This is a genomic window from Streptomyces sp. CA-210063 (genome assembly GCF_024612015.1).
Lineage (GTDB): Bacteria > Actinomycetota > Actinomycetes > Streptomycetales > Streptomycetaceae > Streptomyces.
In genome coordinates this window covers 7,410,426-7,871,798 of sequence record NZ_CP102512.1, presented here as the reverse complement: position 1 = coordinate 7,871,798, position 461,373 = coordinate 7,410,426, and the positions used below count along the sequence as shown (strand labels likewise).

Below are 461,373 nucleotides of genomic sequence, written 5' to 3'. Positions count from 1 at the left end.
CATGATCTCGTACATGACCTCGTCGGTCAGCGCCCGCAGGACGAAGCGGTCGTGCTCCATGCCCTGGTAGCGGCTGAAGTCGAGGGGCTTGCCGATGCGGATGCCGGGGCGCATGACCTTCGGCAGGACCTTGCCCGGCGGCTGGATCTTCTCCGTGTCGATCATGGCGACGGGGATGACGGGCGCGCCGGTGGCGAGGGCCACCCGGGCGAGGCCGCCGGGCTTACCGCGGTAGAGCCGCCCGTCGGGCGAGCGGGTGCCCTCGGGGTAGATGCCGAACAGTTCACCGCTCTCGATGACCTGTATGCCGCTCTTGATGGCGGCCTCGCCCGCACCCCGCGCGCCGGAGCGGTCCACCGGGAGCTGGCCGACGCCCTTGAAGAAGGCGGCCGTCAGCTTGCCCTTGATGCCGGGGGTGGTGAAGTACTCGGCCTTCGCGATGAACGTGACCTTGCGGTCGAGGACAGCGGGCAGGAAGAACGAGTCCGAGAAGGAGAGGTGGTTGCTCGCGAGGATCGCGGCGCCCTCGGCCGGAATGTTCTCCAGGCCCTCCACCCAGGGCCTGAAGGTGACCTTGAGCGGTCCCCCGATAGCGACCTTCATCGCGCCGTACAACAACGGAGTGCCTCTCTGTGTTCTGTGGATCAGACCTTAACCCGGACGGCTGAGGAAGAGTCCGACAGGTCCGGCCGGTGCCGAGCGCCCCTCATGGTCCCCACCCGCTCCCCCACCGGCTTCTTCACCCGCCCTCCACCGCGCGAAGCCCCTGGTCGGTGTCAGTGCGGTCGCGTACGGTGAACCACATCCGGACTCATTCACACCCTTCTCATGAACAGGAGACCGAACCGTGCCGGTCCTTCCTGGAGCCGAGCCGTACCACCACGAGGGCGGGGAGGTCGGAGTTCTCCTCTGCCACGGTTTCACCGGGTCCCCGCAGTCGCTGCGCCCCTGGGCGGAGTATCTCGCCGCGCGCGGTCTGACCGTCGCGCTGCCTCTGCTGCCGGGACACGGCACCCGCTGGGAGGACCTCCGGCCGACCGGCTGGCAGGACTGGTACGCGGAGGTGGACCGCGAGCTGCGGGCCCTGCGCGAACGCTGTGCGCACGTCTTCGTGGCGGGGCTGTCCATGGGCGGCGCGCTGGCGCTGCGGCTGGCCGCCAAGCACGGCGACGCGGTCGACGGCGTCATGGTCGTCAACCCGGCCAACAAGGTGCACGGCCCGGCCGCGCACGCCCTCCCCGTGCTCCGGCACTTCGTTCCCACCACCAAGGGCATCACCAGCGACATCGCCAAAGAGGGCGTCGAGGAGCTGGGGTACAGCCATGTGCCGCTGCACGCGGCGCACTCGCTGCGCAATTTCCTCCGCCTCGTCGACGGCGAACTGCCCCAGGTCACCCAGCCGTTGCTGCTGTTGCACAGCGCGCGGGACCATGTGGTGCCGCCCGTGGACTCCGAGCGCGTCCTCGGCCGGGTGTCGTCGACGGACGTCACGGAGACCCTGCTGGAACAGAGTCACCATGTCGCGACGTTGGACCACGACGCGGACCGGATCTTCGAGGAGAGCCACAGGTTCGTCACCCGGCTCGTGACGGGGTCCGGTACGGAAAACGTGACGGACTCCGGCGCGGAACCCGTGAAGGACTCCGAGGCGAAATCCGTACAGCAGTCTGATTCGGGGTCCGCGGAGCAGACCGGTCCGGGATCCTTGGAGCAGAGGGAAGGGACGGCCACTGGTGGCTGAGCACGACTCCGAGCGTGAGCCGGAGGAGAAGGGAGCGCCCCTCGGCGAGCGCCACGGCGACTCGCGGGGCGACTCCCCGGGCGGTTCCTCGGGCGGCTCCGCAGGCACCTCCGCAGGCGGCTCCGCGGGCTCCTCGTCCGGCGGCTCGCCGGACGAGGAGCAGCACGGGGGCGAGGAGCAGCACGTGCCGTTCGACGAGGACGCCGCGTGGCGGGCGATCATCGCCGGGTTCGGGGAGGAGCCGCCGGACCCGCCGGGCGCCAAGCCGTTCAAGGCGGTGGAGGACCTGGCCCTGCTGGAGGCCGAGCCGGAGGACTCCCCCGACAAGTCCCCCGATGCCACCGCCGGCCCGGCGGCCCCGAGGCCGCTGGGCAGCTCGGTCGCGTTCGCACCGGGCGTCGGCGGGGGTCCACGCGACTACAGCGTGCCCGACCCGGTCGGCGAAGAGCTGGACAAAGGCGACAAGGGCGACAGGGACTCCGACGACGAGGACGACGAGGGCCACTTCGTGCCGCCCGAGCCGCCCCCACTGCCGGAGGCCGACGCGACCGCCAAGTTCGCCTGGCTGGGGGTGGTCGGCGGCCCGGTGCTGCTGCTGCTCGCCGTCCTGCTCGGCTGGGAGATGACCTGGTGGCTCACCACCCTCGGCATCGGCGGCTTCCTCGGCGGCTTCGCCACGCTGGTGATGCGCATGAAGAGCGACGACGAGGACGACGACGATCCGGGCCGGGGCGCGGTCGTCTGACCCCACCACCGTCCGAGGGCCCGCCCGGGAGCGTTCCGGGCGGGCCCTCGCCGTCGCCGTACGGCGGACAGGGAACTCGAGCCCGGTGTACCCGGGCACACCCTAGGACTCGGCGGGCACCCGGAGGGCGGCCAGTACCGGCAGGTGGTCCGTGGCCGCCCTCAGGTCGTGCTCGGTGACGCCGGGGTGATCGAGGGGCACGCCGCAGCCGAGGACCTCGATGCCGGGGGTGGCCAGGATCGCGTCGATGCGCTGGTGGGGGTCGGTGGGGGTGGAGGTGTACTCGCCGCCCCAGGGGGTGGTGGTCCAGCAGTCCTGGAGTTCACCGGCCAGGCGGCGGAACGTGCGGCCGTCCGGGCGTTCGTTGAGGTCGCCGCCCGCGACCGCGTGGGTCACGCCCAGTCGGGCCAGCTGGTCGAGGAGCATGCCGCCCTGCTCGTACCGCTCGTCCCTCTCCAGGGAGAGGTGGCAGGACAGGACGCCGAGGCGGGCGCGGCCGAAGCGGACCACTGCCGTGGCGAAGCCGCGTCTGTGCAGGCCGGGGGTGAGGGGCAGGAGGATGTCCTCGGTGTGTTCCACGGTGGCGCTGAGGTCGCACAGCAGCGCGGGGCCGGACGCGGTGGCGCCGCCGGAGAGGGTGACCAGGCCGGAGGCCGCGGCCAGCCTGGCGAGTTTCTTCCGCCAGCGGAAGAAGCGGGGGGCTTCCTGGATGAGGACCAGGTCGGGGGCGCAGGCGGTGATCACTCGGGCGAGGGCGTCTGTGTCGTCCCGCATGGAGCGGATGTTGTAGCTGAGGACGCGGATGGTTGCCGAACCGTCGGGGTTCGTGCGGGAGTTGGGCAGCGGCGTCATGTGGATCAATGTACGCCCAAGAGCTCGGGTGTATTTGTCCGTTTGCGAGTGCCGACGCGTTGTGGTTTCTCGCGCAGTTCCCCGCGCCCCTCAAGGGCGCGGGGTTGCCGCTGACCGGGAGTTACATGATCGGGTCGGGTTCTCTCGCCAGGTCCGCCGCGCCCACCAGGCCCGCCTCGTTGCCCAGTTGGGCGGCGATGACCTCGGCGACGGGGCGCCAGTTGCCGCCGACCAGCCAGCGCTTGTAGGACTTGCGAATGGGGTCGAGGACCAGTTCACCCTCGTCCGACAGGCCGCCGCCGACGATGAAGGCGGACGGGTCGAAGAGGGAGGCGAGGTCGGCGAGGCCGGCGCCGGCCCAGCGGGCGAGCTCGCGATAGGAGTCGACGGCGACGGGGTCGCCCTGGCGGGCGGCCATGGAGATGTGCTTGCCCTCGATGCCGTCGGGGGTGCCGTCGCCGAGGCCGAGGAGGAGCTCGGCGTTCTCCGGGGTGGCGTTGGCGCGTTGCTTGGCGTACCTCACCAGCGCGCGCCCCGACGCGTACTGCTCCCAGCAGCCCTGGGAGCCGCAGCCGCAGAGGAGCCCGTCCGGGACCATCCGGATGTGTCCGAACTCGGCGGCCACGCCGTAGTGCCCGCGGCGCAGCTTGTTGCCGATGATGATGCCGCCGCCGAGGCCGGTGCCGAGGGTGATACAGATGACGTTGCGGTGGCCCTTGCCGGCACCGAACCTGTACTCGCCCCACGCGGCCGCGTTGGCGTCGTTCTCCACGACGACCGGCAGGCCCACGCGGGCCTCGACCTTCTCCTTGAGCGGCTCGTTGCGCCAGTCGATATTGGGGGCGAAGTAGACCGTCGACCGCTGACGGTTGACATAACCGGCCGCGCCGATGCCGACACCGACGATCTCGTGTCCGGCTCGCGCGCCCTCGACGGCGGCGGCGATGGCGTCCACGATCCCGTCGGGCGTGCCCGGGGTCGGCACCTTGTGGGTCGAGAGGATGTTGCCTTCCTCGTCGACCACACCGGCCGCGATCTTGGTACCGCCGATATCGACGCCGATGGTGAGTCCCATGAATCCCTCAGTTTCGGTCGAGCCCCGCTACGGCCAACCGTACCCGAGGCCCTGCCCCGGGACTCCTGACGTCCGCCGGGCGGACGGGCTCGGCATCAGTCCAGGTCGATGCGTTCTCCGGGGCCCGGGCCGTCGCCCTTGTCGCGGCCTTCCCGGTGAGCGGTGTCCCGGTTCGTCCAGCGGCGTTCCTGGGCCTCGACGGCGGAGCGGTACGCGGCGAGCAGTTCGCCGCCGGCGGCGGCCAGATGGTCGAAGACGTCCGGGTTTCGGTCGATGACGGGTTCGACGGCGGCCTTGGCCTGCCGGACGACCTGGTTGACCATCTGCTGGGCCGCGCCCCCGGCCACCGCGCCGAGCAGCGGTGACTGCAGCCCGGACAGCTTGTCCGCGACGGTGTCGACCAGCTTCCGCAGTTCCTCGGCCGCCGAGCCCGGCGGCGGACCGTACTGCGCCCGGCGGCGGGCCTTCTCCGCGGCGAGATCCTCCTCGCACGCCGTGGCCCAGGCGTCGGCGTCGGTCGCTCGCACCCGGTCGGTCGCGCGTACCTGCTCGGCGGTCCGCGCCGCCTCGGCCGCGTCCTGGCGAGCGGCGTCGGACGTGGGGCGCTCTTCGCTCATGGCGGGCTCCTGCCTACGGTTCGTACTGTCGACGTTACCCGAACGGGCGTATGCGGTTCACCGTGTCCGGGGCCACAACTGGGGATCCGGCGCGAAACGGATCCTCAAGAAGCCGTCGCGCAGGGCCGCGCCGTCGACCGTGCAGCGGCGCAGTGCCGACGGCAGCGGAACGATACGGCGGAACTGCCCCGCCGTGACGACCAACTCGTCGCCGCGCCGGATGAGGTCCAGCTCGTCGCGTATCGCCCCGGGCAGGGGAATGTGCCACACGAGCACGCCCTCGTCACCGAGGTTGTCGGCGACGGTCCACTCGACGCGGGCGGGGGCGTCACCGATGCCGGGTACGTGGAGGGTGGTGAGGTCGTCGGCGCCGCGGGGGTCGTGGCCGAGGTGGGCGACTCGCCGTACGGGACGGTCCTGCGCGCACTGCTCCCACTCCTCCGTCGCCTTGCGCTGCTGGGCGACGAGGCCGGCGAGCCAGGTGTCGTGCGTGCTCTCGGGCAGCACCCGGTTGGCGATCAGTACATCCACGGGGAGGGCCCGCAGGGCGAGGCCGACGCCGGCGAGGCGCACATGGTCGGCACCCGTCGGCCCCGGCTCCGCGACCAGCCGCACACTCGTCCCCGGGTCCTCGACGACCGCCGCGACGGCGGCCAGCTCGACATCCCACCGGGCGGCTGTCTCGTACAGCCATTCCGAAGGCATCGGCACGCCGGCGAGCCGTCCGAGGACCGGCCGCAGCGCCCGGGCGGCCTGGCGCTCCGGCGGGAGCAGCCGCCGCAGATACCTCCGCAGCTCCTCCGGCAGACCGAGCAGCGCGAGTGCCTGCGGCGCGGGCGGCAGATCGACGACGAGCAGGTCGTACACCTCGGAGAGCGCGGCGTCGCGCAGCGCCCGCAGCAGAGCGAGCTCTTCGGCACCGGGAAGAGGGGTGAGTTCCTCGGCGTCCAACCGGCCGGCCCCCAACAGACCCATGACGGACGCCGCCCGCTCCTGGAAGGCGACGAGATCCTCCCGGAAGTCCGCCGCCGCGTCGGGCCGCCAAGCGGTGAGATTCGGTGCGACCCGGACGGGTTCCGCCCCGGTGGCCCGGCCCAGCACCGCACCCAGCCCGTCGATCCGGTCCGCGCTCAGCACAAGCGTCCGCGCGCCCTCACGGGCCGCGTCGAGCGCCGTGGCCGCCGCGACCGTCGTACGGCCGCTGCCGCCTTGCCCGGTGATCAGGATGGTGCGCATGAGGCTGAACGGTAACTCAGCCCCCGGCCCGACACCGCCGCCCCGGCACCCGGAGCCGGGGCGTGGCGACCGCCCGTGGGACGGCCCGGGTCAGCGACGGCAGCGGGGCCAGGCCCCGTCAGGGGCGCGGGGAACTGCGCGACCGGCCACGAATCACCCGCAGGCGCGACACAACGCATCCCCCGAGCCATTGGGCGCACGCTCCACCCAACCCATGGCCGCACACATCACCCGGACGGCCCACACGCCACGGCCCCAAAGAGCACCCTCCGCCAAAATAGCGAGTCGGGCGGGTGGGTGGGCAAAGCTCAGGCGCCCGCTTCGACCCGCTTCTTCAGCCCCGCCAGCGCCCGATCGATGATCACCTTCTCCGCCTTGCGCTTGATCATCCCGAGCATCGGGATCTTGACGTCCACGGTCAGCTGATACGTCACCTCGGTGACCGAGTCGCCGACCGGCTTCAGGATGTAGGACCCGTCGAGGGACCGCAGCATCTGGGACTTGACCAGCGTCCAGGAGACCTCGTTCGCCCCGGACCAGGTGTACGCCAGCGTCTGGTCGTCCTTGATCGCGCCCGCGTCCATGACGAGCCGGACCTGCTCGGCGCGGCCCTGGTCGTCGGCCTTGAGCACCTCCGCCTCCTTCACCTCGCCCGTCCAGTCCGGGTAGCGGGCGAAGTCGGCGATCACTCCCATGACGTCAGCCGCCGCAGCCTCGATCGTGATGCTCGAACTGGTGAATTCCGCCATCGCCGTGGCTCCTCCAGAGACGTTCCGGTGAGGGAGGTGGGTGCGCACGTATGTGCAGCGTGAAGGCTACCGCGCGCCCGCCGAACCCTCGCCACCCCACCTGAGGTTCACCACTCCAACGCCCACGGCTTCCCGCTCCCGGCGAAGTGCCCCACGTTCACGCACTCGGTCGCCCCGATCCGCATCCGCCGTGCCAACGGCTGATGGACATGCCCGAACAGCGAGTACCGGGGCCGCGTCCTGCGGATCGCCTCCAGCAGCGCCCGGCTCCCCCGCTCGAAACGGCGCGCGACCGTGTCGTACACCAGCTCGGGGACCTCCGGCGGGATGTGCGTGCACAGCACGTCCACCTCTCCCACCGCCTCGATCTTCGCCGCGTACTCCTCGTCGCTGATCTCGTACGGCGTCCGCATGGGGGTGCGCAGTCCGCCGCCCACGAAGCCGAAGACCCAGCCTCCGATCTCGACGCGCTCCCCGTCCAGCACGGTCGTCCCCTCCGCCGCGTACTCCGGCCAGAGCCTCGGCATATCGACATTGCCGTACGTGGCGTACGTCGGCGTGGGGAAGGCCGCGAACATCTCGGCGTACTGCTTACGGACCGCCTTCTCGATCACGGCGCCTCGGTCCTCGCCCACGCCCGCCCAGAGCCGGGCCCCGAGTTCGCTCGCCTCCTCGAAGCGGCGGGCGGTGCGCAGTTCGACGAGCCGGGTGGCGTTCTCGGCGCCGAAGAGGTCGGGGAAGATGCCGCGGGAGTGGTCGGCGTAGTCGAGGAAGAGGACCAGGTCACCGAGGCACACCAGGGCGTCGGCGCCTTCGCCCGCTCCGGCCAGATCGCGTGCGTTGCCGTGCACGTCGCTGACCACGTGAATGCGCGTCCCGCGCCTGCCGCCTGGTGTGGGTGCCATGACGATCAAGCGTAAACGTGTGCGCCATACGTGAACAGAGCGGGGCGGACCTGCGGTTACTGGCCAGTCAGTAAGTGGGGGGATTATTGTTCCCGGGAGAACCCCACATGTGTGACGCGGAGAACATCTCACCGGACCCCCCTCGCGGAGAAGCCATACCGGCGGGTAACGTCCGGGCAGTCCAGTTGTGCTCAGGTATTCAACCAGTGAGGCCGAGTGAGGCCTGAGCGCTCGCCCCCGCCTTGGACCGCACCGTCGCAGCACACACGTCAGTCGTGGCGCCGGCGCCCTATGAGGAGCAGCAGTTTTGCGCGAGTTCAGCCTTCCGGCTTTGTACGAGGTCCCGACGGACGGCAATCTGACCGACATCGTCCGTAGAAACGCCGCGCAGCATCCCGATGTCGCCGTCATCGCCCGCAAGGTGGGCGGCGCCTGGCAGGACGTCACCGCGGTTCAGTTCCTCGCCGAGGTGCGGTCGGCCGCGAAGGGGCTCATCGCCGCCGGGGTCCAGCCGGGTGACCGGGTCGCACTGATGTCCCGTACCCGATACGAGTGGACCCTGCTGGACTTCGCGATCTGGTCGGCCGGCGCGGTCACCGTGCCGGTGTACGAGACCAGCTCACCGGAGCAGGTGCAGTGGATCCTCGCCGACTCGGGCGCGACCGCCATGATCGTGGAGCTGGACGGGCACGCGGCGGCCGTCGAGTCGGTGCGCGACCGGCTGCCGGCGCTGAAGCACGTCTGGCAGATCGAGGGCGGCGGTGTGGAGGAGCTGGGGCGCCTCGGCCAGGACGTCACCGACGCGGCCGTCGAGGAGCGCGGCTCGCTGGCGAAGGCCGACGACCCGGCGACCATCGTCTACACCTCCGGCACCACCGGCCGCCCGAAGGGCTGTGTGCTCACCCACCGCAGCTTCTTCGCGGAGTGCGGCAACGTCGTGGAGCGGCTGCGGCCGCTGTTCCGTACGGGCGAGTGCTCGGTCCTGCTCTTCCTCCCGCTCGCGCACGTCTTCGGGCGGCTCGTGCAGGTCGCGCCGATGATGGCGCCGATCAAGCTGGGCACCGTACCGGACATCAAGAACCTCACCGACGAACTGGCCTCCTTCCGGCCGACGCTGATCCTCGGTGTGCCGCGGGTCTTCGAGAAGGTCTACAACTCGGCCCGGGCGAAGGCGCAGGCGGACGGCAAGGGCAAGATCTTCGACAAGGCCGCGGACACGGCGATCGCGTACAGCAGGGCGCTGGACACGGCGTCGGGGCCGGCCCTCGGGCTGAAGATCAAGCACAAGGTGTTCGACAGGCTCGTCTACAGCAAGCTGCGCGCGGTGCTCGGCGGCAAGGGCGAGTACGCGATCTCGGGCGGCGCGCCGCTGGGCGAGCGGCTGGGGCACTTCTTCCGCGGTATCGGCTTCACGGTCCTGGAGGGCTACGGCCTGACGGAGTCCTGTGCGGCGACCGCGTTCAACCCGTGGGACCGTCAGAAGATCGGTACGGTCGGGCAGCCGCTGCCGGGTTCCGTCATCCGGATCGCGGACGACGGGGAGGTGCTGCTGCACGGCGAGCACCTGTTCAAGGAGTACTGGAACAACCCGGGCGCGACCGAGGAGGCGCTGGCCGACGGCTGGTTCCACACCGGTGACATCGGCACCCTCGACGAGGACGGCTACCTCCGGATCACCGGCCGCAAGAAGGAGATCATCGTCACCGCGGGCGGCAAGAACGTCGCCCCGGCCGTGATCGAGGACCGTATCCGGGCGCACGCCCTGGTGGCGGAGTGCATGGTGGTGGGCGACGGGCGGCCCTTCGTGGGCGCGCTGATCACCATCGACGATGAGTTCCTGGGCCGTTGGGCCGCCGAGCACGGCAAGCCCGCGGGGTCCACCGCGGCGTCGCTGAGCGCGGACGCCGATCTGAACGCGGCCGTTCAGGCCGCGATCGACGACGGCAACGCCGCGGTGTCGAAGGCGGAATCGGTGCGGAAGTTCCGCATTCTGTCCTCCCAGTTCACGGAGGAGTCGGGCCACCTGACGCCGTCCCTGAAGCTCAAGCGCAATGTGGTGGCGAAGGACTACGCGGACGAGATCGAGGCGATCTACCAGAAGTAGCGGCTTGCGCAGGCCGGTTGGCTCATGGCGCGGTGTCCTCAGCGAGGACCCGCGCCATCGTGCGTTCGGCGAGCGCGGTGATCGTGACGAACGGGTTCACCCCGATCGAGCCGGGCACCAGCGAGCCGTCGGTGACGTACAGCTTCGAATACCCCTTCACCCTCCCGTAGTTGTCGGTCGCCTTGCCCAGCACACAGCCGCCCAGCGGGTGGTACGTGAAGTCGTCGGCGAACACCTTGTTGGACGAGCCGAACAGGTCGTACCGGTAGATCGTGGAGTTGGCCGAGTTGATCCGGTCGAAGAGCTTCTTGGCCATGGAGACGGAGACCGCGCTCTGGGCGGCGCTCCAGCCGAGTTTCGCCGAGTCGCTCGCGGCGTCGTAGGTGAAGGACGCGCGCTGCGGGTTCTTGGTGATCGCCAGATAGAGGCTGACCCAGTGTTCGAGGCCCGTGGGCAGCGGGGCGATCTCGGCGAAGACGGGGTTGGAGGTGTTGGCCCAGTCGTCGATGCCCAGGACCGGCATGGTCGACTGGTTCTCTCCGACCGTGTCCCAGAGATGGTTGGCCCGGCCGAGCATCACATTGCCGTTGGTGCCCCAGCCCGCGCCGACACTGGCGTCCAGTGCGGGAAGCGTGCCCCTCGCCCGTGCCCGGACGAGGAGTTCGGTGGTGCCGACGCTGCCGGCGCCGAGGAACAGGTAGGTGGAGCCGTACTCCTTGGTCTCGACGACCGCGCCCGTGTCGTCGATGCGGTCGACGGTGACGACGTACGTGCCGTCGCCCAGCCGGCGGATGCCCTTGGCCCGTTCCATGGTGTGGATGGTGACGTTGCCGGTGCCGAGGGCGGCGGCGAGGTACGTCTTGTCGAGGCTGCGTTTGCCGTGGTTGTTGCCGTAGATGACCTCGCCGGCGAGCGCCGACCTGGTCGCGGTGCCGGCCGCCTCGCGCTCCATGTGCGCGAAGTCGTAGACGCTGGGCACGAAGGTGGTCCTGAGGCCGGCCTTCTCGGCGTGGGCCCGGGAGATCCGGCTGAAGCGGTACCACTCCGTGGACTCGAACCACGCGGGGTCGATCGTGTTGACACCGAGCATGGCGCGGGCGCGCGGGAAGTACGTGGCGTACATCTCGGTGGTGTCGACGGTCGGGAACTGCTCGGCGAAGTACGACTGGAGGGGGGTGACGGCCATGCTGCCGTTGACCAGTGAGCCGCCGCCGACGCCGCGGCCCAGGAAGACCGACATGTTGGCGTAGCGGACCCGGTCCAGTACGCCGGGGTAGGGGCTGATGTCCTGGTTGACGACGTCCAGCCAGAGGAAGGTGGCGAGCGGGGCCTCGGTCCGGGTCTTGAACCACATGGACCGCTGGTCCGGCTCCCGGGTCGAGCAGAAGACCTTGCCGTCGGAGCCGGGGGTGGTCCAGGCCTTGCCCATCTCCAGGACGACTGTGCGGATGCCGGCCTGGCCGAGCCGGAGGGCGGCCACGGCGGCGCCGTAGCCCGAACCGATCACGATCGCCGGGGCGTTATCGACGGCGGCGGGTTCGACGGCCTGCGCGGACTCGATGCCGATACGGGTGAGTCCCACCGCGGCCGCCGTCTGGAGGGCGGCCATACCGAGGATGCGGCGGCGGGTCAATAATCTGTGCGTGTTTGTTGACATGCACACAGAGTCTCCGGATTGTGCGCTTCCAGCCAGGGGGCTCCGCCGAGTTGGGGACGCCTATGGGGGTGCCCGGTGCTCTTGATGGGCGGGTGCGGGTTGATTCGTGGCTGGTCGCGCAGTTCCCCGCGCCCCTTGTGGGGCTACAGGAGGGATTTCAAAGTTTCCGCCAAGAGGTCCCAGCGCCATTTCTCCTCCACCCACTCCCGCCCCCTCTCCCCCATCCGTGCCCGCAGCTCCGGGTCGCCGAGCAGGGTGACGATGCGGTCCGCGGCCTCCGCCGGGGAGCCGCCGCGGACGACCCAGCCGGTCTCGCCGTCGAGGACGGCGTCGGGGGCGCCGCCGGAGTCGCCCGCGACGACGGGCAGTCCGGTCGCGGAGGCCTCCAGGTAGACGATCCCGAGCCCCTCGACGTCCAGGCCGCCCCGGCGCGTACGGCACGGCATGGCGAAGACGTCACCCGCGCCGTAGTGGGCGGGCAGCTCGGACCACGGGACGGCCCCGGTGAAGCGGACGGATCCGGCGACGCCGGTCTCGTGGGCGAGGCGCCGCAGTTCCTTCTCGTACGGTCCGCCGCCGACGACCAGCAGCACCGCGTCCGGCTCCTTGGCCAGGATGCCGGGCATCGCCCGGATCAGCGTGTCCTGCCCCTTGCGCGGCACGAGCCGGGAGACGCAGACGACGACGGGCCGGTCGGTGAGCCCGAGCCGGGCGCGGACCTCGGCGCCGCCGGAGCCCGGGTGGAAGGTCTTCTCGTCGACGCCGGGCGGCAGCTGGACCATGCGCCCGGCGGCCTCCGGGGTCAGCGCGCCGGCGATCCGGGAGCGCGTGTACTCGCCGAGGTAGGTGATCGTGTCCGTGCCCTCGCCGATCCGCCGCAGCAGCTGCCGGGCGGCGGGCAGCTGGGCCCAGCCGGCCTCGTGGCCGTGTGTGGTGGCCACCAGGCGCCGGGCGCCGGCCCCGCGCAGTGCGGGGGCCATCAGGCCCAGCGGGGCGGCCGCGCCGAACCACACCGACGTACAGCCGTGCTCCCGCAGCAACGAGACCGCGCGGCGGGTGACGCCGGGCGTCGGCAGCAGCATGGTCGTGCGGTCGCGCACGACGGTGAAGGGCTGCTCGGCGTCGAAGGCGGCCGTCGCCTCGACGCCCTCCCGGCTCCGCTTCCACGTCGAGGCGTAGACGACGACCCGCTCAGGGTCCAGCCGCAACGCCATGTTGTGCAGAAACGCCTGGATACCACCGGGCCGGGGCGGAAAGTCGTTGGTCACGATCAGGGTCTTGTGCATCGCCGCCGACCCTACCGAACCGGGGCCGGCCCGCCGCCCCCAGGCGCATCCACACCGGGCCCGGCCATGCTTCACTGCCGCTTCACAGGGCGACGGGGGATCATGTCTCTCACAGACGCGGAACACGGCGCGGACGAACACAGGCGAACCCAGACGAACGCAGACGGACAGGGACTCACGTGGCTCAGGTGGACATGACGGGCACTCGGCGGCTCCCGTTCGGGCTGCTCACGGCCTGGGGCGCGACCCGGCTGCTCCTGCTGCTGTTCGTCTTCAAGGTGTACGTGTTCCCGGGCCCGGACGTCACCAGCGACGTCTCGGTGATCTACCAGGGCTGGTACGAGATCCTGCGCACAGGAACGTATCCCCTGGACGACGTCACCTGGCAGTACCCGCCCGCCGCCGCCCTCGCGATCCTCTCCCCCGCGCTGCTGCCCTTCCTGGACTACGCGTCGGCGTTCTTCGTCCTCGCCTTCCTCGCCGACCTGGCGGTGCTCACGCTGCTCCTGTACGCGGGCAACCGGCCCGGCAAGACGTGGCGCGGCGCCTGGGTGTGGGTGGCGGGCCTGCCGCTGCTCGGCCCGACCGCGTACGCCCGGTACGACGTGATGGTGACGGCGGTGGCGGTCGCGGCCCTCCTCGCCGGCAGCCGCCATCCCCGCGCGATGGGGGCGCTGACGGCCTTCGCGGCCCTGCTGAAGGTGTGGCCCGCTCTCCTGCTGCTGGGCGCCCGGAAGCGCACGGCGTGGGCCTGGGCGGCGGGCACCGGCCTCGCGCTGGTCGCCCTGTTCGCCGTCTCCATGCCCGGCGCCTTCGCCTTCCTGACCTTCCAGCGTGACCGGGGCACCGAGGTGGAGTCGCTGGGCGCCCTCGTCTTCCATGTGGCCCGGCAGTTCGGCTGGAACGGCGAGGTGCTGCTCAACTACGGCTCGGTGGAGTTCCTCGGCGACCACGTCGACACCGTCAGCGACGCGGCCCTGCTGCTCAGCGGGGTGGCCTTCGCCTGGCTGCTGCTGTGGCGGGTGCGGGCCCGGCGGTTCGCGCCGCACACCCTCGCGGACGCGGCGTTCGTGGCGGTGCTGATGTTCACGGCCACCAGCCGGGTGATCAGCCCGCAGTACATGGTGTGGCTGGTCGGCCTCGCCGCCGTCTGCCTCTGCTTCCGGGCGAGCCGTATGGGCCTGCCGGCGGTCATGGTCCTGGTCGCGTCCTTCGTGACCGTCCTGGAGTTCCCGATCTGGTTCTCCCATGTGGTGGTCAGCGACGGCCTGGGCGTCACCCTCCTCTTCCTCCGCAACGGCCTGCTCGTCCTCGCCGCCCTGCTCGCCGCCTTCGAGCTGTGGCAGGACACGGTCCCCCGGCCCGCCCCGACCCCGCTGCCGGATCAGCCGGTCCGCGCCAAGGAGCCGCTGGGTTCCTGAGGCGAGTGCAGGCCGTGAGTGGTTGCTCGCGCCCGTAAGGGGCGCGAGCAACTGCGCGACAAGCCCCCACGAGGCCGCAGCCGACGAACGACCCGGGGGGTCTGGGGGCACAGCCCCCAGCTGGTGGATGGGACGGGTAGGGACGGCGGGGACGAGAAAACCGCCAGCCGTCCGCCCGGTCAGCCGAGCTGAGCCCGCACGTACTCCCGCCACTGCTCGGTGAACGCGTCGACGGTCGTCCCCAGGACCTCCTTCAAGGCACCCTCCACCGCCCCCTCCCGCTTCCCGTGCTCTCCGACGGCCCGGTAGAACTCGTTCAGGCGGACCTCGCCCCAGCGGTCGGCGATCATGCGGCAGGCCAGCCAGCCGCCCTCGTAGGCCAGGGCGAGCTCGCCGGAGTCGTCGGAGAAGCCGAAGTCGGCGTCCTCGGGCAGTGCGGCCGGGAGCTGTCCCTCCGCGACGGCGCGTCGCAGCTCGGGTGCCACCTCGGGCGCCGTACGGCCGGTCCCCCGGTAGCCGACCCAGTCGGCATAGCCCTCGGAGAGCCACAGGGGCGTGGCGGCGTTGGTGTGGGCGCGGGTGGCGACGTGGGTCGTCTCATGGGTGAGGACGGTCTGCCGGCCGAAGCCGCCGAGGACGGCGTACGCGTCGGGGTTGATGACGATCCGGTCGGCGGGCGCCTTCGCCGACCCGCCCGCTTCCCCGGTGGTGACCGCCGCGATCCCCCGGTACCCGGACGCGGGAGCCCCCAGCAGCCCCGCCATCTCCTCCAGCGACTCCGGTACGAGGACGACGACCCGCCGGGCCCAGTCCTCGCCCCACGCCTCGGTCACGGCGGGCACGGCCCGGTCCGCCAGCCCCGCGTACTCCCGAAGAGCCGCCGCCGAGCGCCCGACCCCCAGCACGAGACTCCGCTCCCCACGGACGGCCCGTATCGCGCCCTGCTCCCACAGCTGTTCGGTGCCCTTCTCCGAGGGTTCGTCGGCGGCGACCTGCCACGCGCCGTCGTCGTCCCGGACGAGGGTCAGCGTCCGTACGGCGGTGACGGGCGCCTTGTCGTAGCCGCGTATCCGGTAGCGCAGGGCGGCCTCGGCGGTGGCCCGGTCGCCGGAGCGGTGGAAGCCGGTGAGGTCGTACGACCAGGAGGCCAGCGGCAGGCCGCGGAGGTTGGCGAACTCGGCCGCCCCGGTGGCCAGTTGGGCGGTCGCCGCACCCGTCGTCGCCTCGGTGGAGCGGTACGCCGTCTCGTCCCGCTCCAGGACCGCCGTAGCCCGTCGGCCGAGCATCCGCTCGACGTCGGCGCGGGCGGAGTCGGGGGCCGCGCCGCCGCAGCCGACGAGGAGGGCGAGCCCGAGACAGACTCCCGCCGCTCCCGGGAACACGCGTCTTCTGCCGGCCACGGTCCCGATCGTACGGCGGCACCGCCGAAGCGGCGTACGGCGGTCAGGGGCGGGTGACCGAGGCGATCGGCATCATGCCGACGGGGTCGTAGCGGACGGGGGCACCGGGGTAGGGGGCGTGGATGACCTGGCCGTTGCCGACGTACATGCCGACATGGCTGGCGTCGGACCGGTAGGTGACCAGGTCGCCGGGCTGGGCCTGGGAGAGGGGGACCTGGGTGCCGGCGTACCGCTGGGCCTGCGAGGTGCGCGGGAGGCCGACGCCGGCCTGTCCGTACGACCAGACCATGAGGCCGGAGCAGTCGAAGCCGTCGGGGCCGGTGGAGCCCCAGATGTACGGCTTGCCGAGCGCGGAGCGGGCGGCGGCGACGGCGGCCGCCGCGCGGCCGCCCGGAGCCACGGCACCGGAGAGGTCGGGCATGTCGGTGCGGCCGGACCCGCCGGAGCGGGAGGCGCGGTCGTACGCGGCGCGCTCCTCGTCCGGGAGGGAGTTGAGCAGTTGCCGGGCCTTGGCGAGCTTCCGCTCGACGGTCCGCTTGTGCCGGGCGACGGCCTTGCGGCTCTTCTCCAGCTCGGCGAGCTTGCCGGTGGCCTCCTGGCGGTTCTGGGAGAGGTCGCGCATGGCCTGCTGAAGATCGTGCAGTTCGCCCGCCTGGTGGGCGCTGATGCGGTCCAGTGCGGCGGCCGTGTCGAGGTAGTCGTCCGGGTCGTCGGAGAACAGCAGGGTGATCGACGGGTCGATGGCGCCGGAGCGGTACTGGGCGCCGGCGAGCGAACCCAGCGACTCCCGCATGGCGTTGATGCGGTCCTGCTGCCGGGCGATCGAGTCCTGCGCGGTGCCGACCTGGTCGCGCAGCTTTCCGGCGCGCTCGTCGGCCTTGTTGTACGCCTCGGTGGCCTGCTCGGCCTCCTCGTACAGCCGGTCCACCTCGGCCCGGGTGGTGGTGTTGTCGTGCGGCGCTGCGGCGGCCGGCTGGACGGGAATGGCGCCGAGGGCGGCGGCCGCGGCGGACAGCACACCGAGGGCGGCGGCCGCGCCCCGGTCGAACCCGGACGGTACAAGGCGACTGTGGGACACCACGGGAAGCCGCACTCCCTTCGACGGCGGACAGGACCCTTCCCCGGGGCCGTGGCGGCGGCCCCGGTTCGGGGCGCCCTCACGGCGAGTGAGGGAAGCGCGGCCGACAGTAGCCGCGTGACCGTGTCACAGCCAAAGACCTCCGCGGACACACTGCGTGACGCCCGGCCCGGGACCCAGGTCACCAGCGGGGGAAGGCGTCAGCACGAGGTGCGGGAATTCGCCCGTTCGGGCGGCTCTGTGTCCTGATCTTGAAGAAGGAAAAGGCCGACTGTCACGGTGTGTGATCAGTCGGCCTTGTTCAAGCCACCTCGGGTGTCAGATCCGGACACCGAACTGGAAGGTGCCGATGGTGCTCATCGACTCGTAGCGGACGACCTTGCCCGGGTACGGGGCGTGGATGACGGTGCCGTTGCCCGCGTAGAGGCCGACGTGCCCCAGGTCGTTGAAGAAGACGAGGTCGCCCGGCATGAGCTGGTCGCGGCCGATCCGGGTACCGTCGTTCGCCTGCGTGTACGTGGTCCGGGTGATCGACACACCGGCCTGGGCGTAGGCCCACTGGGTCAGCCCGGAGCAGTCGTAGGAGTTGGGGCCGCTGCCCCCGGAGACATAGGGCTTGCCCTGCTGGCTGGCGGCGGCGGCGAGGGCGGCGGCGCCACGCTCCGAGGCCGGCACCTCGTCGCCGAGGTCGACGCGGTCCCCGGCGTCGCGGCTGGCGCGCGTCTCCTGATCGTCCAGAGCGGCCTTCTCCTCGGCCGTCAGGGTGTTGAGGAGCTTCTGCGCCGCGGCCAGCTTGCTCTGGACTTCCTTCTTCTTCTTGGCCAGGGTCTCGCGGGTCTCGGCGAGGTCCTCCAGCTTCTCGGAGGCTTCCTCGCGCTGCTGTGCGAGCGTGCGCTGCTTCTCCTGGATCTTCTTCAGCGACTCGACCTGCTGGCTGGTCAGCTGGTCGAGCGTGGCGGCCTTGTCCAGGTAGTCGTCCGGGTCGGCGGAGAGGAAGAGCTGGATCGAGGAGTCGATGCCGCCCGAGCGGTACTGGGCGCTGGCCGCCAGGCCTATGCCCTCACGCAGCTCGTTGAGGTCTTCCTGACCCCGGGCGACGTTGTCCTGGATCGTGGAGATCTCCTTCTCGAGCTTCTCCTGCTTCTCCTCGGCCCCGTTGAGCTTGTCGGTGGCCCGCCCGGCGTCCTCGTAGAGCTTGTGAACCTTGGCCTTGACCTCGTCCTTGCTCGGCTTCTCAGCAGGCGCGGCGTTGGCGGCCTGCGAGGTCAGGGCCACGGCAGCGGCGGCGGCAGTGGTGAGCACGGTCACACGCGCACGGCTCGGCTGCTTCGGTCGACGGTGGGACGCCACGGTAGGTGAACTCCTTCATGTGAGCGACCGGCCGGCGAGGACTCCGGCGACGATCACCCGTTCAGAGGTTTGAGCCCAGACCCTAGTGACCCAGTGGTGATCACTTCAAATCCCCCACAGGAAAAATCCCGTCCCACGGCGCACAATTTACACTCAACGCACAGGTAGTAATGCTCGGTTGACGCTACGTCGCGCACCAGATCCGCCAATTCGGGCATAGCGCCTGTACGTTGCGGTTGGGGCAGACGAGACTGAAGCGTCAGGAAAGCCGCTTGAGGAGCACCGCGGAAGCCACCGGCCTGGCACCCGCCTTGGCGATCCCGTCGGCCACCTCTCGGTCGGTGGAGGCGACGATGACCGGCCGCCCGGGCGGCTCGGCGCGCACCAGCTGACGGATCAACTCGTCGGCGGTGACACCGGGCTTGGAGAACAGCACCCGCACCCCGCGCGGCGGCGCGAGCAGCACCGGCGCGGCCAGCTCGGCCCCGTCGAAGACACAGGTCACCTCGGCGCCGGTCTGCGCGGCGAGCTGCGAGAGCTGCCCCAGGAGCCTGAGTCGCTGCTTCTCCAGCGGCATCTGCGGATAGCCGGTCTTGGTGACGTTGTAGCCGTCGACGACAAGATGCGCCTGCGGCAGCGCCAGCAACTGGTCGAGGATCGCGGGGTCGTTCTCGGACAGCGCGCGGGCGGCGATGTCCTTCGGGGTCATCCGCCCCGGCTCCACCGCGTCGACCGTCTCGGCGGGCCGTACGGAGACCGGCGGCAGCGCCAGTTCCCGCCGGAGCCCCTGGGCCGCGTCCAGCACGGTGTCCAGCAGCAGCCGTACACGCATGTCCTCGACGCTGCGTCCCTCGCGGGCCGCCCGCCGGGCGGCCTCCAGGGCCGCCTCCGACTCGCCGAGCCGGGCCTTGAGCCGCCGGGACTCGCTCTCGGCGGCGGACACCGCGGCGTGCCCCTCGGAGCGTACGGTCTCCATCTCGGCGTGCAGCTTGCGCAGGGCGGCCTCGCCGCGCTTGACGTCGCTGAGGGCGGCCCGGAGCTTGCGGTGCAGGGAGTCGGCGTCCTTCTTCACCGACTCCAGCTCCGCGCGGAGCCGTTCCGTCTCGGTCTTGGTGTGGCCGCGGGCTTCGGCGAGCTGCTCGCGCAGCCGCTCCAGTTCGGCCCGGCTCTCCTCGTCGGCGCGCTCGGCGTGCGCCCGCAGGGCCTCCTCACCGGCGGCGGTGACCAGCTTCACCCAGCCCGTGGGGCGCAGGACATAGGCCGCGGCCGCCACGTCCAGCGGGTCCGCGGCCGGGGGCGGCGCGCCCGTGTCGAGGGCGCCGGACAGCTCGGGGTGGGCCTCCCGGAACCGTTCCCCGATCCGCTGTCTGAAAAGCGTGTCGGTCTCCACGGCGGCGGCCATCGCGTTGCCCGCGAACTTCACGCGGCGATTCGGGGTGAACCGGGCGTACTGCCTGAGCTGTGCGGGCAGTTCGGCGACGGTCAGTCCGCCGAAGCCGTCCGAGACGATCTGCACGACGCGTTTGCGGACGCCCTCGGGCAGCGGACGGTCGAGCACCTCAGCGGCGCCGTCGCCCGGCTCCCCGCCTGTGGTCTCCACCATCCGTCACCCCAATGTCTGTGCGGGTCCCGCTCCCTCAGGAGCCGGCGCCCGGCCTGTCCACGAGTTCCACCTGGTCCACGGCGTTGCACCAGCGGCAGCGCACCGACTCGATGGTCTCACTGACCACGTCACGCTCCTCGACCTTGGGCTCCCCCGCGAGATCGAGGTGAACGTACTCGACGACCTTCGACGAGCGGGTCACGTCGAAACGTGTGAGGTTTCCACAGAGGGTGCAGCGCCAGCGGGTCGTGTCCGTCGGCAGGGGAACCGTCATCGTGGCTGCTCTTCCTTCCAGTCTCCGTGATGCGCCGGCCTCCCGGTGCGTGTGGCTCGTAACCCTACGGCCTGACCGGTACTCGACGCCCGTTCGCCTTCGGCGGCGGCGCCGATCGCGTCCGGCGGCCGGGCCTCTCGCCACCGGCGGCGAGGCGGTCTGCGCGGGTGGGTCCCGTTACGTCATGCTCTGCTCATGATCGGCAAGTGGAGGACCACGGGCGACCGGGCCGTACGAAACGAGTCGGCGCCGGTGACGTACGGGCTGATCGCCGTCTGCTGTGCGATCTTCCTGATCGGACCGGCCGCCGGCCTGAACCCGGTGTACGGCACGGGCGACGAACTGCTCGCCGCGCAGCGGGCGTACTTCCGCCGCTGGGGCGTCGTCCCCGTCGAACTCTTCAACGGCACCCCGCGCGCGGCGCTCACCCCCGTCACCGCGCTCTTCGTCCACGGCAGCTGGCTGCATCTCCTCGGCAACATGCTCTTCCTCTTCGTCTTCGGGGCGATGGCCGAGGAACGCATGGGCCATGTGGAGTTCGCCCTCTTCTACGTCGGCTGCGGCTATCTCGCGCTGGTGGCGTACGCGGCGGCGCACGCCGGGTCGCCGCAGTCGCTGGTCGGCGCGTCCGGGGCGATCTCCGCGGTCCTCGGCGCTTTTCTCTTCCTGTTCCCCCGAGCACGCGTGACGAGCCTCTTCCCGTTCCTCTTCTTCCTCCCGCTGCGCTTCCCGGCCTGGGTGACCCTGCCGTTCTGGGTGAGCCTGCAGTGGCTGGCCGCGGGGCGGCAGACCTCGGGGCCGGGGGTCGCGTATCTGGCCCATCTGGTGGGGTTCGGGCTGGGGTTCGTCTACGCGTGGGGGCGTTATGGACGTACGGCTAGAGTGAAAGCGAATGCCTCAGCTCCGGCCCCCGAGGGAGAACACCAGCCGTGATCACCGCGATCGTGCTCATCAAGACCAGCGTGGACCGGATTCCGGAGATCGCGGAGTCGATCGCCGCGATCGATTCCGTGACCGAGGTGTTCTCCGTGACCGGTACGTACGATCTGATCGCCATGGTCCGGGTGAAGGAGCACGAGGATCTGGCGGATGTGATCCCGGGGCGTATCAGCAAGATCCCCGGGGTTCTGGGGACGGATACGCATGTGGCGTTCCGGGCCTACTCGCAGCATGACCTTGAGGCTGCGTTCGCCATCGGACTGGACGGGTGACGGATTCGTCGGCGAGTGCGGGTGTGTGGGGATTGCTCGCGCCCACGCGGCGGAGCCGCACATCGACACAGCCCCGCGCCCCTTTGAGGGGCGCTGTCGTGGCCCCAAGATGAAGAAGTCCTCATCTTGTGCTCATCCTCGGTCGCTGCTGGGCTCCGCAGGATCGTTCCCATGGTCTTCTCTCGCCGGATCGCGGCCCTTGCCGCCGTCGTGGCGATTCCGCTCGGGATCGCAGCGACCAGTTTCGCCCTGACCGACAGCCCTCAGGCGCCGAAGGTGCCGCCGAAGGTGGAGCTGGAGAGCGGGTCGTCCAGTCCTATGCCTTCGCGGCCGGAGGCGACGCCCCGTGACGAGGTCGTGTCGCGGCCTCCGGTGACCGACAGCCCGGCGAGTGATGACGATGACGACAGGCCCGGTCAGGACGGACAGGACGACGGGCAGGACGCCGACGACGACGGAGCCGGTGACGACGGCTGAGGCGCCGGCCCGGCGGGTTTCGGCCCGGGTCCGGATCCTGCTGTGGCTGCTGCTGGTGATGGCGGTGGCGCTGGCCTCGGTGGCGACGACGACGCGGTCGATCCTGTTGCGTGACGTGGACCAGCGGATCAACGAACTGCTGGTGCAGGAGGCCGGGGAGTTCACCAATCTTCAGGCGCAGGGGGTCGATCCGCAGACCGGGCGGCCGTTCACCGAGCCGTCACGGCTGCTGCGGGTCTTCCTGCAACGGCAGAACGCCGACCTCGACGAGGAGTTGATCGGGCTCGTCGGCCGGAGCGGACAGACGCCCTCGCAGATCATTCAGCAGCGCGAGATCCCCGTCGCGCTGCCGCTGCACGAGGACGCCGGCGCCCGGCGCGAGATCTTCGACTCGCCGGATTCCACGGGGACGCTGGAGCGGGCGGCCGGGGAGATCCGCTGGGCGAAGGTGGAGGTGGCCCGGTACGGGTCCGAGGCGGACGCGGCCTTCGTGGTCGCCTTCCATCCGGCGAGCGAGAAGGAACGCGCGAACGAGGTGTTCCGGGTGCTGCTCGCCATCTCCGGGGTCGCCCTGCTGATGACGACCGGTATCGCGTGGGTGGTCGCGGGGCGGATCCTCAAGCCCGTACGGCTGGTGCGGTCCGCCGCGGCCCAGCTCACCGAGCAGGACCTCACCCGGCGCATCCCGGTGCACGGCCGGGACGACGTGGCCGCGCTCGCCGAGACGTTCAACGCGATGCTCGACCGGCTGGAACGGGCCTTCGCCGCGCAGCGGGAGTTCGTCGACGACGCGGGGCACGAGTTGCGCACTCCCATCACGATCGTGCGGGGCCATCTGGAGCTGATGAGCGACGATCCCGCCGAGCGCGAGGAGACGGTCCGGCTGGTCACCGACGAACTGGACCGGATGAGCCGCATCGTCGAGGACCTGCTGCTGCTCGCCAAGGCCGAACGGCCCGACTTCGTCAGCCCCGAGCCGGTCCAGCTCGCCGAACTCACCGCCGATGTCTACGTCAAGGCCCGCACCCTCGGCGAACGCGACTGGCAGCTCGCCGAAGTGGCGGACAGGGAGGCCGAGTTGGACCCCCAGCGGATCACCCAGGCGATGGTCCAGCTCGCCCAGAACGCCGTGCAGCACACCACCACCGGCCAGACCATCCGCATCGGCTCCCGCGCCGAGGGCTCGTCCGTCGAGCTGTACGTCGTCGACTCGGGGCCCGGTGTGCAGCCGCAGGACACCGAGGTGATCTTCGAACGGTTCCGGCGCGGCACGGCCCGGCGCGGCACCCGGGGCTCCGGCGCGGGCCTCGGCCTGTCGATCGTCCGCGCGATCGCCGAGGCCCACGGCGGCCGCGTACGACTCCACGACACCGAGGGCGGCGGCGCGACCTTCGTCCTCACCCTGGAAGAGGCACGCACGTGAAACGGACCGACGGCGAAGGGGCGCTCCCGTGAACCGCATTCTCATCGTCGAGGACGAGGAACGCATCGCCTCCTTCGTGGAGAAGGGGCTGCGCGCGGGCGGCTTCACCACGACCGTGGTCGGGGACGGCGACGCGGCGTACGAGTACGCCCTCACCGGTGGCTTCGACCTGATCGTCCTCGACATCGGGCTGCCCGGGCGCGACGGGTTCACCGTGCTGCGCGAGTTGCGCGAGGCCCGGGTGACCGTGCCGGTCATCGTGCTGACCGCGCGGGACTCCGTACGCGACACCGTGGCCGGCCTGGAGGGCGGCGCCGACGACTGGATGACCAAGCCGTTCCGCTTCGAGGAACTGCTGGCGAGGGTCCGCCTCCGGTTGCGTACGGCGGCCCGGGCGCCCGAGGTGACGACGCTGAGGAGCGGCGAACTGACCCTGGACCTGCGGACGCGGAGGGCGAGAGCCGGGGAGCGGTTGGTGGACCTGACGGCGAGGGAGTTCGTACTGCTGGAGCTGTTCCTGCGCCACCCCGGTCAGGTGCTGTCCCGGGAGCAGATCCTGTCGCACGTGTGGGGCTACGACTTCGACCCGGGCTCGAACATCGTGGATGTGTATGTGCGGGCCCTGAGAAAGAAGCTGGGGGCCGCACAACTGGAAACGGTGAGAGGCATGGGCTACCGGTTGCCTGCGACCGCGCCCTGAAGGGGCGCGGGGCTGTATCGATTTGCGGCTCCGCCGCGTGGGCGCGACAAGCCCCCACCGACCCGCAGTCGAACAACGACGTGAAGCTTCCTTCATAAACGACTCATCAAGGACTCACCCCCCATCTGAACCCTTGATGACGTGACCCTGAACTTCCGTCTCGCCGCCTCTCTCTGCGTGGCTCTCTCCCTCTGCGCGCTCCTGGCAGTACCCGGCAACTTCGCCGGCCTCGGCGGCGAGGCCCGCCTCACCCTCGCGGTCTTCGCCCTGGCGACCTGCGCCTGGATCGGCACGCCCATCGACGACACGTACATCGCGCTCGGCGCCGGTCTCGCCCTCACCGTCACCGGGGTGATCAGCAACGACACCCTCTTCGGGACCCTCGGCGACTCCACCGTGTGGCTGCTGATCTGCGCGTTCGTACTGGCGGCGGCCGTGACGCGGACGGGCCTGGCGGGCCGGGCGGCAGCCTTCCTGGTGAGCGGCGCGCGGACCGTACGGCAGCTGGCCCACCTGACGACGGCGGCACTCGTGGTGACGGCGTTCGCGGTGCCCGCCACCTCGGGCCGGGCGGCGCTCGCGCTGCCCGTGTTCCTGGCCCTCGCCAAGGCCCTGGCCGACCGGAAACGACTGGTCGTGATGCTGGCGCTGCTGTTCCCGACCGTGATCCTTCTGTCGGCGGTGGCGACCCTGATCGGTGCGGGCGCGCATCTGATCACCGTGTCGGTGCTGTGGGAGGCGACCGGCGACCGTATCGGCTTCACGGAGTGGCTGCTGCTCGGGCTGCCGCTGGCGATCGTCTCGTCCCATCTGGCCGCCGAGGCCGTCCTGTTGACGACGACCCGGCGCGAGGACCGACGCGGTCCCGTGAGGATCACGGTCGAGGAGATCCAGTTGCACAGCGAGCAGCCGGTGAGCGGGCCCTGGTCCCCCGCCGAGTCGCGCTGTGCCCTGCTGCTGGCCACGGTCGTGGTCCTGTGGTGCAGCGAGCCGCTCCACCGGGTCTCCCCGGCCGTCGTCGCGCTGATCGGCGCGGTCGTGGCCTCCTCGCCGGCGCTGGGCACGGTAGGGCTGAAGGACGCGCTGAAGACCGTGCCCTGGTCGATGCTGCTCTTCATGGCCGCGACGATGGCCATGGGCGTCGCGCTCAGCGACTCGGGGGCGGCGAAGTGGCTGGTCTCGGGGCTGCCCACGGGGGTCACGCCGCTGGTGTTCCTGGCGGTGGTCGTGGGGTTCAGCACGGCCGCCCATCTGGTTCTGCAGTCCCGGTCGGCGCGGTCGTCGGTGCTCGTCCCGCTGGTCGTCGCGGCGGCCGTGGGCGCCGGGGTCAACCCGGTCGCCGCCGCGCTCGCCTCCACCGCCGCCGCGGGCTTCTGCCACACCCTCCCGGCCTCCGCGAAGCCGGTCGCCCTCTTCGCCGACCTGCCCGGCACGCCCACCTACACCCCACGCGACCTGCTGCGCCTCTCCGCCGTCCTGGCCCCGCTGACCGCCGCCCTCGTCGTGCTCTTCGCGGTGGCGGTGTGGCCGCTGCTGGGCGTGCCGCTGGTCCCGTGACGCCCTGGACCCATGCCTCCGTGACCCCGGCACGCCACGCCCCCTCACTCCCCCGAACCCTCACTCCCTCGACCTCATGTCCCACCGCCACCACGACCCACAGGAGCCCTGAGCAGCATGCTGAACCGAGTCGCCGTAGCCCCCAGTGGCTTCAAGGAGTCCCTGTCCGCCGAGGCCGCCGCCGAGGCCATCGCGGAGGGTGTCCGCCGGGTCGTGCCCGACGCCGAGGTGGACCTCATCCCCCTGGTGGACGGCGGCGAGGGCACGGCCGCCGCGCTGGCCGCCTCCACCGGGGGCCGCCTGGTCTCCCTTCTCGCCACGGGCCCGGTCGGCGAACCGGTGGACACGCACTTCGCCCTGCTCGGCTCGCACGACCCGGCCATGGCGGAGACCGCCGTGGTGGAGATGGCGGCCGTCGCGGGCCTCTCCCTCGTCCCGTGCGCCCTCCGCGATCCCGGCGCCACGACCACGTACGGCGTCGGCGAGCTGATCCGTGCCGCGCTCGACACCGGCGTACGGCGGGTCCTGATCGGCTGCGGCGACTCCGGCACGTCGGACGGCGGGGCCGGGGCCCTCCAGGCGCTGGGCGCACGCCTCTTGGACTCGGAGGGCCACGAACTCACGCCGGGCGGCCGGGAGTTGACGCGCCTGGACCGTATCGACCCGTCCGGCCTGGATCACCGTCTCAAGGACGTGGAACTGCTGGTCGCCTGCAACCCGTTCAACGTGCTGTGCGGCGAGCGGGGAGTCGCCCGCGTCTTCGGCCCGCAGAAGGGGGCGACGCCGGCGCAGGTCGAGGAGTTGTCGGCCGGACTGGAGAACTGGGCGTCCGTCCTCACACGGGACCTGCGCGACGTCACCCCCACCGGCACCGGCCTCCACGACGGCCCGGGTACGGGCTCCCGTCCCGCCCCCGGCACCGACCTCCGGCACGGCCCCGGCACCGGCGCCTCCGGCGGCCTCGGTGCCGGGCTGGCCGCCGTGGGGGCCCGGCTGCTCCCCCGTTTCGAGGTGCTGCTGAGCCATCTGGACCTCGACGCCCGGCTCGCCCGCGCCGACCTGGTCATCACGGCCGAGGGCGCCCTCGACCACCAGACCCCCCGCGGCAAGGTCCCCGCCGAGGTGGCCCGCCGCGCCAAGCGGAACGGCCGCCCGGTCCTCGCCCTCGCGGGCACCCTGGGCGAGGGGGCGCACGAGGTGCCGGGCGTGGACGCGTACACCGGGATCCTGCCCGCGCCGATGGCTCTCGCCGAGGCCCTGGTCCGCGCGAGCGAACTCCTCACGGACGCCACGGAACGGGCCCTGCGGATGATGGTGCTGGGCGCGCGGGTGACGGCGGGGATCAGGACCTGACACCGCCGGCCGGGGCGAACGACGGGATCAGGGCCGAGGTCGACAGTGCGCGTCAGCGGATCAGACGGCCGGCACGCAACGCCCGTCCTCCGTACGGTAGTTCCACTTCGCGCCGTCCCGCACGAGCTCCTTCACCGCGCCGACGAACCGCTCCACGTGCTCGTCGGGCGTGCCCGCCCCGAAGCTCACCCGGATCGCGTTGAGGGACCGCTCGCCGGGCGCGGCCTCGGGGGCGCCGCACTCGCCCTGGGTCTGCGGGTCGCCGCCGAGGAGGGTGCGGACCAGCGGGTGGGCGCAGAAGAGACCGTCGCGGACGCCGATGCCGTACTCGGCGGAGAGGGCGGCGGCGAAGTGGGAGCTGTTCCAGCCCTCGACGACGAAGGAGATGACGCCGACGCGCGGAGCGTCGTCCCCGAAGAGCGAGAGGACCCGGACCTCGGGCACCTCGGCGAGACCGGCGCGGACGGTGTCGATCAGGTGCTGCTCCCGGGCGACCAGCGTCTCGAACCCGGCCTCGGTGAGGGCCTTGCAGGCGGAGGCGATGGAGTAGGCGCCGATGACGTTGGGCGAGCCGGCCTCGTGCCGGGCGGCGGTCTGGTGCCACTCGACGTCCACGCCCCCGTCCGTACGCCGGCTCACCTTGCGGCTGGCGCCGCCGCCCGCGAGGTACGGGTCGGCCTCGCGCAGCCAGTCGGCGCGCCCGGCGAGCACGCCGGACCCGAACGGCGCGTACAACTTGTGCCCCGAGAAGGCGACCCAGTCGACGTCCAACTCCTGTACGGATACGGGGTGGTGAGGCGCGAGCTGGGCCGCGTCGAGCACGATCCGCGCGCCGTGCGCGTGCGCGGCGGCGGCCAGCTCGCGCACCGGCCAGATCTCCCCGGTGACATTGGAGGCACCGGTGACGCACACCAGCGCCGGCCCCTGCGGGTCGCGCCCGGCGAGGGCGGCCTCCAGAGCGGCCACGGCCTCCTCCGGCGTACGCGGCGCGTCCAGGTACGTCACCCGCGCGTTCCGCCACGGCAGCAACGAGGCGTGGTGCTCGGTCTCGAAGACGAAGACCTGGCAGTCGGCGGGCAGCGCGGCGGCGAGCAGGTTCAGCGAGTCGGTGGTCGACCGGGTGAACACGACCTGGTCGTCGTCCCGGCAGTCCAGGAACTCCGCGACGGTCTTGCGGGCGTTCTCGAAGAGGTCGGTGGACAGCTGCGACAGGTACCCGGCACCCCGGTGCACGCTCCCGTAGTACGGCGCGTACGCCGCCACGTCGTCCCACACCCGCTGCAGCGCCGGGGCGCTGGCGGCGTAGTCGAGCGCGGCGTAGGTGACTTCGCCGCCGGTGACGAGCGGGACGGTGACATCCCGGCCCAGAACGGGCAGCGGGGCACAAACGGACCGGTCGGCGGCAAGCGTGGAGACAGACATGGGGAACTCCCGTGAAAGCAGGCGGAATCGCCGTGCCGGACGGCATGTCGACGGCACAGGGAACACCGAAAAGAGTGAAAGGGGAAACGCGGAGGCGGGGCTCTGCGGCCCTATCGCATTCGCTTGCTCACGGAAGGCTCCCTCGAAACCGCGCTTGCCGTAGACCTCGCTGCCTACGACCCGGTCTTCACCCGGGGCACCCCGCCACGGACGGAGGGTTGCCGGACAGCCAGCCGGGGCTTTGGGCTGTCACTCATGACCTGCCGAAAAACGTACGTGAAGTGATCGCCACGCCGCAACTTCTGTCCGGATGGCGGGATGCCGGGCGCCTTATGGCTCGGGAGGTTCGGTTGGGTGGCGCGTGCGGGTGGGTGGGGGTTGTTCGCGCAGTTCCCCGCGCCCCTTTAGGGGCGCGGGGAACTGCGCGACCAGCCACACACAACCCGCAGCGCACCACCGGCCCCAGCGCTACACGTTGGTGGCGACGACCCACCGCTCAAGAACTCTCCGCGCCGCCCCGGAGTCGATCGACTCGGCCGCCCGCTCCATGCCACCCCGCAACTGCTCCGCCAGGGACGCGGACGTCGGCTCCAGTGCCACCAGCGCCGCCGCCGAGTTCAGCAGCACCGCATCCCGCACCGGCCCCGTCTCGCCGTCCAGCAACCGCCGTGCGACATCCGCGTTGTACGAGGAATCGGCCCCCCGCAACGCCTCCACCGGCACCAGGTCCAGCCCGACGTCGCGCGGGTCGAAGGCCTCCTCGGTCACCTTGCCGTCCCGTACGACCCACACCCGTGACGTGGCGGTCGTCGTCAACTCGTCAAGGCCGTCATCACCCCGGAAGACCAACGACGAGTTGCCGCGCTCGGCGAAGACGCCCGCCATGATCGGCGCCATCCGCGGATCGGCGACACCGACCGCCTGGGCGCGCACCTTCGCCGGGTTCGCCAGCGGCCCCAGCGCGTTGAAGACGGTCCGGATGCCCAACTGCCCGCGTGCGGCGGCCACATGACGCAGCGCCGGGTGGAACTTCACCGCGAAGCAGAAGGTGATCCCGGCCTCCTCGGCGACCTCGGCCACCCGCTTCGGCGTCAGCTCCAGATTGACGCCGAGCTTCTCCAGCACATCGGACGCGCCGGACGCCGACGACGCGGCCCGGTTGCCGTGCTTGACGACCTTCGCGCCCGTACCGGCGACGACGATCGACGACATCGTGGAGATGTTGACCGTCTTGGCGCCGTCCCCGCCCGTACCGACGATGTCGACGGTCTCGCCCGACACCTCGATCACATGGGCGTGTTCGTACAGCGCCTCGACGAGACCGGTGATCTCCTCGACGGTCTCGCCCTTGGCCCGCAGCGCCACCACGAATCCGGCGATCTGCGCGTCCGTCGCCTCGCCGCGCATGATCTGGTCCATCGCCCAGAACGTGGCGCCGGCGTCCTGGTCGTGCCCGGACAGCAGTGCGTTCAGCACCGCGGGCCAGGAACGGCCCGCCGCGGTATCGCCTCCAGCGGGGGTCACAGCGCTCATAGCCGCTCCTGGGTGTCGTAGCGCGAGGAATGCCGCGCAAACCGTGAAGTCAATGATGCGCTCCCACCCTATCCAGCCACGGGCACGGCGAAGGGCCCCCGTCCGAAGATCGGACGGGGGCCCTTCGACCGTGGTGTGGCGAAGCGAAGCGATCAGTGGTGGCCGTGGCCGCTCGTGATCTCCTTGTACTCCTCGACGGTCGGCTTGGTGATCTGCGAGTCCTCGCCGTAGTAGCCCTTGCTCAGCTTGGCGCGGAGCTTCTCGCGGCGCGTGATCTTGCGGGCGACACCGTTCTCGTCGACCGCGGGACCGATCTCGGCCGGCGCGTACTGCTCGTGCGCCGTGAGCGTGTGCAGCTGCTCCTGGCTGAGCGGCTCGTGGACCTCGATGAACTCACCGTGCGGCAGACGCTTGATGATGCCGGTCTCGCGACCGTGCAGGATCTTGTCCTTGTCCCGGCGCTGCAGGCCGAGGCAGATGCGCTTGGTGACGATGAACGCGAGGACCGGGGCCACGAAGAACGCGATCCGGACGAACCAGGTGATGGCGTTGATCGACAGGTGGAAGTGGGTCGCCCAGAGGTCGTTTCCACCACCGATCAGCAGCACCATGTACCAGGTGATCCACGCGACACCGAAGGCCGTACGGGTCGGGGCGTTGCGCGGGCGGTCCAGGATGTGGTGCTCGCGCTTGTCGCCGGTGACCCAGGACTCGATGAACGGGTAGACCGCGATCGCGACCAGGACCAGCGGGAAGATCACCAGCGGGATGAACACACCCAGGACGAGCGTGTGACCCCAGAAGTTGATCTCCCAGCCCGGCATGACACGGATCAGGCCCTCGGAGAAGCCCATGTACCAGTCGGGCTGGGCGCCGGTCGACACCTGGTCCGGACGGTAGGGACCCATGGTCCAGATCGGGTTGATCGTGGCGATCGCCGAGATGACCGCGATGACACCGAAGACCAGGAAGAAGAAGCCGCCGGCCTTCGCCATGTACACCGGGAGCAGCGGCATGCCGACGACGTTGTTGTTCGTCTTTCCGGGGCCCGCGTACTGGGTGTGCTTGTGGTAGAAGACCAGGATCAGGTGCGCCACCACGAGGCCGAGCATGATGCCCGGCAGCAGCAGGACGTGGACCGAGTAGAAGCGGGCCACGAAGTCGCCGCCCGGGAACTCCCCGCCGAAGAGGAAGAACGACAGGTACGTGCCGACGATCGGCACGGACAGGACCGCGCCCTCCATGAAGCGGACACCGGTGCCGGAGAGCAGGTCGTCCGGGAGCGAGTAACCGGTGAAGCCGGTGAACATGCCGAGGACGAACAGCAGGAAGCCGAACAGCCAGTTGACCTCACGCGGCTTGCGGAACGCGCCGGTGAAGAACACACGCATCATGTGCACGAACATGCCGGCGAGGAAGACCAACGCGGCCCAGTGGTGGATCTGCCGGATCAGCAGACCACCGCGCACCTCGAACGAGATGTGCATGGTCGAGTTGAACGCCTCGGACATCAGCTGGCCCTGCAGCGGGACGTAGCTGCCGTGGTACTCCACCTCGTTCATCGACGGGTGGAAGAACAGCGTCAGGTACACACCCGTGAGGATGATGATGATGAAGGTGTACAGGCAGATCTCGCCCAGCATGAACGACCAGTGGTCGGGGAAGATCTTGCGCATGTTGGCCTTGGCCAGGGAGTAGATCCCGAGCCGGCCGTCGGCCCAGTCGGCGACGCGCTCGCCGGCCGGTGCCTTCCCGCGCTTGTCGCGCGAGTCGGTGGTGGTTGCAGTACTCATCCGCGCTCCCAGAAGGCAGGACCGACGGGCTCTTCGAAGTCGCTCACGGCTTCGAGGTAGCCGTCTTCACCGACGGTGATCCTCAGCTGCGGAAGGGCGTGCCCTGCGGGGCCGAAGATCACCCGGCCACGGTCGGCGAGGTCGAAGGTGGACTGGTGGCAGGGGCAGAGCACGTGGTGCGTCTGCTGCTCGTACAGGGAGATCGGGCAACCGACGTGGGTGCAGATCTTCGAGTACGCCAGAATGCCCTCGTGCGACCACTCCAGTGACGTCTTGTCCTTGATGTCGTCCGGCTGGATCCGGACGATCATCAGGGCGTCCTTGGCGATGTTCTTCTGGAAGTCGTGGTCGTGCTCGTCCAGGCCGTCCGGCATGGCGAAGGTCAGCGACCCCACCGCGACGTCCGCGGGACGCAGCGGCTCCATGGTGTTCATGTTGACGAGCTTCTTGCCCTTGGCCCAGGTGGTGTGCCGCAGCTTGGTGCCGGGCGCCGGACCGAGGCCGCCCAGCAGCATCACACCGGAGAGCGGGAACAGGGCCAGCGCGCCGAACATCGTGTTGCGGATCAGCTTGCGGCGGCCGAGCGCGGACTCCTTGGCACCGTCCCTGAAGTCGGCCATGACCTTGGCCTTGACCTCGGGCGCGGCCTCGATCGCGTGCCGCTCGTCGGCGATCTCCACGTCCGACATCAGCGTGCGGGCCCAGTGGACCGCGCCGGCGCCGATGCAGAACAGCGACAGGCCCAGCGTCATGCCCAGCGCGAAGTTCAGCGCGCTGATGTGACCGATCGGCCAGACGTAGATCGCCCTGTCGACGTCGATCACCAGGTACGCGGCGATGAACGCGACCGTGGCCAGCATCGACACCGTGAACAGCAGGGCGACCGTGCGCTCGGACCGCTTCGCGGCCCGCTCGTCGATGTCCTGGATCCGGTGCTCGTGGGGCGGCAGGCCAGGGTCCGCGAACGGGTTCTTCTCGTCCGCGACCTTCACCGCGCCGTGCGCGTCGCCCTGCTCGATGGACAGGTTCTCTTCTGGAATCTCTTGGCTACTCATGACTTCTTGGCCTTTGCGGTCCGAGCGGCGACCCAGACGGCGACGGCGATCAGCGCGCCGAGCCCGAACACCCAGCCGAAGAGACCTTCGCTGACCGGGCCGAGTCCGCCGAGGCTGAGGCCACCGGGCTCCACGGTGTCGTCGCTGTTGACCGCGTCGAGGTACGCGATGATGTCCTTCTTGTTCTCCTCCGACAGCGTGGTGTCGGGGAAGGACGGCATGTTCTGCGGGCCGGTCTGCATGGCCTCGTAGATGTGCTTCGGGTCGACACCCTCAAGGCTCGGCGCGTACTTGCCCTCGGACAGCGCACCGCCCTTGCCGGTGAAGTTGTGGCACTGAGCGCAGTTGGTACGGAAGAGCTCGCCGCCCTCGGCGATGTCCGCGCCCTCGGGGTTGTACTCGTTCTCGGTCGGGATCTCCGGACCGGCGCCCAGCGAGGCGATGTACGCCGCGAGCTGGTCGATCTCGGCCTGCGAGTAGACGGTCGGCTTGTCCGGTACCTGCGCGCCCGGCTGCTGGGCCGGCATACGGCCGGTGCCGACCTGGAAGTCGACGGCTGCCGCGCCCACACCAGTGAGCGGCGGACCGTCGGTGGTGCCCTGACCGCCGGTGCCGTGGCAGCTGGCGCAGCCCACGGCGTAGAGCTTCTTGCCCTCCTCGATGGTGAGGGTCTGGGCGGTTTCTTCGGCCACCGCCTTGTCCGCAGGTGCGAAGGCGGTGTACAGCCCCGCGCAGGCCGCCAGCGCGATGAGTAGGACGACGACCGCCGCCAGCGGATGGCGTCGTCGTGCGGAGAGCTTTTTCACGGATTACCCCGGTGTCAGGATCTTCTGCGTCGGTGCTTCTGGAAGGGTCGTTCTCGGTCCGAGGCGGGCGATCGGTCCGCCCGGCTCGGCCGCCCGATTTACTTGATCATGTAGATCGTGGCGAAGAGGCCGATCCAGACGACATCGACGAAGTGCCAGTAGTAGGACACGACGATGGCCGCGGTCGCCTGCTCGTGGGTGAACCTCTTGGCCGCGTAGGTGCGCCCGAGGACCAGCAGGAAGGCGATGAGACCGCCCGTCACGTGCAGGCCGTGGAAGCCGGTGGTCAGGTAGAAGACCGAGCCGTACGGGTCGGACGAGAGCGACAGGCCCTCGTGCTTGACCAGCTCGGTGTACTCGAAGACCTGACCGCCGATGAAGATCGCACCCATCACGAACGTGACGATGAACCACATCCGGAGCTTCTTCACATCACCGCGCTCGGCGGCGAACACGCCGAGCTGGCAGGTGAGCGAGGAGAGCACCAGGATCGTGGTGTTGGTCGCCGAGAACGGGAAGTTCAGGGTGTCGGCCTTCTCCGCCCAGAACTCGGGGCCGGTCACCGATCGCAGGGTGAAGTACATCGCGAAGAGGGCCGCGAAGAACATCAGCTCGGAACTCAACCAGATGATGGTTCCGACGCTGGTGAGGTTCGGCCGGTTGACCGACGGGTGCGCGTGCCCGGTTTCTACTGTCGTTGCTGTCGCCACGACCGACATTATGTCGGTCGCTTATCCCGCCCTCACTCCGGGGGGTGCCGTTCGGAGTGTTGCCCCCTTCGGTACCGGTGCTGACGTGGTGTTCGAGGGAGTAGCATCCGCGCATCGGGCCTGTCCTTAACGACGCTGACGTCACGGAGGAACAATGCAGCCGACCGCCACGGTGCTGGTCTACAGCGACGACTCCAACACCCGCGAGCAGGTGCGGCTGGCCTCCGGCCGGCGACCGGCTCCTGATGTACCCCAGGTCGAGTTCCTGGAGTGCGCCACGCCCGCCGCCGTGATCAAGGAGCTGGACAAGGGCGGGATCGACGTCTGTGTGCTGGACGGTGAGGCCGTGCCCATGGGCGGCATGGGGGTGTGCCGGCAGATCAAGGATGAGATCTTCGACTGCCCGCCGGTGCTGGTGCTGATCGGGCGGCCGCAGGATGCGTGGCTGGCGACGTGGAGCCGGGCCGACGCGGCGGTGACGCTGCCGGTTGAGCCGGTTGAGTTCGCCTCGGCGTTGGCTTCCTTGCTGCGGCGTAAGAGTGCGTTGAGCGCCCAGTAGCTCGGGGTGTCCTGACGGACGGCGGGTGCGGGTTGATTGTGGCTGGTCGCGCCCACGCGGCGTAGCCGCATATGTCACAGGCCCGCGCCCCTTCAGGGCGCCCCCCTCAGACTGACTCCGGTCGCAAGCGGGCGTATTCCTGGGGAGCGGGTACTTCCTTCGTACCGCCCACCAGCGCGCTGCCCGCGCTCCAGTTCTTCCAGTCGAGGTTCCAGTCGCCGAAGCCGTTGCCGAAGGGGGCCATGGTGTCGCCGCCCGAGTTGACGACCTGGACGATGTCGCCCTCGTTGATGGTGTCGTAGAACCACTGGGCGTTGGCGGTGCTCATGCCGGTGCAGCCGTGGCTGACGTTGGCGTATCCCTGGGAGCCGGTGGACCAGGGGGCGGCGTGGACGTACTCGCCGCTGTTGGTGACCCTGACGGAGTGGTGGACGGTCAGGTCGTAGAAGTCCGCGGCACCTATGCTGGCGCTGGTCATGCGAACGGTACCTTCCTTGGCCAGGACGACCTTGACGCCGTTGCGGGTGTCGTAGCCGGGCATGCCCGTGGTGACCGGGATCTCCTTGATGACCTGGTCGTTCTTGTAGACGGTCATACGGTGCGCCGCGGCGTCCGTGACAGCGACGATCTTGTCGCCGGTGGTCAGCCGGAGGGGCTCGGCCGTTCCGCCCCAGAGACGGTCGCCGATCTTGATGCCGTCCAGGTTGCTGCGGACCTCGATGGTGGCGTTCGCGGGCCAGTACTCCTTGGGGCGGTAGTGGAGCTTCTTGTCGTCCACCCAGTGCCAGGCGCCTTCCGCGGAGGGCAGGGAGTCGACCTTCAGGGCCCGCTCGACTATCGCGCGGGACGCCTTGTCCTTGACGGGGACGCTGAGGTCGGCGGTGACGGGCTGGCCGACGCCGTACTTGCCCGCCTCGGGGCCGAAGGTGACGTCGAGGCGCTTCTTGGTGACGGGGCGGCCGGTGTGGAAGGTGAGGGTCTCGCGGCCGGGGGCGCCGTCCTCGTCCTCGGTGCTCACCCGGACCGTGTAGCGGGCGTTGGCGGCGAGCGGTGAGGTGGAGTGCCAGCGACCGCCGTCGGCGGAGAGTTCGCCCGCCACATACCGTCCTGCGGCGTCCACGGCGGTGACGTCGGTGATCCGCCCGTCGTCGTCGGCGGTGACTTCCAGCGGCTTGTCCGGGTCGACCTTCTCGCGCTCCCCGGAGGGGGCGTTGAAGGAGATCTGGTCGGCAGCGTCGTACGGCCTGCCCGAGAGCGGGTGTCCGCCGGAACCGCAGGCGGTGACGCCCGCTCCCAGGGAGACCACCAGCAGGACGCAGCTGACGACCGTGCGGTTACGGGGTGAAGTGCTCATGAGTTCAACGTAGGAACACCCGTCGAGCACGGCGCGCCGGGTGACCCGAGTGAGCTACGTCCGGCGTGGCAAAAGGGGGAAGCCCGGACCTCCTGTCGGAGTGTCCGGGCTTCCGTGCGCTCGGCGCGTGTTACTGGTTCTGGTTCTCGCCGCGGTAGTACTCGAAGACCCAGCCCCACAGGCCGATCAGGATGATCGGGGCCGAGAAGTACAGCAGCCACCAGCCGAAGACGACGCCCATGAAGGCGAGCGCGCCACCGATGCCGAGGGAGAGCGGCTGCCAGCTGTGCGGGCTGAAGAAGCCCAGCTCACCGGCGTCGTCCGCGACATCGGCCTCCTTGTCGTCCTGCGCGCCCACGTCGACCCGCCGGGCCGTGAAGGCCAGGTAGTAGCCGACCATGATGCACAGGCCGAAGGCCAGGAAGAGCGCCGTGGTACCGGCCGGCTCCTTCGACCAGTAGCCATAGACGATCGCCATGGCGAGCACGAAGACGCTCAGCCAGATGAACATCTTGCCCTGGATCTTCACTTGCCGGCCTCCTTGCCGCTGCCGCTGCTCGCCAGCTCGCCGGCGCCGTGACCGCCGTGCGCGAGCTGCTCGAGCGCGGCGATCTCCGGGTGGTGCAGGTCGAACGCCGGGGATTCACTGCGGATCCGCGGCAGGGTGAGGAAGTTGTGCCGCGGCGGCGGGCAGGAGGTCGCCCACTCCAGCGAACGGCCGTAGCCCCACGGGTCGTCGACCTCGACGGGCTTGCCGTACTTGGCGGTCTTCCACACGTTGTAGAGGAACGGCAGGATCGACAGACCGAGCACGAACGAGGCGATCGTGGAGATCGTGTTCAGCGCGGTGAATCCGTCGGCCGCGAGGTAGTCCGCGTACCGGCGCGGCATGCCCTCGGCGCCCAGCCAGTGCTGGACGAGGAAGGTGCCGTGGAAGCCGATGAACAGCGTCCAGAAGGTGATCTTGCCCAGGCGCTCGTCGAGCATCTTGCCCGTCATCTTCGGCCACCAGAAGTGGAAGCCGGAGAACATCGCGAACACGACGGTGCCGAACACCACGTAGTGGAAGTGCGCCACCACGAAGTACGAGTCCGAGACGTGGAAGTCCATCGGCGGCGAGGCCAGGATGACACCGGTCAGACCACCGAAGGTGAAGGTGATCAGGAAGCCGGTCGCCCAGAGCATCGGTGTCTCGAAGGACAGCGAGCCCTTCCACATCGTTCCGATCCAGTTGAAGAACTTCACGCCCGTTGGCACGGCGATGAGGAACGTCATGAAGGAGAAGAACGGTAGGAGCACTCCACCGGTGACGTACATGTGGTGCGCCCACACCGTCACCGAGAGGCCGGCGATCGCGATGGTCGCGCCGATCAGACCCATGTAGCCGAACATCGGCTTGCGGGAGAAGACCGGGATGACCTCGGAGATGATGCCGAAGAACGGCAGGGCGATGATGTACACCTCTGGATGGCCGAAGAACCAGAAGAGGTGTTGCCACAGCAACGCGCCGCCGTTGGCCGCGTCGAAGACATGCGCACCGAACTTGCGGTCCGCCTCCAGGGCGAACAGCGCGGCCGCGAGGACCGGGAAGGCGAGCAGGACCAGGACACCGGTCAGCAGCACGTTCCAGGTGAAGATCGGCATGCGGAACATGGTCATGCCGGGCGCGCGCATGCAGATGATCGTGGTGATGAAGTTGACCGAGCCGAGGATCGTGCCGAAGCCGGAGAAGGCCAGACCCATGATCCACATGTCGGCGCCGATGCCCGGGCTGCGGACCGCGTCCGACAGCGGGCTGTAGGCGAACCAGCCGAAGTCGGCCGCGCCCTGCGGGGTGAGGAAGCCACCGACCGCGATCAGCGAGCCGAAGAGGTAAAGCCAGTACGCGAACATGTTCAGCCGCGGGAACGCCACGTCCGGCGCGCCGATCTGCAGCGGCATGATCCAGTTCGCGAATCCGGCGAACAGCGGCGTCGCGAACATCAGCAGCATGATCGTGCCGTGCATCGTGAACGCCTGGTTGAACTGCTCGTTCGACATGATCTGCGTGCCCGGGCGGGCGAGCTCGGCGCGCATGAAGAGCGCCATGACGCCGCCGATGCAGAAGAACGCGAACGACGTGACCAGGTACAGCGTGCCGATCGTCTTGTGGTCGGTGGTCGTCAGCCACTTCACCACGACGTTGCCGGGCTGCTTGCGCCGGACCGGGAGCTCGTCTTCGTACGAGCCCTCGGCGGCGGCAGCACCCTGAGGTTCGTTGAGGATGCTCACAGTTGGTTCGTCTCCCGGTTCTTCTCGTGGCTCGTCTGCTCAATGCCGGCCGGGACGTAACCGGTCTGACCCTTCTCCGCGAGCTCCTTGAGGTGCTGCTCGTAGCGCTCGGGGGAGACGACCTTCACGTTGAAGAGCATCCGAGAGTGGTCCACGCCGCAGAGTTCGGCGCACTTGCCCAGGAAGGTGCCCTCCTGGTTGGGGGTGACCTGGAAAGCGTTGGTGTGGCCCGGGATGACGTCCTGCTTCATCAGGAACGGCACCACCCAGAAGGAGTGGATGACGTCACGCGAGGTGAGGACGAAGCGGACCGTCTTGCCCTTGGGGAGCCAGAGGGTCGGGCCGGGGTTGCCGGTCTGCGGGTTCTCGTCACCGGGGATGCCACAGGTGTAGACGCCGCCGGCGCTCTGCGGGAAGTCCTTCTTGAACCGGTCCGGGATGGCGGCCAGGTTCTCGTCGGTCTTCGCGTCGCCTTCCGAGCCGTCGACGTTCTCGACGTAGTTGAAGCACCAGCTCCACTGGAAGCCGACCACGTTGACCGTGAGGTCGGGCTTCTTCGACGTGTCGAGGAGCTTCGACTCGTCGCGGGCTGTGAAGTAGAAGAGCACCGAGACGATGATCAGCGGGACGACCGTGTACAGCGCCTCGATGGGCATGTTGTACCGGGTCTGGGGGGGAACTTCGACCTTGGTGCGGCTGCGCCGGTGGAAGAAAGCACTCCACAGGATCAGGCCCCAGACCAGTACGCCCGTGGCGAGCGCGGCGGCCCACGAACCCTGCCAGAGGGAGAGGATCCGCGGAGCCTCTTCCGTGGTCGGGGTGGGCATACCAAGGCGGGGGAAGTCCTTGTATGTGCAACCGGTGGCGGTCGCCAGGACCAGGCCCGCAGTCAGTGCCTGCAGCAGCTTCCGCCGCATCGGGCGCCGCGGCATGGGGGTACCACCCGCGCTCTTCAGGCAGCGGGGGAGGTCGGAGCCGTTGGGACTCACGTAGCGCCTTCCCGAGAGTCTCGCCCGCGCGGTGTGGCTGCGGCCTTCTCGCTGGTCGGTCGCCGCCCTGCGACGGGCAGGGGTTTGGATGTTTATGCGGACCAAACCCTACTGGACGCGTTTTGGGGTCGCGCGGGGAGGGGGTACCAACTCGCCGGGGGTCACTTGTAGCGGCTCTTCGAGGTGCCGGGGGCACCTAATAGCTCGGGAGTTCGGGTGGTTTGGCGGGTGCGGGTGGGTTGTGGTTGTTCGCGCCCACGCGGCGGAGCCGCATATGGTCACAGCCCCGCGCCCCTTAAGGGGCGCCGCCCCCAGCCTCTGCTTATAGCGTGGGCCTGTGGCCTACTTCGACGCTGCTTCTTCCGCTCCCCTTCATCCCGTTGCCCGGCAGGCGCTGGTGGCTTCGTTGGACGAGGGGTGGGCCGATCCTGCCCGGCTCTACAAGGAAGGGCGGCGGGCCCGGCTGTTGCTGGACGCGGCTCGGGAGGCCGCCGCCGAGGCCGTGGGGTGCCGGGCGGACGAACTGGTCTTCACCTCGTCCGGTACGCGGGCCGTGCACACCGGGATCGCGGGGGTGTTGGCGGGCCGGCGGCGGGTCGGGGGGCACCTGATCGTGTCGGCGGTCGAACACTCTTCGGTGTTGCACGCGGCGGAGGTGCATGAGGCCGGGGGTGGGACGGTCACCCAGGTGGCGGTGGGGCGCACCGGGTCGGTGTCCACGTCCTCGTACGCCGGTGCCCTGCGGGACGACACCGCGCTCGCGTGTCTGCAGTCGGCCAACCATGAGGTGGGGACCGAGCAGCCGGTGGCCGAGGTGGCGGAGGTGTGCCGGGCGGCCGGCGTGCCGTTGCTGGTGGACGCGGCGCAGTCGCTCGGGTGGGGGCGGGTGAACGGGGACTGGTCGGTGTTGACCGGCAGCGCCCATAAATGGGGTGGTCCGTCCGGCGTCGGACTGCTCGTCGTACGGAAGGGTGTGCGGTTCGCGGCGCAAGGGCCCGTCGACGAGCGGGAGTCGGGGCGGGCCGCCGGCTTCGAGAACATCCCGGCGATCGTGGCGGCCGCCGCCTCGCTGCGGGCCGTACGGGCGGAGGCGGACGCGGAGGCCGCACGGCTGCGGGAGTTGACGGAGCGGATCCGTGCGCGGGTGCCGTCGCTGGTGCCGGACGTGGAGGTGGTGGGGGACCCGGAGCGCCGGCTGCCGGGGGTCGTCACCTTCTCCTGTCTCTATGTCGACGGGGAGACATTGCTCCACGAGCTGGACCGCGAGGGCTTCTCCGTATCCTCCGGGTCCTCCTGTACGAGCAGCACGCTGACGCCCAGCCATGTGCTGCGGGCCATGGGGGTGCTGAGTGAGGGGAACGTCCGGGTGTCGCTGCCGACGGGGGCGGTGGAGGAGGACGTCGAGCGGTTCCTGGCCGCAATGCCGGGGGCGGTCGCGGCGGTGCGGGAGAAGCTGGGAGCGCCCGTGACCACCGACGTGTCCATGGAGAAGGAGGACGTCCTCGTCGTGGACGCCCTCGGCAAGCGGTGCCCGATCCCCGTCATCGAGTTGGCGAAGGTGATCGGGGAGGTGCCGGTCGGGGGCACGGTCCGCGTGCTGTCCGACGACGAGGCCGCTCGCCTGGACATTCCGGCCTGGTGCGAGATGCGGGGCCAGGAGTACGTGGGCGAGGAGCCGGCGGAGCGGGGTTCGGCGTATGTGGTGCGCAGGCTGAGCTGATCGGACAGGGATCCCCGCGCCCTGAGGCCGAAGGCCTCAGGGCGCGGGGCTGTGTCGATGTGCGGCTCCGCCGCGTGGGCGCGACCAGCCACATCCGACCCGCGGCCGACAACGCACCGACCGCGGCGGACGAGTAGTCGCGGAGACCGACCTCAGCCGAGGTGAGCCTGTACTTCCTCGGCGGCGGCGTGCCCGTACGCCTTCGTGAACCGGTCCATGAAGTGCGCCCGCCGCAGCTGGTACTCCTGCGTACCCACCGTCTCGATGACCAGCGTGGCGAGCATGCACCCGACCTGCGCGGCGCGCTCCAGCGAGACACCCCAGGCCAGCCCCGAGAGGAACCCCGCACGGAACGCGTCGCCGACACCCGTGGGCTCGGCCTTCCGCTCCTCCTCGGGGCAGCCGACCTCGATCGGGTCGTGCCCGTCCCGCTCGATGCGGACACCCTTCGCGCCGAGCGTGGTCACCCGGTGGCCGACCTTCGCGAGGATCTCCGCGTCGGACCACCCGGTCTTGGACTCGATGAGCCCCTTCTCGTACTCGTTGGAGAAGAGGTACGTGGCGCCGTCCAGCAGTATCCGGATCTCGTCGCCGTCCATGCGGGCGATCTGCTGGGAGAAGTCCGCGGCGAAGGGGATGCTCCGGGAGCGGCACTCCTCGGTGTGGCGGAGCATCGCCTCGGGGTCGTCCGCGCCGATGAGGACGAGGTCGAGGCCGCCGACGCGGTCGGCGACGGTCTTCAGCTCGATGAGGCGGGCCTCGCTCATCGCGCCCGTGTAGAAGGAGCCGATCTGGTTGTGGTCGGCGTCCGTGGTGCACACGAAACGGGCTGTGTGCAGCGTCTCGGAGATGCGCACGGAGGCCGTGTCCACACCGTGCCGGTCGAGCCACGCACGGTATTCGTCGAAGTCGGAGCCCGCCGCGCCGACCAGGATCGGGCGCGTGCCGAGCTGTCCCATGCCGAACGCGATGTTCGCGCCGACACCGCCGCGGCGTACGTCGAGCTGGTCGACCAGGAAGGAAAGGGAGACCGTGTGCAGTTGGTCCGCTACGAGTTGGTCGGCGAAGCGGCCCGGGAAGGTCATCAGATGATCGGTGGCGATGGAGCCGGAGACTGCGATACGCACGGCGAGGACACGCTCCTGCGAAGGGAGAGGAGATTGACAGTTCACGCTACCGGGTCGTCCACGCCCTCTGAAGCAGGCAAAACTACCCGATAGTAGGGCTTTCTTCGTGGGGTTCGCGGTGCATACGGTGCCGGTATGACGAACCCCAAGATCCACGGCACCGTTCCGTTCGACCCGGACGGCGGCCTCGCGGCGCTGCGCGGCGACTGCGCCCGGATGGCTCCGCACTGGGCGGCCCCGGCGAAGGTCATTACGGCTCCGGTGTCTCCTTCGCTCATTCACGGGGTGACGGTGCCGGCGACCTCCGCGCGGCTTGTGGACGCGATGTCCGACTACGGCGACTGAGGGGTCCGGCCGGGCTTCCCCTCCCCGACAGGGAACCGTCGGCTCCTCCGCCGCGTCCCATCGCCGTCCCCCGTATAGGGGATGCGGTGTACGACCTGCCGAAGGAGCGATGCGGTGAACTCCGAGCGACCCGACAACCCCGAGAACCCGGACGAGGGCCCCGAGCCCGACGCCGCCGAGGAGATCAGGGCTGCCGGGGATGACGTCACCGAGGCCGACGAGGCCCCCGCGGCTGCGGAGAGTGACGTGGACGACGGTGCGGGCTCCGAAGGCGAGGACGAGCATGCCGTAGCCGGGGGCGCCGACAAGGACGAGGGCGGCGGCGATGATGACCGTCATGTCGTAGAGGTCGGCGGTGCCGAGCCGCCACGTCGGCGGCGCTCCCGTACGGCCGTGGCCGCGGTGGCCGCCGCCGTGCTGCTGGTCGGGGGTGGCGGGGCGCTTCTCGCCTCGACCTCTCCCGGTGGGGCCGGGGGCTCCGGCTCGCCCGGCGGTGACGGCACTCCCCCGCCGCTGGCGCTCGACGGCTACACCGGTGGCGGTTCGAACGGCATCGCTCCCGGTGAGCCGAACCCCAACGGGGTGACCTACCGCGCGGACGGCGACCTCCCCGACGGCCCCGGCTCGGCTCCCGTCTACTCCGTCGAGGGCGACGTGACGGCCGCCGAGGTGACCCGGCTCGCGCAGGCGCTCGGTGTGGAGGGCAAGCCGACGGCCGAGGGTGAGTCCTGGCGGGTGGGGAACGCCGGGGACGGTTCGGGACCGGTGCTCCAGGTCGACAAGCAGTCGCCGGGGACGTGGACGTTCGACCGGTTCACGCCGGGCACGGACAACTGCCAGAAGGTCGATGTCTGCACGTCCGGCGCGGCCGAGGGCGGCGACCCCGTGAGCGAGGCGGCGGCCCCCGTGCTCAAGGCCGTCGGCCAGGACGACGCCAAGCTCGACGCCACCCAGCTCATGGGCGCCGTACGGGTGGTGAACGCCGATCCCCAGGTCGGCGGGCTGCCCACGTACGGCTGGTCGACCGGGATCCAGATAGGCGCCGACGGCCAGGTGGTCGGCGGCAGCGGCAACGTGAAGGCGCCGGTGAAGAGCGACACGTACCCCGTCCTGGACGCGGAGCGGGCGCTGGAGCTGATGAACGGCTCGGGTCAGGGCGTCGGTACCGGGCGCGAGGGCATCGGCGGCTGCACCGGGCCCGTGCCGCTGGCGGGTGAGAAGGAGGCGGCCGGCGAGAGCGGGACGGCCGTGGCGGACGAGACACCGTGCGAGCCGGTGACCACGCTGCCGAAGCCGGAGGCGGTCCCTGTCGAGAACGCGGTGTTCGGGCTCGCCTCGCACCAGGTGGACGGCCGGCCGGCGCTGGTGCCGTCCTGGCTGTTCGAGGTGCGGCCGGCGGGGGCCGAGGACACCTTCACAGTGACGCATCCGGCGATCGACCCGAAGTATCTGGCCTCCCCCGAGACCCGGTCGGAGCCGACCGGGGAGCCCCGTGAACCGGACGACACGCCGTCCACCGGACCGTCCTCGCACGATGTGCGGGTCGAGGGCTACACCGTCGACGGCGACGAGCTGACCGTGACCTTCTGGGGCGGGGTGTGCAGCGACTACTCGGCCTCGGTGCGCGAGGAGTCGGGCGAGGTGACGGTGACCGTGACCGGCACCCCGTGGGAGGGCAAGGTCTGCATCATGATCGCCAAGGCGGTGGAGCGGACCGTGCAGCTCGACGAGCCGCTGGGTGACCGGAAGGTGGTCGGGGCGGACGGCAAGGTGATCCCGGAGGGCGGGATCGCGGAGCTGGAGCCGCGGTAGACACACCTCTGGGGACACCTCCGGTGGACAGCTCCGGTGGACAGCTCCGCCGCGACAGGCGGCGGCTGAGGCAGTGCGCGGTACGAAGGCGGTACGAAGGCGGTACGAAGGCGGCGTCCCCGTCGGAGGGGGACGCCGCCTTTGTCGTACTCAACGCCCGTTACGCGTACCGCTGCCGCGTGGGCGGGGACTCAGCTGAAGGAGTCGCCGCAGGCGCAGGAGCCGGTCGCGTTCGGGTTGTCGATGGTGAAGCCCTGCTTCTCGATGGTGTCGACGAAGTCGATCGTGGCACCGCCCAGGTACGGGGCGCTCATGCGGTCGGTGGTGACCTTCACGCCGTCGAAGTCCTTCACCACGTCGCCGTCGAGCGAGCGCTCGTCGAAGAAGAGCTGGTAGCGCAGGCCGGAGCAGCCGCCGGGCTGAACGGCGACGCGCAGCGCCAGGTCGTCACGGCCTTCCTGGTCGAGCAGGGCCCTGACCTTGGCCGCGGCGGCGTCGGTCACGATGATGCCGTCGGTGACGGTGCCGGTCTCGTCCGATACGGACATCTACATCTCTCCCGGGTTGTACGGAGACTGCTTGCCGACGAGTGCAACCGCCGGAGCCCCGGATTCATTCCGGGCCGCGCGGATTTCCTACGCGTCTCTCTTCATGCTCGCACATGGCCCGTGGAGTCCGTCCGATTCGGCCGTCGGGATTCATGTCACATCGACGCTATGGGCATCGTCAAAGTGACATGAAGCGGTTATGATAGATAGCGTCAATTCGACGAAAAGGATAGCCCGAATGTCCCGCCGACCCTCCCCCGGGCGGCGAGCCGCAGAACAGAAAGGGTGCGTGCCGTGACCACCGCCCAGACCCAGGAGCTCGACGTACAGCCGACGCCCCTCGCCCTGCTGCTGCTCGGCCGCGAGGCCGATCCGAGGAGCGAGCGTGGTGTCGAGTGCCCCGGCGATCTCCCCTCCCCGTCCGACCCCGACCTGGTGGAGCGCGCCCGCGCTGCCAAGGAGAAGCTCGGGGACAAGGTCTTCGTGCTCGGGCACCACTACCAGCGCGACGAGGTCATCCAGTTCGCGGACGTCACGGGCGACTCCTTCAAGCTGGCCCGGGACGCGGCGGCGCGGCCCGAGGCCGAGTACATCGTGTTCTGCGGTGTGCACTTCATGGCCGAGTCGGCGGACATCCTGACCGGTGACGACCAGAAGGTCGTGCTGCCGGACCTCGCCGCCGGGTGCTCCATGGCCGACATGGCCACCGCCGAGCAGGTCGCCGAGTGCTGGGACGTACTGGCCGAGGCCGGGATAACCGAGCAGGTCGTGCCCGTCTCGTACATGAACTCCTCCGCCGACATCAAGGCCTTCACCGGCAAGCACGGCGGCACGATCTGCACCTCGTCGAACGCGAAACGGGCCCTGGACTGGGCCTTCGAGCAGGGTGAGAAGGTCCTGTTCCTGCCGGACCAGCACCTGGGGCGCAACACCGCCGTGCGGGACATGGGCATGTCGCTCGACGACTGTGTCGTCTACAACCCGCACAAGCCGGGCGGTGGCCTCACGGTCGAGCAGCTGCGGGCCGCGAAGATGATCCTGTGGCGGGGGCACTGCTCCGTGCACGGCCGCTTCAGCCTGCAGTCCGTGAACGACGTACGCGAGCGGATTCCGGGCGTGAACGTCCTCGTCCACCCCGAGTGCAAGAACGAGGTCGTGGCGGCGGCGGACTACGTCGGTTCGACCGAGTACATCATCAAGGCGCTCGAGGCCGCGCCCGCCGGTTCCAAGTGGGCCATCGGTACCGAGCTGAACCTCGTGCGGCGGCTGGCGAACCGGTTCGCGCCCGAGGGCAAGGAGATCGTGTTCCTCGACCGCACGGTCTGCTTCTGCTCCACGATGAACCGGATCGACCTTCCCCACCTGGTCTGGGCCCTGGAGTCCCTCGCCGAGGGCAACCTCGTCAACCGCATCGAGGTGGACAAGGAGACGGAGGCGTTCGCGAAGCTGGCGCTGGAGCGGATGCTGGCGCTGCCGTAACGCTCACACTGGTGTACGCGGATGGGGGTTCCTCTCTTGTCGAGAGGAACCCCCATCCGCGTGGGACGCGCCGCGGGGCTCCGCCCCGGACCCCTGCCCGAGAGCTCGCGCCGACAGGGTGTCTGGACGGGCGCGGGTTCGTCGTGGCTGGTCGCGCAGTTCCCCGCGCCCCTTTCGGGGCACGGGTAGCCGCTAGACCCCCGCCGGCTCCGGCGTCTCCGACTCCGTCGGCTCAGCCGGCGTGCCCGTCCGCTTCAGTGCCTTCTTCTTCGCCCGGCGCTCCTTGCGGAGCTCGACCATCGTGTAGAGGGTCGGGACCAGGAGGAGGGTCAGCAGGGTCGAGGTGATCAGGCCGCCGATGACGACCACGGCCAGCGGCTGGGCGATGAAGCCGCCCTCGCCCGTGATGCCGAGGGCCATGGGCAGCAGCGCGAAGATCGTCGCCAGCGCCGTCATCAGGATGGGACGGAGCCGGTGGCGGCCGCCTTCGATGACCGCCTCCACCGTGCCGTAGCCCTGGCGGCGGTACTGGTTGATCAGGTCGATCAGCACGATCGCGTTGGTGACGACGATGCCGATGAGCATCAGCATGCCGATCATCGCGGGGACACCCATGGGCGTGCCGGTGATGATCAGCAGGCCGATCGCACCCGTGGCCGCGAACGGGATCGAGACCAGCAGGATCAGCGGCTGGATCAGGGACCGGAAGGTCGCGACCAGCAGCATGAAGACGATCGCGATGGCCGCGAGCATCGCCAGGCCCAGCGAGGCGAAGGCCTCGTCCTGGTCCTCGGAGACGCCGCCGATGTCGGCGGTGGCGCCCTCGGGGAGCTTGAGGGCGTTCAGCTTGGCGGTGAGGTCGGTGCTGACCGCACCGGTGTTGTCACCCTTGGGCTTCGCCGTGATCGTCGCGGCCCGCTGGCCGTCGATCCGGGTCATGGAGACCGGGCCGTCCACCAGCTCGACGTCCGCGATGTCGCCCAGCTTCACCGCGCCCAGCGGCAGGTCCCGCAGCTCCTGGAGGGTCTCGGCGGGGTTCGCCGACTTGATGACGACGTCCCGCTCGGTGTCGTCGAGGATGGCCCGGCCGCTGGTCGTACCGCGTACGGCCTGGGCGACGGCCGCGCCGAGGGTCTGGTCGTCGAAGCCGGCCGCGGCCGCCTTGTCGGTGGCCCTGACCGAGATGCGGGGCACGCTCTGGGAGAGGTCGCTCGTGACGTCCGTCACGTTGTCCATGGTCGAGACCGCGTCGCGGACCTGCTCGGCCGCCTTGCGCAGGACATCGGCGTCGGCGGCCTTCACGACCACGCTGAGGTCCTGGCTGCCGAAGGCGTCACCGACCGCGACGGTCGTCGTACCGATCCCGGAGAGCCCGGCGAGGCCCTTCTCGATCGTGTCCTGGACGTCCGCCGCGGTGGCCGAGTCGTCCAGCATGACGCTGTACGACGCCTGGTTGGAGTCGGTGCCACCGCCGAACGCGGCCAGGAAGCCGGAGGAGCCGATGGTGACCTGGTAGTCCTTGACGCCCTTGGTGTCGGCGAGCAGCTTCTCGACCTTCTTGGTCTGCTCGTCGGTCGCCGAGAGGCTCGTGCCGGGCTTCAGCTCCTGCTTGAGGCTGAGGACTTCCTGGTCGCCCGGGTCGAAGAAGTTCGTCTTCAGCAGCGGGGCCATGCCGAACGTGCCGAGCAGGACGACGACCGCGATGGCCACACTGGTCAGCCGGCGGCGGGTGGCGAAGCGCAGGACGGGGACGTAGAAGCGCTGGAGGCGGCTCTTCGCCTCCTTCTCCTCCGCCTTCCGGCGGGCCTCCTCGGCGTCCTCGGGCGTGCCCTTCGGGGCGCGCAGGAACCAGTACGACAGCACCGGGACCACGGTCAGCGAGACCACGAGGGAGGCCAGCAGGGCCGCCGTCACGGTCAGCGAGAAGCTGCCGAACAGCTCGCCGACCATGCCGCCGGAGAGGCCGATCGGGAGGAAGACCGCGACCGTCGTCAGCGTGGACGAGGTGACGGCGCCGGCGACCTCGCGGACCGCCTTGAGGATCGCCTCCTCGCGCTCCTCGCCGTAGCCGAGGTGGCGCTTGATGTTCTCCAGGACGACGATCGAGTCGTCGACGACACGGCCGATCGCGATGGTCAGGGCGCCGAGCGTCAGCATGTTGAGGGAGAGGTCGCGGGTCCACAGGACGATCAGCGCCAGGACCACCGACAGCGGGATGGACACCGCGGTGACGAGGGTCGAGCGGATCGACGCCAAGAAGACCAGGATGACCAGGACCGCGAAGAGCAGACCCAGCGCGCCCTCGGTGGTCAGACCGTCGATGGACTTGGAGACCGCCGGGCCCTGGTCGCTGACCACGGTGACGGTGGCGCCGGAGCCCAGGTCCCGGCGCATGGCCGGCAGCTCGTCCTCGACGGCCTCGGAGATGTCGACGGCGCTGCCTTCGCGGTCCATGGTGACGTTGATCGCGAGGCTGGGCTCACCGTTCGTCCGGGTGATGGAGTCGGCCCTGGCCTGCTCCTCCTTGACGGCGGCGACATCGGCGAGGCGTACGGGCTTCTTCGCGCCCTCGCCGCGCACCATCAGGTTCTCGATCTGCTCCAGCGAGGTGTAGCCGCCGCCGACCTGGACGGTGCGGTTGGCGCCGTCCTCGTCGAAGGAGCCCGCCGGGACGGTGACGCCACCGGCCTGGAGGGCCTGGGAGAGGGCCATCGTGGTCAGGCCCACCTTCGCCAGCTTCGCGTCGTCGGGGGTGACGGTGACCTGGAGGTCCCGTACACCGTCGACGGTGACCTGGCCGACGCCGTCGATGCCCTCAAGGGTCGGCACGACGGTCCGGTCGAGCTGGTCGGCGAGGGCCTGCTGGTCCTGGTCGGAGGCGACGGCGAGGACGACGGTGGGAATGTCGTCCGTCGAGCCCGCGATCACCTGCGGGTCCACATCGTCCGGGAGCTGCGCGCGGACCCGGTTGACGGCCTGCTGGACGTCGGCGACGAGCTGTTCGGTGCCGTTGCCGTAGTCGAAGGACGCCATGATCAGGGCGTTGCCCTCGCTGGCGGTGGAGGTGACGCCCGTGATGCCGTCGACGGCTTCGAGGCTGTCCTCGATGGGCTCGACGACCTGCTTCTCGACCACGTCCGGGGAGGCGCCCTGGTAGGGCGCGAGCACGGACACCATGGGCAGTTCGATGGTGGGCAGCAGCTGCTGCTTGAGCTGGGGTATCGCGATCGCCCCGAAGACGAGCGCGATGATCGACATCAGACCGACGAGGGCCCGTTGTGCGAGGCTGAACCGAGACAGCCAGGACATGGGTCAGGGTCTCTCTTCTGTGGCATGAGCGGAGGACGAACGCCCGTGTGCCACATGCGGCATGGGTGCCTCATGTGTCGCCTGTGTGACGCAGATGTGAGCGCTCACCCCATACCCTGGGCCATGGGGGACCCCTGTTCCCTCGCTCCCCAGGGCCATTTCCTTATGCCGCGCATACTCCGAGTGGAGTAGTCCCCGGCGGCTCTCACTCCACCCTTGGGCGTACCAGACCCGACTCGTAGGCAAAGACCACCAGTTGGGCCCGGTCGCGGGCGCCGAGCTTCGCCATGGCCCGGTTGACGTGTGTCTTCACGGTGAGCGGGCTGACCGCCAGGCGCTCGGCGATCTCGTCGTTGGAGAGCCCTCCGGCGACCTGTACGAGCACTTCGCGCTCGCGGCTGGTCAGCGTGGAGAGCCGCTCGGAGCGGGCGGCGGCACCGCCGTCGCCGTCGGAGTCGTCCGGCTGGGCGAGGAAGCGGGCGATCAGGCCCTTGGTCGCGGTGGGCGACAGCAGCGCCTCGCCGCCGGCGGCGACCCGGATCGCGTTGAGGAGTTCGTCCGGCTCGGCGCCCTTGCCGAGGAAGCCGGAGGCGCCGGCGCGCAGCGACTGCACGACGTAGTCGTCGACCTCGAAGGTGGTGAGGATGACGACCCGGACATGGGCGAGTGTGGGATCGGCGCTGATCAGGCGGGTGGCGGCCAGCCCGTCCGTGCCGGGCATCCGGATGTCCATCAGCACGACGTCCGCCCGCTCGTCCTTGGCGAGCCGTACTGCCTGAGCCCCGTCCGACGCCTCCCCCACGACCTCCATGTCCGGCTCCGAGTCGACGAGCACCCGGAACGCGCTGCGCAGCAGAGCCTGATCGTCGGCGAGCAGGACACGGATCGTCATACGGGGTCCCCCGGGGCGCTGGTCACGGCCGTACGGTCGTACGGCCGCGCCACGGTCCTACGGCGGCTCGCCGGTGTGGCGCGACGGTACGGCTCACGGTCGTACGGCTTCTTCGGTGACGGTCGTTCGGTTCTTGAGCGGCAGGATCGCATGGACGCGGAAGCCGCCGCCGTAGCGGGGGCCGGTGGTGAGGGTGCCGCCGAGCGCGGCGACACGTTCGCGCATACCGAGGAGGCCGTGGCCGCCGCCGTGGCCCTCCTCGCCCTCGACGTCGTCCTTCCCGTCGGGTCCGGTGCCGTTGTCGAGGACGGTGATCTCCACGTTCGGGCCGACGCGTACGACGCTGACCTCGGCCTTCGCCTCCTGGCCCGCGTGCTTGCGCACATTGGTGAGGGCTTCCTGGATGACGCGGTACGCGGCGAGGTCGACGGCGGCCGGGAGCGTCGCCTCCTGGTCGGCGCGGGCCACTTCGACCGCGAGGCCCGCGCTGTGGAAGGTGCCGACGAGTTCGTCGAGCCGGACCAGGCCGGGGGCGGGTTCGGTGGGGGCCTCGGGGTCGCCGGACTGGCGGAGCAGACCGACCGTGGCGCGGAGTTCGTTGAGCGCGGAGCGGCTGGCCTCGCGGACGTGGGCGAGGGCCTCCTTGGCCTGGTCGGGCCGCTTGTCCATGACGTGGGCGGCGACTCCGGCCTGGACGTTGACGAGGGCGATGTGGTGGGCGACGACGTCGTGCAGGTCGCGGGCGATCCGCAGGCGTTCCTCGGCGACCCGGCGGCGGGCCTCCTCCTCGCGGGTGCGCTCCGCTCGTTCGGCGCGTTCCCTTATGGCCGCCACGAAGGCCCGGCGGCTGCGGACCGCGTCTCCGGCCGTGGCGGCCATGCCCGTCCAGGCGAAGATGCCGATGTTCTCCTGGTCGTACCAGGGGAGGGGGCCGGCGAGCATGGCCGTGCCGGTCAGGACCGTCATCGTGAGCAGGCCGACGCGCCAGGTGGTGGGGCGATCGGTGGTGGAGGCGACCGTGTAGAGGGCGACGACGACGGACATCGCGACGGGGGCGCGCGGCTCGCCGATGACGAGTTCGACGAGGGTGAGGGCGGAGGTGGCCGCCAGGACGGCCATGGGGGCGCGGCGGCGGGCCACCAGGGTCGCGGCGGCGAGCACCATGAGGGTGATGCTGGGGGCGTCGGGGGTGCGCGTGCCCCACTTGTCGGGGTGCTCGGCGTGCGGGTCGATGAACGAGCCGGCCACCATCGCGACGAGGACGCCGAGCGCGAGGGCCGCGTCGAGCGCCACGGGGTGCACTGTCAGCCAGGACCTTATGCGCTGCAGGGTGCTCACGGTTGTCAACCGTACGGGGTCCTCGCAGGTGGCGGAACGGTGGTAGCCGTACAGCAGGGGAGTGTCGCCCCCGCCGCCCCTACCCGTCCCATCCCAGGGGCTGCGCCCCTTCGACCCCCGCCGTCCAGCTCGGGTGAGTGGGGTTGTTCGGCGGGTGCGGATGCTTTGTGGTTGCTCGCGCAGTTCCCCGCGCCCCTGAAAAGCAGGGGCTGCGCCCCTTGCTTTTCATCCCGGGATCAGGCCGTCGTCGCTCAGCATCTCCCTGACCTCCTCCAGCGTCGCGTCCGGCGCCGGGAGGATGAGCTCCGACGGCTCCAGGGAGTCGTCGGGGAGGGGCGTGCCCAGTTCTCGGACCTTGTCCAGGAGGGCGTGGAGGGTGTGGCGGAAGCCCGGGCCGTCGCCGACCTCCATTTCCGCCAGGAGTACGTTGTCCAGCTTGTTCAACTCGGCGAAGTGGACGTCGTCCAGCCTCACCTGCCCCTCCCCCATGATCCGTACGATCATGTCGCCCTCCTCAGGCGTGGGACCCGGATATGCGTGCCGATGGCACGTGTCTCCTGCTTGTCTACCGCTGCTTGTCTACTGCTTGTCGAAGCGGGGGGTGTCCTGCTGCTGGGACTGCTGCTGCGGGGCCGACTGGCCCGTGCCGCCCTCGATGGCCTGCTGCTGCGCGGACGAGCCTCCCGCCAGCTCCGCCTTCATGCGCTGGAGCTCCAGCTCGACGTCCGTGCCGCCGGAGAGGCGGTCCAGCTCGGCCTGGATGTCGTCCTTGTGCATGCCGGACGGGTCGTCGAGGGCACCGGAGGCGAGGAGCTCGTCGATGGCGCCGGCGCGGGCCTGGAGCTGCGCGGTCTTGTCCTCGGCACGCTGGATGGCGAGGCCGACGTCGCCCATCTCCTCGGAGATGCCGGAGAAGGCCTCACCGATACGGGTCTGGGCCTGGGCGGCGGTGTAGGTGGCCTTGATCGTCTCCTTCTTCGTACGGAAGGCGTCGACCTTGGCCTGAAGGCGCTGGGCGGCGAGGGTGAGCTTCTCCTCCTCGCCCTGGAGGGTGGAGTGCTGCGTCTCCAGGTCCGTCACCTGCTGCTGGAGTGCGGCGCGTCGCGAGAGCGCCTCGCGGGCCAGGTCCTCACGGCCCAGCGCGAGCGCCTTGCGGCCCTGGTCCTCCAGCTTCGAGGACTGGGACTGGAGCTGGTTGAGCTGGAGCTCCAGGCGCTTGCGGGAGGTGGCCACGTCGGCCACGCCCCGGCGCACCTTCTGGAGCAGCTCCAGCTGCTTCTGGTACGAGTAATCGAGGGTCTCGCGCGGGTCCTCGGCCCGGTCAAGGGCCTTGTTCGCCTTCGCGCGGAAGATCATCCCCATACGCTTCATGACACCGCTCATGGGCTTCGCGCGCCCCCTTCTGACGGACTCCAGCTCACAGGTCTGCGACAGAACCCACAGTACGGGCCCTGCTTCTATTACCGCACTGTTCGGGGACTGATGCGCTCATCCCCAAGGACGACTGTGTGCGGCACCGCTCCGGCGTAGGGAGTAGATGTCTCCCGGGGTTACGTACGGGCCGCCCCCCGGAATACCTCAGCTCACCCACGGACGAACCTTCACCGCACTCCCTCTTCTCCGAGACTTCCGGCCACATTCGCCTTGACTCTGTCCCCAGCACAGACGCCGGGTGTTGCCGGATCGTTCCCCACCGGGCTGGGGTCCATGCCCCGGCACCCCGTACCCTTGGGTTTTGTGTTCCGAAGCCGCGACAAGAGCGAGAAGGGGCCGGTGGCCGACAAGGCGCCGGTGACCGACTCCAAGCAGACCCGTGACCCGCAGGCCCCCAAGGGGCGGCCCACCCCCAAGCGGAGTGAGGCCCAGACCCAGCGCCGAAGCGTGGCCAATACGCCCACGACGCGCAAGGAGGCCGCCAAGCGCTCCCGCGACGAGCGCCGCGCCGTGCTGGAGAAGCAGCGCCAGGCGCTGGCGACCGGCGACGAGCGCTATCTGCCCGCGCGGGACAAGGGTCCGGTGCGCAAGTTCGCCCGTGACTTCGTGGACTCGCGATTCCACATCGCGGAGTTCTTCCTGCCGCTGGCCGTGATCATCCTCGTGCTGAGCATGGTGCGGGTGGCGTCGCTGCAGAACATCGCGCTGCTGCTGTGGCTCTTCGTGATCGTCCTGATCGTGGTCGACTCGATCAGCCTCGGCTTCCGTCTGAAGAAGCAGCTGAACGAGCGCTTCCCCGACGCGAACAAGAAGGGCGCCGTGGCCTACGCCCTGATGCGCACCCTCCAGATGCGTCGCCTCCGGCTACCGAAGCCGCAGGTCAAGCGCGGAGAGCGGCCCTGAGTACGACCACTTCCCCCGAGGGTGCCGCTCAGGCCTGGCTGAACCGGCTGGGCACACTGCGTGAGGTCGTACGGCAGGAGCTGGTCTCCCGCCAGGTGGACGAGCAGATAGCCGGACGCTTCCCCGTCGGGCAGCGGCTCCGGGTCATCGACGTGGGCATGGGGCAGGGCACGCAGGCGCTGCGGCTCGCGCGGGCCGGGCACGCGGTGACCGGGATCGAGCGCGAGGCGAAGCTGATCGCCGTGGCCCGGGAGGCGCTCGCCGCCGAGCCCGAGGGCATCCGGGGGCGGGTGCGGATCGTCGAGGGCGACGGGCGTGACACGGGCGTGCACTTCCTGCCGGGCAGTTTCGACGTGGTGCTGTGCCACGGCGTCCTGATGTACGTCGAGGAGCCCGACGCGCTGCTGGCCGGGCTGGCGCGGATGCTGGCGCCCGGCGGGCTGCTGTCGCTGCTCGTACGGAACGCCGACGCGCTCGCCATGCGGCCGGGGCTGGCCGGGGACTGGGCGGGGGCGCTGGCCGCCTTCGACACCACCGCGTACCGGAACCGGCTGGGGCTCGATGTGCGGGCGGACCGGCTGGGGGCGCTCACGGACACGCTGGCGGGGATCGGGGCGCCGTTGCACGCGTGGTACGGGGTGCGGGTGTTCACGGATCTGGCCGCGGACGACGCGGGGGTGCCCGCCGGGCAGGAGGAACTGGACGTTCTGCTCGCGGCGGAGGAGCGGGCCGGGCGGACGGATCCCTATCGGCAGGTGGCGGCGCTGCTGCACCTGTGCGGCGTGCGGGGCTGAGCTTTCTCGCCCGCGCGGTGTGCTGGGTGGGTTTTTCGGGTGCGGGTGGGTGGGGGCTGGTCGCGCCCACGCGGCGGAGCCGCCTATCGAGACAGCCCCGCGCCCCTGAAAGGACACGGCCCCTGCGGGCCGAAAAGCACGGGGCGCAGCCCCTGCTTTTCAGGGGCGCGGGGAACTGCGCGAGCAACCACGACGCACCCGCACACGCCAACGCACCCCAACCCCGAGACTCTCCCGCGGGGATTCGGGGCGGAGCCCCGTGCCGGAACCCCGCCCCCGCGGAGCGGCTACGCGTGCAGGCTCATCGGCCCGTAGATCTCCGTGGTGTCCTCGAAGAGCCTCACCTGGTCGGCGCCGCCTTCCAGGAGCGCCTTCCAGTGTTCCCCGATCCACGACTCGGCGTCCCCCTGGGTCGTGAACTCCTCGGGCTGGACCGCGGGCTGGACCTCCGCCCCGTCGGCCTTCTCGAACCGCCACGTCCATGCCGCCATGTGAGCCTCCGTAAGTACCGGCCCGGCACCGCACACACAGTACCGAGCAAGATCCGGTTCCCCCCGAGCCTAGTCGGACGCGCAAGACCTGCGGGTGTTCATGGAGACACGGGAAAATCGGAGGCGTGGAACTGACATTGCTCGGCACCGGCGCCCCCGCGGGGCTTCCCCGCCCCGACTGTCCGTGCGCGGCGTGCGCGGCCGCGCTCGGTGATGCCGCGCGCGGGGCCACCGCGCTGCTTGTGGACGGCACGTTGTTGCTCGACCTCACTCCCGGCGCCGCCCTCGCGGCCGCGCGCGCCGGGCGCTCGTTGGCCGGCGTACGGCAGGTGCTGTTGTCGCATCCGCACGACGGGCCCGCCGTGGAGGTGCCGGCGGGGCTGCCGCAGCCGGGGCGGGTGCCGGACGGGCGGGAGCTGGCGCTGCTGACCGGGCACCGGGTGCGGGCGCTGGCGCTGGACTCCCCCGGGACCGGGTACGCGGTGACCGGGCCGGGCGGGCAGCGGTTGCTGTATCTGCCGCCGGGGGGCGCGCCCGCCGGCGTGGAGGAGCAGTCGGGGGAGCCGTACGACATGGTGCTCGCCGATGTGCTGGGGCGGCCGGACGCCCTGGCGCGGCTGCGGGCGGTCGGGGCCGTCGGGCCGACGACCGATGTCGTCGCCGTGCACATCGACCACGACGTGCCCCCGGGCGCCGAGTTGCTGCGCCGGCTCGCGGCGGCCGGCGCGCGCGCCGTGCGGGACGGGACGACGCTCGCGGTGGGCGCCTACGAGAACGTGCCCGATGTGCCACGCCGCACGCTCGTGCTCGGCGGGGCGCGGTCCGGGAAGTCGGTGGAGGCCGAGCGGCGGCTGGAGGCGTTCCCGAACGTGGTGTACGTGGCGACGGGCGGGATGCGGAGCGGGGACGGGGAGTGGGCCGCGCGGGTCGCCGTCCATCGGGAGCGGCGGCCCGGCTCCTGGCGCACCGTCGAGACCTGCGACCTCGTACCGCTGTTGAAGGACGACGACGGGGCTCCACTGCTCGTCGACTGTCTGTCCCTGTGGCTGACGGACGCGATGGACTCGGTGGGGGCGTGGGACGACGCGGACTGGGCCGGGGGTGGGGAGCGCGCGCTCCGGGCGCGGGTCACGGAACTGACCGACGCCGTACGGCACACGCGCCGCACGGTGGTCGCCGTCTCCAACGAGGTCGGCTCCGGCATCGTGCCGGCCACCGCCTCCGGCCGCCGCTACCGCGACGAACTCGGCCGCCTGAACGCGGCCTTCGCGGCGGAGTGCGAACACGTCCTGCTGGTCGTGGCGGGACAGGCGCTGTCCCTACGGGGTTGAGGGATCGGCCGGAGTTGGTGACGGGTCGCCCCGGCCTGGTGACGGGTCGGCCGGGCGTGGTGACGGGTCGGCCCGGGGGCGTGACGGGTCGGCTGAGGATGCCGGTGGGGTGGTCGAGGGGGCTCGGCGGATTGAGGGGGCGGCTTGTTGGGTCTTCCGGCGCGCGAGGATGCGGTGTGCGCGGGGGGCGCAGGCTCGGGTGGTCAGGACCTCGTAGCCCAGGGCGTCCAGCTCGGCGAGCAGGTTGCGCAGGGGCATGAGGTGGAGGGGGCGCGGGCGGTCGGACGGCCGCCACGGCCGTCGTCGTCCGCCGGGCAGCCTGCCGAAGAGGCGTGGGCGGGCCGGGACCTCGACGAGGAGGAGGCCGCCGGGGCGCAGGACGGTGTGGGCGGCGCGGAGTTCCTCGCGGGGGTCGGTGGTGTGTTCCAGGTGGTGGAACATGCTGACCACGTCGTAGCGGGCGCGCAGCCGCGCGGTGATCTCCGGGTCGGTGAGCAGGCCCTGGTGCGCCTCCTCGATGCGCCCGGCCGCCTGCGCCCGTTCGACACGTGCGGTCGGGTCGAGGCCGTCGAAGACGGTGTACGGGTGGATCTCACGCGCGGCCTCCGGGAAGTGGCCTAGGCCGGTGCCGACGTCGAGCCAGCTCTCCGGTTCGGGGTACGGCAGCAGCGCGCGGGCGGCTCCCCCGTGGTGCCGCCGGCGCCGACGCCCGGCGAGATTCGAGCGGACGTGGCCCTCGGTGGGGTACTGGTGACGGCGGAGCAGCAGCCCGTCCGGCGTGGGCCGGGGGTTCTGGAAGGCGTGGGAGCAGTCCCGGCACACGTCGACCACGAACGTGCCCGGCGTGCGCCGCCTCCCCTCCGGCGCGCGCACCCGCGTACGCAACTGCCGCGAGCCGCACCACGGACAGTCGTCCCGGCGCGGCTCGTGGAAGGGATCGGCTCCTGGGACGAGTGGGCGGGGGTCCGGCCGCGGGGTGCGGGGCATGGCGGCTCCTGGGGACGACGGAAGCGAAGCGACAGGGCGGAGGACGTACGACATTCGCCTCAAAAAGGTACGTAGGTGATCGTGATCGGAGGTGCAATGACGTGCCGGTGGCGTGGGGGGACGTTCGTACGTCACGGGGTCACGGTGTGGCGGGGTCGTGTTCGATCGCTGCCGGTACTGTTCGGCGAATGAGCTCGCTTAATCTCGACGACTTCACCGATCTGATCGAGCGCCCCGACGGTGGGGTGCGCCGCGACGCCGAGGCGCGGCGGGAGAGGCAGATCGTGCCGCCCGGGGCGCTGGGCCGCCTCGACGACCTGGGTGAGTGGTTGGCGGCGGCGCAGTCGGCCGTCCCGGTGCGGCCGATCGGCCAGGCCCGTGTGGTGCTGTTCGCGGGCGACCACGGCATCGCCGAACTCGGCGTCTCCGCGCGGGCCGCGGGCACCGCGGACCAGTTGGTGCGGGCCGTCCTCGACGGCAGCAGCCCGGTGGCGGTGCTGGCCCGGCGGCTCGACGTACCCGTACGTGTGGTGGACGTCGCGCTCGACTGCGACCCGGACGCGCTGCCCGCGGAGGTCGTACGGCACCGGGTGCGGCGCGGGTCCGGGCGTATCGACGTCGAGGACGCGCTGACGGCGGAGGAGGCGGAGGCCGCGTTCCGGGTGGGCGTCGCGCTCGCGGACGAGGAGGCGGACTCCGGGACCGATCTCGTCGTCCTCGGTGATGTGAGCGTCGGCGGGACCACGGCGGCGGCGGTCCTCGTCGCCGGGCTGTGCGGGACCGACGCGTCCGTCGTCACCGGGCGGGGCGGCCGGGCGATCGACGACCTGGCGTGGATGCGGAAGTGCGCGGCCGTACGGGACGCCCTGCGGCGGGCCCGTCCGGTGCTCGGGGACCAGTTGCAGTTGCTCGCGACCGTGGGCGGGGCGGATCTCGCCGCCATGACCGGGTTCCTGCTGCAGAGCGCGGTACGGAAGATGCCGGTGATCCTGGACGGGGTCGTGTCGGCGGCGTGTGCGCTGGTCGCCCAGCGGGTGGCCTTCCGGGCGCCCGACTGGTGGCTCGCCGGGCAGAGCAGTGGGGAGCCGGCCCAGGCCAAGGCGCTGGACCGGATGGCCATCGAGCCGCTGCTCGACCATGGGGTGAAGGTCGGGGAGGGCGCCGGGGCGCTGCTGGCGCTGCCGCTGGTGCAGGCCGCGGCCGCGCTGGCCGCCGAGCTGCCCGAGCGGGAGCCGGAGCAGCCGGAGAAGGGCGCCGACGAGGACGCGGCCGAGGAGAAGAACCTCGCCGAGGAGTACGACGCGACCTAGGAGTTGGTGCGGGTGCGTCACGCACGGCCGGTCCGGAACCCCACCGGACCGGCCTCCTCGTTCGCGCGCCGTCACGGCGGACACATGGTGCCGGGTTCGCTGGCTTCCTCCAGCGGGCCGGGAGATCGGGATCACGCGGGTCTCGCTCAACTTCGCGCTGTCCCGGTCGGTCTTCGGACATGGCGGGCGCCTCGGCGCCGGGCCGATACCGCCGAAGTGGCCGCGCCGCGGGCACCTGGAGTCGCACAGATGAGGTCGTACAGATGAGGCCGTACAGATGAGGCCGCGCGCATGAAAGCGGTCGCCGTCCGCTTGGCCCGTGCCGAATGGGGGCTCCTGTACGAGACCGTGCGGTCGGCCCTCACGCGGCGGCGCCTGCGGGCGATCCCCGTGACGGTCGCCGCCGTCTGCCTCGCGGCCGTCGTGCACCTCGTGCACCAGCAGTCCTGGGGCTACCGGCTCATCGAGAACGTGGGTGCCGTCCGCGCCGACGACCCGCTCTGGCTCGCGCTGCTGCGCACCCCGCTCTCCCTCTTCGTACCGGCGCTGCATCTGCCGGTGTGGGGCGCGCTGGCGCAGATCCTGATCGTGTTCGGGATCGCGGAGATCTGTCTGGGGCGACGGCGGACGGTGGCGCTCGCGTACGTCGCCACGCTCACCGGCACGCTGTACGCGCGCGTGGGCATCGCGCTCGGGCCGGACGTCCTCTTCGTGGGGCTGCCCGCGTCGGACGCGCGGGTCGTGGACACCGGTCCGTCGGCGGCCGTGGTCGGGCTCGCCGTGTTCGTGGGGTTGCGCCACCGGGCGTACGTCACGGCGGGCGCGGTCGCCCTGGCGATGGTCGTCGAGGTGCTGGCGAAGGAGAACCTCGCGGGCAAGGAGCATCTGGCGGCGATCGCGGCCGTGCTGGTGGTGTACGGGGTCGTGGCCGTACGTCAGCGACGCTCGGCCGGACCGGACGGACGTGACGAACCGGCGGGCCCGGCGGGACCGGACGGACCGTACGGACCGGCGGGACCGGACGGACCGGCCCCGGAGGCCGACTCCGCGTCCGGGGTGCCGCCGATCCAGTTCTGAAAGCGGCGGCTGGGGCCCGCCCAGCGGCGGTCGTGACGGTAGGCGCGCCGCCAGGCCCGGGCGCGGGTGCGCGGGCGGCGGCGGTAGAAGCGGCGGGCCCAGACGGAGGTGGGGCGGGCCAGGCGGATGGCGCCGATGACGGCGATGAACGGGATGACCACGCCGAAGATCGCCGTCCGGGCCTTGCCCTTGCTGAGGGCGATCAGGGCGATGAGGAAGTTCGTCCCCATGCTGACGATGACGGCGCCTCGGTCCTGGAGTTCCTCGTCGTCGAGGTCGTTGACGCCGAAGGGGAGGAAGCCGATCAGCATCAGGCCCACCAGGGCGGCCGTCAGCACGACCATCTCGACGCTCTTGCGGCCCTCCTCGCTCCAGTACACGTCGTCGAGATGCAGGATCAGCGCGAACTCGTCCAGCACGAGGCCCACGCCCATGCCGAACAGCACGGCGGAGATGAGCGCGCCGAAGCCGTGCCCGTCACTGGCCACCGCGCCGAAGCCGCCGACGACGGTGAGGACGACACCGGGGACGACGTGGTGGATGTGTACGCCACCGCTGCCGCTGATGTTGCGGAACGGGCCCTTGCCCGCCCGGATCAGACGGGTGATGAGCCTGGTGGTCAAGAACGTCAGTACGAACGCGGCGAGCGCGAGGAGCAACGGCAGTTTGCCCGGCTCGATGACGTTCCGTTCCCACCAGTGACCCATATGCGAACTTTATCCACCACCGCCCCTGAACGCCGCCGAGCCCGCCGGGTAGCCTGCGCCGGTGTCCACGACCCCCGAGCCCGAGCCCGAGCCCACGCTCTCCGACGGCCTCCGTTTCGCCTTCGGCACCCTGACTGTCCTGCCGGTGACGGTGAACCGCTGGGACCGCGAGGCGGCACGCGTCGGGATGCTGTGCGCGCCCGTCGCCGGGCTGGTCGTCGGCCTGGTCTCGGCCGCGCTCGGCGGTCTTCTCCTGGTCCTGGGGGCGGGTCCGTTGCTCGCCGCCGTGGCCTCCGTCGCCGTACCGGCCGTCCTCACGCGTGGCCTCCACCTGGACGGGCTCGCCGACACCGCCGACGGACTCGGCAGCGGCAAGCCCGCCGAGGACGCCCTGCGCATCATGAAGCAGTCGGACATCGGGCCGTTCGGGGTCATCACCCTCGTCCTGGTGCTGCTGGCCCAGGTCGCCGCGCTCACCGAGGCGTACGGGGAGTCCTGGGCGCTGGGCGCGTTCGCGGCGGCCGTCTCGGCGACAGTCGCCCGGCTCGCCCTGACCCTGGCCGCGCGCGCGGGCGTACCGGCCGCCCGGCCCGACGGGTTGGGGGCGGCGGTGGCGGGGGTCGTACCGGTCCGGGGCGCGCTGCTCGTGGCAAGCCTCGTCGGGTGCGCGGCGGCGGGCGTGGGGGCGTTCTTCGGGCCGTACGACATCGGCCGTACGGTGCTCGCGGTCGTCCTCGCCTGTGGTGCCGCCGAGTCGCTGCTGCGGCACTGCACACGGCGGTTCGGCGGGGTGACCGGCGATGTGTTCGGCGGGCTGGCGGAGACCGCGGCGACGGCGGCGCTGGTCGCGTTCACCCTCGGGTGATCCCGGGACGGCTCCCCCGCCGTTCCCCGGGCGTCAGCAGGCCTCGCGCCACACCCCCAGCTCCCACTTCTTCAGCAGCGAGCTGAGCTCCAACCGCCGGGCCTCGGGGCAGAAGTCGCCCGTCTTCATCTCGTACTCGACGTGGAAGACCGCCTTGCCGGCCTCGATGAAGGGGGTCAGGTCGTCGCACTCCTCGTACTGGGCGCACTGCTCGTTGACGGCGAAGTCGAAGTCGTCGACGAGTTCGGGGATCTGGTCGAGGTCGTTCTTGAGGCCCACCGCGAGGCCCCGCTCGTGGGCGAGGCGGGCGATGAGCCGGTTGTAGCGGAGCTGGTCGGCGGCCTTGAGGGGGAAGCCGGTCTTGTTGCGGTAGCCGTCCATGTTGTCGGGCTCGACCGCGTCGAAGCCCTTCTCCGCGCACATGTCGATACGGGCGGCCATCAGGGGTTCGAGGACGTCGGTCTCACGGATGTCGAGCCAGCGCTCGCCCTCCCAGCCGTTGCTCTCGCCTATGACCGATTTCGGGAACTCGTCGGCGTCCGGGCGCCAGTCCTCCCAGGCGCCGGTCGACAGATAGCAGATGACCTTGCGGCCGTCGTCGTGCAGCTCGGCGACGGTGTCCGCGGAGTGGTCGAAGCCGTCGATGTCGTACACGGGTACGTCGACGGAGGTGTCCAGACGCCCGCTGAGCTGCCACTGCCAGTCCGTGCCGGGCTCCGGCCGCCAGCGGGCGCCCTCGCCGGTCTCCCGGCCGGTGCCCGGCTTGTCGTCGGAACCGGCTGTGCATCCGGCGACCAGCAGGAGTACGGACAGCAGGGCGCTGCGGGCGAGGACGCGGCTCATCAGGTGGGCTCCAGGGCGTGCGGCAACGTACCCCAGGGATGATCCCCTACACCGGGGACCGCGCAGTGCACGGAGGCGCCCCGGGTCAGGGCGAGGCCGCCGACGTCGATGTCCGGCGGCACCCCGTACACCAGATGGCACACCTGCGAGCCGAGGCCGCGGGTGCCGCCCGGCCATGGCGTGAGCGGCTGCTCCCGGTACGTCTCCCAGGTGCCCTCGAAGGTGACGACGAGGTCGGCGATCCGGGCGTAGGCCGGGTGCGGCGGGGTGCCGTGGTTGAGGACGAGGGTGGCACGGCCCGCGCCCCAGACGGCCGCCGCGAGCCGCCGGTAGTACTCGAACTCGCCCAGTCCGGCGGCCACTTGGTCGAGGAAGGTGCCGTCGGTGCCGTACCAGGCCTGATATCTGGTCAGGTCCCTTATGACCTCGGTGACGGGTCGGCGGCCGTAGCCGGTGTCGGCGTACCCGAGGAGCCGTACGCCCGCCGCCCGCAGCCGGCCCGCGACCCGGATGAACGCCGGGTCGGGGGCCCCGCCCGGGCCGCCGGCCGGGTTGAGGACGACGCCGTAGAGCCGGGGTGCGGCCGCCACCAACGCGTCCCACTCGGCGGGGCGGTCGGCGGGGTGCTCGTAATAGGGAACCAGGAGGGAAGGGCGGGAGGGGCGTGCCGGCACCCCCGCCCGGCTCTCGGCTCTTGTCGGAGTTCTCATCGGTGAGCCGTCGCCCTCCCCAGCAGTCCGCAGACCAGGCCCGATTGGAGCACGGCCGCGACGCCGTACACGGTCGGGCCGACCAGATGCGGATCGCCCGAGTACACCACCAGGGCCACGGTCTGGGCGAGGGCGGCGGCGCAGCACAAGGTGGCCGCGCACTGGACGGCGCCGAAGGACTGCAGGAGCAGGCCGGTCCAGAGCACCGCGCCCAGCAGGAGCAGGCCCGCGAGGCGGACGCCGTCGAGGCCGGGGGCCTGCGGCCACATCGCGGCCGTGGCGTGGGCCAGGACCAGGAGGGCGGCGAGGTAGCCGGCCAGGCACTGGACCAGGGTCACGGCGGTGGCGCGCCAGAAGGCGCCCGGTGTGCCGGTGGAGCGCAGTCCGGCGAGGCCTCCGCTGCGGAAGCGGTACAGCAGCCATTCGGCGGGGCCCATGCTGAGCGTGAGCGCCACGGCGGCGGGTGTGGCGACCGCGCTGTGCTCCTCGCCGGCGAGCACGTCGCCGAGCGCCGCGTACAGCACGAGCACACCGGTGCCGAGGCCGAAGAAGGCGTACGGGAGGGAGGCGGAGAGCCGGGGAGAGGCCGGGTCCTTCTCCGTGGTGGCGCGGGGGGTGCCGAAGGACAGCAGGGCGGCGAGTCCGGCCCGTCGGCTTCCGGTGCCCGACTCCTTCATGGCGGGCGCGACTTCGTGGGCCGCGAGGATCACTACCGCCGACAGGGACCCGGCCAGCAGGGTGAGTCTCGACCAGTCGGGCACCTGCTGCGCCAGGGCGAACAGGGCGCCCGCCGTCATCGGCAAAAGGCTCTGCAGCAGGGCCCGTTCGCGGCCCATGACCAGCAGAACGGTCGCGGCGCCGAGATAGCAGGACTGTCCGGCGGCGAAGGCCACCGCGCCCGGGTCGCCGCCGCCCGCCGCGAGGAACGCGACCGCCGTGCCGAGGAGCACACCGACCGGGGCCCCGAGGGCGAGGGAGCGGCGGCACGCGTCGCGGTCGCCCAACCCGAGCCAGGAGTACGCCCGGTGGGCGAGCCCCTGGTTCCACATCCAGCCGCACAGGGCGCCGGCCAGCAGCGGGACGGTACCGGCGGGAAGGCCGAAGCCGTCGCGGGGGCCGGCGAGAAGGGGTGCGCCCAGGACGTAGGCGAGGCCCGGGAGGGCGAAGACCACGCCTCTGAGCAGGCAGCCCAGCAGGCCGATCTGCCAGGGGTCGTGCGCGGGGCCGTCCGGTTCGGGGTAGCACCGCTCGACGCGTTCGTACAACTCCTCGGCCAGGGCGAAGGAGTTGCGGCAGCCGTACCGTTCGCGGGTCCGGTCGTCCGACATGCCGTCGGACTCCAGCAGGGCCGCTATCTCGTCCGGGTGAACGGCGGCCGCTATGAACTCACGGTGCTGGTCGGCGAGTTGGTCGATGGGATCGGGCTTGGCCCAGGGCGGCCTGCGGCGCTGCCGAGGAACGGCGGGGAGAGTGTTCCGCTGTGCGCCCGGGGGCGTCGGGAGGCTGCCGCTCACCAGTCGGTTCCGTCCGTCGCCACGGTCCGGTACCAGGGGTCGCGCAGCTCGGCGGTCCAGTCGTCGACCGTCTCCAGCGCGGGCTCGTACACGACCTCGTCCCGGCCCGCGAGTTCCAGATAGATCGTGCGGAAGGCGTCCACGGACCGGCGCAGGGTGAACCGGTCGATGACGCGTCGGCGGGCCAACTCGCCCAGCCCGAGGCGGCGTTCGTCGTCGTGGAGGAGGGTGAGCGCGGCGGCGGCCAGCTGTTCCGGCTCGCGCGGGGGCACCACGAGTCCGGTGTCGCCGACGGCCTCACGGACCCCGCCGACGTCCGTCGAGACGGTCGTACGGCCGCAGGACATGGCCTCGATGAGGGAGAACGGGAAGCCCTCGGAGATGGAGGACAGCATCACGAGGTGCCCGGCCGCGTACGCGCGCCACACCTCGCCGATGCGGCCCTCGAAGGTGAGCCCGTCCGTGACACCCAGTTCGGCGGCGAGTTTCTCCAGCCCGGTGCGGTACTCCTCGCCGCCGGGCGGCACGGGTCCGAACAACCGGAGTCTGGTCTCGGGGAGTTCGGCGCGGACCATGGCGTAGGCGTGCAGCAGGGTCTCCAGATCCTTGATGGGGTCGACGCGGCCGCACCAGGTGAGGGTGGGCACCTCGGGTTCGGGGCCGGCGTGCGGGAAGGCGGCCGGGTCGACGCCGTTGTAGACCGTGCGGATCTTGTCGCCGTCGGCGCCGCCGCGCTCCTCCCAGCGGCGGTTGTACTGGTTGCAGGGTGTGATCAGGTCGGCGGCGCGGTAGCCGAGCCTGGTCAGCTCGCGGTGGAAGCCGAGCATGAAGGCCTTCACGGGCCAGCGCTGGTCGCCGCTGCGGTGGCCGAGGTAGCGCTCGCGCAGATAGATACCGTGCTCGGTGAGGAGGAACGGTACGCCGTCCAGCTCACGGGCGGCGAGCGCGGGCAGGGTGGCCAGGCCGCCGCTGACCGCGTGGGCCACGCTGTTCTCGGGGATACGGGCGCCGAGCGGCCGCAGGGCGTGTTCCAGCAGGTCCGTCGCGGTGAGCGCGTCGTGGACCGTGGGGCCGGCGGCGGCCGTCGGCAGATGCGGCATCGTCCAGATCCACATCAGCGAGCGCAGCGCGGACTCGGTGCGCAGGGCCGCCGACAGGCGTCCGTCGCGGGCGAGTTCGGCCAGCTCGTACAGCGCCTCCCCGAAGTCACGGGACGCCTCGGGGTCGAGGACGGAGAGCAGGAGCCGTTCGTAGGAGTCGGTGAAGCGGCGGCGGGCCGCGCCGTACGGGGCACGGGCGCGGCCGGGGCGTGGGCCCCAGGTGGGTACGGAGGTGTGCCGGTACACGTTCGGCGGCAGTTCCCAGGTCACGGGTTCGCGGCCGGTGCCGGTGAGCGACACGAGGTGGAACTCTACGTCGGGCATGCCCTTGACGAGCTGGTCGCACCAGGTGCTGACCCCGCCGTGGACATGCGGATAGGTGCCTTCGGTGAGCATGGTGACATGACGGCCGGTGCGCATCGCTGCGCGGCTCCCCCCTGTTGTGCGCATCGCTGCGCGGCTCCCCTGTTGTGCGGATGATGTGCGGGGAACCGCGGCCCCGGACCCCGACTGCGGGTCTGTGGGGGCTGGTCGTGCAGTTCCCCGCGCCCCTTTCGGGGCGGTGCCGCTGGACCTCGTCGCAGCTCTAAGGCAGCTTGAGCTTGACGGCGGTCTGCAGCGGTGCGCGCGTGGTCCAGGCCGAGCGCGCTCCCGCGTACGGCGTTCCGAACGCGGTGGTCCCGACGGCGAGTTGCCTGACGGTCCCCTCGGGCGCGGTCACCGGGATCTCGGTCCCGGACGGCGCGGTCACCGTCACCGTCGTGCCGGTCCGGTACGCCGTGACGGTGCCGTTCGCGACGGCGGTCTGCCAGGCGGCCCGACGTTTCAGCTCGGTGCCGACACTGCTCTGCCGCGGGTTCTCCAGCGGCGTGTCGGCGGCGAACAGCGCCCGGTAGTCGGCGAGCACCTGGTCCAGAACCGGGTAGAGCAGCCGCTCCTCGGCCAGGTTGGACTGGTGCGCGTAGTGCGGTCGCGGGTCGTTGCCGGTGGCGTGCAGCAGGGCGGTACGGACCTCCTGCGGGACGATGTGCGACGCGTAACCGGTGGTGGGGTCCAGCGGGGCGGCCAGACAGGTGGAGGTCGCGTTGTTCTCGCAGACCCCGCTGCCGCCGTCGGCCGCCGAGGTGTAGACCCAGTTGTACTCGTCGACCATCTCCGCGGCCGTGCCCACGTTGTAGTACACGTTCATCGGATGGCGCGGCACGGTCAGGGCGGCGCCCACCGAACGCTGGCCCGGCTCACGGGAGTTGTCGGAGGCGATCCATGTGACAGCGTTGTCGGCGAGCGCGCCGGCCAGGTTCGGGTTGTCGTCCGGCTGCTGCGGCAGCGTCCTCAGCCCCGAGTGCTCGCCCGTCACCAGCTCGTCCCGCCGCACGGGCAGACCGTGCGCGACCCCCCAGTCGTGGTTGTCGCGGATCTGCCCGGCGATGTCGGCACGGCCCAGATAGCGGGTGGAGCCGTCCGCGTTCTTCGCGCAGCTCCATGGGACGGTCGAGGTGTCCTGGACGCAGCCGAGGTACTGGTGCGTGTAGGTGTGGTTGATCCAGCGGTAGGCGTTCTTGTCCGCGAGCAGTCGGTCGGTGAGGGCGTCGGTGCCGCCGTTCGCCGCCTTCCACTCCTCGCCGCTGCCCCCGTTGTAGACCATGTCGAGGGTGAAGCCGCTGGACTGCTGCCACTGCTTGGCGTACTCGGCGTCGGCGGCGGTCATCCGGATCGGCTCGGTCCCCTCGCCCTCCCCGCCGCAGTTGAAGCTGCCGGGGGTGCAGTCGTGCTCGGTGTCCCAGCGGCTGTCGGGCGCGAACACGTCGTCGATGTGGACGGCGAGGTAGTTCCGGCTGCGTCCGAGGTGCACGCCCTCCGTCAGCCACTCGACGATCCCCCGGGCCAGCACCCGGAACTGCCGCTGGTGCTGGTTGTAGGCGAAGGTGACGACCAGTTCGCGGCGCCCGTCGTGGGTGTACTCGCCGACCAGGCTGCCCCGGCCGCTGCCGCCGGGCACGGCGATGTCGAGATAGCTGGTGTAGCCCGCCCGGGGCCGGGCGACGAAGCCGTAACTCTCCTGGAGGGACGTGGAGTTGTCCTCGAACGGGAGCTGGCCGTCCAGATAGCCGAAGGGGCCCGTCCGGCCGGCGTCGGTCACCGCGGCCTCGCGGCCGTCGAGGGTGCCGGCCCAGCCGCCCTCGCTCGTGTAGTCGAGCCCGACGCCGGGATGCGCCCAGGTGTAGGCGTCGACCTGCGGGATGCCGTAGGTCCGCTCGTACGCCTCCAGGGCGGTCTGCTCGGCCGAGCCCGCACCGAACGGGGCCTCGTTGGGCAGGACCACGCCCTGGAACTTCGCGCGCGGCGTGCCGTCCACCGTGCCGCTCAGGAAAGCGGCGTCGATGGTCGGACGGTTGGCGTCGTCGAGGTTCACGCGGGTGTACGGGATGCCGGTGCTCTTCAGCTCCGCGGTGATGGCCTGGACGGGGCTGTCGCCGTTGTCCACGACCAGGACCTCGAGGTCGATGCGCGGTGTGGCCGCGGCCGACGCCTCGGGTATGCCCAGGCCCGCCGCCAACAGGCTCGCGGTCGCCACGACCGCGGCGGCGTTTCTCCATCCGGGCACACTGTGCGCCATGTTCGCCCCTCCCCCAGAAGTTCAAACCGATGAGCTGATCACTCACGGCCGGGACGAGTGTGACCCAGGTCATGGCATAAGAGGGCACAGAAATGACCATGACGCCACATAGGGGTGAACGCCCGCAGGAGTGATCGAAATCAGGTGGCCCGGCGACAAGGGATCCCCCTATGCCGAAGACATGGGGATCTCCCTGCACGGGCGGAGCCGAAAGTCGGGGAGGCTGGTCGCAGCGGACGCCGTGCGGGCGGCGCGTGCACAACCGGCCCGCGCCCAGGTCCGATGGGCCGAACAAGGGCCTAGGCTCGTTCACGGCACGTCGACCCATCCGTTCGGCCACCGAAACTCAATCGGAAGCGAGATTTCACCACCGTGACTGCTCTCACTCTCAGCACCGCCGCCGCGTCGGGCCTCCGTGCCGACGCGATCGTGGTCGGTGTCGCGAAGGGCGCCAAAGGCCCGGTCATCGCGCCGGGTGCCGAGGCCGTGGACAAGGCATACGACGGCAAGCTGGCCGGCGTCCTGACGACCCTCGGCGCCTCGGGCGCGGAGGGCGAGGTGACGAAGCTGCCCGCGCCGTCCGGTTTCAAGGCGCCGCTCGTGGTGGCGGTGGGCCTGGGCTCGGTGCCCGAGAAGGACGTCTCGTTCGGCGCGGAGACGCTGCGCCGCGCGGCCGGTGCCGCGGCCCGTGCCCTGTCCGGTACGAAGAAGGCCGCGTTCGCGCTGCCCGTCGAGGACGCCGACGCCGTGGGCGCCATCGCCGAGGGCGCGCTGCTCGGCGCGTACTCGTTCGACGTCTACAAGGAGACCGCGCCTTCGAGGAACGCCCCGAAGGCGAAGAACGGCAAGGCGCCGCTCGCCGAGGTCGCCCTGCTCGGCGCCAAGCCCCGGGACAAGGCCCACAAGGCGGCCGCCGAGCGCGCGATCGCGGTGACCGAGGAGCTGAACCGCGCCCGCGACCTGATCAACACCCCGCCGAACGACCTCGACCCGGAGGCCTTCGCCGCCGTCGCGCAGACCGCGGCCAAGGAGCACGGCATCAAGGTGACCGTGCTCGACGAGAAGGCGCTCGCCAAGGGCGGCTACGGCGGCATCCTCGGCGTCGGCGCGGGCTCGGCGGCGACGCCCCGGCTGGTGCAGCTGTCGTACACCAGCCCCAAGGCGCAGAAGCACCTGGCGTTCGTCGGCAAGGGCATCACGTACGACTCGGGCGGTATCTCGCTCAAGCCCGCCGGGCACAACGAGACGATGAAGTGCGACATGAGCGGCGCGGCCGCCGTGTTCGCCGCGGTGGTCGCCGCCGCGCGCCTCGGCCTCGAGGTCAACATCACGGGCTGGCTCGCCCTCGCCGAGAACATGCCGTCCGGCTCCGCCACCCGCCCGGGTGACGTGCTGCGCATGTACAGCGGCAAGACGGTGGAGGTCCTGAACACCGACGCGGAGGGCCGGCTCGTCCTGGCCGACGCGCTCGCCAAGGCGTCCGAGGACAAGCCGGACGCGATCATCGACGTGGCGACGCTGACCGGGGCGATGATGCTGGCGCTGGGCAACCGGACGTTCGGGATCATGGCCAACGACGACGCGTTCCGTTCCGCGGTGCACGAGGCGGCGGAGGAGTCCGGGGAGCCGGCCTGGCCCATGCCGCTGCCGGACCACCTGCGCAAGGGCATGGACTCGCCGACCGCCGACATCGCGAACATGGGTGAGCGGTACGGCGGTGGGCTGGTCGCCGGGTTGTTCCTGAAGGAGTTCGTGGGCGAGGGGATCACCTGGGCGCACCTGGACATCGCGGGGCCGGCGTTCAACGAGGGGGGTCCCTTCGGGTACACGCCCAAGGGTGGGACCGGGACGGCTGTTCGGACTCTGGTGCGGCTGGCCGAGCGGGCTGCCTCCGGCGACCTGGGGTGACACCTACCAGCTCGGTTCGTCCTGCAATAGGGCGACTACGGGCCGTATGTGGCTGATCGCGCAGTTCCCCGCGCCCCTTTCAGGGGCGCGGGGTTTTCTGTGCGACGTCTCACACAGCAGCCCGGCGTCTCGTTCGGCGTGGACAAGTGCGAAGATGGGGCTCGGCAGGACAGGGCCCCCACCACAGGGCCGAAGAAGAGCGGCCGGACACCCAGCCGCCGCCCGGTCATGGACGACCGGCGTACGGCGCACATGCATGGAGGACGTGACGTGGCGAACGACGCCAGCACCGTTTTCGACCTAGTGATCCTCGGCGGTGGTAGCGGTGGTTACGCCGCGGCCCTGCGCGGGGCTCAGCTGGGCCTGGACGTCGCCCTGATCGAGAAGGACAAGGTCGGCGGTACCTGCCTGCACCGGGGGTGCATCCCCACCAAGGCCCTGCTGCACGCGGGCGAGATCGCCGACCAGGCCCGCGAGAGCGAGCAGTTCGGTGTGAAGGCCACCTTCGAGGGCATCGACGTCCCGGCCGTGCACAAGTACAAGGACGGGGTGATCTCCGGCCTGTACAAGGGTCTGCAGGGGCTCATCGCCTCCCGCAAGGTCACCTACATCGAGGGTGAGGGCCGCCTGTCCTCCCCGACCTCCGTCGACGTGAACGGCCAGCGCGTCCAGGGCCGCCACGTCCTGCTGGCGACCGGCTCCGTGCCGAAGTCGCTGCCGGGCCTGGAGATCGACGGCAACCGCATCATCTCCTCGGACCACGCCCTCGTCCTGGACCGTGTACCGAAGTCGGCGATCGTCCTCGGCGGCGGTGTCATCGGCGTCGAGTTCGCCTCCGCCTGGAAGTCCTTCGGTTCGGACGTCACGGTCATCGAGGGCCTCAAGCACCTCGTCCCCGTCGAGGACGAGAACTCCTCCAAGCTTCTTGAGCGCGCCTTCCGCAAGCGCGGCATCAAGTTCAACCTGGGCACCTTCTTCTCGAAGGCCGAGTACACCCAGGACGGTGTCAAGGTCACCCTTGCCGACGGCAAGGAGTTCGAGGCCGAGGTGCTGCTGGTGGCCGTGGGCCGCGGGCCCGTCTCCGCCGGTCTCGGCTACGACGAGCAGGGCGTCGCGATGGACCGCGGCTACGTCCTCGTCGACGAGTACATGCGCACGAACGTCCCGACCATCTCCGCCGTCGGTGACCTGGTCCCGACGCTCCAGCTCGCGCACGTCGGCTTCGCCGAGGGCATCCTGGTGGCGGAGCGTCTGGCCGGCCTGAAGACCGTTCCGATCGACTACGACGGTGTGCCGCGGGTGACGTACTGCCACCCGGAGGTCGCTTCCGTGGGTATCACCGAGGCCAAGGCCAAGGAGATCTACGGCGCGGACAAGGTCGTCGCTCTGAAGTACAACCTTGCGGGCAACGGCAAGAGCAAGATCCTCAACACCTCGGGCGAGATCAAGCTCGTCCAGGTGAAGGACGGTGCCGTGGTCGGCGTCCACATGGTCGGCGACCGCATGGGCGAGCAGGTCGGCGAAGCCCAGCTGATCTACAACTGGGAGGCGCTCCCCGCCGAGGTCGCCCAGCTCATCCACGCCCACCCGACGCAGAACGAGGCGATGGGCGAGGCCCACCTGGCCCTGGCCGGCAAGCCGCTGCACTCGCACGACTGACCCTCGGTCGACGAAGCGACGATCCAGACTTCCGCAATTCCTAAGGAGCAACAGAAACCATGGCGGTTTCCGTAACCCTTCCGGCGCTCGGCGAGAGCGTCACCGAGGGCACTGTCACCCGCTGGCTGAAGGCCGAGGGTGAGCGCGTAGAGGCCGACGAGCCGCTGCTCGAGGTGTCGACCGACAAGGTCGACACCGAGATCCCCTCCCCGGCCGCCGGCATCCTGGCGTCCATCAAGGTCGCCGAGGACGAGACCGTCGAGGTCGGCGCCGAGCTGGCCCTGATCGACGACGGCACGGGCGCGCCCGCCGCCGCCCCCGCCCCGGCCGCCGAGCCGGCCGCCGCTCCGGAGCCGGCCCCGCAGGCCACGCCCTCCACCGAGCAGGCCGCCCCCGCGCCGGCCCCGACCGCCGAGGCCACCGCCGGCGCCGGCTCCGCCGAGGGCACCGACGTGGTCCTCCCGGCGCTCGGCGAGTCCGTCACCGAGGGCACCGTCACCCGCTGGCTCAAGGAGGTCGGCGACTCCGTCGAGGCCGACGAGCCCCTCCTCGAGGTCTCCACGGACAAGGTCGACACCGAGATCCCGGCGCCCACCTCCGGTGTGCTCCTGGAGATCACGGTCGCCGAGGACGAGACCGCCGAGGTCGGCGCCAAGCTGGCCGTCATCGGCGCCCCGGGTGCCGCTCCGGCGGCTGCCCCGGCCCCGGCCGCCCCGGCTCCGGCGCCCGCCGCCGCTGCCCCGGCCCCGGCTGCTCCCGCGCCCGCCCCGGCCGCCCCTCCGGCTCCGGCTCCGGCCCCCGCGCCGGCCGCCCCCGCCGCTCCGGCTCCGGCGCCCGCCGCCGCTGCTCCGGCCGCGCCGGCTCCCGCGCCCGCTCCGGTCGCCCCGGCTCCGGCCGCTGTTCCCGCGGCGGCCAAGGCCACGGACGAGGGCGCGTACGTCACCCCGCTGGTGCGCAAGCTCGCCGCCGAGAACGGTGTCGACCTGGGCGCCGTCAAGGGCACCGGCGTCGGCGGTCGTATCCGCAAGCAGGACGTCATCGCCGCCGCCGAGGCCGCGAAGGCCGCTGCCGCCGCTCCGGCGCCGACCACCGCCGCCGCTCCGGCCGCCAAGAAGGCGCCGGCCCTGGAGGCCTCTCCCCTCCGTGGCCAGACCATCAAGATGCCGCGCATCCGCAAGGTCATCGGCGACAACATGGTCAAGGCGCTGCACGAGCAGGCGCAGCTGTCGTCGGTCGTCGAGGTCGACGTCACGCGCCTGATGAAGCTGCGCGCCCGGGCCAAGGACGCGTTCGCGGCCCGTGAGGGTGTGAAGCTCTCCCCGATGCCGTTCTTCGTCAAGGCCGCGGCCCAGGCGCTGAAGGCCCATGCGCCCGTCAACGCCAAGATCAACGAGGGCGAGGGCACGATCACCTACTTCGACACCGAGAACATCGGTATCGCGGTGGACTCCGAGAAGGGCCTGATGACCCCGGTCATCAAGCACGCCGGTGACCTCAACATCGCCGGTATCGCCAAGGCCACGGCGGAGCTGGCCGGCAAGGTCCGCGCCAACAAGATCACGCCCGACGAGCTGTCCGGCGCGACCTTCACGATCTCCAACACCGGTTCGCGCGGCGCGCTCTTCGACACGATCATCGTGCCGCCGGGCCAGGTCGCGATCCTCGGCATCGGCGCCACGGTCAAGCGCCCCGCCGTGATCGAGACGGAGGAGGGCACGGTCATCGGCATCCGCGACATGACCTACCTGACCCTCTCCTACGACCACCGTCTGGTCGACGGCGCCGACGCGGCCCGTTACCTGACGGCCGTCAAGGCGATCCTGGAGGCGGGCGAGTTCGAGGTCGAGCTGGGCCTGTAACAGCCACGTCTGTCCGAACGGTGCCCCCGCCCGGAGTTTCCGGGCGGGGGCACCGTTTTCTGTCATCGGCGACCGGGACGGCATGGCCGGTACGGGTCTTTACAAAACGGCCTCCCATGGCAGCGTGTAAGTCTCGTCTCACCTGCGCGAAAGCGCCCCCGTGCGCCTCTCACCGGCGGGGTCGCGGCTTTATTGTCTAGAGGTCACCGCCCCAGGGGCTCTGTCCCCCGCCGAAGGAGCCCGCATGACCTCCGCGCCCGTCGTCCACTCGCTGCGCGAACAGATCCGCGAGCACATCGTGGAGGGGATCGTGAGCGGGCGGTGGAAGCCGGGTGAGCGGATCGTGGAGCGGCGGATCGCGACGGAGCTGGAGGTCAGCCAGACACCGGTACGGGAGGCGTTGCGCGAGCTGGAGTCGCTGCGGTTGATCGAATCCGCGCCGAACAAGGGCGTACGGGTACGGAATCTGACCGCGGCCGACCTGGAGGAGAGTTACCCCGTACGGGCCGGGCTGGAGGCGATCGCGGCGGAGCTGGCGGCGGAGAGGCTGGCCGAGGACTGCTCGGCGCTCGAACCACACGTCGCCGCCCTGTACGAGGCCGACCGCAACGCCGACGGCACGTCCCAGGTACGCCACACCGTCGGCTTCCACCGCGCCATGGTCCGCGCCGCCGGCAACTCCGTCCTCCTGCACACCTGGGAGGGGCTGGGCATCGAGGTGTTCACGGCACTGTCCATCCGCTGGCTGGGGACGGTCCAGCAGTCGTACGCGGAGGAGCACCAGGCCCTGGTCGAGGCGTTCCAGCGGCGGGACCCGGAGATCGGCCGCCTGGTGAAGGAGCATGTGCTGGGGTGCGCTCCCCGCGCCGCCGGCGATTCCGCCTGATGGTCCCGTTCAGGTCCCCTCTTCGGCCCAGTCGGCCCGCCAGCGCAGGACGATGCCGCTGAGGCGTGCCCATACTGAGGAGAGCCGTGTGTTCTCCCGGGGCCGTTCTCCGGGCTGTTCTTCGAGCTGCTGTTCGGGCTGCTGTTCGGGCTGTTCTTCGAGCCGTTGTTCGGGGTGCCGACGGCGACCCCTGGTCGAGGGTGGAGGGCCGTGTGATCTGGCCAGTGCGCTCCCGGTCCGGAATGTCCGGACTCTCCGGCACGCTCCGCTCGGCCGCGGAGATGCTGGCCGCCGTACCGGCGGCCCTGCCGGTGGTCGGTCCCGCGCTGCGGCCCCGTACACCCGGGCTCTGGCCGACCGACGGCGGCGTGCAGGTCGCGGTGCGGCACCTGGGCGGGCCCGGGACGGCCGGTGCGGCGCGTGAGGTCGAGTCCGCTCTGCGCGAGGTGCCGGGGGTGAGCCGCGCCGAGGTCAACGGCACGCTGGGCTGTGTCTACGTCGGCTGTCTGCCCGGGACCGACCTGGAGCGCGTCGCCGCCCTGGTCTCCGCCGCGGACGCCGTCGCTCGGGAGGAGATTGCCGCCGCGCCGGACCGGGACACCGGAGGTCCGGCCGAACGCGCCGACGGCGAGAGCGAGTCGGGACACCGGAACGCGGTGGCGGACGACGGTCCCGCCGGGACCGGGGCGCGGCGGGCGCCGCGTCCGGCGGGCTTCCCCGGGGCGGCGGGGCCGCGGCTCGCCGCGACCGTACAGCTCGCCGCCGGTGTGGTGGCGCTCGGGGTCGCATCGGTCGGCAACCTGCTGCGGCTGCGCGGCCTGCCGCCGGTGGTGCTCTCGGCGGTCCAGCTCGCGGAGGCGACGCCCGGCGTGCGCGAGGGCGTCGCCCGGCGGGTCGGTGAGACGGCCGCGGAGCGGGGCTGGGCCGCGGCGAACCTCCTGCTGACGACGTTCACGTTCCGGCCGCTCGGTGCCGCGGTGAGCGTCGTGCTGGCCGGCGGCCGGTACGCGGAGACGCAGGCCCGCCACAGGGCGTGGGAGCAGTGGGCGCACCGGCTGGCGGCGCACGAGGGGACGTACCGCCATGACGCGGTACAGGCTCACAAGCGACCCGCCCCGCTGCCCCCGGGACCGGGCGAACGGTACGCCAACGTGGCGGTGCCGGCGTCCCTCGCGGCGTACGGACTGACCGCCGTGGGCAGGCTCGGCCATGACCGGGGGCTGGCGCTGCTGACCGCCGGGACGCCGAGGGGCCCTCGGTTCGGCAAGGAGGCGTTCGCCTGCTCGGTGGCGCGGACCGCCTCCGACCGGGGAGCGCTGGTGCTGCGGCCGGAGGCGTTGCGCCGACTCGACCGGATCGACACGGTCGTCCTCGACGCCCGCGTGCTGGCCACCGGCGGGTGGACGGTCGAGCACGTGGTGCGCCTGACCCCACAAGGCGCGGCACATGAGACAGGTGAAACCGGCGGGACTGCCGAGACCCCCGGGACAGCTGACACCGGCAAGGCCGGTGAGACCGCCGACACCGGCCGGACCGCCGAGGCGCAGGAGACCACCGGCACAGGCAGGGCCGCCGAGGCGGCGGACGGCCCGGACGACGACGAGTTGCACGCGCGGATCCACGAGCTGATCGAGTCGGAGCGGCCGCGGCGGGGGCGGCACGGGCGGGGCCGCGGTTCCGTGCCGCCGCCCCGGCGGACGGGCTGGGAGTTGCGGCCGTTCACCGGCAGGGACACCGGCCCCGGCGGCGACGCCGTGGTGCCCGAGGAGACGGTGGCGCAGACCGCGCGATGGGCCGAGGAGGGGGCGCGGGTCCTGCTCGTCGTGCGGGACGGGACACCCGTCGCCGTGGCCGGTCTGATCCCCCAACTGCACGCGCTGGCCCATCACTTGGTGCGGGCGGCGGGTGAGTGCGGCCAGGTGCGGCTGGTCGGCGGACCGCCGGGGCTGCACCTCAGGTTCGGGCTGCCCGAGCCGCTGCCCACCGGGCACCGTCGCACGGCCGCGCTGGTCCGCTCCCTGCAGGCGGACGGCCATGGCGTGGCGGTGGTGTCGGCGCGCACCCGCCGCGCACTGGCCCGTGCCGATCTGGGCATCGGCGTGATCACCGGCCCGCGTCATGTGCCGTGGGACGCGGATGTCGCCGCCCGGCCCGACGTCGTCCACATGCTGCTGACGGCCCTGCCGGAGGCCCGGCGGATCGGCGTGCTGTGCACCCGTCTGGAGGGCGTCGGCGCCCTCACGGGCGGGGCTCTCGGCCTCTTCTCCCCGCGTCCGGGGGCCTGGAGGCGGGTCCGTCTGGTGACCGACGCGGTCACGGTCGCGGGGATGACGGCCGGTTTCTGGGCGGGCCGGCGGCTGCGCGCCCGGCCGGCCCCGGCGGTCGTCGAGCGCACGCCGTGGCACTCCATGACGGTGCGTCAGGTGATGGCGCGTCTGGGCACCTCCTCCGAAGGGCTGGACGAGGCGGAGGCCACCCGGCGCCGGGAGTCCGAGGACCGTGACCGGCACGACGGTGCCCTCACCCTCGTCGGCAGGATCGCGGAGGAGTTGGCCAATCCCCTCACCCCCGTGCTGGCGATCGGCGGTGGCATCTCGGCGGCGCTCGGCTCCGTACTGGACGCCGTGCTCATCGGCGGCGTCCTGGGGGTGGACGCGCTGGTGGGCGGCGTGCAGCAGGAGCGGGCCGACCATGTGGCGCGGCGGCTGGTCGAGGCGACCTCGGTACGGGTGAACGTGCGCCGAGCCGGCCAGGAGGAGGCGGTGGAGGCGGCCGCCGACCTGCTGGTGCCCGGCGATGTGATCGAGCTGCGGGCCGGTGACGCGGTCCCGGCCGACTGCCGGGTGGTACGGGCGACGGGTCTGGAGGCCGACGAGTCCAGCCTGACGGGCGAATCGGAGCCGGTCGTGAAGACCGCCGGGCCCAGCGCCGCCCGGGCCGTCGCCGACCGTACCTCCATGCTCCACCAGGGCACGACCGTGGCGGCCGGCCACGCGCTCGCCGTGGTGGTCGCCGTCGGCAACGCCACCGAGGCGGGCAGCGCGGCCGGGACGGACCTCGAGGAAGGACCGCCGGAGAGTGGTGTGGAGCGGCGGTTGAAGGGCCTGGGCCGGTGGTTCCTGCCGCTGTCGGTGGCCTCGGGCGTCGCCCTGTTCGCCGTCGAGCTGCTGCGCAGACGGCCCCTGGGCGCGGCCCTGGGCTCCGCGGTCAGCCTGTGCGTCGCCGCCGTGCCCGAGGGGCTGCCCTTCGTGGCCACGGTCGCGGAGCTGGCGGCGGCCCGCCGGCTGTCCGCTCGTGACACCCTCGTCCGCAGCGCCCCCACCATCGAGGCGCTCGGGCGTACCGATGTGCTGTGCTTCGACAAGACGGGCACGCTCACCGAAGGCCGGATCAGCCTGCAGCAGGTGTCGGACGGGCTGGAGCGGGGCTCGCTGGAGCGGGGTGCGCCGGACCGGCTCGGCCCGGCGCTGCGCCGGATCGTCGCCACCGCCGCCCTGGCGGGCCCGACGGGCCCGGCCGCTTCGCTCGCCCACCCCACCGACCGGGCCATCGCGGCCGGGGCCGAGCTGCTCGAGGCCGCGCCCACGCGGGCGGCCGGGCTCGCCTCGGACACCTGGGACCGGGTGACGGAGCTGCCGTTCGAGCCCGGGCGCGGCTTCCACGCCGTGCTGGGGCGCTCCGGCGGCCGGGCGCGGATCGTCGTCAAGGGCGCGCCGGAGGTCGTCCTGGCCCGCTGCGACCGTATCCGGCGCGACGGCGACAGCCGGCCGTTCGACGACCGGGCACGGGAGGCGATCGAGGCGGAGACCGACCGGCTGGCCCGTCAGGGCCTGCGGGTCCTGGCGGTCGCCGAGCGCGTCCTGCCGTCGGACGCGCCGCAGGACGACGGCGAACTCGCCGAGCTCGCGGACGTCAGCGACGAGAACCTCGACGGCCTGTGTCTGCTGGGCCTGCTGGGCCTCGCGGATCCGGTACGGGTCACCGCGGCCGAGAGCGTACGGCGGCTGGCTCTGGCCGGGGTGCGCATCGTCATGGTCACCGGGGACCATCCGAGCACCGCCGCCGCGATCTCCAGGGAGCTGCGGCCGGACGAGGAACCGCGCCTGATGACCGGCACGGAACTGGACGCCCTCGACGATGCCGCGCTCACCCGCAGGCTGCCGGACGTCACGGTGTTCGCCCGGGTCACCCCGGCCCACAAGGTCCGTATCGTCACCGCGCTGCGCGCGGCCGGCCGGACGGTCGCGGTCACCGGTGACGGCGCCAACGACGCGCCCGCCATCCGGATCGCCGACGTCGGCATCGCCCTCGGTTCCCGGGCGACTCCGGCGGCCCGCTCGGCCGCCGACGTGGTGATCACGGACGACCGCATCGAGACCATCGTGGACGCGATCGTCGAGGGCCGGTCCATGTGGGCCTCGGTGCGCAAGGCGCTGGGCATCCTGCTGGGCGGCAACCTCGGGGAGATCGCCTTCACCCTGGCGACCAGTGTGCTCACGGGGCGCAGCGCGCTCAACGCCCGTCAGCTCCTCCTGGTCAACCTGCTCACGGACATGCTGCCGGCCATGGCGATCGCCGCCCGGCCGTCGGCCGCTCGCCCCGACAAGCTCCTCGCGGAGGGGCCCGAGGCCTCGCTCGGGGCCGCCCTCATCCGCCACATCCGGCTGCGCGCCGTGGTCACGACGGCGGCCGCCGCGAGCGCCTGGGTGGTCGCCCGGGCGACCGGGACGCGGGGGCGCGCGGACACCGTCGCCCTGGTCGCCCTCGTCTCCTCCCAGCTGCTCCAGACGCTGGCGGACGCGGGCCGCGATCCGGTGGTCGCGGCGGCCGTGGTGGGATCCCTGGTGGCGCTGGCCGTCGTGGTGACCGTGCCCGGGCTCAGCCACTTCTTCGGCAGCCGGCCCCTCGGCCCCACGGGCTGGACCATCGCCCTGGTGTCGGCGGTGGGCTCGGTCGCGCTGCCCGCCGCCCTACGGCTCGTCGTACCGGCACAGGGGACTCCAGAAAGCGGAAGTTCACCCTCCGGCAACCCGGGTGCCGCCTCCCGGAAGCCGTGAAACCGCACAAAGGAGTGGTCCCCCGCACGATGCACACGAAAGGCGGCTCAGCCGTGCCGCACATCCTCGCCACGATCCTCACCCAGGTCGCCGTCGCCCTGCTCGAAGCGGCCCTGATCCGCCTCTCCGTCCAGCTCTGGAAGGCACTGATGGGCAGTGGCCGTCCGGCGGCCGCCGCCCACGCCTGATCCGCACTTTGCATCATTTCATGCGTTTTGTGCGTTTATCGACGCCCAGGGCTGGAAGACGGTAGGCGGGAGACTTCCATTGCCTCACGCTCCCAGTACGGGAGGACGGAGATGACTTCCGCGCACACCAACCCGGAGTACCCGCAGAAACAAGCACCGGACCAGGGCGCGACGCCCCGCTCGGAAGCGGCCGGAACCGGGACGGCCGGAACCGAGGCGGCACAGGCGGCACCCATGACCGCAGCGACGCAGGAGGCGCCCGAGCAGCGCCGCGACGAGGCGGCACAGGACCAGGAGAAGCGCGGGGGCGGCAAGGTGCTGCACATGCACACCGCGCACCCGCAGATTCCCATTCCCTATGTGACCCCGGGCGACCTCTTCACCGGGGCTCGCTCCGGCGCCCGCGCGGCCACCTCACTGCTCCCCGCGCCGCGCAAGCTGGCCTACTACGGCCTTCTGGGCGGCATGACCGCGGCCGGAGTCCTGGAGTGGCCGGTCGCGCTCGCCATCGGCGTCACGACCGAAGTGATCACCCGCGAACAGGGGACCCGCGCCCGCGCCGAGCGAGGGGAACAGGGCCGCCGAGAGGCGACCCCGGAATCCTCCGCCCGGACGACGGAACCCTCCGCCCGGACGGCGGAACCCTCCGCCCGGACGACCGAGGCCTCCAGGCCCACGCACACAGCGACGGGCTGACACACCCCCTGCACGACCCGGTGGGGCCCGACACGCGCACACCGCGCCGGGCCCCACCACCCGTGCGCCCCGAACACCAGAGCAGACCCGCGCTCAAACGCCGCCCCACCTGCGGAAATCGCGACAGCGCAGCGGCACGCGGTGCCCTCGACAAAGGCACCCCGTGCCGACTTTCTCGTGATCGAGATTTTTTGCTCTTCACCCTTTGATCGATCATCGATCAGGGGGTTACAGTCCCGGATGGGCCTCCACCAAGGTCCTCGCCCTGTCCTGCCAAAGACACAAGGGCAACCCCCGACCCCATACCGATGAGGGAACCCCTTCGACTGAGGAAGGCGGCGCAATGACCGACTCCCACGCCATCCAGCCGAGCGCGCTCGACCAGCTCCCCGACCGGGATCCGGAGGAGACCGCCGAATGGCAGGCCTCGCTGGACGCCGTCACCAAGGCGGCCGGGCCGCACCGTGCCGCGTATCTGATGCGCCGCACCCTGGAGCGCGCGGAGGGCAACGGCATCGCGCTGCCCAAGCTGCTCGAGACGGACTACGTCAACACCATCCCCACCGCCGCCGAGCCGGGCATCCCCGGTGACGAGGCGATGGAACGCCGTATCACCGCGTGGAACCGCTGGAACGCGGCCGCGATGGTCACCCGCGGCTCCAAATACGGCGTCGGCGGCCACATCGCCACCTTCGCCTCCGCCGCCTGGCTCTACGAGACGGGCTTCAACCACTTCTTCAAGGGCAAGGAAGCCGACGGTTCGGGCGACCAGCTCTACATCCAGGGCCACGCCTCCCCCGGCATCTACGCCCGCGCCTTCCTCGACGGCCGCCTGAACGAGGCCCACCTCGACAACTTCCGCCGCGAGGCGGCCGGCAACGGCCTCCCGTCGTACCCGCACCCCCGCCGCCTGCCCTGGCTGTGGGAGTTCCCGACGGTGTCGATGGGCCTCGGCCCGCTGTCGGCGATCTATCAGGCGCGTTTCAACCGGTACCTGACCAGCCGCGGCATCAAGGACGTCTCCGACTCCCACGTCTGGGCGTTCCTCGGCGACGGCGAGATGGACGAGCCGGAGTCGACGGCGGCCCTCGCCCTCGCGAGCCGCGAAGGCCTGGACAACCTCACCTTCGTCATCAACTGCAACCTGCAGCGCCTCGACGGCCCGGTCCGCGCCAACTTCAAGATCGTGCAGGAGCTGGAGGCCCAGTTCCGCGGCGCCGGCTGGAACGTCATCAAGTCGCTGTGGGGTTCGGCGTGGGACGAGCTGTTCCAGCTCGACACCACGGGTGCGCTCGTACGCCGACTGCGCGAGGTACCCGACGCACAGGTGCAGACGTACCAGACCCGCGACGCCGCCTACATCCGCCAGGACTTCTTCGGCGCCGACCCGGCGCTCGTCGAGATGGCGAAGCTGCTGAGCGACGACAAGATCCTGGAGTGCTTCCACCTCTCCCGCGGTGGCCACGAGGCGCGCAAGGTGTACGCCGCCTACAAGGCCGCCGTCGAGTTCAAGGGCGCCCCGACCGTCATCCTGGCCCAGACCGTCAAGGGCTTCACCCTCGGCGAGGGCTTCGCGTCGAAGAACGCCAACCACCAGATGAAGAAGCTGACGGTGGACGAGTTCAAGGCGATGCGCGACCTGCTGGAACTGCCGATCAAGGACAGTGACTTCGTCGACGGGGTCGTGCCCTACGGCCACCCGGGCGCCGACTCCGCCGAGGTCCGCTACCTCCAGGAGCGCCGCGCCGCCCTCGGCGGTCCCGCGCCGGCCCGCCGTACGCACGCGCTCGCCCCGCTGCCGGCCGCCGCCGACAAGACCTTCGCCGCCTTCGACAAGGGCTCCGGCTCGCAGAACGTGGCGACGACCATGGCCTTCGTCCGCCTGGTCAAGGACCTGGTCCGCGACAAGCAGACGGGCAGGCGCTGGGTGCCGATCGTCCCCGACGAGGCGCGCACCTTCGGTATGGAGTCGCTCTTCCCGTCCCTCGGGATCTACTCCCCCAAGGGCCAGACGTACGAGCCGGTCGACCGCGACCAGCTGATGTACTACAAGGAGGCCAAGGACGGCCAGATCCTCAACGAGGGGATCACCGAGGCCGGTTCCATGGCGGACTTCATCGCCGCGTCCACCGCGTACTCCACGCACGGTGAGGCGATGATCCCCTTCTACATCTTCTACTCGATGTTCGGCTGGCAGCGCACGGCCGACCAGATGTGGCAGCTCGGCGACCAGCTCGGCCGCGGCTTCCTCGTCGGCGCCACGGCCGGCCGTACGACCCTGACGGGCGAGGGCCTCCAGCACGCCGACGGCCACTCCCCGGTGATCGCGGCGACGAACCCGGCGGCGATGACATACGACCCGGCGTTCGCGTACGAGGTCGCGGCGATCGTCAAGGACGGACTGCGCCGGATGTACGGCGAGGCCGCGCCCGGCGAGGACCCGAACGTCTTCTACTACCTGACCGTCTACAACGAGCCGCTGCCGCAGCCCGCGAAGCCGGCCGGTCTCGGTGTCGACGAGGGCATCGTCAAGGGCCTGTACCGCTTCAACACGGCCGAGTCGGCGGGGCTGTCCCCGGTGGCGAACGCCCCGCGCATCCAGCTGCTCGGCTCCGGTACGGCGATCCACTGGGCCCTTCAGGCGCAGAAGCTCCTCTCCGAGGAGTGGGGGGTGTCGGCCGACGTCTGGTCCGCGACCTCCTGGAGCGAACTGCGCCGGGACGCCCTGGACGCGGACGCGGCGCTGCTGCGCGGCGAGGAGCGGGTGCCGTACGTCCGTCAGGCCCTGCAGGGTGCCGAGGGACCGGTGCTGGCGGTCTCCGACTACATGCGCCAGGTTCCCGACCAGATCGCCCAGTGGGTCGAGCAGGACTACTCCTCGCTCGGTGCGGACGGCTTCGGCCTCTCCGACACCCGCGAGGCGGCCCGCCGCCACTTCGGCGTGGACGCCCAGTCGATCGTCGTGGCCGCCCTCGCGCAACTCGCGCGGCGGGGCGAGGTCAAGGCGACGGCGGTGAAGGAGGCCCGGGAGCGGTACGGGTTGTGACACCGACGGAGTGAGGGGTGGGGTTGGGTGGTTCTTCGGGTGCGGGTGGGTGGGGGCTGGTCGCGCAGTTCCCCGCGCCCCTAAAAAACTCCGGGCGCGACCCCCGCTGTCAAGGGGCGCGGGGAACTGCGCGAGCAACCACAACGCACCCGCCAACGCACCCCCACCCCCCGAGCTCTCCCGCGCACCGCCCGGCATCATGAACGCATGCGCGCTGCCCGGCTGATCAAGATGGTGTTGCTGCTCCAGTCCCGGCCCTCCATGACCGCCGCCGAACTCGCCCGGGAACTGGAGGTGTCGGAGCGGACGGTGACGCGGGACGCCCAGGCACTGTCGGAGGCGGGGGTGCCGGTGTACGCGGACCGCGGGCGGGCCGGTGGTTACCGGCTGATCGGCGGCTATCGGACACGGCTGACCGGGCTGGCCCGCGGCGAGGCGGAGGCGCTGTTCCTCAGCGGTGTGCCGGGTGCCCTGCGGGAGATGGGCCTTGAGGACGCGGCCTCCGCCGCCCGGCTGAAGGTGTCGGCCGCCCTGCTGCCCTCCCTCCGCGACGCCTCCCGTACGGCCGCCCAGCGGTTCCACCTCGACGCGCCGAGCTGGTTCAAGGAGCCGAAGACCCCCGAGCTGCTGCCCGCCGTGGCGGACGCGGTGTGGGACGACCGCCGGATCGTCGCGCGTTACCGCAGGGGCGACAGCGAGGTCGAGCGGGAGATGGAGCCGTACGGCCTCGTGCTCAAGGCCGGCGTCTGGTACCTGTGCGCCCGCGTCCCGGCCGATGGAAGCGCCGGTTCCTACCGCACGTACCGCGTCGACCGCTTCACCACCGTCGACGCCGACGGCAGCCGCTTCACCCGCGACGAGGAGTTCGACCTGCCGGCCCACTGGGACGAGCAGGCCGGACGTTTCGCCCGGTCGATCCTGCACGCCGAGGTCGTCGTACGGCTCTCGGCGGAGGGCGTGCGGAGGCTGCCGTACGTCGTCGATCCCGTCCCGGCACGGGACGCCCTGGCCGCGGCCGACGCCGACGCCGACGCCCCGGACGAACAGGGCCGGCTGACGGTCACGCTCCGCGTCGAGTCGGAGGAGGTGGCGCACACCCAGCTCACGGCGCTCGGAGCGGAGGCCGAGGTGCTGGCCCCCGAGAGCCTGCGGGCGCGCTTCGCGAGCGACGCGCGCCGGCTCGCCGGGCTGTACGAGGCGCGGGAAGAAGAGATAAGGCGCGATAAGGGCCGGTAAGGTCCCCCGGATCCCGTACCGGACATAACAATCCACCATCCTCCACGTGCGTCCCACCCGCCCAGGCACGATGCTGGACCCGTGATGGACGAGACGGAGTTCTGGGAGTTGGTGGACACCGCTCGGGAGGACGCCGAGGGCGATCCCGAGGAGCATGCCGACCTGCTCGTGGAACGGCTCGGCCGGCTGGACCCGGAAGCGGTGCTGGACTTCGCCCGGCACTTCGAGTCCCGCTACAACCGCGCGTACACCTGGGATCTGTGGGGCGCCGCCTGGGTGCTCCTCGACGGTGCCAGCGACGACGCGTTCGACTTCTTCCGGTGCTGGCTGATCGGCCAGGGCCGGGAGGTCTTCGAGGGCGCGGTGCACGACCCCGACTCGCTCGCCGATCTGCTGGACGACTTCGACGAGGAGATCGACGGGGACGGCGAGGAGCTGGGCTACGCCGCGGACGAGGCGTACGAGCAGCTCACCGGTGTGGTCGCCCCGGACCTCGGTATCCCGCCCGCGCCCGGCGAACCCGAGGGCACCCCGCTCGACTTCGAGAACGAGTCCGCGCTCGCGGAACGCTATCCGAAGCTCTGGGACCGCTTCAGGCCCTAGTGACGAGGGCGGTTGGGGCCGTTCGAGTCCTCGCTCCGGGCCGGTTCAGGCGCGCAGGCCCCGGCTCGTCGTGCGCGGCAGGTACGCGTACACCTCGGCGGTGTACGGCTGGGCGTGGTGGCGTCGTTCCTTGCCCGGGGCCGGGTGCTCGGGGGCCGAGGCGCCGTGCAGCGGCGCGGAGTTGGCGCGCTCCAGGGCGGACGCGGTGACGGCGGACGGGCCGAGCACGACCACGGCGGCCGCGCAGGCCACCGTCCAGGGACTCCGCAGGGCCGAGGACCAGGACTTCTTCGGGCTGCGGGACGTGTTCTTCGTACGACTGCTGATCATTTTCCCCACCTCCGGTCGGCGTGACAACGACGAAGGTAGGGCGCGGATCTGGGAGAAGTCTGTGAGACCCCGGCGCGCTGTCTGTGAAGCTCATGAGATCCGTCTCAATGATCCGTTCAATGATCCGTCTCAACGCCGGCCCTGGAGGCGTGCCGCCAGCTCTCTGATCGCGGGCAGGCGTTCCGCGAGGGCCGCGCCCGGGCAGCTGGTCATGTAGCCGTCGCTGTGGCCGGCGAGGGTGGGCAGCAGGGCGGTGGTGCCGGCGGCGTAGCGGCTGAGGCTGTTGCTGGAGGTGAGCCGGACGCTGCCGCGGGGGTCGGTGTCGGAGAGGCCGAGTTTCCAGGCGGCGAGGGCGGCGATCGCGTCGGTCATGGCCTGCGGGACGGCGACGCCGGCGGTGAAGGTGCCGAGGGCGGCGATGCCCGCGGTGCGATGGTTGAAGCCCTGGGTGTGGGCGCCGGTGACGGGGCGGTCGACGCCGCCCGCGCGGCCCTCGTAGATGGTGCCGCAGCGGTCGACGAGGAAGTTGTAGCCGATGTCGTCCCAGTGCTTGGCGCCGGTCTGGCCCGCGTACAGGTAGCGGATGATGCGGGGGGAGTCGGCGCAGTCGTAGCCGTTCGGCGAGTCCGTGTGGTGGATGAAGACGGCGGCCACCTTGTCGTCGTAGCGGATGGGCGGTCGGCTGCGCGCGTCCTCCTCCAGCCAGCGGGCCCTCGGCACGATGGGCGGTCTGGGCGCCTGGTGCGGCTGCGCGGGCCGGGCCTCCTCCGGCCGGGTCGAGCGGTGCCCCGTACGGTCCACGCCGATCGCGCACACCACCAGCGCGAGGACGGCCGCCAGCCCGGGCAGACAGGCCAGCGCCAGGCGGACGGGCCGCGGCGGATCGACGCGCCCCCGGGGCAGGCGTACGCGGTCGCGGGCCCGGCGTCTGTGCTTCCGGACCGGGGCCGGGCCGCGCGGGGTCCGTGTACGGCGGCGCCACGCGCGTGGCAGCCGCCGTGTTCGCGCCCCCCGTGGCATCCGGAACACACGCATGTCCTCAGGGTCACCCAGATGCGTGCCGCCCGCGAGGTGGGGTGTGCCACCCGGTGGAAGCGGATGGAACCAACGTCCCGGTCCGGGACGTTTTCACAGTTCCAGGCAGTTGTGGCGCGCCGGTGGCCGGTTCGTACGGGCCGCCGGGGTGCGGTGCGGGCGTAACTGATCACTGTGCCCGCCCCACGCGTACTACAGGGTCCCGAGTGAAAGGCGGCTGGAGTGGACGTGCTCGACATCCTGCTGTTGCTGGTGATCCTGGCCTACGCGGCGTCCGGGTACCGTCGCGGCCTGGTCGCGGGATGTGTGTCCCTGGCCGGTTTCGTGGGCGGCGCGGCGATAGGCGTGTGGATCCTGCCGTGGATGATGGAGCTGGTGGAGGCGGGCACCCCGGCGGCGACGGTCACGGCGGTGCTGACGGTGCTGGTGCCGGGGGTGATCGGGCATGAACTGGCGGGCCGGCTGGCGCTGCGACTGCGCCGGGAGATAGACCGCAGTCCGCTGAGGGTGGCCGACGGCATCGGCGGGGCGGCGGCCAACACGGTCGCCGTGCTCATCGTGGCCTGGGTGGCCGCGAGCGTCCTCGGGGCCTCCTCGTCCGCGGTGGTGACCAACTCGATCCGCAACTCGGCGCTGCTCGGCGCCGTCCAGAACACCATGCCGGACACCACCCCGACCTGGTTCTCCAACGCCACCTCCGCGCTCACCGAGGCGGGTTTCCCGCAGGTCTTCAACCCGTTCGAGAACGAGGCGACGGCCGAGGTCGCCAAGCCCTCCGGCGACAGCGTCACCGCGGCCGCGACCGGCGCGGCCAAGCGCAGCACGGTGAAGATCGAGGGCGTCGCGGGCACCCAGGGCCGCGAGGGCAGCGGTTTCGTGTACGCCACCGAACATGTGATGACCAACGCCCATGTGGTGGCGGGCATCGACGACCCGAGCGTGCGCGTGGGTGGCGTGGGCAAGGCGTACGAGGCGCGGGTGGTGCTCTTCGACCCCGACAAGGACGTGGCGGTCCTCTACGTCCCGGGTCTCGAGGCCCCGTTGCTCCGCTTCGACGACGGGGCCAAGCGCGGCGACGCGGCGGTCGTCGCCGGTTACCCGGAGGACGGCGGCCTCGACCTCCAGGCGGCCACGGTCGCCAGCCGTATCGACGCCACCGGCCGGAACATCTACAACACGGATTCGGTCACCCGCGACATCTACTCCATCCGTTCCACGGTCCGCCCCGGCAACTCCGGCGGCCCCCTCCTCACCACCGACGGCCAGGTCTTCGGCGTGGTCTTCGCCCGCTCCACCTCGGACGCGGAGACGGGTTACGTCCTGACCGTGGACGAGGTCGCCTCCGACGCGGAGCGCGCGGCGAACGCTACGGCGGCGGTGGACACGGGTGAGCTGGTGACCTCGTGAGCCGCACACAGCTGTCGAACACACTGAGTCGAACACGCTGAGTGAAAGACGCTGAGTGGAAGACGCTGATCAGAGCCGACAGCCCATCAGCACGTCGTCCACGTACGTCCCGTCCAGCAGGAACTCCTCCGCCAGGATCCCCTCCACCACGAACCCCTCGGACTCGTACAGCTTCCTGGCCGGGGTGTTGTGGCCGAGGACCCGCAGGGTGAGGCGGCGGGCGCCACGCCGGCGGGCCTCGTCCTGCGCGGCCCGCAGCAGGGCACGTGCGACGCCGGCCCCGCGTGCCTCCTCGGCGACGGCGAGGCCCTGGATCTGCCGGACGTGCGTGTGGCAGGCGAGCAAGGAGGGCCGGCCGAGCCGGACGTAGCCGACGACGGTGCCGGCGAGTTCGGCGACGAGGTGGTCCCGGGGGCCGTAACGCTCGTTGTAGAAGGGCTCGTACGGCTGTCGGGGGCGCTCCTGGACGGAGTGCAGCGGCGACCAGGTGACGCGGTCGAGCAGGCCGAGCGCGCCCTCGTCGTCAGGGGTCGCGACGCGTATGTGCGGAACCGGCATGACGGCCACTGTACGGCGGCGGCACGGCGGTGGTGGAGAGGGCCGGAGGCAATCGTGGACGGCCGTTTTCGGGCGCCCAGGTCACCCCCCTGGCCCCGCGGTTTCGCCGCCCACCCGGCAGGATGGGGGCATGACCGTTGAATCGCCCGTTCCGCCCGGTTCTCGTATCGCGATCGCCGGGGCGTCCGGCCTGATCGGTTCGGCGCTGGCCCGCTCCCTCTCCGAGGACGGACACGAGGTGCTCCGGCTCGTGCGGCGGGCGCCACGGGCGCGGGGCGAGGTGCGCTGGGACCCGGACGCGGGGCGGGTCGACACCGAGGGGCTCGCGGGATGCGCGGCCGTGGTGAACCTCGCCGGGGCGGGGGTCGCGTCCCGCCGCTGGACCAAGGCGTACAAGGCGACGATCCGCAACAGCCGGGTGCTCGGCACCCGAACGCTCGCGGAGGCCGTGGCCGCCCTGGACACCCCGCCGAGCGTGTTCGTCAACGGCAGCGCGATCGGGTTCTACGGCTACACGGGCGACCGGGTCGTGGACGAGTCGGCGGAGCCGGGGTCGGAGTTCCTGTCCTCGTTGTGCGTGGAGTGGGAGGGGGCGGCCGAGCCCGCGCGGCAGGCCGGGATCCGTACGGCGTTCGCCCGTACGGGGCTGGTGGTGGCCCGGGGCGGGGGCGCCTGGGGTCCGCTGTTCCCGCTGTTCAAGGCCGGGTTGGGCGGACGGATGGGGAACGGCCGCCAGTACTGGAGTTTCATCTCCCTCCACGACGAGGTCGCGGCCCTGCGTCACCTGCTCTTCACCCCGTCGCTGTCCGGCCCGTTCAATCTGACGGCGCCGGCCCCGCGCACCAACCGCGAGATCACGGCGGCGATGGGCCGGGTCCTGCACCGGCCCACGCTGTTCACCGTGCCGGCGCCCGCGCTCCGGCTCGTCCTCGGCGGGGTCGCCGACGACGTCCTCGGCAGCACGCGGGCCGTCCCGGCGCGGTTGTTGGAGTCGGGCTTCACGTTCACGTACCCGGAGATCGAGGACGCGATCCGGGCGGCGGAGGCCGGCTGAGGGGGTTCGTCGTCTGCGGGTGGGTGGGGGCTGGTCGCGCCCACGCGGCGGTAGCCGCAGATCCAACACAGCCCCGCGCCCCTGAAAAGCAGGGGCTGCGCCCCGTGCTTTTCCGGCCCGCAGGGCCGTCGTCTTTCAGGCCCGCAGGGCCTGGTCTTCAGGGGCGCGGGGAACTGCGCGACCAGCCCCCACCCACCCGCACCCGCCCGACAACCGCAGCCTCCCGAACGCCCGGCGCACACTCACCCCGCTCATGCCTCCGTGCGAGGTCACACGCTCCTTCCCCGGAACCGACCCCCACCTTCACTCTCGTTCCGAACTCAGGTATTTCAGATGGGTGTTGGGGGCATAAAGCCCCCGCAACCGCGCGACCTCGGGAGGGGCACGTGCTTGAGTCGGTGCACCAGTCGGCGTTCCCGGCGGACACGGAGACCGTGGACGTCATCGTCGTAGGAGCCGGTGTGGCCGGCCTCGCTGCGGCCGGACATCTGAGCAGGGCGGGGCTGACGACCACCGTCCTGGAGGCCGCACCCGCCGTCGGCGGCCGTATGTCCACCGAGAAGATCGACGGCTTCCGCCTCGACCGGACGGCCCCGTTGCTCTCCACGTCGTACCCGGAACTGCGCCGCACCCCGCCCCTGGCCGGCCTGCCCCTGCGCCCGTTCGCCCCAGGCGTCCTGCTGCACGCAGACGGCCGTCATCACCGTGCCGGCGCCACCCCTGTCCTGCGAGGCGCGAGGGGCGCACTCACGGCGGCACGCGCCCTCGCAAGCGCCCCCAGGCTTCCCCGGAACCAGGGCCGCCCGCAAGGGCGTTCCACGGGCATCCGCCCCGGCCGTCTGGGCGCCCCCGCCGACCAGTCCCGGCTGGCCATGGCCCTGGCCCGGCTCGCCGCGACCGCGCCCGAACGGCTCCTCACACGAACGGAGGTCCCGATCTCCCAGGCGCTGGCGACCCGAGGTTTCCCGCCCCGGACGATCGAGGGTTTCGTACGTCCCCTGCTGGCCGCGCTCCTCTCCGACCCGGCCCTGCAGACGTCCAGCCGCTGTGCCGACCTGGCCCTGCACACCTTCGCGACGGGCCGGTTGTGCGTCCCGGAGGGCGGCGCCGACGCCCTCCCGGAGTTCCTCGCGGCCGCGCTGCCGCCGGGCTCGGTCCGTACGGGCGTACGGGTCACGGCGATCAGCACGACCTCGGTGACGACGGCGGACCACGGTGAACTCTCCTGCCGTGCCGTGGTGCTGGCCACGGACGCCCGTTCGGCCGCCGAACTGCTTCCGGGGCTGCGGGTGCCGGAGTTCCACCCGGTGACGGTCCTGCACCACGCCACGGACGAGCCGCCGCTCGTCGAACCGGCGCTGCTCCTCGACTCCGACCGCGGCGGGCCCGTCTCGCACACGGCGGTCATCAGCCAGGTCGACCCGGGCAGGGCACCGGCGGGCCGCTCCCTGATCACCTCCACGGTGCTCGGCACGCCCCCTGACCCCGCGCACCTCGACGCCACGGTCCGCGCCCAACTGGCCCGCCTCTACCGCACGTCCACCACCCGCTGGGAACTCCTCGCCGCGCACCACGTCCCCGAGGCCGTCCCCGCGATGCCCGCACCCCACGATCTACGACGCCCCGTACGCCTCCTCGCCGGCCTCTACGTCTGCGGCGACCACCGCGACACCAGCACCGTCCAGGGCGCTCTCCACTCCGCCCGCCGAGCCGCCCACGCCGTCCTCACCGACCTGGACGCCCGCCCGACGCCTCTGGAGGAGCCGCTCGAAACGGCGGCGTGAGCGGCGAGGGGGCGCCCGGCGGATCACCGGGCGCCCCCTCGCGTCGTACGCCTATCCCAGCGCCGCCACCTTGTCCCGGTACCCCCTCACCGGCGCCGCGTCGCGGTACGGCTCCAAGCGGCGCTCGAAGTCGCGGACGTACTCCACGGCTCGGACGGACCGCATCTCGGCGGCCTGGCCGGCGGCCTCCGCGCCCAACTGGCAGGCCTGGTCGAGTTCGCCGAGGCCGAGGCGGGCGGAGGCGAGGACGACGCGGCAGAAGAGGCGGCTGCGGGCGTAGGCGGGGGCCCGCAGCTGCAGGGAGCGTTCGGCGTGCTGGGCCGCGGCCCGGTACTGCTGGAGGTCGCGGTGGCTGTGGCCGAACTCGTCGGCGAGCTGTGCCTCGTCGAAGAACCGCGCCCAGTGGGGCACTTCGTCCCCGGGGCGGGCCGTCTCCAGGGCGCGCTCGGCCCGTACCAGCGCGGCCGTGGAGGCCCGCACCTCGCCGAGCACCGCGTGTCCGCGCGCCTCGACCGCGTGCAGCAGCGACTGCACCACCGGCGGCACGGCCGACCCGACGCCCTGCTGGGCGACGCGCGCGAGCTGCACGGCCTCCCGTCCGTGCCCCAGATAGACCGCCTGCCGGCTCATCGTGACCAGGACGTACGCCCCGTACGCCCGGTCCCCCGCCGCCTGCGCCAGCCTGAGCGCCTGCACGAAGTACCGCTGGGCGAGCCCGTGCGCGCCGATGTCGTACGAGGTCCAGCCGGCCAGCCGGGTCAGGTCGGCGGCGGCCGCGAACAGCCGTCGGCCGATCTGTTCGCCATAGGCGCCGCGCAGCATGGGCTCGGCCTCGTGTTCGAGGTAGCGCACGAGGGCCTGGCGGGCGTGGCCCCCGCCGTACGCGTCGTCGAGGGCGCGGAACAGCTCGCCGACCGAGCGGAGGGCGGCGATGTCCCCGCCGGTGACCTTCTGGCCGGGGCCGCGCTCGGTCTGGCTGCGCTGCCGGGGGACGGCCGGGCGGCCCTGCGGGGGGACCCGGGTGGCGCCCGGATCACCCCGGCCCACCCGGTCGTCGGCTCGGCCGATCAGCCAGTCGCGGCTGGGGACGACCAGCCCGGCCGGAGTGAACGCGATCTTGCGGAGTTCGGCGTGGCTGCCGGAGTCCTTGCGCCACAGACCGCCGACGATGTCGATGGCCTCCTCGGGGGTGGCGGCGAACTCCAGGCCCGCGTAGACGGGGGCGCAGGCGTCCAGGCCGAGGTCCTGGGCGGTGAGCCGGCGGCCGAGGCGGCGGGTGAACACCTCGGCGATGAGTGCGGGCGTCGTCCCCCGGGGCTGCTGACCGCGCAGCCAGCGGGTGACCGACGTCTTGTCGTATCTGAGGTCGAGGCCGTGTTCGAGACCGAGCTGATCCACTCGGCGCGCTAGTCCCGCGTTGGAGAACCCCGCTTCTGCGATGAGGGCGGCGAGCTGGCGGTTGGGGGTGCGCTGCGCGGGTCGTTCCGTCATCTGCGGTGCGGTCTCCTGCCTTCCGGGTGTCGGCGGGGTGTCCCGGATTGCCTGGTGAGAAGCCTTTGCGGCCTTGTGAACGGCGCGAATGTAGCGGAGAGTAAGCGTCTGATCGCACAGTTCCGCACCCATTCATCCGATCGTGTGAGGATTCGCTGCGCGGCTGACGGGGTCGGCCTCCGACGCGCGCCGGCTGGGCCTCTCGTACGCCCGGCGGCCGCGGCATACGCCGGACGCCGGACCGGGGTGCCGGACGTGGTGCCGGACACCGCTCGAACACCGCCCGGTCGTGCGGTCGTACAGTGGCTTGGGCGCGTCACGCGCCTGACGGAGCTATCGCGGTGCCGCCGCCCGGCGGCACCGCCGAGGGAGGCGCTTGCCGTGAGTGGGTTGCGGTTCGTCCGCATGGGGTTCGGCACGGAGGCCGTCGAGTACCAGGAGGCGTGGGACGAGCAGCGCCGGGTACACGCGGCGCGTTTCGCGGACGAGATCCCCGACACCGTGCTGCTCGTGGAGCACCCGCCGGTCTACACGGCCGGCCGGCGCACGGCCGACAACGAGCGCCCCCTCGACGGCACCCCCGTCATCGACGTCGACCGCGGCGGCAAGATCACCTGGCACGGCCCGGGCCAGCTGGTGGGCTACCCGATCCAGAAGCTCCCCCGCCCGGTGGACGTGGTCGCCCACGTTCGGCGTCTCGAAGAGGCCCTGATCCGTACGTGCGCGGAGTTCGGCCTGGAGACCAGCCGGGTCGAGGGCCGCAGCGGCGTGTGGGTGCTCGGCGACCCGGTCGAGCAGCGGCTCGGCGGGCTCTCGCTGGACCTCGACCCCCGGATGACCGACGACGAGTTCGACCCGCGGATGAACGGGCCGGAGTACGCGCCCTCCAACGCCGGGCAGCGGCGCGAGGACCGCAAGGTCGCCGCGATCGGCATCCGTGTCGCCAAGGGCGTCACCATGCACGGCTTCTCGCTCAACGTGAACCCGGACAACAAGTGGTTCGACCGGATCATCCCCTGCGGCATCCGCGACGCCGGTGTCGCCTCCCTCGCGGACGAGCTGGGGCGTGACGTGGATATCACCGAGGTGCTGCCGGTGGCCGAGCGGCATCTGCGGGATGTGCTGGAGAACGCGGAGTTGAAGCCGCGCGAGGTGGAGCGGGCGTCGGCGTAGTTCGCGGCAGGGGGTGGGGGTTTCGGGTGCGATGGCGGGTGCGGGTCGGTGGGGCTTCTCGCGCAGTTCCCCGCGCCCCTGAAAGACCAGGTCCTGCGGGCCTGAAAGACCAGGTCCTGCGGGCCTGAAAGACCAGGTCCTGCGGGCCTGAAAGACCAGGTCCTGCGGGCCTGAAAAGCACGGGGCGCAGCCCCTGCTTTTCAGGGGCGCGGGGAACTGCGCGACCAGCCCCCACTCACCCGCACCCGCCATCGCACCCGACCCCCCGAGCTCTCCCGCGCCCCGCAGGGGAATGTCACCCCGATGCCGAAGGTTGCCCACCCCGGGGGCCGAGAACCACACGGGCGTACCCTGGTGTACGCCGAAGAATCGAAGCTACAGGGAGCCATCGTGTCCGCAGTCGCACCCGACGGACGCAAGATGCTGCGCCTGGAGGTCCGGAACAGCCAGACCCCCATCGAGCGCAAGCCCGAGTGGATCAAGACCCGGGCGAAAATGGGTCCCGAGTACACGAAGATGCAGAGCCTCGTGAAGAGCGAGGGCCTGCACACGGTCTGCCAGGAGGCGGGCTGCCCCAACATCTACGAGTGCTGGGAAGACCGCGAGGCGACGTTCCTCATCGGCGGCGACCAGTGCACCCGCCGCTGCGACTTCTGCCAGATCGACACCGGCAAGCCCGAGGCGCTGGACCGCGACGAGCCCCGCCGCGTCGGCGAGTCCGTGGTCACCATGGACCTGAACTACGCCACCATCACCGGCGTCGCCCGTGACGACCTCGCCGACGGCGGTGCCTGGCTGTACGCCGAGACGGTCCGGCAGATCCATGAGCAGACGGCCCGGCGCGAGGCCGGCCAGACCAAGGTCGAGCTCCTCGCGCCCGACTTCAACGCCGTCCCCGAGCTGCTTCAGGAGGTCTTCGCCTCCCGCCCCGAGGTCTTCGCGCACAACGTCGAGACGGTCCCCCGGATCTTCAAGCGCATCCGCCCCGGCTTCCGCTACGAGCGCTCCCTGAAGGTCATCACCGAGGCCCGCGACTACGGTCTGGTCACGAAGTCGAACCTGATCCTCGGCATGGGCGAGACCCGCGAAGAGGTCAGCGAGGCGCTGCGGCAGCTGCACGACGCCGGCTGCGAGCTGGTCACCATCACCCAGTACCTGCGCCCGAGCGTCCGCCACCACCCCGTGGAGCGCTGGGTCAAGCCGCAGGAGTTCGTCGAGCTGAAGCAGGAGGCCGACGAGATCGGCTTCTCCGGCGTGATGTCCGGCCCGCTCGTCCGCTCCTCGTACCGCGCCGGCCGGCTGTACCAGATGGCCATGGAACAGCGTCATTCAGCTGCTCCGCAGCGGGGCGGTTCCTACGTCGCCTCGCAGGCCGTCTGACGCTCCGCCCGAATGGCACGGAGTGCCACCAGTCGTGTGAATCTGAGCACAAGAAGCTACTCGCCGGTAATGACTGATTGACCGCGGCCCTGACCGTCCTCGCAGATGAGGGCACTGTCAGGGCCGCGTCGAGGTTTAAGGGCTCCGCATCAAGGCTTCATTGGCGTTTGACCGGTCGGTCACGCCCTGGTAACACCAATCAGTGACCCTGGCTTTACACCCGGTACAGGCCTAGCCAAGGCCCGTCATACCCGAGGGGGACCTCCCATGCAGGCCGCGCCCGTACGCGCCACAGCGATCCCGTCCTTCACCGATGCACTCCGTGCCGTCGAATCGCTGCTCATGAGCAGCGGTCAGCGCACCGCCCGTCGCAACGCCTGGACCTCCGTCCTGGAGGACCGCCGCCGCGCCAAGGACCGTGTCGAGACCGAGCGCGTCCTCGAAGAGGCCGTCGCCTCGCGCACGTCGTAACCACCTCCGCACGACCACCGCTCCACGCCGCCGGCACCGCCGCCGCCCGGCCGCCGCTTCCCCAGCGCCGCCGCCGGTCCCCGGTCCCCACCGGCACCGCCGTCGTCCTCGCTTCTCCGGACACGTAGACTTCGTGCCATGGCGAGGAAGGAAACCGCAGCGGACGCTGCGAACCCCGGGCGACTCAAGCAGATCGCTCTTACGTACAAGATGACCCGCAGGGCCGACAAGAAGATCGGTCTTGTACTCGCGGCTGTCGGAATCATCACCTTCGGTGTCTTCCTCGCGATCGGTTTCTTGATCGGTCACCCCATCTATCTGGGCATTCTCGGCCTCCTGCTCGCCTTCCTCGCGACGGCGATCGTCTTCGGACGGCGAGCCGAGCGGGCCGCGTTCGGACAGATGGAGGGCCAGCCGGGCGCCGCCGCGGCGGTCCTGGACAACGTGGGCCGTGGCTGGACCACGACGCCCGCGGTGGCGATGAACCGCAGCCAGGACGTGGTGCACCGGGCCGTCGGCAAGGCCGGCATCGTCCTGGTCGCCGAGGGCAACCCGAACCGTGTGAAGAGCCTGCTGGCCGCCGAGAAGCGGAAGATGGCCCGCATCGTCGCGGACGTGCCCGTGCACGACCTGGTCGTGGGCACCGGCGAGGGCCAGGTCGAGCTGAAGAAGCTCCGCACGACCATGCTCAAGCTGCCGCGCGTCCTTTCCGGCCCCCAGGTGACCGCCACCAACGACCGGCTCCGCGCGATGGGCGACCTGATGAGCAACATGCCGCTCCCCAAGGGGCCGATGCCCAAGGGCATGCGCATGCCGAAGGGTGGCCCGAAGGCCCGCTGATCTCCCTACTCGTACGGCGAAGGGGGCGCCCGGATCACACCGGGCGCCCCCTTCGTCGTACCAGCGGCCGTACCGCCGTCAGATGCGGACCTCCACCGTGCGCGCCAGCCGGTCGTGCAGGCCCCGGCCGTCGCGGTCCCAGACCAGGGCGGGAACGGCCAGGCACAGCAGGACCGTGCGGACGGCGGCGCGCCAGGGGTTCACCGTGCCGGTGTCCTGGGCGACGACGCGGAGGCCGAAGAGGCGCTTACCCGGGGTGAAGCCGACCGTGCCCAGGGTGAGGACGTGGAGCAGGAAGAAGATGAGCAGGGCCCAGTTGCTGGTGGCCTGGTCGTAGCCGTCGGTGATCAGGCCGTATGCGATCAAGAGGCAGAGACCCCAGTCGACGGCTAGGGCACCGAGGCGCCGTCCGGGGCGGGCGATGGAACCCGGCCCCTCCTCCGGCAGACCGAGCTGCTCTCCCCTGTATCCGAAGTCGACTCCGGCTTCCTCCGCGGCCGCGCGGGGGCCGGAGAGCCACGATCCGATTGCTTGCCTCTTGTCCACCCGCCCACCGTACTGCGACCGTTTTGCCATACGGACAGGTGGGGTGCGGGGCGGGATGTCCGGTTAACTTGTGCGAAACAAATGGGTCACGTACGAGAAATCACCCGTCCCTAGTGTCGACGACAGCGTGTGCCACCGCACTGGCAGCACGAACGAACTACCACCCCGGCAGGACGTCGGGAGTAGGAGGAGCTGGATGTTCCAGAACGCCGACGAGGCCAAGAAGTTCATCGCGGACGAGGACGTCAAGTTCGTCGACGTCCGCTTCTGCGACCTGCCGGGCGTGATGCAGCACTTCACGATTCCGGCCGAGGCCTTCGACCCGGCCGAGGAGCTCGCGTTCGACGGCTCCTCGATCCGCGGCTTCCAGGCCATCCACGAGTCCGACATGGCGCTCCGCGCCGACCTGTCCACCGCGCGCGTCGACTCGTTCCGCCGCGACAAGACGGTCAACATCAACTTCTTCATCCACGACCCGATCACGGGCGAGCAGTACTCCCGTGACCCGCGGAACGTGGCGAAGAAGGCCGAGGCCTACCTCGCCTCCACCGGTATCGCCGACACCGCGTACTTCGGCCCCGAGGCCGAGTTCTACGTCTTCGACAGCGTGCGCTTCAAGACCGCCGAGAACGAGGCGTACTACCACATCGACTCCGAGGCGGGTGCCTGGAACACGGGTGCGCTGGAGGACAACCGCGGTTACAAGGTCCGCTACAAGGGCGGTTACTTCCCGGCCCCGCCGGTCGACCACTTCGCCGACCTGCGTGCCGAGATCTCCCTGGAGCTGGCCGCCTCCGGCCTCCAGGTCGAGCGCCAGCACCACGAGGTGGGCACCGCCGGCCAGGCCGAGATCAACTACAAGTTCAACACGCTGCTCGCCGCGGCCGACGACCTCCAGCTCTTCAAGTACATCGTGAAGAACGTGGCCTGGCGCAACGGCAAGACCGCGACCTTCATGCCGAAGCCGATCTTCGGTGACAACGGCTCGGGCATGCACGTCCACCAGTCCCTGTGGTCGGGCGGCTCCCCGCTCTTCTATGACGAGGCCGGTTACGCGGGCCTGTCGGACACCGCCCGCTACTACATCGGCGGCATCCTCAAGCACGCCCCGTCGCTGCTGGCCTTCACCAACCCGACGGTGAACTCGTACCACCGTCTCGTCCCGGGCTTCGAGGCCCCGGTGAACCTGGTGTACTCGCAGCGCAACCGCTCCGCCGCCATGCGTATCCCGATCACGGGTTCGAACCCGAAGGCCAAGCGCGTCGAGTTCCGCGCGCCCGACTCCTCCGGCAACCCGTACCTCGCCTTCTCGGCCCTGCTGCTCGCTGGCCTCGACGGCATCAAGAACAAGATCGAGCCGGCCGAGCCGATCGACAAGGACCTCTACGAGCTGGCCCCCGAGGAGCACGCGGGCGTCCCGCAGGTCCCGACCTCGCTCCCGGCCGTCCTCGACTCCCTCGAGCGCGACCACGAGTTCCTCCTCCAGGGCGACGTCTTCACGCCGGACCTGATCGAGACGTGGATCGACTACAAGCGCACCAACGAGATCGCCCCGCTGCAGCTGCGTCCGCACCCGCACGAGTTCGAGCTGTACTTCGACGTGTGATCGAGCCCGCGCTCCACGCGTGAGGTGTCGACCGGCCGCTGAGCCGTTCACCGACGCCCCCGTTCCCGCTTCTCGGGACGGGGGCGTCGTCGTATGGTTTCTTGCACGACTGTTCGAGAGAGACGACGGGGAGACACGGGGATGCCCGGACAGGACGACGACGAGCGCGAGTTCGACATCAAGTGGGCGGACAACGCCGAGCACAAGGAGCCCTCCGCACGGGCCCGGATGCTGGCGGCGCGCTGGAAGGAGAACCCTCCCGCGCCGCAGCCCTTCCGCGCCGACCCCGGCCCGGTCGCGCCGCGCCGGTCGTCGTGGGTGTCGACGGTGATCGTCTTCGGGTGTGTGGCGGGGCTGATCCTGCTGATCGGGTACATCAACTATCGGTCGTCGTACTGACGGCTCCATGCCGTTGCCCGAGCGCACAATGGAAGACGGGACGGGTGCCTGCCTGAGTGCGGGGTGGTACGGATGTCGAACCGGTTCCGGAGTGATCCCCGGCTGACCGTGCGGATGACCGTCACGCTGTTTCTGCTCGGACTGCTGTACGTGCTGTTCGTGGCCGTGCTGATCGCGCTGCTGAAGTCCTGGGTGCTGGTCGTGGTGCTCGCGGCGGGGCTGCTGGGCGCGCAGTACTGGTTCTCCGACCGGGTCGCCCTGTACGCGATGCGGGGGCGTGTGGTGGAGCGGGAGGAGTATCCGCGGCTGCACGGGGTCGTGGACCGGCTGTGCGCGGTCGCGGACATGCCGAAGCCGCGGGTGGCGGTCGCGCACATGGAGATGCCGAACGCCTTCGCGACGGGGCGGAACGCCGATCACGCGGTGGTGTGCGTGACGACGGGGATGCTGCGGCGGCTGGAGCCGCACGAGCTGGAGGGTGTGCTCGCGCACGAGCTGTCCCATGTGGCGCACCGCGATGTCGCCGTCATGACGGTCGCCTCGTTCCTCGGGGTGATCGCCGGGCTCGTCGCACGCTTCGCGTTCTACTCGCACGTGTTCGGCGGGCGCCGCGACCAGAACACCGCCGTCGTCTTCAGTGTGATCATGGGCGTCTCCGCCGCCGTGTACGTGCTGAGCTTCCTGCTGATCCGGGTGCTGTCCCGGTACCGGGAGCTGGCCGCGGACCGGGCGGGCGCCCTGCTCACCGGGCGGCCCTCGGCGCTCGCCTCCGCGCTGACCAGGGTCACCGGGGACATCGCGCGCATCCCGACCCGGGACCTGCGGGCCTCGCAGGCCTTCAACGCCTTCTACTTCACCCCGGCGCTCGGCGGCCGGCCGCATCTGGCCCGCTTCTTCGCCACCCATCCCCCGCTGGAGCAGCGGCTCGACCAACTGGGCCGTATCTCGGCGGAGCTGGGCGAGGACTCCGCACCGGGATCCGGGAAGGCGGGCTGAGCGGGCATGGGGCTCCTGGACATCATCCTCGGCCGTACGAAGCCGGTCGCACCCGACCTCGACCGGCTCTTCGCCCTGCCCTCGGCCTCGGTCACGCTGGAGGCGGCCGTCTCCCTCACCCCGACCGGCACGGGCGCCGTGTGCTTCGCGTCCGTCGAGGGCGGGGCCTTCGACGACGTACGACGGGAGGTGCGGGCGCTGCTCGACGCGGACGCGGGGCGGACCGGGCCGCCCGTCGAGATCGAGCGGGACGAGTACGGCTATTCATGGCTGCTCTCCCGGCGGAGGCCGGAGGAGCTGCCCGCGCTGGTGAGTGATCTGCACGCGGTCAACAGCGCCCTGGAGAGCGACGGGTTCGGGCCGCAACTGCTGTGCTCGGTGGTCGGATTCCGGGGAGACGAGGACGGAGACGGTGTCGGCGGGCGGCTCGGGCTCGTCTATCTCTACAAGCGCGGGACGTTCTACCCCTTCACGCCGCTGCCGGGTGCGGGGCAGCGGCGCGACCACGCGCTGGAGCTGCGCGTCCGGGCCGTACTCGGGGACGATCTGCGGATCGAGCCCGAGCTGAGCCGGTGGTTCCCGATCTGGGGTGCCCCGGGGCTGTGACCGGCCCCGGGGCACCCTGCCCGCTCGCTCGCTACGTCAGCTGCTTCCTCACCTGCTTGCTCATCCACTCCCTCTCCTTCTTGTTCCTGCTCCTTCTTGTTCCTGCTACTTCTTCCTGTCCTGACGACGGGTCTCGAGAGGCCGTTCGCGGCGGTAGCGGCGCTCCCACTTCGCCTGCTGGTCACGGCGATCGCGGTACGCGCGGTAGGAAGCGGGTTGGGCCGGGCCGCCGCCCGACGGGGAGCCGGACGAGGGAGCCGCCGAGCCTCCCCCCGTGCGGCCGTAGCGGACGTACAGGTAGAGCAGGGCGACTGCGGCGAGCCAGAGGACTTGGTTGGAGAAACCCAGGACGACCAGAACCGCGGTCGCCGAGAGGATCAAGGTGCCCATGACGGGACTCCTTGGGGCGTGGCGTGGGTGATGGATATGCCTGGACCGGATGCGTGTCTGTCCCGGCGGGGCGCTGGGGGTGAGCGCGACCGTCCGTCGGTGCGTAGAAGAGTAGTCCCGGGACCGGAAAGTGATGCCCGTCCTGCGCGGGCCCGGTGCCCGGTGACTCCGCTGCGCGTATCCAGGATGCTGGTGGGACGGGTGCGCGGGCATCCCATTTATCGGGGAGGCTGACCGCATGGGATTCGACGATCAGGAGTGGGCGGCGACCCGGGCCTGGGTGGACAAGCAGCTTCCGGCAGGCCGCGAGGTGCTGAACTGGTCGGTTCTGCACGGCGGTTGGACCTCGGAGATGCGTCGGCTGACGCTCGACGACGGGACGGGGCTCGTCCTGCGGTCGTTCGTGAAACCGTTCTTCCGGCTGCACGCTCCCGGGCTGTTGAACCGCGAGGCCACGATCCTCACGCTGCTCGCCCCATACGACGACATCCCCACGCCACGCCTGCACGCCGTCGACCCGACCGCCGAACTCACCGACCACCCCTCGCTGTTGATGTCCCTGCTGCCGGGGTCGGTGCGGGTGGCGGAGGACGCCGACCTGGACGCTCGGCTGGACCTGCTGGCCGGGCAGCTCGCGCGGATCCACGCGGTCGTGCCGGAGGAGCGGCCACGTACGTATCAGGCCTGGACCTCTCCTGAGCGGGTCAGCACACCTGGGGGTCCGTTGTGGGAGCGGGCCGTGGAGGTGATCCAGCGGGAGGCGCCGGCGTACGAAGGGTGTTTTCTGCACCGGGACTTCCATCCGGGGAACGTCCTGTTCACGGGCTCGGGCTCGGGCACGAGCGTGGGCACGGGCACGGGCACGGGCACGGGCATGGGTGAGGGCCTGCGGATCAGTGGGGTCGTGGACTGGGTGGAGACCTCGTGGGGGCCGGCGGACCTCGATGTCGCGCACTGCTCGACCGCGCTGGCGCTGCTGTACGGGGCGGAGTACGGGTTCGGGTTCCGCGAGCGGTACGAGGCGTCGGGTGGGCGCCCACTGGCCCGGGACCAGGACCACTTGTACTGGCGGCTGCTGGACGCGCTCGCCTACGCGCCCGACGCGGAGAAGGTCGCGGTGCCCTGGCGCGATCTGGGGCGGACGGATCTGACTCCGGAGGTGCTGGGAGCCCGGCTGGAGGCGTATGTGGGCGGAGTGTGGGAGCGGTACGCGTAGTCGGGCCGGGGGATCGGGCCGACGGTAGGCGGAGGGGCCTCCGTCGCTACCGGCCGCGTCACAACCCGGGCTCGGTCGGGTGACGGGGTCCGCCGACCGGCACCGCCCGATTGTCAGTGGTGTCCGAGAGGATGCGTTCAAGGACTCGGGGGACGGCGTACGGGTGGAGGCGGCGGGCATGGGTGACGGGCGGCGGTACGTCGGAGTGGCCGAGCGGCGGGCCGGCGGCGGGCATGGGTGACGGGCGGCGGTACGTCGGAGTGGCCGAGCGGCGGGCGCGGCTGGCGCTGCGGCAGCGATTGGCCGGATCGGTGCGGGCGGCGGGCCCGGAGGAGGTGGCCGGCTCGCTGGTCGCACTGCACGGCTCGGACCCCGCGACGGTGCATCTGGCGGTGGGCGCGCGGCTCGCCGATCCGGGGCGCACGGTGGCCGAGACCGAGCGGGCGCTGTACACGGACCGGACGCTCGTCCGGATGCACGGCATGCGGCACACCGTCTTCGTGTTCCCCACGGACCTGACCGCCGTGGTGCACGCCTCGACCGGCATCACGGTCGCCGCCAAGGAGCGGGCCGCGCTGCTGAAGCAGATGGCGGCGGCCGGGGCGCCCGACGCGGCCTGGCTGAAGGAGGTCGAGGAGTCGACACTGGCCGCGCTGGCCCGTCGCGGCCAGGCGACGGCGGCCGAACTCGCCGAGGACGAACCGCGATTGCGGCAGCGGTTCGCGTACGCGGCCGGCAAGAGCTACGAGGGCGTGCACACCGTCTCGACACGGCTGCTCAAGGTGCTGGGGGTCGAGGGCAGAGTCGTACGGGGGCGGCCGCTCGGCTCCTGGACGTCCAGCCAGTTCCGCTGGGCCGTGGCGCCCGCGCACCCCGAGCTGGACGTGGCCGAGGCCCAGGCGTCCCTGCTGGGCCGGTGGCTGGCGGCCTGCGGCCCGGCCACCGAGGCCGACCTGAAGTGGTGGACGGGGTGGCGGGTCACCGAGGTCCGCCGGGCGCTGGCGGCGATCGGGGCGCGGGCCGTGACGCTGGACGAGGGCACGGGGTATGTGACCGCCGACGACGAGGCCCCCGTCGACGAACCCGCCGAGCCCTGGGCCGCGCTCCTTCCCGCCCTCGACCCCACCGCCATGGGCTGGCGACAACGCGACTGGTACGTCGCCCCCGAACTCCGGCCCGCCCTCTTCGACTACAGCGGCAACGTCGGCCCGACGGTGTGGTGGAACGGCCGGGTGGTGGGCGGCTGGGCCCAGCGGCCCGACGGGGAGATCGTCTGGCGGCTGCTGGACACGGAGGGGGTGGGGCGGGAGGGGGAGGCGGCGATCGCCGCGGAGGGGGAGCGGCTTCAGGGGTGGGTGGGGGCGACCAGGGTCACGCCGCGGTTCCGGACGCCGCTGGAGAAGGAGCTGGCGTGATTTTCGCTGGAGAGCTCGGGAGGTTCGGTTGTGTGGCGGGTGCGGGTGGTGTGCGGTTGCTCGCGCAGTTCCCCGCGCCCCTTAACAGCATGGGGCGCGCCCGGGGTCTTTCAGGGGCGCGGGGAACTGCGCGACCAGCCCCCACCGGGCGGCAGACAACGAACCTGCGAGTCCAAGGACAGTGCCGGGCGCCCAAAACCAAGAGGGCACCCGGCACCCGGCTCACCCCTCAGGGCACTCCTTCCACGCCAGGTGATAGATCGTGCTGATGTCACCGTCCGTCGAGTCCATGGTCATGAAACTCGTGCTGTTCGCCGGCGACGTCCCCTTGTTCACACGCAGCTCGGTGTTGATGTTGAAGTTGCGCTCGACTCCGCAGGGCGCCCACACCAGTTGGGCCCACTCGGTCTCGTCCGTGGCCTGCCAGTTGTCCTCGAAGGGGCCGTTGAACGCGTGCGTTCTGGAGGCCGTGTCCGGGGAGCCCTGGAAGTAGTACGAGGCCTTCTCGGTGCCGCTCGCGCCGCGCTGGAGCGACGCGAAGCCTCGGTAGTCGACGCTGGCGATGGCGTAGGTGAAGCCGCCCGGTACATGGACGATCAGGTTGAGCTGGCAGTTCTTGCGGAACGCGGTGGACGGGGCGCCGCCGCCGACCTGGGCGAGGTAGTCGCTGTAGGTCACCGTGAACGCGGTGTTGTCCGGCGAGACGGCGACCGCGGCGGTGCCCTGCGGACAGCCGGAGCCGTTCACCGTGGCGACCTTGATGACGATCTTGTCCGGGGGCGGGTCCTCGAACGGGGAATCGGCGTGCGCGGGTAGCGCGCCGGCGAAGAGGGCGGCAACCGCGCCGCCCAGCAGGAGACCACGAACCATGGGGGGTTCTCCAATCGAGGTCATGTACATGTCAATAGACATGCACGAGGTCCCCTCAATCTGTGAAAGAGCTGTGAAGACCGAGGGGCGACCGCATCGTATGGACCCCCAGCGGGCACGGCTAGAGCGATCTCCGGCCAACCCTGGCGGCCGGAGATCGCTCTTTTTTCACGCCTCCCGAGCGGAAAGCCTCAGCGGCTGTAGCGCATCAGCGCCCGCACCATGTGGCACGTGGTGTCCGACGGCGGGTGCACACCGATGACCTCCGCCGTGCTCCGGATCGTCTCGTTGCGCGCCTGGTTCGGCATGTGGACACCGGAGTCGAGCAGGGCGATCGCGAGGCGCATGGCCTTCAGGCGCCGGTTGTGGGTGATGTACCAATCACGCGGACGGCCCGGCGGCAGCGTGTGCTTCACCACCGGTGCGTAGGGCAGGTCGAGCAGGACGGGATGCTGGGCTGTGGACTGGGTGGGCAGCGGCTTCGACTTGAGTGCGGCAGCGGTCACGGACATCCTCCTGTCGCGGTCCGGGCGCCGCCGGAATCCCCCGTCGACACCCTCGAACACGTCTTTTATTTTACTACCCCCCACTGACAATCGCCCCTGGCCAGAAGGCGTTTGAGAGGTCCTGTGACAGAGGTGGAACACGGGTTTTCACACACGGGTCTTCGCACCGGGTTGGCTACGGTGGCGGCATGGAGATCTGGATCAATCCCGCCTGTTCCAAGTGCCGCAGCGCGCTCAGCGTGCTCGACGCGGAGGGCGCCGACTACACCGTCCGCCGCTATCTGGAGGACGTCCCGAGCGGGGACGAGATCCGCGCCGTACTGGACCGGCTCGGACTCGAACCGTGGGACATCACCCGCACCCAGGAGGCCGCCGCCAAGGAGCTCGGCCTCAAGGAGTGGGCCCGGGACGCCGACACGCGCGACCGGTGGATCAAGGCGCTCGCCGAGCACCCGAAGCTCATCCAGCGGCCGATCATCACCGCGGACGACGGCACGGCGGTGGTGGCCCGCACGGACGAGGCGGTACGGGACGCTCTGGCCCGATAGGGCGGCAGTACGGGGCACCCCCCGGTGGGGATTCAGGCCCCGGCAACTCCCCGACTTTTGTGTGGCGCGGGTTACTTGAGAGTTTCCCGTGACCGTTGAGTAACCTCGTTCGGGCTCTCGTACGTACCGGCGAACACTCCCTAGCTCTCGGAGGCGCGCATGTCGCGTAGGAGAACGCTCGGCACGAAGAAGAAGGTCGCCCTGTTCGTGACCGCGGCGGCGGTGGCGGGAGGCGGGGCCTTCGCCATGGCGGCCACGTCGAACGCGGCGCAGACCGCGGCGGAGTCCAGTGTCTGTCAGGGCCTGGCCACCGCGCTCGGCAACAACGAGCGGTTCATCGCGGACCAGAAGGCGAGCCCCGACGCCCAGTCGGAGGCCCGGATCGCCAACCGCGAGGCGGTCGTCGCCCAGATCAAGGTCCAGCAGGAGGCGTCCGGTTGCGTCGCCGGGGAGTCGGCTCAGGGCTCTCAGGCGGCACAGCCCGCGCAGCCTTCCGCGCCGGCCACGGAGACCGGGGGGTCGGCTCAGGACCCCCAGGGCGACGAGGCCGCGGGGAACGCGGGAGGCGCCGGGGACACCGGTGACACGGGGAACGCCGGGGCCGGCGAGCAGGTCTGCGAGGGCTCCACCGTCACCCTCTCCGGGGAGGGCGGCGCCCCGGCCGCGTCCAGCAACCAGTTCCCGGCCGGCACGAAGCTCAGGGTGACCAACCTGGACAACGACAAGTCCACGACCGTCGAGGTCACCTCGGTCTCCGGAAGCTGTGTCCTGCTGAACAACACCGCCTTCGAGGAGGTCCGGGAACCCGGCAAGTTCCTGATCCGCCGCGCGCTGATCGAGAAGGTGGAATGACCCCGGACTGGACGGCGGCGCGATCCTGCTCGATCAGGTGAGGTGAGAGAAGGCCGCCCGCCGTCCAGGAAGGCCGTCAGGCAGTCGTTCGGCCCTGCCGCTCCCCGGGGAGAGCGGCAGGGCCGACGCCATTCCCGACCGGCCGAGCGCGTCGCTCCCGGTCAACCCCATCGCATACGAGGCGTCTCGCGGACGGTCCGCCGTGGGTCCGGCGGGCGTTCCGGAAGGGTGCGCGGCTCCCTGCGTCCCTCTCTCACCACGTGAGTCGCGCCACAGCGGCACCAGGTAACACGGGGTTCACATTCGAGCAACGACCGGGAAATCGCACGTTGACAGGCTGCCGGGCATCAGCGCGGCGTTTCAGTGCCGCAGCGCCGCAGCACCCGCACATGCGCCTAGTGACCCACCCCGAAGGATGAGGCCCGTGACCTTCAAGGCTGAGTACATCTGGATCGACGGCACCGAGCCGACGGCCAAGCTCCGTTCCAAGACGAAGATCCTCTCGGACGACGCCAAGGGTGCCGAGCTTCCGATCTGGGGCTTCGACGGGTCCTCCACGAACCAGGCCGAGGGGCACTCCTCGGACCGCGTGCTCCAGCCGGTCTTCTCCTGCCCGGACCCGATCCGCGGCGGCGACGACGTCCTCGTGCTCTGCGAGGTCCTCAACATCGACATGACGCCGCACGAGTCCAACACGCGTGCCGCGCTGCGTGAGGTCGCCGAGAAGTTCGCCGCGCAGGAGCCGATCTTCGGCATCGAGCAGGAGTACACCTTCTTCCAGGACGGCACCCCGCTCGGCTTCCCCAAGGGCGGCTTCCCGGCCCCCCAGGGCGGCTACTACTGCGGTGTCGGCGCCGACGAGATCTTCGGCCGTGACATCGTCGAGGCCCACCTGGAGAACTGCCTCGCCGCCGGCCTCGCCATCTCCGGCATCAACGCCGAGGTCATGCCCGGCCAGTGGGAGTTCCAGGTCGGCCCGGTCTCCCCGCTGGAGGTCTCCGACCACCTGTGGGTGGCCCGTTGGCTGCTCTACCGCACCGCCGAGGACTTCGACGTCGCGGCCACCCTCGACCCCAAGCCGGCCAAGGGTGACTGGAACGGCGCCGGTGCGCACACCAACTTCTCCACGAAGGCGATGCGCGAGGGCTACGACGCGATCATCACCGCGTGCGAGTCGCTGGGCGAGGGCTCGAAGCCGCTCGACCACGTCAAGAACTACGGCGCCGGCATCGACGACCGCCTGACCGGTCTGCACGAGACCGCCCCGTGGAACGAGTACTCCTACGGTGTCTCCAACCGTGGCGCCTCGGTCCGTATCCCGTGGCAGGTCGAGAAGGACGGCAAGGGCTACATCGAGGACCGCCGTCCGAACGCCAACGTCGACCCGTACGTCGTGACGCGGCTGATCGTCGACACCTGCTGCACCGCGCTGGACAAGGCCGGCCAGGTCTGATCCACCCGGGCTCCCAGAGCCTGACCTTCCGAGAGGGCGTCCACCGATTCCGGTGGGCGCCCTCCGGCGTTGTCAGTGGGGCATGCCATGGTGGGGGCATGAAGATCCACGGGGGCGACCCGGCCCGCACGAACGAGCCCGTCGGCCTGGCCGAGTCGGCCCATGCGAACGAGCCGGCCGGTACGGACGAGTTGGCCGGTACGGACGAGCTGGCCGTCAAGGTCGAGACGGAGAACTGGGAGAAGCACGCCCGGATTTCGGCGGAGCGGCTGCGCGAGCTGGTCTGCCGGATCGGGGACGAGGGCGACCGGTTCCTGGTCGCGCAGCGGATACCGGACGTCCCGGACGTCTTCGTCCAGGTCTGGCACGAGCGGGGCGACGGCGACACCGACGGCGAGTACCAACTGGAGTACCGGGAGGGCCGCGACCGGTTCTTCGGGGCCGTCCTCACCGACCCGGAGCGCGTCGCCGCGGCCATGACCGGCTGGGCGCGGGGGACGCCGGGCTGGGAGAGCGGGATCGAGTGGACCCCGGTCGAGCACGACGCCCCCGAGGAGGTGCCGGAACTCCCGGACGAGGTACGGGAGCAGGTCGAGGAGCGGGTACGGGAGCTGCTGCGCTGCGGATACGACGACCGTGCGCAGTTGAGCGAGGCCGCCGAGGAGTATCTGGTCGACGATGGGGGCCCCTCCCGCTCGAGCGAAGCCGAGAGTGGGGGATACCGACCGGTCTCCCCCGCCCAGGCCCGGCAGCTCGTCGACCGGCTGTGGGTGGAGCGGCTCACCGAGCAGGAGACCTGGGAAGGGGTCACCGACCCCGAGCGGATCACCCGCGCCTTCGAGTCCCTCCAGAGGGCCCACGACATCACGGCCCGGGAGAACTTCACCTGCTGCCGCAACTGCGGTACGACCGAGATAGGCGCCGAAGGCTCGTCGGCCGCCCGGGGGTTCGTGTTCTTCCACTCGCAGTGCACCGAGGACGCCGCCGCCGGGCACGGACTGATGCTGCTGTACGGCGGGTTCGACGGGTCAGCCGACACCACGGTGGCCGTGGGGCGGCAGGTCGTCGCGGCCCTCGCGGCGGAGGGACTGTCCACGGAGTGGGACGGCGATCCCGCCACGGCCATCACCGTCACCCCGCTGGAATGGCGGAAACGCCTGGTCGGATGAGGTCGCGACACCCCCGCGTCCACGTCGAGGAAGCGTCCAGGCAGTGGCAGAGGGCTCCTGTCACAGGCGTGTGTCTGCTTCAATGGGACCATGGCCGGCTTCCAGAACCGACGCGCGACGGGTCGCCATGACCTCGAGCCGTTCTGGCCTTCCCGTCAGCACCACGACTTCGACCGGGTGTGTTGCCGCGCGATGAACGCGCCGGCCCTCTAAAGCCGTACACCCCGGTCTTCGGTCGGCGCGAAACGACGTACGTCCCTCGGCGGATCCGATCACGACATCGGTCGCCGAGGTCTCCCGGACGAACCTCTCGCGCGAAAGAGCTGACCTCTCATGGCGAACACCCGTTCTCTCTCGACCGCCGCCCCTCTGACCGCCGCGTCGGGCTCCGCCCCGGCCGTCGCCCCCTCGCCCGGCGCTTCGCCCCGGCACCGACTGCGTGCCGTGAGCAGGGACGAGGTCGACGTGGCGGACTTCCTGCCGCCGGGGGCCACCTGGCTGCCCGCTCCCCAGCACACCCTGCCCACGCTGCCGGGCCGGCCGCCGATGGTCGGCTATCTGGTCCTGGTGCCGGCCGACCAGCAGCCGCCGATGCCGCCGTTCGCGGTCGTGGGCGAGAAGCCGGCCGACCTCCCCGGCTCCGGCTCCGGCTCCGGTTCCGCCGCGGCCGGGGGCGAGTTGGTCCGCGTCGACGCCGTGCAGCGCACCGCCGAGGTCGACGGGCGGCCGCTCGACCTCACGTACCTGGAGTTCGAGCTGCTCGCCCATCTCGTCACGCATCCGAACCGGGTGCACACCCGCGACCAGTTGGTCACCACCGTGTGGGGCTACGGGCATGTGGGCGACGGGCGGACCGTCGACGTCCACATCGCCCGGCTGCGCCGCAAGCTCGGCACGGAGTTCCGCCAGACGATCCAGACGGTCCGGCGGGTCGGGTACAAGTACGCGCCACCGCTGAGTCGTTGACGGCGGATCATCCGGGCCGCACGGTTTCCCCGAGGCACGCGGATCTCCTGAGAGCAGATTCCCGTTCCGTACCCGTCGTCCGGCGGGCAGAGTCGTCGGCATGAGACTTCTGATGCTGGGTGGTACGGAGTTCGTGGGCCGCGCCGTCGTGGAGGCGGCGTTGGCCCGCGGCTGGGAGGTGACCGTCTTCCACCGGGGACGGCACGAACCTCCGGCCGGGGTGCGGTCGTTGCTGGGCGACCGCACCGCACCGGACGGGCTCGCGGCGCTCGTCGACGCCTCCACCGCCGCCTCCGCTTCCGGCGGGGGCGGATGGGATGTCGTCGTCGACACCTGGTCGGCGGCGCCACGAGCCGTTCGGGACACCGCGCGGCTGCTGGCCGGTGTGGCCGAGCGGTATGTCTACGTGTCGAGTCGCTCGGTGTACGCCTGGCCGCCGTCCGCCGTGCACGACGAGGGGGCCCCGCTGGTGGAGGGCGCGTCGGCGAACGCGGAGCAGACGGACTACGCCCGCGACAAGCGGGGCGGAGAGCTGGCCGCCGTCGAGACCTTCGGCGCCGACCGCTCGCTTCTCGTGCGCTCAGGGCTGATCCTCGGGCCGTACGAGAACATCGGCCGTCTGCCCTGGTGGCTCACGCGCGTCGCCCGGGGCGGGCCCGTCCTCGCGCCCGGCCCTCGGGATCTCCCCCTCCAGTACATCGACGTCCGCGACCTCGCCTCCTGGATTCTCGGCGCGGCGGAACGGGAGTTGAGCGGCGCCTACAACCTCGTCGGGCCGCCGGGCACGACCACGATGGGCGCACTGCTCGACGCGTGCGTCGAGGTGACCGGCGGGGCGGCCGAACTCCGGTGGACCGCACCGGAGTTGGTTCTCGAGGCCGGCATCGAGCCGTGGACCCAGTTGCCGGTGTGGGTGCCGGAGGGGAGCGACCTCTACGACGCGTTGCACCGGGCGGATGTGTCGCGAGCCGTACGGGACGGACTCCGCTGCCGGGGCGTGGCGGAGACCGTACGGGACACCTGGGAGTGGCTGACACGGCTCGGCGGGGTCGCCCCGCAGCGACCGGACCGGCCGGCGGTGGGACTGGACGCGGCGGTGGAGGCGAAGGTGCTGGGCCTTTAGAAGCTGCTGGGTCTTTAGAAGCTGCTGGGTCTTCAGAAGCTGCTGGGTCTTCAGACAGTGCTGGGTCGTTGGACAGTGCTGGGTCGTTGGGCGACAAATCGGCGTGCGACGGCGGTTCTCGCGTATCTTGTGCCAGGGCCGCCGAAACGCTCCCTTCACGGACTCCGCCAGAGGCCTTCACCGCGCACACGCCGTAGGGGATCGACAACTCCCGGTGTTTCGTGGGGTGTTGAAACCAGTTTGTCCCACGAATCTCTCATCAATTTCTGAGTCGCCTGAACACTCCTGGGACTCCCCGCGTATTTGATGGAGCCGCTTCACTCCTGTCGGGCGCCTCGATGCCCCGCAAGGAAGTCAGAGGAGTTCCATGGGACGCAACACAAGGAAACGACGTTCGCCGCTGGCCGTTCGGGCCATTGCCGCATCCGCGGCGCTCGCGGTCGCGGGTGGCGGGCTGGTCTGGGCGAACTTCTACGCCTCGGCCGGTGAGTCGAAGTCCAAGCAGAACAGCACACTGGCCTCCGCACAGGTGGCCACCATCGACTGCCCGGACGTCGGTCAGCAGCTGACGAGCGTGCCCAAGAGGGCGCGCAAGGGTGTCGCGAAGGAGCTGGCGCTCCTGGACCAGCAGATCACCGCGGCCTACAAGCGCCTCGCGGACACACGCCAGGCCCAGGCGGGGGATGCCGGCTTCGTCAACAACGCGATTCTCGGCCCGCTGAAGTCCAAGCGAGTGGCCACGCTCGACCGGATCGGCATCAACATCCGGAACGCGGGCGGCAAGACTCCGCAGGGCATGGACCAGCTCGCCACCTGCCAGGGCGTAGTGGACGAGAACCAGACCAACGCCGGTGGCGGCCAGAACCAGGGCGGCAACGGCGGCGGTCAGAACCAGGGCGGCGACGGCCAGGACCAGGGTCAGGACAACGGCCAGGACCAGGGTCAGGACCAGGGCCAGGACAACGGCCAGGGTCAGGACAACGGTCAGGGCCAGGACCAGGGTCAGGCCGGCAACGGTCCGGTCGCGGCCGACTTCCAGGACATCACGCAGGTCCAGCCGAACGGCGGCCCGCAGGGTGTGAACGGAAACGGTCTCGCCGCGAACGGTGACGGCGGTTCGACGGGTACCTTCACGACGAACTGCGGCACCAACGAGAACGAGCTCCGCAACTCGGACAACGTGATCGTCGCCCCCGGTGTCAGCAACGGTGCCCAGCACCAGCACGACTACGTCGGCAACCAGAGCAACAACGCCTTCGCGAGCGACCAGGACCTGGCGAACGCCGACACCACCTGCCAGAACCAGGGTGACAAGTCGTCGTACTTCTGGCCGGTCATCCGTATCCAGGACGGTACGCAGGACATCGACGCGGGTCAGCCCGGTGGCGGTCAGGACGGCAACGTCGGCAAGATCGTCGAGCCGAGCCAGGCCGAGCTGAAGTTCGTGGGCAACAAGCAGGGCGATGTCGTCGCCATGCCGACGGCCCTGCGCATCATCACCGGTGACGCGAAGGCGTTCGTGAACGGCCTCGGCAACGCCAACACCAACTGGAGCTGCACCGGCTTCGAGGACCGCCAGCTGACGGACAAGTACCCGATCTGCCCCGAGGGCAGCTCCGTGGTGCGGACGTCCTTCTTCCAGAGCTGCTGGGACGGCCAGAACATCGACAGCGCCAACCACCGCACGCACGTCGACTTCGTCGAGCAGGACGGCAGCTGCTCCAACGGCTTCCAGGCCATCCCGCAGCTCCAGGTCCGTCTGGTCTACGACGTCCCGGCCCCGCAGATCCAGAACGGACAGGTCGTGAACCCCTTCGCGATCGACTCCTTCCCGGAGAACCTGCACAAGCCGATCACCGACCACAACGACTTCATCAACTTCTTCGACGAGAACACGATGAACCAGGTGGTCGACTGCATCAACAGCGGCCAGGACTGCCAGTAGTCCTGAAGCGGCACCCCTGAGGCAGTAACGCGGTAACGAGGAAGCCGGCGGTGGGATCTCCCACCGCCGGCTTTCGTCTTCCCCGAAGCCGCGACCCGCGCGATCAGCCCGCGCGATCAGCCGCTGTGGCTGCCACTGGTGTGCGTGCCGTTGTTGTGGCTGCCACCGGGGTTCATGTGCGCGGACCCCTCCTGCATCTCCCCGCCGAGCGTGCCCTGCAGCCCGGTGACCGTCTTCTCCTCGCCGACGGCGACCCACTTGCGGCCGACGAGGTAGTAGCCGCCGTAGTCCTTGGCGCCGGCCAGCCACTCCGCCTGGCCGCGGTCGGTGGCGAAGGTCGCGAGGACGAACTTGCCGTCGAAGTCGCCGTCGTTGTTCGTGCAGAGGGCCTGCCGGATCGTGTCCGCGTCCGTCTGCATGTCCGGCTTGCAGCCCACCTCGCCCGCGATGTGCTCCAGCGTCCCGGTCGCCGTCTTGGGGACCGCCGCCTCGGCGTCGTCGCCCGAACCACAGCCGGTCAGCGCCAGCAGGGCCACGACCGCTCCGGCCGCGCTTCCCACAAGCCTCTTCCTCGTCCAACTCATGCGTACGTACCTCCGGGTCCATTCCGGCGACGTGAACTCGCCAGCTCCGTGCGCACCGTTGTTCACGGACGGTCGTCCCGTTAGCGTGCCGCCACTGTCGACACAGGGGGCACACAGATGAACAGTCCGTCGCGACGCACGGTGCTGGGCTCGGCCGGTGTCATCGGCCTCGGCACCGCCCTGGAGTGGTCGGTACCGGCCCACGCCGCGGAGAGCCCCGGCGGGGGCCCCGCCTTCGATACGGCTCCCGCGCGCTCCGCGCTCAATCGGCTGCTGCCCGGCCACGCCGAGCAGTTCCGGCTCAGTCTCCTCGACCGGAGCGGAACCGTCGACCGATTCCGTGTCACCGGCACCACCGGGCGCGTCCACGTGCAGGCCACGACACCGGCCACCCTGCTCATGGGCGTCCACTGGTACCTCAAGTACGTCTGCGGGGCCCACCTCGCCTGGAACGGCAGCCAACTCGACCTCCCGAGCCGCCTCCCCGCGCCCGCCCGCTCCCTGGAGAGATCCACCGCCCTCCCCCACCGCTTCGCCCTCAACGACACCAACGACGGCTACACCGCCCCGTACGCGGACTGGTCGTACTGGGAGCACCAGATCGACCTGCTGGCGGCGCACGGCTGCAACGAGGTCCTGGTCATCGCGGGCATGGAGGCCGTCTACCACCGGCTGCTGAAGGACTTCGGCTACTCCGACGAGGAGTCCCGCGCCTGGCTCCCCGCCCCCTCGCACCAGCCCTGGTGGCTGCTCCAGAACCTCTCCGGCTACGGCGGCCCCCTCTCCCCCGAACTGATCGCCCGCCGGGCCGCACTGGGCCGCCGGATCACCGACCGTCTGCGCGAACTCGGCATGTCCCCCGTCCTGCCCGGCTACTACGGCCATGTCCCCAAGGAGTTCGTGGAGCGCAACGGCGGTGACGCGCACGTCGTCCCGCAGGGCATCTGGCACGGCTTCGAACGCCCCGACTGGCTCGATCCACGCACCGACGCCTTCGCCCGGGTCGCCGCCTCCTTCTACGGCCACGCGAAGGACGTGTTCGGCGAGGCGTCCCACTTCAAGATGGACCTCCTCCACGAGGGCGGCACGGCGGGGGACGTACCGGTGCCGGACGCGGCGCAGGGCGTGGAGAAGGCCCTGCGGACGGCCCACCCCGGCGCCACCTGGGTGATCCTCGGCTGGCAGGAGAACCCGCTGCCGGAGCTGGTGGACGCCATCGACAGGTCGAAGATGCTGATCGTCGACGGCGTCTCCGACCGCTACACGAGCGTCACCGACCGCGAACGCGACTGGGGCGGCACCCCGTACTGCTTCGGCACGATCCCCAACTTCGGCGGCCGTACGACGATCGGGGCCCGCGCGCACCTCTGGAACGACAAGTTCTTCGCGTGGCGGGACAAGGCGGGCAGTGCGCTGGCCGGTACGGCGTTCATGCCGGAGGCCACCGACCGCGACCCGGCGGCCTTCGAGCTCTTCTCCGAACTGGCCTGGACCCCGAGGAAGATCGACCGGGCGGCCTGGTTCTCGTCGTACGCCGATTTCCGCTACGGCGGCCGCGACGACTCGGCCCGCAGAGCCTGGCGGGCGTTGCACGACACCGCCTACCAGCAGCAGGCCGTGGAGCGCAGCGACCCGCACGACTCCCTCTTCTGCGCACGCCCCGACCTCGCCGCGGACCGGGCCGCCGAGTACGCGCCGAGGGCACTGACGTACGACCCGGGCCGCTTCGACGCGGCCCTCGCCGGACTGCTGGGCGTGGCGGGCGGGCTGCGCGGCAACGCGGCGTACAGGTACGACGTGGTGGATGTGGCGAGGCAGGCGCTCGCGCACCGGAGCCGCCAGTACCTGCCGCAGCTGCGGGCCGCCTACCAGCGCAAGGACCTGGAGACCTTCCGCACCCTGTCCACCCTCTGGCTGCGGCTGATGCGGCTGTCCGACGAGGTCACGGGTACCAGCGGGGCCTTCCTGCTGGGCCCCTGGGTGAACGAGGCGCGGCTGATGGCGACGAACGACGCCGAGCGGGCGGAGTTCGAACGGACGGCGAAGGTCCTGATCACGGTGTGGGGCGGGCGCGCGACCTCCGACACCGGGAACCTGCACGAGTACGGCAACCGGGAGTGGAACGGCCTCATGGCCGACTTCTACGTCCCGCGCTGGCAGAAGTGGCTGGACACCCTGGAGGACGCGCTCGCCACGGGGACCGCTCCGGCGGCCGTGGACTGGTTCGCGTTCGAGGAGCCGTGGACGCGGGAGCGGAAGGACTATCCGCTGCGGCCGGTGGGGGACGCGTACGCGTCGGCGGTGCGGGTGCGTGACGTACTGGCGCGGGCGCCGTACCAGGGGACGCTGACCGTCACCGCGGAGCCGCCGGTGCTGCCGCCCGGCGGGAGTGCGCGGGTGTCGGCGGTCTTCCGCAACGTCAACGGGCTGCGGGCCACCGGTCGTGTGGACTTCGCCCTCACCGGGTTCGACGGTACGGCCGAACCCGAGGGGCCGACCTCGCTGGCGAGCGTTGCGGCGGCCGGCTCGGGCACGGTCCGCTGGCGCGCGAACGCCCCGGGTACACCGCTCGACCGCCCGCTGCGGCCCCTCCCCTACACGATCACCGTCCAGTACGGGCCGCGCGGCGAGGACCGGGTGAACGGCCGCTTCGACGGAACGCTCTTCGAGGCGGGGCCACTGGATTCGGGGTGGAGCACCTACACCACCAACGGGGCCGTCTTCGGGCAGCTGGAGGACCGTTTCGCCATCGATGGTGCGGGGGCGGACCTCTGGCGGGGCACCACGGAGTTCGGCACGCTCTACCGGCCGGGCGAGCTGCGGGACGGCACGTCCGTCACCCTCCGCGTCGACTCCCAGGCGGCGACGGGGAACTGGGCACGGGCGGGGATCGTGGTGCGCGACAGCCTTGGTACGGCCGGGTCGCCGGGGTTCCTGAATCTGGCGGTCACTCCGGCGAACGGGGTGGTCCTGTCGTACGACAGCACGGGGGACGGGACGCTCGACACGTATCGGCGGATCACGGGGATCAAGGCGCCGGTGGTGCTGCGGTTGACCCGGGTGGGGGTGGGTTCGTACACGGGTGAGTGCTCGATCGATGAGGGGGCGAGCTGGCGGGTGGTGGCGACGGTGGGTGTGCCGGGGGCGGCGGCGGGGGCGCAGGATGTGGGCCTGTTCATGAGCGCGACGAATGGAGGGAGCGGGGTGCGGGGGACGGTCGAGTTCAGCGGTTGGTCGCTCACGTAGCGGCGCCTCAGGGGGTGGGGGTGCGTGTGTGTCGGCGGGTGCGGGTGGGTGGGGGCTGGTCGCGCAGTTCCCCGCGCCCCTGAAAAGCAGGGGGCTGCGCCCCGTGCTTTTCGGCCCGCAGGGCCGTCGTCTTTCAGGCCCGCAGGGCCTGGTCTTTTAGGGGCGCGGGGAACTGCGCGAGCAACCACACATGACCCGCACCCGCCAACACACAGGCCCCCACCCCCTAAGGCGCCCCGCCCAACCCCAGCGGAGCGGCAAGGTGACCATCGGACCATTCGCTCGTTTTGTTGAACGTGCAGTCACAGGATGTCGCCCAGCGCCCCGCATCGTCCCGCGCCCAGGAATCGGTCGTGGACATCGACCAGGCGGAGGCCGCGCTCGTCGAGCACTACCCCCGCCTGGTCCGCCTCGCGTATCTCACGCTGCCCCCGGCCCTCGGCCGCAACCGCCGCGTACTGACGGCACACGCGCTGACGCAACGGGCGTTGCCGAGGGGCCGCAAGTCGGCATTCGTGATCCCGGCGCAGGCGACCGTGGCGGGCCGGGAACACAACCCGGGCTACGCCTATGTCCGGCTGCAAGTGGTCCGCACCGCCCTGGAGGCGGGCCTCCCCCTCCGCCGCAAGGCGTGGCCGAAACGGTCGCAACTGCCGCCCCTGCTCCCCCAGGTGTGGGGCCTGCGTCTCTTCCCCCGCTCGGGCGGTGCCGACGAACTGGCCCTGGACCAGCGGCTGTCGGCGCTCACCTCCCCGGCCCGCGTGGCCTACGTCCTCCGCGGCCTGGAGAAGCTGCCCGACCCCCAGATCAGAGCACTCCTCAAAGAGGCCGACGTGGACAACCCGGCGGCGGCACTGGCGGAGGCCGACTCCGTCTCGCCGCAGCAGTACCCGCTCCTCTCCTCCCCCGAGTACGACCCCTGCTCGCTGCACGCCCGCCCCACCGATCTGATGCGCCGCCGCCAGCACATGAAGGCCGCGCTGGCCGCCACGGCCGCGGTGGTCGTGTGCGGCGCACTCCTCGGCCTGCCCGGCGAGGGCTGGGGCCCCGACGGCGCCGCGGCACCCTCGTACGCGCGGAACCCGGCGGCCCAAGCCGCCCTCGACCCGGCCAAGTTGACGTCGGCGACGGCCACGGCGTGGCAGGCGACGGGGCGTACCGACTTCACCACCTGGCCCGCGCGCGGCGACCTCACCAAGGACAAGGCCCTGCTGCGCCGCGCCCTCGCGGTCTGGGCCCGCCCCGGCGAGTCCGTACAGGTCTCGGTCACCCCCGGCACGCCGGCCGGCCCCCCGCCCGGCCCGCCGCAACTGCTCTACGCGGGCGAGGTCGACAACCTCCGGGTGGTCCTGCTCCACGACGGTCTGCGCATCGCCCGTTACGCGGAACCCCTCGACGACCCGGACCTGGCCGCCGTCGACCTGACCCGGGTCGACGGCGCGACCGGCCCCGCTGCGAGCGCCCTGGTGCTGGGCCGGGCCGACGGCAACGTCCGCTATCTGACAGCGCCCTGGGTGCGCGAGGCGGCCGTACGGGATCTGGCGAAGCCCGACGCCGAGGTGCGGGCGCTCGCGCTGACGAAGGACGGGGCGACGGCCCCGTTCGCCAGCCCGGCGGTGCGTACCGGGGAGTGCCGGTCGTGGGACGTCCTGCAGCTGACCGACGCGTGGGGAGGTACACGGCTGCTGACCGACCTGTCCGAGGTGACCCTCGCGCACCTCACGGTCGGCCGCCCACAGGCCGCGCCCGGCCGTGACGCGTCGGCCTCCCCGACGACCTGGGCGCCCTTCGCCTGCTCCCTGGCCGCCGTACGGTCGCAGGGTGTGCGGACCGTGAACGCCTGGCAGTTCGCCCGCCAGCCACTGCCCGACGGCAGCGGCGACGCCGACTGGGTGTGCACCCGCACCGAGACCTGGCGGGGCGCGGGTACGCGGACACTGACCCAGTTCAGCACCGCGGCCGGCGCGTACATCACGGGGGCCGCCGACGAGGTCCCCGCCTGCGGCCCCGCCGACCCTCATGTGCTCGCCGCCGGCCCCTGGAAGTCCGCGACCGGCGACTCGTACCTGCTCGCCGCCGGCAGCAAGGACACCGTGTCCGTCGAACTGACCGGCGGGGCGAGCGGCTCGGCGCCGGGCAACCTCCTCGCCGTACCGGCCGAAGAGGGCGCCCAGGCGGAGTTGAAGGGCACGCTGGCGAACGGCCGGGAGATCGAGGGGCTTCAGTCGGCCCAGTGATCGAACACCTACCCGCGATCCAGCCCCTGACAGGCTGGAATCAATCGGTAAGGTGTTCGCATGAGAACCGGTGAGCGCCGCAGGATGGGTGTGGAGGAGCGGCGGCAGCAGTTGATCGGGGTCGCTCTCGAAGTGTTCAGCCGGCGCTCTCCCGACGAGGTCTCCATCGATGAGATCGCGTCGGCGGCGGGCATCTCACGCCCGCTCGTCTACCACTACTTCCCGGGCAAACTCAGCCTGTACGAGGCCGCGTTGAAGCGTGCCTCCGACGATCTCGCCGACCGTTTCGTGGAACCCCACGAGGGGCCGCTCGGTGCCCGCCTGCTCCGTGTGATGCACCGCTTCTTCGATTTCGTCGACGAACACGGCCCCGGTTTCTCCGCCCTGATGCGCGGCGGCCCCGCCGTCGGATCGTCTCGCGCCAACGCCCTCATCGACGGCGTGCGCCAGGCCGCCTATGTCCAAATCCTGTCGCACCTGGACGTCGAGACCCCACCAGCCCGCCTCGAACTCGTCATCCGCTCCTGGATCTCCCTGGCCGAGTCGACGGCCCTGATCTGGCTGGACGGCCGACGCGTCCCGAGGGACGAGTTGGAGATCCAACTCGTCCACGACTTCGCGGCCCTGGCGGCGGTGAGCGCGGCCCAGGACGAAGAAATGGCGGCCCTGGTCCGCACAATGCTCGCCGCCGAGCCGAAGGACGGCCCGTTCAGCGACCTGGCGGGGCGCCTAGTAACTTTGGGGCACGGCCTCTAAGGGCGCGGGGCTGAGTCGATTTGCGGCTCCGCCGCGTGGGCGCGAACAACCACGACGCTCCCGCAGCCGACCCCCTCAGCAGCCCCGACGGCGCCTAGATCTCGAACTTCCGGTACGAAGGATCAAGGTCCCGCACCTCCGCCGACGCATGAAACGCCAGCCCCGCCGAAGGCTTCACATACTCCCGAAGCAACCCCAGCACGTTCTCCGTCAACGTCACCTTGGTCTCGTCGGTCCGCCCCGCGAGCAGCCCGAGCGTGACATGCACGATCCCGTGGCCGTCCGTGTCCGGCCCGACCGTCGTGTCCTCGGTCGCCCGGAACTGCGTCTTGCAGGCCTCCGGCTTGGCGGCGGCGGTGCGTACGACCTCTTCGTGCAGGGCCTTGGCGAAGGCGGGCCGGTCGAAGCCCTCGGAGAGTACGGCGGAGTAGTCAACAGTGATCTGCGGCATGAGGTCACCCTAACCGCAGACGCAACGCCAGCATGGCGATGTCGTCCTCCCGGTCCCGCCCGAAGCAGTGCAGCAACGTGTCGCACAACGCGACCGTCCCGGCCGGAGCGTCCGCCGCGGCGGCCCGCAGTTGCTCCAGGGAGAGCGAGAGATCGATGCCCCGGGTCTCGACGAGCCCGTCCGTGACCATGAGGAGCCGATCGGTCGGCCACAGCACCACCTCCGTGGGCTCGGGCCGTTCGAGGCCGAGCCCGAGGAGCGGCCCGGCGGCCTTCACATACTCGGCCTCGCCGGACTCACGGACGATCAGCGGCGGGATATGGCCCGCGTTGGCGACCCGTACACGCCCGCTGTCCGGTTCGACGAGGGCCAGACAGACGGTCGCGGTGACGTCGGGATGGTAGTGCTGGAGCATCCCGTCGAGCCGCTGTGCGAGCGCCGCGGGGTCCGACTGCTCCACGCAGTAGGCGCGCAGGGCGTGCCGGATCTCGACCATCACGGTGGCCGCCTCCAGCGAGTGCCCGACGACGTCGCCGACGGCGGTGAGGACGCCGCGGGGGGTGGACAGGGCCGCGTAGAAGTCGCCGCCGATCTCGGTCTGGCGGGACGCGGGGACGTACCGGACGACCACTTCGAGGCCGGGGAACTCGGGCACCCGCTTGGGCAGGAAGCTGTGCTGGAGGGTGAGCGCGACATGGCGCTCGACCTGGTACATGAGCAGGGGCTGCGCGGCCAGGGCGGTGGCCTGGGCGAGGCGGGCGACCAGGCCCGTGGTGTCGGAGGTCATGGAGCGGACACCGCGCAGGGGCGTGGCGACGCAGACGGGCGTGCCGCTCTCGGTGCGGGCCAGGACCAGGTGGGCGTCCTCGGTGACACCGGGCCGGAAGAAGCCCGCGGGCCACAGGGGCGCGGGGACGACGGTGTCGTGCGGCCCGGGGTTGCCGTCGGTGATCCGGCGCAGAAGCCGGGCCACGGTCTCGCGCGCGGCGGCGTCGGGGAGGGTGGTGCGGGCCCTGGCGCGGGAGGTGCCGCTGTAGAGGTGGCCGTCCTCGCCGAGTACGAACACGGCGGCGGGCGACCGGGTGAGCCGGGCGGCCCCCTCGGCGGCGGCCCCGGCCAGCTCCTCCAGGGTGCGGGCGGCCTGGACGTCGACGATGGTCTCGGACAGCAGCGTGAGCCGTTGCACGAGGACCTCGGCGCCGGTGCGCATCCTGGCGCCGCGCACGGCCGCGCGGACGACCGCCTGGATCTCCTCCGGCTCGGCGGGCACCGTCAGATAGGCCTCGCCGCCCGCGTCCAGCCCCCGGCAGCGGTCGCTGGGGGCGACGGCCGCGGCGGAGAAGTGGACGACGGGGAGGGCGGCCATCGGGGGCTGGGACTTGAGGCGGCGGCAGAGTTCGAAGCCGCTCATGTCGGGCAGGCCGACATCGACGAGGGCCACATCGGGCAGGGCGCCGGAGCGGAGCCGCAGGTCGAGTTCGGCGAGCGCCTCGCCGGCGCTGGCGACGGGGACGACGCTGTGCCCGGCCCGGCGTAGCACCGCGCCCATCGCGTAGCGGCTGGTGGCCGCGTCGTCGACCACCAGCACCATGGTGCTTGCTTCGTCGGCCATCAGGCTCATAGGGCTCTCGCGATCGTGGCTGCCGGGTGCCGTCACTGAGGCTCGGGTGGCGCAGGTCCTCTCCACCTGCGCCCCCCAAAGTAGCGCCCTACCGGTCCGATCGTGCGAATACCGCCACGGTCCGCCCCGGAACGACGAACGTCCCCGATTCCGCTTCGTACGACGCGTTCTTGACGGTAGAGTCCGCACCCGCCGCCTGCACCGGATGCAGCGCATATGCCGTCCCGGCCAGGTCCTCCACCGTCTGGTTCCGGTTCTCGGGGGTGGAGTTGAAGACGACGACCAGGTCGCCGAGCTCCATGGTGATCACACCGGGCGTCTCGTCCGTCCCGGACAGCGGGAAGGACAGTGTCGACTGCACCTGCCCGGCCGTGTCGAGGGAGAACACGTCCTCCGTCGTACGGATCCTCAACAGATCCCGGTACGCCGCCGAGGCCCCCTCGATCTGCTCACATCCGACCCCGACCGAGGTCAACAACGGCTTGGCGTAGGGCCACTTGGACTGGTTGTCGGCCGCGATCGGCAGTCCGCGCCCGAAGCCGTTGCCGTCCCGGCAGTCCCAGTGGATCGCGTTGAACCAGTCGCCGCTGTCGTACGAGTTCCGGTCGAGGGACTTGGAGCGCAGCAGGTCGGTGCCCGTCTGGGAGAGGGCCGGGCCCTGCGAGAGAGCGGCCGTCGCCATGGCGAGGACCTGCATACGGGCCCGGTCGACCGCGCTCGTCGACTTCGGCGACTTGAAGGCCAGCGCGTCGAACAGGGACTCGTTGTCGTGGGCGTCGACGTAGGCGAGGGCGTCGCCGGGGGCGTCCGCGTATCCGGCGGCGACCCCGTTGTAGTCGACCTCGGAGCCCTTGACCTCCGTGCCGCCCGTGTCGGTGAACCGGTAGTCGGCGAGGTTGCCGCTCAGGCCGACCTTGATGAGGTCCTGGTAGTGCAGCAGGCGGGCCTTCTGCTCGGCCGAAGTGCCGTTGTTCGCCGACGAGTTGGGGTCGGTGTACAGACCGGACGCGAAGCCCTGGACACCCGGGTCCTCGTCGAACGGACCGCCGCCGCGTACGGCGTCACGGGCCCGGTCGGAGAAGGTCGCGATGCCCGTCCCGGCCATGTTCTTCTGTGTGGCCTGCGTGAAGCGCGCGTCGTCGGCGACCTCGCCGAAGTTCCAGCCCTCCCCGTACAGGATGATCTTCTTCCCGTCGACGCCGTCCTTGGCGGGGGTCAGTCCGTCGAGGGCCTTCCGTACCGCCAGGATGTTGGCCTTCGGGTGGTGCCCCATGAGGTCGAAGCGGAACCCGTCGACCTTGTACTCCTTGGCCCAGGTGACCATGGAATCGACGACCAGCTTGCCCATCATGGTGTTCTCGGGCGCGGTGTTGGCGCAGCAGGTGGAGGTGGCGACCGAACCATCGGCGAGGAGCCGGTGGTAGTAGCCGGGGACCACCTTGTCGAGGACGCTCTTGTCGGCCTGACCGCTCGCCGGGGTGTGGTTGTAGACCACGTCCAGCACGACTCCGAGACCGTCGTCGTTGAGCGCCTTCACCATTTTCCGGAACTCGACCGTCCGCCGCGTCCCGTCCGGATCGGTCGCGTACGAACCCTCCGGAACCGTGTAGTGGTAGGGGTCGTACCCCCAGTTGAACCCGTCCTTCGCCGCGGCCTTGGCCACGCACTCCTGCTGCTTCTCGGAGTCGGCGGCGTACGAGCCCAGGTCGCAGTCGACGGTCGCCTGGTCCGACTTCCTCTCGGGGATGGTGGCGATGTCGGCGACGGGGAGGAGATGCACGTACGACGTCCCCGCTTCCGCCAGCTCCCGCAGATGCTTCGAGCCGTCGCTCCCCTGGTCGGTGAAGGCGAGGTACGTGCCCTTGTCCTTCGCCGGCACGGTCGTGTCGTCGATCGAGAAGTCCCGGACGTGCAACTCCTGGATCTGCGCGTCCTTGAGCGGCACGGCCTTGGGCTTGGTGTACGACGACCAGCCGCTCGGCGCCAGGGACGTGTCCCCCAGGTCGACGACCAGGCTGCGCTCGGAGTCGGCGGTCAGAGCGACGGAGTACGGGTCGGTGACCTTGTTGGTGACGACCTTGCCGACGCTCGGCGCCCACACCTTCACGACGTACCGGTAGGCCTTGTTCCGCCAGGACTTCCCACCGGTGACGGACCAGACGCCGGTGGTGTCGTTCCGCTTCATGGCGACACGGCGGCCGTCGAGGTCGAGGGAGACCTGCTGGGCGGTGGGCGCCCAGACGGCGAGTGTGGGACGGCCGTCGCGGAAGGTCGGGCCGAGGTCCGCGTCCGCCGCGTCCTCGCCGTACAGATCGTCGAGCACACCGGCGATCTGCACACCCGTCGCCGCGAGCACCGCCCCGCTCGCCGCGCGCTGGGAGGCGACGAGCTGGCCGCGCAGTGCCTCGCGGACCCGGTCGCGGTCGCGCGGGTCGACGGTCCAGGCGGTGTACGCCTTCAGATGCGGGAACTTCGCCTTCTGGGCGTCGGTGAGGGCCGACTTGGTGAGGCGGAGCCAGCGCTCGTCGGTGCTGGTCAGCGCGCCGTCCTTCACGGCGATCGAGCCGGTGCGGGAGGAGAGCAGCTGGGTGGAGGCGGCGGTGTCGTCGCCGTTCCAGACGAGGGTGTTCCGGTCGATCCAGACCGCCTTGGAGGTGGTGAGGTCGAGGGCGGCGGCGGAACCGGCCGGCTGCGGGAGGAGGTACTTCTCCTGGCCGCTCAACAGCCACACCTCATGGCCGTTGGCCTTGAGGTCCAGCGCCTGGTCGGCGGGGAGATCCTTCTCGTCGCCCTTGTGGATGATGTAACTGAGGCTGGTGGCGCCCTCGGTGAGCGGCACCTCGAAGACCGCGCCATAGGCGTCCGTCCTCACCGGCTCCAGCGGCTTCGACCAGTCCGTGGGGTTCGCGGCGCCGGACCAGACGTGCAGGCCCCAGCCGTCGTGGTTCCCGTCGGCGCGGTGGTAGTGGAGGACGGCCTTGGTCTTGTCCTGCTCGGGATACGCCGGCCGTTCCGTGAGGACGGCTTCCTTGCCCTGCTCGACCCAGATCTCGCCCGTCTTGGTGACGTCGATCGAACGGTCGGCCGAGACGTCCTTGTCGCCGTCCTTGTCGATGACGAGGTAGCTGACGTTCGAGGCCCCGGGCTTGAGCTTGACGTACGCGAAGGCCCCGTACGCGTCCCGGCCGATGAAGTCATGGCCGTTCGGCCAGGTGGTCTCCTCCCCCTCGGCGATGTCGCCCCAGGCGTACAGCCGCCAGTCGGTGTAGTCGCCGTCCGCGCGCTTGTAGTGGACGATCGCGTAGTCGCGCGAGGAGGCGGTGGGAACCTCGGGTGCGGGTGGGGTGCCGGTGGTGGAGGCCGCCGTGGCGCTCGCCGTACGTCCGGTCCGGTCGATCACCACTGCCTTGTACCGCAAGGCGGTTCCCGCCGGAACCTCCTCCCCGATGGTCTGGGTGACCTTGTACGGGGCGTGGTCGGCGGAGCCCAGCGTCTGCCACCTGCCGTTGCCGACCTGGGCGGCGAAGACGACCCGGTTGAGCTGCCCACCGTCGACATCGGCGCCGATCTCGACCGTGCCGGTGGCGCCGGTGGCCGGGGCCTTGAAGGTGAGGGACGGCTCGGTGGCGGGCTCGGCGAGCTTGCCGGCGGCTTTGAGGACGATCGCGGAACCGGCCGGAACGGTGACGGTGACCTTCCGGTCGGCGTCGCTCTTCACGTGGGCGGTCGTCCCGTAGATGCCCTGGAAGCTCATACCGGCCGACCCGGTGGCGAAGGCCGCCGTCTTCGCCTCGCCCGCGTTGTTGAAGGCGACGACGTACTCGGTGCCGGTCTTGGCATCCGTCCGGGAGAAGGCGTAGATGCCCGCCCCGTCGGCCGCGTGGCGCTCGGTCTGGACGCCGTCGGCGAGGGCGGGGTTGGCCTTGCGCAGCTTGGCGAGAGCACTGATCTGCCGGTAGAGCGGTGCTCTCGTGTCGTAGGCGTCGTCGGCGTGGGTGCGGTCCGTGCCCAGCTGGTCGTCGTCCAGATAGTCGGCGACCTTCGAGGCGAAGAGCGTCTGGCGGGCGTCCTTGTCGCCGCCCGCGCCGGTGAAGCCCTGCTCGTCGCCGTAGTAGACGACGGGGTTGCCGCGGCTGAGGAACATCAGCTCGTTGGCGAGTCTGTCCTTGGCGAACAGCTCGGCGTCGGTGGCCTTCGGGTTGTCCTGCTTGAGGAAGGTCCCGATGCGGCCCATGTCGTGGTTGCCGAGGAAGGTGACCTGCTCGTACGCGTTGGCCTTGTCGGTCGTGTACTTGTAGTCGTCCCCGAAGACCGAGGCCAGCCTCTTCGCGCTGCCGCCCTGCGAGGCGTACGCCCGTGCCGCGTCCTGGAAGGGGAAGTCGAGCGTGGAGTCGAGGCGGCCCCGGGTGACGTACGGGGAGGTCACGGACGTGTCGGCGGAGTAGACCTCGCCGAACATGAAGAAGTCGTCGCGGCCCTTCTTCGCCGCGTAGGCGTCGAGCGCGGTGGCCCACTGGGTCCAGAACTCCGTGTTGACGTGCTTCACGGTGTCGATCCGGAAGCCGTCGATGTCGAAGTCCCTGACCCACTTCTCGTAGATCTTCTCCATGCCCTCGACGACCTCGGGACGCTCGGTCCACAGGTCGTCGAGCCCGACGAAGTCGCCGTAGGTGGCGGACTCGCCGGCCCAGGTGGAGTCGCCCCGGTTGTGGTACATCGTCGGGTCATTGAGCCAGGCGGGGACCTTGACGTTCTTCTCGGCGGCCGGGACGACGGGCGTACGCGGGAAGGAGTCGCCGTCGACGGCCGGGAAGCCGGTGGCCTCGCCGGCGTCCGCGTGGTCGGCGTCGTCGAAGGGCTTGCCGTCCTTGGTCAGGTAGGGGAAGGCGCCCTTGGAGAGGTAGTCGTAGGACTTCTCCTCATAGTCGACGACATCGGCGGTGTGGTTGGTGATGACGTCGAAGAAGACCTTCATGCCCTTGGCGTGGGCCTTGGAGATCAGGGTCTCCAGGTCCCTGTTGGTGCCGAAGTGCGGGTCGACCTGGGTGAAGTCAGTGATCCAGTAACCGTGGTAGCCGGCGGAGGCGTTCTCGCCCTCACCCTGCACGGGCTGGTTCTTGAAGAGGGGCGCCAGCCAGATGGAGGTGGTCCCCAGGCCCTTGATGTAGTCGAGCCGCTGGGTCAGACCCTTGAGGTCGCCGCCCTGGTAGAAGCCCTTGTCGGTGGGGTCGTAGCCGGTGGCGAGGCGCGAGCCTGTGAGGCCGCCCTCGTCGTTCGCCTTGTCACCGTTGGCGAACCGATCCGGCAGGACGAAGTAGAACTGCTCGCGGGTCAGATCGTGCCGGGCGGCGGTCTTCGCCAGCTTCGCGTCGGACGGAGGTGCGGGCGGAGTCGCGGCCCCGGCCGCGAGGGGCTGGACGAGGGCGGCGGTCAGTGCGGTCACGGTGACCGCGCTGACCGCCGCGGCCCGTCCGGCATGGGCGGTGCGGGCGGTACGGGCGGTGCGGCGCCTCGACGGCGTCGGCCATCTCGGTATCACGGATGGACTCCTTGCGATGACGACTCTGGTGGGTCCGACCCCGCGCGACCGTATCGCCGCCGAAAGCTTTTCAGCAAGAGGCTTGAAAGCAACAGAAAGTGCTTTCAGGTGTGGCCGTCGTGCAGCAGACAGAGGAAAGCGATTCAGCAGCTCGACTTGCCGGCGTAGATGGCCAGGGCCGTGTTGGAGCCGAGGGTGGCGGTGAACTGGCCGGAGCTGTTCACAGTGACCGTCGTGTTGTTCTGCACGTTGCAGTACGTGCCGGCCGCGAGGGAGGTCTGGTACGTACGGCTGAGGCTGCCGGACTCGTGGTTGATGGCCACGAAGCCCTTGCCACCACGGCCGAAGGCGATGGCGTCGTTGCCGTTGTCCCACCAGTTGGTGACGGCCTCACCGCGGGTGGCGTTGCGGAAGGCCACCATGCGCATGATCTCCGGCCAGGCGTGCTGGCACTTCCACCCGTCCTGCCAACAGGCGTTGACCGTACCGCCGTTGGGCGGCCCGGCGTCGGTGGAGGAGAACTCGTAGCCGGAGTTGATGTCGGGCGCGCCGTACGGGTAGGCCAGCATGAAGACGTTGGCCAGAGTGTAGTTGGCTCCGTCCTTGTAGTTCAGAGTGCTGCCGTTGCGCTCGGTGTCGTGGTTGTCGACGAAGACGCCGGCGACGGAGCTGCTCATGTAGCCCCAGCCCTCGCCGTAGTTCTTGAGGTAGGCGAGATTCTCGTTGTTGAAGACCCGCTTGAGGTCGAAGGCGTACCGGAACTCCTGTACGTCCCCGTTGCCCGTGTACTCGCTCGGCTGGACGGCCTCCCCGGCCCCGTAGATGGCCTCTTGCTTCCAGTACACGGACGTGTTGCTCAGCCGCGACTTGATGTTGGCGAGGTCGGCGGCGGGGATGTGCTTGGCGGCGTCGATCCGGAAGCCGTCGACGCCGTACCCGAGGAGGCTGTTCATGTACCCGGCGATGGCGGACCGCACATACTCCTCGCCGGTGTCGAGGTCGGCGAGCGTGACAAGCTCGCAGTCCTGGACGTTGGCGCGGTTGGTGTAGTCGCCGATGGTGGCGGTGCAGTCGTCGAAGTCGAAGGAGGAGTAGAGGCCGGGGTAGTTGTACTTCGTGTACGACGAGCCGCCGGTTCCCGTGCCGCTGCCCGCCGACATGTGATTGACGACCGTGTCGACGACGACCTTGACGCCGGCCGCGTGACACGTGTTGACCATGTTCTGGAAGGCGGTGGCGTCGCCGAGCCGTCCGGCGATCTTGTAGCTGACGGGCTGGTACGACGTCCACCACTGCGAGCCCTGTATGTGCTCGGCGGGCGGGGAGACCTGGACGTACCCGTAGCCGTTCGGGCCGAGGGTGTTGGTGCACTCCTTGGCGACGGAGGCGAAGCTCCACTCGAAGAGGACGGCGGTGACGTCCTTGGTTCCGGGCGGGGAGGCGTACGCGGTGCCGGTGGGGACGGCGAGCGCGATGGACGCGGCCGCCGCGAGGGCGAGCGCGCCGGAGAGCGTTCTGCTGGCCATGTGGGGTCCTTCTCCGTTGAAGGGGTCCGAAGGGTTCTGGGGGTCCGAGGACCCGAAAGTCATCGATGCAAGATCCGTTGCCGTTTCTTGCTGCAAGATGGCTGAAAACTTTCAGCCGAGAGGAAACTACGAGTCCCCTTGTCACATGGTCAACCCTCCGGACACGCCTTCTTCACGCCCCCGAAATCTCTGCACCGGGTGGGGTGTTGGGGCGGCGCCGGGGGATTCAAGAGAGGTCGGCGAGATCTTCCGGGGTGAGGGCGATCGACCCGGCGGCGATGTTCTCCTCCAGATGCGCGAGGGAACCGGTGCCGGGAATGGCCAGGGTGACGGGCGACGAGGCGAGCAGCCAGGCCAGGGCGATCTGCGGCACCGTGGCGTCGTGGCGTTCCGCGACCTCGGTGATGCGGTCGCCCGTGAGTTCGCTGATGCCCCCGCCCAGCGGGAAGAACGGGACGTAGGCGATGCCGGCCTCCTCGCAGGCGGCCAGCAGTTCGGTGTCGTCGCGCTTGGCGGCGTGGAAGTGGTTCTGGACGGCTGCGACGGGTGCGATCGTGCGGGCCTCGGCGAGGTGGCCGGCGTCGATGTTGCTCAGGCCGAGGTGGCGGATCAGTCCCTCCTCACGCAGCGCGGCCAGGACCTCGAAGCGCTCGGCGACGGATTCGCCGTGCGGGGGCGGCTCTACGCCCCCGATGCGCAGGTAGACGAGGTCGAGGCGGTCGACGCCGAGGGTTTCGAGGTTCTCCTCGACCAGCGGCCTGATGTGCGCGGGGTCGGTGGTCGCGGCCAGACCGCCCGCAGGGGTGCGGAGCGGGCCCACCTTCGTGGCGATGACCAGGTCGGCCGGGTAGGGGTGGAGGGCCTCGCGGATGAGGGCGTTGGCTCGAACGGTGGCGTCGCCGCTGATGTAGAAGGCGGCGGTGTCGATGTGGTCGACGCCCAGTTCCACGGCACGGCGCAGGACGGTACGACCGGCCTCGGGATCGCGGGCCGGGCCGTGGAAGCTGTTCGTGGGCAGGCGCATGGCCCCGAAGCCGAGCCGGTTGATCGGAAGGTCGCCACCAAGGTGGAAGTCATTGCTCATGTACTCAGCCTGGGCAACGCGGGGTTGGGGCCGCCAACCCGTGGCAGCTTGCTGCCATCGGGCAGAATGGCGGGGTGACAGAGATCGTGACGATCCGCGGTGACCTGGAACTCCTCACCCGTACCGAGCATGTCTTCTCCTCCGTCCAGGAGGAGTTCATCTGCGCCGCCCGCGATCTCGACACCTGGCCCCGCCCCGAGGCCCGGCGGAGCGCCCAGGCCCGGCTACGGAACAGCGGTGGCACTCACCGGATCCGTAAGCTGCTCAGCCCTTCCGCCCTGGCGGACGAACCCAGCCGCGAGCACCTGACCGAACTCGCCGACAGGGGCGCCCAGGTGCGGATCGCCGCGACCGCTCTCCCCCACGAGACGATCATCATCGACCACCGCTTCGCGATCCTCGCCGGCCTGCACGCCCCCGGCGGCCGCGAGTACACCCTCACCACCGCCCCCACCCTGGTGGGCAGCGTCTACGCCCTGTTCGAAGCCGCCTGGGAGACCGCCACCGACCTCAAGGCCTTCCTGCGCGGCGATCAGCCCCCACTCGATGCCGACAGCCGAAACGTCCTACGCGCACTCGGCTCGGGCGCTACCGACGAGACGGCCGCCCGGCAACTCGGCATGTCCTTGCGAACCTATCGCCGCCGGGTCGCCGAACTGCTCGATGCCTTCGACGCGGGGTCGCGATTCCAGGCGGGGGTGCGGGCGGGTGAGCTGGGGCTGAGCGGCTAGTGACGTGAGTCGGAGATTCGCTGGCACTAGGGCCCGGCCCCGGGCGTCCATGAGGCCGGGGTTCGTCCGGCCCCAACGACACAGCAGTGCCAAGTCGCTGTGTCAGCCGTCGGCTGTGGCCGGAGCTGTCGGTATGACCCTCACGCCGGCCTCGCGCAGGGTCACACAAGTCGCGTCGCCTTCCGGTGCGTTGGTGATGAGCGCGTCCAGATCCTCGGGGCCACAGATCTTCACCATGCCGTTTCCCGGAAACTTGCTCCTGTCAGCCAGGAGCACCACCTTGTCACCGGCGGCGATCATGGCGCGTCGGGCGGGCACCTCGGCCACGGTGGTGTCCATGACCTGGCCCCCGGGGCGGAGGCCACAAGCGCCCATGAACAACCAGTCGGCGTGAACCTGGCGGAGGTTGTCCTCCGCCATGAAACCGTCCAGCATGCGTGACTCACGGATGACCATGCCCCCGAGCAGCATCAGGTCGATGTTCTCGTCGTCGATGAGTTCGTCATACACGGCGAGGTTGTTGGTGATCACGGTGAGCCGACGACCGTGCAACTGAGATGCCAGCCGATGGACCGTTGTACCGCTGTCGAGAATGATCGACTGGCCGTCCTCGATCATCGTGGCCGCTTGGGCGGCGATGGCGTCCTTCTCCGCCACCAGAACCTCGGCGGCCTCGTTGAAGGGAGTTCGCTCCTCGTCGATGACCGCGCCACCATGGACACGGGTGAGCAGCCCGTCCGCCTCCAGTTTGAGGAGGTCACGGCGGATGGTCGCCGCGCTGGAGTCGAGCTGCTCGGCGAGGTCGATCACGGAGGCGGTGCCGCCGGATCGCAGGGCGCGCAAGATGAGTTGGTGTCGTCGTTCAGCCAGCACGCAACCGGACACTACACGCTGCCGACTCGCCCAATCTGCCGACATCCAGCCGCAGTTGACGACCACTCGTGCGTCCGCGGCGGTGCCGACTCACCCCGTCAGCCTCCGGGGAGTACCCACAGAGCAGGGCCCGCCGCCCCGAACCGGGCGGCGGGCCCTGAAGGTCGGCCGCAGACACCCCCTGCGGTCACCGTCCCCGCGGAATCCTCAACCGGTGGTCCACCAAACCGTCGTGTCCCCCGGCAGCTTCGCCTCATCCTCCGCCACGGTCACCTCGCCGCTGGCGATCAGGACCCGACCGTACGCCGGGATCGTGACCGCCTCGCCGGTCGTGTTCGCGACGCATACGAAGTCCCCCCGGCGGAAGGCCAGGACACCCGCGGGGGCCTTCAGCCACTCGACCGAGTCGCCCGCGCCGAGGCCGGGCTCCTCCCGGCGCACCGCCAGCGCGCCGCGGTACAGCTCCAGAGTCGAGCCCGCCGCACCCGTCTGGGCCTCGACGCTCAGCTCGGCCCACTCGGCCGGCTGCGGGAGCCAGGAGCCGCCCGTGCCGAAGCCGTACGAGGAACCCGTGCGGGTCCACGGGATCGGGACGCGGCAGCCGTCGCGGAAGCCGTCCTGGCCGGCGCCTCGGAAGTACGCCGGGTCCTGGCGGACGTCGTCGGGGAGGTCGACGACGTCGGGGAGGCCCAGTTCCTCGCCCTGGTAGACGTACGCCGAGCCCGGGAGCGCCAGCATCAGCAGCGAGGCGGCGCGGGCACGGCGCAGCCCCAGTTCGCGGTCGCCCGCCAGGCGGATCTGCGTGCCCAGGCCCGGTTCGTTCGCGAAGCGGGTCGCGTGGCGGGTCACGTCGTGGTTCGACAGCACCCACGTAGCCGGGGCGCCCACCGGACGCATCGCGTCCAGGGTGCGGTCGATGACCACCTTCAGTTCGGCGGCGTCCCAACCCGTGCTCAGGTACTGGAAGTTGAAGGCCTGGTGCAATTCGTCCGGACGCACGTAGTTCGCTGTGCGCTCCACCGTCGGCGTCCACGCCTCCGCCACGAAGATGCGGTCGCCCGCGTATTCGTCCAGCACCAGGCGCCACTCGCGGTAGATCGCGTGGACGCCGTCCTGGTCGAAGAACGGCATGACATCGTTGCCCAGCAGTTTCACCTGGTCGTGGGCGCCCAGGTCCGGGAGGCCCTCGGCCTTCACCAGGCCGTGGGCCACGTCGATGCGGAAGCCGTCGACGCCCATGTCCAGCCAGAAGCGGAGGATCGAGCGGAACTCGTCGCCGACCGCCGGGTGGTCCCAGTTGAAGTCGGGCTGCTCCGGGGCGAAGAGGTGCAGGTACCACTCGCCGTCGGCGACTCTCGTCCACGCCGGGCCGCCGAAGATGGACTCCCAGTCGTTCGGGGGGAGTTCGCCGTTCGCGCCCTTGCCCGGGCGGAAGTGGTAGCGGTCGCGCAGCGGGGAGCCCGGGCCTTCCGCCACCGCTCGCTTGAACCACTCGTGGTGGTCGGAGGAGTGGTTCGGGACGAGGTCGACGATGATGCGGAGGCCCAGGTCATGGGCGTCGCGGATCAGGGCGTCCGCGTCCAGCAGTGACCCGAACATCGGGTCCACCGCACGGTAGTCGGCGACGTCGTAGCCGGCGTCGGCCTGCGGGGAGGCATAGAAGGGCGACAGCCAGACGGCGTCCACGCCCAGGTCACGCAGGTACGGGAGTCGGGAACGTACGCCCTCCAGGTCGCCCATGCCGTCGCCGTTGCTGTCGGCGAAGCTGCGCGGATAGACCTGGTAGATCACCGCGTCGCGCCACCAGTCGCTGCGCTGGGCGACGGTGGCGACGGCGGAGGTCGGGGCCGTGTCGGCGGAGTGCTGCTGGCTCATGGCGTCCTTGATATGTAACGGGGTCATGGGGGACTTACGTGTGTACGGCGGCGGATGATGACGAGACGGCCGCGGTGACAGCGGGGTCGGATGGCCACCGCGACCGCCTCGGGTTTTCGGGCGCCCCCTCAGGGGCGCGGGGAACTGCGCGACCAGCCACGACGAAACCGCAGACGACCGACGGCCCCTCGCGGCCCTCCCAGCGGAGCGTCACCCCTTCGTACCGCCCGCCGTCAGCCCGGTCACCAGGTTCTTCTGCACGAGGTAGAAGAACGCGGAGACGGGGATCGCGACCAGTACCGCGGTGGCGGCCATCAGGTTGCGCTGGGCGTCGTGTTCGCTGACGAAGCTCTGCAGGCCGACCGCGAAGGTGTACTTCGTGTCGGACAGCATGAACGTCGAGGCGAAGGCGACCTCCCCGAACGCGGTGATGAAGCTGTAGAACGCGGCGACCGCGAGGCCCGGCTTGGCGAGCGGCAGGATCAGCCGTGCGAACGTGCCGAAGGGGGTCAGCCCGTCGACGCGTCCCGCCTCGTCGATCTCGAAGGGGATCGTGTCGAAGTAGCCCTTGAGCAGCCAGGCGCAGTACGGCACGGCCGTCGAGCAGTAGACGAGGATGAGTCCGAGGTAGCTGTCGATGAGCTTCAGCTCCGACAGGATCTCGTACATCGGCACCATCAGGACGGCCACCGGGAACATCTGCGTGACCAGGAGCACCCACATGAACTTGCGGTAGCCCGGGAAGCGCATGCGCGAGACCGCGTAACCGGTGGTCGCGGCGATCAGCACCCCTATGACGGTGGTGCCGAGCGACACGACGAGCGTACTGACGAGCCAGTCGAAGAACGGCGTCTCCTTCAGGACGAACGAGTAGTTGTCGAGCGTCATCTTGCCGAAGATGCGCCCGGGATGCAGGTAGTCGTCCTTGTCCGGGCCGAGGGACAGGAACAGCAGCCAGGCGATCGGGAAGAGCGCGGCCAGGCTCGCCACGATGAGGATCGCGTGCGCGGCGAGGGAGCCGGCGAGGCTGTTCTCGCCGCGTCGGCGTGTCCCGCGGGACACGGTGGCCGGCGCGACCGGCCGGTCCGCAGGAGCCGTGGTCTTGACGGTCGTGGTGCTCATGGGGGCTCCTGCCTCAGATCGCGAGCTGCTGCTCATCGCGGTTCAGCCAGCGGCGGTAGACGGAGGTGAAGACGATCAGGATGGCCAGCAGCAGGATGCCGTAGGCCGCCGACTGCGCGAAGTCACGCGGCTGCTGTCCGAAGCCGAGGTAGTACGCCCAGGTGACGAGGATCTGCGCCTCGGGCGCGGTGTCGCCGAACAGCAGGAAGATGACGGCGAACTGGTTGAACGTCCAGATGACGCCGAGGAGGACGACGGTGGAGCTGACGGACCTCAGGCCCGGCAGGGTGACGTAGCGGAACCGCTGCCAGGCGCTCGCGCCGTCCATCTCGGCGGCCTCGTAGAGAGAGGAGTCGATGGACTGGAGGCCGCCCAGCAGCGAGACCATCATGAACGGCACACCGCACCACGTGTTGACCATGATCGCGGCGAACCGCTGCCAGAAGGTGTCCTCCAGCCACAGCGGGGCCGGCAGGTGCAGCGCTTCGAGGCCGGCGTTGATGATGCCGCCGTCGGCGAGCATGAACCGCCAGCCGAACACGGTGACGAAGGTGGGCACCGCCCACGGCAGGACCAGGATCAGCCGGTAGAAGGTGCGGCCGCGCAGCTTCTGGTTGAGCAGCAGCGCGAGGCCGAGGCCGATGACGTAGTGCAGGGCGACACAGAGGGCCGTCCAGACGATCGTCCAGACGAAGTGCGACCAGAAGCGGTCGTACGAGGTGGGGCCCCAGAGGATGTCGGCGTAGTTGTCGAGGCCGATGAACTCGTAGGTCGCCTCGATCTCGTTGACGCCGATCGTGCGCGCCGAGTTGAGGCTGTTGGCGTTGGTGAGGGTGAGGTAGAAGCCGCGCGCCAGCGGATACAGCACCAGGACGCCGAGCACGACGACCACCGGGGCGATCATCGCGTACGCGTACCAGTAGCGCTGGTACGACTGCTTCAGACGCGTCAGCCGGCCCGGGCGGCCCGGGCTCCCACCCGGTTCACCTCGGCGTTTGCCGGTCGCTCGGTCGATGGCGACAGTCATCGTTCGACACCTTCTGGAAGATCACTGGGACAGCGGGGAGAGCGGGGAGACACAGGCCGGTGACCGCCGCATCCCTCCCCCGAACGCAGGGGGATGCGGCGGCCACGCGGGGTCACTTGCTGTAGTCCGGGACCAGCTTGGCGATCGCGGTCTCCGCGTTGCTCAGGCCCTTGTCGAGGGACTCCTTGCCGCCGGCGATCGCGAGCAGCTCGGTGTCGAGCGGGCCCCACAGGGAGCTGTACTCGGGCAGCTCGGGGCGCGGCTGGGCGGCGGCCAGGACCGTCTGGTAGCCGGCGATGCCCGGGTCGGCCTTGACCTCGGCGGTGTAGGCGTCGTCGCGGGTCGGCAGCGTGGAGTTCTTCAGGGCGATGGTCTCCTGGGACTTCGCCGAGGTCATGAAGTTGATGAACTTCAGCGACGCCTCCTGGTGCGCCTTGTCCGAGCCGGCGTAGACGGAGAGGTTGTGGCCGCCGGTCGGGGCGCCCGCCTTGCCGGAGGTACCGGCCGGGACCGTGGCGATGCCGAGGTTGGCCTTGTCCTTGAACGCCTTGCCCTTGTAGAAGTTCGTGATCTCCCACGGGCCCTGGATGATCGAGGCGACCTTGCCGTTGACGAAGGCGTCCTGGATGTGGGCGTAGGCGTCGGCGGTGGTGTCGGCCTTGTGCAGGCCCTTGCCGTCGAAGAGGTCCAGCCAGGTGCCGTACGCCTTCTTCGCCTCGGCGGAGTTGACCGTGATCTTCTTGGCGGCGACGTCGACGGTGTCGGTGCCGTCGCCGTACAGGAACGACTGGGCGTAGTAGGCCTGGGTGGAGCCCCAGTAGCCGTCGGCACCCGTCTTGTCCTTGATGGTGGCGGCGGCCTTCTTCAGGTCGTCCCAGGTCTTCGGGGCCTCGGTGATGCCGGCCTTCTCGAAGAGATCCTTGTTGTAGACCAGCGCGAGCGTGTCGGTGACGAACGGGACGCCGTAGGTCTTGCCGTCGTACTGGGCCTGCTTGATCAGGCTGGGCTGGAACGTGTCCTGGTCCGCGAGGGCCTCGGTGCCGTCCAGCGGCAGGAAGAAGCCCTTCTTGGCGAAGGCGGGCGTCCAGCCGACCTCGGAGCGCAGGATGTCCGGAGCCCCGCTGGCGCCGGCGGCGGTGTCGAACTTGTTCTGCGCCTGGTCGAAGGGCACGTTGACGTACTTGACCTTGATGTCCTTGTTGGCCGCCTCGAACTCCTCGACCAAGGCCTTGTACGTCGGTGCCTCATTGGTGGCGTTGGAGGTGTCCCACCAGGTGATGGTGACCGGACCGTCGGCCGAGTCGCCGCTGTCGCTTCCGCCGCAGGCCGTCGCCGTGAGGGCGATCGACGCCACCAACGCGGTGGCCGCTATGCCACGCCGCATGAGATCTCCTTGAGGGTGAAAGCCCGTGTGCTGGGAGGGCCCCGTCTGCCGCCCCTGCCGAGTTGCCGACCGCGCCGTTGCCGCCGCCGGGCGTCGCCGAACGTAACAGCGATGTAAGCCGTACGAAAGACCTTGCTGCAAAAAAATGCAAGAACCGGTGAGGGTTACTCCGTCGTGACCTGCTCTCGACCACCCTGAAACCCCGCATCCAGGCCGCTCAGCGAGCTTGGGGGCGGCCATGAAAGACTCTGCAAGCTCTTGCCACGAGGTACGCGTACGGCAATCATCACTCCGTCAGTGCCTTACAGATCGCGGAAGCCAGCCGTTTCCGCTTTCCGCGCAGGGGCGCCCCCACGGACACCGACCAGAATCACGAGGGACCGCGATGACGCAGCAGCCCGCAGCGGGCCGCACCCCCGCCCGCACCCGCCGCCGGGCCGGTGGGCAAGGGGACACCTGGCCGGTACAGTCCAGTCCTGTGACCACACGGCTTGCCGACATCGCAGCCCAGGCGGGGGTCAGCGAGGCGACTGTCAGCCGCGTCCTGAACGGGAAGCCGGGCGTCGCCGCCACCACTCGCCAGTCCGTTCTGGCCGCCCTCGACGTCCTGGGCTACGAGCGGCCCGTACGGCTGCGTCAGCGCAGCGCGGGCCTGGTGGGCCTGATAACCCCGGAGCTGGAGAACCCCATATTCCCGGCCCTGGCCCAGGTCATCGGCCAGGCGCTGACCCGGCAGGGCTACACCCCGGTCCTCGCCACGCAGACCCCCGGGGGATCCACCGAGGACGAGCTGACCGAGATGCTCGTCGACCGCGGGGTCGCCGGCATCATCTTCGTCTCCGGTCTGCACGCCGACACCTCCGCCGACATGCAGCGTTACGAGCAACTGCGCGCCCAGGGCGTGCCGTTCGTCCTCGTCGACGGCTTCTCGCCGAAGGTCCAGGCCCCCTTCATCTCCCCGGACGACCGCGCGGCGATGGCCCTCGCGGTGACGCATCTGGTGTCGCTGGGGCACACGAGGATAGGTCTGGCCCTGGGCCCCAAGCGCTTCGTCCCGGTCCAGCGCAAGATCGAGGGCTTCGTCCGCACGATGCGGGACCAGCTGGGCCTGAACGCCGCGGACGTCGAGTCCGATCTCGTCCAGCACTCCCTGTACACCCTGGAGGGCGGCCAGGCGGCGGCCATGGCGCTCATCGACCGGGACTGTACGGCGGTGGTGTGCGCGAGCGACATGATGGCACTCGGCGCGATCCGGGCGGCCCGGCAGCGGGGCCTTGAGGTGCCGCGGGACGTCTCGGTGGTCGGCTTCGACGACTCCCCCTTGATCGCCTTCACCGATCCCCCGCTGACGACGGTCCGCAAGCCCGTCCCGGCCATGGGTCAGGCGGCGGTGCGTACGTTGCTGGAGGAGATCGGCGGGACACCGGCGCCGCACAGTGAGTTCGTGTTCATGCCGGAGCTGGTGGTGCGGGGTTCGACCGCTTCGGCTCCTGGGGACCGGAGTCGTACCTGAGAGGGAGAAAGCGGAGGCCGATGCCATACGTGCGTAGGAGACGACCCCCCGCGGTACCCCGAAGAACGTGCGCAGTGAACCCGACCAGAGGATGATCGGTGGGGAACGGCTTATCTGGCAGACTCTGTGCCCATGGGTGACTCGACCGTGACGACACTGGAGGAAGGCCGGGAGCAGGCCGCTCCGCGGCCCGTCATGGGCGCGCAGGGGCAGGTGTTCCTGCACCGGCTGAGGGCTCCGCGTCGCCCACGTTTCTGGTTCGAGATCCTGCTGATCGCGGTGAGTTACTGGACATACTCGCTGATCCGCAACGCGGTCCCCGAGCAGAAGGCCCAGGCGCTCAGCAACGCCGACTGGATCTGGAAGGTGGAGCACCACCTCGGGATCGCGGTCGAGGACACCGTCAACCACGCGGTGAACTCGGTGACATGGCTGATCGTCGGCATGAACTACTACTACGCGACACTGCACTTCATCGTCACGCTCAGTGTCCTCGTGTGGCTCTACCGTAGTCATCCCGGCCGTTACGCGGCGACGCGCCTGGTGCTCTTCGCCACAACGGCGGTCGCCCTGGTCGGCTACTACTTCTACCCGCTGGCCCCGCCCCGCCTGATGACGAGCGAGACCTTCGTCGACACGGTCGTCGTCCACCAGACCTGGGGCTCCATGGCCTCCGGCGACCTGAAGAACATGTCGAACCAGTACGCGGCCATGCCGTCCATGCACATCGGCTGGTCGCTGTGGTGCGGGTTGACGATCTTCGCGCTGGCGTCGGTGCCGTGGGTGCGGGTGCTGGGACTGCTCTACCCCACGCTGACGCTCGTCGTCATCGTCGCGACGGCCAACCACTTCTGGCTGGACGCGGTGGGCGGGATGCTCTGCCTCGCGTTCGGCTTCGGAGTGACCTGGGTCTGGTACGGCGCGTTGCCGTACGCGCTGCCTCGGTATGTGGCGGGGAGCGGTGGGGTGCCGGAGTTGGCACCGGTCAAGACATCACCGGTCAAGACATAGAGCCGCAGCCGGGGGTCGCTTGCTGCGGGCCCGAGGCTTCGGCGGCGTCCCGGAGCGCCCGTACGAAGGTCCTGAGGGCGGGTTGCGGCGGAGCCGTCTCCCGTACGGCCGCGTGGATGGAGCGCTGGGGTTCCGGTGCTGTGAGTCGGCGTACGGCGACGTCCGGGTGGCGGCTGCCCAGGCCGAGCCGGGGGACGAGGGCGACACCCAGGCCGGCGGCGACGAAACCCTGCGCGGTGATGTAGTCCTCGCTCTCCACCACGAACCGGGGCCTGAAACCGGCCTCGGCACACGCCTCCAGCTGGGCGTCCAGGCAGGGGCCGGGCCATTCGCTGCCGACCCAGGGCTCGTCGGCGAGGTCGGCCAGTTCGAGGGCGGCCCGGTCGGCGAGGGGGTGCGCGGCGGGCAGTACGGCGAAGTAGGTGTCGTCGAGCAGGTGCAGCAGCCGTACGCCGTCAGGGTCTGCCCCGCGCGGCCGTACGACGAGTGCGAGGTCGGCCCGTCCCTCCTTCACGGCCGGGAGCGGGTCGTCGGGGTCGATGAGCTTCAGCTCGACCTGGACACCGGGGTGCTCGGCGCGCAGCCGGGCGACGGCGGGGGCGACCAGTGGGGCGCCGGCCGTGGCGAAGTACCGGACGGCGAGCCGCCCTGTCCGTCCCGTCCGCAGATCGGCCAGCGCGGTCTCCGCCTCGGCGACCTGCCGGCCGATCGTGTCGGCGTACTCGGTGAGCAGCAGCCCGGCGGCCGTGGGCCGGACCCCGCGCCCGACCCGCTCCAGCAGTGCGATCCCGGCCTCCTTCTCCAGTGCCGCGATCTGCTGGCTGATCGCGGAGGGGGTGTAGCCGAGGGTGGTCGCGGCCGCCGTCACGGAGCCGCTGGTCACGACGGTCCTGAGCACCTGCATTCGTCGCACATCAAGCATGTAGTACAGCTTAAAGGTATGTGTGTGATTCTTCGCTTGTCCTTACCTGTGCTGGTGCACGACGGTTGAGCCATGCCTCTCGCGTCCACGCTCCGTATGGCCCTGCTCGCCCTTCTCTGGGGTTCCGGCTTCCTCTGGATCAAGCTCGCCCTCAATCACGGCCTGTCCCCGCTCCAGATCACGGTCGTACGGTGCGCGCTGGGTGCCGGGGTGCTGCTGGTGCTGGCCCTCGCCGCGCGTCAGCGCCTGCCGCGCGACCGGCGGACGTGGGCCCATCTGCTGGTGGCGGCCTTCTTCTGCAACGCCCTGCCGTTCGCTCTCTTCAGCATCGGCGAGCAGACGGTCGACTCGGGCACGGCGGGTGTCCTCAACGCCACGACACCGCTGTGGTCTCTGCTCCTCGGCCTCCTCATCGGCACGGACCGGCCCCTCTCCCCCGCCCGCCTCGCCGGCCTCCTGTCCGGCTTCGCCGGGGTGCTGCTGATCTTCGCGCCCTGGCAGCGGGCGGGGCTGGTGACCGGGGGCGCGCTCATCCTGCTGGGGGCGGCGGTCAGCTATGCGGTGGCCTTCGCGTACATGGGCCGCCATCTGACCGGTCGGGACGCCCCGCTGGCGGTCTCCGCCGCGCAGCTCCTCGCGGCGACGGGCTGGACGGCCCTCGCGCTGCCCGCCGGGGGCTCCGGCGGGGCCGGGGTGGACATGACCGCCGTCGTCGCGGTGACCGTCCTGGGGATCTTCGGTACCGGCGTGACCTTCTACCTCAACTACCGGCTGATCGCGGACGAGGGGGCGACGAGCGCGGCGACGGTGGGCTATCTGCTGCCGGTGGTGTCGGTCGCGCTGGGCGCGCTGTTCCTCGACGAACGGGTCGGGCTCCGGGTGATCGCGGGGATGGTCGTGGTCCTGACGGGCGTGGCCCTGACCCGGCCTCGCGGGGCGTCGGGGCGGGGGTGGCTCAGGCCGGCTGCGGCTGGGACCGGTGGGCCGGCCATGCGGCGGTGAAGGGCCGTGGGCCGGGGCGCCGGCCGCACGGTCGGTGACCGCGTCACGCCCCGTAGAACAACTCGTCCACCACGGCCCGCGCCCGCCGCGTGATGCGGCGGTAGTCGTCGAGCATGTCGCCCACATGACCGGGCCCGTACCCCAAGTACCGTCCCACGGCGGCGAGTTCGCGGCCGTCGGACGGGAACGTGTCGCCCGCCCGGCCTCGTACGAGCATCACGGCGTTGCGTACGCGTGTGGCCAGTACCCAGGCCTCGTCCAGTATGGCCGCGTCCTCGGCGCTCACCAGCTCGGCCGCGCGGGCCGCGGCCAGGGCCTCGCGGGTGCGGGTCGTGCGCAGGCCCGACTCGCGCCAGCCGTACCGGAGTTGGAGGAGCTGGACGGTCCACTCCACGTCGGACAGGCCGCCGCGTCCGAGCTTGGTGTGGAGCGTCGGGTCGGCGCCGCGCGGCATGCGCTCCGTCTCCATGCGGGCCTTCAGGCGCCGGATCTCGCGTGCGGCGTCGTCGCCGAGCCCTTCCGCCGGATACCGCAGCGGATCGATGAGGTCGATGAAGCGGCGGCCCAACTCCTCGTCCCCGGCGACGGGTTCGGCGCGCAGCAGAGCATGCGACTCCCACACCAGGGACCACCGGCGGTAGTAGGCCTCGTACGACTTCAGGGTCCGTACGAGCGGCCCGGACTTGCCCTCGGGCCGCAGGTCGGCGTCGATGAGGAGGGGCGGGTCGGCGCTCGGGATCTGGAGCAGGCGGCGCATCTCGGAGACGACCGTGTTCGCGGCGCGGGCCGCCTCGTGTTCGTCGGCGCCCTCCCGCGGCTCGTGGACGAACAGGACGTCGGCGTCGGAGCCGTAGCCCAGTTCGTGGCCGCCGAAGCGGCCCATGCCGATGACGGCGAAGCGGGTGGGGAGGGTGTCGCCCCAGCCCTCGCGGACCACGGCCCGCAGCGTGCCCGCGAGGGTCGCTGCCGTGAGGTCCGAGACCGCGCCGCCGACGAGGTCGACGAGGGCGCCCTGGTCGGATGGGGGTCCCCCCGTTCGAGCGAAGCCGAGAATGGGGGAGGCCGGGGACGCCTCGGTGCCGTAGGAGCCGACGATGTCCATGGCGGCCGTACGGAAGAGTTCGCGCCGTCGGACGCCGCGCGCGGCCGTGACGGCCTGTTGGGCGCCGTCGGCGCGGCCGACCGCGGAGAGTATCTCCTGCTCCAGGTGGGCGCGTGTCCGGGGTTCGAGCCCGCCGGCGCCACCGGCGACGCCGTCCCCGTCGCCGAGGAGGGAGACGGCTTCGGGGGCGCGCATGAGGAGGTCGGGGGCGAGGCGCCCGGCGGACAGGACCCGGGCGAGGTTCTCGGCGGCGGCGCCTTCGTCGCGCAACAGCCGTAGGTACCAAGGGGTTCTGCCGAGGGCGTCCGAGACCTTGCGGAAGTTGAGGAGCCCGGCGTCGGGGTTGGCGGAGTCGGCGAACCAGCCCAACAGGACGGGCAGGAGCGTGCGTTGGATGGCTGCCTTGCGGGAGACGCCGGAGGCCAGGGCCTCCAGGTGGCGGAGGGCGGCGGCCGGGTCGGCGTAGCCCAGGGCGACGAGGCGTTCGCGGGCCGCGTCGGCGCTCAACCTGGTCTCACCGGGGGCGAGTTGGGCGACGGCGTCGAGGAGCGGGCGGTAGAAGAGCTTCTCGTGCAGACGGCGTACGACGGCCGCGTGCCGCCGCCACTCGCGGTTCAGCTCGGCGACCGGATCGATGCGCAGGCCCAGCGAACGGCCGATGCGCCGCAGGTCGTTCTCGTCCTCGGGGACGAGGTGGGTGCGGCGCAGGCGGAAGAGCTGGATGCGGTGTTCCATGGAGCGCAGAAAGCGGTACGCGGCGTCGAGTTGGGCCGCGTCCGTCCGTCCCACATATCCGCCGGCGGCCAGCGCGCCCAGCGCGTCGAGCGTGGTTCCGCTGCGCAGGGAGGTGTCCCCGCGTCCGTGCACGAGCTGGAGCAGCTGCACGGCGAACTCGACGTCCCGCAACCCGCCGGGCCCCAGCTTGAGTTGCCGGTCGACCTCGGCGACCGGGATGGTCTCGACGACCCGGCGCCGCATGCGCTGCACGTCGGGGACGAAGTTCTCCCGCTCGGCGGCCTTCCAGACGAGCGGTTCGAGCGCGGCGACGTACTCCGCGCCCAGTTCGAGGTCCCCCGCGACCGGCCGGGCCTTGAGCAGCGCCTGGAACTCCCAGGTCTTCGCCCACCGCTGGTAGTAGGCGAGATGGCTGCTCAGTGTCCGTACGAGCGGGCCGTTGCGCCCCTCCGGCCGCAGATTGGCGTCGACGGGCCAGATGCTGCCCTCGACGGTCGTCTCGGAGCAGATCCGCATCAGGTGCGAGGCGAGGCGGGTGGCGGCGCGGATCGCCTTCTGCTCGTCGGCCCCGTCCTCGGTCTCCCCCACGAAGATGACATCGACATCGGAGACGTAATTGAGCTCATGACCTCCGCACTTGCCCATCGCGATCACCGCGAGCCGGCACAGCGCCGCGTCGTCCGGCGCGGCGGCACGGGCGATCGCGAGGGCGGCGCGGAGTGTGGCGGTGGCGAGGTCGGCGAGCTCCGCGGCGGTCTGGGCGACGTCGGTCGTGCCGCAGACGTCACGGGCGGCGATGGAGAGCAGACAGCGCCGGTAGGCGACGCGGAGGGAGACGGGGTCGGTGGCTTCGGCGAGCCCCCGCTCGAACTCCTCGATCCCCGGGTGCAGGTCCTGCGGCTCGTACGTCACCAGCGCCTGCCAGTCCCGCGCGTGCCGGGCGAGGTGATCCCCGAGCGCGGCGGACGCGCCGAGCACCCCCAGCAGCCGGTCCCGCAGCGGCTTGGCCGCGATCAGCGTGTCCAGCACCGCCCGCCGTGCCGTACGGTCCGGCTGCGCCTCCAGCAGCCGGACGAGGCCCAGCAGCGCGAGATCCGGGTCGGCGGTGGCGCCCAGCGCGTCCAACAGCACGGGATCGTTCCGTACGGCCGACAGCTCCTCACTGTCCAGCAGCCGCTCGGCGGCGCTCGGATCGGTGAAACCGTGCCGCAGCAGTCGCGAGAACATGCTGCTCCTGCGCCCCGGCGCCGTCATCCCCGGCCTCCTGTCGGATCGAGCCCGATCGATCACCCGACCACCGATCACTGATCAAGGTCGTACGGGCATGAGCCTAGCCGGAGTGCTGGGGAGAAGCGTCGGGTGGCGGGGGCTCCGGTGGGGGCGGGGCCGGTGCCGCCGGGGGATCGCTGTGCCACGCCGACCTGCTGCGGGGCGGGCCAGTGCAATGCAGTGCGGTCAGGCGCCAGCAGGCACCATTCGCCGTGTCCACGGCTAATCTGCCCTGTGGCCGACGAGCAGAACAGCGGGGACGGCTCGATCCGGCGCCGTCCGTGGAACCCGGTGTTGCCGGAGCCGGTCGTGTCCACCGTTCTCCTGGAACTCGTCGGTCTCGCCTTCTCCGGGATCGTCGCCCTGGTGGCGTGGCCGTTCGGGTGGCTAACCGAGCGGCACCGGTCGGCGTGGCTGTGCCGGCTTGGTCTCTCGGCAGGGCGAAGGCTGCTTGGCGCAGCTACGGAGCGTCGCGTAGGCCGTCCCCGCTTGATGGGGCAGGGACGGCCCGTTCCGTCATCGGTGTGGTGCGGATGCTTACCTGGGCGTCTGGGTGCTCTGTGCTGCCTTCTCGCAGTAGGGATTGCCCTCCGCTGGAGACACACGCCAGAACGTCTCGGCCTTGGCCTTGAATCGCCGATGGTCAGGGTTCATGCCAGTGTGTTTGAGCGCCCAGACCTCAACGGGCAGGCGCTCGTCGTCCATGGCCGGCGACACCGCGCCGCAGGACAGGCACACCACGGAATAGACGGTTTCCGGAACCTCGTCGCCAGCATCCGGCCCCAGCGTCCATTCGGCTGCCTTGATGATCGAGCGGGTCACCGCACCCCCCTGTCGGTCCGGTGCGCGTCGGCAGGCTCGACTGCGCTTTCGCTGCGGCAGTCCGGCACGGACGGAGGCGCCGGGTGGCCATCGAGGGCACGGCACAGGGACGCGTGCAGGTGCTCAGCGTCGACGAGGGAGAGCACGAGCTCGGCGTCCGTCGCGTGCTCCCCGTTGCGGGACAGCCGTAGCGGAACGGCCAAACGGCCATCACCAGTGCGGTGCACACGGCCTCCTGGAGCGCGTTCGATCCCCCAGCTCATGACGGCCTCCCGATCCGCGCGAGCCGGTACGCGCCCCAAAGCTCCCGCCCGGTCTCGCAGCCGTCCTGCGCCTTGGGAACGCCCTTGCAGCCGACGCACTTCTTGGTGTGCTCGAACCACAGGCGGTAGGCGCGCAGCATCGGCGGCTCGACGCGCTTGGTCGCTGCTCTGGCCTCTCCGCCGCTCATCGGCTTGCCTCCGTGAACTGACCTGCCCACAGCGCTTGTCGGAGTTCGCCGGGAGCGAGAACGTAGGCGCGTACCAGCGCACCTGTCTCATCCTGTGGCCGCTGGGAGTCCGGCGGGACAGGGACTCGTCCGGCACGCCGCAGACGCGCGAGCACGAGCAAGGCGCCCCAGGTCTCCGGGGACGGCTGCGCCACATACGCAGGAGCCGTCACGAGGTCGACCGGCCGTGAGGGCGCCGCAAGGGTCCGGAGGCGTGTGCCAGGCTTCCACAGCCCCAGCAGCAGGGCTCTCACCCATTCGAGGGCTTGTGATACGAAGGTCATCGTCGGCGCTCCTACTCAGCGTTGGCCATGCCCCCGGCCGTTCCAGCGGCGCGGGGGTCTCTTGCGTCTGGCCATGCTGCCGACCCATGAAGGACGTACTTGGCCCGATTCAGGGACAGTTGGGACACCTCGGCGGTAGCGTGGAAGAACGCCCAAACGTCCCAGGGAGAAGCCTTGAACACGGCGTTACGATCAGCTATGAAGACGGCCGGTTTGTCGCCGCGGCAGTTGGCATCCCGGGTGGGCGTGTCCGGCAAGACTGTTGAACGGTGGGTTGCGGACGCCGAACTCATCCCGCACGCCAGGAACCGGGAAGACGCCTGCAAGGCGTTGGGAGTTGACGAAGAAATGATCTGGCCGAAAGCGGTGAAGGATCGACTCAAGACCGGCGGCGACCGGGAAATCATCCACTCCTATCCGTACCGATCGGCCTGCCCTTCCACGGTGTGGGGTGAGTTGGTCGCCGACGCCTCCGAGGAGCTGTTCTTCGCCGGATACACGAACTACTTCCTCTGGCTCGACCAGCCCGCGTTCGTCGACACCCTGCGCAGGAAACTCAACGGCGGATGCCACGTACGTTTCCTCCTCGGTGACCCCGACGGAGAGGTCACTCGCAACCGGGAAGCGATCGAGGACGTGGCGCTCTCGGTGTCCACACGTATCCGCATCACCCTTGAGCACCTTGCCAAGCTGGGCACACACAAAGGCCTGGAGACACGCTTCTCCGCGCCGGACGACGCGGTGAACCACGTGTCCCTGTCTGTGTTCCGCTTTGACAATCAAGCGCTGGTCACTCCGCACCTTGCGCGGCTGGTCGGGCACGACTCGCCGCTCCTGCACCTCCGGAAACACAGCGCCGGCGGAATGTTCGACCGATTTGCGGAACACGCCGAGGAACTGTGGGCTAGGGGTGTGCAGCCAGACCGCGCGCCCACGACGTCCTGACCGCCCGATCGCCTGCTCGATTAGTTTCCGGGCCCTGCGGAGTCTGCCCTGTAGCGACAGGCGACAGGAAGAGACAGCCCATGTCGAACACCAGCACCCCGCAGACCCGGCTCGACCCCCGCTACAGCGACCCGTCCGCCGCCGCGATCCCCTGGCCGGAGGCCGAGGCGCGGCTCTCCGCGGCCGAGCTGTTCTGGATCTCGACGGTGCGGCCGGACGGGCGGCCGCATGTGACGCCGTTGCCCACGGTGTGGTCGGAGGGGGCGCTGCATTTCTGTACCGGCCCAAAGGAGCGGAAGGCGAAGAACCTGGCGGAGAACCCGGCCGTCGTGCTGACGACCGGCACGAACACGTGGGACAAGGGTTACGACCTGGTCGTGGAGGGCGAGGCCGTACGCGTGGCCGATGACGGGCGGCTGCGGGAGCTGGCCGCCGCGTGGGAGGCGAAGTACGGCAGCTTCTGGCACTTCGACGTACGGGAGGGGTATTTCCACCACGGTGCGGGACGCGCCTTGGTCTTCGCGGTGGCGCCCGGCACGGTTTTCGGCTTCGGTAAGGGGGAGCCGTTCAGCCAGACGCGGTGGCGGTTCGGCTGATACGAAGAAGCGATACGAACTTGTGCACAGGCGCTCCCGTCAACGGCGACTTGGAGGACCAGGGATGCAGTACACGCTCGAAGTGATTCCGCTGCCCGTGAGCGACATCGACCGGGCCCGGGACTTCTACCGGGACAAGGTCGGTTTCCATGTCGACATCGACCAGGAGGTCATGCCGGGCATGCGGATCGTCCAGCTGACGCCACCGGGCTCCGGCTGTTCGATCGCCCTCGGCGACACCATCTGGGACATGGCCCAGGGCCCCAAGCCTGCCCCCGGCTCCTACCAAGGCCTCCAACTGTGCGTCGCCGACATCAAGGCCGCCCGCGCCGAGCTCCTCGAACGCGGCCTCGACGTCTCCGAACCCGTCCAGTACGCCCCCGACGACGGCGCCACGTTCATGTACTTCAAGGACCCGGACGGCAATGGCTGGGGCATCCAGGAGTACCGGCGCCGGGCGACGGAGCCGCTGCATCAGGTGCTGGCGGATCTGGCGAAGCAGCAGCAATAGCGGTCGCATCCGAAGGGGGCGGTCTCCCCACAGGACGGCTCGCGGGAGAGTCGCCCCCTTCGGGAAGCCCGGCCTGGAGCCGTTGGAGCCCGGTCAGGAGCGGGTTCTCGCGGTGCGGATCACCCGGGAGGGCTGGGGGAGGCGCTGCCCCGGGCCACGTCGGCGACCGCCGATCCGGCGGCCGTGGCCCGGGCGGCCGTGCACGTCCAGGGGCCCGGAGCGCTCGCCGCGCCGAGCGGCGCTGAACCACTACAGCGTCCGGGTGGGCACAGGCCGCCACCTGGATCGTCGGCCTCGCCGATCTCATCCTCAGGTCCGCGCGTCCGCGACACTGCTGCGGACGCGACACTGCTGCGGACCGGGCATGCCGCCAAGGCCCATCGGCTGTTCCCCACGGAGCGCGCCCACCCACTGCCCAGGGCACTGGACGACCTCATGGGACGGCGCAGGGCCTCAAGAGAGATGGCGGGCCGGCGGTCCGCAACCCCTGCGACCCCTGCAACCGCAGCACACACCGGTGCGTGCTCTATCACGTCACGGAATGTGCCTGCCTGAAGGGCTACTCGCTTGTCGCCACCGCCCCCGCTTCCCACCGCCCTCACCCCACCGGCGCGGCAATCGTTCGCAGCAAGGGTGCGCCGTCTCTTCCGCTCCCGCAAAGCGCTCTCCGGTGTCACCCAGTGGTTCATCGACTGGGGACTCCCCATCGGTGGGTTCGTCCTGCTGATCTGGATCTACTCGGCCGTACGCAGTGACCTCGGTTGGAAAAAGGTCTACCTGGTCTTCGCCCTCATCGAAAAGCCGCCCGACCATCTGACGGCCCGGATCGCCTCCCTCATCGGCTGGTTGGTCGTGCCCGCCCTGATCGGCGGTGTGGCCGGTCATGTGATCGCCACCCGTATGCAGCGCGTCAAGGACATCGCCACCAACAACCTGTTTATGACCAGGACTTGGGGCCAGCGCTTACGGCCCCCGGGACGGATCACCTACCTGGGAAGCCTGTTCGGGAAGTCCCTGCAGGACCAGCAGCTACTGGACACCTACGTGCGGGTCATCCATCGAGGTGACTGGAGAACGGCCCAGGATCACTGGGAAGTTCTGGTCCGCGACATCATGTGCACGGCCGAGCTGGCGGATCTGCACCGACGCGACACTCTGGAAGCCGCGGAGAGCTTCGCCCAAGCGGTCCTGTGGATGCCGGCGTTCAAGGACAAGTGCCTTGTGTGCACGGCCCCCGGACACTAGTCGAGGAAGGCAAACCTGATGCAGACCCGAAGTGCCGTGGAGATCGCCCGCGCAGCGCTGCGTGAAACGTTCAGTACCGCTACGGAAGAAGGACTGGACAACGCGGCCCGGCAACTGGTGCGTTGGGGCCTGGAAGGCCACGGTCGACACCTCGGCACCGACAGCGCGGCCCTGATGTATGTCGACCTCGCGCAAGTCGCCGATGAGAACCCGGAGATGATTCCGCCAAGGGTGTACGAGGCGGCGGAAAGCGCGGACGTACGCCGGACGTGGCGCCGCCCCTCCGCCGGTCCCGGGCGGCAATGACCTGCCCGGCTCCGGCACTCACATCAGACGGCCCCTGTGCCGGCGTACCGGCAGCCTTCGAGTCGGCGGTACCACCAGACATGGGGGCGCCACCCCCGTCGGACGTGGACGAACGGGTCCGGCAGGGTGCGTTCCAAATACACGGCGTCGAGGGAGGCGACCAGGCGGCCCAGCTCGGCGCGGGCGCGTGGGGGCAGGTTCCGCAGGGCCGTCCCGAGCATGTCTCGAGCGTGTCTGACGTCCCTGAGGGAGCAGCCTCGGCACGAGCAGTCGTCCAGGAACGGGTAGCGCGGCCGGCGGCCCGGCGGCCCCAGGAAGGCCCGGTAGCGCCGCAGCGCGACGGCGGTCACGCCGGGGAAGACGTAGTAGTCGGTCGACAACGCCTCGTACCGGTGTACGGCGAGACTGGTGCCGGCCGAGAGGCCGTGGATACGGTCCCCGGCGGGGCTGTCCCAGTTCCGGGGGCGGTCTCGAAGCCGCTGGGCGGCGCGCAGCGCGCCTGGCCGATTACGCGGCATCGGCCCTTCGTCGGTGTGCGTTCATGGAGATCATCATGCCGGTCCCCATCGGCAGACGGAAGGGGAGCCCCTCGCTCAGGGGCTCCCCTTCACCGATCACGATCCCTCACCGGGGGCCTTACAGCACAGGCAAGTTCTTCCGCAGCTCGAACGCCGTCACCTCGGAGCGGTACTCCTCCCACTCCTGGCGCTTGTTGCGCAGGAAGAAGTCGAAGACGTGCTCGCCGAGAGTTTCCGCGACCAGGTCGCTGCGCTCCATCAGCGTCAGGGCCTCGCCCAGGTTCTGGGGCAGGGGCTCGATGCCCATGGCGCGGCGTTCGGCGTCGGACAGGGCCCAGACGTCGTCCTCCGCGCCCGGCGGGAGCTCGTAGCCCTCTTCGATGCCCTTGAGGCCGGCGGCCAGGAGCATGGCGTAGGCGAGGTACGGGTTCGCGCCGGAGTCCAGGGAGCGGACCTCGACCCGCGCCGAGCCCGTCTTGCCGGGCTTGTACATGGGGACGCGGACCAGGGCCGAGCGGTTGTTGTGGCCCCAGCAGATGTACGAGGGGGCCTCGCCGCCGGCGCCGGCGGTGCGCTCGGAGCCGCCCCAGATGCGCTTGTAGGAGTTGACCCACTGGTTGGTCACCGCGGCGATCTCGGCCGCGTGCTTCAGCAGGCCCGCGATGAAGGAGCGGCCCACCTTGGAGAGCTGGTACTCCGCGCCCGACTCGTAGAACGCGTTCCGGTCGCCCTCGAAGAGGGAGAGGTGCGTGTGCATGCCGCTGCCGGGGTGCTCGCTGAACGGCTTCGGCATGAACGTCGCCTGTACGCCCTGCTCCAGCGCCACCTGCTTCATGACCAGGCGGAACGTCATGATGTTGTCCGCCGTGGAGAGCGCGTCGGCGTAGCGGAGGTCGATCTCCTGCTGGCCCGGGGCGCCCTCGTGGTGGGAGAACTCGACCGAGATGCCCATGGACTCCAGCATGGTGATCGCCTGGCGGCGGAAGTCCATGCCGACGTTGTGCGGGGTGTGGTCGAAGTAGCCGGAGTTGTCGGCCGGGGTCGGGCGGGAGCCGTCCGTCGGCTTGTCCTTCAGGAGGAAGAACTCGATCTCGGGGTGGGTGTAGAAGGTGAAGCCCAGGTCGGAGGCCTTGGCGAGGGCGCGCTTCAGGACGTAGCGCGGGTCCGCGAAGGACGGGGAGCCGTCCGGCATGAGGATGTCGCAGAACATCCGGGCGGTGCCGGGGGCCTCCGCGCGCCACGGCAGGACCTGGAAGGTCGACGGGTCCGGCTTGGCGATCATGTCGGACTCGTACACCCGGGCGAAGCCCTCGATGGCCGAGCCGTCGAAACCGATGCCTTCGTCAAACGCCTGTTCCAGCTCGGCGGGGGCCACGGCCACGGACTTCAGGAAGCCCAGCACGTCCGTGAACCACAGGCGTACGAAACGGATGTCGCGCTCCTCCAACGTACGGAGCACGAACTCCTGCTGCTTGTCCATCTTCCGCTTCCACCCATTCCTTGCTGGTCAGGCCGCCTTGCTCCCGAGCGACGGGAGACGGTCGGGCACCTGAGCATCCCACCACAACACCATTTCGTGCGCGTTGCGCACCTTCATCGGCAGACCGGCTTCCGGCTGAACGCCCGGCATACGTCACGTGTACCGCCCGTTCCGCCAGTCAACCGCTCGACCACTGCGCCGCTCAACCGCTCTGCAGCCCATCTTGCCTGCTCGATCGCGGTTCCGTAATGGCCGGCCTGCCTCGGCTCGATCCCACCCCGTTTAATTTGCATCTCATATGCAAGTTTTAATAGCGTGCCGTCCAGTCGCGGAGCAGTCGAACCCGAGGAGTCGCGATGCTGTCCGAGCAGTCCGCCGCCACCGTGCGCGCCACCCTTCCCGCCGTCGGAGCGGCGATCGGCGAGATCAGCGCACGTTTCTACGAGGGGCTGTTCGCGGCTCACCCGGAGCTCCTGCGGGATCTCTTCAACCGCGGCAACCAGGCCTCCGGCACCCAGCGCCAGGCCCTCGCGGGTGCCATCGCCGCCTTCGCGACCCATCTCGTCGAGCGCCCGGAGGACCGGCCCGACACGATGCTGCGCCGGATCGCCCACAAGCACGCGTCGCTGGGCATCGCCCCCGAGCAGTACGCGGTGGTCCACGAGCACCTCTTCGCCGCCATCGCCGAGGTGCTGGGCGAGGCCGTCACGCCGGAGGTCGGGGCCGCCTGGGACGAGGTCTACTGGCTGATGGCGAACGCGCTGATCGCGATCGAGCGAGAGCTGTACGAGACCGGCGGCGCCGGGGGCGGTTGGCGCGAGTGGGAGGTCGTCGGGCGCGTGGCGGAGACGGCCGACGTCGTCGCGCTGGAGCTGCGTCCGGCGGACGGCTCGCCCGTGCCCGTCCACCGCGCCGGACAGTACGTGTCCGTGCGGGTCGCGCTTGCGGACGGGGCCCGGCAGATACGGCAGTACAGCCTGACCGGGGCGCCCGGTGCGGACACCTGGCGGATCGCCGTGAAGCGCGTCCAGGGCGGGGCGGCACCCGACGGCGAGGTCTCGAACCACCTCCACGCGCGCGTGCGCGTCGGCGACCGGCTGCCCGTGTCGGCCCCGTACGGCGATCTGGTCCTGGACCAGGACGCCGGCGCGCCCCTGCTGCTCGCCTCGGCCGGCATCGGGGTGACCCCGATGGTCGCCGTGCTGGAGCAGCTCGCCCTCTCGGGTCACCGGGCCCCGGTGACCGTTGTGCACGCCGACCGCTCCCCCGCGGAGCACGCGCTGCGCGCCGACCAGGAGGGCTACGCGGCCAAGCTGGCCGACGCCTCCGCGCACTTCTGGTACGAGGAGCCCGAGCCGGGCCACCCGGCCGACCGCACGGGCCTGGCCGACCTGTCACGCCTGGACGTACCGACGGGCACGCGCGCGTACCTGTGCGGACCGCTGCCCTTCATGCGGGCCGTACGGGCACAGCTGATCGCCAAGGGCGTCCCTCCGGCCGACATCCACTACGAGGTCTTCGGCCCCGACCTCTGGCTGGCCCGGGATTAGGACGGGGATCGCGAAGGGGCCTGCTTACGTCGCCTGCGTGATTCCCAGCAGCAGCGGACCGGTGGGGGCCGTGACCATGTCCCCCACCGTCAGGGGGTCCAGGGAGGCATAGAAGGCCTCCTGGGCCCGGCGGAGGGCGCCGCGCAGGCGGCAGGCCGGGCTGAGGGGGCAGGGGGTGGCGCCCTCGCAGTCGACCACGTCGCCGTCGCCCTCGAAGGTGCGGACGACATGGCCGACGGACGCCTCGCGGCCCGCGTCGGTGATCGCGAGCCCGCCGCCCCGGCCGCGCCGGGCGGCCACCAGTCCCAGGTGCTGGAGCTCGGCCACGACCTTCGCGGCGTGCGTGTACGGCACTTGCATGTCCGCCGCGACGTCACGGGTCGTAGGGTTGGAATCGTCGGCGACAGCGAGCCGCATCAGGACGCGCAGGGCGAGGTCGGTGGAGCGCAACAGCCGCATACCCGCAGCGTAGATAATGCGCATCTTGGGTTCAAATTATCCGTACGGGTCCCGGCCTTCAGCCCGCGCCGGCCCACGGAACCGGGGTTCCCCGGCCAATCCTGGGCCCGCCTGCAAATTACTCGTCTTTTCACATTACGATCAGCTGAGCCGACCGCCCCAACCGACCCATCCCCCACTAAGGACGCACCCCATGGCCGCCAAGAGCAACAGCAGCGCCGAGCGCAAGGCGCGCATAGAGGCGATGCGCCGTGCCGAGCGCTCCCGCGAGCGTCGGAACCGGATCCTCACGATCGGCGCCAGTGTGCTGATAGTCGCCGGCCTCGCCGTGGGCGGGACGGTCCTGATCCGCTCGCAGTCCGACGACAGCAGCAGCACGGCCAGTGACTCCAAGGCCACGGGCAAGTGGGAGACCGGGTCGGACGGCGTGAAGACCTGGAGCACCAAGCTCACCCAGAACCACGTCACCAAGACCGTGAAGTACCCGATGGTGCCCCCGGTGGGCGGCGACCACGACCCGGTCTGGCAGAACTGCAACGGCGACGTCTACGACAAGGCCGTCAAGAACGAGAACGCCGTGCACTCCCTGGAGCACGGCGCGGTCTGGGTGACGTACAACAGCAAGGCCTCCGACGCCGACGTCAAGGCGCTCGCGGAGAAGGTCAAGGCGACCCCGTACACGCTGATGAGCCCGGTCGAGGACCAGAAGGACCCGATCATGCTCAGTGCCTGGGGCGCCCAGCGCACGGTGACGAGCGCGACCGACCCGAACCTCGACAAGTTCTTCGAGACGTACGTCCAGGGCAAGCAGACGCCCGAGCCGGGTGCGGCCTGCACCAACGGCGTCTCCTGACGGCGGCCTGGCACAGTGGGACGTATGAAGCTCATCGGTTGGGTCGCCTCGGGGGCCGCGGCGGTGCTCGTCGCGGCCGGGGCGATCACCTACGCGGTCGCCGACGGCGACGAGTCCGGGCTGAAGGCCCCCGCCGCCGACTCCGCCGACGCGGGGTTCGCCCGGGACATGGCCGTCCACCACCAGCAGGCCGTCGAGATGTCGTACATCGTGCGCGACCGGACGGACGACGAGGAGGTCCGGCGGCTCGCGTACGACATCGCGCAGACGCAGGCCAACCAGCGCGGCATGATGATCGGCTGGCTCGATCTGTGGGGGCTGCCGAAGGTGTCGTCGCAGCAGCCGATGGCCTGGATGGGCATGGGCGGCATGGCCTCCGGCGAGGACGGCTCGCTGATGCCGGGCATGGCGACGAACGCCGAGATGAAGAAGCTCGGCGAGCTCAACGGCGAGCAGGCCGAGGTCTTCTACCTCCAGCTGATGACCGACCACCACAAGGGCGGCATCCACATGGCGGAGGGCTGCGTCTCCAAGTGCGCGGTCGGCGTGGAGAAGAGGCTCGCCCAGGGCATGGTCAACGCCCAGGAGTCCGAGATCTCACTGATGACGGGCATGCTCAAGGAGCGGGGCGCCGCGCCGCGGTAGCCCTCGGCCCGAGGTGATCCGTAACCGCTGGGGCCGGGACTGTGGGACGCTCCGAAAGTGGGGCGGCCCACACCCCATAGCGTCGCTCTGACGATTACACTGGGCGCGTGCCTCAACTTCGCCTCGCCCTGAATCAGATCGACTCGACGGTCGGCGATCTCGCCGGAAACGCCGAGGCGGTCGTCCGCTGGACCCGGCACTCCGCCGAGCAGGGAGCGCACCTCGTGGCGTTCCCCGAGATGGTGCTGACCGGGTACCCCGTCGAGGACCTGGCGCTGCGCCAGTCCTTCGTGGAGGCCTCCCGCTCCGCGCTGAGGGCGCTCGCCGCGCGGCTCGCCGACGAGGGCTTCGGGGAGCTGCCGGTGGTCCTCGGCTACCTCGACCGCTCCGAGTCCGCCTCGCCGAGGTTCGGCCAGCCGGCGGGCGCGCCGCGGAACGCCGGCGCGGTGCTGCACCGGGGCGAGGTGGCGCTCACCTACGCCAAGCACCACCTCCCCAACTACGGCGTGTTCGACGAGTTCCGCTACTTCGTGCCCGGCGACACCATGCCCGTTCTGCGGCTGCACGGCGTCGACATCGCCCTCGCCATCTGCGAGGACCTCTGGCAGGACGGCGGCCGCGTCCCTGCGGCCCGGTCCGCCGGGGCCGGGCTGCTGCTCTCCATCAACGCCTCGCCGTACGAGCGCGACAAGGACGACACCCGTCTCGAACTGGTCCGCAAGCGCGCCCAGGAGGCCGGTTGCACGACCGCCTATCTGGCGATGATCGGCGGCCAGGACGAGCTGGTCTTCGACGGCGACTCGATCGTCGTCGACCAGGACGGTGAAGTGGTCGCGCGGGCGCCGCAGTTCGCGGAGGGGTGTGTCGTCCTCGACCTGGACCTCCCGGCGGGCGCCGCCGAGCCGGTCACCGGGGTCGTCGACGACGGGCTGCGCATCGACCGGCTCGTCATCTCCGAGGAGCCGCTGCCCGCGTACGAGCCGGAGCTGACCGGCGGATACGCGGAGCGCCTCGACGACGACGAGGAGGTGTACTCGGCGCTGGTGGTCGGCCTGCGGGCCTACGCGGCGAAGAACGGCTTCACGTCGGTGCTGATCGGCCTCTCCGGCGGTATCGACTCGGCCCTCGTCGCGGCGATCGCGTGCGACGCGCTCGGCGCGCAGAACGTGTACGGCGTATCCATGCCGTCGAAGTACTCGTCGGACCACTCCCAGGGCGACGCGGCGGAACTCGCGCGCCGGACGGGCCTCAACTTCCGTACGGTCCCGATCGCCCCGATGTTCGACGCCTACATGTCGTCGACGGAGCTGACGGGCCTGGCGGAGGAGAACCTCCAGTCCCGGCTCCGGGGGACGCTGTTGATGGCGATCTCCAACCAGGAGGGCCACATCGTGCTGGCGCCCGGCAACAAGTCGGAGCTGGCGGTGGGGTACTCGACGCTGTACGGCGACTCGGTCGGCGCGTACGGCCCCATCAAGGACGTGTACAAGACGTCGATCTTCCGGCTGGCCGAGTGGCGCAACCGGGCGGCGGAGGAGCGCGGCCAGACCCCGCCGATCCCGGAGAACTCCATCTCCAAGCCGCCGAGCGCCGAGCTGCGGCCGGGCCAGGTCGACACGGACTCCCTGCCGGACTACCCGGTCCTGGACGCGATCCTGGAGCTGTACGTCGACCGCGACCAGGGCGCCGACGCGATCATCGCCGCCGGCTTCGACCGCGAGCTGGTGACGAAGACCCTGCGGATGGTCGACACCGCCGAGTACAAGCGCCGCCAGTACCCGCCGGGCACGAAGATCTCCCCGAAGGGCTTCGGCAAGGACCGGCGGCTGCCCATCACGAACCGGTGGCGCGAGCAGGCGTAGCGCTCGGCCGGGTCTCACCCTTCCGTACGCGGTGGGGTCAGCGCTGGTGCTTGCCGCCTCAGACGCGTACCGTCTCCGACTCCCCCGGCACATGGGACGCCACCACGCGCCCACGAGCCTGATCGTTCCGCGGCGCGGCGACCGCGGCCCGGCGGGCGTCCACCGCGTACGCCACGCCGGCGACCGCGAGGCCGACGACCGCGAGCCCCGCTCCCACGACCGCCGGAGCCGTCGCGCCGAGGCCGGCGGCCAGGGCGAGGCCGCCGATCCAGGCGCCGCCGGCGTTGGCGAGGTTGAAGGCGGCCTGGTTGGCGGAGGAGGCTAGGGAGGGGGCGGTGGTGGCCTTCTCCATGACCATCAGCTGGAGGGGTGAGCCGGTGGCGAAGGCGGCGACGCCGAGGAGGAGGACGGCCAGGGCGGCGCTCCACTGGGCGGACATGAGGACCGGGAACAGGGCGAGGACGAGGATCAGCGATGCCAGGCCGCCGAACAGCGTGCCTCGGAGGGAGTGGTCGGCGAGGCGGCCGCCGGCCAGGTTGCCGATGGTCGCCCCTACGCCGAACAGCGCCAGCAGCAGGGTGACGCTGGTCTCGGCGTATCCGGCGGCGTCGGTGAGCATCGGCGTGATGTAGCTGTAGGCGGAGAAGAGCGCGCCGAAGCCGGCGACGGTGGTGCCGAGGGCGAGCCAGACGGGAGTTGAGCGCAGGGCGCCCAGTTCGCCGCGCAGGCCGGCCGGCCGGGTCTCCACGCGGTCCCTCGGCAGCAGCAGCGCCAGGGAGGCGATCGCCGCCAGCCCGATCGCGCTCACGCCGAGGAAGGTGGCCCGCCAGCCGAAGTGCTGGCCCACGAGGGTCGCGGCCGGTACGCCGGCGACGTTGGCGATGGTCAGCCCCAGGAACATCAGCGAGACCGAGCGGGCCTTGCGTTCCGGCGCCACCAGGGTGGTCGCGACGACCGCGCCGACGCCGAAGAAGGCACCGTGCGGCAGGCCGCTGAGGAAGCGGGCGGCGAGCAGCCAGTGCTCGTCGGGCGCGAAGGCGGACAGCGCGTTGCCGGCGACGAAGAGGACCATCAGCCCGATCAGGACCTTACGGCGGGGCATGCGGGCCGTGACCGCGGCGAGCAGCGGGGCGCCGATGACGACGCCCAGCGCGTACGCGGAGACCAGGTGGCCGGCGGCGGGGATCGAGATGCCGAGGTCGACCGCGACCTCGGGGAGGAGACCCATGATGACGAACTCGGTCGTGCCGATTCCGAAGGCTCCTACGGCGAGAGCGAGCAGGGCCAAGGGCATGGCGGGACCTTTCAGCGAGAGCGGGGGGTTCGGTTCCATCGTATGTTCAACGACGGAACAAACTCGCCCCGGAGCCCTATTTCCCGGCCCGCCCTGCCTGCCACACCCTTCCCACCAGCATGATCAGCTGCCCGACGTGTCGATCGTCACCCGCGCCGCCACCGGCAGATGGTCGCTGCCCGTCTGCGGCAGGGTCCACGACGCCGTCGGCTCCATGCCCCGGACCATGATCTGGTCGATGCGCGCCATCGGGAACGACGCGGGCCAGCTGAAGCCGAAGCCGCTGCCCGCCGCGCCCTGGGTGGAACGCATCTGGGCGGTGACGGCGTTGAGGGCGCGGTCGTTCATGGTGCCGTTGAGGTCGCCGAGGAGGGCGACCTGCTCGATCGGCTCGTCGGCGATGGCCTCGCCGAGCGCGTTCGCGCTCTTGTCGCGCTGCCGGGCGGTGAAGCCGGCCTCCAGCTTCACCCGCACCGAGGGCAGATGGGCGACGTACACGGCGACCGGCCCGTCGGGCGTGGCCACGGTGGAGCGCATCGCGCGCTCCCAGCCGAGCTTGATGTCGACGGGCTTGGTGTCGCTCATCCGGTACTTGCTCCACAGCCCGACGGTGCCCACGACCTCGTGGTACGGGTACGTCGCCGCGAGGGCCTTCTCGTACACCGGCACCGCGGTCTCGGTCAGCTCCTCCAGGGCGACCGCGTCCGCACCGGAGGAGGCGACCTCGCGGGCCGTGCCGGACGGGTCGGCGTTGTCCGCGTTGACGTTGTGGGTGACGACGGTGAAGTCGCCGCCGCCGCCGGTCTTGCTGGTGACGAGTCCGCCGAAGATGTTCAGCCAGACGATCGTGGGCAGCAGGAGCGCGATCAGCGCGGTCGCCGATTTGCGCACCAGCGCGAGGACCAGCAGCAGCGGGATCGCGACGCCCAGCCAGGGCAGGAACGTCTCCGTCAGGCTGCCGAGGTTGCCGACCGCGTTCGGGACCTGGGCGTGCAGCACCATCACCAGCGCGATGAGGACCGCGAGGACCGCGACGACGATGCCGCGCCGCCAGATCCGCCGGTCCCCTCTCCAGCCGTCGAAGAGGCGGCCGAGCAGGCGCCGAAGCCGGGATTGTTCGCGGCCCTCGCCCGTGCTGCCGCCGCCCGTCTCCGTCATGTACGCCTGCGCCATACCGTCGCCTCACTGCCTGCCGTGCACTTCATCCCCCGCGCCTGAAAACCCTAGGGGATGATCGCCGTCGTTCCCGCCGCCACAGGGCGGCCGTACGGGCACAAGGACGAACAACCCGCTGTTCGGAGTTCCGAACCGGTGGACAGGCCCCGACGTCTGTAACGAAACGCGCACATTGAACTGTGACTCACTTCGCAGACTCACTACGCAGACTCACTTCACAGACTCACTACGCAGACGCACTACTCAGACTCACTACGCAGGAGGACGAAGCCCTTCGAGCATCGTGTCGACGATGCTCTCCGCGAGATCCTCGGGGAGTTCGGCGTCCGGGCGCATGACGGTACGGACGAGCATGGGGCCGAAGACCAGATCGCCGGCCAGGTCGAGGTCCACGTCGGCGCGGAGTTCCCCGTTGGCCTGCCCCCGGCGCAGCACCTCGGTCAGGGTCCGGCGGCGCGGGGCGACGACGTCCGCGTGGTAGGCGTTCCAGATCTTGGGACTGCTCTTCATCTGGGCGATGACGTTGTGCAGGATCGCCGACGGCCGGTTGAGCAGCCCGCGCCGGCGTGCCGCCTCCATGAGGACGACCAGGTCGTCACGCATCGAGGTGCCGGGCAGCACGGGTTCCGGGGGCTCCGCGGCGCGCAGTACGTCGACGAAGAGCGCCTCCTTGCCGCTCCAGCGGCGGTAGATGGTGGCCTTGCCGACGCCCGCGGTGCGGGCCACCCGCTCGATGGACAGCTCCGAGAGCGGTACGCCCTCTTCGAGGAGCCGCATCACGCCCTCGATGATGGACCGCTCCACGGCCTCGCTCCGGGGCCGCCCCCGTACGGGGCTCCCGTCCCGGACCCGCCCGTTAGCGGCGTGGCTCTCGGCGAGGCTCAAGGTCGACTCCGTCTCTCGCGGTCGTGGGGCTGGCTCTGGTGGGACCGGACCGATTCTCTGTCAGTGATCCGCGACCACCAACTCCGGCTCCCCCTTGCCCTCCTGGCCGGCCTTCGGCCGTCCCGGCAGGAACACCGCCATCGCCACCGCGCCGAGGACGGCGATGCCGGCCCCGCACAGGGCGGTCACGTGCATGGCGTGCAGGAAGGCGTCGTGGGCCGGACCGACCAGGGCCTCGCCCCGCTCGCCGAGGCGGGCGGCGAGACCGAGGGTGGCCTCGATGGACTCGGCGGCGGCGTGCGGGGCGCCGGCGGGCAGCTCGTCCTCGATGCCGCCCCGGTAGGCGGCGGAGAGCACCGAGCCCAGGACGGCGATACCTAGGGCGCCGCCGACCTGGCGGAAGGTGTTGCTGAGCGCGGACGCGGACCCGGCCTTCTCCCGGGGCAGCGCCTGCATGATGACGACGCTCAGCGGGGTCATCACGTGCGCCATGCCCATGCCCATGAAGAAGAAGATCACTTCGAGGATCCAGATCGGCGTGGCCGCGTCCAGCACGGCGAACGCGGCCAGCATCGCGGCGATCAGCAGCATGCCCGCGGTGCACACCGCGCTGTTGCCGAAGCGGTCGACGACGAGGCGGGCGCGCGGTGCGAAGACGAGCTGCGCGACGGCCAGCGGCAGCATCAGCAGGCCGGTCTGGAGCGGCGAGTAGCCGCGCACGGTCTGGGTGTAGAAGACGGAGAAGAAGGTCACGCCCATCAGAGCGAAGAAGACCAGGCCGGTGACGCCGATGGAGGCCGCGAACACCTTGTTCCGGAAGAACGAGATGTCGATGGACGGGTGGTCGCTGCGCTTCTCGAAGACGACGAAGGCGGCGAGGACCGCGAGCCCGGCCGCGATGGTCCCGAGGACCGTGACGTCCGTGAAGTCGGCGAGCTGGCCGCCCCGGATGATGCCGTAGACCAGCAGCACGAGACCGACGACGGAGAGCAGTACGCCGACGGGGTCGATGCGGCCCGGGTTCGGGTCGCGCGAATCGGGCACCAGCCAGATCATCAGGCCCACCGCGAGGACGACGATCGGCACATTGACCAGGAAGACCGAACCCCACCAGAAGTGGTCGAGGAGGAGACCGCCGGTGATCGGGCCGATGGCGATGGCGAGGCCGACGCCGCCCGCCCAGATGCCGATGGCCTTCGGCTGCTCGTCACGCTCGAAGACGTGCATCAGGACGGCGAGGGTGGCGGGCATCACGAAGGCGGCGCCGAAGCCCATCACCGCGCGGAACACGATCAGCTCGACCGGCGAGCCCGACATGGCGGCCAGCGCCGAGCCGACACCGAAGACGACGAGGCCGCCGAGCAGCACCTTCTTGCGCCCGAGGCGGTCGCCGAGCAGGCCTGCGGAGAACAGCAGCCCCGCGAAGACGAGCGTGTAGGCGTTGATCGCCCACTCCAGCTCGCTCTGGGTGGCGCCGAGCCCGGTCGGTTCCGGGGTCGAGATGGTCTTGATGGCGACGTTGAGGATCGAGTTGTCGAGGACCACGATCAGCAGGCTCAGCATCAGCACGCCGAGAATCACCCAGCGGCGCCGGTGTACCGCCGCCGGTATGCGGGGGTCAGGGACTGCGGTAGTCATGCTGACGAGCCTAACCCTATTTCGATACGAGCCCGTCTCGTATCGTAAATCTGGGAGAATCTTTTACCCAGGTCTTACGTGCCCGGTGCCGGAGCAGTCACACGGACCGGCCCTGGCACTCTCTGGCACGAGGTGCCACCATGGATGCGGTCCGGGGACGCCGTGAGGGCGCCTCGAGATGACATGAAGGAGCCGTTGCGATGACGCAGCTTCCCGCTGCCCAGAAGCAGCCTGCGCAGGGTGTACGGCCGGCCACCGACAGCGGCAAGGCGCTGTACGGGGGCAAGAGCACCCGGCGCATCACCGTCCGCGACATCAGCGCCGCCAAAGAGCGCGGCGAGAAGTGGCCCATGCTCACCGCGTACGACGCGATGACCGCGTCCGTCTTCGACGAGGCCGGCATCCCGGTCATGCTCGTCGGCGACTCGGCGGGCAACTGCCACCTGGGGTACGAGTCGACCGTGCCCGTCACCCTCGACGAGATGACCATGCTGTCGGCCGCCGTCGTACGGGGCACGAGCCGCGCCCTGATCGTCGGCGACCTGCCCTTCGGCTCCTACCAGGAGGGTCCGGTGCAGGCGCTGCGCTCGGCGACCCGGCTGGTCAAGGAGGCCGGGGTCGGGGCGGTCAAGCTGGAGGGCGGCGAGCGGTCGCACCGCCAGATCGAGCTGCTCGTCGAGTCCGGCATCCCCGTCATGGCCCATATCGGCCTCACCCCGCAGTCCGTCAACGCGATGGGCTACCGCGTCCAGGGCCGGGGCGAGGAGGCCGCGCAACAGCTGCTGCGCGACGCCAAGGCCGTCCAGGACGCGGGCGCGTTCGCGGTCGTCCTGGAGCTGGTCCCGGCGGAGCTGGCGGCCGAGGTCACGCGGGTCCTGCACATCCCGACGGTCGGCATCGGCGCGGGCCCGGAGACCGACGCGCAGGTCCTCGTATGGACCGACATGCTCGGGCTGACCGGGGGGCGGGTGCCGAAGTTCGTGAAGAAGTACGCCGATCTGCGGGCGGTCATGGGTGACGCGGCGAAGGCGTTCGCGGAGGACGTCGTGGGAGGAACGTTCCCGCTGGAGGAGCACTCCGTGCACTAGGGCCCACCAGGGCCTAGGCACCATTGAGCCACTGCGGCACCACAGCAGCCCGCCGATCTTCCCCCGTCGGCGGGCTGCGGCTTGCCTCCGGCGGTGCGCGGGAGGGGGTGGGGGGTGCGGGGTGCGTTGGCGGGTGCGGGTGCGTGGGGGCTGGTCGCGCAGTTCCCCGCGCCCCTTGACGGCATGGGTTGCGCCCGGGGTTTCTAAGGGGCGCGGGGAACTGCGCGAGCAACCACACACCACCCGCACCCGCCAACGCACCCCCACCCCCGAGCTCCCACCCGTGTCGGTGCCGTGTCGGCGCTGTAGGCGGCCTGTCGGTGGTTTGTCGGCAGACCCTGGCACCGTCGTCCTCATGACACGAATCGACAAGGAACCCAGCGGCGCGAAAGGCGCTGTCACCGTGCGGGGGCTGGTCAAGCACTACGGCGAGACCAGGGCGCTGGACGGTGTCGACCTGGATGTGCGTGAGGGCACGGTGATGGGGGTGCTCGGGCCGAACGGGGCGGGGAAGACGACGCTCGTGCGGTGCCTGTCCACGCTGATCAGGCCCGACTCGGGGCACGCGACGGTGGCCGGCTACGACGTCGTACGGCAGCCGCGGCAGCTGCGCCGGGTGATCGGCCTGACGGGGCAGTACGCGTCCGTGGACGAGAAGCTGTCCGGCTTCGAGAACCTGTACATGATCGGGCGGCTGCTCGACCTGCCCCGCAAGGAGGCGAAGAGCCGGGCCACCGGTCTGCTGGAGCGGTTCTCGCTGACCGAGGCGGCCAAGCGCACGGCGGGCACGTACTCGGGCGGTATGCGGCGGCGGCTCGACCTGGCCGCGTCCATGATCGGGAGCCCGGCCGTGCTGTACCTGGACGAGCCGACGACCGGTCTGGACCCGCGCACCCGCAACGAGGTGTGGACCGAGGTGAAGCGCATGGTCGGCGACGGCGTGACCGTACTGCTGACCACCCAGTACATGGAGGAGGCCGAGCAGCTGGCCGCCGAGCTGACCGTGATCGACCGCGGGAAGGTGATCGCGGGCGGCCGTATCGAGGAGCTGAAGGCCCAGGTCGGCGGGCGTACGCTCCGGGTCCGGCCGGCCGATCCGGTGCACGTGCGACCGCTCGCCAAGGACCTCGACGACCTGGGCATCACCGGGCTCGCCACCACCACCGTGGACCCCGAGACCGGCACGCTCCTCGTGCCGATCCTCAGCGACGAGCAGCTGACCGCGGTCGTCGGCGCGATCACCGCGCGTGGCGTCACGATCGCCTCGATCAGCACCGAACTGCCCAGCCTGGACGAGGTGTTCCTGTCGCTCACCGGCCACAAGGCCAGTGCGCCGCAGGACGCCGCCCCGTCCCCCGCGTACGAGGAGGTCTCCGTATGAGCTCCCGCCCGTCGCCCACCGCCACCCTGGACGAGGCGCTTCGCGCCGCCCCTTCGAACACCCTGCCCGCGACCGGTGAGACCGTCGAGGCCGACGGCCGGATCGGGCTGCGGGCCCACGCCCGGCACACCGGCGCGCTCGTCCGGCGCAATCTGCTGTGGATCCGGCAGGACCCCGAGTCGATGTTCGACGCGGTCCTGATGCCGATCGTGTTCACCCTGCTCTTCGTGTACGTCTTCGGCGGCTCCATCGGGCAGGCGCTGGGCGGCGGCCAGGAGGAGTACATCCAGTACGTGGTGCCGGGGCTGATGGCGATGATGGGCATGAACATCGCCATGGGGGTCGGCACGGGCTTCAACGAGGACTTCCAGAAGGGCGTCATGGACCGCTTCCGGTCCCTGCCGATCGGCCGGTCCTCGGTGCTGCTCGCGAAGATCTCCGTCGAGCTGCTGCGCATGCTGGTCGCCACGACGATCCTGCTGACCGTCGGTGTCCTCATCGGCTTCGACATCACCAGCTGGCCGGGGCTGTTCGCCGCGGTGGGGCTGGCCGGCGTCTTCGGCTCGTCCCTGATGTGGATCTTCCTGGTGCTGGGCGTGACGATGAAGAACGCGCAGTCCGTGCAGGGGATGGGCTTCCTGGTGCTGTTCCCGCTGCAGTTCGGGTCGTCGATCTTCGCGCCGACGCAGTCGATGCCGGGCTGGCTGCAGGCCTTCACCGACTACAACCCGCTGTCGTCCCTCGCGGACGCCGCGCGCGGGCTGATGACGGGCGGGCCGGTCGCCCACGACCTGTACGTCACGCTCGGCTGGTCGGTGGCGCTGACGGCGGTGATGGCCCCGATCGCGATCCACAAGTTCAAGACGAAGAGCTGACCTCCGAGGCTCATCGGAGGTCAGATGAGGGCGGCGGCCTCCTCCACGGTGAGGGCGCCGCCCTCGGCGTACGCGGTGTCGTAGGCCGTGTCGTCCAGCAGGGCCCGGGCCGTGGTCTCGGCCTGGGCGCGGGCCTCGGCCTCCATCGGGCTGGGGACGTGGCGGGGCGGCAGCAGCGCGTCGGCGGCACCGAGGAGGCGGGCCGCGTCGAGGACGCGGGCGCCGCCGTCGACGCTCGCGACGGAGATGGCGGCGGTGACGAGATGGGTGGAGGGCATATGGGGTGTGACCATCCGGGTGAGCGGGTCCAGGCTCCGTTCCATCGCCCGGCGGATCAGCCGCAGCGCCTTCTCGTGGTGTCCGGCCACCGCCTCCAGCCAGCCTTCGACGCCCAGGACGAAGCCGGCGAAGACCACGAAGTCGGCGGCATCGAAGTCCTCGCGCAGCAGCCTGAGCTGTTCCCGGGCCTCGTCCGGGCGCTCGGTGCGGCCGAGCCGGATCGCGAGGAAGAGACGGGCCGCGGGCAGGGCCCCGTGGGCGACACGGGGCCCGTCCGCCAATACGTCGAACAGCATCTTCTCGCCGCGCTCGCCGTCGCCGCCCTCGATGAGGACACTGCCGAGCCGGACGCTGAGGATCCCCAACTGGGTCTTGGCGCCGAGCCGTTCGGCGTATTCGATGGCCCGCTGGAAGGCCGCCGCGGCGAGCGCGAACTCACCCTGGCGTTCCAGGGCCTCGCCGCGTGCCGAGAGCGCCTCGGCGGCGCCCCAAACGTCCCCGAGCCGGTCGAAGATCTCCAGTGACTCGTCGGCGTCGACGGTGGCGTCGCCCGCCCAGTCGCTGCGGTTGGCGAGGATGTTGGCCCGCATCTGCAGGGTCATGGCCAGCTCCCAGGTGTAGCCGAGCTCGCGGCAGGTGCTGATGTTGCCGTCGAGGATCACGCGCAGCCGGTCCATGTCGCCGGTCAGCATGGCGGCGTAGAACCACATGAAGGTGGGGAAGCGGCAGGTCTGCGGCTGGCCGGGGCGGTAGGTCCGGCTGATGACCCGCAGCCTCTCCTGGCGCTCGGGGGTCTCCCACGAGGACAACCCCATGTCCATGTAGGCCAGATGGACGAGGTGCACCCCACGCCGCGCCTCGTCGAGGACTTCCGGACGCATCGGCGGCGGGCTGTCGACGGCGCGTTCCCGCAGGTCCGGGACGGGGCGCGCGGGCGCGGTGAAGGGGTCCGGGCCGAGGTCCTTGACCTGGGTGGACCAGTGCCGGGCTTCGGTGATCAGCTCGCGCATCTGCCAGTACCAGCACAGCGACAGCGTCAGACAGAGCGCCTCCTGCTCGTCCCGCTCGGCGACGGCGTGGCGGAGGGCGGTGCGGATGTTCTCGTACTCCAGCTCGAGGAGTTCGATCGCGGCGCGCTGGCCGGGGCCGCGCAGCAACGGGTCGGTGGTGCGGACGAGTTCGCGGTAGTACGTGAGGTGCGCGCGTTCGGCGGCGGGGCGGGTGCCCGTCTCGTCGAGCCGTTCACCGGCGTACTCGACGACGGTCTCCAGGAGCCGGTAGCGCATCCCGCCGTCCGTGCCCGCGCTCGTCGAAGGGACCGCCACGACAAGGGACTTGTCGACGAGGGAGCCGAGCGCCTCCAGTGCGGCGGGACCGCAGACGGCCTCGGCGGCGGCCAGGTCACAGCCGCCGGCGAAGACCGACAGCCGCCGCAGTACGTACCGTTCGTCCTCGTCGAGCAGTTCCCAGGACCAGTCGACGACCGCGCGCAGGGTCTGCTGCCGGGGCAGGACGGTACGGCTGCCGGAGGTGAGCAGCCGGAAGCGGTCGTCGAGCCGGTCGGCGATCTGGCGGGGCGTCAATATCCGTAACCGGGCGGCCGCCAGCTCGATGGCGAGGGGGAGGCCGTCGAGGCGGCGGCAGATCTCGGCGGCGGCCTCCGGGTCGGCGGCGACCGTGAAACCGGGCCGGGCGGCCGCGCCCCGGTCGGCGAGCAGCCGCAGCGCGTGGGGTTCCGTCAGGGGTTCCACCGGGCGTACCAACTCCCCCCGTACGCCGAGGGGTTCACGGCTGGTGGCGAGTACGGTCAGCGCCGGGCAGCGCTGGAGGAGGTGCTCGACGAGGTGGGCGGCGGCGTCCACGACGTGTTCGCAGTTGTCGAGGATCAGCAGCATCCGGCGTCTGGCGCAGTGTTCGGCGAGGCGGGCCAGTGGGTCGTCCTGGCGGTCGGCCGTGACGCGCATCTCCTCGGCGCCGGCGCCTCGGAGGACGGTCTCGCGGGCGCCGAGGGCGGTGAGTACGGCCTCCGGGACGTTCGCGGGGTCGTCGACGGGGGCGAGTTCGGCGAGCCACGTGCCGTCCGGCATGGCCGGGGCGACGGCCTCGCCGACTTCCTGCGAGAGGCGGGTCTTTCCGGCGCCGCCGGGGCCGAGGAGGGTGACGAGGCGGGTGGTGGTGAGGTCTTCGCGGATGGTGTCGAGGTCTGTGTCGCGGCCGACGAAGGAGGTCAGGCGGGCGCGGAGGTTGCCTGGGGGGCGGGGGGGTTGGGGGTGGGGGTGGGGGTCTGGCTGCGGATGCGGGTGCGTGTGTGGCTGTGGGCGCGGGTTCGTGTGTGGCTGCGGGTGTGGCTGCGGTTCGGATTTCTCGCCCCCGCCGCCCCTACCCGTCCCATCCCCAGGGGCGCTGCCCCTTTGACCCCGAGGGGTGGCATAGGGGGTTGGTCGGGTGCGGGTGCGTGGGGGCTGGTCGCGCAGTTCCCCGCGCCCCTGATGGGGCGCGGGGCCGTCGTTCTCCGCCCGTCCGTCGTCCGATCTCAGCAGCTCTTCGTGCAGTCTGCGCAGGTCCGGGCCCGGGTCCGTGCCCAGGCGGGTTGCCAGCAGGGTGCGTATCCGGTCGTAGGCGGCAAGGGCCTCCGCGGAGCGGCCCGTGTCTCGGAGGGCGCGTAGGCGGAGGGACTGGAGGGGCTCGTCGAGGGGGTGGGTGTCGCAGAGGGCGGTGAGGTCGGGGAGGGCGGATTCGGGGTGGCCGAGGGTGAGGGCGGCGGTGAGGCGGGCGCGGTGGGCGTCGAGGCGGCGGGTCTCCCAGCGGGCGGCCTCGGCGGCCCGGTCGGGGAGGTCGGCCAGCGGCGGACCCTGCCAGAGGGCGAGGGCGTCGTCGAGGACGTCGGCGGCCTTGGCGGCGTCGCCGTCGGCGAGCGCGCGGGCCCCCTCGTCCGCGAGGCGTTCGAAGCGGTGCAGGTCGATGTCGTCCCGGGCGGCCGCGAGACGGTAGCCGCCGTTCACCGACTCGACCGCCCCGGGGCCGAGGGTACGGCGCAGGCGCCCGACCAGCGCCTGGAGCGCGCCGGGGGCGTCGGCGGGCGGGTCACCGACCCACACCTCGTCGACGAGCGCGGCCGCGGGCACCGTACGCCCCGGCCGCAGCGCGAGCACGGTCAGCAGGGCGCGCAGCCGGGCGCCCCCGACCGGGACGGGGGTGCCGTCGGCTTGCAGTGCCTGGGTGGTGCCGAGGATGCGGTAGCGCACGGGGTCCATTGTCTCCGTCGGGGCCGGGTTCGTGTGTCCGGTACATGGAGTTGCATCGAGTCGGACGCTGCGTACGACCGTCGACCGTTCGCCCCCCACCTTCCTAGGAACCAGGAGGGGATCGCGAGACGTTTTCGGCATACGCCCGGTACCGTCGGGCAGTCCGTTCGAGTGATCGACGATGCGATGGATGATTCGTCGGCACACACCAGACGGGCCGTCGTCACAGCGTCGGCAGTCCGTCGAGAGTCCTAGGAGCCCCATGACCACCGCCGCGTCCCGCCGGAGCGACCGGAGGATCAGCCCCGTCTTCATGGGGATCGTGGCCGTCATGGCGGTCACCGGATGGGCCACCTGGACCGGGTTCGCCGAGCAGCCCGGGCTGGCCGTCTTCCTCTTCGTGACCTCGGCGTGGATCGTCTCGCTGTGTCTGCACGAGTACGCCCACGCCCGCACCGCCCTGCACAGCGGTGACATCTCCATCGGCGCCAAGGGCTATCTCACCCTCAATCCACTGAAGTACACGCACGCCCTGCTCAGCATCGTGCTGCCCGTCGTCTTCGTGATCATGGGCGGTATCGGTCTGCCCGGTGGCGCGGTCTTCATCGAGCGCGGCCGTATCCAGGGCCGCTGGAAGCACAGCCTGATCTCGGCGGCCGGCCCCCTGACGAACGTGCTCTTCGCGGCCGTCTGCACCGCGCCCTTCTGGCTGGGCGTCACGGACGGCGTGCCGGCGGCGTTCCTGTTCGCCCTCGCCTTCCTCGCGATGCTCCAGGTCACGGCGGCGATCCTGAACTTCCTTCCGGTGCCCGGCCTGGACGGCTACGGCGTCATCGAGCCCTGGCTGTCGTACAAGATCCGCCGCCAGGTGGAGCCGCTCGCGCCCTTCGGACTGCTGCTCGTCTTCGCGGTGCTGTGGATCCCGGCGGTGAACGGTGTGTTCTGGGACGTGATCGACGCGTTCATGCGGGGCCTGGGGATCGAGGACCAGCTGTCCGACTGCGGCTACTGGTTGTACCGCTTCTGGCGCGAGGACAGCGATGTGTGCCTCACCGGTCTGTGAGGGCCGCGCACCTCAGCCGGTGGCGGACCGGCGCTCCACCTTCGCCTTCCGCGCGTAGTACCAGGTCATGTTGGACGACAGGCCCGCCATCAGCACCCATACGACGCCCAGCCAGCTGCCCCGGGTGAAGGAGACCACGGCGGCGGTGACCGCGAGGAGACAGACGATGAGCGCGTAGACGGCGAGTCGCCGGGCTGGGTCGGGTGGGAGCAAGGGGGGCATGGGGGTCGGCTCCTGACAGGACAGTCGACGGTGGGACGAGGTGGTACGGCGTCCAGTGTCCCCCATGCCCGAGGGCGCCCGTGCGTCGGCTATACGTCGGTCAGGCGGAGGCCCGCGTGGGCCTTGTAGCGGCGGTTGACGGAGATCAGGTTGGCGACCAACGCCTCGACCTGGTGGGCGTTGCGCAGCCGGCCGGCGAAGATGCCACGCATACCGGGGATGCGGCCCGCCAGCGCCTGCACGATCTCGACGTCGGCCCGCGCCTCGCCGAGCACCATCACATCCGTGTCGATCTCCTCGATCTCCGGGTCTTCGAGGAGGACGGCGGAGAGGTGGTGGAAGGCGGCGGTGACTCGCGAGTCCGGCAGCAGGGCGGCGGCCTGCTCGGCGGCGCTGCCCTCCTCCGGCTTCAGCGCGTAGGCGCCCTTCTTGTCGAAGCCGAGCGGGTTGACGCAGTCGACGACGAGCTTGCCGGCCAGTTCCTCGCGCAGCGACTCGAGGGTCTTGGCGTGCCCGTCCCACGGCACCGCGACGATCACGATGTCGCTGCGGCGCGCGGTCTCGGAGTTGTCCGCGCCCTCGACGCCGTGTCCGAGCTCCTCGGCGACACCCTGCGCGCGGTCGGCGGCCCGCGAGCCGATGATCACCTTCTGCCCGGCCTTGGCGAGGCGGTAGGCGAGGCCCTTGCCCTGCGGCCCGGTGCCGCCGAGCACGCCGACGACGAGCCCCGACACGTCCGGCAGGTCCCAGGGGTCCTTGGCCGGGGCCTTCGCGGTGGGCTGCTGTGCACTGTCAGTAGAGGTCATGGGCCGACTTTACGTCCGGGGGCGGGGGGCGGGAGCGGCCGGATCGGGTGAGGGAGGTCACGGGGTCCGGCGAGCGCGGGCCGCGCGGCCGACGGACTCCGGGCAGGCGTCCCGCGCCTGCGCCGGGGGCGCTGCCGGTCTGCGCGTCGAGGGCTCCGCCGGCCTACGTCGGGGACTCGGCCGGCCCTCGGTCGGCGGACAGGAAGTAGCGCCGTTTCTCCTTCGCCCGGGCTCCGAGCCGCTCGTAGAACCTGATCGCGTCCTCGTTCCACGGTGGGGTCTGCCACTGGACCTGATCGAGTCCTCGCGCACGCGCTTCGGCCAGGACGGCGTCCATCAGCAGGGGGCCGACGCCGAGGCCCCGGTGGCCGTCCCGCAGGAACAGGCAGTCCATGTGGAGGTACTCCGCGCCGTCCCAGGTGGACAACTCGGGCGCGCACGAGGCGTATCCGATGATCCCGGTGTCGTCCAGCTCCGCGACGAAGCAGCACAGGCGACCGGCCGCCGGGCCGAAGAGCAGGTTCTCCAGGCGCCGGGGCAGGTCGGCGGGCGGTGGCGCCGCCTTCTCGTACGCGGCGTGTTCGGCCGCCAGCAGCGCGATGTGCGGCAGATCGGCGGGGCGCGCTCGGCGCACGCGCGGCGCCACCGCCGGCCGGCCGGCCCCGGCCCCAGCCCCGGCCCCAGCCCCAGCCCCAGCCCCAGCCCCAGCCCCAGCCCCAGCCCCGGTCAACGAACCTCGCCTTCCAGTACGTCGCCACGCCATGCGGACAGCCGGTCTTCGAGCGTGCCTTGTCCGTCGAGGACATGACGGCTGAACGCATCCCGTTCGTGGGCCAGCACGGCCGCTTCCCACACGCACGGGGCGAGGCCCGACCGGCCGGGCCGCAGTCGGTCGATGTCCCCGGCCGGGCCGGTGAAGACGGCGAGGTCCGACATGTAGCCCTCGATCCAGGTGTGCACCAGCACGTAGTCGCCGTCGCCGCCGGCGTGCGTCAGCAGCACGGCGAGTCCGACGGAGCCCCGCAGACGGGCCGAGGACAGGTGGTCGGCCGCGATACGCAGCGCGGCCCGCGCGTCCTGGGCCGTCACGGTGCGCCCGGGCGCCTCGATGGCGTAGGCCTTCACCACGTGCCCCGCTGTCTCGGAGCTGCCCAGCGGGCGCACGGTCCGGGCGTGGTGCTCCTCAGCCAGCGCGAGCAGTACGTCCGCCTCGGCGGGCAGCGGGGGCTTGGCTTCATCGATGTCGGTCACCTGGTCATCATGCCCGCGCCCCTGACGAGCGGCACTCAGCCGAGGCTCGCGACCGGGATACGGCGGAAAGTGATCGTCTCGTACGCGCTGAAGTCGCCCGTCTCGTAGAGCAGTCCGACCGTGTCCTCGTCGACGCGTACGAGATCGGAGTACGCGGCGGGCAGCCCGTCGACGGTGTGGACGGGGCGCCAGGTGACGCCGTGGTCCGTGCTGGCGCGGAGGGTCATCAGGGCGCGGAAGCCGGGGTCGGCCGGGCCGGAGTAGAGGAGCAGGTCGGGGTCGCGGAGCTGGAGGACGCTGCCCTCGACGACCGGGCCGACGATGCCCGCCTGCGGCCGGAACGGCTTGACCAGGCTCTCGCCGCCGTCGGTGGAGTGGGCGTCGGCGCGGGTGCCGGGGGCCGGGGAGTCGTTGCGGGTGTTGAAGTAGACGCGGCCGTCGGGGAGTTCGGTGGCGGTGGTCTCGTTGGCGTTGATGTAGCCGTCGGTGTTGTCGTCGACGTATCCGATGCGCCAGGTGGCGCCCTGGTCGTCGCTGAGTAGACAGTGCCCGCCGTTGTACTTGCCCTCCGTGCCGTTGTCGCTGCCGGCGGGCGGGAGGGAGTGGTTGGCGGGGACGACGACGCGGCCGGTGGAGAGCTGGAGGGCGTGGCCGGGCGTGGTGGCGTACCACCGCCACTCGGGCTTCTTGGTCTGTTCGGTGATCTCCTTCGGGCTGGACCAGGTGGCCCCGTCATCGTCGCTGTGCTGCACCCACACCCTTCGCCCGTCCACCGCGCTCACGGCACCCCGCCGGATGGCGTCCTCCGTGGCGAGGGCCGCGTTACGGACGTGGACCAGCAGGATGCGGCCGGTGTCGAGGACGACGGGGGCGGGGTTGCCGGCCAGGGCGTCGCCGTTCTTGGCGGCGACCTGGAGCGGGCCCCACGTCCGGCCCCCGTCCGTCGACCGCTTCACCACGATGTCGATGTTCCCGAAGTCCTCCCGCCCGCCGACCCGTCCCTCGCAGAAGGCGAGCAGGTCGCCGGAGGGGGTGGAGACGACTGCCGGGATACGGAAGCTGGCGTAGCCTTCGCGGCCGGCGTGGAAGGGGGTGCTGGTCTCGGGCGTGGGGGTCACGAGGGGCTCCTGGGGTGGGGGATGGGGTGGGGGATGGGGCGTGTTGTGGGGGGGGTGCGGTTCGGCGTTGCTGGTTCGGCGTTCACTGGTTCGACGTCTGCTGGTTCGGCCTCCGTGCCCGGCTCGGGCGAATTCGGGGTGAACACCGGGTCACGAGTGGCCGGTTGCGGCAGGATGCGGGCGCATGGATGCCGTACGGGTCGCGTTGCTGCGTGAGGTGCTCGCCGGGACCGAGTGGCTGGGGGCCACGCGGCGGTTCGCGGGGGCGTTGCGGGGATCCGTGGTGTCGTACGGCGGCGGGCTGCTGCTCGTGGGTACGGCGGAGTACGAGCCGTGGCACCTGGCCGCGCACCTCGTCGACGAGGCGGCCTGGTCCGGTACGCCGGAACTCTCCCCCACGCTCGTACGGCACTCCGCGCGGCCCTCGGACCCGGCGCATCTGGCGGTGGGGCTGGGCCGGGTGTCGGCGGCCCGGCGCGGCGAGACCCTGCTCGTCGTCGCACCGTCCGCGCCGGGTGCCGCTCTGCTGGAACGGGTGCATGACGCGCGGCGGGCCGGGGCGACGGTGCTCGCGCTGGACACCGCCGACCGGGAGCTGGGCGCGCTGGCCCACGAGGCGCTGGCGGCACCCGTGGAACCGGATGTCGACCTCGACACCGTTCAGCATCTCGTCAGCGCGGCGGTCGGCGAGAGCGTGCTCCCGGCGGCGCGCGGTCTCCGGCGTCTCCGTACCCGCCTCTCCCGGCTGACCGACCAGCTGACGTCCCCGCCGCCGATCCCTTGGTGACCGCTGCGACGTCGGCGTCTGCGGGCCGTGGCTCCGCCGGTCCTTCTTTCCCACCCGCACCGACCGTGACTCCCCAGCGACAGGTGCGGGTCTCCCGTGGGGGCTGAGCGCCGTCGGCGGCTTCGGGGGAAGGGTGGGCCCAGGGAAAAGCCGCCCTCCCCGCCGCCGTGTCGGTCAGTTGTCGTCCGGGCCCGCCGCCGGGGCGTCGTGCCAGCGTGGGTCGGTCTCCCATTCCGCGTTGCGTTCGCGGGCCGTTTCCATCGCGTGGGTGGCCTCCTTGCGGGACCCGTAGGGGCCCATGCGGTCCTTGCCGGGGCAGTCGGGGCCCTCTTCGACCTTCTTGTGTTCCAGGCAGTAGAACCATTCGCCGGGCTTGCCGACCGTGCGCCGTTTGAACAGGGGCATGACTTGAGTTCCTTTCGCCAGCCGTCACCGATCGCGACCGGTCCACCACCGACATGGTCCCCCACAGCCGCTGGTTAAACTCGCTGGCATGTCTGGCCAGTCGATGCTCGCACCGGGGAAGCTCTCCCCCACCCGCCCCGTCCCGGGACACATCCGCCGACCCGAATACGTGGGCAAGCCCGCCCCGACTCCGTACACCGGGCCGGAGGTGCAGACGCCCGAGACGATCGAGGCGATGCGGATCGCCGGCCGGATCGCGGCGCGGGCGATGGCGGAGGCGGCCAAGCACATCGCCCCCGGTGTCACCACGGACGAGCTGGACCGGGTCGCGCACGAGTACATGTGCGACCACGGGGCCTACCCCTCGACCCTCGGCTACCGAGGCTTCCCCAAGTCGCTGTGCACCTCGGTCAACGAGGTCATCTGCCACGGCATCCCGGACTCGACCGTGCTGCGCGACGGCGACATCGTCAACCTGGACGTGACGGCGTACATCGGCGGCGTCCACGGCGACAACAACGCCACCTATCTGGTGGGGGACGTGGATGACGAGTCGTCGCTGCTCGTCGAGCGGACCCGGGAGTCCCTCACCCGGGCCATCAAGGCCGTCAAGCCCGGGCGGCAGATCAACATCATCGGGCGGGTCATCGAGTCGTACGCGAAGCGGTTCGGGTACGGGGTCGTGCGTGACTTCACGGGGCACGGGATCAACTCGTCGTTCCACTCCGGGCTGATCGTCCCGCACTACGACTCCCCGCACGCCACAACGGTGATCCAGACCGGGATGACGTTCACGATCGAGCCGATGCTCACGCTCGGGACGCACGACTACGACATGTGGGACGACGGCTGGACGGTCGTCACCAAGGACCTCAAGCGGACCGCCCAGTTCGAGCACACGCTGGTGGTGACGGAGACGGGCGCGGAGATCCTCACGCTGCCGTAGATCCGGTTCCTGGAACCAGCCCCCCATCAGCCCCCACCAGCCCCCACCAGCCCTCTCAACAGCCCGCCTTCGGCCCCGGCCGTACGGCGGGCTTCCTCATGCGCGGATTCCTCGGATTGCTCGGATTCCAGGTGGGGCTGGTGGAGATTCGGGGTACGGTTTTACCGACAGGGAGTCGGGAACCTGTTGACTTAGGTAAGCCTAACCATAGAAAATGGCGTCAGCTTCTCGTCTTCCCCACTTCCGCACCGGAGGCCTTCATGAACGCGATGACCGCGTCGGACACGGACGCCACGGCGTTCTCCACGCTCATCCGCACCGCTTCCCACGAGCAGCACACCGAGGCGGAGAGCACGACGTTCATGGCCGACATGCTGGGCGGGAAGCTCGGCGTCGAGGCGTACACGCGGTACACCGAGCAGCTGTGGTTCGTGTACGAGGCGCTGGAGAGCGCCGCGCCGGCGCTGGCCGACGACCCGGTCGCCGGGCCGTTCATCCAGCCGGAGCTGATGCGGCTGACCGCGCTGGAGCGGGACCTGGCGCATCTGCGCGGCCCCGGCTGGCGCGCGACGCTCACGGCGCTGCCGGCGACCGAGGCGTACGCGGCGCGGGTCGCCGAGTGCGCGCGCACGTGGTCCGGCGGTTATGTGGCCCACCACTACACGCGGTACCTCGGTGACCTCTCCGGCGGGCAGATCATCCGCGACCGGGCCGAGAAGACGTGGGGGTTCGCGAAGAAGGGCGACGGGGTTCGCTTCTACGTCTTCGAGGACATCGCCAACCCGGCCGCGTTCAAGCGGGGTTATCGCGAGCTGCTGGACCGGGTCCGGGCAGACGACCTGGAGAGGCAGCGGATCGTGGGCGAGTGCAAGCGGGCGTTCGCCCTCAACACCGCGGTGTTCCTGGCCTTGGGCGAGGAGTTCCCGCTGAGCGCGTGACCGCCCGGCCTCGGCCGTGGCAGGTCACCGCCACGGCCGGCGGCCGGTCTTTTTCTCCCAGTTGTCGCGCGCGGTGCCGAAGTCGGCTTCGGCGCGGGCCAGTTCCGCGCGCCGGTTCTGCTCCACCTTTTCGAGGTGGGGGCGGCCCGCATCCTTGATCCCCGCCCGTTCGGCTTCGATCCGCTCGATCTCGGCGGCGGCCCGGGCGTCACGGCTCCGCCGATCGGTGCGGTCGTCCCTGTCTTCGAGCAGCTGATTGTGGACCCGTTCGAGGAAGTCGTCGACGGCGACCTCGTTGTGGGGCGTACGGGAGTAGCGGGCGCTCAGTTGCCTGCCGTCGGCTCGTACGACTCGGATGCAGATGACGTCTTGCAGGCTGGTGTCCCGTTCGACGGTGAGGCCCTCCAGCGGCAGCTCCGCCGCGACCGCCACCCGGGGCTCGTCGCCCGCGACCGCGCCCTGGGGCTCGTCGCCCTCGGTCGCCTCCTGCTTCAGGAACAACAGGGCGTGCTCGTGCAGCCGCAGCGGCCACAGCACATCGCCCACCTGCTCGCCCCGGACCTCCCGCCCCAGCTCTGTCCGGTACTCCCGCAGTTCCCGGACGCGCTCCTCCAAAGGACGGTCGCGGTCCGCGACCTCCCGCTCGGCCTCCGCCACCGCCTGGTGAGCCACGCGTGTGCGCTCCTCGCAGTCCCGACGAACCGCGCGCAGCTCCGCCCGGGCAGCGCGCTCCTCGGGGCCCCAGCCGAAGGTGAACCTGATGGTGCCCGGGTGGGACGGGTACCGGCGAAACCACGTCACCAACCCCGCCAGCACCGCCGCCGACACGACCAGCCAGAAGACCGTCAACCTTCCCCCCCTGCCATCCGCCGCGACAACAGTGCCGCAGCACCGGGACTTCGTCCAGACGGCCGGGCAGGCGGCGCGGGAGCAGCGCGGCCCGCCGCCCCGGGCTCAGCGTTCCAGGAACACCCTGCCGCCGACCTCCACCCATCCGTGCGGCTGCGGTGCCGTGAGGATCTGCGAGCCCGTGCCCTGGGTGATGTTCAGGGCTCGGCCGAGCCGGGCGGTCAGTTGCAGGGCGGCGGCGCCCGTGGCCTCGTCCTCGTCGACGCCGTCGTCGCGGCCGGGGAAGGCGCGGGCACGGACGCGGCCCGCCGCCTCGTCCTCCCAGGCCCAGGCGTAGATCCACTCGCCGGGCGGCGGGATCTCCAGGTCGTCGACCTCGGCGGCGGAGCCGTACTGGCGGTACGTGCGCGGCGGAGCCCACTCCGGCAGCGCCTCGATCCAGCTGAACTCCCCGTCGAGGCGGGCCCCGACGACCCCGGCCGGGGTGACGAGTTCCGGTACGTCGAGCAGCCAGGCGGCGCCGACGCAGGGGTAGCCCGCGAAGGGCAGCCGCAGGGAGGGGGTGTAGATGTCGATGACACCGCGCTCGGGGTCGTCGACGAACACGGTCTCGCTGAAGCCGAGTTTGGCGGCGAAGGCCTGGCGGTCGGCGCGGTCGGGCATCACGGAGCCCTCGCGCACGACGCCCAGTTCGTTGCCGTATCCGCCACCGGGTCCGCAGAACACCCGCAGCACGTCGAAGTCAGTCACTCCCGCATTGAAACATCACCCGGGCCGCCAGGTCGTCCCAGGTCACCGCACCGCCGGGCAGCGGCCAGGAGCGGGGGGAGCCGTGGTCGTACGGGAGGGAGGCCAGCAGTTCGGCGTGGGAGCGCTCCAGGAACGTCCGCCGGCGCTCGGTGCCGGGGTCGCTCGGGTGGGCGTCCAGGCTGCGCAGGTGCTCGCGATGGCGGGCTGTGACCACGTCCGCCGTCTCCCGCCACACCCTGTCGTCCTGCCCTCGTTCCAGCACGACGCACGGTGGGGTTCCGCCCTCCGCCAGCGCGGCCACCGCCCGGTCGTGGCCGTCCAGGATCAGCCAGCCGTCGAGGAACGGCACCCACCAAAGGAGTACGGGCGCGAGGGTGCCCTCGCGGGCGTGCCCGCGGTACGCCTTCACGCGGGCGGCGTCCGGCGCGGAGAGGGGGCGCAGGGGTATGACGCCCTGCCAGCCGCCCGCGCACCAGTCGAGGTAGTGGGCGGGCCAGTCGCGGACGAAGTCGCCGGTCCAGACGTACAGCGGGAAGGTGCGGCGTTCGGACAGGATCCAGCGGCCGTCGTACAGGGGGCCGTCGGTGGAGTCCTCCAGCCAACGCGCGTACTGGTGGGGCCAGTTGCCCGGCTCGCGCATCCGGGCGGAACGGATCGGCGGCAGCGGGGAGCGGTAGCCGTCGAGTCGGTGGGTGTAGAGGCCTTCGCGGGAGCAGCCCTCGGGGTCGTCCCGGCCGAGCAGCAGCGGCCGGTCGCCCTGCCGCAGCAGCAGACGTCCGCCGTCCGCCGACTCGAACCGCAGTGGTGGCGGGCCTGGGCGGTCCGTCACTCGCACGATCAGGCCGCTCGCCGTCGTCTGTTCCCTGTGTCCCCTGCGCACGGGGAACAGTGTCGACGACGAGCAGCCGATACCCGCGGCAAATCACCGAGGTAAGGCTAACCTAAGCTATTCGAGCGCCCCGAGAGGAACGACCGGACCGTGTGACGAGGAGACCAAGTGACCGTACTGGACAAGCCGGTTGAGCCGGCCGAGCCGGAGAGAGCCGAGGGCTCCGGCGGTGCCGGGAGCGGGGCGGCCGGTGTCCTGCGGCCCGCCGCCGCACCCAAGCGCCGTGGTGCCCCGTACCTCCTCACCGGTGGACTCATGGTCGCCCTCCTCGTTCTGGTCCCCCTCGCGGGCGGGCTCGGGGCCTACCCCATCCCCACCGGGGACGTGATCTCCTCCGTCGCCCACCGGATCGGGCTCGGCGGGGCGGAGCTGGAGCGGGTGCCGGAGTCGGTGCTGTGGAACGTGCGGTTCCCGCGGATCGTGCTGGCCCTGTTGATCGGGGCGTCCCTCGGCTGCGCGGGGGCGCTGATGCAGGGGATCTTCGGGAACCCGCTGGCGGAGCCGAGTGTCATCGGGGTCTCGCTGGGCGCGGCGGTGGGCGCGGTCGCGACGATCGCGTTCGGGATCACGTTCCTCGGGAACTGGACGGTCTCGGTGTTCGCGTTCGTCGCCGGGCTCATCACCGTGTTCGTGGTGTACGCGATGTCCCGGTCGGGCGGCCGTACGGAGGTCGTGACGCTGATCCTCACGGGCATCGCGGTGAACGCGTTCGCGGGCGCCACGATCGGGCTGTTCATCTTCCTCGCGGAGGACACGGCGGCCGTCAACCAGATCACCTTCTGGCAGCTGGGCTCGCTCGCCCAGTCGACGTGGCCGAAGGTGCTGGCCGTGCTGCCGTGCGCGGTGCTCGGGCTGACCGTGGCGCCCTTCTACGCGCGGAAGCTGGACCTGCTCGCGCTGGGTGAGCGTCCGGCGCGGCATCTCGGGGTGGAGGTGGAGCGGCTGAGGGTCGTGCTGATCCTGGTCGTCGCGCTGCTGACCGCCGCCGCTGTGAGCGTGTCGGGGGTCATCGGTTTCGTCGGGCTCGTCATTCCGCATCTGCTGCGCATGGCGGCGGGGCCGGGACACCGGTTCCTGATCCCGGGCAGCGCGCTCGCCGGCGCGGTCGTCCTCCTGGCGGCGGACCTCGCGGCCCGCACGATCGTCCAGCCCGCCGAGCTCCCCCTCGGCGTCCTCACCGCCCTGATCGGCAGCCCGTTCTTCTTCTGGCTGCTGCGCAGGACCCGCCGCAAGCAGGGAGGCTGGGCATGAAGTCCAGGACAGCCATGGGGTCCTTGAGAGGGCTCCTCAGGGCGCGCCTGGGCCAGGGCCGTCCCACTCCCCCGCCCCCGTCCGCCCCCGGTGACGTCCTCGCCGAGGCCGACGACGTCACCGTCCGTCTCGGCGCCCGCGAAGTCCTCCACGGCGTCTCCATCACGGCCCGCGCCGGTGAGGTGCTGGCGCTCGTCGGGCCCAACGGGGCGGGAAAGTCCACGCTGTTGGGTGCGCTGGCCGCCGATCTACCGGTCGACGGTGGGGTCGTACGGGTGGACGGGCGCCCCGCGTCCGAGTGGTCGGCGCCCGAACTCGCGCTGCGGCGGGCCGTGTTGCCGCAGTCCGCCGCGCTGTCGTTCCCGTTCACGGTGGAGGAGGTCGTACGGATGGGGCGGGCGCCCTGGGCCCGGCAGCCGGACACGTACGACGAGGACGATGCGGCCGTGGCGGAGGCGATGGCCGTCACGGAGGTCACGGGGTTCGCGGTCCGGCCCTTCTCCGCGCTGAGCGGCGGCGAGCGTGCCCGGGTGGCGCTGGCGCGGGTGCTCGCCCAGCGGGCCCCGCTGCTGATGCTGGACGAGCCGACGGCCGCGCTGGACCTGCGGCATCAGGAGCTGGTGCTGCGGGTGTGCCGGGAGCGGGCGCGGGCCGGGGACGCGGTGGTCGTCGTCCTGCACGACCTCGGGCTGGCGGCGGCTCACGCGGACCGGGTGGCCGTACTGCGCGACGGGCGGATCGCGGCGGACGGGCCGCCGGCGGTGGTCTTCGAGGAGGAGTTGCTGTCGGAGGTGTACCGGCAGCCGGTCGAGGTGTTCCCGCATCCGCGGACCGGCGATGTCCTGATCACACCGAAACGGGGTTCTTGACCTGCTCTCGACCGGAGCATGGGGACTGTTTTGAGCCACCGTGATCCGGTCCTGCTCGGCCGTGTTCGCGAACTATCTGATCGGTCTGCGGGAGGGCCCGGAGGCCAGTCACCGCCGGTTGAGCTTCTGCACCACCGCCGACCGGCCCATGACCTGTTTGCCGGTCTTCGGGTTCAGCTTCGGGTCGCCGTCCGTCTCGTACTCGGGCACCCGGTCGGTGCCGATGACGCGGAAGCCCTCGTGCCGGTACTTCCTGCGCCAGGTCGGCTCACCGAACCCGGACATGAAGCGGGCGTTCCTGGCATTGGCGAAGTCCCTCAGCGCCTGCTGCTGCACGTCGGCGTTTCCCGAACCAAGCCATTCGCTGTCGCGCCGGGCCGCGGTGAGCTGACGGCACTGCTCGGCGAAACCGGGCGCGGACTTCCGGCCCGACTTCCAGTGCGAGTGCTGCTCGACCGCCAGGTTCCATACGTACCGGGCGTGCGCGCAGTGCAGCAGCATCTGCAACCTCCGGCTCCCCGACGACCTGCACGCCGCCATCAAGGCCGCTGCCGAGCGTGACGGGCGCTCCGCACACGGACAGATGCTGTGGTACTTGCGGCGAGCAGTCGAGTCCTCCGGGACGCCGGATCGGCCTGAAGGCGATTCGGCCACCCCTGTCCCGCTACGCGGTAGCGGGCACTCACCCCGGCCGGACAGCTGGTACGGCACCCTCCTGAAGGGCGTCTTCAACTTCCAGCCCGACCCGACGGTCCTCCAAGTCACGGTCTGGCTCCTGTATCTGATCCCGACGCTCGCGCTGTTCCTCGCCCCGGTAGGGTTCGCCTCCGGGAAGGGGAAGGTGAAGATTCCTGATGAGCAGGGTTCGCGGGGTTCGGAGCCCACGAAGGCTTCGTGAGGTTCGTCCGGTTCGTACACGCGGGAGGTTCCTCGGACTGCGTGCGTACGGCCGTGGCGCGCTGCTGACCACGGCGGTGACGGCGCTGTCGTTGACGGCGAGCGGGTGTGTGGTGGTCCGCGGCGACCTGGAGATCGTGCCTACGGCGACACAGGCGGAGGCGGCGCGGGCGCTGAAGGACTTCACCACCGCGTACAACAAGGCGGACAAGGAGTACGACCAGTCCCAGGACGCCTCCCGGGTCACCGGCGCGCTCGCCGACATCGACGGCGGCAAGCTCCGCTCGGGCGCGAAGATCAACCCGAGCGGCAACCCGAACCATGTCGCGCTGAAGCTGACCGACGTCACGTACACGATCCCCGAGAAGGCGGCCTGGCCGCGCTGGTTCGTGGCCGACGCCGCCGCCAACAAGGGCAACGCGACGGACCGTTGGCTGTTCGTCTTCACCCGGGACGGCCTCACCGATCTGTGGGAGGTGTCCTTCCTCACGATCGTGCCCGCCGCCGACGTGCCGGAGTTCAAGAAGGACGAGAACGGCTACGCCCAGGTGGTCACGCCGGACGACCCCGAACTCTCCGTCACACCCGCCGAGTTGCCCGACAAGTACGTGACGTATCTGAAGGAGGACAGCGCCCTCTTCGCGGACGGCCCGTACACCTCCGAGGAGCGCTCCGAACGCCAGCAGAACGAGCGGAAGCCGGGCCTGGCACGGCAGTACATCGACGAGGCCCTGACCAACGGCGACTACGCGCCGGTCGGTCTGCGCACCACGGACGGCGGGGCGCTGGTCTTCTTCACCACCCGCCACTACCAGAAGCAGACCGCCGCGCAGGGCGTGGACATCCCCGTCAACGACGCGGCCGTCCGGGCGCTGATGACGGGCGAGCCCAAGGAGTCGCTGACGCTGGAGTTCGTGAACAACCAGGCGGTGCTCGATCCGGCGAAGACGGAGTCGGACCAGCAGGTGAAGTTCCTGAGCCAGGTGGGCGGGCTCACGGGGGCCAAGGGCGAGTGACCGCCGGGCGGGGGTGAGAAGTCGGCCCCCGCCGAGGACTCAACCCCTCGACGGCCAGGCCGAGTCGGTGTGGCCCGACTCCTCACCCACGTGGCGTGAGCACGCGTCGGTGAGGATCTCCAGCAGGCTCAGCGGGTCCGGCAGCGGGTGCTCGGGTCCACGCACCCAGTGGACATCGAGATCACCGGGGAGCCGGGCCGGCGGGACGAGAACGTACGACCCCCGGCAGTGCCAGCGCAGCCCCGGATGCTCGTCCATGGTCTCCGGGTGGCAGTCCAGCTCGCAGGGCCACCACTCGTCCTCGTCCTCGGGCGTACCCCGGGTGAGGGTGAAGAACAGGAGCCGTCCGTCGTCGGACTCGGACTCGGACTCCGCGACGGGGCCCACCTCGATCCCGGAGGCGAGCAGCCGCTCCAGGGCCTCACGGCCGGCCGCGATCGGCACGTCCAGCACGTCGTGGACCATGCCGGTGGCGGTGATGAAGTTGGCCTGCGGCTGGTGCCGGGCCCACCGCTCGATCTGGGCGCTGTCGGTCGTGGACTGCGTCTGCCAGGCGAACGACACCGGGTGCCGGGCGGGGGTGGGACAACCCACGCGGTCGCAGGAGCACCGGTAGCCCGAGGGGTACGCGGCGGGCGCGAGCGGGAGTCCCGCGGCGGCGGCGGCGAGCAGCAGTTCCTCACGGCCGGCTTCGTCGGCCGCACTGTCGAGCGGGCGGCTCGTACGGCGGGCGCGCAGCCACTCGGAGATCCTGCCCTGCCGACCGGACCGGCCGCCGAACGTCGCGCTCATCTATCCCCTCGCCTTGCTGTGTGCGGACAGCATGTCTCATGGTCCCACCATCCTGCGCTCCGGGTGACCGGAGCGCGCATCCGGGGTAGGTGGGGCGATGCCGGGGTGCGGACAGGGATGGCGGGCTATTACATCCTTTGACGGGATTTACGGTCCGCCGTCAGGCCCTTCGTGGTCGGTTTGGTCACACCTGAGCGGGGAGTTGACCGGGTCAACGGGGCGCGAGGCCGCGGAGGGCGTACTCCACGAGGGTGTCCGTGTACTCGTGCGAGATGGGGCCCGTGTACTGGAGCCAGCGCTGGGCGAGCGGTGAGACGAAGAGCTCCAGGGCGATGCGCGGGTCGATGTCGGGGCGTACGGCGCCCTGTTCCTGGGCCGAGCGCAGGCGCTTCACGTACAACTGGAGCTGGGGTTCGAGGAGCTTGCCGACGAACTCGGTGCCGAGCTGTTGGTTGACCACCCCCTCGGCGGCCAGCGCTCGCGACGGGGCCTCGAACTTGGGGTCGAGCAGCTCGTCCACGGTGGCGCGCAGGACCGCCTTGAGATCGGCCTCCAGATCACCGGTGTCCGGGATCTCGTACTGCGCCTGCTCCCCGATGGCTTCGGGCCGGGCCGCGGCCTCCGCCGCCTGGGCGCTCAGGTCGATGAACGCCTCCAGGAGGACGTCCGCCTTGGACGCCCACCACCGGTAGATCGTCTGCTTCCCGACGCCGGCGCGGGCCGCGATGCCCTCGATGGTCGTCTTCTGATATCCGACCTCGGTGACGAGGGCGAGGGCGGCGTCGTAGATGGCGCGACGGGACTTCTCGCTGCGCCGGGCGGAAACGGGGGCGGTCTTTTTGGCCATGCTCCGAATTTACCAGGTTGACAAGACGGTGCGTCTCGCCTGATGGTGGTTGAGGTCAGCGAGACGAACCGTATCGTCACAACAAGGGAGACTGTCATGACCCGAGGTGGAGCGGGAAACATGCGGCCGTGTCGGCGGCGGCCTCGACCCCCAGGCCCAGAAGCGGGAGCTGCTGCGCAAGTTCCAGGAGAAACGGCAGGAACAGGAAGCGGACACGGGAACGGACAGCACGACCGGCGAAACGTCGTGAACCGGAGCGGGTCCGCCCCGCCGAGGCCGCCGTGAGGGGCCTCGGCGGGGCGGACCCGCCGTATCAGTCCGAGGACACCGGAGCCGGACCGGCCAGCTCCAGCACCCCCACCGTCTGGCCCCCGCTGGTCTCTCCGGTCGTACGGAAGCCGAGGCCGAGGTAGAAGGCCTCCGGGCCGTCGGGGCCGGGATGCCAGGTGACGAAGAGTCGGCCGCCGCCGCGGCGGCGGATCTCGGCGGCCACGGACTCGACGGCGAAACGGCCGTAGCCCCGCCCCTGTTCGTCGGCGGCGATGTTGAGGCGCCAGAGCCCGGAACGGAGGTCGGTCCCCGTGCCGTCGCCCTTCCAGTCGATGTCGAAGAAGGCCATGAGGAAGCCGACGGCCCGGTCACCGTCGCGGATGAGGCGGGGCCAGGCGACGCCGGGGTGGACGTACGCCTCGGCGAGGGACTTCACCACCGGCTCCACCAGGTGTTCCTGGTCGGGGCGGACGCGTACGTCGGTCGCGGTGTCGAGGTTGGCGGGGGTTATCTCGTCCAGATACGGCGTGGTTGACATGATCGATGACATAGCCGAAGACCGCGCGGACACCGCAAGCGATTTTCGGCACGGGCCAGGCAGCGAACATCGGCAAGCGTCACCTGTCCGGCTGATCGACCTACTGCTCCACGGCATGCCCCCGACGGATGCGCTTCCCTCGGACAACGCCCCCTACAGGCAGCCCGGTCGACTTCGCCGTCAGGAACCCTCATGCGTATGTGGAAGCCGCTCGTCGTCATCGCCACCGCGTTTGGCGACACCCCTGTCCGCATCACCACCGAACGCTGCGGGACCCACCACCGGCTCTCCTGGATCCTCGGTTACGCGCCCGACTCCGGGCGCTGGGGCTACGTCCAGGCCCAGCACCTGCCGGCCTGCCACTGAGCCCTCGCCCGTCACCGGGCCTGGTCGTCGTCTCCGGCCGGCGGCCAGGCGTCCCCCCACTCCGTGTCGCGGGCCGCCCTGTAGAGGAGGCCGTGGCGCTTGGTGACCGTGGTCCGGCTGAGGGCGGGCTCGGACTCGCAGAGGTCGAGGAGGACCTGGCCCTTGCGGATCTGGGGCTTGCGTACGACGCGGGAGGGGGCTGGGACCGGGGGGAAGCGGGTGGCGGCGACGTAGCTGAACTTCTCGTCCTCGTACGGCAGGGAGCCGCCCTTGATCTGGCGGTGCAGGGAGGAACGGCTGACCCGGGCGGAGAAGTGGCACCAGTCCTCGCCGGGGACGATCGGGCAGGCGGCGCTGTGCGGGCAGGGCGCGGCGATGTGGAAGCCGGCGGCGACGAGGCGGTCGCGGGCCTCGATGACGCGGGTGTAGCCGTCGGGGGTGCCGGGTTCGATGATCACGACGGCCTGGGCGGCGGTCGCGGCCGCGTCGACCACGGCGGTGCGGTCGGCGGCGGTCAGCTCGCCGAGGACGTAGGAGACGGTGACGAGATCAGTGCTCTCGATGGTGAGCGCCGATCCGATACGAGAGCGCTGCCACTCGGCGGCCTTCAGCTCCGGGTTCGCCGCGGCGATCTCCCGCCCCAGCGCCAGCGCCGGCTCGGCCCAGTCGAGCACGGTCACCGGCCGCCCGCCCTCCCAGGTGGCGCTCACCGCCCAGGTCGCCGCGCCCGTACCCCCACCGACGTCGACATGGCTGCCGGGCACCCATCCGGGCACGGCCGCCGCGAACGCGTCGAGCGCCGAGCACACCGCCTCGAACGTCGCGGGCATCCGATACGCCGCGTACGCGACGACATCCGACCGGTCCCGCAGCACCGGGACATCCGTCGGCGTCCGCCCCCGGTAGTTCGCGATCAGCCGGTCGACCGCCTGCGTGGCCGACTTCGGCGGGAGACCGTCGAGGAGGGCGGAGAGGGCGGTACGGAGGGTGTCGGCGGGGGGAAGAGGGGCGTTCACGTGGTGATTCTATGGGCGGCCCGCAAGGGCGGAATCAGACCTTCTCCGCCACCACGCGTGGATGGTCGGCGAGGAGCATGCCGATGTCCTCCACGTCGGAGGTCAGGATGGTCACCCGGCCCGGTTGCTGGACTGCGGTCGCGCACAGCATGGCATCGATGGCGTACTTGTGGCCGTGCAGTCCCGCGCCTCGCAGCAGAGTGGCCGCGGACTGTGCGGCGGCCTGAGAGAGCGGTTCCACCCGGAGCCGCGACAGCGTCCACCTCAGCGCGGCGTCATTGATCCGGGGATGGATGACCTCGACCAGCACCGCGGCGGAGGTGAGCACGGGCAGGTCCGCCTCACGGGCCGCCGCCAGCCACTCGTGCACCTCGCGGTCCCGTTGTACGGCTTTCGCGAGTCCCTCGCTGTCGAGCACCAACGCGCCGCTCACGCGGCCTCACCCGCGTGGGCCGTGCCGCCCGTGAGCCGGGCCCGCTTGGCCGCCACGGCCTCCGGGTCGGCCGGCCCGTGCACTTTGTCGAAGTCCGCGATCAGCTCATCCAGGTTGTCACGCTCTATCTGCCGCTGCGCCGCCCGCTCCAGGTAGGCGGACACACCCCGCTTGCCGACCCGCTCACGGATCGCCTGAAGAGTGCCGGCGGTGAGCGTGACGGAGACACCGCTGGTGGGGCCTTCGCCGGGAAGGAAGTCGACGCTGTCGTCAGTCATGAACCCAGTATGGCATTGAAAATGCCATAGCCGCCTGGCCGGCCCTCATGTCCCCCGCACCGCCCGAGCCACCCGCGTCCCCGCCGCCGCCCGTGCCGCGTTGATCGGGTCCCTGCGGCGGGGATGGACCGCGTTCGTGAGCAGGATCAGGAACGTGTCCGTCGCCGGGTCCAGGACCAGCGACGTGCCCGTGAAGCCGGTGTGGCCGGCCGCGCCCCTTCCCGCCAACTCCCCCATGAACCAAGGCTGGTCGAGAGAGAATCCGAGCCCCGGCGGGGTCAGCAGCAGCTCCACGAAGTCGGGGCCGAGGATGCGGGCGGGACCGTAGGAGCCGCCCGCCAGTAACGTGCGGCAGAAGACCGCCAGGTCCCGGGCCGTCGAGAAGAGGCCCGCGTGGCCGGCGACGCCGCCGAGGGACCAGGCGTTCTCGTCGTGGACGTCGCCCCGGAGCATGCCGCGGTCGGCCTTGGCCCAGGGGCGGCGTTGGTCCTCGGTCGCGGCGGCCGTCCGGTAGGGGCCGAAGCCCGTGGACGTCATGCCGAGGGGGTGGGTGATGCCGTCGCGGATCAGTACGTCCAGGGTCCGGCCCGTCAGACGTTCCAGGACGTGCTGGAGGAGCAGGAGGTTCAGGTCGGAGTAGGCGTGCGCCGTGCCGGGCGGCGCCGTCGGGGCCTCCGAGCGGAGCATCGCCAGGCGGGCGTCCGGTGACGGGCAGTCGTGGAGCGGGAGTTCGGGGCGGAGGCCGGAGGTGTGGGTGAGGAGGTGGCGGACGGTCAGGCCGTGTCGGGCCGCGCCGATGAAGTCGGGGAGGTACGCCGCCACCTTCGCGTCGATGCCGAGGGTGCCGCGTTCCAGCTGCTGGACCGCCGCCACGGCGGTGAAGAGCTTGGTGAGGGAGGCCAGGTCGAAGGGGGTGTCGGGCCTCACCGGGACGCGGGACTCGGGCGGCAGCTCCACACCCTCGTCGGTCCGCTCGTCGTAGGACTCGTAGCGGACCGCCCAGCCCGCGGCCTCCTCGACGGCCACGAAGGGGCCGCGGCCGACGAGTACGACGGCGGCGGGGGCCCGGGGGCGGTCCCCTTCCGTCAGCGCGCGCACCTCTCGTACGAGATGGCGCAGTTCCTCGGGGTCGAGTCCGGCCCGTTCCGGGGTGTCCGTGCGCAGTCTCGGCGCGCTCAGCTCTCCGCTCCCTCCAACGTCGTACGCCTGTTCCAAGGACGGCACAGTGCCATGAAGCAGGTCGCGGCCACCAGTGTCGCGGAGAGTTGGACGACGGCCATGGGGACGGCGGTGTCCTCGCCCGCGACGCCGACCAGGGGGGACGCTATCGCGCCGATCAGGAAGGACGAGGTACCCAGCAGCGCCGACGCGGATCCCGCCGCGTGGCGTACCCGCATCAGGGCGAGCGCCTGGGTGTTGGGGAGGGCGACGCCCATCGCGGACATCAGGACGAAGAGGGCCACCGCCACCGGGGCCAGGCCCACCTCGCCGAAGACGTCCAGGGACATCAGCAGCAGCGCGGTCGCGGACATCGCGACGATCGCGAGGCCCACCGCGAACACCTTGTCCAGGCTCACCCGGCCGACCAGGATCTTGCCGTTGATCTGGCCGACGACGACGAGGCCGACGGAGTTGACGCCGAAGAGCAGGCTGAACGTCTGCGGGGAGGCGCCGTAGATCTCCTGGATCACGAACGGGGAGGCGCTGATGTACGCGAAGAGCGCGGCGAAGGTGAAGCCGCCGGCGAGCACATAGCCCATGAAGACCCGGTCGGAGAGCAGGCCGCGCATCGCGGCCAGGGTCTCGCCGATGCCGCCGACGTGGCGGTCGGCGGGGGTGAGCGTCTCGGGGAGCTTCGCCCAGACGACGGCCAGCAGGGCGACACCGATGACGGTCAGTACGACGAAGACGCCCCGCCAGTCCGTGACGCGGAGGATCTGGCCGCCGATCAGCGGCGCGATGACCGGGGCCACCCCGGAGACGAGCATCAGGGTGGAGAAGAAGCGGGCCATCGCGTCGCCGTCGTACAGGTCGCGGACCACGGCCCGGGCGATCACGATCCCGGCCGAGCCGGCGAGGCCCTGGACGAGCCGGAAGGCGATCAGGGTCTCGATGGTGGGCGCGAGGGCGCACAGGGCGGTGGCCAGGATGTAGACGACCAGGCCGATGAGGAGGGGGCGCTTACGGCCCCAGCGGTCGCTCATCGGACCGACCAGCAGCTGGCCGAGCGCCATGCCGGCGAGGCAGGCGGTGAGGGTGAGCTGGACCGTGGTGGCGGGGGCGTGCAGCGCGTCGGTGACCTCCGGCAGGGCCGGGAGGTACATGTCCATCGCCAGGGGCGCGATGGCGGTGAGCCCGCCGAGGACGAGGGTGACGAGGAGGCCGGTGCGGCGGAGGGCGGTGGGGGTCGCCGTCGACGGCTTCGGGACCTTCGACGGTTGCGGCGACCGCGATGCCGCCGGTGTCGCCGGTACCGCCGCGATCCTGTTCGGCTCGGTCGGTGCCGAGCCCGGTATGTGCCCCTCGGGCATGTGCCCCTCCCTCTGTGTTCGGTCCGCCGCCTATGCTCTCAGCTCGTACGACGTGGGCGGGGTCACAGTTCCGCCCCGGGGCCGAGGACAGGGGTGGCGATGTCGAGCGACGGACGTGTGCGGTGGGGGATTCTGGCGACCGGAGGGATCGCCGCGGCCTTCACGGCCGACCTCGTGGACCTGCCGGACGCGGAGGTCGTGGCGGTGGCGTCGCGGAGCGAGGACTCGGCGAAGGCCTTCGCGGAACGGTTCGGGATACCGAGGGCGTACGGCGACTGGCGTGCGCTCGCCGAGGACGCGGACGTGGATGTGGTGTACGTCGCTACGCCGCACTCGGCGCACCGGGCGGCCGCCGGGATGTGTCTGGAGGCGGGGCGGAACGTGCTGTGCGAGAAGCCGTTCACGCTGAACGTGCGGGAGGCGGAGGAACTGGTCGCGCTGGCGCGGGAGCGTGGGCGGTTCCTGATGGAGGCCATGTGGATGTACTGCCATCCGCTGGTGCGGCGGCTCGCCGAGGCGGTGCGGGACGGCGCGATCGGTGACGTGCGGACCGTGCAGGCCGACTTCGGGCTCGCCGGGCCCTTCCCGCCCTCGCACCGGCTGCGGGACCCGGCGCAGGGCGGGGGCGCGCTGCTCGACCTCGGTGTGTATCCGATCTCCTTCGCGCAGCTGCTGCTCGGGGAGCCGTCGGACGTGACGGGGAGAGCGGTGCTCTCCGACGAGGGCGTCGATCTCCAGACAGGAGCACTGCTCTCGTGGGAGAGCGGTGCCATCGCTTCGGTGCACTGCTCCATCGTCGGCGGCACGGGCACCTCCGCCTCGGTGACCGGCTCCGAGGGCCGCATCGACATCCCGTCCGGCTTCTTCTTCCCGGACCACTTCGTCCTCCACCGCGACGGCCGCGACCCGCAGACCTTCGCCGCGGACCCGGCCGACGGTCCCCGCAACAGCTTCCGTCACGAGGCCGGCGAGGTCATGCGGGCCCTGCGCGCCGGCGAGACGGAGTCCCCGCTCGTCCCGCTCGACGGCACCCTCGCCGTGATGCGGACACTCGACGCGATCCGGAATCGCGTCGGCGTCCGCTATCCCGGCGAGGACGACCGTCGGAGTGACCCACAAGGACTGGCGGCTACGCCGGCGTGAGCCCCGGCCTGCCCGCCTCCACCGCGAACGACCCGACCGTGGAGATCCCGGCCCCGGTCGTCGTCACATACGGCACCCCCTTGAAGTCGGCGCGGGCGGACTGGCGGCCGAGGTCGACCGTGACGTACCCCCGACGGCCGTTGTAGAAGCGCATGTGGGGGTTGGCGGTCATGTAGGTGTCCCAGTTGGCGGGCTTGTCGGAGCCGTTGCCGCCGCTGCTGATGGAGGTGGCGACGAGCTCCGTGCCGACGGTCCGGGACGAGCGGTTGTCGAAGTCGCGCTTGATGTCGTAGGCGTAGCCGTTGTGGACGTCACCCGTGAGGACCATCAGGTTCTCGATGCCGGCCGCGTCGGCGCCGGCGAGGATCCGCTCGCGGGAGGCGGTGTAGCCGTCCCAGGAGTCCATGGACACCTTGTAGGTGTCGCCGACGGCGTTGCGGCGCTGGGAGAAGGTGACCTGCTGGGGGACGACGTTCCAGACGGCGTCGGACTTGGCCCAGCCGTTCAGCAGCCAGCGTTCCTGGGTGGCGCCCGTTATCGTGCGCGCGGGGTCGGCGGAGTCCGGTCCCGGGGTCTGCCAGCCGTCGCCGTACGCCTGGTTGGAGCGGTACTGACGGGTGTCGAGTATGTCGAACTGGGCGAGGCGGCCCCAGGTGAGGCGGCGGTAGAGCCTCATGTCGGGGCCGTCGGGCTTCTGCGGGGTGCGCAGCGGCTGGTTCTCCCAGTACGCGCGGTAGGCGGCGGCGCGGCGCAGCAGGAACTCCTCCGGGGGGACGTCGTTCTCGGGGATGTCGTCCGCGTAGTTGTTCTCGGTCTCGTGGTCGTCCCAGGTGACGACGAAGGGGTGCGCGGCGTGCGCGGCCCGCAGGTCGGGGTCGGTCTTGAAGAGGGCGTACCGCAGGCGGTAGTCCTCCAGGGTGACGGTCTCGCGGTTGAACAGGTCGGGCAGGACGCGGTCGCTGTACTTGCGGTTTCCGCCGACGGAGTTGACCGCGTATTCGTAGAGGTAGTCCCCGAGATGGAAGACGACATCGATGTCTTCGCCCGCCAGGTGCCGGTAGGCGGTGTAGTAGCCGTCCGTGTAGGCCTGGCAGGAGACGGCCGCGAAGGAGAGACCGGTGGAGCCGGTCAGATGGCTGCGGCCGGGCGCGGTGCGGGTGCGGCCGGTCTCGCTGATCCAGGTGCCGGTGCGGAAGCGGTAGTAGTAGACGCGGCCGGGGTCGAGGTAGCCGACCTCGACGTGCACGGTGTGGCTGAACTCGGGGTGGGCGGTGGCCGTGCCTCGTCTGACGATCCGTCGGAAGCCCTCGTCGTGGGCCAGTTCCCACTGGACGGCGACGCGTTCGGCGGGCAGGCCGCCGTCGGGCTGGTACGGGGCCGGGGCGAGCCGGGTCCACAGCAGCACGGAGGCGGACAGCGGGTCGCCGGAGGCCACGCCGAGGGTGAAGGGGTTCTCGGTGATCCGCCGCGCGTCGAGCGTGGCGGCGGCCGCGGCGCCCGCCGCGGGGAGGTTGGTGGCGAAGGCGAGCGCGGCTGCGGCGCCGGTGACGGTGAGGAAGCGGCGGCGGTCGAAGTGCCGGGCGGCGGCGCGGAGTTCGGGTGCGTGGGACGAATGGGGCTGCGTCGACTTCTGGGCTGCGGGTGTCATCTGGCCCTCCCCTGACGGTTGTTGTACTAGGCATTGGAGTGGTCGGGGTCGACGCTCTCCTGTCGCGTACACAACACTCAGATGGCGGACTGATGAGTTCCGGATGGCGGGCCCTTCCTGCCCGGCGGGGCACCGGCCCTCGCCTACGCTGCGAGCCCATGAAGGCTAAAGGAACCAAGATCGCGATCGTGACAGGCGCGGGCTCCGGTATCGGCCGTGCCGTGGCCGTGGAGTTGCTGCGCACGGGCTGGTCGGTGGCGCTGGCGGGCCGCCGCGAGGAGAAGCTCACCGAGACGGCGGCCGGCGCCGGAACGGAGGTCCCTGAGGCCCCCGAGACCCCTGAGGCCCCCGAGACCCCTGAGGCCCCCGAGACCCCTGAGGCCCCTGAGGCCCCCGAGGCCCTGTGCGTCCGCACGGACGTCTCGCGCCCCGGAGACGTGGACGCGCTCTTCGCCGCCGTACGGGAGCGGTTCGGGCGGCTCGACCTGCTGTTCAACAACGCAGGCACGTTCGGCCCGGGCGGGGTGCCGGTGGAGGAGCTGGACTACGCGGCCTGGCGGCACGTCGTGGACACCAACCTCAACGGGGCGTTCCTGTGCGCCCAGGCGGCGTACCGGCAGATGAAGGAGCAGGACCCCCAGGGCGGGCGCATCATCAACAACGGCTCCATCTCCGCGCACACACCCCGCCCGCACTCCGTCGCCTACACCGCGACCAAGCACGCCCTGACCGGCCTGACCAAGTCGCTCTCCCTGGACGGACGGCCCTACGGCATCGCGATCGGCCAGATCGACATCGGGAACGCGGCGACGGACATGACCGAGCGCATGCGGAACGGGGTGCTCCAGGCGCATGGGGAGCTGATGCCCGAGCCGGTGATGGACGTGGCCGATGTGGCCCGGACCGTGCGGCACATGGCGGAGCTGCCGCTGGAGGCGAACGTGCAGTTCGCGACGGTGATGGCGACGACGATGCCGTACGTGGGGCGGGGCTGAGCACTACCTCCACCAGGTGCCCACGACACTCGTCCATGACTCAACCTGCACAAACGGAAGATTCCGCTCCGGACCATTCGAGCACGTGAAAGGCATATGCTCATGACCGCCTCCACGAGAGCTTCACACTTGGAGGCGGTGGCTTCCGCAGCCAACCCGAGGGGGGAGGCGGCAGCCGTTCCGCGTTCCGGAAGGGGGCGGACCTCGCGTGGGACCGCGAGGTAAGCACCGGAACGCGGGACGACTGCCCGCCATACTTTTCTTCTCCGGGCGGTATCCGAACGGGACTTCCTGGCAATGGCCCGTCGACAGCTCAGGAATTGGCTGTCCGCCCCAGGATCCGGTCGACCTCGGCCACCTGGTCCGCGGTGAGCGGCCCCTTCGCGAGGGCGCCCGCGTTCTCCTCGGCCTGGGCGACGGTGCGGAAACCGGGGATGGGCACGGTCCGCGGGCTGCGGGCCCAGATCCAGGCGAGGGCGCCCTGCGCGAGCGTACGGCCCTCGCTGGTGAGGATCTCGCGCAGCGCCTCGACCCGGCCGAGCCACTCCGGGTCGGCGCCGGCGCCCGCGGTGAAGCCCGGCAGCCACTCGGGCGGGGCACTGCGGATGTCACCGGCCTCCAGGGCGCGCCCGGCGGTGTGCCTGCCGGTGAGCAGGCCCATGGCGAGGGGGCTGCGGTTGACGCTCGCCAGGTCCGACTCCTCGCACAGCGCGAGGAGTTCGGGCGCGTCCTGGAGGATGTTCAGGCGGTGCTGCACGGCCGTGCAGTGCGGCCCCTCGGCGAACACGGCGGCGCGCTCGGCGTCGTCGGTGCTCCACGCGTACGCCCGGATCAGGCCCTCCCGTACGAACTCCTCGCAGAGGTCGCGGAGTCGGGCCGCCTGGTCGGGGTGGGCGTCGGAGATGTGGAGCTGGTACAGGTCGATGTGGTCGGTGCCGAGGCGGTCCAGGGAAGCAATGAGGGCGCGGCGGGCGTGGTCCGGGGAGGCGTCCTGGCCGTTGGCGACACGGGTGCGCTCGTCGAAGAGGTTGCCCCATTTGGTGGCCACGACGACGTCCGCGCGGCGCTTGCCGAGGGCACGGCCGAGCACGCGCTCGCTGTGGCCGGTGCCGTAGGCGTCGGCCGTGTCGAAGAAGGTGACGCCGAGGTCGAGGGCGCGGTGGATGGCCCGTACGGACTCCTCGTCGTCCACCTTCCCCCAGCCGAGGGGCTGCCCGTCGGGCCGCTGCCACTCGCCGCCGATCGCCCAGCAGCCGAAGCCTAGGGCGCTGATCTGGATACCGCTGCGGCCGAGGGGCCTGGTGTGCGTACCCGTGTTCGCTTCCGTGCCCGTGTTCGCTTCCGTGCCCGTGTTCGTCTCCATGCCCACAGACGGTAGGAGTTGGAGCGCACACGAAGGCAAGACCTCTGGGGGGCGTACTTTCAGGCCTGGCCTGTCTCGAAGCGGCTGATCCGGCCGTCCTCCGACACGGTGAAGCGCCAGGCGGTGCGCATCTCGCCCCAGGTGTCGTTGCGGTAGTCGGCGACGAGGGAGCGGCCGCCGTTGGACTCCCGGTGGACCTCCATGTGGCCGTGGGAGGAGAAGATCTCCCGGTCGGTCCACTCCGCGAGGTCCCGGTCGGAGCCGTCGTCCGCCATGGTCGCGTCGGGGGCGAGGAGGGCCATGAAGGCGTCGCGGTCATGGGAGTTCACCGCGTTGACGAAGGCCCGGACGGTCGGGTCACTGAGTTTGGCTGGTGCGATCGTCATGCCGGTCAGCCTCACACCGTTCCGACGGGTGCGCCACCGCAGGCGCGGCCCGGACGCGGCACCACCCGAACGGGCGCGCGGGCGCGTCGGGCGGGTGTGATCGGTGCGACGGTGGATACGCGGGAGGGAACATTCGCAAGGGCTGTTCGGGAGTGGTCATGACCTCATTCGACCGACGTGACTTGGGCCTGCTGCTGCTCCGGCTGGGCGCGGGCGGTGTGCTCGCCGCGCACGGGACGCAGAAGCTGTTCGGCTGGTTCGGCGGGGGCGGTATCCAGGGGACCGGCGCGTTCATGGAGTCCGTCGGGTACACGCCCGGCAAGGCGAGCGCCACCGCGGCCGGGCTGGCCGAGACGGGCGGCGGCACCCTGCTCGCGCTGGGCCTCGCGACGCCCGCGGCCGGTGCCGCCGCGGCGGGCGCGATGGGCGGCGCGGCCGCGGTCCACACGCCCAACGGCTTCTTCAACGCCAGTGGCGGCTACGAGTACGCCGCGACCCTGGGTCTGGCCGCCGCCGGTCTCGCGGTCGCCGGCCCCGGCCGGCTCTCCCTCGACCACGCGCTCCACCATGTGGTCGACCGGGGCTGGATGGTCCCGGTGGCGCTCGCCGGTACGGCCGCGGTCACGGCGGTGGTCGTGGGCACGCGGAACCAGCGGCTGCGGAAGGAGAAGGAGGGCGAGCAGGAGGTGCTGTTCGAGGAGTGACCGTCACGCTGTCATAGGGGCGTGGCAGGCTGCGCCCCATGAATGAGCGGATCGACTCCCCCGGCGACCTCTGGCAGTCCGTCTCCCTCCTGCACGCCTGGCTGGAGGCGGACCAGCCGTACGGCGGCCAAGAGGGCCTGCTCCTGCGGATGTTGAAGCTCCAGGAGGAGGTCGGCGAGGTCGCCCAGGCGGTGATCGGCGCGACCGGGCAGAACCCGCGCAAGGGCACGACCCACACCTGGGACGACGTCCAGGCGGAACTGTGCGACGTGGTCATCACGGCGCTGGTGGTGCTGCGCACCCTCACCCCGGACGCCCGCGAGGTCTTCGCGGCCCACCTGGCCGCCGTCACCGAACGCTCGCTGGGGTCCCGCCGTGGCTGACAGCGCGTTCTGGATCGCCTCGCTCACCGCCGGTACCGCCGTGCTCGCGAGCTGGGTGACGAGCCGGGGGACCGCGCGGGCGGCGCGGATCCAGGCGGACACGACGGCGGGTGCGCAGCGGGTGGAGCGGCTGCGGGAGGCGCGGCGGACGGCGTACGCGGAGTTCATCGAGCAGGCGCAGCGGCTGAACGATGTGCACTGGAAGGTGTCGGACGTGGTCCGGGGCGCCGAGGGCGGGCTCGGGCCGGAGCAGGTCGAGGAGCTGCGGCGGCTGCGTGAGCGGCAGCGGGACGAGTACGCCGCGCTGCGGAATCTGACGTGGGTCGTCTCGCTGGAAGGGCCCGACGAGGTCGCCGAACTCGCCAACACCGTCCGGCGGTCGACGAGCCCCTTCCACAAGGCGATCGAGGCGATGATCGAGGGCGATACCGGTGCCGTCGCTCGCTTCGACGCCTGCTACGCGCCGTTCTGGCAGGTGCTGAGGGACTTCATCAAGGCCGCCCGCGACACCCTGCACACCATGTAGGCCCCGGCCCTTCGGTCATACCCCGGGGTGACTCGGCGGCCGCGTCGTACTGCGTTCCGAGTAGCCGGGATTGTCGGCAGCCGCACGACGACGGGAGGGGCCCCGGACGGGAGTCTTGGCAGGCATCCGAGACTTCTGACGTGGAGACCTGCGACCCATGGCAACCTTCCTTCATCGGCTGGGCCGGCTGGCCTTCCGCAAACGCTGGTACGTCACCCTTGTGTGGGTGGCGGTCCTCAGCGCCGTAGGTTTCGGCGCCCTCAAGGCCCCGGGAGCCTCCGACGAGGAGTTCTCCATGCCGGGCATCGAGTCCCAGAAGGCGTTCGACCTGATGGAAGAGCGCTTCCCCGGCGTCACGGCCGACGGCGCCACCGCCCGGGTCGTGTTCGTCGCGCCGAGCGGTGAGAAGGTCACCGCCACCGAGAACAAGAAGGCGATCGAGGACACCGTCGCCGATCTGGCGGACGGCTCCCAGGTCGCGAGCGCCGTCGACCCGTTCCAGGCGCGGGCCGTCAGCGAGGACGGCTCGACGGCGTACGCGACCGTCACCTACAAGGTCGCCGCCAACAACCTGACCGACGCCAGCAGGACCCATCTGGAGAACGCGCTCCACCAGGCCCAGGACTCCGGGCTGACCGTCGAGGCGGGCGGCGACGCGGTGGCCGAACAGGGCAGCGCGGGCGGCACGGCCGAGGTGATCGGCGTCGCCCTCGCCGCCGTCGTCCTGCTGATCACCTTCGGCTCGCTGGCCGCCGCCGGGCTGCCGCTGCTGACCGCGCTCATCGGCGTCGGCCTCAGCATGGCCGCGATCCTCGCCCTGGCCGACGTCTTCGGGCTGTCGGCCACGACCGGCACCCTCGCGATGATGCTGGGCCTCGCGGTCGGCATCGACTACGCCCTGTTCGTCGTCTCCCGCTACCGGGAGGAGCGCGCCAAGGGCCGTACGCCCGAGGAAGCGACCGCGCTCGCCACGGGCACGGCCGGATCGGCGGTCGTGTTCGCCGGACTCACCGTCGTCATCGCGCTGGCCGGCCTCTCCGTGGTCGGCATTCCGATGCTGACGAAGATGGGGCTGGCCGCCGCGGGCGCGGTCGTCGTCGCCGTACTGATCGCGCTGACCCTCGTCCCGGCCGTCCTCGGCTTCTGGCCGAACGCCGTGCTGGCGCGGAAGGCCCGCAAGAGCGGCCGTATCGAGGAGAGCGGTGCGGACAACGGTGGCACCCGCTGGGCCCGGTTCGTGCTGCGCCGCCCCGTGCCCGTGCTGGTCCTCGGTGTCCTCGGCCTCGGCGCGCTCGCGGTGCCGATGACCGACCTTCAGCTGGGCATGCCCGGCGACGAGGCCAAGTCGACCTCCACCACCGAGCGCCGGGCGTACGACGCGCTCGCCGAGGGCTTCGGGCCCGGCTTCAACGGGCCGCTGACGATCGTGGTGGACGCCCGGGGCGCGGACGACGCGAAGGCCGCCGCGGAGACGGTCGCGAAGGAGATCGGCGCCACGAAGGGGATCGTTTCCGTCTCCCCGGCACGCTTCAACGAGGCCGGCGACACCGCCGTCTTCTCGGCCGTGCCCGCCACGGCGCCGACCGACGAGAAGACCAAGGACCTGGTGACCGTCATCCGGGACGAGCGTCCCGGCATCGAGTCCGGGACGGGGGCGACGTACGAGGTCACCGGTAGCACCGCGCTGAACATCGACCTCTCCGGCAAGGTGCAGTCCGCGCTGGTCCCCTATCTGCTGGTCGTGGTCGGCCTGGCCGTCATCCTCCTGCTGGTCGTCTTCCGCTCCCTGCTCGTCCCGCTCAAGGCGGCCGCCGGCTTCCTGCTGTCGGTGCTCGCGTCGCTCGGCGTGGTCGTCCTGGTCTTCCAGCAGGGCCACGGCGCGGAGCTCCTGGGCGTGGAGCAGACCGGACCGATCATGAGCCTGATGCCGATCTTCCTGGTGGGCATCGTCTTCGGCCTGGCCATGGACTACGAGGTGTTCCTGGTCTCGCGGATGCGGGAGGCGTACGTCCACGGCGACCGGGCCGACGAGGCGATCACCAGCGGCTTCCGGCACAGCGCCCGGGTGGTCGTGGCCGCCGCCCTGATCATGATCGCGGTGTTCGCCGGGTTCATCGGCGAGAGCGACTCCATGATCAAGATGATCGGGTTCGGGCTGGCCTCGGCGGTCCTGTTCGACGCCTTCGTCGTCCGCATGGCGATCGTGCCCGCCGTGCTCGCCCTGCTCGGCGACAAGGCCTGGTGGCTGCCGAAGTGGCTGGACCGGGCGCTGCCCCGCGTCGATGTGGAGGGCGAGGCCCTCAGCCGCCGGCCCGAGGCGGAACCGGCCCCGGCGGAGCCGGCCGAGCCGGCGGGGGCGCGCACCTGATCCGACCGCCCACCGTTCCTTTGCACTGAGCAGGGGTGAGCCTGTTCAGCCGCACGCCCCGAACGGTCTTGGGCGTACTGGTCCCCAGCGTACTCAGCCCCGGGGCGGCGACACGGATCCTGTCCGTGGTCCGGGCCCAGGAGGCCGGTTCCCTGTGCGACCTGGCCATGTGAGTACGGCCAGAGGCAACGGAGAGGCCCCGAACCATCACTCCGGTGGAGCGGGGGCCCCGCACGCTGGCGCCGTACCCGGCGTCCCAGATCGCACAGTCACCGTAGCCCGAACGGCCCAGAGCACCGCAAGCCCGGATGCCGACCATCACACGATCGAGCTAATACGACCTCGTTCGCGCTCCTCAAGGAGCAGTTGCAACCCCCACCGGGGGGCCGTCCGTGGCGAAGAACACGGACGGCCCTCGGGGCGTTGGCACCCGACGTCGCCCACCATGGTTCCCCGCCCCACCGACCGGAGTCCCCGATGAGTATCAGCCTGGACCGGCGCTACGCGGACCGCCTGGAGGATTTCCAGCACCGCCATCCCTTCCTCGTCGATCTCGCGATGGCCATGGCGCTGATGGGCTGCGTGGTCCTCGGCAGCGTGCTCACCCTGCCCGGCGCCGAGCCGCCGGGCCAGGGAAAGGTCGGCGTCGCCGTCATGGGTGTGTCCTGTCTCGCCCTGCTCAAGCACCGCACCCATCCGCGCGCCGCCCTCGTCGTGACCGTGGTCTGCACCGGGGTCGCGATCACGATGGGCTATCTGCTCACCCCCCTGCTGCTGGCACCGATCATGGCGGCGCTCTACTGGCTGGCCACGCTCACCGACCGGGACACCACCCGCGTCTACGGCCTCACCACCATCGCGGCGATGACGCTCGCGGCCGTGTTCTCCGACTCCATGGATCACCTCTCGCTGCTGCTCAGGACGATCGGCCCCGTCTTCTGGCTGCTGCTGCCCCTCGCCGCGGGCCGGGGGACCCAGATCCGGCGCGCCTACCTGAAGTCGGTGCAGGCCCGCGCCGAACACGCCGAGCGCACCCGGGAGGAGGAGGCCCGCCTCCGGGTCACCGAGGAACGGATGCGCATCGCGCGCGATCTGCACGACGTGGTCGCCCACCACCTGGCCCTCGCCAACGCCCAGGCGGGCACCGCCGCGCACCTCACCCGTATCGATCCCGAGCAGGCCCACCGGATCCTCACCGACCTCACGGGTACCACGTCGTCGGCGCTGCGCGAGCTGAAGGCCACCGTCGGCGTACTGCGCCGGCCCGACGACCCCGAGGCGCCGCTCGCCCCCACCCCCGGGCTCGACCGGCTCCCGGAGCTGACGGCCGCGTGCGAATCCGCCGGCCTCACGGTCACCGTCACCACGGAGGGCGCCCCGGGGCCGCTCGACCCCGGCGTGGACCTGACCGCGTACCGGATCGTGCAGGAGGCCCTCACCAACGTCAGCAAGCACGCCGCCGTGGACGCGGCGCGCATCCGCCTCGCGTACGCGGAGTCCCATCTGACGATCACGGTCAGCGACGACGGCACGCCCCGCCCCCAGGGCTCCCCGGCATCCGGCCGTGGTTTCGGCCTCATCGGCATGCGCGAGCGCGCCCAGTCCGTCGGCGGCTGCCTACGCGCCGGTCACCGTCCCGAAGGCGGCTTCGAGGTCACCACGGACCTCCCGCTGCGCACCCGCCCTCGCACCCCCGCACCCGAAGTGCTGGACCAGACCCCATGACCAGCGGAAGTAGAACAGCCCCATGACCATTCGCGTCCTGCTCGCCGACGACCAGGCTCTGCTGCGGGCCACCTTCCGGATCCTCATCGACTCCTGCGAGGACCTGGAGGTGATCGCCGAGGCCACGGACGGCCGGGAGGCGGTCGACCTCGTCCGCATTCACCGCCCCGACGTGGTCCTCATGGACATCCGCATGCCCGGCACCGACGGGCTCACCGCCACGGCGGTCATCTGCGCCGACGAGGAACTGGCCGACACCCGCGTACTGATCCTCACGACCTTCGAGATCGACGAGTACGTGGCCCAGGCGCTGCGCTCCGGGGCGAGCGGCTTCCTCGGCAAGGACGTCACCGCCGACGCGCTCCTCGACGGCATCCGCACGGTGGCCGCCGGCGACACGCTCCTCTCCCCCGCCGCCACCCGCACCCTCATCACCCGCTTCCTCGCCGCCCCCGCCCCCGGCAACCGCCTCGCCACCCCCGACCAGCTGACCACCCTCACGACCCGAGAACGCGAGGTGATGGCCCTGGCCGCCGAGGGCCACTCCAACGACGAGATCGCCGAGAAGCTGTACGTCAGCCCGCTGACGGTACGCACCCATGTCCACCGGGCGATGACGAAGCTGGGGGCTCGGGACAGGGCTCAACTGGTGGTGATGGCGTACCAGTCGGGCCTGATCCAGGTAACACCGCCGACCCCGGGCGCCCCGTAAGGGGCGCGGGGAACTGCGCGACCAGCCACGACGAACTGGCTGGATCGCGACGGCCCCACGCCCCAACGGCGCGTCCGACAGGCAAAACCGACTTGCCGCCCCTACTCCTTGTAGAACGTGGCGTCCTGCCGGTCGAGAGCCGTGCTCACCGGCTGGGTGTAGAGCAGGTTGTTGAAGTGCCGGATGTACCGGCCGGGGAAGTTGTACGACTCGTACGAGACCCCGGCCGCGGTGTCCGCGAGCCCGGCCCGCTGGTGGAACGAGGCGTCCGCGTCGAAGAGCGCCGTGCCGTCGTCCTTCTCCACCCACAGCTCGTTGTTCTTGTGGCGGAGGTAGTAGCCGGGGAAGTTCGCCGACTCCAGCGAGACCGTGCCGCTGCCCGCGAGGCCGGTGACGACCCGGAACTGCGAGTCGGCGAGGTTGGTGACGTTGGCCTCCAGCTTCGCCCGGTACTCCCAGTGCCGGATGAACCGGTCCGGGTAGTTGTACGAGGAGAGGCGGACGGGCGTCACTCCATCAGCCACGGGGATGCCGAGGTTGGGTGTGCCGTCGGCGTTCCAGTACAGCTTCTGGTAGCGGGTACGGCGGTTGGGGTCGTTGAGCGGGTCGCCGCTGATGTCCTTGTAGTTGCGGTCGTGGTAGACGAGGATGTCCGACTTGCCGTCCTCGGACACCGTGAAGGTGTTGTGGCCGGGGCCGTACTGGCCGGTGGCCGCGTTGCTCTTGAAGACCGGCGTCGAGGTCTTCGCCCAGGAGGCCGGGTTCATGAGGTCCGCAGTGGCGGAGGCGGTCAGCAGGCCCAGGCAGTAGTTGGCGTCGGTGGCGCTGGCCGAGTAGGTCATGAAGACCTTGCCGTTCCGCTGGATGACGGCCGGGCCCTCGTTGACGCGGTGGCCGACGGTCTCCCAGGAGTACTCGGGCTTGGAGATCATCACCGGGCTGCCGCTGATGGTCCAGGGGTTGGACATCTTCGCCAGGTACAGGTTGGTGCCGGTGCCGACCGCCGGGTCGTTCTGCGCCCAGCTGAGATAGCGGGTGCCGTTGAGCGTGAAGGTGGTGGCGTCCAGCGAGAACGTGTCCAGGGGCAGGGAGATCCGGCCCTTCTCGGTCCACGTGCCGGTCAGCGGGTTGGCCGCGCTGGTCTCCAGGACGTACGGGCGGATCTTCCAGATGTCGTTCGAGGCACCGGCCGCGAAGTACACGTACCACTTGCCGTCGATGAAGTGGATCTCCGGCGCCCAGATGTGCGCGCCCATGTCACCGCTGGCGTGCTTGGTCCAGATGGTGGTCTCCGTGGCCGTGGCGAGGCCCTGGAGGGTGGTGGCCCGGCGCATCACGATCTTGTCGTACGCGGGGACGGTGGCCGTGAAGTAGTAGTAGCCGTCGGTGTGCTTGTGGATGTGCGGGTCGGCCCGCTGTTCGGCGATCGGGTTGGTGAAGGTGACGGCGGGGGACGCCGGGGCGGCGGCCTGGGCGGGGGTGGTCACGGTGGTGAGCACCGCGAGCGCGGCGGCGGCGGCCACCAGAACCCGTCTGACGAGTCGTCTCATGTCGTGTTGCGGCCCTTCGCGGATCAAGGATGTGGGGAATCAGGCGGTCGTGGGGACGAGCCGCCACTGCTGGCAGTTGTTGTTGAGCCAGGTCCACTGGCGTACGTCCGCGCCGTTGGCCGTGGAACAGTCGGCGACGTCGGCGACCTTGCCGGTGGCGGCGTTGACGATCCGCACGTAGTCGCCGCCGAGGTAGACCATGCGGAACTTCTGGCAGTTGTTGTTCAGCCAGGACCACTGCCGGATGTCGGCGCCGTCGGCGCTCGCGCATTCGGCGACGTCCGCGACCTTGCCGGTGGCCACGTTCACCAGCCGGCTGGTGTCGTCGGCCATGTCCTCGACACGCCACTTCTGGTTGGCCCCGCCGTTGCAGGTCCACTGGAGGATGTTGGTCCCGTCGGCCGTGCCGCCGCCGTTGACGTCGAGGCACTTGCCGCTGTTGCGGTTGACGATCGTGTACGCCGTCGGCGTCGTCGCCGTCTCACCGGACGGACCGGCGATCGTCGCGCCGAGGGCGACCGGGGTGCCGAAGTTGGGCGTGCCGTCGGAGTTCCAGGTGAACTTCTGCGCACGGGTCGTACGCCCGTTGTCGCATCCGTCACCGGCCGCGTCGTTCGCGTGATAGACGATCCAGTTCTCCGTGCCGTCGGGCGAGGTGAAGAACCCGTTGTGGCCGGGCGCGTACACACTGTTGGCGTCACTGCGCTGGAAGACCGGCGTCTGCTTCTTCGTCCAGGCGGAGGCGAGCAGCGGGTCGGAACCGGTCAGCTCCAACTGTCCGAGCTTGTAGTCGGGACCCCAGCAGGCGCTGGCGGAGTAGACGAGGAAGGTACGCCCGTTGCGGTAGAGCGGCTCGGGTCCTTCGTTGACCTCACCGCTCTGCGTCTCCCAGCTGAGCGTCGGGCTGGAGATGACGGTGAAGGTGGAGCTGGCGAGCGTGTACGGGTTGCTGAGCGGCGCGATGACGAGGCTCTGCTTGCTGCCGCCGGCCGAACCGCTGCCCACCAGGTACAGCTTGTTGTTGTGCTTGAGCACGCTGGCGTCGATCAGCCAGCCGTTGGGGTTCAGGTTGGAGCCGGTGAAGGTGTTCTTGTGGGTGTACGGCCCCATCGGGTCGGAGCCGGAGCTCTCCAGCACATGGGTGCGCTGGTCGTCGCAGCAGGCGGAGCCGCGCGGCCCGGCGGAGTAGTAGAGGTACCACTTGCCGTCGAAGAAGTGGATCTCCGGGGCCCACATGTTCCAGTTGCGGCTGCTGGTGCTGTCCGACCACACCTGCACGCTGGGCGCGGTGCTCAGCCCGGCGAGCGTCGGCGACTTCCGCATGGTCAGCTCACCGGTGAACGAGGTCGTCACCAGGTAGTAGTTGCCGTTGTAGTACTCCAGCCACGGATCGGCGCCCTTCTGGGACTTGACCGGGTTGGTGTACGGCTTGCCGTCGGCAGCGGCGGCCTGCTGCGTGGGCTGGACGGCGAGGAGCGACGCGAAGAGGGCCAGCAATGCGGCCCCCAACGTCACCCAGTGACGGACTGCGATGCGGAACACGGCAAGTCCCTTCGGGGAGCGGCTCGAGAGGGGGAAATATCGGGGGGAGATTCGGGGGGAGATACCGGGGGGATTGTTCGAAATTGCGAACACTGTGCGTAACTTCGGCCAGACGGTAAAGCTGAGGCAGCAGGAACGTCAATGGATGCGACACGATTGACGTCGACGGCCCATCCGGAATAGATCGCGAAGGCGGCCGGGTTGGCGTTTGCATGGCCAAAGCGAACGAAGAGACCAGCGTGGGACGGTACGGCATCTGGAGCGGCGGCCTGCGGGCCGAGGACCCGGCTCGGCGCGGCGAACTCGCCGAGGTGGCAGCCGAGTTGGAGGAACTCGGCTATGGCGCGATCTGGCTCGGCGGCAACACGTCGGTCCATCACGCCGTCCCCTTGGTCGAGGCGACCTCACACATCACCGTCGCCACCGGCATCCAGAGCATCTGGCAGCACGAGGCCGCCGAAACGGCCGTACACTTCGCCGAACTGGAGGCCGCCCACCCCGGCCGCTTCCTGCTCGGCCTCGGCGTGAGCCACGCGAAGCTCGCGGAGCAGTACCGGCGCCCGTACGCCGCGATGGTCGACTACCTCGACGCCCTGGACGCGGCCGGACTCCCCGCCGACCGCCGGGTCCTGGCCGCGCTCGGCCCCCGGATGCTCCGCCTGTCCCGCGACCGCGCCGCCGGCTCACACCCGTATCTGGTGACCCCCGAGCACACGGCCGAGGCCCGCGAGACCCTGGGCGACGGCCCCCTGCTGGCACCGGAACTGAAGGTGGTACTGGAGACCGACCCGGACCGCGCCCGGACCCTCGCCCGCGCCCACCTCGCCTTCTACCTGACCCTGCCGAACTACACGAACACCTTCCTCCGCCTGGGGTTCACGGAGTCCGACCTCGCGGACGGGGGGAGCGATCGACTGATCGACGGGGTGTACGCGTGGGGTGACGAGGACCGGATCCGGGCACGTGTGGAGGAGTTCCATGCGGCGGGGGCTGATCATGTGGCGTTGCAGGTGGTCGATGGGCAGGAGGGGGATGTGCTGCCGCGGGAGGCGTGGGGGCGGTTGGCGGGGGTGCTGGGGATAGCCGGCTGAGGCGTTGGTCCCGCTGGGCGGAGGCGTGGCGACCAGGTCCCCGCACAGGACCTGGACGCAGATGGCTGGCAGGTCAACAACATCGATACGGTCGTGGCGGGCTGGGCATCGGGGGGCCGGTGCTCTGAGCGGTGGCGCGGGACGGGGGCGGCTCGCACGGGACAGCCCCCGCCCCGCGCCCAGCAGCTCGGCGCTCAGCGACTGAATGGAGGCTGAGCCGCTCAGCGCAGGGTGCGGACGAACACGTCACCGATCAGGTTCGTGTCCTCGGGCACCACACCGGGGTGGTAGGACTCGAAGACGACCGCCGACTCGTCCGCGCTCAGTGCCGCGTCCCCCACGGTGACAGGCTTGCCGTCCTGGCCGGGCGACAGCAGTTCCTCCTCCCCGCTGCGCAGATCACGCAGAACCAGCCCGAGCGACGTACGATTCGCGTCCGCCGTGTTCAGCAGCACCTTCGAACCGTTCACCGACAGGTCCGAGATCAGGGTGAGATCGGTGGGGTCGTGGCCGTCGTACCGCTGGAGCGTGCCGGTGCGCAGATCGCGGACGAAGGCGTTCAAGCCGGTGCTGGTGTTGGTGTCAGGCTCGGGGACCAGGTTGGTGGCCGGCGAGTTGAAGCCGACCTTGGAGCCGTCGGCGCTCAGCACCGGAGCGAAGGCCGCCGTGCTGGCCGGCGCCCCGTCATGGGTGGCGTCGGCGTGCACGGTACGTCCGCTCTTCCGGTCGTACACCAGGATGTCGCCCTGATCGCCGGTGGCAGGCCCGGAGTAGCCCTCCAGATAGGCGACCTTGCGCCCGTCCGCGCTCATCGAGATCTGATCGCACCGATGGAAGTTCTTCGAGCCGTCCGACTCCCGACTGACCCGCCGCACCTGCTGCGTCCGCCGATCCAGCAACATGACCCGGCAGGCGAACGCCCCGTTCGGGTCCACGGCGGGCCGGGCGACGAAGGCGACGTACCGCCCGTTCGCACTGATCGGCGCGATGCCGTACGACGCTTGGTAGCCCTCGTCCATGACGGGTGCCAGACGCTCGACGCTCCCGGTACTCAGGTCCATGACATGCACGGAGGACGTCCCGGTCGTGGCCGAGAACGAGCCGAAGGTCAAGTAACGCCCCGACTCGGACAGTTGGGGCGTGGATGTCGTCTCCCCCGGCACCACGACTCGCTGCAACGGCTCACCGGGAGCCGTCCGGTAGTAGACGCTGTTGCGCACGTCCGTGCCGGGGCCGAGGTTGGTCGCCGACGACATGAAGGCCACGACGCGTCCGTCGGCGCTGACCACGGGGTCCGTGGAGTGCCCGTTGCCGCTGGTGCCGTCGGGGGCGACGCTGATGCGTTCGGTGCTCGGCGCGGCGCTGGGCACCTCGTTGTTATGTGCTGCCTGAGCGGACCAGCCGGGAGTCGCGACGGCGCCGGCCACCAGGACGACGCTCACGAGGACACGTAAGGAAGGTCTCATCGGTCTTATCAACTGGCTCCCCCTTCATCCGAGGACGATCACAGCCGCCCCCTGTCCCCCGTTGCCCCCGGCCCTGCGCAGAAGACTCACGAGGATGCACGCGATGAAAGCGCGCCACCGGCCATGGGTCAATGCATCGGACAGCGCGCCCTCCGCACACACGCTTGCCCACCGTTCCCGCACCGACCTACCGTGCCGCGGTGGATCTCTTCTCACACTCATGGGCGGCGTTGCGCACGGCGGTCGCCAACCTCGCGGACAAGGACTTCGAACAGCCGTCGGGCTGCGCCGGCTGGCTCGTACGAGACTTGGTGTGCCACCTGATCATCGACGCGCAGGACGTCCTGATCACTTTGGTCACCCCCGCCGACACACCCCCGACGGTCGACGCGACGACGTATTGGCACGTCACGAACAAACCCCCGACCGGCGAGGACCCCCTGGCCGCCCTGACCGTCCGCCTGGCCGCCGCGTACGAGGACCCGAGCCTATTGAAGTTCCACCTGGACGACGTAGGCTCCGCCGCCGGCCGCGCCGCCGAACTGGCCGACCCGGAGGCCCGGGTGAGCACCCAGGACCAGGTCCTCACCATCGCCGACTACCTCACCGCGTACGTCCTGGAGTGGACCCTGCACCACCTGGACCTGACGGCCCACCTTCCGGCCGCCCCGGGACCGCCGCCGGAGGGCCTTGCCCACTCCCGCGCGGCCCTGGAACAGATCGCTGACACGGCGTTCCCCGCGTCGTTCAGCGACAAGGACGCCTTGCTGATCGGCACGGGCCGCCGCGCGGCGACGGGCGCGGAGCGTGCTGAACTCGGCGCCCTGGCAATGGAGTTGCCGCTCGCCCTCGGCTGAGAGGCCGTGACGACCGGCGCCGGCCCCGCCCCGCGACCCGGACCCTGATCGCTGATGACCAGGTCCTGCCGAGCAGCAGCTTCCGCGTGCTGATCGACTTCGAGCCGGACCTGATCACCGTGGGCGAGGCGGCTACCGGCGTCCAGGCCGTCGCCATGGCGAGCACCGAACACCCGTACCTGGTTCTTATGGATCGCGGGAGCCTGTCCAACACCGAGATCTCCGACCGCCTCCACCTCTGCCCCGAAACAGTGAAAACAACACATCGGTCGGTTACTGCCAAACTCACTGCGCACGACCACGCCCAACTCGCTCGTTACATCGAGCCTGCCGAAGCCACTCGGCGCCTCACCGCTTCGCGTGCGCAGACTCGTCAGCGCCCCGTCACGAGCGTGCGGAGCATCTCGCGTGTCTCTCTGTCTGTCGAGAAGAGCACAGTGCCCCGCATCCCTCGGGTGAGCAGGACTTTGTAGGTGTTGCGTATGAGGTAAGCAAAGTCCTTTGGCGAAGCGCCGGCAACCGCACTGTCCTTGCTGGCGTTCCTGTTGGCGATCCAGGTGCCGTCGCGCCACACCAGGTCGGGTCCGAGGATCACACCGTTCCAGTCGTACTCGAAGCCCTGGGCCGTGTAGATGCATCCGACTTGGGAGGACCCGGCCGGGTCGGTGGCCCACAGGTTCTTGGACGGGAAGCCGCCGACGGGACGATCGCCCTTGACGTTCCATGGGCGCGCCCAGCCCCATTCAGCGAGATCGACGTCGTCGACGAGTTCGATGAATTTCCGGCCGGTACCCAGCACGGGGTCGCTCCAGGGCCAGCAGAAGCCGGCGGTCATACGAGCCTGCTCGCCACCCTCTTGGCGAGAGCGAAGAACGGCTTCGAGTTCCTGCGGCGTTTCCACCACCTGGACCATGAACCGGTCATCTCCTCCCCACCGCATGGGCCCACCGGGCCGCAACCCCAGAAGGCGCAGCACCCACTCCTCGTAGGCTCGGCTCCCGCCACAACGGAACTGGGCGTCGAGACGCACGTGACGAACGGGCAGGTTCATGGCTTTGGCGGCCTCGTCGATCACCGCGACATCGCATCTCTCCCCCGGGCGTACGACCTGCTCCTGGTCAAGGAGGAAGACCGGTACGCGGGCGGCATCGAGGAGGGTTTCGACCTGACGGCGGTATCCGCGTATGTGGTTCGCGGGGCGCCGGGAGGGCTCCCGTATGCGGTGCGCTTCGTCGCAGATCAGTACGTCGATGCCGTTCTTCGGTGCCTTGGTGAAGTCATTGAAGTAGCGGAACAGGTTACGGACTCGGGCGTCGTCTCCTCCCGCGACCTCCTGCAGCGTCGTGGTGAAGGACTTGGATCCGGTGGCGTGCAGGGCGGAGAGGCCGTTCCGGTACAGCGCTCCCAGTAGTTCGAGGGCGATGACACTCTTTCCGGATCCGGGCCCGCCAATGACGACGATGACTTCCTTGACCTCGGACTGCCTGGCCTTCTTCACCGCCCGCATGACGAGGGAGTAGGCGATCTGCTGCTCGTTGAGCAGGTTGAAGTGGCCACGCTCCGCGATCTCCTCGGCGGCGACGGCCATGAGCCGCTTGCTCGGGGAGACGGCTTCCGGACGCAGGGCATCGGCCGCCTCCGCCCCGGACATGGGCGCGAGCCGCTCGGCGAGGTACATCTGGAACTTCGCTCGGCTGGAGCCCGTGAAGAGTCGCCCGTGTGCGTCGGAGTGGAGGGCGAAGAGTTGGTGGACGCCGTCGTCCGTGGCGTTGTGCAGATAGGCGGCGCCGCTGATCCGGTGCTCGTGGCCGTGCAGCGCCTCGGTGAAGTCGGCGATGTGGTCGCAGTAGCGGCGGACCTGTGCGACGGGGTGCAGACGGGCCACGTTGTCACGCATGCTCTCGATCAACACGAGGTCTTCAGTGTCGGCGATGGAACTGGCTTCGGACCACTGCTTGAGTTCGACTGCCACATACGACGGTTCCCCGGTCGCGGGGTGGACGCCGCAGAGGAGGGCGTCCACCCGGTAACTGGACAGCGGGACCGGGTATTCGGCCAGGACCTCGACGTCTCCGAGCCCGGCGTCCACGAGCGTGTCGGCGAGAACGGGAAGACTGTTCCGCCAGGATCGCTGCTCGCTCTCGCTTGTCTCGTATCCGTGCGCAACTCGGAATCGCCAGGACAACTTCTCCCCGAGTGTGCCGGCGACGGATTCCTTGACGAGGTCATGGGCGGACATACGCAGCAAAGACACTGGAGATTCCCGGCAGGATGAAGAGACCTGTGCAGGCCGGGGCGTGGCGCACATCCGTGCGAAAGCCCGGCGGGCCGCAAGAACGAGATTCACCCTAACGTGTGAAACCTCGACCTGGAGTGCGATAAACGACCTGTGGCTGACTCATCAGGCCAAGCAATGCGCGACAAAACTCAGATGCTGGATATGCCCGATCTGAATCCATTTCTCAGCGCTGCCCGCATTGCGCGGCCCGCTGCCGTACGCGCATGCGTGCAGCCAGCGCTCCGCCTCACTGACACCGGTGCCGCCGAGGCCACGGAAGCCGTCAGACTCCACGATCCAGCGGGCCATGGCGCGAGCCCGCTCGACGTGGTCCGGTCCTCTCGTGGGCGCCCTGGCGATGAGAAAGCCGTCGGGCGTCGAATAGCGCAGCAGGCCCCATCCCGGGCCCGGCTGTCTGACGGCTGGGATGTTCGCTCTGCAGGCGTGCTCCACCGAATAGTCCCCGTAGACGACGGTTCTCGGGAACTCGGGGCGGGCCTCTCGCAGCGAGCGGTGGAGTTGCCGCTCGTATAGCTCGGCAGCACGAGTGGGCTGCACGTCGAGATCTTGCATGGCGCGAGGAAACGCGCCAGCGGTAAGGACGACCCGGCGCCATGCGACGAGGGAGCCGAAGAGGTCGAGTCCCGCGAGGGCTCTCTTGCCGGATTCGACCGCGTCCGTGATCGGACCCACGTCGAGGAGGAGATCAAGTCGTGAGGGAGGCAGGCACAGCCGGTCGATCAACTGCGCGAGTTGCGCTTGCTGGCCATCGTCAGGCTGTTCATCGAGCTGGACCCGTATACCGAGGCCCAGACCACTCAGGAAGGCAAGGTCGGCGGCGTATCGCTGGTGTTCCGGCGCTCGTTCCGGGCCGGTGACGAGCCGAAGACTGCTTCTGGTCGCCAGCCGCCACAGGCTCTGTGCGGAACCGTCGACGAGGCGTTCGACATGGGTCGCGTCCAGCCAGCCGCCCAGACCATCCATGACATCGATGAGACCGTCGATGCGCGGAGTGAGCCAGCGCTCCAGTTCCGCCTCGTCCGGCTCCGGGTCGGGCACCACGGGTCGTCCTCGTGGGCGCTCGGGCCCGGTGCGCGGAACGACCGTCCAAAGAGGTGCGATCCGTCGCCTCAGATGGCGGTCGATGTGCGCGTAGGCCGTGACGGCCGCTCGCGTCATCGGCAGTACCGGTACATAGATCGGCTCGACCACCGCGGCTCCCCCGTCGATTCGGCTGCTTTGCCGTATCGCCCCTGGTCGAAGGGTGAGGGGGAGCAGTTGTGACGGAAAGAGAGCGTTTCTGGCCAGGCATGCCTATTTCGCCATGCTTGACGGAACTTTCAGCCGCAGCACCCGTCGATCCGGAACAGCGCTGGGCAGCCCCGCGGACTCTGTCTGCCCCCGGTCGGCCCGTGCGCCTGGGCCGGCCCCTCGAGTCCCGGTGGATCAGCTGCGGACGGCGCTGTAGCGGCTCCCTCCGCACAGTCCTCGGTGGTACGCGACGTACTGCTCCTCGATGTGGTGCTCCGGGTGGCGTCTCAGCGTGCTGACGGGTGACCCGTCCTTGCTCCGCCGCACGTTCCAGTCCTCATCGATGAAGATGGCCAACGTGTCGAACTGAACGTGGTGGTTGGGGCACAGGCACAGCAAGTTGGATATCTCGTCCGGCCCGTTGTGCGGATTTCCGAGCCCTTTGATGTGTGCCGCCTCGCTGTAGTGGCTGAAACGTGTCTCCAGTCGAAGCCCACATACCTGGCACTGATGCCGGTGGATCAGTTTGATCCTGTCCACCAGCCGCTGATCCCTGTCGGGGCGCGACGTGGTGACCTGGCGGCGGCCCCCGCGCCGAGCGGACCGCCCCCGGCCATGGCGGTCATCGTCTCCGTCGTCCCCTCCGCTGGCATGCGCGTACCCGCCCAGGCCGACTCGCTCCAGGAGGTCTTCCTGGTCGACGTCCTCGAGGTAGGTGGCACACAGCAGACCAATCGCCTCTGCGCGCGCGAGCGGCTGCCGCAGAAGCCGCGCTGCCTCCCGCCGGAGTCCGGCTCGGGCTCCCGATTCGACGGAGGCCGGGATCGACACCGGGTCCGAGTTCCCAGGTTCCGCGCCCTGGACTTCCCACAGCCCGCTGCCGCGCAGGTGCTGGAACGGATACTCGAGTGACATCGCGACGCCTGGGGAGCCGAACTCCTGCAAGATGGGCTCAAGATTGCGTTGATAGACATCCGAAGACGCCAGCCGATCCTGCCCTGACAACAGGCGACCGATCGCCCACAACAGCGTGAGAGATCCATGGCGGGTACGTCGTTCCGCCGGCACATCGACGTCAAGGGTTCCCAGTGCGCTCAGGAGATCTCTTCGCCCCATCCCCGCCGTGGGAGGGACGAGTCCTTCGCCGCCGGCGGGCCGCCCCACCGCGGCGGGTACCCGTCCGCCCAGCAGCTCGTCCAACAGGCCCAGGTGGCGGCGGCGCTCCGCGGCCCTCACGAGGGTAAGGCTGCGCAGCGGAGGTGTCATCGCCAGAGCGGTCAGGATGGGCTTCGCCGACACCTCGAACTCGACGACATCACCCAGAGCCATGACATGCTCCCAAGTGCTCTGCGTCTCTTCGTCGACTCCCCAGACCGCCGCTGCCAAGTCGCGGTTACGGAAGAGTCCCAGGATCCGGGCCTGGGCGACGAAGGTGTTCTCTGCGTAGAACAGGACTTCGTCGCCGACCCTCCGGTCGCGCAGTGCAACGGCCTTGGCGTTCCCTGTCTGCTGCGTGGGCGTCGAGCCCCACAGTCGGGCCACTCCGTCGGGAAAGATGCGGCTCAGTTCCTCCGCGTGGGCTCCAAGTACGTGTTCGTACTCCGAGAGCCGGATGCCTCTGCGTACCGAGTGGTCGAAGTGTTGTGGCCCGCGCATCCGGGCGCCGCCTCGGGGCTGCAGAACCCATTGGACCGAGTCGGCCCCTGCGTTCCCGGCCGAGCCCTCACTGCGCCGACCGACTTCCCCTGTGCTGATGTCGTACATCGACTGATCACCGTGACCATTCCCCATGGTGATCAGATTTTCATACTAACGGGGAGACCTGGTAAGGGTATTGGGCAACAGCCGTGCACAGAACAGGACTCGGCGGGACTTTCGCCGTCACTCTGCGCAGGTCACACTTGATGAGGCCTTGTGGACGACCACCAGTGGCTTCGAGTCAGAAGGATCAGTAGGAGGACTTCTCGGGAAAATTGCCGGACAGGAAGCTGCCGAGCAACTGGCCTCGCAGGCTGCCCAGCTTCTCGCTTTCCACCTGAGCGATACGCGACCGCTCGTGGAGGCGTTCGGCGAGCTTCGCGAAGTGCTGACGGACCTCCTGCGGAGGCCATCTGACCATGGTCGTGCCGAGTACTCGTCGACTGATTTCCCGGCCTGCGGATCCCTGTGCCGCAGCGGCCAGTTCAGCGCTGCGAAGGCGGATGTCATGCAACAACCAGTACGCGTCCGCCGTTGAGGAAGGTCTGAGTACGAGGACATTGCGGCCCGGGAGGACCGGGCCTGCGGTCATGACGGCCCGGACACCGTCCTCCCGGGAAGCCAGCAGAAGGGAATGCGGACCGTACACGGCCTCTGCCTGCTCAGGGCGGATGGGGTGCTCCGTCCCGTACAGATCAGCCGAACCGCTCTGCAGGACATCTGCGGGGGCCACGAAGGTGATGCCTTCCGACGCGGACATGTCCTGGTGATCCGGGCGTGGACGTGGCGCCGCGCCCGCCTGCATGGTCACCAGAGTGTCCAAGGGCCGTTCCGGCCAGCCCGCGCCGTGGCGTGTCTCGGCGACGAACCGTGCCCTGGCCAATGCTGTCGCGCAGTCGGAGATCCGACGGTTCGTCACAGTCTTCTCATCGAGCAGTCTCACAGCCCGCAGGAACGCCGCCCGGGGTCCGGTGGGAGGCAGGGGCACCGGCAGGTCGCGCAGCACCGCCAGACCCAGCGTCCGATGCAGCGTGGATCCTGTGGCCCGCCGCTCGCACCAGTCACGCACCTCCGGCGACCCGAGCCACACATTGAGCCATGTCGCGTCGTCGGGCTCGGCCACGCGGATGATCCCGATGGTCCTGGCCGCGTTCCAGCCGTGGAACCGGGGCGGTACGACCGCCGCGTCGCCCACGCGCCCCACCAGGACTACGACGACGTCGCCAGCCGCCAACTGGCTGCGCCTATTGGTTTCGTGGACGCGGTGGCTGATCCTCCGTGGCTCGTCCGGATGCAGGGTCCCGTCCTGGACGTCGGCGGCCCGGATCATGCCCACTCCGTCATCCACATGCTCACCGGGGCGTGTAATGCCGTATCCGACGACATGCACGGTCCGCAGGTCTCCCAGCGGTGCTACACGCCAGCCGGCGGGAAGGCGACTCAGCCGCTGTTCCAACAGCTCTGACATCACCACCCCCTCAACAGCTCACGCAGTTCGTCGTCGAGGCGACCGGAGGTCGCGAAGAGTTCGAGCAGTTCATGGGTCAGTCGGGCAGCCTCTTCCTCGGCATCGGCGGACACGGGTTCGGCGGCGGGCGCGCCCACGTGGTGTGAGGGCAGTACGTCGTGCCCCTTCGCGGCGATCTCGGCCACCGACACCGACCTGCACCAGCCGAGTTCATCCTCGTACTGCGTGTCGTGCGGTGCCCCGCGCCAGGCTGCGTAGGTCGCAGTGATGCGTTCCCTGGCCTCGTCCGGCAAGGCGCGTCGTCCTCGACCGATCGTGGCAGCGGTCTCGCGGGCGTCGATCAGCAGGATCTGTCCCGAGCGGTCGGCATGACCCCAGGTCTGATGAGGCCGCTTGCTCCTACTGAAGAGCCACAGGCTCACCGGGTTGCGGACGTGCGGGACAAGGCCGGCGGGCAACTCGACCACACAGCTGAGGAGGTCGGCCTCCACCATCTGAGCACGGATGCCGCGCTCGACCGGCTTCGCCGTGGTGGCGGCGCCCGTGGGAAGGAGGAGGGCTCCACGCCCGGCGGGGCTCAGCTTGCTCGCCACGTGCTGGGCCCAAGCGAAGTTGGCGTTGCCTGGCGGGGGCATGCCGTACGCCCAGCGGTGGTCATAGTGGGCGTAGCCACCTTCGTCCCAACCGGACTGATTGAAGGGCGGGTTGGCGACGACCACGTCGAACGTCTCGTCCCGGAACCGGTCGTCGGTCAGGGTCGACGAAGGTCCTTCAAGGCGTGCGTATGCGTCGTGCACGGTGAGGTTCATCGCCGCGACCTGCACGGCGACCCGGCTCGCGTCCTGTCCGTACAGGCCCAGTTGGCGGGTCCGGTCGCCGGTGGCTTCGACGTACTGGTGGGCCTGCAGAAGAAACCCGCCCGCCCCGCACACGGGGTCGTAGACCGACTCGCCCGTGCGGGGCTCCAGCAGACCGATCAGAAGACGGGCGATGGCCTGCGGCGTGTAGTACTCGCCGCCCTTCGCCTTCGTCTGCGTCAGCTCCAGACAGGCCTCGAAGAGCTCTGCCGTGTCGCGTGCCGCGGCCACGCAGTCGACCAGCGGAGCCAGCTCACGCCTCCCGACATCCTCTAGACCGGGCGGCCCGTCCAACCGGAAGTACTGGTGCTCCCAGTGCCCGAGGCCGCGCTGGATCTCCGCCACGAATTCGTAGGCGCCCCAGCCCCACGGGGCCTGCCGGATGCGGTCCCAGGCCTCCACGGCGCCTCTGCGGTCACCCCACTCGTCGGCACGTTCGGCGTCGGCCTCGTGGCGGAGGAGGATCAGGAGCATGAGGAGGAATAGGGCGTCCTGAGGTGCCAGCGCCCCGCGCAGGGCGTCCAGCGCCCGCTTTGGCGACAGACCGCCCGACACTCTCTCCACTCTCCACTCCCGCCTGTGCATGCATGCTGACCGGAGGCTGGACGGCCTCCGGTCCGCCCATCATGCCTGGCCCGGCTCAGTCGGGATGCACATAGGTCATGACCATGAAGGCCACGGTGAAGGCGGCCACGAACACGCCGCCGCCAGTCATCAAGGCCTGGTCCACGTTCTTCGTACGCGCCAGCCGCCAGAACGCGATCACCAGCGCGCAGATCAACCCGACCGCCACGACCAGCGCCGCCACCATCAGGCGCATCCCGCTCACGTCCACTTCCTCCTACATCGCCTCAAAACAGCCCAAAATTACGAGAGTTCGACGCCTCTCGCTCCCATACTCACCACCGTACCCCATGCAGCAGTCCGCTTGTATGACTTGCAGCAGTCCGTTTGGTTAGCCTCGGGCGTCAGTTTGCGGGACGCCCTTAATCACCTCAGCCGAGCTTTATTGCGTCGGACAGTTAATTGCGGCCTCGGCACCTCCACCCGCCCGTCCCGCGCCCTCACCCGACCCACTGCACCCCGTCCTCCCGCACCGCTACGATCTCTCCGGGGGCTTTTGCTCGCTGAGCAGCAGCAATCAGTACGGAACGACACGAAGCGGGGATGGCACATGCGGGACGGCCGGTGGACCGCGGTCACCGACTCCGAGTTCCAGCATGAACACCGGGGCCTGGAGGCCATCCGCGAGAAGCTCCCGGACAACGACCCGTGGCGGGCCTGGTCGAACTTCACGTTCACCGCGCACACCGGCCACGTCCGGGAAGTGGACCTACTGGTGATCGCCCCGGGCGGCGTCCACCTGATCGAGCTGAAGGACTGGCACGGCTCCGTCGAGTCCCGCAACGGCACCTGGCTGCAGACCCAGCCCAGCGGGCGGCAGATCCCTCACGGCAACCCGCTGCACCTGGCCAACAAGAAGGCCAAGGAACTGGCCACACTGCTCAAGCAGCACGGCGAGAAGGTGTGGGTCTCGGAAGCCGTCTGCTTCACCGACTCCTCGCTGCGCAACCGCCTGCCCGCCCACGACCGCAACGGCGTTTTCACCGTCCACCAGCTCACCGAGATGCTGAAGGAGTCGCCGAAGGACGACTACCGCCGGATCGACGCCGCGCGGTCGCGCCGGATCAAGGCGGCGCTGGAGCGCATCGGCATCGCGCGCAGCGACGCCGAGTACAAGGTCGGCCCGTATCTGCTGAGCCGGAAGGCGTTCGACTCGGGCCCGACCTGGGCCGACTACCTGGCCCAGCACAGTGAGCTGCCGGAGGCCGCCCGCGTCCGTGTCTATCTGCGCGAGCGCGGCTCCGACGCCGAGCTGCGGGCATCCGTCGAGCGTGCCGCGCGCCGCGAGGCCGCTGTGCTGCGCCACTTCCGGCACCCCGGTGTCGTCCAGCTCAAGCAGTACGACCCGTCCGGGCACTCGGCGGGCCCCGCGCTGATCTTCGACTTCGATCCGCGGACCCTGCGCCTGGACGAGTACCTGATCCAGTACGGCGAGAAGCTGGACATCCTCAGCCGGATGGCGCTGGTGCGGCAGCTCGCCGAGACGGTGCGCTCGGCGCACGGCCGACGGATCTTCCACCGCACGCTGGCGGCCCGCGCGGTCCACGTCATCCCGCGCGGCCGTACCCGCCGGGGCGACTCCGAGAGCGAGACCGGCGCCTGGTCCAGCCCGCACCTGCAGATCTCCGACTGGCAGGTCGCCGTCCAGCGCAGCTCCGAGCACGGCGTGGCCGGCAATGGCGAGCGGTTCGCCCCCACGACCTTCTCGCGCGCGGGCGCGCATCTCGCCGAGGGCGCGGACCCGTATCTGGCCCCGGAGCTGACCGCGCTCAGGCCCGACCCGGTCGCCCTGGACGTGTACGGACTCGGAGTACTCACCTATCTCCTGGCCACCGGCAGGCCCCCGGCCGCCAGCCAGGCCGAACTGGTGGCTCGCTACGAGGCGGGCGAGGGCCTGCGCCCCAGCTCCGTGGTGGACGGCCTCTCCCCCTACATCGACGAGCTGGTGCAGGCGGCCACCGCCTACGACGTCGCCGCCCGGCTGTCGTCGGTGGACGACTTCCTGGACATGCTGGAGGTCGTCGAGGCGGACCTGACCGAGCCGCCGACGCCCGAGGCCCCGCGCCCGGCCGAGCCCGAGAAGGACCCTCTGGACGCGGTCGCGGGCGATGTGCTGGCGGGCCGCTGGGAGGTCAGGCGCCGCCTCGGTACGGGCTCGACGAGTCGCGCGTTCCTGGTGCGGGACCTGACCGCCGGCCCGGATGTGCGCTTCTCCAAGTCCCTGGCGGTGCTGAAGGTCGCGACGTCGGACAGCCGCGGCGAGGTGCTGCGCCGCGAGGCCGAGATGCTGGGCCGGCTCCGCCCCGACTCCCGCGTGATCCGCCTCGTCGAGCCGGAGCCGCAGCGCATCGGCCCGCGCACGGTCCTGGTCATGGAGTACGTCGGCGACGAGCGCGAGGAGAGCGGCGAGCCGTCCGCAACGGGTGCAAAGCGTCGACGCCGGGAGGAGACGGTCGCCCGGCAGCTGCGCGAGTTCGGCCGTCTGTCCGTGGACCAGCTCGAGGCGTACGGCGACTACCTGTTCGGAGCGGTGGACTTCCTCGAGGGCGAGGGCGTGTGGCACCGCGACATCAAGCCGGACAACATCGCGATCCGCATCCGCCCGAACCGCACCCGCGAGCTGGTGCTGATCGACTTCTCGCTCGCGGGCTACCCGGTGAACGAGACCGCGGCCGGCACGGACGGCTACCTGGACCCCTTCATCGGCACGCTCACCGACCGCTCGGTCTACGACGCCCACGCCGAGCGATACGCCCTGGCCGTCACCCTGCACGAGATGGCGTCCCGCGAGCTCCCGGTGTGGGGCGACGGCAAGGTCTCGCCGCGCCAGACCGACCCGGAGAAGGAGCCGCACCCGAGGATCGCCGCCGACGCCTTCGACCCGGCGGTACGGGACGGTCTGGTCGCGTTCTTCCAGAAGGCCCTGCACCGGAACGCCTCCCAGCGCTTCCCGGATCTCAAGCCGATGCGCGACGCCTGGAAGAAGATCTTCCTCGCCATGGACGAGGCGAAGCCCTCGTCCCGGCGCCCGTCACGGCACGCGGCGCCATCCGCACAGGGCGAGGCGGCGCAGACCGCCCCCGACGCCGCCATCCCGGAGGCCGAGGAGGAGAGCGCCGAGCAGCAGCGCGAGCGGCTGGCGGAGCGCGTCGACCGGGACACCCTGATCTCGTCGTCCGGCCTGAGCCCGGCCGCGGAGTCCTTCGTGTACGGCCTCGGCGTCAACACGGTCGGCGAGTTGCTCGACTACAGCCAGCGCCAGCTCGTCAACGCCCCCGGCCTCGGTGCCAAGACCCGCAAGGAGGTCCTGAGCCGCATCAAGCAGTGGCGGCTCAAGTTCGCGGAGAGGCCCGCCGCGCCACTCACTCCCGAGGGCCGCAAGGCCGCGAAGGAGGAGTTGTCGGCCGCCGAGGCCGCGGCAGCCGACGCGGTAGCGGCCAACGGCGGCGCCGGTGCGCAGTCTCTGCCGGAGCGCGCACTGCGCGGCGTCAGCCTCGACACGCTCGCCACGGTGTTCGTACCGCCGCTGCGCAAGGACGGCTCGAACCACAACGAGTGCGAGATGGTACGGCTGCTGCTGCGCCTGCCCAACGAGCAGGGTGTACTGCCGTCGGAGGTCGGGGTCTGGCCGACGCAGACGGACGTCGCGCACGCGCTCGGGCTGTCGCGGGGCCGCATCCCCCAGATGCTGAAGAACCAGCGAACCCGCTGGAAGAAGCACCCGGCGGTACGAGCGCTTCGCGCCGAGGTCCTGGACCTGCTGCACGACCTGGGCCGAGTCGCGTCTGCCGCAGAGATCGCGGACGCGTTGACCGTGCGGCGCGGCACCCAGCTCCAGGAGCGCGAGCAGCGCCGGGCGCTGGCCTTGGCCGCCGTACGGGCCGTGGTGGAGGTGGAGCAACTCGTCCCGGACGAGGCCGAGTTCCAGCATGCCCCGAACCGCGACGCGGCCGACGAGAGCATGGGCGCGGGCTTGTTGGCGCTGGAGGTGGGCGCGGACGACGCGCCGGACACGCCGTCCGCGCCGGGTCTGCTCCACTACGCCCAGCGGCTCGGCCGTATCGCCGACGACATGTCGGAGCTCGACACCCTGCCGACCGCGGCGACCGTGGTGGCCGAGCTGGGTGCCGTACCCCCGCCGAGTGCGGCAGTGCAGTGGGACGACCGGCGCATGGTGGAGATCGCCGTGGCCGCCTCCCGCCATGCCGCCGCGACGCCCCGCCTGGAGATCTATCCGCGCAAGCTGCCGCTGGTGCGCGCGCTGCGCCTCACCCAGGCCGGCCTGGTACCGCTCATCCCGGGGATGGCGGAGGCGGAGCAGCCGGGCCTGACGGGGGAGGACGTGCACGAGCGGGTACGGGCCCGCTTCCCGGAGCTTCTGAACGAGCGGGGTGGCCATGCGCTGCCCACGGGCGGCCCGCTGACAAAGGCTCTGCGGGAGGCCGGCTTCGACCTGGTGCTGTCGACGCGCAAGAGCACGGGGACGCTGCGCTATCTGCCGAGCAGTCCGGACGGAGCGTCTGCCTATCTGTCGTCGGACGCGCGGCGACAGCCTACGGGCACCGTCTCCGCACACCGCTACTCCGACGACCCGGATCTCGCGGCGGCGGGCACGGCCGAGGACCGGTTGAAGGCCTCGGCCCGGCGGGACGGCTTCCGTGTGCTGACAGTGCCGACAGAGTGGGCACGGGATGCGATCGACGAGCTTGGGCGAGAGGACTTCGCCGGCGGGGCTGTCGTGGTGTCGGTGGCCGAGCTGTTCGTGCAGGCGCTGCACGAGTTGGTCGACCCTCGGCCCAAGCCCACCTGGGAGACCATCCTGCGTGCGGACGTGGCGAAGTCCGGTTCGCCGGGTGCGATGAAATTCGCCGAGTACGCGGGGACAGCGTGGGGTCTGGTTGAGCCTCGGATCGGGGAGCTGCTGGTGCCGGGGGGCACGGCTTCCGGGAACAGTGGCGGGGGCGGGTCGGCTGCTCCGTTGCTGCTGACGGACAGCGGGGTCTTCGCTCGGTACGACGCGATGGGCGTACTGGAGCGGTTGGCGGAGCGGTCGCGGGGTGGTGGTCGCGCGCTGTGGCTGCTGTGTCCGCAGAGCGACCCTGCCCGGCCTCCACGGTTGGGCACGGTGGCAGTGCCATACCAGTCGGGATTGGGTGAGTGGATCGTGCTGAATGAGTTCTGGGTGCAGAACGCGCACCGCGCGAAGCCGGAGAGGTCTGGGGCCGGCGGCCTACGGGGATGATGCGCTGCGCGCGTGTGCCGCATGCGGAGCCGCTCGCGTGTGGGTGGGGATGACGACAGGAGACGTGACCAAATGATCGACCGCAAGTCCAAGGCACTGCTGACGGACCTGATCAAGCAGGTCAAGGCGGTCGAGGTCGACCTGGGCCAGCAGGTACGGGACGGCGAGACCGTCCTGAAGCCGCTGCGCACGGAGTACGGCAAGCTGCAGAAGGCTGACCCCAAGGGGAGCCCTAAGTGGGAGGTCTGGCTGGAGGAACGGCTGGCCGAACTGCCGGAGGACGGCGCTAAGCGGGTGCGGGCTACCGGGAAACTGTGGGTCGAACACGAGGAAGCGTTCAGGCTCGGTCGTACTAATGACTCGTGGACCTCATGGTTGTACGGCACGCCGCAGGTCTCCGGTCGCGTCACACAGGTAGCCGTAGCGTGGGTACTGGGCACGGTGTTCGTACGGTTCTGCGAGGACAACCTGCTGATCCCAGAGCCGTACCTCACGGGCCCGGATGTCGAACGGCGGGATCTGGCGGAGGCCCGGTACAGGCAGTACGTCGAAGAGGAGCAGGACCCGACGTACCGAGGGTGGCTGGAGCGCGCGTTCGCGGAGTTGGGCTCCGGGCAGGCCGGCAACTTGCTGTTCGACAGGCGGCGCAACCCGCTGTACCAGCTCCCAGTCTCGCACGACGGGGCACGGGCGCTGGTGGAGTTCTGGCGGGAGCGGCGGGAGAGCGATGAGCTGGTCCACGACTTCACCGACCCGCTGAGCGAGGGCGGTACGGAGGGGTGGGATACGCGCTTCCTCGGTGACCTGTACCAGGATCTGTCAGAGGCGGCCCGGAAGACGTATGCGCTTCTCCAGACTCCGGAGTTCGTGGAGGAGTTCATCCTCGACCGGACTATGGATCCGGTGGTACGGGAGCTGGGCGGGCGGTTCGGCGAACTGAAGATGATCGACCCTACGTGCGGGTCGGGGCACTTCGTGCTGGGTGCGTTCCGGAGGATGGTCCGGCTTTGGTCGGAGCGGGAGCCTGAGCGGGATGTGCATGAGCGGGTACGGGATGCGCTGAACTCCGTGCATGGGGTGGACATCAATCCGTTCGCCGTGGCTATTGCGCGCTTCCGGTTGCTGGTGTCGGCGATGGCGGCGTCGGGGGTGCGAACGCTGGCGGAGGCGGGACGATACGACTGGCCGATCCATCTGGCGGTGGGCGACTCGCTGATCAAGGCTCGGCAGCTTGAACTGAGCCTGATTGACGAGGAGTCGGGGGATCCGCTGGCGGAATTTGCGTACGCCACGGAAGATGTGCACGAGCATTCGGCGATTCTGGAGCAGGGGCGCTATGACGTGGTTGTAGGGAATCCACCCTACATCACGGTTAAGGACAAGAAGCTGAACGAGTTGTATCGGCGACTTTACGCGTCCTGCTCCGGCAAGTATGCATTGTCCGTCCCCTTCGCCGAGCGGTTCTTCCAACTAGCAAAGGTGGGGGAACCTGATGGTCGCGGGTACGGCATGGTTGGCCAGATCACCGCGAACTCCTTCATGAAGCGCGAATTTGGAACGAAGCTGATTGAGGAGTATTTCGCACACAAGGTGGAACTAACTGAAGTAATTGACACCTCCGGAGCGTATATTCCGGGGCACGGAACACCGACAGTAATCCTCATCGGTCAACGGCGATCAGGCAGTGGCCGCACCCCAACCGTTCGCACGGTCCGCAGCGTCCAAGGTGAGCCCGTAGCGCCCGAGAAGGGCGAGGACGGATTGGTCTGGAACTCAATTGTCAAATATATTGACCAGCCAGGGTCCGTCAGCCAGTGGGTATCAGTGGACGACCTGGGGCGCGATCGGTACTTCAGTAAACAACCGTGGGTACTCGCCGATGGCGGCCTCGAGCTGATTGAACAACTAGTTGCCGCCTCAACGACGCCCCTATCCCACTCGGCTGATTCCATTGGGTTCGCAGCGATCACTGGAGACGACGAATACTTCGTTCTCCCACGCCCACTCGCGACATGGATTCGCGATCGTAGTGTCCCGCGGCGCTCCTTCGTCACGGGAGACCAGGTACGCGACTGGGGTTGCCATCTGGACGCTGATGCAATCTTCCCGTCGGCCGCAACAAGCGATCAACGCGCCACTCTAGAAACGCGGGTACTCTGGCCAGGGCGCCAAATCCTACGCAGCGGACTAATGTTTTCCACTACAAAGGAGCAGCGAGGGCTCCCGTGGTCAAATTATGCCTTCCATCAGGAAGGCCGACTCACTGCAAATTTCTTGATCACATTCCCATTCGTGGCCACACATAACCACTTCTCACTCGGCCGCGGCGGTAGAGTCTTTAATCGCCACGCACCAGTGATCAAATTGCAGGACGAGGCAAGCGAGGAAGAGTATCTGCGCCTACTCGGACTACTCAACAGCTCTACCGCTGGCCTCTGGTTGAAGATGGTGAGCCACAGCAAGGGAACCGAGGGGCACCAGTCAGGCATCAAGACGGAACTCTGGGAACAGTTCTTTGAGTTTACAGGAACAAAGCTTCAGCAATTCCCTATTCCCGCACGCTACCCGACCACTATCTCAACCCGCCTCGATACCCTTTCCCAGCAGCTCTCAGACTTGACCCCCACGAGCCTATTCAACCCCAACTCCACCACCCCGACAATCGACTCACTCCATGACGCCAAAGCCAAATGGCATTGCATCCGAGCGCAAATGATTGCGCTGCAAGAAGAGTTGGACTGGCAGGTCTACTCCCTCTACAATCTGCACTCCGAAGACCTCCGCGCCCCCGAGTCCGAAGTCCCTGAACTCGCCCTCGGCGAGCGGGCCTTCGAAATCGTGCTCGCTCGGCGGGTCGAGAAGGGTGAAGCCTCCGACGAGTGGTTCAAGCGGCATGGGTCCACCCGCATCACCACGCTCCCCGACCACTGGTCGGACGGGTACAAGGCCATCGTCCAGAAGCGCATCGACGTCATCGAATCGTCCCGCGCCATCGGCATGATCGAACGCCCCGAGTACAAGCGCCGTTGGGCGACAGAAGGTTGGGACGTGCTCCAGGAAAAGGCCCTTCGCTCCTGGCTGCTCGACCACGTCGAGAAGCGCGACCTCTGGTTCCAGGATGGCCAGCCGACCATCCTCACCCGTGCCCAGCTCACCTCCGCGCTCGCCCTCGACGACGACTTCGTCTCCGTCGCCGAGTTGTACGCGCCCCGCAAGGAGTTGGCGACCGTCGTCACAGATCTACTCGCCAACGAGCACGTCCCCTTCCTCGCCGCCTTGCGCTACAAGCCCACCGGCCTGAGGAAGCGCGACAGCTGGGAGCACGTTTGGGATCTCCAGCGTCGGGAAGACGCCGCCCCAGACGAGCCCGCCAAGCGGAAGATCCGTGACTCCATCCCCGTACCGCCGAAGTACACGTCGGCCGACTTCCTCAAGCCGTCCTACTGGCGCGCTCGCGGAAAGCTGGACGTGCCGAAGGAGCGGTTCATCTCCTACGCAACCGGCGTGATCTCCGGCACCCCGGACCTGTTCGGCTGGGCGGGCTGGAACCACCAGGAGCAGGCCCAGGCCCTCAGCACGTACTTCACGAACCACGACGAGTTGTCCGACGAACAGATGACCCCGCTGCTCGCCGGCCTCCTCGAACTCCAGCCCTGGCTCACCCAGTGGCACGACGAGTTCGACCCCCTGTACGGCGGGTCCCCCGCAGCCTTCTTCGCGGGCTACCGAGCAACCAGGCAGGGCGAACACGGTCTGACCGACGACGACTTGCGTGCCTGGCGTCCCGGGAAACCGACCAAGGGCTGATTACCCCGGCGTGCCCTTCCCGCCCTCCCGCGCGGAGGGCACGCCGTCGTCGCGTACGGTCAACGGTTCGGCCGCGGGTACCCGAAGCGCCGGGCCCTCGTCTAGTCCGAGCACAACGGCCAGTCCACCCGCCGCGTACGGCTCAGTGCGCACCGTACGGACAGTGCGCCATTCACCCAACACGCGCACCCGCTGCCCATGCCGCACCATCACAACCGCGACCTCCCGCCCGACGGGCTCAGCCACGATGTCAGGTGCCTTCAGCTCGGCCCACACGGTCTTCCCGATCCCGCCCGCGCGCTCGTCCACTCCCCAACGGTGAGCCAACGCCTCCACGAGCAACAGCCCGCGCCCGCCGGCCTCCTCGTCACCGGGCGCCCGCACTTCGGGCCTGCCTGAGCCCGCGTCGCTCACCTCCAGCCGCAGCAGCCCGTCCTCCAGCGATCGGGCGATCCGGACGCCCACCTGTCGGTCGCTCGGCACTCGTACACGCAGTGCGTTGGTCACCAGCTCCGAGAGCATCAACTCCGCTGCCTCCAAGATGTCTTGATCGACGCGCCATTCGCCAAGCACGGCATGCACCAGTGCCCGCGCTCTGGGGACGCTGCGGCGACAACGGGTTAACCGGAAGGTGACTTCGTTCGGTGCGGCCATGGCAGCCCCCAGAGGGTCGATGTGCGGCCGGAGCCCCATAGAGACGGCAAGTTGAGCCGTGGGACGCCGATGTCCATGGCCAGCAGGATGTATGTGCACCACCCGAATCTGCAACGTTGCCGACTAGCATCACCTCAATTTTCCTTCTTTCGAGTTATTCCCTCCATGCCGTGTCGACTGCTCTGCTAAAGGTGTTGGCATGCTTGCGAAGAGTGCCACCCCGAACCCCTCGACCGTCCTCGGCCGCCAACTCGGCGACGAACTACGCCGGTTGCGAGAGGCCGCAGGGCTGACCACTGCTCAGGCAGCCGAAGCTCTCGACTGCACCAAGGGCAAGATCAGCCGGATCGAGAACGGTCGAGTGGCGGTGCGGCTTCCGGACCTGACCGCGATGCTGCACGCCTATGAGGTGACAGACTCCGAGCTCCCAGGGCGCCTGAGCGCACTGGCTCGTAAGGCCAACCGTCGTCGCAGGCAAGGATGGTGGAACCAGTACGGAGCTGTCCTCGCCGACACGTACCGTGACTACATCGCGCTGGAAGCCATGGCTGGGGAGATCCGTACCTTCCAGGCGCAGCTTGTTCCCGGCCTGCTCCAGACCCCAGATTACGTCCGCGCCGTGACGGTGGCTTCGCGACAATGGCAGACGGCAGACGAGATTGAAAAGTTCGTCCAGGTGCGCCTCGCCCGCCAGGAACGGCTCACTGGCGACACTCCCTTGCATCTCTGGGCGGTCCTGTCAGAGGCCGTTCTCCTCCAACGAGTCGGCGGACCCAAAGTGATGCATGCCCAGTTGGAGCATCTCCTGACCGCCTCTGAACAGCCCAACGTGACTGTCCAGGTCCTGCCGTTCTCGCGCGGAGCCCACGCGAGTATGTTCGGCCCGTACGTAGTACTGGGTTTCCCTGAGGAGGCAGCGCTCGACGTCGTGCTGGCAGACAACCCGACCGGCTCCATCTGGCTGGAGCGGGAGGCGGAAGTCGCCCGTTACCAAGATCTGTTCGACGCCGCTCGCACGTCCGCGCTCTCCCCGATGGAATCCCGCGCCGTCATCCGACGCAGGGCCAAGGAGCACAGAGCATGAACATCGCACGCCACAGCACGCCGGAGCTGTCGGGCGCGAAGTGGCGCAGCAGCACCTACAGCGGAGGCAACAACGAGTGCGTCGAGATCGCTGACAACGTCCCCGCCCTCATACCGGTCCGCGACAGCAAACACCCCACCGGCCCAGTGATCGCTTTCACCCCCGACGCCTGGACCGCGTTCCTCGACCACCTGCGTTGAGCGAAGCTCATACGGTGACGGGTGGGCCCCCACCCGTGAGCGTGCGCACCTCACCACATGTCGCGATCCCGCTCCCTGAACCGCCGCGCACGCGTGCCCCTCACGCCCCGGGCGGGCGCCATCGCCCCGATGTGAAAGCGCTCAACAGCTGTCGGCTGGCAACCGTGAACGGGTGGTCGGGGCCCAGGCCGCGTTCCCGCCTGGCCACGACATCCGTCATCAGCTCGATCCCCGCGTCCACGTGACCAAGCGCGGCCTGAGTCCGGGAGAGGAGCTGCTGAGCCGAGAGCGCGATCGGGTAATCGGGGCCGAAGCGTCGCCGGTAGGCCTCGGTGACCAGCTGTATCTCCTGGTCGGCCTCGTCGAAGCGGCCCAGCAGGTACAGCGCCCAGGCGCGGTTGTGGCGGGCGCCCAAGGTCACCGTGTGGTCCGGGCCAAGGAACCGGACGCATTCCGAGGGCAGGTGAAGCAACGCCCCGTCTTCCTCAGTGACGACCTCGGCGGCGGACAGCAGTACCAGAAGACTTGAGCGGGAACGCAGAGTCAAAGGATGCGTGGGGCCCAGCGTCGTGCGTCGGCCGACGATCGTGGACCGGAGAAGGGAGAGGGCATCGTCCCGTCTGCCGAGATTTCCGAGCACGAGTTGAAGGCCATGGCCGCTGTCCAGGGTGTCGGGATCGTTGGCCCCGAACAGACGCTCCTGAGCCGCGCGGACGCGCTCGAGCAGCAGCTCGGCCTCGGTATATCTACCCAGACGAAACAGCGCCCGGCCGGCCCTGGAGCGGGTGGCCAGTACGAGTCGGTGCTCCGCGCCGAGTCGCCGCTCGCTGAGGTCCGCTGCGGCTCGGGCGGTCTCCCAGGCGGAGAGGTAGTCTCCGGTGCGGTGCAGGGCGACGGACAAGCGGGTCGCCACGGCCAGTGCGTCAGCCAACGTCGGCGGGTCGTCGATACGTCGCAGCAAGGCGAGCGCGTGGGGAACGAGCAGCCGGAGCAGCGGATCGTACGGGCCCGCGTCGGGGAGACCGGGAACGGCTGCTCCGAGCAGTCGGACGGCTGTGGTGTTGAGAAGCGGCACCTTTTCCGCCGGAGTCGCCGCCGCGACGCTGTCGAGCAATATCCCATGGCTCTGCGCGCAGCGCACACCGATGTCGACCAACTCGGTCAACGATTGGTCGAGCAGCGCTCTCAGGGCGGTTTCGCAACGCGCGCGGGGAAGAACATCGCTGATATCGGCATGGTTGAGCAGCGACAGCGGTAGCGGTTCGGGAGCGAGGCGGGCCAACAGCCTCAGTAGTGTGGCCGCTTCGGGCAACCCTCGCGCCTCGAACGCGTCGAGTGTCAGTTGCCACGTCAGGCCGACCAGGTGCCGTGGATCCTCCTCCGACAAGGCATCGGCTCCTTGATCGATGAGTTGGACGCGTTCCCCTTCGTCGAGGTGGCGCCCGTAGGTCTCCATCGTCCAGGGATCGAGCACCTGTTGGGAAAGGAAGCCGCCTGCCAGTGTGAGAGCGAGCGGCAACCGGCCGAGCCGTTCCGCGATCTCCGCCGCCTCCTCCTGTGTGCCGCTGTGCGGGGCGAGGTCACGCAGCACCTGCGCGGCGTCCTCGCGCGGCAGTACGCCGATGTGCTGCAGCTCTGCCCCCGGCCACCAGCGGGCGGCCGACCGGCGTGTGGTCACCACGACCGTGCCGCGTGGACTGGTGCGCAGCCAGCTGCCGTCACGAAGGATCTCGGGTTGGTCGGCGTTGTCGAGTACCAGCAGCCAGGGCTCGGCGGAGCGGTCGAGATACTGCCAGACGAGGTCGGCGGCGGGACGGAGTCCGTTGCGGGCGGCCAGCAGTTCGCCGTCGCCGGCACCCCGGTCGGCGGCGACGGCGAGCATGCCGGCGCGCAGGCTCGCGCGGTCGGAAGCACTGACCCACAGGCCCACCCTGCCGCACTCGTCAACGGCCAGCTGGAAGAACGTGTAGGCGACCGCGGTCTTGCCGCAGCCGCCCATGCCGTACAGCACGTAGGCCTCACCGCCCCGGCCCTCCCGTACACCTGCTCGCAGACGTTCCAGCACTTCGAAGCGATCACGCAGAACGGCCGGAGGCCGGCCGACCGCCGGACGGCGAACCGAGTCGGGGCCGCTGGGCATGGCCGCTTCATCGCCGTAGTGGTGGTGTTCGCTGATGTGCTGGTCACCCGACGCTTGGTAGACACGGCCACGGTCCTCGGCATGGCCGTCCATCGCGCCTGTCATCGCTCCGCGATGTGCTGGTCTCGTCCTGCCTGATAGATCCGGGCCTGGCCGGACGCGCTTGCGTGCTGGGTGACCGCGGGGCCGGTCGAGCCCCTCGGATCAAGTTCGTCGAGGAGTCCGCGTAGTTCGACAGCGGCGCCCGGCTGGGCGGCGAGCAGGCGCCGGAGCCGCCCCTGCCACTCCAGATGCAGTTCGCTGAGCGTCTCCTGGTCATCGGCCTCTCCGGCCGCCAGGGCGTCTTCGCGGGTGGCTTCCAATTCGGCGGCGACAGCCTCGGCACGGTGCGGCTGCATTCGGCGCCACAGTTGCGTGATCCCGTCTCGGGTCCGATGCCAGGCGTCAGTTGTCATCAATGTGACCAGTGTGACTCCCGCGCTCTGCGCGAGTAAGGCCGTCTCCGGGTCCACAGTTCCCCCTGAATAAAATTTTCCGGATTTTCTGACTATATGCCGAATAGCCAGAATCTATCACTCTTTGATACCTTGTCGTTTCGTGACCACTTATCGTCGCACTCTCGAGCCGGATGGGACAACAAGAGGTCGCACGCGCCCTCTTCAGCAAGTCCATTTTTGACGTGGTCAAGCCGATACGTTGAGCGCTAGAGTAATGGCACTCTGGCCTAATCGAGGGGGCGATGGCCATGACCAGGCCGTGGGAAGCAGATCCGACCACGACATTCAAGCGGCGCCTGGGGAAATCACCGCAGGAGTTGGGGAATACGACCGACAATCCCGACTGCCCCGACATCTGGGAACTCGAGAACGGGGACATCGCCGTCATCGGCCGGGACCTTACGGAGTCTCTGGGCAGGAAACTGCCGACAGGGGTCTCCATCGGAGCGGACGAACGGCTCGTGGTCGTCCCAAGGAACATGTTGATTGAAGCGAAACCGGACATCCCGAATGTTTGACTCCTTCCCGAGTGGCGTTTCCGAACGCATGGATCGCCCCACGTACCACGCGGACTTCCGCCGGGTCTACGAGAGCGGAATTCGCCAATTGAGCAAGCTCGAACGGGGGCAGAACTTCAAAGAACGCGGATTCGCCAGCTGGGAAGCCTTCGCCATCGGGGAATGGGACCGTGCATTGTCCCTCATCCAGGAGAAACGCGATGTCTACGCACGGCAATTCCGTGAGGCGGCACGACTGAACATTCTGGAGCGCCGTCTTCGCGTGGTGGAGTTCCCAGTGACCCCCTACGTGCAATGGGAGCTGTTCGTCTTGCGTCTGCGCGTGGAGCTGGGCGACAACATCAAGGTTCTCGATGCCCGCAAGATCTCGGACATCGAGAAGGACCACCCTGTTCCGGAGGTGGTGATCCTCGGAGACGTCGTCATGTACGAGGTGTGCTACGACGATGACGGGAACGCGGCGGGAGCCAATCGCTTCGCCGATCAAGCACTGATCCGGGAAACGCTGTCCGGGTTCGATGCGCTGTACGAGCGCGCAGAAGACTTCCACGACTTCTTCGACAGGGAGATCGCTCCCCTTGCCCCACCGGCAGTCGCCTACTGAGCCGAGAGCCGACCACGGGCGGCCGGTCCACGCCACCAGCGCGACTGCCCCCAGCCAGCGCCCTCGCCAGGCGCCCCTTCGCGTCCAGCCAGCCGCAGCATGCTCAGCATGCCCAGTTCATCACTCGAAGCAATGACTCCTTTACTCTGATTCTCCATACTATGATTCATTTGAGTATGTTCAGCGCGAGCAAACTCGAAGGTCATCCATGCCAAGCTTCGTAGGCCGCAACTCCGAGCTGGCCCGGGAATCCTTGGCCCGGCTGCTCCCCGACGACACGTGGCCGCAAGTGCGGGAAGTGGGCGGCTGGTGGCCTCGTACGAACAATCCCGAGGTCGACCTGGTGGGGGCAGACCGGTCGCCTGCCCGCGAGATCGGCTTCGTCGGCTCGATCAAGTGGCACGAACGCGGCTCATTCGACCGTCGCGCCCTGGCCTCGCTGGCCCGGGACGCTCTCGCCGTACCCGGTGCCGACGAGGACACTCCGCTGGTCGCGGTGTCCCGCTCCGGGTTCTCGGTGGACGGGCTGGCGGCGACGTACGGGCCCGAGCAGCTGATGGAGGCATGGGGTTCCGCTGCGGGAGCTCCCTCCCCCATGTCATAGGCGCCCGATACGATCGAAGACCGTCCCCATACGTGTGAACACTGGCGGACGGTGCTTCCGGGGCAGCGTGCGGTGCGGGCATCGCTCGCCGTTCCGGTCGACAGGGGACGCGCCGCGCTGCCCGGTGGACGTAGACGTAGTACACGGAAAACAGGAGACGCGAGACAGAGATGGCCCCGACCGCCGCCACAGCCCCCCTCCTCCGCGATGTCATCGACATCAAGACGTCCATCTCCACGTCGGACTTCGTCCTGAAGCTTGCCGAGGCCGTCACCCAGGAGGGCGCCGAACGGGCGCTTCGGGACTACGTCGTCACGGAGCGTCTTCTCGAGAACTTCGACGAGGCGCTGAGTCTGATCAAGACCGCGCTGGACGGGCAGACGTCGAAGGCCGCGTATCTGCACGGCTCGTTCGGTTCCGGTAAGTCGCACTTCATGGCCGTGCTGCACGCCCTGCTCCGGGGCGATGAGGCCGCACGTGCCCGGACCGATTTCGATCCGGTGCTGGCCAAGCACGAATGGCTGAGCACCGACGGGAAGCGGTTCCTGCTCGTGCCGTACCACATGCTCGGGGCCAAGTCCCTGGAGCAGCGGGTGCTCGGCGGGTACGTCAGTCATGTCAAGGCGCTGCATGACGATGCGCCCACTCCGCAGGTCTACAGGACCGACTCCCTCTTCGCGGACATCCGCGCGCTGAGGGATCGTATGGGCGACGACAAATTCATCGAAGGGCTCGCCGGAGCCGCGGCCGACGGAGGCACCGTCGATGCCGACGACGAGTGGGGCGACTCCTTCGCCTGGACCCCGGCGCTCCTCGACACCGCCCTCACCGCCGAGGAACTGGACGGCGCCGAGGTCAACCTCAACCTGGTCAACCCGACCACCCCGGCCGAGCTGCGCGCCAAGCTGGTGCACGACGCGAGCACCAGCTGGTTCCCCGGTTTCGCGAAGAACGCCGCCGAGGACGAGCACGGCTTCATCTCGCTCGACGCCGGCCTCGCCGTCATCGCCGAGCATGCGAAGTCGCTGAAGTACGACGGGCTGATCCTGTTCATGGACGAGCTGATCCTCTGGCTCGCCAACCGCATCCACGACCAGAAGTTCGTCTCCCGCGAAGCCGACAAGATCACCAACTTCGTGGAGGGCGCCGACTCGCGCCGCGCCATCCCGATCGTGTCGTTCATCGCACGCCAGCGTGATCTGCGGGAGCTGGTGGGCCAGGAGGTTTCCGGGGCGGCCGAGACCGCGATCCAGGACAGTCTCAACCTGGCTTCCGGCCGCTTCGACAAGATCACGCTGGAGGACCGCAACCTCCCGCAGATCGCCCATGCTCGTCTCCTGAAGCCCAAGGACGCGGAGGCCGCCGCCAAGCTCGAGGCGGCATTCGCGAAGATCAAGCGGGTCGGGCCGCAGGTGTGGGACGTGCTGCTGGGCTCCGACGAGGGGACGACCGGTGCCGACGAGACGTCGTTCCGGCTGACGTATCCCTTCTCGCCTTCGTTCATGGACACCCTGGTCCACATCTCCTCGGCGCTGCAGCGCTCCCGTACCGGTCTGAAGCTGATGGGCCAGTTGCTGGCCGACCATCGCGACGACGCGACGCTGGAACAGCTCATCCCGCTCGGCGATCTTTATCCGGTCATCGCAGATGGGGGCGACCGGCCGTTCGTCGACAGTCTGAAGGTGGAGTTCCAGGCCGCGGACAAGCTGTACCGCACCAAGCTGCGGCCCTATCTCCTGGCGATGTACGACGTCACCGAGGAGGACATCGAGCGCTACCGCCACCGCCGCGAGACCGTCACCGAGCAGGGGCTCGTCCAGCGGTGCAAGGCGTTCGTGGGTGACGACCGGCTGATGTGCACGCTCCTGCTGTCCGCGCTGGCGCCCAGTGTGCCCGCGCTGCGGGACCTGACGATCCGGCGCCTCGCGGCCCTCAACCACGGCTCGGTCATCTCCCCCATCCCGGGTGCGGAGGTCGGGGCGATCAAGTCGAAGATCGACGAGTGGGCGTCGCGCTTCGCGGAGATCAAGCCCACCGGCACCAAGGCCAACCCCGGCGTACGGCTCGAGTTGGCCGGGGTGGACGTGGATTCGGTCATCGCGAACGCCAACGTCAACAACAACCGCTCCAATCGCCGCGCCCTCGCCAAGCGACTGCTCGCCGAGGAGCTGGGAATCGACCTCCAGGAGCGCCTCACCGCAGATGAGCTGAAGTTCGTCTGGCGTGGCTCGAACCGCACGGTGGAGGTCATCTTCGGCAACATCGCCGACCATGACGACCTGCAGGACCACGACTTCGCGCCCAGCCAGGACGGGCTGTGGCGGATGATCATCGATCTGCCGTACGACGAGGGCGAGTACGGGTGGCGCGAAGACGTCAACCGCATGGCCGAGCTCCGTCGGCTTCCCGGCAATCGGCCACGGACGGTGGGGTGGATTCCCACGCATCTGTCCGCCGGCCGCTTCCAGGACTTCCAGCGACTGGTCGTCATCCACTACGCGCTCGCCGACCAGCGCCGCTTCGACACCAGCTACGCGCAGCACCTGAACGCCGACAACCGGGCCCGTGCCAAGGCTCTGCTGGAGGACCAGCGCGAGACGCTGACCAAGACGGTGAAGGCGGCGTTCAAGCAGGCCTATGGCCTTGCGGCCAAGAAGCCCGGCGACGTCATTCCGGACTTCAATGAGCACTTGGAGCCGCTGCCCGACGTGCCGGATCTGCGTGTCTCCATCGGGCAGTCCCTGCATGACGCGGTCCGGCACGTGGCGGGCAAGCTCCTGGCCCACCAGTTCCCCGCGCACCCGGACTTCGACCCGGACGGCACGGGCACCGTCGTCAAACTCGCCGACGCGCGGACCGTGTTCGGGCACATCCGCGGCGCCTCAGAAGCCGGTGACCGGCAGGCCGAGATCCCGGGCAAGGAACGCGACCTCATGCGGCGCGTTGCCACTCCACTGGGGCTCGGCCAGCAGAAGGAGGCGTACTTCAGGCTCTCCACCCGCTGGCCGGAGCACTTCGCCCTCCAAGCGCGCGGCGAGGCCGGTCCCGGTGACCTGAGCGTCGTCCAGCTCACCGAGTGGATCGACCGTCCCACGACGATGGGTCTGGAGCCGTTCCTCGCCCACCTGGTCATCGCGTCGTACGCGGAGATGGACGACCGGGTCTGGGTGCGGGCCGGTGCGCTGCTCGACCCCTCGCCCGAACTGTCGGCGATCAAACCGCAGGACGCGCTGCGTTCCCAGCCCCTGCCGGAAGAACACGTCTGGGAGGAGGCGGGACGCCGCTACTGGGAGATCTTCGGTGAGGAGCCGCCCAGGCTTCGCAGGGGCCGGATGGTCGGACAGTTCGCCCGGCGGATCACGGAGCGGGCTCGCACGTACCAGCCTCACGCGGCCGATCTGGTGGCGCAGTTGGAGAAGCACGCGACGCTGCTCGGTCTGGACGGCACCGACGAGTCCGGCCGAGTGGCGATCGCCCGTCGGGGCCGGGACCTGCTGGACGAGCTGCGCGGGCTGGATCAGGGTGCGGCCGGCGGTTCCGCCGCGGCCAAACAGGTCATCTCCGCATTCGCCGGATTCGATCTCGGCGACGTGCCGACGAGCCGCTACGGTGCGTCGATCAAGCAGGCCGAGGCCGTCGCGGCGGCCTTGGCCACCGCGGCTTGGGACATGCTCAAGCTCGCGCCCAACTACGGGCCGCAGGGTGAGGCGGTGCTGGAGGAGTTGCGCGGCGCGGCGCGTGTCGATCAGCGCACCAAGGACCTCAAGGAGGCGCTGCGGGAGGCACGGCGGTCCATCGTCGCCGTCATCGAGCGCAGCCAGGCACACACCGCCGACCCGCGTAGGGCGTACGCCGCGCCCACGCCGACCGAACCGCTCACAAGGCCCGACGCGATCAGCCTGAGCACCGACACCAGCCAACCGCCCGTGCCCTCTACCCACCCTGGCCCCGACGGCGGACGACGTGCGGGACGCCGCTCGGGCGGGGGCCGGACCACGGCCTCCCGTGCGCTGGCGGAGTTGAGGGCCGAACTGGATGAACTGGCGGCTGCCGAGCCGGACGTAGAGATCGAGATCAGCTGGCGGGTCGTGGAATGAGCGGAAGGCAGCGGGCGAAGAAGGTGTGGGAAGAGTGAGTACGGCGGCCGTGACCACCACCAGCGCGGTGCGGCTCAACGCCGCGACCATCACGCAGTACCTGGCATCGCAGCCCGGCCTCAAGCCGGACAAGCGCCGGGTCGTGCTGCTGCGGGCCGCGCCCTCCTGGGACGGCCCGGACGAGCTGCCGTGGGGCGAGCAGCGGCGGGCCACCGTCGCGGCGGCGCCTTCTCCCCTCGGCGTTTACGAGCTGCTCCTTGCACACCAGAAGCCGTCGGCCACCGGGCCCGATGTGCTGGTGGTGCTCACCGACCGCGAGGAGGCGGAGCTCGGGCCCGATCTGCTGGCCAAGGTGCACCGGCAGCGGGTCAATGCCGTCGACACGTGGGACGTCGTACGGGAGGCGTTCGGTGCGAGCGCCTTCGACCACCGGCTTTTCGAGGAGAACTGGGCTGCCGAGGCGCTGCTGGACGCCGCTCCCCCGCACGGCGGATGGCCGAAGCTGGCGGGCGGTGTCCTGTCACGGCGCGAGGCGCTGACCTCGCTCGCCCTGCGCAGGCTGGGGATCGGCCGCTACGACCCGGACGCCGAAACCTCCCGCGCCACAGCGGGTGGTGGGGACGAGCTCGACATCCACGCCCTCCTGCGATGGTCCCTCGTGCCTGGCGGTCCCGAACGGCTCCTGGCGTTGCGATCGCCCGAGCGAACCGGGCTCGTGCAGTTCCTCGGCGAAGAGGAGCAGGCCGGGCGCGCAGGGCAGGCACTGCTCGCTCTCGTGACGGCGGAACACGGGCCGGACGCCGTCGCGTTCGGGCTGGTCTGCGCAGCTCTGTGGGGGCACGCCGACGCTGCGGCGGACGCGGAGGACTACCGGGCCCGGGGGCGGGCCGAGCGCTGGTTCGGAGAGGAGCCACCTGCCCAGGGTGAGCACCTGGACACCCTCGCGGCGGCCTTCGGACGGTCCTGCGAGGAGTTTGTCTCCGCCCTGCTGCTGACGGGACGGTCGGACAGCGACGAAACGGCGGCGGAAGCCCGGCGGCTGACCGGCTCCGTTCTCGACCGGGCGACCGCCCTTGCGCGCCAGTTCGGAGCGGAACGGGCGGCCGGGACAAGTCCGCTACTGGCGGCAGGACTTGAAGCACGCTTCACAGCTGCCGGCGAGGCGCTGTTGAGCGGCGCCCCCGAGCGGATCACACCCTCGGTGAAGGCCCTCAGCCGACACCGGCTCGCCCGGGATCCCGACTACAGCATCCGTATCGAACGGGTGCGCATGGCACAGCGGCTGGCACGTTGGCTCGCGACCGACCCGCCGGTGGAGACCAACACGGTGGCGGATGCCATTGCCCGTCACGTCACCGAGACGGGCTGGGTGGACCTGGCGCTGGAACACATCGAGTCCGGAGGCGATCCCGATCCGACGCTCCGGTCCGCGTACGACACTCTGTGCGCCTCGGCGCACGACCGTCGGCGCGAGATCGACCGGCACTTCGCCCAGGTTCTTGCCGCCCGGACGGCGACCGACCGTGGCCCCGGCTCAATGCTGGCCGTGGAGACGTTCCTCCCCGAGGTCGTCGCCCCGGTGGTGAAGGCCGGAGAGCGGAGAGTGCTACTCCTCGTACTCGACGGGATGAGCGCCGCCATCGCCGCCGAACTCGGCGAGCAACTGCGCGACCACTGGGTCGAGTACGACCCGTCGCCGGGAGCGAAGGACACCCCGCGGCGCCGCGCGATGGCAGCCGCGCTCCCCACCATCACGGCCGTGTCACGCACCTCTCTCTTCGCCGCGCGGCTGATGAAGGGCACACAGGCCGACGAGAAGAGGCTGGTCCCCGCTCACCGCTTCTGGGGCGGGGAGAACGTGGCGGTATTCCACAAGGACGATCTGCGCGCCGAGAGCAGCGGAGAGCCGTTCGGGCCCGAACTGCACGACGCGCTCGTCGGCGACCGTACGCATGTGGCGGTGGTCCTCAACACCGTGGACGACCGGCTCGCCTCCGAGCAGAAACTCGGTGACGGTGCCTGGCGACTGTCCGACATAGGGGGCCTGCGAGCACTGCTTCGGTCTGCCGCGGACCAGGGCCGGGCGGTGATCCTCACCAGCGACCACGGCCACGTCATCGACCGGCGGACAACTCGGGTGGACGCCGAGGACGTGTGGTCAGCGCGACACCGCGGCCCCGGAGGTCCGCTCGTCGAGCAGGAAATCGTGCTGACGGGCCCTCGGGTTCTTGCCCCGGAGCCGGAGAGCCAGATCGTCGCCCTCTGGAACGCCGACGCCCGCTACACGTCTCGCAAGGCCGGCTATCACGGCGGCGCATCTTTGGCCGAGTTCGCCATCCCTGTGCTGGCCTTCCTGCCCTTCGGGGCGAAGCCGCCGAGCGGCTGGCGGGAGCTGGGGACCCAGCAGCCGAGCTGGTGGTCACTGGCTCCACAGGCAGAGGAGCAGCCGCCGCGGGCCCAAGCCGCCGCAGTCTCGGCATCGGCACCGAAGAAGTCGCCCAAGAAGACCAAGAACGAGGCGGAACTCGCCAAGAGCCACGAGGCACTGTTCGACGTGGCGCTGGTTCCTTCGCCTTCGGGATCCGAGGACGGCGCTCTGTTGTCCGTAGCCCCTGTGTCTCCGAGTGATGCCTTGGTCGACGCCCTCCTGAAGTCCGAGGTCTTCACGGCTCAGGTGCAGTTGCTCGCCCGTAAACCGGACCTTGCTCGGGTGGAAAAGGCCGTACACGCTCTGCTGGACGCGGGCGGCACCCTGCCCATGACTGCTCTCGCCCAGCGCGTCGGACTGCCCGCGAACCGGCCGGCGGACGGCTTCGCCGCCGTGCTACGGCAGTTGCTCAATCACGACGGTGTCCAGGTGCTGGAGACGCTGCCGGACGGGCGGACCCTGCGGCTGCACACCGGACTGCTGCGGGACCAGTTCGAGTTGAGCTGAGGGGAACGGTGTAGTCGGTCCCAGGGTGTCCCGGGACCGACTACACCATGCGTCAGGTGAGCTGGCGCAGCAACCCCGCGAACTGGCGCAGCTCTTCGCTCCGCTGCGCCGACAGCGGCTCCGGGTCGAAGTGCGCGATCTGGTTGCGGATGCTGCGCACCCGGTCGAGCTGGTGCACGAACTGGACGCGGTTCACGCCGGTCCAACCCAGCGTCTGCCAGTTCTGGTCGGCCGCGGCGCACAGCGCCTCTTTGCGGTTTCCCTGTTTGCTGCGCTGGTCGCCGTCGAGCAGCATCACGTACTGGCCGAACATGAGGTCCGCGATCTTCCCCGTCTTCCTGTCGTTTTGCTGCACGGCACGGATGGCGTCCTCGCTCATCTTCGCGCCGAGGCACTTGCGGAGCCGGAACTCGATCTCGCCCACGACGAAGAACGGCCATGCGGTCGCATCGAAGCGCTGGGTGATGTCCGCAGCGGTGACGATGCCGCTGATGCGCCCATTGTGGGCCCGAACCAGCACGTATCCGTGCTCGCAGACGTTGGAGAGCATGGCGAAGAAGTCGTCGTGCGCGTGCGCGACCGGCGGGTCCTCCACGATCGCGTTGGCCAGCGCCGCTTCCGCACCTGTGGCGTACATCTTGGCCACCGAGCGCCAGGTGACGACGCCGGCCACCGTGTACTGGTCCTCCAGGACCGGGACCTGGGAGTAGTTCTTCGTGTGCATGATGTACGTCGCCTCGGTGAGGTCCGAGGCAGGCGTGACCGAATCGACTCCCGCGTGTGCGCACGGCAGGTCGCCGATCCGGAAGGGCTGCTGCGGCATGGCACCGGGCAGCAGCCCCGCCTCGTCCTCCTGCTCCTCGTCCGCGCCGTCCCCCTGATTCCCTGCTACGGATTCCTGGGCAACGAGGTGGATCTCGGACTGGCTGCTGCAGGTGGCGAAGTACGGAAGGGTCGCGAGACCGACGTCCTTCAGCTTTTGCTCGATGTGCAGGATGGCCTGGTCGTTGCGGAACCGCGTGTTGAAGATGGTCAGGAGCTCAACGAGAGGTATGCGCCGGCCTTTGAGCGCCAGCAGTTCTTCGTCGGAAGGTGTCCGGAGCACGGCTGCGTCACCCGGCCTTCGCGTCGCGGAAGACGGTGCGCTTACCCATGGCTGACATGACCAGCTCAAGCAGCTGCTTGGACCTGTTCACGTAGAACTGCTCGAAATCGCCCGAGTGCAGCGCGCCAGGGTCGATGAGGTGAGTGCCGATGACGTCGTCGAACCACTCAGGGCGCATGCCCGACTCCAGCGCGAGCGTCTTCAGGTATCCGACGGGCGAACCAGTCATGCTCTTGCTGGCCCTGAGCGACAGGGGTGTCTTGTTGATGATCGAGTTCGCCCTGTTGCTGTAGGCCCGGTGATTCTTGTCGATCCACGCCTTCGGGAAGATCTGGCGCACCTCCACGCTGTACTCGGCCAGACGCGCGGCGTTCAAGGGTGCTTCCGTGAAGTACCAGTCCACCGCCCCCTGCTTGACCAGGAGGGCGTAAACCCCCTTGTACGCGGCGCTGTTGCGCGTGCTGAGGGTGTCCAGCCGGTCATCCAGGAAGGCCGCCTCGGCAATGGTGTCGGGAACCAGCTCCGTGTTGCCCTGAAGTCGTTCGACAAGTTGCTCCACGTCGCGGGTAAAGCGGCTTTCCGTCGAACCGCCGTACATCTCGCCGAGCACGCCGCACCAGTACCACTGAGTGAGCAATTCGTCGGCCGCCGCCGTCTCGGTCTCCTCGCCCAGAATCGTCCGTACGGCGGCCAGGGGTACGAGCTGGGTTCGATACGGCAGGTCGGGGGCGCGCACGATGCATTGCTGCTCCAGGAAAGCCCCCACCCACTCGAAGGCTTCCGCCACGCGCGGAGCGAGCAGGCTGAAGTCGGCGAGCGGCAGTTCCAGCAGGTCACGGCGCTTGCACGAGACCGCGGCACGCGGCTCCTGGCGCTTGCGCTCCCAGGTTCGGACGAGTGCCACAGCCTGGAGGAAATCACTGCTGCTGAGGCCGTCCTCGACACCGGCCTCCATGCGTCCGAACACGGGGTACGACGACGTCAGGCCCTTCTTGATGTCCAGCCAGACGTCGGGGAGCTTGTAGTAGTCGTCGTGCTCGGCCACATACTCCTGGTTGCCCGCGTAGGTGGCCGTCAGCAGTTCGAAGACGTTGAGCGGCACACCACCGGTGTTCACCCGCTCGAACACGGCACAGACCGCGTCCATGGTCGTGGAGGCCGCAAGCTTGATCATCGGCACCTGGAACGACTGCATGCGGTTGAGCACGTGCATCTGGAACCGTCCCCACAGCCCCCAGTTCGAGTTGTCGACCTTCACGTACTCCTCGTGCCAGGCATTCACCCGTTCGGTGTCGAACACGAAGTGGAGGGGAAAGTAGCCGGCCGCGCACTCACCTTCGACGGTACTCAGGTCGATGAGGTCCCTGCGGTTGAAGCCGGTCTTGAGGATCCTGTCCTCAGGCACTGACACGATGGCGTCGTCACGTTCGGCCGGTGGCCCGATGGCCTTGGCGATGTCGACGTAGTACCAGCGCCTCAGCTCCTTGCCTCGAGCATCCACCGTCTCCACCGGGCGATCCCGGTGCAGGGCCTGGAAGAGGGAGGTCAACCGTTGCTGGCCGTCGAGCAGCAGCAGATCGGGCACCCGGCCCTCCGCATCCTCAGCGCCTTTCAGCGTCCGGGTGCGGAACAGTGAGGTGCCATTGGTCTGCAGCGCCATCACCACCCCGAGCGGATAGTCGAGTGTCACCGTCGCGATGAGTGCCCTGATGCGCTCGTCGTCCCACTTCCACTCACGTTGGAAGTCGGGGAGCTGTAAGGCGCCGGAAGCGACGTCCGCAAGGGCGTCGCTGAGTTTCAGACTGTCGAGTGCCACGCTGTTTCTTTCCGTCTCGGGCCGAACGCTGCGTCACCACCCCATCACGGCGGTGAACATGCCATTGCATCAACGGGGTTGGCGGCAGTCAAGGCATTCACCGACACCGCTACCACGCACCGGCATCGGCGATCCGGAGCCGGCCGGGCGGTCCGTCCGCACTGCGCTCCAAACGCACTACGGTGCCGCCCGTTTCGCCCTGCGCCCTCGTGGTCCCAGGCCGATGGGAGACTGTCGGAGTGAGTACAGACAGCCCTGGCCGAAACGGACCCGTCAGTGCCGCCCGGCGCCGTGACGTGATCGACGCGCTGCGCCGGGGAGCCGTTCCTGAGAGCGGGCTCGACCTGCTGGCCACCGGCCTGGATCGGTTCCAGAGTGCCCTGGACTCTGAACTCGACGCCGTGGCGTCGGGCGCGTCGGTGTTCAAGGCCGTACGCGGCGAGTACGGGTCGGGCAAGACCTTCTTCGCGCGCTGGCTCGGGGAGCGGGCCAAGCGGCGCAACTTCGCCGTCGCCGAGATCCAGGTCTCGGAGACCGAGACGCCGCTGCACAAGCTGGAGACCGTCTACCGCCGCCTCACCGAGCGGCTGGCCACGCCCGGATTCCCCCCGAGCGCGCTCCGGCCGGTCGTGGACGCCTGGTTCTACGCCCTTGAGGAGGACGCCCTTGCCGCGGGTGCCTCCGAGGAGGACCTGCCTGCGAAAGTGGAGCAGCTGATGACGGCCCGGCTCACCGAGGTGTCCCGGCACGCCCCGTCGTTCGCGACAGCGCTGCGGGGTTACCGTACGGCCCTCGAGTCGGGAGACGAGGCCACCGCCTCCGCCGTCATGGCATGGCTGGGCGGGCAGCCGCATGTAGCCGCGGCGGCCCGCAGGTCCGCCGGGGTGCGCGGCGACCTCGACCATTTCGGCGCCCTGGGGTTCCTGCAGGGGCTGCTCACCGTGCTGCGGGACTCCGGGCACTCGGGCCTGTTCGTCGTGCTGGACGAGGTGGAAACTCTGCAACGGGTTCGGTCCGACGCCCGTGACAAGGCGCTGAACGCGCTGCGCCAGCTCATCGACGAGGTGCACTCCGGACGCTTCCCCGGCCTCTATCTGCTGATCACCGGCACGCCGGCGTTCTACGACGGCCGGCAGGGGGTGCAGCGGCTGGCTCCGCTGGCCCAGCGACTGGCCACCGACTTCACGACCGATCCGCGCTTCGACAACCCGCGTGCCGTGCAGCTCAGGCTGCCGGGCTTCAATCTGGAATCGCTGATCGGTCTAGGGCTGACCATCCGGGACCTGTACGCGTCCGGGTCTTCGGCGGCTGAGCGAGTAAAGGAGCTCACAGACGACGTATACGTCGCCGACCTGGCAAGGGCCGTCGGCGGGGCGCTGGGCGGCAAGGTCGGGGTGGCACCTCGTCTGTTCCTCAAGAAGCTCGTCGGCGACGTCCTCGACCGTGTGGACCAGTTCGAGGACTTCGATCCGCGCAAGCACTACGCGCTCACGGTGAACGCCTCGGAGCTGACCGAGGTCGAGCGCAACGCCGCGGCGGTCGACAGCGCCGATGATGTCGAACTGGATCTCCCGTGAGCGACGTGGCGCCCGACCCGATGGACCTGCTTCACCCGGGGTTGGTCCACCACGTCGTGAACACCCTGGGCTGGCCCCGCCTGCGGACTCTCCAGGAGGAGGCGATCATCCCCCTGACAGACGGGGCGGACGCCGTGCTGATCGCCCCAACCGCAGGGGGGAAGACCGAGGCCGCGTGCTTCCCCTTGCTGTCGCGGATGGCGCAGGAGAAATGGGACGGCACCTCGGTCCTCTACGTATGTCCGCTGAAAGCGCTGCTCAACAACCTGTTGCCCCGACTGGAGACGTACACCTCCTGGCTCGGGCGCACAGCCGCGCTCTGGCACGGCGATGTCACACACTCCCGCCGCAAGCGCATCCTGCGCGAACGGCCGGATGTGCTGCTGACCACTCCCGAGTCCCTGGAAGCCATGCTGGTCAGCGCCAACGTCGACCACCGGGCGTTCTTCTCCGGGCTACGGGCGATCGTCGTCGACGAGGTGCACGCTTTCGCGGGCGACGACCGGGGGTGGCATCTACTGGCCGTGCTGGAACGGCTGGAGCGGGTGGCCGGGCGTCCGGTGCAGCGGGTCGGCCTGTCCGCAACCGTGGGTAACCCTGAGGAACTGCTCACCTGGTTGCAGGGAGCCAAGGCCGGGCGGCGCACGGCGCAGGTTGTCGCCCCGCACCTGAAGGAGAAAGTACAGAAACTGCCTCCGCCCGGAGATGTCCAGCTCGACTATGTGGGGTCCCTGGCCAATGCCGCGACAGTGATCGCGGCGTTGCACCGGGGCGAGAAGCGGCTGGTCTTCTGTGAATCGCGCAAGCAGGTCGAGGAACTCGGCGCGGCGCTGCGTGCGAAGGGGATGACTACTTTCCTGTCCCACGCGTCACTGTCCACAGACGAGCGACGGCGGGCGGAGGAAGCCTTCGCGGAGGCTCGTGACTGTGTGATCGTCTCCACCAGCACCCTGGAACTGGGCATCGACGTCGGCGACCTCGACCGGGTCGTCCAGATCGATGCGCCACGCACCGTGGCCTCGTTCCTACAGCGACTGGGCCGCACCGGTCGACGGCCCGGATCCAGCCGCAACTGCCTGTTCCTCGCCACCGACGACGCCGGCCTCCTGTCCGCGGCGGCACTTCTGCTGCTCTGGTCGCGCGGCTGGGTGGAGCCGGTCATCGCTCCTCCGGAGCCCCGACACATTGCCGCGCAACAGGTGCTGGCGCTGTGCCTCCAGGAGCACCAGGTCGGTGACCGACTGTGGCAGGAGTGGTGGGGAGGCTTCGGCCCGTTCGGCCCTTCCGCCGAGCCGATCGTGCGCCACCTGGTCGAGGAGGGCTATCTGGACCGGGACGGCGAACTGCTGTTCATTGGCCCAGAGGCCGAAAAGCGGTTCGGCTACCGGCATTTCATGGACCTCACCGCGGTCTTCACCGCCGCCCCTGAGTTCACTGTGCTGTCGGGCCGCACCGAGATCGGCACCACAGATCCCGTGCTGCTCACGGACGAGGTCGTCGGCCCTCGCCGACTTCTGCTCGCCGGGCGCAGCTGGCAGGTGACGTACATCGACTGGTCGCGCCGCCGCTGCTTTGTCGAACCGGTGGACAGTGGCGGGCGGGCCCGCTGGGGCGGCGTCGGCCTGACCCGCACCGCGTCGTACGAGCTGACACGGGCGGCCCGCGAAATACTGCTCGGTGCCACCCCACCGGTCAGGCTAACTCGCCGTGCCGAAACCGCCCTCGCTTGCGTGCGCGATGAGAGCGCCGAACTGGTGTACCGCGACGGCACCGTCATCATGCGGGGAGGGCACGACACGAATGTGCGGTGGTGGACGTGGGCGGGCTATCGCACCAACGCCACCCTGGCCGCAACCCTCTCCAGCATCGCCGACCCCCTGCAGCGCCCTACGGACGCCTACGTCCGACTGCGCGAGGACCTCACCCCCCAAGAATGGAGAAAGGCCACCGCACACGCCGCCGACCACCTGTGCCTCCCGGCAGTGGATCCCCGTGCGCTGGCAGGACTGAAGTTCAGCGTGGCTCTTCCGCCGCGCCTCGCTGAGGCCACGCTCGCAGCCCGGTTGGCCGACCTGAACGGTGCCACGGCTTTGCTTCAGGAAGCCGTCAGGTTCACAGCCATGTGACGCAAAGACAGAGATCATCGACAATCGACCCGCTCCATCCGTGCGCCTCATGGTGCCCGGTATGCACCAACGCCCTGGCGTGTGCAGACCTGGCCCTCTGACAGGAGCCAACCAGCTGTGCCGAAGTGCTTCCAGGGCCAAACAGAAAGGCAGACGAGTCGGGCTGTACGCCGGGTTCTGTCACCGGTCGACCTCGCGGTCGGCCGGGAGACGGCCATCCATCTAGGACCGGCGTTGCCGCCGGCCTCGTGCGGTCTACCCGTGGACTCGGGCGGGCAGCCCTCGAACGTCCGCGCAGGGACACCGGGGTGTCCCCTCTTGACCTTGCTCCGGGTGGGGTTTACCTAGCTGCCCAGGTCACCCTGGGCACTGGTGGTCTCTTACACCACCGTTTCACCCTTACCCAGCGCCTGAGCGCTGGGCGGTTTGTTTTCTGTGGCACTGTCCCGCGGGTCACCCCGGGTGGCCGTTAGCCACCACCCTGCCCTGTGGAGCCCGGACGTTCCTCGGGGAGGTCCACAAGGGCCTCCACGCGGCCGTCCGCCCGGCTCGTCTGCCGTGTGGACCATGCTACCGGGCGCCCACCAGTCCTCGGTCCCGTCGATGCCGTCGATGCCGTCGATGCCGTCGCCAGGAACGAGCCCGCCAGGATCAGGGCGAAGGATGCCAGGACTCCGGGCGTCAGTGGCTCGTCCAGGAAGAGCGCGCCCGCCGCCACCGCCACCGCCGGGTTGACGTATGTGAAGACTGTCGCCCTCGTGGGGCCGACCTCGTGGATCAGCTCGAGGAAGCCTACGAAGGCCAGGGCCGTGCAGATCACGCCCAGGGCCGCCAACGAAACGAGGGCGGGGGTCGAGGGCATCGTGGGTGGGCGGGTCAGGGCTGCCGCCGGAGCGTAGACGAGTGCTGCCAGGAGCAGGACCGGGGCTATCAGCTGGAGGGTGGGGACCTGCTTGAGGTGGCGGGCCATGATCAGGGGGGCCGTCGCGTAGCCGACCACCGTGACCAGGACTTCCGCCAGAGACAGGACGTTGCCTCCCGTGAGGTGGGGGACGGTCAGGACCGCCACGCCGCCCAGGCCCAGGGCCAGGCCCGTCATGCGGCGGACTCCCAGCCGTTCCGCGTCGCCGAAGAAGCGGGCCAGGAGCACGCTCATGATCGGGACGCCCGCGATGAGGAGGCCGGCCGTGGAGCTGGAGAGGTGGCGTTCGGCGTCGGTCAGGGTCCACCAGGGGCCGATGACCTCGATCACGGCGAAGGCGAGCATCGGTCGCCAGTGCTGCCTGACTACGCGGGTCAGTCCTCCCTGACGGATCGCGAAGGGGAGGAGGAGGGCCGCGCCCAGGGCGCAGCGTACGAAGACGACCGTGGACGGGGAGACCTCGTCCACGGCCACTTTGATCATCAGGTAGGGGATGCCCCAGAGGACTCCCATCAGGGAGAAGAGGAACCAGCCGCGTGCAGTCATGGGGGGAGTTTCGGGCCACGGGGCCCCATCCGTCTTGAACGCTGTTGCGCGCACGACCCCCGGCTCACCCAGCGCGTCTACGGCCGCACGCTCGTCCGATACGCCGCCGGCGTCACCCCCAGCACCCTCCTGAACCATCGCGTCATGTGCGCCTGGTCCGCGAAGCCCACCTGACCGGCCACCTCCGCCGGGCGGCCGCCCGCCTCCAGCAACCCGCGGGCACGGCTCACCCGGTGCTGGGCCAGCCAGGCGTACGGGGGCATGCCCATCGTCGTACGGAAGGCTCGGAGGAGTTGGTAGCGGGAGAGGCCCAGGTCGGTGGCGAGGTCGGCGAGGGAGGGCGGGGAGAGGAGTTCGTCGGCCAGGCGGTCTCGTACGGCGACGGCGATGGTGTCGGCGCCCGGAAGCCTGTCGGAGCTCGCGCCGGACGTGGAGTGGCGGCGGGCCAGGGCCGTGAGCAGCCAGGGGAGGCGGGACTCGGCCTCCAGGGGGTCGGGGCAGGTGCTCAGCTCGGTGTGTGCGGTGCGTAGGGCGGCCGCCAGCTCGGGGTCGTGGAGGACGGGGTCGCGGAAGTGCGGGACGCCGCCGAGGATGCCGTCGGTGAGGAGGGCGGGGGCCGGGTAGAGGGCGCGGTAGCCGTAGGTGCCGTAGGCCGATTCGCCGGTGTGCGGTTCGCCGGGGGCCAGGACGACTATCGCGCCCTCGCCGACCTTGAGGGCGCCGCCCCGGTAGTCGATGCACGAGGCGCCCAGGACGCAGACGCCCACGCTGAACTCCTCGTGCGTGTGCGGAGCGTAGCGGTGGCGGTCGAAGCGGGCGGTGAGGAGGTCGAGGGGGTGGTCGGGGCGGCCGAGGGTGGCCCGGGTCCACCGGGTCTGTTCACGTCTGCCGCCCACCTCACGCACCCCTTTCCAAGGCTGTAAGGGTGCAACACCTCGGTGTCCGGCTTCCATACCGCCGTACACCCCCGGGTACTAGAGGAAGTCCGCCGTGTCCAGGTCGAAGGCGAAGGGCTCGGGGAGGGCGAGCGGCTTGCCGAAGGGGACGGTGCAGCGCCGGCGGTAGTCGTCCTCTCGGGGATCGCTGAGGAGTGTCACCTCGGAGATGTCGCGGTCGATCAACAGGTAGAGCGGGATGCCGGCGCGGGCGTAGCAGCGGCGCTTGACCTCACGGTCGGCCTTGGGCCTGGTGGAGGTCACCTCCAGCACCATGGCGACGCCTTGGCAGGGCATCCAGGAGTCCGCACCCCGGTAGAGCCGCAGAGTCCGGGCAACGAACGTACCGTCCGGGATCACGTGGTCCCTCGGGCACCCCTCCGCCTTCCCCAGCTTCAGCCCCTTGTTCCCGGAGAACTGCATATCGGTCCTGGACCGCCTGTACACCTGCTGCACGATCAGCTCGATGTAGTCCTCGTGATCCCCGTCCGGCGGCGGTGTCACTACGATCTCCCCCTCGACAAGCTCCGCCCGGAAGCCCTCCGGGGTGTCCAGGGCGAGAAAGCCCTCCAGCAGGACCTCTTCCTGCGTGAGCGGCTCGTGGGCCATGGCAGTCATGTCACGCCCCTCCTTCTTCGGTCGCTCGCCAGACTGGGACATCGGCTGATCACCTGGCCGTGAGATCGGGAACCGTTCCCTCGATCGTGGCACATGATCTCGGTCACCGTCAGTCGCCGGGCCGGTTGCTTGACCCTGCCGCAGCGTCAACGTTTCTACTGGTCGCATGCGGATCGGAGAACTCGCCGCGGCCGTCGGGGTCACCCCGCGGACCGTGCGGCACTACCACCACCTCGGGCTGCTGCCGGAGCCGGAGCGGCGGCCGAACGGATACCGGGACTACACGCTGCGGCACGCGGTCGTGCTGGCGCGGATCCGGCGGCTGACGGAGTTGGGGCTCGGGCTCGCCGAGGTGCGGGATGTGCTGGCGGACGACGCCGGGCGTGAACTGGTCGAAGTTCTTGGGGAGTTGGACGAGGATCTGGCCCGGCAGGAGACCGCGATCCGGGAGCGGCGGGCCCGGTTGCGTGTCCTGATGGAGGACGCGCGGTGCGGGCGGCTGCCGGCCGAGGGGCCCGTGTCGCCCGAACTCGCCGCGCTGTTAGGGAAGTTCGGGTCCGCGCCGCAGTCTCCGATGGCCGCCATGGATCGGGAGGTGTTCGCGCTTCTGGAGACCACCACCACACCGGAGGTGCGGGCGGAGATGCTGGCAGGGCTGGAGAGCATGATGGCGGTCCCCGGCGCGGTGGAGCGGGCGCACGAGGTGTACGCGCTGCTCGACGCGCTCGCCGACGCCGAACTCGATGATCCCCGGGTGACGGAGGCCGCCGATCTACTGGCCGGCCTCATCCCGCCGGACATGGTCCCGCCCGACATCGACGACGGCGGCGGCAGCAGCAGCAGCGCTGCCGGCGCCGGCAGCTTCCTGCGCGCCTTCTACGCCGACTTCGCCCCGGCCCAGGCGGAGGCCATCCGCCGCACGCTCCGGAAACTCAGCCGGCAACTCAGGGAGGACCGCCGATGAGCCAGGTGGGGAACACCTGTCGGATCGCCCACACCCTCGTACGTCATGAACTCCTGCTGCTGGCCAGCCTGTTGCGTTGGGTGGCCCGTCGTCCGCACGGGACCGGGGAAGGAGGACGGGCGTACGGGTATACGCGGGGGCAAGGGGCCATGATGTTCGGCTTCGGGTTCGTGTGTGTCGTCGAGACCGTGACCATGTCCGTCCTGCTGCGCGACTTCCCGCTGGTGCACCAGGCCGTGCTCGTCCTCGACCTCTACACGATCCTGATCGTCGCCGGACTCCACGCGGCCTCCGTCACCCGTCCCCATGTCCTCACCGACACGACCCTCCGTCTGCGCCGCTTCGCCACCGTGGACCTGTGCGTGCCGCTCACCGCCGTCGCGTCGGTCCGTCGTGAGTTGCGTACGACGCATGAGAAGCGGGACGGCGAGCTGAACATGGAGGTCGGCTCGCAGACCACGGTCGTACTCGAACTCGCCGAGCCGGTCGAGTACGTGACCTTCCTCGGCCGCCGCAGGGCGGTACGGCTGGTGCGCTTCCACGCGGACGAGTCCGATCAACTCGTACGGGTCATCGGGGAGTTCACGCGGGATCGACAGGAACGAACCGAACCTTCGCCACTCCCGGCTCGGCCTGTGTGAGCCGTACCCGCAGCCGTTCCCCCAGCGGCAGCCGCCCGCCGGGGGTTCCCACTACGCGGCCGATGATCGCCGGGGACTCCAACTGGACGGTTCCGACGGTGGGTCGGTCCTCCTCCACGTCCACCACGCATCCCTCGAAGACCTCCCCCACCCGGTCCCTGAGCAGCGCCGCCTCGATGATGTCCACGCACTCGCGCTCCACGCGTCCGGCCCGCCGGGTGCCCGCCACCATCTCGTCGGGGAGGGTGTCGAAGGCCGCCAGGACCCAGTCGGGGGTGGGGGCGCCGGCCACCGCCGCGAGGCAGATTTCCGCGGTGTAGCGGTCGACGAGGCGGCGCAGGGGGGCCGTGCAGTGGGCGTAGGGGGCGGCTACGGCGGAGTGCGTGGTGATGGCGGGGAGGTTGCCGTCGCGGAAGACCGTGTAGTGCGCGCCGCGCAGGAGGGTCGTGCACTCCAGGAGGAAGGCGGCGTGGCGGGGGTCGTGCGGGTCGAGGGAGCGGACCAGTCGGGCGTACGAGACGTGGTGCGGCCAGTCGATGCGCAGGGCCTTGGCGGTGCGGCGGAGGCGGCCGACCTCGCCATCCGGGGCGGCGGGGAGCGTGCGCAGGACGCCGGTGCCGTGGGCCAGCATCAGTTCGGCCGCGGCCATGCCGGTGAGCAGGGAGATCTGGGCGTTCCAGCCGTCGGCGGGGAGCGGGGCGCGGTACGCCAACTCGTAGGTGTCACCACCGGTTTTGCCGTCGGCGTGCTCGATGATCTCCTGCTCGGGGATGGTGAGGGAGATGCCGCCGCGTTCGACTTCGAGGCGCTCGCGGAGTTGGCCGATCTGCTTCAGCAGGGCGAGTGGTTCCTCGGCGGTGCCCGCGTCGATCTCCTTCTGGACGCCGGCGTAGTTCAGTTTGGCACGGCTGCGTACCAGGGCGCGGCGGACGTCGACGGTCTCGGTACGGCCTTCCGCGTCGAGGTCGAGCGTCCACAGGACCGCCGGGCAGGTGTGGTCCGGGAGGAGGCTGGCGGCGCCCTCGGAGAGGCAGGCGGGGTGGAGGGGGACCTTGTCGTCGGGGAAGTAGAGGGTCGTCACCCGGTGGTGGGTCTCGGCGTCGAGCGCGGTGCCGGGGGTGACGAAGGCGGCGACGTCGGCGATGGCGTACCGGACGCGGTAGCCGCCGTTGCCCGGGCCGGGGCGCCGGGAGAGGTGCATCGCCTGGTCGAGGTCGGTGGAGGTGGGAGGGTCGATGGTGAAGAGGGGGATGTCCGTGGCGTCGTACGACGGGAGGCGCGGCGACTTCGCGGCGTGCTCCGCCTCGACGAGGACCTGGAGCGGGAAGACATCGGGCACACCGAGTTCTTCGCGCAGCGCGCGCAGGGCCGCCCGCAGGGGAGCCTCGGCGGCGCCCTTGACGCGGAGATGGCGGCGGGGCATGGGTCGAGCGTAGGGCGGGGCGGGCGGGACGGCACCCTGACGACGGCGTAGGGCGGGGCGGGCGGGACCCTGACGACGGCGCCGGCCGGTCCCGCGCACAGGCAGGACCGCACCCTGGCGCACGGCGACGACCGGTCCCGCGTACGGGCAGAACGGGCGGAACGTCACCCTGACCACGCCCGTCCGCCGGTCGTGCACACGGGCGGAACGGACCTCGCCCTGCCCTGCGGAAGCCCGTCCTCCGACCCCGTACTCTGTCGCGGAGCCCTACAGAAGGAGTACCCGTGCTCGTCCTGCTGCCCCCGTCCGAAGGCAAGGCACCCTCTTCGGGTGGCGCTCCCCTGAAGCTGGAGGGGCTTTCGCTGCCGACGCTGACCGGGGCGCGGGAGGCCGTGATCGGTGAGCTGGTGGAGTTGTGCGCGGGGGACGAGGACAAGGCGCGTGAGGTGCTCGGGCTGAGCGAGGGGCTGCGTGGCGAGGTCGCCAAGAACGCGGAACTACTGACGGCGGGGACGCGCCCGGCCGGGCAGATCTACACGGGGGTGCTGTACGACGCCCTCGACCTGGCCACCTTGGAGACCGCCGCGAAGCAGCGGGCGGCGCGCTCGCTGCTGGTCTTCTCGGGGCTGTGGGGCGCGGTCCGCGTGACGGACCGGATCCCTTCCTACCGTTGCTCGATGGGCGTGAAGCTGCCCGCCATCGGGGCGCTCGGCACGCACTGGCGTACGCCGATGGCGTCGGCCCTCCCCGAGGTCGCCGGTGACGGACTCGTCCTCGACCTGCGGTCCTCGGCGTACACGGCCGCGTGGAAGCCGAAGGGCGAGGTGGCCGGGCGGACGGCGACCGTACGGGTGCTGCACGCGCCGACGCGGAAGGTCGTCAGCCACTTCAACAAGGCGACCAAGGGCCGGATCGTACGGAGTCTGCTCTCGGCCGGAATCGCGCCCAAGGGCCCGGCGGAGCTGGTGGAGGCGTTGCGGGACCTCGGGTATGTGGTGGAGGTGGAGTCTCCGGCCGGGACCGGGACCGCGGCCGGGAAGGCGTGGACGTTGGATGTGCTGGTGACAGAGGTTCACTGACCCCAACCCACTGGCCCCGAACCACTGGCCCCGAACCACTGACTCCAACCCACTCCGTGCGGTTGCAGCATGTGCAACGTTCGTTGTGCATGCTGCGCGCGACCGGCAGGATGAAGGCATGCCTTCACCGCTGCCGTCGTCGTCGTGCGTCTCCGTCCTCGACCTGGCGCCCGTGCTGCCGGTGGTCGTCGTCGACGACCCCGTCGATGCCGTGCCGTTGGCGCGGGCGCTGGTCGCTGGCGGGTTGCCGGCGATCGAGGTGACCCTGCGGACGCCGGGCGCGCTCGACGCCGTACGGGCGATCGCGGCGGAGGTTCCGGCGGCGGTGGTCGGGGTGGGGACGGTCATCACCCCGGCGCAGGTGACGGAGTCCGTCACGGCGGGCGGTCGTTTTCTGGTCAGCCCGGGCTGGACGGACGTACTGCTGGAGGCGATGCGGGCGTCCGGGGTGCCGTTTCTGCCGGGGGTGTCGACCACGTCGGAGGTCGTGGCGCTGTTGGAGCGCGGGGTGCGGGAGATGAAGTTCTTCCCGGCGCAGGCGGCGGGCGGGACGGCGTATCTGAAGTCGCTCGCCGGACCCCTCCCCCAGGCCCGCTTCTGCCCGACCGGCGGGATCGGGCCGGCCAACGCGCCGGAGTATCTGTCCCTCCCCAACGTCGGCTGTGTGGGCGGCACTTGGATGCTGCCGGCCGATGCCGTGGCGGCGCGGGACTGGGGACGGATCGAGGCGCTGGCGCGGGAGGCGACGGCGCTCAGACCCTGAGCCCTGCGTCCCCGGGTCAGCGCAGGTGCGACGTGTCGTTGAGGAGGCGGAGCGTGGCGTTGCCGTCCGCGTAGTAGGCCAGGGCCGACAGCGAGGCGGCGGAGAGTTCCATGCGGAACAGGGACTCCGGGGGCGCGCCGAGGGCCAGGCGTACGAGGGTCTTGATGGGCGTGACGTGGGTGACGAGCAGGACGGTACGGCCCGTGTGCGTCGCGACGAGCTTGTCCCGGGTGGCGGCAACCCGGTGGGCGACCGCCTCGAAGCTCTCGCCGCCGCCGGTGGGTGCGGCGTCCGGTGAGGCCAGCCAGGCGTTCATGTCGTCCGGGTACCGCTCCCGCACCTCGCCGAAGCTCAGCCCCTCCCACGCGCCGAAGTCCGTCTCCCGCAGCCCGTCCTCGACCGTCACCCTCAGCCCGAGCCGGGCCGCGACGATCCCCGCCGTCTCACGGCAGCGGGCCAGCGGTGACGACACGACCTCCTGGATCGTCCCCCGAGCGGCCAGCGCGGCGGCGACCCGCTCCGCCTGATACCGGCCGACATCGGTGAGGGAAGGGTCCGAGCCGCCGCTTCCCGAGAACCGCTTCTGGGGGGTGAGGGGGGTCTCGCCGTGGCGCAGCAGCACGAAGGTGGCGGGGGTGCCGAGATCGGGAGCGGCGGAGGCGATGTTCTTGGCGGCACGGAGGTCGGCGGCGGAGGCGACGCTCCTGGCGGCACGGGTGTCGACGGCGGCTTTGGACGCTTCCGCCTCATGCGCATGTGGCGCTTGAGCCTCATGCGTCGCACGTGACGCTTGCGCCTCATGCGTCGCACGTGACGCTTGCGCCTCGCTCGCACGTGGCGCTTGCGCCTCATGCGCGCGTGACGCTTGCGCCTCATGCGCGCGTGACGCGGTGGTCGCCCCCGCCAGGGCGGCCCTCGCCTTCGCCGCGCCCGCCGTCGCGTCCCCCGGCGGCCCCGTCGGCTCGGGCGCGGCGGCGGCAGCGGCCCGCGCCGCACGCGCGTCCAGCTCCGCCGTGGACGTGGCCGCCGACCACTGCTCGCCCCGCTTGCCCGCGTCCATCGCCTCGTTGGCGAGGCGGTCGGCGTGTTTGTTCTCGGCGCGCGGGATCCACTCGTAGGTGACCTGGCCGGGTGGGAAGACCCGGGCGGCCTCGGCGGCGAGGGGCTTCATGTCGGGGTGTTTGATCTTCCAGCGGCCCGACATCTGTTCGACGACCAGCTTGGAGTCCATGCGGACCCGGACGGTGGCCGTCGCGTCCAGTTCGTACGCCGCCTTGAGGCCCGCGATGAGACCCCGGTACTCGGCGACGTTGTTCGTGGCGACCCCGATGTACTCGGCGGCCTCCACCAACGCCTCGCCCGTCGCCGCGTCGAGGACGACGGAACCGTAGCCCGCGGGCCCCGGGTTGCCCCGGGAACCGCCGTCGGCCTCGACGATGAACTCCCGCACGCCAAAAGCCCCTTACTGCCCGTACAGTCCTTACTGTCCTTGCCGCCCGTGCCGCTTTTACAGGCCCGACTCGGACGTACGCACCAGGATGCGGCGGCAGTTCTCGCAGCGGACGACCGTGTCGGGCGTGGCCTTGCGGATGTCGTTGATGTCGGTGATCGACAGCTCCTGGCGGCAGCCCTGGCAGGTGCGCTGGTACAGCTTGGCCGCGCCGATGCCGCCCTGCTGGTCACGCAGCTTGTCGTAGAGCTTGAGAAGGTCAGCGGGGACCGACGCCGCGATGACCTCGCGCTCCTTCGTCACCGTCGCCACCTCGCCGTCGATCTCCTCGAACGCGGCGTCCCGGCGCGCGGTCGCGTCGTCGACCTTGCCCTGGATGGCACCGACCCGCTCGGTCAGCTCGGCGACCCGCGTCTGCGCGGACTCCCGGCGCTCCATGACCTCCAGGACGATGTCCTCCAGGTCGCCCTGCCGCTTGGCGAGGGAGGCGATCTCGCGCTGGAGGTTCTCCAGGTCCTTCGGGGAGGTGATCGCACCCGAGTCCAGGCGCTGCTGGTCGCGGACGGCGCGCTGACGCACCTGGTCCACGTCCTGCTCGGCCTTGGTCTGCTCGCGGGCGGTGTCGCTCTCCTCGGTCTGCGCGGCCACGAGCAGGTCGCGCAGCTGGGTGTAGTCCTTGTTCAGCGACTCGATCTCGGCGTGCTCGGGCAGTGACCTCCGCTTGTGCGCCAGCTGCTGCAGGCGTACGTCGAGGTCCTGGACGTCGAGGAGTCGGATCTGGTCGGCGGGCGCGGCGTTCAGTTGGGGGCTCCCAGGGGGTCAGAAGTGGTGGTGGACGCCGCGTGGGCGGTCCAGGGGTCGGTGACCGTCTTGGAGACGTGGACGCGTAGGCCCCATCGCTCCCGGTCGGAGATCTCGTCGAGCTGGGCGGCGGCCAGCTCGCACCAGGGCCACTCGGTGGCCCAGTGCGCCGCGTCGAGCAGCGCGAGGGGGGTGCTTGTGCCTTCCGTGGTGCGGGCGACAGCCGCCATGAATTCCGCGGCCGGGTGGTGGCGCAGGTCCGCGGTGAGGAAGGCGTCGACACCGGCCGCGCGTACGTCGTCGAAGAGGCTGTCGCCGGAGCCGCCGCTGACGGCGACCGTGCGGACGAGCGCCTCGGGGTCGCCGGCGACCCGGATGCCCTGCGCCGTGGCGGGCAGCCGCTCGGCGGCCCGCGCGGCCAGCTCCCGCACGGTCAGCGGGTGGTCCAGCTCGCAGACCCGGCCGAGACCGCGCCGCCCGGTGGGGTCGGCGGGGTCCGGTACGAGAGGGCGTACGACCCTCAGGTCCAGCGCCCCGGCGAGGGCGTCGCTGACGCCGGGATCGGCGGTGTCGGCGTTGGTGTGGGCGACGTGCAGCGCGATGTCGTTCTTGATGAGGGTGTGCACGACCCGGCCCTTGAAGGTGGAGGCCGCCACCGTCGTCGTACCGCGCAGATAGAGCGGATGGTGGGTGACCAGCAGGTCCGCGCCCAGCTTCACCGCTTCCTCGGCGATCTCCCGCACCGGGTCGACCGCGAACAGGACCCGCGTGACCTCCTGGTCGGGGTCTCCGCAGACCGTGCCGACCGCGTCCCAGCCCTCGGCCCTCTCGGGCGGCCAGAGGGCGTCGAGCGCGGCGATGACTTCAGACAGACGGGGCACGCACAAAGGCTACCTGCACCGCTCCCGTCCCAGACCGGCCGCGGGTCACTCGACCAGCCGCCCTCCCGTCCCGGGCGAAGGGATGTTCCCTTCGGCTCGTCCGCCAGCACATGGATCGCCGTTCCCTCAGGCGAATCGCCGCACGAGCACCCTTATGTGTGAAGGGGGTGCGGGTTGTCCCACGTCTGTGCGTGCGAAAACTAGCTTCGTCGCCGGAGGTGATCGAACGATGACGGCCTGTACACCCCCCTCACCCACGACGGGCCACGGGAACCAGACGGGACGGGAGAACGCGACGGGACGGGAGAACGACGGGACGGACGGGAGCGAAGGCACGGACGGAGGCACGGGCGGAGAAGAAGGGAGCGGCGGGAGCGGCGGCCGTGACGGGTCCGCGGCACATGGCCCGTTCGCGGCGCATGACCCGTTCGCGGCGCATGACCCGTTCGCAGGGCATGACGTGTTCGCGGCGCCTGCCCCGTTCGCGGCACGTGACGCGTCCGCGGCGCCGCCCGGCTGTGTGATCACCGCCGACGGGACGTACGCGGCACGCCTCGCACTCGACGGCGAGTCCTGGTTCCCCGAGCGCTGGACCCTGGACGGCCCCGAGCCGTACGCCGTGCCCCTGCCCGGCAACCAGCCGGAGGAGCCCGGAACCGAAGTGCTCCCCATGACCGACGGCCGGGTCCTCATCCACCGGCTGGCGGCCGGCCGGCACCTGTTCTCGCTGCTCTACCCGACCGGGCCCGGCACCGGTGAACTCCAGCTCGGCGCGGTCCAGTGCGCCGACCCGGCGGCCGAGTTGCGGCTGCTGCCGCCCGCGCCGTGCGGGGAGCGGGCGTACGCCCTCGCCCTGGGCCGGAGTGCCACGGCGGTGTGGCTGGTGGCGGGCGGCAGGTTCGGGCCGGAGCTGCTGGCGCAGGTGCCGGGGCGGTGCTCGGGCGGGGTCTGGCTGGACCGGGCGGGCCGGCTGCTCGCGCTGGACCAGGAGCTGGACGGCCGGACGAAGTCGGTGGCGGTCGATCTGGAGCAGGGCGGCGCGGTCTCGCCCCTGCTCCAGATCGCGGACGACAGCAACGACCGGCTGCTGCTCGCCGACCCCGACAGCGGGCTGCTCCTGATCCGCTCGGACGCGCCCTCCCCCGGCCACGACCGGCTCGGCTGGGGCGTGCTGGGCAGCACGCTGCCGGTGCGCTTCCCGGAGTGCCTGCGGGTTCCCGACGGCCACCGCATCACCCCGTTCGCCATCCAGCCGGGCCAGATCCTGACCCCGGAGAGCTGCGGGGTCGCGTTGCGTGTCGACGGCGCCCGGGGCAGCTGGGTCGGCGTGTGGCGGCCGGCCGCACGCCGGGTCCTCCATCTGCCCGCCCCCGAGGGCTGGTTGACGGGGGCCGGGCTGTGGAGCCGGGAGGGGGTGCTGCACCTGCCGTACACGACAGGGGTGGTGCGGTGCGGGGTGGCCCGGGTGGGGGTGCCCTGGGAGGAGGAAGCGCGGGAGTGCCAGGAAAGGCCGGGTGCGCAGGAGACGGGTCCGGCCTGCGAAGGGGCCCCGGGGGCGGACGCCGAGGACGCGTCGCTCCGGGCCGGACGGTCGAATGCGGAGCCGTCCGGCGTGGAGGCGTCCGGCGTGGAGCCGTCCGCGCCTGTCGTCGCCCGGCCCGTGCCCTTGCAGCAGGCGCCGTTGGAGGGGCGGGTACCGGAGGAGGTGACCGTCGGGTGAAGGCGATGTGCGGACTGCGGGCAAGGTGGACGCCGCGCGGGCGACACGCCCTCGGGCGGCTTCGAACCGCACCCGACAGCCCGTTAAAATCACCCGCCGACAAGAAGATCATCCGACGGGGAACACTTCCAATGAGCGACGCGCACACAACCCAGCCGCCCACCGCCCGCCACCCCCACGAGGCGGAAGGCCACGGTAGGCACCGGGGCCAGATCTCGGCCCACGAAGCCGAAACGGCCCCTCGCGGACGCCACCGCAAGCCGGCCGAGTACAAGGAGTCGACGACGTCCGCCTGAACGGCGGCACGCGTCCCCTCCGGCCACCTCTGGAGAAACGTCAATTCGACGCCGGAACCGGCCACGACGGCATTCGGCCCCGCCCGTCATGACGGGCGGGGCCGTTCCCTTCCAGGCACGGGATCCGGCCCCGTAAGGGGCGCGGGGAACTGCGCGACCAGCGACGTGCGAGTCCCAGACGCGCCTGCCACGCCAGGCGGATGAGAGCCGCAGACGCGCCTGCCACGCCAGGCGGATGAGAGCCGCAGACACGCCTGCCACGCCAGGTCGATCGGCGAGTGCGGCTTGTGGCGGGCTGGTCGCGTCCACGCGGCAAAGCCGCTTGGTGACGCGGTCCCGCGCTCCTCAGGGAGCCGGCGCTCCCACCGAACCCCCCGCCGCGCCCTCCCCGTGCCTGAGCGCCAGCACCTCCGCCGCCGCGAACGTCTCGCTCTGCGGCCGGTCGACGTAGTACGGCGTGAGCAGCCCGTCCAGTTCGTCGTACGTGAACGCGTCCTGCTTGGTGTCGAACTTCGCCTGTACGCGCGGCCGTTCGACGATCGCGACCATGCCGCCGTGTACGACGAAGAGCTGGCCGTTCACCTGTGCGGCGGCCGGGGACGCCAGATAGCCGACGAGCGGGGCGACGTGTTCGGGGGCGAGGGGGTCGAGCGCGGTGTCGTCGCCCTCCGCCGGGCCCGGCAGTCCCGCGAAGACGTCCTCGGTCATCCGGGTCCGGGCGCGCGGGCAGATGACGTTCGCGGTGACGCCGTACTTGGCGAGCGCGAGGGCCGTGGAGGTGGTCAGCCCGACGATTCCGCCTTTCGCGGCGGCGTAGTTGGGCTGTCCTGCCGAACCGGCGAGGAAGGCCTCGGAGGAGGTGTTCACGATGCGCCCGTAGACCGGCCCGCCCTCACCCGACTTCGCCCGTGTGCGCCAGTGGGCGGAGGCGAACCGGGTCGTGTTGAAGTGACCCTTGAGGTGGACCCGGATGACCGAGTCCCACTCCTCCTCCGACATCGAGAAGACCATACGGTCGCGCAGGATGCCCGCGTTGTTGACGAGGATGTCCAGCTTCCCGAACTCCTCGACGGCCAACTCGACGAGTTCCCGGGCCTGTTCGTGGTCGGACACGTCTCCGGTGTGCGCCACCGCGTGGCCGCCCGCCGCGCGGATCGACGCCGCGACCTCTTCCGCGGGCCCGGTGTCCGCCTCCCCGGAACCGTCCCGCCCCGGCCGGCCGTAGTCGTTGACGACGACGGCCGCACCCAGCCGGGCCAGCTCCAGCGCCTCGGCCCGGCCGAGGCCGCGCCCCGCGCCGGTGACGATCGCGGACAGTCCTTCGAGCGGCGATGCCATTCCCAAGCCCTCCTCTCGCCCCCGGGCGGTCGTCAGATCTCGATGCAGGTGCGGAGCGCCGCCCCGGTCCGCATCTGGTCCAGTGCCTCGTTGATGTCCGAGAGGGGCACCCGGTGGGTGATCAGGCCCGCGAGGTCGATACGGCCGGCCCGCCACAGGGCGATGGCCCGCTCGTAGGAGCGCAGGACGTCTCCGCCGCCGTACATGGACGGCAGGATCCGCTTCTCGTCGAAGAACAGCTCGAACATGCTGAGCTGGAGGAAGTCGTCCATGGCGCCCGCGCCGACGACGACGAGGGTGCCGCCGCGCCGGGTGGTCTCGTACGCGGTGCGGGCGGTGGTCGAGCGGCCGACGACCTCGAAGACGTAGTCGAAGCCCTCGCCGCCGGTGACGGACTGCTTGGCGTCGGCCAGCTCCTCCGGCGAAACCGCCTTCGTGGCACCGAACTTGAGCGCCGCCTCGCGCCGGGAGACCACCGGGTCGACGGCGACGATCTCGGCGGCGCCCTTGAGCCGGGCGCCCTGGATCGCCGAGATGCCGACGCCGCCGCAGCCGATGACCGCGACCGACGAACCGGCCTCCACGTCAGCGGTGTTGAGGGCCGCGCCCAGCCCGGTGGTGACACCGCAGCCGATGAGGGCGCCGATGTCGAAGGGCACGTCGTCCGGTATCGGCACGGCGCAGCCGGCGTCGACGACGACCTCCTCGGCGAAGGTGCCGGTGCCCGCGAAGCCGAAGACATCCCCGGCGGGCCGCTTGAAGTTGGGCGTACCCGCGTTGAGGAATCCGGCGAGGCAGAGCTGCGTCTGACCACGCTTGCACGCCGGGCAGGTGCCGCAGGCCGGGAGCCAGCACACCACGACCCGGTCACCGGGCTTCACGTGCCGTACGCCGTCCCCGACCTCGACTATCTCGCCGGCCCCCTCGTGCCCGGGGACGAACGGCCCGGGCTGCGGCAGCACCCCGGCCATCGCGGACAGGTCCGAGTGGCACAGCCCCGTGGCCCGCACCCGGATCCTCACCCTGCCCGGCCCGAAGCCCACCGCCTCGACGTCGTCGAGCACATCGAGCTTGTCCTGACCGATCTCGTGCAGTACGGCTGCGCGCATTGGTGCGGCTCCCCTCAGGAGTACCTGTCCCCTACGGTTGTGCTGAGCTGCTGTTCCCTGCTCATTCGTGCTCGACGAGGGTGTCCGCCAGCACCGGTGCGTCGTCCCGCTCAACGGCGGTCACCGTCACCCGCACCGAGCGGTCGTCCGGCGTCCACATCCGGATGCGGAGGGTCTCGCCCGGGAAGACGACTCCCGCGAAGCGTGTCCCGTACGAGCGGACGCGGCCGACGTCCCCGCCGAGCACCGTGTCCACCACGGCCTTCAACGTCATCCCGTACGTGCACAGCCCGTGCAGGATCGGCCGGTCGAACCCGGCGCGCCCGGCGAACTCCGGGTCGGCGTGCAACGGGTTCCAGTCGCCGGAGAGGCGATAAAGCAGCGCCTGGTCGTCACGGACGACCCGCTCGACCTCCTTGTCGGCCGTGGTCGTCGGCGGTTCCTGCCGTGCGGACGGCCCGCGCTCACCACCCCAGCCGCCCTCGCCCTTTACGAAGATCTGCGCCTCGTTCGCCCACAACGGGCCCTCGGCGTCCGCCGCCTCGGTCCGCATGACCAGGACGGCCGCCTTGCCCTTGTCGTACACCGCCGCCACGCGCGAGGTCGCGGTCGCCCGCCCCTCGACCGGAATCGGCCGATGCAGCTCGATGCGCTGGCCGCCGTGCAGGACCTTGGCGAGGTCCACGTCGACGCCGGGTGCGTTCAGGCCGCCGATGACGTCCGGCGAGCCCGCGCCCGCGACGGTGGCGAAGCTCGGCAGGACGTGCAGCCGTGACTCCAGCGTGTAGCGCAGCTCGTCGGGGTCGGTCGCGGGGATGCCTGCGCCGATACCGAGGTGGTAGAGCAGGACGTCCTTACGGGTCCACGCGATCTCGGCGGAACGGGGCGCGGCCGCGAGGGCCTTGGCTGCGTCGATGGGCATGGGGCTCCTGGGCGGTGTGGGGCGGGTGGAGAGTGGCGGATGGCGGGTGGCGGGTGGTGAGTGGCCGGTGCGGGTGGCGGAGGGTGGGTGGCGGATGGTGAGGGGCTGTTGGCGAGTGGCTGTTGGCGAGTGGGGTGCGCTGAGGAACCTCGGTACGACCGTCCGCACCAGCGGCCGCACCGAGGTCGTCACAGGGACCCGAACCCGCCCACCTAGAACGCGTTCCAGTCCGGCGAACCTCTGTATAGCCGAGCCACGTACACATGTGAAGGCTCCTGACAGTACGTCAGATATGTGTCCCGGGGCGGGTCTCAGAGGGCTGGTGAAGGTTGCCGTCGCTCCGCCCGCCCATGACATTTGTACTGCCGGACTCCGTACATGCGCCTCTGCCGGGCGCGGCCCCGCGTTCGTAATGTCGAGGGCATGACGCAGACGGAAGCGGACAGTGCGGGCAGAGCGGCAGTGGGTGCCGGGCACCCGGAGGACGCGTGTGCCGGAGGCACCGCGGACGGGCGTGCCGGTGACAGCGGGTGCGGGCGTGCCCGTGACACCGGGTGCGGGAAGCGGAGCTGGGTGGGGGCGGTGGCGACGTGGTTGCCGTGGCGGGCATTGCGTGCGGGTGGGCGGGCGCCGTCGTCGGAGGATCCGGACCCGCCGCCCACCGGCCTCACCTTGGTGCCGTGGCTGCTGATGGGAATGGGCGCCTTCGCCAACCTCCTCCAGGGCCGCGCCCCGAACCCCTGGGTCGGCGGCCTCGGCATCCTCGCCTTCAACTCCCTCTACATCTACGTGGTCGTCCGCGCCTTCGTGAAGGAGAAGCGCGAGTCCCGCTCCACCCGGCTCGCACTCGTCCTGCTCGGCCTGGTCGCCTGCGGCCTGGCCCTCGCCTACGGCGGCAGCTGGCTGAACTTCTTCCCGCTGCTCGGCCTGGCCGTGGGCGCCGCCACCCGGGGCCCACGACTCGGCCGGAGCGGGCTGGCGGTGACCGCGCTCGCGGGCGGAGTGTCGGCGGTCCGCGAGGGCTGGGACGCGATCAGCGTGACGTACGGCACCCTCGTCTCCGTAGCGGTGACGGCCGCGATCCTCTCCCTCGCCGACGCGGTACGCGAACTGCGCTCGGTCCGCGAGGAGTTGACCCACCGCGCGGTGGAGAAGGAACGCCTTCGCTTCTCCCGCGATCTGCACGACCTGCTCGGCCACACGCTGTCGGTGATCGTGGTGAAGTCGGAGGCGGCCCGCCGGCTCGCCCCGGACGACACGGACGCGGCGCTCGCCCAGATCACGGATATCGAGTCGGTCGGCCGCCAGGCCCTCACCGAGATCCGCGAGGCGGTGACCGGCTATCGCGAGGGCAGCCTCACGATGGAGCTGGACCGCGCCCACTCCGTACTGTCCGCCACGGGCACGACCCTGACCGTACGGCGCTCCGGCCCGCCCCCGACTCCCCAGGCCGAGGCACTGCTGGGCTGGGTCGTCCGCGAGGCGATCACCAACGTCGTACGCCACAGCCACGCCACTCACTCCGCGATCACCCTCACCGCCACCCCCGACCACGCCCACCTCACCATCACCGACAACGGCCCCACTCCTCCGCCCACCCCACGCCCTGGCAGCACTCCCAACGGCCTGAAGGGCCTGACCGAACGCCTCACCGCGGCCGGCGGCACACTCCAGGCAGGACCGGGCCCCCAAGGCGGCTTCATGGTCCGGGTGGAACTGCCCATGAGGCCGACGGGAGAGGAGACGGTGGACCTGCCGGGGCCGGAGCCGAGGTCGGCGACCGCGCCGTCCACCTGATTCATGCCACCCGGCCCGCGCCGTCCACCTGATTCATGCCACCCGGCCCGCGCCGTCCACCTGATTCATGCCACCCGGCCCGCGCCGCGCGCCGGTCCGAAGCGCCCCCTCCGACCTACTCTTGGGCGGTGAACGAGATGCCCCGGGATCACCGGCCCGCCAAGTCCATCAGGGTGCTGCTCGCGGAGGATCAGGGGATGATGCGGGGCGCGTTGGCGTTGCTGCTGGGTATGGAGGCGGACATCCAGGTCGTGGCGCAGGTCGGGGCGGGGGACGCGATCGTGGACGCGGCGTTGATCCATCGGCCGGATGTCGCGCTGCTGGACATCGAGCTGCCCGGGATGAGCGGTCTGGATGCCGCCGCCGAACTGCGGGGCCAGGTGCCCGACTGCCGCGTGCTGATCCTCACCACCTTCGGCCGGCCGGGGTACCTCCGCCGGGCCATGGACGCGGGCGCCGCCGGGTTCCTCGTCAAGGACGGGCCCGTGGAGGAGCTGGCCCAGGCCATCCGCCGGGTGCTGACCGGCGAGACCGTCGTCGATCCGGCCCTCGCCGCGGCCGCGCTGAGCGCCGGGCCCAACCCGCTCACCGACCGCGAGCGCGACGCCCTCAACGCCTCCGCCGACGGCGCCACCGTCGCCGACATCGCCGCCCGCCTCCATCTCTCCGAGTCCACCGTCCGCAACTACCTCTCCTCCGCCATCGGCAAAACAGGCACCCGCAACCGCACGGAGGCCATGCGGGAGGCCCGACAACAGGGGTGGCTGTAGCCGCGCGCACCGCCTGGCAGCGCAGGCGACCGCAGGCAGCGCCCCGCCGTGCCCGTCTTACGGCGGCCGGCTCCGAGGGGACCGCGAGCCCGCCGCGCCCAAGCGGACCACAGGCCGACCAGCGCCTCCGGATACCCACCCCCGTGGAACACCCAGCGGCCGTCCCCTCGCCGTCACTCCCTCACCCCCTCACTTCGTCACCTCCGCCGACTCGTACTCCACCCCCTGCGGCGCCAGTGCCACGAACCAGCTGGCCCGGGCGCCCTTCGCCTCGACGATGCGGGGGTTGCGCAGGTCCTCGTACCAGACGTGGTCGCCATCGCGGTTGACGTCGACGGACGTGCCGTCGGACCAAGTGACGCGTACCTGTTGGGCGGTGGGGGCGACCTGGCCGATGACGAGGCGCTGGGGGGCGTCGCCCTGGTCCCGGTCGCCGGCGCGGAGGACCGTCGCGTAGGACTCCAGGTCCTTGCCCGACATGGCGTCATCCTCACCGACGATCATCGCGTCCGTCCGGTCGTCGCCCACGGTCAGGTGCACGAAGTGCCAGCTCCTGCCCACGAGTTCGGCGGCGCTGTCCACGCCCGACGGGTCGGCCCCGAACAGGCCCATCGCGGCGAGCTGATCGGCGGCCTCCGCCTCGTCCTTCGGCGCGTCCCAGACATCGATCGTCACCCGCCAGACCGTGCCCTGGTCGCGGCCCTCCGCCAGGGTGGTCCGCCACGGCTCGTACATACGGCGGGGCTCGGGCGTCTCAGGCGCCGTCGCCGCCGGCACCACCCGCCCCCCGCCCCCGTCCGTCACCCCGGCCAGCGCCAGTGTCCCCGTGGTACCCGCGATCACCACGGCGGCAGCGGCGGCGACCGCCCAGCGGCGGGCCATGCGGCGCCGACCGCCCCGCACCACCGCCTGGTAGGGGGCTATACCGATCTCGACCTCGTCGGCCGCGTCCGCCAGCAGGAAGGCGACGTCTCTCTCCAGCGCGGTGCTGCGCGTGAGGTCGCCGTGTGCGCTGTCGCCGTGTGTCATGTGCTGCTTCGCCTTCCCGTCCGCACCGCTCGTACCGTCCGCACCGCTCGTACCGTCCGCACCGCTGGCGCCGTCCGCACCGCTCGCGCCGTCCGTACCGTTCACGCCATCCACGCCATCCACGTCCCTCACGTCCGGCCTCCCTGCGTCACCATCTCCGCCAGTCCCGGTATGGCTCGAAGCTTCGCGATGCCCTTCGCCGCGTTGCTCTTCACCGCGCCGATGGAACAGCCCATCGCCTCCGCCGTCCGGCTCTCGCTCAGGTCCTCCCAGTACCGCAGGACCACGGCCTCGCGCTGGCGCGGCGGCAGTTGGGACAGGGCCTTGAGCAAGGCGCCTCGGTCGTCGGCCTGGGCGATGCGGTCACCGGTGTCGGGCAGCTCGGGCACCAGGTCCGAGTCGCTCCGGGGCGCCAGGAACTCCTTGAGGCGTCTGCGGTGCTTGCGCGCGTGGGCGTTGATCATCACGCGCCGTACATATGTGTCCGGATCGTCCGTCGAGCCGACCCGGCGCCAGGCCACATAGACCTGCTCCAGCGTTGTCTGGACCAGGTCCTCCGCGGCGTGCTGCTCCCCCGTGAGGAGAAACGCCGTACGCATCAGCCGTGGCCAGCGGCCGACGAGGAAGCTCTGGAACTCCTCGTCCCGAGCCTGCTTCCGATCCCCCATGAGCACCTCCTAGATGCCTTTTACAGTCCATGAGGGCCCGAATCCGTTGCCTCGCCCCGCGAAAAACTTGCGCCGCCTTCCAACCCGCCGCCACCCCTGACGGCGCGTCACTTCCCCATGAGCAAGTCAAGTTTTCCTTAGTCACTCAAAACAACGGAATAGTTGCCCAGGCGCACGAGGTTCAGATGACACGCACCCGTCACCCCGGCCAGGAGGCCCCGCTCAATGACGCAGCCGCACACCCCGCCGACGACCGAGCGGCCCAGCACGATGGCCGTCGGAGCGACCGGATCGGCCGGAGCGACCGGATCGGCCGGATCGACCGGTGCGATCGTCCCGGTGCTGGCCTTCGCGGGGATCGTGGTCGCGGTGATGCAGACCCTGCTGGTCCCGGTGATCAAAGACCTCCCGCAACTGCTGGACACCTCCCCCAGCAACGCCACCTGGGTCCTGACCTCCACCCTGCTCTCCGGCGCCGTGGCCACCCCGATCATGGGCCGGCTGGGCGACCTCTTCGGCAAGCGCCGCATGCTGCTCGCCAGCCTGGCCGTGATGGTGGTCGGCGCGCTGATCAGCGGTTTCACCAGCGAGCTGGTCCCGATGATCGTCGGCCGTACCCTTCAGGGCTTCTCCATGGGCGTGATCCCGCTGGGCATCGGCCTGATGCGCGACGAACTGCCCCGCGAACGCCTCGGCTCCGCCATGGCCCTGATGAGCTCGTCCATAGGCGTCGGCGGCGGACTCGCGCTGCCGCTCGCCGCCGTGGTCGCCCAGAACACCGACTGGCACGCCCTCTTCTTCGGCGCCGCCGGCCTCGGCGTCCTCGCGATCGTGCTCACCCTCGTCGCCGTACCGGAGACGAAGACGCGCGCGAAGGGCACGTTCGACCACCTCGGCGCAGTCGGCCTCTCCCTCGGGCTCGTCCTCTTCCTCCTGCCGATCACCAAGGGCAGCGACTGGGGCTGGACCTCCCCGGCCACGCTCGGCCTGTTCGCCGCGTCGGCCGTCGTCCTGCTCCTCTGGGGCGTCCTGGAACTCCGCATCGCCGCCCCGCTGGTGGACCTGCGCACCACCGCCCGCCGCGAGGTCCTCCTCACCAACCTCGCCTCGATCATGGTCGGCGTCTCCTTCTACGTCGTCTCCCTCGTCCTGCCGCAGCTCCTCCAGCTCCCCTCCTCCACCGGCTACGGCCTCGGCCAGTCGATGGTCGTCGCGGGCCTGTGCGTGGCCCCGCTGGGCCTGACGATGATGTTCACCGCGCCCGTCTACGCCCGGGTCTCCGCCAAGTACGGCCCGAAGACCACCCTCATCCTCGGCCTGCTGATCATCGCGATCGGCTACGGCGCCGGCCTCGGTCTGATGAGCGCCGCCTGGCAGACCGTGATCGTCTCGGTGGTCCTGGGCACGGGCATCGGCCTCGCCTACTCCTCGCTCCCGGCGCTGATCGTCGGCGCCGTCGACCCGTCCGAGACGGGCGCCGCGAACGGTCTCAACACCCTGATGCGCTCCATCGGTACGTCCGTGTCGAGCGCCGTCATCGGCATGGTGCTGGCCAACACCGCGAACCACGTCGGCGGCGTCGCGATCCCCACCATGCACGGCTTCCGCGTCTCCTTCCTGATCGCCACGGCCGCGGTCGCCGTCGGTATCGTCCTGGCCTTCTTCCTCCCGGGCCGCCGCCCCACCCCCGGCCTGACGCACCGCGCGACCACCGAGACCCCGGAGACCAGCGAGATCGACACCACCGACGTCACCGGCGTCACCGGCGTCACCGGCGTCACCGGCGTCACCGGCAAGGAGATCACGGCAGCCGTCGCACGCTCCGCCGAGCGGGTGTCCTGAAGCACCGGCACCAGCACCAGCACCTGCACCAGCACCTGCACCTGCACCTGCGGCCGCCGGTCACCCGCATGGCAGCATGGGGCGCCCCCAGTGACGTACGGGCGTGAGGTCTCGTACGGCACCCACCAGCGCGTACGACATCACGGAGGACCCCATGTCCGCGGCCCCCGCCCCGGTCCCGAGCCCGGCCCCCAAGCCGGAGATCCTGGCCGCCTTCGAGTCGGCCAAGGGGTTCATGCCCGTGGGTGAGGGGCTGGCCCTTCACGCGGCGGCGGTGGAGGCGGGGCGGCTCGGGCTGCCGCTGCTGGAGGTCGGGACGTACTGCGGGCGTTCCACGATCCTGCTGGCCGACGCGGCCCGCGAGGCGGGCGTCACGGCGATCACGGTCGACCATCACCGGGGCAGCGAGGAGCAGCAGCCGGGCTGGGAGTACCACGACGCCTCCACGGTCGACCCCGAGGTGGGCCGCATGGACACGCTCCCGACGTTCCGACGCACCCTTCACAAGGCGGGCCTGGAGGACCACGTCGTCGCGGTCGTCGGCCGGTCGCCGCAGGTCGCCGCCTTCTGGGGCACCCCCCTCGGCTTCGTCTTCGTCGACGGCGGTCACACCGACGAGCACGCCACCGCCGACTACGAGGGCTGGGCCCCGCACGTCGCCCCCGATGGTCTCCTCGTCATCCACGACGTCTTCCCCGACCCCGCCGACGAGTTCACCGGCCAGGCCCCGTACCGCGTCTACCTCCGCGCCCTCGCCTCCGGCGCCTTCACGGAGGTCTCGGCGACGGATTCCCTGCGGGTGCTGCGGCGGACCGGGACGGGGATCTGACCTGCGTCATCTCTCTGTCTGCTGCCCTACGCCACCTCTATGCCGTAGCACCTACGCCACCTCTATGCCGTAGTCCTGGACCAGCTCCTCCAAGCCGTCCCGGAACCCCTTGCCGCCGACGACGAAGTCCCAGTCGCCGTTGGCGCGGCGGCGGAAGGAGCCGAGGACCAGGGCCGTCTCGCCGGTGCGGCCGTCGGAGACCTCCAGGCGGCCCTGTTCGGATCGCGCCGGGTCCAGGAGGCGGATGCGGGCGTCGGTGAAGCCGGAGAGGTCGGCGTCGGGGTTCACGGCCGGGTCGATCGCCGCGACCAGGACGAGACGGTCGGCTCCCTCCGGCAGTGCGTCGAAGGAGACCTGGATGGCGGCCTTGTCGGGTGCGGTCGGGGGGACCGCGCGGACCGTGCCGTCGGGGGTCCGGAGGTTGTTGTAGAACACGAAGTGATCGTCGCTGAGGACCCGGTTGCCGTGGCAGACGAGCGCGCAGACGTCCAGGGCGACACCGCCGGTCCAGTCCATGCCGAGCACGCTGTAGTCATCCGGGGCCGCTCCACCCGGGGTCTCCGGCGAGGTCCGCTGAGCGGGCACGGCGGAAGGAGCGGCAGCGGGGCGCTCGCCCGTCCCCAGGCGGCCCCGGAGCCCGTGCCGGTGCAGCAGGTCGACGAGTTCGCGGCCCGAGACGAGTTCCAGCGGTTTGCCGTGGGCGAAGGTGTGTGAGCCCGGGCCGAACTTGGACGTCGTGACCAGGACGCCCTTGTTGGCGCCGGCGTCCTGGACCGTGCCGTACAGGTCGCGTACGGCGGTCGGCGGGACGGTGTTGCGGTAGCGCTTGACCTGTACGACGATCTTGCCGCCCCGGATCGGGGCCGGGTCCAGGGCGTCGACGTCGACCCCGCCGTCGTTTGAGCGCTGGGTCGTCACGGCCTGCATGCCCATGGCCCGGAACAGTTCGGCGACCAGTGCCTCGAAGGCGAGGGGGTCCATCTCCAGCAGGTCGGGATCCTCGTCGCCGCCATGGGTGACGACGCCGTTGCCCACGTCGTCGGGCCTGCGGCCGGGGCGGACGGGAGTGCGTTGGTCCGGCCTGGCCGACAGTTGCCCCCTGAGCGCGTCCGTCAGGCAGTCGACGGCACTCACCTGCTCCAGGTGCAGCCCGGAGAACACCGAGCGGGGCACCATGACGGTCGCCAGGAAGATCTGGGCGCGGCGGCCGGTCGCCGGATCGTGGTCGTCGACGAACCCGTTGAGGACCACCGACTCCAGTGCGTCGAACTCGTCGGCGGCGAAGAGGTCGTGCAGCACCAGGAGCACGCACTGCGCGAGGACGTCCCGGTACAGGGCCCGGCGCTGGGTGACCGGGCGCGGGCGCTCCTTGTCCTGGTCGACGCTCGGCATGTAGTGGACGGTCTTCACCTCGGGGACGACGTCGTACCTGGGCAGCTCCCAGTCCAGGACCAGTTGCCGTGCCGCCGAGTCGTACGCCGCGGAGACACCCCGGGGGAAGCCGTCGGGCCACGCGGCGGAGGCGTAGAGGGCGGCGGAGAAGTAGTCGACCGCTGCTTCCGGGTCGCCGCCCCGCAGTGCCGTCGTCATCTCCGCGAGCCCGGCGTTGTGCCGCCGGATCTCCGCCCGCTGTCCCTCGGCCCACTGCTCGTACTGCCGCTGGTACTGGGCCAGTTGCCGCTGCCGCTGTGCCTCGGCGGCCTGCGCCGCGTGCCAGTCGTGCTCGAACCGGGCGCGCGCCTCGGCCTGTGCCTGCGCCCGGCGCTGGGCGGTCCAACCGCCCTGTACCTGGTAGTGGTTGGGGTCCGGCATGGGCACCGGATGGGCGAGCGGCCCTGGCGAGAACGGCTCCAGCCTCTCCGGACGGGTGAGGGAGGCCGCCCGGAACGCCGGGGCCCGGCACCCCGCGACCAGCAGCCCCTCCAAGGCCTGGACACGCGCGTCGAGTTCCTCGGTCCGCCGCCGCGCCTCCGCCTCGCGCTGCTGCCGGTACGCCACCTGCTGCTCCCGCTGGCTGCGCGCCAACTCCCGCTGGTACGCGCGCTGTTGTCGCTCGTACTCCCGCTGCTGCCGCGCCCGCGCCTCCGACTGGCGCTGCTGCTGGCGTTGTGCCTCGGCCCAGATCCCGGCCAACCCGTTGGAGCGACGACTCATGCGCTACAGGCCCTCCCACCAGAACTCCGCGCACCGCACGGCGAAGCCCTGCCCCACAACCCGACGTAACCGCACGACTTTACCCCGCGACGGCACGTACGCCCATCGGAGCCGGCCGGCCTCGCCGACCTCGCCGTGCTCTTCGCCGTCGTTCCTCTCCAGGTCCGGCCGCGCCGTCCGCACAGGGCCTAGCCCACATACCGGACGAGCAAATAGACGGCGGCCACCACGACGACGATCACGGCTGCCACGGCGGGGCGGTAGGCCCGCTTGGAGAGCGGTCGCGGCGGACGGGCGACGGGGGGCGCCGAGCCCTGTGCGGGCGGGCCCCCCGGTCGCATTTCGCGGACCAGTGGGGGCGGTAGCGGGCCGACGATCGGCGCCACCGGCGCGTGCCAGTGCGCCTCGCCGTCGCCGTCGGCCGCCTGCGGCTGGAGTTGCCCGGTGGCCAGTCGGCGCCAGCGGCTGCCCGAGGTGTCCGTGAACTCGACGGAGCAGAGGAGGGGCGAGGGCGGTGAGCCGGTGGCTGAGGTCAGCGGGAGGTCGGCCGTGAGTACGCCGCCGGCGGGCAGGACCTCACGGCCGTCGAGGCGTTCGCCGTCGTAGTGGACGGCGATCCGGACGAGCGGCTGATTGCTGGTGTTGACCGCTTCGAGGCGCCATTGCACGTATCCGTCCGCGAGCACGGAAGGGCTGCTGACCATCGCCACGTGCAGCATCGACGACTGGATCAGCCTCTCCCGCTGGTCGGCCTCGCGTTCCCGGGCCTCGATACGGCGTTCCCGCTCCGCCAGCCGTTCGGCCTGGCGGATGGTGTGACGGTGCCCGGCGATGCTCACGACGAGCGCGGACGCGCCCACCACGGCACCGAGAACGGCGATCAGGACCTCGATCATCCTCGTACTCTGACCCGCCGGTGACCGACAGGTCCAGCCGTGGACGAGACTGCGGCGGCGGTGGGGCAGCCCGCCCCGGTCGGGCCCGCCCCGTAAGGTGGCAGGCGTGTCGTACGTAGGCCCGGACTTCGATCCGCCCCAGCCCCGCCGTTCCGCCCTTCGCCGTCCGCTGACCGTGGCGGTGACCGCGGTCGTGGTGGGGGCGGTGGCGGGGTGGGGGGTCTGGCAGGCCGTCGGGGATTCCGGGGGCGGGGACGACGGGTCGGACGGTGCGGCGGTCCCGCAGACGCGGTCGGCGACCACTCCCCCGGCGTCCTCCGACCCGTCCTCTTCCGGCGACGGCGACGACAAGGCGGCGAGCCCGTCCGGCTCCGCCTCCGCGCCCGCCGCCACCGGCCCCCTCAAGGGCAAGGTCGTCGTGATCGACCCGGGGCACAACCCCGGCAACTTCCAGCACACCACCGAGATCAACCGCAAGGTGAACATCGGGACGGCGATGAAGGAGTGCGACACGACGGGGACGACCACCAACGACGGTTACATGGAAGCCAAGTTCACGCTGGACGTCTCACGGCGGCTGCGGACGCTCCTCCAACAGCAGGGCGCCACGGTGAAGTTCACGCAGGACGGGGACCGGAACTGGGGTCCGTGCATCGACGAGCGGGCGCGGATCGGCAATGAGGCGAAGGCGGACGCGGTGGTGTCGATCCACGCGGACGGCTCGGGCGCCGGCAACCGCGGCTTCCATGTGATCCTGCCGGGTTCGGTGAACGAGGGCGACGCCGATACGCGGCCCATCGTCGCCCCTTCCAGCGACCTCGGCGAGCGCATCGCCGGCTACTTCGTCCGCGCCACCGGCAGCGCCCCCTCCAACTACGTCGGCGACGGCACCGGCCTCGTCACCCGCACCGACCTCGGCGGCCTCAACCTCTCCACCGTCCCCAAGGTGTTCATCGAGTGCGGCAACATGCGCGACAGCAAGGACGCGGCGCTGCTCACCAGCGGCGCGTGGCGGCAGAAAGCGGCGCGGGGAATCTCGGACGGCATCACGAGCTTCCTCGAAAATTGAACAACTCTCCTCTTCGGAGAACTCCGGCCGCTTACCCGAAGCGCGACGGAATGACGTTCGGGCGGTCTCAATCTGTCAACGGTTCCGCCCGTGTTCATCGTGTGCGCCGGGATGCGCGATATCCATGACGCGGCACTGTTGACCAGCGGTGCCTGGCGGCAGAAAACGGCACAGGGGAACTCTGAGGGAATCGTGAGTTTCCTGCGAGGGTAGCGGGCGGGTCGTGATCACCGAGGTGATCCCGGCGGACACCCAAGTCGGTCGGACGATAAGGTCGTCCCTACGATGAGGGGCCACCCCCGCGCTTCCCACCACGGCCTGACGGGCGACATGGTGACGGCGACGCCTCCACCGATGACGAGACGACTGACGAAGGACCTGAAGTGAATATCCGCTCCCTCACCAGAGGCGACGGCGTCGTGATCGGAGCAGCGGTATTGCTGTTCATCGCGTCGTTCCTCGACACGTTCGACGGCTCCGGCGACGACGTACCCAATGCCTGGGACAACCTCGGCTTGGTGATGAGCATGTACGTCGCCGGCATCGTCGGTGCGGTGCTGATCGTCCTCGCCCGTGCGCTGCCGCAGCCGCCCAAGGTCATCGGCCTGGACGTCGGCCAGCTCGGGGTGGCGCTGACCATCTTCGCCGCGTGGACCTCGTTCTGGTCGATCATCGACCCGTTCGGAGCGATGGAGGAGTTGCTGGGCGCCTTCGGCGGCTCGGAGCCCGACTCCGGTGCCGGTCTCATCCTCGGTCTGATCGCCTGCCTGCTCCTGGCCGCCGCCGCCATCGCCACCCCCCTCGTCCCCGCCCTCAAGGCCGCCCTCGTCGGCGCCCCGCGTCCGGCCGCCCCGCAGCCGTACGGCGCGCAGCCGCCCGGTGGTTACGGCTACCCGGGCGCCGGTGCGCAGCAGGCTCCGTTCGGTGCGGGCCAGCCGGGGCCCGGTCAGCCGGGGCCGGGGGCGCCGTTCGGTGGTGCTCCGCAGCAGCAGGCGGCGGCGCCGCAGCCGCCGGCCAGTGACTTCTCGCCGTTCTGGTTCGCGGTGCCGGTGGCCCGTCCGCTGTTCGCGGAGGACGGTTCGCAGTCGACGATCGCCGAACTGGCGCCGGGCACCTGGTACCTGGCGGTCGAGCAGCGCGGCCCCAGCCTGGTGGCCCAGACGCAGGACGGCCGTCGTGGCGTCCTTCAGGACACCAGCGGTATCCAGCGCGGCTGATCGCATCCCGCGTCCGTACGACCGGCCCTTCGCTCTTCCGAGCGGGGGGCCGTTGTCGTACAGTCGCACCTCCCGGCCGCTCAACTGACGTACCGTCAGAACGGAGGCAGGCGTATGCGACTCGGTCTCGCGCTCGGCTACTGGGGGCGCGGCCCCTCCCCCGACCACGTCCCGCTCGCGCGGGAGGCGGAGCGGCTCGGCTACGACTCGGTGTGGACCGCCGAGTCGTGGGGCTCGGACGCCTTCACCCCGCTCACCTGGATCGCGGCGCACACCTCAAGGATCAAGCTGGGCACGGCGGTTGCCCAGATGGCCGCCCGGTCGCCCACCACCACCGCGATGCACGCCCTGACCCTGGACCATCTCTCCGGCGGACGCGCCCTCCTCGGTCTGGGGCTCTCCGGGCCGCAGGTCGTCGAGGGCTGGTACGGGCGCCCGTTCCCGAAGTCCCCGCTGACCGCGACCAGGGAGTACGTCGACGTCGTACGCCAAGTCCTCAGGCGCGAGGCCCCCGTTGAGCTGGACGGGCGCTTCCACCCCCTCCCGTACGACGGGCCGGACGGCACCGGCACCGGCAAGGCGCTGAAGTCCATCACGCACCCCCTCCGCGCCGATCTGCCCGTCCTGCTCGGCGCCGAGGGGCCGAAGAACATCGCGCAGACGACCCGCATAGCGGACGGGTGGCTGCCGTTGTACTGGTCGCCGACACGGACCGATGTCTACGAGGCCTCGCTGACGAACCTCTCGGACGGCTTCCTCATCGCGCCCATGGCCCGCGCGAAGGTCTGCGACGACGTCGCCGAAGGGCTGCTGCCCGTGAAGGCGATGCTCGGCTTCTACATCGGCGGGATGGGGCACGCCAAGCGCAACTTCCACGCCGATCTCATGGCCCGCATGGGGTACGAGGAGGAGGCCCGGCACATCCAGCGGCTCTTCCTCGACGGGCGGCGCGAGGAGGCCGTACTCGCCGTACCGGACGCCTTCGCGGACGAGATCTCGCTGATCGGGCCGCGTGAACGCATCGCGGAGCGGCTGGAGTTGTGGCGGAAGGGGCCGGTGACGGACCTGCTGGTACTCGCCCCCGACCCGCACACCCTGCGTGTGCTCGCCGAGCTCAACTCCTAGGACGCACCGGATCCGCTCAGCGGAAGATGGCGATCGGGTCCAGGGCCAGTTCGCCGGTCTCCCGGTTCCAGGTGCGCACCTTGCCCAGGCAGCGGGCCTGGAACTCCCCTGTGTGGTAGTCGGTGTTGCGGAACTCGCCCCGGCCCTCGGACTCGTCGCAGGTGATCTTGACGTGGGCGGAGGGCGACCCCTCGTAGCGCGCCCGCAGGACGACGTCGCCGTTCTCCGTGCGGTGGGCGGTGAAGAGTCCGGTGACGGAGACGAACTCCGTCATGACGGCGCTCAGCGGGACCGTGCCGGTGTCGTTCCGGTCGCGCAGGGTCTCGGCGAGCGTCCCGTTGGGGACGAGGCGGCCGGTGACGAGGTCGGCGTCGACCACCACGTCCTCCTTGCGCATGGTGTCCATGAGCAGCCGGATCACCATGATGGGCGTGCTCTCCCGGAGGTACTTGGTGACGCGCTCCTTGGCGACGTCCCGGTGGACGGTGAAGCCCAGCAGGCCGAGCACCCGGGACCACAGCCCGAAGCCGCCGTTGACCTTGATCTGGTCGGCGACCTCCTGCTCCAGGGCCTCCGAGAAGCCGCCGGCCTGGTAGATGTTCATGACGCGCTCGTTGTGCAGGTAGAAGCACATGCCGAGGTTGGTGCGCAGGACGCGCCGCCGCCGTCTGCGCGGCCAGCCGAGGCGCAGCAGCGCGTACCGCGCCAGGACGGCGCAGCACGCCGCCGTCAGCGCCCAGACGACCAGCCACGGCCACCACAGGCCCCACCACTGACTGTCAATGACACCCACGGATCTCCTTGAAAGCGTCGGAGAGCGAGGAGCGGCCGGCGTCGACCATACGGCCGCCGGTCAGGTCGGCGGCCTTCTTCAGGGCGGCGGGGTCGGCCTCTCCGAAATGGACGGGGAAGGTGGGCACCTCGCGTACGTCGGCGCCTAGTTCGTCGTGACGGCGTACGAACTCCCCATAAGCAATACCCGAGTTGCTCTCGCCGTCTGTCATCAGCACGATCGACACGGGTCGTTGGGGCTGTTCGCGCACGGCGTCGGCGGCGATGCGGTAGCCGCGGTCGAGCGCGGACCACACGGCGGTGGAGTCGGCGAAGTCGCCTTCCGTGACGACCTTGTCGAGGGCCTTGAGATCACCGTCGCCGCGTACGGTCACGGTGCGTTCCTCCAGGACACGGCCGCCGAACCGGACGACCGTCAGGCGCTCGCCCCGGTAGAAGCGGGCGAACTTGCCGGTGGAGGTCGGGTCGGCGCCGCTCAGTCCGGCGAAGGCGGCCCGCAGCCCGGCCATCCGTTCGCCGCGCATCGAGCCCGAGTAGTCGAGCACGAACACCACCTGGTCGGCGGCCCGGCTGTTCGGGTCCCCGTAGTCGGCGATCAGCCGCTCGACGATGGAGAGCCGGTCGGGGAAGGACAGGGCGTTGCCGACGGCCGCGCGGAGCTGCTTCGCGGGCTCGACGTCCTGGTTGACCGGGCGGCGGTGGGTCCGCTCCATCAGCTTCCGCTGGGTGTCGGCGCTCAGCAGCCAGTCGACGACTGTGCGGTACGCGGAGCGCTGTGCGGGGTCGAGCAGCAGCAGCGGGAAGTCGGACAGCACCATGCCGTCCTCCGGATAGACGATCTCCAGCTGGTCGCGCGGCGCGTTCCGCGCGTTCAGGGACAGCAGCTCGGCCTCGTGGGCGATCAGCGTGTTGGCCTCCCCCCGGCCCTCGGCGTACCGGTCGATCAGGTCGCGTGAGCTGTCGGCCGTGAGGGTGTGCCCCGAGCGGAAGCCCCGCAGCCGGTCGCAGGAGACGTCCTGTTCGCGCAGTGCGCTGCCGGTGCCCGCGGCCGCGGTGGCGACCCCGACGAGCGCCGCGCGTCCGGTGTCGCTGCGCCGCGGGTCGGCCATGGCGAACCGTACGGTGCCGTCGGCGGCGGCGTCCGCGATGTCCGCCCAGGAGAGGCGTCCGCCGGGGACGCCGGCCCGCAGCCTGTCCGCCATCTGAGGGGTGAGGCCGACGACGACGGGTGAGCGCATGACCGGGGTCGATTCCGGGCGGGCCGCCCCGCCGCCGGAGTCCCGCAGGCGCAGGAGGAAGGACCGGTCCGAGGCGGGCCAGGCCAGGTCGTACTCGGAACGGCCGGAGTCGGGCGGCTGGCCCGCCAGGTCGGCCGTCGCCTCGTACTCCATGTCCAGCTCTACCCCGGTCTCCTTCTTCAGGTCCGCCAACAGCGGTGCCACGTCGGCGAGTTCGGGGCTGGCGAGGACCTTGAGGGTGATGCTCTCCGGGTCCCGGGTGCAGGCGGAGGAGAGGGCGGCGAGGAGGGCGAGGGCCAGGCATGCGGTCAGGGTGCGGGCGGGCCGCCTCATGGGGTTGATCCCTCGACGGGCGGGCCGCCTCATGGGGTTGATCCCTCGACGGGCGGGCCGCCTCATGGGGTTGATCCCTCGACGGGCGGGCAGTCGCCCACCTCGTTGATGATCTTCTCCAGGACGTTGAGGTCGGGTATGTCGACCTTGGTCTGGTCGCTGTTGCGGGCCGGCTCCTGGATCCCGTGCTCGCGCAGATACGCGTTCAGCTCGTCGCTGCTTCCCTCCGCGCCGGAGAACCGGACGCGGAAGCCCAACTCGGTGGCCCGACGGCGTAGTTCGGTGTCGGTCCTGATGAGTTCCACGAGCTGTTCGCCCTCGTCGGTGAGGGCGATGAGCTGGGGTTCGGTGAGGGCGTACGGCGTGGGGTAGAGCAGCACCCGCTCGGTGTCGGGCTTGCCGTACTTCTTGTGGTGGTCGAGCTGGTGGGCCAGGTACTGGTGCTCGTAGATCACCGCGATGGGCGCGATGCTCTCGCCCTCGCCGGAGAAGTAGCTGTCGGCCTGTTCGTCGGCCCACATGCCCTGGAGGCTGATCAGGGGTTCGACCTTCTTGGCGAGGTCGAGCACGGGGTCCCGGGCCTCCGCGCCGCCCGCGGCCGAGGTGTCGTCCTCGGCGTCGTCGGCGACCGGCACCACGTTCCCGTTCTCCACGAAGGAGAGGATGCTCAGGTAGGTGCCGGCGGAGTTGGATTCGCAGACACTCGAGGTGCGTACGAGAATGCGGCCGCTGTTGCGCTTGGGCGGGTTGAGATCGTCGAAGCCGAGGCCGTGCCAGGTGTCCACCTTCTTGAGTTCGTGCGCCTGGGGCTTCTCGCCATTGGGCTTCAGCCCGTCGAGCAGGTCGACGAACTCGTTCATCTCGAGGTTGTAGTAGAGCGTGTCGCCGCCCTGCTTCTGCGCCACGGCGACACCTTGTTTCTCGAGGGTCTCGGCGTAGTCCCGGAACGTCGCGAGCACCAGCGGGGTGACGAACGGGCGCGTCGACGACAGCGAGCGGTTCGCCTTCCTCAGGATCAGCTTCGCGGCGGGTTGCCCGGAGGGAAAGACCACGTCCAGGCCTTGCCACGACTGGGTGGCGACGCCCCGGGAGCCGAGGCGCTGGATGTCGACCCGTATGCCGTGCTTGAGCAGCAGCCGCTGTACTTCGGGATCCTTGAAGTAGTCCGACTTGGAGGCCATCTTGGCCTCGATGGTGATGACGCGTTCGAACGGCCGGAGCGCGTTGCCCGAGACCAGCAGGGATATCAGGCCGGCGAGGGCGAGGGGTAACGCGACGAGGACATGGCGCGGGATGCGGCGTCTCTCCCTGCGGCGGGTGGCGAGTCTCGGCTCCTCGATCGTGACGACGGTCGGTCTGCTGGGCTCGGACACCGCTCTCCTGCCTCTCCCCCGGGGGCAGGAGCATGAGCCACGACGGCGAACGCCGACCACTGGAACGGCCAATACCGGGTGAAGAGCACACGAACGGGATACGCCAACACCGGCCTCATCGGCGTGTGTTGGCGAGGTACCGCTCCTGGATTCGGTTTCATCCGGGATTCACGGGCAACCCGTACGGCATGTCTCGATATAGCGGTTCCAATCAGGCGGGGCGGGTCATAGCGATCGTCGCCGACATCATGGCCTTCATTCTCGGCCTGTGGATCCTGATGTATCTGCTGGACGCGAACGGCACGAACGACTTCGTGCAGTTCATCCATGACGCGGCCCGCTGGCTCGCGGGCTGGTCACACGACCTGTTCACGTTCGACGAGCAGTGGGCGCGGGTGGTGGCCGGCTATGGCCTGGCCGCTGTCGTCTACTTGTTCGTGGGGCACGCCATCGCGAATCGGATGCACCGTCACTGAGCGCGCTCCGCTCCGCGCGGGAAAGCTCGGAGGGTCGCGGTCGAGGTCGGGGTCGTGGGGGGCGGGTGCGGGTGGTTCGTGGTTGCTCGCGCAGTTCCCCGCGCCCCTGAAAAACCGGGGTCGCGACCCATGCTGCCAAGGGGTGCGGGGAACGCACCCCTCAACTCAACAGCACTCCGCGTCCAGCCCGCGCGGCAAGCGCTCCCCGCTGAAGACCGCGCACGTCGCCTCGTCGCCGCCCAACGCGGCCACGGCCAACAGCAAGGATCCCGCGGTCCAGGAAGTCAGCTCCTCGGGCCAGATCGCCCGGTCCTCGAAGACATAACCCGTCCAGTACAGGCCCGAGTCGGTGTCGCGGAGGTGCTGGATGGACTGGAGGATCTCCAAGGCGCGGTCGGACTCGCCCATCACCCAGAGCGCCAGGGCGAGTTCGGCCGACTCGCCGCCGGTCACCCACGGGTTGGGGACCACACAGCGGACGCCGAAGCCGGGCACGACGAAGCGGTCCCAGCCTTCCTCTATACGGGACTTGGCCTCGATGCCGGTGAGCGCGCCGCCGAGCACGGGGTAGTACCAGTCCATCGAGTAGCGGTCCTTGTCGAGGAACCGCTCGGGGTGCCGGCGTATCGCGTGGCGCAGCGCGCCGACGGCCAACTCCCAGTCGGGCTGCGGCTCTTCGCGCTGCTCGGCGATGGCGAGCGCGCAGCGCAGCGCGTGGTGGACGGAGGAACTGCCGGTGAGCAGCGCGTCGGCCGTGGGCGTGCCGTCGTCGTCACGCCGCCAGCCGATCTGGCCGCCGGGCTGCTGGAGCCGCAGCACGAACTCCACCGCCGCGTAGACGGCCGGCCACATGCGGTCGAGGAAGGTGTCGTCGCCGGTGGCCAGGTAGTGGTGCCAGACGCCGACGGCGATGTACGCGACGAAGTTGGTCTCGCGGCCCCGGTCGGTGACGTCGTCGGCGTCCCCGTCGGCGTAGGCGGCGTACCAGGAGCCGTCCGCGTTCTGGTGGAGGCGCAGCCACTCGTAGGCGCGCTCGGCGGCCTCGTGCTCACCGGCCGCGTCCAGCGCCATGGCCGCCTCGGTGTGGTCCCACGGGTCGAGGTGGTGCCCGCGGAACCACGGGATGGCACCGTCGGCGCGCTGCACCGCGAGGACGCCGCGCACGGTGGCGGCGGCCTCCTCGGCGGTGAGGACCCCGGGCAGGACCAGGTGTTCTGTCCGGGGCGTCGTCACTTGGCGGCCACCGAAGCAGCGGCGACGGGCAGATGCGGCTTGGTCGCGTACGCCACGAAGCTCTTGCCGATCAGCGGGTTCAGCGCCTGCTCGGCGACCCGGGTGGCCAGGGGCTTCTTCATGATGTCCCAGACCAGCAGCTTGTGGTACGCCCGCACGGGCAGCGCCTTGTCGTTGTCGACGCCGAACGCGCACTTCAGCCACCAGTACGGCGAGTGCAGGGCATGGGCGTGGTGGGTGCCGTACGGCTTGAGGCCGGCCTCGCGGATCCTGGCCAGCAGTTCGTCGGCCTTGTAGATGCGGATGTGGCCGCCCTCGACCTCGTGGTAGGCGTCGGAGAGCGTCCAGCAGACCTTCTCGGGGCCGTAGCGCGGCACGGTGATGGCTATGCGGCCGCCGGGCTTCAACACCCGGACCATTTCCGCGAGTACGCCCTTGTCGTCGGGGATGTGCTCCATCACCTCGGAGATGATGACGACGTCGAAGGACTCGTCGGGGAAGGGCAGCGCGAGGGCGTCGCCCTCCATCGCGGTGGCGGTCGCGCCCTCCGGGGCCTCGCCCGCCTCCTTCATCGCCGCGAACCACTTGGCGACCTCGCGGATCTCCTCGCCGTTCTGGTCGAGGGCCACGACCTGGGCGCCGCGCCGATAGCACTCGAAGGCGTGCCGGCCCGCTCCACAGCCGAGATCCAGGACCCGGTCCCCCGGGGCGAGGGGGAACCGGGAGAAGTCGACGGTCAGCACGTGGCCCTGCTTTCGCGGTTGGCGCTTTCGCGGTTTGCTTCAACTACTTCTTCGACGGCCTCGTGGGCGTCGTCGGCTGCGGGGGTTTCGAGGGCCCGGTCGGCCGCCGGTACGGCCTCGGGGCGCCCCTCCGCGCGGGCGATCGCCTCGCGGTAGTGGGCCACCGTGCCCTCGGCCGCCTTGGCCCAGGTGAACCGCTGGAGCACGCGCTCGCGTCCCGCGTGGCCGAGCCGCTGCCTCAGTTCCGGGTCGCCGAGGAGCCGGTTGAGCCCGGCGGCCAGGGCGCCCGGGTCGCCCGGCGGTACCGCGAGGCAGGTCTCGCCGTCGGGTCCGGCGACCTCCGGGATGGCTCCGCCGGTGGTGGCGACCAGCGGTGTACCGGTGGCCATGGCCTCGGCGGCGGGCAGCGAGAACCCCTCGTACAGCGAGGGGACGCAGGCGACCTCGGCCGAGCGGACCAGGTCGACCAGCTCGGCGTCCGAGATGCCCTTGACGAACTCGACGGCGCCTTCGAGGCCGTACCGCTCGATGGTCTGGGCGACCGGGCCCTCGGCGGGCCGCTTGCCCACGACGACCAGGTGGGCGGCCGTGTGCTCGGTGCGCACCTTGGCGAGTGCCTCGACGAGGAAGACGAGCCCCTTGAGCGGCACGTCCGCGCTGGAGGTGGTGACGATCCGGCCGGGCACCCGCGCCACGGCCGGGTCCGGCGAGAAGAGGTCGGTGTCGGCGCCGATGTGCACGACATGCATACGGTCGTCGCGTACGCCGAGGTGGTCGACGATCTCCTGGCGGGAGGTGCCGGAGACGGTGAGCACGGACGGCAGCCGCCGGGCGACCCGCTTCTGCATGCGCGTGAAGGCGTACCAGCGGCGCACGGACATCCGCCGCTGCCACCCCTCGGCCGCGTCCAGCTCCAACTGCCGGTCGACGGTGATGGGGTGGTGGATGGTGGTGACGAGGGGCGCGCCCACATCGCCCAACAGCCCGTACCCGAGTGTCTGGTTGTCGTGGACGACGTCGAACTGGCCGCGCCGGGCGCGCAGATGGCGGCGGGCGCGGAGGGAGAAGGTCAGCGGTTCGGGGAAGCCGCCGGTCCACATCGTGGCCACTTCGAGGGCGTCGATCCAGTCGCGGTACTCGCCGCGCTTCGGGGTGCGGAAGGGGTCGGGGTGCCGGTAGAGGTCGAGGCTGGGCAGCTCGGTGAGGGAGATCCCGCCCGGACCGTCGCCGGGGACGGCGTCCTCGTCGAGCACGGGGTAGGGCTGGGAGCCGATGACCTCGACCCGGTGGCCGAGGCGCGCGAGCTCGCGCGAGAGGTGCCGTACGTAGACGCCCTGGCCCCCGCAGAACGGGTTCCCTTTATAGGTGAGGAGCGCGATGTCGAGCGGTCGCCCGCCGTCGGCAGCGAGGTCATGCCGGGACCCCGCCTGACTGGCCTCAGCGGTCACTCTCCTGGCCCCCTTCTCACTGCGATTTCCCGTGAGATTACGACGAGACGGTAATCTAGAACAAGTTACAGAGTTGATCGTTCAAGAGGCTTCGAATCTACCGGCTGGTAGGACCGCTGTGAGGGGTGGATCAGGTGATTCACGCCACGGCACCCGCCCTGGCATGCTATTTGATCGCATACCCTCACCGACCGTCACGACTGTCACGGAACGAGACCCATGCCTGCGGAAGTCAAGGTGGAAGCCAGCGCCGTGCGACCGGACTCGCCGCCCCTCACGGAGCGGCAGGAGGCCCGTCGGCGTCGCATCCTGCACGCGAGTGCCCAGCTGGCCAGCCGGGGCGGTTTCGACGCCGTACAGATGCGTGAGGTCGCCGAGTCCTCGCAGGTCGCCCTCGGCACGCTCTACCGCTACTTCCCCTCCAAGATCCATCTGCTGGTCGCCACCATGCAGGACCAGCTGGAGCACATGCACGGGACGCTCCGCAAGAAGCCACCGACCGGCGAGACGGCGGCCGAGCGCGTCGCGGAGACCCTGATGCGCGCCTTCCGCGCCCTCCAGCGCGAACCCCACCTCGCCGACGCCATGGTCCGCGCGCTGACCTTCGCCGACCGCAGCGTCAGCCCCGAGGTCGACCAGGTCTCCCACCAGACCACCGCGATCGTCCTCGACGCGATGGGCCTGGAGCACCCCACCGCGGAGCAGCTGTCGGCGGTCCGCGTCATCGAGCACACCTGGCACTCGGCCCTGATCACCTGGCTCTCCGGCCGCGCCTCCATCGCCCAGGTGAAGATCGACATCGAGACGGTGTGCCGCCTGATCGACCTGACGGCTCCGGACCGGCGGGAGCAGGCATGAAAAAGGGACCTACGAGACGGGTTCCCTGCGCCGGTATTACCCGGATCAGGTACTAGGGGTCGCCATCAGGCCCTACTACTGCCCTCTGGCCTCTCAGCCCTACCGTCGACGTCGGCACCGGCGGATCTACTACCTCTCGCCCATGTCGGCTACTCCGGTCGGACTCCCTCACTCGTCCCGTAGGCCTGCTTTTAGGATAGAACAACTGGATGCCTACGCAACCCCACAAATGCCCAGAATGGGAATTTTTTACTTACAGCCCAAAGTCTGGCTAACGGCCCCGCCAACGGCGCAGAGCCGTGAGTAGCTGAGTGAGCACGCTGAGCGCCGCCCGCCTGCGGGCCGGCTTGCGCGACCAGACGGCAGGCAGAACGACGCCTACGTAGACAGCCGTGAAGACGAGGGCGGCGAGCAGGACGGGCGACTGGATGGTCATGGCGATTCCTCCGGGACGACGATCGGCTCGTTGATCGGGCTCGTTGATCGGGCCCTTTGATCGGGCCCTTTGATCGGGCCCTTTGATCGGCTCGTTGCGGAGACGACTCTCGCGCTCGGAACCCGCGCCGAGGGCCAATCCCGATCTCGGTCGAACTCCCGGCGGAAGGCGCAGGTCAGGTCGTACGCTTCGGAAGTGTTCGCCGAACTTCGCCGAAGAAGGGGGGAGTTGCCCGTGGCACCGGACGGTCCCGTCGCAGTCTTCTGTGACCTGCTCCAGCGTCTGGTGCGTGAGTGCCGCGTGCGGCAGACGGACATCGCCCACCTGCTCGGCAAGAGCCCGAGTTCGGTGTCGGAACTGCTCAACGGGGGGCGGCGGACCCCGCCGGACTGGGATGACGTACGGCTGATCGTGACGCTGTGCGCCGAGCGCGCCGAGCGGCGTGCGCAGCCGCTCGTGGATCTGCGGCTGGACGAGGGGTGGTGGCGCTCACGGCATGCCGAGGTGGTGGGGGCGTTCGAACGGAGGCGCGCGGCCAGAGGCCGAGAGGCGTCCGGTCCGTGCGACACGCCTGACGCCGTCGGCCCGCCGCTCACCCGGACGGTGCTCGTGTCGGCTGTCGACAACACAGTGGCCAGAACGGTGGCGCGAGACGTCCGGCGCGCCATCCACATGGACATCGACGAGGCGGTGCAGCTGCTGTCGGCCGGGCGGGCGGAGCTGCCACGTACCGCGCATGTGCTCTTGGGCGAGGTGTACGGCAAGCAGGGACCGCCCGATGTGGCGAACGCCTTGCTGGAGGGCTTCGCGGAGCGGGTGCGGGCGGAACACGGCGTGCCGCGCGGCGCACTGCTGCAGGCCGCGCGGCTGGTGCTGGCGGCCGCGGCACTGGTCGAGTCCGGTGCGCAGCGCGTGAACCGGACCACACCGCGTCAACTGATCCGGGAGCTGGTGAGCGGTGCGGCACGAGCACAGGTGTGGTCCGACGAGCGTCAGCAGCCCGCGGACCCGGTGCTGCTCGCAGGCGCCCAGGCGGTGATCGCCGCACACCGCCAGGAGTTCGTGGACCACTACCTCAGGCTGGCCACGCCGCTCGCCGCGGTCTGTCCCGAGTTCGCGCTGACGGCCGGGCTGCCCGGCGCCGGGGAATCCACCCGAGGTGGCACGGGGCTCGCCGGCCTGGGGGCCCTGCTGGCGGAATTCGGGGGCCTCGTCGACCCGGCGCCTTCCCATCACGTGCTGCTGCACAGCCCCATCGCCTCGCTCGACGTACGCGGGCCCCGGGTACCGAGTCTCGCGGACGGGTATGTGAACCCCCGCTTCCGGCTGCCCGGGCAGGACCTGGAGGACGGCGCCGAACACGGTGTCGCCTCCGACAAGTGGTGGGACGAGCAGCCGTTGCATGACGGCATCGAGCGTTTCTTCGCCGCCCACTTGCTCAGCCTTCCGGCCTTTCTGGCCCCCCTCGTCGTGCTGGGCGATCCCGGGGCCGGAAAGTCGTTGCTCACCAAACTGCTGACGGCCCGGCTGCCGGAGGGCGATTTCCGTCCGCTCCGGGTGGAGCTGCGGCGCGTACCGGCGGAGGCCGACGTACAGGACCAACTGGAGCACGCCCTACGGGAGGCCCGGGGCCGGTCGGTGAGCTGGCCTGACTGGTCCGAGTCCGAGCCCGGTGCGATCCCTGTCGTCCTGCTGGACGGCTTCGACGAACTGCTTCAAGCGGGCGCGCAGCGGCTCTCCGTCACCCGGCAGTGGGGCTATCTGCGGGACGTGGCGGCGTTCCAGGCGCGGGAGGCGGAACTCGGCCGTCCACTGATCGTCGTGGTGACGAGCCGCACAGTCGTCGCCGACCGTGCGGAGATTCCCCGGGACAGCCAGGTGCTGCGCCTGGAACCGTTCCACGAGCCCGAGATCCGGCAGTGGCTCGCCATCTGGAACACGACGAACCGTGCCCACCTGGAGCAGCACGCCCTGCGTCCGCTCACCTTGGAGGCGCTCGGCCGACAGGACAGACTCGCGGCCCAGCCGCTGCTGTTGCTCATGCTCGCGCTGTACGACATCGAGGGCAACGCTCTGCAGCGCTTCGGCGCCGAGCGCCTCAGCGGCACCCAGCTGTACGAGCAGTTGCTCAGGGAGTTCGTCCGCCGCCAGATCGAGAAGGACGGCTCGCTGCCGGCCGACGACGAGGGGATCGCCGTGGACCGTGAACTCCACCGCCTGTCGGTGGTCGCCCTCGGCATCTTCCAGCGCGGCGCCCAGGCCATCACCGGTGAGGAGGCGGACCGGGATCTGCGGGCGCTGGGCGGCACGGAGACGGTTGAGCGGTACGCCGAGCGCGGGCTGCTCTTCGGTCGTTTCCTCTTCGTGCACGAAGCGCAGGCGGTGGTGACCGAACAGCGGCTGCGCAGCTATGAGTTCATGCACGCGACCTTCGGCGAGCACCTGACCGCCCGGCTGATCGAACGGGCGCTGCGGCGGTTGACAGCCGCGCCCCGGCGGGGCGACGGGCTGCCCGACGACGGCGAGTTGTACGCGTTGCTGTCCTTCGCCCCGCTCACCGACCGAACACGGATCGTGCAGAGCCTGCGCGAGATGTTGTCGGGCCGGGAGTCGCCGACGGCGCGGGACGCGTTGACCACGCTGCTCGCCGAACTGTTCCGCGCGGCCCCGTGGGACATCGCGCACCGCACCGACTCGGGGCATGCTCCGGTGCCTCTGACCAGGACGTATCGCGATGCGGTCTACACCGCCAACCTGCTGCTGATCGCGGTTCTGACAGTCGGCGCGGTGCACGCGTCGGATTTCCTGGGGGCCGAGGGGACAGCCGAGCACTGGCGCAGGCAGTCAATGATGTGGCAGTCGCAGTTCTCCGCGAATTCGTGGGACCTGTACTCGTCCACGCTGTCCCCGGAACGCTTCTGGCACCCTGCCCCGTCCGACTCGGACGGTTCCCGGGAGGATCTGCGGATCGGCATGGACAGGGTGCCCTTCGTCCATCACGAACTCAGCTGGGCCCACGGTTACCAGTACAGCAGGACACCAAGGGCACCGGGACACGTGCTGGTGGACGGAAGCGCCGATGAGCTCGCGAACACGGTGCGCCGGGTGATGTTCGTCGGCGATCCGGATGCCGAGTACCTCCTGCACGTCGCCTACCCGTTGCTGCGCCAGATGCCCAGCTCGCTGCGGGCGTATCACCTCGACGACGAGGGACAGCTGCGGTCGGCGGCGCAGTCACTCGTCGCCCTGCTGACCAGAGACCTGCATCACCCCGCGGTGCTGCCCGACCTTTACGACAGGTGTCTGACTGTCGTCGGCGCTCTGCCGCAAGGGGAGATGGGCAGGTATCTCGAAGCCGTGTGCCGTCAGCTGGTGCATGACGTGCCCGCGCTGACGGACTCGGCACTCGCCTCCGTACTGCGCGGAATCGCGGACGTTCCGGCGGAGGTGTCCCCCTCGACGCGGGACGCGCTGCGTGCCTGTCTGCGCCAGGCGACGGGCCGGGGGGAGCAGGAGCTGAACGAGGCGCTCTACGCGGTCTACGAGCGTTTCCGGTTGGTCCGAGATCAGCAGGAGGTGGACGGGCTCGAACCCCGGCTGCTGGAGCTGACCTGGGCGGGAAACGCCAGCGACAGCTGGCGGTGGGACCTGCCGCGCCACCGAGTGGACGAGGGTGATCTCGACAGGGTTCTCGCGGCGGGCGATCTCGGGGAAGCCGCCGCCCGCCATCCCTCAGCCGTCATCGACCTGCTCCGCCTCGCCGCCGACCTGGGCTGCGACGACTGGCTCGCCGCCCGCGCAGAGGAATGCCTCCGGGCCTTGCCGCGCAACGCCTTGGGGCTCCTCCGCCCCTCCGACCTCCCCTACCTCCGAAAGGCGCTGCCCCCGGGCGCGTACGCCGCCGAGTTCGCCGAGGTGGAGGAGAGCTGGCGCGGAGGCGGCCCCGCGCCGAACCCCACCAGGGTCTCCTAGGCAGTTCCGTTTGGATCAGCCGGTCAGCCCAGGGGGACTACGATCTGGCGATTTCTTGCCGGAGCTGGTGGGTGAAGCGACGCAGGAGGTCCAACGTCTCTCGGAACTCGGCCCGGCGGTCGTCCCTGCCGTCGGTGGGCCGGGTGTTCCAGACCCGACGCGCGAGAGCATCGGCGAGATCGACGGTGTCGCTCGCGCAGAGCAGGTAAAGGGCTGAGCGTGCTTCCTGCATCTGGTTCGCCAACTCGTTGGCTCCGGGACCGTCGTCACTCAGCTGTGTTTCCTTCAGGTGGTCCAGCAGCTGAACTACGGCCGTGTTGAAGCCGATCCCGGCTTTGAGCTTCTGCTCGCGGAGCCACATGCGGTCCTGTCGGCGCGCGGTGAACCACGAACCGAACACCGCCCCTATGAGACCGATAGCGGCCCCGATGGCCACGGACAGGATGTTCTCCACGGTCAGCTCCCCCCGACGTACAGCGTCGCCAGGCTACAGAGGCCGCCGGAGGGGCCGCACTCGACGAGCGCCCTCACATGCCAAGGGTTCGGCGATCCGAACGAAACGGCCTAGCCCACGGCCTCCAGCCCGCTCCAGCCGCGCCCGATCGCCTTCTCCCCCGCCCACTGGTCCAGCAACCGCCGGGCCTCGCCCTCCGGGGCCGCCAGGGAGACGCGCTGGGCGCCGCTCGCATGGGCGCTGGGCTCCTTGTGGAGGGTGCCCTCGCTGCAACAGGCGCAGTGCATCGTCAGACTGCTGGCGGGCTCGGCGCCGAAGTCGTGGTCGGTGAAGAGGGTGACGAGGGCTTCCAGGTCGGCGGGGTCGGCGGCAGCGACCGTGACCTGGAAGGTGGGCAGGTCGGACGGTTCGAAGAGGAGGAGTTCGTCGAAGACGGGGTAGGTCGTGCCGCCGACGACGCGCTCGCCGTTCGGCTGGCCGTCGTGGAGGACGATCTCGCCGTAGCGGCGGCCGGTGGTCACCGGGACGTTCACGACGCGGCCGCGGGTGGGGCAGAGGCGTTCGATCCAGACGACCTCGCGTTCGCCGTCGGTGTCCAGGCGGACGCAGGCGTTGCCGAAGCGGCCGTTGATCTCGCCCTCACCGTCCGGGAGTTCGAAGCCGAAGCCGGCCCAGGCGTCGCGGGCGGTGGTCCAGTCGCGGCGGATCGTGGCGGCGATGCCGAGGTTCCAGTACGCGGGGTCGCCCTCGCCGCGCGGTGAGCGGGCGGCGGCCTGGACGCCGAGTTCGTAGGCCTTGTCCCAGTTGCGCAGGAACTTGTGGCCGAGCGCGGCGTCGTACCACCACTCCGCGCTCGGCTTCTCGTCCGGGAAATGGGCGAGCACCTGTTCGTAGAGGTCGGCGGCGCGCTGCCACTCCTCGGCGTCCCAGGCTGCGTACGCCTGCTTGATCAGCTCTCTCGCCTCGGACTTCCGCACGCTTTCCCCGCCCCGATTCCCGATCGTTTCCTCGACGATCGATTCGCGATCGTTCCTGTCGACGACCGATTCCCGATCGTTCCTGTCGACGACCGCAGAGCGTATGCCCCTACTCCTCCGGCGGGAACACCGGCTCCCCACTCCCCGGCAGGGTGATCGCGATCGCCTCCACCGGGCAGCCCTCCGCCGCCTTCAGGATGCGTTCGTGGGCGTCGGTCTCCGGGTCGGCGGGGTGGGACTGCATGGCGGAGTCGAGGTGGAAGGCGTCCGGGGCGAGATGCGTGCACTGGGCGGAGCCGATGCAGAGGGCGCGGTCGACCTCCACGTGCCAGCGGTCGCCCATCACCCGACCCCCTTCCCCGCGACGACGGTGACCACGGCGGGCGGCTCGTATCCGGCCGGCAGGTGGATCATCTTGTGCTCCAGGTACTCGCCGTAGCCCTCGGGGCCGAACTCGCGCCCCAGGCCGGAGTTCTTGTAGCCGCCGAAGGGGCCGAGCATGTCGAGGCTGAAGGTGTTGACGGAGTAGGTGCCGGTGCGGACCTGGCGGGCGATGTCGATGCCGTGTTCGGTGTCGGCGGTCCAGACGCTGCCGCTGAGGCCGTAGTCGGAGTCGTTGGCGATGCGTACGGCATCGGCCTCGTCGCCGTACGGGAGGAGGCAGATCACCGGGCCGAAGATCTCCTCGCGGGCGATGCGCATGGAGTTGTCGACGTCGCCGAAGAGGGTCGGTTCGACGTACCAGCCGCGCTCCAGGCCGGCGGGACGGCCGCCGCCGGTGAGGATCTTGGCGCCTTCCTCCTGGCCGATGCGTATGTAGTCGAGGCTGCGGCGCTGCTGGCGCTGGGCGACGAGGGGGCCGAGCTCGGTGGCCGGGTCGAGGGGGTCGCCGACCTTCAGCGCGGAGGCGGCGGCCGCGAAGGCCTCGGCGAACTCGTCGTAGCGGGTGCGGGGGACGAGGATGCGGGTCTGGGCGACGCAGGCCTGGCCGTTGATCATCCAGGCGAAGGGGGCGATGCCGTTGACGGCCGTCTGCGCGTCCGCGTCCGGAAGGATCACGGCCGCCGACTTGCCGCCCAGTTCCAGGGTGACGCGGGTGAGGTTGCGGGCGGCGACCTCCATGACGCGCTTGCCGGCGGCGACCGAGCCGGTGAAGGAGACCTTGTCGACGCCCGGGTGCCCGACCAGGTACTCGCTGACCTCGCGGTCGGCGGGGAGGATGGAGAGCACGCCTTCGGGCAGGCCCGCCTCGGCGGCGATCTCCGCCAACAGGTAGGCGTCCAGGGGGGTTTCGGGCGACACCTTCAGGATGGCCGGGCAGCCCGCGAGGAGGGCGGGGGCGAGTTTGGCGGCGGCGGTGAACTGCGGGACGTTCCAGGGGACGACCGCCGCGACGACCCCGACGGGCTCGCGCCGGACCAGGATCTTGCCGAGGACGCCGTCGCGGTGCTCTTCGTACGTGAAGCCGCGCGCCGTCGTGATCGCCGCGTCCCACGCCATCAGGGAGGCGAGGGCCTGGACCATCACGCTGGAGGTGTACGGGGTGCCGTTCTCGGAGCTGATGATCCGGGCGAACTCCTCGTGGCGTACGGCGAAGGCGTCCTTGATCCGGGTGACGACCTCGATGCGTTCGTCGATAGTGAGGCGGGGCCAGGGTCCTTCGTCGAAGGCCTTCCGCGCGGCGGCCACGGCCCGGTCGACGTCCGCCCGTGAGGCGTGCGGGACCCGGCCGATGACCTCCTCCGTGTGCGGCGAGACCACCTCGATGACGTCCGTGCCCAGGGGATCGGTCAACTCCCCGCCGATGAACAGCTGTCCGTGTTCCACGAGTTCGGTCATGGCCGACTGCCTCCCGGAGGCTCCCCGACGATCGATTCTCTGACGAACCATCAGATTCGGATAGGGAACTGATACCAGTTTCAGGGGGAGGAGTCCACGGGTGGGGCGGCGCGCGGGGAAGGCGCGGGCCGAAAAGCCAGGGGCGCAGCCCCTGCTTTTCAGGGGCGCGGGGAACTGCGCGAGAAGCCCCACCCACCCGCGGCCAAAGAACCCTCGGGTGGAACCCGTTCTAGTTATAGTGGGCAGAGCTCGGCGATCAGGGCATCGACGGCAGGGGAGCCCATGACACACGTGCACGACCACGGCGGAGGCGTACGGTCCATCGAGGTCCCCATCCCGGACAACCCACTCGGCCACACACTCGTGTACGTCGTCGACACCGACCGCGGACCGGTACTGGTCGACACCGGCTGGGACGACCCGGCATCGTGGGACACGCTCACCACGGGCCTGACGGCGTGCGGTACGTCGATCGCGGAGATCCACGGCGTCGTCATCACCCATCACCACCCCGACCACCACGGCCTGTCGGGCGCGGTGCGCGAGGCCTCCGGCGCGTGGATCGCGATGCACGCGGCGGACACGGCGATCGTACGGCGCACACGCGGCACCGGACCGGACCGCTGGTTCTCGTACATGACGGACAAGCTCACGGCCGCCGGCGCCCCCGAGGAGCACCTGGCTCCCCTGCGGACTCCGCGCCGCCCCCGCGCCCTGCCCGGCTTCTCCCCCGCGCTGCCCGACCGCGAGATCGTCCCCGGTGAACTCCTCGACCTCCCCGGCCGCCGCGTCCGCGCGATCTGGACGCCGGGCCACACCCCCGGCCACGTCTGCCTCCACCTGGAGGAGACCCACCCCGCCCAACTCCCTGGCCATGGCCGCCTGTTCTCCGGCGATCACCTCCTCCCCGAGATCAGCCCGCACATCGGCCTGTACGAGGACCCGGACGACGACACCGTCACCGACCCCCTAGGGGACTACCTCGACTCCCTCGAACGCGTCGGCCGCCTCGCCCCGGCCGAGGTCCTCCCGGCCCACCAGTACGCGTTCACCGACACGGCCGCCCGCGTACGGGAATTGCTGGCCCACCACGAGTCCCGCCTCACCGGCCTGCTCGCCCTCCTCGCCGAGCCCCTCACCCCGTGGCAACTCGCCGAACGCATGGAATGGAACCGCCCCTGGTCCCAGATCCCCTTCGGCTCCCGCAACATCGCGGTCTCGGAGGCCGAGGCCCATCTGCGACGACTGGTGAAGCTGGGGCGGGCGGAGGCGGTGACGGGGGCCGATCCGGTGACGTATGTGGCGGTGTGAGGAGGGGCCGGGGCGCGCGGTCACGCAGGCACCCGGCCCGCCACGCCCTCAGGCCATCCCCGAACTCGGGCCGGACAGCCGTTCCAGCACCATCTCCGTACGGTTCGCCGAGCGCACGCGCGGCACGGGGTGCCCGTGGCCTCGCACATACTCCAGGACCTGACTGACAGGTGAAGCGCTACCCACCCTCCGTCACCTGAGCCGTGAACCACCCCACAGGACCCACGTCACATACGAAGCAGGGTCGTAGATCAAAGTACGTGGCATGTGCACGCTTTTAGGGGCCCCGACCTGCGGATTGCGAGCCACGTCACAGACTGCGCCTTCAGGGCGAATACTGCCGCAACTAGCAAAAGGGGTCATTGCGGACGGCCGCTCCGGCTGTTTCTCTGGGTGAGTCGCAACGGCGCCGACGAGTCCACCCGGGCCTCGGCGCCGACGTACGCCCCCACCGCACATCACGTGGTGAAGGCATGCCCGCGACGACCATGTCCCCGAAGAAAAGGATCCCCGTGACCATCTCCGTCCTCCGTCGCATCGCCTCCCCGAAGAAGGCCCTCGCCGGTGCCACCCTGGCCGCTGCCGCCACCGGTGCCCTGTTCGCCGCCGCGCCCGCCCAGGCCGCGTCGTCGGACGCCTCTCAGGCCCAGGCTGTCGCGAAGAAGATGATCGCGGACTCCGCCCAGTACAAGTGCTTCTCCAACATCGTCGACCACGAGAGCGACTGGAACGTCAAGGCGACGAACCCGTCCTCCGGTGCCTACGGCCTGGTCCAGGCGCTCCCCGGCTCGAAGATGGCCTCCGCCGGTTCCGACTGGAAGACGAACGCCGCGACCCAGATCAAGTGGGGCGTGGACTACATGAAGGACCGCTACGGCAGCCCCTGTGGCGCGTGGAACTTCTGGCAGGCCAACCACTGGTACTGATCAGCACTGACGCCTGATCAACACTCACGCTGAATCAGCACTCACGCTTGATCAGTACTCCACGCTTGATCAGCAACCGGCACAGCCTCCCCAGCTGAAGGCGGCGGCCCCGATCCCCGGGCCGCCGCCTTCGCCGTACCCGCCGCCGAGCGGACCGACGCCGGCCGCCCGCCTCTTCGGGCACTGCCCACCGGGACAGTGCCCGAAGAGACAATTCCGCCTGGCCCCGGCACGCCCGTAGCTTCGTCGCGACAGCGAGCACCGCGCATCCGCAACGCAACGCATCGCATCGCATCGCGCGACGAGGAGAGACACGTGCGCAAGAGCATCACCGCATCCGCCATCGCCACAGCCGCCGCCATCGCCCTGCTGGGCGGCACCGGCCAGGCCTTCGCCGACAGCCAGGCAGCCGCCAAGCCCGCCGCGCCCGCGAAGCTGACGGTGGACGCCTACAAGAAGTGGCTGAAGAAGACCCCGGGCGAGGAGGCCAAGGACACCCTCCATGAGTTCAACAAGCTGTCCGCGGCCAAGGAGAAGAAGTTCGTCGCGTACTTGCAGGACCCGAAGGTGCTCAAGGCGTTCGTCGTCGCTCACAGCGGCAAGATCCCCAGCCTCTCCTACGGGACGACCGTCACGTACAAGAAGGACATCACCTTCACCACCCGTACGTCCGCCGCGGCCCGCGGGGTCGAGGGCCGCAAGACCATCACCCTCACCAGCAGGTCGATCCAGCGCATCTTCAACATCCCGGTCACCGAGCTGTCGACCGAGCTGACCTACGAGACCAAGGGCAACCGGATCACCGGCAAGGGCTGGAAGACCAGCAACCACGGCAGCAACCACAACGCCGCCTTCGCCATCAAGTCCTCCAAGACCCGCGCCGTGCTCAAGGCCAACGCGCTCGACGGCGTGACCAACTGGACCGCCACCCCCAAGTACAAGAGCGCCGGCACCAAGCCCATCAAGAAGCTCCAGGTCGTCACCGGCAAGGGCGCCCGCACCCATCACGCCCACATCGGCAACGGCTCGCGCTGACAACTGATTCGACGAGGGGAATTCATCGTGAGCAAGCGCAACAACCGCAACAACCGCATCGCCGCGACCGCGATCGCCACAGCCGTCTCCATCGCCCTGCTCGGTGGGTCCGGGCAGGCCTTCGCCGCCGGGCAGGGCGACGCCGGGGCCACCAAGGCGCCCGCGAAGCTGACCGTGGCCGCCTACAAGAGCTGGCTGCAGAAGGCGCCGGGCGCCGCCGACACGCGCAAGGCGTTCGGCAAACTGCCCGCCGCCAAGCAGAAGGCCTTCGTCGGCTATCTGCAGAACGCCAAGGTGTACAAGGCGTTCAGCGTCACCCAGCACGGCGACACCCCGAGCCTGGCCAAGCAGAAGACGGTCCGTTACAACAAGGACGTCGTCTTCACCGGCCGTACGGTCGCCGCCTCCCGCCCGGGCAAGACCACCAAGTCCATCACCCTGACGGTCACGACGACCGAGCGGATCTTCAACATCCCGGTCACCTCGATGACCACCGAGCTGACCTACCAGACCACCAAGCAGGGCGACGTCACCGGCAAGGGCACGAAGGCGAGCCACCGGGGCACGAACTTCAACGCCGCCTTCGCCATCAAGCCGTCCGCCAGCCGCATCTACCCCGAGGTCAACATGATGGACGGCTACACCATCTGGACGGCCACGCCCAAGTTCAAGAGCGCCGGCACCAAGTCCCTCAAGAAGGACCAGGTCGTCACCGGCAACAGCGACCACTCCTGGGACTCCACCCTCACCAACCTCGAGAGCTGACGCCCTCCCCGAGGTCCGCGCCCCGGCCGCCGCAGGCGCCTCCCCATGCCCCGAGGCTCACGTCGGTCGGTTACTACGTCACCGCGTACAGGACGCCGTTCATGCTGCCGATGTAGATCACTCCGTCGGCGAAGGCCGGGTCCGAGAGCACGGGGCTACCGGTGCGGAATTTCCACCGCTGTTCGCCGGTGCCGGCATCCACGGCATACAGGTTGCCGTCCTCGCTGCCCACATAGGCCATCCCGCCAACGACAGTCGGCACGCTCAAACCTTCGTCTTTGCCGATGCGGGATTTCCATCGCTGCTTGCCGGTGCCGGCGTCCACGGCGGACAAGTCGCCGTTCGCGTCACCCAAGTAGACCGTCCCATCGACGACAGTCGGCGCGCGCACGGTTTGGTCGGTAGCGAATTTCCATCGCTGCTTGCCGGTCGCGGCGTCCAGCGCGTAGAGGTTTCCGTCCCCGCCGCCGATGTAGACCACGCCGTCGACGACGGCCGCGGCTGATTCCAGATAGCCGGGGATGTTGAATCCCCACCGCTGCTTACCGGTGCCGGCGTCCACCGCATACACGGCGCCGCTCACACTGCAGGCGTAGACCACCCCGTCGACAACGGTCGGCGACTCGCCGACTCGGCTGTGGGTGGTGAATTTCCACCGCTGCTTGCCGGTGTCGGCGACGATCGCGTACACGTAGCCGTCTTCGTAGTCGTTGCCGCTTTCGCCGAAGCGGTAAATGACGTCGCCCCCGCCGCCGACGTACACCAGGCCGTCGACGACAGTCGGCGACGAGCTTCCCTTCTTACCGGTGAGGAATTTCCACCTTTGCTTGCCGGTGCCTACGTCCACCGCGTACAGGTTGCGGTCCTGACTGCCCACGTAGACCGTTCCGTCGGCGACAGTCGGCTTCGAACTCACCTCCGCGCCAGTGGTGAACGTCCACCGCAGTACGCCGGTTTCGGTGTCCAGCGCGTACAGGTCGTCGGTGTCGCTGCCTATGTAGACGACGCCGTCGGCGACGGTCGGCGACGCGAACATGAGGTCGCCCGTGGCGAATCTCCACCGCTCCACGCCGGACGGGGCGGCGGGAGTGGGCGTGGGAGATGCGCTGGGTCTTCGGCTGGAATCGGGCAGGGCCTCGGGCTCTTTGGCGGAGGAGTCGCCGTCGCTGAGCTTCCAGGTGGCGAAGCCGAGCCCTGCGGCGGCGACCCCGCCGAGGCTGCGCAGGGCTCGCCGGCGGGTCGGCCCGGCCGGGGGCGCGGCCGGGCCGCCACCGGTTACTGCCGCCTCCGGGCTCTTGGGCGAGGGCTCGGCTTCGGGCGTCTCGGCTTCGGGCGTCTCGGCTTCGGGCGTCTCGGTCAGTGCCGGAGCCGGTACGGGAGCGAGGTCTGGCTGCCGTACCGGTGCTGGTGCTGGTGCTGGTGCTGGTGCTGGTGCTGGTGCTGGTGCTGGTGGGACCGTCGGCCCGTGCGTGGTGGTGCGTGAGTGCAGGGTCGCGGCGACCGGTGCGGGGAGCCAGCCGGGCTGGGTGGGTGTGTGGGTGACGGCCTCTCCGGCAGCCTCAGCCTCCTCTGCCGCCCCTGCGTCCTCTGCCGCCCCTGCCTCCTCGGCGGCAGCCTCCGCCAGTTGTTCCAGCAGCGTCGCCACCGTCGGGCGCTGGTCGGGTCGCTTGGCCAGGCAGCGGGCCACCACGGACCGCAGAACAGGAGGGAGTTGCTGCAGGTCGGGTTCCTCGTAGACGACGCGGAAGCTCAGGGCATGCCCCGAGCCGGTCCCGAACGGCCCCGATCCCGTTGCGGTGAATGCCAGCACCGCCCCGAGGGAGAAGACATCGCTGGCGGGCCCGATCGGCTTACCGGTCAGCTGCTCGGGGGACATGAACCCCGGCGTGCCCACCACCATGCCGGTCCGGGTCAACGCGCTGGCCTCATGAGCCACCGAGATCCCGAAATCGATCACCCGTGGTCCGTCCGCCGCGAGGATGATGTTCGACGGTTTGAGGTCCCGGTGGACCACATCGGCCGCGTGGATCGCCTCCAGCGCCTCGGCGAGGCCCGCGCCGAGCGCCAGCACCGGGCCCTGAGGCCAGGGCCCGTGCGCGGTCACGGCATCGCCCAACACGACGCCCGGCACATACGCCGTCGCAAGCCATGCCGGCGAGCCCTCCGGATCGGCGTCCACCACACCGGCGGTGAACACCCCGTTGACTCGTCGGGCGGCGGCCACCTCCCGGGCGAACCGGCGCCGGAACTCGCCGTCCTCGGCCAGTTCGGAGCGCACCACCTTCACCGCCACCGCCCGGCCGCCGGGCGAGCGCCCCAGATACACCCGGCCCATTCCTCCCGCACCCAGCCGCGCCACGATCCGGTACCGCCCGACCCGCTCCGGATCCCCCGCTTCAAGCGCCTCGAACGCCTCCACCGCAACCCCCTGACCTGCCGCATGCCCCCGGGCCCTGCCGAAGATCCCACATCATCCCCGACTCGCCCGTCCCCCGCACTACCGTCAGCCGCTGTCGTCACCCCGGCACTCGAACCACACGGTCTTGCCGCCGGCGAGCCGGGGCCCCACCCCCCACTTGTCCGCCACCGCGTCCAGCAGCACGAGGCCGCGCCCGCCGACCGCCTCCGACGACAAGTCCTCCCGGACTACGGGTAGTTGCTCCGAACCGTCGCCGACCTCCACCCGCACCCCGGCCGCCGCCCTCAGCAACAGCAGCGTGCAGCGCCGGTCGGGGACGTGACGTACGACATTGGCCAGCAGCTCGGTCACGCCCAGTTCCACGGCGTCCGACAGCTCCGCCATCTCCCAGTCGTCCAGATACGACCGGACGATTCGTCGGATGTGATGCGCGGAGTGCTCACCCACGGTGAGGCAGATCCGGTACTGGGCGGGTGAGGCACCCAAAAGGAAGGGGGGAAAGTATGCGTTCACACCACAAGACTGGCCCGACGCGACTACCGTCAGCTACAGATCGGACACAACCTGTTAAAGAGCGAGTTGAAGCTCAGCAGAGGGGACTCCACGTGACCCAGATCCACACCCTCGATCCCGGCGCCTCACCACTGGACTACTACGGCTACGAGTTGCGGCGCTGCCGCGAGGCCGCGGGCCTGACACAGAAGCAACTGGGGGACATCCTCGGGTATACCGCGTCACTGGTTGGGCAGATCGAGACGGCGAGAAAGGTGCCGACGCTGGAGTTCAGCGAGCGGGTGGATGTGGCGCTGGAGACGGGCGGGTTGTTGTCCCGGCTCGCGGTTCTGGTGATGCGCCATCAACTTCCGGCCTGGTTCCAGCAGGTGGCGGAGATGGAGGTTCGGGCCGCCGAGATCTGCACGTTCCAGACGCACTTGGTCCACGGCCTGCTCCAGACAGAGGGCTATGTACGCGCTGTACTGGGCGCCCTGGACGAGACCGACCTCGACGACCGGACGGCCGTACGACTCGCCCGCCAGCGCATCTTCGAGAAGGAGGAGCCGCCGGTCCTGTGGGCCGTCATCAGCGAGGCGGCGCTGTATCAAAAGATCGGCGGCGCGGATGTCATGCGCAGCCAATTGCTGAAACTGTTGGCCTTCGAGAAGAACCCCCGGATCAACGTACAGATCCTGACCTTCGAGGCCGGAGCACACGCAGGGCTACAAGGCTCATTCAACCTCTACCGCTGCCGTCGAGACCCGGACATCGTCTACACCGAGGGCTACGGGAGTGGGCATCCCACCGCGAACCCGGACACCGTCCAGGACTGCTCGCTCCGTTACGATCATCTTCAAGCCGCTGCCCTCTCCCTCAGGGACTCGGCGGAGCTGATCCGACGCGTGATGGAGGACCGCTATGGAGAGCAACGCGATCCCGACAGGGACCCGGTGGCGTAAGTCCAGCCACAGCAGCGACCAGGGCGGCGACTGCATCGAGTGCGCACCGCTCGGGGTCCTGGTCTGGCGCAAGTCGTCGTACAGCGGTGACCAGGGCGGTGATTGCGTAGAGATCGCCGAAGCCCCCTCCTGCCCCACCATCTCCATCCGCGACTCCAAGAACCCGGCGGGCCCCCAACTCACCCTTGGCCCCGCCGCGTTCAGCACCTTCATCGGCTGGGCCTCAGCACACTCCGCCTGACTCCTGGTCCGGCAGATACAGCGCCCGTTCCTGCTGGGTGAGGTCGCGGTGGATCGCCCGGCAGATGTGGGTGATGGACTGGTCCGGCGCGGGCAGGTCCACGTTCCACAGGCGTAGGCCGCCCTCGTAATCCCCGGTCGCGAGGGTGCGTCCGTCCGGGCTGAAGGCCATCGTCCGAGGGCCGCCGGCGTGACCGGTGAGGGTCGCGCGCGTGTACCCGGTGGCGGTGTCCCACAGCCGTACCGTGCTGTCGGAGGCGGCGGTGGCGAGGGTGCGGCCGTCCGGGCTGAACGCGACCGTCACCGGGGCTTCCGTGGTGCCCGCGGTCAGGGTGGTGTCGAGTTGTCCACTGGCGGTGTCCCACAGCCGTACCGTGCCGTCGGAGGAACCGGCGGCGAGGGTGCGGCCGTCCGGGCTGAACGCCATCGACTCGATCTGCCGGAACATGATGAAGTCGTCGTCCGCGTGGCGCGTCGGTGTGGGGCGGGCGGCGGGGTCGGTGAGCGTGCTGCGGACGCGGCCGGTGTCGGGGTCCCGGAGCCGGATCTTCTCGTCGTTGCCTCCGGCGGTGGCGAGGACATCGCCCGTGGGGCTGAACGCCAGCACCGAACTCTCGTCCCCCTTGGGGAAGTTGGCCCGGGCGCGGCCGGTCGCGACGTCCCACAGCACCAGACCGTCGCCCGCGGTCACCAGCGTTTTCCCGTCGGGGCTGTACACCATCCTGTTGACGAACTGGCTGGGGAGTGTGGTCCGCAGTCGGCGGGTGGCGACGTCCCACAGCTGCGCCTCGGCGTCTTTGGTGAGGGCGAGCGTCCTGCCGTCAGGGCTGAAGAGCATCGTCTCCACGATGGCCCGCTCACGGGTGAGGGTGGCCTTCATACGGCGGGTGGCCGGATCCCACAGCCGCACCACACCGGCGGTGTCCCGGATGTCCTGGGTCATCAGGACGCTGGCGGTGGCGAGGGTGTCGCCGTCGGGACCGAACGCCACCGCTTCGAGGCTGCCGCCGGGAACGGTCAGTGTGGCGCGGGGCCGGTGGGCGGTCACGTTCCACAGCCGGACGCCGACCCGGTCGTCGCCCGCGAACTCGCTGTCCTCGTTGCCCGCGGCCAGTTGGTGTCCGTCAGGGCTGAACGCCACCGACATCACGGGGTTGATGTGGCCGGTGAGGGTGGTCCTGACGCGTCCGGTGGCGAGGTCCCACAGGCGTACGGTGCCGTCGTAGCTGCCGGCGGCGAGGGTCTTGGCGTCCGGGCTGAACGCCATGGTCTCGACGCGGCTGCTGGCGCTGGTGAGGGTGGTCCGTTGCCTGCCGTCGGCCACGTTCCACAGATGTACGGTGCCGTCCTCGGTGCCGGTGACCAGCGTCTTCCCGTCCGGGTCGAACGCCAGTGAACTCACCACGCCGGTACCGCTCTTGAGGGTGGACAGCAGTCTGCCGGTGGCCAGGTCCCACAGCTGTGCGGTGTGGTCCCGGGTGCTGGTGGCGAGGGTGCGGCCGTCGGGGCTGAACGCCACCGCCAGCTCCAGACCGGTGGGGCCCTTGAGGGTGGTCACGACACGGCCGCTCGCCACGTCCAACACCTGCCCGTTCTCCCGTACGGCCAGGGCGCGGCCGTCATGGGCGAAGCCCACCGACGCCACGCTGTCCTCCTCGGTCACCCGGACGGTGAGCGCATCCCGGACGCGCCCGGTGGCCGCGTCCCGCAGCCGCACCTCCTCACCGCCGCTGGTGGCGAGGGTCCTGCCGTCCGGGCTGAAGGCCACGGTGCGCACGAGCGCGGTGTGGTCGCCGCCGGTGAGCACCTTCCCGGCACGTCCGGTCGCCGTGTCCCACAGCCGGACCGTGCCGTCGAAACTGCCGGTGACGAGGGTCTTCCCGTCGGAGCTGTAGGCGAGGGCGCTCACGGTTCCGGTGTGTCCGGTCAGCCGGTGTTCGAGCGGGACGGCCGCGGCCGCGTACAGGCTCCGGGTGGCCTCACGGGTGGGGCTCGTGCGGTACGCCTTGATGGCCAGGAGCGAGGCGAGGTCGGTGTCGCTGTCCAGCAGGGCGGTGGACTGGGCGGCCAACTGCCGGGATAGTCCGGCCTGTTGGGCGTTCACGGCGCTCTGACGCTGCCAGTAGGCGACCGCCGTGGCGGTCAAAGCGAGGGCGAGGAGGCAGGCCAGGGAGGTGACGAGGACGCGCAGGCGGCGAGTGGTCCGGGCCCGGGCGCGTTCCTCGTGGTCGAGGGCGGCGAGACTGGCGGTGAGGAAGGCGGCTTCCTGGTCGGTGAGGTCGTCGCTCAGACCGTGGCTCGATCCATCGGCCCACCCGGGGCCCCGGCCACCGGCCTCCCCCGGTCCCCCGAAATACTCCCGCGCGGTGACGAGCCGGCTCCCCCGGTACAGCGCGCCCTGGTCCCGGCCCAGCTCCTCCCAGGCGCGGGCCGCCTCGGTCAGTTGGCGGTGGGCGCGGAGCCGGTCCCGGTCCTCCTCGATCCAGCCGCGCAGCCGGGGCCAGGCGGTGATGAGCGCTTCGTGGGCGACTTCGACGGTGGGGCCGTCGAGGGTGAGGAGACGGGCCTTGGTGAGCGCCTCAAGGACCTGGGCGACCTCCTCCGGTCCCGTGCCGGTGGTCTCCAACTCGGCCCGGTCGGCGGGCCGTCGGGTGTCGGGCGTGCCGTCGCCCGGCGATATCAGCCGCAGCAGCACCCGGCGGGCCGTGGCCGCCTCGCCCTCGGTGAACCCGCTGTGGACGTCCTCGGCGGTCTTCGCGATCGCCCCGTCCAGGCCCCCGGCCGCCTCGTACCCGGCCAGCGTCAGCGTCTTGCCCCGGCGCCGGCGCCATGTCTCCAGCAGGACGTGCGACAGCAGCGGCAGCCCGCCGGGCGCGTCGGTGATCTCGTCGACCAGCCTGGTCGTCAGCGCCCGCTCCACGGTCAGCCCGGCGGCCGCGGCCGGCTTGACGACGACCTCGCGCAGCTCCGCCGAACTCATCGGCCCCGCCAGCAGATTGGCGTCCCCGAGCGCCTCGGCCAGCTCACGGTGCTCGGCGCAACGGCCGTAGAAGTCCGCGCGCACGGCCAACAACACCCGCAGTCGGCTGTCCGGATCGCGCGCGGTCAGCAACAGGTCGATGAACCGGGCCCGTTCGGCCGCGTCATGGCAGAGGGTGAAGACCTCCTCGAACTGGTCGACGACCACGAGCCGGTCACCAGCGCTCGTGCCGGTGGTCTCCGACAACAGCTCATGGGTCCGCGCCAGCTGATCGCCAGGCGTCAGGATGCTGATCCCGGACAACCGCGGGCCCTGTTCCCGCGATTCCCGGAGGGCGGGGATCAGACCGGCGCGCAACAGGGAGGACTTGCCGATCCCGGACGGGCCGAAGACCGCCGCGAACCGGCGGCGGCGCAGCAGGCCGACGAGCTCGGCGGTGAGGCGGTCGCGGCCGAAGAAGAGGCCGCTGTCGTCGGTCTCGAATCGGGCCAGCCCCCGGTACGGCGGCTCCGCGCCGTCCCCGTCGTTCTCCGTGTCGAAGGCGGCGGCCTCCTCGACCGCCTGGTGCCACCGGATCTCCCACTCCACCGGGTCGCCCCCGCAGGCCGTCACGAAGGCCAGGGCCACCGGCAGCGTGGGCAACTGCTCGCCGCCCGCCGCCTGGGACAGCGTGGTGATCGAGTAGCCGGCCTGCTCGGCCATCGCCCGGTAGGTGAGCCCGCCCGCCTCGGTCCGCAGTTTCCGCAACTCGAACGCGAACCGCTGCACCGGCCCTGCCCCCGGATCGACCGGCACCTCACGACGACCCGCCACCGCTCTGTTTCCCCTCCCGCCACACCCACACGATCCCGGACAGCCACCGTACGCATCCGGCCACCTAACCGGAGAGATCGCGTCCGGCCATTGTTTGGCAGGCTCAACACCCCTGCCAAACAATGCGCGAGTCGCTGAAATCAAGGGTGTGAGCGGTACGGGGGCCGCGCACAACGGGGGATGGAGCGGCACGACCACGGGGGACGCGCCGCTGACGGGGGAAGAAAGGGCGGGCACGGGGGATCGCCCAACGGGGAAGGCCCTGCTGGTCGCGGGACGACCAGCAGGGCCACATCCGGGATCTCCTCCGGCGCCCCGCGGCTTACAGCCGCTGGATGATCGTCCCGGTCGCCAGCCCACCCCCCGCGCACATCGTCACGAGCGCGAACTCCTTGTCCGTACGCTCCAGCTCGTGCAGCGCGGTCGTGATGAGCCGCGCCCCGGTCGCACCCACCGGGTGCCCGAGCGCGATCGCGCCGCCGTTGACGTTCACCTTCGCCAGGTCCTGGTCGAAGACCTGCGCCCAGCTCAACACCACGGACGCGAAGGCCTCGTTGATCTCGACCAGGTCGATGTCCTTCAGCGACATCCCGGCCTTCCCCAGCACCGCCTTCGTCGCGTCGATCGGCCCGTCGAGGTGGAAGTGCGGGTCCGCGCCCACCAGTGCCTGGGCGACGATCCGCGCCCGGGGCCGCAGCTTCAACGCCCGCGCCATCCGCTTCGACGCCCACATGATCGCCGCCGCGCCGTCGCTGATCTGGGACGAGTTGCCGGCCGTATGGACCGCCGTCGGCATGATCGGCTTCAGCCGGGCCAGCGCCTCCATGGACGTGTCGCGCAGCCCCTCGTCGTGGTCGACGAGCCGCCACATGCCCTGCCCGGCCCGCTGCTCCGCCTCGGTGGTCGGCACCTGGACGGCGAACGTCTCCTTCTTGAACCGCTCCTCGGCCCAGGCCGCGGCGGCCCGCTCCTGGGAGACGAGCCCCAGCGAGTCGACGTTCTCGCGCGTGAGCCCCCGGTGCCGGGCGATCCGCTCCGCCGCCTCGAACTGGTTCGGCAGATCGACGTTCCACTCCTCGGGGAACGGCTTCCCCGGCCCGTGCTTGGACCCGGACCCGAGCGGCACCCGGGACATCGCCTCGACCCCGCACGAGATCCCGACGTCGATGACGCCCGCCGAAACCATGTTGGCGACCATGTGCGAGGCCTGCTGCGAGGAGCCGCACTGGCAGTCGACGGTCGTCGCGGCCGTCTCGTACGGCAGGCCCATGGTCAGCCAGGCCGTGCGCGCGGGGTTCATGGACTGTTCGCCGGCGTGGGTCACCGTGCCGCCGATGATCTGTTCGACGCAGTCGGCGGGGATGCCGGTGCGGCCGAGGAGTTCGCGGTAGGTCTCGCCCAGGAGATAGGCGGGGTGGAGGTTGGCGAGCGCGCCGCCGCGCTTGCCGATGGGGGTGCGTACGGCTTCGACGATCACGGGTTCCGCGGCCATGGGGGATCCTCTCAACGGTTACCCGCGCGGCGCGGGGCGTCCCGGCCCGGCCCGCCACGCAGAACTAGTACGCGTTCTAGTTCTCTTCAGCAGTCTGCTGAGCGCGGCTCCACCACCGCAAGGGGCGTGCGGCAATTGAAAAGCTGACGGAAAGGCCCGTACCCCTTGCTAGTTCTAGAACCCGTTACTACGGTCACCGCAATTCCCTATATCTGATGCTCCGTCAGGAGTCGCCGATGCCCTGTCCAGCGCTGCCCGACGGGTTCGACTTCACCGACCCCGACCTGCTGCACCACCGTGTCCCCCTCCCGGAGTTCGCCGAACTGCGCCGCACGGAACCGGTCCACTGGATCCCGCAGGCGCCCGGCATCGCGGGCTTCGCGGACGAGGGCTACTGGGCCGTCACCCGGCACGCGGACGTCAAGTACGTCTCCACGCACCCGGAGTTGTTCTCCTCGACGGTCAACACCGCGATCATCCGCTTCAACGAGCACATCGAGCGCGACGCGATCGACGCCCAGCGGCTGATCCTGCTGAACATGGATCCGCCGGAGCACACCCGGGTCCGCCAGATCGTGCAGCGCGTCTTCACCCCGCGGGCGATCCGCGCGCTGGAGGACAACCTGCGCCACCGCGCCCTGAACATCGCCCGGGAGGCCGTCGCCCACCCCGGCCCGTTCGACTTCGTCACCGAGGTCGCCTGCGAACTCCCCCTCCAGGCCATAGCCGAGCTGATCGGCATCCCGCAGGAGGACCGCATCCGGATCTTCGAGTGGTCGAACCGGATGATCTCGTACGACGACCCGGAGTACGCCATCACCGAGGAGGTCGGCCAGCAGTCGGCGATGGAACTCATCGCGTACGCCATGAACATGGCCGCCGACCGCAAGCAGTGCCCGGCGAAGGACATCGTCAGCACGCTGGTGGCCGCCGAGGACGAGGGCAACCTCGCCTCCGACGAGTTCGGCTTCTTCGTGCTGATGCTGGCGGTCGCGGGCAACGAGACGACCCGCAACGCCATCACCCACGGCATGCACGCCTTCCTCACCCACCCCGACCAGTGGGACCTCTACAAGCGCGAGCGCCCCGCGACGGCCGCCGAGGAGATCGTCCGCTGGGCCGCCCCGGTCAACTCCTTCCAGCGCACCGCCACCCAGGACGTCGAACTCGGCGGCAAGCTGATCAAGCAGGGCGACCGTGTCGGCATCTTCTACGCCTCCGCCAATCACGACCCGGACGTCTTCACCGACCCCGACACCTTCGACATCACCCGCGACCCCAACCCCCACCTCGGCTTCGGCGGCGGAGGCCCGCACTTCTGCCTCGGCAAGTCCCTGGCCGTCCTGGAAATCAACCTGATCTTCAACGCGATCGCCGACGCGATGCCGGGGCTCAGGCTCGCGGGCGAGCCGAGCCGGTTGCGCTCCGCCTGGATCAACGGGGTCAAGCACCTTCAGGTGACCACCGGCTGAGCGAGCACCGCCCCGTCACACTCGGGCCGACGGCCTCCCGGCGCCGTCGGCCCGTTCAACGGGAGGCCGGGGCACTCTCTCCTACGCCCCGCCCCGGCCTCCGTCGTCTCCACCCACTCCGCCGCCGTTGTGCTGGACGGCCGTGGCGAGGGTGCCGGTCGTCTCCGGTTGCTCGCGCGGTTCCCCGCGCCCCTGACGGGGCGCGGTGGTCCTCGGCCCGGTCAGGAGGTACGTCAGGCCGAAGCCCGCGCCCACCACCGCCGCGCCGCCCACCGCGTCGAGGATCCAGTGGTTGCCCGTCGCGACGATGGCCAGGACCGTGAAGAAGGGGTGCATCAGGCCCAGCACCTTCATCCACACCCTGGGCGCGACCAGCGCGATCGTGAGCCCGCACCACAGCGACCAGCCGAAGTGCAGGGACGGCATCGCCGCGTACTGGTTGGTCAGCTCGGTCAGCTTGCCGTAGTCCGGCTGGGAGAAGTCCTGGACGCCGTGGATGGTGTCGATGATGCCGAGGCCGGGCATCAGGCGCGGCGGCGCCAGCGGATAGAAGAAGAAGCCGACGAGCGCGAGGACCGTGGTGAAGCCGATGGCCGTGCGGGCCCAGCGGTAGTCGGCGGGGCGACGCCAGTAGAGGATGCCGAGGACGCTGAGCGGCACGACGAAGTGGAACGACGTGTAGTAGAAGTCGAAGAAGCTCCGCAGCCAGCCGACCTGGACCACCGCGTGGTTGAACCAGTGCTCGATGTCGAGGAACAGGGCCTTCTCGACGGCGAGGATCTGCCCGGCGTGGTCCTCGGCGGCGGCCCGGCTGCCGGTGGCCTCCAGACGGGTGCGCTGGTAGGCGGCGTACGTGACGCGGATCAGCAGCAGTTCGAGGAGCAGGTTCGGGCGGGTGGCGACCCGGCGCAGGAGCGGGGCCCAGCGGAAGCGGGTCTCGGCCTTCGGGGCGTACTCCGTGGGGATCGGCGTCCGGTAGTACTCCGAGGTGCGGGACAGGAACGGCACGACGAGGGCGGCGGCGAGCGCGGCCAGCAGGACGACGTTGTCACGCAGCGGGTGCAGGGCGCCCATGTTCGGCACCATCATCTTCGCGGGCAGCGTCATCACCAGGACGACCGCGACCGGCCACACATACCGCGACGAGGCCTTCTTGCCGACCCGGCCGACCACCGCGAGCAGCACCCACAGCAGCTGGTGCTTCCAGGACGTCGGCGAGACGGCGACCACGACACAGCCGGTGACGGCGACGGCGAGCAGCAGCTGTCCGTCGCGGGCGTAGTGGATGGCCCGCCGCATACCGAGTACGGCGACGGCGGCGGCCAGCGCGAAGAAGACGACGATCTCCAGCGGGCCCGTAAGGCCCAGCCGGAGCAGCGCGCCGTGCAGGGACTGGTTGGCGAGGTCGTCCGCCCGGCCGCCGAGGCCGACGCCGGCGAGGTGGTGCACCCAGTAGGTGAAGGAGTCGTGCGGCATCGCGGCCCAGGCCAGCGCGGTGGCCCCGGCGAACGTGATCCCGGTGCTCGCGGCGGCCCGCTTGCGCCCCGTGAACCACAGCAGCGGTACGAAGAGCAGCACGGTCGGCTGCAAGGCCGCGGCGAGCCCGATGCAGACCCCGCTGGTCCGCTCGCCCCGGACCGCGAAGCAGCCCGCGAGGACGAGCAGCACCGGGATGATGCTGGTCTGGCCCAGGTACAGCGTGTTCCGTACCGGCAGCGACAGCATCAGCAGGGTGACCGCGACGGGGGCCGCGAGCAGGGCCGTACGCCGGGTGACGGGCTGGGGCAGGGCGCGTGCGGCGACCAGGCCGAGGGCGACCACCAGCAGGAGGGTGCCGAAGGTCCAGCCCCAGCCGAGCGCCTGTTCGGCCATTCGGGTGAGGGGCTTGAGGACGAGGCCACCGAAGGGGGTGCCCGTGAACCGCGTCGAGTCGTACAGCGAGCCGTTCACATGCAGGACGCCGCTGGGCCCGACCCAGGTCTCCAGATCCGTCAGCCGCTCGCCTCTGGGCGTGCTCAGCACGACCGCGATCTGCCGCACCGCCAGGATCCCGGCGACCAGCCACAGCACGGCTCGCACCGTCCCCAACCGCGCCGCCGTCACACCCGCACTCACGGCACCGCCCGGTCTGCTCTGCTCCGTCGCCACGCCCCGTAGTCCTCCCGCCCCGTTGATGTCCCACTCAGAAGACTCGCACCGCCCTCGATGTGAGACGCGGGCAACCCCCTCTTCACCTGAGAGTCGCCCTTCTTTTGTCCGGATGACGATAGTGCGCGGACGGTTGCCCGCACCCTCAAGGGCGCGACGCAGATCACAGATGCACATCACAGGTGGGTCTGTGACAGGCCACTGACAAATACCTGGAAGCATGGCGGCAGCCGCATATGCACAGCAGGAGGGCACGGGGGATGAACGGTTTCGTACGGGGGCGCACGCGTCCGGCCGAGTGGGCGCGTGGCCGGCTCTGGGTGGTGGTCCTCGCCCTGCTCGGCTTCCAGCTGGCGTCACTCGTGGCACCGGCGTACGCCTGCGGCTGTGGCGCGATGGTGCCGGACAGCGAGCGGAGCATGTCTGTGGACAGCGAGAGGTCCGTCGTGCGCTGGGACGGCCGCGAGGAACAGATCGTGATGAGCCTGACGGTCGCCGGTGACGCCCGTACGGCGGCCTGGATCATGCCGGTGCCGAACCGGGCGACGGTGAAGCTCGGCGACGCGGCCCTCTTCGACCAGCTCGAGGGGGAGACCGCGCCCGAGTACCGGAAGCGTGAGTATTTCTGGCCGCGCTCGCACGACTGGCCGTGGGACATGTTCGAGAGCTACGACGGGGCGGGGGCCCCGCCCCAGAACCCCGAGTCCTCGGTGGACGTCGTCGGCCGCGAACGGCTCGGCCCGTTCGACGTGGCCCGGCTGACCGCCACGGACTCCGGCGCCCTCGGCGACTGGCTCGACGAGAACGGCTTCGAGCTCCCGGACCGGCTGGAGTCGGCGCTGGAGCCGTACGTCCAGCAGAAGTGGGAGTACGTGGCGATCCGGCTGGCGCCGGAGGACACCGCCTCCGACCTCCCGCTCTCCGGCACCCTCGACCCGCTCCACCTCACCTTCGCCAGCGACGAGCTGGTCTACCCGATGCGCCTGTCGCGCCTCGCCACCACCCCGCAGGCTCTGGACCTGTACGTCCTCGCCGCGCACCGCATGGAGCCCAGCTCCACGATCGGCGGGGGCGAGCCGAGGGTGACGTTCGCCGGACGCCTCGACGCGCCCGTCGGCACGCTCGGCGACCTCACCGGGGGCGGCACGGACTTCCTCACGGCCGTCGAGCAGGACTTCCCGCAGCCGGAGCGGATCTCCGGCGACCACACGCTGCGGCGGACCGCGGCCGACGACACCTATCGAAAGGTCATCTACGTGGACGAGATGTGGACCGTGTGGGGCATCCCCGGCTGGCTGGTGTCCTTCGGCATCGGCATCGCCGTGCTCGCGATCAAGGCGGTGGCCGTCGCGATCGTGCTCAAGCGCAACGCGCGGAAGCAGCCGCCGCTGCCGCCGGCGGGGGCGGCCTTCATACCGCCGGGGGCCTATCCGCAGGGTGCGCCCGTGGCCTACCCGCAGGGTGCGCCAGTGCCGCCGGGGACTCCCGTGCCGCCGTCGGTGGACCGGAAGCCCGGTCCGAACGACTGAAACACTCCCTGGAACCGCTGACAGAGGGCCTGCCCGCGCCTATATTCATTAGCGCATCTACTTAGCTCATCTAAGTAACTGTCCTGATGGAAGGCGCGGGAGGCACAGCTTCATGAGCGAGTCGCGGACCTGGAACGACGTCGACGACTACTTCACCACCCACCTCGCCCCGAACGACGAGGCCCTGGCGGCGGCCCTGCGTGACAACGAGGCGGCCGGGCTCCCGGCCATCGACGTCGCCGCCAACCAGGGCAAGTTCCTCCATCTCCTCGCCCAGATCCAGGGCGCCCGCCGCATCCTGGAGATCGGCACCCTCGGCGGCTACAGCACCATCTGGCTGGGCCGGGCGCTGCCCGCCGACGGCCGGCTGATCTCCCTGGAGTACAGCGCCCGGCACGCCGAGGTCGCCAACCGCAACATCGCGCGCGCCGGGCTCGACACGCTCGTCGAGGTCCGGGTGGGTCCCGCCCTGGAGTCGCTGCCCAAGCTGACCGACGAGAACCCCGAGCCGTTCGACCTGGTCTTCATCGACGCGGACAAGGCCAACAACCCGCACTACGTGGAGTGGGCCCTCAAGCTCACCCGGGCCGGCAGCGTCATCGTCGTCGACAACGTCGTACGCGGCGGCCGGGTCGCCGACGCCGACACCACCGAGCCGGATGTCCGCGGCACCCGGGCCGCCATCGAACTCATCGCCACGCACCCGAAGTTGAGCGGCACGGCGATCCAGACGGTGGGCAGCAAGGGGTACGACGGGTTCGCGCTGGCCCGGGTGCTGGACTGACCTCGCGCCGGAGCCCGCCAGGGACCGCCGGGTCCCGCCGATCAGGCCTCGTGGTAGAAGCCCACGTTGACGCTGCGCGGGGCCGTGCGGTCGTAGACGACGAGCTCCCCGGAGCCGCCGTTCGGAAGCTTCGCCGTACCGCCGTACGGGAGCGGCTGCGGCGGGTGGCCGAGCAGGGTCAGCCGTACCTCGGAGGAGGGGTCGGCGTGCGAGCCGCGCAGCCACGTGACCTGCCAGGTCCCGTCCGGGCCGCACAGGAACTCCAGGTGCACACGGGATACGAAGAGCCAGTCGTCCGGTGTCGCGAGCCGGCACACCGCCCGATCGCGGCCCACCCGGAGCACGGCGCCCGGCTCGCTGGGCGCGTCGGCCATCTGCATGCCGGCCGTCGCCCCGGCGTCCGCCTCGGAGACCGAGGCCATGGTGAGTTCGAGCACGTACCGCTCCTAACGGGTCAAACTCCAATTGTCGCTGCGCACGGCACGGTTGACGCGCCGCCGCCGCATGATAATTCGCCGGATCGTCCTGTTGTGCGGGCTCCGGCACAATGGAGTCATGACCGAGCGAAAGCCACCCGGTGTCAGCTTCGAGTCCTTCGTCGAGAAACAGATCCGCGAGGCGGAGGCGCGCGGCGATTTCCAGGCCCTGCCCGGCGCGGGCCGCCCCCTGAGCGGCGACGACACCACCTACGACGAGCTCTGGTGGATCAAGCAGAAGATGGCCCGCGAGGGGATGTCCGTCCTGCCGCCGACGCTGGCGCTCCGCAAGGAGGCGGAGGACGCGCTGGCCGCGGCCGCCGTGGCCCCTTCCGAGCGCCTCGTCCGCAAGATCATCACCGAGATCAACGCCAAGATCAGCGAGATGATGTTCAAGCCGCCGCCGGGGCCGCCTCTGGGTTTGAAGCCGTATGACGTCGAAGCGGTGGTTGAGGAGTGGCGTGGTCGGCGGGGGGCTGGGTCGGGCGGCTGATGGGGTGGTCGGGCGCCGATTGCTCCTCGGTCGGGCGCCTGACAGCTCGGGGGGTTCTGTAGTACGGCGACTGCGGGTCGTCGGTGGCTGATCGCGCAGTTCCCCGCGCCCCTGAAGGGGCGCGACGCCGTCGTCCCAGCTGCGGGCAGTCGTGCCGCTGGGGCGGCACGGGTGGGCGCAGCGGCACCCTGTCAGCGCCGGTAAGCGTCCCCTCCCCCGCGAAACATGAGGCCGCGTCCCCGGCGCACGATCCGGGGGCGCGGCCTCGTCGGGGGGGCTGTCGGCGGGGTTACAGCCGGAGCAGCCGTTCGGTGAGTTCGCGGTAGTCGCGGAGGGCCAGGCGGAGTTGTTCCGTGTCGGCGGAGGTCGCGCGGTCCTCGGCGGTGGGCTGCCAGGTGGCGCGGAGGGTGCGGCGCCGCTGGGTCATCGCGTCGGTGAAGCGGGCGGTGACCTCCTCCAGTACGTGATCGGCCTCCTCGACGGCGGACCGGGGCCCGTCGACGAATCCGCCGAGCGCATGCTGCATCCGCAGGTTCAGCTTGTCGCACTCGTCGTGGGGCAGGAGGTGACCGCCGCCACCGCGCTCGTCGGTCCGGTCGTGACCCGCCACGACGGCGGCGTGGGTACCGGTGGCACCCGCGGCGGAGCTTGTGCCGCCCGCGGGGCTCGTGCTGCCGGTGGAGCCCGTAGTGCCCGCGGGGCTCATGCCGCCCGCAGAGCCCGTGCCCGTGGTGACCGCGGAGCTCGTCGTGTCCGTCGGCGGCCGGGTGCCGGGCGCCGTTCCGGTGCCCTTCACGCCGTCACGGCTCGCGTCCGCCTCCCGCGTCTCCCGCGCTTCGCGCGGGCCGCGTTCGCGGATGCCCTCGACCCTCGTCACGTCGTCCGTCATACCCGTCAACTCCCCTTCGCGTGGCGCCTGGTGAGCACCGATGGCAGATGGGACCGGTGGCGGCCGTCGGCGGCCGTACCGTCGCGCTCGTCGCGCCGCGCCTTGCCGTGACGGTGGCCGAGGCCCTCGCGCCCGGCGCTGCCGGCACGGTCCGCCCGCGCATCCCGGCGGTCCGGTGTCACCAGGTCCTCGAACAGCGCGCGGGCCTCGATCATGGCCTCGCGCATCTCCTCGGTGCCGGTGCCTGTGCCGGTGCCGGGGGCGGCGCCGTTGCTGTGCGCCGCGAGGTGCACCCGGCGGTAGCCGTGCACATGGTGGGCGTGGTGGACGGAGAGCGCCTCCAACTGGGTCTCGTAGCGGTCGCCGCCCGGGAAGCCACGCGCCCCGGCCACCTCGGCGAGCAGCCGGTCCGCCTCGGCGACCGCCTCGCGAGGCGAGTCGACGAAGCGCTCCTGGGCGGCGGCCCAGCGGGACTCGTACCGTTCGCGCTCCGCGCCCGGCAGCGGCCGCTTCTCCAGCGAGCCGTGCCGCTTCACGCGCTCCGCGAGCTCCCGGGCGGCGGCCCGCTCGTCACCGTCATGGCGGGTCACGGTCCGGTCGTACTCCGGTCCGAAACGCCGCTTCAACGATCCGCCACCCGCACCGGCGCGGGCTCGCCGGGTCAGGACGGCCGCCACGACGACCACGGCCGCCACGATCACGATCAAAGCGATGATCAAGCCTGTGGACATGAATGCCTTCCAGAGTCCTCGGCCCGGGCGTCTCGCCCCAACGGGCCGTTTCGCACCGGGTTGCCCGAACCCCTTCGTTCAAACGGCAAGCGCCCAGGAGAACTACGGCCCGTGGTCGGACGCGGCGGCCCCGTAAATCGTTTGCGGGCCACCCGCACCCCCTCCCGACAATGACCCGCCATGACACGCATGACCCGCATGACCCGCATGACCCGCGTGCCCCGCATGCCTCGTACGGCGCCCCTGTGGGCCATCGCCCCCGAGCCCCACGACTCCCCCGTCGCCGCCGCGCTCTGGCGGGCGTACTACACGGAGGTCAGCGACCGCTGGTATCTGCTGCACGAGGGACACGCCACGGACCCGGACGAGTTGGAGCGCGAGGTCGCGGCGGACACCGGGGAGTATCTGGCGCCGCCGGGCGGGGTGCTGCTGGTGGCGCGGTACGGGGACGAGCCGGTCGGTACGGCGGGGGTGCGGCTGATGGACGCCGCGACGGCCGAGCTGAAGCGGGTCTTCCTGCTGGAGGAGGCGCGCGGCAAGGGCGGTGCCGCGCTGCTCGTGTCGGCCGCCGAGGACGCGGCCCGGGCGCTCGGCACCGAGCGGATCGTCCTCGACACCCGCGGCGACCTGGTGGAGGCACGTGCGCTGTACACCCGCCTCGGCTACGAGGAGAGCGCGCCGCACAACGACCACCCGTACGCGGAGCACTGGTTCACGAAGACACTGACGTAGACGTCGGGGGCGTACCGGCCTTGGACGTTCCCCTCGCCGGTCGCGTGAGCGTCCGCGCGTCGTGGGGGCGTTCGGCGTCCGAGCCGCAGAGTTCGGCGTTGAGTTCCTCGACGAGGTGGACGAGGTCGGTCGGGCGGTCGGGGCCCCACCAGTCGCCGAGGAGTTCGGCGAGGGAGTCCTCGCGGGCCTTGGCGAGCCGCTCGGCGGCCTCGTGACCGGTGTCGGTGAGGACGAGGTCGAGGCCCTCGCGGCGGGCGAGGCGGCGCTCCTCGACCTGCCGGCTCGCAGCCATGATCACGTCGAGCGGCACGGCGCTGCGTTCCGCGAGCACGGCGGGTTCGGCCCAGCCGTACTTCCTGATCCGCAGCAGCAGCCAGCTCGCGGCGGGCAGCAGGTCGTAGCCGGCCCGCGCGGTGATCGTCCGGTAGATCTCGCGCCGCCCCTCCCGCGAGCCGAGCAGCGACAGCGCCCGGCACACCTCGTCGTACGACGACCGCGCGACGGGGTTGCTGGCGAGCGTCTCGGTGGCGTCGGGGGCGGTGACGGACGCCCGCAGCCGGTCCTCGCGCAGGAACCAGGCGAGGACGAAGCCGAGGAGGGCGACCGGTGCGGCGTAGATGAACACGTCGGTGATGGCGGAGGCGTAGGCGTCGAGGACGGGCGGTCGCAGCGCGGCCGGGAGTTCGGCGATCTCGCGCGGGTCCGCCTGCAGCCCGTCCACGCTGACACCGGACGGGAGTCGGGCCCCGGCGAGCGCGTCGGTGAGCTTGTCGCCGAGGCGCCCGGCGAAGACCGTACCGAAGACGGCCACGCCGAACGAGGCGCCGATGGACCGGAAGAAGGTCGCGCCGGAGGTGGCGACGCCCAGGTCCTCGTACGAGACGGCGTTCTGCACGATGAGGACGAGGACCTGCATGACGAGGCCGAGCCCGAGGCCGAAGACGAAGAGGTACGCGCTCATCTCGCCGTCGCCGCTGCCGGCGTCGAGTTGGTGCAGGAGCAGCAGGCCGAGCGTGGTGACGGCCGTGCCGACGACGGGGAACACCTTCCAGCGGCCCGTACGGCTGACGATCTGCCCGGAGACCGTCGAGGACAGCAGCAGCCCGAACACCATCGGCAGCATGTGCACACCCGACATGGTCGGCGTCACACCGTGCACGACCTGGAGGAACGTCGGCACGTACGTCATCGCCCCGAACATCGCGAAGCCGACGACGAAGCTGATCACGGCGGAGAGGGTGAAGGTGCGGACGCGGAACAGCTTGAGGGGGAGGACGGGTTCGGCGGCCCGCCGCTCGACGGCCACGAACGCGGCGGTGAGCAGCACGGCCAGCACGGCGAGGCCGACGATCTGCGGTGAGTCCCAGTCCCAGGTGGTGCCGCCGAGGGAGGCCACCAGGACCAGGGAGGTGGCCACGGAGGCGATGAGGAAGGTGCCGAGGTAGTCGATGGCATGCCGCTCGGTCCGGCGCGGGATGCGCAGCACGGCGGCGATGACGGCCAACGCCACCGCTCCGACCGGCAGGTTGACGTAGAACACCCAGCGCCAGCTCAGATGCTCGGTGAACAACCCGCCGAGCAGCGGCCCGAGCACGCTCGTCGCGCCGAAGACCGCGCCGAACAGCCCCTGGTAGCGCCCGCGTTCACGTGGCGGGACGAGATCCCCGACGATCGCCATCGACAGCACCATCAGACCGCCGCCGCCGAGGCCCTGAAGCGCCCGGAATCCGATCAACTGGGGCATGTTCTGCGCCATTCCGCACAGCGCCGACCCGATGAGAAAAATCACGATCGCCGTCTGGAACAGCCTCTTCCGGCCGTACTGGTCCCCCAGCTTCCCCCACAGCGGAGTCGCCGCCGTCGCGGCCAGCAGGTACGCCGTGACCACCCACGACAGGTGTTCCAGCCCGCCGAGGTCGCTCACGATCGTCGGCAGCGCCGTCGCCACGATCGTCTGGTCGAGCGCCGCCAGCAGCATCCCCGTCAGCAGGGCGCCGATGGAGACCATCACGCCACCGGGCACCCGCTCGGCGACGGGCGCGCCGTGCGGGCGTGGGGTGAGGGTGGTGCTCTTCTCCGCCTTCTCCGTGGTGTCGCCGGTGTCGTCGGTGTCGTCCGTCATGAAGACCTCCCGAGGGCCCGAGGGTCTCGTACAGCGTCCCCGGTTTCCCCTTCCTCCGCTCTGCATTCCATCGTGGCCGGTGTGACCGGTTATGGCCTGTCGAGCACTTCCGGAACCCGTGATTCCTGGGGCGCCTGGGAGATTCTGTGGCGACCGTTTGCTTAAACTCTGGAGTCTTCGCGGGGAGGAACGACACATGAGTGAACCGAACAGTCACATATGCCCGGAGTGCTCCACACCCAGGGCCTCGGACGGCACGCCGTCCTGCGCGTGCGGCCGCCGCGCGTCCGAGGCCCTTCTCGAAGCGCGTACGGCCGAGGCGGCGGCCGCGGAGGATTTCGACCCCCTCCGGATACGGCCCTATGTGGAGCTGGGCGACGAGAACGAGCCCGCCGGCAGCGCCGAACATCCCCAAGGCCGCGCCGGGAACGATGAAGCCTTAACGATTCAGCAGGGGCGGGTGGAGCCGGGGCCAGGCCCGGCCGTACCGGGCACGTCGATGCCCGACCACACTCCGACGATCGCCATGCCGGTGACCACGGCGGCGACCGCGACCCGACCGAACGCGACGGACGTACGGCTGTTCGAGGATCTGGACGGGGAGGCGAGGGAAAACGGGCCGGGCGCCTCATCGAGCGGGGAGCTTTCCCCGACACCGCAGTCGCCCTCTACGCCTTACGCGTCGCCCTCATCGCCTTACGCGTCGGCCTCAACGCCTTACGCGTCACCCTCGCCGTATGTGTCACCGTCATCGCCCTCGTCGGCACCGCCGGTCCCGTCACCCCTGTTCGGTGGCCCATCGGTCCCGTCGGCGCCGTCGCCCGGCCCCTCCACCTCGCCCGCCTCTTCTTCGGCTTCGGCGCGGCACCCCGGGCGTCGACACCGACGCCGTAGGGGAATCGTCGTGGCCCTCGCGGCAACCGCCGCCGCGGGCGCGATGGCCACCGCCGCATTCGCGAGCGGGCTGTTCTCCTACGACGCCCCGGAGCGGGACCACGCGCTGCCGGACGACGTACGGGCGAGCGCGCCGGACACGTCGCCCGACGGGGAGGCGTCGCCGGTGGAGCCGTCCGGGGAGGGCGGGGGCGGGGCGCCCGCGGCGGCGCCGTCGAGCGACGCGCCGCCGCCGAGCCCCCGGAAGAGCCCGTCCTCGTCTCCTTCACCCGCGCGGTCGTCCGGTTCACCGTCGGCGTCCGCCTCGGCCACGCCGACGCAGAGCACGCCCAGCGCCGGCGCCTCCGACGGCTCGTCGGCCGCCGGAGCGGAGGGCGCGGACGACAGCCGGCTCGTCGTCCCCAAGACGCTGCGCCTCGGCGACGACGACCCCGAGGTCACCGAACTACAGCTCCGGCTGCGCCAGTTGGGTTTATACAACGGCGACATCGACGAGAGCTACGACAGCCAGGTCCAACAGGCCGTCACCTTCTACCAGAACAGCCGCGGCATCACGCAGGACAGGGAAGAGCCGGGCGTCTACGGCCTGGTGACCCGGGAGCGCCTGGAGTCCGAGACGAAGGAGCCGTGACGGGCGGGCGGGACCGGCGGGGCGGGACCGGGGTGGGCGTCGAGCCGAGGTCCCCCGCCAAGCGCCCCGGCCGGCGAGAACCGCCCGGTACGCCCAGGCCGGTGCTCGGCAGCCGGTGGAGGGGGTCGGCCCACGCCCTTCCCCTTCGCGTGATGCAGGATGAAGGCATGAGCATCGTCAAGATCAACGTCCTCACGGTTCCGGCCGAGCAGCGCGAGGTGCTGGAGAAGCGGTTCGCTTCCCGCGCCGGGGTGGTCGAGAACTCCGACGGCTTCGAGTGGTTCGAGCTCCTCCGCCCCGTCGACGGCACCGACAACTACCTCGTCTACACCCGCTGGCGCGACGAGGACGCCTTCCAGGCGTGGATGGAGGGCCCCATGAAGCAGGCCCACCAGGGCGGCGGCGAACGCCCCAAGCCCGCCGCCTCCGACTCGACCCTCTGGAGCTTCGAGGTCCTCCAGCAGACGGGCCCGAAGACCGAGGGCTGAGGTCCACCACCCCGAACGCCCCAAGCAGGTCATCGCCCCCGTCCGCCGGCTCGGCAACCGCCGCCGGACGGGGGCGAATCGGCACCCGAAGCCACCCGGGACCGACGCCCTCGGCGCGGCCGGGAGCAGAGCACGGAACGGCATCAGGGCCAGGGCGCCCCGCCCACCTCGGCGGTGTCCCCCACGGCCCGCATCCCCCACGGCCCGCATCGTCCACGTCTCCGAGTCCCACGGGATCGAGTCCCACGGGATCGAGTTCCAGGCACCGACGCGAGCGTCATGCGCTCGGCCGACGGCATCGCCCGCCGAGCCATCCGGCCTGGGCCATGGCACCGACGGTTCACCGGGCTGGGCAGAGCTTCTGGGCCGCCGTCAGCGCGATCAACCGCCGACGTGCACCCGGATCGCCCCGCCCTCGGTCACCTCGACCCGCACGCCTGTCAGATCCGGCACCACCACATCCGGCCCATGGGACCGCGCCCGCTCCCCGATGCCCACGACCCGCATCCCCGCGGCCCGGCCGGCCTCGATGCCCGCCCCGGAGTCCTCGAAGACGACACAGTCCTCGGGGGCGACACCCAGCTCGGCGGCGCCCTTCAGGAAGCCCTCGGGGTCCGGCTTGCTCGCGCCGACCGACTCGGCGGTGACGCGCACCCCCGGCAGCGCCAGCCCGGCGGCGGCCATCCGTGCCGTGGAGAGGGCGACGTCCGCCGAGGTCACCAGGGCGTGCGGCACACCGTCGGCGACGAGGGAGGCGAGGAACTCCGGCGCGCCGGGTATGGGGACGACACCGTCGACGTCGGCGGTCTCCTCGGCCAGCATCCGCACGTTGTCCGCGAGGTTCTGCTCCATGGGCCGGTCGGGCAGGAGCACGGCCATCGTGGCGTACCCCTGGCGGCCGTGCACCACCTTCATGATCTCGGTGCCGTCCAGCCCGTGCCGCTCGGCCCAGCGCCGCCAGACGCGTTCGACGGCGGCGTCCGAGTTGACGAGGGTGCCGTCCATGTCCAGCAGGAGGGCACGGGCGGTCAGAACGGTGGTGGCCGTCATCAGCAGCTCCAAGGCGCGGGAAGGGGGCCGCGAAGGCCGGCCCCGGGAGTCCGGAACCGCGAGCCCCGAAGATCCGGCCGTCCGGCCGGGAACGCGGGAGCCCCGGCCTGGAAGGACCAGGCGGCCCCGGAGGGACAAGGTGGCCCCGCCCACCGGTCAGGGAGTGCGGGCGGGAGCCACTTTGTTCCTCTACGGTACAAAACAAACCGGGGCACCGCCACCCCCTCACTCATCCCGCCACGGCTTCCCACAGACTCCACACACCGAGTGCCACCATCAGCACGGCGGCGACCCGGGTGATCAGCGTCAGCGGCACCCGCTTCATCAGCGCCTTGCCGCCGACGATGCCGAGCCCGGCCACGGCCCACAGGGCGAGGACCGCGCCGAGGCCGACGGACAGCGGATCGTCGTAGCGGGCCGCGAGGTTCGCCGTCATGATCTGCGTCAGATCCCCGAACTCGGCGACCAGGATGAGCATGAAGCCGGCGCCCGAGACCTTCCAGAAACTCTGGTTCTCGGGCTTCCGGATCTCTTCGTCGCCCTCGTCCCCCTTCATGAGCAGCATCGCCGCGCCGCCCAGGAACAGCACACCCGTCAGCGCGTGCACGATCTGCTGCGGCAGCAACGTGAGGACGCTTCCCGCCGCCACGGCCAGCGCGACATGCACGGCGAACGCGGCCGCGACTCCGGCGAAGACGTACGAGGCGCGGTAACGGGTGCCGAGGACGAGACCGGCGAGCGCGGTCTTGTCGGGGAGTTCGGCGAGGAAGACGACGCCGAAGACGAGCGCCGTGACACTGAAGCTGATCAAAGTTCCTCAATCGGTCGGGCCGCCCCACCGAGAGAAATCATCCGCTGTCGCGACACCTCGGCACGGCAGCACACGGTCATGGGTGCACTGCTTGCCGAAGGTCTCGCTGGCCGGTCCCGAATCACGGGACCTGCCTCCGGGCGCCGGCTCAGACGAGCTGAGCAGTATGTCGACGGTCCGGCGAAGAGCTACTCCCCTTCTGCGCGGCCCATGATACGCGGGTCGCCTAGGGGATCGGGGCGCCGGGTCGTGTGGCGGCTGCGGGTGAGTGGGGCCTGGTCTTTTAGGGGCGCGGGGAACTGCGCGAGCAACCACGACGCACCCGCACCCGCACCACAACCCAAGCGCCCCCACCCCCTACGCGCCCATCAATCACGACGCAACCCTTGTCGTGTCATGCACACGTCATTAGCTTCTCACCAGACGCACATCCGCCGGTAACACAGCGACGCGACCCTTCAATCGCTCGCGCCCCAACACCCCCGGCCCCACAAGGAGTTCCCATGCGCAGGTTCTACGCGCGTCGACGAGTCAGCATACTCGCGGCGCTCAGCGGATTGATAGCCTCCGTCGCGCTCTTCAACGCTCCGACCGCCTCCGCCGCGCTGCCCACCCCCGTCAGCGCCGCCACCGCCCGTACCTACCTCGCGAGCCTGACCGTGGCGACCGAGGACCGCACCGGGTACAACCGGGACCTGTTCAACCACTGGATCACCATCAGCGGCACCTGCAACACCCGCGAGACGGTCCTCAAGCGCGACGGTTCGAACGTCGTCACCAGCTCCGCCTGCGCCGCCACCAGCGGCTCCTGGTACTCCCCCTACGACGGCGCCACCTGGACCGCCGCCTCCGACCTCGACATCGACCACCTCGTGCCGCTGGCCGAGGCCTGGGACTCCGGCGCCGACAGCTGGAGCAGCGCCACCCGTCAGGCCTTCGCCAACGACCTGACCCGCCCGCAGCTCATCGCCGTCACGGACAACGTGAACCAGTCGAAGAGCGACCAGGACCCGGCCGAGTGGATGCCCTCGGTCACGTCCTACCGCTGCACGTACGTCCGCGCCTGGGTCCAGGTGAAGTACTACTACGACCTCTCCGTCGACTCGGCCGAGAAGAGCGCGCTCACCAGCTACCTGGCCAGCTGCTGAACCAGCCCCAAGTTGTGACCCGGAACCTCCCCGCCGGCCTCCGTCGTTCCGTACCGTACGGGGCGACGGAGGAGGGTGATCACCGATGGCGGGGCTGCGCCTGGGACCACTGCTGAGATATGTGGACGGCTCGTCCGCGACCGTATGGGTCGAGGCGAGCCGTCCCTGCGTCGCCGAGGTGCGCTGCGCCGGCGGCGGGGGCGGCGAGGCCCGCACCTTCCAGATCGCCGGCCACCACTACGCGCTCGTCCCGGTGACGGGACTCACGCCGGGCACGGCATCGGCGTACGACATCCTGCTGGACGGCACGCCCGTGTGGCCCGAGCCCGGCTCGGCCTTCCCGCCCTCCGAGATCCGCACCCCGGCCGAGGGCGACACCGTCCGGGTCGCCTTCGGCTCCTGCCGCTGGGCCGCGCCGCCCGCCGGCGAACCGGACCCGGTGGGCCCGGACGCCCTGGACACCCTGGCGGCCCACCTGGCCGCCGAACCGGGCGCCGAGCGCCCCGACGTACTCCTCCTCCTGGGCGACCAGGTGTACGCGGACGAGACCTCCAAGGCCACCCGCCAGTGGCTGGCCGCCCGCCGGAACCTGACGGACCCGCCGGGCGACCAGGTGGCGGACTACGAGGAGTACACCCACCTCTATTACGAGTCCTGGCTCGACCCCGAGATCCGCTGGCTGCTCTCCACCGTCCCCAGCTGCATGATCTTCGACGACCACGACGTCATAGACGACTGGAACACCAGCGAGGCCTGGCTCGCCGACATGCGGACCACCCCCTGGTGGCGCGAGCGCATCCTGAGCGGCCTGATGTCGTACTGGGTCCACCAGCACCTCGGCAACCTCTCCCCCGCCGAACTGGCCGCCGACCCGGTCCACGCCGCCGTACGCGCCACCCCGGACGGTACGGACGCGCTGCGCGCCCACGCCTCCCAAGCCGACCAGGACCCGGCCTCGGTCCGCTGGAGCTATCGGCGGGACTTCGGGCGCGTACGTGTTCTGATGCTCGACACCCGGGCCGCGCGCGTCCTCGACGAGGGGAACCGCTCGATGCTGAACCCCGACGCGACGGAGTGGCTGCGCACCCAGGCGCTGGACGCGCGGGGCTCGTACGACCATCTCCTCATCGGTACGTCCCTGCCCTGGCTGCTGCCCCACCTCGTGCACGACGCCGAGGCCTGGAGCGCCGCGCTCTGCCGGGGCGAGCGCGGGGACCGCTGGGCGCGGTTCGGGGAGGACCTGCGGCAGCGCGCCGACCTGGAGCACTGGGCGGCCTTCCCCGCCTCCTTCGAGGGCCTGACCCGGCTGATCGCCGAGGCGGGTTCGGGCGCGGACGCCCCGGCGACCGTGCTCGTGCTCTCCGGGGACGTGCACCACGCGTACATCGCCGAACCGTCGTGGCCGGAGGGCGACGCGGGCGGTCATCCGGGGGGCTCCGGCGGTGATTCGGGCCGTGCCCCCGACGGTGATCCGGGCGGCCCCGACGCCCGCGTCCTCCAACTCACCTGCTCGCCCGTGCACAACTCCATCCCGCTCTCCATAAAGCTCGGCTTCCGCTTCGGCTGGAGCGGCACGGGGCGGGCCCTCGGCCGGTGGTTCGGGCGGCACGGGCGGGGAGCGCGGCCCTCGATCGACTGGCGCAGGACGGGCGGCCCCTGGTTCGGCAACCACCTCATGACGCTGACGCTGCAGGGCCGTTCGGCCCGGCTACGGCTCGACCGGGCGCGGGCGCGGAACGGCGGAAAGGCACGACTGGAGACGGCGACCGAGTCGGCTCTCACCCCCTAATGCACCCATTGCACACGGTTGTTGCCCCTGTTGTCCGAGATGCTCGTGAGGCATCCCACACCGGGCGCGCCTGATCGGTCCCAGGGCTCTTCTCCCGTGGTGTGCGACGGCATGATGAGGCGGACCGTCCGCTTCCCGGCGGGCGGTCGCCGCACCGCGCCCCACGTTGCGCCCCACTCGCACGGGAGTTACCCCCTTGTCGGACATTCCAGGTTTCTCAGGGATCAGTGACATCGGTATCGCTCTCGTCGGCGCCGGCCCGCGCGGCACCAGCGTCCTGGAACGTCTCTGCGCCTCCGCCCCCGAACTGCTCCGCCCCGGCACCCGTCTGACCGTCCACGTCATCGACCCCGCGCCACCGGGGCCGGGCCGGGTGTGGCGCACCGCCCAGTCCCCCCACCTGCTGATGAACACCGTGGCCTCCCAGGTCACCCTCTTCACCGACGAGAGCGTGGACTGCTCGGGCCCGATACGTCCGGGCCCGAGCCTGTACGAGTGGGCGAGTGGGGAGTCGGGCGGGGCGGATGGGCCGGGCCAGTTGGGACCCGACGACTATCCGACGCGGGCCCAGTACGGGCGCTATCTGGAGTGGGTCTTCGCCGAGGTGGTGCGCGGCGCGCCGCCCGAGATCCGGGTCGAGGTCCACGGCACCCGGGCGGTCCGCCTCGACGACGCCCCCGACGGCGCCCAGCGGCTCACCCTCGCCACCGGCCGCGTCCTCACCCGCCTCGCCGCCGTGGTCCTCGCCCAGGGCCATCTCCCCACGGTCCCGGACCGGGCGGAACGGGACCTGACCGCGTACGCCGCCCGCCACGGCCTGCGCCACTTCCCGCCCGCCAATCCGGCCGACCTCGACCTCTCCCCCGTAGCCCCCGGCGAACCGGTCCTCCTGCGCGGTCTCGGCCTCAACTTCTTCGACCACATGGCCCTGCTGACGACCGGCCGGGGCGGCCGCTTCGTACACGACGACGGCGACGATCGCGACGACCGGTCCCGGGAGAAGCGGCGTCTGCGGTACGTCCCCTCCGGCCGCGAGCCCCGCCTCTACGCGGGCTCCCGGCGCGGCGTCCCCTACCAGGCGCGCGGCGACAACGCCAAGGGCCCCTACGGCCGCCACACCCCGCTCGTCCTGACCCCCGAGGTGATCGCCGGCCTCCGCAAACGCTCGGACTCCGGGGAGGCGCCCGACTTCCTCGCGGAGATATGGCCGTTGGTGGCGAAGGAGGTCGAAACGGTTTACTACGAGGGGGTGTTGGGGGCCTCGGATTCGGCCACGTGCCGCGATCCCCGCAACGATTGCCGTAGCGATCCCCGCAGCGATTCCCGTAGCGATTCCGGCAGCGATTCCCGTAGCGATTCCGGCAGCGCTTCCGGCAGCGATTCCCAGGGCGGTCCGCGTGGCCGTACGCGTGGCGATATGCCGCACCAGTCGCTTCACGGCCCGTCGTGCGAGCTCCTCGACGCCCCCTGCGACGGTCCCGCCGACGACGCGTCCCGCCGCGCCTTCCGCGACCGTTTCCTCGCCGCGCCCCATCGTTCCGCCCAAGAGGCCGCCGTTCTGGACGAGTTCGGGGTCGCGGAGGCCGAGCGCTGGTCGTGGGGCCGGGTTTCGCGGCCGTATACGGGACGGGAGTTCGCGGGCCCGGAGGACTGGCGGGGCTGGCTGCTGGGGTATCTGCGGGAGGACGCCGCGCAAGCCGCGCTCGGGAACGTCGAGGGGCCGGTGAAGGCGGCGCTGGACGTGCTGCGGGACCTGCGGAACGAGCTGCGGCTGATCGTGGACCACGGCGGGCTGGCCGGCGCGTCGCGCCGGGAGCATCTGGACCGCTGGTACACGCCGTTGAACGCGTTCCTGTCCATCGGCCCGCCCCGCAGCCGTATCGAGGAGATGTCCGCGCTGATCGAGGCGGGCGTCCTGACGGTGCTCGGCCCGCGCCTTGAGGTACGGCCGGAGGACGGGACCTGGCTGGCACACTCGCCCGACGTGCCGGGCTCGGCGGTCCGGGTGACCACGGTCGTCGAGGCCCGCCTCCCGGAGCCGGACCTGCGCAGGACCGCCGACGAACTGCTCGCCGGACTGCTGCGGACGGGCGGATGCCGCCCGCACCGGGTGGATGGTTACGAGACGGGTGGGCTGGACGTAACACCACGGCCGTACCGTCTGATCAACCGTCAGGGTGCCGCGCACCCACGGCGGTTCGCCTTCGGCGTACCCACGGAGGGCGTGCACTGGGTGACGGCGGCGGGCGCCCGACCGGGAGTGGATTCGGTCACACTCTCGGACGCGGATGCCGTGGCGCGGGCGGTTCTACGTGCGACGACATACGAAAAGGCCGCTTCAGCAGAGATGAAGAGCTGGCCAGAAGTTGAACTTGCAAGTATCGATTAGGCCTGCCTACGTTGGTGACTCACCGGTAATAACCGTCCCCACTGGTCCCACAAGGACCGGGTCACTACCGAAGGAGTCCCCCACAATGACCGGACGCCTCAACAGCGCCCAGCCATACGCCCTCGGTCTCTTCCGTATCGTCATCGGCCTGCTCTTCACCTGCCACGGCGCCCAGAAGCTCTTCGGCGTCCTGGGCGGCGCGGACGGACAGGGCGGCACCGTCTCCGCCGGCACCTGGCCCGGCTGGTACTCGGGCGTCATCGAACTCGTCGGCGGCGCCCTGGTCCTCCTCGGCCTCGGCACCCGCTTCGCGGCGTTCATCGCCTCGGGCGCCATGGCCTACGCGTACTTCAAGGTCCACCAGCCGCAGGCCCTGTGGCCGGTCGAGAACGGCGGTGAGGGCGCGGCCCTCTACTCCTGGGCCATGTTCCTGCTGATCTTCACCGGCTCGGGCGCGCTCGGCCTCGACCAGCTCCTCGGCAAGCGCCAGGCCGCGTCCGCGGACAGGACCGCCAAGGACAAGGCGCCCGTGGCGGCCTGATCCCGGGCCGGGCCGCTTCGGTCTGCCCCGGCCCGATCGCCGGTCGCACGAAACGGGCCGCCGGGGTGCCACGCGCCCCGGCGGCCCGTCCCCGATCGCCCCCCCCTGACTCCCCTGTTCTCCCTGATCCCCCGTCACTCCCACTCGGACGCTGTCGCCGAGCAGTCCGAATGAACACGGCGTGACAGACACATGAGCCCCTGTGAGCCGTGTGTCGTACCCGGGGCGTACGCTGTTCGGCTGTCACGGGTCGCCGTGACGTCGGGGGACAACAGGAGAGTGTTCGGTGTTTGAGAGTCTGGGTTGGCTGACCGCCGGCCCATGGATCTACGCCGTCGTGGGCGTGTCCATCGTGCTGGACGTGTTCCTCCCGGTCCTGCCGAGCGGTGTCCTGGTCGTCGCGGCGGCCACGGCGGCCGCGGCCGAGACGGCGGCGGGCGCGATGCCTCGCGAGGTCCCCGACATCCTGGTGCTGATGCTCTCCGCGGCGACCGCGTCCGTGCTCGGTGATCTCGTGGCGTACCGGCTGGCCTGGCGGGGCAGCGCGCGTCTCGACCGCGCCATCGCCCGCTCCCGGCGCCTGACGACCGCGCAGGAACGTCTCGGCGCGGCGCTCGCCCGGGGCGGCGGTCTCCTGGTCGTCGTCGCCCGCTTCGCCCCCGCCGGCCGCTCCGTCGTCTCCCTCGGCGCGGGCGCGGCCCGGCATCGCGCCCGCGACTTCCTCCCCTGGTCGGCGGTGGCCGGGGTCGCCTGGGCCGCGTACAGCGTCGCCCTCGGCTACCTCGGCGCGCAGTGGCTCGGCCCGACGTGGCTGGCGACGGCCGTCTCCGTGGCCGCGCTCTTCGGCGCGGGGGCGGGGGCGGCGTACTTCATGCGCCGGCCCCGCCTGAGCGGCTGACGCCGCCGCCCCTTCGACCCCGCACGCGGTCGAGCTCGGGGTGTGCGTTGTCGGGCGGGTGCAGGCGCGTTGTGGTTGCTCGCGCCCCTAAAGGGGCGCGGGGAACTGCGCGACCAGCCCCCACCCACCCGCACACACCCCACACCCCACACCACCCCCCACCCACGACCAACCCACCCACCCAAAGCACCCCGGGGTCGAAGGGGCGCAGCCCCTGGGGATGGGACGGGTAGGGGCGGCGGGGGCGAAAACCTACCCGGCCCTTCGGGTGGCGCCCCGTACCTCCAACCCCGCCAACAACTCCGCCGTGGCCTCGGCGACCGCGTCCACCGCCCGCTCGAACACCTCCCGGTTGTGCGCGGCGGGCGCACGGAAGCCGGAGACCTTGCGGACGTACTGCAGGGCGGCGGCACGGATGTCGTCCTCGGTGGCCTCTTCGGGGAGGACGGGCGGTCGGAGAGTCTTGATGCTGCGGCACATGGAAACAGTCTCGCGCGCATCCCCGCCCAATCCCAGGCCGACCGCGCAGGTCATGGCCCTCACCAAGCACATCCTTGGGCATCAGCAAGTTCCCCCGAGGATTGACTCGGCCCTCCACCCTTTGTGATCATCACCGAGCGCCGGCTCGACCGACAGAAACGAGGGGACCATGACGAACGAACGGCTCACGGTGGCGGTACTGGGCCCGGGCGGCGTGGGCGGCCTGCTCGCCGCGCTGCTGGGCCGCGCCGGGAACCGCGTGATCTGCCTGGCCGGGGAGGAGACGGCGAGCACGCTGGAGAAGGACGGCATCCAGGTCAGGAGCGCCCGCTTCGGGGAGTTCACCGCCCGAGTGGAGACCGCGGCCGAGCTCCGCGAACCGGTCGACGCGGTCCTGATCGCCGTAAAGCACACGACTCTGGAGGCGGCCCTGGACCGGCTCCCCGCGGCGGCGCTCGGCGCCGACACGCTGGTCGTCCCGTTCCTGAACGGTGTCGAGCACCCGGCCTTCCTCCGCGCCCACTACGGCGAGGCCGCGCACATCGCCCCGGCCACCATCCGCGTCGAGTCGACCCGCGTGGCCCCGGGCGTCATCGAGCACGGCAGCCCCTTCGCGGAGGTCGACCTGACCGGCGACACGGTCCCGCGAGGACGCCTCAACTCCCTTGCCGGAGCGCTGGAATGGTCCGGCGTGGGCACCCGGGTCCTGGGGGACGAGACGGCGGCACTGTGGGCGAAGATGTCGTTCCTGGCCCCGTTCGCGCTGCTGACGACCCGTTACGGCCTGCCCCTCGGCGAGGTCCGTACGCGCCACCGTGCGGAGTTGACCGCCCTGGTCGAGGAGACGGCGGCCGTCAGCGCGGCCTCCGGCGCCCCCGTGGACCCGGCCGAGGCCCTGCGCCGCTACGACGCCTTCCCGCCCGCCATGAAGTCCTCCATGCAGCGCGACGCCGAGGCCGGCCGCCCCCTCGAACTGGACGCGATCGGAGCCGCGTTGCTCCGCGCGGCGGACCGCCACGGCGTATCGGTCCCGGTGGCGGCCAAGGTGGTGGAGGGGCTGCGGGCGGCGGGCCACTGAGCCGACCCATCGCGCCCGGCCCCGGCCAAACACCTCTCCACCAGCTGAACCCGCGTCGCAGCGACGCGAGTTCACCCCTCGACCGCCCGCACCCCACCTCCCACCCGCACCGCGTGCCGGGCCACCGTGTCGGCGAAGGCGCGGGCCGGCGGTGACAGCGCCTCCCAGGACCGTACGGCCCAGCCGACGGTGAGCGGCGGCAGATCGGGGACCGGGACGAAGCGCAGCCCGGGGTGGCCGGGGCCGGTCCAGCCGGGGAGCGCGGGGACCACGGCGTGGCCGACGCCGAGTTCGGTGAGGAGGATCGCGGTGTCCCAGTCGGCCACACCGGCGCCGGAGTGACTGACGCTGATGCCCAACTCGCGGTAGGCGCCGTCGAGGTGGGCGTAGGAGGTGGAGTTCTCCGGCAGTCCGATGAGCCGCATCCCGTCCAGCTCCTTGCCCTCCACCCACTCCCGTCCGGCGAGTTCGTCGTCGGCGCGTACGGCGAGCACCCAGGGCAGCTCCGCCACGGCCCGCTGTTCGATGCCCCGGACGGCGGGCCCGAGGGTCAGCCACGACAGGTCGAGGTCCCGGGACGGGTCGGCCAGCGCGTCGTGACACCCGGCGCTCGACCGTACGGTCTGGAACTCCAGGCCCACGTCCGGATACGAGCGCCGGAAGTCGACGATGCCCTGCGCCATGAAGTGCCGCACGGTGGTGCCGCCGGTGGCGATCCGTACGACCCCGCCGTCGCCGCGCACCGTCTCGGCCAGTCGGCGCAGTGCGAGGTCGAGCCCGGTGATGCCCTCGGCCGCCGCCTCCTGGAGCACCCGCCCGGCCCGGGTCGGCACGACCCCGCGGGCCTGCCGCTCCACGAGTGCGACCCCGGTCTCCCGCTCCAGCCGGCGCACATGCTGACTCACCGCCGACTGGGTGCACCCCAGCTCCCGGGCCACCGCACTGAGGCTCCCGGCCCGGCAGACGGCGACGAAGACACGGAGATCGTCGAGGGTCATGGCGTGAAGATACCGAAGCCCTCAAGGTCCACCTTCAGTGCATCAGCGGTTCCCCAAGGTCCCCCTCCGTCCCATCCACCCGTCCGTGTGAAGCCGTGCCCGAAGTGACAGAAGGAACTCGCATCCCAAAATCGAACAGGCGTAGCATTGCCGCGTGGCTAAGACCTATGACTTCCCCAGTGACCTCCTCGCCGGTCAGGAGGAGCTGCATCAGGTCCGGGCCGAGCTCCTGGCGCTGCTGAAGCGGCTGCCCTGGTCGGTCGAGCCCCTGGACGGTTTCAGTGACGACAACGGCTGGCGGAAGGTCGAGCGCCCCGCCTCGCCGGGCTGGACGCCCGACGAGCAGGCCGAGGTGGAGAAGCTCCGCGAGCGGGAGCGCGAACTGGCGGTGTTCGTGAGCTGCCACCGCTTCTGGGCGGAGGTAGCCACCGAGGAGAAGGTCGACGCCCGGACCCGGCTGAAGCACGCCCGCGGTTCCTGACACGCGAAGACCCCGGCCGATCACGGCCGGGGTCTTCGTCACCTACTGGTGGGCGCGGACGGTTTCGAACCGCCGACATCCTGCTTGTAAGGCAGGCGCTCTACCCCTGAGCTACGCACCCGAGTACGAGCCGACAGCCTACATTGCCCGACGGCGTGCCCCGCAAACCTATAACCGGGGGTTAGTGTCAGGGCGGGCACGAAGGACGGCTCGGTCACCGTGCGGAACGTGGGCTGAGCCCCTCACGGCGAACAGCGAACCGATCGACCCGTGTTTTCGTCCTTGACCGGTGGGAGAATGGCAACCGGCCAGGGTGGATGACAGCACGGGAGAGGGATGTGACGGCGACACCTGCAGAGCCGTACACGCCGAGTGTGCCGAGCGCACAACTACCCCACAGCCGTGCACCACGACAAGAACCCGAAAGCCGCGCACCACGGCCCGAACCCCCCGGCCGCGCGCCATCGCCGGAACCCCACAGCCGCGCGCCCCGCACGGCCGACAGCCCTACGCCCCGCCCCCGGCGGGTCCGCCGCTCGGCGGGCCGGGACGCCGTCGCCCTCCTCGCCCTGCCCCTTCTCGCCGCGCTGGTGCTGCCCGCCGCGTTCGCCGGGGGCGGCACCCGGCGGTGGTTCGGCGGGCGGGCGGAGAGCCAGCGGGCCGAGGCGCAGGCGGCGAAGGACGCGGCGGCGGCCGCGTTCTACGAGCTGGACACCGCCCAGCGGGATCTGCGCATCTCGATAGAGACGATCACGGCGGTGGACGACTCCCCCGCCGCCCGGCAGGCCGTCTCCGGTTTCGAGGCGCTGGGGCGGCGGATCGACGAGGCCAGCCACCAGTACATCAACGCCGTCGACGCCCACGACCTGGACCGGGACGACCTGGAGGCGTCCGTCGCCACCCGGGCCCGGACCGAGCTGACCGCCGCCAAGGACGAGCTGGGGCGGGTCAAGCAGGAGCTGGACCGTTTCGCGCAGGGGCTCGGGCCGCTGCTCGGCACGGCCGAGACCCAGCTGGCCCGGCTTGTCCCGGCGGTGGAGCGCGCCCGACAGGGGCTGCTCGCCGCCTCCAACGCCCTGGACGCCGTACGGGGTTCGGGGCTCACGGCCGACGATCTCGCCGCCCGGCTCGCCGCCCTCGCGCCCGAGCTGACCAAGCTCAACCAGGGGGCGGGACAGCACGGCGTACGGGAGACGCTGGAGCGTGCCGACCGGGTCGTACGCGAGGCGGAGGCGGTGCGGACGGAGGCCGAGCGGCTGCCGGAGAAGGCCGCCGAGATCGACCACCGGCTCGTGTCGCTGCGGACCCGCGCGGAGGCGCTGGGCACCCGGGCGGGGCAGGTGCCGCAGATACTGAGCGAGCTGCGGCGGCGGTTCGTGGCGGCCTGCTGGCAGGACCTCCAGCAGGTGCCGGACCAGGTCGCGCGGGACGTCGAGCAGGCCCAGCTGAAGCTGCGTGAGGCGCGGGCCGCGCGGGACGCCCAGCGCTGGCCGGACGCGACCTCGCTGCTGTCGACCGTACGGGCGTTGCTGAACCACAGCGACGAGGCGGTCTCGGCGGCGGGCGACCGGCTGCGGCGGCTGAACGCGGTGCAGAAGGACTCGCAGCAGGAGATCGACCGGACCCGGTTCGCGATCCGGGACGCCCAGCGCCTCGCCATGGCCGGCCGTTCCACGCCCGACCCGCGGCACGCCCGGCCGCTGGACGACTCGGTCGCCCGGCTGGAGCGCGCGATAGCGACGCTGGAGGGCCGTCACCCCGACTACTGGCACTTCCTGACGGAGACCGAGGCGGTGCGGCAGAACGTGGCCCGGGTGGTGGACCTGATCCGCAAGGAGCGCGGGGCGGGGGCCTGATCTCTTTCGCCCCCGCCGCCCCTACCCGTCCCATCCCTGGGGGCTGCGCCCCCAGACCCCCTCGATCGCCCTTCGGGCTCGTCCTCAAACGCCGGACAGGCTGAGTGCGCTTGGCCTCACACGCCGGACAGGCTGAGTGCGCCCTGCCCGAGTGGACGACCACCGCTGGGTTGCCCGTCCGAGCCCCCCGTCGGATGCTGAAGGGGTACGCAGGCCTCCGCTCGCACCCGAACCCGATGGGAGGCGGACATGGCCACGCATGCCACGCACTCAGCGCGTCCGAAGGGCCGGCACGCAAGTCCCCGGCGGCGGATCAGGATCGACGAGCATCTTCCCGTCGACCACCGCCTCAGCAGGGTCTACCGGTTCGGGGCCGGCCTGATGGGTCTGTTCCTGCTCGTCTTCGGCATCCTGGGCCTCATCGACAAGGTGGGCTGGTTCGACACCCGCGGCGACGAGGTCGCGGGGCTGAGTACCAACGGCACGCTGAGCGTCCTGTCGGTCGCCGTGGGGCTGCTGCTGCTCGTCGGCATGGTGATCGGCGGCAACTTCGCCTCCACGCTGAACATGACGCTGGGCATCCTGTTCATCCTGAGCGGCTTCGGCAACATGGCCCTGCTGGACACCGACTCCAACTTCCTGGCGTTCCGCATCCAGAACGTGCTGTTCAGCTTTGTCGTCGGCATCCTGCTGATGACGTTCGGGATGTACGGCAGAGTCGGTTCGGCGCTGCCGCACGACAACCCGTACTGGCGCGCCCGCCACCCGGAGGAGTCGGAACGCGAGATGCGGCGCAAGGCCGGGGTGGGGATGGCGAAACTGACGCGGGCCGACGCCCTCCCCGAATCCGAGACGAACGCGACGAACGCGACGGACGCGACGGACGCGACGGACGACACGGACGGGAAGGGCGCCGGCTGACACCTGGCGCGGCCCGATCGGGCCGGGCGGCTCAGGTGCGGTAGGCGTAGTAGCTCGCGGTCGGGTACGAGGCGATGATGCTCGCGACCGAACGGCGGTAGGTGTCCGCGTCGTGGTACGTCAGGTACGGGACGCCGCTGGAGCTGCGGTAGGTCGTCATCATGGAGTGGTCCTTGTCCCCGTCCGCGTTGAAGTCCACCTGGAGGACGTCACCGATGTCCATCTGGTAGACGTTCGCGAGCGCGGTGGTCCGCTTGGCGGTCTGGGTGAACCAGGACCACTCGTTGACGCCGATCCAGGCGTCGGCCGTGCCGTTCGACGCGTAGTACCAGGTGTCGTACTCCTCGGGCGTGACCGTGGAGATCTGCTTCCAGCCGCCCGCCAGGAGGCCCTGGCTGAGGTAGTTGGTGCAGTCGCCGCCGGCCGCGTTGTACTTGCGGTACGCCGGGTTGTAGTTCTTCCAGTACTGCTCGGTGTACGTCGCCATCGCCTTGTAGTCGTAGGCGCCGCCGGTGAGCGTCTTCGGCTTGGCCGCGGGGTTGCGGGTGGTGGCCGCCTTCGGGGCGTTGATGACGGCCATCGGCGTACGGCTCAGCTTGGCGTCCGCGGCCGGGACCACGGGCTCGTTGATGCGGGGGGCGCCGCCGTCCGTGGAGCGCATGGCGGTCAGCTGCCATGTGCCGGCGGTGGCGGTGAAGGTGAGCACGTGGTGGGCCTCGAAGCCCGTGGAGGCGGGCTCGTCGCCGCGTATCTTCTTGTACTTCAGGGTCGTGGTCTCGGTGACCTCGACCGTGGCCTTCTTGCCCTTGACCTTGGCGCTGTCGACGGTGACCTTGGTGTCCGCCGACGTGTACGCCTCGCCCAGGCCGGCGAGCCGGGACCTGGTGCCCTTCAGGGCGGACAGCTTGCCGTCCTCGGCCTTCTTCTGGGCGGCGGACAGCTTGACGCCGCCCGTGGGCTTCAGCGACTTGCGGGCGGCCTTGCCGCCGAGCAGGACGGCCGTGCGGTCGGTGAGCACGTTGTCCGCGACGCGGCCGAAGGCGTCCTTGGTGGCGCTCGTGACCTTGGGCGTCGACGCGGCGGCGGTCGCGGCGGTGACGGGCAACAGTGCGGATGCCAGCACGGCCGCCGTGAGGGTCGAGCCTGCGAGGCTCAACGTCCTTGATCTCACTGGGATTCTCCTTGACCCCGGGTTGGTCGTACCCGGGAGCGAATCTTTACATGACCTCCTCAAGTGAAGTGAGGCCGGGGGGAATAACAAGTGGGCAACATGGGTATCCATGCGGCTATTTCACGACCGTCGCCCAGTCGTCCGGCGCCTGGGCGGGGTCGAGTCCGCGCAGGTTCGCGAGGGTCTGCGGGGTCTGTACGTCCATCCAGTCGGCCAGTTCGTCGAAGGACACGCACTTCACGTCCTTCTTCACGCACACGGTCTTGATGACCTCGTCGACGGCGTTCATGTAGATGCCGCCGTTCCACTGCTCGAAGTGGTTGCCGATGAACAGGGGCGCCCGGCTGCCGTAGTACACGCGGTTGAAGCCGGCCATGTAGGTGTCGATGGTCTCCTGCTGCCACGTCGGGTACATGGCCGGATCGCCCTCGGTCTGCCCGTCGGACTGGTTGTAGAGGAAGTTGAAGTCCATCGACAGCGCCTGGTACTCGTCGTTGTACGGGAGCATCTGCAGCGGGAAGTCCCAGACGCCGTTCTTCTTGCCGGGCCATACCTGGTAGGCGCCCGGGGAGCTGGCGTCGTAGCGGTAGCCGAAGTCCTTGACGGCCTTCAGCAGGTTCTCCTGGCCCTCCAGGCAGGGGGCGCGGCCGCCCTTGACGGCCTTGACGTCGAAGGGCAGCGGGTCGACGTCGGTGTAGCCGGTGTTGGTCTTCCAGTTCTCCAGGAAGGAGTTGAACTCCTCGATCTCCTGCTTCCACTCCGCGACGCTCCAGTCGCCGCCGCCCTTCTCGCCGCAGAAGTGGCCGTTGAAGTGGGTGCCGATCTCATTGCCCTCCTCCCACGCCTTGCCGAGCTGTTCGAGGGTGGTGCGGACGTGTTCGTCGGTGGGGTAGCTGATCGCGGCGGAGCCCTTGTCGTGCTGCGGCGGGTCGTAGAGGCTCCGCTTGTCCTTGGGCAGCAGATAGATGCCGGTGAGGAAGAACGTCATATGGGCGTCGTACTTCTTCGCCAGCTGCCGGTAGTGCTGGAAGAGTTCGTCGTCGCCGGCGAGCGCGCCGTCCCAGGAGAAGACGACGAACTGCGGCGGCTTCTCGCCCTTCTTGAGCGGTACGGCCTTCAGCCGGCCCTTCTGCGGGCCCGTGTAGGAGGTGGAGCCGTCCCCGATGATCTTCGTCTTGCCGTCCCACTCGGGCTCCGCGGAGGCCTTGGTGGACCCCTTGTTGTTCCCGCTGCCTGCCGAAGAAGCGGTCGGCGCGGTGTCGGCCGAACGATTCAGCACCAGATAACCGCCGACGAGCGAGGCGGCCACGAGGAGCGCGGCCAGGGTGAGGAACTGCGGGCGGGTGGTGCGGCGCTGCGGGCGGGCCTTGCGTCGGCGGCCCCGGTGCGGCTTGCTGCCAGGCTTCATGTACGGCTCATTCTGCGAGGGTGGCGGGTGCGGGTGCTCATCGGTCGTCAGCCGACGCTCATCGCACTGGACCAGATGTCGTAGGGGACACCGGAGTTGGGCGTCCCGGCGATCCCGTCGAGCGGCAGCGGCTCCAGGCTCTCGGTGAGGTCGATGCGGTAGACGACGACGGCGGTCGACACGTCCTTCGCCGTCCCGACGTACCAGGCGGCCTTGTCGTCCTGGGTGGTCCCGCCCTTGCCGGCCGCCTCGAAGGAGGCGGCGCCGGGCGAGACGGGGTGGTCGGCGCGGAAGGCGTCCGTGAGCGCCGAGGTGACCTCGGCGGCCACGTCGGCGCCCACCGCGCGCTTCGGCTTCGGGGTGTTCAGGGCGGCCTTGGACCCGTTGTGGGTCACCTTCCGCACGGAGTACGGCTCGGTGTGCTTGCCCAGGGCGGCGAAGGTGCTGTAGCCGCTGGCCATGCGGATCGCGCTGGGCGTGGCGCTGCCCACGGACAGCGCGGGCACCTGAGCCCCGAAGCTGGAGGAGAGCAGTCCGGCCGCCTCGGCGGTGTCACGCACCTTGTCCAGGCCGGTGTCCATGCCGAGCTGCATGAACGGTGTGTTCACCGATCCGGCGAGCGCGTCGTGCAGGGTGATCGGGCCCCAGGACTTCTCGCCGTCGTTGTGGGCGTAGACCTGGTCGCCGTCCCGGTCCCAGTACGGCCCCTCGGGGGTGGTCACCGGGACGGCGTCGTTGCCGTCGTAGACCGTCTCCGGGGTGACAGGTGTAGCCTCGCCGCCGCGTTCCTTGACGACACCGTGTTCCAGGCCCGCGGCGTAGACGAACGGCAGGAAGGCCGAGCCGGACGGGACGGTGGTCGCGTTCGACTCGTTGTAGCCCTGCTTACGGTGGTCGGGGCCGCCGTAGACGGCGAGGATCCGCCCGTCGGCGGCGACCGAGGAGGCCCCGAAGTGGGCCGTCTTCGCCTTCTTCGGCTTGTCCTTCTCCACCTGCTCGCGCGCCTTGGTCACGGCGTCGGTCAGCTCGCTCTGCCGGTCCTTGTCGAAGGTCGTGTAGATCTGGTAGCCGCCCCGGTCGAACTCCTGGTCGGTGAGGTTCGCGGCCTTCTTGGCGTACTGGGAGGCCAGCACCACCAGGTAGTCGCTCTGCTTGCCGGTGTCGTACTGGTTCGACTGCTCGATCGGCTCGGGGAACTTCGTGTACGTGGCCCGCTCGGCCTTGGACAGCTTCCCGATCGCCACCATCCGGTCCAGGGTCCACTCCCACCGCTCGACCGCCCGCTCGCGGTTGGCCTTGCTGAGGGAGGGGTCGTACAGGCCGGCGCCCTTGAGGAGGGAGGCGAGGACCGCGGCTTCGCTGACGTTCAGTTCGTTGACGTCCTTGCCGTAGTACGCCTGGGCCGCCCGCTGGATGCCGTAGGTGCCGCGGCCGAACCAGCTGGTGTTGAGATAGGCCTCGAGGATCTTGTCCTTGCTCATCTTGTTGTCGAGCTTGAGGGCGATCATCGCCTCGTCGAACTTGCGGCTGAGCGAGCGGTCCTGGGACAGGTACACGTTCTTGACGTACTGCTGGGTGATCGTCGAGCCGCCCTGGGTGTCGCCGTCGCCGACGGTGCGCACCAGCGCGCGGGTGATGCCGCTGACGGAGATGCCGGGGTCGGAGTAGAAGCTCGCGTTCTCCGCCGCGAGGACCGCCCAGCGCACGTCCTCGGGGACGTCCTTGAGCGGCATCGCCTGGCGCCGCACCCAGCCGGTACGGGCCATGGGGGTGCCGTCGGACCAGAAGTACACGTTGTCCTGCTGGGTGGCGAAGGTGTTGAGGTCGTTCGGTATCTCCGTGGTGGCGTAGGCCACGGTCAGCAACATGGTGCTGATGCCCACGGTCAGGCCGGCGGCCCCCAACGACTGCCGCCAGGACGGTACCCAGCGACGCCAGTCGGCCCGGCCCGGGCGCGGGTACCGCGGACGCATACGGCGGACGAAGGGGGCGAAAGGGGCGAGCCGCGAGCCGACGACGGCGGCGAATCTGGCTGGAACGGACGGCCGGGGCGCCTTGCGTCTGCCCCTCTTTCCCGACTTCGGCTGCTCCGTCGGACTGTCGAGTACGCCCGGATCGAGCACCCGCAGCTGCATGGTCTCGTCCGCCGGGACGGCGGGGAGCTTCAACTGCATGGTGAGGTCGGACTCCTGGGGTATCTCCTGAGGCTCCTCCCCGCTAGCCACGGCGGGCTCCCTCGAACGGGCGGCCCGAGCGATGCGCGGCAACGATTCTGCAGTGCGCGGCAACGTTTCGCTCGCGCACGGCGACTATCCGACCGGGAGACGTAGCTCCCGATCGACAAAGGACAGCGGTCACTACTGTCCCCCCTCCCCACTTGGCATCGCCCGCGTGGACAGTCGCAGCCGCCACACCCGCGGCTACGAGCCCCCTCTTCCCCCGGCCTTTCGGCCTCCACACAGCGACCACAAATTATCAGTCACTTTCACAACCGCTTCGGTCGGCAGCGTGAAAATTTAGCCAGAAAGACCGACGAGCCCGAACCGGGGCCTCCTGCCACCACCCCGGCGCCGGTTAGCCTGGGCCCATGCCTCGCTACGAGTACCGCTGCCGGACCTGCGGCGACACCTTCGAACTGAGCCGCCCGATGGCCGAGTCGTCCGCCCCCGCGGACTGCCCCGGGGGCCACTCCGACACGGTCAAACTGTTGTCGACGGTCGCGGTCGGCGGCTCGGCCACCGCGTCCGCGCCCGCACCCCGGGCGGGCGGCGGCGGGGGCGGCTGCTGTGGTGGCGGCTGTTGCGGTTGATCAACACACTTCGATCAACGGCCCCGGGACCGGCAGCGTTCACCGGTCCTCCGGCCCGCCCCTGACCGTTCACCCGTCCCTCAGGTTCTCTTCAGCCACGCCCGCCTAGCGTGCCCCCATGACAGCCATGCAAGCGGAGTCGATGAGCGGCGCGCCCCTGTGGGTCATCGGTCTGATGGATCTCCTGGGGGCGCCGGGCGCCGGCCTGGCCGTAGCGCTGGAGAACCTCTTCCCGCCGATCCCCAGCGAGGTCGTCCTCCCCCTCGCCGGCTTCGCCGCGAGCACCGGTCAGATGAGCCTCTGGGCCGCCCTCCTCTGGACCACCGCCGGCTCCGTCGTGGGCGCCCTCGCCCTCTACGGCGTCGGCGCCCTCCTCGGCCGCGAGCGTACGGTCGCCCTCGCGGCCAAGCTGCCCCTGGTCAAGGTCTCCGACATCGAGAAGACCGAGGCCTGGTTCCTCAGGCACGGCACCAAGGCGATCTTCTTCGGCCGCATGATCCCCGTCTTCCGCAGCCTCATCTCCCTACCGGCCGGCGTGGAACGCATGCCCCTCCCCACCTTCACCCTCCTCACCACCCTGGGCAGCGCCCTCTGGAACACGGCCTTCGTCCTGACCGGCTACTTCCTGGGCGCCAACTGGCCGGAGGTGACGGCGATCGCCTCGACGTACTCGAAGATCGTGCTGGCTGCGGCGGCCTTGGCGGTGCTGGCGTTCGCGCTGACCCGCTTCTTGAGAGGGGGCAGGGGCAGCCGCCGCCAAGGGGCGCGGGGAACTGCGCGACAAGCCACGAACGACCCGCAGCCCGCCAACCACAGCACCCCCACCCCCTGACCGGCCCAGTCACCCGAACCCCGCTCAGCCTTCCTTCACGGCCCGCAGAAACTCCCGCAGAATCCGCTCCCCGGCCAACACACCCCGCTCGGGAAGAGCACTGACCGCCGGCCCCACCCACCCCGCATCCGCCAGCTCCCCATGCCCGGGCCGCCAGGCCCGATCCACCGCGAGCAACAGATCCGCATCGAGCAACGAATCCCCCGCGGCCAACGTCAACTCCGCCCCGGTCCTCCGCGCGACCTCACGCATGGCCGCGCTCTTGGTGAGCGGCTTCGGCACGGCATAGAGCTTGCGCCCCTGGAGCGACACGGTCCACCCCCGGTTCTCCGCCCACACCGCCAGATCCTTCACCCACTCCTCGGGCAGCAGCTCACGCTCCACGACGAGATAGACGAACAGATCCTCCGCGACGCGGTGCTTACGCACCCACGCCGGGTCGGTCGTGGCCGCCAGATGGTCCCGCACCTCCGCGAGCGACGCGCACTCGTCCGCGAGCCGCGCCGTGACCCGCTCGTACCAGGCGACGTCCGTGACACCGTCAACCAGCAGATGCCCGCCGTTGGCGCAGATCGCGTACGTCGGCTCCGGCCCCGGCAGATTGATCCGCTGGTACTGCTTGCGCGTCCGGGTCGTCGTCGGCACGAACACCGCCGCGTCCCCCAGCTCCGCGAGCAGCCGCGAGGCCGTCTCCGTCATGTACGACAGCGGCTTGCTCTCGTGCACCTCGACGGTGAGCAGCCGGGGCGCGTGTGCGTCCGGCATCGTCAGCGCGAGCGCGGCGGCCGAGTAGATGAGCGTACGGTCGAGATCGCTCGCCACAAGAACCTGGGGGCCCGGCATCAGACCGCCACCGCCTTACCGTCGGCGCCGGTCGCGCCCCGCGTGTACTGCGGGTGGATCAACCCCACGCAGGTGTACGGCAGTTCGGCCACCTCTTCCACCGGTACCCCTCTCTGTTCGGCGAGCAGACGTACATGGTCGAGGTCCGCGCCCGCCCCGGCCCGCGCGAGGATCTTCCACGGTACCCGGCGCAACAGGACGCGCGTGGTCTCGCCGACACCGGGCTTGACCAGGTTGACGTCGTGGATCCCGTACTCCTCGCTGATGCGCTCGACGGCCGCCCAGCCCTCCCAGGTGGGCGTGCGATCGGCGGCGAGCAGCTCCTTGGTACGGGCGTCGACGGCGTCCACGACATCCGCGAACCGCGCGGCTATGGCGTCCAGGAACTCCACCGACACATCGACGCCGGCCAGCTCCCGGTAGAACTTGGCCCCGTGGAAGTCGTCGGGCCCGACGAGATCCGAACGCAGCACGGTCCGCGATATCAGCCCGGAGACGGTCGAGTTGAGACAGGCGGACGGAATGAGGAAGTCCTCCCGCGTGCCGTACGTCCGCACACACGACCCCGGATCGGCGAGCACCGCGATCTCCGGATCGAACCCGGTGATCCCGTCGGACTCCTCGAACTCCAGCAGCGCGGCGGCGAGTTCACGGGTGATCGCCCCCTTGCCGGTCCAGCCGTCGACGAAGACGACAGCGGCGGGGTCATGATGGGCCGCCAGCCACCGCAGCGCGTTGGCGTCGATACCCCGGCCCCGCACGATCGACACGGCGTAGTGCGGCACCTCGACCCCATGCCGGTACTGCGCCCACCGCCGCATCAGCACCCCGACGGGCGTCCCGGCCCGGGCCAACGACACGAGGACGGGCCGCGCCGCCCGCTCGGCCAGCAGGGTCTCGGTGACGACCCCCACAGCCAGGGCGATCCGCTCGGCGGAGGCCTCCAGCGCGCTGTGGAAGAGCGCCTGGTACTGCTCACTCGGCTGGTACTCGACCGGCAGAGACTCCGCGTAGTGCGCGCCGCCGCTCTGAATGGCCTCCTCCCGCTCCTCGGTGGGCGCCTCCAGCGTCACCTCCGAGAGATCCCGCAGCAGCCAGCCGACCTCGTCCGGCGCGTAGGAGGAGAAGTCGGGGCCGCGTAGGGGCTCGGGCAGCATGGAGGACCTTTCGGTGACGGGCGAGATCGACTTCTTCTGTTCTGCCGCGTCAAGCGGCTCCTTCACTCCGGTCCCCTCGAACCGCCGGCCCTCTTTTCCCGCCGCGGCGGCGCTCGGCCGGGACGGTGCGGCCCGGTGGTGCCGGACCGGCGGGGTGTACGACGGGACCACGGCGAGCAGCACGCTCGGCGTGTGCGCGGCGAGGGTCGCCAGCAGGCCGTCGGCGGCGTGCAAGGCCGGCGTGTCCGCCGTCGAGTCGACGACGGCGACGACCGCGTCGAAGTCCCCGCCCGCCACGTTGTACGCGTACCGCTCCCCCGGCCCGTCCGCGGGCTCGTCGTGCGCGGGGAAGACGATGCGGCTGCGTATCGCGTAACCGGGGTCGTCGACGGCGAGGACGGGCGACCGCGTGGTGGTGGAGAACCGTATCTCCAGCCCGTTCGCGGACTTCTCCAGCCCGTTCGTCGACTTCTCCAGCTCCCGCGCGAGCGCGAGCGGCGCGTACATCAGCTCCTCGAAGCCGAGCACGAGCACCCGGCGGGCACCGGGCGGCAAGGCCTCCGCGAGGCGTGCGGCCATACCGGGCAGCGCGCTCTCCAGACGCGCACGATGGGAGGGCGTGAAGCCGTGCCGCCCCCCATCGGGCACCCCGTCCGGCCAGCCCAGCTCGACCCGGGTGACCTGCGCCGCCCGGGCCGCGGCCGTGGGCGCCGCAGCCTTCTCGTACTCCGCGACCAGCGCCTGCCCCTTCTCCAGCACCCCCTCCGGCAGCCGCACGGTCCCCTTCGCCGCGGCCACCAGATCGACCCGCGCCCCGATCTCCTGAGCGAACTCGGCCAGGCGCCCCTGGTCGGCGGCCGACCTCATGTCGACCAGCGCCACGACGACGTACCGCTTCCGCGGGTACCGCTCGTGCAGCGCCCGGATGGTGTTGAGCACCGTGTTCCCGGTGGAGAACTCGTCGTCGACGAGCACCAGCGGCCCCCGCCCCGCGAGCAGCGTGGGGTCCTCCGGCAGCAGCAGATGCGACGTCGCGTGGGAGTGGGACTCCTCGAAGCCGCCCGCCTGGTGGACGCCCTCGACCGGGCGCCGGGTGGAGTGGAGGTAGGGCGCCTCGCCCACCCCGTCCGCGACCGAGTGCCCGAGCCCGGTGGCCGTCTCGGCGTACCCGAGGACGACGGCGGTCCGCGCCCCGGCCGCGCCCAGCAGCTCACGCACCCGGCGCCCGAGCTCGAAACCGTAGCCGTGCACGACGGCCGGCGACTGCGGCACATGCTTGCCGAGCACGTTCGACACCAGCAGATGTGCCCGCTTGGGGTTGCGCCGCAGCGCGAGCCCCAGCAGACCGCTCAGCTCCTCGTCGCCAACCAGTTCGACCCCGAGCCGCTCGGCGACCCAGGCCCCGGACCAGACCGCGCCGGACGCGCCGGTCGTGTCGGTCGTGTCGTTCGCTGCGTTAATCATCGATTCCTTAGTCGGTACGTCAGTACGACGGTACGACGTGCATACGGGCGTCGGTACATGAGCCGCGTGAGCGGAAAGTTCAGTCGGGCAGCCCGGCGGCCAGGAGATCCACGAACCCGATGTCCTCGTTGGCGACCCCGAAGACCTCGGCGCGCTGCAGAACCCTTTCGGCCCAGGCGCGATGCGGCTTGACCTCGTTCATCTTGTTCCGGGAGGCGGAACGCAGAACTCCGCCGCCGTTGCGGTCGGGCCGCACGATGTCCTCGGCGTCGCCGAACTCCTCGTGGCTGACCACGGAGAGCGCGTGCACCGGCAGTACGTGCGAGGGATGGATGCAGGTCTTGCCGAGCAGCCCGTTGGCCTGGTCGAGGGAGATCTCGCGCAGCAGACCGTCCAGCGCGTGCTCGATGAGCGTCTCGCGCAGCCGCCCGGCCCGGTTCTCCAGGAAGGGGCTGGTGCGCAGCTGTGGCTTGAACATCCGCTCCTGGACCCGGAAGTACTCCCACACCGGCCCGGTGACCGTGAATCCGGTGCCGTCGGCGCGCCCCAGCACGTTCACCACGTCCGCGATCACGGAGGCGACGATCTGGACGTCGTACGCGGTCATGTCGGGCGGGCGGCGCAGCGCGTACGAGGAGCAGAAGTCGGTGACGCCGAGGCGCAGCGCGAGGACGCGGTCGCGGTACTTGTCGACGGTGTGGGCGATGCCCTGGAGCGCTTCTACGCGCGTCTCCCTGTACATCAACTCGGGCGATTCCAGCACCGGCATCCCGAACAGCCGCCGCCCGCTCGCGGACTCCGCGGCGGTGAGCGCCTCCAGGAACGCGACGCCCCGCTCCTCGGTGAACTTCGGGAACACGAACCCGGACAGCAGCCGTACCGCCGGGCCGAAACGGCTGACGAGGTCGGGTATCTGCTCGGGGAAGCGGACCCGGATGAACAGCAGCGGAAGCTCGACGTCCGGCCGGCCGGCGAGGTCGGCGAACTGCCGGACCAGGTTCTCCTCGGCGCCCACGACCTCCGCGTCGTCGATCGAGTCCTCCAGGCACAGCACCATGGAGACCACGCCACGTCCGGCCTGCTTGACGATGTCGTCGGCCAGCCGCTCGCGGGTGGCCGGGCTGTAGAGCGTGGCGCCGAGGGCGGCGGCGAGCACGCGGGCCGGGGAGTCGGCGTCGAACTCACCAGGCTCCCGGTAGAAGAGGCGCTGACGCTCCTCAGGGGCGATGTGCCCGAAATGACGCATGTGATTCCCCCGTGGCTGCTAGGCGGCCGTCGCGATGGTGGCCGGTAATAGTACGTACAAATGTGTGACATCAGTTCCCGCCGGGCGTGAAGTTCTGGTAACCCGGCCATGTCGGGCGCAGGACGATTCCACTGACGGTTCGCCGCCCCCGCGTTGTCGTGACCAGGACCGAGAGGGCAGGATGACCGCATGACGCACGCGATGCTGAAGGGGTCGAACGTCCCGATCGAAGCCACGGCGGTCCGTGCCGTGCTGCGCTGGGCGCCGGGTCAGGACTCCCCGGACGTCGACGCCTCGGCGCTGCTCCTCGGTCTCGACGGACGCGTACGGTCCGACGAGGACTTCGTCTTCTACAACCAGCCACGCCACCCCTCGGGCAAGGTGTGGCGGCTCGGCAAAAAGCGTGTGGCCGAGGGCCTCACCGACACCATCCAGACCGATCTGGCGGGTGTCGAGTCCGCCGTCGGCCAGATTCTCCTCGTGGCCTCCGCCGACGACGTCTCCGGGAACCCCGTCTCCTTCGCCCGCGTACGGTCCCTGCGCATCCTGCTGTACGACGCCACCGTCGCCGAGGCCGAACCGCTGGCGTACTTCGACATCAAGCCCGAGACCGGCGACGAGACCGCCCTCATCTGCGGCGAGCTCTACCGTCGCGGCGGCGGCTGGAAGTTCCGCGCCCTGGGTGAGGGTTACACCAACGGCCTCCAGGGCCTCGCCACGGACTTCGGCATCTCGGTCGACGAGTCGGAGGCGGCGGCAGCCGCAGCGGCCGCGACCGACCAGACGGCCACGACCCAGCCCCCGGCCCCGGAGATCTCGGCCCCCCTGCCCCCGGAGCAGCCCCCCGCCGGCGTCCCGTCCCAGCCGGCCTACGGCTACCCCCAGCCGACCCCCGCCACGGCCAACGGCCCGGCCTACGGCTACCCCCAGCCCACAGCGGCGGCCCTGAACCCCGACTTCCGCCTACCCCCGCAGGGGCCGCAGTTCATCGGGCGCTGAGGGGCTTGCAACCAGGGGGCTCCCCGGTGCTTTCAGGGGCGCGGGGCTTCCTCACCTCTGCTCAGCCTTGGTCTTGTAACCCCGCCCCCACTGCAACCCCCACCCATACAACCGATCAAGCTCCGCCTGAAAGCCATAGACAAACTTCACTTCCCGGCGCACAACGATCTCCCCCTTGACGTTCTCGATCATCACCACCGCACACGACCGAGCCTGAGGATGCCTCTCATCCAGGCCTATCTCGATCCGCGGCCCATTGCTCGGATACAGCGTCACGATCGCGTGCGTACGGTCGAACGCCGGCGTCTGGTCGTAGATGTAGACGAACACCAGCATCCGCTTGAAGTTCTCGCGGTGATCGAGATTGATGTACATCGTCTCGCCGGACCCCGACCCGAACCGGTCGTCCCCACTGAGCCGCATGTACGGCGGTTCGTTGATGTCACCGAGGAAGCCGCCCAGCGGCTGCACGACCCCCTTCGTCCCGTCGGCCAGCTCATACAGACAGCCGAGGTCGAGGTCGACGTTCACCATGCTCTGGCTGTGCGCCTGCACCTCCTCCGGCCTGAGCGCCTTGAAGGGGTGCCGCAGCACACTCTGCCGCTTCATCCCGCCGATGTCGGACGTCCGCATCCGCCAGGACAGGTTGACGCGCAGGTGCCCCGCCGCGGCGTTCTGCTTGCTGAGGGACACCTTCTGGTGCCGCTTGGTCAGCTCGATCGCGTTGGTCGCCGCGTTGCCCGCGTCGAACTCCGTGGCCCGCCCGCGCCAGAGGTTGTCCAGGAAACTCATGCCCGCCCCACAACTGCCGTGTCGTCGCGTCAACCACCACGGGGCGGCCGACGGAGGACGAGTCCTCGTCGGCCGCCCCGCTCAGAGCGTTCCCTCACCCGGAGGGCCGTCACACTCCGGAACCGGTCACACCGGCCCGGCGTTCCGGGTCACACCCCGGAGGAGACCTCCTCCTTGGAGGCGTCAGCTTTTCCCTCCGCGGCCGCCAGCGCCTTGTTGCGGCGGACGGAGGACCAGAAGGACCAGGCGATCAGGATGACACCGACGGAACCGGTGATGAACTCGTTGATCTCGTACTGGATGGTGACGAGGAGGATCGCGGCGAGGGCGCCGATCGCGTAGTGCGCGCCGTGCTCCAGGTAGACGTAGTCGTCGAGGGTGCCCTGGCGGACCAGGTATACGGTCAGCGACCGGACGTACATCGCGCCGATTCCGAGGCCCAGCGCCATCAGGACGATGTCGTTGGTGATGGCGAAGGCGCCGATGACACCGTCGAAGGAGAAGGACGCGTCCAGGACCTCCAGGTAGAGGAACATGAAGAACGCGGCCTTGCCCGCGAGGGCGACGGCCGAACGCGGCTTGCCCGTACGCTCCGCCGCTTCCTCCTCCTCGTGCTCGCGCTCCTCCTCTTCCTCCAGCTTGCCCTCGAAGTAGCCGGAGAGACCGCCGACGACGAGATAGGTGATCAGGCCCGCGAGACCGGAGATCAGAACGGTCTGCGCCTTGTCGACGTGGGCGCCGCCGTGCTGGTGGGCGTTGGTCGCGAAGGTCATCGAGGTGATCAGCAGGACGATCATCGCGATGCAGGCCGACAGCATGTCGATCTTGCCGAGCTTGGACAGCGGACGCTCGAGCCAGCCCAGCCACTTGATGTCCCGGTCCTCGAAGATGAAGTCCAGGAAGATCATCAGCAGGAACATACCGCCGAAGGCCGCGATCGACGGGTGGGCGTCGGTCACGTACTGCTGGTACATGTCCTTGTCGGTGAGCGCCAGGTCGACGGCCTCGATCGGACCCAGTTTGGCGCTGATGGCGACGATGACGACGGGGAAGACCAGCCGCATACCGAAGACGGCGATCAGGATGCCGATGGTGAGGAAGATCTTCTGCCAGAAGGCATTCATCTTCTTCAGGATCCCGGCGTTGACCACCGCGTTGTCGAAGGACAGCGAGATCTCCAGGACGGACAGGATCGCGACGACACCGAACGCCGCCCACCCACCGTAGAGAACTGCTGCTACCAAGCCGAGCGCGGTGACCGCGAACGACCAGCCGAAGGTTTTCAGAACCACTGGCTACCCAATCGTGTGTGTACGGGGTTCCCCCGCGCCGCGCGCGGCTTTACGAACTTTTGAACCCGAAGTCTAGTCGGGCACCCCTCGCACCCCACACGGCCCCGGCTTTTGCGCATATCGCGCTACGAGACATTGACTCCGAAGTCGAGTGCGATGCCCCGCAGACCGGACGCGTACCCCTGTCCCACCGCGCGGAACTTCCACTCCCCGCCATAGCGGTAGACCTCCCCGAAGATCATCGCGGTCTCGGTGGAAGCGTCCTCGGAGAGGTCGTAGCGGGCGAGTTCCTGGCCGTCGGCCTGGTTGACCACGCGGATGAAGGCGTTGCTGACCTGGCCGAAGGCCTGGCCGCGGTTCTCCGCGTCATGGATGGAGACCGGGAAGACGATCTTGTCGACGGTGGCCGGCACCTTGGAGAGGTCGACGATGAGCGACTCGTCGTCGCCGTCGCCCTCACCGGTGAGGTTGTCACCGGTGTGCTCGACCGAGCCCTCGGGGCTCTTGAGGTTGTTGTAGAAGACGAACCACTCGTCCCCCAGCACCCGGCCGCCCTGGCAGAGCAGGGCGCTGGCGTCGAGATCGAATGGGGCTCCGGTGGTGGTCCGGACGTCCCAGCCGAGCCCGACCATCACCTGAGTGAGGTTCGGCGCGGCCTTGGAGAGGGAGACATTGCCTCCCTTGGCGAGTGTGACGCCCATGGTGCTGGTCCTCCCCGATTTTCGAGCTTCAGTTGCTCAGCTGTTCAGTTGTGGTCGTACGCGCGGGCCGTCCGCCCACGTCGTACGAGCGCGACCGGCGCCGCGGTCGTTGATGACAGCGGCGCCGGACGTGGTGAGCCCAGTGGGTCTTCCCCGGTGGCTCAGACGTTCACACCGAAGTCCTGGGCGATACCGCGCAGGCCCGAGGCGTAGCCCTGGCCGATGGCGCGGAACTTCCACTCGGCACCGTGCCGGTACAGCTCGCCGAAGACCATGGCGGTCTCGGTGGAGGCGTCCTCGGAGAGGTCGTACCGTGCGATCTCGGCACCGCCGGCCTGGTTCGCCACCCGGATGAAGGCGTTGCGGACCTGGCCGAAGGACTGCTGACGGTTCTCGGCGTCGTAGATCGAGACGGGGAAGACGATCTTCTCGATCTCTGCCGGGACGCCCGCGAGATTGACCTTGATCTGCTCGTCGTCGCCCTCGCCCTCACCGGTGAGGTTGTCACCGGTGTGCTCGACCGAGCCGTCGGGGCTCTTGAGGTTGTTGAAGAAGACGAAGTTGGCGTCGCTGCTGACCTTGCCGGACGATTCCAGCAGCAGAGCACTGGCGTCGAGGTCGAAGTCGGTGCCGGTCGTGGTGCGGATGTCCCACCCAAGACCGACGATGACCGCGGTCAGGCCCGGTGCCTCCTTGGTCAGCGATACGTTGCCGCCCTTGCTGAGGCTGACTCCCACGAGTCCTCCCTTGATAGTCAGGGGCGGGGAGCCCCGTCGTGCGTTGGTATCGGATCAACGTGTCGATCCTAGTGACGGGTTCCCGTTCCTCGCAGGCCCTGGAACCGAAGAATCACAGGGTGTCGAGGGCGGCGACGTACTCGTTCAGGTCGCGGGCGTCCGGAAGGGCGTTGACGACCGACCAACGGACGACGCCCTCCTTGTCGATGATGAACGTGCCGCGCACCGCGCAGCCCTTGTCCGCGTCGAACACGCCGTACGCCCGGGAGACCTCGCCGTGCGGCCAGAAGTCCGACAGCAGCGGGTACTCAAGGCCCTCCTGCTCCCCGAAGACCCGCAGCGTGTGGATCGAGTCGTTCGACACGGCCAGCAGCTGTACGTCGTCGTTCACGAACTTCGGCAGGTTGTCGCGCAGCTCGCACAGCTCCCCGGTGCAGACGCCGGTGAACGCGAACGGGTAGAAGAGCACCACCACGTTCTTCTCGCCCCGGAAGTCCGAGAGCTTCACGGTGGCGCCGTGGTTGTCCTTGAGTTCGAAGTCGGGGGCCTTGTCGCCGACCTGGATCGCCATGATTCTCCTGCGTCCCTTCATGGACTGTTCGGGTGGCCCAGCCTACGCAGAGATCGCCGGGAGAAACGGCGCGCCCCTGGACGGTCGCCCCGAAGGGGCACCGTCCAGGGGCGCGGGGAACTGTGCGACAAGCCACGACGGGGCCGCAGCCGCCATCGCACAGGACCCATCGAGCTCTCAGGCGAACTTGAAACTCACTTCTTGCCGGACTTCGCCGCCTTCGGCGTCACCAGTCGGCTGCCACTCCAGTCCTTGCCGACGCTGACGCTCTTCGACGCGGACAGCCCCGCGGTCGTCGCGGCTTCGGAGATGTCGCTGGGCTCCACATAGCCGTCCCGCCCGGTCTTGGGCGTCAGCAGCAGGATCGAGCCACCCTCCTCGATGTACGTGGTGGCGTCCACCAGTACGTCGGTCAGGTCGCCGTCGTCGTCGCGGAACCACAGGACGATGGCATCGGCCACGTCGTCGTAGTCCTCGTCGACGAGCTCACTGCCTACGACTTCCTCGATGGACTCGCGGAGCTCCTGGTCGACATCGTCGTCGTAGCCGATCTCCTGGACCACCTGCTCGGGCTGGAACCCCAGCCTCGCGGCAGGGTTCGTCCGCTCCTCCGCGTGGTCCGCGGTCGCGCTCACGGGTTGCCTCCTGATCATGTTCGGGTGGGGTTGCCCCCGGGGAAGTTCAGCCACGCGCGTGCGCGAAGCGTTGGCCGTAGTCCACACGGGCGGGACGGATCGCGCAAGTACCCAGCCTTCCAGACCGCCGAAACGGTGACGATCCGGGCGGTGTCACCGCAACTCTCTACGCCGATTCACAGCCTCGCGTGACGCACACCACACCGTTCTGCCCGTTTTGCGTATTCGGCAACCATCCGGGGGTACGAGCATCGAATACCTTTACTACCTTTGTCGAGCAAGTAACCGCCCGGGTTACCTCTCGGTAGAGATGACGTTTTGGCCCCCGAGGTACACGATGGGGGACGGTGCAGACACCTATGGAACACCCTGAAGAGCGGCCCTCTGACAGCTAAGGAACAGCGTGGCTTCCGGATCCGATCGCAATCCGATCATCATTGGCGGCCTTCCGAGTCAGGTCCCTGACTTCGATCCCGAGGAGACCCAGGAGTGGCTCGACTCGCTCGACGCCGCGGTGGACCAGCGCGGCCGTGAGCGCGCGCGCTACCTGATGCTCCGGCTCATCGAGCGGGCCCGCGAGAAGCGCGTGGCCGTGCCCGAGATGCGCAGCACGGACTACATCAACACCATCCCCACCAAGAGCGAGCCGTTCTTCCCGGGCAACGAGGAGATCGAGCGGAAGATCCTCAACGCGACCCGGTGGAACGCCGCCGTCATGGTGTCGCGCGCCCAGCGGCCCGGCATCGGCGTCGGCGGCCACATCGCGACCTTCGCGTCCTCCGCCTCCCTCTACGACGTGGGCTTCAACCACTTCTTCCGGGGCAAGGACGAGGGCGACGGCGGCGACCAGATCTTCTTCCAGGGGCACGCCTCCCCGGGCATCTACGCCCGCGCGTTCCTCCTCGACCGGCTGGGCGAGCCGCAGCTCGACGCCTTCCGCCAGGAGAAGTCGAAGGCGCCGTACGGCCTGTCCAGCTACCCGCACCCGCGGCTGATGCCGGACTTCTGGGAGTTCCCGACCGTGTCCATGGGCCTCGGTCCGCTGGGCGCGATCTTCCAGGCGCGGATGAACCGGTACATGGAGGCGCGCGGCATCGCGGACACCTCCAAGTCCCACGTCTGGGCGTTCCTCGGCGACGGCGAGATGGACGAGCCGGAGTCGCTCGGCCAGCTCACGATCGCCGCCCGCGAGGGCCTCGACAACCTGACCTTCGTCGTCAACTGCAACCTCCAGCGCCTCGACGGCCCGGTGCGCGGCAACGGCAAGGTCATCCAGGAGCTGGAGTCGGTCTTCCGGGGCGCCGGCTGGAACGTGATCAAGCTGGTCTGGGACCGGACGTGGGACCCGCTGCTCGCGCAGGACCGCGACGGTGTGCTGGTGAACCGGATGAACACCACGCCGGACGGCCAGTTCCAGACGTACGCCACCGAGACCGGCGCGTACATCCGCGACCACTTCTTCGGCGACGACCAGCGGCTGCGCGCGATGGTCGAGAACATGACCGACGACCAGATCCTGCACCTGGGCCGCGGCGGTCACGACCACCGCAAGATCTACGCGGCGTACAAGGCGGCCCACGAGCACAAGGGCCAGCCGACGGTCATCCTGGCGAAGACGGTCAAGGGCTGGACGCTGGGCCCGAACTTCGAGGGCCGCAACGCCACGCACCAGATGAAGAAACTGACGGTCGCCGACCTCAAGGGCTTCCGCGACCGCCTCCACCTGCCCATCTCCGACAAGGAGCTGGAGTCCGGCGCGCCGCCGTACTACCACCCGGGGCGGGACTCGGAGGAGATCCAGTACATGCACGACCGCCGCAAGGGGCTCGGCGGGTACGTCCCGACGCGTGTCGTGCGCGCCAAGCCGCTGGCCCTGCCCGAGGACAAGACGTACGCGAGTGTGAAGAAGGGCTCCGGTCAGCAGTCGATCGCCACGACCATGGCGTTCGTACGGCTGCTGAAGGACCTCATGCGGGACAAGGAGATCGGCAGGCGGTTCGTGCTGATCGCGCCCGACGAGTACCGCACCTTCGGCATGGACTCGTTCTTCCCGAGCGCGAAGATCTACAACCCGCTCGGCCAGCAGTACGAGGCGGTCGACCGCGATCTGCTGCTCGCGTACAAGGAGTCGCCGACCGGGCAGATGCTGCACGACGGCATCTCCGAGGCGGGCTGCACGGCCTCGCTGATCGCGGCCGGTTCGGCGTACGCGACGCACGGCGAGCCGCTCATCCCGGTCTACGTCTTCTACTCGATGTTCGGTTTCCAGCGCACCGGTGACCAGTTCTGGCAGATGTCCGACCAGCTGGCGCGCGGGTTCGTCCTCGGTGCGACCGCCGGCCGTACGACGCTGACCGGTGAGGGTCTCCAGCACGCGGACGGGCACTCGCAGCTGCTCGCCTCGACGAACCCGGGCTGTGTCGCGTACGACCCGGCGTACGGGTACGAGATCGCGCACATCGTGAGGGACGGTCTGCGCCGGATGTACGGGGAGACCGCCGACGGCAAGCCGGGCGAGGACGTCTTCTACTACCTCACCGTCTACAACGAGCCGATCCAGCACCCGGCCGAGCCGGCGGACGTGGACGTCGAGGGCATCCTCAAGGGCATCCACCGCATCGGGGCCGGCGAGTCGGGCGCGATCCCCGCGCAGATCATCGCCTCCGGTGTCGCGGTGCCGTGGGCGGTCGAGGCGCAGCGGATCCTGGCCGCCGACTGGAACGTGAAGGCGGACGTCTGGTCGGCGACGTCCTGGAACGAGCTGCGCCGCGAGGCGGTCGAGGTGGAGCGGCACAATCTGCTGCACCCCGAGGAGGAGCAGCAGGCCCCGTACGTGACGCGGAAGCTGAGCGGCTCCGAGGGTCCGTTCGTGGCCGTCTCCGACTGGATGCGGTCGGTGCCGGACCAGATCTCGCGGTGGGTGCCGGGCACGTACCAGTCGCTGGGCGCGGACGGCTTCGGCTTCGCGGACACCCGGGGCGCGGCCCGGCGCTTCTTCCACATCGACGCCCAGTCGATCGTGGTCGCGGTGCTGACCGAACTGGCCCGCGAGGGCAAGGTCGACCGCTCACTGCTGAAGCAGGCGATCGACCGCTACCAGCTGCTCGACGTGTCGGCGGCGGACCCGGGAGCGGCCGGCGGCGACGCGTAGACGCTGCGCCGGCTAGGCCGTCCCAACGCTGCGGGCCGTGGGGGCTGATCGCGCAGTCCCCCGCGCCCCTTGGGAGCGGCTGCGCCGCTGTCGGGGGCGCCTGCCACGGCCGCACAGCGCGGGCAGCGCTGTCAAGGGGTGGTGAACCTGCGGGTTCACCACCCCTTCACGTTTTCTACGATGCGGGCATGAAGCAGCGATCGGACTCGGCGCAGGCGCGTTGGGAACAGCACACACAGCGGCCCCTGTTCTGCCTGGCCGCGGCGTTCGCCGTCGCGTACGCCGTGCCGATCGTGCGGCCGGACGCGAGCGCCGAGGTGAAGTGGTGGTGCGAGGTCGTCGAATGGGGTGTCTGGGCCGCGTTCGCGGTCGACTACGTCATCCGGCTGCTCCTCGCCGAGCGGCGCTGGGAGTTCGTACGGTCGCGCTGGCTGGACCTGTGCGCGGTGATACTGCCGATGATCCAGCCGCTGCGGCTGCTGCGGCTGGTGGCGACGTTGCTGCTGGTCGGGCAGCGGGCGCGGATGGCGTCGCAGATACGGCTCACGACGTATGTCGGCGGGTCGGTGATCGGGCTGTTGATGTTCGGGTCGCTGGCGGTGCTGTCCGTGGAGCGGGACTCCCCCGAGGGGAACATCGACACGTTGGGCGACGCGGTGTGGTGGTCGTTCACGACGATGACGACGGTGGGGTACGGGGACCACGCGCCGACGACCGGGCTGGGGCGGGTGCTGGCCGTGGGGCTGATGCTGTCGGGGATCGCGTTGCTGGGTGTGGTGACGGCGAATATCGCGGCGTGGTTCATAGCGCGGTTCGAGAAGGACGACGCGGAGGAGCGGCGGCAGACCGCAGCGATAGCGGAACTGGCTCAGGAGGTTCGGTTGTTGCGGGCGGAGGTTGCGTCGTTGCGGGCTGTCGAAGGGGTGCCTGAGCAGCGCCGATGACCGTGGGGGGCTGGGTGGGTTCGCGGCTGACGGTCCGTGGGGGTTGCTCGCGCAGTTCCCCGCGCCCCTGAAAAGCAGGCCCGCCGCCCCTCGGCCAACGCGGAAAAGGGGCCGCCGACTTCCGTCGACGGCCCCTGCCCTTTTCCCTCACTCCACCGGGATCAGAAGAATCCGGTCCCCGGAGTGGCTGTGCCCGCCAGCCAGATGATGGCCAGGACGGTGTCGATGGCGCCGAGAACGACCGCGATGACGGCGGGGACGGGGCGGGCGCCGGACCAGGTTCGGTTCATCGCCAGCCAGCCGCAGAGGATCGCGATGGGGCCGAGAATGATGCCCAGAACGAAGAAGCCCGCGATCGCGCAGATGACTCCGATGATCCCGAGGGTCGCGCGATCCGGCCCGGTCCGTGACCACGTCCGGCCACGTGACCGGGGGTGCCTGCGCGTACCGTGTCCGAAGCCCGCCATCGTCAACAACTCCCTGAACCTCGCGGTCAGTTCGCGTACAGAACGGCGGGTACCCCTGCGGAGTGGTTGAAACCGGGGAGTGTGGGCGGAACTGTCTGTGCGCGCTGCCCCCCTCCGGCAGCGCGCCGCAGACCCCCCGGGTCACTCCGCCGTCGACGACCATGCCGTGCGGAGGACTTGACCCACTGTCACCTGCGGCGCGTACCGGGTGGAAGCGATCTTCAGCGTTGTCACCCTGATAGGCGAACACGGGCCGAAACCCGCGCCTGAAGCAGCGGTGGAGCTGTTAGATGTGCGCCGCTCCGGCACCCGCCTCGGCGTTCTCGCCGCGCTTGGTCAGGAACGCGACGAGGACGGCGATCGCGGCCACCCCGGCGGCGACGAGGGACGCCAGGCTCATGCCGGAGATGAACGTGTCGTGCGCGACCGTGGTGATCTTCGCGGCGATCTCCGCCGGAGTGCCCTCGGCCACCGGCGCGGCGCCCTGCTGGACGGCCTGCTTGGCCTGGGCGAGCTGGGCCTCGTCGAGCGGCGGGAGGCCCGCGTCCGCCCAGTTGCCCGCGAAGTCGCTGTCCACCTTGGACGTCATCACGGCGCCCAGGACGGCCGTACCGAGGCTGCCGCCGATCTGCATCGCGGCCTGCTGGAGACCGCCGGCGACACCGGACAGCTCCAGGGGCGCGTTGCCGACGATGACCTCGGTGGCACCGACCATCACCGGGGCGAGGCCGAGGCCGAGGAGCGCGAACCAGAGGGACATCACGGCGCTGCCGGTGTCGGTCTCCAGCGTCGACATGCCGTACATCGCGATCGCGGTGAGGGCCATGCCGCCGGCCAGCGGGATGCGCGGTCCGGCCTTGGTGATCAACGCGCCGGCCAGCGGCGAGCCGACGATCATCATGCCGGTGAGCGGGAGGAGGTGCAGACCCGCGTCGATGGGGCTCATGCCGTGCACGTTCTGCAGATAGAACGTCACGAAGAACAGGCCGCCCATGAAGGCGATGGCCATCAGGACCATCAGGACGACACCGGCGGACAGGGGTACGGAACGGAAGAGGGCCAGCGGGATCAGCGGCTCCTTGACCTTCTTCTCCCAGAGGGCGAAGAGGGCGAAGCCGACGATGGAGACGACCAGGAAGGTCCATGTCTGGGCGTCGCCCCAGCCCCACTCGGGGGCCTTGATGAGCGCCCACACCAGGCAGAACATGGCTCCGGACAGCAGGCCGATACCCAGCACGTCGAAGGAGCGCGGGGCGTTCTCGGCACGGTGGTCCAGCAGGATCCAGGCGCCCAGGGCCACGGCGAGGACGCCGACCGGGACGTTGATCCAGAACACGGACTGCCAGCTGACGTTCTCGACGAGGAAGCCGCCGAGGATCGGGCCGCCCGCGGTGGAGGCGCCGATGACCATGCCCCAGATGCCGATCGCCATGTTCAGCTTCTCGGCGGGGAAGGTGGCGCGGAGCAGGCCGAGCGCGGCCGGCATCAGCAGCGCGCCGAAGAGGCCCTGGAAGACACGGAAGATCACCACGAAGGCGACCGAGTCCGACAGTCCGATGGCCCCGGAGGCGGCGGCGAAGCCGACCACGCCTATGAGGAAGGTCTGCCGGTGGCCGAAGCGGTCGCCCAGCTTCCCGGCGGTGATGAGGGTGACGGCGAGGGCGAGGAAGTACGCGTTGGTGATCCACTGGACATCGGCCCAGGTGGCGCCCAGGTCCTTGGCGATGGCCGGGTTGGCGATCGCCACGATGGTGCCGTCGAGGGCGACCATCATGACGCCGACGGCCACGGTGAGGAGGGTGAACCAGGGATGGCCGCGCAGGCCCCGGCCCTGGTTCGTCGTCGGGTCCGACGGGACGACTGGCGCCTTGTCCCCCGGTCCCGTCTTGTCGACAGTGGTCTGACTAGTCATACGTGCGAGGCTAATGTCAGCGACTGACAGTTGACAAACCAGTTCACAAGTCGGTAACTGTCACGTCACTCGCCGCAGGGGCGGGTGGAGACGAGGGTTCATGGAGACGGCGGCCACGGCTACGACGGCGGCGACGGAGGAGCGGCCGGGGCTGCGCGAGCGGAAGAAGCAGCGCACCCATGACGCGCTGCTGCGGGCAGCCCTGGAACTGTTCACGACCCAGGGGTACGAGGCGACGACGGTCGACGAGATCGCCGAGGCCGTCGACGTCTCGCAGCGCACCTTCTTCCGGTACTTCGCGGGCAAGGAGGAGGCCGCCCTCGCGGTCATCGACCTCACACAGGAGTACTTCCTCGGGGCCGTGCGCGCCCGGCCGACGCACGAGGCCCCGCTGGAGGCGATGCGCAACGCCCTCCTGGAGGGCTGGGACGCCATCGGCGAGGCCGTCCACCAGGTCGTTCCCGTCGATCTCTTCCTGCGCGCCTACGGCATGATCGAGTCGACACCCGCGCTGCTGGCCGCGCATCTGCGCCGCTCGGACGAGGTGGCCCGGGAGATGGAGCGGATCATCGCCGAGCGCGAGGGGCTCGACATGGACACCGACCCCCGGCCGCGTGTGGCGGTGGCCGTCTTCGGCGGCGTGATGCGGGTCACCGAACGCCTGTGGGCCCTGGGTGGCGACCTCAGTATGGAGACGATGCGCGAACTGACCGCCACACACCTGGACGCCGTACGACCGTCGCTGGCCGAGAAGTGGCGTACTGGCCGAAACGCATAGGGAACGACACCTTCGGGACCTTCTCTGCGCACTGCACAGAACGGGCGTGATCGAAACGTGATCCCTCTCACTCGGTTAACGCGAGACCCTTCCGTTCTCTTAGTGTGTCCTTTCAGTGACTTCCTTCGACTCCTCCCCGCAACTGAACGTCTGGCGCGCACTGCTGGCGCTGGCCGTGGTTTTCGTGATGCTGGCGACCACCGGCTGGACCGCGATCCGCAGCCATCGCGACGAGTCGCCGCTGCGGGCGTCGCTCTCCGCGTGGCAGCGCGGAGCCCTCGACGGCCGCGACCTGCCGGACGCCGAATCGTCCCCGCACCGCCTGGCCGCCTTCTTCGCCTCGCTCACCGCACGGCAGCGCACCCGGCTCGCCCACCGCTATCCGCTCGCGGTCGGCAACATGCACGGCGCCCCCGTCAACCTGCGCTACCGCGCCAACCGCATCGCGCTGAAGCAGCAGAGCAAGCGTGAACGGGGGCGCATGCACGACGAGCGGCTCTCCGAGACCGGCCAGTACGAGGCCGGCCGCCGGATGCACCGCTTCGACATGCTGGCCGTGAAGACCCGCAAGATCCTCGCCTTCGACCCCGAGGGCACCGGCCGGGTCGCCGAGGTCTTCGGCAGCCTCGACAAGGCCGAGCGTGTCTCGGTCGTCGTCCCCGGCGTCGACACCAACGTCCTCAACTTCCAGCGCACCAACCGCCGGTACTCCGCGCCCGCCGGCATGGCCAAGTCGCTCTACAAGGCGGAGCGCGCGGCGAGCCCCGGGACGCGTACGGCCGTGATCGCCTGGGCCGACTACACCGCGCCCGACGGCCTCGGCCTCGACTCGGCCACCGCGCTCCGCGCCGAGCAGGGCGCGGTCCGGCTGAGCGCGCTGGTGCGGAGCCTGCCCGGGAGTTCCACCGTCGCGCTGGCGTGCCACAGCTACGGCTCGGTGGTGTGCGGGGTCGCCGCGCACTCGCTGCCGTCGCGGGTCACCGACATCGCGGTCGCGGGCAGCCCCGGTATGCGCGCCGAGACGGTCGGTCAGCTGCGTACGTCGGCCCGGGTGTGGGCCATGCGGGACGCCGACGACTGGGTCCAGGACGTGCCCTATCTGGAGGTCGGCGGGCTCGGCCACGGCGCCGACCCGGTCTCCGCGGAGTTCGGGGCACGCATCCTGTCGGCGGCCGACGCCGGGGGGCACAGCGGCTATTTCGAGCCGGGGACCGACAGCCTGCGCAACTTCGCCGAAATCGGCATCGGCGCGTACGAGTCGGTGCGCTGTGCGCCGGAAGCCGACGCGTGTCTGACGGGTCTGTCCGACAGCGTGGAAGCCTGACGCGCGTAGAGGAGTGCAAAAAGTGCGGTTCGCCTCGGTCGGGACTTCGCCGCGTCGCGCGCATACGATGAGCCGCATGGGTGACGTACTGGCCGGATTTCATGCCGCCTGGGAGTTCGAGTCCGACTCCGTGCTCATCCGCTTCGAACGGGGGATTCGCACGCCGAAGCTGTTCGCTGCGCTCGGCGAGCGGCGTATCCCGCTGGAGGCGATCGCGGGGGTGACACTTGCGCCGGGTAAGCGGGGCACGGTTGTACTGCGTGCCGTGCCGCGACCGGGCGCCGATCCGCTGATGGAGGCGGCGGCGGACCAGCTCAAGGAAAGTTCCGACCCGTATCGGCTGGTGCTGCCGGCCGAGCGGGAGACACTCGCGGAGTACTACGCCGACGAACTGCGGGCGCGGTTGACCGTGTCCGGGCCCGCCGAGCGGTTTCTGGTGGCGCCGCCCGAGGTGCCGTTGCAGTTCAAGGCGTACGACGGGAAGGCTTCGTTCGACGGGCGGTCCGTGTCGTTCCGGTGGTTCTGGACCGGGGCGTCGTCGGCGAAGTGGAAGGCCGGGGACCAGACGTTTCCGGTGAGTGCGCTGAGTGGGGTCGAGTGGCGGTCGCCGGAGGTGTTCGAGGGGTATCTGCGGTTGCTGCGGCGGGATGGCTCCGGCGAGCAGGCGCCGCCTCAGCCGGATCATGATCCGGCCGCTGTCGTGTTCGGGTTGGGGTATGGGCCGGTGCACGAGTCACTGCCGTTCGCCGCGGCCGTGTTGGCGGCGGTGCGCTCCGCGGGGCCTGTGGGTGCGGGGGCACTGGGCGGTGCCGGGCCGCGGCGGGATCCGGCCGACATCGCCGACCGGATCCGGCATCTTGGGGAGTTGCATGAGGCGGGGCTGGTGACCGATGAGGAGTTCAGTGCGAAGAAGGCGGAGTTGTTGGCTGAGCTCTAGCGTCGGTCCAGCGTCCGTCCGGCGTCTGCCGGGTGAGGTTGTTTGCCGGCTGCGGGTGCGTCGTGGCTTGTCGCGCAGTTCCCCGCGCCCCCGAAAGCGCTGCGGCACTCCCCGCTTGAAACGCGCCGCAACGCCCGCCTCGACACACGCCGCACCCCCGTCTGAGAACGCGCCAAAACCCCCACCGCAACCCCGCCTGAGAACGCGGCGCTACTCCCTGCCTGCCGACGTGAACGCCATGTCCGCGTAGCGGTCGCCCGTCACCCTTGCCGCGATCGGTTCCAGGAGTGCCATGTCCTCCTCGCCCAGGGTGATCCTGGTGGCCGCCGCGTTCTCCTCCACCCTGGTCGGCTTGCGGGTGCCGGGGATGGGGACGACCGAGAGAGCGTGCAGGGCGGACTGTTGGTGGACCCAGGCCAGGGCGATCTGGCCGAGGGAGGCGCCATGGGCGTCGGCGACCTTGCGGATCGGGTCCAGCAGGGCCGCGTTGGCGGCGGCGTTGTCGCCCGTGAAGCGGGGCTGCTGGCGGCGGAAGTCGTCGGGGGTGAGGTCCTCGGCCTTGGCGAAGGAGCCGGTGAGGAAGCCTCGGCCGAGGGGCGAGTAGGCGACGAGGGTGACGCCGAGGTCGCGGGCCGTGGGGACCACGTGGGCCTCGATGTCGCGGCTGAAGAGGGACCACTCGGACTGGAGGGCGGCGATGGGGTGCACGGCGTGGGCGGCGCGGAGTTCGGTGGCCGTGACCTCGCTGAGGCCCAACTGCTTGACCTTGCCCTCGCGGACGAGGTCGGCCATGACGCCGACGGTCTCCTCGATGGGGACGTTCACGTCCCGGCGGTGCATGTAGTAGAGGTCGATCACGTCGACGTCGAGGCGGCGCAGGCTCGACTCGACGGCCTCGCGGATGTACGGCTCGTCGTTGCGGATGATCCGCTTGGTCGGGTCGTCGGGGTCGATGCCCAGACCGAACTTGGTGGCGATGACGAGGTCGTCGCGGTGTGCCTTGACGAAGGGCGAGAGGAACTTCTCGTTCTCGCCGGCACCGTACGCCTGGGCCGTGTCGTAGAGGGTGACGCCCAGTTCCAGCGCCCGCTCCAGGGTGGCCCTCGACTCCTCCGCGTCCGAGGGGCCGTACGCGAAGCTCATGCCCATACAGCCGAGGCCCTGTACGCCGACCTCCGGTCCGTCGCCGCCCAGTCGTGCCTTCGCGATCCTGCCGTCCGTCATGAGGCCCTCTCCGACGCCAGGGCCTGCCCGGCGTCAGCATAGAAATTGATCTTCCGGTCGAGCACGTTCAGGGTGTCCTGGAGCTCGGCGATCCGGGACAGGACGTCCTGCCTGGTCGACTTCAGGAGTTCGAAGCGCTCGGTGTAGGTGTGGTCGCCCTCGCGCACCAGTTCCGCGTACCGGACCATGTCGGCGACCGGCATGCCGGTGAGCCGGAGCTTGCCGACGAGGTCGAGCCAGTCGAGGTCACGGTTGCGGTAGCGGCGCTGGCCGGTGTGGGAGCGGTCGATGTGCGGCATCAGCCCGATCCGCTCGTACCAGCGCAGGGTGTGTGCCGTGAGACCGGTGAGGACGACGACCTCGCTGATCGTGTACCGGTCCTGCCCGTCCGGCCGCCGGGGCTGCCGCGGCGGACCGGCACAACTGTCGGTACTGGCAGTACTCGTGGCACTCGTCGTACTCGTGGTCTCCATCACCGTCATGACCACCACGCTAAAACCTTGGAGTGCACTCCAAGCAAGCGGATTCCGGTGAATTCCGGGGACGGGAATTCCCGCGACACGAGGGGCCCGGCTGACTACCGTGCCGATCATGGGTCTCGTACGACGTGCCACGGCCGAGGACGCGGCGGAAGTGCTCCGGCTGCGCCAGGTGATGATCGACTCCATGGCGAGCACGGGCGGTTCCACGGACTGGCACGCCGAGTCCCTGCCCACGGTACGCCGCCGACTCGCCGATTCCGACGGGGAGTTCGCGGCCTTCGTCGTCGACCATCCGGAGCGGCCGGGCGCGCTCGCCGCGCTGGTGGCCGGGACGATCGAGTACCGCATCGGCAGGGCCGGGAATCCGCACGGCGCGATCGGATACGTCTTCAGCGTGGCCACCGACCCGGACGCCCGCCGCCGGGGCTACGCCCGTGCCTGCATGGAGACGCTCCTCGACTGGTTCCGCGACCGGGGTGCCGCGCAGGTCGACCTGAACGCCTCCCCCGAGGCCGAGCCGCTCTACGCCTCGCTGGGCTTCGTGCGCAAGCCGGACCCCTCGATGCGGCTGCACCTCTGAGCCGCTTACGCTCGTGAGCATGCCTCTGCAGAGCCTCGCCCTGATCGAGAACTGGCCCGTTCCCACCGCCGCCGCGGCCGTCGTACGGGCGGACGGCACCCTCCTCGGGACCCACGGCCCCCTCGGGCGGCGGTTCGCGCTGGCCTCGGTCACCAAGCCGCTCGCCGCGTACGCCGTGCTGGTGGCGTACGAGGAGGGGGCGATCGAGCTGGACGAGCCTGCGGGGCCGACCGGGTCGACCGTGCGGCATCTGCTGGCGCACACCTCGGGGCTGGCCTTCGACGAGCACCGGGTGACGGCGGCGCCCGGGGAGCGGCGGCTGTACTCCAACGCCGGGTTCGAGGCGCTCGGGGACCATGTGGCCAAGGCGACGGACATCCCGTTCGCGGAGTACGCGCGCCAGGCGGTGCTCGAACCGCTGGGGATGACGTCCACCTCCCTCGACGGATCCCCGGCGAAGGACGGTGTCTCGACCGTCGACGACCTGGTGCGGTTCGCCGCCGAGGTGCAGGCACCCCGGCTGCTGGACCCGCGTACGGTCGCGGCGGCGATGACCGTGCAGTACCCGGGCACGAAGGGCGTCCTGCCGGGCTACGGGCACCAGAACCCCAACGACTGGGGGCTCGGTTTCGAGATCCGGGACGCCAAGTCGCCGCACTGGACGGGGACTTCGTCCTCGCCGCGCACGTTCGGGCACTTCGGGCAGTCGGGGACGTTCCTGTGGATCGACCCCGTCGCCGGTGTGGCCTGTGCGGCGTTGACGGACCGGGCGTTCGGGCCGTGGGCGGTCGAGGCGTGGACGCCGTTCACGGACGCTGTGCTCGCCGAGGTCGGGAAAAGTGCCTGATTCGTGAAGGAAACGACAACTCTTCGACGGAAGGCGCGGGTGCTGGGTCCGAGCGGCCACAGGCACCGGTCCGTCGGCTAACCTCCCCGGGGCACACAAGCTTCACAGCTTTCGGGGGAGAACGATGGGCGAGGTTCGACCGGGCGGGCACTTCAAGCCGTTGGAGGCCGGTGACCCGACGACCGTGGCGAGCTACCGGCTCGCGGCACGGCTCGGCTCGGGCGGCATGGGCACGGTGTATCTGTCGTACACGCCGGGTGGGCACCCGATCGCGCTCAAGACGATCCGGCCCGAGCTGAGCGAGGACCCGGACTTCCGCCGCCGCTTCAAGCAGGAGGTGCAGGCCGCCCAGCGTGTGCAGGGCCTCTACACCGCCCCCGTCCTCGACCACGACACCGAGAGCGACCAGCCGTGGCTGGCCATCGCCTACGTACCGGGGCCGTCGCTGCACGCGGCGGTCGCCGAGCACGGCGCGCTGCCGGTCTCCTCGGTCCTGCTGCTGCTCGCCGGGGTGGCGGAGGCACTCAAGGTCATCCACGCGGCGGGCATCGTCCACCGCGATCTGAAGCCCGCCAACGTGCTGCTCGCCTCCGACGGTCCCCGGGTCATCGACTTCGGTATCGCCCGCGCCGCCGACGCCACCGCCCTGACCGGCACCGGCGTCCAGATCGGCACCCCGGCGTTCATGTCGCCGGAGCAGGCCGCGGGGAGGCCCATCACCCCCGCGTCGGACATGTTCGCGCTCGGCCAGGTGGCGGCGTACGCGGGGCGTGGCGGCGGCGCGTACGGCGACGGGCCCTCGCACGCCGTGCTGTACCGGATCGTCCACGAGGAGCCGGACCTCTCCGGGCTCCCGGACGAACTCGGCTTCATCACCCGCTGTCTGGCGAAGAACCCCGAGGACCGGCCCACGCCCGACGAGGTCATCGCGCTGTGCCAGGCCGCGTCGCCCACCCCGCTCGTCCAGTCCGGCTCCTGGCTGCCGGAAGCGATCGGCGCCGACATCACACGGCGCGTCTCGGTGTCGGCGGAGCTGCTGGCCGCGCGGGCCCCGGCGGCCGAGGCCCCGACCTCGGCGCCCCTGTCCCCGCCGCCCACCGCCCCGGTGACCCAGCTGAGTTCGCCGTCCGTGGGCCCCGGCGCGCAGACGATGCACGCGGCGCCGACGATGCACTCCGGGCCGGTGACCCCGCCCCCGCCGGGCCCCGCGGGCCCGCCGTCGACGCCGTACCACCCGCAGCCGGGGCCGCACACCGTGCCGACCGGGCACCAGCCGCCGTACCCGCAGCCGCAGCACACCTGGCACCCGCAGCAGCATCCGCAGGGCCACCCGCATCCGCAGCCCCACCCGCGTCCGCTGCCCGTTCCGCCGCCCACGAGCAAGGCCGGCAAGTGGATCGGGATCGGCGTCATCGTGGTGTTCGGCCTGGGGCTGCTCGGCAGTTGCGCCTCGTTCCTGAAGGACATGACGGGATCGTCGAACGACTCGTCGAGCAGTTCTTCGAGTGGGGCGACCGGCGGTTCGTCGAGCGGCTCCGGTGACGCCAAGAAGAAGTCCGACCCCAAGCCGGTCACCTTCAAGGGCGTCAACATCCCGGCGAAGTACTACGTGCGCTTCGCGGACTCGCCGCCCAAACCTATGTACGACTCGATCGGCGCCGCGTACGTCGAGGACGGGGACCTCTTCTACTCCACGGACTCCTTCGGCGACAAGACCATGGGCAGCAGCAGCTACAAGATCGTCCTGCTGAACAACTCCCAGAAGGGCTCCCTGGAGACCTGCCGGAACGAGACCCGGTACGCGGAGCGCGTCAAACTCGGCCAGCTCTCCAAGGGCTCCCAGCTGTGCGTGCGCACCGACTCCGGTCACATGGCGCTGGTCACCTTCCAGGGCTCGGCCCCGAGCGGCGACCCCAGTGACTACGTCTCGGTGGACGTCACGGTGTGGCGCAACGCCGAGGAACCGATCACCGACTGACGGCCCGTCACTCGGCCAACTCCCAGATCAGCACCTCGACCGGGGTGGAGACGGCGACCAGCTCCGCCCCCTTCTCATCCTCCGCCCGCACCGAGTCGCCGGGCCCCAGCTCATGGGGCCCGACCCGGACGGTGCCGCGTACGACATGCAGATACGTCCGTGCCGCGTCCGGCACAGCCGTCCGCTCCCCCGCCGCGGTCAGCCGCCGTACGTGCAGCATGGCGCCCGCCTCGGGGACGGCGTACGGCGTGGAGTCGGCGATCCCGTGCACGATCTCGTACGCGGGGTCGCCGCCCGGGTCCAGTGGGGCCAGCCACATCTGTACGAAGGTCAGGGGCGCGGAGCCGTCGTTGCGCTCCACGTGCCGTACGCCGCCCGCCGAGCTGAGCCGCTGGACGTCGCCGGGGCGGACGACCGTCTCGTGGCCGGTGGTGTCCCGGTGGGTCAGCTCGCCCTCGACGACCCAGGTGACGATCTCGGTGTGGCTGTGCGGATGCTCGTCGAACCCGGCACCGGGCGCGAGCCGCTCCTCGTTACAGGCGATCACCGCACCGAAGCGCAGATTGTCCGGGTCGTAGTGCGCCCCGAAGGAGAAGGAGTGCAGCGACTCGATGCCGGCCGCCGGGTCACCACCGGGGTAGCGCGTGTCGGCGCGCCGTACGTCCATCACGGCTCCACGGTATCCCCCGCCTCCTGCGACGGCCCTGGAAGGCGACGGTCCTGCGAGCCGAGAAGCACGGGGCGCAGCCCCCTGCTTCTCAGGGGCGCGGGGAACTGCGCGAGAAGCCCCACCCACCCGCAGCCGAACGAGACGCACACGCACCCCTGCCCCTCGCCCCCCTCCGGCGCAAGCCGGCGCGGCGATAAGGCAGTCTTGGTCCCGTGCCCCAACCCGAAGCCAGCAAGTCCCGAACCGCATCGTCCGTCCACGCGCACGTCGCGACCTTGAAGCGGCTGGAGAAGTCGTCCGGAAGCCTCGCCGCGCAGGCCATCGCGCGGATGGACGAGACGCTGCCCTGGTACCGGGCGATGCCGCCCGAGAACCGGTCGTGGATCGGGCTGGTCGCCCAGGCCGGTATCGCCGCCTTCACGGAGTGGTTCCGGCATCCGGACGCCCCGCAGGCCATCTCCACCGACGTCTTCGGGACCGCGCCGCGTGAACTGACCCGGGCGATCACGCTCCGGCAGACCGTGGAGATGGTGCGCACGACCATCGAGGTCATGGAGTCCGCCATCGACGAGGTGGCCGCCCCCGGCGACGAGAGCGTGCTGCGCGAGGCGCTGCTCGTCTACGCGCGGGAGATCGCCTTCGCCACCGCCCAGGTGTACGCGCAGGCCGCCGAGGCGCGGGGTGCCTGGGACGCCCGGCTGGAGTCCCTGGTCGTGAACGCGGTGCTCAGCGGCGAGGCCGACGAGGGCGCCGTGAGCAGGGCCGCCGCCCTCGGCTGGAACTCCCCCGAGCATGTCTGCGTGGTCCTCGGCACCGCCCCGGACGGCGACAGCGAGCTGACCGTGGAGGCGATCCGGCGCGCGGCCCGGCACGCCAAGCTCCAGGTGCTCACCGGTGTCCTCGGCGACCGGCTCGTGGTGATCGCCGGCGGCAGCAACGACCCGTTGCAGGTGGCGAAGTCGCTGATCGGACCGTATGCGGCGGGCCCGGTGGTGGCCGGGCCGATCGTGCCCGATCTGCTGGCCGCGACCCGGTCCGCGCAGGCGGCGGCGGCTGGGCTCAAGGCCTGTTCGGCGTGGCAGGACGCGCCCCGGCCCGTCCTGGCGGACGATCTGCTTCCGGAGCGCGCGATCGCGGGCGACCCCAGCGCGCGTGAGCAACTGGTGGAGGAGATCTACAGACCGCTGGAGGAGGCCGGGTCCGCGCTCCTGGAGACGCTCAGCGTCTATCTCGAACAAGCCTCAAGTCTCGAGGGAGCGGCCCGGATGCTCTTTGTCCATCCCAACACCGTGCGCTACCGGCTCCGACGTGTGACTGACGTCACCGGCTGGTCGCCCTCCGATGTACGCTCGGCCTTCACCTTGCGGATCGCGCTGATCCTGGGGCGTCTGGTCGATGGGGATCTCCAGCTCTAGGGTTTTGTCGGAGGGCTACAAAACCCCCTCGTGTTCTTCGTCCCTGTCCTCACGGGCGGCCGTAGCCGTCCCCAAGAGAGAGTGTGAGAGTGCTCGTACTCGTCGCTCCCGGCCAGGGCGCCCAGACGCCCGGCTTCCTGACTCCTTGGCTCGACCTCCCCGGCGCCGCCGACCGTGTCGGCCAGTGGTCGGACGCCATCGGCCTCGACCTCGCCCACTACGGCACCGAGGCCGACGCCGACGCGATCCGCGACACCGCCGTGGCCCAGCCGCTGCTCGTCGCCGCGGGACTGCTGTCCGCCGCCGCCCTGGGTGACGTCGTGCCCGGCGCGGTAGCCGGTCACAGCGTCGGTGAGATCACCGCCGCCGTGTTCGCCGGTGTCCTGGACGACACGGCCGCGCTGACCCTCGTCCGCAAGCGGGGCCTGGCCATGGCCGAGGCCGCCGCCGTCACCGAGACCGGTATGTCCGCGCTCCTCGGCGGCGACCCCGAGGTGACGATTCCGCACCTGGAGAAGCTGGGTCTGACCCCGGCGAACGTGAACGGCGCGGGCCAGATCGTCGCCGCCGGCACCCTGGAGCAACTGGCCGCCCTGGAGGCGGACAAGCCCGAGGGCGTACGACGGGTCGTCGCCCTGAAGGTCGCCGGCGCCTTCCACACGCACCACATGTCCCCCGCCGTCGACAGCCTCGCCGAGGCCGCCGTGGATCTGTCGCCCGGGGACCCCAAGGTCACCTATGTCTCGAACAAGGACGGGCAGGCGGTCGCCACCGGCGCCGAGGTGCTCTCCCGTCTGGTCGGTCAGGTCGCCAACCCGGTCCGCTGGGACCTGTGCATGGAGACCTTCAAGGAGCTGGGCGTGACGGCGCTCGTCGAGGTGTGCCCCGGCGGCACGCTCACGGGTCTCGCCAAGCGTGCACTGCCGGGCGTGGCGACGGTGGCGCTGAAGACACCCGACGACCTCGACGCCGCTCGCGCGCTCATCGCCGAGCACCTGAACTAGGAGTCCTGGACCTATGTCGAAGATCAGGCCGAGCAAGGGCGCCCCCTACGCACGCATCCTCGGCGTGGGCGGCTACCGTCCGGTCCGGGTGGTACCCAACGACGTGATCCTGGAGAAGATCGACTCGTCCGACGAGTGGATCCGCTCCCGCTCCGGCATCGAGACCCGGCACTGGGCGAACGACGAGGAGACCGTCGCCGCCATGTCGATCGAGGCGTCCGGGAAAGCGATCGCCGACGCCGGTATCTCCGTCGAGCAGATCGGCGCGGTCGTCGTCTCGACGGTCTCGCACTTCAGCCAGACCCCGGCCGTCGCCACCGAGATCGCCGACAAGCTGGGCACCGCCAAGGCCGCCGCCTTCGACATCTCGGCCGGCTGCGCGGGCTTCGGTTACGGCCTGACCCTCGCCAAGGGCATGGTCGTCGAGGGCTCGGCGGAGTACGTCCTGGTCATCGGCGTCGAGCGGCTGTCCGACCTGACCGACCTGGAGGACCGGGCCACGGCCTTCCTCTTCGGGGACGGCGCCGGCGCGGTCGTCGTCGGCCCCTCCCAGGAGCCGCACATCGGCCCGACGGTGTGGGGCTCCGAGGGCGACAAAGCCGGAACGATCAAGCAGACGGTCCCGTGGGACGAGTACCGGATCGGTGACCTCGACAAGCTCCCGCTCGACAGCGAGGGCAAGGTCAAGTTCCCCGCGATCACGCAGGAGGGCCAGGCGGTGTTCCGCTGGGCCGTGTTCGAGATGGCGAAGGTCGCTCAGCAGGCGCTGGACGCGGCCGGGATCGGCTCGGACGACCTGGACGTCTTCATTCCGCACCAGGCCAACGAGCGGATCATCGACTCGATGGTGAAGACACTCAAGCTGCCGGAGCATGTCACGGTCGCGCGTGACGTACGCACCACCGGCAACACCTCGGCCGCCTCGATCCCGCTCGCGATGGAGCGGCTCCTGGCGACCGGCGAGGCGAAGAGCGGCGACACCGCGCTCGTCATCGGCTTCGGGGCGGGTCTCGTGTACGCCGCGACGGTCGTTACCCTCCCCTAGGCAACCGCTTCGGATCTTGTGGTCCGGCGCGGGAAAACGCACAACCTGCCGCTGACGCGGCGGGCCGCCAACCCTCTGGAAAACAACGAAGGAGCGCCCGACATGGCCGCCACTCAGGAAGAGATCGTCGCCGGTCTCGCCGACATCGTGAACGAGATCGCCGGCATCCCGGTCGAGGACGTCCAGCTGGACAAGTCCTTCACCGACGACCTGGACGTCGACTCCCTGTCCATGGTCGAGGTCGTCGTCGCCGCCGAAGAGCGCTTCGACGTCAAGATCCCGGACGACGACGTCAAGAACCTCAAGACGGTCGGCGACGCGACCAACTACATCCTCAAGAACCAGGCCTGATCCGACGGACCGGGTCCGGCCCGGTCCGCGGAGCAGTCCGTTTGCCCCGCCACCCGGCGGTGGCGCCGCTGAATCCTCGTAACCGTTGGAGAAAATTCCCGTGAGCTCGACCAATCGCACCGTGGTCGTCACCGGTATCGGCGCAACCACACCGCTGGGTGGCGACGCGACTTCCACCTGGGAGGGGCTGATCGCCGGCCGGTCCGGTGTCCGTGCCCTGGAGCAGGAGTGGGCCGCCGAGCAGGCGGTCCGTATCGCCGCACCGGTCGCGGTGGAGCCGACCGAGGTCATTCCCCGGCCGCAGGCCCGCCGTCTGGACCGCTCGGCGCAGTTCGCGCTGATCGCGGCCAAGGAGGCGTGGGCCGACGCCGGTTACACCGAGACCTCGGCCGACGACGGCACCGTCGACGCGGACCGGGTCGGTGCGGTCATCGCCTCCGGCATCGGCGGTGTCACGACCCTGCTCGACCAGTACGACGTGCTGAAGGAGAAGGGCGTACGCCGCGTCTCCCCGCACACCGTGCCCATGCTGATGCCCAACGGCCCGTCCGCCAACGTCGGTCTGTACGTCGGCGCCCGCGCCGGTGTGCACACCCCGGTCTCCGCCTGCGCGTCGGGCGCCGAGGCCATCGGCTACGCCATCGAGATGATCCGCACCGGCCGCGCCGACATCGTGATCGCCGGTGGCACCGAGGCCGCCATCCATCCGCTGCCGATCGCCGCGTTCGGCAACATGATGGCGATGTCCAAGAACAACGAGAACCCGCAGGGCGCGTCGCGTCCGTACGACACCGGCCGGGACGGCTTCGTCCTCGGCGAGGGTGCGGGCGTGGTCGTCCTGGAGTCCGCGGAGCACGCAGCGGCGCGTGGCGCCCGGGTCTACGCGGAGGCGGTCGGCCAGGGCATCTCCGCCGACGGCCACGACATCGTGCAGCCGGAGCCGGAGGGGCGGGGCATCGCCCACGCCCTCCAGAACCTGCTGGACCGCACCGACCTGGACCCTGCGGAGATCATGCACGTCAACGCGCACGGGACGTCGACGCCGGCCGGTGACATCGCCGAGCTGAAGGCGCTGCGGAAGGTGTTCGGCGACGACACCGACCACTTCGCGGTGTCCGCGACGAAGTCCATGACCGGGCATCTGCTCGGCGGGGCCGGCGGGGTGGAGACGGTGGCGACGGTGCTCGCGCTGTACCACCGGGTGGCTCCGCCGACGATCAACGTGGAGAACCTCGACCCCGAGGCGGAGGCCAACGCGGACATTGTGCGCGGGGAGGCCAGGAAGCTGCCGGTCGAGGGCCGCATCGCCGCCCTCAACGACTCGTTCGGGTTCGGTGGGCACAACGTGGTGCTGGCGTTCAGGACCGTTTGACCGCTGACGTGGGTGTGGCCCGGATCCCTTTTCAGGGGTTCGGGCCACATCGGTTTGTACGTCGGGTGCGAGTGGGTGGGGGCTGGTCGCGCCCACGCGGCGGAGCCGCATATCGACACAGCCCCGCGCCCCTAAAAGCTTGCATCCTGCCTGCACCCGAAAGCGGCCCTCTACACCACTTGGTGCAGCCAACGCACGGGTGCGCCCTCTCCCGCGTATCTGAAGGGTTCCAGCTCGTCGTCCCAGGGCTTGCCCAGGAGCTTGGCGATGTCGGCCTCCAGGTCCGTCTCGCCGCGCTGGGATCTGGTGAGCGCGGCGCGGAGGCGGTCCTCGGGGATGAGGATGTCGCCGTGGATGCCGGTGACGGCGTGGAAGATGCCGAGGTCGGGGGTGCAGCTGTAGCGCTCGCCCTCGGCGGTGGCGCAGGGCTCGGCGGTGACCTCGAAGCGGAGAAGGTGCCAGCCGCGCAGCGCGGACGCGAGCTTGGAGGCCGTACCGGCCTGCCCCTGCCAGGAGAACTCGGAGCGCCAGGTGCCCGGGGCGGCCGGCTGCCGGATCCAGTCGAGGTTCACGCGCGTCCCGAGAACCCCCGCGACGGCCCACTCGACGTGCGGGCACAGCGCACGCGGCGCGGAGTGCACGTACAGGACTCCACGTGTCGTCACCGGGGCCTCCACAGAGCAGCGCATCTTGTCATTTGATGGAACGGCAGTGGCGGAGCCGCCACGTGGCGAGGCTACCGTGCGGCGGGGCAAGGAGTGTGACGTACCGTCGGAGCCAGAGCCAGGAAGAACGCGGGTTTCACCCGAGGGGACGCCTGTGCGGTACGGAACAGTTGCACCTTTCGCCACGCCCTTCGCATGCGCCTCCCGCGTCGGGAACCCTCGCGCGTTGTCATGGGTGAGAACGTGCACGTGTAGGACCGACGAGGGGACCAGGGGATGCGGATGCGACGCCACCGTTCGAGGGCGGTGTTCGGTGCCGCCTTGGCGGCGGTCCTGCTGGCCGTGACCGGCTGCGACGCCACCGGTGGCAACTCCCCCGGCCCCGAGGGAACGGAGTCGAAGGCCAAGCCCTCGGCGTCGCCCACCCCCGCCTGGGACAGCACCCCCGAGTCGCTGGTCGCCGTCGGCGACTCCATCACCCGAGGTTTCGACGCGTGCAAGGTGCTGTCCGACTGCCCCGAGGTCTCGTGGGCGACCGGCAGCGACGCCTCGGTCGACAGCCTCGCCGTACGGCTGCTGGGTGCGGCCGGCGCGGCCCGGCGGAGCTGGAACTACGCGGTGACCGGGGCCCGGATGGCCGACCTGCCGAGCCAGATGGCACGGGCGGTGACGCGTGAGCCGGAGCTGGTCGCGGTGATGATCGGCGCGAACGACGCGTGCCGTGCGAGCGCCGCCGCCATGACCCCGGTCGCCGACTTCCGCGCCGACTTCGAGGACGCGATGGCCGCCCTGCGCGACAGTCTGCCCAAGGCTCAGGTGTTCGTGGCGAGCGTCCCGGACCTGAAGCGGCTGTGGTCCGAGGGCCGTACGAACCCGGTCGGCAAGCAGGTCTGGAAGCTGGGCATCTGCCCGTCCATGCTCGCCGACCCCGACCTCCTCACCGCGGCTGCCACCGAGCGGCGGGACACCGTCCAGGACCGGGTGGAGGCGTACAACGACGTCCTGCGCGAGGTCTGCGAGGAGGACCGCTACTGCCGCTACGACGGAGACGCCGTCTTCGACTACCGCTTCGGGCAGTCCCAGCTCAGCCAGTGGGACTGGTTCCACCCGAGCGTGAACGGGCAGGCGCGGCTGGCGGAGATCGCGTACCGGATCATCAGCGAGGACGCCGAGGAGAAGTCGTGACCTGGGGTTCCGCCGTGGGCGTGCGCCGCGCCCCTGGGTCGGCCGCTGTGCCCTACGCCTCCATGGTTGCCGTGAGGCGGCGGTCAGCCACTGAGCGGCCTGCCACTACCTCGTACGAACCGTTCTTGTGCGTCCACGAGTTGGCGGTCTCGTCCCAGATCTCGAAGGCTCGGCGCGGGAGTCGGACGACTGCCTCCGTCGTCTCGCCGGGGGCCGCCTCGACCGTCGCGAAACCCGCCAGCCAGCGGGGTGGGCGGTTCTCGTCCGGCGTCGTCGGGGCCAGGTAGAGCTGGACGGTCTCCCGTCCCTCCCGGTCGCCCGTGTTGCGGACGCGGACCGTCGCCGTCGTACCGTCCGTGATCTCGAGGGACTCGTACGTCCAGTCGGTGTAGCCGAGGCCGTGGCCGAAGGGGTACGAGGGGGTCGCGGCGTTCTTCTCCCAGGCCCGGTAGCCGATGAACACGTCCTCGTCGTAGGCGAGTTCACCGGATGTCGGGACGACCTGGGTGACGGGGGCGTCCGGGAGGGCGCACCAGGTGGTGGGGAGGCGGCCGCCGGGCTCGTGGGTGCCGGTGAGGACGTCGGCCAGGGCGGCGCCGCCCTCCTGGCCGGGGAACCAGGTGAGGAGGACGGCGGCGACGTCGTCGCGCCAGGGGAGTTCCACCGGGGAGCCGGAGTTGACGACGACGACCGTGTCGGGGTTGGCGGCGGCCACCGCGCGGACCAGGTCGTCCTGGCGGCCGGGGAGGTGGAGGTCCTTGCGGTCGAAGCCCTCGGACTCGACGCGTTCGGTGGTGGCGACCACGACGACGGCCGTGTCGGCGGCGCGGGCGGCCTCCACGGCCTCGGCGATCAGGTCGTCGGGGTCGCGCTGCGGTTCCTGGTGGCAGAGAGAGAAGGCGACGACCTTCACGGGGAGGTTGTCGGGGAGTGCCACGACGTAGGTGAGGGAGACCCCGACCGGGGTGCCTGCGGTCAGGTCGGCCTCGGCCCGGGGGACGGGGGCGCCGAAGAACGACACGAAGGGGTCGTCCTCGTCGGTGGTCTGGGCGGCGTCGAAGTACGTCGTGCCGTCGATGGTGAGCTTGAAGGCGCCGAGGCCCTTGATGCCGAAGGTGTGCGTGCCGGTCTCGCGCGGGGTGAAGGTGCCGGTCAGCTCGACGGTGTGCAGGGCTTCGGGGGTGACGCCCTCGGGAAGGGCGGTGTCGAACCACTGGACGGTGCCGTTGGGGGCGGGGTCCGCGCCGATGACGTGACCGGCGGCGTCCCGGCAGATGGCGCGGAGTGCGAATCCCTTGTCGGCGACGGCCAGTTCGGTGTTCGGGTCGGCGCCCACCGCGTACGTCAGCGTGCCCTCGGGGAGAGCGGCCGTGAGGCCGTCGAGCGGGGAGACGATCCGGGGCGGGAAGACGGTGGCGGAGCCGCCGCCGAGGACGCGGGCGTCGCGGGCCGCGGAACCGATCAGCGCGATCTTCGCGCCGGGCCGCAGGGGCAGGGCCGGCTGCCCGTTCCGTACCTCGTTGCGGACGAGGACGAAGGCGCGGCGGGCGATCTCGCGGGCCAGGGCGTCGCCGTCGACGGGGGCGGGGGGCTCGGTGACCACCGGGTCGGCGCCCTCCAGGATGCCGACGCGGGCGGCCAGGCGCAGGACCCGGCGGACCGCCTCGTCGACCTTGGTCTCCTTGACCTCGCCGGCGCGTACGGCGGTGGCCAGGGCTTCGCCGTAGACGGTGACGGGGCCGGGCATGGCGACGTCGAGGCCGCCCTCGATGGCGCCGGTCGTCGAACGGGCGGCCATCCAGTCGGAGACGTTGAAGCCGTCGAAGCCCCACTCGTCGCGCAGGACCTCGTTCACGAGGTAGTGGTGCTCGGTCATCGTGGTGCCGTTGACCGTGTTGTAGGCGGTCATGATGCCCCAGGGGTGGGCGTTCGCCACGATCGCCTCGAAGGGGGCCAAGTAGAGCTCGCGCAGGGCGCGTTCGCCGACCAGGTTGTTCACCGTGAAGCGGTCGGTCTCGGCGTCGTTGGCGACGAAGTGCTTGACCGTGGTGCCCACGCCGCCGGACTGGACGCCGTTCACGTAGCCCGAGCCGATCTCGCCGGTGAGGTACGGGTCCTCGCTGTACGCCTCGAAGTGGCGGCCGCCGAGCGGGGAGCGGTGGAGGTTGACGGTGGGGGCGAGGAGGACGTGGACGCCCTTGCGGCGGGCCTCCTGGGCCAGCAACACGCCTGCCCTGCGGGCGAGTTCGGGGTCCCAGGTGGCGGCGAGGGCGGTCGGGGAGGGCAGTGCGACGGACGGGTCGTCGGCGGTCCAGCGCACTCCTCGTACACCGATCGGGCCGTCGGACATCACGAGGGACTTCAGACCGATCTCGGGAAGCGCGGGCAGCGTCCACATGTCCTGGCCGGAGAGCAGCCGGGCCTTGGCGTCGAGGTCGAGCTTGCCGAGGGCCGCCTCCACGACCGCCTCGCGTGCCTCGTCGGCCGGGGTCGTGCCCGGGGTTGCCGCCATCGCGGTGCCTCCTCATCGAGTCCGTTCTGCCCTCCCATCGTGCCTCCATCACCTGTAGAGCGGTAGGTTTCGTTATCCTGCCGTTATGTTCAGCCGGGCCCTATGGGGCCATGTGCCGTACGGTGACGCCATGAGCGGTACCAGGACCAGGGGCGTCAGGGGTGAGGAGCGGCGCGCCGGGATCGTGCGGGCGGCTCTGGAGGTGATCGCCGAGCGGGGCTACCGGGGCGCGAGCATGGCCGCGGTCGCCGAGCGCGTCGGGCTCACCCAGCAGGGGCTGCTGCACTACTTCCCCACCAAGGACGCGCTCCTCGTCGCCGTCCTCGAGGAACGCGACCGCTGGGACGCCGTGCCCGACAGCCCGCTGCGGCTCGATCTGCTGGGTTCCCTCGTCGAGTACAACGCCATGCGGCCCGGCATCATCCAGACCTTCTCCGCGCTGCTCGGCGAGAGCGTCACCGAGGGGCATCCGGCGCGGGAGTTCTTCACCGAGCGGTACGGGCGGGTGCGGGGGGCGATGGCCGAGGTGCTGCGCGCCGAGTACGGGGGCCGGCTGCCCAGCGGGCTCACGCCGGAGCGGGCGGCGCCGCTGCTGGTGGCCGTGATGGACGGACTGCAGTACCAGTGGCTGCTGGATCCGGAGGCCGTGGACATGCCGGGGGCGTTCCGGGACTTCCTGACCCTGCTGGGCGAGGACGTGGGCTGAGGGTCACCCGGCCGCGGGAGGCGTTCGTCGGGGTGCTGCGGGAGGCGGTCGGGGAGATCCCTGCCTGGGGCTCCCGGCTTTGATCCGGCGCACCTCCCGTAGCGCGCGCCACTCATGTCACGCGATACTTTCGGCCGTTCGGCACCACGCTCCCCCACGGCGACGGAAGGACCTGAACTCCCTTGAATTACCTACCTGTTCGGATCGGCGTACTCGGGCTCGCACTGCTGGCGGGGCTCGCGGCCCCGACGACGGCCGGCGGTGCCGAAGCGGATGTCTCGGCGACCGTCGAGGAGCAGCGGCTCGACCGGGCCGCGCCCCAGGAGATTCTGCGGCGCTCCGGATTCGACGCCGTGGCCCCGGAGTTGGGGCGGGCGCTCAGCAAGGCGCGGTCGTACGCGCAGGCCGAGCGGATCGTCGTACGGGAGGGGGCGCGGTTGTGGGCGCGGGCGGTGGACCGGGTGCAGGGGCGGGCGCCGGCGCGCGGGGATCTGAGCCGGGACGACGACCGGCCGCTGTACTGGGCGCGGTTGGGGATGACGCGGGAAGTGCGGGGGTGGGAGCCGGGGTTCGATCTGAATGATCGTCAGAGAGTGGCGCTGATAGGCAAGTTGGAGCAGGCGTCTCGCGGGCAGGACTCCCTTCGGTATCCGGCGCACGGCTCCCGTGGCAAGGACGTGAAGCGGATCCTCGTCACCGGGTTCGATCCGTTCACGTTGGACCGGGACGTGCGGATCTCCAATCCGTCCGGGGCCACGGCCCTCGCGCTCGACGGGACGGTGATCCAGACCGCCGACGGGCCGGCGCGGATCGAGACCGCCGTGTTCCCTGTCCGCTGGCAGGATTTCGCGGACGGCACGGTCGAGCGCACGCTTCGGCGGCAGTTGCCCCGCGTGGATCTCTTCGCGACCGTCAGTCAGGGCCGGGTCGGCCGGTTCGACATCGAGCGGACCAACGGGGCCTGGCGCGGCGGCTTCCCGGACAACGACAACATCGGCCGCACGGAGACCATCCCGGTCGCCGATCCCGCCACGCAGCCGCAGTGGACGTCGACGACCCTGCCGTACGCGGACATCGTCGCCGCGAACACCGGCCGCTTCCCGGTGTACGACAACACGAGCGTGACGGAGATCCCGGCGGGCGGCACGGAGGCGGTCGTACGGCCACAAGGGCCGACCGCCGGGTCGACGGCGCGGGCCGGAGGCGGCGGCAACTACCTCTCCAACGAGATCGCCTACCGGGCCACGCTCCTGCGCGACCGGCTGGGGCTGGGCTCCCTGCCGGGCGGGCATGTGCACACGCCGGTCCTGCAGTTCGGGGCCGGCAACACGGATCCGACGACCGGGGCCGTGACCGATCCCGAGTTCGTACGGAACCGGCTGGACATCGTGGCTCAGGTGCGGGCGATCGTGACCGTGGCGGTCACCGGCTCGACCGTGTGAGGGACGGCTTCCAGGGCGAGGAGCTCGTTCACCCGCCGACCTCCGGCTTACGGAACATGGGGTTCGGGTGGCCGGGGTGGACGGCGCGGTTCTGCCCGTCCTCGTCGGCCGTCTCCTCGCCGAGCAGGTCGCGGGCCATGAGGGTGGCGCCCGCCACCGCGCCCGGCATCAGGAAGACGGCGACGAACGGCACCAGGAAGGCGAGGGCCAGCGGGGTGCCGAAGCCCCAGATGAGCATCTTGCGGGAGCGGAGCAGGGCGAGGCGGTCGCGGAGTTCGACGCGGCGGCGCTGGAGGGCCACGGCGGTCAGTTCCTCGGTGAGGAAGAAGCCGGTGACGAAGAAGCCGATCACGGGGACGACCGTCTGGCCGATGAACGGGACGAAGCCGAGGGCGAAGAGCAGCACGGCCCACAGGAGCGCCCGCGCGAGGATACGGAGGCTGTCGCGGGCCGAGATCGACAGCTCCCGCCACAGCGGCAGGCCCGACTCCGGTGCGGTGCCGTCGGGGGAGACGTCCCGGTCGACCTTCTCCGAGAGGTTCTCGTAGAAGGGCTGGCCGATGAGGAGGGTCACGGCGGTGAAGGTGATGACCGCGAGGGCGAGGGCCAGGGCGAACAGGACGACGGTGAGGAAGCCGCGGAAGAGGCCCGGCCAGGGGCTGGACCAGTCGTCCGCGAAGGGGGTGGCCCAGGTGACGAAGTCCGGGCCCCAGAAGGCCAGGGCCACCAGGGCTGCTATGTAGAGGACGAGTGTGATCAGGCCCGGGACGAGTCCGAAGCCGTATTGCTTGCCGTGTTGGGCCACCCAGCGTTGGCCACGGACGAGGTACTGGAAGCCCACCCCTAGATCGCGCATGGGCGCACTTTACCCAGAAGGGGTGAGGGGGACCTCTGTGGGAGCGTATGTGCCGGTTGTGTGTGGCTGATCGCGCAGTTCCCCGCGCCCCTGAAAGGGCCTGCGGCCCTTCAGGGCGCGAAGGGGCCGTTGGCTGTGAAGACCTGGTCCGCGAAGCGGTTGCCGATGTGGCGGTGGGTCTCCGCGTCCGGGTGGAGGTCGTCGGGGAGCGGGAGGGCTGTGGCGTCGGACTCGCCGTAAAGGGCCAGGCCGTCCAGGTAGTGGAGGTTGGGGTCGTCGGGCGTGCGTTGGGCGACCAGGGCCGAGAGCTCGTCGCGGATCAGTCGGAGGGTCAGTTTCCCGGGGGTGGGGTCCTCGGGGTCGCCCATGGCGCGGAAGCGGAGGCGGCCCTCGGCGAGGTCGGTGAAGTCGGGGGCACTGGGGCCGGGGGTGTCCTCGTGGATGGGGCAGAGGATGGGGGACACGACGAGGAGGGGCGCGGTGGGGTGGCCGTCGCGGAGGGTGTCGAGGAAGCCGTGGACGGCGGAGGTGAAGGCGCGCAGCCGCATCACGTCGTGGTTGACGAGGTTGATACCGATCTTGACGCTGATCAGGTCGGCGGGGGTGTCCCGCATGGCGCGGGCGGTGAAGGGGTCGAGGAGGGCGCTGCCGCCGAGGCCCAGGTTGATCAGTTCGACGCCGCCGAGGGAGGCGGCGAAGGCGGGCCAGATGCTGGTGGGACTGGCCGCGTCGGAGCCGTGGCTGATCGAGCTGCCGTGGTGCAGCCACACCCTGCGGCCCTGGTCCGGGGCGGGCTCGACGGGGGCGTCGGTGCGCAGGGCGACGAGTTCGGTGGTCTCGTTGTGCGGGAGCCAGATCTCGACCCTCTTGAGGCCGTCGGGGAGGTCCGTGAAGGTGACGGTGCCGGGCGGGCCCGCGCGGTGCTCCGCCGTGCCGGCCGCCATGTCGATCGTCACGGTGTTGCCGTTCGGCACGCTCGCCTGGTCCGTCAGGCGGCCGTCGACGAGCAGGTCGTAGACGCCGTCGGGGCGCGGCGGGGCGCCCACGTAGGTCCGCTTGGTGCGCAGGGTGTCGAGTTCGACGGTGGTGGCGCGGGTGCGGAAGACCAGGCGTACGCCGGAGGGCTGGGACTCGACCATGGCCAGCTGCGGGTCGGCGCACTGGGCGCGGGCCCGGGCGGGCAGCCGGTGCGGCAGCACGCCGCGCTCGGTGCGCTCCAACTCCAGGGCGCCGCGCAGGAGTTCCGCGGTGATGGAAGTCGTGATCCAGTCGTGCTTCTTGTGCTTCTCGTGCTTCGCGGGCATGGCTCAACCTGACGATCGGTGGGGGTGGACTGCCTGGCGGTGTGGGGGCGGTCGTCCCGACGGTCAACGGGGTGGGTGGGCGGGCCAGTTGCGCAGCAGGGCGTCCAGGGCGTCCAGGATCCGCTCCCAGCTCTGCTGCGAGTCGGGGGCGCTGTGGCTGAAGCCACCCGCCGACTCCAGGCTGACGTAGCCGTGGAAGACGCTGCCCAGCAGCCGGACCGCGTGGGTCTGGTCCGGCTCGGTCAGGTCGTAGCCGCGCAGGATCGCCCGCGTCATCTGCGCGTGCCGGCCGCCGGCGCTGGCCGCGGCCGTCTGCGGGTCGAGTCTGAACCGGGCCGCGGCATAGCGGCCGGGGTGTTCGCGGGCGTAGTCGCGGTACACGTTCGCCAGCGCCGTCAGCGCGTCCTTGCCGGCCCGCCCGGCGAGCGCGGCGGCGCCCCGGTCGGCCAGTTCCTCGAGGGCGAGCAGGGCGATCCGGGTCCTGAGGTCCTGGGAGTTCTTCACATGCGAGTACAGGCTCGCGACCTTCACGTCGAACCGTCGCGCCAGCTCCGAGACGGTCACCTCGTCGAAGCCGATCTCGTCGGCCAGCTCCGCGCCCGCCTGGGTCAGGCGTTCCGGGGTGAGCCCTACGCGTGCCATGGCGCTCCTTTCGCTCGACATGGTCGATTATGCAGTTGCCTAAAGGTTTTAGGAAACTGGCTGCCTCTTTTAGGTGACGAGGCCCAGTCGGCGGAGCTGGTCCAGGGGATACGGGGTCTCCCTGTTCCCGTCCCCGAAGCGGCGGGAGAAGTCCGTCATCACCGCGGTGAGCGGGGCGTGGCGGGTGATGATCGCCGCGGCGGTGTCCGGGATGCCGGTGGGGCGCTCACCCCGGGCGTACGCGCGTATCCGGGCCTCGCGCTCGTCCCGCCCGTAGCCGTACAGATCGGTGACCAGCCACTTCACCAGGTAGCTGAGGGAGTAGCAGTGGTCGTAGGTGCGGTGGCGGTCGTAGAAGGCGGTCTCCTGCGGGGACAGGGCGAAGCGGGAGGAGAGGGCGAGGCCGTAGTCGGCGAAGTAGAGGCGGTGGCCGTCGGTCAGGATGTTCTCGAAGTGGGCGTCGAAGTGCAGGAGGCCTCGGCTGTTCATGGAGGAGACGCCTACGGCCAGTTCACGCTCCACCAGGGCGCAGGCCCGGTCGGCTGCCTCGGCACCGGCGGCCGTCTGTTCGCCCAGCCAGTGGTGGAGGTTCTGCGGGATGTACTCGAGGAACAGCGCGATGCTCGCCGACGACTTCTGGAGGGCCTCGATGCGGTGGCGTATGTGGGGGCCGCCGCCCCAGTGGGCGACGGCCCGTTCGACGTCGGCCAGTTCCTCGGGGAGGGGGATGGAGTCCGGCAGTACGCGCCAGTGGTGCATGAGGGGGAAGCCGTCGTACTCCCCCGCGAGCGCCCAGTTCGTCGTCATCGTGTGTACGGCGAGTTCCCGCCAGGCGCCGAAACCGGGGCTGCCGGGGCTGCCGATGCCGTACTGGCAGAAGAGCGGGAGCCGGAAGAGGTTCGCCGTGGAGTGGACGTGCTCCGGCCGCCGCTCCAGGTCGGTGAGAGGGACGCGCTTCACGAAGACCGGGGTTCCGGCGACCTCCAGCAGCGCCGACTTGCCGCCGATGCCGGAGCCCAGCGGGGCGGCCGTGTCGAGGAGCTCGCCCAGGGCGCGGTCGCTGTGCGGGGCGAGGGCGGCGGAGACGGCGCTGTGGGCGGCCAGACGCGCGCCGCGTGACATCTCGGTGTCGGAGTCGGAAGGGTTCATCGCTGATGCGTAGCACGTGGGGGCGGCCTTGGTGGTCCGCTTCGGCCGGCGGGGGCGGGTCGTGCCGGTCGTACCGGTCGTACCGGTCGTACCGAGTCGCGGACTACTCGGCGTCGAGCTGGTGGTCGGCCCAGACGTAGCTTTCGGGCAGCAGGTCGGCGATGGGGACGGCTCGGACGCGGTCGTCTTCGCCTTGGCCTTGGCCTTGGCCGACGATGACCTTGAGGGCGGGGAAGTAGTCGAGAAGGACCTGACGGCACCGGCCGCACGGCGGGACGACGCCCCGGTCGCGGTCGCCCACGGCGACGATCGTGTCCAGCTCGTAGATCCCCTGGGCTGCTGCCGTGCCGATGAGGACCAGCTCGGCGCAGGGGCCTCCGGTGAAGTGGTAGGCGTTCACCGCCGTGACGATCCGACCGTCCCGAGCGCGGGCCGCGGCCGCCATGGTGTGGTTGTCGCCCCGGCACCGGGTGCGGGCGACCTGCGCCGCGGCCTGGACGAGTTCGTGATCGACGTGGTGGGCCTCGGTGGTCATCTTCCCGACCTGGGGGGATGGTAACTGCTCGTCAAGGAGTGCATACGAGGTCGAATTAGCTCGATCGTGTGATGGTCGGCTTCCAGGCTAGCGCTGCCCTGGGCCGTTTGGGTTAGCGTGATTGTGCGATCTGGGACGCGAGGTAGGCGTCAGCGTGCGGGGCCCCTGTTCCACCGGTGTGATGGTTCAGGGCCTCCCCGTCGCCTCTGGCTGTACCTGTTTGGCCAGGTCGCGCAGGGAACTGGCCTCCCGGGCCCGGACCACGCACAGGATGCGTGTCACCGCCCCGGGGTCGAGTACGCCGGGGACCAGTGCGCCCAAGACCGTTCGGGGCGCGCGGCTGATCGGGCTCACTTCCGCTCAGTCCACAGGGACGGTATCAGCGGGGCGAGCGCGGCGGTCAACGCGTCGGCGATACGGCGGAGTTCGGGGGTCGAGTCGCGCAGGACCTCGGCGGCGGCGTGGAGGACGGGGGTCAGGACCAGCAGGGTGCCCGCGGCGAGGCCCGCCGCCGCGGGGAGCAGCGGGGAGCTCGCCTCCACCAGCTCGCCGAGGACCACCACGGCCTCCTCGACCGCCGGTTCGACCGCGTCGAGGACCGGCAGCAGGCTGTCGCCGATGGCGGCGAGGAGGGCCTGAGCCGGTTCGCTGACGGGGTGGACGGCGAGGGGCGCGCCGGTGGTGCCAGCCGGGTCAGGGTCTCCACGATGCGGTAGAAGGCCTCCTGGGCCTGCGGCGACGCGCTCGCGTCGGCCAGCTCGGCCGTGGTCCGGCGCAGTACGCGCAGCATCTCGGTGCCCGAACCGTCGCGTGGATCAAGGGTGTTGACGGCGATCCTGGTGATGTTCCCGGCCGTGTCCAGGAGCTGGCCGGTGATGTCGGTCGTGGTGCGCGCCATCCGCACCAGGTCGTCCCTGCCGGGCAGGGACGGAATCAGCGACGGGATCGGGGCCATGGGTCCTCCTCGCCTTGCGCGAAGCCTCACCTCGTACCGGGCGGTACCGAAGCCGAGCCCGGGTCGAGCCGAAGCCGAGCCCGGGTCGAGCCGAAGCCGAGGCCAGGTCCAGCCGAAGCCGAGCCCGGGTCGAGCCCAAGCCAAGACCCGACGCCGAGCCGAAGCGAGACCCGGCGCCGAGTCGAAGTCTGAGCCGAAGGCCGCCGAAGGGCAGGCCGACGGCCGAGCCCGAGCCGGTACCGCGTTCAGCATGCCCTCTCCGGCGCCCGAAGAAGTGCCGTTCGAGGCACGGGTGATGGCTGTGCCCTCTTGTTGCCCGGGAGTCGAACAGGTAGACCACCTGTGGTTGACCTCCCGTGGTTGACACACCCGCACCGGCACGTCCGAGGAACCCCACTCCAGGAGGTAGCGTGCGTCCGCCGAGACCCGGCCCGAGATCCGCACTGTTCAGCGTTGCCGCCGTCACTGTCACCACAGGGTCGCTCCTGATCGCCCCGCACCCCGCGGGCGCCGACCCGAAGCCCACCGTCCGCGAGGGCTCCGCGCTGCCGCAGGGCGCCGCCAAGGCCCCGGCGGGCGCGGCCCGGCGGGGCCTCACGGCGCCGGTCACCGACCTCGCCGACACGGCCGGTTCCAGCCGCGGTTATCCCCGCGAGCAGATCCTCTCCCCCGATCCCGAGAACCCGGCCGACAAGTCCATCAAGCTCGGCCTCACCCCGTACCACGCCATCGCCCCGAAGCTGAACGCCCTCCAGGGGCTCGGCGACCGGGTGAGCGTCGAGGTCGCCGGACGCTCGGCCGGCGGCCACCGGCTCTACCTCGTCACCGTGACCGCCCCGGAGACCGCACGCCAGGCCCGTAGCCAGGCGAGGATGCGCGAACTCATCGAATCCGCACCGGGGTCGGCCGCCAAGGACCCGGCGGTCAAGAAGTCGTACAAGACGCCCGTCTTCTTCAACAACAACATCCACGGCAACGAGTGGGAGGGCACGGACGCGTCCCTGAAGCTCATCGAGCGCCTCGCGACGGCGAGTGACACGAAGACGAGGGACCTCCTCGCCCACTCCCGCCTGTACTTCAACATCACCGCCAACCCGGACGGCCGTATCGCGGGCACCCGCACGAACGCAGGCGGCTTCGACATGAACCGGGACTTCGTCACCGCCTCCCAGCCCGAGGTGCGGGTGATGCGCCAGATCCAGATCGACAAACAGCCGGCCGTGATGCTCGACCTGCACGGGTACGTCAACGGCACGCTCATCGAGCCGACCACTCCCCCGCACGGCGAGAACTACGAGTACGACCTCTTCCTCAAGAACACCTACGCCAACGCCCTCGGCATGGAGTCCGCCGTCAACGGCCTCGGTTACACACCCGGGAAGGACGGCGTCGACCCGGCCCAGATCCCGTTCCGCGACGCGGAGGAGGGCTGGGACGACTGGCCGCCGATCTTCACCCCGCAGTACGCGGCCTTCCACGGCACGGTCGCCGCGCACACCGTGGAGATCCCGCTCCGCGTCAACAACGCGGACTACGAGTCGCTGCCTGCCACCGAACTCCGTCGCCGCTCCGCGATCAACGTGGACGTGGCGGGCGCGGCCCTGCGCGCGACGCTCGACTTCGTGCGGGAGAGGCGGACCTCCCTGATCGCCGACCAGATCGAGGTCTTCCGGCGCGGTGCCACGGGCGCCGCCCAGGTCCCCGTCTCCGAGGAGACCGTGCCCGGCGTGCCCGGCATCGGCCCCGAGGACGTCTACACGACGAAGTTCCCGCGCGCCTACGTCATCCCGGCGGGCACCGCCCAGCGGTCCGCCACGGCCGCCGCCCGCCTCGTCGACCACCTGCTCGCCAACGACGTACGCGTCACCCGCGCCACCCACTCCTTCCGGCTCGGCGGCCGGTCGTACGCGAAGGGCTCGTACGTCGTCGACATGCGCCAGCCCAAGCGTGGGCTGGCCAACGTCCTGCTGGCCGACGGGCGGGACATCAGCGACAAGGTCTCGGTGATGTACGACATCTCCGGCTGGAGCCTGGGCCGGCTGTGGGGGGCGAGTGTGGTGGGCGTCGAGAGCGGCCGGCTGTCGGCCGTCTCCGCACGCCCGGTGAAGGCGGCGGCCCGCGTCGGATACGTGGCCCCGCGCGGCGATCTGCGCCTGCGCCTGGACTCCCCGCAGGAGATCGCCGCCCTCAACTCCCTTCTCCAGGACGGGATTTCGGTACGTCAGGCGGCCGACGGCAGCGCGCTCGTCCCGTCCTCGGCGCGACGGCAGGCCGAGGCGCTCGCGAGGTCGTACGACGTGGCCTTCGACGCGACCAGGACCGTCAAGGGCATCCCCCTCCACCCGGTCCGCGTCGCCGCGGCCGTCACGGCGGGCGAGCTGTTCGCACTCCGCGAGATGAACTTCGACGTCGTCCCGGTGTCGACGGCGGTCCTCAACGCGGGCTTCGACTGGTCGAGGGCCGATGTGCTCTTCGTGTCGTCCGGGCTGTCGTACGGCGGTCTGAACGCGTCCGCCCGTACGGCCCTCGCCGACTTCCTCGGCGGCCACGGGCTGGTCGGCCGGGGCGCGACCGGCGCCGCGCTCACCACGGCCACCGGGCAGCTGAAGGCGACAGCGGTGGCGGGCAACGGGGACGCCAACGGCGTGGTCCGCGTGGTGAATTCGGGCGGCCCGGTGACAGGTGGCGCACCGGACCACAGCTTCGTCTACGCGCCCGTCTGGTTCACCGACCTCGGCCCCGGCGTCACCGTCGAGCAGTCGTACGGCACCGGAAACCCGCTCGTCTCCGGGCACTGGCGGCCACGGGAGGACGGCGCCGGCGGCCCGGCAGCGGCGGCGGGCCGGCCGTCCGTCGTCAGCGGCCCGAACGCTGTCCTCTTCGGCACGGAACCGCTCTTCCGTGACCACCCGAAGGGAGAATTCCCGCAGGTGGGGCGGGCGTTGCTGACGGTGTCCTGACCCACTCATCATCGGTCGATCATTCAGGCGGGAGCGCGATGACACAGCAGACAGGGACGGTCACCGTCCACGGCACGGTCGCCGACGGCTTCGAGGCGGTGCGCGAGGAGTTCGCCGCGTTCGTGGCCACCGAACGGGCCGATTACGAGGGGCAGTTGACCGCGTATGTGCACGGGCGGCGGGTCGTCGACCTGTGGGCGGCCCCCGAGGCGGACGCGGCGGCGGGCGGTGACTCGCTGCACGGCGTGTTCTCCTCCACCAAGGGGGCCGCCCATCTCGTCGTCGCGCTCCTCGTCCAGGACGGTGTGCTGAAGCTGGACCGTGAAGTCGCCCACTACTGGCCGGAGTTCGCGGCCGAGGGCAAGGGTTCGGTGACCCTGCGGGAACTGATCACGCACCGGGCGGGGCTCATCGGCATCGACGCCGGGTTCACGGACGAGGAGCTGGCGGACGATCGCGTCATCGCCGAACGCCTCGCCGTCCAGCGCCCCTTCTGGCGCCCGGGCAGCGCCTTCGGCTACCACGCGCTCGTCATCGGGGCGCTCACCGGAGAGGTCGTACGGCGCGCGACGGGCCGCACGCTCCCGGAGGTGTACGAGGAGCGGGTCCGTGCCCCGTACGGCCTCGACTTCTTCCTGGGGCTGCCGCCCGGGCACGAGCCCCGTTTCCGTACCGTCCTGCCGATGGTCCCGACACCCGCCCAGCAGGCCGAACTGGACGCGGTGCCACGCGGACCGCACACGCTGTCCTCGATCGCGTTCAACAGCCAGGTGCCGGACCCGGGCGAGCTGACCGACTTCCCCAACTCCCCCGCCGTCCGGGCGAGCGGCCAGGCCTCGGCGGGCGGCATCGCCTCCGCACGCGGCCTCGCCGGCATGTACGCGGCGGCCATCAGCACGGTGGACGGCCGACCTCCGCTACTGAAGCCCGACACCATCGCCGAGGTGGGCCAGATCCACTCCCTCGGCTTCGACCTCGTGGCCCGCGCCCCCAGGGCGTATGGCCTCGGCTTCCAGGCCACCGGCGAGAACCTCTACCCCTTCCTGGGCGCCGGCGCCTTCGGCCACAGCGGCGCGGGCGGCTCCCAGGCCTTCGCCGACCCCCGCAGCGGCCTGGCATACGGCTACACCCGCCGCCGGATGGCCTTCCCGGGTGGGGCGGCGCCGGAGAACGCGCAGCTGGTGCGGGCGGTGCACACGGCGGCGTCGGCCGGCTGAGGCCGTACGTCCGCACACATGGCGGAGTCCGCACCCCACGTCCAGGGGTGCGGACTCCGGCGTGTGCAACGACTGAGTCATACAAGCGTCACGGGTTCTGCCGCGCGAGCTTCTTCAGAGCTTGACGATCATCTTGCCGGTGTTGTCGCCGCGCAGGACGCCGAGGAAGGCTTCGAGGTTGTTCTCGATGCCCTCGACGACCGTCTCGCGGTACTTGAGTTCGCCCGAGGCGACCCAGGGGCCGATGTCCTGGACGAACTGGGGCTGGAGGTCGTAGTGGTCGCCGACGAGGACGCCCTCGACGCGGAGGCGGTTCTGCAGGATCTTGACCATGTTGCGCGGGCCGGGGGTCGGCTCGGTCGCGTTGTACTGGGAGATCATGCCGCAGATCACGGCCCGGCCGCGCAGGTTGAGCGCGCCGATCGCGGCCTCCAGGTGCTCGCCGCCGACGTTGTCGAAGTAGACGTCGATGCCGTCCGGGGCGGCCTCCTTGAGCTGCTCCCAGACCGGGCCGTTCTTGTAGTTGAAGGCGGCGTCGAAGCCGTACTCCTCGACGAGCAGCTTGACCTTCTCGTCGGAGCCGGCGGAGCCGATGACACGGGAGGCGCCCTTCAGCTTGGCGATCTGGCCGACCTGGCTGCCGACGGCGCCGGCGGCGCCGGACACGAACACCGCGTCGCCCTCCTTGAAGGCGCCGACCCGCAGCAGGCCCGCGTAGGCGGTGAGACCGGTCATGCCGAGGACGCCGAGGTAGGCGGAGAGCGGCGCCGCGTCCGGGTCCACCTTCACGGCCTGCTTGGCGTCGAAGGTCGCGTACTCGCGCCAGCCGCCGAAGTGCAGCACGTGGTCACCGACGGCTATGCCCTCGGCCCCGGAGGCCACGACCTCGCCCACGGCACCACCCTGCATGACCTTGCCCAGCTCGAACGGGGCGACGTACGACTTCGCGTCGCTCATGCGGCCACGCATGTACGGGTCCACGGAGAGGTACTTGTTCCGTACGAGGACCTCACCCGTGCCGGGCTGCCGGATCTCCGCCTCGACCAGGGCGAAGTCCTCGTCCTTGGGCCAGCCGACGGGGCGGCTCAGCAGGTGCCATTCGCGGCTGGTGGCGGGGAGGGCGGGGGTGTCGGACATGGGGGGCCTTCCTGCGGGTGCGTTCGTACATACCGTGCGGTTACTTCACTACCTGAAACAACCATGCGCTTGAATATTTCATGTTGTCAAGTAAAGAGGTAGTCTGGAGCCCATGGCCATGGAGAAGACGACCGTCCCGACCCCCCGCGTCGACTCGCTGACCCTTGAGGTCGTCGAGCTCATCGGTACGGTCGTGGCCCGCTACCACGAGGAGTACGAGGACGCCGCCGCGGAACACTCCCTCACCGGGGCCCAAGCCCGCCTCCTCGGTCTTCTGTCCCTGGAACCGCTCCCCATGCGCCGCCTCGCCCAGAAACTCCGCTGCGAACCGTCGAACGTGACGGGGATCGTGGACCGGCTGGAGGGGCGGGGGCTGGTCGAGCGGCGACCCGACCCCAACGACCGACGGGTGAAGCTGGCCGCGGCGACGCAGGAGGGGCGGCGGGTGGCTCGCAGCCTGCGGGATTCCCTGGGCTTCGCCCGGGAGCCGCTGGCCGGGTTGAGCGCGGCCGAGCGGGAGTCGTTGCGGAATCTGCTGCGGCGGATGCTGGACGCGTAAGACGTAGGGCGGCGGACGGCCGGCGGGTGGTCCGCCGGCCGAACCGAGCGGAGCATCAGGCCTGGGACGGCGCCGGTTCCGTCGCCCGGGGCAGCCGGTCGAGGCCTCGGTTGAAGCGGCGCAGGAGGAGTACGGCGGTGGTGGCGAGGCCGGTGAGGAGGCCGAGCCAGATGCCGAGGGTGTCCAGCCCGGTGGCGAGGCCGAGAAGGACTGCGGCGGGCAGGCCCACGAGCCAGTAGCCGACGAGGGTGACCCGGAAGCCGCCCTTGGTGTCGTCGAGGCCGCGCAGGAGACCGACGCCGATGTTCTGGGTGCAGTCGAAGAACTGCAGTACGGCGGCGACCAGCAGCAGCTGCGTGGCGATCTCCACGGCCCTGTCGTCGCCGCTGTCGAAGAAGGGGGCGAGGACCAGGCCCGGCAGGGTCACGTACACCAGCCCGACCACGGCCATCACCGCCGCCGCACAGGCCAGGGCCGTGGTCTTCAGGCGCTGGGCAGCGGCCAGGTGGTGCAGCGCCAGCTCACGGCTGACCCCGATGGACGCGGCGTGGGAGAGGCCGACGGCTATCTGGAAGACGATGTAGACGAGCTGGTTGACGGCGGTGTGCGCGGCCAGCGCCGACGTGCCGAAGCTGCCCGCGAAGAGCGCGACGACGAAGAAGAAGCCCGCCTCGGAGCCGTAGGTGGCGGCGATCGGCGTGCCGAGGCCGGTGAGCCTGCGCAGCGTGGCGGGCCGGGTCTTCCAGATACTGAGGGACAGCACCGGGGCGAGCCGGGCGTCGCGCCGGGCGGAGAAGTAGAGGGCCAGGCAGGACAGGGCGTACACCAGGCTGGTGGACAGGCCGATGCCCGGCAGGCCCAGCTCGGGGAAGATCCAGGTGCCGTGGATGAAGGCCCAGTTGAGGCCCACGTTGACGGCGATCGAGGCGAGGGTGATGCGCAGCAGGGCCTGGGGGCGGCGCATGCCGACGGTGAACTGCCGTATCGCCTGGAACCACAGGCAGGGGATCAGTCCGGGCGCCATCGTGTAGAGGACGGGCTTCGCGGCGTCGACCACCTCCGGGTCCTGGCCGAGCAGGATCACGGCGTGCCCGATGAGCACCATCAGGACGGCACCGACGACGCCCGCGAGGGTGGACAGCAGGAGGCTGGCGCGGACGAGGTCCCGGACATCCTCCTGCGCCTCCTCGGAGACCCCGGCGGATTCCGCCCGCGCGTCGGCCGCCGCGACCTGGTTGCCGACGGCGGTGACCATGCCGACGCCCATCGTGCGCAACTGGTTGAAGATCACCATGGCGAGGCCGCCCGCCGCCAGGGCCTCGGTGCCGAGCAGGCCCATCATGACGGTGTCGGTGGTGGTCAGGGCGACCTGGGCGAGCTGGGTGAGCGCCAGCGGCACGGCGAGCGAGGCGAGGGCGCGGCTGTCGCCGAGGAGGCGGGCGAGGGCGGGCGGCATCGGTTCCGTTCCTGGGGTGTGGGGGGCGTACGACGGGGTGTTATCCCCGCGCGTCCGGTGCGACGCGGCGGAGTTTGGCGAGCAGCTCGTCCACCTCGCGTTCGACGTCGGGGGAGAGCAGGTCCCGGGCGCTCATCCAGTCGTCGTCGAAGACGGTGTCCAGGTACTTCTCCCCGCCGTCGTTGATCAGAGCGACCATAGTCGTCCCCGGCGCGAGCGAGGTCATCCGGGTCAGTGCCTCGTACACCACCCCGCCCGCCGAGCCGCCGAGCAGCAGCCCGGTGCGGCGGGCGACGGCCCGCGCGGTCGCGAAGGCCTCCACGTCGCCGACCTTCGCGCCCTCGTCCAGCAGCCCGTAGTCGACCATGGCGCCGATGGTGGCGCCCTCGGGTGTGCCGGTCCCCGACTGGTGGTAGTCGTGCGCGGGCGGCCCGAAGGCGATGGAGCCCTTGGGCTCGACCCCGACGATCGTGACCTCGGGCACGGTCCGGCGCAGTGCGCCCCCGGTGCCGAACAGGCCGCCGCCGGTGCCGACCGCGCCGATCAGGATGTCGATACGGCCGTCCAGCGCGGCGTCGAGCTCCCGGGCCACCGGGTGGTAACCGACCCCGTTGGCGAGGTTGTTGTGCTGCTCGGTGAAGTAGGCGTTGTCGGACTCGGCGGCCATGCGCTCCGCCAGCTCCTCACGCGCGGCCGTGGCCAGGTCGTCGTCACCCTCGTCGGCGACGTAGACGAGTTCCGTGCCCATGGCCTTCATGGCGCGCAGCTTGTCCTTGGAGGCGTGGTGGTCGACGACCGCGGTGAACGTGTAGCCGCGCTCGGCGGCGACGACCGCGAGACCGAGCCCGGTGTTGCCCGAGGTGGACTCGATGATCCGGCCGCCGGGGCGCAGCAGCCCGCGCTCCTCGGCGTCGATCACCATCTGCCGGGCCATGCGTATCTTCGCCGTCCCGGTCGGGTTGAACTGCTCCAGCTTCAGCAGCAGCCGTGCGTCGCTCTCGGTGCGGCACAGCTCGAACAGCGGGGTGGCGCCGATGAGTTCGGAGACCTGGCGGACGATGGCCGGCCGGTGCAGAGGGTGGTCCAGAGGGTTCATGGCTGAGAACTCCCTACGGGTGGCGGTCGAGACGCCAGCGGGGACGGGCGGAGGGGGAGTCGTACGTGGGTGGCTCGATGACGACCTTGGGCGGCAGCGGCAGCTCGTGGAACGGGGACTCGTTGGAGTCCATCTGGTAGCCCGCGGTGTTCAGATACACCAGCAGGTCGCCGGTGGCCGGGCGGACGGGGAAGGGGATCTTTCGCCAGGTGAGCATGTCCGACTCCAGGCACGTCGCGGCGCCCACACAGGCCGGGTACGGGCCCGCGTCGGCGATGTCGGCCCGGTCGGCGGGGATGAGCACCGGGTCCGGGAGGAACTCGCTCTCGAACCACTGCTCGGACAGGCTGAGGCTGCTGCCGTCCACGGTGAGGATGTCGTAGCCGTCGCGTTCCTTGACGCCCTGGACCCGGAAGACGGTGCAGCCCGCCTGGTCCAGCAGCGCCCTGCCCGGCTCGACGAGCAGCGTCACCCCGGCCGCCCGTACCAGTTCGGCCAGGGTCGACTCCTCGCCCGCCGGCGTGGTCGTGAGCATGGCGGCGAGGGCGTCGGCTCCGGCGACGGGCGAGTGGTACGGGTAGTAGCCGGAGAAGGCCTTGTGCTTGTGGAAGTGCTCGGGGCGGGTGCTTTCCTGGAAGCGGCGCCAGTCCTCCGCGCCCACGTAGTCCACCGCGAAGCCGCCGCCGACGCTGATCCGGTCGGCCCGCAGCCCCCACGTACGGGCTTGGGCGCACAGCCGTACCAACTCGGCGGCGAGGTCGGCCCGTTCACGGATGTCGTAGCCGGAGAGGTGGAAGCTGAACCCCGCCATGTCCACGTGCTCGGTGCGGCAGCGGCGCAGGGCCGTGTTCATCTCGGCGTCGTCCAGCCCGAAGCGGCTGTGCGGCTGGCCGGGGGGAAGGCGACGTAGCAACACCCGGGCGGTACGGCCGAGTTCGTCGGCGAGGGCGAGGACGCGGTCCAGTTCGTCGAGGGCGTCCACGGCGACGAGCGCGCCGTGCAGCACGGCGACCCGCAGCAGTTGGTCGTCCTTGGCCGGGCCGGTGACGACCAGGTCCGTACCGCGCACACCGGCCGCCAGCGCCTCGCGCAGCTCGCCGTGGCTCGCCACGTCCACGCCCAGGCCCGCGACGGCCGCCCGCTCCACGAAGACGGCGGCCTTGTTGGCCTTCTTGGCGAAGTACACCCGGCCGTCCACGCCCGCATCGGCGAACGCCTGCCGGAAAGCGGCGGCGTTGGCGTCGAACCGCTGCGGGAACAGCAGGTGGTACGGCCCGCCCAGACCGTGGCTCAGCTCGTGCGGAAGGGCGCTGCCGGGCGGGGCGAGGAGCGCGCGCACCTCCTCGGTGGTGTGCGAGGTGAGGGTGGTGGTCACGTCCACAGCGGTACCGCCGTGCCCAGCCCCTGGGCGAGCGCGAGCTGTGCGAACCGGTGGCCGAGCGCGATGTCGGTGACGACCAGCCCACTGTTGTACGCGAAGATCCGCTGTCCGGCGTCCGTACGGCCCTCGGCACGGCCCGCCAGGACCTCGGGGAACTCGGCGTCCACGTCGCGCAGTCGACCGCTCGCGTCCGCCATGTCGGTACCGGTGACCCGCATCTGGGCCTCGCTGGTGGCGATGACGCGGTCGGCCGTGTGCAGGGTGGAGGCCGCGATGCCGTACCCGATCAGCACGGACAGGGCCGACGGCTTCAGCCACTCGGCCTCGACGGACGCGGGCGTGTTGGGGCCGGCGGTGGCGAGCACGATGTCCGCCTCCTCGGCGGCCGCGCGCAGATCCGTCACGATCTCCACGTCCCGCTCGGGGAAGTGGGCGTGCAGCTGTTCGCGTACGGCCCGGATGCCGTCGGGGTGGGTCCCGAAGAGCATCAGCCGGTCCAGGTCCGGCAGCGTGGTCAGCAGGAAGGGAAGAGCGAGCCGGCCCTGGACGCCGGTGCCGATGACGAGGGCGCTGCGGCTGCCGGGGGCGGCGAGTTCGCGGGCGAGGAGCGCGGAGACGGCCGGGGTGCGCAGTGCCCCGACGCGGCCGCAGTCCATCATCGCGACCGGCAGGCCCGTGGCGTCGTCGTAGAGGCTCAGCGTCGTGTAGTAGTGCTGCTTGTCGCGGTCCTCGTGGAGGCCGTACTTGTACGACGTCTTGACCGCGACGACCCCGCGCTCCCCGTCCCGGCCGAGCATCGCGTAGGCCACGGAGTGGCCGTCCTCGGGCTTGACGGTGAGCTTCTGCGGATTGTCGGAGCGGCCCTCGGCCAGGGTGCGGTAGGCCTGTTCCACCACGGAGACGACGTCGGGCAGCGTGATGTCGATGCCGGCCACGTCGCTGGTGCTGAGGACGCGCAGGGTCTTGTCGTCGGGCGTCACGGCGTTCCCTCCGGGGCTGTCGATGCGGGTCATGCGAACGCCTCCACGGCGGCCTGGCCGTAACCGTGCTCGGACTCCTCGGCGGGCGGCCGGGTCCGGCGGCCCTTCACGCGCACGGAGGAACGTTTCAGCCAGCGGTCCGTGCCGTCGTAGCGGGCCTTGAAGGGCACCCGGCCGTGGACGACCAGATCGTTGTCGACGACCAGGACCTCACCGGGGTTCAGGCTCACCGCGCCGCTGACGCGGGCGAGTTCGTCCTCCAGGCGGGCGTAGGCCGCGCGGTGGTCCTCGGGTGCCTGGTCCAGCGGGGTGTAGGCCGGGTCGAAGCGCAGGGTCAGGCCGTCCTCCGACTCCCACAGCGTGGGCACGGCCGGTGGCTCGCCCGCGTAGCCCTGGGCCTCCTCGTAGGCGTCGTCGGGGAGGATCGGCAGGACCGGGCGGCTGAGCAACTTCACTTCACCGGCGTCGAGTTCGACCTGGCGGATGCTGGCCGCCGTGGTGGCGACCGAGTCGGGGTTGCGCATGCAGCCGAGGACCAGGAGGTGGGCCCGGCCGGGGTGGAAGGCGTCCTCGGTGTGCGGGCTGAGCAGCACGCTGCTGCTGGCGCCGGTCTGCTCCTCCTCGTGGCCGGGAGACGGCACGATGTTGTGCACGAAACGGCCTTCCTGCTGTCCCTCCCAGGCGATGGGGGTACCCATCACCGTCGACAGCAGGAGCAGGACGACGTCGTATACGGCACCGGCGTCGCCGACGGTCGACCAGTGGCCGGGAGTGGGACCGAGCGCCGCGTCGTCGACGGGCAGACCGCGCAGCACGAACAGGCCCTCGGCGGTGTCGACGGGGCGGCAGGCGTGGCGTATCCGGTCGCTCAACGCAGCGGCGACGGCGGGGACCTGAGCCAGCAGGCCCGGGTGGGTGGATGAGCCGTCGTACGAGGTGAGAAGGGTGCGGGCGGCGGCGGTCAGTTCGGCCACCGAGTCGGGATCGAGCAGACGTACGGGGGCGATTCCCGTGGGCATGGGGGATCCGTTCGTTCCGGTGCGGGGCAAGGTGTTGAGGATCTCCGGGCATGGCGAAGAAGGCCTCCCGATCCCGATCGCGTGGTCGGATGCGATCTCGGGTAGCCCGTTGGAAACATAGCCACCCCACAGGTAAACAGGGAAGGCTTACCTAACTTTGATCTATGTCACACCGTTGGTGGTCTTGTCGTACAGGGGCGACACAGGGTAGGTAAGGCTAAGCAATCCAGCCAACTGCGGGAAAATGAGGAACAAGTGGAGCTGACGCGACGTCACATGCTCTGGCTCGGTGGCGCCATCGGAGCCGGCACCCTGCTCACTGCCTGCGGAGGCGGCGACGAGGAGCCGGCCGCGTCCGCCACGGGCGGTACGGCCAAGCCCGTCAAGGGCGGCACCCTGCGGGTCGGCGCGCTCGGCCGCGCCGGCGCCATCACCCGTGATCCGCACGGGAGTCAGGCCAACGAGAGCGACTACCTCATTCTCAGCCTGATCTACGACACCCTGACCGTCCCCGGCGCCAAGCCCAACACGGCGCCCCGCCTCGCCGCGAGCTGGAAGGCCTCGGACGATCTGAAGACCTGGCGGTTCACGATCGCCAAGGGCGCGAAGTTCCACGACGGTTCACCGGTCACCGCCGAGGACCTCGTCTTCTCGCTGAAGCGCCTGCGCGCCACCCCCGCGGGCGCCTCCCGGCTGCCCGGCATCCAGGAGAAGAACATCACCGCCGAGGGCACCGACACCGTCGTCCTCGTCTCCGACTACGCCAACGCCGAACTGCCCCTGCTGACCCGCCTCACCACCTTCGTCATACCGAAGGGCACCACCGACAAGGACATCGCCAAGGCCCCCGGCACCGGCCCCTTCAAGCTCGACTGGTTCCGTGGCGGCAACGCCCGCCTCGTCCGCAACGAGGACTGGTACGGCGGCGACGTGCACCTCGACGCCATCGAGGTCAAGATCTTCGAGAGCCCGCAGGCCATGGCGAGCGCCCTGCTCGCCGGCCAGATCGACCTCGCCTCCAACGTCGGCGCCGTCGCCGCGCGTACGGCCGAGAGCCGCAAGGACATCCAGGCCGTCCGCCGCCCCAACGACATGGCCATGCCCATCGTCATGCGCACCGCCGACGGCCCGTTCGCCGACGCGAAGGTCCGTGAGGCGTTGCGCCTGGCCGTCGACCGCGAGGCCATGGTCAAGCAGGTCCTCTCCGGCTACGGCACCGTCGCCAACGACATCCTCGGCACCGGCGACCCGGCCTTCGACAAGAGCATCCCGCAGCGCACCCGTGACCTCGCCAAGGCCAAGGAACTGCTGAAGGAGGCGAAGTTCGACACCTCCAAGACGTACGAGCTGTACACCACCGAGGACATCTCCGGTCTCGCCGAATCGGCCACCCTCTTCGCCACCCAGGTCCGCGAGGCCGGCGTGAAGGTCAAGGTCGTCAAGCAGGAGTCGGGGACCTTCTGGGACAAGACCTGGCTCAAGGGCGACCTCTACACCACCTACTGGGGCACCAACGACTCCGTCGTCTTCTTCGCCAGCAAGACGATGGTCTCCGACAGCGGCCAGAACGAGGCCGGCTGGAAGGACGAGGCCTTCGACGAGGCCTACGAGAAGGCCATCGGCACCGCCGACGCGAGCGCGCGCACCCAGTTGCTGAAGCAACTCCAGCAGATCGAGTACGACAGCTCCGGCTATCTGCTGTGGGGCATGGCCGACGGCATCGACCTCGCCGGGGCCAAGGTCAACGGGCTGCCCACGCTGCCCGGCTACGGCAGGGTCCAGCTCGAACAGGCGTGGCTGGCCCGTTGACGCCTGACACGACCGCGCCGGCCGGACCCTCTCCCCTGACTCCGAGGGTCCGGCCGGCGCGGGCTCCCCTGCTGCTGCTCGCCCGGGTGGGTGCTGTCGTCCTGAAGCGGGCGGCGCTGCTCGTGGTGCTCCTCGCGCTGGTGTTCCTCACCGTCGAACTGCTCCCCGGGGACGCCGCGGCCGCGACCTCCGAGCGCGGCGAGAGCGCGGCCGACATCGAACGGCGGCGGGAGCTGCTGGGCCTGAACAGACCGGTCCTGGAACGCTTCTGGGACTGGATGAGCGGCCTGCCCACCGCGGACCTGGGCACCTCGGCGCGCGGCGAGAAGGTGACCGACCTGCTGTCGAGTGCCTTCCCCAACACCCTCGTCCTCGGCGGGCTCGCGCTGCTGCTCACCGCCGCGCTGTCCCTGGGGCTCGGCTGCTGGGCCGCGCTCCGACCGGACGGGCGGGTGGACCGGGCGGTGTCCGGCACGGCGACCGCGGTCCTCGCGCTGCCCGAGTTCGTGGTGGCCGTCGCCCTGCTCCTGGTGCTGTCGCTGTGGACCGGCTGGCTGCCCGCCGTCACCCTCACCGACGCCGACGGAACCCCCTCCGACTGGACCATGCTGATCCTGCCCGCGCTCGCCCTGACCATCCCGCAGACCGGCTGGAACACCCGCATCGTGCGCGCCGCCCTCGCCGACGAGGCCCGCGCCCCGCACGTGGAGACCGCCGTCCTCGACGGGCTCCCGCCGCACCGGGTCCTCACCCACCACGTCCTGCCCGGTGCCCTGCCCACCGTCACCGCCGGCCTCGCGACCTCCACGGGCATGCTCCTCGGCGGCGCCGTCGTCGTGGAGACCATCTTCAACTACCCCGGTATCGGCTCGGTCCTGGCCTCGGCGGTCACCGACCGCGACAGCCCCGTCATCGCCGGGGTGACGGCCCTCGCCGGCGCGGTCATCACCGGCGTACTGCTCCTGGCCGACCTGGTACGGGACCTGACGACGGGAAGCCGCCGATGACCCCCCGCCTGCGCGCCACCGCCGTACGCGTCCTGCCCCCGCTGCTGCTCGTGTGTCTGGCCCTCGTCGGGCCCTGGATCGCGCCGCATCCCATCGACGCCCCGGTCACCGCGCCCTATGCGGAACCCGGCCCGGACGCCCTGCTCGGCGGCGACCAGCTCGGCCGGGACGTGCTCAGCCGGCTGCTGGCCGGGGGCCGCGACCTGGTCCTGTCCTCCACTCTCGTCGCGGTGCTCGTCACCGGCAGTGCGGCGGTGCTCGGCGCGATCGGCGCGCTCCGGCCCCGCGTCGGACGCCTGGTGGAACGGACCGCCGACGTGGTGATGCTGCTGCCCGCCGTGCTCGGCATCCTCCTCGTCACCCTCTCCTGGCCGGACGGCGGCCGACTCGCCGTGATCGCCGCCGCCGTCGTCCTCGGCGTGCCGTACGCGGTGCGCCTCGCGGCCGGCGCGGCGGGCCCCGTCGCCGCGTCCGGTTACGTCGAGGCCGCGGCGGCCGGCGGCGAACGGCTGTGGCACCTGGTGCTGCGCGAGGTGCTGCCGAACCTGCGGGCCACCCTCCTCGCCCTGTTCGGTCTGCGCTTCGTCGCCGCCGTCTACCTGGTCGCCACGGCCGCGTTCCTCCAGGTCGGGCCCCAACCCCCGGCCGCCGACTGGGCGTTGATGATCCGCGAGAACTCCTCCGGCATCCTGCTCAACCCCTGGGCCGTGGTCGCCCCCAGCGCCGCCATCGGCCTGCTCGCCCTGAGCGTCAACCTCGCGGCGGCAGCCCTCGCCCCGCAGACCGGCCGGAAGGCGGTGACCGTCCTGTGAGTCACACACCCGACCGGTACCGGAAGGACGACTCCCCCACGCCCGCCGCCACCCCGGCGGCCCGGGTCACGGACCTCACCGTGGCCGCCCCCGACGGGCGGATCCTGCTCCAGGACGCCCGACTCACCCTGCACCCGGGCAGGGTGACCGCGCTGACCGGTCCCTCCGGTTCGGGCAAGACCACGCTGCTGCGCGCCCTCACCGGACTCCTGCCGCCCGGCACGGAGCGCACGTCCGGACGTGTGGAAGTCCTCGGCCGTGACGTGTTCGCCCTGTCCGAACGGGAGCTGCGTGCCCTGCGCCGCGAGCGGCTCGCCTACGTCGGTCAGGACCCCGGCTCGGGACTGAACCCCCGGATGCGCGTCCGCTCCCTCCTGCGCGAACTCTCCGACGACCGCGCCCCGGAGGCGGTGCGGCAACTCCTCGCCGAGGTGCGGCTCCCGGACGACGGCCGCCTCGCCACGCGCCGGCCACCGGCCCTGTCCGGCGGACAGCAGCGCCGCGTGGCCCTCGCCCGCGCCCTGGCCCGCCGCCCCCACGTCCTCCTCCTCGACGAGCCGACCGCCGGCCTGCACCCCGAACTCCGGGACGAGATCGGCGAGTTGCTGGGCCACCTCGCCCGCGAGCACCAGCTGGCCGTCGCACTCTCCTGCCACGACCCCGAACTCGTCGAGCGGATCGCGGACGAGGTGGTGGAACTCGGCGCCTCGCATGTCCCGCGGCCACGTACGCCCCACGGGAGCGACGCGCCGGCCGGCGACCCGGCGGAGCGCGGGCCGCGGGAGACCGGATCGGTGGACGTACCCGTGCTCGACGTGCGCGATCTCCGGGTCACCTTCGGCCGACGCTCGGACGCCCCCGCGCTGGACGGCGTCACACTGACCGTCGCCCCCGGATCGGCGACCGGCATCGTCGGCGCCTCGGGCTCCGGGAAGACCACCCTCGTCCGCGCCGTCGTCGGGCTGCAATCGGTCACCGCCGGCACGATCCGCCTCGACGGGGTACCACTGAGCACCGGCCTGCGCGGCCGCGGCCGCGAGCAGCGACGCCGCATCCAGCTGGTCACGCAGAACCCGCTCGGTGCGCTCAACCCCAGCCGTACGGTCGGCGCCGCGATCGGCAGGCCGCTGCGGCTGCACCGGCGGTGCGCGTCCCGTGAGGTGCCGGCCCGGGTGGCGGTCCTCCTCGAACAGGTGGGCCTGCTGCCCGAGTTCGCCTCCCGCTACCCGCACGAGCTGTCCGGCGGACAGCGTCAGCGGGTGGCCATCGCGCGGGCGCTGGCGGCCGATCCGGACGTGCTGATCTGCGACGAGGTGACCTCGGCGCTGGACTCCGCCACCGCCGAGGCGATCATGGACCTGTTGGTCCGGCTCCGTTCGGACCGGGGCACGGCCCTCGTCCTCATCAGCCACGACCTCCCGCTCATCGCCGACCGCACCGACACGGTCACCGTCCTCGACGCGGGCCGCACCGCCGAGTCCGGCCCCACGGCGACCGTCTTCACCGCTCCGGGCCACCCGGCGACGCGTGCTCTGCTGCGGACACCGGCGGGGATGACGTGAAGCACGGGTCGAAGCCTCTGCGCGCGGGAAGGGCGATCCGCCGCAGTGGGTTCGACCCTTCTCCACGGCTCTCCACGGCCCGCGATCCCGCTGATGGGGCTATCCCCACCCCTGAGCGGTGGCTCGCCGGATGGGCAGCGGCCTACGGGCGGAGCGATCGTGTTCCGACAGGTCTCCGGCTCGCCGGGCGGTGACGGCACGACACACGGTGCCGAGAGCCGGCCTTCCTGGCGGACGCTCCGGAAGACCACGTGGCGGATGACCGAGGGGGAACAGTGAAGCGTCCCATAGAGCATGCTCTCGCGCGCCGTGCGCTGCTGGCCGGTGCGGCGGCAGCCGGTGCGGGAACGGTGTGGGGCAGTGCGGGGAGGGCCGTCGCCGACGGGGGAAGAGGGTCCGTGGGCCAGGGAGCGGTGGACGCCGAGGTGGCGCGTCTGGAGCGCGGGCTGATCGAGCTGAGGCGGGACATCCACCGGCACCCCGAGCTGCCGGGGCAGGAGCGATACACCGCCGGTGTGGTGACCCGGGAGCTGCGCGCGGCCGGGCTGGCCGTCGCCACCGGGGTGGGCGGCCACGGCGTCGTCGGCGTCCTGCGTGGCTCGCGTCCGGGCCGGACGGTCGCGTACCGGGCGGACATGGACGCGGTGCCGCCCCATGACATCGTCGGGGGCGGCACGGAGGCGGCCCACCTCTGCGGACACGACCTCCACACCACGGTGGCTCTGGGCATCGCGAAGGTCCTGGCGCGGCTGCGGCGGCAACTGAGCGGAACGGTGGTGTTTCTCTTCCAGCCCGCCGAGGAGAGCCTCGCCGGAGCCCGCGCGCTGATCGACGCGGGTGTGCTGGAACGCACCGGCGTCGAGGAGATCCACGCGCTGCACTGCGGGCCTTTCCCCGTCGGCCGGTTCGCCGTGACCCCGGGCTTCGGGATGCCGGGCCAGGACAAGGCGGAGGTGACTCTCCCGGGACCGGCGGCACCCGACGCCGCGCGGCGACTGGCCGCCGAGATCGGCGCGCTCGCCACGGTGACGCCCCCGCGGACGCCCGCCGACATCGAGCGGATGATCGCCGACGCCCAGACGCCGGACGGGCCGTTGGCCCGGTTCGTGGCCGTCCGGGCCGGAGTGCGGGAGGCCGGGGTGAGCGTGTCCTACCGCTGCTGGCCGGAGGAGCGGTACACGGAGGTACGCCACGACATCCGCCGACTGGCCACGTCGTACGCGGGGGCCCAGGTGAGCTTCCCCGCCGATCCGTTCCCCGCCATGGTCTGCCCGGAACACGACGCCCGCATGCTCGCCGACCACCTGCGCCGCACCCGGGGCCGGGATGCGGTCACCGTGCTCCAGTCCGCGTTCCCTCCCTTCAGCGGGGAGGACTTCGGCCTCTACCTGGACCGCGTCCCCGGCACGTACACCTTCCTCGGCGTCCGTGCCCCCGGCGCGTCCATCACCACCGCCTACCCGCACTTCCCCGACTTCGCCCCGGACGAGCGAGCCATCGGCATCGGCGTACGGGCGATGGCGGGCTGGATCGCGGAACGCACCCGGGGGGCCTAGGGCCCTTCTGAAGGTGACCTGCATGGTGCGGGGCGGGCGCCGCTCGACGAGACGGTCACCTTCATCGATGGGTGCGTTGCGCACGCGATCGCGGGGCCTGGGCGGGGGCGAATTACGGTTGCCCCGTTGCCAAGGGGCTGTGAGGGTCTGCCCTATGGCCACCTTCCACGCACCTGACGGCACGCCGCTCTCCTACCGCGTGCTCGGCGACGGGCCGCCGCTCGTCTGTCTGCCCGGCGGGCCCATGCGGGCCTCCGCCTATCTCGGTGATCTCGGAGGGCTGTCCGCGCACCGGCGGCTGGTCATGCTGGATCTTCGGGGTACCGGGGGGTCCGCGGTCCCCGAGGACACCGCGACGTACCGCTGCGACCGGCAGGCCGACGACATCGAGGCTCTGCGCGAGCATCTGGGGCTGGAGCAGGTCGATCTGCTGGCGCACTGTGCCGGGGCGAATCTCGCGGCGGCGTATGTCGCCCGCCACCCGGATCGCGTGGGCAGGCTCGTGCTGGTCACGCCGAGTCCCCTCGGGGTCGGTATCGCGGTCGGGGGCGAGGATCGGCTCGCGCTCGCCCGGCTGCGGAAGGGCGAGCCGTGGTTCGGCGAGGCGTTCGCGGCGCTGGAGGCGATCGCGGCCGGGCGGGCCGAGGAGGGGCACTGGGAGGCGGTCGCGCCGTTCTTCCATGGACGCTGGGACGGGGCGGCGCAAGCCCTGCACGCGGCCGACGAGGAGCAGCGCAACGGTGAGGCCGCGGGCGTCTTCGGCTCGGCGGGCGCCTTCGACCCGGAGGGCACGCGTGCCGCTCTCGGCAGGTTCGGGGCCCCCGTGCTCGTGCTCGCCGGGGAGGTCGATCTCAACTCGCCGCCGCGCGCGATGGCCGAGTACGCCGGGCTGTTCCCCGGCGCCCGGCTCGCCGTTCAGGACGGGGCCTCGCACCACCCGTGGATGGACGATGCCCGGGGGTTCACGGCGACGGTCGCCGGGTTCCTGACCTGAGGCCCACCCCTACGCGCACACCAACAGGAACCCGCCACATGCCAGCGAAGGCAAGGCCCCGGGGGCCACAGCGACAGCCGCCAGGTACCTGACCTGAGACCCACCCCTACGCGCACCACCACAGGAACTTCTCGCACGTCTCCGAGGGCGACGGTTCGGGGGTGGGGTCGTCGGTGGTGGGGTCGGTGGTGGGCTCGGTCGTCGGGTCCGGGGCGGACGTGGCGGCCGGGGCCGAGGTGGGGGCGTCGGGGCGGGTGCCCGCGGTCGCGGACTGGTCGCCGCGCTCCTTCTCGTCCTCGTCCTCGTCCTTGCCCTTGTCGTCCTTCTCCGACGCGGACGCGGACGGGGAGGCGGAGTCGGAGGGCGAGGCGGACGGGGAGCCGTCCTCGCCGGAGTCCCCGGTCGTGCCGTCCTGCTCTTTCGACCCTCCGTCGGGGGAGGCCGAGGCACCGCCCGCGGACTCCTCGTCCGCCGCGGTGGTCGTCGGACCGGAGCCGGGGGCCTCTATGCCCAGCTCCGCCAGGCTCAGCGCGCCGGCGGCCAGCAGCAGGCCGGTGCCGATCAGCAGGACACGCTTGCGGCGGCGCCGGTGGGCCGCCGCCTTGCGGTCGCGGCGGGTGGAACGCGTCCCGCCGCCATGCCCCTCGCGGGGGGCGGCCCGGCGACGCGACGAACGGGGGCCGGCCTCGTTCTCGGACGCGGCGGGGGTCTCCTCGGCGTCGTCCGGGCGCGCGTCGGCATCGTCCGCGTACGCGCGGAGCTCTTCGACAGAGGTGCCGCACCCCGGGCAGGCGAGGGCGCCGTTGAGGTGCCGTCGGCACGGGTGGCAGTAGTCCATGACGCGGGAAGACTAAGTTCCGCACAGGGAGCGTTCATAGAGTCTCCTGTGAAGGTTGTGTGCGGAACTTCCCTTTCCGGTTTGCTCGGTTGAGGTCAAGACCGACCATTCGCCCGATCCTCCGATCCCGGCTGCCGTGAACGCCGCGAGGTCCGTCGCACGGTGTGTGTGCGACGGACCTCGACAACCGTGTGCGTGCTGGTCGGCTCAGGTCTGCTTACGGGCCGTCATGGCCCGCTGGATCAGGATGAACGCGCAGAGCAGCACACCGGTGGCGATCTTCGTCCACCAGGAGCTGAGCGTGCCCTCGAACTGGATGAGGCTCTTGATCAGGCCAAGGACGAGGACGCCGAACAGCGTGCCCACGACATAGCCGGAGCCGCCCGTCAGCAGCGTGCCGCCGATGACCACCGCGGCGATCGCGTCGAGTTCCATACCGACGGCGTGCAGCGGGTCACCGGACTGGATGTACAGCATGAACAGCAGGCCGGCGAGGGCCGAGCAGAAGCCGCTGACCGTGTAGACGGCGATCTTCGTGCCGCCCATCGGGAGGCCCATCAGCAGCGCCGACTGCTCGTTGCCGCCGATGGCGTACACCCGGCGGCCGAAGCGCGTGTAGTGCAGCACGTAGAACGCGGCGGCGAGGACGACCAGGGCCACGATCGCGCCGATCGACAGGAAGCCGATCCCCAACTGCGCCTGGGCCTGGGCCAGGCTGCTCACCGAGGAGTCGCTGATGGAGATGGACTCCTTGCTGATGACCAGGCAGAGGCCCCGGAAGAGGAAGAGGCCTGCCAGGGTCACGATGAACGGCTGGATCTCGAAGTTGTGGATCACATAGCCCATGAGGAAGCCGCCGAACGCGCCCACCCCCAGGGCGATCGGGATGACCAGCAGCAGCGGCAGGCCCTGACGCTCCACCAGCCACGCCGTGAACATGGTGGTGAAGCCGATCACCGAGCCCACGGACAGGTCGATGCCGCCGGACATGATGACGAAGGTGGCGCCGACGGCGGCGACCAGCAGATAGCCGTTGTCGATGAACAGGTTGAGCAACACCTGCGGTTCGGTGAACCCGTAGTTCTGGTACCGGCTGAGACCGGCGACGTACATCGCGAGGAACAGGGCGGCCGTGACCAGGACGGGCAGCCGCCGGTCGCCGAGCAGGCGCGCGGCCTGCGACGTCGTACGGCTCGTACGGTTGTCCGGCGCCGCGGGGGTCTTGGTGGTCGCGCTCATCGCGACACCTCCATCTTCGGGGCGGCGTCGGCCGCGGGGGCGGCCTGGGCCGGTGCGGCCTGTCCGCGTCCCCTGGCGCCGAAGACCTTGGCCCGGAACTTCGGGGACTGCAGCAGGCAGACGACGATGACGACGACGGCCTTGAAGACCAGGTTGGTCTGGGTCGGCACGCCGATGGTGTAGATCGTGGTGGTCAGGGTCTGGATCACGAGGGCGCCGATGACCGTGCCGCCGATCGAGAACCGGCCGCCGAGCAGCGAGGTGCCGCCGATGACCACCGCGAGGATCGCGTCCAGCTCGATCCACAGACCGGCGTTGTTGCCGTCCGCGGCCGAGGTGTTGGAGCTGATCATCAGGCCGGCGATGCCCGCGCACAGGGCGCAGAACATATAGACCATGATCTTGATGCGCCGGGACCTGATGCCCACCAGCCGGCTGGCCTCGGCGTTGCCGCCGACCGACTCGACGAGCAGGCCGAGCGCGGTCCTGCGGGTCAGCGCCACCGTGATGGCGACGACGGCGGCCACCACGAAGATGGAGAAGGGCAGCGTCAGCCAGTAGCCGCCGCCGATCAGCTTGTACGGCTCGCTGTTGATGGTGATGATCTGGCCGTCGGTGATCAGCTGGGCGACACCGCGTCCGGCGACCATGATGATCAGGGTCGCGATGATCGGCTGGATGCCCATGCGGGCCACCAGGAAGCCGTTCCACAGGCCGCAGACGACCGCGGCCACCAGACCGATGCCCATGGCCAGGAACACCCCGGCCAGCGCGTTCTGGTCGGCCTGGTCACTGATGTACGAGCAGGTCAGGGCGCCGGTGATGGCGACGACCGCGCCCACGGAGAGGTCGATGCCGCCGGTGGCGATGACCAGGGTCATGCCGACCGCCACCAGGATCAGGGGCGAGCCGAACAGCACGATCGAGACGAGGCTGCCGTAGAGGTGGCCGTCCGTCATCCTGATCGAGAAGAAGTCGGGCGTGAAGGGGACGTTGACGAGCAGCAGGGCCACCAGGACCGCGACCGGCCAGAACAGGTGATGGTGCGTCAGCGCTCGCCAGCGGGGCGTCGTGCCCGTCGAGGCCACGGATGGGGTGCTCACTGGTGTTCTCCGCTCGCGATGGTCTCCAGGATCCTGCTGGTGGTGATCTCCGGCCCGTTGGTGAGCCGCGCCACCAGCTTGCGGTCGCGCAGCACCCCGATGGTGTGGCTGAGGCGGAGGACCTCCTCCAGCTCGGCCGCGATGTAGAGGACGGACATGCCGTCCTCGGAGAGGGACACCACGAGCTTCTGGATCTCGGCCTTGGCGCCGACGTCGATGCCGCGCGTGGGCTCGTCGAGGATCAGCAGCTTCGGCTGGGTGATCAGCCAGCGGGCGAGCAGCACCTTCTGCTGGTTGCCGCCGCTCAACTGGCCGACCCTGGCTTCCGGGTTGGCGGGACGGATGTCCAGCGCCCTGATGTACTTGGCGACCAGTTCGTCGCGCTGCGAGGCCGGGATGGGCCGGGTCCAGCCGCGGGACGCCTGGAGGGCCAGGATGATGTTCTCCCGCACCGTCAGATCGGGGACCAGGCCCTCGGTCTTGCGGTTCTCCGAGCAGAACGCGACCCCGGCGCCGATGGCGTCGTTCGGGGCGCTCATCGAGACCTGCTTGCCGCCGATGGTCACCTTGCCGCTGTCGGGCTGGTCGGCGCCGAAGAGCAGCCGGGCGAGTTCGGTGCGGCCCGAGCCGAGCAGGCCGGCGAGGCCCACGACCTCGCCCTTCTTGATCTCCAGGTCGAAGGGGGCGATCCCACCGGTCCGGCCCAGGCCCTCGGCCTCGACCAGCGTCTCGCCGACGTCGGAGCGCAGCTGGTGCTCGTGGAGCTCCTCCAGCTGGTCCAGGGCCTTGCCGATCATCAGCTCGATCAGCCCGACCTGGTCGAGGTCGCTCACCATGTGCTCGCCGACCAGGGTGCCGTTGCGCAGCACGGTCATGCGGTCGCAGATCTCGTAGATCTGGTCCAGGAAGTGCGACACGAAGAGGATCGCGACGCCCTCGTCCCGCAGGCGCCGCATCAGGCGGAACAGTTCGAGGACCTCGTCGCGGTCGAGGCTGGAGGTGGGCTCGTCCAGGACCAGCACCTTGGTGCCGGAGCCCGAGCCGTCGCTGTCGCCGGTGCCCACCGACCGTACGATCGCGACCAGTTGCTGCACGGCCAGCGGGTACGAGGACAGGGGCGCGGTCACGTCGATGTCGAGGCCGAGCCGGTCGACCAGCTCCGCGGCCTCCTTGCGCATCCGCTTCCACTGGATGCGGCCCGCGCGCGTGGGTTCACGTCCGATGAAGATGTTCTCCGCCACCGACAGGTTGGGGCAGAGGTTGACCTCCTGGTAGACCGTGCTGATGCCGGCCTGCTGCGCCTGCAGCGGGCTGCCGATCCGCACGCTCTCGCCGTCGAGGGTGATGGTGCCGCCGTCCAGGGGGTGGACCCCGGTCAGCACCTTGATGAGGGTGGACTTGCCGGCACCGTTCTCGCCCATCAGGGCGTGGATCTCGCCGGGGAAGAGCCGGAAGTCGACGCCCGACAGAGCCCGTACCCCCGGAAACTCCTTGACTATGCCCGTCATCTCCAGGACGGGCCGCGGCTCTGCCATACCTCTCCTAGTGAGGAGGCCACCGGCTTTGCCCGGTGGGTAAGTTCATTCCGTGTTAGATGGGTTACGCTCCGCAAGGAGTCGGTTCGGGCTGGACCGCAGCCTTCGGGCTGGAAGCCCCTCACCCGGGGCGGAGTCACGGCAGCGCTCCTCTTGAAGCGATTCGTTGCAGGCCCACAGGGCCCGGCCGACCGAGATCTCGGTCGGCCGGAGGCTCCCTGCCGGTGGGTGCGGTGGGTCAGTACTTACGGGTGGGGAGCGCGTCCTTGGCCTGGTCCTGCATGAAGTCGCTCTCCTCGGTCTTGATCCAGCGCTCGACTGTGCCGCCCTCGTGGACCGTCTTCACGACCTCCATCAGCTGGGGGCCGAGCAGAGGGTTGCACTCGACGATCGCGTTGATCTTGCCTTCGGACATGGCGATGAAGCCGTCCTTCACGCCGTCGACCGTGACGATCAGGATGTCCTTGCCGGGCTTCTTGCCGGCCGCCTCGATGGCCTGGATGGCGCCGAGGCCCATGTCGTCGTTGTGCGCGTAGAGGACGTTGATGTCCGGGTTGGACTGCAGGAAGGCCGCCATGACCTGCTTGCCGCCGGCGCGGGTGAAGTCACCGGTCTGGCTGACGACGATCTCCCAGTCGTCCTTGTGGTCCGCGTCCATGACCTCCTTGAAGCCCTTGGCGCGCTCGATCGCGGGGGCCGCACCGGTGGTGCCCTCCAGCTGGGCGATCTTCACCTTGCCCTTGTGGCCGGCCTTCTCCAGGACCTTCTCCAGGATCTTGGCGGCGCGGCGGCCCTCGTCGGTGAAGTCGGAGCCGACCAGGGTGACGAACAGGGACTCGTCGCTCTCGACGGACCGGTCGGTCAGGACGACCGGGATCTTCGCCGCCTGGGCCTCCTTGAGGATGGCGTCCCAGCCGGTGACGACCACCGGCGAGAAGGCGATGACGTCGACCTTCTGCGCGATGTAGGAGCGGATCGCGGAGATCTGGTTCTCCTGCTTCTGCTGGGCGTCGGAGAACTTCAGGTTGTAACCCGCCTCCTTGGCCGCCGACTTCACCGAGTCGGTGTTGGCGCTGCGCCAGCCGCTCTCGGAGCCGACCTGGGAGAAGCCGAGGGTGATCTTCTTGCCGCCGGAGGAGGAGGTGCCGGTGGAGCCCTCGTCCTCCTTGGCGCAGGCCGCCAGGCCCGTCGCCGCCACCACGCCGACCGCCGCGGTCAGGAAGTTCCGTCTGTTGAGCATGTTTCTTCTCCTTTGAAGAGCCGGTCCGGGGACGGACCACTGGTGCTCGATGGGACCGGCCGCTGTGCGTCCAGCCTGTCGATCATCGTTCGAGATATCGGCCACGGTGAGGGGTGGACATCCATGGGTAGTGCCATTGGTGCTGCTGGTGCCGCGTCAGCCGGGTGCGGCTCCCGACTGAGGGGTGTACGGGAACGTGCTGGCGCGGACGACGAGTTGGGGCTCGATGGCCACGCTGGACCGACCGGAGGGAGTCCGGCCCTCGATGAGGTCGAGCAGCAGGGCGATGCTCCGCTTGCCCACCGTCGAGAAGTCCTGCCGGACGGTGGTGAGCGGCGGGGCGAAGAACTCCGACTCCGGGATGTCGTCGAAGCCGACCACCGCGACGTCCTGGGGAGTCCGTACGCCCGCCTCCCGCAGCGCCCGCAGCACCCCCAGTGCCATCTGGTCGTTGGCGACGAAGACGGCGGTCAGACCGCGCCCCACCCAGCCGGCCAGTTCCTGGCCCGCACGGTAGCCCGACAGCGGACTCCAGTCACCCCTCAGCGGCAGCGGCGGTTCGACCCCCGCCTCTTCGAGGGTGGCCCGCCAGCCGGCGGTCCGGTCCGCCGACTCCTGCCAGTCCTCGGGCCCGGCGAGATGCCAGACCCTGCGGTGGCCGACGGCCAGCAGATGGCCGGTGGCCAGCCGCGCGCCCAGCTGCTGGTCCACGTTGACGCTGGGGACCTCCGCGCCGGACCCGGTGCCCACGGCCACCACCGGGAAGGGATGGCGGAGTTCGGCGAGGGCCTCGACCGCCGACCGCTGCGGGGCGATGGCGATCACTCCCTCCACCCCGCCCTCGCTGAGACGGTCAAGAGCCTCGGACAGCGTCTCCACCGTCAGCCTGCGCAGACTGACCGTCGAGACGAGGTAGCCCTCGGCACGCGCCGCCTCCTCCAGCGCGAACAACGTGCTGGCCGGACCGTAGAGCGTGGTGTTGGAGGCGACCACACCCAGGGTCCGGGTGCGCCGGGTCGCCAGGGCCCGTGCGGAGAAGTTGCGGCGGTAGCCCATCTCCTCGATCGCGCGCAGCACCTTGGCCCGGGTCTCGTCCCGCACGTTGGGGTGATCCCCCAGGACGCGGGAGACGGTCTGGTGGGACACCCCGGCCAGGCGGGCCACATCGGCCATGGTGGGCGGCCGCAGCTGCGGGTGCGTCACGGCCACACCTCCTTGGCGGTCGTCTGCCGATAAGACCTGTGATGCGGGTGCGTGCTCCCGCGCGGCCGGCTTCACGCCGGGATCCCGGAAAGCCCCAGGGCACCGGGCGGGAAGGCGAGTTGGAGCAGTGGCTGCACGACGCTCGTACCTCCTTGGATGCCGCCCGGTGACGACTGGTGAGTGCGGAGGTCATTGTGAGCGCTAACAATTCATGGCGGTCAAGAGGCCTGCAGCAGGGAAGGCGTCACGGTTGAATAACGCGACAGACACACGGCACGCTTCGGTCGAGGTCTCGCGACAGCAACGTTTCCGTTATGCGTTCGACCCATTGACACTCAGACCGGGTCGTCCTTACTGTCGCGACCAGCATTTCGAACGTGTGACGATATTTCGAACAGACCCAAAGGACAGGGAGTACCGTGCGCATCACGGGAATCAGCACGCACGTGGTCGGTACGCCGTGGCGGAACCTGACCTACGTCCAGGTGCACACCGACGAGGGACTCACCGGCGTCGGCGAGACCCGCATGCTGGGCCACACCGACGCGCTGCTCGGCTATCTGCACGAGGCGAAGACCAACCACATTCTCGGCTCGGACCCGTTCGCTGTCGAGGACCTCGTCAAGCGGATGAAGTACGGCGACTACGGGCGGGCCGGCGAGATCGTGATGTCCGGCATCGCCGTCATCGAGATGGCCTGCTGGGACATCAAGGGCAAGGCCCTCGGCGTCCCCGTCTGGCAGCTGCTCGGCGGCAAGGTCACCGACAAGGTCAAGGCGTACGCCAACGGCTGGTACACCACCGAGCGCACCCCGGAGGCGTACCACAAGGCGGCGCAGGGGGTCATGGAGCGCGGCTACAAGGCGCTCAAGATCGACCCCTTCGGGACCGGCCACTTCGAGCTGGACCACGAGCAGAGCCTGTACGCGGTCTCCCTGATCGAGGCCGTGCGCGACGCCATCGGGCCGGACTCCGAGCTGATGCTGGAGATGCACGGCCGGTTCTCGCCCGCCACCGCCGTCCGGCTGGCCAAGGACCTGGCGCCCTTCAAGCCCGCGTGGCTGGAGGAGCCGGTGCCGCCGGAGAACCTGAAGGCGCTGGAGAAGGTCGCCGCCAAGGTGGACATGCCGGTCGCCACGGGTGAGCGGATCCACGACCGGATCGAGTTCCGGGAGCTCTTCGAGAGCCAGGCCGTGGACATCATCCAGCCCGACGTCGGCCACATCGGCGGCATCTGGGAGACCCGCAAGCTCGCCGCCACCGCCGAGACGCACTACATGCTGGTCGCGCCGCACAACGTGGGCGGGCCGGTGCTCACCGCGGCCTCCCTCCAGGTCGGCTTCACCGCTCCGAACTTCAAGATCCTTGAGCACTTCAACGACTTCGCGGACGCGGAGATCAAGAAGGTGATCTCGGGGGCCCCGGAGGTCGTGGACGGCTACTTCCACCTCTCCGACAAGCCCGGTCTGGGGGTCGAGCTGGACGTGGACGCGGCGGCGGAGTTCCCGCAGCAGCAGGCCCGCTTCGACCTGTGGGCCGACGGCTGGGAGCAGCGCAAGCCCAAGGGCACCCAGTGACCGCCTCACCCGACGCGGCCACCGCCGTCGTCATCGAGGCGCCGGGCGAGCACCGGCTCGTCCCGCACGAGCCCCGGCAGCCGGAGGCCGGCGAGGCCCTGGTCCGGGTGCACGCCTCGGGGATCTGCGGCAGCGACCGCGAGGTCTTCCAGGGCAACCGGCCGGAGGGGTACGTCCGTTACCCCCTCACACCGGGCCACGAGTGGTCCGGGACGGTCGCGGCGGTCGGTGACGGTGTGCCTTCAACTCTTGTAGGCCGCAAGGTCGTGGGCGAGGGCTTTAGGAACTGCCAGGTGTGCGACCGCTGCCACGCGGGCGAGACCACGCTGTGCACGGCCGGATACGAGGAGACCGGGTTCACCCAGCCCGGCGCGATGGCCACCACGCTCACGCTGCCCGCCCGTCTGCTGCACGTTCTCCCGGACGACGCGGATCTGACGGCGGCGGCGCTGCTGGAGCCGGCCGCGTGCATCGCGGCCGCCGCGCTCAAGGCGAGGGCCGTCCCGGGTGAGCGGGTCGCCGTGGTGGGCACGGGGACGCTCGGCATGTTCGCCGTTCAGTTCCTGAAGGCGGGATCGCCGTCCGAGCTGCTCGTCGTGGGCACCCGCCCGGACCGGGCGGAGCTGTCGAAGCGGTTCGGCGCCACGGACTTCCGCACCAAGGACCAGGAGCTCCCTGGCGACTTCGATGTGGTCATCGAGACCGCCGGGTCCGCGGACGCGGCGCGCACCGCCGCCGCCCTGCTGCGGCGCGGCGGCCGGCTGGTCCTGACGGGGATCCCGGCGCCGGGCGCGGACGGCCTCGACCCGACGGATCTCGTCGTACGGCAACTGGAGGTGCACACCGTGTTCGGCGCGGCGCCGGACGCCTGGGCGCACACGGTGCGGGTCTTCGGGGCCGGGCTCCTCGATCCGCTGCCGCTCGTCACGCACGAGCTTCCACTGGAGGAGTTCCCGCAGGCCATCGAGCTGGTGGGGTCGGGCGACCCGACCGTCGGAAAGGTCCTGCTGCGGCCATGACACACCCCTGAGCCGTACGCCGGTACGGGGTACCTGACGACTTCGTACCGGCGTACACCCAAGATTCTTGTGCACCAAGAGCCGCGAACCTCGTCCGCGATATCGAACCTGAAGGACAGCTTGTGACCGACACCACCGCCTCCGCGGCCCGCCGACCCGGCGAGCAGGCCCTTGCCGCGCTCGGGCTGAGCGCGCCCGCCCTCGACCCTTCCGACGCCTCCCCGCACACGTTCCCCGAAGGCGGCCGCTGGCGCACCGAGGTGCCCTCCGTGGAGGGGCCCGAGGCGCTCGCCGTGGTCCTCAAGGAGTCCTCGCGGCTCGATGTGCCGATCCACCGGATCAGCCAGGGCAGCGGTATCTGGATGCTCACCGACGCCGAGATCACCGAGATGGTGGAGGCGACGGCGGAGCGCGACATCGAGCTCTGCCTGTTCACCGGCCCGCGCGGCACCTGGGACATCGGCGGCTCCACCCGTACCGACTCCAAGGGCGGCGGCCTCAGAGCCCGGGGCCACGACGCGGTCGCCGGGTGTGTCGAGGACGCCGTACGCGCGACCGAGCTGGGTGTGAAGTGCCTGCTCGTCGCCGACGAGGGTGTGCTGTGGACGCTGCACCAGGCGCGGGTCGCGGGCATCCTGCCGGCCGACACGACCTTCAAGGTGTCGGCGCTGATCGGGCCGGTCAACCCGACCGCGTACGCCGTGTACGAGAACCTCGGCGGCGACTCGATCAATGTGCCGAGCGATCTGACGCTCGATCACCTCACCGAGATCCGGCGGATGTCCGGCGCTCCCATGGACATGTACATCGAGGCCCCGGACGATCTCGGCGGCTATGTGCGGATGTACGAGGTCGCCGAGCTGATCCGGCGCGGCGCGCCGCTCTATCTGAAGTTCGGCCTGTCCAAGGCCCCCGGGATCTACCCCTACGGGCACCACATGCGGGACCTCACCCTGTCCACGGCCAAGGAACGCGTACGGCGCGGCCGGCTCGCCCTGGACCTGCTCGCACGCCACGGGGCGGACGGCGACATGGCCCCGCTCGGCTCGCGCCTGCCGGGCGCCCTGAAGCGGTTCGGAACGCCCGCATAACGTTCCGGAAACCTCCCTTCACAAAACCCGACGCAGTCGCACAGACTCCGACACAACTCCTTGCCACAACCCTTCGCCGCAATCTTCGCCCGATCGGGTCCCGGCCACATACATCAAGGAAGATGACATGCGTAATCGCAGAGCCGCTCTCGCCTCCATAGCCACCGCCGCCTCCCTGGCCCTGTCCCTGTCCGCCTGCGGTCAGAGCTCCGAGGGTGGCAGCGAGACGGATTCCTCGGGCAGCACCAAGGGCGCCACCATCGGTATCGCGATGCCGACGAAGTCCTCCGAGCGCTGGATCTCCGACGGCAAGAACGTCGTCGAGAACCTGGAGGCCAAGGGCTACAAGACCCAGCTGGTCTACGGCGAGGACCAGCCCGAGACGCAGGTCTCGCAGATCGAGAACCTGATCGCCCAGGACGTCAAGGCACTGATCGTCGCGGCGATCGACAACAAGTCGCTCGACAACGTGCTCCAGCAGGCCAAGGACGCGAACATCCCGGTCATCTCCTACGACCGTCTGATCCTGGGCAGCGAGAACGTCGACTACTACGCCTCCTTCGACAACTCCAAGGTCGGCGAGCTCCAGGCCAACTACATCGTCGACAAGCTCGGCCTGAAGGACGGCAAGGGCCCCTTCAACATCGAGCTCTTCGCCGGCTCCAACGACGACAACAACACGAAGTACTTCTTCAACGGCGCGATGAGCGTGCTGAAGCCGTACATCGACGACAAGAAGCTGGTCGTCCAGTCCAAGCAGACCGACCTCACCCAGGTCACCACCCTGCGCTGGGACGGCGCCACCGCCCAGGGCCGCATGGACGACATCCTCACCGCCTCGTACAAGAGCGAGAAGGTCGACGCGGTGCTCTCGCCGTACGACGGCATCTCCATCGGCATCCTGTCGGCGCTGAAGTCCGACGGCTACGGCTCCAAGAGCAAGCCGCTGCCGGTCATCACCGGCCAGGACGCCGAGCTGGCCTCGGTGAAGTCGATCATCGCGGGCGACCAGACGCAGACCGTCTACAAGGACCTGCGTGAGCTGGCCAAGGTCGCCTCGAACATGGTCGACGCCGTGCTCAACGACAAGAAGGTCGAGACCAACGACACCAAGACCTACGACAACGGGTCCAAGGTCGTCCCGGCCTACCTCCTCGAGCCGGTGAGCGTCGACAAGACCAACTACGAGAAGGTCCTGGTCGACGGCGGCTACTACACGGCGGACCAGCTCAAGTAAGCGTCGAACCTTACGGATTGGAAGGCACGACCATGGCGGGACCCGTCCTGGAAATGCGCTCGATCGTCAAGACCTTTCCCGGTGTGAAAGCGCTGTCGGACGTCACACTGACCGTCCGCCAGGGCGAGGTCCATGCCATCTGCGGTGAGAACGGCGCCGGGAAGTCCACCTTGATGAAGGTGCTCTCCGGCGTCCATCCGCACGGCAGCTACGAGGGCGACATCCTCTTCGAGGGTGAGCTCTGCAGCTTCAAGGACATCCGGGCCAGCGAGCAGCACGGCATCGTCATCATCCACCAGGAGCTGGCGCTGGTGCCGTTCCTGTCCCTCGCGGAGAACATCTTCCTCGGCAACGAGCACGCCTCGCGCGGGGTCATCAACTGGAACGACACGCTGCGGCACGCCAGCGAGCTACTGCGCCGGGTGGGTCTGGACGACCACCCCGAGACCCGGGTCGCCGACATCGGCGTGGGCAAGCAGCAGCTCGTGGAGATCGCGAAGGCGCTGTCGAAGAAGGTGAAGCTGCTCATCCTCGACGAGCCGACCGCGGCGCTGAACGACGAGGACAGCGGCAAACTCCTCGATCTCATCCTGGAGTTGAAGAACCAGGGCATCACCTCGATCATCATCTCCCACAAGCTCAACGAGATCCGCCGGGTCGCCGACTCGGTCACGATCATCCGCGACGGGAAGTCCATCGAGACCCTGGACGTGAAGGCCGAGGAGACCACCGAGGACCGGATCATCTCCGGCATGGTCGGCCGCGACCTCGACCACCGCTTCCCCGAGCGCACCCCGCACGAGCCGGAGGCGGGCTCGGCCCCGGCCCTGGAGATCCGCAACTGGACCGTGCACCACCCGATCGACCAGCAGCGCAAGGTCGTCGACGATGTGTCGATCAACGTCAGGCGCGGGGAGATCGTCGGTATCGCGGGCCTGATGGGCGCCGGCCGCACCGAACTCGCCATGAGCGTCTTCGGGCGGACGTACGGCCGGCACGCGGGCGGCACGGTCCTCAAGGACGGCAAGGAGATCCGTACCAAGTCGGTCCCCGAGGCGATCGGGCACGGCATCGCGTACGTCACCGAGGACCGCAAGCACTACGGCCTCAACCTCATCGACACCATCAACCGGAACATCTCGCTGACCGCCCTGAACAAGGTCTCCAAGCGCGGTGTGGTCGACGAGCACGAGGAGCGGCAGGTCGCCGAGCGCTACCGCACGTCCATGAACATCAAGGCGCCGACCGTCTTCGAGCCGGTGGGCAAGCTGTCCGGCGGCAACCAGCAGAAGGTCGTCCTCAGCAAGTGGATCTTCGCGGGTCCGGATGTGCTGATCCTGGACGAGCCGACGCGCGGTATCGACGTCGGCGCCAAGTACGAGATCTACACGGTCATCGACAAGCTGGCCGCTGAGGGCAAGGCGGTCGTCTTCATCTCCTCCGAGCTGCCGGAACTGCTCGGGATGTGCGACCGCATCTACACCATGGCCGCAGGGCGGCTGACCGGTGAGTTCCCGCGTGCCGAGGCCACGCAGGAATCGCTGATGCGTCAGATGACGAAGGACAAAGAGGTAACCCGATGAGCACGGACGTGACCGCCAAGAGCCCGGCCCCCGCGCCGCCCGGCAAGAGCGGGGGTGCGGCGGGCGGGAACCTGCTGCAGCTGATGATGGACGGCATGCGCCGCAACATGCGGCAGTACGGCATGCTGATCGCGCTCGGCCTGATCGTGGCGTTCTTCGCCGTGATGACCGACGGCGACCTGCTCCTGCCGCGCAACGTCTCCAACCTGGTGCTGCAGAACAGCTACATCCTGGTCCTCGCGATCGGCATGATGCTGGTCATCGTGGCCGGCCACATCGACCTGTCGGTCGGCTCACTGACCGCGTTCGTCGGCGCCTTCGCGGCCGTACTGACCGTGCAGAACGGCGTACCGTGGCCCGTCGCCATGGTGCTCTGCCTCCTCGCGGGCGCGGTGGCGGGCTCGATCCAGGGCTTCTTCATCGCGTATCTCGGCATACCGTCGTTCATCGTCACCCTCGCCGGGATGCTGACCTTCCGCGGTATCACGGAGATCCTGCTGGAGGGCCAGACCCTCGGTCCCTTCCCGGAGGGGCTCAAGAAGATGGGCAACGGCTTCCTCCCGGAGGTCGGCCCGGAGACCAACTACCACAACCTCACCCTGCTGCTCGGCCTCGTCCTGATCACCTTCGTGGTGATCCAGGAGGTCCGGGACCGGAAGCGTCAGCAGGAGTTCTCGCTCGACCAGCTGCCGACCAACCTCTTCATGCTGAAGCTGGTCGCGATCGTCTCCGCCCTGATGGTCGTCACCCTGCTGCTCGCCAGCTACAACGGTGCGCCCATCGTGCTGATCATCCTGGGCCTGCTGGTGGTCGGTTACGGCTACGTCATGCGCAACACCGTGTTCGGCCGCCACATCTACGCGATCGGCGGCAACCTGCCGGCGGCGAAGCTGTCCGGCGTCAAGGACAAGAAGGTCACCTTCTTCGTCTTCCTGAACATGGGTGTGCTCGCGGCCCTGGCCGGTCTGGTCGTCGCCGCCCGCCTCAACGCGGCCGGACCGAAGGCGGGCCTGAACTACGAACTCGAGGCGATCGCCTCGGCGTTCATCGGTGGCGCGTCCATGAGCGGCGGTGTCGGTACCGTCCTCGGCGCGATCATCGGCGGTCTCGTCCTCGGTGTGCTGAACAACGGTATGAACCTCCTCGGCGTCGGCTCCGACTGGAAGCAGGTCATCAAGGGCCTGGCCCTGCTGGCCGCGGTCGGGTTCGACGTGTGGAACAAGCGCAAGTCCGGTTCGTAAGCGGTTTTTCACAAGCGGTTTTTCGTCAGCAGTTTTTTCGAGCAGGTCGTCGGGTCCCGCGTGCCACGAGCGCGCGGGACCCCTCGGCTGTTCCACGAAAGGCAGGAAGCCGATGAAGGAACTCTTCGGCAAGCTCGCCGACGGCACCGAGATCCACCGCTGGTCGCTGGAGAACGGCGGGACGAGGCTGAAGGTCCTGTCGTACGGCGGCATCGTGCAGTCGTTGGAGATCCCGGACCGTGACGGCGAGTACGCCAACGTTTCGCTGGGCTTCGACACCGTCGAGGATTACGTCGCCGGGTCCCCGTACTTCGGCGCCCTGATCGGCCGGTACGGCAACCGCATCGGCGCGGGCCGGTTCACCCTCGACGGCGAGACGTACCAGCTGTCCGTCAACGACGGCGAGAACAGCCTGCACGGCGGGGCGGACGGCTTCGACAAGGCGGTGTGGGACGTCGAGCCGTTCGAGGACGGCTCGGACGTGGGCCTGTATCTGCGGTACACGAGCGCCGACGGCGAGCAGGGCTACCCCGGCACACTCGCCGTGCGGGTCACGTACACCCTCACCGAGCGGGGCGAGTGGCGTATCGACTACGAGGCGACGACCGACAAGGTGACCGTCGTCAACCTCACCAGCCACGTCTACTGGAACCTCGCGGGCGAGGGCAGCGGCTCGATCCACGACCACCGACTGGCACTCGGCGCTTCGCGGTTCACCCCCGTCGACGCCGGACTGATCCCCACCGGCGAGCCGGCCGACGTCGCGGGCACCCCCTTCGACTTCCGCCGGGCCAAGGCGGTCGGCGACGACATCCGCGAGGCCGACCAGCAGCTCCTGTACGCCAAGGGCTTCGACCACAACTGGGTGCTCGACAAGGGCAGGACGGCCGATCCGGAGTGGGCCGCCACGCTCTTCGACCCGGCGTCCGGCCGTACGCTGAAGATCGCGACCACCGAGCCGGGACTGCAGTTCTACTCCGGGAACTTCCTCGACGGCACGCTCGTCGGACCCTCCGGGAAGATCTACCGGCAGGGGGACGCGCTGTGCCTGGAGACGCAAGCCTTCCCGGACTCGCCGAACAAGGCGTCGTACCCGTCGACGCTGCTGCGACCCGGGCAGACGTACCGCTCGACGACGGTCCACGCGTTCGAGTGACGCCACTTCTTCACAGGTGGTTCACAAGTTCCCGCCGAATTCTCAGCCGTTGAACAGAGCCACCCCAGCCTTCGTATGTAAGGGCGGCCCATGCTCCCCCGCATGGGCCGCCCTTAGTCGTCGGATCCGGCCGTCCCCAGCGGATCCGCCCCCTACGGAGGTTCCATGGCCGACAACGTCACCTCGCTGTTCCGCAGCACTGCGGCGCACAGCCCCTCGATGGCTGCGCTGACACGCGAGGGCGGCGAGGGTGCGGGGCCGGTGGACTTCTGTATCCCGTGCAACCCTTACTTCCCCACCCCCGCCATGTTCGACGACATGGCGGCAAGGCTGCGCGACATCATCACGTACTACCCGAGCGGCGCCGACACCATCACGGCGGAGCTGTGCAATCTGCTCCAACTGCCGCCGCAGTGCGTGGCGATGGGCAACGGCTCGACCGAACTCATCACCTGGCTCGACCACTTGATGGTCCGTGAGTCCCTCGCCGTCCCCGTCCCCACCTTCGGCCGCTGGACCGACCAGCCGATGGAGACCGGCAAGCGGGTCGACATGTTCCCGCTCCAGGAGTCCAGCGGCTTCGCCCTGGACCTCGCGCAGTACGCCGAGTTCATCCGGGCCCGCGGCACCCGGGTCGCCGTCATCTGCAACCCGAACAACCCCGACGGCGGCTTCCTGCACCGGCACGCACTGGTGCAGTTCATGGACGCCATGGCCGACCTGGACCTGATCGTCATCGACGAGTCGTTCCTGGAGTTCGCCGACGCCGAGTCCGAGCCCAGCACCGTCCAGGACGCGGTCATGCGGCCCAACGTGGTCGTGCTGCGCAGCCTCGGCAAGAACTTCGGTCTGCACGGCATCCGCTTCGGCTATCTGGTCGCCAACCCGGCGCTCGCCGGCAAGGTCCGCTCGATGCTGCCGAAGTGGAACCTCAACTCCTTCGCCGAGCACGTGGTGTTCATGCTGAAGAACCACGGCGCCGAGTACATGGAGAGCCTGCACCAGGTCCGCCGGGACCGGCTGGACATGGCCCGCCAGCTCTCCGCCCTCCCCGGGCTGACGGTCTACCCGTCCCAGGGGAACTTCCTCTTCGTGCGCCTTCCCGTCGGCGCCGAGGGCACCGTGGTCCGTGACCGGCTGCTCACCGAGCACCGGATCCTGGTCCGCGAGTGCGGCAACAAGGTCGGCTCGTCCAGTCGCTTCCTGCGACTCGTGGTACGGCCCCAGGTGGACGTGCGTCGCCTGGTGTCCGGCCTGGAGTCGGTTCTCTACGGGTCCAGGAGGGGAGCCGCCGTACCCGAGCTGAGCACCGGGACCAGCTACAGCTCGGGTACGGCGGCCGTGGACAGACTGATGGGCGAGACCAGCGGCACCGGGATGCACAACCTCGCCGCGCAGGCCATGAGCATGCCCGCACCGGCGCCCGCGGCCTCCATGCAGTTCGCGCCCCCGGCGCCGGCCCCCGCGGCCTCCATGCAGTTCGCTTCCCCCGCGCCGGCCCCGGCCGCGTCCATGCAGTTCGCGCCCCCAGCGCCGGCCCCGGCGCCGATGCCCACGCCCGCCCCGATGCCGGCCCCGATGCCCGCAGCACCGGCCGCCGGCATGCCCGCGCCCGGCCTTCAGCCCGTCGCCCAGACCGGCATGCCCGGCCTCGCGGCCGCCGCCCAGGGCCGCCGCGCGAACGGCGCCGCCCAGGGTCTGACCGCCGCCCAGGTACGCGGCCGTACGCAGCCGGAGCCGCTGGAGGAGCCGCAGGGGTGGCCGGCGGCGGGAGCGGTGTACAACCAGGTGGGGTGAGCCCGTCCCCCTGACCTCGTTACAGACCCCATGATGCGACGCCCCCAACAGGCCCGGTACGGGCCGCTGTTGGGGGCGTTGCTTCAATCATGGGCGGCCCGGTGTCGTCCGTTCTAGTTCTGGTGGAGCTTGTTGCGGCCGGGGCCGCCGGAGAGGGTGTCCTTGCCCTTGCCGCCGTACAGGACGTCGTTGCCGCTGTTGCCGAAGAGCTTGTCGTTGCCGTCCTCGCCGTACAGCTTGTCGTGGCCCTTGCCGCCGTAGAGGACGTCGTTTCCGGCCCGGCCGCGCAGGGTGTCGTTGCCGGAGTCCCCGTACAGGGCGTTGGCGTTCCCGTTCGCGGGGCCGCCTCCGGTGAGGGTGTCGTGGTCGGCGCCGCCGTGGCACGCGAAGGAGCAGCCGGTCATGGTGTCGTTGCCCCGGCCGCCGAAGGAGCCGAGGCCCCAGACACCTCCGCCGCCGTCGATCCGGTCGTTGCCGTTCTCGCCGTGGAGCACGACCGAGTTGTTGCCCAGCAGGACGTCGTTGCCGGTGCCGCCGTAGATCGCGGCGTACGCGGAGTTGGCGGCGGCGATGGTCACCGTGTCGTTGCCGTCGCCCAGGCTGACGTCGTAGATGTCCGAGTCGTCGGAGCCCATCGGGATGGGAACCGCGCACTCGGCGACGGTACGGTCGGCCGGCTTCGGGTAGGTGCACTCGCTCGCGCCGAGGGTGATGGCGTACCGGTCGTTGAAGGTCAGCACATAGTCCGCCTCCCACTCCGTCCGCTCCACGATCTTCGCGGACACCGTCAGCCGGTTCGCCTGCCCGGGGGCGGCCTTGAACCAGAGTTCGCCCTTGTCGTGGACGAGGGAGGCGGTGGGTGCGGGGGCGGCGTGGACGGCGGACGCGGTGAGAAGGGCCGCGCCCAGAGCGAGGGGGAGGGCGGTGGTGGCTGTGATGGCGGTGACGGCTGTGACGGCTCTGTGCTTGCGCAGTCTGTGTGCGGGCATGCCGAAGTACCCCTTTTCGGAGCGTTGGAACGATTACCCGTTACGACACCCCTCCGGATCCGGGGGTTGTACCGAAGGCCCCTCCCGAACGACCTCCAGACCGGTTTCATCCCGGGTACTCGTACGCGCATCCCGCAGTTCACCCCACGGCCACTCGGCATCACCGAGCCGTGGCCCCGAGCGGAGCCTGGGAGCCAGGGAGCCAGGGAGCCAGGGAGCCAGGGAGCCAGGGAGCGAGGGAGCCAGGAAGTCTGGGAGCCAGGGCCCGATTCCCCTGTGGTGACGTGAACGACAGGCGCGCCGATTCCGTACTTCCTGTCGTCGGTGGGGCATCTCGGTCACTCCCGCCCCGTCACGCCGTCGGAACCAAAACGCAACGCCACGGCCCCGTACCGCACCGGTGTGCGCCATACGATCAAGCCCATCGCATACGCGAGCGAGCGAGGCCGTGCTCCGTACTCACGTACTCCTGCGCTTCCCCGCTCCTGTACTCCCGTACTGCGCCACTCCTGTACTCACGCGTATCAGGCTCGGCTGGAAGCTGAAGGTGGGTTGACCGTGCGCCACAAGGCCCGGACGATCGTGGCGGCCACGGCCGCGCTGGGACTCGCGGCCGCGCTGTCCGGCTGCGGCGGGAACACGGACGCGGAGTCGGGGACGGTCTCCCTGACGGTCGTCGCGACCAACTACGGCGACAGCGTGCACAAGAACTCCGAAGGCTACTGGGGCCGCGTCGCCCTCGCGTTCGGCGCCGAGCACCCGGGCATCGACGTGAACGTCGAGGTGTACGCCCCGGACGAGGTCGACGAGAAGGTCGCCGAGCTGGTCGAACAGGGCGAGGCACCGGACATCGTGCAGACGGACAGCTACTCCGAGTACGCCGCGCGGGACCTCCTCTACAGCGCGGACGACGTGCTGTCGGTCCCGGTCCAGGCCTCCTTCGTACCGAGCCTCGCGAAAGCCGGCGAGATGGACCGGGCCCAGTACGGCCTGCCGTTCACGGCGAGCACCCGGCTGCTCTACTACAACAAGGACCTGTTCCGGCGGGCGAACCTGAACCCGCCGGAGACATGGGGCCAACTCCTCGCCGCCGCCCGCGTGTTGAAGGCACAGGGCGTGAAGTACCCGATCGCCGTGCCGCTCGGCCCGCAGGAGGCGGAGGCGGAGACGCTGATGTGGCTGCTGGCCGGCGACGGCGGCTACACCGACACCACGAACAGCTACGACATCGCCTCCGCCGCCAACGTGGCGACGCTGACCTGGCTGAAGGAGAACCTGGTCGGCGAGGGTCTCACCGGCCCGGTCGCCCCCGGCGAGCTGAACCGTGGCACGGCCGTCGACGCGTTCCTCACGGGTGACGTGGCCATGGTCAACGGCCCGCTGTCGCTGATCCGCCAGATCGAGGACTCCTCCGACTCCGTGTCCTACGGCACCGTCCCGCTGCCGAGCCGCGACGGCAAGGAGACGCCCACCATGGGCACCGCGGACTGGGTCATCGCGTTCAAGAACGACGACCGTCGCGACGCCATCGGCCAGTTCCTCGACTTCCTCTACAGCGACAAGTACGTGATCGAGCAGGCCGCCGAGTACGAACTGCTCCCCGTCACCACGTCCGCCGCCGACACCATGCGCGCCGACAAGAAGCACCAGTCCCAGTGGAACGGCCTCGACACCCTCCAGAACCTCCGCCTCTACCCCGTCGCCGAGACCAACTGGTCCGAGGTCGCCACGGCGATCCGCGAACAGATCGGCGGGGCGGTGACGCCGGACGGGAATCCGAAGGCGGTGCTGGAGTCGATCGCGAGAGTGACGAAGTAGCCCGGCCCCACCTCGGAAACGGGCATCGGCTCCCTCCCATACCGTGCGGGAGGGAGCCGGTGCCCGTTTGTCGGCCCCCGCCGATCGGCCTACAGACCCGGCCCCCCTGATCCATGAGCGCAAACCGATCAACCGAGGTCAGGCGAAAGCGATCTCGTCTCGGTCGGATTCGTACGGTTCCGACCATGCACGATGTCCTCTCGATCCCCTGGGTACTCATCGGGCGAGCACGGCTAGCGTGGGCGAAGTGCGGCAGTTCGCCTTTGACGCCCGGCGCCCCGTGCCCAGGCCCATCGACACCCATCGCGAGGAGGCGACCGTGATGCGTGGCAGGAAGACGGACGTGACGCCGGACGGGGAAGCGGCCATGGCGCCGGGCGGGGAGATGGACGTGATGCCAGGCGGGGAAGCGGCCGTGACGCCGGGCGGGGAGATGGACGTGATGCCAGGCGGGGAAGTGGCCGTGACGCCGGGCGGGGAGATGGACGTGATGCCAGGCGGGGAAGTGGCCGTGACGCCGGGCGGGGAGACGGACGGCGGAACCGGTGCGAGCGGCGGTACGGGTGGCGACGCCCCCGCCCTCACCCCCGAAACGCTCTTGCTGAAACGCCACTTCACCGGCGAGACCCTCCCCCAGATGCGCGCCCAGGTCGAGGACACGGCCGCCGCGGCGGGCCTCGGCGGCGTACGCCTCGGCGAGTTCACCCTCGCTGTCAGCGAAATCGCCGCCAACGCCGTCGAACACGCCGGTGGCCAAGGCCGCCTCGAACTCCGCCGCCTCCCCCACGAACTGGAGTGCCGCATCACCGACAACGGCCCCGGCTTCACCCCCACCCTCCCCGAACTCCTCCCCGGCCTCACCGAGAGCTGCCGAGGCCGCGGCCTCTGGCTGGCCCACCTGGTCACGGACCGCCTGACGGTGACGACGGACACGACGGGGGTGGGGGCGGCGGTGACGTTGGCTGTGCGGTTGGGGTGAGCCGGCTAGGCATGTTGCCGTGTCTGCCTGCCCGGCAGCACATCCGCCGAAGCTCACGCCATCGATGCAGGCGCCGACTCAGAGACACCATCCGCAGGGCCATGACCGACGAATATCCACAAATGCCAGACGCTGCATGGATCATTACGTTATAGATCTGACATGACAGACAGTTCTGCACCTGCCGATCCTGGCCAGCCCAGCACGGACCAGCATGACTCATCAGGTGGCCAACTACAGTCCCGCTTGTCCAGCGTGGAAGGTTTGGTGGGTGCCGTATCAGCCATCGGCGCCTTCGCCATAAGCGGACTGACCTCTAGCGTTAGCGCCAATCGCTGCGCTGACATGCCTGACGCTCATCTGGAGCTTGTCCGGAGTTGGAGATTCAGGGAAGTCGAAACCCGACGCAAAGGCACCCGAGAAGATCAGCGACATCTCAGCCGAACATCTCATCTCCTCCATCACAGAGATCAAGAACGGCATCGAAGTTCCCAACCCGCACGGGGATGACATTCCCGCCTGCACCATCGTTTCCGGGAGATCAAAGATCCCAAAAGGATCTGGAGTCTGGGTAGGCCACACAAACGGCACTGCACGTCGCGCCAACGACGACGTATTCTACAACGTCCGACACTCACAAGTGGAGCCAGGAGAAAACGAGTGGTATACGGAAGAATTCACGGTGGGATCAGGGAGTAAGGACATCGGCGCCCACTTCTACATCTTCGTCTATCTCGTACCAGATTCAGTGGGCGATATTCTTGATACCCTAAAGGATCCACCGACGCTCACTGCGCCACCAAGCAAGTCCCAGCTCGTCACAAAGATTCGGGTCAAGAAGATAAAGGGCGAGTGCCCTCATTAACGTGAGGGCGGCAATACAGCGAAGCCATTGCGCACCCCAGCACGTCGGCCGCCCCACCGGCTAGCAGACGGAGGGGCAGCCTTCCGCCGCAAGCGGGCAGGGCTGCTACAGGATGGTCCGCCACCACCGCCCGTACACCCGCACACCCATCGGATAAATGTGCGAAGAGCTGAAGTCTCCATGCTTTGGAATGCTTCAACAGTCACTACCCATCAGAGATCGGGCGGATATACTCTGGAGCCAATGGGGCAGCCTCCGGGGGGATCATGGCAAACACGTCCGATAGTGACTCTCACGGGCAGCCGAGTGCGTTTCGGCGAGCCTGGTCAGAGCATCCGGAAGTCATCATTGGTGCGCTTATTGCAGCGGCGGCGGCCCTCATGGTGCCCCTCATGGGGCTCTTGGAGCACGAAAAAGATCCTGACGCAGCTGCGGAAAGCAGCTCTCCCACGTCGGTCTATTCAGAATCTCCCTCCCCGCCGCCCACCGCCAAGCCAGATTATTCAACTGACCCGCCTCAAGAATCAGACCCGCCAAATCCCGCTCCTGCAAAGCCGCACTGGAAGGGGGTCGTGACTCTTCCCTTATCCCTCAACCAGAACTCGGACGTGGGGGCAGAACTCGACGGGGAGAGGCCCGGCCAACTCGTTGGCGTAGACGATGACCTGCGAGGCGATTACAGCACCTCAGCCGCCATCATGGTCATGAGTGGACATGCTGCAGAAGCCTCGGGAGACGTGGACAGTCTCGATCGATCCATATGCGAAAAAAGAATAACAACCGAAGTGAGGAATAATCCTCAATGGATCTATATTTCTCGAGGAGATAGTGTTGGCGGTACGTATTGCCTAGCCACCACAGAAGGGCACCTCGCGGCTTTTACGATCATTTCCGCTGAGCAGCTTCCACTGCCTGTCTCGGTGAGTGTCAAGGTGGTCATCTGGGATTAATAACAGGGGCGTTGTCGGCCTGGATTGGTCGTGTCAGGTCTGAAGCACTGACCGTGAGAGCGTCCCGTCCGCTCCGGCAGGCCCACTGAAGGCGCCTGCCGGGGATTCGGTCCGAGAAACGTCCCCGGCCAGGGGCTACGCGCGGCTCACAATGTGCGCTGTGCCGGGTGAGGCCTGAACCGACTGCCGGCAGTCGGGTGCAGCCGAGGGTGCCGGCTGACCGTCGAGTGCGCGGCAGAGAGCTGCGTGCAGGTGCTCTGCTTCAGCGAGGGTGAGGGTCAGTTCGGTGTCCGTGGCGTGGCCGTCGGTGAGGGACAGGCGGAGCGGTACGGCGAGGCGGTTGTCGTCAGTGCGGCGTACAGGGCGGCCTGGTGGACGTTCGATGGTCCAGCTCATGGCGTCGCCTTTCCGATGCGCGCGAGGCGGTATGAGCCCCACAATTGGCGGCCGTCCTCGCAACCGTCCTGTGCCTTGGGAGTGCCCTTGCAGCCGACGCTGCACTTGCGGGTGTGCTCGAACCACAGCCGGTAGGCGCGCAGCATGGGGATCTCGGTGCGGGGTGCGGTGGAACCGTTCTGTACGTCGGTCATCAGCATGCCTCCTCGACCAACCGAGCTGCGATCAGTGCACGTTGACGCCCCTCGGGCAGCAAAAGGTAGGTGCCGACGAGGGTGCTGGTGATGTCGTCCGCGCTGATGGCGGGTAGGACGCTGGCGGGCCAGCGGCGTGGGGCTCTGCGGCGACGGGCGCTCGCGAGGATCGCGGCCCACATCTCGGGAGAGAGGTTGGGTGCGGGCGGCCTCTGGGCAGGTTCCGGCTCCGTAGCCCAAGCCGTGCGGCTGGATTCGGGTCGGCCGAAGAGCATCGCCCTCACCCATGCGAGTGCTCGTAATACAAGGTGCATTGTCGGTCTCCTAGTCAGATCGGCCATTCCCCGGGGCCGTGTCAGCACTTGCGCGTGACCGGTCGGGCACGCTCTGTAGCCGCCCTCTGAGTGTGGTCAGGCGGGCGCTTGCGTCTCCACCCCCGCATCGGCACCGGAATCCCATCGGCTGGAGGCAATGGACAGCGCCGTTCCATCGCTCTTCCATCGGAACTTTGTCTGCTGCGATAACCACCCCCTGCGCAGGGCAGTTTGAAGACACGACCGCTCCACCGTCGTGCGGCGGTGACGCAGCACGGAGCCGTGCGGGGAGGACGCCATGACCACGTTGTTCCGCTATTTGGTCGACCAACGGGAGTGGAAGGACCCCAGGGCGTTCATTCCCCGCTTTCGAGAGGCCGCACAGAGGCTGTCGGAAACCGATCAGGACCCGGATCTGGCGACCTGCACCCCGGCAGCCAGCACCTTCGAGGCCTGGTACTACAACCAGCGAAAGCCGAACCGAGATGCACGGCGCGTACTCGTGGCCTTGTTCGGCTGCAGCTTCGAACGACTGTGGGGCCCTGGTGAAAACGCTCTGTCCGCCTCTGCCGAGGCGTCACGTACGGAAGACCACACGACATCGGACGCGGAACTGCGCGACATGAGAAAGGGCGCTGAAATGGCAGCACGGCGTGCACGGGACTTTGCCATGGGAGCGGAACGGGGACAGTTGGGCGAGGAGACCATCGGCTTCTTGCAGGACGAGGTGCGCAGCATCGCCGAGCGGTACCCGCGGGTGCCGCTGACGGACGTGTTCGACGATCTCGTGTCCGCCCAGGACGAGGTGTTCCGGCACATCGAAGGCGGCCGGTCGAGGCCTTCGCAGTTGCGGCAGTTGCACATCATGGCCACGTTGCTGTCGTGGTTCATGGCGAAGGCCAGTCATGACATGGGGGACGCGTCGACCGCGTTGACGCAGGCCCGCGCAGCGGGTGTGTGCGCTCAGCAGGCCGAGCACCCCGTGCTGATCGCGTTGACCGACGGGTTGAAGTCGCTCATCACCTACTGGTCGGGCAACGCGGATGACGCCCTGTACTACGCGCGGAAGGGGGCCGCCGAACACCCCGGCCTGCGGGGTACGACGAGCGTATGGCTCGCCAGTTTGGAGGCACGGGCGGCTGCACTGCTGGGAGACGCGGAAGCCGTGCTCGCAGCGAGCGAACGGGCCGAGCGGCTGCGGGAGCACACGGTGCCGGACGACGTCGACAACCTGGGCGGCCTGCTGACCTTCCGCCCGGAGAAGCAGCTCTACTACGCCGTGGAATCGCACGTCCTGCTCGGCCATGGCGACGCGCGTACCGCGAACCAGGCGGAGCAGGCCGTCGAGGTCTTCAGCGATCCCGATGCGCCGCATTGGGCGTTCGGAGACCAGGCGGGCGCACAGTGCAATCTCGCTCTGATCCGGCTCCACGCCAACGACCTGGACGGAGCGGCCGACGCCATCCGTCCCGTTCTCGACCTGCCTCCCCGCCGACGCAACAGGGGCATTGTCGTCTCCGCGCAGCGAGTGCGGGTGGCACTGAGCCGGGAGTCCCTCCGTACCGCCGCCGTCGCCCGCGACCTGCGCGAGGAGATCGCCCTGTATCCGCCGCACAGGCCGGCCCTGATGTGCTGACGGGTCCCAGTAGAGTCCGTGGCATGTATCCGGTCCATCGCGTGAGCAAGCGTCTGGAAGTACGCGAACTGCGGTCTGAGGATGCGGAGGCCGTGTTCGCGATCTACGGCAGCGAGCAGGCGACCGAGCATCTGTCCTTCGAACCGCGCACGCGGGATGAGGTGCGCCAGATCGTGAGCCGTTCCATCGAGGCAGGTACCGCCAGGGACCGCAGGGAGTACGTCGTCGCCGTGGTCGAACGTGACACGGACACGCTCGTCGGCTTCGGTCGGCTGGCCCTGGACCCGCATCAACCCAGCGGAGCGACCATGGGTTTCGCCCTGCGCCCAGCCTCTTGGGGGCGAGGCTATGGAGTCGAGACTGTGCGGTTGCTGCTCGGCCTCGGCTTCGAGGAACTGAACCTCCACCGCGTCTGGGGCGCTCGTTCCCCCGCCAACGAGGCCTCCGCCAGAACGATGGCGCGGGCCGGGATGGTCGAGGAAGGCCGGATTCGCGAGCACATCCGCAAGGGCGGAGCGTGGCGGGACTCCATCGTCCACGCGATGCTCGACCACGAGTGGGCGGCTCGGAACCAGAGCGGTTGAGGGACCGAAGCCACCAATACTCGTCCAGGGTGCGTTCCGAGACCGCCGACTCCAGCAGTTGCGCAACGTGGAGAGCGCGCTCCAGCGGCACTCCCGGGTACCCGCGGTCGCCGACTGGCTGGAGGAGTACCGAACCATCGCCAACACCGGTTGAGGAGGAGACGGTGAGCATCCCGAGCACCCGTGCTGACGTGGTGATCCGCCCCTACGGCCCCGGCCAGGTCCCGGCGCTGATGGACGTCGTCGCCGATATCTGGGCCGACGGCAGAGTGGTCGAGAGTGCCCAACTACGATACGCGCCTAGCCGTACGGGTTGAGTGCCCAGAAGCGGACGGTGTCGCTGCGACGGTCGAACCACAGGTTGGTGGAGTAGCCGCTGCCGTCGCGGTCGAGCTCGTGCGACCGGACCCACTGCGGGTTCTCCGGCCCCTCGCCCTTGAGCGGCTTCTCGAACCACGAGGAGAAGTCATCGGCCGGCCCCTCGGAAACGAAGGCATGGGCCGCCGTCAGCTCGGCAAGCTTCCCCGGTGTCAGCCGGGCGAAGCCCGAAATCACCAGCTCCGGCGACGGTATGCCCCGGTCGTTGTCCCGGCTGCTCACCCACTTGGCGTCGGTGAGCGGGCCCAGCAGCGGGAACGCCCGCTGCAGCGGTGCGGTGTCGGTGTGCCAGTCCTCCTTGGTCCCGTTCGCCACCTGACGCAGGGCCCACCAGGCGGGTAGGGCCGCCAGCCCCGCCCCGATCCCGATCCCGATCACCTTCCGTCGCTCCAACGCGATCCCCCTCATGCCTGACTTCGGGGGCACCTTATCCGGCCCGAGCACCGCCTATTGATCACAACCAAGTACGCGCCCTAGTGCTGGACAGGGTCGGCGAGCTTGCGGATCGACCAGCGGGTGAAGGAGCGTTGGCGCAACGCCAACGCCCGACGCCCCGACGTGCTGGCCGCCCAACGCCGCGAGCGCGCCCGCAGCCGCATCCCCATCCGCAGCAGCAGCCGCAGCCGCAGCCGCAGTGGGAAGGGCATCCGCCGGGGCGGACGCTCACTGCCCGTCACAGCCTGACGCCTCGCTCAGGACCGCCGCCGAGCCGACCACCGCACTCAGCCCCGGCGCCGGTCCGGGACCGGGCTGAGTCGTAATTCGTTTGACCGGGTCACGGGTCGACGCTGCACTGTGGCGGGACGCCACGAGTCGTGGTGCCGGTATCTCGAGGAGGCAGCGGCTGCGATGGAGATCCGTTCCGCGACCGACAAGGATCTCGACGTTTTCGTCGACACAGTCCATGCCGCGTTCGGGCGCTTCCCGGAGACCCCGGTCGAGGGCGGCGGGCTCTGGTGGTCGGCGCTCGAAATGGACCGGTGCCTGCTCGCCCTGACGGCGGACGGGCGGCCCGTCGGCACCGCCGCCGCGCACCCTTTCGAACTCACCCTGCCCGGTGAGACCCTCGTCCCGGCCTCCGGGGTGACCGCCGTCGGCGTCCTGCCCTCCCACCGGCGCCGAGGCGTGCTCAGCACGATGATGCGGCACCAGCTCACCGAGTTGCGGGCCCGGGGAGAATTCCTCTCCGTGCTGCTGGCCTCCGAGGCCCCGATCTACGGCAGGTTCGGCTACGGACCCGCGACCTACACGCAGCAGCTGACGGTGCCGCGCCACCGGGCCGCCCTCGCCGTTCCCCGGGCCCGCACCGCGGCGGGCGTCGCGGGCGCCCCAGCGGCCGGCTCGGACAACGACTCGGACAACGGCTCGGACAACGGCTCGGTCGAGGTGCTGCGGCGTGCCGAGTGCGGCGAGATCCTGGAAGCGGTGTACGACCGGTATCGCCGCGCCCAGCCCGGCGCGCTGTCCCGGCCGCACCGCTGGTGGGCCCTGCGCGCGGGGCAGCCCCCGATCTCGCCGGCACCGCGCTACATCGCCGTCCACCGGGACGCCGACGGCGTCCCGGACGGGTACGCCAGCTACTCGATCGATGACCCCAGCACCTTGACGGTCGACGAGACCATCGCCACCGACGACGCCGTCTTCACGGCCCTGGCCCGGTTCGTACTCGGACACGACCTGGTCACTCAGGTCGTGTTCAAGCACGTCCCGCCCGAGCACCCGCTGCGCTGGCAGCTCGCGGACTTCCGCGCCGGCCAGGTGAGCGACGAGATGGACTGGCTCTACGTACGGCTCCTTGACGTCCCGCAGGCGCTGACCGCACGTGGCTGGTTCACGGACGGCGAACTCGTCCTCGACGTCGACGACCCGTTCCTCGGCGAACACGGCCGCTACCTGCTGGCCGTCCAGGACGGCAAGGCCGACTGCGTCCCGACAGACCGGGAGCCCGACCTGTCCCTGGACATACGCGACCTGGGCTCGATCTACCTCGGCGGCACCGCCCCGAGCACGCTCGTGCGTGCCGGACACATCCGGGCCCACCACCCGGGCGCGGCCACCCTCGCCGACGCCCTCTTCCGCGCCGACCGTCCCCCGCACTGCCTGCACTGGTTCTGACCGCACGCTCGCCGACCCTGTACGAGTCCCGTGTACGAGTCCCGTGTACGAGTCCCGTTGGCCCTGTATCCGTTCCGTTGGTCCATGGTCACCCGTCGGGGCGGAGCATCAGCCGTTGTGTGTGGCGGCCGGTTCGGCGAGTGCGGGCTCGTCGTGGCTGGTCGCGCCGTTCCCCGCGTCCCTTACGGGCGCGGGGGTGGCGGCCTTTTCCTTCAGGTGCTCTCGGATCGAGTACGTCAGGGCCGCCGCCCACAGCGCGTACACCGCGACGTAAACGACCGTGCTCACGGAACTCGACGCCGCGATCCAGTCGCTCTTGAGCAGCGTGCGGACGTTCGTCGCGACGATGACGCCGCCCACCGCCGAGCCCAGCACCCTCGGCGGGACCAGGCGGACCAGCCAGGCGGCGATGGGCGCGGCGATCAGGCCGCCGAGGAGGAAAGCGGCGACCCAGGCCCAGTCGAGGCCCTGGGAGCCGAGGGAGAGGAGGAAGCCCAGGCTCGCGGAGACCGCGACGAGGAACTCGCTCGTGTCGATCGACCCGATGACCTTACGAGGCTCCATACGGCCGCTGGCGAGGAGAGCGGGGGTGCCCACCGGGCCCCAGCCGCCCCCGCCGGTCGCGTCGAGGAAGCCGGCGACCAGGCCCAGCGGCGACAGGAACCGCCTCCGCAGCGGCTGGCCGAGGCGGTCCTTGGGCAGGCCGCGCAGGGTGAAGCGGGACAGGACGTAGAGGCCGAGGCCCAGCAGGATCAGCGACATCACGGGTCCGGCGACCTCGGTGGACAGCGACGACAGGACCGTGGCGCCGAGGAACGCGCCCACCGCGCCCGGTACGCCGATCCTGGCGACGACCTTCCAGTCCACGTTCCCGAACCGCCAGTGCGAGGCGCCCGACATCAGGGTCGTGCCGATCTCCGCCAGGTGCACCGTGGCCGAGGCGGCGGCCGGGTTGGTGCCCATCGCGAGCAGCAGCGTCGTCGAGGTCACGCCGTAGGCCATGCCCAGGCTGCCGTCCACGAGTTGGGCCCCCAGGCCCGCCAGCGCGAGCACTACCAGCGTCCGCATTCTTCTTCCGTCCCGTCTTCCGTCGCGTCGTTCCGTCGCGTCGTTCCGTCGCGACTTTCGTGGCTACACTTCCCGGTCTTTCCCACCGGTTAAGTAGGAATTGACCGAGCGGCCACGGTACGGGGTGGAACTGAGGAAAGACTTAGGACGAGGTAACGATCCTGTGCAGCTGCCCGCCGCGCCTACGGGTTCTCCCAGGCCGCCGGCTCCGCCGCCAGCTCCTTCACCGGCTCGGGGAGGGTGCCCGCGGCGATGTCCGCCACGGTGACGCCCTCCAGGATGCGGCGCACGTTGGCCCGCAGCGCGATCCACAACGGCAGCAACGGTTCGGCGGACCCGGTGTAGGTCAGGCCGGTGGGACGTTCGCCGCGCACCGACACGATGGGACCGTCCACGGCCCGGATGACATCGGCGACGGTGATGGCGGCCGGTTCACGTGCCAGTTGGTACCCGCCGCTGCCACCCCGCCGACTGGTGACGAGGCCGGCCCGCCTCAGGTCCCCGAGAATCCCCTCAAGGAACTTGTGCGGGATCTCCTGCACGGTCGCGATGACCTCCGCCTTCACCGGCCCGCTGTCCTGCCGTACGGCCACTTCCAGCACCGCTCGTACCGCGTAATCCGCCCGCGCAGAGATCCTCATGGCCAACATTGTCGACCACTTCGACCACTCCGACGTCCCAGAGGACCCGCGCCCCGTCAGGGGCGCGGGGCTGTATCGATATGCGGCTCCGCCGCATGGGCGCGAGCAACCACGAACGACCCGCACCCGGCAGCGGACAGCCGGTCCCGAGCTCTCAGCCGAGCCGGATCACATTCCACGACAGCGGCTCAAGCACCACGCTCAGCACACCATCCCGAAGCGCGGCCCCCTCGACCACCCGCGGAGCGACCCGCTCAGGATCGTCCAGGGTGTTCCGTGCGTCCGGGTCCGCGTCGGCCAGCACGCTGTGCTCGACGACCTGGGTCAACTCCAGCCCGTTCAGCGCGACTTCCAGCGGCAGCGCTTCCGTACGATCCCGGTTGACCGCGAAGACCGTCACCGACCCGTCCTCGGCCCGGACCGCCGTCGCGTGCAGCAGGTCCGCCTCGCCGTACTTCTTCGTCTCGTACGTCGGTGAGTCCACCCGTACGTCGAGAACCTGTCCCCGCCCGTACTTCGAGGCCTGGGCGAACGGGAAGAAGGTCGTCTGGCGCCAGGCCGGTCCGCCCGGCTCGGTCATGATCGGGGCGATGACGTTGACGAGCTGGGCGAGGCAGGCGACGGTGACGCGGTCGGCGTGGCGGAGCAGGGCGATCAGCAGGGAGCCGAAGACGACCGCGTCCATGACGCTGTACTTGTCCTCCAGCAGCCGTGGCGCCTCCGGCCAGTTCAGCGGGTCGGCCTTCGCCGAGTCCTCCCACTCCTGGAGGTACCAGACGTTCCACTCGTCGAAGGAGAGGTTGATCCTCTTCTTGGACTTGAGCTTCGCGCCCACGTGGTCGGCGGTGGCGACCACGTTCTCGATGAAGGACTCCATGTCGACGGCGGAGGCGAGGAAGGAGTCGTGGTCGCCGTCGGTGGGCCAGTAGTAGGCGTGCAGGGAGATGTAGTCGACGAGGTCGTACGTCTCCGCCAGGACCGTCGCCTCCCACTCGGCGAAGGTCGGCATGGACTGGCTGGAGGAGCCGCAGGCGACGAGTTCGACGTCCGGGTCGATCTGGCGCATCGCGCGGGCGGTCTCGGCGGCGATACGGCCGTACTCCGTCGCCGTCTTGTGGCCGGTCTGCCAGGGGCCGTCCATCTCGTTGCCGAGGCACCAGAGGTTGATGCCGAAGGGGTCCTTGTCGCCGTCGGCGATGCGCTTCTCGGACAGGGCCGTTCCGGCGGGGTGGTTGGCGTACTCCTGGAGTTCGAGGGCCTCGGCGACACCGCGCGTGCCGAGGTTGAGGGCCATCATGGGCTCGGCTTGGGGGCCGACCTTCTTCAGGAAGGCGATGTACTCGGAGAGGCCGAAGCGGTTGGTCTCGGTGGAGCGCCAGGCGAGGTCGAGGCGGCGGGGGCGGTCCTCGACGGGGCCTACGGAGTCCTCCCACTTGTAGCCGGAGACGAAGTTGCCGCCGGGGTAGCGGATGGTGGTGACGCCCAACTCCCGGACCAGGTCCAGCACATCGGTGCGCAGGCCCGCCTCGTCGGCGGCGGGGTGGTCCGGTTCGTAGACCCCGGTGTAGACGCAGCGGCCGAGGTGCTCGACGAACGAGCCGAAGAGTCGAGGATTGACCTCGCCGACCGTGAAAGCGGGGTCGAGGGTGAAGCGGGCGGTGCGGGTCATGGGGTCGCCCTTCAGTGTTCGATATTCCGGATGGTGATCGTTGAGCCGGACGGGACGCTATGGTCGAAGTGAGGGCGAGTCAACGGGGCGGTGTGCCCGGGGGCCGGGCGCCTGTTCGTCCGCCGGAGACGCTGGTCGGGCGGGTGCGGGCCGCATGTGGCTTGTCGCGCGGTTCCCCGCGCCCCTGGGGGCCGCTGCACGCAACGATCGTTCGTAGAAGTTCAACGATCGTTGGATTCCCGTAGAACCGACGCCTCCGGCCACGTAGGGTCGGCCCCGTGCCCGCCCTGCCCGACAGCCTTGCCGAGACCCTGACGCGACTCGACGCCCGTATCGCGGAGACCGGTGCCGATCGGGGTCTGCTCCTCGACGTGCGGACGCTGGCGGAACGTACCGCCCTCGGCGAGGACGAGGTGCGGGTGCTGCTGGACGGGGGTGAGGCGTCGGCCGACCGGGTCGACGACCGGGTGCGGGGGCGGGTACGGGCGCTGCACGAGGCGTATGTCGCGCGGAGCGGGAAGCGGGCCGGTGAGGTCGGCAAGGAGGTCGCGGCGCGGCTCGCGATCAGCCCCGAGTGGGCCCGGCAACTGCTGCTCGGCAAAAAGATGCCGAACGTGCCCGATCTGACCGAACTCGCCGGGTTCTTCGGGATCGAGGAGGGCGTCCGGTTCTTCACCGACCCGGCCGCCACCGTCCTGAACCGCGAACTCCACCCCGTACTCGCGGGACTTGAGGGCGACACGGACGACGGGCCGCTGGTCGAGTTCGCCACCCGGCACGGGGTCGTCACGCTCGCGCTGCGCGGCCATCGGCTGACCCGTCGCAAGCAGGAGGCCCTCGCCGTCATGCTCGAAGGGCTGCTCGGCGTCGACGACGAGGAGGCCCGGCGATGAGCCGTGGCGAGGGCACGGGCCTGGGTACGGGCGAAGGCACGGGCCTGGGTACTGGCGAAGGCACGGGCCTGGGTACTGGCGAAGGCACGGCTGACGGCCGCGTCGCCGGGAGTGCGACGGACGGCCACGCCGGGACTGCAGCGGACCCCCACACCAGAACGACAGCGGACCCCCACGCCGGAACTACAGCGGACCCCCACACCAGAACGACAGCGGACCCCCACGCCAAAAACGCGGCCGACGCCCACGCCGGACGCGCCGCCCGGGTCATGGGGACCTCGGCCCTGCGCCGAGCTGTCGGCAGGGTTCGGGCCGCGCTGCTGCCCTCCCGGTCCGCCGCCGAGATGCGGAAGTTGACGGCCGGGCTCAGCAAGGCGGTGCGGGGGAGGTTGGGCGCGCCTGTCGGCGTACGGGAGTTGGGCGCGGCGCTGTGTACGGAGATGAGTGCGCGGCGTGGCGGGCGGCCGGTGGAGCTGCGGTTCGAGCGGTTTCCGGACGGGATCGGGGTGACGGGGCTGTGGATGGAGTTCCCGGACTTCGACCTGGTGATCGTCGAGGAGCGCGCCGAGACCGTGCAGCAACTGGTCATCCTCGGCCATGAGTTGTGGCACATGCACGCGGGGCACTGTCATCACCATCTGCCGGGCGCGGACGCCGCCGCGCTCGCGCTGTCCGGTGAGCCGGGCGGCGGCGCGTCCGCGTTGCCGCCGCTCTCCCCCGAGCTCTCGGCGGCGCTCGGCCCGGGCGGCACCCCCATAGCGGCCCGCTACGGCTCGCACGAGTCCGACGAGCAGGAGGCCGAGGACTTCGGGCACCGGCTCGCCACCGCCTTCCGTTCCTGGGTGGACACCGGGCAGAGCGGGCCGGCCGATCCGGCCGATCCGACCGACCCCGTCGGGCAGGCCATCCAGGCGTCCCTGGGCTACCGCAGGCACCGGAGATAGGGGGACGACCGCCGTGCCCGCGACGACGACCGGGGCCCTGAGCCCCGCCGACTTCTTCGGCGAGCTGTACATCTCGTTCTGGATCCCCACGGCCGTACTGACCGCCGCCCTGGTGATCAAGCTGCCCAGCATCGTGAAGCTGTGGCGGGACGCGCTGCTGCGGGCGGTCGGCGGGCTGCTGCTGCTCGCCTGCTGTGTGTTCGTGTTCGCGGTGCCGTCGGTGATCGCGTGGACCAACCGGACCGTGGGCGTGCCGAACGTCGCCGCGCCCTGGGTGTACTCCCTCGTCACCGCGTTCTGCGCGTGCTGTCTGCTGCTGATCGTCGCCTGGCGCGACGGCCCGGCCGCCCGCTCCCCGGCGACCCGCCGCACCATGCGCCGGGTCGTCGCCGTGTACGCGGCGGTGATCGTCGGCCTGTGGGTGCTGTTCGCGCTGGCGGACGTCCCCCGCGAGCGGCTGCGCGACCTGGACACGTACTACGCCACCACGCCCTTCATGCGCGAGGAGATCCTGCTCTACCTCGTCGCGCACACCGTGGCCTGCCTGCTCACCTACCGGCTGATCCGCAACTGGGTCCGCGCCGACGGCCTCGACCTGTGGCTGCGCGGCGGCCTGAAGGCACTGAGCATCGGCTACGCGCTCAACCTGGTGTACGACGCCTCGAAGCTCACGGCGCTGGTGGCCCGCTGGGCGGGGCACGACCTGGACTGGCTGAGCACGCATGTGGCGCCGCCGGTCGTCGCGGTGGCGGCCATCTTCATCGCGGTCGGCTTCATCCTGCCGCACGGCGGCCAGTACCTGCACGACCGCTGGCGGGTGCGGGAGAGCCACCGGCGGCTGCGGCCCCTGTATCTGCTGACCCGGACGGTCGACGGCTCCCGTGTCCCCTTCGCGCTGCGCGCCACCCCGGAATTGCGCCTCACCCGCCGCGAGACGTTCATCCGCGACGCCCTGCTCCGGCTGACCCGTCACCTCGACGAGGACCTGCGCCGCCGCGCGTACGACGCCGCCCTGGATCTCGGTCACGAGCCCGGCCGGGCGAAGGCCCTCGCCGCCGCCGTGACGATCCGGGACGCGGTGGCCGCGCGGAAGCGGGCACCCGACGGCGGTACGCCGCCCACGCTCGTGTCCGGTCCGCTCGTCTTCCCGGGCCTCGCGGCGGGCCTGGGTGACCTGGCGGGCGCGCCAGGTCCTACGGCCTTCCCGGACCCGTCGACATGCGTACGACGGCCCGCGCCGGACCGTTCGGCCTTCCCGGACCCGTCGGCCCCGCCGGACCGTGCCGCCTTCCCGGATCCCTCGGCCCCGCCCGACCGTACGGTCTTCCCGGAGTTCACGGTCTCCGCCGACCCCACCGACCTGCTCCAGGACATCGAGGCCGTGTCCGTGGTGCTTCGCCGGCCCGTCGAGATCGAGGCGGTGCGCGCGCTCGCGGCCGCCTCCCCAGCAGAGAGCAGTGTGCCCGCGTATGAGTGAACGCCCCACCGCCGAGCGGCCGTTGCGGTCGGTCCGGCCACCCGTCCGGTCCGCCGTCGTGCTCGGCGGTTCCCTCGCCGGGATGCTCGCGGCGCGTGCGCTGGCCGGGTTCGCGGACCGGGTCACCGTCGTCGAGCGGGACACGCTGCCCGAGGGTCCCGGTCCGCGCCGGAACCTGCCGCAGGCACGCCACGCCCACATGCTGTGGTCGGGCGGCGTCCAGGCGGTGGAGGACCTGCTGCCGGGCACCACCGGGCGGCTGCTGGCGGCCGGGGCACACCGCCAGGCGGTCACCACGGACATGGTGATCCTGTCGTCCCGGGGCTGGTGCCGGCGGTGGCCCGTGTCCCACCACAACCTGCTGGCCGGCCGGGATCTGCTCGACGCGACGGTCCGCGCGGCGGTCCTGGCCGACGACCGGGTCGAGCTGGTGGAGCGCACCGAGGTGCTGGGGCTGGTCGGCACCGGCGCCGCCGTGACCGGGGTGCGGGTCCGCCACGAGGACGGCACCGACCGCACGCTCGAGGCGGGTCTCGTCGTCGACGCCACCGGCCGTTCCTCCCGAGCGCCCCACTGGCTCGCGGCGCTCGGGCTGCCGCGACCGGAGCGGCGGGAGGTCGACTCCGGGCTCGCGTACGCCAGCCGGGTCTACCGGGCGCCCGAGGGGGCCCGGCAGGGCTTCCCGGTCGTCACCGTGCAGGCCGACGCGCGGCGGCCGGGTCCCGGACGGTCGGCCTTCCTGCTGCCCATCGAGGACGGCCGGTGGATCGTCACCCTGTCCGGGACGCGGGGCGGCGAACCCTCCCCCGACAACGACGACTTCGTACGGTTCGCCCGGGAGGAGCTGCGGCATCCGATCGTCGGTGAACTGCTCGCCGGCGCCGAGCCGTTGGGCGATGTGGCGTTCACCCGCTCCACCGCCAACCGCCGTTGGTTCTACGAGCGGATGTCCCGCTGGCCGGAGAACTTCACCGTCGTCGGTGACGCGCTCGCCGTGTACAACCCGGTGTACGGGCACGGCATGGCGATCGCCGCGCAGAGTGCCGTCGCCCTGCGGGAGGTGATCCGGCGTCGGGGCTGGGGCACGCCCGGTCTGGCCCGGCGGATCCAGCGGGCGCTGGCCCGTCCGGTGGGTGTGGCCTGGGACCTCGCCACCGGGCAGGACGTCTTCTACGAGGGCGCGACGGAGGCCGGGCCGACTGTGCGTGACAGGGTCCTGGCCGCGTACGTCGACCGGGTGCTCCTCACCGCCACCGGCAACGGCCGCATCGCCCGCCGTCTGACGGACGTGACGTCACTGGAGCGCGGCCCGGAGGTGCTCCTCGCCCCGAGCGTCCTGCTCGCGGCGGTCGTCGGCCCCCTCAAGCCGAGGCTGGAGGGGGCACCGTTGACGGCGGAGGAGCGCAAGGCCGCCGGGATCTGAACCGTCGGCCTCGGCCTCGGCCGGGGGCGGTCGAGCCGCGTGCGGTCCGTTCGGCACCGCGGGACATCGCCGTCGTGGTTGCTTGCCGCTGCGGCGGCGATGAGCTGAGCAGCCGCAGCCGCAGCCGCAGCCCAGGAATCAGGGGTCAGCCCGCGAATGCCGGTTGTGGCAAGCCCTTGCCCGCGCCCGGCACCACCAGCAGCGAGCCCGACAGGGGGTGAGGGGTCTCCGTGCCGGTGCGGGCTGTGGTGATGTACAGGTCGGTGAGGTCGGGGCCGGCGAAGGCGCAGGCCGTGGGGCGGGGGGTGGGAAGGTCGATGACCCGGTCCAGGACGCCGGTCGGCGTGTAGCGGCGGACGGCGCCGCCCTCCCACAGGGCGACCCAGACACAGCCCTCGGCGTCGACGGTGAGGCCGTCGGGGAAGCCGTCGCCGTCGTCGATGGTCACGAATGGGCGCCTGCCGACCGGCAGTTGACCGGTCTCGTGGTCGAAGACGTCGATGCGGCGGGTCGGTGAGTCGATGTAGTACATCAGCCGTCCGTCCGGGCTCCAGCCGGTGCCGTTGCTGACGGCGACGTCGTCGAGGACCGTCTCGGCGAGCCCGTCGGCGGTGAAGCGGGACAGGGTGCCGCCGCCCGGGGCCTCGTCGTAGCGCATGGTGCCGGCGAAGAGGGAGCCGTCGGGGGCGACGGCGGCGTCGTTGGCGCGGCGGCCGGGCACCGGCTCGTGGTGCAGCCACCGGAAGCCGCCGTCCGTGTCGCGCAGACCGACGCCGTCCCGGAGGTTGAGGACGAGGCCGCCGCCGACGCGGGGCTTGGCCGCGCCGACGTGCTGCTCGGTGACGAGGACCGTGCGGCGGCCGGAGGCCGGGTCGTACGTGTGCACCCGCGAGCCGAGGATGTCGATCCAGATCAGGCGCTGCGCGTCGGCGTCCCAGGTGGGGCCCTCACCGAGGGCCGCGTACTCCCGTACCGCGACGTCGTAACCCGTGTACGCGCTCATGCCACGCTCCGGTGGCCGAGGCGCTCGGACAGTTCCGCGGCGCCCTTGGCGGCGAGCTGCTCCAGCTCGATGCGGCGGTCGTCGCTCCAGCGGATCATGGGGACGGAGATGGAGAGCGCGGCGACGACCTTGCCCGTGCGGTCGCGGACCGGGGCGGCGACGCAGGAGACGTCCGGGTTGGACTCGCGGTTCTCCACGGCGAGACCCCGCTCACGGATCCGGGCCAGGGCCTCGCGCAGGGCGGCCGGGTCGGTGATGCTGTTGGGAGTCATGCCGATCAGGTCGGCGTCGTCCGGGATCCGGGCGGACAGCTCGGGCTCGGAAAGGGAGGCGAGGAGCATCTTGCCCACGGAGGTGCAGTGCGCCGGGAGGCGGCGGCCCGCGGCGGAGACCATACGGACGGCGTGCGTGGAGTCGACCTTGGCGATGTAGATGACGTCCGTGTACTCCAGGATCGCCACGTGCACCGTCTCGTCGCAGGTCTCGGCGACGGACCGGGCGACCTGCTGGCCCTCGGCGGCGAGGTCCAGCTGCTCGGCGTAGCGGCTGCCGAGCTGGTAGGGGCGGACGCCGAGGCGGTAGCGTCCCGGCTGGCCCTGTACCTGGACGATGTAGCCACGGGCGGCGAGTGTGGTGACCAGCTCGTGCACGGTGGTGCGCGGCAGCTGGAGCCGGCGCACGATGTCGGGGGCGGACAGTGTGCCGTCCCCGTCCAGGAAGAGCTCCAATATGTCGAGCGCCCGGGTCACGGCAGGTACTAGGCGTCCCATGGTCGGCCCCCTCCCTCGTTTGTCTGCGGTATCTGCGGCGAGTGTTCGAAATTTCAACTGTCGATCGGCATAGCGAACACAGGCTAGTCATAGTGGGTGCGGGCGGGCAATGGCCGCGGGGTGCCCAAGAGCTCGGTGGGTGTGGAAAACGGGCGACTGCGGGCTCGTCGTGGCTGGTCGCGCCCACGCGGCGGAGCCGCATATCGATACAGCCCCGCGCCCCTTACGGGGCGCGGTCAGCGCCTGCCGCGCGGGTCTCCCAGTTCGCCCCGCAGCCGTTGCGCCCGCAGCACCAGTTCCAGTTCGAAGCGCCGGTCGGGGTCGTCGATCTCGTCGCCCCAGAGTTCGCGGATCTGGCGGAGGCGGTAGCGGACGGTTTGCGGGTGCACACCCAGGCGTGTGGCGATCTCGGGGGCGCCGCCGCGGGTCTCCAGCCAGGCGAGGAGGGTTTCGGCGAGGCGGCGGCCGTGGGTGGGGCCGCAGTGGGACAGGGGGGCGAGGCAGCGCAGGGCGAGGTCGTCGATCAGTTCCTCGGGCTGGAGGAGGACGAGGGCCTCGGTGTGCTCGGTGCAGTGCAGGACCTCGCCGCCGGGGAGCAGCTTGCGCTCCATCAGGCGTACGGCGGCCTCCGCCCAGCGCAGCGACTTCGCCGCGTCGGCCAGGGGAACCGGCGGGCCGATCGCGCCGGACCAGCCGGTGAGGGCGCGGTGGAGGAGCTCGGGGCGGCCGGCCGCGTCCGGTTCGGGGACGACCATGCGGGGCTGCTCGTACTCCATGTCGAGCAGGACGCCCTGGCCGACGGCGGGGGCCATGGCCTCGCGGGCGGGGCGTAACAGAACCCCGACCGCGACCTTGTCCGGGAGGGGCCAGCCGATCCGGGCGGCCCGTTCCGAGAGCGCGTCGGCCGGGTCGCCCCGGTGGTGCTCGGCGAGGAGGAGTTCCATCAGCCGGCGTTGCAGTCGCAGCCGTTCGCCGGCCTGCCGGGCCGCCGCCTCCGCGTAGCCGCGCACCGACTGGTCCACCAGGCCGTCCAGATACTCGTATCCGGCGTCGACGAGTTCGTACATCGCGGGCGGCGGGATCTCCACGCGCTGGCCGATCTCCGCGAAACGGCGCCAGGCGAGGCGTACGCCGAGACGGTAGATCGCCTGGAGCGAGTCGAGGCTGCGGCCGTGCAGGCCCTCGCCGCGGCCGAACTCCTGGAAGACACCGGGAGGGACGCGCGGCCGGCCCTCGGCGGTCTCCAGGTGCTGGACGAAGACCTCGATCGCGCGGCGGATGCCGATGAGGGCCATCGGCTCACCGGAGTCGTCGAGGACGACGGGCAGATGCGGGTACTCGCGGCGGATCTCGCGCAGGATCTCCTCGGCGAGGGCGGGGGCCTCGGCCATGGCGATCGCGGCGAACTCGCGCACCTGGAGGCGCGGCACGGCGTGCCAGGCGGAGCGCACGGTGACGGTTACCGGGCTGCCGGTCACCCCTCAGCGCTCCTGGCCGGCGTTCTCGTACGTGATGAGCGGGTTGTTCGGCTGGTCCGGGGTCGCGTCGAGCAGCGCGACGATGCCGAGCGCGGCCCCGACGGCGAGAGCGGCGGCGGCCACCATGGTCAGCGCGGCGGCGAGCAGTCTGGACATCGCAGGGGCAGCCTCTCGGTCGACAGGTCGTCCCCACCCAGGGCACCCCGCACCACAACACTCGGGCCCAGTGTCAGCAATGCATTGACACTGCGTCAAGACTCCGCCTACGGTTCCCGGCCCATACGACAGCCCCATGTGCAGCCCCGTCCGCAGCCCCGTCCGCACGCGCACGATCCCCCTCCTCGGTGTCGACCTCCGCACGCCTACCCGAGTCGCACCTCCCAACGCCCCTGGAGTGCCCGGATGCGCCGTACTTCCCACCCGTCGCCCGACCACCACCCCTCATCGAGGCCCTTCGGGCCGCACCCGCCAGTCGCGTTCTCCCTGGTCCTGCTCGGTCTCGGGACCTTTCTGCTGGTTCTCGCGCCCCTGCTCGCGTGGTACGTGGAGCCACGGGCCGCGGTGAATCCGATCGACATCGACACGACCGCCGTCTACACCGGCACGGGCAGCGTCTTCGACGTGGAGCAGGTGAAGACCGTGCCCGACCAGAAGATCACCGTGACCCAGCGGGTACGCGGCGATGTGGCCGAAAGTGAGCGCAGCGGGGCCGCGGTGTGGGACGTGATCACCTCGGTCGACACGGAGAAGTCGCTGCCGGCGGCCGACCCGCACGGCGCGCTGGACTTCACCCCGCACCGCTGGGTCAGCGACCGGAAGACCAACCGGCCGGTGCACTGCTGCGACGAGAAGCCGTACATCGAGGGCGAGGCGTACCTGAAGTTCCCCTTCGACGTGCAGGAACGCTCCTACCGCTGGTGGGACAACACGCTCGGCGCGACGGTGACACTCCACTACGAGGGCCGCAAGAAGGTCCGGGGCTATGAGGGACTGCGCTTCACGGCGAAGGTTCCGGCCACGAAGACCGGCACCCGGATGGTCCCCGGCGCCCTCGTCGACGAGCCGAACCGGCCGCAGGTGCTCGCCGAGGAGTGGTACGCCAATCACGGCCTCGAACTGGTCGTCGACCAGAGCACGGGACGAGTGCTGTACGCCCAGACCGGGCCGCGCCGGACGCTGCGGGCGCCGGGCGGGGACCAGGACGCGGCGGTGCTCCTCGACAGCCGGAAGCTCGCGTTCACCTCGGCGACGCAGAAGTCCGCGGTCGACCAGGCGGAGAAGGAGAGCGGACTGCTGCAACTGGTGGGGCGGACGGTGCCGATCGGTACCGCTGTGGTCGGTTTCGTCCTCGCTGCGGCAGGTGCCGTTTTGGTCGCGCGCGGCAGGCGGCGCCCCGATACGTCCGAGTCGTCCCAGGACCCCATCACGATGTGACAGGGCGTCAGTTCAACAAACCCCGGAAATTGTCACGTCGGTGAGTAGCAGCTTCGAACGACGGGGCGAAAACTGTCCACCCCACCCGAGCACAGCCCACCCACACCTCACCGACAAGCACCTACAAGAAACCAAGCACCCCCAAGTCCCACCCGGACCCCCTCCAACCGGAACATCCCCCACAGCGAACTGCCTTCTCCCCCGCTGAGTTCCGCACCCCGAGACGAGTTGGAGCACCCATGCCCCAGCACGTGCCGTTCTCGCTGGTCGAGGCGTTTCCACGCCTTGACCAGCACCGGTCGGCAGGCTCCCCACAGCCTCGCCGGATCGTTTTTCTCGCCCGCCGTGACCTCGGCAATCCGGCGGCGGGGGGCTCCGAGCTCCTCGTCGACCGGCTCGCCGGGGGCCTGACCAGCCTCGGCCATCAGGTCACCCTGCTGTGCGGCGGCCCGGCGGCCTACCGCGACTACCGTGTCGTGTCGGCCGGCGGCGACCTGAGCCACCATCTGCGCGCCAAGTCGGCCTTCGCCCGTCAGGTCGGCGACTGCGACCTCCTCGTCGAGGTCTGCAACGGCATGCCCTACCTCGCGCCGCTCTGGCACCGGGGTCCGACGATGTGCCTGGTCAACCATGTGCACACGGATCTGTGGCAGATGCGGTTCGGCGGACCGCTGGCGCCGGCCGCGCGCCTCGGCCGAAGACTCGAACACTGGTCGCTGACCGTCGCGCAGCGTCGCAACCTCGTGGTCGCGGTCTCCTCCTCCACGGCCACCGCGCTCCGCGCGATCGGTGTGGAGCGGGAACGGATACGAGTCGTGCACAACGGAGTCGAGGAGCCGGGGCCGCGCGCCGAGCGGTCGCCCGAGCCGCTGTTCGTGGCCGTGGGCCGACTCGTCGAGTACAAACGGATCGATCTGCTGCTGCGGCTCTGGGAGCGGGTGCGTCCGGTCACGGGCGGACGGCTCGTGATCGTCGGCGACGGGCCCGAGCGGGGGCGGCTGGAAGCGATGGCCGGGCCCGGTGTGGAGTTCGCGGGGCATGTCTCCGAGGCCGAGAAGCATCGGCTGCTGTGTGCGGCCTGGTTGCTGCTTCACCCGTCTGCCGTGGAGGGGTGGGGGCTGGTCGTCACCGAGGCCGCGGTGCGGGAGACGCCCTCGGTCGCCTTCGATGTGCCGGGGCTGCGGGATTCCGTCGTGGACGGGGAGACCGGAGTGCTGGCTCGGGGGGAGTCGTCGTTCGCGGCGGCCTGGTGCGCTTTGACGTTGTCGACCGATCGGCGGGTGCTGATGGGGAAGGCTGCGCGGGAGCGCTCCGCGCGTTATCGGTGGGGGCAGACTGTGCGGCAGTTTCGTGCGGTGGCCGCCGAGGCCGTGCGGGGTTTTACGCCGTGAGCGCGAAACGGGATGCCACAACTACCGGACGGCGACTGCGGGTTGTTCGTGGCTGGTCGCGCAGTTCCCCGCGCCCCTTGAGGGGCGCGGCAGTCGAAGCCAGTTATAAAGATCCCTCTTTTCGGCGGTCTCTCACCCTCTTTCGGGCCTTCCTTCGGGAGCAGGACGATCCCGAGTACTGCTACTCACTCCTCGCCCGTGATGCCGTTGATCAGGTCGAGGCGTACGGCGGGGCCGTCGACGGTCGCACGGTCGTCGATGTCGGCGGGGGCAGCGGGTACTTCACCGAGGAGTTTCGGCGGCGGGGGGCGCAGGCGTATCTCTTCGAGCCGGATCTGCGGGAGTTGGGGGCGAAGCCGCCGGACGGGGCGGTCGTCGCCGACGGGTATCTGCTGCCGCTCGGGGACGGCGTCGCGGACGTCACCTTCACCTCCAACGTGCTGGAGCATGTCGCCGATCCGCCGACCTTCGTCAGTGAGCTGGTGCGGGTGACGCGGCCCGGCGGGCTGATCTATGTCTCGTTCACGAACTGGCTGTCCCCCTGGGGCGGGCACGAGTGGGCGCCTTGGCACTACCTGGGGGCGGAGCGGGCCCGGGCCCGTTATCGGCGCCGTACCGGGAAGGACGCCAAGCACACGCTCGGCGAGAACCTCTTCGCCGTGCACATCGGAACCACTCTGCGGCAGGTGCGCGGCCGGGACGACGTGACGGTCGTGTCGGCGCGCTCCCGCTACTGGCCGTTTCTCGCGGAGACCGTCGTGAAGGCGCCGGGTCTGCGCGAGTTCGCCACCTGGAACCTCCTCCTCATCCTCCGGCGGTGTCCACCATGACGAGCACGGTCCAGGCTCCACCTCCCGCACCGGTACGGCCGGTCGGCACGACCGAGGGACCCCCCGAGGGCCCTCGGTCGCGGCGCTGGCTGCTGGGGTTCTGGGCCGTGGTGTTCGTGCTGCTGGTCATCGCGCAGCCGGGGCGGCAGACCTTCGACACCAAGCTCGGGGTCACGACCGATCCCTGGCAGTTCGTGTCCGATCTCGGTCAGTTGTGGCACGACCGGGGCGGATTCGGCGGGATCCAGGACCAGTACGTCGGTTACCTGTGGCCGATGCTGCCGTACTACGGGCTGACCGATCTGGTCGGGCTGCCGGTGTGGCTCGCGGAGCGGCTGTGGCTGTCGCTGATCGTGTCGGTGGCTTTCTGGGGTGCGTTGCGGCTGGCTGAGCGGTTGGGGGTCGGCAGTTCCGCTTCGCGGCTGCTGGCCGCCGGCGCTTATGCCTTGTGGCCCGTGTTCACCACCGTCGTCGGCTCCACCTCGGCCGCCGCGCTGCCGGGGGCCTTCCTGCCGTGGGTGCTGCTGCCGCTGACGAACGAGCAGTACAGCGCGCGGGTGGCCGCCCTGCGGTCGGCGCTCGTCATTCCGTTCATGGGCGGGGTCAACGCGGCCGCGACCCTGGCTTCGCTGCTGCCCGTCGGGCTGTATCTGCTCACCCGGACGCCGGGGCCACGGCAGCGGCGGCTGATCGCCTGGTGGGTGCCGGGGGTGATCCTGGCGACCGCGTGGTGGGTGATCCCGCTGCTGCTGCTTGGCGTCCACGGGGAGAACTTCCTTCCGTACGTGGAGAGTTCGCAGACCACGACGGCCACCCTGTCCGCCACCGAGGCGCTGCGGGGCGCCGGGAACTGGGTGGCGTATCTGAACTTCGGTGAGGCCTGGCTGCCGGCCGGGTGGTCCGTCGCCGCCTCCGTGATCGTGATTCTGTCGTCGGCGCTCGCGGCGGGGCTGGGTCTGGCCGGGCTCGCGCGGCGGGACATGCCCGAGCGGCGGTGGCTGGTGCTGACCGTGCTGGTGGTGGCGCTGATCACGCTCGCCGGGTACGGCGGCGTGTTCGGGGCGCCCTTCCACGGGGTGGTCCAGGACTGGCTGAACGGGGGTCTCGCGCCCTTCCGGAACATCTACAAGTTCCAGACGGGGCTGGCGCTCGCGCTCGTCCTCGGTCTGGCGCATCTGGTGGGGGTGGCCGCGCAGGCGCGCGGGGCCCGCCGGGTGCGGGGGCGGCGGTTCGCACCGCTCGTCGCGGCCGTCCTCGTCGTCCCCGGGCTGCTGTGGCCGTACCTCAACGGGTCGGTGCTGCAACCGGGTTCGTTCCAGGAGCTGCCCAAGTACTGGCAGGCGACGGCGGACTGGCTGGACAAGTACTCCCCGGACTCACGGGCGTTGGTCGTGCCGGCCACCGCGCACGGCATCTACACCTGGGGCACGACCGTCGACCAGCCGCTCGATGTGCTGGCCGAGTCCCGCTGGGCGCAGCGCGACTACGTCCCCTTCGGCACCGCCGGCAACCGGCGCGCCATGGACGCCGTCGAGCAGGCGCTGCTGACGGGCGGCGAAGTCCCGGGCCTGGCCGACTACTTGAGCCGGGCGGGCCTGTACTACGTCGTCGTACGCAATGACCTGGACCCCGACCAGGTCGGCTCGGTGCCGACCACGACCGTGAAGCGGACCCTGGAGCAGTCGGGGTACGAGCGGGTGACGGGGCTCGGGCCGATGATGACCGGCGGGCGGATCGCCGAGGGCACCCCGCTCCAGGTCGAGGGGCTGTACGCACGGCAGCGGGCCGTCGAGATCTACCGGCCCGCCGAGGATGTGCCGCGTCCCGGGCAGGCCGGGCTGAAGGCGATCGCGGACACCGCCGTCGTCTCCGGCGGCCCCGAGTCGCTGCTGCCGCTGTCCGCCGACCCCGAGCTGCGCGACCGCGCCACGGTGCTGACCGGCGACAACCACCCCGGCCTCGGCACCCCGGCCGTGCAGGTGGTCGGCGACGGGCTGCGCCGCGCGGACACCCGATTCGGCCTGGTCAACGCCAACACGTCGTACACGTACACGGCGAACGAGCGGAACCCGAGCGGGAGTGTGCAGGACCCGGGGGAGAAACCGAAGCAGATCCTGCCGGTGTCCGGCCTCGGCCATCAGACGGTGGCCGAACTGCGCGGCGCGAAGTCCGTCACCGCCTCCACGAGCGGCAACTGGCTGTTCCATCTGCCCCAGTACGACCCGGTGAACGCCTTCGACGGCGACCGGAGCACGGCCTGGGCGGAGGGTGCGGCCGGGTCGGCGAACGGGCAGTGGCTGCGGATCGACTTCGACGGGGGCCAGGACATCCCGGAGACGTTCGAGGTCACACCGCTGCCGCAGGACGGGGTGCGGTCGGCGCCGACGCGGATCAAGGTGGAGACCGAGCGGGGCTCGCGTTCCACGAACCTCCAGCCCGACGGCTCCACGCAGACCGTCAACGTCCGTCCCGGCGAGACCAGTTGGCTGAAGATCACGATCCTCGACTCGGCGGAACGGCACACCGGACTCGTCGGCGCGGGCTTCTCCGAGATCGACCTCCCCGGCGTCAAGGTCACCCGGATGCTGCGGCTGCCCACGGACGCGAAGGGCTCCGACGCCTCCGCCGAGGTGGTCTCGCTCCAGCGGGCCGCCGACCCGACCGGGCTCTCCCCGACGGGCACGGAACCGGGGCTGCACCGCACCTTCGCCACCTCCACGGCGGGGATGTACGCGGTGAAGGCGACGGCCGTACCCGTGCCGGGCGAGGAACTCGACAGGCTGCTGTACGAGGTCGCCCCCGAGCAGCAGACCCGGATGACGGCGACCGCCGAATCCACGGCCTCCCTCGGGGCCGGGCTCTCGCCTCGCAACCTGACCGACGGCGACCTCACGACGGCGTGGATCGCGGGCGACGACCCCACGATCCACCTCAGCTGGGGCGACAAGTGGCCGGTCAACTCGCTCGTCCTGGCCCCGGCGGGCGGACTGTCGACCCGCCCGACGCAGGTCGAGATCAGCTCCCCGGACGGCGCGGTCATCGCCGATGTCGACGAGAACGGCTGGGTCCGCTTCGACCCGATCACCACCGACCGCCTCGACATCACCATCACCGAGACGGCCCCCCTGACCGTCCACAACCCCGTCGCCGACGACGACCTGCAACTCCCGGTCGGCCTCACGGAGGCGTACGTCCCGGCCCTCGACCAGTACCGCACCCCGCAGCCCGCCCCGACCCGGGACTTCGAGCTGCCGTGCGGCGAGGGCCCGGTCGTCGAGGTGGACGGGACGCTGTACGAGACGAGCGCGCGGGGGACGGTAAGGGACCTGGTCGAGCGCCGCTCGATCGATCTGACGCTCTGCCAGAATGACCGCGCCGCCGCCGGGTTGGAGCTCGGCGCGTCCGACGGGCACACCTTCGAGTCCGAGGACTCCGGCGCCCTGGCCGTCACCGCCGTGACCCTCACCCGGGGCTCGCTCTCCGAGCCCACGGCCGGCGGCCGCGACCTGGGGATACGGGACTGGCTCGGCGACCGCCGCGAGCTCACCGTCGGCGGCGGCGCGGCCTCCTACCTGACGACGTACGAGAACTACAACGACGGCTGGAAGGCCACGCTGGGCGGCCGCGAGCTGACCCCGGTACGGCTCGACGGCTGGCAGCAGGGCTGGCGCATCCCCGGCGGTTCGGGCGGCACCGTCAAGCTGTCGTACGAGCCGTCGGTGACGTATGAGGCCGGCCTGATCGGCGCCGGTGTGGGCCTCGCGGCCCTCATCGGCCTGGCCCTCTGGCGCCGCCAGGAGCCCAACCCCGACGAGCCCCGGCCCACCCCGCCGGGCCCCGGCCTCTGGCTGGGCACGATCGCCCTCACCCTCGTCGGCATCGTCATCGCGGGCTTCTTCGCCCTCCTCGTCCCACTCCTGGCCCTCCTCGCCTGGAAACGGCACACGCTGCTGGTGCCGATCGCCTTCCTGGCCCTGGCCGGCGCCGGCCTCGCCGCCGCCTTCGGGGCGGGCGAGCCGGTGGCGGCGGACGAGGGCGCGTTCGGGCCGGTGGCCCAACTCCTTGCGCTGACCGGCCTGTTCGCGGCGCTGGTGAGTGTCGGGGTGGGGGTGGAGTCCTCGCTCGAACGGCCCTACTCGACGCGGCGGTTCGAGGTGCCGCCGGGGGCCGAGGCCCCCACCGCGCCATTGCCGCGACGGAGGCGGGTGGACAAGACGCTGAACGGCGGACCGGGTGCGCCCGGCGGGCCGGGAGGGCCGGCGGGCGGCGGATCCGTCGCGAGCCCGACGATCTCCGCGCGCGGGCCCGGCTCCCCGCAGGCGGACCCGGACACCCCGACCCGGCGAATCCCGTTCACCAAGCCGAAGTTCAGGGCGACACCTCCGGAGGACGACGGCCGTACGGAAAGCGGCGGTACGGGGAAGGGGGAGCCGGCATGACGGCGCTGGACCATCCCGCGCGGGACGACGCCGCCCACGGGCCCGTCCGCATCCCCTTCCCCGTGGTCGACGAGGTGTCCCGCCACTGCCTCCAGGAGGAGGAACCCGAGACCGTCCACATCGAGGTCCATCTCCCCGGCCACCTCGATCCCGACCGCCTGCGCACCGCCTTCACCACCGCCCTCCATCGCCACCCCCGCATCCTCATGCGCGAGGCGCCGGGCCGCTGGTACAGCCGCCGCTACGAGTGGGAGCTGACGGCGGAGCCGGAGGTGGAGGTGGTGACCTTTCTGCCGCCGGGTCCGCACGCGCTGCGGGACGCCAGGACCAGGGCCCTGGTGGAGGCGCCCCCGCTGACGCTGTCGCCGCCGATCCGTCTGGCGGTGGTGGCGGGGGCGGGGCCGGCGGTGGGCAGCGAGGCGTGCGACGACGTAGGGCACGCAGTCAAGTCCGCTGTCTCAGCTGCTGGCCATCGTGCCGCTGGGCCAGCCACCCACCCCGCCGCCGCTGACGTAGCTGCGGGCAATCGTGCCGCTGGGGCGATGGGGGTCCCCCCGCTCGAGCGAAGCCGAGAGTGGGGGAGGGTGGGCGCAGCGGCACCTCGAACCGCCGAGCAGCGGAAACACCCTCCGGCCGACCCCGCCCCCGGGCGCCCTCAAAGCAACGGCACCGTCCTCTTCCTCACCATCAACCACACCGCCCTCGACGGCCCCGCCTGCCTCCGCATCCTCGCCACCGCGGCGGAGCTGTACGGCGGCAAGGACAACTCCCCCACAGCCCCACCCGTCCGCCCCACCTCCACCCCGGACGCCCCGGATGCCCCGGGGGCCACCCCACCCGAAACGGAGACCCCCTCCAACTGGGCCCGCCCCGCCCGAGTGGCCCCCGGCACCCCCGAGCCCTCCCCCGGCAACGGCATGCTCGTCACCGAACTCCCCGTCCCCCGCCGCCCGAAGTCCGCCCCCTACACCGTGAACGACCAGCTCATGGTCACCACGGCCCTGATGCTCGCCCACTGGAACCGGGAACACGGCGCCCACCCCCGCCCCCTCCGCATCACCATGCCCGTGGACGACCGCCCGAGGGACACGGACATGCCGATAGGCAACGGCACCCGCCTGGTCGAAGTCCCCTTCTCGCCGACCGAGTTGAACCCGGCCCACACTCCCCTCCCCACCCTCCTCCGCCGCACGGCGGAACGCACCCGAGCCCTGAAATCCCTCCAGCGGCCCCAACTGGGCCACGGCGCCTCCCTGTTGACGGCCCCGGTGGTCCCCGTCTCCTGGCGCGCGGCCCTCACCAGGGGCCTGCGCAGAGCGGCGGCCCCCTGGACGTCGACCACCCTCCTCAGCAACATCGGCCGCGTCCCCTACGCGCTGGACTTCGGCGAGGAAGCCGGCCGTGCCCACGCCGTATGGTTCTCGGCCCCCGCCCGCATGCCCCGCGGCCTCACCGTGACGACGGCTTCCACGGCGGGCCGCCTCCACCTGGCCCTGCGCTGGTCCCGCGCCCTGCTCAGCCACGGCGACGGCGCCCACCTCCGCGACCTCTTCGAGCACTACCTGCACGCGACGGAAGAGGACACCGAGTGATGCCGACCACCACATCCACCGACACACCGAACCACGTACGCCGAAAGGGACTTCGGGACTTCTACGAGGACCCCTCCGTCCCCGTCGCCTCCGGCACCCCCCGCAGCCTCGCCCAGGCCCGCATGCTGGCGGAGGCACTGGGCCCGGCCACGCGGCACACAAGCACCGTCCTCGACATCGGCTGCGGCGACGGCACCGCCGCGGCCACCGCCGCCCCCCTCCTCACCGGCCACCGCATCATCGGCGTCGACTGGTCCCAGGACGCCCTCAGACGCGCCCGCACCCGCGTCCCGTACGCGATCCGCGGTGAACTGGCCGACGGCGGACTGCCGTTCAGGTCGGAGTCCGCCGACGCCGTCCTGTTCAGCGAGGTCATCGAGCACCTGGTCGACCCGGATTCGGCCCTCGACGAGATCCACCGCGTCCTGCGCCCCGGCGGCCATCTGATGCTGTCGACACCCAATCTCGCCGCCTGGTACAACCGCGCCCTGCTGCTCGCGGGCGTCCAGCCGGTGTTCTCGGAGGTGAGCCTGCGCGGTATCCACGGCCGCCCCGGGACGGAGGTCGTGGGGCATCTGCGGCTCTACACCGCCCGCGCGCTGCGTGAGTTCGTGGCCGCGTCGGGCTTCGAGGTCGTACGGCTGCGCGGGGCGCCCTTCCACGGCGTACCGCGTCCGTTGCGTCCGCTGGACCGGCTGGCCTGTGCGGCCCCGTCGGCGGCGTCGATCCTGCTGCTGCACGCGCGGAGGACGTAGGCGATGTGGTGGGGAGTGGCCGCGGCCCTGTTGGCGAACGCGCTGTACAGCACCGGATTCGTCCTGGAGAAACGGGCCCTCACCGCGATGCCGCAGGTGACGGTCCGGGAGCCGGTGAAGCTGCTGCGGCTGGTCGTCGGCAGCCCGCTGTGGATCGCGGGCTCGCTGTCGCTGGCCGCCGGGTTCGCCGCGCAGCTGGCCGTGTACCGGACACTGCCGATCGCCGCCGCCCAGGGCATCTTCGTCTCGGGGCTCGTCCTGCTGGTCCTGCTCTCGGCGCGGCTGCTCGGCGAGGAGACGACGGGCCGGGAGCGGTATGCCCTCGGGGCCATCCTCGCCGCCCTGCTGATGGTGGTGCTGTCGCTGGACGAGGGCTCCGACACGGTCAGCCGCGAGGCGCCGTACGCGCTGGTCCTGACGATCTGTCTGCCGGCGCTGGCGGCGGGAGTGGGGCTGTACCGGTCCGCCGAGCGGCGCGCCCGGCACCGGCACCGGCTGCCGACCACGGGCGTCGAGTACGGCGTGGCGGTGGGTCTGCTGTACGGCGTCAGCTCGCTCGCGATCAAGGGCGTGTCGAGCCATCTGACCACCAGTGGCCTCGGGGACGCGGTCGTCGGGCTGCTGCGCTCCCCGTATCCCTATCTCCTTCTCTTCACCGGCGCGTTCGGCCTGGTGATGTCCCAGGCGGCGCTCCAGCGCTGCCGGGCCTCGCTGATCGTGCCGGTCTGTACGACGGTGACCTCTCTGTTCACGGCGGTGCTCGGCACGCTGTCGTTCGGCGAGTCGCTGCCCGACGATCCGCTGCGGCTGGCGCTGCGGCTGTCGGGCACGGTGCTGGCGGTCGCCGTACTGCTGAGCATGCCCAAGCACGACAACCCACCGCCGCCATCCGAACCCCAACCCTCCCCAGCTGCCAAGGAGTTGACCCCTCCATGAACCCCGACGACCCGTTGCTCCGGATCCTGGCGTGCCCGCTGGACAAGGGGCCGCTGCATCTGGTGGTCCACGAGGAGGAGCGACCGGACACCTCCCAGGCGCCGGAGTCGCTCTACAACCCGCGGCTGCACCGCCGTTACCCGATCGTCGACGGCATTCCGCAACTGCTGCCGTCCTCGGGCGAGCAGGTGACGGAGGACGAGCACGAGGAACTCCTGAAGAGGATGGGCTCATGACCACGCTCGCCGCGCGGCTCGCACCGCTCCTCCCGGAGCGGCTGATCGCCGCGACCGCCCGGCTCGTCTATCCGCGTTTCGAACCGGAACTGGCCCGGCTCGACGAGCTGTGCCCGCCGGGGTGCGGGACGGCGGTGGACGTCGGCGGCTGGTACGGCCCCTGGACGCGGCGGCTGTCGAGACGAGCCGGGCGCGTGGTGACCGTCGAGCCGGTGCCCCGGCTGGCCCGGCTGCTCACCTCTGCGGCTCCCGCCAACGTCCGTGTCGTCCAGGCCGCCGCCTCCGACCACCCGGGTACCGCCCGGCTCTGGCTGCCGTCGGGCGACGACGGCGAGCGGGGTGTGTCGTCCCTGGTCCGCCGGGACATCCACGCCCGCGCGCTGGACGTCCGCTGCGTCACCCTCGACGGGCTCGGCCTCACCGACGTCGGCTTCATCAAGATCGACGTGGACGGCAACGAACTGGCCGTCCTGCGCGGCGCGTCCGGCCTCCTCGTCCGCGACCGGCCGGCCCTCTTCGTCGAACTGGAGTCCCGTATCCAGCCGATCGCCCCGGTCGTCGACCTCCTCGCCGGTCTCGGCTACGCCGGCTGGGTCCTTCCCGCCTGGACCTGGCTCCCCCTCGTCCCGGCCGCGCTGGAGGCCCACCAGGCGCGTACGTCGTATGTGGCGTCGAAGGGGCTGCTGCGCCGGGTCCTGCCGTTCGCCGGGCCTCGGTACGTGAACTCGGTGCTGTTCCTGCCGGACGGGCGCCGGCCGGGTGAGGGGGCCGGTGGCCGCGGCCCCGCGTCCGGTGCCGTACGCGACCATGGACCGCATGCCCTCCGCGAAGCGCCCCCGTCCCGATAAGCCCTCCGGTCCCTTCACACCGCTCGACTTCCAGCTCGTGCTGCTGCGGCGTATGGCCGACCACAATCCGGAGCTCGTCGAGGACGCCCGCCGTGAGCTGGGCGTCTCGATCGCGGAGATGCGCGAGGCGAACAAGCGGTGGCAGGCGATGGTGCGGTCGCCCCGGGCGCGGGGATCGGCCTCCCGGTACCGGTCGGTTCTGGGCGCGCCGGAGTCGGTGACGCCCCGGAAGATCGGTGATCTGGAGTGCGAGGCGTGGTGGTGGCCGGTGCCGTTGTGGCCGGACCTCCGCTTCGAGGTGTTGCTCGCGCCGAACGGGGCGGTGTGGAACGAGTGGCTGGTGCGGGCTCCGGGGGCGCCCGGGCCTGAGCTGCGCGTCCTGGAGGACCTGACGCCCTGGTCCTGCACGGTGGATGAGGTGGCGCGGGCGTTCGCGCCGGCGCGGCCGTTGGAGGGGACGGCGCCTACTCGGTGGGGGCTGGCGTTCGTCGCGCCTGACAGGGAGGGGGTGCGGCGGGAGTGTGTCGCCGAGTTCACGTGGGGGTTGTTGCAGCGGGTCGCCTGAGAGCTCACAACACCTGGTTGTACCCCGTCAGGTCACGCACGCTATCGATCAGCCTTGTCTCCAACCGGTCCCAAAAGCCGCCCAAGCAGAAGATTGGCGGTCATCCGGCCGTTGGCACCGCCCATGGGCCTACTGTCCGTGCAGAGTCCTGATCCTCACGGAAGGCACCCCCGATGACGACCCAGCACCCCGCGGAGCGAACCGTGCCCCTCGAGCGGCTGCGGTTGGGGGATCACGCGTGTATGGGCCCGGGGGACATCGAGGGGGCCGGGGAGTCGCCGTGGAAGGTGTTCACGGCGTACACGCGGACGAGTCTGGCGCGCGGGGAGAAGGTCCTCCTCGTCATGGACCCGGAGGACCTGACCGACGACGAGATGGTCTCCCTGTTGGACCGGGGCAGCGGGCAGGTCGTGGCGGCGCGGGCCGACGGTCAGCTGTCCCTCAAGCGCAACACGGAGATCTACGTCCCCGACGGCCGTTTCCAGGAGCAGCGCACGATCGACGCGTACGCCGCCGAGGTCGACCGCGCCCTCGACGAGGGCTGGGCGGGGCTGCGGATCACCGCCGACATGAGCTGGGCGCCCCGCGTCAACCTCGGCCACGACCGACTGCTGGACTACGAGGCGTCCGTGGCGCCGCTGTTCGCGAACCCGCTGTTCACCGCGATCTGCTGGTACGACCGACAACGCTTCGACGACGACCTCACGGCCCGCGTCAGCAAGGTCCACCCGCTGCGGGTCATGGAACGCCTCGACTCCCTGGAGGTCACCGAGACCCCGGACGGCGGCCGGATCGCCGGTACCGCCGAGCTGAGCACCCGGACGGAGTTCGTCGAGGCCCTGCGCGAGGCACTGGAGCACCGTGACGACTCCGGCCCCAGCCACTTCGTCCTCGACCTGCGTGATCTGTGCTTCATGGAGGCCCACTGCGCCTGGCAGCTGATCAGCCTCGCCGCCTCCCTCCCGGCCGGCAGCGAGGTCACCGTCCGCTGCGGCGAACTGCTGGGGCTGGTCCTGGAACAGCTGGGCGCCGGTGAAGTGCCCCAGCTGGTGGTCAGTGTGGAGGGAGACGAGGCGGGCCCTAGGGCCCCGGCCGCGCGCTGAACCAGGCCGCCACCTGGCTGCGGTTGTGGAAGCCCAGCTTCACCAGGATGCGTTCGACGTGGCCCTCGGCGGTGCGGCGGGCGATGACGAGGTGGTCGGCGATCTGCTTGTTGGTGCGGCCCTGGGCGACGAGGGCCGCGACCTGGAGTTCACGCCGGGTGAGCGGGACCGGGTCGGGGAGGGGATCGGGGCTCACCGCCGGGGTCGCGCCCGCGACACTCCCGGCCGGGGCGGCGCCGTCCCGCGCGACCGAGGCGGCGCCCGCTCGTCCGGCCGAGGAGGCACTCGCGCGTACGGCGGACGAGGCGCCCGTAGGCGCGCCGGGCGCGGCACCCGTACGTACCCCGCCTCCGGCACCCGTGCGCACGCCGGACCCGGCACCCGTACGCACCCCGGAGGCAGACCCCTCCCGCAGCTCGCCCAGGGCGTACGCGACCGCCTCCTCCGGTGACAGGCAGCCGCCGCGGCGGTGGGCCTGGGCGTAGGCGTGGTCGCCGAGGGTGCGGCGGGCGTGCTGTTCGGCGGCGCGGGGGCGGCCCGGCTGGAGGGGGTCCATGGGGTTGCCGCCGATGTCGTGCCAGATGCGGTCGGCGGCGCCGCGCAGGACGCCGGCCCGCTCGGCGTCGCCCGCCAGGGCCTCGGCGGCGGCGAGCAGGTCGAGGGTGCGGGCGAGGCTCTGGTGCTGGCGCACGGTGTACGGCAGCCGGAGGCAGGCGCGGGCATGGTCGGCGGCGCGGTCGTACTGCCCGGCCGACCAGTGCGCGAGGGCGAGGGTGCGCAGCGCCCAGGACCGGGCCCACTGTTCGCCGTGGGCCTCGCAGAGGGCGACGGCCTCGGCGCACAGCGGGATCGCCTCCGCCGCGCGGCCCCGGCTGACGAGGGTGCAGGCCAGTTCGACGCGGGTGAGGACGACGAAGGCGGTGCAGGCGCGGGCCCGGCCCGGGCCGAGGGCGCCGGTCGACACGGGCGGGGGCGCGGGGACCGGGAGTTCCTTGTCGGCGACGGCCGCGGTGTGCACCGGGTCGAGGCCGGCCAGGACGGCGGCCGAGCGGCTGTGGACCAGCGAGGTCAGGGCGCCCGCCCACAGAGCCCGGGTCAGTGCCTCGTCCGGCCGGGCCCCGGCGCGCAGGGCGCCGTCCATCCAGTGGCGGCCCTCGCCCCAGATGCCGCCCGCGGCCCAGTGGAACCACAGGCCGGCGGCCAGCCGCAGCCCGTGCTGGGCCTCGCCGGGGGTGGTGAGGCAGAAGTCCAGCGCGGCCCGGAAGTTGTCCTGGTCGATGCGGACCCGTTCGGTGATCTCCGCCTGGTCGGGGCCGAACCAGGCCTGCTCGTACTCGGCGCCGAGGCGCGCGAAGTGGTCCCGGTGGCGCCGCCGGGCATCGGTCGCCTCGCCCAGGTCGTGCAGTTTCTCCAGCCCGTAGTCGCGCAGGGAGACCAGCAGCCGGTAGCGGACGTGGCCGGCGTGCTCCTCGCGGACGAGCACCGACTTGTCGACGAGCCCGGCGACGGCGTCCAGGACGGCGCCCGCATCGATGTCCTCCCCGGCGCAGACGGCCTCGGCGGCGGCCAGGTCGAAGCCGCCGACGAACACCGACAACCACGCCCACACCAACTGCTCCTGCGGGGTGCACAGTTCATGGCTCCAGTCGACGGCGGAGCGCAGGGTGCGGTGGCGGGGCGCGGAGGTCGGGCTGCCGCCGGTGAGGAGTTGGTAGCGGTCGTCGAGGCGTTCGACGAGCTGGTCCACGCCGAGGGCGCGCACCCGTACCGCCGCCAGCTCGATGGCCAGCGGCAGTCCGTCGAGGCGTCGGCAGAGCCGGGCCACGGCCTGCTGGTTGCCCTCGCCGACGGTGAAGCCGGGGACCACGGCCGCCGCCCGGTCGGCGAACAGCCGCAGCGCGGGGAAGGACTCGACCGCCGACGGGCTCAGCTCCTCCGGCGCGGGCGCGGGCAGCGGCGGCACCTCGAAGAGCTGCTCCCCGGCCAGCCCGAGCCGGTGCCGGCTGGTGGCGAGGATCCGTACGCCCTCGGTGGACGCCAGCACGGTCCCCGCGAGGACCGCGCAACTGCGCAGCAGATGCTCGCAGTTGTCGAGGACGATCAGTAACCGCCGCTCGCGCAGATGGTCGACGAGGATCTCCAGCGGGGGCCGTACGGTCTCGTTGCGGACGCCGAGCGCGTCGTTCACGGCGTGCGGGACGAACGCCTCGTCGCGCAGCGCGGCCAGCGGTACGAGCCACACGCCGTCCGGGAAGGCCCGTGCGACCTGTCCCGCCACATGCCCGGCGAGCCGGGTCTTGCCCACCCCGCCGGGTCCCGTCAGCGTCAGCAGTCTGCCCGCCGACAACAACCGTCTGACATCCGCCGCCTCGTCCCGTCGCCCCACGAAGCTCGTCAGCTCCGCCGGGAAACCGGAAGTGCGCCGCGACTCCGATCCGCCCACGACCCTGGTCACGCCCTCAGTTGTGGTTCCCGTACGCGCTGTTGTAACCCCGAAGGGTAGGCAGCGGGCACGGGCGGGACGCGCGCTTCGTGGATTTCCCGCCTCTTCGGGTGAGGAGGTGCTTGTGTCAGCCGTCGGCCGCTGCCGCCGCCAGGATCGCCTCGACCACGCGGGGCAGCGAAGCCGGGTGCAGCCGCAGGAAGAGGTTGGGCTCGACGAGCTCCAGCTCCATCACCCACGGCTGCCCGTCGTCCCCGGTGACGAGGTCGACGCGCGCGTACAGCAGCTCGTGCTCACCCGGTACGGCGGCCAACGCCCGCTCGGCGACGGCGAGTTCGGCCTCGGTCGGGGTCCAGGGCTCCAGGTCCGGGTGGGCGATCTTGTCGGCGTCGTACGCGGTGCCGGGCGCGAGCACAGCCCCCTTGCGGCTGGCGTGCAGCAGCCGGCCCCCGAAGAACTGCAGGGCCCGCTCACCGTCGGTGTCGATGCTCGCCACGAACGGCTGCACCATCGCGGTGAGCCCCTCGGCACGCATCCGCTCGACATGCCGTACGGCGGTCTCCCGCTGCTCGGGGGTGTAACGGGCGGCGAACCGGGCGCCCGCGCCGGAGGTGGGCTTCACAACGTACTCGTGCGCCCCCGGAAGCTCCACGGGGGCGCCCGGCGCGAGATAGGCCGTCGGCACGACCGGCACGCCGGCCCGGGCGAGATCCCCGATGTACCGCTTGTCGGTGTTCCAGCGCACGACCTGGGCCGGGTTGGCGAGCCGGGTGGCCTTGTCGGCCTTCTCCGCCCAGGCGACGAACTCGGCCGCGCGCCAGCTGTAGTCCCAGGTGGACCGGATGACGACGAGGTCGTAGCCGGCCCAGTCGGCCGCCGGGTCGTCCCAGTGCACGGCCGCCGCGTCGGCCCCGGCCTCCCCCAGCGCCCGCACCAGCACCGGCAGATCCCGGTCGGCACTCGTCTCCGGCCCGGGGTCGTAGGTGGCGACGGCGATGCGGGGGGCGGCGGTGCGGGCCACGGGGGCTCCATTCTCGTACGGCTGCGGCTGGCGCAGACTAACAACCGGCGGTGGCGGGAAGGGAGTGGGTTTCCGCGGGGGTGCTCCGGCTCACGGCACGGCGGGCCCCGTGACGAGCCGCCCCTTCGTGTCGTACGGCCAGACATTGGGGACGCAGCCGTTCATGCCCTTGATCTGTTGCATCATCGCCGGGGCCGGTCTGCCCTTGCCGGGGCAGCCGACGTGGCCGTGGCCCAGGAAGTGGCCGACCTCGTGGTTGATGATCAGGGCGCGGTAGGCCTTGACGTCCTTGGCGTAGACGGGGGTCGCCAGTTCCCAGCGCTTGAGGTTGACCATGACGTTCCGGCCGACGTTGCAGTTGACCTCGCCCCGGGTGTTCAGCCCGGCCGCGCCGCAGATGTCGTCGACGGTGCCGGGGGTCGCGACCTTGACGACGAAGTCGGTGTGGCCGCCGGCGACCCGCTGGAAGGCCGAGTCGCCGTCCGCGGTCCAGCCGCGCGGGTCGGCGAGGATGCGTTCCACCTGCTCGGCGACGTCGGCGGCGGAGAGCGACAGGCCCTTCTCGACGTCGACCCGGTAGCGCAGGGGCACGCCCTTCCCCACCTTGCCGCTGCCGCCGGAGGCCGTGGTGAACGTCCCCGGCCCGGTCTCGGGGATGGTGACCGGGGACGAGCTGGGCGACGGCTTGTTCGGCGACGTGCTGGGCGAGGCGGAGGGGCTGCGGGTCGAACCGGCGCTGGGCGAGCGGCGGGACCGTTCGGGCGAGGGCTCGGCGGACGCGATGGCCCCGGCCTCGTTCGATAACTCCTCCGTGCCGCCGGGCATCCAGGC

The 461,373-nt window shown here is 70.5% G+C and carries 387 protein-coding genes, 1 tRNA gene, 1 other RNA gene, 6 pseudogenes and 1 riboswitch (2 of these 396 running past the window's edge); of the genes and pseudogenes, 199 read left to right on the top strand and 196 right to left on the bottom strand.

Annotated elements, in window-relative coordinates; genetic code table 11:
- On the bottom strand, window positions 1–603 hold the 5' portion of the coding sequence (locus JIX56_RS34360; RefSeq protein ID WP_257546377.1) for a lysophospholipid acyltransferase family protein. 189 nt of this gene lie to the left of the window's left edge; the window shows 603 of its 792 coding nt (coding positions 1–603); the start codon lies at window positions 601–603; its stop codon lies beyond the left edge, outside the window.
- Window positions 604–847: 244 nt separating this feature from the next.
- On the opposite strand from JIX56_RS34360, the gene JIX56_RS34355 reads away from it, so the two are divergent.
- The gene (locus JIX56_RS34355) at window positions 848–1,741 is read left to right on the top strand and encodes an alpha/beta hydrolase (RefSeq protein ID WP_257546376.1); all 894 of its coding nucleotides are present in this window, start codon (window positions 848–850) and stop codon (window positions 1,739–1,741) included.
- Window positions 1,734–2,486: a hypothetical protein gene (locus JIX56_RS34350; RefSeq protein WP_443031929.1), complete on the top strand. Its 753-nt coding sequence runs from the start codon at window positions 1,734–1,736 to the stop codon at window positions 2,484–2,486. The genes JIX56_RS34355 and JIX56_RS34350 overlap by 8 nt, the downstream gene beginning before the upstream one ends.
- Window positions 2,487–2,588: 102 nt before the next feature.
- Here the strand turns inward: JIX56_RS34350 and JIX56_RS34345 are convergent, their stop codons facing one another.
- The 6 genes from JIX56_RS34345 to JIX56_RS34320 form a co-directional block, all read right to left on the bottom strand.
- Complete coding sequence (locus JIX56_RS34345) at window positions 2,589–3,338, bottom strand: endonuclease/exonuclease/phosphatase family protein (protein ID WP_257546375.1); 750 nt, start codon at window positions 3,336–3,338, stop codon at window positions 2,589–2,591.
- Between the two features lie 121 nt (window positions 3,339–3,459).
- Window positions 3,460–4,413, bottom strand: coding sequence for an ROK family glucokinase (locus JIX56_RS34340; RefSeq protein WP_257546374.1), 954 nt, complete (start codon window positions 4,411–4,413; stop codon window positions 3,460–3,462).
- A 95-nt stretch (window positions 4,414–4,508) separates the two neighbouring features.
- Window positions 4,509–5,030: a DUF5304 domain-containing protein gene (locus tag JIX56_RS34335; protein ID WP_257546373.1), complete on the bottom strand. Its 522-nt coding sequence runs from the start codon at window positions 5,028–5,030 to the stop codon at window positions 4,509–4,511.
- Window positions 5,031–5,087: 57 nt separating this feature from the next.
- Entirely contained in the window at window positions 5,088–6,266 is a 1,179-nt protein-coding gene (locus JIX56_RS34330; RefSeq protein WP_257546372.1) for an ArsA family ATPase, read from the bottom strand.
- Window positions 6,267–6,574: 308 nt separating this feature from the next.
- Window positions 6,575–7,015: an SRPBCC family protein gene (locus JIX56_RS34325; RefSeq protein ID WP_257546370.1), complete on the bottom strand. Its 441-nt coding sequence runs from the start codon at window positions 7,013–7,015 to the stop codon at window positions 6,575–6,577.
- 107 nt (window positions 7,016–7,122) lie between these two features.
- The gene (locus JIX56_RS34320; protein ID WP_257546368.1) at window positions 7,123–7,920 is read right to left on the bottom strand and encodes a metallophosphoesterase family protein; all 798 of its coding nucleotides are present in this window, start codon (window positions 7,918–7,920) and stop codon (window positions 7,123–7,125) included.
- A 307-nt stretch (window positions 7,921–8,227) separates the two neighbouring features.
- Between JIX56_RS34320 and JIX56_RS34315 the strand changes: the two genes are divergently transcribed.
- The gene (locus tag JIX56_RS34315; protein ID WP_257546367.1) at window positions 8,228–10,024 is read left to right on the top strand and encodes an AMP-dependent synthetase/ligase; all 1,797 of its coding nucleotides are present in this window, start codon (window positions 8,228–8,230) and stop codon (window positions 10,022–10,024) included.
- Window positions 10,025–10,046: 22 nt separating this feature from the next.
- On the opposite strand, the gene JIX56_RS34310 is transcribed toward JIX56_RS34315, so the two are convergent.
- A complete protein-coding gene (locus JIX56_RS34310; protein ID WP_257546366.1) occupies window positions 10,047–11,633 on the bottom strand; it encodes a GMC oxidoreductase in 1,587 nt (528 codons plus the stop codon).
- A 191-nt stretch (window positions 11,634–11,824) separates the two neighbouring features.
- Window positions 11,825–12,967 (bottom strand): glycosyltransferase family 4 protein, encoded by a 1,143-nt coding sequence (locus JIX56_RS34305; RefSeq protein WP_257546365.1) that lies wholly within the window; start codon window positions 12,965–12,967, stop codon window positions 11,825–11,827.
- Window positions 12,968–13,161: 194 nt separating this feature from the next.
- Here JIX56_RS34305 and JIX56_RS34300 point away from each other — a divergent pair, with 194 nt between their 5' ends.
- A complete protein-coding gene (locus JIX56_RS34300; protein WP_257546364.1) occupies window positions 13,162–14,388 on the top strand; it encodes a glycosyltransferase family 87 protein in 1,227 nt (408 codons plus the stop codon).
- 179 nt (window positions 14,389–14,567) lie between these two features.
- Here the strand turns inward: JIX56_RS34300 and JIX56_RS34295 are convergent, their stop codons facing one another.
- The 5 genes from JIX56_RS34295 to JIX56_RS34275 form a co-directional block, all read right to left on the bottom strand.
- Entirely contained in the window at window positions 14,568–15,788 is a 1,221-nt protein-coding gene (locus tag JIX56_RS34295; RefSeq protein WP_257546363.1) for a basic secretory family protein, read from the bottom strand.
- A gap of 43 nt (window positions 15,789–15,831) precedes the next feature.
- A complete protein-coding gene (locus JIX56_RS34290; protein ID WP_257546362.1) occupies window positions 15,832–16,869 on the bottom strand; it encodes a C40 family peptidase in 1,038 nt (345 codons plus the stop codon).
- 315 nt (window positions 16,870–17,184) lie between these two features.
- Window positions 17,185–18,216, bottom strand: a complete 1,032-nt coding sequence (locus JIX56_RS34285; RefSeq protein WP_257546361.1) for a C40 family peptidase — start codon at window positions 18,214–18,216, stop codon at window positions 17,185–17,187.
- 259 nt (window positions 18,217–18,475) lie between these two features.
- Window positions 18,476–19,819, bottom strand: a complete 1,344-nt coding sequence (locus JIX56_RS34280; protein ID WP_257546360.1) for an NYN domain-containing protein — start codon at window positions 19,817–19,819, stop codon at window positions 18,476–18,478.
- A gap of 34 nt (window positions 19,820–19,853) precedes the next feature.
- On the bottom strand, window positions 19,854–20,093 hold the full coding sequence (locus tag JIX56_RS34275) for a hypothetical protein (RefSeq protein WP_069771227.1): 240 nt from the start codon (window positions 20,091–20,093) through the stop codon (window positions 19,854–19,856).
- Window positions 20,094–20,288: 195 nt separating this feature from the next.
- Between JIX56_RS34275 and JIX56_RS34270 the strand changes: the two genes are divergently transcribed.
- The 7 genes from JIX56_RS34270 to JIX56_RS34240 all read left to right on the top strand — a co-directional run bounded on the left by JIX56_RS34270 (window position 20,289) and on the right by JIX56_RS34240 (window position 26,814).
- On the top strand, window positions 20,289–21,026 hold the full coding sequence (locus JIX56_RS34270) for a rhomboid family intramembrane serine protease (protein WP_257546359.1): 738 nt from the start codon (window positions 20,289–20,291) through the stop codon (window positions 21,024–21,026).
- Entirely contained in the window at window positions 21,023–21,304 is a 282-nt protein-coding gene (locus JIX56_RS34265; RefSeq protein ID WP_257546358.1) for an Lrp/AsnC family transcriptional regulator, read from the top strand. The genes JIX56_RS34270 and JIX56_RS34265 overlap by 4 nt, the downstream gene beginning before the upstream one ends.
- Before the next feature lie 171 nt (window positions 21,305–21,475).
- The gene (locus JIX56_RS34260; protein WP_257546356.1) at window positions 21,476–21,781 is read left to right on the top strand and encodes a small secreted hydrophilic protein; all 306 of its coding nucleotides are present in this window, start codon (window positions 21,476–21,478) and stop codon (window positions 21,779–21,781) included.
- Window positions 21,768–23,204 carry a sensor histidine kinase gene (locus tag JIX56_RS34255; RefSeq protein WP_257546354.1) on the top strand — a complete coding sequence of 479 codons (1,437 nt, stop codon included), beginning with the start codon at window positions 21,768–21,770 and terminating at the stop codon, window positions 23,202–23,204. The genes JIX56_RS34260 and JIX56_RS34255 overlap by 14 nt, the downstream gene beginning before the upstream one ends.
- A gap of 28 nt (window positions 23,205–23,232) precedes the next feature.
- Window positions 23,233–23,904, top strand: coding sequence for a response regulator transcription factor (locus JIX56_RS34250; protein WP_257546353.1), 672 nt, complete (start codon window positions 23,233–23,235; stop codon window positions 23,902–23,904).
- 141 nt (window positions 23,905–24,045) lie between these two features.
- On the top strand, window positions 24,046–25,461 hold the full coding sequence (locus tag JIX56_RS34245) for an SLC13 family permease (RefSeq protein WP_257546352.1): 1,416 nt from the start codon (window positions 24,046–24,048) through the stop codon (window positions 25,459–25,461).
- Window positions 25,462–25,578: 117 nt separating this feature from the next.
- A complete protein-coding gene (locus tag JIX56_RS34240; protein WP_257546351.1) occupies window positions 25,579–26,814 on the top strand; it encodes a glycerate kinase family protein in 1,236 nt (411 codons plus the stop codon).
- A 60-nt stretch (window positions 26,815–26,874) separates the two neighbouring features.
- Here JIX56_RS34240 and JIX56_RS34235 read toward each other — a convergent pair whose 3' ends face one another.
- From JIX56_RS34235 to ctaE, 6 genes are all read right to left on the bottom strand, one after another.
- Window positions 26,875–28,236 (bottom strand): aminotransferase class V-fold PLP-dependent enzyme, encoded by a 1,362-nt coding sequence (locus JIX56_RS34235; RefSeq protein ID WP_257546350.1) that lies wholly within the window; start codon window positions 28,234–28,236, stop codon window positions 26,875–26,877.
- Between the two features lie 145 nt (window positions 28,237–28,381).
- A riboswitch (SAM riboswitch) is annotated at window positions 28,382–28,497 on the bottom strand.
- A 207-nt stretch (window positions 28,498–28,704) separates the two neighbouring features.
- Window positions 28,705–29,769 (bottom strand): anthranilate phosphoribosyltransferase, encoded by a 1,065-nt coding sequence (gene trpD, locus JIX56_RS34230; RefSeq protein WP_257546349.1) that lies wholly within the window; start codon window positions 29,767–29,769, stop codon window positions 28,705–28,707.
- A gap of 152 nt (window positions 29,770–29,921) precedes the next feature.
- Complete coding sequence (gene qcrB, locus JIX56_RS34225) at window positions 29,922–31,562, bottom strand: cytochrome bc1 complex cytochrome b subunit (protein ID WP_257546347.1); 1,641 nt, start codon at window positions 31,560–31,562, stop codon at window positions 29,922–29,924.
- Window positions 31,559–32,617, bottom strand: a complete 1,059-nt coding sequence (gene qcrA, locus JIX56_RS34220; protein ID WP_257546345.1) for a cytochrome bc1 complex Rieske iron-sulfur subunit — start codon at window positions 32,615–32,617, stop codon at window positions 31,559–31,561. Before qcrA ends, qcrB begins: the two co-directional genes overlap by 4 nt.
- The gene (qcrC, locus tag JIX56_RS34215; protein WP_257546344.1) at window positions 32,614–33,423 is read right to left on the bottom strand and encodes a cytochrome bc1 complex diheme cytochrome c subunit; all 810 of its coding nucleotides are present in this window, start codon (window positions 33,421–33,423) and stop codon (window positions 32,614–32,616) included. Before qcrC ends, qcrA begins: the two co-directional genes overlap by 4 nt.
- A gap of 98 nt (window positions 33,424–33,521) precedes the next feature.
- Window positions 33,522–34,142, bottom strand: a complete 621-nt coding sequence (gene ctaE / locus JIX56_RS34210) for an aa3-type cytochrome oxidase subunit III (protein ID WP_257546342.1) — start codon at window positions 34,140–34,142, stop codon at window positions 33,522–33,524.
- Between the two features lie 145 nt (window positions 34,143–34,287).
- On the opposite strand from ctaE, the gene JIX56_RS34205 reads away from it, so the two are divergent.
- Window positions 34,288–34,692, top strand: coding sequence for a hypothetical protein (locus JIX56_RS34205; protein WP_257546340.1), 405 nt, complete (start codon window positions 34,288–34,290; stop codon window positions 34,690–34,692).
- Between the two features lie 106 nt (window positions 34,693–34,798).
- Here the strand turns inward: JIX56_RS34205 and JIX56_RS34200 are convergent, their stop codons facing one another.
- The 4 genes from JIX56_RS34200 to ctaC all read right to left on the bottom strand — a co-directional run bounded on the left by JIX56_RS34200 (window position 34,799) and on the right by ctaC (window position 39,306).
- On the bottom strand, window positions 34,799–36,046 hold the full coding sequence (locus JIX56_RS34200; protein ID WP_257546339.1) for a L,D-transpeptidase: 1,248 nt from the start codon (window positions 36,044–36,046) through the stop codon (window positions 34,799–34,801).
- Between the two features lie 130 nt (window positions 36,047–36,176).
- Window positions 36,177–36,575: a cytochrome c oxidase subunit 4 gene (locus tag JIX56_RS34195; protein WP_257546338.1), complete on the bottom strand. Its 399-nt coding sequence runs from the start codon at window positions 36,573–36,575 to the stop codon at window positions 36,177–36,179.
- Window positions 36,572–38,317, bottom strand: a complete 1,746-nt coding sequence (gene ctaD, locus JIX56_RS34190; protein ID WP_257546337.1) for an aa3-type cytochrome oxidase subunit I — start codon at window positions 38,315–38,317, stop codon at window positions 36,572–36,574. Before ctaD ends, JIX56_RS34195 begins: the two co-directional genes overlap by 4 nt.
- Window positions 38,314–39,306, bottom strand: a complete 993-nt coding sequence (ctaC, locus tag JIX56_RS34185) for an aa3-type cytochrome oxidase subunit II (protein WP_443031928.1) — start codon at window positions 39,304–39,306, stop codon at window positions 38,314–38,316. Before ctaC ends, ctaD begins: the two co-directional genes overlap by 4 nt.
- Before the next feature lie 337 nt (window positions 39,307–39,643).
- Between ctaC and JIX56_RS34180 the strand changes: the two genes are divergently transcribed.
- Window positions 39,644–41,026: a cysteine desulfurase/sulfurtransferase TusA family protein gene (locus tag JIX56_RS34180; protein ID WP_257546336.1), complete on the top strand. Its 1,383-nt coding sequence runs from the start codon at window positions 39,644–39,646 to the stop codon at window positions 41,024–41,026.
- Window positions 41,027–41,178: 152 nt separating this feature from the next.
- On the opposite strand, the gene JIX56_RS34175 is transcribed toward JIX56_RS34180, so the two are convergent.
- Window positions 41,179–42,153: a carbohydrate kinase family protein gene (locus JIX56_RS34175; RefSeq protein WP_257546335.1), complete on the bottom strand. Its 975-nt coding sequence runs from the start codon at window positions 42,151–42,153 to the stop codon at window positions 41,179–41,181.
- A gap of 135 nt (window positions 42,154–42,288) precedes the next feature.
- Between JIX56_RS34175 and JIX56_RS34170 the strand changes: the two genes are divergently transcribed.
- Both JIX56_RS34170 and JIX56_RS34165 read left to right on the top strand, forming a co-directional pair.
- On the top strand, window positions 42,289–42,498 hold the full coding sequence (locus JIX56_RS34170) for a hypothetical protein (protein WP_257546333.1): 210 nt from the start codon (window positions 42,289–42,291) through the stop codon (window positions 42,496–42,498).
- A 114-nt stretch (window positions 42,499–42,612) separates the two neighbouring features.
- Complete coding sequence (locus JIX56_RS34165) at window positions 42,613–44,310, top strand: hypothetical protein (RefSeq protein WP_257546332.1); 1,698 nt, start codon at window positions 42,613–42,615, stop codon at window positions 44,308–44,310.
- A 191-nt stretch (window positions 44,311–44,501) separates the two neighbouring features.
- On the opposite strand, the gene JIX56_RS34160 is transcribed toward JIX56_RS34165, so the two are convergent.
- On the bottom strand, window positions 44,502–44,858 hold the full coding sequence (locus JIX56_RS34160) for a HesB/IscA family protein (protein ID WP_257546330.1): 357 nt from the start codon (window positions 44,856–44,858) through the stop codon (window positions 44,502–44,504).
- Window positions 44,859–45,152: 294 nt separating this feature from the next.
- Here JIX56_RS34160 and nadA point away from each other — a divergent pair, with 294 nt between their 5' ends.
- Entirely contained in the window at window positions 45,153–46,337 is a 1,185-nt protein-coding gene (nadA, locus tag JIX56_RS34155) for a quinolinate synthase NadA (protein WP_257546328.1), read from the top strand.
- Between the two features lie 192 nt (window positions 46,338–46,529).
- Here nadA and JIX56_RS34150 read toward each other — a convergent pair whose 3' ends face one another.
- The 5 genes from JIX56_RS34150 to JIX56_RS34130 all read right to left on the bottom strand — a co-directional run bounded on the left by JIX56_RS34150 (window position 46,530) and on the right by JIX56_RS34130 (window position 53,259).
- Entirely contained in the window at window positions 46,530–49,646 is a 3,117-nt protein-coding gene (locus tag JIX56_RS34150; protein WP_257546326.1) for an efflux RND transporter permease subunit, read from the bottom strand.
- Between the two features lie 205 nt (window positions 49,647–49,851).
- Window positions 49,852–50,538, bottom strand: coding sequence for a response regulator (locus JIX56_RS34145; protein ID WP_257546324.1), 687 nt, complete (start codon window positions 50,536–50,538; stop codon window positions 49,852–49,854).
- 93 nt (window positions 50,539–50,631) lie between these two features.
- The gene (locus JIX56_RS34140) at window positions 50,632–51,876 is read right to left on the bottom strand and encodes a sensor histidine kinase (RefSeq protein ID WP_257546322.1); all 1,245 of its coding nucleotides are present in this window, start codon (window positions 51,874–51,876) and stop codon (window positions 50,632–50,634) included.
- 225 nt (window positions 51,877–52,101) lie between these two features.
- Window positions 52,102–52,380 carry a PspA-associated protein PspAA gene (gene pspAA, locus JIX56_RS34135; protein ID WP_257546321.1) on the bottom strand — a complete coding sequence of 93 codons (279 nt, stop codon included), beginning with the start codon at window positions 52,378–52,380 and terminating at the stop codon, window positions 52,102–52,104.
- A gap of 75 nt (window positions 52,381–52,455) precedes the next feature.
- Window positions 52,456–53,259: a PspA/IM30 family protein gene (locus tag JIX56_RS34130; protein ID WP_257546319.1), complete on the bottom strand. Its 804-nt coding sequence runs from the start codon at window positions 53,257–53,259 to the stop codon at window positions 52,456–52,458.
- Window positions 53,260–53,583: 324 nt separating this feature from the next.
- Here JIX56_RS34130 and JIX56_RS34125 point away from each other — a divergent pair, with 324 nt between their 5' ends.
- Both JIX56_RS34125 and JIX56_RS34120 read left to right on the top strand, forming a co-directional pair.
- Complete coding sequence (locus JIX56_RS34125) at window positions 53,584–54,213, top strand: DUF3043 domain-containing protein (protein ID WP_257546317.1); 630 nt, start codon at window positions 53,584–53,586, stop codon at window positions 54,211–54,213.
- 80 nt (window positions 54,214–54,293) lie between these two features.
- Entirely contained in the window at window positions 54,294–55,007 is a 714-nt protein-coding gene (locus JIX56_RS34120) for a class I SAM-dependent methyltransferase (protein WP_257551288.1), read from the top strand.
- A gap of 287 nt (window positions 55,008–55,294) precedes the next feature.
- Here the strand turns inward: JIX56_RS34120 and JIX56_RS34115 are convergent, their stop codons facing one another.
- Entirely contained in the window at window positions 55,295–55,498 is a 204-nt protein-coding gene (locus JIX56_RS34115) for a hypothetical protein (RefSeq protein ID WP_045555384.1), read from the bottom strand.
- A gap of 125 nt (window positions 55,499–55,623) precedes the next feature.
- Between JIX56_RS34115 and JIX56_RS34110 the strand changes: the two genes are divergently transcribed.
- A complete protein-coding gene (locus JIX56_RS34110) occupies window positions 55,624–56,829 on the top strand; it encodes a bifunctional adenosylcobinamide kinase/adenosylcobinamide-phosphate guanylyltransferase (RefSeq protein WP_257546315.1) in 1,206 nt (401 codons plus the stop codon).
- Here the strand turns inward: JIX56_RS34110 and JIX56_RS34105 are convergent.
- A complete protein-coding gene (locus JIX56_RS34105; protein ID WP_257546313.1) occupies window positions 56,818–57,816 on the bottom strand; it encodes a class I SAM-dependent methyltransferase in 999 nt (332 codons plus the stop codon). The genes JIX56_RS34110 and JIX56_RS34105 overlap by 12 nt on opposite strands.
- Before the next feature lie 188 nt (window positions 57,817–58,004).
- Here JIX56_RS34105 and cobT point away from each other — a divergent pair, with 188 nt between their 5' ends.
- Window positions 58,005–59,126 (top strand): nicotinate-nucleotide--dimethylbenzimidazole phosphoribosyltransferase, encoded by a 1,122-nt coding sequence (cobT, locus tag JIX56_RS34100; protein ID WP_257546311.1) that lies wholly within the window; start codon window positions 58,005–58,007, stop codon window positions 59,124–59,126.
- Window positions 59,127–59,417: 291 nt separating this feature from the next.
- Window positions 59,418–60,092 (top strand): annotated as a pseudogene (locus JIX56_RS34095) (hypothetical protein); the annotation flags it as partial.
- Here JIX56_RS34095 and JIX56_RS34090 read toward each other — a convergent pair.
- A complete protein-coding gene (locus tag JIX56_RS34090) occupies window positions 60,062–60,910 on the bottom strand; it encodes a hypothetical protein (RefSeq protein ID WP_306819897.1) in 849 nt (282 codons plus the stop codon). The pseudogene JIX56_RS34095 and the gene JIX56_RS34090 overlap by 31 nt on opposite strands.
- 61 nt (window positions 60,911–60,971) lie before the next feature.
- Here JIX56_RS34090 and JIX56_RS34085 point away from each other — a divergent pair, with 61 nt between their 5' ends.
- The gene (locus JIX56_RS34085; protein WP_257546307.1) at window positions 60,972–61,775 is read left to right on the top strand and encodes an adenosylcobinamide-GDP ribazoletransferase; all 804 of its coding nucleotides are present in this window, start codon (window positions 60,972–60,974) and stop codon (window positions 61,773–61,775) included.
- 33 nt (window positions 61,776–61,808) lie between these two features.
- Here JIX56_RS34085 and JIX56_RS34080 read toward each other — a convergent pair whose 3' ends face one another.
- The 5 genes from JIX56_RS34080 to JIX56_RS34060 all read right to left on the bottom strand — a co-directional run bounded on the left by JIX56_RS34080 (window position 61,809) and on the right by JIX56_RS34060 (window position 68,559).
- Window positions 61,809–62,618, bottom strand: coding sequence for an endo alpha-1,4 polygalactosaminidase (locus JIX56_RS34080; RefSeq protein ID WP_257546305.1), 810 nt, complete (start codon window positions 62,616–62,618; stop codon window positions 61,809–61,811).
- Entirely contained in the window at window positions 62,618–63,328 is a 711-nt protein-coding gene (locus tag JIX56_RS34075) for a spherulation-specific family 4 protein (RefSeq protein WP_257546304.1), read from the bottom strand. The genes JIX56_RS34080 and JIX56_RS34075 overlap by 1 nt, the downstream gene beginning before the upstream one ends.
- Window positions 63,325–64,842, bottom strand: a complete 1,518-nt coding sequence (locus JIX56_RS34070) for a hypothetical protein (protein ID WP_257546302.1) — start codon at window positions 64,840–64,842, stop codon at window positions 63,325–63,327. The genes JIX56_RS34075 and JIX56_RS34070 overlap by 4 nt, the downstream gene beginning before the upstream one ends.
- Complete coding sequence (pelF, locus tag JIX56_RS34065) at window positions 64,839–66,362, bottom strand: GT4 family glycosyltransferase PelF (protein WP_257546300.1); 1,524 nt, start codon at window positions 66,360–66,362, stop codon at window positions 64,839–64,841. Before pelF ends, JIX56_RS34070 begins: the two co-directional genes overlap by 4 nt.
- A gap of 166 nt (window positions 66,363–66,528) precedes the next feature.
- Window positions 66,529–68,559 carry a hypothetical protein gene (locus tag JIX56_RS34060; protein ID WP_257546299.1) on the bottom strand — a complete coding sequence of 677 codons (2,031 nt, stop codon included), beginning with the start codon at window positions 68,557–68,559 and terminating at the stop codon, window positions 66,529–66,531.
- Between the two features lie 372 nt (window positions 68,560–68,931).
- Here JIX56_RS34060 and JIX56_RS34055 point away from each other — a divergent pair, with 372 nt between their 5' ends.
- The 10 genes from JIX56_RS34055 to JIX56_RS34010 all read left to right on the top strand — a co-directional run bounded on the left by JIX56_RS34055 (window position 68,932) and on the right by JIX56_RS34010 (window position 85,697).
- Window positions 68,932–70,467, top strand: a complete 1,536-nt coding sequence (locus JIX56_RS34055; RefSeq protein WP_257546297.1) for a leucyl aminopeptidase — start codon at window positions 68,932–68,934, stop codon at window positions 70,465–70,467.
- 270 nt (window positions 70,468–70,737) lie between these two features.
- Window positions 70,738–72,126 carry a dihydrolipoyl dehydrogenase gene (gene lpdA / locus JIX56_RS34050; RefSeq protein ID WP_257546295.1) on the top strand — a complete coding sequence of 463 codons (1,389 nt, stop codon included), beginning with the start codon at window positions 70,738–70,740 and terminating at the stop codon, window positions 72,124–72,126.
- Between the two features lie 59 nt (window positions 72,127–72,185).
- Window positions 72,186–73,985, top strand: coding sequence for a 2-oxoglutarate dehydrogenase, E2 component, dihydrolipoamide succinyltransferase (sucB, locus tag JIX56_RS34045; RefSeq protein ID WP_257546293.1), 1,800 nt, complete (start codon window positions 72,186–72,188; stop codon window positions 73,983–73,985).
- Between the two features lie 244 nt (window positions 73,986–74,229).
- Window positions 74,230–74,871, top strand: a complete 642-nt coding sequence (locus JIX56_RS34040; protein ID WP_257546291.1) for a GntR family transcriptional regulator — start codon at window positions 74,230–74,232, stop codon at window positions 74,869–74,871.
- 242 nt (window positions 74,872–75,113) lie between these two features.
- Window positions 75,114–79,928, top strand: a complete 4,815-nt coding sequence (locus JIX56_RS34035) for an HAD-IC family P-type ATPase (protein WP_443032078.1) — start codon at window positions 75,114–75,116, stop codon at window positions 79,926–79,928.
- A 29-nt stretch (window positions 79,929–79,957) separates the two neighbouring features.
- Window positions 79,958–80,116 (top strand): hypothetical protein, encoded by a 159-nt coding sequence (locus tag JIX56_RS34030; RefSeq protein WP_257546287.1) that lies wholly within the window; start codon window positions 79,958–79,960, stop codon window positions 80,114–80,116.
- 111 nt (window positions 80,117–80,227) lie between these two features.
- The gene (locus JIX56_RS34025; protein ID WP_257546285.1) at window positions 80,228–80,812 is read left to right on the top strand and encodes a hypothetical protein; all 585 of its coding nucleotides are present in this window, start codon (window positions 80,228–80,230) and stop codon (window positions 80,810–80,812) included.
- A 343-nt stretch (window positions 80,813–81,155) separates the two neighbouring features.
- Window positions 81,156–83,858 carry a pyruvate dehydrogenase (acetyl-transferring), homodimeric type gene (gene aceE / locus JIX56_RS34020; RefSeq protein WP_257546284.1) on the top strand — a complete coding sequence of 901 codons (2,703 nt, stop codon included), beginning with the start codon at window positions 81,156–81,158 and terminating at the stop codon, window positions 83,856–83,858.
- Window positions 83,859–84,065: 207 nt separating this feature from the next.
- Window positions 84,066–85,094 carry a helix-turn-helix transcriptional regulator gene (locus JIX56_RS34015; protein WP_257546282.1) on the top strand — a complete coding sequence of 343 codons (1,029 nt, stop codon included), beginning with the start codon at window positions 84,066–84,068 and terminating at the stop codon, window positions 85,092–85,094.
- Window positions 85,095–85,178: 84 nt separating this feature from the next.
- Window positions 85,179–85,697 (top strand): DUF4240 domain-containing protein, encoded by a 519-nt coding sequence (locus JIX56_RS34010; RefSeq protein WP_257551287.1) that lies wholly within the window; start codon window positions 85,179–85,181, stop codon window positions 85,695–85,697.
- Window positions 85,698–85,742: 45 nt separating this feature from the next.
- On the opposite strand, the gene JIX56_RS34005 is transcribed toward JIX56_RS34010, so the two are convergent.
- A complete protein-coding gene (locus tag JIX56_RS34005) occupies window positions 85,743–86,027 on the bottom strand; it encodes a hypothetical protein (RefSeq protein WP_257546280.1) in 285 nt (94 codons plus the stop codon).
- Between the two features lie 129 nt (window positions 86,028–86,156).
- Window positions 86,157–87,062, bottom strand: a complete 906-nt coding sequence (locus JIX56_RS34000) for a peptidoglycan recognition protein family protein (RefSeq protein WP_257546278.1) — start codon at window positions 87,060–87,062, stop codon at window positions 86,157–86,159.
- 222 nt (window positions 87,063–87,284) lie between these two features.
- Here JIX56_RS34000 and JIX56_RS33995 point away from each other — a divergent pair, with 222 nt between their 5' ends.
- Window positions 87,285–88,469, top strand: coding sequence for a MarP family serine protease (locus tag JIX56_RS33995; protein WP_257546276.1), 1,185 nt, complete (start codon window positions 87,285–87,287; stop codon window positions 88,467–88,469).
- Between the two features lie 69 nt (window positions 88,470–88,538).
- Here the strand turns inward: JIX56_RS33995 and JIX56_RS33990 are convergent, their stop codons facing one another.
- Window positions 88,539–89,027, bottom strand: a complete 489-nt coding sequence (locus tag JIX56_RS33990) for a GNAT family N-acetyltransferase (RefSeq protein ID WP_257546274.1) — start codon at window positions 89,025–89,027, stop codon at window positions 88,539–88,541.
- Between the two features lie 130 nt (window positions 89,028–89,157).
- Between JIX56_RS33990 and JIX56_RS33985 the strand changes: the two genes are divergently transcribed.
- Together JIX56_RS33985 and JIX56_RS33980 are read left to right on the top strand one after the other, a co-directional pair.
- Complete coding sequence (locus tag JIX56_RS33985; protein WP_257546272.1) at window positions 89,158–90,081, top strand: TIGR01777 family oxidoreductase; 924 nt, start codon at window positions 89,158–89,160, stop codon at window positions 90,079–90,081.
- 386 nt (window positions 90,082–90,467) lie between these two features.
- Window positions 90,468–91,865, top strand: a complete 1,398-nt coding sequence (locus JIX56_RS33980; RefSeq protein ID WP_257546270.1) for an NAD(P)/FAD-dependent oxidoreductase — start codon at window positions 90,468–90,470, stop codon at window positions 91,863–91,865.
- 51 nt (window positions 91,866–91,916) lie between these two features.
- Here the strand turns inward: JIX56_RS33980 and JIX56_RS33975 are convergent, their stop codons facing one another.
- Window positions 91,917–93,356: a regulator gene (locus JIX56_RS33975; protein ID WP_257546268.1), complete on the bottom strand. Its 1,440-nt coding sequence runs from the start codon at window positions 93,354–93,356 to the stop codon at window positions 91,917–91,919.
- A 381-nt stretch (window positions 93,357–93,737) separates the two neighbouring features.
- Here JIX56_RS33975 and lipB point away from each other — a divergent pair, with 381 nt between their 5' ends.
- From lipB to JIX56_RS33955, 4 genes are all read left to right on the top strand, one after another.
- Window positions 93,738–94,529 carry a lipoyl(octanoyl) transferase LipB gene (gene lipB / locus JIX56_RS33970; RefSeq protein ID WP_257546266.1) on the top strand — a complete coding sequence of 264 codons (792 nt, stop codon included), beginning with the start codon at window positions 93,738–93,740 and terminating at the stop codon, window positions 94,527–94,529.
- A gap of 390 nt (window positions 94,530–94,919) precedes the next feature.
- A complete protein-coding gene (lipA, locus tag JIX56_RS33965; protein ID WP_257546265.1) occupies window positions 94,920–95,909 on the top strand; it encodes a lipoyl synthase in 990 nt (329 codons plus the stop codon).
- A gap of 267 nt (window positions 95,910–96,176) precedes the next feature.
- Entirely contained in the window at window positions 96,177–96,380 is a 204-nt protein-coding gene (locus JIX56_RS33960) for an SCO2195 family GlnR-regulated protein (protein ID WP_257546263.1), read from the top strand.
- Window positions 96,381–96,518: 138 nt separating this feature from the next.
- The gene (locus JIX56_RS33955; RefSeq protein WP_257546261.1) at window positions 96,519–97,220 is read left to right on the top strand and encodes a DUF4191 domain-containing protein; all 702 of its coding nucleotides are present in this window, start codon (window positions 96,519–96,521) and stop codon (window positions 97,218–97,220) included.
- Between the two features lie 78 nt (window positions 97,221–97,298).
- Here the strand turns inward: JIX56_RS33955 and JIX56_RS33950 are convergent, their stop codons facing one another.
- Window positions 97,299–97,766, bottom strand: a complete 468-nt coding sequence (locus JIX56_RS33950) for an RDD family protein (RefSeq protein ID WP_257546259.1) — start codon at window positions 97,764–97,766, stop codon at window positions 97,299–97,301.
- 196 nt (window positions 97,767–97,962) lie between these two features.
- Between JIX56_RS33950 and glnA the strand changes: the two genes are divergently transcribed.
- From glnA to pspAB, 4 genes are all read left to right on the top strand, one after another.
- Window positions 97,963–99,372 (top strand): type I glutamate--ammonia ligase, encoded by a 1,410-nt coding sequence (gene glnA / locus JIX56_RS33945; RefSeq protein ID WP_257546257.1) that lies wholly within the window; start codon window positions 97,963–97,965, stop codon window positions 99,370–99,372.
- 141 nt (window positions 99,373–99,513) lie between these two features.
- Window positions 99,514–99,771, top strand: a complete 258-nt coding sequence (locus JIX56_RS33940) for an SCO2583/SCO2584 N-terminal domain-containing protein (protein WP_257546255.1) — start codon at window positions 99,514–99,516, stop codon at window positions 99,769–99,771.
- 72 nt (window positions 99,772–99,843) lie between these two features.
- The gene (gene htpX / locus JIX56_RS33935; protein ID WP_257546253.1) at window positions 99,844–100,767 is read left to right on the top strand and encodes a zinc metalloprotease HtpX; all 924 of its coding nucleotides are present in this window, start codon (window positions 99,844–99,846) and stop codon (window positions 100,765–100,767) included.
- 6 nt (window positions 100,768–100,773) lie between these two features.
- Window positions 100,774–101,373 carry a PspA-associated protein PspAB gene (gene pspAB / locus JIX56_RS33930; protein WP_257546251.1) on the top strand — a complete coding sequence of 200 codons (600 nt, stop codon included), beginning with the start codon at window positions 100,774–100,776 and terminating at the stop codon, window positions 101,371–101,373.
- Window positions 101,374–101,478: 105 nt separating this feature from the next.
- Here the strand turns inward: pspAB and JIX56_RS33925 are convergent, their stop codons facing one another.
- Complete coding sequence (locus tag JIX56_RS33925) at window positions 101,479–101,763, bottom strand: hypothetical protein (protein WP_257546249.1); 285 nt, start codon at window positions 101,761–101,763, stop codon at window positions 101,479–101,481.
- Between the two features lie 238 nt (window positions 101,764–102,001).
- On the opposite strand from JIX56_RS33925, the gene JIX56_RS33920 reads away from it, so the two are divergent.
- Together JIX56_RS33920 and JIX56_RS33915 are read left to right on the top strand one after the other, a co-directional pair.
- The gene (locus tag JIX56_RS33920) at window positions 102,002–102,979 is read left to right on the top strand and encodes a phosphotransferase family protein (RefSeq protein WP_257546247.1); all 978 of its coding nucleotides are present in this window, start codon (window positions 102,002–102,004) and stop codon (window positions 102,977–102,979) included.
- Window positions 102,980–103,212: 233 nt separating this feature from the next.
- Window positions 103,213–104,394 carry a winged helix DNA-binding domain-containing protein gene (locus tag JIX56_RS33915; protein WP_257551285.1) on the top strand — a complete coding sequence of 394 codons (1,182 nt, stop codon included), beginning with the start codon at window positions 103,213–103,215 and terminating at the stop codon, window positions 104,392–104,394.
- A 222-nt stretch (window positions 104,395–104,616) separates the two neighbouring features.
- Here JIX56_RS33915 and JIX56_RS33910 read toward each other — a convergent pair whose 3' ends face one another.
- Both JIX56_RS33910 and JIX56_RS33905 read right to left on the bottom strand, forming a co-directional pair.
- On the bottom strand, window positions 104,617–105,264 hold the full coding sequence (locus JIX56_RS33910) for a DUF4360 domain-containing protein (RefSeq protein ID WP_257546245.1): 648 nt from the start codon (window positions 105,262–105,264) through the stop codon (window positions 104,617–104,619).
- A gap of 191 nt (window positions 105,265–105,455) precedes the next feature.
- Window positions 105,456–105,770 (bottom strand): hypothetical protein, encoded by a 315-nt coding sequence (locus JIX56_RS33905; RefSeq protein WP_257546243.1) that lies wholly within the window; start codon window positions 105,768–105,770, stop codon window positions 105,456–105,458.
- Between the two features lie 188 nt (window positions 105,771–105,958).
- Here JIX56_RS33905 and JIX56_RS33900 point away from each other — a divergent pair, with 188 nt between their 5' ends.
- The 7 genes from JIX56_RS33900 to JIX56_RS33870 all read left to right on the top strand — a co-directional run bounded on the left by JIX56_RS33900 (window position 105,959) and on the right by JIX56_RS33870 (window position 113,826).
- On the top strand, window positions 105,959–106,318 hold the full coding sequence (locus tag JIX56_RS33900; RefSeq protein ID WP_257546242.1) for an arsenate reductase family protein: 360 nt from the start codon (window positions 105,959–105,961) through the stop codon (window positions 106,316–106,318).
- 159 nt (window positions 106,319–106,477) lie between these two features.
- A complete protein-coding gene (locus JIX56_RS33895; RefSeq protein WP_257546240.1) occupies window positions 106,478–107,170 on the top strand; it encodes a septal ring lytic transglycosylase RlpA family protein in 693 nt (230 codons plus the stop codon).
- Window positions 107,171–107,594: 424 nt separating this feature from the next.
- Complete coding sequence (glnII, locus tag JIX56_RS33890; protein ID WP_257546238.1) at window positions 107,595–108,623, top strand: glutamine synthetase; 1,029 nt, start codon at window positions 107,595–107,597, stop codon at window positions 108,621–108,623.
- Between the two features lie 98 nt (window positions 108,624–108,721).
- Window positions 108,722–109,792, top strand: coding sequence for a DUF6891 domain-containing protein (locus JIX56_RS33885; RefSeq protein ID WP_257546236.1), 1,071 nt, complete (start codon window positions 108,722–108,724; stop codon window positions 109,790–109,792).
- Window positions 109,793–110,125: 333 nt separating this feature from the next.
- Window positions 110,126–110,758 carry a winged helix-turn-helix domain-containing protein gene (locus JIX56_RS33880; protein ID WP_257546234.1) on the top strand — a complete coding sequence of 211 codons (633 nt, stop codon included), beginning with the start codon at window positions 110,126–110,128 and terminating at the stop codon, window positions 110,756–110,758.
- Window positions 110,759–110,858: 100 nt separating this feature from the next.
- The gene (locus JIX56_RS33875; protein ID WP_257546232.1) at window positions 110,859–111,881 is read left to right on the top strand and encodes an SDR family oxidoreductase; all 1,023 of its coding nucleotides are present in this window, start codon (window positions 110,859–110,861) and stop codon (window positions 111,879–111,881) included.
- A gap of 367 nt (window positions 111,882–112,248) precedes the next feature.
- Entirely contained in the window at window positions 112,249–113,826 is a 1,578-nt protein-coding gene (locus JIX56_RS33870; RefSeq protein WP_257546231.1) for a DUF1996 domain-containing protein, read from the top strand.
- Window positions 113,827–113,942: 116 nt separating this feature from the next.
- On the opposite strand, the gene JIX56_RS33865 is transcribed toward JIX56_RS33870, so the two are convergent.
- Complete coding sequence (locus tag JIX56_RS33865) at window positions 113,943–114,410, bottom strand: hypothetical protein (protein ID WP_257546229.1); 468 nt, start codon at window positions 114,408–114,410, stop codon at window positions 113,943–113,945.
- A 117-nt stretch (window positions 114,411–114,527) separates the two neighbouring features.
- Here JIX56_RS33865 and JIX56_RS33860 point away from each other — a divergent pair, with 117 nt between their 5' ends.
- The 3 genes from JIX56_RS33860 to JIX56_RS33850 all read left to right on the top strand — a co-directional run bounded on the left by JIX56_RS33860 (window position 114,528) and on the right by JIX56_RS33850 (window position 120,649).
- On the top strand, window positions 114,528–117,656 hold the full coding sequence (locus tag JIX56_RS33860) for an alpha-N-acetylglucosaminidase (protein WP_257546228.1): 3,129 nt from the start codon (window positions 114,528–114,530) through the stop codon (window positions 117,654–117,656).
- Window positions 117,657–117,952: 296 nt separating this feature from the next.
- Window positions 117,953–119,893, top strand: coding sequence for a hypothetical protein (locus JIX56_RS33855; RefSeq protein WP_257551283.1), 1,941 nt, complete (start codon window positions 117,953–117,955; stop codon window positions 119,891–119,893).
- A gap of 60 nt (window positions 119,894–119,953) precedes the next feature.
- Window positions 119,954–120,649: a TetR/AcrR family transcriptional regulator gene (locus tag JIX56_RS33850; protein WP_257546226.1), complete on the top strand. Its 696-nt coding sequence runs from the start codon at window positions 119,954–119,956 to the stop codon at window positions 120,647–120,649.
- A 94-nt stretch (window positions 120,650–120,743) separates the two neighbouring features.
- Here JIX56_RS33850 and JIX56_RS33845 read toward each other — a convergent pair whose 3' ends face one another.
- From JIX56_RS33845 to JIX56_RS33825, 5 genes are all read right to left on the bottom strand, one after another.
- On the bottom strand, window positions 120,744–121,100 hold the full coding sequence (locus JIX56_RS33845) for a 5-carboxymethyl-2-hydroxymuconate Delta-isomerase (protein ID WP_257546224.1): 357 nt from the start codon (window positions 121,098–121,100) through the stop codon (window positions 120,744–120,746).
- Between the two features lie 4 nt (window positions 121,101–121,104).
- Entirely contained in the window at window positions 121,105–122,712 is a 1,608-nt protein-coding gene (locus tag JIX56_RS33840; protein WP_257546222.1) for a fused response regulator/phosphatase, read from the bottom strand.
- A gap of 97 nt (window positions 122,713–122,809) precedes the next feature.
- Window positions 122,810–128,260: a pullulanase-type alpha-1,6-glucosidase gene (gene pulA, locus JIX56_RS33835; protein ID WP_257546220.1), complete on the bottom strand. Its 5,451-nt coding sequence runs from the start codon at window positions 128,258–128,260 to the stop codon at window positions 122,810–122,812.
- A 143-nt stretch (window positions 128,261–128,403) separates the two neighbouring features.
- Complete coding sequence (locus tag JIX56_RS33830) at window positions 128,404–129,786, bottom strand: alpha-amylase (RefSeq protein WP_257546218.1); 1,383 nt, start codon at window positions 129,784–129,786, stop codon at window positions 128,404–128,406.
- Window positions 129,787–130,012: 226 nt separating this feature from the next.
- The gene (locus JIX56_RS33825; protein WP_257546216.1) at window positions 130,013–130,870 is read right to left on the bottom strand and encodes an oxidoreductase; all 858 of its coding nucleotides are present in this window, start codon (window positions 130,868–130,870) and stop codon (window positions 130,013–130,015) included.
- 74 nt (window positions 130,871–130,944) lie between these two features.
- Here JIX56_RS33825 and JIX56_RS33820 point away from each other — a divergent pair, with 74 nt between their 5' ends.
- Window positions 130,945–131,601 carry a DNA-binding response regulator gene (locus JIX56_RS33820; protein ID WP_257546214.1) on the top strand — a complete coding sequence of 219 codons (657 nt, stop codon included), beginning with the start codon at window positions 130,945–130,947 and terminating at the stop codon, window positions 131,599–131,601.
- Window positions 131,602–131,703: 102 nt separating this feature from the next.
- Here JIX56_RS33820 and JIX56_RS33815 read toward each other — a convergent pair whose 3' ends face one another.
- From JIX56_RS33815 to JIX56_RS33795, 5 genes are all read right to left on the bottom strand, one after another.
- Window positions 131,704–132,474: a DeoR/GlpR family DNA-binding transcription regulator gene (locus tag JIX56_RS33815; protein ID WP_257551281.1), complete on the bottom strand. Its 771-nt coding sequence runs from the start codon at window positions 132,472–132,474 to the stop codon at window positions 131,704–131,706.
- A gap of 207 nt (window positions 132,475–132,681) precedes the next feature.
- Window positions 132,682–134,349, bottom strand: a complete 1,668-nt coding sequence (locus tag JIX56_RS33810; RefSeq protein ID WP_257546212.1) for a glycoside hydrolase family 13 protein — start codon at window positions 134,347–134,349, stop codon at window positions 132,682–132,684.
- A 210-nt stretch (window positions 134,350–134,559) separates the two neighbouring features.
- On the bottom strand, window positions 134,560–135,471 hold the full coding sequence (locus tag JIX56_RS33805; RefSeq protein ID WP_257546210.1) for a sugar ABC transporter permease: 912 nt from the start codon (window positions 135,469–135,471) through the stop codon (window positions 134,560–134,562).
- Window positions 135,472–135,484: 13 nt separating this feature from the next.
- Window positions 135,485–136,498, bottom strand: coding sequence for a carbohydrate ABC transporter permease (locus JIX56_RS33800; RefSeq protein WP_257546208.1), 1,014 nt, complete (start codon window positions 136,496–136,498; stop codon window positions 135,485–135,487).
- A gap of 112 nt (window positions 136,499–136,610) precedes the next feature.
- Window positions 136,611–137,882 (bottom strand): extracellular solute-binding protein, encoded by a 1,272-nt coding sequence (locus tag JIX56_RS33795; protein ID WP_257546206.1) that lies wholly within the window; start codon window positions 137,880–137,882, stop codon window positions 136,611–136,613.
- A 478-nt stretch (window positions 137,883–138,360) separates the two neighbouring features.
- On the opposite strand from JIX56_RS33795, the gene JIX56_RS33790 reads away from it, so the two are divergent.
- Together JIX56_RS33790 and JIX56_RS33785 are read left to right on the top strand one after the other, a co-directional pair.
- Window positions 138,361–139,395, top strand: coding sequence for a LacI family DNA-binding transcriptional regulator (locus JIX56_RS33790; RefSeq protein WP_306819896.1), 1,035 nt, complete (start codon window positions 138,361–138,363; stop codon window positions 139,393–139,395).
- A gap of 132 nt (window positions 139,396–139,527) precedes the next feature.
- Window positions 139,528–140,406: a phosphatase PAP2 family protein gene (locus JIX56_RS33785; protein ID WP_257546202.1), complete on the top strand. Its 879-nt coding sequence runs from the start codon at window positions 139,528–139,530 to the stop codon at window positions 140,404–140,406.
- Here the strand turns inward: JIX56_RS33785 and JIX56_RS33780 are convergent.
- Entirely contained in the window at window positions 140,396–141,328 is a 933-nt protein-coding gene (locus tag JIX56_RS33780; protein ID WP_257546200.1) for a LysR family transcriptional regulator, read from the bottom strand. The genes JIX56_RS33785 and JIX56_RS33780 overlap by 11 nt on opposite strands.
- Window positions 141,329–141,400: 72 nt before the next feature.
- Here JIX56_RS33780 and JIX56_RS33775 point away from each other — a divergent pair, with 72 nt between their 5' ends.
- Window positions 141,401–142,330, top strand: coding sequence for a DMT family transporter (locus JIX56_RS33775; RefSeq protein ID WP_257546198.1), 930 nt, complete (start codon window positions 141,401–141,403; stop codon window positions 142,328–142,330).
- A gap of 43 nt (window positions 142,331–142,373) precedes the next feature.
- Here the strand turns inward: JIX56_RS33775 and JIX56_RS33770 are convergent, their stop codons facing one another.
- The 3 genes from JIX56_RS33770 to JIX56_RS33760 all read right to left on the bottom strand — a co-directional run bounded on the left by JIX56_RS33770 (window position 142,374) and on the right by JIX56_RS33760 (window position 146,709).
- Window positions 142,374–145,421: a bifunctional [glutamine synthetase] adenylyltransferase/[glutamine synthetase]-adenylyl-L-tyrosine phosphorylase gene (locus tag JIX56_RS33770; RefSeq protein WP_257546196.1), complete on the bottom strand. Its 3,048-nt coding sequence runs from the start codon at window positions 145,419–145,421 to the stop codon at window positions 142,374–142,376.
- Window positions 145,422–145,973: 552 nt separating this feature from the next.
- Window positions 145,974–146,258: a DUF7848 domain-containing protein gene (locus JIX56_RS33765; protein ID WP_257546194.1), complete on the bottom strand. Its 285-nt coding sequence runs from the start codon at window positions 146,256–146,258 to the stop codon at window positions 145,974–145,976.
- 259 nt (window positions 146,259–146,517) lie between these two features.
- Entirely contained in the window at window positions 146,518–146,709 is a 192-nt protein-coding gene (locus JIX56_RS33760; protein WP_257546192.1) for a hypothetical protein, read from the bottom strand.
- A gap of 497 nt (window positions 146,710–147,206) precedes the next feature.
- Between JIX56_RS33760 and JIX56_RS33755 the strand changes: the two genes are divergently transcribed.
- The 5 genes from JIX56_RS33755 to JIX56_RS33735 all read left to right on the top strand — a co-directional run bounded on the left by JIX56_RS33755 (window position 147,207) and on the right by JIX56_RS33735 (window position 150,635).
- A complete protein-coding gene (locus JIX56_RS33755; RefSeq protein ID WP_257546191.1) occupies window positions 147,207–147,977 on the top strand; it encodes a helix-turn-helix domain-containing protein in 771 nt (256 codons plus the stop codon).
- Between the two features lie 80 nt (window positions 147,978–148,057).
- Window positions 148,058–148,573 carry a pyridoxamine 5'-phosphate oxidase family protein gene (locus JIX56_RS33750; protein WP_257546190.1) on the top strand — a complete coding sequence of 172 codons (516 nt, stop codon included), beginning with the start codon at window positions 148,058–148,060 and terminating at the stop codon, window positions 148,571–148,573.
- Between the two features lie 64 nt (window positions 148,574–148,637).
- Window positions 148,638–149,084, top strand: coding sequence for a VOC family protein (locus JIX56_RS33745; protein WP_257546189.1), 447 nt, complete (start codon window positions 148,638–148,640; stop codon window positions 149,082–149,084).
- A 633-nt stretch (window positions 149,085–149,717) separates the two neighbouring features.
- Window positions 149,718–150,329, top strand: coding sequence for a DUF6313 family protein (locus JIX56_RS33740; RefSeq protein WP_257546188.1), 612 nt, complete (start codon window positions 149,718–149,720; stop codon window positions 150,327–150,329).
- A gap of 18 nt (window positions 150,330–150,347) precedes the next feature.
- Window positions 150,348–150,635, top strand: a complete 288-nt coding sequence (locus JIX56_RS33735) for a hypothetical protein (RefSeq protein WP_257546187.1) — start codon at window positions 150,348–150,350, stop codon at window positions 150,633–150,635.
- 23 nt (window positions 150,636–150,658) lie between these two features.
- On the opposite strand, the gene JIX56_RS33730 is transcribed toward JIX56_RS33735, so the two are convergent.
- Both JIX56_RS33730 and JIX56_RS33725 read right to left on the bottom strand, forming a co-directional pair.
- Window positions 150,659–151,153: a hypothetical protein gene (locus tag JIX56_RS33730; protein WP_257546186.1), complete on the bottom strand. Its 495-nt coding sequence runs from the start codon at window positions 151,151–151,153 to the stop codon at window positions 150,659–150,661.
- 118 nt (window positions 151,154–151,271) lie between these two features.
- Window positions 151,272–152,633: a glutamine synthetase family protein gene (locus tag JIX56_RS33725; RefSeq protein ID WP_257546185.1), complete on the bottom strand. Its 1,362-nt coding sequence runs from the start codon at window positions 152,631–152,633 to the stop codon at window positions 151,272–151,274.
- A 356-nt stretch (window positions 152,634–152,989) separates the two neighbouring features.
- Between JIX56_RS33725 and JIX56_RS33720 the strand changes: the two genes are divergently transcribed.
- Window positions 152,990–154,183, top strand: coding sequence for a globin domain-containing protein (locus JIX56_RS33720; protein ID WP_257546184.1), 1,194 nt, complete (start codon window positions 152,990–152,992; stop codon window positions 154,181–154,183).
- Window positions 154,184–154,207: 24 nt separating this feature from the next.
- Here the strand turns inward: JIX56_RS33720 and JIX56_RS33715 are convergent, their stop codons facing one another.
- On the bottom strand, window positions 154,208–154,642 hold the full coding sequence (locus JIX56_RS33715) for an RrF2 family transcriptional regulator (RefSeq protein WP_257546183.1): 435 nt from the start codon (window positions 154,640–154,642) through the stop codon (window positions 154,208–154,210).
- Window positions 154,643–154,835: 193 nt separating this feature from the next.
- On the opposite strand from JIX56_RS33715, the gene JIX56_RS33710 reads away from it, so the two are divergent.
- The 3 genes from JIX56_RS33710 to JIX56_RS33700 all read left to right on the top strand — a co-directional run bounded on the left by JIX56_RS33710 (window position 154,836) and on the right by JIX56_RS33700 (window position 158,002).
- Window positions 154,836–155,495 carry a DUF3105 domain-containing protein gene (locus JIX56_RS33710; protein WP_257546182.1) on the top strand — a complete coding sequence of 220 codons (660 nt, stop codon included), beginning with the start codon at window positions 154,836–154,838 and terminating at the stop codon, window positions 155,493–155,495.
- 24 nt (window positions 155,496–155,519) lie between these two features.
- Window positions 155,520–156,140: a DUF305 domain-containing protein gene (locus JIX56_RS33705; RefSeq protein ID WP_257546181.1), complete on the top strand. Its 621-nt coding sequence runs from the start codon at window positions 155,520–155,522 to the stop codon at window positions 156,138–156,140.
- Window positions 156,141–156,247: 107 nt separating this feature from the next.
- Complete coding sequence (locus tag JIX56_RS33700; RefSeq protein ID WP_257546180.1) at window positions 156,248–158,002, top strand: NAD+ synthase; 1,755 nt, start codon at window positions 156,248–156,250, stop codon at window positions 158,000–158,002.
- 58 nt (window positions 158,003–158,060) lie between these two features.
- Here the strand turns inward: JIX56_RS33700 and JIX56_RS33695 are convergent, their stop codons facing one another.
- The 4 genes from JIX56_RS33695 to JIX56_RS33680 form a co-directional block, all read right to left on the bottom strand.
- Window positions 158,061–159,296, bottom strand: a complete 1,236-nt coding sequence (locus JIX56_RS33695) for an MFS transporter (RefSeq protein WP_257546179.1) — start codon at window positions 159,294–159,296, stop codon at window positions 158,061–158,063.
- Window positions 159,297–159,419: 123 nt separating this feature from the next.
- Window positions 159,420–160,469 carry an endonuclease/exonuclease/phosphatase family protein gene (locus JIX56_RS33690; RefSeq protein WP_257546178.1) on the bottom strand — a complete coding sequence of 350 codons (1,050 nt, stop codon included), beginning with the start codon at window positions 160,467–160,469 and terminating at the stop codon, window positions 159,420–159,422.
- A 255-nt stretch (window positions 160,470–160,724) separates the two neighbouring features.
- Window positions 160,725–161,357: a TetR/AcrR family transcriptional regulator gene (locus JIX56_RS33685; protein WP_257546177.1), complete on the bottom strand. Its 633-nt coding sequence runs from the start codon at window positions 161,355–161,357 to the stop codon at window positions 160,725–160,727.
- Between the two features lie 60 nt (window positions 161,358–161,417).
- Window positions 161,418–162,995, bottom strand: a complete 1,578-nt coding sequence (locus JIX56_RS33680) for an MFS transporter (RefSeq protein WP_257546176.1) — start codon at window positions 162,993–162,995, stop codon at window positions 161,418–161,420.
- Window positions 162,996–163,195: 200 nt separating this feature from the next.
- Here JIX56_RS33680 and panB point away from each other — a divergent pair, with 200 nt between their 5' ends.
- The 3 genes from panB to JIX56_RS33665 all read left to right on the top strand — a co-directional run bounded on the left by panB (window position 163,196) and on the right by JIX56_RS33665 (window position 166,339).
- Complete coding sequence (gene panB, locus JIX56_RS33675) at window positions 163,196–164,083, top strand: 3-methyl-2-oxobutanoate hydroxymethyltransferase (protein ID WP_257546175.1); 888 nt, start codon at window positions 163,196–163,198, stop codon at window positions 164,081–164,083.
- Between the two features lie 355 nt (window positions 164,084–164,438).
- Window positions 164,439–165,464, top strand: coding sequence for an ATP-binding cassette domain-containing protein (locus JIX56_RS33670; RefSeq protein WP_257546174.1), 1,026 nt, complete (start codon window positions 164,439–164,441; stop codon window positions 165,462–165,464).
- On the top strand, window positions 165,461–166,339 hold the full coding sequence (locus JIX56_RS33665; RefSeq protein ID WP_257546173.1) for an ABC transporter permease: 879 nt from the start codon (window positions 165,461–165,463) through the stop codon (window positions 166,337–166,339). Before JIX56_RS33670 ends, JIX56_RS33665 begins: the two co-directional genes overlap by 4 nt.
- Before the next feature lie 20 nt (window positions 166,340–166,359).
- On the opposite strand, the gene JIX56_RS33660 is transcribed toward JIX56_RS33665, so the two are convergent.
- Window positions 166,360–169,872, bottom strand: coding sequence for an AfsR/SARP family transcriptional regulator (locus JIX56_RS33660; RefSeq protein ID WP_257546172.1), 3,513 nt, complete (start codon window positions 169,870–169,872; stop codon window positions 166,360–166,362).
- 253 nt (window positions 169,873–170,125) lie between these two features.
- Here JIX56_RS33660 and JIX56_RS33655 point away from each other — a divergent pair, with 253 nt between their 5' ends.
- Complete coding sequence (locus JIX56_RS33655; protein ID WP_257546170.1) at window positions 170,126–170,926, top strand: site-2 protease family protein; 801 nt, start codon at window positions 170,126–170,128, stop codon at window positions 170,924–170,926.
- 12 nt (window positions 170,927–170,938) lie between these two features.
- Here the strand turns inward: JIX56_RS33655 and JIX56_RS33650 are convergent, their stop codons facing one another.
- The 5 genes from JIX56_RS33650 to JIX56_RS33630 form a co-directional block, all read right to left on the bottom strand.
- Entirely contained in the window at window positions 170,939–171,148 is a 210-nt protein-coding gene (locus JIX56_RS33650; RefSeq protein WP_306819895.1) for a hypothetical protein, read from the bottom strand.
- Window positions 171,149–171,237: 89 nt separating this feature from the next.
- Complete coding sequence (gene npdG, locus JIX56_RS33645; protein WP_257546168.1) at window positions 171,238–171,954, bottom strand: NADPH-dependent F420 reductase; 717 nt, start codon at window positions 171,952–171,954, stop codon at window positions 171,238–171,240.
- 163 nt (window positions 171,955–172,117) lie between these two features.
- The gene (locus JIX56_RS33640) at window positions 172,118–172,588 is read right to left on the bottom strand and encodes a GNAT family N-acetyltransferase (protein ID WP_257546167.1); all 471 of its coding nucleotides are present in this window, start codon (window positions 172,586–172,588) and stop codon (window positions 172,118–172,120) included.
- Between the two features lie 92 nt (window positions 172,589–172,680).
- Entirely contained in the window at window positions 172,681–173,205 is a 525-nt protein-coding gene (locus tag JIX56_RS33635; protein ID WP_257546166.1) for a hypothetical protein, read from the bottom strand.
- A gap of 35 nt (window positions 173,206–173,240) precedes the next feature.
- On the bottom strand, window positions 173,241–174,323 hold the full coding sequence (locus JIX56_RS33630) for a sialidase family protein (protein WP_257546165.1): 1,083 nt from the start codon (window positions 174,321–174,323) through the stop codon (window positions 173,241–173,243).
- 184 nt (window positions 174,324–174,507) lie between these two features.
- Between JIX56_RS33630 and JIX56_RS33625 the strand changes: the two genes are divergently transcribed.
- Window positions 174,508–175,110, top strand: a complete 603-nt coding sequence (locus JIX56_RS33625) for a hypothetical protein (protein ID WP_257546164.1) — start codon at window positions 174,508–174,510, stop codon at window positions 175,108–175,110.
- Between the two features lie 174 nt (window positions 175,111–175,284).
- On the opposite strand, the gene JIX56_RS33620 is transcribed toward JIX56_RS33625, so the two are convergent.
- Window positions 175,285–175,515, bottom strand: coding sequence for a hypothetical protein (locus JIX56_RS33620; RefSeq protein WP_257546163.1), 231 nt, complete (start codon window positions 175,513–175,515; stop codon window positions 175,285–175,287).
- Window positions 175,516–175,603: 88 nt separating this feature from the next.
- Here JIX56_RS33620 and map point away from each other — a divergent pair, with 88 nt between their 5' ends.
- Complete coding sequence (gene map, locus JIX56_RS33615; RefSeq protein ID WP_257546162.1) at window positions 175,604–176,461, top strand: type I methionyl aminopeptidase; 858 nt, start codon at window positions 175,604–175,606, stop codon at window positions 176,459–176,461.
- A 260-nt stretch (window positions 176,462–176,721) separates the two neighbouring features.
- Window positions 176,722–177,399 (top strand): biliverdin-producing heme oxygenase, encoded by a 678-nt coding sequence (locus JIX56_RS33610; RefSeq protein WP_257546161.1) that lies wholly within the window; start codon window positions 176,722–176,724, stop codon window positions 177,397–177,399.
- A gap of 24 nt (window positions 177,400–177,423) precedes the next feature.
- Here the strand turns inward: JIX56_RS33610 and JIX56_RS47725 are convergent, their stop codons facing one another.
- The 3 genes from JIX56_RS47725 to JIX56_RS33595 all read right to left on the bottom strand — a co-directional run bounded on the left by JIX56_RS47725 (window position 177,424) and on the right by JIX56_RS33595 (window position 179,878).
- The gene (locus tag JIX56_RS47725; protein WP_306819894.1) at window positions 177,424–178,248 is read right to left on the bottom strand and encodes a hypothetical protein; all 825 of its coding nucleotides are present in this window, start codon (window positions 178,246–178,248) and stop codon (window positions 177,424–177,426) included.
- Between the two features lie 105 nt (window positions 178,249–178,353).
- The gene (locus tag JIX56_RS33600; protein ID WP_257546160.1) at window positions 178,354–178,998 is read right to left on the bottom strand and encodes a PhzF family phenazine biosynthesis protein; all 645 of its coding nucleotides are present in this window, start codon (window positions 178,996–178,998) and stop codon (window positions 178,354–178,356) included.
- Window positions 178,991–179,878, bottom strand: a complete 888-nt coding sequence (locus JIX56_RS33595; protein ID WP_257546159.1) for a hypothetical protein — start codon at window positions 179,876–179,878, stop codon at window positions 178,991–178,993. Before JIX56_RS33595 ends, JIX56_RS33600 begins: the two co-directional genes overlap by 8 nt.
- A gap of 117 nt (window positions 179,879–179,995) precedes the next feature.
- On the opposite strand from JIX56_RS33595, the gene JIX56_RS33590 reads away from it, so the two are divergent.
- Both JIX56_RS33590 and JIX56_RS33585 read left to right on the top strand, forming a co-directional pair.
- Window positions 179,996–181,138, top strand: a complete 1,143-nt coding sequence (locus tag JIX56_RS33590; protein ID WP_443031927.1) for a FecCD family ABC transporter permease — start codon at window positions 179,996–179,998, stop codon at window positions 181,136–181,138.
- 14 nt (window positions 181,139–181,152) lie between these two features.
- Complete coding sequence (locus tag JIX56_RS33585) at window positions 181,153–182,007, top strand: heme ABC transporter ATP-binding protein (RefSeq protein ID WP_257551278.1); 855 nt, start codon at window positions 181,153–181,155, stop codon at window positions 182,005–182,007.
- Between the two features lie 108 nt (window positions 182,008–182,115).
- Here JIX56_RS33585 and JIX56_RS33580 read toward each other — a convergent pair whose 3' ends face one another.
- The gene (locus JIX56_RS33580; RefSeq protein ID WP_257546158.1) at window positions 182,116–182,508 is read right to left on the bottom strand and encodes a hypothetical protein; all 393 of its coding nucleotides are present in this window, start codon (window positions 182,506–182,508) and stop codon (window positions 182,116–182,118) included.
- A gap of 172 nt (window positions 182,509–182,680) precedes the next feature.
- On the opposite strand from JIX56_RS33580, the pseudogene JIX56_RS33575 reads away from it, so the two are divergent.
- Window positions 182,681–182,905, top strand: a pseudogene (locus JIX56_RS33575) (iron transporter); the annotation flags it as partial.
- The gene (locus tag JIX56_RS33570; protein ID WP_257546157.1) at window positions 182,862–183,920 is read left to right on the top strand and encodes a hypothetical protein; all 1,059 of its coding nucleotides are present in this window, start codon (window positions 182,862–182,864) and stop codon (window positions 183,918–183,920) included. The pseudogene JIX56_RS33575 and the gene JIX56_RS33570, both read left to right, overlap by 44 nt.
- A gap of 39 nt (window positions 183,921–183,959) precedes the next feature.
- Here the strand turns inward: JIX56_RS33570 and JIX56_RS33565 are convergent, their stop codons facing one another.
- Entirely contained in the window at window positions 183,960–184,712 is a 753-nt protein-coding gene (locus tag JIX56_RS33565; RefSeq protein ID WP_257546155.1) for a bifunctional DNA primase/polymerase, read from the bottom strand.
- Window positions 184,713–184,923: 211 nt separating this feature from the next.
- Window positions 184,924–185,559 (bottom strand): TetR/AcrR family transcriptional regulator, encoded by a 636-nt coding sequence (locus JIX56_RS33560; protein ID WP_257546153.1) that lies wholly within the window; start codon window positions 185,557–185,559, stop codon window positions 184,924–184,926.
- A 124-nt stretch (window positions 185,560–185,683) separates the two neighbouring features.
- Between JIX56_RS33560 and JIX56_RS33555 the strand changes: the two are divergent.
- Window positions 185,684–185,809: pseudogene (locus JIX56_RS33555) on the top strand (DUF6243 family protein); the annotation flags it as partial.
- A 63-nt stretch (window positions 185,810–185,872) separates the two neighbouring features.
- Here JIX56_RS33555 and JIX56_RS33550 read toward each other — a convergent pair.
- Complete coding sequence (locus JIX56_RS33550; protein ID WP_257546151.1) at window positions 185,873–186,367, bottom strand: GNAT family N-acetyltransferase; 495 nt, start codon at window positions 186,365–186,367, stop codon at window positions 185,873–185,875.
- Between the two features lie 192 nt (window positions 186,368–186,559).
- Between JIX56_RS33550 and JIX56_RS33545 the strand changes: the two genes are divergently transcribed.
- Window positions 186,560–186,733, top strand: a complete 174-nt coding sequence (locus JIX56_RS33545; RefSeq protein ID WP_257546150.1) for a hypothetical protein — start codon at window positions 186,560–186,562, stop codon at window positions 186,731–186,733.
- Window positions 186,734–186,744: 11 nt separating this feature from the next.
- Here the strand turns inward: JIX56_RS33545 and JIX56_RS33540 are convergent, their stop codons facing one another.
- Genes JIX56_RS33540 through JIX56_RS33520 form a run of 5 tightly spaced genes read right to left on the bottom strand, consistent with a single transcriptional unit; the run spans window position 186,745 to window position 190,991 of the window.
- A complete protein-coding gene (locus JIX56_RS33540; RefSeq protein ID WP_257546149.1) occupies window positions 186,745–187,749 on the bottom strand; it encodes a small ribosomal subunit Rsm22 family protein in 1,005 nt (334 codons plus the stop codon).
- A gap of 34 nt (window positions 187,750–187,783) precedes the next feature.
- The gene (locus JIX56_RS33535; RefSeq protein ID WP_257546148.1) at window positions 187,784–188,182 is read right to left on the bottom strand and encodes a PIN domain-containing protein; all 399 of its coding nucleotides are present in this window, start codon (window positions 188,180–188,182) and stop codon (window positions 187,784–187,786) included.
- The gene (locus JIX56_RS33530) at window positions 188,179–188,460 is read right to left on the bottom strand and encodes a hypothetical protein (RefSeq protein WP_257546147.1); all 282 of its coding nucleotides are present in this window, start codon (window positions 188,458–188,460) and stop codon (window positions 188,179–188,181) included. Before JIX56_RS33530 ends, JIX56_RS33535 begins: the two co-directional genes overlap by 4 nt.
- 45 nt (window positions 188,461–188,505) lie before the next feature.
- A complete protein-coding gene (locus tag JIX56_RS33525) occupies window positions 188,506–189,684 on the bottom strand; it encodes a serine hydrolase domain-containing protein (protein WP_257546146.1) in 1,179 nt (392 codons plus the stop codon).
- The gene (locus tag JIX56_RS33520; protein WP_257546145.1) at window positions 189,636–190,991 is read right to left on the bottom strand and encodes a multidrug effflux MFS transporter; all 1,356 of its coding nucleotides are present in this window, start codon (window positions 190,989–190,991) and stop codon (window positions 189,636–189,638) included. The genes JIX56_RS33525 and JIX56_RS33520 overlap by 49 nt, the downstream gene beginning before the upstream one ends.
- A 99-nt stretch (window positions 190,992–191,090) precedes the next feature.
- Here JIX56_RS33520 and JIX56_RS33515 point away from each other — a divergent pair, with 99 nt between their 5' ends.
- A complete protein-coding gene (locus tag JIX56_RS33515; RefSeq protein WP_257546143.1) occupies window positions 191,091–192,134 on the top strand; it encodes a Gfo/Idh/MocA family protein in 1,044 nt (347 codons plus the stop codon).
- Here the strand turns inward: JIX56_RS33515 and JIX56_RS33510 are convergent.
- Entirely contained in the window at window positions 192,121–193,782 is a 1,662-nt protein-coding gene (locus JIX56_RS33510) for an alkaline phosphatase D family protein (protein ID WP_257546141.1), read from the bottom strand. The two genes, JIX56_RS33515 and JIX56_RS33510, sit on opposite strands and share 14 nt — an antisense overlap.
- Before the next feature lie 158 nt (window positions 193,783–193,940).
- On the opposite strand from JIX56_RS33510, the gene JIX56_RS33505 reads away from it, so the two are divergent.
- Entirely contained in the window at window positions 193,941–194,777 is an 837-nt protein-coding gene (locus JIX56_RS33505; RefSeq protein ID WP_257546140.1) for an SDR family oxidoreductase, read from the top strand.
- Window positions 194,778–195,090: 313 nt separating this feature from the next.
- Here JIX56_RS33505 and JIX56_RS33500 read toward each other — a convergent pair whose 3' ends face one another.
- Together JIX56_RS33500 and JIX56_RS33495 are read right to left on the bottom strand one after the other, a co-directional pair.
- Window positions 195,091–196,140: an aldo/keto reductase gene (locus JIX56_RS33500; RefSeq protein WP_257546139.1), complete on the bottom strand. Its 1,050-nt coding sequence runs from the start codon at window positions 196,138–196,140 to the stop codon at window positions 195,091–195,093.
- Window positions 196,141–196,199: 59 nt separating this feature from the next.
- Window positions 196,200–196,526 carry a nuclear transport factor 2 family protein gene (locus JIX56_RS33495; protein WP_257546137.1) on the bottom strand — a complete coding sequence of 109 codons (327 nt, stop codon included), beginning with the start codon at window positions 196,524–196,526 and terminating at the stop codon, window positions 196,200–196,202.
- A gap of 158 nt (window positions 196,527–196,684) precedes the next feature.
- Between JIX56_RS33495 and JIX56_RS33490 the strand changes: the two genes are divergently transcribed.
- From JIX56_RS33490 to JIX56_RS33465, 6 genes are all read left to right on the top strand, one after another.
- A complete protein-coding gene (locus tag JIX56_RS33490; protein ID WP_257546136.1) occupies window positions 196,685–197,230 on the top strand; it encodes a DoxX family membrane protein in 546 nt (181 codons plus the stop codon).
- A gap of 38 nt (window positions 197,231–197,268) precedes the next feature.
- Window positions 197,269–197,613 (top strand): MazG-like family protein, encoded by a 345-nt coding sequence (locus tag JIX56_RS33485; protein ID WP_257546135.1) that lies wholly within the window; start codon window positions 197,269–197,271, stop codon window positions 197,611–197,613.
- The gene (locus tag JIX56_RS33480) at window positions 197,606–198,139 is read left to right on the top strand and encodes a hypothetical protein (protein ID WP_257546134.1); all 534 of its coding nucleotides are present in this window, start codon (window positions 197,606–197,608) and stop codon (window positions 198,137–198,139) included. The genes JIX56_RS33485 and JIX56_RS33480 overlap by 8 nt, the downstream gene beginning before the upstream one ends.
- 157 nt (window positions 198,140–198,296) lie before the next feature.
- Window positions 198,297–200,507: an MMPL family transporter gene (locus JIX56_RS33475; RefSeq protein ID WP_257546133.1), complete on the top strand. Its 2,211-nt coding sequence runs from the start codon at window positions 198,297–198,299 to the stop codon at window positions 200,505–200,507.
- Between the two features lie 477 nt (window positions 200,508–200,984).
- Window positions 200,985–202,232 carry a sensor histidine kinase gene (locus JIX56_RS33470; RefSeq protein ID WP_257546132.1) on the top strand — a complete coding sequence of 416 codons (1,248 nt, stop codon included), beginning with the start codon at window positions 200,985–200,987 and terminating at the stop codon, window positions 202,230–202,232.
- Window positions 202,233–202,254: 22 nt separating this feature from the next.
- Window positions 202,255–202,944, top strand: coding sequence for a response regulator (locus tag JIX56_RS33465; RefSeq protein WP_257546131.1), 690 nt, complete (start codon window positions 202,255–202,257; stop codon window positions 202,942–202,944).
- A 101-nt stretch (window positions 202,945–203,045) separates the two neighbouring features.
- On the opposite strand, the gene JIX56_RS33460 is transcribed toward JIX56_RS33465, so the two are convergent.
- Window positions 203,046–204,494, bottom strand: a complete 1,449-nt coding sequence (locus tag JIX56_RS33460; protein WP_257546130.1) for a family 43 glycosylhydrolase — start codon at window positions 204,492–204,494, stop codon at window positions 203,046–203,048.
- Between the two features lie 39 nt (window positions 204,495–204,533).
- The gene (locus tag JIX56_RS33455; RefSeq protein ID WP_257546129.1) at window positions 204,534–206,036 is read right to left on the bottom strand and encodes a family 43 glycosylhydrolase; all 1,503 of its coding nucleotides are present in this window, start codon (window positions 206,034–206,036) and stop codon (window positions 204,534–204,536) included.
- A gap of 212 nt (window positions 206,037–206,248) precedes the next feature.
- Between JIX56_RS33455 and JIX56_RS33450 the strand changes: the two genes are divergently transcribed.
- Window positions 206,249–207,127 carry an LLM class F420-dependent oxidoreductase gene (locus JIX56_RS33450; protein ID WP_257546127.1) on the top strand — a complete coding sequence of 293 codons (879 nt, stop codon included), beginning with the start codon at window positions 206,249–206,251 and terminating at the stop codon, window positions 207,125–207,127.
- Window positions 207,128–207,348: 221 nt separating this feature from the next.
- On the opposite strand, the gene JIX56_RS33445 is transcribed toward JIX56_RS33450, so the two are convergent.
- Entirely contained in the window at window positions 207,349–208,569 is a 1,221-nt protein-coding gene (locus JIX56_RS33445; protein ID WP_257546125.1) for a hypothetical protein, read from the bottom strand.
- Window positions 208,570–208,793: 224 nt separating this feature from the next.
- Here JIX56_RS33445 and JIX56_RS33440 point away from each other — a divergent pair, with 224 nt between their 5' ends.
- Window positions 208,794–209,450, top strand: a complete 657-nt coding sequence (locus JIX56_RS33440; protein WP_257546123.1) for a maleylpyruvate isomerase N-terminal domain-containing protein — start codon at window positions 208,794–208,796, stop codon at window positions 209,448–209,450.
- A gap of 155 nt (window positions 209,451–209,605) precedes the next feature.
- Window positions 209,606–209,923, top strand: coding sequence for a LuxR C-terminal-related transcriptional regulator (locus JIX56_RS48140; protein ID WP_443032077.1), 318 nt, complete (start codon window positions 209,606–209,608; stop codon window positions 209,921–209,923).
- Here the strand turns inward: JIX56_RS48140 and JIX56_RS33435 are convergent.
- The 6 genes from JIX56_RS33435 to JIX56_RS33410 all read right to left on the bottom strand — a co-directional run bounded on the left by JIX56_RS33435 (window position 209,824) and on the right by JIX56_RS33410 (window position 217,831).
- On the bottom strand, window positions 209,824–211,689 hold the full coding sequence (locus JIX56_RS33435) for a DUF2075 domain-containing protein (protein ID WP_257546122.1): 1,866 nt from the start codon (window positions 211,687–211,689) through the stop codon (window positions 209,824–209,826). The genes JIX56_RS48140 and JIX56_RS33435 overlap by 100 nt on opposite strands.
- Window positions 211,690–211,851: 162 nt before the next feature.
- Complete coding sequence (locus JIX56_RS33430) at window positions 211,852–212,940, bottom strand: beta family protein (RefSeq protein WP_257546120.1); 1,089 nt, start codon at window positions 212,938–212,940, stop codon at window positions 211,852–211,854.
- A 234-nt stretch (window positions 212,941–213,174) separates the two neighbouring features.
- Window positions 213,175–214,743, bottom strand: coding sequence for an HNH endonuclease (locus JIX56_RS33425; protein WP_257546119.1), 1,569 nt, complete (start codon window positions 214,741–214,743; stop codon window positions 213,175–213,177).
- Between the two features lie 184 nt (window positions 214,744–214,927).
- The gene (locus JIX56_RS33420) at window positions 214,928–216,133 is read right to left on the bottom strand and encodes a hypothetical protein (RefSeq protein ID WP_257546118.1); all 1,206 of its coding nucleotides are present in this window, start codon (window positions 216,131–216,133) and stop codon (window positions 214,928–214,930) included.
- Between the two features lie 11 nt (window positions 216,134–216,144).
- A complete protein-coding gene (locus JIX56_RS33415; protein WP_257546117.1) occupies window positions 216,145–217,566 on the bottom strand; it encodes an SAM-dependent methyltransferase in 1,422 nt (473 codons plus the stop codon).
- Between the two features lie 76 nt (window positions 217,567–217,642).
- Entirely contained in the window at window positions 217,643–217,831 is a 189-nt protein-coding gene (locus JIX56_RS33410; protein WP_257546116.1) for a hypothetical protein, read from the bottom strand.
- Window positions 217,832–218,176: 345 nt separating this feature from the next.
- On the opposite strand from JIX56_RS33410, the gene pglW reads away from it, so the two are divergent.
- Together pglW and pglX are read left to right on the top strand one after the other, a co-directional pair.
- Window positions 218,177–222,868 (top strand): BREX system serine/threonine kinase PglW, encoded by a 4,692-nt coding sequence (gene pglW, locus JIX56_RS33405; RefSeq protein ID WP_257546115.1) that lies wholly within the window; start codon window positions 218,177–218,179, stop codon window positions 222,866–222,868.
- 72 nt (window positions 222,869–222,940) lie between these two features.
- Window positions 222,941–226,675 (top strand): BREX-2 system adenine-specific DNA-methyltransferase PglX, encoded by a 3,735-nt coding sequence (gene pglX / locus JIX56_RS33400; RefSeq protein WP_257546114.1) that lies wholly within the window; start codon window positions 222,941–222,943, stop codon window positions 226,673–226,675.
- On the opposite strand, the gene JIX56_RS33395 is transcribed toward pglX, so the two are convergent.
- Window positions 226,676–227,329, bottom strand: coding sequence for an ATP-binding protein (locus JIX56_RS33395; RefSeq protein WP_257546112.1), 654 nt, complete (start codon window positions 227,327–227,329; stop codon window positions 226,676–226,678).
- Window positions 227,330–227,528: 199 nt separating this feature from the next.
- Between JIX56_RS33395 and JIX56_RS33390 the strand changes: the two genes are divergently transcribed.
- Entirely contained in the window at window positions 227,529–228,413 is an 885-nt protein-coding gene (locus JIX56_RS33390; protein WP_257546111.1) for a helix-turn-helix domain-containing protein, read from the top strand.
- Window positions 228,410–228,613 (top strand): DUF397 domain-containing protein, encoded by a 204-nt coding sequence (locus tag JIX56_RS33385; RefSeq protein ID WP_257546110.1) that lies wholly within the window; start codon window positions 228,410–228,412, stop codon window positions 228,611–228,613. The genes JIX56_RS33390 and JIX56_RS33385 overlap by 4 nt, the downstream gene beginning before the upstream one ends.
- Window positions 228,614–228,713: 100 nt before the next feature.
- Here the strand turns inward: JIX56_RS33385 and JIX56_RS33380 are convergent, their stop codons facing one another.
- Window positions 228,714–230,846, bottom strand: coding sequence for a tetratricopeptide repeat protein (locus JIX56_RS33380; protein WP_257546108.1), 2,133 nt, complete (start codon window positions 230,844–230,846; stop codon window positions 228,714–228,716).
- An 8-nt stretch (window positions 230,847–230,854) separates the two neighbouring features.
- Entirely contained in the window at window positions 230,855–231,265 is a 411-nt protein-coding gene (locus tag JIX56_RS33375; protein WP_257546107.1) for a hypothetical protein, read from the bottom strand.
- Between the two features lie 233 nt (window positions 231,266–231,498).
- Between JIX56_RS33375 and JIX56_RS33370 the strand changes: the two genes are divergently transcribed.
- The 5 genes from JIX56_RS33370 to pglZ all read left to right on the top strand — a co-directional run bounded on the left by JIX56_RS33370 (window position 231,499) and on the right by pglZ (window position 240,008).
- On the top strand, window positions 231,499–231,768 hold the full coding sequence (locus JIX56_RS33370) for a hypothetical protein (protein ID WP_257546106.1): 270 nt from the start codon (window positions 231,499–231,501) through the stop codon (window positions 231,766–231,768).
- Window positions 231,761–232,372, top strand: coding sequence for a DUF6879 family protein (locus JIX56_RS33365; RefSeq protein WP_257546105.1), 612 nt, complete (start codon window positions 231,761–231,763; stop codon window positions 232,370–232,372). Before JIX56_RS33370 ends, JIX56_RS33365 begins: the two co-directional genes overlap by 8 nt.
- 208 nt (window positions 232,373–232,580) lie before the next feature.
- Window positions 232,581–232,976, top strand: coding sequence for a hypothetical protein (locus JIX56_RS33360; protein WP_257546103.1), 396 nt, complete (start codon window positions 232,581–232,583; stop codon window positions 232,974–232,976).
- Between the two features lie 170 nt (window positions 232,977–233,146).
- Entirely contained in the window at window positions 233,147–237,073 is a 3,927-nt protein-coding gene (pglY, locus tag JIX56_RS33355) for a BREX-2 system ATPase PglY (protein WP_257546101.1), read from the top strand.
- 34 nt (window positions 237,074–237,107) lie between these two features.
- The gene (gene pglZ, locus JIX56_RS33350; protein ID WP_257546099.1) at window positions 237,108–240,008 is read left to right on the top strand and encodes a BREX-2 system phosphatase PglZ; all 2,901 of its coding nucleotides are present in this window, start codon (window positions 237,108–237,110) and stop codon (window positions 240,006–240,008) included.
- Window positions 240,009–240,060: 52 nt separating this feature from the next.
- On the opposite strand, the gene JIX56_RS33345 is transcribed toward pglZ, so the two are convergent.
- Both JIX56_RS33345 and JIX56_RS33340 read right to left on the bottom strand, forming a co-directional pair.
- Window positions 240,061–241,113 (bottom strand): CBS domain-containing protein, encoded by a 1,053-nt coding sequence (locus tag JIX56_RS33345; protein WP_257546098.1) that lies wholly within the window; start codon window positions 241,111–241,113, stop codon window positions 240,061–240,063.
- Window positions 241,114–241,120: 7 nt separating this feature from the next.
- Entirely contained in the window at window positions 241,121–242,929 is a 1,809-nt protein-coding gene (locus JIX56_RS33340; protein ID WP_257546097.1) for a GmrSD restriction endonuclease domain-containing protein, read from the bottom strand.
- A 239-nt stretch (window positions 242,930–243,168) separates the two neighbouring features.
- On the opposite strand from JIX56_RS33340, the gene brxD reads away from it, so the two are divergent.
- Together brxD and JIX56_RS33330 are read left to right on the top strand one after the other, a co-directional pair.
- Window positions 243,169–244,506 (top strand): BREX system ATP-binding protein BrxD, encoded by a 1,338-nt coding sequence (gene brxD / locus JIX56_RS33335; protein WP_257546096.1) that lies wholly within the window; start codon window positions 243,169–243,171, stop codon window positions 244,504–244,506.
- A gap of 20 nt (window positions 244,507–244,526) precedes the next feature.
- On the top strand, window positions 244,527–246,632 hold the full coding sequence (locus tag JIX56_RS33330; protein WP_257551276.1) for a DEAD/DEAH box helicase: 2,106 nt from the start codon (window positions 244,527–244,529) through the stop codon (window positions 246,630–246,632).
- A 150-nt stretch (window positions 246,633–246,782) separates the two neighbouring features.
- On the opposite strand, the gene rnpB is transcribed toward JIX56_RS33330, so the two are convergent.
- From rnpB to JIX56_RS33315, 4 genes and pseudogenes are all read right to left on the bottom strand, one after another.
- An RNA gene (rnpB, locus tag JIX56_RS33325) (RNase P RNA component class A) lies at window positions 246,783–247,184 on the bottom strand.
- An 88-nt stretch (window positions 247,185–247,272) separates the two neighbouring features.
- Window positions 247,273–248,100, bottom strand: a pseudogene (locus JIX56_RS48135) (DMT family transporter); the annotation flags it as partial.
- 77 nt (window positions 248,101–248,177) lie between these two features.
- Entirely contained in the window at window positions 248,178–249,005 is an 828-nt protein-coding gene (locus tag JIX56_RS33320; RefSeq protein WP_257546095.1) for a helix-turn-helix domain-containing protein, read from the bottom strand.
- 69 nt (window positions 249,006–249,074) lie between these two features.
- On the bottom strand, window positions 249,075–249,653 hold the full coding sequence (locus JIX56_RS33315; RefSeq protein ID WP_257546094.1) for a Uma2 family endonuclease: 579 nt from the start codon (window positions 249,651–249,653) through the stop codon (window positions 249,075–249,077).
- Window positions 249,654–249,819: 166 nt separating this feature from the next.
- Between JIX56_RS33315 and JIX56_RS33310 the strand changes: the two genes are divergently transcribed.
- Both JIX56_RS33310 and JIX56_RS33305 read left to right on the top strand, forming a co-directional pair.
- Window positions 249,820–250,617 carry a MerR family transcriptional regulator gene (locus JIX56_RS33310; RefSeq protein WP_257546093.1) on the top strand — a complete coding sequence of 266 codons (798 nt, stop codon included), beginning with the start codon at window positions 249,820–249,822 and terminating at the stop codon, window positions 250,615–250,617.
- Window positions 250,614–251,258: a hypothetical protein gene (locus tag JIX56_RS33305; RefSeq protein WP_257546092.1), complete on the top strand. Its 645-nt coding sequence runs from the start codon at window positions 250,614–250,616 to the stop codon at window positions 251,256–251,258. The genes JIX56_RS33310 and JIX56_RS33305 overlap by 4 nt, the downstream gene beginning before the upstream one ends.
- Here the strand turns inward: JIX56_RS33305 and JIX56_RS33300 are convergent.
- Window positions 251,200–252,681: an RNB domain-containing ribonuclease gene (locus JIX56_RS33300; RefSeq protein ID WP_257546091.1), complete on the bottom strand. Its 1,482-nt coding sequence runs from the start codon at window positions 252,679–252,681 to the stop codon at window positions 251,200–251,202. The genes JIX56_RS33305 and JIX56_RS33300 overlap by 59 nt on opposite strands.
- 284 nt (window positions 252,682–252,965) lie before the next feature.
- Between JIX56_RS33300 and yaaA the strand changes: the two genes are divergently transcribed.
- Together yaaA and eda are read left to right on the top strand one after the other, a co-directional pair.
- Entirely contained in the window at window positions 252,966–253,760 is a 795-nt protein-coding gene (gene yaaA, locus JIX56_RS33295; RefSeq protein ID WP_257546090.1) for a peroxide stress protein YaaA, read from the top strand.
- A gap of 118 nt (window positions 253,761–253,878) precedes the next feature.
- Window positions 253,879–254,523, top strand: coding sequence for a bifunctional 4-hydroxy-2-oxoglutarate aldolase/2-dehydro-3-deoxy-phosphogluconate aldolase (gene eda, locus JIX56_RS33290; protein WP_257546089.1), 645 nt, complete (start codon window positions 253,879–253,881; stop codon window positions 254,521–254,523).
- 16 nt (window positions 254,524–254,539) lie between these two features.
- Here eda and JIX56_RS33285 read toward each other — a convergent pair whose 3' ends face one another.
- The 3 genes from JIX56_RS33285 to JIX56_RS33275 are packed head-to-tail and all read right to left on the bottom strand — an operon-like array spanning window position 254,540 to window position 257,655.
- Window positions 254,540–255,973: a bifunctional RNase H/acid phosphatase gene (locus tag JIX56_RS33285; RefSeq protein ID WP_257546088.1), complete on the bottom strand. Its 1,434-nt coding sequence runs from the start codon at window positions 255,971–255,973 to the stop codon at window positions 254,540–254,542.
- A 57-nt stretch (window positions 255,974–256,030) separates the two neighbouring features.
- Complete coding sequence (locus JIX56_RS33280) at window positions 256,031–256,774, bottom strand: zinc ribbon domain-containing protein (RefSeq protein ID WP_306819952.1); 744 nt, start codon at window positions 256,772–256,774, stop codon at window positions 256,031–256,033.
- Window positions 256,771–257,655: a Nif3-like dinuclear metal center hexameric protein gene (locus tag JIX56_RS33275; protein ID WP_257546084.1), complete on the bottom strand. Its 885-nt coding sequence runs from the start codon at window positions 257,653–257,655 to the stop codon at window positions 256,771–256,773. The genes JIX56_RS33280 and JIX56_RS33275 overlap by 4 nt, the downstream gene beginning before the upstream one ends.
- Before the next feature lie 229 nt (window positions 257,656–257,884).
- On the opposite strand from JIX56_RS33275, the gene JIX56_RS33270 reads away from it, so the two are divergent.
- The gene (locus tag JIX56_RS33270; RefSeq protein ID WP_257546082.1) at window positions 257,885–259,375 is read left to right on the top strand and encodes a hypothetical protein; all 1,491 of its coding nucleotides are present in this window, start codon (window positions 257,885–257,887) and stop codon (window positions 259,373–259,375) included.
- A 131-nt stretch (window positions 259,376–259,506) separates the two neighbouring features.
- Window positions 259,507–259,671: a hypothetical protein gene (locus JIX56_RS33265; RefSeq protein WP_257546081.1), complete on the top strand. Its 165-nt coding sequence runs from the start codon at window positions 259,507–259,509 to the stop codon at window positions 259,669–259,671.
- Window positions 259,672–260,016: 345 nt separating this feature from the next.
- Here JIX56_RS33265 and JIX56_RS33260 read toward each other — a convergent pair whose 3' ends face one another.
- The 3 genes from JIX56_RS33260 to JIX56_RS33250 form a co-directional block, all read right to left on the bottom strand.
- Window positions 260,017–261,009 carry a 3-oxoacyl-ACP reductase gene (locus tag JIX56_RS33260; RefSeq protein WP_257546080.1) on the bottom strand — a complete coding sequence of 331 codons (993 nt, stop codon included), beginning with the start codon at window positions 261,007–261,009 and terminating at the stop codon, window positions 260,017–260,019.
- 32 nt (window positions 261,010–261,041) lie between these two features.
- Window positions 261,042–262,118 (bottom strand): Zn-dependent alcohol dehydrogenase, encoded by a 1,077-nt coding sequence (locus JIX56_RS33255; protein ID WP_257546079.1) that lies wholly within the window; start codon window positions 262,116–262,118, stop codon window positions 261,042–261,044.
- Window positions 262,119–262,179: 61 nt separating this feature from the next.
- Complete coding sequence (locus tag JIX56_RS33250) at window positions 262,180–263,040, bottom strand: MaoC/PaaZ C-terminal domain-containing protein (RefSeq protein WP_257546077.1); 861 nt, start codon at window positions 263,038–263,040, stop codon at window positions 262,180–262,182.
- Between the two features lie 423 nt (window positions 263,041–263,463).
- On the opposite strand from JIX56_RS33250, the gene JIX56_RS33245 reads away from it, so the two are divergent.
- Together JIX56_RS33245 and JIX56_RS33240 are read left to right on the top strand one after the other, a co-directional pair.
- Window positions 263,464–264,837 (top strand): sensor histidine kinase, encoded by a 1,374-nt coding sequence (locus tag JIX56_RS33245; RefSeq protein ID WP_257546075.1) that lies wholly within the window; start codon window positions 263,464–263,466, stop codon window positions 264,835–264,837.
- 137 nt (window positions 264,838–264,974) lie between these two features.
- Window positions 264,975–265,607 (top strand): response regulator transcription factor, encoded by a 633-nt coding sequence (locus JIX56_RS33240; protein WP_257551274.1) that lies wholly within the window; start codon window positions 264,975–264,977, stop codon window positions 265,605–265,607.
- A gap of 189 nt (window positions 265,608–265,796) precedes the next feature.
- Here JIX56_RS33240 and JIX56_RS33235 read toward each other — a convergent pair whose 3' ends face one another.
- On the bottom strand, window positions 265,797–266,768 hold the full coding sequence (locus JIX56_RS33235; RefSeq protein ID WP_257546073.1) for a hypothetical protein: 972 nt from the start codon (window positions 266,766–266,768) through the stop codon (window positions 265,797–265,799).
- Complete coding sequence (locus tag JIX56_RS33230) at window positions 266,765–267,304, bottom strand: SigE family RNA polymerase sigma factor (RefSeq protein WP_257546071.1); 540 nt, start codon at window positions 267,302–267,304, stop codon at window positions 266,765–266,767. Before JIX56_RS33230 ends, JIX56_RS33235 begins: the two co-directional genes overlap by 4 nt.
- Before the next feature lie 270 nt (window positions 267,305–267,574).
- Between JIX56_RS33230 and JIX56_RS33225 the strand changes: the two genes are divergently transcribed.
- Complete coding sequence (locus tag JIX56_RS33225; RefSeq protein ID WP_257551273.1) at window positions 267,575–269,146, top strand: MFS transporter; 1,572 nt, start codon at window positions 267,575–267,577, stop codon at window positions 269,144–269,146.
- Between the two features lie 154 nt (window positions 269,147–269,300).
- A complete protein-coding gene (locus JIX56_RS33220; RefSeq protein ID WP_257551272.1) occupies window positions 269,301–269,975 on the top strand; it encodes a class I SAM-dependent methyltransferase in 675 nt (224 codons plus the stop codon).
- Between the two features lie 51 nt (window positions 269,976–270,026).
- On the opposite strand, the gene JIX56_RS33215 is transcribed toward JIX56_RS33220, so the two are convergent.
- Together JIX56_RS33215 and JIX56_RS33210 are read right to left on the bottom strand one after the other, a co-directional pair.
- Window positions 270,027–272,129, bottom strand: a complete 2,103-nt coding sequence (locus JIX56_RS33215) for a restriction endonuclease (RefSeq protein WP_257546069.1) — start codon at window positions 272,127–272,129, stop codon at window positions 270,027–270,029.
- A gap of 188 nt (window positions 272,130–272,317) precedes the next feature.
- Window positions 272,318–273,025 (bottom strand): hypothetical protein, encoded by a 708-nt coding sequence (locus JIX56_RS33210; RefSeq protein WP_257546067.1) that lies wholly within the window; start codon window positions 273,023–273,025, stop codon window positions 272,318–272,320.
- A 106-nt stretch (window positions 273,026–273,131) separates the two neighbouring features.
- Between JIX56_RS33210 and JIX56_RS33205 the strand changes: the two genes are divergently transcribed.
- The 3 genes from JIX56_RS33205 (at window position 273,132) to JIX56_RS33190 (ending at window position 276,436) form a co-directional block, all read left to right on the top strand.
- A complete protein-coding gene (locus JIX56_RS33205; protein WP_257546066.1) occupies window positions 273,132–274,094 on the top strand; it encodes an N-acetylmuramoyl-L-alanine amidase in 963 nt (320 codons plus the stop codon).
- A 383-nt stretch (window positions 274,095–274,477) separates the two neighbouring features.
- Window positions 274,478–275,311 (top strand): DUF5336 domain-containing protein, encoded by an 834-nt coding sequence (locus JIX56_RS33195; protein ID WP_257546064.1) that lies wholly within the window; start codon window positions 274,478–274,480, stop codon window positions 275,309–275,311.
- Window positions 275,312–275,425: 114 nt separating this feature from the next.
- Window positions 275,426–276,436, top strand: coding sequence for an LLM class F420-dependent oxidoreductase (locus tag JIX56_RS33190; RefSeq protein WP_257546063.1), 1,011 nt, complete (start codon window positions 275,426–275,428; stop codon window positions 276,434–276,436).
- Between the two features lie 16 nt (window positions 276,437–276,452).
- Here JIX56_RS33190 and JIX56_RS33185 read toward each other — a convergent pair whose 3' ends face one another.
- The 3 genes from JIX56_RS33185 to JIX56_RS33175 form a co-directional block, all read right to left on the bottom strand.
- On the bottom strand, window positions 276,453–277,229 hold the full coding sequence (locus tag JIX56_RS33185; protein ID WP_257546061.1) for a hypothetical protein: 777 nt from the start codon (window positions 277,227–277,229) through the stop codon (window positions 276,453–276,455).
- A complete protein-coding gene (locus tag JIX56_RS33180) occupies window positions 277,216–278,799 on the bottom strand; it encodes a vWA domain-containing protein (protein WP_257546060.1) in 1,584 nt (527 codons plus the stop codon). Before JIX56_RS33180 ends, JIX56_RS33185 begins: the two co-directional genes overlap by 14 nt.
- 62 nt (window positions 278,800–278,861) lie before the next feature.
- Window positions 278,862–280,172, bottom strand: a complete 1,311-nt coding sequence (locus JIX56_RS33175; RefSeq protein ID WP_257546059.1) for a hypothetical protein — start codon at window positions 280,170–280,172, stop codon at window positions 278,862–278,864.
- Between the two features lie 188 nt (window positions 280,173–280,360).
- Here JIX56_RS33175 and JIX56_RS33170 point away from each other — a divergent pair, with 188 nt between their 5' ends.
- Complete coding sequence (locus tag JIX56_RS33170; protein WP_257546057.1) at window positions 280,361–280,648, top strand: hypothetical protein; 288 nt, start codon at window positions 280,361–280,363, stop codon at window positions 280,646–280,648.
- Window positions 280,649–280,813: 165 nt separating this feature from the next.
- On the opposite strand, the gene JIX56_RS33165 is transcribed toward JIX56_RS33170, so the two are convergent.
- The 3 genes from JIX56_RS33165 to JIX56_RS33155 are packed head-to-tail and all read right to left on the bottom strand — an operon-like array spanning window position 280,814 to window position 284,072.
- Window positions 280,814–281,881, bottom strand: a complete 1,068-nt coding sequence (locus tag JIX56_RS33165; RefSeq protein ID WP_257546055.1) for a prenyltransferase — start codon at window positions 281,879–281,881, stop codon at window positions 280,814–280,816.
- The gene (locus JIX56_RS33160) at window positions 281,878–282,624 is read right to left on the bottom strand and encodes a class I SAM-dependent methyltransferase (protein ID WP_257546053.1); all 747 of its coding nucleotides are present in this window, start codon (window positions 282,622–282,624) and stop codon (window positions 281,878–281,880) included. The genes JIX56_RS33165 and JIX56_RS33160 overlap by 4 nt, the downstream gene beginning before the upstream one ends.
- On the bottom strand, window positions 282,618–284,072 hold the full coding sequence (locus tag JIX56_RS33155) for a glycosyltransferase family 4 protein (protein WP_257546052.1): 1,455 nt from the start codon (window positions 284,070–284,072) through the stop codon (window positions 282,618–282,620). Before JIX56_RS33155 ends, JIX56_RS33160 begins: the two co-directional genes overlap by 7 nt.
- A 219-nt stretch (window positions 284,073–284,291) precedes the next feature.
- On the opposite strand from JIX56_RS33155, the gene JIX56_RS33150 reads away from it, so the two are divergent.
- Window positions 284,292–284,930 (top strand): TetR family transcriptional regulator, encoded by a 639-nt coding sequence (locus JIX56_RS33150; protein WP_257546050.1) that lies wholly within the window; start codon window positions 284,292–284,294, stop codon window positions 284,928–284,930.
- A gap of 271 nt (window positions 284,931–285,201) precedes the next feature.
- Here JIX56_RS33150 and JIX56_RS33145 read toward each other — a convergent pair whose 3' ends face one another.
- Complete coding sequence (locus JIX56_RS33145; protein WP_257546048.1) at window positions 285,202–285,366, bottom strand: hypothetical protein; 165 nt, start codon at window positions 285,364–285,366, stop codon at window positions 285,202–285,204.
- A gap of 234 nt (window positions 285,367–285,600) precedes the next feature.
- Here JIX56_RS33145 and JIX56_RS33140 point away from each other — a divergent pair, with 234 nt between their 5' ends.
- Window positions 285,601–289,338 carry an XRE family transcriptional regulator gene (locus JIX56_RS33140; protein ID WP_257546046.1) on the top strand — a complete coding sequence of 1,246 codons (3,738 nt, stop codon included), beginning with the start codon at window positions 285,601–285,603 and terminating at the stop codon, window positions 289,336–289,338.
- A gap of 37 nt (window positions 289,339–289,375) precedes the next feature.
- On the opposite strand, the gene JIX56_RS33135 is transcribed toward JIX56_RS33140, so the two are convergent.
- The 4 genes from JIX56_RS33135 to JIX56_RS33120 all read right to left on the bottom strand — a co-directional run bounded on the left by JIX56_RS33135 (window position 289,376) and on the right by JIX56_RS33120 (window position 292,608).
- Window positions 289,376–289,792, bottom strand: coding sequence for a hypothetical protein (locus JIX56_RS33135; protein ID WP_257546044.1), 417 nt, complete (start codon window positions 289,790–289,792; stop codon window positions 289,376–289,378).
- 110 nt (window positions 289,793–289,902) lie between these two features.
- Window positions 289,903–290,769: a tetratricopeptide repeat protein gene (locus tag JIX56_RS33130; RefSeq protein WP_257546042.1), complete on the bottom strand. Its 867-nt coding sequence runs from the start codon at window positions 290,767–290,769 to the stop codon at window positions 289,903–289,905.
- Window positions 290,770–290,878: 109 nt separating this feature from the next.
- On the bottom strand, window positions 290,879–291,112 hold the full coding sequence (locus JIX56_RS33125; RefSeq protein ID WP_257546041.1) for a ferredoxin: 234 nt from the start codon (window positions 291,110–291,112) through the stop codon (window positions 290,879–290,881).
- Complete coding sequence (locus JIX56_RS33120; RefSeq protein ID WP_257546039.1) at window positions 291,112–292,608, bottom strand: aldehyde dehydrogenase; 1,497 nt, start codon at window positions 292,606–292,608, stop codon at window positions 291,112–291,114. Before JIX56_RS33120 ends, JIX56_RS33125 begins: the two co-directional genes overlap by 1 nt.
- Window positions 292,609–292,890: 282 nt before the next feature.
- Between JIX56_RS33120 and JIX56_RS33115 the strand changes: the two genes are divergently transcribed.
- From JIX56_RS33115 to JIX56_RS33100, 4 genes are all read left to right on the top strand, one after another.
- Window positions 292,891–293,919, top strand: coding sequence for an MBL fold metallo-hydrolase (locus JIX56_RS33115; protein WP_257546037.1), 1,029 nt, complete (start codon window positions 292,891–292,893; stop codon window positions 293,917–293,919).
- A gap of 473 nt (window positions 293,920–294,392) precedes the next feature.
- A complete protein-coding gene (locus tag JIX56_RS33110) occupies window positions 294,393–294,845 on the top strand; it encodes a transglycosylase SLT domain-containing protein (RefSeq protein WP_443031926.1) in 453 nt (150 codons plus the stop codon).
- Between the two features lie 315 nt (window positions 294,846–295,160).
- Window positions 295,161–295,880, top strand: coding sequence for a hypothetical protein (locus JIX56_RS33105; RefSeq protein WP_257546033.1), 720 nt, complete (start codon window positions 295,161–295,163; stop codon window positions 295,878–295,880).
- A gap of 27 nt (window positions 295,881–295,907) precedes the next feature.
- Window positions 295,908–296,645 carry a hypothetical protein gene (locus JIX56_RS33100; protein ID WP_257546031.1) on the top strand — a complete coding sequence of 246 codons (738 nt, stop codon included), beginning with the start codon at window positions 295,908–295,910 and terminating at the stop codon, window positions 296,643–296,645.
- A 73-nt stretch (window positions 296,646–296,718) separates the two neighbouring features.
- Here JIX56_RS33100 and JIX56_RS33095 read toward each other — a convergent pair whose 3' ends face one another.
- A complete protein-coding gene (locus JIX56_RS33095) occupies window positions 296,719–299,064 on the bottom strand; it encodes an outer membrane protein assembly factor BamB family protein (RefSeq protein ID WP_257546029.1) in 2,346 nt (781 codons plus the stop codon).
- Between the two features lie 84 nt (window positions 299,065–299,148).
- Window positions 299,149–299,577 (bottom strand): ATP-binding protein, encoded by a 429-nt coding sequence (locus tag JIX56_RS33090; RefSeq protein ID WP_257546027.1) that lies wholly within the window; start codon window positions 299,575–299,577, stop codon window positions 299,149–299,151.
- A gap of 92 nt (window positions 299,578–299,669) precedes the next feature.
- Here JIX56_RS33090 and JIX56_RS33085 point away from each other — a divergent pair, with 92 nt between their 5' ends.
- Window positions 299,670–300,518 carry a helix-turn-helix domain-containing protein gene (locus tag JIX56_RS33085; protein ID WP_257546026.1) on the top strand — a complete coding sequence of 283 codons (849 nt, stop codon included), beginning with the start codon at window positions 299,670–299,672 and terminating at the stop codon, window positions 300,516–300,518.
- On the top strand, window positions 300,478–300,759 hold the full coding sequence (locus JIX56_RS33080; protein WP_257546025.1) for a DUF397 domain-containing protein: 282 nt from the start codon (window positions 300,478–300,480) through the stop codon (window positions 300,757–300,759). Before JIX56_RS33085 ends, JIX56_RS33080 begins: the two co-directional genes overlap by 41 nt.
- Here JIX56_RS33080 and JIX56_RS33075 read toward each other — a convergent pair.
- The gene (locus tag JIX56_RS33075; RefSeq protein WP_257546024.1) at window positions 300,742–304,551 is read right to left on the bottom strand and encodes an nSTAND1 domain-containing NTPase; all 3,810 of its coding nucleotides are present in this window, start codon (window positions 304,549–304,551) and stop codon (window positions 300,742–300,744) included. The two genes, JIX56_RS33080 and JIX56_RS33075, sit on opposite strands and share 18 nt — an antisense overlap.
- A 322-nt stretch (window positions 304,552–304,873) precedes the next feature.
- Complete coding sequence (locus tag JIX56_RS33070) at window positions 304,874–306,043, bottom strand: steroid 3-ketoacyl-CoA thiolase (protein ID WP_257546023.1); 1,170 nt, start codon at window positions 306,041–306,043, stop codon at window positions 304,874–304,876.
- A 236-nt stretch (window positions 306,044–306,279) separates the two neighbouring features.
- Here JIX56_RS33070 and JIX56_RS33065 point away from each other — a divergent pair, with 236 nt between their 5' ends.
- Complete coding sequence (locus tag JIX56_RS33065) at window positions 306,280–307,515, top strand: cytochrome P450 (protein ID WP_257546022.1); 1,236 nt, start codon at window positions 306,280–306,282, stop codon at window positions 307,513–307,515.
- Window positions 307,516–307,596: 81 nt separating this feature from the next.
- Here JIX56_RS33065 and JIX56_RS33060 read toward each other — a convergent pair whose 3' ends face one another.
- The gene (locus JIX56_RS33060; protein ID WP_257546021.1) at window positions 307,597–309,663 is read right to left on the bottom strand and encodes a bifunctional glycosyltransferase 87/phosphatase PAP2 family protein; all 2,067 of its coding nucleotides are present in this window, start codon (window positions 309,661–309,663) and stop codon (window positions 307,597–307,599) included.
- A gap of 260 nt (window positions 309,664–309,923) precedes the next feature.
- Between JIX56_RS33060 and JIX56_RS33055 the strand changes: the two genes are divergently transcribed.
- Both JIX56_RS33055 and JIX56_RS33050 read left to right on the top strand, forming a co-directional pair.
- Window positions 309,924–311,192, top strand: coding sequence for a DUF2330 domain-containing protein (locus tag JIX56_RS33055; RefSeq protein WP_257546020.1), 1,269 nt, complete (start codon window positions 309,924–309,926; stop codon window positions 311,190–311,192).
- Between the two features lie 112 nt (window positions 311,193–311,304).
- The gene (locus JIX56_RS33050; RefSeq protein ID WP_257546019.1) at window positions 311,305–311,976 is read left to right on the top strand and encodes an O-methyltransferase; all 672 of its coding nucleotides are present in this window, start codon (window positions 311,305–311,307) and stop codon (window positions 311,974–311,976) included.
- A gap of 41 nt (window positions 311,977–312,017) precedes the next feature.
- Here JIX56_RS33050 and JIX56_RS33045 read toward each other — a convergent pair whose 3' ends face one another.
- Window positions 312,018–312,413 carry a hypothetical protein gene (locus JIX56_RS33045; protein WP_257546018.1) on the bottom strand — a complete coding sequence of 132 codons (396 nt, stop codon included), beginning with the start codon at window positions 312,411–312,413 and terminating at the stop codon, window positions 312,018–312,020.
- 118 nt (window positions 312,414–312,531) lie between these two features.
- Between JIX56_RS33045 and JIX56_RS33040 the strand changes: the two genes are divergently transcribed.
- Window positions 312,532–312,945, top strand: a complete 414-nt coding sequence (locus JIX56_RS33040) for a J-domain-containing protein (RefSeq protein WP_257546017.1) — start codon at window positions 312,532–312,534, stop codon at window positions 312,943–312,945.
- A gap of 289 nt (window positions 312,946–313,234) precedes the next feature.
- Here JIX56_RS33040 and JIX56_RS33035 read toward each other — a convergent pair whose 3' ends face one another.
- Both JIX56_RS33035 and JIX56_RS33030 read right to left on the bottom strand, forming a co-directional pair.
- Entirely contained in the window at window positions 313,235–313,834 is a 600-nt protein-coding gene (locus JIX56_RS33035) for a hypothetical protein (RefSeq protein ID WP_257546016.1), read from the bottom strand.
- Window positions 313,835–313,839: 5 nt separating this feature from the next.
- A complete protein-coding gene (locus tag JIX56_RS33030) occupies window positions 313,840–314,565 on the bottom strand; it encodes a hypothetical protein (RefSeq protein ID WP_257546015.1) in 726 nt (241 codons plus the stop codon).
- A gap of 225 nt (window positions 314,566–314,790) precedes the next feature.
- On the opposite strand from JIX56_RS33030, the gene JIX56_RS33025 reads away from it, so the two are divergent.
- A complete protein-coding gene (locus JIX56_RS33025; RefSeq protein WP_257551271.1) occupies window positions 314,791–315,297 on the top strand; it encodes a GNAT family N-acetyltransferase in 507 nt (168 codons plus the stop codon).
- Here the strand turns inward: JIX56_RS33025 and JIX56_RS33020 are convergent.
- Window positions 315,278–317,419 (bottom strand): MDR family MFS transporter, encoded by a 2,142-nt coding sequence (locus JIX56_RS33020; RefSeq protein ID WP_443031925.1) that lies wholly within the window; start codon window positions 317,417–317,419, stop codon window positions 315,278–315,280. The genes JIX56_RS33025 and JIX56_RS33020 overlap by 20 nt on opposite strands.
- A gap of 904 nt (window positions 317,420–318,323) precedes the next feature.
- Between JIX56_RS33020 and JIX56_RS33015 the strand changes: the two genes are divergently transcribed.
- Window positions 318,324–318,944 (top strand): peptidoglycan-binding domain-containing protein, encoded by a 621-nt coding sequence (locus JIX56_RS33015; RefSeq protein ID WP_257546014.1) that lies wholly within the window; start codon window positions 318,324–318,326, stop codon window positions 318,942–318,944.
- Between the two features lie 167 nt (window positions 318,945–319,111).
- A complete protein-coding gene (locus JIX56_RS33010) occupies window positions 319,112–319,432 on the top strand; it encodes an antibiotic biosynthesis monooxygenase family protein (protein ID WP_257546013.1) in 321 nt (106 codons plus the stop codon).
- A gap of 381 nt (window positions 319,433–319,813) precedes the next feature.
- Here the strand turns inward: JIX56_RS33010 and JIX56_RS33005 are convergent, their stop codons facing one another.
- Both JIX56_RS33005 and JIX56_RS33000 read right to left on the bottom strand, forming a co-directional pair.
- Complete coding sequence (locus JIX56_RS33005; RefSeq protein ID WP_257546011.1) at window positions 319,814–320,482, bottom strand: HAD family hydrolase; 669 nt, start codon at window positions 320,480–320,482, stop codon at window positions 319,814–319,816.
- A 229-nt stretch (window positions 320,483–320,711) separates the two neighbouring features.
- A complete protein-coding gene (locus JIX56_RS33000; RefSeq protein WP_257546009.1) occupies window positions 320,712–321,293 on the bottom strand; it encodes a TMEM165/GDT1 family protein in 582 nt (193 codons plus the stop codon).
- Between the two features lie 503 nt (window positions 321,294–321,796).
- Between JIX56_RS33000 and JIX56_RS32995 the strand changes: the two genes are divergently transcribed.
- From JIX56_RS32995 to JIX56_RS32975, 5 genes are all read left to right on the top strand, one after another.
- Window positions 321,797–322,441 carry an HNH endonuclease family protein gene (locus JIX56_RS32995; RefSeq protein ID WP_257546007.1) on the top strand — a complete coding sequence of 215 codons (645 nt, stop codon included), beginning with the start codon at window positions 321,797–321,799 and terminating at the stop codon, window positions 322,439–322,441.
- Between the two features lie 85 nt (window positions 322,442–322,526).
- Window positions 322,527–324,230 carry an alkaline phosphatase D family protein gene (locus tag JIX56_RS32990; RefSeq protein WP_257546005.1) on the top strand — a complete coding sequence of 568 codons (1,704 nt, stop codon included), beginning with the start codon at window positions 322,527–322,529 and terminating at the stop codon, window positions 324,228–324,230.
- A 196-nt stretch (window positions 324,231–324,426) separates the two neighbouring features.
- Window positions 324,427–326,619, top strand: coding sequence for an FAD/NAD(P)-binding protein (locus JIX56_RS32985; RefSeq protein WP_257546004.1), 2,193 nt, complete (start codon window positions 324,427–324,429; stop codon window positions 326,617–326,619).
- Between the two features lie 85 nt (window positions 326,620–326,704).
- Window positions 326,705–327,160 carry a DoxX family protein gene (locus tag JIX56_RS32980; RefSeq protein WP_257546002.1) on the top strand — a complete coding sequence of 152 codons (456 nt, stop codon included), beginning with the start codon at window positions 326,705–326,707 and terminating at the stop codon, window positions 327,158–327,160.
- A 286-nt stretch (window positions 327,161–327,446) separates the two neighbouring features.
- Entirely contained in the window at window positions 327,447–328,058 is a 612-nt protein-coding gene (locus JIX56_RS32975) for a DedA family protein (RefSeq protein WP_257546000.1), read from the top strand.
- 252 nt (window positions 328,059–328,310) lie between these two features.
- Here JIX56_RS32975 and JIX56_RS32970 read toward each other — a convergent pair whose 3' ends face one another.
- Window positions 328,311–328,538 carry a DUF2277 domain-containing protein gene (locus JIX56_RS32970; protein WP_257545998.1) on the bottom strand — a complete coding sequence of 76 codons (228 nt, stop codon included), beginning with the start codon at window positions 328,536–328,538 and terminating at the stop codon, window positions 328,311–328,313.
- 169 nt (window positions 328,539–328,707) lie between these two features.
- Between JIX56_RS32970 and JIX56_RS32965 the strand changes: the two genes are divergently transcribed.
- Window positions 328,708–329,616 (top strand): ketopantoate reductase family protein, encoded by a 909-nt coding sequence (locus JIX56_RS32965; protein WP_257545996.1) that lies wholly within the window; start codon window positions 328,708–328,710, stop codon window positions 329,614–329,616.
- Window positions 329,617–329,687: 71 nt separating this feature from the next.
- Here JIX56_RS32965 and JIX56_RS32960 read toward each other — a convergent pair whose 3' ends face one another.
- Complete coding sequence (locus tag JIX56_RS32960; protein WP_257545995.1) at window positions 329,688–330,614, bottom strand: LysR family transcriptional regulator; 927 nt, start codon at window positions 330,612–330,614, stop codon at window positions 329,688–329,690.
- A 154-nt stretch (window positions 330,615–330,768) separates the two neighbouring features.
- Between JIX56_RS32960 and JIX56_RS32955 the strand changes: the two genes are divergently transcribed.
- A complete protein-coding gene (locus JIX56_RS32955; protein ID WP_257545993.1) occupies window positions 330,769–331,095 on the top strand; it encodes a hypothetical protein in 327 nt (108 codons plus the stop codon).
- A 46-nt stretch (window positions 331,096–331,141) separates the two neighbouring features.
- Here the strand turns inward: JIX56_RS32955 and JIX56_RS32950 are convergent.
- Window positions 331,142–331,216 (bottom strand) — tRNA-Val (locus JIX56_RS32950).
- Between the two features lie 217 nt (window positions 331,217–331,433).
- Between JIX56_RS32950 and JIX56_RS32945 the strand changes: the two genes are divergently transcribed.
- Window positions 331,434–332,951 (top strand): hypothetical protein, encoded by a 1,518-nt coding sequence (locus JIX56_RS32945; protein WP_257545991.1) that lies wholly within the window; start codon window positions 331,434–331,436, stop codon window positions 332,949–332,951.
- Between the two features lie 249 nt (window positions 332,952–333,200).
- Window positions 333,201–333,872 carry a DUF4383 domain-containing protein gene (locus tag JIX56_RS32940; protein ID WP_257545989.1) on the top strand — a complete coding sequence of 224 codons (672 nt, stop codon included), beginning with the start codon at window positions 333,201–333,203 and terminating at the stop codon, window positions 333,870–333,872.
- Between the two features lie 31 nt (window positions 333,873–333,903).
- Here JIX56_RS32940 and JIX56_RS32935 read toward each other — a convergent pair whose 3' ends face one another.
- The 3 genes from JIX56_RS32935 to JIX56_RS32925 all read right to left on the bottom strand — a co-directional run bounded on the left by JIX56_RS32935 (window position 333,904) and on the right by JIX56_RS32925 (window position 338,625).
- Window positions 333,904–335,043 (bottom strand): amidase domain-containing protein, encoded by a 1,140-nt coding sequence (locus tag JIX56_RS32935; RefSeq protein WP_257545987.1) that lies wholly within the window; start codon window positions 335,041–335,043, stop codon window positions 333,904–333,906.
- Window positions 335,044–335,158: 115 nt separating this feature from the next.
- Window positions 335,159–336,451, bottom strand: a complete 1,293-nt coding sequence (locus tag JIX56_RS32930; RefSeq protein ID WP_257545985.1) for a hypothetical protein — start codon at window positions 336,449–336,451, stop codon at window positions 335,159–335,161.
- A gap of 47 nt (window positions 336,452–336,498) precedes the next feature.
- The gene (locus JIX56_RS32925; RefSeq protein WP_257551269.1) at window positions 336,499–338,625 is read right to left on the bottom strand and encodes a transglycosylase domain-containing protein; all 2,127 of its coding nucleotides are present in this window, start codon (window positions 338,623–338,625) and stop codon (window positions 336,499–336,501) included.
- A gap of 413 nt (window positions 338,626–339,038) precedes the next feature.
- On the opposite strand from JIX56_RS32925, the gene JIX56_RS32920 reads away from it, so the two are divergent.
- Together JIX56_RS32920 and JIX56_RS32915 are read left to right on the top strand one after the other, a co-directional pair.
- Window positions 339,039–339,260 (top strand): FmdB family zinc ribbon protein, encoded by a 222-nt coding sequence (locus JIX56_RS32920; RefSeq protein WP_257545983.1) that lies wholly within the window; start codon window positions 339,039–339,041, stop codon window positions 339,258–339,260.
- A gap of 127 nt (window positions 339,261–339,387) precedes the next feature.
- Window positions 339,388–340,092 carry a DedA family protein gene (locus JIX56_RS32915; RefSeq protein WP_443032076.1) on the top strand — a complete coding sequence of 235 codons (705 nt, stop codon included), beginning with the start codon at window positions 339,388–339,390 and terminating at the stop codon, window positions 340,090–340,092.
- 24 nt (window positions 340,093–340,116) lie between these two features.
- Here the strand turns inward: JIX56_RS32915 and JIX56_RS32910 are convergent, their stop codons facing one another.
- The 3 genes from JIX56_RS32910 to JIX56_RS32900 form a co-directional block, all read right to left on the bottom strand.
- Window positions 340,117–340,935, bottom strand: a complete 819-nt coding sequence (locus JIX56_RS32910; RefSeq protein ID WP_257545979.1) for an HAD family hydrolase — start codon at window positions 340,933–340,935, stop codon at window positions 340,117–340,119.
- Window positions 340,935–343,556 carry a phosphoribosyltransferase gene (locus JIX56_RS32905; RefSeq protein WP_257545977.1) on the bottom strand — a complete coding sequence of 874 codons (2,622 nt, stop codon included), beginning with the start codon at window positions 343,554–343,556 and terminating at the stop codon, window positions 340,935–340,937. The genes JIX56_RS32910 and JIX56_RS32905 overlap by 1 nt, the downstream gene beginning before the upstream one ends.
- A 79-nt stretch (window positions 343,557–343,635) precedes the next feature.
- Window positions 343,636–344,802 (bottom strand): HpcH/HpaI aldolase/citrate lyase family protein, encoded by a 1,167-nt coding sequence (locus JIX56_RS32900; RefSeq protein ID WP_257545975.1) that lies wholly within the window; start codon window positions 344,800–344,802, stop codon window positions 343,636–343,638.
- A gap of 189 nt (window positions 344,803–344,991) precedes the next feature.
- Here JIX56_RS32900 and JIX56_RS32895 point away from each other — a divergent pair, with 189 nt between their 5' ends.
- Window positions 344,992–345,801: a TerD family protein gene (locus tag JIX56_RS32895; protein WP_257545973.1), complete on the top strand. Its 810-nt coding sequence runs from the start codon at window positions 344,992–344,994 to the stop codon at window positions 345,799–345,801.
- Between the two features lie 51 nt (window positions 345,802–345,852).
- On the opposite strand, the gene JIX56_RS32890 is transcribed toward JIX56_RS32895, so the two are convergent.
- The 6 genes from JIX56_RS32890 to JIX56_RS32865 all read right to left on the bottom strand — a co-directional run bounded on the left by JIX56_RS32890 (window position 345,853) and on the right by JIX56_RS32865 (window position 350,529).
- Window positions 345,853–346,593, bottom strand: coding sequence for a TerD family protein (locus JIX56_RS32890; protein ID WP_257545971.1), 741 nt, complete (start codon window positions 346,591–346,593; stop codon window positions 345,853–345,855).
- A 149-nt stretch (window positions 346,594–346,742) separates the two neighbouring features.
- Window positions 346,743–347,885, bottom strand: coding sequence for a DUF475 domain-containing protein (locus tag JIX56_RS32885; RefSeq protein ID WP_257545970.1), 1,143 nt, complete (start codon window positions 347,883–347,885; stop codon window positions 346,743–346,745).
- A 125-nt stretch (window positions 347,886–348,010) separates the two neighbouring features.
- Window positions 348,011–348,586 carry a TerD family protein gene (locus tag JIX56_RS32880; RefSeq protein WP_257545968.1) on the bottom strand — a complete coding sequence of 192 codons (576 nt, stop codon included), beginning with the start codon at window positions 348,584–348,586 and terminating at the stop codon, window positions 348,011–348,013.
- A gap of 161 nt (window positions 348,587–348,747) precedes the next feature.
- Window positions 348,748–349,323 carry a calcium homeostasis/redox stress adaptation protein gene (locus tag JIX56_RS32875; protein ID WP_257545966.1) on the bottom strand — a complete coding sequence of 192 codons (576 nt, stop codon included), beginning with the start codon at window positions 349,321–349,323 and terminating at the stop codon, window positions 348,748–348,750.
- Between the two features lie 112 nt (window positions 349,324–349,435).
- Window positions 349,436–349,894, bottom strand: coding sequence for a peroxiredoxin (locus JIX56_RS32870; protein WP_257545964.1), 459 nt, complete (start codon window positions 349,892–349,894; stop codon window positions 349,436–349,438).
- A gap of 194 nt (window positions 349,895–350,088) precedes the next feature.
- Entirely contained in the window at window positions 350,089–350,529 is a 441-nt protein-coding gene (locus JIX56_RS32865; protein ID WP_257545963.1) for a DUF3052 domain-containing protein, read from the bottom strand.
- A gap of 403 nt (window positions 350,530–350,932) precedes the next feature.
- On the opposite strand from JIX56_RS32865, the gene aceE (JIX56_RS32860) reads away from it, so the two are divergent.
- Together aceE (JIX56_RS32860) and JIX56_RS32855 are read left to right on the top strand one after the other, a co-directional pair.
- Window positions 350,933–353,680, top strand: a complete 2,748-nt coding sequence (gene aceE, locus JIX56_RS32860; protein WP_257545961.1) for a pyruvate dehydrogenase (acetyl-transferring), homodimeric type — start codon at window positions 350,933–350,935, stop codon at window positions 353,678–353,680.
- A gap of 188 nt (window positions 353,681–353,868) precedes the next feature.
- Entirely contained in the window at window positions 353,869–354,624 is a 756-nt protein-coding gene (locus JIX56_RS32855; RefSeq protein ID WP_257545959.1) for a potassium channel family protein, read from the top strand.
- A gap of 161 nt (window positions 354,625–354,785) precedes the next feature.
- On the opposite strand, the gene JIX56_RS32850 is transcribed toward JIX56_RS32855, so the two are convergent.
- Complete coding sequence (locus JIX56_RS32850; protein ID WP_257545957.1) at window positions 354,786–355,091, bottom strand: small hydrophobic protein; 306 nt, start codon at window positions 355,089–355,091, stop codon at window positions 354,786–354,788.
- A 264-nt stretch (window positions 355,092–355,355) separates the two neighbouring features.
- Window positions 355,356–357,003, bottom strand: a pseudogene (locus JIX56_RS32845) (MFS transporter); the annotation flags it as partial.
- Window positions 357,004–357,103: 100 nt separating this feature from the next.
- On the opposite strand from JIX56_RS32845, the gene JIX56_RS32840 reads away from it, so the two are divergent.
- The 3 genes from JIX56_RS32840 (at window position 357,104) to JIX56_RS32830 (ending at window position 360,042) form a co-directional block, all read left to right on the top strand.
- Complete coding sequence (locus JIX56_RS32840; protein WP_257545953.1) at window positions 357,104–357,781, top strand: TetR/AcrR family transcriptional regulator; 678 nt, start codon at window positions 357,104–357,106, stop codon at window positions 357,779–357,781.
- Window positions 357,782–357,896: 115 nt separating this feature from the next.
- Window positions 357,897–359,105 carry an alpha/beta hydrolase family protein gene (locus JIX56_RS32835; protein WP_257545951.1) on the top strand — a complete coding sequence of 403 codons (1,209 nt, stop codon included), beginning with the start codon at window positions 357,897–357,899 and terminating at the stop codon, window positions 359,103–359,105.
- Between the two features lie 76 nt (window positions 359,106–359,181).
- A complete protein-coding gene (locus JIX56_RS32830; protein WP_257545949.1) occupies window positions 359,182–360,042 on the top strand; it encodes a DUF4429 domain-containing protein in 861 nt (286 codons plus the stop codon).
- A 210-nt stretch (window positions 360,043–360,252) separates the two neighbouring features.
- Here JIX56_RS32830 and JIX56_RS32825 read toward each other — a convergent pair whose 3' ends face one another.
- Window positions 360,253–361,266: an aldo/keto reductase gene (locus JIX56_RS32825; RefSeq protein WP_257545947.1), complete on the bottom strand. Its 1,014-nt coding sequence runs from the start codon at window positions 361,264–361,266 to the stop codon at window positions 360,253–360,255.
- The gene (locus tag JIX56_RS32820) at window positions 361,263–361,748 is read right to left on the bottom strand and encodes a MerR family transcriptional regulator (protein ID WP_257545945.1); all 486 of its coding nucleotides are present in this window, start codon (window positions 361,746–361,748) and stop codon (window positions 361,263–361,265) included. The genes JIX56_RS32825 and JIX56_RS32820 overlap by 4 nt, the downstream gene beginning before the upstream one ends.
- Window positions 361,749–361,857: 109 nt before the next feature.
- Between JIX56_RS32820 and JIX56_RS32815 the strand changes: the two genes are divergently transcribed.
- The 3 genes from JIX56_RS32815 to JIX56_RS32805 all read left to right on the top strand — a co-directional run bounded on the left by JIX56_RS32815 (window position 361,858) and on the right by JIX56_RS32805 (window position 365,153).
- Window positions 361,858–362,328: a GNAT family N-acetyltransferase gene (locus JIX56_RS32815; protein ID WP_257545943.1), complete on the top strand. Its 471-nt coding sequence runs from the start codon at window positions 361,858–361,860 to the stop codon at window positions 362,326–362,328.
- A gap of 19 nt (window positions 362,329–362,347) precedes the next feature.
- Window positions 362,348–363,175 carry a serine hydrolase domain-containing protein gene (locus tag JIX56_RS32810; protein WP_257545941.1) on the top strand — a complete coding sequence of 276 codons (828 nt, stop codon included), beginning with the start codon at window positions 362,348–362,350 and terminating at the stop codon, window positions 363,173–363,175.
- A gap of 124 nt (window positions 363,176–363,299) precedes the next feature.
- Window positions 363,300–365,153, top strand: a complete 1,854-nt coding sequence (locus JIX56_RS32805) for a serine/threonine-protein kinase (RefSeq protein ID WP_257545939.1) — start codon at window positions 363,300–363,302, stop codon at window positions 365,151–365,153.
- A gap of 7 nt (window positions 365,154–365,160) precedes the next feature.
- Here the strand turns inward: JIX56_RS32805 and JIX56_RS32800 are convergent, their stop codons facing one another.
- Window positions 365,161–365,820, bottom strand: coding sequence for a pirin family protein (locus JIX56_RS32800; RefSeq protein ID WP_257551268.1), 660 nt, complete (start codon window positions 365,818–365,820; stop codon window positions 365,161–365,163).
- 215 nt (window positions 365,821–366,035) lie between these two features.
- On the opposite strand from JIX56_RS32800, the gene fasR reads away from it, so the two are divergent.
- From fasR to JIX56_RS32775, 5 genes are all read left to right on the top strand, one after another.
- The gene (gene fasR, locus JIX56_RS32795) at window positions 366,036–367,238 is read left to right on the top strand and encodes a fatty acid biosynthesis transcriptional regulator FasR (protein WP_257545937.1); all 1,203 of its coding nucleotides are present in this window, start codon (window positions 366,036–366,038) and stop codon (window positions 367,236–367,238) included.
- Window positions 367,239–367,327: 89 nt separating this feature from the next.
- Window positions 367,328–368,242 carry an ACP S-malonyltransferase gene (locus JIX56_RS32790; protein ID WP_257545935.1) on the top strand — a complete coding sequence of 305 codons (915 nt, stop codon included), beginning with the start codon at window positions 367,328–367,330 and terminating at the stop codon, window positions 368,240–368,242.
- A 13-nt stretch (window positions 368,243–368,255) separates the two neighbouring features.
- Window positions 368,256–369,287, top strand: a complete 1,032-nt coding sequence (locus JIX56_RS32785) for a ketoacyl-ACP synthase III (RefSeq protein ID WP_257545934.1) — start codon at window positions 368,256–368,258, stop codon at window positions 369,285–369,287.
- Between the two features lie 102 nt (window positions 369,288–369,389).
- Entirely contained in the window at window positions 369,390–369,638 is a 249-nt protein-coding gene (locus tag JIX56_RS32780; RefSeq protein WP_257545932.1) for an acyl carrier protein, read from the top strand.
- Between the two features lie 100 nt (window positions 369,639–369,738).
- Entirely contained in the window at window positions 369,739–371,010 is a 1,272-nt protein-coding gene (locus JIX56_RS32775; RefSeq protein ID WP_257545930.1) for a beta-ketoacyl-[acyl-carrier-protein] synthase family protein, read from the top strand.
- Window positions 371,011–371,180: 170 nt separating this feature from the next.
- Here JIX56_RS32775 and JIX56_RS32770 read toward each other — a convergent pair whose 3' ends face one another.
- Entirely contained in the window at window positions 371,181–371,675 is a 495-nt protein-coding gene (locus tag JIX56_RS32770) for a DUF3145 domain-containing protein (protein ID WP_257545928.1), read from the bottom strand.
- 276 nt (window positions 371,676–371,951) lie between these two features.
- On the opposite strand from JIX56_RS32770, the gene JIX56_RS32765 reads away from it, so the two are divergent.
- Complete coding sequence (locus JIX56_RS32765; RefSeq protein WP_257545926.1) at window positions 371,952–372,860, top strand: SGNH/GDSL hydrolase family protein; 909 nt, start codon at window positions 371,952–371,954, stop codon at window positions 372,858–372,860.
- A gap of 52 nt (window positions 372,861–372,912) precedes the next feature.
- Here the strand turns inward: JIX56_RS32765 and JIX56_RS32760 are convergent, their stop codons facing one another.
- Window positions 372,913–375,372 carry a beta-glucosidase family protein gene (locus JIX56_RS32760; RefSeq protein ID WP_257545924.1) on the bottom strand — a complete coding sequence of 820 codons (2,460 nt, stop codon included), beginning with the start codon at window positions 375,370–375,372 and terminating at the stop codon, window positions 372,913–372,915.
- Between the two features lie 112 nt (window positions 375,373–375,484).
- On the opposite strand from JIX56_RS32760, the gene JIX56_RS32755 reads away from it, so the two are divergent.
- Together JIX56_RS32755 and JIX56_RS32750 are read left to right on the top strand one after the other, a co-directional pair.
- Window positions 375,485–376,078, top strand: coding sequence for a TetR/AcrR family transcriptional regulator (locus tag JIX56_RS32755; RefSeq protein ID WP_257551267.1), 594 nt, complete (start codon window positions 375,485–375,487; stop codon window positions 376,076–376,078).
- Between the two features lie 182 nt (window positions 376,079–376,260).
- Window positions 376,261–377,520: a pyroglutamyl-peptidase I family protein gene (locus tag JIX56_RS32750; RefSeq protein WP_257545922.1), complete on the top strand. Its 1,260-nt coding sequence runs from the start codon at window positions 376,261–376,263 to the stop codon at window positions 377,518–377,520.
- Between the two features lie 28 nt (window positions 377,521–377,548).
- On the opposite strand, the gene JIX56_RS32745 is transcribed toward JIX56_RS32750, so the two are convergent.
- From JIX56_RS32745 to JIX56_RS32720, 6 genes are all read right to left on the bottom strand, one after another.
- Window positions 377,549–378,376, bottom strand: coding sequence for an EI24 domain-containing protein (locus tag JIX56_RS32745; protein ID WP_257545920.1), 828 nt, complete (start codon window positions 378,374–378,376; stop codon window positions 377,549–377,551).
- Window positions 378,377–378,486: 110 nt separating this feature from the next.
- Window positions 378,487–379,680: a GDSL-type esterase/lipase family protein gene (locus JIX56_RS32740; protein ID WP_257545918.1), complete on the bottom strand. Its 1,194-nt coding sequence runs from the start codon at window positions 379,678–379,680 to the stop codon at window positions 378,487–378,489.
- Between the two features lie 63 nt (window positions 379,681–379,743).
- Entirely contained in the window at window positions 379,744–380,322 is a 579-nt protein-coding gene (locus JIX56_RS32735) for a TetR/AcrR family transcriptional regulator (protein WP_257545916.1), read from the bottom strand.
- 69 nt (window positions 380,323–380,391) lie between these two features.
- Window positions 380,392–381,444: a serine/threonine-protein kinase gene (locus tag JIX56_RS32730; protein WP_257551266.1), complete on the bottom strand. Its 1,053-nt coding sequence runs from the start codon at window positions 381,442–381,444 to the stop codon at window positions 380,392–380,394.
- 130 nt (window positions 381,445–381,574) lie between these two features.
- Window positions 381,575–382,006, bottom strand: a complete 432-nt coding sequence (locus tag JIX56_RS32725) for a cytidine deaminase family protein (RefSeq protein WP_257545914.1) — start codon at window positions 382,004–382,006, stop codon at window positions 381,575–381,577.
- Window positions 382,007–382,356: 350 nt separating this feature from the next.
- Window positions 382,357–382,566 carry a hypothetical protein gene (locus JIX56_RS32720; protein ID WP_257545912.1) on the bottom strand — a complete coding sequence of 70 codons (210 nt, stop codon included), beginning with the start codon at window positions 382,564–382,566 and terminating at the stop codon, window positions 382,357–382,359.
- An 805-nt stretch (window positions 382,567–383,371) separates the two neighbouring features.
- On the opposite strand from JIX56_RS32720, the gene JIX56_RS32715 reads away from it, so the two are divergent.
- Window positions 383,372–385,921, top strand: a complete 2,550-nt coding sequence (locus JIX56_RS32715) for a M14 family zinc carboxypeptidase (protein ID WP_257545911.1) — start codon at window positions 383,372–383,374, stop codon at window positions 385,919–385,921.
- Between the two features lie 38 nt (window positions 385,922–385,959).
- Complete coding sequence (locus JIX56_RS32710) at window positions 385,960–387,138, top strand: serine hydrolase domain-containing protein (protein ID WP_257545909.1); 1,179 nt, start codon at window positions 385,960–385,962, stop codon at window positions 387,136–387,138.
- A gap of 114 nt (window positions 387,139–387,252) precedes the next feature.
- Here JIX56_RS32710 and JIX56_RS32705 read toward each other — a convergent pair whose 3' ends face one another.
- Window positions 387,253–388,275 (bottom strand): NADP-dependent oxidoreductase, encoded by a 1,023-nt coding sequence (locus tag JIX56_RS32705; RefSeq protein WP_257545907.1) that lies wholly within the window; start codon window positions 388,273–388,275, stop codon window positions 387,253–387,255.
- A 112-nt stretch (window positions 388,276–388,387) separates the two neighbouring features.
- Here JIX56_RS32705 and JIX56_RS32700 point away from each other — a divergent pair, with 112 nt between their 5' ends.
- Entirely contained in the window at window positions 388,388–388,834 is a 447-nt protein-coding gene (locus JIX56_RS32700; protein ID WP_257545905.1) for a MarR family winged helix-turn-helix transcriptional regulator, read from the top strand.
- Between the two features lie 55 nt (window positions 388,835–388,889).
- Here the strand turns inward: JIX56_RS32700 and JIX56_RS32695 are convergent, their stop codons facing one another.
- Genes JIX56_RS32695 through JIX56_RS32675 form a run of 5 tightly spaced genes read right to left on the bottom strand, consistent with a single transcriptional unit; the run spans window position 388,890 to window position 394,766 of the window.
- Window positions 388,890–390,290: an MATE family efflux transporter gene (locus tag JIX56_RS32695; protein WP_257545904.1), complete on the bottom strand. Its 1,401-nt coding sequence runs from the start codon at window positions 390,288–390,290 to the stop codon at window positions 388,890–388,892.
- Window positions 390,291–390,330: 40 nt separating this feature from the next.
- The gene (locus tag JIX56_RS32690) at window positions 390,331–391,386 is read right to left on the bottom strand and encodes a cysteine synthase family protein (protein ID WP_443031924.1); all 1,056 of its coding nucleotides are present in this window, start codon (window positions 391,384–391,386) and stop codon (window positions 390,331–390,333) included.
- A gap of 13 nt (window positions 391,387–391,399) precedes the next feature.
- Window positions 391,400–392,761, bottom strand: coding sequence for an alanine racemase (locus JIX56_RS32685; RefSeq protein ID WP_257545902.1), 1,362 nt, complete (start codon window positions 392,759–392,761; stop codon window positions 391,400–391,402).
- Window positions 392,758–393,780 (bottom strand): ornithine cyclodeaminase family protein, encoded by a 1,023-nt coding sequence (locus JIX56_RS32680; RefSeq protein ID WP_257545900.1) that lies wholly within the window; start codon window positions 393,778–393,780, stop codon window positions 392,758–392,760. The genes JIX56_RS32685 and JIX56_RS32680 overlap by 4 nt, the downstream gene beginning before the upstream one ends.
- A complete protein-coding gene (locus tag JIX56_RS32675; RefSeq protein ID WP_257545898.1) occupies window positions 393,777–394,766 on the bottom strand; it encodes a TauD/TfdA family dioxygenase in 990 nt (329 codons plus the stop codon). The genes JIX56_RS32680 and JIX56_RS32675 overlap by 4 nt, the downstream gene beginning before the upstream one ends.
- Before the next feature lie 276 nt (window positions 394,767–395,042).
- Here JIX56_RS32675 and JIX56_RS32670 point away from each other — a divergent pair, with 276 nt between their 5' ends.
- The 6 genes from JIX56_RS32670 (at window position 395,043) to JIX56_RS32645 (ending at window position 402,506) form a co-directional block, all read left to right on the top strand.
- Window positions 395,043–396,575 carry an ABC transporter substrate-binding protein gene (locus JIX56_RS32670; RefSeq protein ID WP_443032075.1) on the top strand — a complete coding sequence of 511 codons (1,533 nt, stop codon included), beginning with the start codon at window positions 395,043–395,045 and terminating at the stop codon, window positions 396,573–396,575.
- A gap of 86 nt (window positions 396,576–396,661) precedes the next feature.
- Window positions 396,662–397,582 carry an ABC transporter permease gene (locus JIX56_RS32665; protein WP_257545894.1) on the top strand — a complete coding sequence of 307 codons (921 nt, stop codon included), beginning with the start codon at window positions 396,662–396,664 and terminating at the stop codon, window positions 397,580–397,582.
- On the top strand, window positions 397,579–398,394 hold the full coding sequence (locus JIX56_RS32660) for an ABC transporter permease (RefSeq protein ID WP_257545892.1): 816 nt from the start codon (window positions 397,579–397,581) through the stop codon (window positions 398,392–398,394). The genes JIX56_RS32665 and JIX56_RS32660 overlap by 4 nt, the downstream gene beginning before the upstream one ends.
- A complete protein-coding gene (locus JIX56_RS32655) occupies window positions 398,391–399,956 on the top strand; it encodes an ABC transporter ATP-binding protein (RefSeq protein WP_257545890.1) in 1,566 nt (521 codons plus the stop codon). Before JIX56_RS32660 ends, JIX56_RS32655 begins: the two co-directional genes overlap by 4 nt.
- Window positions 399,957–400,231: 275 nt before the next feature.
- A complete protein-coding gene (locus JIX56_RS32650; protein ID WP_257545888.1) occupies window positions 400,232–401,512 on the top strand; it encodes a M20 metallopeptidase family protein in 1,281 nt (426 codons plus the stop codon).
- Between the two features lie 154 nt (window positions 401,513–401,666).
- Window positions 401,667–402,506: an alpha/beta fold hydrolase gene (locus JIX56_RS32645; RefSeq protein WP_257545886.1), complete on the top strand. Its 840-nt coding sequence runs from the start codon at window positions 401,667–401,669 to the stop codon at window positions 402,504–402,506.
- Window positions 402,507–402,612: 106 nt separating this feature from the next.
- On the opposite strand, the gene JIX56_RS32640 is transcribed toward JIX56_RS32645, so the two are convergent.
- The 6 genes from JIX56_RS32640 to JIX56_RS32615 form a co-directional block, all read right to left on the bottom strand.
- Window positions 402,613–403,344, bottom strand: coding sequence for an SCO2400 family protein (locus tag JIX56_RS32640; RefSeq protein ID WP_257545884.1), 732 nt, complete (start codon window positions 403,342–403,344; stop codon window positions 402,613–402,615).
- Between the two features lie 207 nt (window positions 403,345–403,551).
- Window positions 403,552–404,583 carry a galactofuranose ABC transporter, permease protein YjfF gene (yjfF, locus tag JIX56_RS32635; RefSeq protein WP_257545882.1) on the bottom strand — a complete coding sequence of 344 codons (1,032 nt, stop codon included), beginning with the start codon at window positions 404,581–404,583 and terminating at the stop codon, window positions 403,552–403,554.
- A complete protein-coding gene (locus tag JIX56_RS32630; protein ID WP_257545880.1) occupies window positions 404,580–405,686 on the bottom strand; it encodes an ABC transporter permease in 1,107 nt (368 codons plus the stop codon). Before JIX56_RS32630 ends, yjfF begins: the two co-directional genes overlap by 4 nt.
- Window positions 405,683–407,221, bottom strand: coding sequence for a sugar ABC transporter ATP-binding protein (locus tag JIX56_RS32625; RefSeq protein WP_257545879.1), 1,539 nt, complete (start codon window positions 407,219–407,221; stop codon window positions 405,683–405,685). The genes JIX56_RS32630 and JIX56_RS32625 overlap by 4 nt, the downstream gene beginning before the upstream one ends.
- 238 nt (window positions 407,222–407,459) lie before the next feature.
- The gene (locus JIX56_RS32620) at window positions 407,460–408,461 is read right to left on the bottom strand and encodes a substrate-binding domain-containing protein (RefSeq protein WP_257545877.1); all 1,002 of its coding nucleotides are present in this window, start codon (window positions 408,459–408,461) and stop codon (window positions 407,460–407,462) included.
- 156 nt (window positions 408,462–408,617) lie between these two features.
- Window positions 408,618–409,664, bottom strand: coding sequence for a LacI family DNA-binding transcriptional regulator (locus tag JIX56_RS32615; RefSeq protein WP_257545875.1), 1,047 nt, complete (start codon window positions 409,662–409,664; stop codon window positions 408,618–408,620).
- A gap of 419 nt (window positions 409,665–410,083) precedes the next feature.
- Here JIX56_RS32615 and JIX56_RS32610 point away from each other — a divergent pair, with 419 nt between their 5' ends.
- The 8 genes and pseudogenes from JIX56_RS32610 to JIX56_RS32575 all read left to right on the top strand — a co-directional run bounded on the left by JIX56_RS32610 (window position 410,084) and on the right by JIX56_RS32575 (window position 420,365).
- Window positions 410,084–411,241: a mandelate racemase/muconate lactonizing enzyme family protein gene (locus JIX56_RS32610; protein ID WP_257545873.1), complete on the top strand. Its 1,158-nt coding sequence runs from the start codon at window positions 410,084–410,086 to the stop codon at window positions 411,239–411,241.
- The gene (locus JIX56_RS32605) at window positions 411,238–412,260 is read left to right on the top strand and encodes a zinc-dependent alcohol dehydrogenase (protein ID WP_257545871.1); all 1,023 of its coding nucleotides are present in this window, start codon (window positions 411,238–411,240) and stop codon (window positions 412,258–412,260) included. Before JIX56_RS32610 ends, JIX56_RS32605 begins: the two co-directional genes overlap by 4 nt.
- Window positions 412,261–412,382: 122 nt before the next feature.
- Complete coding sequence (locus tag JIX56_RS32600; protein ID WP_257545869.1) at window positions 412,383–413,351, top strand: hypothetical protein; 969 nt, start codon at window positions 412,383–412,385, stop codon at window positions 413,349–413,351.
- Window positions 413,352–413,478: 127 nt separating this feature from the next.
- Entirely contained in the window at window positions 413,479–414,588 is a 1,110-nt protein-coding gene (gene chvE / locus JIX56_RS32595) for a multiple monosaccharide ABC transporter substrate-binding protein (protein ID WP_257545867.1), read from the top strand.
- A gap of 32 nt (window positions 414,589–414,620) precedes the next feature.
- Entirely contained in the window at window positions 414,621–416,171 is a 1,551-nt protein-coding gene (gene mmsA, locus JIX56_RS32590) for a multiple monosaccharide ABC transporter ATP-binding protein (RefSeq protein ID WP_257545865.1), read from the top strand.
- Window positions 416,168–417,412 carry a multiple monosaccharide ABC transporter permease gene (mmsB, locus tag JIX56_RS32585; RefSeq protein WP_257545863.1) on the top strand — a complete coding sequence of 415 codons (1,245 nt, stop codon included), beginning with the start codon at window positions 416,168–416,170 and terminating at the stop codon, window positions 417,410–417,412. The genes mmsA and mmsB overlap by 4 nt, the downstream gene beginning before the upstream one ends.
- A gap of 94 nt (window positions 417,413–417,506) precedes the next feature.
- Window positions 417,507–418,568: pseudogene (locus JIX56_RS32580) on the top strand (aldose epimerase family protein); the annotation flags it as partial.
- A 165-nt stretch (window positions 418,569–418,733) separates the two neighbouring features.
- The gene (locus JIX56_RS32575; RefSeq protein WP_257545859.1) at window positions 418,734–420,365 is read left to right on the top strand and encodes a pyridoxal phosphate-dependent aminotransferase; all 1,632 of its coding nucleotides are present in this window, start codon (window positions 418,734–418,736) and stop codon (window positions 420,363–420,365) included.
- Between the two features lie 113 nt (window positions 420,366–420,478).
- On the opposite strand, the gene JIX56_RS32570 is transcribed toward JIX56_RS32575, so the two are convergent.
- On the bottom strand, window positions 420,479–421,354 hold the full coding sequence (locus tag JIX56_RS32570; RefSeq protein ID WP_257545857.1) for a calcium-binding protein: 876 nt from the start codon (window positions 421,352–421,354) through the stop codon (window positions 420,479–420,481).
- Between the two features lie 558 nt (window positions 421,355–421,912).
- Between JIX56_RS32570 and JIX56_RS32565 the strand changes: the two genes are divergently transcribed.
- The 3 genes from JIX56_RS32565 to JIX56_RS32555 all read left to right on the top strand — a co-directional run bounded on the left by JIX56_RS32565 (window position 421,913) and on the right by JIX56_RS32555 (window position 425,016).
- Window positions 421,913–423,172, top strand: a complete 1,260-nt coding sequence (locus JIX56_RS32565; RefSeq protein ID WP_257545855.1) for an ABC transporter substrate-binding protein — start codon at window positions 421,913–421,915, stop codon at window positions 423,170–423,172.
- A gap of 490 nt (window positions 423,173–423,662) precedes the next feature.
- Window positions 423,663–424,151, top strand: coding sequence for an ATP-binding protein (locus JIX56_RS32560; protein WP_257551263.1), 489 nt, complete (start codon window positions 423,663–423,665; stop codon window positions 424,149–424,151).
- A gap of 367 nt (window positions 424,152–424,518) precedes the next feature.
- The gene (locus tag JIX56_RS32555) at window positions 424,519–425,016 is read left to right on the top strand and encodes a hypothetical protein (RefSeq protein WP_257545853.1); all 498 of its coding nucleotides are present in this window, start codon (window positions 424,519–424,521) and stop codon (window positions 425,014–425,016) included.
- 1,342 nt (window positions 425,017–426,358) lie between these two features.
- On the opposite strand, the gene JIX56_RS32550 is transcribed toward JIX56_RS32555, so the two are convergent.
- Window positions 426,359–426,556: a hypothetical protein gene (locus JIX56_RS32550; protein WP_257545851.1), complete on the bottom strand. Its 198-nt coding sequence runs from the start codon at window positions 426,554–426,556 to the stop codon at window positions 426,359–426,361.
- Window positions 426,557–427,168: 612 nt separating this feature from the next.
- Between JIX56_RS32550 and JIX56_RS32545 the strand changes: the two genes are divergently transcribed.
- From JIX56_RS32545 to JIX56_RS32535, 3 genes are all read left to right on the top strand, one after another.
- Complete coding sequence (locus JIX56_RS32545) at window positions 427,169–428,506, top strand: hypothetical protein (RefSeq protein WP_257545849.1); 1,338 nt, start codon at window positions 427,169–427,171, stop codon at window positions 428,504–428,506.
- A gap of 23 nt (window positions 428,507–428,529) precedes the next feature.
- Window positions 428,530–429,090 (top strand): GNAT family N-acetyltransferase, encoded by a 561-nt coding sequence (locus JIX56_RS32540; RefSeq protein WP_257545848.1) that lies wholly within the window; start codon window positions 428,530–428,532, stop codon window positions 429,088–429,090.
- 164 nt (window positions 429,091–429,254) lie between these two features.
- Window positions 429,255–429,407 (top strand): hypothetical protein, encoded by a 153-nt coding sequence (locus JIX56_RS32535; RefSeq protein ID WP_257545846.1) that lies wholly within the window; start codon window positions 429,255–429,257, stop codon window positions 429,405–429,407.
- On the opposite strand, the gene JIX56_RS32530 is transcribed toward JIX56_RS32535, so the two are convergent.
- Both JIX56_RS32530 and JIX56_RS32525 read right to left on the bottom strand, forming a co-directional pair.
- Complete coding sequence (locus tag JIX56_RS32530) at window positions 429,391–429,846, bottom strand: hypothetical protein (protein ID WP_257545844.1); 456 nt, start codon at window positions 429,844–429,846, stop codon at window positions 429,391–429,393. The genes JIX56_RS32535 and JIX56_RS32530 overlap by 17 nt on opposite strands.
- Window positions 429,847–429,941: 95 nt before the next feature.
- The gene (locus tag JIX56_RS32525; protein ID WP_257551570.1) at window positions 429,942–430,115 is read right to left on the bottom strand and encodes a hypothetical protein; all 174 of its coding nucleotides are present in this window, start codon (window positions 430,113–430,115) and stop codon (window positions 429,942–429,944) included.
- A gap of 202 nt (window positions 430,116–430,317) precedes the next feature.
- On the opposite strand from JIX56_RS32525, the gene JIX56_RS32520 reads away from it, so the two are divergent.
- Window positions 430,318–431,583, top strand: a complete 1,266-nt coding sequence (locus tag JIX56_RS32520; RefSeq protein WP_257545842.1) for a GNAT family N-acetyltransferase — start codon at window positions 430,318–430,320, stop codon at window positions 431,581–431,583.
- A gap of 108 nt (window positions 431,584–431,691) precedes the next feature.
- Here the strand turns inward: JIX56_RS32520 and JIX56_RS32515 are convergent, their stop codons facing one another.
- The 3 genes from JIX56_RS32515 to arfA form a co-directional block, all read right to left on the bottom strand.
- A complete protein-coding gene (locus tag JIX56_RS32515) occupies window positions 431,692–432,651 on the bottom strand; it encodes a sulfite exporter TauE/SafE family protein (RefSeq protein WP_257545841.1) in 960 nt (319 codons plus the stop codon).
- A 182-nt stretch (window positions 432,652–432,833) separates the two neighbouring features.
- Window positions 432,834–433,292 carry an RrF2 family transcriptional regulator gene (locus tag JIX56_RS32510; RefSeq protein WP_257545839.1) on the bottom strand — a complete coding sequence of 153 codons (459 nt, stop codon included), beginning with the start codon at window positions 433,290–433,292 and terminating at the stop codon, window positions 432,834–432,836.
- Between the two features lie 154 nt (window positions 433,293–433,446).
- Window positions 433,447–434,961 carry an arabinosylfuranosidase ArfA gene (arfA, locus tag JIX56_RS32505; protein ID WP_257545837.1) on the bottom strand — a complete coding sequence of 505 codons (1,515 nt, stop codon included), beginning with the start codon at window positions 434,959–434,961 and terminating at the stop codon, window positions 433,447–433,449.
- 278 nt (window positions 434,962–435,239) lie between these two features.
- Here arfA and JIX56_RS32500 point away from each other — a divergent pair, with 278 nt between their 5' ends.
- The 4 genes from JIX56_RS32500 (at window position 435,240) to JIX56_RS32485 (ending at window position 439,698) form a co-directional block, all read left to right on the top strand.
- Window positions 435,240–435,854, top strand: coding sequence for a transcriptional regulator (locus JIX56_RS32500; protein ID WP_257545835.1), 615 nt, complete (start codon window positions 435,240–435,242; stop codon window positions 435,852–435,854).
- A 269-nt stretch (window positions 435,855–436,123) separates the two neighbouring features.
- On the top strand, window positions 436,124–436,798 hold the full coding sequence (locus JIX56_RS32495) for a toxin-antitoxin system, toxin component (protein ID WP_257545833.1): 675 nt from the start codon (window positions 436,124–436,126) through the stop codon (window positions 436,796–436,798).
- Between the two features lie 13 nt (window positions 436,799–436,811).
- Complete coding sequence (locus tag JIX56_RS32490) at window positions 436,812–438,275, top strand: MAB_1171c family putative transporter (protein WP_257545831.1); 1,464 nt, start codon at window positions 436,812–436,814, stop codon at window positions 438,273–438,275.
- A gap of 82 nt (window positions 438,276–438,357) precedes the next feature.
- Window positions 438,358–439,698 (top strand): NAD(P)/FAD-dependent oxidoreductase, encoded by a 1,341-nt coding sequence (locus tag JIX56_RS32485; protein ID WP_257551261.1) that lies wholly within the window; start codon window positions 438,358–438,360, stop codon window positions 439,696–439,698.
- A gap of 145 nt (window positions 439,699–439,843) precedes the next feature.
- Here JIX56_RS32485 and JIX56_RS32480 read toward each other — a convergent pair whose 3' ends face one another.
- From JIX56_RS32480 to JIX56_RS32465, 4 genes are all read right to left on the bottom strand, one after another.
- Complete coding sequence (locus tag JIX56_RS32480; protein ID WP_257545829.1) at window positions 439,844–440,701, bottom strand: SMP-30/gluconolactonase/LRE family protein; 858 nt, start codon at window positions 440,699–440,701, stop codon at window positions 439,844–439,846.
- Window positions 440,698–441,471, bottom strand: coding sequence for an IclR family transcriptional regulator (locus JIX56_RS32475; RefSeq protein WP_257545827.1), 774 nt, complete (start codon window positions 441,469–441,471; stop codon window positions 440,698–440,700). Before JIX56_RS32475 ends, JIX56_RS32480 begins: the two co-directional genes overlap by 4 nt.
- A gap of 236 nt (window positions 441,472–441,707) precedes the next feature.
- Complete coding sequence (locus tag JIX56_RS32470; protein ID WP_257545825.1) at window positions 441,708–442,949, bottom strand: helix-turn-helix domain-containing protein; 1,242 nt, start codon at window positions 442,947–442,949, stop codon at window positions 441,708–441,710.
- A gap of 3 nt (window positions 442,950–442,952) precedes the next feature.
- On the bottom strand, window positions 442,953–443,105 hold the full coding sequence (locus JIX56_RS32465; RefSeq protein WP_257545823.1) for a hypothetical protein: 153 nt from the start codon (window positions 443,103–443,105) through the stop codon (window positions 442,953–442,955).
- 246 nt (window positions 443,106–443,351) lie between these two features.
- On the opposite strand from JIX56_RS32465, the gene JIX56_RS32460 reads away from it, so the two are divergent.
- The 11 genes from JIX56_RS32460 to JIX56_RS32410 all read left to right on the top strand — a co-directional run bounded on the left by JIX56_RS32460 (window position 443,352) and on the right by JIX56_RS32410 (window position 457,078).
- On the top strand, window positions 443,352–444,383 hold the full coding sequence (locus JIX56_RS32460) for a DUF3068 domain-containing protein (RefSeq protein WP_257545821.1): 1,032 nt from the start codon (window positions 443,352–443,354) through the stop codon (window positions 444,381–444,383).
- A 239-nt stretch (window positions 444,384–444,622) separates the two neighbouring features.
- Entirely contained in the window at window positions 444,623–445,774 is a 1,152-nt protein-coding gene (locus JIX56_RS32455; protein WP_257545820.1) for a glycosyltransferase family 4 protein, read from the top strand.
- Between the two features lie 77 nt (window positions 445,775–445,851).
- Window positions 445,852–446,604 (top strand): class I SAM-dependent methyltransferase, encoded by a 753-nt coding sequence (locus tag JIX56_RS32450; RefSeq protein ID WP_257545818.1) that lies wholly within the window; start codon window positions 445,852–445,854, stop codon window positions 446,602–446,604.
- Window positions 446,601–451,043 (top strand): alpha-(1->3)-arabinofuranosyltransferase, encoded by a 4,443-nt coding sequence (locus tag JIX56_RS32445; RefSeq protein ID WP_257551259.1) that lies wholly within the window; start codon window positions 446,601–446,603, stop codon window positions 451,041–451,043. The genes JIX56_RS32450 and JIX56_RS32445 overlap by 4 nt, the downstream gene beginning before the upstream one ends.
- Window positions 451,040–452,635 carry a condensation protein gene (locus JIX56_RS32440; protein WP_257545816.1) on the top strand — a complete coding sequence of 532 codons (1,596 nt, stop codon included), beginning with the start codon at window positions 451,040–451,042 and terminating at the stop codon, window positions 452,633–452,635. The genes JIX56_RS32445 and JIX56_RS32440 overlap by 4 nt, the downstream gene beginning before the upstream one ends.
- Entirely contained in the window at window positions 452,635–453,390 is a 756-nt protein-coding gene (locus JIX56_RS32435; RefSeq protein WP_257545814.1) for a class I SAM-dependent methyltransferase, read from the top strand. The genes JIX56_RS32440 and JIX56_RS32435 overlap by 1 nt, the downstream gene beginning before the upstream one ends.
- Before the next feature lie 15 nt (window positions 453,391–453,405).
- Window positions 453,406–454,326 (top strand): hypothetical protein, encoded by a 921-nt coding sequence (locus tag JIX56_RS32430; RefSeq protein WP_257551257.1) that lies wholly within the window; start codon window positions 453,406–453,408, stop codon window positions 454,324–454,326.
- On the top strand, window positions 454,323–454,562 hold the full coding sequence (locus JIX56_RS32425) for a Trm112 family protein (RefSeq protein ID WP_257545812.1): 240 nt from the start codon (window positions 454,323–454,325) through the stop codon (window positions 454,560–454,562). Before JIX56_RS32430 ends, JIX56_RS32425 begins: the two co-directional genes overlap by 4 nt.
- Entirely contained in the window at window positions 454,559–455,410 is an 852-nt protein-coding gene (locus JIX56_RS32420; RefSeq protein ID WP_257545811.1) for an FkbM family methyltransferase, read from the top strand. Before JIX56_RS32425 ends, JIX56_RS32420 begins: the two co-directional genes overlap by 4 nt.
- On the top strand, window positions 455,370–455,975 hold the full coding sequence (locus tag JIX56_RS32415; RefSeq protein WP_257545809.1) for a hypothetical protein: 606 nt from the start codon (window positions 455,370–455,372) through the stop codon (window positions 455,973–455,975). Before JIX56_RS32420 ends, JIX56_RS32415 begins: the two co-directional genes overlap by 41 nt.
- Before the next feature lie 173 nt (window positions 455,976–456,148).
- Complete coding sequence (locus JIX56_RS32410) at window positions 456,149–457,078, top strand: MEDS domain-containing protein (protein WP_257545807.1); 930 nt, start codon at window positions 456,149–456,151, stop codon at window positions 457,076–457,078.
- On the opposite strand, the gene JIX56_RS32405 is transcribed toward JIX56_RS32410, so the two are convergent.
- The 3 genes from JIX56_RS32405 to JIX56_RS32395 form a co-directional block, all read right to left on the bottom strand.
- Window positions 457,056–459,533 (bottom strand): LuxR C-terminal-related transcriptional regulator, encoded by a 2,478-nt coding sequence (locus JIX56_RS32405; RefSeq protein WP_257545805.1) that lies wholly within the window; start codon window positions 459,531–459,533, stop codon window positions 457,056–457,058. The genes JIX56_RS32410 and JIX56_RS32405 overlap by 23 nt on opposite strands.
- Before the next feature lie 115 nt (window positions 459,534–459,648).
- A complete protein-coding gene (locus tag JIX56_RS32400; RefSeq protein ID WP_257545803.1) occupies window positions 459,649–460,542 on the bottom strand; it encodes an ATP-grasp domain-containing protein in 894 nt (297 codons plus the stop codon).
- Window positions 460,543–460,632: 90 nt separating this feature from the next.
- Window positions 460,633–461,373 carry the 3' portion of a DUF3152 domain-containing protein gene (locus JIX56_RS32395; RefSeq protein ID WP_257545801.1) on the bottom strand. The gene runs 36 nt beyond the window's last position, so 741 of the gene's 777 nt are visible here — the last part of the coding sequence; its start codon lies beyond the right edge, outside the window — the gene reads right to left on this strand; it ends in the stop codon at window positions 460,633–460,635.

Coding starts and splice junctions, on each gene's coding strand:
- JIX56_RS34345 (WP_257546375.1), bottom strand. CDS start 3,338: ATGACGCCGCTGCCCAACTCCCGCACGAACCCCGACGGTTCGGCAACC.
- JIX56_RS34340 (WP_257546374.1), bottom strand. CDS start 4,413: ATGGGACTCACCATCGGCGTCGATATCGGCGGTACCAAGATCGCGGCC.
- JIX56_RS34335 (WP_257546373.1), bottom strand. CDS start 5,030: ATGAGCGAAGAGCGCCCCACGTCCGACGCCGCTCGCCAGGACGCGGCC.
- JIX56_RS34330 (WP_257546372.1), bottom strand. CDS start 6,266: ATGCGCACCATCCTGATCACCGGGCAAGGCGGCAGCGGCCGTACGACG.
- JIX56_RS34325 (WP_257546370.1), bottom strand. CDS start 7,015: ATGGCGGAATTCACCAGTTCGAGCATCACGATCGAGGCTGCGGCGGCT.
- JIX56_RS34320 (WP_257546368.1), bottom strand. CDS start 7,920: ATGGCACCCACACCAGGCGGCAGGCGCGGGACGCGCATTCACGTGGTC.
- JIX56_RS34310 (WP_257546366.1), bottom strand. CDS start 11,633: ATGGCCGCCCTCCAGACGGCGGCCGCGGTGGGACTCACCCGTATCGGC.
- JIX56_RS34305 (WP_257546365.1), bottom strand. CDS start 12,967: ATGCACAAGACCCTGATCGTGACCAACGACTTTCCGCCCCGGCCCGGT.
- JIX56_RS34300 (WP_257546364.1), top strand. CDS start 13,162: ATGACGGGCACTCGGCGGCTCCCGTTCGGGCTGCTCACGGCCTGGGGC.
- JIX56_RS34280 (WP_257546360.1), bottom strand. CDS start 19,819: ATGGTGGAGACCACAGGCGGGGAGCCGGGCGACGGCGCCGCTGAGGTG.
- JIX56_RS34275 (WP_069771227.1), bottom strand. CDS start 20,093: ATGACGGTTCCCCTGCCGACGGACACGACCCGCTGGCGCTGCACCCTC.
- JIX56_RS34270 (WP_257546359.1), top strand. CDS start 20,289: ATGATCGGCAAGTGGAGGACCACGGGCGACCGGGCCGTACGAAACGAG.
- JIX56_RS34260 (WP_257546356.1), top strand. CDS start 21,476: ATGGTCTTCTCTCGCCGGATCGCGGCCCTTGCCGCCGTCGTGGCGATT.
- JIX56_RS34240 (WP_257546351.1), top strand. CDS start 25,579: ATGCTGAACCGAGTCGCCGTAGCCCCCAGTGGCTTCAAGGAGTCCCTG.
- JIX56_RS34235 (WP_257546350.1), bottom strand. CDS start 28,236: ATGTCTGTCTCCACGCTTGCCGCCGACCGGTCCGTTTGTGCCCCGCTG.
- trpD (WP_257546349.1), bottom strand. CDS start 29,769: ATGAGCGCTGTGACCCCCGCTGGAGGCGATACCGCGGCGGGCCGTTCC.
- qcrB (WP_257546347.1), bottom strand. CDS start 31,562: ATGAGTACTGCAACCACCACCGACTCGCGCGACAAGCGCGGGAAGGCA.
- qcrA (WP_257546345.1), bottom strand. CDS start 32,617: ATGAGTAGCCAAGAGATTCCAGAAGAGAACCTGTCCATCGAGCAGGGC.
- ctaE (WP_257546342.1), bottom strand. CDS start 34,142: ATGTCGGTCGTGGCGACAGCAACGACAGTAGAAACCGGGCACGCGCAC.
- JIX56_RS34205 (WP_257546340.1), top strand. CDS start 34,288: ATGCAGCCGACCGCCACGGTGCTGGTCTACAGCGACGACTCCAACACC.
- JIX56_RS34200 (WP_257546339.1), bottom strand. CDS start 36,046: ATGAGCACTTCACCCCGTAACCGCACGGTCGTCAGCTGCGTCCTGCTG.
- JIX56_RS34170 (WP_257546333.1), top strand. CDS start 42,289: ATGACGAACCCCAAGATCCACGGCACCGTTCCGTTCGACCCGGACGGC.
- JIX56_RS34160 (WP_257546330.1), bottom strand. CDS start 44,858: ATGTCCGTATCGGACGAGACCGGCACCGTCACCGACGGCATCATCGTG.
- JIX56_RS34150 (WP_257546326.1), bottom strand. CDS start 49,646: ATGTCCTGGCTGTCTCGGTTCAGCCTCGCACAACGGGCCCTCGTCGGT.
- JIX56_RS34145 (WP_257546324.1), bottom strand. CDS start 50,538: ATGACGATCCGTGTCCTGCTCGCCGACGATCAGGCTCTGCTGCGCAGC.
- pspAA (WP_257546321.1), bottom strand. CDS start 52,380: ATGATCGTACGGATCATGGGGGAGGGGCAGGTGAGGCTGGACGACGTC.
- JIX56_RS34130 (WP_257546319.1), bottom strand. CDS start 53,259: ATGAGCGGTGTCATGAAGCGTATGGGGATGATCTTCCGCGCGAAGGCG.
- JIX56_RS34125 (WP_257546317.1), top strand. CDS start 53,584: ATGCCCCGGCACCCCGTACCCTTGGGTTTTGTGTTCCGAAGCCGCGAC.
- JIX56_RS34115 (WP_045555384.1), bottom strand. CDS start 55,498: ATGGCGGCATGGACGTGGCGGTTCGAGAAGGCCGACGGGGCGGAGGTC.
- JIX56_RS34105 (WP_257546313.1), bottom strand. CDS start 57,816: ATGCCCCGCACCCCGCGGCCGGACCCCCGCCCACTCGTCCCAGGAGCC.
- cobT (WP_257546311.1), top strand. CDS start 58,005: ATGAGCTCGCTTAATCTCGACGACTTCACCGATCTGATCGAGCGCCCC.
- JIX56_RS34090 (WP_306819897.1), bottom strand. CDS start 60,910: ATGGGTCACTGGTGGGAACGGAACGTCATCGAGCCGGGCAAACTGCCG.
- JIX56_RS34080 (WP_257546305.1), bottom strand. CDS start 62,618: ATGAGCCGCGTCCTCGCCCGCAGCGCCCTGCTGTCCGTACTCCTGCTG.
- JIX56_RS34075 (WP_257546304.1), bottom strand. CDS start 63,328: ATGAGAACTCCGACAAGAGCCGAGAGCCGGGCGGGGGTGCCGGCACGC.
- pelF (WP_257546300.1), bottom strand. CDS start 66,362: ATGCGCACCGGCCGTCATGTCACCATGCTCACCGAAGGCACCTATCCG.
- JIX56_RS34060 (WP_257546299.1), bottom strand. CDS start 68,559: ATGGCGCACAGTGTGCCCGGATGGAGAAACGCCGCCGCGGTCGTGGCG.
- sucB (WP_257546293.1), top strand. CDS start 72,186: ATGGCGGTTTCCGTAACCCTTCCGGCGCTCGGCGAGAGCGTCACCGAG.
- JIX56_RS34040 (WP_257546291.1), top strand. CDS start 74,230: ATGACCTCCGCGCCCGTCGTCCACTCGCTGCGCGAACAGATCCGCGAG.
- JIX56_RS34035 (WP_443032078.1), top strand. CDS start 75,114: ATGTCCGGACTCTCCGGCACGCTCCGCTCGGCCGCGGAGATGCTGGCC.
- JIX56_RS34030 (WP_257546287.1), top strand. CDS start 79,958: ATGCACACGAAAGGCGGCTCAGCCGTGCCGCACATCCTCGCCACGATC.
- JIX56_RS34025 (WP_257546285.1), top strand. CDS start 80,228: ATGACTTCCGCGCACACCAACCCGGAGTACCCGCAGAAACAAGCACCG.
- aceE (WP_257546284.1), top strand. CDS start 81,156: ATGACCGACTCCCACGCCATCCAGCCGAGCGCGCTCGACCAGCTCCCC.
- JIX56_RS34015 (WP_257546282.1), top strand. CDS start 84,066: ATGCGCGCTGCCCGGCTGATCAAGATGGTGTTGCTGCTCCAGTCCCGG.
- JIX56_RS34010 (WP_257551287.1), top strand. CDS start 85,179: ATGGACGAGACGGAGTTCTGGGAGTTGGTGGACACCGCTCGGGAGGAC.
- JIX56_RS34005 (WP_257546280.1), bottom strand. CDS start 86,027: ATGATCAGCAGTCGTACGAAGAACACGTCCCGCAGCCCGAAGAAGTCC.
- JIX56_RS34000 (WP_257546278.1), bottom strand. CDS start 87,062: ATGCGTGTGTTCCGGATGCCACGGGGGGCGCGAACACGGCGGCTGCCA.
- JIX56_RS33990 (WP_257546274.1), bottom strand. CDS start 89,027: ATGCCGGTTCCGCACATACGCGTCGCGACCCCTGACGACGAGGGCGCG.
- JIX56_RS33985 (WP_257546272.1), top strand. CDS start 89,158: ATGACCGTTGAATCGCCCGTTCCGCCCGGTTCTCGTATCGCGATCGCC.
- JIX56_RS33975 (WP_257546268.1), bottom strand. CDS start 93,356: ATGACGGAACGACCCGCGCAGCGCACCCCCAACCGCCAGCTCGCCGCC.
- JIX56_RS33960 (WP_257546263.1), top strand. CDS start 96,177: ATGCAGGCCGCGCCCGTACGCGCCACAGCGATCCCGTCCTTCACCGAT.
- JIX56_RS33955 (WP_257546261.1), top strand. CDS start 96,519: ATGGCGAGGAAGGAAACCGCAGCGGACGCTGCGAACCCCGGGCGACTC.
- glnA (WP_257546257.1), top strand. CDS start 97,963: ATGTTCCAGAACGCCGACGAGGCCAAGAAGTTCATCGCGGACGAGGAC.
- JIX56_RS33940 (WP_257546255.1), top strand. CDS start 99,514: ATGCCCGGACAGGACGACGACGAGCGCGAGTTCGACATCAAGTGGGCG.
- htpX (WP_257546253.1), top strand. CDS start 99,844: ATGTCGAACCGGTTCCGGAGTGATCCCCGGCTGACCGTGCGGATGACC.
- pspAB (WP_257546251.1), top strand. CDS start 100,774: ATGGGGCTCCTGGACATCATCCTCGGCCGTACGAAGCCGGTCGCACCC.
- JIX56_RS33925 (WP_257546249.1), bottom strand. CDS start 101,763: ATGGGCACCTTGATCCTCTCGGCGACCGCGGTTCTGGTCGTCCTGGGT.
- JIX56_RS33920 (WP_257546247.1), top strand. CDS start 102,002: ATGGGATTCGACGATCAGGAGTGGGCGGCGACCCGGGCCTGGGTGGAC.
- JIX56_RS33915 (WP_257551285.1), top strand. CDS start 103,213: ATGGGTGACGGGCGGCGGTACGTCGGAGTGGCCGAGCGGCGGGCGCGG.
- JIX56_RS33910 (WP_257546245.1), bottom strand. CDS start 105,264: ATGGTTCGTGGTCTCCTGCTGGGCGGCGCGGTTGCCGCCCTCTTCGCC.
- JIX56_RS33900 (WP_257546242.1), top strand. CDS start 105,959: ATGGAGATCTGGATCAATCCCGCCTGTTCCAAGTGCCGCAGCGCGCTC.
- JIX56_RS33895 (WP_257546240.1), top strand. CDS start 106,478: ATGTCGCGTAGGAGAACGCTCGGCACGAAGAAGAAGGTCGCCCTGTTC.
- JIX56_RS33885 (WP_257546236.1), top strand. CDS start 108,722: ATGAAGATCCACGGGGGCGACCCGGCCCGCACGAACGAGCCCGTCGGC.
- JIX56_RS33880 (WP_257546234.1), top strand. CDS start 110,126: ATGGCGAACACCCGTTCTCTCTCGACCGCCGCCCCTCTGACCGCCGCG.
- JIX56_RS33875 (WP_257546232.1), top strand. CDS start 110,859: ATGAGACTTCTGATGCTGGGTGGTACGGAGTTCGTGGGCCGCGCCGTC.
- JIX56_RS33870 (WP_257546231.1), top strand. CDS start 112,249: ATGGGACGCAACACAAGGAAACGACGTTCGCCGCTGGCCGTTCGGGCC.
- JIX56_RS33865 (WP_257546229.1), bottom strand. CDS start 114,410: ATGAGTTGGACGAGGAAGAGGCTTGTGGGAAGCGCGGCCGGAGCGGTC.
- JIX56_RS33860 (WP_257546228.1), top strand. CDS start 114,528: ATGAACAGTCCGTCGCGACGCACGGTGCTGGGCTCGGCCGGTGTCATC.
- JIX56_RS33850 (WP_257546226.1), top strand. CDS start 119,954: ATGAGAACCGGTGAGCGCCGCAGGATGGGTGTGGAGGAGCGGCGGCAG.
- JIX56_RS33845 (WP_257546224.1), bottom strand. CDS start 121,100: ATGCCGCAGATCACTGTTGACTACTCCGCCGTACTCTCCGAGGGCTTC.
- JIX56_RS33840 (WP_257546222.1), bottom strand. CDS start 122,712: ATGGCCGACGAAGCAAGCACCATGGTGCTGGTGGTCGACGACGCGGCC.
- JIX56_RS33830 (WP_257546218.1), bottom strand. CDS start 129,786: ATGGCCAGCAGAACGCTCTCCGGCGCGCTCGCCCTCGCGGCGGCCGCG.
- JIX56_RS33825 (WP_257546216.1), bottom strand. CDS start 130,870: ATGAGCAATGACTTCCACCTTGGTGGCGACCTTCCGATCAACCGGCTC.
- JIX56_RS33810 (WP_257546212.1), bottom strand. CDS start 134,349: ATGAGCCAGCAGCACTCCGCCGACACGGCCCCGACCTCCGCCGTCGCC.
- JIX56_RS33805 (WP_257546210.1), bottom strand. CDS start 135,471: ATGAGCACCACGACCGTCAAGACCACGGCTCCTGCGGACCGGCCGGTC.
- JIX56_RS33800 (WP_257546208.1), bottom strand. CDS start 136,498: ATGACTGTCGCCATCGACCGAGCGACCGGCAAACGCCGAGGTGAACCG.
- JIX56_RS33795 (WP_257546206.1), bottom strand. CDS start 137,882: ATGCGGCGTGGCATAGCGGCCACCGCGTTGGTGGCGTCGATCGCCCTC.
- JIX56_RS33785 (WP_257546202.1), top strand. CDS start 139,528: ATGGGTGACTCGACCGTGACGACACTGGAGGAAGGCCGGGAGCAGGCC.
- JIX56_RS33780 (WP_257546200.1), bottom strand. CDS start 141,328: ATGCTTGATGTGCGACGAATGCAGGTGCTCAGGACCGTCGTGACCAGC.
- JIX56_RS33775 (WP_257546198.1), top strand. CDS start 141,401: ATGCCTCTCGCGTCCACGCTCCGTATGGCCCTGCTCGCCCTTCTCTGG.
- JIX56_RS33770 (WP_257546196.1), bottom strand. CDS start 145,421: ATGACGGCGCCGGGGCGCAGGAGCAGCATGTTCTCGCGACTGCTGCGG.
- JIX56_RS33760 (WP_257546192.1), bottom strand. CDS start 146,709: ATGAGCGGCGGAGAGGCCAGAGCAGCGACCAAGCGCGTCGAGCCGCCG.
- JIX56_RS33750 (WP_257546190.1), top strand. CDS start 148,058: ATGTCGAACACCAGCACCCCGCAGACCCGGCTCGACCCCCGCTACAGC.
- JIX56_RS33745 (WP_257546189.1), top strand. CDS start 148,638: ATGCAGTACACGCTCGAAGTGATTCCGCTGCCCGTGAGCGACATCGAC.
- JIX56_RS33735 (WP_257546187.1), top strand. CDS start 150,348: ATGCAGACCCGAAGTGCCGTGGAGATCGCCCGCGCAGCGCTGCGTGAA.
- JIX56_RS33730 (WP_257546186.1), bottom strand. CDS start 151,153: ATGCCGCGTAATCGGCCAGGCGCGCTGCGCGCCGCCCAGCGGCTTCGA.
- JIX56_RS33725 (WP_257546185.1), bottom strand. CDS start 152,633: ATGGACAAGCAGCAGGAGTTCGTGCTCCGTACGTTGGAGGAGCGCGAC.
- JIX56_RS33720 (WP_257546184.1), top strand. CDS start 152,990: ATGCTGTCCGAGCAGTCCGCCGCCACCGTGCGCGCCACCCTTCCCGCC.
- JIX56_RS33715 (WP_257546183.1), bottom strand. CDS start 154,642: ATGCGGCTGTTGCGCTCCACCGACCTCGCCCTGCGCGTCCTGATGCGG.
- JIX56_RS33710 (WP_257546182.1), top strand. CDS start 154,836: ATGGCCGCCAAGAGCAACAGCAGCGCCGAGCGCAAGGCGCGCATAGAG.
- JIX56_RS33705 (WP_257546181.1), top strand. CDS start 155,520: ATGAAGCTCATCGGTTGGGTCGCCTCGGGGGCCGCGGCGGTGCTCGTC.
- JIX56_RS33695 (WP_257546179.1), bottom strand. CDS start 159,296: ATGCCCTTGGCCCTGCTCGCTCTCGCCGTAGGAGCCTTCGGAATCGGC.
- JIX56_RS33690 (WP_257546178.1), bottom strand. CDS start 160,469: ATGGCGCAGGCGTACATGACGGAGACGGGCGGCGGCAGCACGGGCGAG.
- JIX56_RS33680 (WP_257546176.1), bottom strand. CDS start 162,995: ATGACTACCGCAGTCCCTGACCCCCGCATACCGGCGGCGGTACACCGG.
- panB (WP_257546175.1), top strand. CDS start 163,196: ATGACGCAGCTTCCCGCTGCCCAGAAGCAGCCTGCGCAGGGTGTACGG.
- JIX56_RS33670 (WP_257546174.1), top strand. CDS start 164,439: ATGACACGAATCGACAAGGAACCCAGCGGCGCGAAAGGCGCTGTCACC.
- JIX56_RS33665 (WP_257546173.1), top strand. CDS start 165,461: ATGAGCTCCCGCCCGTCGCCCACCGCCACCCTGGACGAGGCGCTTCGC.
- JIX56_RS33660 (WP_257546172.1), bottom strand. CDS start 169,872: ATGGACCCCGTGCGCTACCGCATCCTCGGCACCACCCAGGCACTGCAA.
- JIX56_RS33655 (WP_257546170.1), top strand. CDS start 170,126: ATGACCACCGCCGCGTCCCGCCGGAGCGACCGGAGGATCAGCCCCGTC.
- JIX56_RS33650 (WP_306819895.1), bottom strand. CDS start 171,148: ATGCCCCCCTTGCTCCCACCCGACCCAGCCCGGCGACTCGCCGTCTAC.
- npdG (WP_257546168.1), bottom strand. CDS start 171,954: ATGACCTCTACTGACAGTGCACAGCAGCCCACCGCGAAGGCCCCGGCC.
- JIX56_RS33625 (WP_257546164.1), top strand. CDS start 174,508: ATGGATGCCGTACGGGTCGCGTTGCTGCGTGAGGTGCTCGCCGGGACC.
- JIX56_RS33620 (WP_257546163.1), bottom strand. CDS start 175,515: ATGCCCCTGTTCAAACGGCGCACGGTCGGCAAGCCCGGCGAATGGTTC.
- map (WP_257546162.1), top strand. CDS start 175,604: ATGTCTGGCCAGTCGATGCTCGCACCGGGGAAGCTCTCCCCCACCCGC.
- JIX56_RS33610 (WP_257546161.1), top strand. CDS start 176,722: ATGAACGCGATGACCGCGTCGGACACGGACGCCACGGCGTTCTCCACG.
- JIX56_RS33585 (WP_257551278.1), top strand. CDS start 181,153: ATGGGGTCCTTGAGAGGGCTCCTCAGGGCGCGCCTGGGCCAGGGCCGT.
- JIX56_RS33580 (WP_257546158.1), bottom strand. CDS start 182,508: ATGCTGCTGCACTGCGCGCACGCCCGGTACGTATGGAACCTGGCGGTC.
- JIX56_RS33570 (WP_257546157.1), top strand. CDS start 182,862: ATGAGCAGGGTTCGCGGGGTTCGGAGCCCACGAAGGCTTCGTGAGGTT.
- JIX56_RS33565 (WP_257546155.1), bottom strand. CDS start 184,712: ATGAGCGCGACGTTCGGCGGCCGGTCCGGTCGGCAGGGCAGGATCTCC.
- JIX56_RS33560 (WP_257546153.1), bottom strand. CDS start 185,559: ATGGCCAAAAAGACCGCCCCCGTTTCCGCCCGGCGCAGCGAGAAGTCC.
- JIX56_RS33550 (WP_257546151.1), bottom strand. CDS start 186,367: ATGTCAACCACGCCGTATCTGGACGAGATAACCCCCGCCAACCTCGAC.
- JIX56_RS33545 (WP_257546150.1), top strand. CDS start 186,560: ATGCGTATGTGGAAGCCGCTCGTCGTCATCGCCACCGCGTTTGGCGAC.
- JIX56_RS33530 (WP_257546147.1), bottom strand. CDS start 188,460: ATGACTGACGACAGCGTCGACTTCCTTCCCGGCGAAGGCCCCACCAGC.
- JIX56_RS33520 (WP_257546145.1), bottom strand. CDS start 190,991: ATGCCCGAGGGGCACATACCGGGCTCGGCACCGACCGAGCCGAACAGG.
- JIX56_RS33515 (WP_257546143.1), top strand. CDS start 191,091: ATGTCGAGCGACGGACGTGTGCGGTGGGGGATTCTGGCGACCGGAGGG.
- JIX56_RS33510 (WP_257546141.1), bottom strand. CDS start 193,782: ATGACACCCGCAGCCCAGAAGTCGACGCAGCCCCATTCGTCCCACGCA.
- JIX56_RS33505 (WP_257546140.1), top strand. CDS start 193,941: ATGAAGGCTAAAGGAACCAAGATCGCGATCGTGACAGGCGCGGGCTCC.
- JIX56_RS33500 (WP_257546139.1), bottom strand. CDS start 196,140: ATGGAGACGAACACGGGCACGGAAGCGAACACGGGCACGGAAGCGAAC.
- JIX56_RS33495 (WP_257546137.1), bottom strand. CDS start 196,526: ATGACGATCGCACCAGCCAAACTCAGTGACCCGACCGTCCGGGCCTTC.
- JIX56_RS33490 (WP_257546136.1), top strand. CDS start 196,685: ATGACCTCATTCGACCGACGTGACTTGGGCCTGCTGCTGCTCCGGCTG.
- JIX56_RS33485 (WP_257546135.1), top strand. CDS start 197,269: ATGAATGAGCGGATCGACTCCCCCGGCGACCTCTGGCAGTCCGTCTCC.
- JIX56_RS33475 (WP_257546133.1), top strand. CDS start 198,297: ATGGCAACCTTCCTTCATCGGCTGGGCCGGCTGGCCTTCCGCAAACGC.
- JIX56_RS33470 (WP_257546132.1), top strand. CDS start 200,985: ATGAGTATCAGCCTGGACCGGCGCTACGCGGACCGCCTGGAGGATTTC.
- JIX56_RS33465 (WP_257546131.1), top strand. CDS start 202,255: ATGACCATTCGCGTCCTGCTCGCCGACGACCAGGCTCTGCTGCGGGCC.
- JIX56_RS33460 (WP_257546130.1), bottom strand. CDS start 204,494: ATGAGACGACTCGTCAGACGGGTTCTGGTGGCCGCCGCCGCCGCGCTC.
- JIX56_RS33450 (WP_257546127.1), top strand. CDS start 206,249: ATGGCCAAAGCGAACGAAGAGACCAGCGTGGGACGGTACGGCATCTGG.
- JIX56_RS48140 (WP_443032077.1), top strand. CDS start 209,606: ATGGCGAGCACCGAACACCCGTACCTGGTTCTTATGGATCGCGGGAGC.
- JIX56_RS33435 (WP_257546122.1), bottom strand. CDS start 211,689: ATGTCCGCCCATGACCTCGTCAAGGAATCCGTCGCCGGCACACTCGGG.
- JIX56_RS33425 (WP_257546119.1), bottom strand. CDS start 214,743: ATGTACGACATCAGCACAGGGGAAGTCGGTCGGCGCAGTGAGGGCTCG.
- pglW (WP_257546115.1), top strand. CDS start 218,177: ATGCGGGACGGCCGGTGGACCGCGGTCACCGACTCCGAGTTCCAGCAT.
- pglX (WP_257546114.1), top strand. CDS start 222,941: ATGATCGACCGCAAGTCCAAGGCACTGCTGACGGACCTGATCAAGCAG.
- JIX56_RS33395 (WP_257546112.1), bottom strand. CDS start 227,329: ATGGCCGCACCGAACGAAGTCACCTTCCGGTTAACCCGTTGTCGCCGC.
- JIX56_RS33390 (WP_257546111.1), top strand. CDS start 227,529: ATGCTTGCGAAGAGTGCCACCCCGAACCCCTCGACCGTCCTCGGCCGC.
- JIX56_RS33385 (WP_257546110.1), top strand. CDS start 228,410: ATGAACATCGCACGCCACAGCACGCCGGAGCTGTCGGGCGCGAAGTGG.
- JIX56_RS33380 (WP_257546108.1), bottom strand. CDS start 230,846: ATGGACGGCCATGCCGAGGACCGTGGCCGTGTCTACCAAGCGTCGGGT.
- JIX56_RS33370 (WP_257546106.1), top strand. CDS start 231,499: ATGACCAGGCCGTGGGAAGCAGATCCGACCACGACATTCAAGCGGCGC.
- JIX56_RS33365 (WP_257546105.1), top strand. CDS start 231,761: ATGTTTGACTCCTTCCCGAGTGGCGTTTCCGAACGCATGGATCGCCCC.
- JIX56_RS33360 (WP_257546103.1), top strand. CDS start 232,581: ATGCCAAGCTTCGTAGGCCGCAACTCCGAGCTGGCCCGGGAATCCTTG.
- pglY (WP_257546101.1), top strand. CDS start 233,147: ATGGCCCCGACCGCCGCCACAGCCCCCCTCCTCCGCGATGTCATCGAC.
- JIX56_RS33330 (WP_257551276.1), top strand. CDS start 244,527: ATGGACCTGCTTCACCCGGGGTTGGTCCACCACGTCGTGAACACCCTG.
- JIX56_RS33315 (WP_257546094.1), bottom strand. CDS start 249,653: ATGACTGCCATGGCCCACGAGCCGCTCACGCAGGAAGAGGTCCTGCTG.
- JIX56_RS33310 (WP_257546093.1), top strand. CDS start 249,820: ATGCGGATCGGAGAACTCGCCGCGGCCGTCGGGGTCACCCCGCGGACC.
- JIX56_RS33305 (WP_257546092.1), top strand. CDS start 250,614: ATGAGCCAGGTGGGGAACACCTGTCGGATCGCCCACACCCTCGTACGT.
- JIX56_RS33300 (WP_257546091.1), bottom strand. CDS start 252,681: ATGCCCCGCCGCCATCTCCGCGTCAAGGGCGCCGCCGAGGCTCCCCTG.
- eda (WP_257546089.1), top strand. CDS start 253,879: ATGCCTTCACCGCTGCCGTCGTCGTCGTGCGTCTCCGTCCTCGACCTG.
- JIX56_RS33270 (WP_257546082.1), top strand. CDS start 257,885: ATGACGGCCTGTACACCCCCCTCACCCACGACGGGCCACGGGAACCAG.
- JIX56_RS33265 (WP_257546081.1), top strand. CDS start 259,507: ATGAGCGACGCGCACACAACCCAGCCGCCCACCGCCCGCCACCCCCAC.
- JIX56_RS33260 (WP_257546080.1), bottom strand. CDS start 261,009: ATGGCATCGCCGCTCGAAGGACTGTCCGCGATCGTCACCGGCGCGGGG.
- JIX56_RS33255 (WP_257546079.1), bottom strand. CDS start 262,118: ATGCGCGCAGCCGTACTGCACGAGATCGGTCAGGACAAGCTCGATGTG.
- JIX56_RS33250 (WP_257546077.1), bottom strand. CDS start 263,040: ATGCCCATCGACGCAGCCAAGGCCCTCGCGGCCGCGCCCCGTTCCGCC.
- JIX56_RS33245 (WP_257546075.1), top strand. CDS start 263,464: ATGACGCAGACGGAAGCGGACAGTGCGGGCAGAGCGGCAGTGGGTGCC.
- JIX56_RS33240 (WP_257551274.1), top strand. CDS start 264,975: ATGCCCCGGGATCACCGGCCCGCCAAGTCCATCAGGGTGCTGCTCGCG.
- JIX56_RS33230 (WP_257546071.1), bottom strand. CDS start 267,304: ATGGGGGATCGGAAGCAGGCTCGGGACGAGGAGTTCCAGAGCTTCCTC.
- JIX56_RS33225 (WP_257551273.1), top strand. CDS start 267,575: ATGGCCGTCGGAGCGACCGGATCGGCCGGAGCGACCGGATCGGCCGGA.
- JIX56_RS33220 (WP_257551272.1), top strand. CDS start 269,301: ATGTCCGCGGCCCCCGCCCCGGTCCCGAGCCCGGCCCCCAAGCCGGAG.
- JIX56_RS33215 (WP_257546069.1), bottom strand. CDS start 272,129: ATGAGTCGTCGCTCCAACGGGTTGGCCGGGATCTGGGCCGAGGCACAA.
- JIX56_RS33210 (WP_257546067.1), bottom strand. CDS start 273,025: ATGATCGAGGTCCTGATCGCCGTTCTCGGTGCCGTGGTGGGCGCGTCC.
- JIX56_RS33190 (WP_257546063.1), top strand. CDS start 275,426: ATGCGACTCGGTCTCGCGCTCGGCTACTGGGGGCGCGGCCCCTCCCCC.
- JIX56_RS33180 (WP_257546060.1), bottom strand. CDS start 278,799: ATGAGGCGGCCCGCCCGCACCCTGACCGCATGCCTGGCCCTCGCCCTC.
- JIX56_RS33170 (WP_257546057.1), top strand. CDS start 280,361: ATGTCTCGATATAGCGGTTCCAATCAGGCGGGGCGGGTCATAGCGATC.
- JIX56_RS33150 (WP_257546050.1), top strand. CDS start 284,292: ATGCCTGCGGAAGTCAAGGTGGAAGCCAGCGCCGTGCGACCGGACTCG.
- JIX56_RS33145 (WP_257546048.1), bottom strand. CDS start 285,366: ATGACCATCCAGTCGCCCGTCCTGCTCGCCGCCCTCGTCTTCACGGCT.
- JIX56_RS33125 (WP_257546041.1), bottom strand. CDS start 291,112: ATGGGCGACCGCTGGCACGTGGAGGTCGACCGCGCCCTCTGCATCGGC.
- JIX56_RS33120 (WP_257546039.1), bottom strand. CDS start 292,608: ATGACCGAACTCGTGGAACACGGACAGCTGTTCATCGGCGGGGAGTTG.
- JIX56_RS33115 (WP_257546037.1), top strand. CDS start 292,891: ATGACACACGTGCACGACCACGGCGGAGGCGTACGGTCCATCGAGGTC.
- JIX56_RS33110 (WP_443031926.1), top strand. CDS start 294,393: ATGCCCGCGACGACCATGTCCCCGAAGAAAAGGATCCCCGTGACCATC.
- JIX56_RS33080 (WP_257546025.1), top strand. CDS start 300,478: ATGGAGAGCAACGCGATCCCGACAGGGACCCGGTGGCGTAAGTCCAGC.
- JIX56_RS33070 (WP_257546023.1), bottom strand. CDS start 306,043: ATGGCCGCGGAACCCGTGATCGTCGAAGCCGTACGCACCCCCATCGGC.
- JIX56_RS33065 (WP_257546022.1), top strand. CDS start 306,280: ATGCCCTGTCCAGCGCTGCCCGACGGGTTCGACTTCACCGACCCCGAC.
- JIX56_RS33055 (WP_257546020.1), top strand. CDS start 309,924: ATGAACGGTTTCGTACGGGGGCGCACGCGTCCGGCCGAGTGGGCGCGT.
- JIX56_RS33050 (WP_257546019.1), top strand. CDS start 311,305: ATGAGCGAGTCGCGGACCTGGAACGACGTCGACGACTACTTCACCACC.
- JIX56_RS33040 (WP_257546017.1), top strand. CDS start 312,532: ATGACCGAGCGAAAGCCACCCGGTGTCAGCTTCGAGTCCTTCGTCGAG.
- JIX56_RS33035 (WP_257546016.1), bottom strand. CDS start 313,834: ATGACGGACGACGTGACGAGGGTCGAGGGCATCCGCGAACGCGGCCCG.
- JIX56_RS33030 (WP_257546015.1), bottom strand. CDS start 314,565: ATGTCCACAGGCTTGATCATCGCTTTGATCGTGATCGTGGCGGCCGTG.
- JIX56_RS33025 (WP_257551271.1), top strand. CDS start 314,791: ATGCCTCGTACGGCGCCCCTGTGGGCCATCGCCCCCGAGCCCCACGAC.
- JIX56_RS33020 (WP_443031925.1), bottom strand. CDS start 317,419: ATGACGGACGACACCGACGACACCGGCGACACCACGGAGAAGGCGGAG.
- JIX56_RS33010 (WP_257546013.1), top strand. CDS start 319,112: ATGAGCATCGTCAAGATCAACGTCCTCACGGTTCCGGCCGAGCAGCGC.
- JIX56_RS33005 (WP_257546011.1), bottom strand. CDS start 320,482: ATGACGGCCACCACCGTTCTGACCGCCCGTGCCCTCCTGCTGGACATG.
- JIX56_RS32995 (WP_257546007.1), top strand. CDS start 321,797: ATGCGCAGGTTCTACGCGCGTCGACGAGTCAGCATACTCGCGGCGCTC.
- JIX56_RS32990 (WP_257546005.1), top strand. CDS start 322,527: ATGGCGGGGCTGCGCCTGGGACCACTGCTGAGATATGTGGACGGCTCG.
- JIX56_RS32980 (WP_257546002.1), top strand. CDS start 326,705: ATGACCGGACGCCTCAACAGCGCCCAGCCATACGCCCTCGGTCTCTTC.
- JIX56_RS32970 (WP_257545998.1), bottom strand. CDS start 328,538: ATGTGCCGCAGCATCAAGACTCTCCGACCGCCCGTCCTCCCCGAAGAG.
- JIX56_RS32965 (WP_257545996.1), top strand. CDS start 328,708: ATGACGAACGAACGGCTCACGGTGGCGGTACTGGGCCCGGGCGGCGTG.
- JIX56_RS32960 (WP_257545995.1), bottom strand. CDS start 330,614: ATGACCCTCGACGATCTCCGTGTCTTCGTCGCCGTCTGCCGGGCCGGG.
- JIX56_RS32940 (WP_257545989.1), top strand. CDS start 333,201: ATGGCCACGCATGCCACGCACTCAGCGCGTCCGAAGGGCCGGCACGCA.
- JIX56_RS32930 (WP_257545985.1), bottom strand. CDS start 336,451: ATGAAGCCTGGCAGCAAGCCGCACCGGGGCCGCCGACGCAAGGCCCGC.
- JIX56_RS32925 (WP_257551269.1), bottom strand. CDS start 338,625: ATGCAGTTGAAGCTCCCCGCCGTCCCGGCGGACGAGACCATGCAGCTG.
- JIX56_RS32920 (WP_257545983.1), top strand. CDS start 339,039: ATGCCTCGCTACGAGTACCGCTGCCGGACCTGCGGCGACACCTTCGAA.
- JIX56_RS32915 (WP_443032076.1), top strand. CDS start 339,388: ATGCAAGCGGAGTCGATGAGCGGCGCGCCCCTGTGGGTCATCGGTCTG.
- JIX56_RS32910 (WP_257545979.1), bottom strand. CDS start 340,935: ATGCCGGGCCCCCAGGTTCTTGTGGCGAGCGATCTCGACCGTACGCTC.
- JIX56_RS32905 (WP_257545977.1), bottom strand. CDS start 343,556: ATGATTAACGCAGCGAACGACACGACCGACACGACCGGCGCGTCCGGC.
- JIX56_RS32900 (WP_257545975.1), bottom strand. CDS start 344,802: ATGCGTCATTTCGGGCACATCGCCCCTGAGGAGCGTCAGCGCCTCTTC.
- JIX56_RS32895 (WP_257545973.1), top strand. CDS start 344,992: ATGACGCACGCGATGCTGAAGGGGTCGAACGTCCCGATCGAAGCCACG.
- JIX56_RS32890 (WP_257545971.1), bottom strand. CDS start 346,593: ATGAGTTTCCTGGACAACCTCTGGCGCGGGCGGGCCACGGAGTTCGAC.
- JIX56_RS32880 (WP_257545968.1), bottom strand. CDS start 348,586: ATGGGCGTCACACTCGCCAAGGGAGGCAATGTCTCCCTCTCCAAGGCC.
- JIX56_RS32870 (WP_257545964.1), bottom strand. CDS start 349,894: ATGGCGATCCAGGTCGGCGACAAGGCCCCCGACTTCGAACTCAAGGAC.
- JIX56_RS32855 (WP_257545959.1), top strand. CDS start 353,869: ATGAAGCAGCGATCGGACTCGGCGCAGGCGCGTTGGGAACAGCACACA.
- JIX56_RS32850 (WP_257545957.1), bottom strand. CDS start 355,091: ATGGCGGGCTTCGGACACGGTACGCGCAGGCACCCCCGGTCACGTGGC.
- JIX56_RS32840 (WP_257545953.1), top strand. CDS start 357,104: ATGGAGACGGCGGCCACGGCTACGACGGCGGCGACGGAGGAGCGGCCG.
- JIX56_RS32830 (WP_257545949.1), top strand. CDS start 359,182: ATGGGTGACGTACTGGCCGGATTTCATGCCGCCTGGGAGTTCGAGTCC.
- JIX56_RS32825 (WP_257545947.1), bottom strand. CDS start 361,266: ATGACGGACGGCAGGATCGCGAAGGCACGACTGGGCGGCGACGGACCG.
- JIX56_RS32820 (WP_257545945.1), bottom strand. CDS start 361,748: ATGACGGTGATGGAGACCACGAGTACGACGAGTGCCACGAGTACTGCC.
- JIX56_RS32815 (WP_257545943.1), top strand. CDS start 361,858: ATGGGTCTCGTACGACGTGCCACGGCCGAGGACGCGGCGGAAGTGCTC.
- JIX56_RS32810 (WP_257545941.1), top strand. CDS start 362,348: ATGCCTCTGCAGAGCCTCGCCCTGATCGAGAACTGGCCCGTTCCCACC.
- JIX56_RS32805 (WP_257545939.1), top strand. CDS start 363,300: ATGGGCGAGGTTCGACCGGGCGGGCACTTCAAGCCGTTGGAGGCCGGT.
- JIX56_RS32800 (WP_257551268.1), bottom strand. CDS start 365,820: ATGGACGTACGGCGCGCCGACACGCGCTACCCCGGTGGTGACCCGGCG.
- JIX56_RS32785 (WP_257545934.1), top strand. CDS start 368,256: ATGTCGAAGATCAGGCCGAGCAAGGGCGCCCCCTACGCACGCATCCTC.
- JIX56_RS32780 (WP_257545932.1), top strand. CDS start 369,390: ATGGCCGCCACTCAGGAAGAGATCGTCGCCGGTCTCGCCGACATCGTG.
- JIX56_RS32765 (WP_257545926.1), top strand. CDS start 371,952: ATGCGGATGCGACGCCACCGTTCGAGGGCGGTGTTCGGTGCCGCCTTG.
- JIX56_RS32760 (WP_257545924.1), bottom strand. CDS start 375,372: ATGGCGGCAACCCCGGGCACGACCCCGGCCGACGAGGCACGCGAGGCG.
- JIX56_RS32745 (WP_257545920.1), bottom strand. CDS start 378,376: ATGCGCGATCTAGGGGTGGGCTTCCAGTACCTCGTCCGTGGCCAACGC.
- JIX56_RS32740 (WP_257545918.1), bottom strand. CDS start 379,680: ATGCCCGCGAAGCACGAGAAGCACAAGAAGCACGACTGGATCACGACT.
- JIX56_RS32735 (WP_257545916.1), bottom strand. CDS start 380,322: ATGGCACGCGTAGGGCTCACCCCGGAACGCCTGACCCAGGCGGGCGCG.
- JIX56_RS32730 (WP_257551266.1), bottom strand. CDS start 381,444: ATGTCACGCGGCGCGCGTCTGGCCGCCCACAGCGCCGTCTCCGCCGCC.
- JIX56_RS32725 (WP_257545914.1), bottom strand. CDS start 382,006: ATGACCACCGAGGCCCACCACGTCGATCACGAACTCGTCCAGGCCGCG.
- JIX56_RS32710 (WP_257545909.1), top strand. CDS start 385,960: ATGACACAGCAGACAGGGACGGTCACCGTCCACGGCACGGTCGCCGAC.
- JIX56_RS32705 (WP_257545907.1), bottom strand. CDS start 388,275: ATGTCCGACACCCCCGCCCTCCCCGCCACCAGCCGCGAATGGCACCTG.
- JIX56_RS32700 (WP_257545905.1), top strand. CDS start 388,388: ATGGCCATGGAGAAGACGACCGTCCCGACCCCCCGCGTCGACTCGCTG.
- JIX56_RS32695 (WP_257545904.1), bottom strand. CDS start 390,290: ATGCCGCCCGCCCTCGCCCGCCTCCTCGGCGACAGCCGCGCCCTCGCC.
- JIX56_RS32690 (WP_443031924.1), bottom strand. CDS start 391,386: ATGAACCCTCTGGACCACCCTCTGCACCGGCCGGCCATCGTCCGCCAG.
- JIX56_RS32680 (WP_257545900.1), bottom strand. CDS start 393,780: ATGACCCGCATCGACAGCCCCGGAGGGAACGCCGTGACGCCCGACGAC.
- JIX56_RS32675 (WP_257545898.1), bottom strand. CDS start 394,766: ATGCCCACGGGAATCGCCCCCGTACGTCTGCTCGATCCCGACTCGGTG.
- JIX56_RS32670 (WP_443032075.1), top strand. CDS start 395,043: ATGCTCTGGCTCGGTGGCGCCATCGGAGCCGGCACCCTGCTCACTGCC.
- JIX56_RS32660 (WP_257545892.1), top strand. CDS start 397,579: ATGACCCCCCGCCTGCGCGCCACCGCCGTACGCGTCCTGCCCCCGCTG.
- JIX56_RS32645 (WP_257545886.1), top strand. CDS start 401,667: ATGGCCACCTTCCACGCACCTGACGGCACGCCGCTCTCCTACCGCGTG.
- JIX56_RS32640 (WP_257545884.1), bottom strand. CDS start 403,344: ATGGACTACTGCCACCCGTGCCGACGGCACCTCAACGGCGCCCTCGCC.
- yjfF (WP_257545882.1), bottom strand. CDS start 404,583: ATGAGCGCGACCACCAAGACCCCCGCGGCGCCGGACAACCGTACGAGC.
- JIX56_RS32625 (WP_257545879.1), bottom strand. CDS start 407,221: ATGGCAGAGCCGCGGCCCGTCCTGGAGATGACGGGCATAGTCAAGGAG.
- JIX56_RS32620 (WP_257545877.1), bottom strand. CDS start 408,461: ATGCTCAACAGACGGAACTTCCTGACCGCGGCGGTCGGCGTGGTGGCG.
- chvE (WP_257545867.1), top strand. CDS start 413,479: ATGCGTAATCGCAGAGCCGCTCTCGCCTCCATAGCCACCGCCGCCTCC.
- mmsA (WP_257545865.1), top strand. CDS start 414,621: ATGGCGGGACCCGTCCTGGAAATGCGCTCGATCGTCAAGACCTTTCCC.
- mmsB (WP_257545863.1), top strand. CDS start 416,168: ATGAGCACGGACGTGACCGCCAAGAGCCCGGCCCCCGCGCCGCCCGGC.
- JIX56_RS32575 (WP_257545859.1), top strand. CDS start 418,734: ATGGCCGACAACGTCACCTCGCTGTTCCGCAGCACTGCGGCGCACAGC.
- JIX56_RS32570 (WP_257545857.1), bottom strand. CDS start 421,354: ATGCCCGCACACAGACTGCGCAAGCACAGAGCCGTCACAGCCGTCACC.
- JIX56_RS32560 (WP_257551263.1), top strand. CDS start 423,663: ATGCCAGGCGGGGAAGTGGCCGTGACGCCGGGCGGGGAGACGGACGGC.
- JIX56_RS32550 (WP_257545851.1), bottom strand. CDS start 426,556: ATGACCGACGTACAGAACGGTTCCACCGCACCCCGCACCGAGATCCCC.
- JIX56_RS32545 (WP_257545849.1), top strand. CDS start 427,169: ATGACCACGTTGTTCCGCTATTTGGTCGACCAACGGGAGTGGAAGGAC.
- JIX56_RS32540 (WP_257545848.1), top strand. CDS start 428,530: ATGTATCCGGTCCATCGCGTGAGCAAGCGTCTGGAAGTACGCGAACTG.
- JIX56_RS32525 (WP_257551570.1), bottom strand. CDS start 430,115: ATGCCCTTCCCACTGCGGCTGCGGCTGCGGCTGCTGCTGCGGATGGGG.
- JIX56_RS32520 (WP_257545842.1), top strand. CDS start 430,318: ATGGAGATCCGTTCCGCGACCGACAAGGATCTCGACGTTTTCGTCGAC.
- JIX56_RS32515 (WP_257545841.1), bottom strand. CDS start 432,651: ATGCGGACGCTGGTAGTGCTCGCGCTGGCGGGCCTGGGGGCCCAACTC.
- JIX56_RS32510 (WP_257545839.1), bottom strand. CDS start 433,292: ATGAGGATCTCTGCGCGGGCGGATTACGCGGTACGAGCGGTGCTGGAA.
- arfA (WP_257545837.1), bottom strand. CDS start 434,961: ATGACCCGCACCGCCCGCTTCACCCTCGACCCCGCTTTCACGGTCGGC.
- JIX56_RS32495 (WP_257545833.1), top strand. CDS start 436,124: ATGGGGACCTCGGCCCTGCGCCGAGCTGTCGGCAGGGTTCGGGCCGCG.
- JIX56_RS32485 (WP_257551261.1), top strand. CDS start 438,358: ATGCTCGCGGCGCGTGCGCTGGCCGGGTTCGCGGACCGGGTCACCGTC.
- JIX56_RS32480 (WP_257545829.1), bottom strand. CDS start 440,701: ATGAGCGCGTACACGGGTTACGACGTCGCGGTACGGGAGTACGCGGCC.
- JIX56_RS32475 (WP_257545827.1), bottom strand. CDS start 441,471: ATGGGACGCCTAGTACCTGCCGTGACCCGGGCGCTCGACATATTGGAG.
- JIX56_RS32465 (WP_257545823.1), bottom strand. CDS start 443,105: ATGTCCAGACTGCTCGCCGCCGCGCTGACCATGGTGGCCGCCGCCGCT.
- JIX56_RS32460 (WP_257545821.1), top strand. CDS start 443,352: ATGCGCCGTACTTCCCACCCGTCGCCCGACCACCACCCCTCATCGAGG.
- JIX56_RS32455 (WP_257545820.1), top strand. CDS start 444,623: ATGCCCCAGCACGTGCCGTTCTCGCTGGTCGAGGCGTTTCCACGCCTT.
- JIX56_RS32445 (WP_257551259.1), top strand. CDS start 446,601: ATGACGAGCACGGTCCAGGCTCCACCTCCCGCACCGGTACGGCCGGTC.
- JIX56_RS32440 (WP_257545816.1), top strand. CDS start 451,040: ATGACGGCGCTGGACCATCCCGCGCGGGACGACGCCGCCCACGGGCCC.
- JIX56_RS32435 (WP_257545814.1), top strand. CDS start 452,635: ATGCCGACCACCACATCCACCGACACACCGAACCACGTACGCCGAAAG.
- JIX56_RS32425 (WP_257545812.1), top strand. CDS start 454,323: ATGAACCCCGACGACCCGTTGCTCCGGATCCTGGCGTGCCCGCTGGAC.
- JIX56_RS32420 (WP_257545811.1), top strand. CDS start 454,559: ATGACCACGCTCGCCGCGCGGCTCGCACCGCTCCTCCCGGAGCGGCTG.
- JIX56_RS32415 (WP_257545809.1), top strand. CDS start 455,370: ATGGACCGCATGCCCTCCGCGAAGCGCCCCCGTCCCGATAAGCCCTCC.
- JIX56_RS32410 (WP_257545807.1), top strand. CDS start 456,149: ATGACGACCCAGCACCCCGCGGAGCGAACCGTGCCCCTCGAGCGGCTG.